The 461,373-nt window shown below is 43.6% G+C and carries 329 protein-coding genes, 4 tRNA genes, 3 rRNA genes, 26 pseudogenes and 1 riboswitch (2 of these 363 only partly in view); of the genes and pseudogenes, 221 read left to right on the top strand and 141 right to left on the bottom strand.

What is annotated here, in order from left to right; translation table 11 throughout:
• Positions 1 to 1,058: the 5' portion of an acetyl-CoA carboxylase biotin carboxylase subunit gene (gene accC, locus NXX38_RS25330; protein ID WP_148365031.1), read on the bottom strand. It extends 457 nt beyond the left edge of the window; 1,058 of the gene's 1,515 nt are visible here — the first part of the coding sequence; the start codon lies at positions 1,056 to 1,058; its stop codon lies off the left edge, out of view.
• Between the two features lie 131 nt (positions 1,059 to 1,189).
• A riboswitch (cobalamin riboswitch) is annotated at positions 1,190 to 1,394 on the bottom strand.
• A 169-nt stretch (positions 1,395 to 1,563) separates the two neighbouring features.
• Between accC and NXX38_RS25325 the strand changes: the two genes are divergently transcribed.
• From NXX38_RS25325 to NXX38_RS25315, 3 genes are all read left to right on the top strand, one after another.
• Positions 1,564 to 1,887: a co-chaperone YbbN gene (locus tag NXX38_RS25325; RefSeq protein WP_148365030.1), complete on the top strand. Its 324-nt coding sequence runs from the start codon at positions 1,564 to 1,566 to the stop codon at positions 1,885 to 1,887.
• Positions 1,888 to 2,136: 249 nt separating this feature from the next.
• Entirely contained in the window at positions 2,137 to 2,454 is a 318-nt protein-coding gene (locus NXX38_RS25320) for a type II toxin-antitoxin system RelE/ParE family toxin (protein WP_258981568.1), read from the top strand.
• A 7-nt stretch (positions 2,455 to 2,461) separates the two neighbouring features.
• Entirely contained in the window at positions 2,462 to 2,776 is a 315-nt protein-coding gene (locus tag NXX38_RS25315) for a HigA family addiction module antitoxin (RefSeq protein ID WP_148365029.1), read from the top strand.
• 1 nt (position 2,777) lies between these two features.
• On the opposite strand, the gene pncB is transcribed toward NXX38_RS25315, so the two are convergent.
• From pncB to NXX38_RS25280, 7 genes are all read right to left on the bottom strand, one after another.
• The gene (gene pncB / locus NXX38_RS25310) at positions 2,778 to 3,944 is read right to left on the bottom strand and encodes a nicotinate phosphoribosyltransferase (protein ID WP_195650056.1); all 1,167 of its coding nucleotides are present in this window, start codon (positions 3,942 to 3,944) and stop codon (positions 2,778 to 2,780) included.
• A 167-nt stretch (positions 3,945 to 4,111) separates the two neighbouring features.
• Complete coding sequence (locus NXX38_RS25305; protein ID WP_258981567.1) at positions 4,112 to 4,294, bottom strand: hypothetical protein; 183 nt, start codon at positions 4,292 to 4,294, stop codon at positions 4,112 to 4,114.
• Between the two features lie 114 nt (positions 4,295 to 4,408).
• Positions 4,409 to 5,134, bottom strand: coding sequence for a DUF2271 domain-containing protein (locus NXX38_RS25300; RefSeq protein ID WP_258981566.1), 726 nt, complete (start codon positions 5,132 to 5,134; stop codon positions 4,409 to 4,411).
• Positions 5,135 to 5,138: 4 nt separating this feature from the next.
• Entirely contained in the window at positions 5,139 to 5,744 is a 606-nt protein-coding gene (locus tag NXX38_RS25295) for a TetR/AcrR family transcriptional regulator (RefSeq protein ID WP_148365027.1), read from the bottom strand.
• 136 nt (positions 5,745 to 5,880) lie between these two features.
• On the bottom strand, positions 5,881 to 6,660 hold the full coding sequence (locus tag NXX38_RS25290) for an SDR family NAD(P)-dependent oxidoreductase (protein WP_148365026.1): 780 nt from the start codon (positions 6,658 to 6,660) through the stop codon (positions 5,881 to 5,883).
• A 372-nt stretch (positions 6,661 to 7,032) separates the two neighbouring features.
• Positions 7,033 to 7,971 (bottom strand): DUF1848 domain-containing protein, encoded by a 939-nt coding sequence (locus NXX38_RS25285; RefSeq protein WP_074559087.1) that lies wholly within the window; start codon positions 7,969 to 7,971, stop codon positions 7,033 to 7,035.
• 311 nt (positions 7,972 to 8,282) lie between these two features.
• Positions 8,283 to 8,609 carry a cupin domain-containing protein gene (locus NXX38_RS25280; RefSeq protein WP_195650060.1) on the bottom strand — a complete coding sequence of 109 codons (327 nt, stop codon included), beginning with the start codon at positions 8,607 to 8,609 and terminating at the stop codon, positions 8,283 to 8,285.
• 122 nt (positions 8,610 to 8,731) lie between these two features.
• Between NXX38_RS25280 and NXX38_RS25275 the strand changes: the two genes are divergently transcribed.
• The 9 genes from NXX38_RS25275 (at position 8,732) to NXX38_RS25235 (ending at position 16,882) form a co-directional block, all read left to right on the top strand.
• The gene (locus NXX38_RS25275) at positions 8,732 to 9,601 is read left to right on the top strand and encodes a DUF6845 domain-containing protein (protein WP_148365024.1); all 870 of its coding nucleotides are present in this window, start codon (positions 8,732 to 8,734) and stop codon (positions 9,599 to 9,601) included.
• 281 nt (positions 9,602 to 9,882) lie between these two features.
• Positions 9,883 to 10,449, top strand: a complete 567-nt coding sequence (locus NXX38_RS25270; protein WP_005812876.1) for a hypothetical protein — start codon at positions 9,883 to 9,885, stop codon at positions 10,447 to 10,449.
• The gene (locus NXX38_RS25265; protein WP_005812874.1) at positions 10,446 to 11,693 is read left to right on the top strand and encodes a site-specific integrase; all 1,248 of its coding nucleotides are present in this window, start codon (positions 10,446 to 10,448) and stop codon (positions 11,691 to 11,693) included. The genes NXX38_RS25270 and NXX38_RS25265 overlap by 4 nt, the downstream gene beginning before the upstream one ends.
• Positions 11,694 to 12,103: 410 nt before the next feature.
• On the top strand, positions 12,104 to 12,658 hold the full coding sequence (locus tag NXX38_RS25260) for a hypothetical protein (RefSeq protein ID WP_021935591.1): 555 nt from the start codon (positions 12,104 to 12,106) through the stop codon (positions 12,656 to 12,658).
• Positions 12,659 to 12,791: 133 nt separating this feature from the next.
• Positions 12,792 to 13,160: a helix-turn-helix domain-containing protein gene (locus tag NXX38_RS25255; protein WP_004320284.1), complete on the top strand. Its 369-nt coding sequence runs from the start codon at positions 12,792 to 12,794 to the stop codon at positions 13,158 to 13,160.
• Positions 13,161 to 13,203: 43 nt separating this feature from the next.
• Entirely contained in the window at positions 13,204 to 13,545 is a 342-nt protein-coding gene (locus NXX38_RS25250; protein ID WP_005812869.1) for an AlpA family transcriptional regulator, read from the top strand.
• 2 nt (positions 13,546 to 13,547) lie between these two features.
• A complete protein-coding gene (locus tag NXX38_RS25245; protein WP_005812867.1) occupies positions 13,548 to 14,654 on the top strand; it encodes an AAA family ATPase in 1,107 nt (368 codons plus the stop codon).
• Positions 14,655 to 14,854: 200 nt separating this feature from the next.
• Complete coding sequence (locus NXX38_RS25240; protein ID WP_005812865.1) at positions 14,855 to 15,754, top strand: toprim domain-containing protein; 900 nt, start codon at positions 14,855 to 14,857, stop codon at positions 15,752 to 15,754.
• A 156-nt stretch (positions 15,755 to 15,910) separates the two neighbouring features.
• Positions 15,911 to 16,882 (top strand): hypothetical protein, encoded by a 972-nt coding sequence (locus tag NXX38_RS25235; protein WP_005812863.1) that lies wholly within the window; start codon positions 15,911 to 15,913, stop codon positions 16,880 to 16,882.
• 37 nt (positions 16,883 to 16,919) lie between these two features.
• Here the strand turns inward: NXX38_RS25235 and NXX38_RS25230 are convergent, their stop codons facing one another.
• Complete coding sequence (locus NXX38_RS25230) at positions 16,920 to 17,042, bottom strand: hypothetical protein (RefSeq protein WP_255518806.1); 123 nt, start codon at positions 17,040 to 17,042, stop codon at positions 16,920 to 16,922.
• An 82-nt stretch (positions 17,043 to 17,124) separates the two neighbouring features.
• On the opposite strand from NXX38_RS25230, the gene NXX38_RS25225 reads away from it, so the two are divergent.
• From NXX38_RS25225 to NXX38_RS25075, 31 genes and pseudogenes are all read left to right on the top strand, one after another.
• Positions 17,125 to 17,649 carry a hypothetical protein gene (locus NXX38_RS25225; RefSeq protein WP_229037530.1) on the top strand — a complete coding sequence of 175 codons (525 nt, stop codon included), beginning with the start codon at positions 17,125 to 17,127 and terminating at the stop codon, positions 17,647 to 17,649.
• Positions 17,646 to 18,416: a metallophosphoesterase gene (locus tag NXX38_RS25220; protein ID WP_007837351.1), complete on the top strand. Its 771-nt coding sequence runs from the start codon at positions 17,646 to 17,648 to the stop codon at positions 18,414 to 18,416. The genes NXX38_RS25225 and NXX38_RS25220 overlap by 4 nt, the downstream gene beginning before the upstream one ends.
• A 290-nt stretch (positions 18,417 to 18,706) precedes the next feature.
• A complete protein-coding gene (locus tag NXX38_RS25215) occupies positions 18,707 to 19,090 on the top strand; it encodes a hypothetical protein (protein ID WP_232305833.1) in 384 nt (127 codons plus the stop codon).
• Entirely contained in the window at positions 19,087 to 19,419 is a 333-nt protein-coding gene (locus tag NXX38_RS25210) for a DUF4134 domain-containing protein (protein ID WP_005812854.1), read from the top strand. The genes NXX38_RS25215 and NXX38_RS25210 overlap by 4 nt, the downstream gene beginning before the upstream one ends.
• A gap of 58 nt (positions 19,420 to 19,477) precedes the next feature.
• Complete coding sequence (locus NXX38_RS25205; protein WP_007837354.1) at positions 19,478 to 19,843, top strand: DUF4134 domain-containing protein; 366 nt, start codon at positions 19,478 to 19,480, stop codon at positions 19,841 to 19,843.
• 48 nt (positions 19,844 to 19,891) lie between these two features.
• Complete coding sequence (locus tag NXX38_RS25200) at positions 19,892 to 20,191, top strand: DUF4133 domain-containing protein (protein WP_005816074.1); 300 nt, start codon at positions 19,892 to 19,894, stop codon at positions 20,189 to 20,191.
• A 122-nt stretch (positions 20,192 to 20,313) separates the two neighbouring features.
• Entirely contained in the window at positions 20,314 to 23,019 is a 2,706-nt protein-coding gene (locus NXX38_RS25195) for a TraG family conjugative transposon ATPase (RefSeq protein WP_008021336.1), read from the top strand.
• Positions 23,020 to 23,239: 220 nt separating this feature from the next.
• Positions 23,240 to 25,780: a hypothetical protein gene (locus NXX38_RS25190; protein ID WP_005816117.1), complete on the top strand. Its 2,541-nt coding sequence runs from the start codon at positions 23,240 to 23,242 to the stop codon at positions 25,778 to 25,780.
• A gap of 14 nt (positions 25,781 to 25,794) precedes the next feature.
• On the top strand, positions 25,795 to 26,520 hold the full coding sequence (locus NXX38_RS25185) for a hypothetical protein (RefSeq protein ID WP_005816118.1): 726 nt from the start codon (positions 25,795 to 25,797) through the stop codon (positions 26,518 to 26,520).
• A 27-nt stretch (positions 26,521 to 26,547) separates the two neighbouring features.
• The gene (locus tag NXX38_RS25180) at positions 26,548 to 27,312 is read left to right on the top strand and encodes a DUF5045 domain-containing protein (protein WP_005816119.1); all 765 of its coding nucleotides are present in this window, start codon (positions 26,548 to 26,550) and stop codon (positions 27,310 to 27,312) included.
• Between the two features lie 43 nt (positions 27,313 to 27,355).
• Positions 27,356 to 28,186: a phage antirepressor gene (locus NXX38_RS25175; RefSeq protein ID WP_005816120.1), complete on the top strand. Its 831-nt coding sequence runs from the start codon at positions 27,356 to 27,358 to the stop codon at positions 28,184 to 28,186.
• 15 nt (positions 28,187 to 28,201) lie between these two features.
• On the top strand, positions 28,202 to 28,603 hold the full coding sequence (locus tag NXX38_RS25170) for a hypothetical protein (protein ID WP_005816121.1): 402 nt from the start codon (positions 28,202 to 28,204) through the stop codon (positions 28,601 to 28,603).
• Positions 28,603 to 29,733, top strand: a complete 1,131-nt coding sequence (locus tag NXX38_RS25165) for a hypothetical protein (RefSeq protein WP_005816122.1) — start codon at positions 28,603 to 28,605, stop codon at positions 29,731 to 29,733. Before NXX38_RS25170 ends, NXX38_RS25165 begins: the two co-directional genes overlap by 1 nt.
• A 65-nt stretch (positions 29,734 to 29,798) precedes the next feature.
• Positions 29,799 to 30,200 (top strand): hypothetical protein, encoded by a 402-nt coding sequence (locus tag NXX38_RS25160; RefSeq protein ID WP_005816123.1) that lies wholly within the window; start codon positions 29,799 to 29,801, stop codon positions 30,198 to 30,200.
• Between the two features lie 3 nt (positions 30,201 to 30,203).
• Positions 30,204 to 30,818, top strand: a complete 615-nt coding sequence (gene traK / locus NXX38_RS25155; protein WP_005816126.1) for a conjugative transposon protein TraK — start codon at positions 30,204 to 30,206, stop codon at positions 30,816 to 30,818.
• Between the two features lie 12 nt (positions 30,819 to 30,830).
• Positions 30,831 to 31,250: a hypothetical protein gene (locus tag NXX38_RS25150; RefSeq protein ID WP_005816127.1), complete on the top strand. Its 420-nt coding sequence runs from the start codon at positions 30,831 to 30,833 to the stop codon at positions 31,248 to 31,250.
• The gene (gene traM / locus NXX38_RS25145) at positions 31,234 to 32,376 is read left to right on the top strand and encodes a conjugative transposon protein TraM (RefSeq protein WP_005816128.1); all 1,143 of its coding nucleotides are present in this window, start codon (positions 31,234 to 31,236) and stop codon (positions 32,374 to 32,376) included. Before NXX38_RS25150 ends, traM begins: the two co-directional genes overlap by 17 nt.
• A 69-nt stretch (positions 32,377 to 32,445) precedes the next feature.
• Positions 32,446 to 33,291 (top strand): conjugative transposon protein TraN, encoded by an 846-nt coding sequence (gene traN, locus NXX38_RS25140; protein ID WP_005816133.1) that lies wholly within the window; start codon positions 32,446 to 32,448, stop codon positions 33,289 to 33,291.
• Positions 33,291 to 33,836 (top strand): hypothetical protein, encoded by a 546-nt coding sequence (locus NXX38_RS25135; protein ID WP_005816135.1) that lies wholly within the window; start codon positions 33,291 to 33,293, stop codon positions 33,834 to 33,836. The genes traN and NXX38_RS25135 overlap by 1 nt, the downstream gene beginning before the upstream one ends.
• Positions 33,837 to 33,844: 8 nt before the next feature.
• The gene (locus tag NXX38_RS25130; protein ID WP_005816136.1) at positions 33,845 to 34,498 is read left to right on the top strand and encodes a hypothetical protein; all 654 of its coding nucleotides are present in this window, start codon (positions 33,845 to 33,847) and stop codon (positions 34,496 to 34,498) included.
• A gap of 66 nt (positions 34,499 to 34,564) precedes the next feature.
• Positions 34,565 to 35,473, top strand: coding sequence for a fimbrillin family protein (locus NXX38_RS25125; RefSeq protein ID WP_005816138.1), 909 nt, complete (start codon positions 34,565 to 34,567; stop codon positions 35,471 to 35,473).
• An 80-nt stretch (positions 35,474 to 35,553) separates the two neighbouring features.
• Positions 35,554 to 37,743 (top strand): type IV secretory system conjugative DNA transfer family protein, encoded by a 2,190-nt coding sequence (locus NXX38_RS25120; protein WP_258981557.1) that lies wholly within the window; start codon positions 35,554 to 35,556, stop codon positions 37,741 to 37,743.
• A gap of 53 nt (positions 37,744 to 37,796) precedes the next feature.
• Complete coding sequence (locus NXX38_RS25115) at positions 37,797 to 38,294, top strand: hypothetical protein (RefSeq protein WP_005816141.1); 498 nt, start codon at positions 37,797 to 37,799, stop codon at positions 38,292 to 38,294.
• An 88-nt stretch (positions 38,295 to 38,382) separates the two neighbouring features.
• Positions 38,383 to 39,591, top strand: coding sequence for a putative resistance-associated DNA invertase (locus NXX38_RS25110; RefSeq protein ID WP_005816149.1), 1,209 nt, complete (start codon positions 38,383 to 38,385; stop codon positions 39,589 to 39,591).
• 506 nt (positions 39,592 to 40,097) lie between these two features.
• Positions 40,098 to 40,670, top strand: a complete 573-nt coding sequence (locus NXX38_RS25105; protein ID WP_008021340.1) for a UpxY family transcription antiterminator — start codon at positions 40,098 to 40,100, stop codon at positions 40,668 to 40,670.
• 97 nt (positions 40,671 to 40,767) lie between these two features.
• Positions 40,768 to 41,971 (top strand): annotated as a pseudogene (locus NXX38_RS25100) (GNAT family N-acetyltransferase).
• Between the two features lie 43 nt (positions 41,972 to 42,014).
• Entirely contained in the window at positions 42,015 to 43,136 is a 1,122-nt protein-coding gene (locus tag NXX38_RS25095) for an efflux RND transporter periplasmic adaptor subunit (RefSeq protein WP_005809248.1), read from the top strand.
• Complete coding sequence (locus NXX38_RS25090) at positions 43,133 to 46,246, top strand: efflux RND transporter permease subunit (protein WP_009126928.1); 3,114 nt, start codon at positions 43,133 to 43,135, stop codon at positions 46,244 to 46,246. The genes NXX38_RS25095 and NXX38_RS25090 overlap by 4 nt, the downstream gene beginning before the upstream one ends.
• Positions 46,247 to 47,605 carry an efflux transporter outer membrane subunit gene (locus NXX38_RS25085; RefSeq protein ID WP_005816221.1) on the top strand — a complete coding sequence of 453 codons (1,359 nt, stop codon included), beginning with the start codon at positions 46,247 to 46,249 and terminating at the stop codon, positions 47,603 to 47,605.
• Between the two features lie 137 nt (positions 47,606 to 47,742).
• Positions 47,743 to 48,057 (top strand): annotated as a pseudogene (locus NXX38_RS25080) (hypothetical protein); the annotation flags it as partial.
• Positions 48,054 to 48,392, top strand: a pseudogene (locus NXX38_RS25075) (SIS domain-containing protein); the annotation flags it as partial. The pseudogenes NXX38_RS25080 and NXX38_RS25075, both read left to right, overlap by 4 nt.
• A 99-nt stretch (positions 48,393 to 48,491) precedes the next feature.
• Here the strand turns inward: NXX38_RS25075 and NXX38_RS25070 are convergent.
• On the bottom strand, positions 48,492 to 49,781 hold the full coding sequence (locus NXX38_RS25070) for an IS1380-like element IS614 family transposase (protein WP_258981551.1): 1,290 nt from the start codon (positions 49,779 to 49,781) through the stop codon (positions 48,492 to 48,494).
• 149 nt (positions 49,782 to 49,930) lie between these two features.
• On the opposite strand from NXX38_RS25070, the gene mef(A) reads away from it, so the two are divergent.
• From mef(A) to NXX38_RS25050, 4 genes and pseudogenes are all read left to right on the top strand, one after another.
• A complete protein-coding gene (gene mef(A), locus NXX38_RS25065; RefSeq protein WP_009317659.1) occupies positions 49,931 to 51,148 on the top strand; it encodes a macrolide efflux MFS transporter Mef(A) in 1,218 nt (405 codons plus the stop codon).
• A gap of 14 nt (positions 51,149 to 51,162) precedes the next feature.
• A pseudogene (locus NXX38_RS25060) lies at positions 51,163 to 52,033 on the top strand (nucleotidyltransferase domain-containing protein).
• The gene (locus NXX38_RS25055; protein ID WP_008766909.1) at positions 52,014 to 52,754 is read left to right on the top strand and encodes a class I SAM-dependent methyltransferase; all 741 of its coding nucleotides are present in this window, start codon (positions 52,014 to 52,016) and stop codon (positions 52,752 to 52,754) included. The pseudogene NXX38_RS25060 and the gene NXX38_RS25055 overlap by 20 nt, the downstream one beginning before the upstream one ends.
• A gap of 37 nt (positions 52,755 to 52,791) precedes the next feature.
• Positions 52,792 to 53,286, top strand: coding sequence for an HD domain-containing protein (locus tag NXX38_RS25050; RefSeq protein ID WP_007897426.1), 495 nt, complete (start codon positions 52,792 to 52,794; stop codon positions 53,284 to 53,286).
• Between the two features lie 159 nt (positions 53,287 to 53,445).
• On the opposite strand, the gene NXX38_RS25045 is transcribed toward NXX38_RS25050, so the two are convergent.
• The gene (locus tag NXX38_RS25045; protein ID WP_007664626.1) at positions 53,446 to 53,898 is read right to left on the bottom strand and encodes a hypothetical protein; all 453 of its coding nucleotides are present in this window, start codon (positions 53,896 to 53,898) and stop codon (positions 53,446 to 53,448) included.
• A gap of 1,009 nt (positions 53,899 to 54,907) precedes the next feature.
• Here NXX38_RS25045 and NXX38_RS25040 point away from each other — a divergent pair.
• Positions 54,908 to 55,108, top strand: a complete 201-nt coding sequence (locus NXX38_RS25040) for a hypothetical protein (RefSeq protein WP_007837439.1) — start codon at positions 54,908 to 54,910, stop codon at positions 55,106 to 55,108.
• A gap of 153 nt (positions 55,109 to 55,261) precedes the next feature.
• Here the strand turns inward: NXX38_RS25040 and NXX38_RS25035 are convergent.
• A pseudogene (locus tag NXX38_RS25035) lies at positions 55,262 to 56,492 on the bottom strand (IS1380-like element ISBaov1 family transposase).
• 196 nt (positions 56,493 to 56,688) lie between these two features.
• Between NXX38_RS25035 and NXX38_RS25030 the strand changes: the two are divergent.
• The 5 genes and pseudogenes from NXX38_RS25030 to NXX38_RS25010 all read left to right on the top strand — a co-directional run.
• Positions 56,689 to 57,186: pseudogene (locus NXX38_RS25030) on the top strand (SIS domain-containing protein); the annotation flags it as partial.
• The gene (locus NXX38_RS25025; RefSeq protein ID WP_005816226.1) at positions 57,183 to 57,371 is read left to right on the top strand and encodes a hypothetical protein; all 189 of its coding nucleotides are present in this window, start codon (positions 57,183 to 57,185) and stop codon (positions 57,369 to 57,371) included. The pseudogene NXX38_RS25030 and the gene NXX38_RS25025, both read left to right, overlap by 4 nt.
• A 234-nt stretch (positions 57,372 to 57,605) precedes the next feature.
• Entirely contained in the window at positions 57,606 to 58,073 is a 468-nt protein-coding gene (locus tag NXX38_RS25020) for a hypothetical protein (protein ID WP_258899371.1), read from the top strand.
• Positions 58,074 to 58,075: 2 nt separating this feature from the next.
• Positions 58,076 to 58,747 carry an ImmA/IrrE family metallo-endopeptidase gene (locus NXX38_RS25015; RefSeq protein ID WP_234394096.1) on the top strand — a complete coding sequence of 224 codons (672 nt, stop codon included), beginning with the start codon at positions 58,076 to 58,078 and terminating at the stop codon, positions 58,745 to 58,747.
• Complete coding sequence (locus NXX38_RS25010) at positions 58,738 to 59,295, top strand: DUF4411 family protein (protein ID WP_005816230.1); 558 nt, start codon at positions 58,738 to 58,740, stop codon at positions 59,293 to 59,295. The genes NXX38_RS25015 and NXX38_RS25010 overlap by 10 nt, the downstream gene beginning before the upstream one ends.
• Positions 59,296 to 59,457: 162 nt before the next feature.
• Here the strand turns inward: NXX38_RS25010 and NXX38_RS25005 are convergent, their stop codons facing one another.
• On the bottom strand, positions 59,458 to 60,087 hold the full coding sequence (locus tag NXX38_RS25005) for a M23 family metallopeptidase (RefSeq protein WP_007837448.1): 630 nt from the start codon (positions 60,085 to 60,087) through the stop codon (positions 59,458 to 59,460).
• Positions 60,088 to 60,236: 149 nt separating this feature from the next.
• Between NXX38_RS25005 and NXX38_RS25000 the strand changes: the two genes are divergently transcribed.
• The 15 genes and pseudogenes from NXX38_RS25000 (at position 60,237) to NXX38_RS24925 (ending at position 76,585) form a co-directional block, all read left to right on the top strand.
• Positions 60,237 to 61,070 carry a DUF4099 domain-containing protein gene (locus tag NXX38_RS25000; protein WP_258981543.1) on the top strand — a complete coding sequence of 278 codons (834 nt, stop codon included), beginning with the start codon at positions 60,237 to 60,239 and terminating at the stop codon, positions 61,068 to 61,070.
• A 23-nt stretch (positions 61,071 to 61,093) separates the two neighbouring features.
• On the top strand, positions 61,094 to 61,318 hold the full coding sequence (locus NXX38_RS24995) for a hypothetical protein (protein WP_005816237.1): 225 nt from the start codon (positions 61,094 to 61,096) through the stop codon (positions 61,316 to 61,318).
• A gap of 37 nt (positions 61,319 to 61,355) precedes the next feature.
• Positions 61,356 to 62,951 (top strand): hypothetical protein, encoded by a 1,596-nt coding sequence (locus tag NXX38_RS24990; RefSeq protein ID WP_005816239.1) that lies wholly within the window; start codon positions 61,356 to 61,358, stop codon positions 62,949 to 62,951.
• Positions 62,952 to 62,981: 30 nt separating this feature from the next.
• Positions 62,982 to 64,124 (top strand): toprim domain-containing protein, encoded by a 1,143-nt coding sequence (locus NXX38_RS24985; protein ID WP_005816242.1) that lies wholly within the window; start codon positions 62,982 to 62,984, stop codon positions 64,122 to 64,124.
• Positions 64,121 to 64,606, top strand: a complete 486-nt coding sequence (locus NXX38_RS24980) for a PH domain-containing protein (protein ID WP_005816244.1) — start codon at positions 64,121 to 64,123, stop codon at positions 64,604 to 64,606. The genes NXX38_RS24985 and NXX38_RS24980 overlap by 4 nt, the downstream gene beginning before the upstream one ends.
• Positions 64,587 to 65,288 carry a hypothetical protein gene (locus NXX38_RS24975; protein ID WP_005816246.1) on the top strand — a complete coding sequence of 234 codons (702 nt, stop codon included), beginning with the start codon at positions 64,587 to 64,589 and terminating at the stop codon, positions 65,286 to 65,288. The genes NXX38_RS24980 and NXX38_RS24975 overlap by 20 nt, the downstream gene beginning before the upstream one ends.
• Before the next feature lie 17 nt (positions 65,289 to 65,305).
• Positions 65,306 to 65,989: a hypothetical protein gene (locus NXX38_RS24970; RefSeq protein WP_005816248.1), complete on the top strand. Its 684-nt coding sequence runs from the start codon at positions 65,306 to 65,308 to the stop codon at positions 65,987 to 65,989.
• 93 nt (positions 65,990 to 66,082) lie between these two features.
• Positions 66,083 to 66,746, top strand: a pseudogene (locus NXX38_RS24965) (hypothetical protein).
• A gap of 15 nt (positions 66,747 to 66,761) precedes the next feature.
• Entirely contained in the window at positions 66,762 to 67,589 is an 828-nt protein-coding gene (locus NXX38_RS24960; protein WP_008021370.1) for a M23 family metallopeptidase, read from the top strand.
• 25 nt (positions 67,590 to 67,614) lie between these two features.
• On the top strand, positions 67,615 to 67,887 hold the full coding sequence (locus NXX38_RS24955; protein WP_007897422.1) for a hypothetical protein: 273 nt from the start codon (positions 67,615 to 67,617) through the stop codon (positions 67,885 to 67,887).
• A 9-nt stretch (positions 67,888 to 67,896) separates the two neighbouring features.
• Positions 67,897 to 69,697: pseudogene (locus tag NXX38_RS24950) on the top strand (hypothetical protein).
• 82 nt (positions 69,698 to 69,779) lie between these two features.
• Positions 69,780 to 72,237 (top strand): annotated as a pseudogene (locus tag NXX38_RS24945) (zincin-like metallopeptidase domain-containing protein).
• A 4-nt stretch (positions 72,238 to 72,241) separates the two neighbouring features.
• Positions 72,242 to 73,798 (top strand): glucosaminidase domain-containing protein, encoded by a 1,557-nt coding sequence (locus tag NXX38_RS24935; protein ID WP_005816260.1) that lies wholly within the window; start codon positions 72,242 to 72,244, stop codon positions 73,796 to 73,798.
• Between the two features lie 252 nt (positions 73,799 to 74,050).
• Complete coding sequence (locus NXX38_RS24930) at positions 74,051 to 74,656, top strand: hypothetical protein (RefSeq protein WP_005816265.1); 606 nt, start codon at positions 74,051 to 74,053, stop codon at positions 74,654 to 74,656.
• A gap of 6 nt (positions 74,657 to 74,662) precedes the next feature.
• Positions 74,663 to 76,585: a zincin-like metallopeptidase domain-containing protein gene (locus tag NXX38_RS24925; RefSeq protein ID WP_005816267.1), complete on the top strand. Its 1,923-nt coding sequence runs from the start codon at positions 74,663 to 74,665 to the stop codon at positions 76,583 to 76,585.
• A 106-nt stretch (positions 76,586 to 76,691) separates the two neighbouring features.
• Here the strand turns inward: NXX38_RS24925 and NXX38_RS24920 are convergent, their stop codons facing one another.
• Positions 76,692 to 77,057: a DUF2958 domain-containing protein gene (locus NXX38_RS24920; protein ID WP_005816269.1), complete on the bottom strand. Its 366-nt coding sequence runs from the start codon at positions 77,055 to 77,057 to the stop codon at positions 76,692 to 76,694.
• A 2-nt stretch (positions 77,058 to 77,059) separates the two neighbouring features.
• Positions 77,060 to 77,353: a hypothetical protein gene (locus tag NXX38_RS24915; RefSeq protein ID WP_005816271.1), complete on the bottom strand. Its 294-nt coding sequence runs from the start codon at positions 77,351 to 77,353 to the stop codon at positions 77,060 to 77,062.
• A 394-nt stretch (positions 77,354 to 77,747) separates the two neighbouring features.
• On the opposite strand from NXX38_RS24915, the pseudogene NXX38_RS24910 reads away from it, so the two are divergent.
• A pseudogene (locus NXX38_RS24910) lies at positions 77,748 to 79,011 on the top strand (ATP-binding protein).
• A gap of 138 nt (positions 79,012 to 79,149) precedes the next feature.
• Here NXX38_RS24910 and NXX38_RS24905 read toward each other — a convergent pair.
• The 7 genes from NXX38_RS24905 to NXX38_RS24875 form a co-directional block, all read right to left on the bottom strand.
• The gene (locus NXX38_RS24905) at positions 79,150 to 80,556 is read right to left on the bottom strand and encodes an OmpA family protein (RefSeq protein WP_005816276.1); all 1,407 of its coding nucleotides are present in this window, start codon (positions 80,554 to 80,556) and stop codon (positions 79,150 to 79,152) included.
• 54 nt (positions 80,557 to 80,610) lie between these two features.
• On the bottom strand, positions 80,611 to 82,062 hold the full coding sequence (mobV, locus tag NXX38_RS24900; RefSeq protein WP_005816278.1) for a MobV family relaxase: 1,452 nt from the start codon (positions 82,060 to 82,062) through the stop codon (positions 80,611 to 80,613).
• A gap of 208 nt (positions 82,063 to 82,270) precedes the next feature.
• Entirely contained in the window at positions 82,271 to 83,155 is an 885-nt protein-coding gene (locus NXX38_RS24895; RefSeq protein WP_005816280.1) for a hypothetical protein, read from the bottom strand.
• Between the two features lie 79 nt (positions 83,156 to 83,234).
• A complete protein-coding gene (locus NXX38_RS24890; protein ID WP_005816282.1) occupies positions 83,235 to 83,729 on the bottom strand; it encodes a hypothetical protein in 495 nt (164 codons plus the stop codon).
• Positions 83,719 to 84,156, bottom strand: a complete 438-nt coding sequence (locus NXX38_RS24885; protein WP_224204808.1) for a hypothetical protein — start codon at positions 84,154 to 84,156, stop codon at positions 83,719 to 83,721. The genes NXX38_RS24890 and NXX38_RS24885 overlap by 11 nt, the downstream gene beginning before the upstream one ends.
• 54 nt (positions 84,157 to 84,210) lie before the next feature.
• Positions 84,211 to 84,657, bottom strand: coding sequence for a hypothetical protein (locus NXX38_RS24880; RefSeq protein ID WP_004319947.1), 447 nt, complete (start codon positions 84,655 to 84,657; stop codon positions 84,211 to 84,213).
• 24 nt (positions 84,658 to 84,681) lie between these two features.
• Positions 84,682 to 85,794, bottom strand: coding sequence for a hypothetical protein (locus NXX38_RS24875; RefSeq protein ID WP_005816286.1), 1,113 nt, complete (start codon positions 85,792 to 85,794; stop codon positions 84,682 to 84,684).
• Between the two features lie 254 nt (positions 85,795 to 86,048).
• Between NXX38_RS24875 and NXX38_RS24870 the strand changes: the two genes are divergently transcribed.
• From NXX38_RS24870 to NXX38_RS24825, 10 genes are all read left to right on the top strand, one after another.
• Entirely contained in the window at positions 86,049 to 86,672 is a 624-nt protein-coding gene (locus tag NXX38_RS24870; RefSeq protein WP_005816288.1) for a recombinase family protein, read from the top strand.
• Positions 86,673 to 86,688: 16 nt separating this feature from the next.
• The gene (locus NXX38_RS24865) at positions 86,689 to 87,372 is read left to right on the top strand and encodes a DUF3800 domain-containing protein (RefSeq protein WP_005816290.1); all 684 of its coding nucleotides are present in this window, start codon (positions 86,689 to 86,691) and stop codon (positions 87,370 to 87,372) included.
• Positions 87,373 to 87,375: 3 nt separating this feature from the next.
• Entirely contained in the window at positions 87,376 to 87,912 is a 537-nt protein-coding gene (locus NXX38_RS24860) for a hypothetical protein (protein WP_005816292.1), read from the top strand.
• Positions 87,913 to 88,106: 194 nt separating this feature from the next.
• A complete protein-coding gene (gene trxA / locus NXX38_RS24855; protein WP_005816294.1) occupies positions 88,107 to 88,406 on the top strand; it encodes a thioredoxin in 300 nt (99 codons plus the stop codon).
• A gap of 10 nt (positions 88,407 to 88,416) precedes the next feature.
• Complete coding sequence (locus NXX38_RS24850; protein ID WP_007837469.1) at positions 88,417 to 88,992, top strand: DUF6155 family protein; 576 nt, start codon at positions 88,417 to 88,419, stop codon at positions 88,990 to 88,992.
• 14 nt (positions 88,993 to 89,006) lie between these two features.
• Positions 89,007 to 89,252 (top strand): hypothetical protein, encoded by a 246-nt coding sequence (locus NXX38_RS24845; protein ID WP_005816298.1) that lies wholly within the window; start codon positions 89,007 to 89,009, stop codon positions 89,250 to 89,252.
• A 183-nt stretch (positions 89,253 to 89,435) separates the two neighbouring features.
• Entirely contained in the window at positions 89,436 to 89,873 is a 438-nt protein-coding gene (locus NXX38_RS24840) for a DUF4186 domain-containing protein (RefSeq protein ID WP_005816300.1), read from the top strand.
• A complete protein-coding gene (locus NXX38_RS24835; RefSeq protein ID WP_005816302.1) occupies positions 89,870 to 90,076 on the top strand; it encodes a hypothetical protein in 207 nt (68 codons plus the stop codon). The genes NXX38_RS24840 and NXX38_RS24835 overlap by 4 nt, the downstream gene beginning before the upstream one ends.
• 9 nt (positions 90,077 to 90,085) lie before the next feature.
• Complete coding sequence (locus NXX38_RS24830; protein ID WP_005816304.1) at positions 90,086 to 90,322, top strand: hypothetical protein; 237 nt, start codon at positions 90,086 to 90,088, stop codon at positions 90,320 to 90,322.
• A gap of 24 nt (positions 90,323 to 90,346) precedes the next feature.
• Entirely contained in the window at positions 90,347 to 90,547 is a 201-nt protein-coding gene (locus NXX38_RS24825) for a hypothetical protein (RefSeq protein ID WP_258981532.1), read from the top strand.
• A gap of 280 nt (positions 90,548 to 90,827) precedes the next feature.
• On the opposite strand, the gene NXX38_RS24820 is transcribed toward NXX38_RS24825, so the two are convergent.
• Complete coding sequence (locus tag NXX38_RS24820) at positions 90,828 to 91,319, bottom strand: SLOG family protein (RefSeq protein WP_005816313.1); 492 nt, start codon at positions 91,317 to 91,319, stop codon at positions 90,828 to 90,830.
• 3 nt (positions 91,320 to 91,322) lie between these two features.
• A complete protein-coding gene (locus tag NXX38_RS24815) occupies positions 91,323 to 91,889 on the bottom strand; it encodes a hypothetical protein (RefSeq protein WP_005816315.1) in 567 nt (188 codons plus the stop codon).
• Between NXX38_RS24815 and NXX38_RS24810 the strand changes: the two genes are divergently transcribed.
• Positions 91,883 to 92,134, top strand: coding sequence for a hypothetical protein (locus tag NXX38_RS24810; protein WP_225494525.1), 252 nt, complete (start codon positions 91,883 to 91,885; stop codon positions 92,132 to 92,134). The two genes, NXX38_RS24815 and NXX38_RS24810, sit on opposite strands and share 7 nt — an antisense overlap.
• 306 nt (positions 92,135 to 92,440) lie before the next feature.
• Here NXX38_RS24810 and NXX38_RS24805 read toward each other — a convergent pair whose 3' ends face one another.
• The 6 genes from NXX38_RS24805 to NXX38_RS24780 all read right to left on the bottom strand — a co-directional run bounded on the left by NXX38_RS24805 (position 92,441) and on the right by NXX38_RS24780 (position 95,278).
• The gene (locus tag NXX38_RS24805) at positions 92,441 to 92,719 is read right to left on the bottom strand and encodes a plasmid partition protein ParG (protein WP_005816317.1); all 279 of its coding nucleotides are present in this window, start codon (positions 92,717 to 92,719) and stop codon (positions 92,441 to 92,443) included.
• 7 nt (positions 92,720 to 92,726) lie between these two features.
• Entirely contained in the window at positions 92,727 to 93,482 is a 756-nt protein-coding gene (locus NXX38_RS24800) for a ParA family protein (RefSeq protein WP_005816319.1), read from the bottom strand.
• Positions 93,483 to 93,601: 119 nt separating this feature from the next.
• Positions 93,602 to 94,027 (bottom strand): single-stranded DNA-binding protein, encoded by a 426-nt coding sequence (locus tag NXX38_RS24795; protein ID WP_005816321.1) that lies wholly within the window; start codon positions 94,025 to 94,027, stop codon positions 93,602 to 93,604.
• Positions 94,028 to 94,080: 53 nt separating this feature from the next.
• A complete protein-coding gene (locus NXX38_RS24790; RefSeq protein WP_007837478.1) occupies positions 94,081 to 94,437 on the bottom strand; it encodes a helix-turn-helix domain-containing protein in 357 nt (118 codons plus the stop codon).
• Positions 94,438 to 94,484: 47 nt separating this feature from the next.
• Positions 94,485 to 94,715 carry a hypothetical protein gene (locus NXX38_RS24785; protein ID WP_004319914.1) on the bottom strand — a complete coding sequence of 77 codons (231 nt, stop codon included), beginning with the start codon at positions 94,713 to 94,715 and terminating at the stop codon, positions 94,485 to 94,487.
• 8 nt (positions 94,716 to 94,723) lie between these two features.
• Positions 94,724 to 95,278, bottom strand: coding sequence for a hypothetical protein (locus NXX38_RS24780; RefSeq protein ID WP_005816324.1), 555 nt, complete (start codon positions 95,276 to 95,278; stop codon positions 94,724 to 94,726).
• Between the two features lie 882 nt (positions 95,279 to 96,160).
• On the opposite strand from NXX38_RS24780, the gene NXX38_RS24775 reads away from it, so the two are divergent.
• Complete coding sequence (locus NXX38_RS24775; RefSeq protein WP_224204806.1) at positions 96,161 to 96,475, top strand: hypothetical protein; 315 nt, start codon at positions 96,161 to 96,163, stop codon at positions 96,473 to 96,475.
• Positions 96,476 to 96,830: 355 nt separating this feature from the next.
• Here the strand turns inward: NXX38_RS24775 and NXX38_RS24770 are convergent, their stop codons facing one another.
• Positions 96,831 to 97,217 (bottom strand): single-stranded DNA-binding protein, encoded by a 387-nt coding sequence (locus tag NXX38_RS24770; protein WP_004319910.1) that lies wholly within the window; start codon positions 97,215 to 97,217, stop codon positions 96,831 to 96,833.
• A 36-nt stretch (positions 97,218 to 97,253) separates the two neighbouring features.
• Here NXX38_RS24770 and NXX38_RS24765 point away from each other — a divergent pair, with 36 nt between their 5' ends.
• Together NXX38_RS24765 and ltrA (NXX38_RS24760) are read left to right on the top strand one after the other, a co-directional pair.
• Positions 97,254 to 97,439 (top strand): hypothetical protein, encoded by a 186-nt coding sequence (locus tag NXX38_RS24765; RefSeq protein ID WP_005816330.1) that lies wholly within the window; start codon positions 97,254 to 97,256, stop codon positions 97,437 to 97,439.
• A 561-nt stretch (positions 97,440 to 98,000) separates the two neighbouring features.
• Positions 98,001 to 99,503: a group II intron reverse transcriptase/maturase gene (gene ltrA / locus NXX38_RS24760; protein ID WP_007897400.1), complete on the top strand. Its 1,503-nt coding sequence runs from the start codon at positions 98,001 to 98,003 to the stop codon at positions 99,501 to 99,503.
• Positions 99,504 to 100,236: 733 nt separating this feature from the next.
• Here ltrA (NXX38_RS24760) and NXX38_RS24755 read toward each other — a convergent pair.
• Positions 100,237 to 100,419 (bottom strand): hypothetical protein, encoded by a 183-nt coding sequence (locus NXX38_RS24755; RefSeq protein ID WP_004319908.1) that lies wholly within the window; start codon positions 100,417 to 100,419, stop codon positions 100,237 to 100,239.
• A 15-nt stretch (positions 100,420 to 100,434) separates the two neighbouring features.
• Complete coding sequence (locus NXX38_RS24750) at positions 100,435 to 101,019, bottom strand: hypothetical protein (protein ID WP_005816332.1); 585 nt, start codon at positions 101,017 to 101,019, stop codon at positions 100,435 to 100,437.
• Between the two features lie 65 nt (positions 101,020 to 101,084).
• On the opposite strand from NXX38_RS24750, the gene NXX38_RS24745 reads away from it, so the two are divergent.
• The 3 genes from NXX38_RS24745 to NXX38_RS24735 all read left to right on the top strand — a co-directional run bounded on the left by NXX38_RS24745 (position 101,085) and on the right by NXX38_RS24735 (position 103,165).
• Positions 101,085 to 101,297 carry a hypothetical protein gene (locus tag NXX38_RS24745; protein WP_007837487.1) on the top strand — a complete coding sequence of 71 codons (213 nt, stop codon included), beginning with the start codon at positions 101,085 to 101,087 and terminating at the stop codon, positions 101,295 to 101,297.
• Positions 101,298 to 101,895: 598 nt separating this feature from the next.
• A complete protein-coding gene (locus tag NXX38_RS24740; protein WP_234133036.1) occupies positions 101,896 to 102,699 on the top strand; it encodes a helix-turn-helix domain-containing protein in 804 nt (267 codons plus the stop codon).
• A gap of 94 nt (positions 102,700 to 102,793) precedes the next feature.
• Positions 102,794 to 103,165, top strand: coding sequence for a VOC family protein (locus NXX38_RS24735; protein WP_004296844.1), 372 nt, complete (start codon positions 102,794 to 102,796; stop codon positions 103,163 to 103,165).
• Positions 103,166 to 103,229: 64 nt separating this feature from the next.
• On the opposite strand, the gene NXX38_RS24730 is transcribed toward NXX38_RS24735, so the two are convergent.
• A complete protein-coding gene (locus NXX38_RS24730; protein WP_258981523.1) occupies positions 103,230 to 104,087 on the bottom strand; it encodes a GyrI-like domain-containing protein in 858 nt (285 codons plus the stop codon).
• Positions 104,088 to 104,398: 311 nt separating this feature from the next.
• Between NXX38_RS24730 and NXX38_RS24725 the strand changes: the two genes are divergently transcribed.
• On the top strand, positions 104,399 to 104,623 hold the full coding sequence (locus NXX38_RS24725; RefSeq protein WP_004296847.1) for a winged helix-turn-helix domain-containing protein: 225 nt from the start codon (positions 104,399 to 104,401) through the stop codon (positions 104,621 to 104,623).
• A 261-nt stretch (positions 104,624 to 104,884) separates the two neighbouring features.
• Here the strand turns inward: NXX38_RS24725 and NXX38_RS24720 are convergent, their stop codons facing one another.
• Both NXX38_RS24720 and NXX38_RS24715 read right to left on the bottom strand, forming a co-directional pair.
• Positions 104,885 to 105,991: an AAA family ATPase gene (locus tag NXX38_RS24720; RefSeq protein WP_148365021.1), complete on the bottom strand. Its 1,107-nt coding sequence runs from the start codon at positions 105,989 to 105,991 to the stop codon at positions 104,885 to 104,887.
• Between the two features lie 570 nt (positions 105,992 to 106,561).
• Positions 106,562 to 107,712, bottom strand: a pseudogene (locus NXX38_RS24715) (ISAs1 family transposase).
• Positions 107,713 to 109,083: 1,371 nt separating this feature from the next.
• Here NXX38_RS24715 and NXX38_RS24710 point away from each other — a divergent pair.
• The 11 genes from NXX38_RS24710 to leuB all read left to right on the top strand — a co-directional run bounded on the left by NXX38_RS24710 (position 109,084) and on the right by leuB (position 121,358).
• Positions 109,084 to 110,607, top strand: a 16S ribosomal RNA gene (locus NXX38_RS24710).
• A gap of 208 nt (positions 110,608 to 110,815) precedes the next feature.
• A tRNA-Ile gene (locus NXX38_RS24705) sits at positions 110,816 to 110,892 on the top strand.
• Positions 110,893 to 110,950: 58 nt separating this feature from the next.
• Positions 110,951 to 111,024, top strand: a tRNA-Ala gene (locus NXX38_RS24700).
• A gap of 159 nt (positions 111,025 to 111,183) precedes the next feature.
• Positions 111,184 to 114,063 (top strand): 23S ribosomal RNA (locus tag NXX38_RS24695).
• Between the two features lie 77 nt (positions 114,064 to 114,140).
• A 5S ribosomal RNA gene (rrf, locus tag NXX38_RS24690) occupies positions 114,141 to 114,251 on the top strand.
• Together the 16S, 23S and 5S rRNA genes with 2 tRNA genes alongside form the textbook arrangement of a ribosomal RNA operon.
• 122 nt (positions 114,252 to 114,373) lie before the next feature.
• Entirely contained in the window at positions 114,374 to 114,607 is a 234-nt protein-coding gene (locus NXX38_RS24685) for a hypothetical protein (protein WP_148364591.1), read from the top strand.
• A 402-nt stretch (positions 114,608 to 115,009) separates the two neighbouring features.
• Complete coding sequence (locus NXX38_RS24680) at positions 115,010 to 116,506, top strand: 2-isopropylmalate synthase (RefSeq protein ID WP_004301125.1); 1,497 nt, start codon at positions 115,010 to 115,012, stop codon at positions 116,504 to 116,506.
• Positions 116,507 to 116,587: 81 nt separating this feature from the next.
• Positions 116,588 to 117,982 (top strand): 3-isopropylmalate dehydratase large subunit, encoded by a 1,395-nt coding sequence (leuC, locus tag NXX38_RS24675; protein ID WP_148364592.1) that lies wholly within the window; start codon positions 116,588 to 116,590, stop codon positions 117,980 to 117,982.
• A 128-nt stretch (positions 117,983 to 118,110) separates the two neighbouring features.
• Positions 118,111 to 118,707 (top strand): 3-isopropylmalate dehydratase small subunit, encoded by a 597-nt coding sequence (leuD, locus tag NXX38_RS24670; RefSeq protein WP_148364593.1) that lies wholly within the window; start codon positions 118,111 to 118,113, stop codon positions 118,705 to 118,707.
• Positions 118,689 to 120,236, top strand: coding sequence for an alpha-isopropylmalate synthase regulatory domain-containing protein (locus NXX38_RS24665; RefSeq protein WP_167511741.1), 1,548 nt, complete (start codon positions 118,689 to 118,691; stop codon positions 120,234 to 120,236). The genes leuD and NXX38_RS24665 overlap by 19 nt, the downstream gene beginning before the upstream one ends.
• Positions 120,237 to 120,296: 60 nt before the next feature.
• On the top strand, positions 120,297 to 121,358 hold the full coding sequence (gene leuB, locus NXX38_RS24660) for a 3-isopropylmalate dehydrogenase (RefSeq protein WP_258981516.1): 1,062 nt from the start codon (positions 120,297 to 120,299) through the stop codon (positions 121,356 to 121,358).
• A gap of 85 nt (positions 121,359 to 121,443) precedes the next feature.
• Here leuB and NXX38_RS24655 read toward each other — a convergent pair whose 3' ends face one another.
• Entirely contained in the window at positions 121,444 to 122,133 is a 690-nt protein-coding gene (locus NXX38_RS24655) for a phosphatase PAP2 family protein (RefSeq protein WP_148364595.1), read from the bottom strand.
• 51 nt (positions 122,134 to 122,184) lie between these two features.
• Positions 122,185 to 124,020, bottom strand: a complete 1,836-nt coding sequence (locus NXX38_RS24650) for an LTA synthase family protein (RefSeq protein ID WP_234132667.1) — start codon at positions 124,018 to 124,020, stop codon at positions 122,185 to 122,187.
• Positions 124,021 to 124,151: 131 nt separating this feature from the next.
• Between NXX38_RS24650 and cysK the strand changes: the two genes are divergently transcribed.
• Both cysK and NXX38_RS24640 read left to right on the top strand, forming a co-directional pair.
• Positions 124,152 to 125,102, top strand: coding sequence for a cysteine synthase A (gene cysK / locus NXX38_RS24645; RefSeq protein WP_195650256.1), 951 nt, complete (start codon positions 124,152 to 124,154; stop codon positions 125,100 to 125,102).
• A 26-nt stretch (positions 125,103 to 125,128) separates the two neighbouring features.
• Complete coding sequence (locus tag NXX38_RS24640) at positions 125,129 to 125,947, top strand: lipopolysaccharide assembly protein LapB (RefSeq protein ID WP_148364597.1); 819 nt, start codon at positions 125,129 to 125,131, stop codon at positions 125,945 to 125,947.
• A gap of 184 nt (positions 125,948 to 126,131) precedes the next feature.
• Here NXX38_RS24640 and recQ read toward each other — a convergent pair whose 3' ends face one another.
• Positions 126,132 to 127,940: a DNA helicase RecQ gene (gene recQ / locus NXX38_RS24635; RefSeq protein WP_258981513.1), complete on the bottom strand. Its 1,809-nt coding sequence runs from the start codon at positions 127,938 to 127,940 to the stop codon at positions 126,132 to 126,134.
• Between the two features lie 269 nt (positions 127,941 to 128,209).
• Here recQ and NXX38_RS24630 point away from each other — a divergent pair, with 269 nt between their 5' ends.
• From NXX38_RS24630 to hisS, 8 genes and pseudogenes are all read left to right on the top strand, one after another.
• Complete coding sequence (locus NXX38_RS24630) at positions 128,210 to 128,674, top strand: AraC family transcriptional regulator (RefSeq protein ID WP_004301101.1); 465 nt, start codon at positions 128,210 to 128,212, stop codon at positions 128,672 to 128,674.
• Between the two features lie 95 nt (positions 128,675 to 128,769).
• Positions 128,770 to 130,818, top strand: coding sequence for a dipeptidyl peptidase 3 (locus tag NXX38_RS24625; protein ID WP_258981512.1), 2,049 nt, complete (start codon positions 128,770 to 128,772; stop codon positions 130,816 to 130,818).
• A gap of 6 nt (positions 130,819 to 130,824) precedes the next feature.
• Complete coding sequence (locus NXX38_RS24620) at positions 130,825 to 131,487, top strand: DNA alkylation repair protein (RefSeq protein WP_004307185.1); 663 nt, start codon at positions 130,825 to 130,827, stop codon at positions 131,485 to 131,487.
• A gap of 82 nt (positions 131,488 to 131,569) precedes the next feature.
• Positions 131,570 to 132,058: a Fur family transcriptional regulator gene (locus NXX38_RS24615; protein ID WP_148364981.1), complete on the top strand. Its 489-nt coding sequence runs from the start codon at positions 131,570 to 131,572 to the stop codon at positions 132,056 to 132,058.
• Positions 132,055 to 133,327: pseudogene (locus NXX38_RS24610) on the top strand (adenylosuccinate synthase). Before NXX38_RS24615 ends, NXX38_RS24610 begins: the two are co-directional and overlap by 4 nt.
• A gap of 149 nt (positions 133,328 to 133,476) precedes the next feature.
• Complete coding sequence (locus tag NXX38_RS24605; protein WP_148364607.1) at positions 133,477 to 134,781, top strand: alpha-L-fucosidase; 1,305 nt, start codon at positions 133,477 to 133,479, stop codon at positions 134,779 to 134,781.
• Between the two features lie 119 nt (positions 134,782 to 134,900).
• Positions 134,901 to 135,581, top strand: coding sequence for a zinc metallopeptidase (locus tag NXX38_RS24600; protein WP_148364608.1), 681 nt, complete (start codon positions 134,901 to 134,903; stop codon positions 135,579 to 135,581).
• A 164-nt stretch (positions 135,582 to 135,745) separates the two neighbouring features.
• Positions 135,746 to 137,110: a histidine--tRNA ligase gene (gene hisS, locus NXX38_RS24595; RefSeq protein ID WP_148364982.1), complete on the top strand. Its 1,365-nt coding sequence runs from the start codon at positions 135,746 to 135,748 to the stop codon at positions 137,108 to 137,110.
• Between the two features lie 69 nt (positions 137,111 to 137,179).
• On the opposite strand, the gene hydF is transcribed toward hisS, so the two are convergent.
• The 4 genes from hydF to NXX38_RS24575 all read right to left on the bottom strand — a co-directional run bounded on the left by hydF (position 137,180) and on the right by NXX38_RS24575 (position 142,461).
• Positions 137,180 to 138,370: a [FeFe] hydrogenase H-cluster maturation GTPase HydF gene (gene hydF, locus NXX38_RS24590; RefSeq protein ID WP_258981506.1), complete on the bottom strand. Its 1,191-nt coding sequence runs from the start codon at positions 138,368 to 138,370 to the stop codon at positions 137,180 to 137,182.
• A gap of 92 nt (positions 138,371 to 138,462) precedes the next feature.
• On the bottom strand, positions 138,463 to 139,884 hold the full coding sequence (gene hydG, locus NXX38_RS24585) for a [FeFe] hydrogenase H-cluster radical SAM maturase HydG (protein WP_258981504.1): 1,422 nt from the start codon (positions 139,882 to 139,884) through the stop codon (positions 138,463 to 138,465).
• Positions 139,885 to 139,934: 50 nt separating this feature from the next.
• Positions 139,935 to 141,011, bottom strand: a complete 1,077-nt coding sequence (hydE, locus tag NXX38_RS24580) for a [FeFe] hydrogenase H-cluster radical SAM maturase HydE (RefSeq protein WP_258981503.1) — start codon at positions 141,009 to 141,011, stop codon at positions 139,935 to 139,937.
• The gene (locus NXX38_RS24575) at positions 140,992 to 142,461 is read right to left on the bottom strand and encodes a 4Fe-4S dicluster domain-containing protein (protein ID WP_148364611.1); all 1,470 of its coding nucleotides are present in this window, start codon (positions 142,459 to 142,461) and stop codon (positions 140,992 to 140,994) included. The genes hydE and NXX38_RS24575 overlap by 20 nt, the downstream gene beginning before the upstream one ends.
• A gap of 140 nt (positions 142,462 to 142,601) precedes the next feature.
• On the opposite strand from NXX38_RS24575, the gene NXX38_RS24570 reads away from it, so the two are divergent.
• The 3 genes from NXX38_RS24570 (at position 142,602) to NXX38_RS24560 (ending at position 144,162) form a co-directional block, all read left to right on the top strand.
• Positions 142,602 to 142,775 carry a hypothetical protein gene (locus NXX38_RS24570; protein ID WP_004301069.1) on the top strand — a complete coding sequence of 58 codons (174 nt, stop codon included), beginning with the start codon at positions 142,602 to 142,604 and terminating at the stop codon, positions 142,773 to 142,775.
• Between the two features lie 71 nt (positions 142,776 to 142,846).
• A complete protein-coding gene (locus NXX38_RS24565) occupies positions 142,847 to 143,395 on the top strand; it encodes an NUDIX hydrolase (RefSeq protein ID WP_148364612.1) in 549 nt (182 codons plus the stop codon).
• 59 nt (positions 143,396 to 143,454) lie between these two features.
• Positions 143,455 to 144,162, top strand: coding sequence for a DUF5039 family protein (locus NXX38_RS24560; protein WP_148364613.1), 708 nt, complete (start codon positions 143,455 to 143,457; stop codon positions 144,160 to 144,162).
• Positions 144,163 to 144,562: 400 nt separating this feature from the next.
• Here the strand turns inward: NXX38_RS24560 and NXX38_RS24555 are convergent, their stop codons facing one another.
• Positions 144,563 to 145,609: a L,D-transpeptidase gene (locus NXX38_RS24555; protein WP_258981500.1), complete on the bottom strand. Its 1,047-nt coding sequence runs from the start codon at positions 145,607 to 145,609 to the stop codon at positions 144,563 to 144,565.
• Between the two features lie 244 nt (positions 145,610 to 145,853).
• Between NXX38_RS24555 and NXX38_RS24550 the strand changes: the two genes are divergently transcribed.
• The 7 genes and pseudogenes from NXX38_RS24550 to NXX38_RS24520 all read left to right on the top strand — a co-directional run bounded on the left by NXX38_RS24550 (position 145,854) and on the right by NXX38_RS24520 (position 157,785).
• A complete protein-coding gene (locus tag NXX38_RS24550; protein WP_004314007.1) occupies positions 145,854 to 146,126 on the top strand; it encodes a co-chaperone GroES in 273 nt (90 codons plus the stop codon).
• 40 nt (positions 146,127 to 146,166) lie between these two features.
• On the top strand, positions 146,167 to 147,804 hold the full coding sequence (gene groL / locus NXX38_RS24545) for a chaperonin GroEL (protein ID WP_148364615.1): 1,638 nt from the start codon (positions 146,167 to 146,169) through the stop codon (positions 147,802 to 147,804).
• Positions 147,805 to 147,966: 162 nt separating this feature from the next.
• Positions 147,967 to 148,904: pseudogene (locus tag NXX38_RS24540) on the top strand (tyrosine-type recombinase/integrase).
• Between the two features lie 374 nt (positions 148,905 to 149,278).
• Entirely contained in the window at positions 149,279 to 151,897 is a 2,619-nt protein-coding gene (locus NXX38_RS24535; RefSeq protein ID WP_258981498.1) for a DUF4988 domain-containing protein, read from the top strand.
• A 449-nt stretch (positions 151,898 to 152,346) separates the two neighbouring features.
• On the top strand, positions 152,347 to 153,285 hold the full coding sequence (locus NXX38_RS24530; RefSeq protein WP_117935966.1) for a site-specific integrase: 939 nt from the start codon (positions 152,347 to 152,349) through the stop codon (positions 153,283 to 153,285).
• Positions 153,286 to 153,661: 376 nt separating this feature from the next.
• Positions 153,662 to 156,544, top strand: coding sequence for a DUF4988 domain-containing protein (locus NXX38_RS24525; RefSeq protein ID WP_258981496.1), 2,883 nt, complete (start codon positions 153,662 to 153,664; stop codon positions 156,542 to 156,544).
• A gap of 110 nt (positions 156,545 to 156,654) precedes the next feature.
• Entirely contained in the window at positions 156,655 to 157,785 is a 1,131-nt protein-coding gene (locus NXX38_RS24520; RefSeq protein ID WP_258981494.1) for an OmpA family protein, read from the top strand.
• A 237-nt stretch (positions 157,786 to 158,022) separates the two neighbouring features.
• Here NXX38_RS24520 and NXX38_RS24515 read toward each other — a convergent pair whose 3' ends face one another.
• From NXX38_RS24515 to NXX38_RS24500, 4 genes are all read right to left on the bottom strand, one after another.
• Positions 158,023 to 158,520, bottom strand: a complete 498-nt coding sequence (locus NXX38_RS24515) for a GDYXXLXY domain-containing protein (RefSeq protein WP_258981493.1) — start codon at positions 158,518 to 158,520, stop codon at positions 158,023 to 158,025.
• Positions 158,507 to 159,478, bottom strand: a complete 972-nt coding sequence (locus NXX38_RS24510) for a DUF4401 domain-containing protein (protein WP_258981491.1) — start codon at positions 159,476 to 159,478, stop codon at positions 158,507 to 158,509. The genes NXX38_RS24515 and NXX38_RS24510 overlap by 14 nt, the downstream gene beginning before the upstream one ends.
• Positions 159,462 to 160,379: a DUF2157 domain-containing protein gene (locus NXX38_RS24505; protein WP_258981489.1), complete on the bottom strand. Its 918-nt coding sequence runs from the start codon at positions 160,377 to 160,379 to the stop codon at positions 159,462 to 159,464. The genes NXX38_RS24510 and NXX38_RS24505 overlap by 17 nt, the downstream gene beginning before the upstream one ends.
• 167 nt (positions 160,380 to 160,546) lie before the next feature.
• The gene (locus tag NXX38_RS24500) at positions 160,547 to 162,286 is read right to left on the bottom strand and encodes a thiamine pyrophosphate-dependent enzyme (protein ID WP_217723079.1); all 1,740 of its coding nucleotides are present in this window, start codon (positions 162,284 to 162,286) and stop codon (positions 160,547 to 160,549) included.
• 237 nt (positions 162,287 to 162,523) lie between these two features.
• Here NXX38_RS24500 and NXX38_RS24495 point away from each other — a divergent pair, with 237 nt between their 5' ends.
• The 6 genes and pseudogenes from NXX38_RS24495 to NXX38_RS24470 all read left to right on the top strand — a co-directional run bounded on the left by NXX38_RS24495 (position 162,524) and on the right by NXX38_RS24470 (position 168,315).
• Positions 162,524 to 162,742 (top strand): winged helix-turn-helix domain-containing protein, encoded by a 219-nt coding sequence (locus NXX38_RS24495; RefSeq protein WP_004301053.1) that lies wholly within the window; start codon positions 162,524 to 162,526, stop codon positions 162,740 to 162,742.
• A 171-nt stretch (positions 162,743 to 162,913) separates the two neighbouring features.
• Positions 162,914 to 163,927 (top strand): low specificity L-threonine aldolase, encoded by a 1,014-nt coding sequence (locus tag NXX38_RS24490; protein WP_148364624.1) that lies wholly within the window; start codon positions 162,914 to 162,916, stop codon positions 163,925 to 163,927.
• Between the two features lie 89 nt (positions 163,928 to 164,016).
• On the top strand, positions 164,017 to 165,216 hold the full coding sequence (locus tag NXX38_RS24485; RefSeq protein WP_258981485.1) for an outer membrane protein assembly factor: 1,200 nt from the start codon (positions 164,017 to 164,019) through the stop codon (positions 165,214 to 165,216).
• Positions 165,203 to 166,906 (top strand): phosphoethanolamine transferase, encoded by a 1,704-nt coding sequence (locus NXX38_RS24480; protein WP_258981483.1) that lies wholly within the window; start codon positions 165,203 to 165,205, stop codon positions 166,904 to 166,906. The genes NXX38_RS24485 and NXX38_RS24480 overlap by 14 nt, the downstream gene beginning before the upstream one ends.
• 113 nt (positions 166,907 to 167,019) lie before the next feature.
• Positions 167,020 to 167,986: pseudogene (locus tag NXX38_RS24475) on the top strand (DnaJ C-terminal domain-containing protein).
• 14 nt (positions 167,987 to 168,000) lie between these two features.
• Positions 168,001 to 168,315, top strand: coding sequence for a chaperone modulator CbpM (locus tag NXX38_RS24470; protein WP_258981481.1), 315 nt, complete (start codon positions 168,001 to 168,003; stop codon positions 168,313 to 168,315).
• Between the two features lie 109 nt (positions 168,316 to 168,424).
• Here the strand turns inward: NXX38_RS24470 and NXX38_RS24465 are convergent, their stop codons facing one another.
• From NXX38_RS24465 to NXX38_RS24405, 13 genes and pseudogenes are all read right to left on the bottom strand, one after another.
• Positions 168,425 to 168,898: a GAF domain-containing protein gene (locus NXX38_RS24465; RefSeq protein ID WP_195650273.1), complete on the bottom strand. Its 474-nt coding sequence runs from the start codon at positions 168,896 to 168,898 to the stop codon at positions 168,425 to 168,427.
• Positions 168,899 to 168,905: 7 nt separating this feature from the next.
• Positions 168,906 to 173,966, bottom strand: a complete 5,061-nt coding sequence (locus NXX38_RS24460; RefSeq protein ID WP_258981480.1) for a DUF4132 domain-containing protein — start codon at positions 173,964 to 173,966, stop codon at positions 168,906 to 168,908.
• Between the two features lie 38 nt (positions 173,967 to 174,004).
• Positions 174,005 to 174,424, bottom strand: coding sequence for a hypothetical protein (locus NXX38_RS24455; protein ID WP_074556967.1), 420 nt, complete (start codon positions 174,422 to 174,424; stop codon positions 174,005 to 174,007).
• A 7-nt stretch (positions 174,425 to 174,431) separates the two neighbouring features.
• Positions 174,432 to 176,186, bottom strand: coding sequence for a rhomboid family intramembrane serine protease (locus NXX38_RS24450; RefSeq protein WP_074556926.1), 1,755 nt, complete (start codon positions 176,184 to 176,186; stop codon positions 174,432 to 174,434).
• 153 nt (positions 176,187 to 176,339) lie between these two features.
• Complete coding sequence (locus NXX38_RS24445) at positions 176,340 to 178,046, bottom strand: acyl-CoA dehydrogenase family protein (RefSeq protein WP_258981479.1); 1,707 nt, start codon at positions 178,044 to 178,046, stop codon at positions 176,340 to 176,342.
• Between the two features lie 6 nt (positions 178,047 to 178,052).
• Positions 178,053 to 179,072, bottom strand: a complete 1,020-nt coding sequence (locus NXX38_RS24440) for an electron transfer flavoprotein subunit alpha/FixB family protein (RefSeq protein ID WP_074556922.1) — start codon at positions 179,070 to 179,072, stop codon at positions 178,053 to 178,055.
• Positions 179,073 to 179,074: 2 nt separating this feature from the next.
• Entirely contained in the window at positions 179,075 to 179,947 is an 873-nt protein-coding gene (locus NXX38_RS24435; RefSeq protein ID WP_074556919.1) for an electron transfer flavoprotein subunit beta/FixA family protein, read from the bottom strand.
• A 262-nt stretch (positions 179,948 to 180,209) separates the two neighbouring features.
• Positions 180,210 to 180,740 (bottom strand): GNAT family N-acetyltransferase, encoded by a 531-nt coding sequence (locus NXX38_RS24430; RefSeq protein ID WP_074556917.1) that lies wholly within the window; start codon positions 180,738 to 180,740, stop codon positions 180,210 to 180,212.
• 8 nt (positions 180,741 to 180,748) lie between these two features.
• On the bottom strand, positions 180,749 to 182,623 hold the full coding sequence (locus tag NXX38_RS24425) for an alpha-L-fucosidase (RefSeq protein ID WP_258981477.1): 1,875 nt from the start codon (positions 182,621 to 182,623) through the stop codon (positions 180,749 to 180,751).
• 39 nt (positions 182,624 to 182,662) lie between these two features.
• A complete protein-coding gene (locus NXX38_RS24420; RefSeq protein ID WP_008651952.1) occupies positions 182,663 to 183,343 on the bottom strand; it encodes a hypothetical protein in 681 nt (226 codons plus the stop codon).
• Positions 183,344 to 183,479: 136 nt separating this feature from the next.
• On the bottom strand, positions 183,480 to 186,326 hold the full coding sequence (locus NXX38_RS24415; RefSeq protein WP_258981475.1) for a TonB-dependent receptor: 2,847 nt from the start codon (positions 186,324 to 186,326) through the stop codon (positions 183,480 to 183,482).
• Between the two features lie 11 nt (positions 186,327 to 186,337).
• Complete coding sequence (locus tag NXX38_RS24410; RefSeq protein WP_004311757.1) at positions 186,338 to 187,651, bottom strand: DUF4925 domain-containing protein; 1,314 nt, start codon at positions 187,649 to 187,651, stop codon at positions 186,338 to 186,340.
• Between the two features lie 30 nt (positions 187,652 to 187,681).
• Positions 187,682 to 188,885: pseudogene (locus NXX38_RS24405) on the bottom strand (DUF4925 domain-containing protein).
• A gap of 1,054 nt (positions 188,886 to 189,939) precedes the next feature.
• Here NXX38_RS24405 and NXX38_RS24395 point away from each other — a divergent pair.
• From NXX38_RS24395 to NXX38_RS24370, 6 genes and pseudogenes are all read left to right on the top strand, one after another.
• Positions 189,940 to 190,719 (top strand): polyphosphate polymerase domain-containing protein, encoded by a 780-nt coding sequence (locus NXX38_RS24395; protein ID WP_258981470.1) that lies wholly within the window; start codon positions 189,940 to 189,942, stop codon positions 190,717 to 190,719.
• A 17-nt stretch (positions 190,720 to 190,736) separates the two neighbouring features.
• Positions 190,737 to 191,411 (top strand): DUF4956 domain-containing protein, encoded by a 675-nt coding sequence (locus NXX38_RS24390; protein ID WP_074637827.1) that lies wholly within the window; start codon positions 190,737 to 190,739, stop codon positions 191,409 to 191,411.
• Positions 191,412 to 191,415: 4 nt separating this feature from the next.
• Positions 191,416 to 192,194 (top strand): annotated as a pseudogene (locus tag NXX38_RS24385) (DUF2490 domain-containing protein).
• 18 nt (positions 192,195 to 192,212) lie between these two features.
• Positions 192,213 to 194,207, top strand: a complete 1,995-nt coding sequence (locus tag NXX38_RS24380; protein ID WP_258981467.1) for a carbohydrate-binding domain-containing protein — start codon at positions 192,213 to 192,215, stop codon at positions 194,205 to 194,207.
• A gap of 98 nt (positions 194,208 to 194,305) precedes the next feature.
• Entirely contained in the window at positions 194,306 to 195,520 is a 1,215-nt protein-coding gene (locus tag NXX38_RS24375) for a sensor histidine kinase (RefSeq protein ID WP_148364633.1), read from the top strand.
• Positions 195,517 to 196,245 carry a LytTR family DNA-binding domain-containing protein gene (locus NXX38_RS24370; protein WP_148364634.1) on the top strand — a complete coding sequence of 243 codons (729 nt, stop codon included), beginning with the start codon at positions 195,517 to 195,519 and terminating at the stop codon, positions 196,243 to 196,245. Before NXX38_RS24375 ends, NXX38_RS24370 begins: the two co-directional genes overlap by 4 nt.
• 4 nt (positions 196,246 to 196,249) lie before the next feature.
• Here the strand turns inward: NXX38_RS24370 and NXX38_RS24365 are convergent, their stop codons facing one another.
• The 3 genes from NXX38_RS24365 to NXX38_RS24355 all read right to left on the bottom strand — a co-directional run bounded on the left by NXX38_RS24365 (position 196,250) and on the right by NXX38_RS24355 (position 200,247).
• Entirely contained in the window at positions 196,250 to 197,434 is a 1,185-nt protein-coding gene (locus NXX38_RS24365; RefSeq protein WP_148364635.1) for an aminopeptidase C, read from the bottom strand.
• 285 nt (positions 197,435 to 197,719) lie between these two features.
• Entirely contained in the window at positions 197,720 to 198,925 is a 1,206-nt protein-coding gene (locus NXX38_RS24360; protein ID WP_258981464.1) for a hypothetical protein, read from the bottom strand.
• A complete protein-coding gene (locus tag NXX38_RS24355; protein WP_148364637.1) occupies positions 198,922 to 200,247 on the bottom strand; it encodes a DUF4270 family protein in 1,326 nt (441 codons plus the stop codon). Before NXX38_RS24355 ends, NXX38_RS24360 begins: the two co-directional genes overlap by 4 nt.
• Before the next feature lie 192 nt (positions 200,248 to 200,439).
• Here NXX38_RS24355 and NXX38_RS24350 point away from each other — a divergent pair, with 192 nt between their 5' ends.
• Together NXX38_RS24350 and NXX38_RS24345 are read left to right on the top strand one after the other, a co-directional pair.
• Positions 200,440 to 201,498 (top strand): kelch repeat-containing protein, encoded by a 1,059-nt coding sequence (locus NXX38_RS24350; protein ID WP_167511746.1) that lies wholly within the window; start codon positions 200,440 to 200,442, stop codon positions 201,496 to 201,498.
• Positions 201,479 to 201,808 (top strand): DUF4907 domain-containing protein, encoded by a 330-nt coding sequence (locus tag NXX38_RS24345; protein WP_217723059.1) that lies wholly within the window; start codon positions 201,479 to 201,481, stop codon positions 201,806 to 201,808. Before NXX38_RS24350 ends, NXX38_RS24345 begins: the two co-directional genes overlap by 20 nt.
• Positions 201,809 to 201,913: 105 nt before the next feature.
• On the opposite strand, the gene NXX38_RS24340 is transcribed toward NXX38_RS24345, so the two are convergent.
• The gene (locus NXX38_RS24340) at positions 201,914 to 202,438 is read right to left on the bottom strand and encodes a hypothetical protein (RefSeq protein ID WP_217723057.1); all 525 of its coding nucleotides are present in this window, start codon (positions 202,436 to 202,438) and stop codon (positions 201,914 to 201,916) included.
• Between the two features lie 184 nt (positions 202,439 to 202,622).
• Here NXX38_RS24340 and NXX38_RS24335 point away from each other — a divergent pair, with 184 nt between their 5' ends.
• Both NXX38_RS24335 and NXX38_RS24330 read left to right on the top strand, forming a co-directional pair.
• Positions 202,623 to 204,845: a cation:proton antiporter gene (locus NXX38_RS24335; protein WP_258981459.1), complete on the top strand. Its 2,223-nt coding sequence runs from the start codon at positions 202,623 to 202,625 to the stop codon at positions 204,843 to 204,845.
• Complete coding sequence (locus NXX38_RS24330; protein WP_008774817.1) at positions 204,826 to 205,671, top strand: patatin family protein; 846 nt, start codon at positions 204,826 to 204,828, stop codon at positions 205,669 to 205,671. Before NXX38_RS24335 ends, NXX38_RS24330 begins: the two co-directional genes overlap by 20 nt.
• On the opposite strand, the gene NXX38_RS24325 is transcribed toward NXX38_RS24330, so the two are convergent.
• Positions 205,663 to 206,685 (bottom strand): YafY family protein, encoded by a 1,023-nt coding sequence (locus NXX38_RS24325; protein WP_117935904.1) that lies wholly within the window; start codon positions 206,683 to 206,685, stop codon positions 205,663 to 205,665. The two genes, NXX38_RS24330 and NXX38_RS24325, sit on opposite strands and share 9 nt — an antisense overlap.
• A gap of 255 nt (positions 206,686 to 206,940) precedes the next feature.
• Between NXX38_RS24325 and NXX38_RS24320 the strand changes: the two genes are divergently transcribed.
• From NXX38_RS24320 to NXX38_RS24275, 10 genes and pseudogenes are all read left to right on the top strand, one after another.
• Positions 206,941 to 207,924 carry a glycoside hydrolase family 71/99-like protein gene (locus NXX38_RS24320; protein WP_258981457.1) on the top strand — a complete coding sequence of 328 codons (984 nt, stop codon included), beginning with the start codon at positions 206,941 to 206,943 and terminating at the stop codon, positions 207,922 to 207,924.
• A 22-nt stretch (positions 207,925 to 207,946) separates the two neighbouring features.
• Positions 207,947 to 209,053 (top strand): family 43 glycosylhydrolase, encoded by a 1,107-nt coding sequence (locus NXX38_RS24315; RefSeq protein ID WP_258981455.1) that lies wholly within the window; start codon positions 207,947 to 207,949, stop codon positions 209,051 to 209,053.
• A gap of 49 nt (positions 209,054 to 209,102) precedes the next feature.
• On the top strand, positions 209,103 to 211,319 hold the full coding sequence (locus NXX38_RS24310; protein ID WP_258981453.1) for a glycoside hydrolase family 3 C-terminal domain-containing protein: 2,217 nt from the start codon (positions 209,103 to 209,105) through the stop codon (positions 211,317 to 211,319).
• Positions 211,320 to 211,351: 32 nt separating this feature from the next.
• Entirely contained in the window at positions 211,352 to 214,216 is a 2,865-nt protein-coding gene (locus tag NXX38_RS24305) for a glycoside hydrolase family 3 C-terminal domain-containing protein (RefSeq protein ID WP_217721218.1), read from the top strand.
• 30 nt (positions 214,217 to 214,246) lie between these two features.
• Positions 214,247 to 215,962, top strand: coding sequence for a sialate O-acetylesterase (locus NXX38_RS24300; RefSeq protein WP_258981451.1), 1,716 nt, complete (start codon positions 214,247 to 214,249; stop codon positions 215,960 to 215,962).
• Positions 215,963 to 215,996: 34 nt separating this feature from the next.
• Positions 215,997 to 217,694: a family 43 glycosylhydrolase gene (locus NXX38_RS24295; RefSeq protein ID WP_258981449.1), complete on the top strand. Its 1,698-nt coding sequence runs from the start codon at positions 215,997 to 215,999 to the stop codon at positions 217,692 to 217,694.
• Positions 217,678 to 218,022 carry a hypothetical protein gene (locus tag NXX38_RS24290; RefSeq protein ID WP_258981447.1) on the top strand — a complete coding sequence of 115 codons (345 nt, stop codon included), beginning with the start codon at positions 217,678 to 217,680 and terminating at the stop codon, positions 218,020 to 218,022. The genes NXX38_RS24295 and NXX38_RS24290 overlap by 17 nt, the downstream gene beginning before the upstream one ends.
• A gap of 10 nt (positions 218,023 to 218,032) precedes the next feature.
• Positions 218,033 to 218,851: a hypothetical protein gene (locus NXX38_RS24285; RefSeq protein ID WP_258981446.1), complete on the top strand. Its 819-nt coding sequence runs from the start codon at positions 218,033 to 218,035 to the stop codon at positions 218,849 to 218,851.
• Positions 218,852 to 218,915: 64 nt separating this feature from the next.
• A complete protein-coding gene (locus NXX38_RS24280) occupies positions 218,916 to 221,477 on the top strand; it encodes a glycoside hydrolase family 3 C-terminal domain-containing protein (RefSeq protein WP_258981444.1) in 2,562 nt (853 codons plus the stop codon).
• A gap of 88 nt (positions 221,478 to 221,565) precedes the next feature.
• Positions 221,566 to 224,145 (top strand): annotated as a pseudogene (locus tag NXX38_RS24275) (glycosyl hydrolase family 95 catalytic domain-containing protein).
• A 182-nt stretch (positions 224,146 to 224,327) separates the two neighbouring features.
• Here the strand turns inward: NXX38_RS24275 and NXX38_RS24270 are convergent.
• From NXX38_RS24270 to NXX38_RS24215, 12 genes are all read right to left on the bottom strand, one after another.
• On the bottom strand, positions 224,328 to 228,029 hold the full coding sequence (locus NXX38_RS24270; RefSeq protein WP_258981441.1) for a glycoside hydrolase family 2 TIM barrel-domain containing protein: 3,702 nt from the start codon (positions 228,027 to 228,029) through the stop codon (positions 224,328 to 224,330).
• A gap of 501 nt (positions 228,030 to 228,530) precedes the next feature.
• Positions 228,531 to 231,236, bottom strand: a complete 2,706-nt coding sequence (locus NXX38_RS24265; protein ID WP_195649710.1) for a hypothetical protein — start codon at positions 231,234 to 231,236, stop codon at positions 228,531 to 228,533.
• A gap of 44 nt (positions 231,237 to 231,280) precedes the next feature.
• Complete coding sequence (locus tag NXX38_RS24260; protein ID WP_217721211.1) at positions 231,281 to 233,110, bottom strand: DUF5010 domain-containing protein; 1,830 nt, start codon at positions 233,108 to 233,110, stop codon at positions 231,281 to 231,283.
• 29 nt (positions 233,111 to 233,139) lie between these two features.
• On the bottom strand, positions 233,140 to 234,501 hold the full coding sequence (locus NXX38_RS24255; RefSeq protein ID WP_148364647.1) for a glycoside hydrolase family 99-like domain-containing protein: 1,362 nt from the start codon (positions 234,499 to 234,501) through the stop codon (positions 233,140 to 233,142).
• 22 nt (positions 234,502 to 234,523) lie between these two features.
• Positions 234,524 to 236,512: a SusD/RagB family nutrient-binding outer membrane lipoprotein gene (locus NXX38_RS24250; protein WP_148364648.1), complete on the bottom strand. Its 1,989-nt coding sequence runs from the start codon at positions 236,510 to 236,512 to the stop codon at positions 234,524 to 234,526.
• Between the two features lie 11 nt (positions 236,513 to 236,523).
• Positions 236,524 to 237,822: a TonB-dependent receptor gene (locus NXX38_RS24245; RefSeq protein ID WP_258982030.1), complete on the bottom strand. Its 1,299-nt coding sequence runs from the start codon at positions 237,820 to 237,822 to the stop codon at positions 236,524 to 236,526.
• On the bottom strand, positions 237,764 to 239,803 hold the full coding sequence (locus NXX38_RS24240) for a SusC/RagA family TonB-linked outer membrane protein (RefSeq protein WP_258981440.1): 2,040 nt from the start codon (positions 239,801 to 239,803) through the stop codon (positions 237,764 to 237,766). The genes NXX38_RS24245 and NXX38_RS24240 overlap by 59 nt, the downstream gene beginning before the upstream one ends.
• A gap of 455 nt (positions 239,804 to 240,258) precedes the next feature.
• On the bottom strand, positions 240,259 to 242,844 hold the full coding sequence (locus NXX38_RS24235; protein ID WP_258981439.1) for a hypothetical protein: 2,586 nt from the start codon (positions 242,842 to 242,844) through the stop codon (positions 240,259 to 240,261).
• Between the two features lie 164 nt (positions 242,845 to 243,008).
• Positions 243,009 to 244,499 (bottom strand): group II intron reverse transcriptase/maturase, encoded by a 1,491-nt coding sequence (ltrA, locus tag NXX38_RS24230; RefSeq protein WP_258978446.1) that lies wholly within the window; start codon positions 244,497 to 244,499, stop codon positions 243,009 to 243,011.
• Positions 244,500 to 244,731: 232 nt separating this feature from the next.
• Positions 244,732 to 244,884: a hypothetical protein gene (locus NXX38_RS24225; protein WP_167511788.1), complete on the bottom strand. Its 153-nt coding sequence runs from the start codon at positions 244,882 to 244,884 to the stop codon at positions 244,732 to 244,734.
• Between the two features lie 360 nt (positions 244,885 to 245,244).
• Positions 245,245 to 247,506, bottom strand: coding sequence for a GH92 family glycosyl hydrolase (locus NXX38_RS24220; RefSeq protein WP_148364651.1), 2,262 nt, complete (start codon positions 247,504 to 247,506; stop codon positions 245,245 to 245,247).
• A 45-nt stretch (positions 247,507 to 247,551) separates the two neighbouring features.
• Positions 247,552 to 250,794 (bottom strand): glycoside hydrolase family 2 protein, encoded by a 3,243-nt coding sequence (locus NXX38_RS24215; protein ID WP_217721208.1) that lies wholly within the window; start codon positions 250,792 to 250,794, stop codon positions 247,552 to 247,554.
• Positions 250,795 to 251,393: 599 nt separating this feature from the next.
• On the opposite strand from NXX38_RS24215, the gene NXX38_RS24210 reads away from it, so the two are divergent.
• Positions 251,394 to 253,274, top strand: a complete 1,881-nt coding sequence (locus NXX38_RS24210; RefSeq protein WP_258981437.1) for a DUF4980 domain-containing protein — start codon at positions 251,394 to 251,396, stop codon at positions 253,272 to 253,274.
• Between the two features lie 189 nt (positions 253,275 to 253,463).
• On the opposite strand, the gene NXX38_RS24205 is transcribed toward NXX38_RS24210, so the two are convergent.
• Positions 253,464 to 254,336, bottom strand: coding sequence for an aldose 1-epimerase family protein (locus NXX38_RS24205; RefSeq protein WP_148364653.1), 873 nt, complete (start codon positions 254,334 to 254,336; stop codon positions 253,464 to 253,466).
• A gap of 305 nt (positions 254,337 to 254,641) precedes the next feature.
• On the opposite strand from NXX38_RS24205, the gene NXX38_RS24200 reads away from it, so the two are divergent.
• The 13 genes from NXX38_RS24200 to NXX38_RS24140 all read left to right on the top strand — a co-directional run bounded on the left by NXX38_RS24200 (position 254,642) and on the right by NXX38_RS24140 (position 279,626).
• On the top strand, positions 254,642 to 257,725 hold the full coding sequence (locus tag NXX38_RS24200) for a TonB-dependent receptor (RefSeq protein WP_258981435.1): 3,084 nt from the start codon (positions 254,642 to 254,644) through the stop codon (positions 257,723 to 257,725).
• 24 nt (positions 257,726 to 257,749) lie between these two features.
• Positions 257,750 to 259,507, top strand: coding sequence for a RagB/SusD family nutrient uptake outer membrane protein (locus NXX38_RS24195; RefSeq protein ID WP_258981433.1), 1,758 nt, complete (start codon positions 257,750 to 257,752; stop codon positions 259,505 to 259,507).
• 22 nt (positions 259,508 to 259,529) lie between these two features.
• Positions 259,530 to 260,660 (top strand): glycosyl hydrolase family 28-related protein, encoded by a 1,131-nt coding sequence (locus NXX38_RS24190; RefSeq protein WP_258981431.1) that lies wholly within the window; start codon positions 259,530 to 259,532, stop codon positions 260,658 to 260,660.
• 37 nt (positions 260,661 to 260,697) lie between these two features.
• Positions 260,698 to 262,647, top strand: a complete 1,950-nt coding sequence (locus tag NXX38_RS24185) for a DUF4960 domain-containing protein (protein ID WP_122137802.1) — start codon at positions 260,698 to 260,700, stop codon at positions 262,645 to 262,647.
• Positions 262,648 to 262,772: 125 nt separating this feature from the next.
• Positions 262,773 to 264,599 (top strand): DUF4980 domain-containing protein, encoded by a 1,827-nt coding sequence (locus NXX38_RS24180; protein ID WP_258981430.1) that lies wholly within the window; start codon positions 262,773 to 262,775, stop codon positions 264,597 to 264,599.
• 295 nt (positions 264,600 to 264,894) lie between these two features.
• Positions 264,895 to 266,064, top strand: coding sequence for an MFS transporter (locus NXX38_RS24175; RefSeq protein ID WP_258981428.1), 1,170 nt, complete (start codon positions 264,895 to 264,897; stop codon positions 266,062 to 266,064).
• Between the two features lie 35 nt (positions 266,065 to 266,099).
• Complete coding sequence (locus NXX38_RS24170; protein ID WP_004311736.1) at positions 266,100 to 266,987, top strand: carbohydrate kinase; 888 nt, start codon at positions 266,100 to 266,102, stop codon at positions 266,985 to 266,987.
• Between the two features lie 390 nt (positions 266,988 to 267,377).
• A complete protein-coding gene (locus NXX38_RS24165) occupies positions 267,378 to 272,960 on the top strand; it encodes a carboxypeptidase-like regulatory domain-containing protein (protein WP_258981426.1) in 5,583 nt (1,860 codons plus the stop codon).
• 4 nt (positions 272,961 to 272,964) lie between these two features.
• Positions 272,965 to 275,835, top strand: a complete 2,871-nt coding sequence (locus NXX38_RS24160) for a substrate-binding domain-containing protein (protein WP_317218889.1) — start codon at positions 272,965 to 272,967, stop codon at positions 275,833 to 275,835.
• A 192-nt stretch (positions 275,836 to 276,027) separates the two neighbouring features.
• Positions 276,028 to 276,366, top strand: a complete 339-nt coding sequence (locus NXX38_RS24155; protein WP_008651876.1) for an MGMT family protein — start codon at positions 276,028 to 276,030, stop codon at positions 276,364 to 276,366.
• A 297-nt stretch (positions 276,367 to 276,663) separates the two neighbouring features.
• Positions 276,664 to 277,890: a glycine betaine/L-proline ABC transporter ATP-binding protein gene (locus NXX38_RS24150; protein WP_008651874.1), complete on the top strand. Its 1,227-nt coding sequence runs from the start codon at positions 276,664 to 276,666 to the stop codon at positions 277,888 to 277,890.
• Complete coding sequence (locus NXX38_RS24145; protein WP_008651872.1) at positions 277,887 to 278,714, top strand: proline/glycine betaine ABC transporter permease; 828 nt, start codon at positions 277,887 to 277,889, stop codon at positions 278,712 to 278,714. The genes NXX38_RS24150 and NXX38_RS24145 overlap by 4 nt, the downstream gene beginning before the upstream one ends.
• Before the next feature lie 48 nt (positions 278,715 to 278,762).
• Positions 278,763 to 279,626 (top strand): glycine betaine ABC transporter substrate-binding protein, encoded by an 864-nt coding sequence (locus tag NXX38_RS24140; RefSeq protein ID WP_008651869.1) that lies wholly within the window; start codon positions 278,763 to 278,765, stop codon positions 279,624 to 279,626.
• Between the two features lie 165 nt (positions 279,627 to 279,791).
• On the opposite strand, the gene nifJ is transcribed toward NXX38_RS24140, so the two are convergent.
• Both nifJ and NXX38_RS24130 read right to left on the bottom strand, forming a co-directional pair.
• Positions 279,792 to 283,340: a pyruvate:ferredoxin (flavodoxin) oxidoreductase gene (gene nifJ, locus NXX38_RS24135; protein WP_258981425.1), complete on the bottom strand. Its 3,549-nt coding sequence runs from the start codon at positions 283,338 to 283,340 to the stop codon at positions 279,792 to 279,794.
• 32 nt (positions 283,341 to 283,372) lie between these two features.
• Positions 283,373 to 284,551: an ATP-binding protein gene (locus NXX38_RS24130; RefSeq protein WP_008651863.1), complete on the bottom strand. Its 1,179-nt coding sequence runs from the start codon at positions 284,549 to 284,551 to the stop codon at positions 283,373 to 283,375.
• Between the two features lie 162 nt (positions 284,552 to 284,713).
• On the opposite strand from NXX38_RS24130, the gene NXX38_RS24125 reads away from it, so the two are divergent.
• Positions 284,714 to 285,913, top strand: coding sequence for a hypothetical protein (locus tag NXX38_RS24125; protein WP_258981424.1), 1,200 nt, complete (start codon positions 284,714 to 284,716; stop codon positions 285,911 to 285,913).
• Positions 285,914 to 285,967: 54 nt separating this feature from the next.
• On the opposite strand, the gene NXX38_RS24120 is transcribed toward NXX38_RS24125, so the two are convergent.
• Positions 285,968 to 287,524 carry an ATP-binding protein gene (locus NXX38_RS24120; RefSeq protein ID WP_195649701.1) on the bottom strand — a complete coding sequence of 519 codons (1,557 nt, stop codon included), beginning with the start codon at positions 287,522 to 287,524 and terminating at the stop codon, positions 285,968 to 285,970.
• An 833-nt stretch (positions 287,525 to 288,357) separates the two neighbouring features.
• Here NXX38_RS24120 and NXX38_RS24115 point away from each other — a divergent pair.
• The gene (locus NXX38_RS24115; RefSeq protein ID WP_234132736.1) at positions 288,358 to 288,543 is read left to right on the top strand and encodes a hypothetical protein; all 186 of its coding nucleotides are present in this window, start codon (positions 288,358 to 288,360) and stop codon (positions 288,541 to 288,543) included.
• Between the two features lie 52 nt (positions 288,544 to 288,595).
• Here NXX38_RS24115 and NXX38_RS24110 read toward each other — a convergent pair whose 3' ends face one another.
• Complete coding sequence (locus NXX38_RS24110; protein ID WP_195650600.1) at positions 288,596 to 290,047, bottom strand: glycoside hydrolase family 10 protein; 1,452 nt, start codon at positions 290,045 to 290,047, stop codon at positions 288,596 to 288,598.
• Positions 290,048 to 290,155: 108 nt separating this feature from the next.
• Between NXX38_RS24110 and NXX38_RS24105 the strand changes: the two genes are divergently transcribed.
• The 3 genes from NXX38_RS24105 to NXX38_RS24095 are packed head-to-tail and all read left to right on the top strand — an operon-like array spanning position 290,156 to position 292,303.
• Positions 290,156 to 291,586, top strand: coding sequence for a carbon starvation protein A (locus NXX38_RS24105; RefSeq protein WP_148364664.1), 1,431 nt, complete (start codon positions 290,156 to 290,158; stop codon positions 291,584 to 291,586).
• Entirely contained in the window at positions 291,583 to 291,813 is a 231-nt protein-coding gene (locus tag NXX38_RS24100; protein WP_148364665.1) for a hypothetical protein, read from the top strand. The genes NXX38_RS24105 and NXX38_RS24100 overlap by 4 nt, the downstream gene beginning before the upstream one ends.
• A gap of 4 nt (positions 291,814 to 291,817) precedes the next feature.
• The gene (locus NXX38_RS24095; RefSeq protein WP_008999784.1) at positions 291,818 to 292,303 is read left to right on the top strand and encodes an outer membrane beta-barrel protein; all 486 of its coding nucleotides are present in this window, start codon (positions 291,818 to 291,820) and stop codon (positions 292,301 to 292,303) included.
• Between the two features lie 78 nt (positions 292,304 to 292,381).
• Here NXX38_RS24095 and NXX38_RS24090 read toward each other — a convergent pair whose 3' ends face one another.
• From NXX38_RS24090 to uvrA, 3 genes are all read right to left on the bottom strand, one after another.
• Positions 292,382 to 293,164 carry a bifunctional 2-polyprenyl-6-hydroxyphenol methylase/3-demethylubiquinol 3-O-methyltransferase UbiG gene (locus NXX38_RS24090; protein WP_217721193.1) on the bottom strand — a complete coding sequence of 261 codons (783 nt, stop codon included), beginning with the start codon at positions 293,162 to 293,164 and terminating at the stop codon, positions 292,382 to 292,384.
• Positions 293,165 to 293,260: 96 nt separating this feature from the next.
• The gene (locus NXX38_RS24085; RefSeq protein WP_148364667.1) at positions 293,261 to 294,778 is read right to left on the bottom strand and encodes a sigma-70 family RNA polymerase sigma factor; all 1,518 of its coding nucleotides are present in this window, start codon (positions 294,776 to 294,778) and stop codon (positions 293,261 to 293,263) included.
• Between the two features lie 315 nt (positions 294,779 to 295,093).
• Positions 295,094 to 297,865, bottom strand: a complete 2,772-nt coding sequence (gene uvrA / locus NXX38_RS24080) for an excinuclease ABC subunit UvrA (RefSeq protein WP_195650599.1) — start codon at positions 297,863 to 297,865, stop codon at positions 295,094 to 295,096.
• Positions 297,866 to 297,881: 16 nt separating this feature from the next.
• Between uvrA and NXX38_RS24075 the strand changes: the two genes are divergently transcribed.
• Complete coding sequence (locus NXX38_RS24075) at positions 297,882 to 299,468, top strand: glycoside hydrolase family 10 protein (protein ID WP_195650598.1); 1,587 nt, start codon at positions 297,882 to 297,884, stop codon at positions 299,466 to 299,468.
• 78 nt (positions 299,469 to 299,546) lie between these two features.
• On the opposite strand, the gene NXX38_RS24070 is transcribed toward NXX38_RS24075, so the two are convergent.
• The 4 genes from NXX38_RS24070 to purL all read right to left on the bottom strand — a co-directional run bounded on the left by NXX38_RS24070 (position 299,547) and on the right by purL (position 308,739).
• Complete coding sequence (locus NXX38_RS24070; RefSeq protein WP_074637856.1) at positions 299,547 to 300,095, bottom strand: chromate transporter; 549 nt, start codon at positions 300,093 to 300,095, stop codon at positions 299,547 to 299,549.
• A 127-nt stretch (positions 300,096 to 300,222) separates the two neighbouring features.
• Positions 300,223 to 300,765 (bottom strand): chromate transporter, encoded by a 543-nt coding sequence (locus NXX38_RS24065; RefSeq protein WP_074637854.1) that lies wholly within the window; start codon positions 300,763 to 300,765, stop codon positions 300,223 to 300,225.
• Entirely contained in the window at positions 300,762 to 304,766 is a 4,005-nt protein-coding gene (locus NXX38_RS24060) for a response regulator (protein ID WP_148364670.1), read from the bottom strand. The genes NXX38_RS24065 and NXX38_RS24060 overlap by 4 nt, the downstream gene beginning before the upstream one ends.
• A 268-nt stretch (positions 304,767 to 305,034) precedes the next feature.
• Entirely contained in the window at positions 305,035 to 308,739 is a 3,705-nt protein-coding gene (gene purL / locus NXX38_RS24055; protein WP_148364671.1) for a phosphoribosylformylglycinamidine synthase, read from the bottom strand.
• Between the two features lie 259 nt (positions 308,740 to 308,998).
• Between purL and NXX38_RS24050 the strand changes: the two genes are divergently transcribed.
• The 9 genes and pseudogenes from NXX38_RS24050 to NXX38_RS24010 all read left to right on the top strand — a co-directional run bounded on the left by NXX38_RS24050 (position 308,999) and on the right by NXX38_RS24010 (position 318,391).
• Complete coding sequence (locus NXX38_RS24050) at positions 308,999 to 309,652, top strand: LysE family translocator (RefSeq protein ID WP_008774798.1); 654 nt, start codon at positions 308,999 to 309,001, stop codon at positions 309,650 to 309,652.
• Between the two features lie 10 nt (positions 309,653 to 309,662).
• Positions 309,663 to 310,207: pseudogene (locus tag NXX38_RS24045) on the top strand (DUF4924 family protein).
• Positions 310,208 to 311,068 carry a dTDP-4-dehydrorhamnose reductase gene (gene rfbD / locus NXX38_RS24040; protein WP_004300950.1) on the top strand — a complete coding sequence of 287 codons (861 nt, stop codon included), beginning with the start codon at positions 310,208 to 310,210 and terminating at the stop codon, positions 311,066 to 311,068.
• Between the two features lie 76 nt (positions 311,069 to 311,144).
• Complete coding sequence (locus NXX38_RS24035) at positions 311,145 to 312,719, top strand: peptide chain release factor 3 (protein WP_195650595.1); 1,575 nt, start codon at positions 311,145 to 311,147, stop codon at positions 312,717 to 312,719.
• A 76-nt stretch (positions 312,720 to 312,795) separates the two neighbouring features.
• The gene (locus tag NXX38_RS24030; RefSeq protein WP_008999793.1) at positions 312,796 to 313,386 is read left to right on the top strand and encodes an RNA polymerase sigma factor; all 591 of its coding nucleotides are present in this window, start codon (positions 312,796 to 312,798) and stop codon (positions 313,384 to 313,386) included.
• Positions 313,387 to 313,396: 10 nt separating this feature from the next.
• Positions 313,397 to 314,236 (top strand): FecR family protein, encoded by an 840-nt coding sequence (locus NXX38_RS24025; protein WP_258981419.1) that lies wholly within the window; start codon positions 313,397 to 313,399, stop codon positions 314,234 to 314,236.
• Positions 314,237 to 315,033: 797 nt separating this feature from the next.
• Positions 315,034 to 315,294, top strand: a complete 261-nt coding sequence (locus NXX38_RS24020) for an OadG family protein (RefSeq protein ID WP_148364674.1) — start codon at positions 315,034 to 315,036, stop codon at positions 315,292 to 315,294.
• A 26-nt stretch (positions 315,295 to 315,320) separates the two neighbouring features.
• Complete coding sequence (locus NXX38_RS24015; RefSeq protein ID WP_217721190.1) at positions 315,321 to 317,156, top strand: biotin/lipoyl-containing protein; 1,836 nt, start codon at positions 315,321 to 315,323, stop codon at positions 317,154 to 317,156.
• Positions 317,156 to 318,391, top strand: coding sequence for a sodium ion-translocating decarboxylase subunit beta (locus NXX38_RS24010; protein ID WP_148364676.1), 1,236 nt, complete (start codon positions 317,156 to 317,158; stop codon positions 318,389 to 318,391). Before NXX38_RS24015 ends, NXX38_RS24010 begins: the two co-directional genes overlap by 1 nt.
• A gap of 107 nt (positions 318,392 to 318,498) precedes the next feature.
• Here the strand turns inward: NXX38_RS24010 and NXX38_RS24005 are convergent, their stop codons facing one another.
• The 6 genes from NXX38_RS24005 to NXX38_RS23980 form a co-directional block, all read right to left on the bottom strand.
• On the bottom strand, positions 318,499 to 319,770 hold the full coding sequence (locus tag NXX38_RS24005) for a TolC family protein (protein ID WP_167511752.1): 1,272 nt from the start codon (positions 319,768 to 319,770) through the stop codon (positions 318,499 to 318,501).
• 48 nt (positions 319,771 to 319,818) lie between these two features.
• On the bottom strand, positions 319,819 to 322,845 hold the full coding sequence (locus NXX38_RS24000; protein ID WP_258981418.1) for an efflux RND transporter permease subunit: 3,027 nt from the start codon (positions 322,843 to 322,845) through the stop codon (positions 319,819 to 319,821).
• 151 nt (positions 322,846 to 322,996) lie between these two features.
• Entirely contained in the window at positions 322,997 to 324,055 is a 1,059-nt protein-coding gene (locus NXX38_RS23995; RefSeq protein WP_195650592.1) for an efflux RND transporter periplasmic adaptor subunit, read from the bottom strand.
• Between the two features lie 446 nt (positions 324,056 to 324,501).
• On the bottom strand, positions 324,502 to 324,930 hold the full coding sequence (locus tag NXX38_RS23990) for a hypothetical protein (RefSeq protein ID WP_258981414.1): 429 nt from the start codon (positions 324,928 to 324,930) through the stop codon (positions 324,502 to 324,504).
• Between the two features lie 662 nt (positions 324,931 to 325,592).
• Entirely contained in the window at positions 325,593 to 326,000 is a 408-nt protein-coding gene (locus tag NXX38_RS23985; protein WP_148364681.1) for a hypothetical protein, read from the bottom strand.
• A 240-nt stretch (positions 326,001 to 326,240) separates the two neighbouring features.
• Positions 326,241 to 326,495: a type B 50S ribosomal protein L31 gene (locus NXX38_RS23980; RefSeq protein WP_005678397.1), complete on the bottom strand. Its 255-nt coding sequence runs from the start codon at positions 326,493 to 326,495 to the stop codon at positions 326,241 to 326,243.
• A gap of 451 nt (positions 326,496 to 326,946) precedes the next feature.
• Between NXX38_RS23980 and NXX38_RS23975 the strand changes: the two genes are divergently transcribed.
• Positions 326,947 to 327,951: a class II fructose-bisphosphate aldolase gene (locus NXX38_RS23975; RefSeq protein WP_195649554.1), complete on the top strand. Its 1,005-nt coding sequence runs from the start codon at positions 326,947 to 326,949 to the stop codon at positions 327,949 to 327,951.
• 113 nt (positions 327,952 to 328,064) lie between these two features.
• On the opposite strand, the pseudogene NXX38_RS23970 reads toward NXX38_RS23975, so the two are convergent.
• The 7 genes and pseudogenes from NXX38_RS23970 to NXX38_RS23940 all read right to left on the bottom strand — a co-directional run bounded on the left by NXX38_RS23970 (position 328,065) and on the right by NXX38_RS23940 (position 335,366).
• Positions 328,065 to 329,410, bottom strand: a pseudogene (locus NXX38_RS23970) (tetratricopeptide repeat protein).
• A gap of 227 nt (positions 329,411 to 329,637) precedes the next feature.
• A complete protein-coding gene (locus NXX38_RS23965) occupies positions 329,638 to 330,798 on the bottom strand; it encodes a sodium ion-translocating decarboxylase subunit beta (RefSeq protein WP_117937399.1) in 1,161 nt (386 codons plus the stop codon).
• Position 330,799: 1 nt separating this feature from the next.
• Complete coding sequence (locus tag NXX38_RS23960) at positions 330,800 to 331,231, bottom strand: biotin/lipoyl-containing protein (RefSeq protein WP_148364684.1); 432 nt, start codon at positions 331,229 to 331,231, stop codon at positions 330,800 to 330,802.
• Positions 331,232 to 331,255: 24 nt separating this feature from the next.
• The gene (locus NXX38_RS23955; protein ID WP_148364685.1) at positions 331,256 to 332,173 is read right to left on the bottom strand and encodes an OadG family transporter subunit; all 918 of its coding nucleotides are present in this window, start codon (positions 332,171 to 332,173) and stop codon (positions 331,256 to 331,258) included.
• Between the two features lie 31 nt (positions 332,174 to 332,204).
• Positions 332,205 to 333,758, bottom strand: coding sequence for an acyl-CoA carboxylase subunit beta (locus NXX38_RS23950; RefSeq protein WP_148364686.1), 1,554 nt, complete (start codon positions 333,756 to 333,758; stop codon positions 332,205 to 332,207).
• A 28-nt stretch (positions 333,759 to 333,786) separates the two neighbouring features.
• Positions 333,787 to 334,191 (bottom strand): methylmalonyl-CoA epimerase, encoded by a 405-nt coding sequence (mce, locus tag NXX38_RS23945; RefSeq protein ID WP_002561104.1) that lies wholly within the window; start codon positions 334,189 to 334,191, stop codon positions 333,787 to 333,789.
• A gap of 175 nt (positions 334,192 to 334,366) precedes the next feature.
• Positions 334,367 to 335,366 (bottom strand): annotated as a pseudogene (locus NXX38_RS23940) (GNAT family N-acetyltransferase).
• Positions 335,367 to 335,606: 240 nt separating this feature from the next.
• On the opposite strand from NXX38_RS23940, the gene NXX38_RS23935 reads away from it, so the two are divergent.
• From NXX38_RS23935 to NXX38_RS23925, 3 genes are all read left to right on the top strand, one after another.
• Entirely contained in the window at positions 335,607 to 338,846 is a 3,240-nt protein-coding gene (locus NXX38_RS23935; protein WP_148364688.1) for a TonB-dependent receptor, read from the top strand.
• A 23-nt stretch (positions 338,847 to 338,869) separates the two neighbouring features.
• Entirely contained in the window at positions 338,870 to 340,894 is a 2,025-nt protein-coding gene (locus NXX38_RS23930) for a RagB/SusD family nutrient uptake outer membrane protein (protein WP_258981412.1), read from the top strand.
• Positions 340,895 to 341,012: 118 nt separating this feature from the next.
• Positions 341,013 to 341,555: a carbonic anhydrase gene (locus NXX38_RS23925; protein ID WP_148364690.1), complete on the top strand. Its 543-nt coding sequence runs from the start codon at positions 341,013 to 341,015 to the stop codon at positions 341,553 to 341,555.
• 5 nt (positions 341,556 to 341,560) lie between these two features.
• Here the strand turns inward: NXX38_RS23925 and NXX38_RS23920 are convergent, their stop codons facing one another.
• Positions 341,561 to 341,779, bottom strand: a complete 219-nt coding sequence (locus tag NXX38_RS23920) for a hypothetical protein (RefSeq protein ID WP_148364691.1) — start codon at positions 341,777 to 341,779, stop codon at positions 341,561 to 341,563.
• 122 nt (positions 341,780 to 341,901) lie between these two features.
• On the opposite strand from NXX38_RS23920, the gene NXX38_RS23915 reads away from it, so the two are divergent.
• From NXX38_RS23915 to NXX38_RS23895, 5 genes are all read left to right on the top strand, one after another.
• Positions 341,902 to 342,438 carry a nitroreductase family protein gene (locus tag NXX38_RS23915; protein ID WP_004327009.1) on the top strand — a complete coding sequence of 179 codons (537 nt, stop codon included), beginning with the start codon at positions 341,902 to 341,904 and terminating at the stop codon, positions 342,436 to 342,438.
• A gap of 2 nt (positions 342,439 to 342,440) precedes the next feature.
• The gene (locus tag NXX38_RS23910; RefSeq protein ID WP_148364692.1) at positions 342,441 to 342,776 is read left to right on the top strand and encodes a hypothetical protein; all 336 of its coding nucleotides are present in this window, start codon (positions 342,441 to 342,443) and stop codon (positions 342,774 to 342,776) included.
• A gap of 7 nt (positions 342,777 to 342,783) precedes the next feature.
• The gene (locus NXX38_RS23905) at positions 342,784 to 343,578 is read left to right on the top strand and encodes a Rossmann-like and DUF2520 domain-containing protein (protein WP_258981410.1); all 795 of its coding nucleotides are present in this window, start codon (positions 342,784 to 342,786) and stop codon (positions 343,576 to 343,578) included.
• Positions 343,559 to 344,080, top strand: a complete 522-nt coding sequence (locus NXX38_RS23900; protein WP_148364694.1) for an HAD family hydrolase — start codon at positions 343,559 to 343,561, stop codon at positions 344,078 to 344,080. The genes NXX38_RS23905 and NXX38_RS23900 overlap by 20 nt, the downstream gene beginning before the upstream one ends.
• A 183-nt stretch (positions 344,081 to 344,263) precedes the next feature.
• The gene (locus NXX38_RS23895) at positions 344,264 to 344,845 is read left to right on the top strand and encodes a Maf-like protein (RefSeq protein ID WP_148364695.1); all 582 of its coding nucleotides are present in this window, start codon (positions 344,264 to 344,266) and stop codon (positions 344,843 to 344,845) included.
• A gap of 183 nt (positions 344,846 to 345,028) precedes the next feature.
• On the opposite strand, the gene NXX38_RS23890 is transcribed toward NXX38_RS23895, so the two are convergent.
• The 8 genes and pseudogenes from NXX38_RS23890 to pheS form a co-directional block, all read right to left on the bottom strand.
• The gene (locus NXX38_RS23890; RefSeq protein ID WP_195649548.1) at positions 345,029 to 347,236 is read right to left on the bottom strand and encodes a tetratricopeptide repeat protein; all 2,208 of its coding nucleotides are present in this window, start codon (positions 347,234 to 347,236) and stop codon (positions 345,029 to 345,031) included.
• A 7-nt stretch (positions 347,237 to 347,243) separates the two neighbouring features.
• A pseudogene (locus NXX38_RS23885) lies at positions 347,244 to 348,429 on the bottom strand (DUF418 domain-containing protein).
• Between the two features lie 236 nt (positions 348,430 to 348,665).
• Complete coding sequence (locus NXX38_RS23880; RefSeq protein WP_195649547.1) at positions 348,666 to 349,658, bottom strand: porin; 993 nt, start codon at positions 349,656 to 349,658, stop codon at positions 348,666 to 348,668.
• 61 nt (positions 349,659 to 349,719) lie between these two features.
• Positions 349,720 to 350,689, bottom strand: a pseudogene (locus NXX38_RS23875) (ABC transporter substrate-binding protein).
• 105 nt (positions 350,690 to 350,794) lie between these two features.
• Positions 350,795 to 352,054: a phosphoglycerate kinase gene (locus NXX38_RS23870; RefSeq protein WP_148364699.1), complete on the bottom strand. Its 1,260-nt coding sequence runs from the start codon at positions 352,052 to 352,054 to the stop codon at positions 350,795 to 350,797.
• Between the two features lie 93 nt (positions 352,055 to 352,147).
• The gene (gene nth, locus NXX38_RS23865; protein ID WP_004300865.1) at positions 352,148 to 352,825 is read right to left on the bottom strand and encodes an endonuclease III; all 678 of its coding nucleotides are present in this window, start codon (positions 352,823 to 352,825) and stop codon (positions 352,148 to 352,150) included.
• Positions 352,822 to 354,021 (bottom strand): MFS transporter, encoded by a 1,200-nt coding sequence (locus NXX38_RS23860; RefSeq protein WP_148364700.1) that lies wholly within the window; start codon positions 354,019 to 354,021, stop codon positions 352,822 to 352,824. The genes nth and NXX38_RS23860 overlap by 4 nt, the downstream gene beginning before the upstream one ends.
• Positions 354,022 to 354,175: 154 nt before the next feature.
• Positions 354,176 to 355,195 carry a phenylalanine--tRNA ligase subunit alpha gene (gene pheS / locus NXX38_RS23855; protein ID WP_148364701.1) on the bottom strand — a complete coding sequence of 340 codons (1,020 nt, stop codon included), beginning with the start codon at positions 355,193 to 355,195 and terminating at the stop codon, positions 354,176 to 354,178.
• Between the two features lie 120 nt (positions 355,196 to 355,315).
• Between pheS and NXX38_RS23850 the strand changes: the two genes are divergently transcribed.
• From NXX38_RS23850 to NXX38_RS23840, 3 genes are all read left to right on the top strand, one after another.
• A complete protein-coding gene (locus NXX38_RS23850; RefSeq protein ID WP_004300861.1) occupies positions 355,316 to 356,332 on the top strand; it encodes an energy transducer TonB in 1,017 nt (338 codons plus the stop codon).
• A gap of 868 nt (positions 356,333 to 357,200) precedes the next feature.
• Positions 357,201 to 358,067: a hypothetical protein gene (locus NXX38_RS23845; RefSeq protein ID WP_258981407.1), complete on the top strand. Its 867-nt coding sequence runs from the start codon at positions 357,201 to 357,203 to the stop codon at positions 358,065 to 358,067.
• A gap of 128 nt (positions 358,068 to 358,195) precedes the next feature.
• Positions 358,196 to 358,408, top strand: a complete 213-nt coding sequence (locus NXX38_RS23840; RefSeq protein WP_117934125.1) for a hypothetical protein — start codon at positions 358,196 to 358,198, stop codon at positions 358,406 to 358,408.
• Between the two features lie 74 nt (positions 358,409 to 358,482).
• Here NXX38_RS23840 and NXX38_RS23835 read toward each other — a convergent pair whose 3' ends face one another.
• From NXX38_RS23835 to NXX38_RS23790, 10 genes are all read right to left on the bottom strand, one after another.
• Positions 358,483 to 359,052 (bottom strand): PepSY-associated TM helix domain-containing protein, encoded by a 570-nt coding sequence (locus tag NXX38_RS23835; RefSeq protein WP_004321502.1) that lies wholly within the window; start codon positions 359,050 to 359,052, stop codon positions 358,483 to 358,485.
• A gap of 21 nt (positions 359,053 to 359,073) precedes the next feature.
• Positions 359,074 to 361,281, bottom strand: coding sequence for a S46 family peptidase (locus tag NXX38_RS23830; protein ID WP_258981406.1), 2,208 nt, complete (start codon positions 361,279 to 361,281; stop codon positions 359,074 to 359,076).
• Positions 361,278 to 361,841, bottom strand: coding sequence for a hypothetical protein (locus tag NXX38_RS23825; RefSeq protein ID WP_258981405.1), 564 nt, complete (start codon positions 361,839 to 361,841; stop codon positions 361,278 to 361,280). The genes NXX38_RS23830 and NXX38_RS23825 overlap by 4 nt, the downstream gene beginning before the upstream one ends.
• Positions 361,823 to 363,466, bottom strand: coding sequence for a zinc-dependent metalloprotease (locus tag NXX38_RS23820; RefSeq protein WP_258981403.1), 1,644 nt, complete (start codon positions 363,464 to 363,466; stop codon positions 361,823 to 361,825). The genes NXX38_RS23825 and NXX38_RS23820 overlap by 19 nt, the downstream gene beginning before the upstream one ends.
• A gap of 44 nt (positions 363,467 to 363,510) precedes the next feature.
• Positions 363,511 to 365,076 (bottom strand): DUF6850 family outer membrane beta-barrel protein, encoded by a 1,566-nt coding sequence (locus NXX38_RS23815; RefSeq protein WP_258981402.1) that lies wholly within the window; start codon positions 365,074 to 365,076, stop codon positions 363,511 to 363,513.
• A 91-nt stretch (positions 365,077 to 365,167) separates the two neighbouring features.
• Entirely contained in the window at positions 365,168 to 366,355 is a 1,188-nt protein-coding gene (locus NXX38_RS23810; protein WP_258981401.1) for a DUF4876 domain-containing protein, read from the bottom strand.
• Positions 366,356 to 366,363: 8 nt separating this feature from the next.
• Positions 366,364 to 369,342, bottom strand: a complete 2,979-nt coding sequence (locus NXX38_RS23805; protein WP_258981399.1) for a TonB-dependent receptor — start codon at positions 369,340 to 369,342, stop codon at positions 366,364 to 366,366.
• 23 nt (positions 369,343 to 369,365) lie between these two features.
• On the bottom strand, positions 369,366 to 370,436 hold the full coding sequence (locus NXX38_RS23800; RefSeq protein WP_258981397.1) for a FecR family protein: 1,071 nt from the start codon (positions 370,434 to 370,436) through the stop codon (positions 369,366 to 369,368).
• Positions 370,437 to 370,515: 79 nt separating this feature from the next.
• On the bottom strand, positions 370,516 to 371,088 hold the full coding sequence (locus NXX38_RS23795) for a sigma-70 family RNA polymerase sigma factor (RefSeq protein WP_004321495.1): 573 nt from the start codon (positions 371,086 to 371,088) through the stop codon (positions 370,516 to 370,518).
• A gap of 282 nt (positions 371,089 to 371,370) precedes the next feature.
• A tRNA-Ala gene (locus tag NXX38_RS23790) sits at positions 371,371 to 371,444 on the bottom strand.
• Between the two features lie 115 nt (positions 371,445 to 371,559).
• Here NXX38_RS23790 and NXX38_RS23785 point away from each other — a divergent pair.
• From NXX38_RS23785 to pulA, 3 genes are read left to right on the top strand one after another with little or no spacing between them, the layout of a single operon-like run.
• The gene (locus NXX38_RS23785) at positions 371,560 to 371,862 is read left to right on the top strand and encodes a DUF4286 family protein (RefSeq protein WP_032844683.1); all 303 of its coding nucleotides are present in this window, start codon (positions 371,560 to 371,562) and stop codon (positions 371,860 to 371,862) included.
• Entirely contained in the window at positions 371,859 to 372,425 is a 567-nt protein-coding gene (gene ruvC, locus NXX38_RS23780; RefSeq protein WP_004300848.1) for a crossover junction endodeoxyribonuclease RuvC, read from the top strand. The genes NXX38_RS23785 and ruvC overlap by 4 nt, the downstream gene beginning before the upstream one ends.
• Positions 372,426 to 372,476: 51 nt before the next feature.
• Positions 372,477 to 374,483: a type I pullulanase gene (pulA, locus tag NXX38_RS23775; RefSeq protein ID WP_258981394.1), complete on the top strand. Its 2,007-nt coding sequence runs from the start codon at positions 372,477 to 372,479 to the stop codon at positions 374,481 to 374,483.
• Positions 374,484 to 374,504: 21 nt separating this feature from the next.
• Here pulA and NXX38_RS23770 read toward each other — a convergent pair whose 3' ends face one another.
• Complete coding sequence (locus NXX38_RS23770) at positions 374,505 to 376,217, bottom strand: glycoside hydrolase family 43 protein (RefSeq protein WP_258981393.1); 1,713 nt, start codon at positions 376,215 to 376,217, stop codon at positions 374,505 to 374,507.
• A gap of 107 nt (positions 376,218 to 376,324) precedes the next feature.
• Entirely contained in the window at positions 376,325 to 380,458 is a 4,134-nt protein-coding gene (locus tag NXX38_RS23765) for a two-component regulator propeller domain-containing protein (RefSeq protein WP_195649536.1), read from the bottom strand.
• Positions 380,459 to 380,853: 395 nt separating this feature from the next.
• Here NXX38_RS23765 and NXX38_RS23760 point away from each other — a divergent pair, with 395 nt between their 5' ends.
• From NXX38_RS23760 to NXX38_RS23715, 10 genes and pseudogenes are all read left to right on the top strand, one after another.
• Positions 380,854 to 384,027, top strand: coding sequence for a TonB-dependent receptor (locus NXX38_RS23760; RefSeq protein ID WP_195649535.1), 3,174 nt, complete (start codon positions 380,854 to 380,856; stop codon positions 384,025 to 384,027).
• A 19-nt stretch (positions 384,028 to 384,046) separates the two neighbouring features.
• On the top strand, positions 384,047 to 385,693 hold the full coding sequence (locus tag NXX38_RS23755) for a RagB/SusD family nutrient uptake outer membrane protein (RefSeq protein ID WP_195649534.1): 1,647 nt from the start codon (positions 384,047 to 384,049) through the stop codon (positions 385,691 to 385,693).
• 14 nt (positions 385,694 to 385,707) lie between these two features.
• On the top strand, positions 385,708 to 387,111 hold the full coding sequence (locus NXX38_RS23750) for a glycan-binding surface protein (protein WP_195649533.1): 1,404 nt from the start codon (positions 385,708 to 385,710) through the stop codon (positions 387,109 to 387,111).
• 24 nt (positions 387,112 to 387,135) lie between these two features.
• Complete coding sequence (locus NXX38_RS23745) at positions 387,136 to 389,358, top strand: endo-1,4-beta-xylanase (RefSeq protein WP_195649532.1); 2,223 nt, start codon at positions 387,136 to 387,138, stop codon at positions 389,356 to 389,358.
• Positions 389,359 to 389,690: 332 nt separating this feature from the next.
• Complete coding sequence (locus tag NXX38_RS23740; RefSeq protein ID WP_195649531.1) at positions 389,691 to 391,343, top strand: sialate O-acetylesterase; 1,653 nt, start codon at positions 389,691 to 389,693, stop codon at positions 391,341 to 391,343.
• A 22-nt stretch (positions 391,344 to 391,365) separates the two neighbouring features.
• Positions 391,366 to 392,782: pseudogene (locus tag NXX38_RS23735) on the top strand (MFS transporter).
• A gap of 39 nt (positions 392,783 to 392,821) precedes the next feature.
• Positions 392,822 to 393,952 (top strand): endo-1,4-beta-xylanase, encoded by a 1,131-nt coding sequence (locus NXX38_RS23730; RefSeq protein ID WP_258981387.1) that lies wholly within the window; start codon positions 392,822 to 392,824, stop codon positions 393,950 to 393,952.
• Positions 393,953 to 393,979: 27 nt separating this feature from the next.
• Positions 393,980 to 394,957: a glycoside hydrolase family 43 protein gene (locus NXX38_RS23725; RefSeq protein ID WP_195649529.1), complete on the top strand. Its 978-nt coding sequence runs from the start codon at positions 393,980 to 393,982 to the stop codon at positions 394,955 to 394,957.
• A 165-nt stretch (positions 394,958 to 395,122) separates the two neighbouring features.
• Entirely contained in the window at positions 395,123 to 397,258 is a 2,136-nt protein-coding gene (locus NXX38_RS23720; protein WP_258981383.1) for an alpha-glucuronidase family glycosyl hydrolase, read from the top strand.
• Positions 397,259 to 397,365: 107 nt separating this feature from the next.
• Entirely contained in the window at positions 397,366 to 398,820 is a 1,455-nt protein-coding gene (locus NXX38_RS23715; RefSeq protein WP_258981381.1) for an ATP-binding cassette domain-containing protein, read from the top strand.
• Positions 398,821 to 398,860: 40 nt separating this feature from the next.
• Here NXX38_RS23715 and NXX38_RS23710 read toward each other — a convergent pair whose 3' ends face one another.
• Positions 398,861 to 400,681: a PAS domain-containing hybrid sensor histidine kinase/response regulator gene (locus tag NXX38_RS23710; protein WP_258981379.1), complete on the bottom strand. Its 1,821-nt coding sequence runs from the start codon at positions 400,679 to 400,681 to the stop codon at positions 398,861 to 398,863.
• Between the two features lie 491 nt (positions 400,682 to 401,172).
• Here NXX38_RS23710 and NXX38_RS23705 point away from each other — a divergent pair, with 491 nt between their 5' ends.
• The 8 genes and pseudogenes from NXX38_RS23705 (at position 401,173) to fsa (ending at position 413,230) form a co-directional block, all read left to right on the top strand.
• The gene (locus NXX38_RS23705; RefSeq protein WP_148364714.1) at positions 401,173 to 401,676 is read left to right on the top strand and encodes an RNA polymerase sigma factor; all 504 of its coding nucleotides are present in this window, start codon (positions 401,173 to 401,175) and stop codon (positions 401,674 to 401,676) included.
• Between the two features lie 65 nt (positions 401,677 to 401,741).
• Complete coding sequence (locus NXX38_RS23700; RefSeq protein WP_217721173.1) at positions 401,742 to 402,806, top strand: FecR family protein; 1,065 nt, start codon at positions 401,742 to 401,744, stop codon at positions 402,804 to 402,806.
• Positions 402,807 to 402,825: 19 nt separating this feature from the next.
• Positions 402,826 to 406,426: pseudogene (locus tag NXX38_RS23695) on the top strand (SusC/RagA family TonB-linked outer membrane protein).
• Positions 406,427 to 406,447: 21 nt separating this feature from the next.
• Positions 406,448 to 407,875, top strand: coding sequence for a RagB/SusD family nutrient uptake outer membrane protein (locus tag NXX38_RS23685; protein ID WP_074558747.1), 1,428 nt, complete (start codon positions 406,448 to 406,450; stop codon positions 407,873 to 407,875).
• A 16-nt stretch (positions 407,876 to 407,891) separates the two neighbouring features.
• The gene (locus NXX38_RS23680; RefSeq protein WP_258981374.1) at positions 407,892 to 410,384 is read left to right on the top strand and encodes a zinc-dependent metalloprotease; all 2,493 of its coding nucleotides are present in this window, start codon (positions 407,892 to 407,894) and stop codon (positions 410,382 to 410,384) included.
• 295 nt (positions 410,385 to 410,679) lie between these two features.
• Positions 410,680 to 411,426: a 2,3-diphosphoglycerate-dependent phosphoglycerate mutase gene (gene gpmA, locus NXX38_RS23675; protein WP_148364718.1), complete on the top strand. Its 747-nt coding sequence runs from the start codon at positions 410,680 to 410,682 to the stop codon at positions 411,424 to 411,426.
• A gap of 27 nt (positions 411,427 to 411,453) precedes the next feature.
• A complete protein-coding gene (locus NXX38_RS23670; protein ID WP_148364719.1) occupies positions 411,454 to 412,506 on the top strand; it encodes a class I fructose-bisphosphate aldolase in 1,053 nt (350 codons plus the stop codon).
• A 67-nt stretch (positions 412,507 to 412,573) separates the two neighbouring features.
• Positions 412,574 to 413,230 (top strand): fructose-6-phosphate aldolase, encoded by a 657-nt coding sequence (gene fsa, locus NXX38_RS23665; protein ID WP_148364720.1) that lies wholly within the window; start codon positions 412,574 to 412,576, stop codon positions 413,228 to 413,230.
• 69 nt (positions 413,231 to 413,299) lie between these two features.
• Here the strand turns inward: fsa and NXX38_RS23660 are convergent, their stop codons facing one another.
• Positions 413,300 to 417,259 (bottom strand): two-component regulator propeller domain-containing protein, encoded by a 3,960-nt coding sequence (locus NXX38_RS23660; protein ID WP_258981373.1) that lies wholly within the window; start codon positions 417,257 to 417,259, stop codon positions 413,300 to 413,302.
• A gap of 165 nt (positions 417,260 to 417,424) precedes the next feature.
• Between NXX38_RS23660 and NXX38_RS23655 the strand changes: the two genes are divergently transcribed.
• From NXX38_RS23655 to NXX38_RS23600, 12 genes and pseudogenes are all read left to right on the top strand, one after another.
• Positions 417,425 to 418,855 (top strand): phosphotransferase, encoded by a 1,431-nt coding sequence (locus tag NXX38_RS23655; protein WP_148364727.1) that lies wholly within the window; start codon positions 417,425 to 417,427, stop codon positions 418,853 to 418,855.
• A 35-nt stretch (positions 418,856 to 418,890) separates the two neighbouring features.
• Complete coding sequence (locus NXX38_RS23650; protein ID WP_167511756.1) at positions 418,891 to 419,640, top strand: nucleotidyltransferase family protein; 750 nt, start codon at positions 418,891 to 418,893, stop codon at positions 419,638 to 419,640.
• 108 nt (positions 419,641 to 419,748) lie between these two features.
• A pseudogene (locus tag NXX38_RS23645) lies at positions 419,749 to 421,727 on the top strand (response regulator).
• 827 nt (positions 421,728 to 422,554) lie between these two features.
• Positions 422,555 to 425,888: pseudogene (locus tag NXX38_RS23640) on the top strand (SusC/RagA family TonB-linked outer membrane protein).
• 16 nt (positions 425,889 to 425,904) lie between these two features.
• Complete coding sequence (locus tag NXX38_RS23635; protein ID WP_217721166.1) at positions 425,905 to 427,710, top strand: RagB/SusD family nutrient uptake outer membrane protein; 1,806 nt, start codon at positions 425,905 to 425,907, stop codon at positions 427,708 to 427,710.
• Positions 427,711 to 427,743: 33 nt separating this feature from the next.
• A complete protein-coding gene (locus NXX38_RS23630) occupies positions 427,744 to 429,672 on the top strand; it encodes a DUF5006 domain-containing protein (protein WP_258981371.1) in 1,929 nt (642 codons plus the stop codon).
• Positions 429,673 to 429,710: 38 nt separating this feature from the next.
• Complete coding sequence (locus tag NXX38_RS23625; RefSeq protein WP_258981370.1) at positions 429,711 to 431,063, top strand: PL29 family lyase N-terminal domain-containing protein; 1,353 nt, start codon at positions 429,711 to 429,713, stop codon at positions 431,061 to 431,063.
• Positions 431,064 to 431,295: 232 nt separating this feature from the next.
• Entirely contained in the window at positions 431,296 to 432,879 is a 1,584-nt protein-coding gene (locus tag NXX38_RS23620; protein WP_148364731.1) for a sulfatase, read from the top strand.
• Positions 432,880 to 432,894: 15 nt separating this feature from the next.
• Entirely contained in the window at positions 432,895 to 435,219 is a 2,325-nt protein-coding gene (locus NXX38_RS23615; protein WP_258981369.1) for a glycoside hydrolase family 20 protein, read from the top strand.
• Positions 435,220 to 435,371: 152 nt separating this feature from the next.
• Positions 435,372 to 438,446, top strand: a complete 3,075-nt coding sequence (locus NXX38_RS23610) for a glycoside hydrolase family 2 TIM barrel-domain containing protein (protein WP_258981368.1) — start codon at positions 435,372 to 435,374, stop codon at positions 438,444 to 438,446.
• A 144-nt stretch (positions 438,447 to 438,590) separates the two neighbouring features.
• Positions 438,591 to 440,408: an alpha-L-fucosidase gene (locus NXX38_RS23605; protein ID WP_258981367.1), complete on the top strand. Its 1,818-nt coding sequence runs from the start codon at positions 438,591 to 438,593 to the stop codon at positions 440,406 to 440,408.
• Between the two features lie 140 nt (positions 440,409 to 440,548).
• Positions 440,549 to 441,724, top strand: a complete 1,176-nt coding sequence (locus tag NXX38_RS23600) for a mechanosensitive ion channel family protein (RefSeq protein WP_148364735.1) — start codon at positions 440,549 to 440,551, stop codon at positions 441,722 to 441,724.
• A gap of 165 nt (positions 441,725 to 441,889) precedes the next feature.
• Here the strand turns inward: NXX38_RS23600 and NXX38_RS23595 are convergent, their stop codons facing one another.
• A complete protein-coding gene (locus tag NXX38_RS23595; protein ID WP_258981366.1) occupies positions 441,890 to 443,089 on the bottom strand; it encodes an endonuclease/exonuclease/phosphatase family protein in 1,200 nt (399 codons plus the stop codon).
• Positions 443,070 to 444,530, bottom strand: coding sequence for an aminoacyl-histidine dipeptidase (locus NXX38_RS23590; RefSeq protein ID WP_148364737.1), 1,461 nt, complete (start codon positions 444,528 to 444,530; stop codon positions 443,070 to 443,072). The genes NXX38_RS23595 and NXX38_RS23590 overlap by 20 nt, the downstream gene beginning before the upstream one ends.
• A gap of 133 nt (positions 444,531 to 444,663) precedes the next feature.
• Here NXX38_RS23590 and NXX38_RS23585 point away from each other — a divergent pair, with 133 nt between their 5' ends.
• Both NXX38_RS23585 and NXX38_RS23580 read left to right on the top strand, forming a co-directional pair.
• Positions 444,664 to 444,897 (top strand): hypothetical protein, encoded by a 234-nt coding sequence (locus NXX38_RS23585; protein WP_004300805.1) that lies wholly within the window; start codon positions 444,664 to 444,666, stop codon positions 444,895 to 444,897.
• Positions 444,898 to 444,924: 27 nt separating this feature from the next.
• The gene (locus NXX38_RS23580) at positions 444,925 to 445,527 is read left to right on the top strand and encodes an OmpH family outer membrane protein (RefSeq protein WP_004300804.1); all 603 of its coding nucleotides are present in this window, start codon (positions 444,925 to 444,927) and stop codon (positions 445,525 to 445,527) included.
• 99 nt (positions 445,528 to 445,626) lie between these two features.
• Here the strand turns inward: NXX38_RS23580 and NXX38_RS23575 are convergent, their stop codons facing one another.
• Complete coding sequence (locus NXX38_RS23575; protein WP_148364738.1) at positions 445,627 to 445,968, bottom strand: hypothetical protein; 342 nt, start codon at positions 445,966 to 445,968, stop codon at positions 445,627 to 445,629.
• A gap of 3 nt (positions 445,969 to 445,971) precedes the next feature.
• Entirely contained in the window at positions 445,972 to 446,268 is a 297-nt protein-coding gene (locus NXX38_RS23570) for a septum formation initiator family protein (RefSeq protein WP_148364739.1), read from the bottom strand.
• A 157-nt stretch (positions 446,269 to 446,425) separates the two neighbouring features.
• Here NXX38_RS23570 and NXX38_RS23565 point away from each other — a divergent pair, with 157 nt between their 5' ends.
• Positions 446,426 to 448,291, top strand: coding sequence for a DNA polymerase III subunit gamma/tau (locus tag NXX38_RS23565; RefSeq protein ID WP_195649508.1), 1,866 nt, complete (start codon positions 446,426 to 446,428; stop codon positions 448,289 to 448,291).
• On the opposite strand, the gene NXX38_RS23560 is transcribed toward NXX38_RS23565, so the two are convergent.
• From NXX38_RS23560 to rho, 11 genes are all read right to left on the bottom strand, one after another.
• Positions 448,283 to 448,660: a VOC family protein gene (locus NXX38_RS23560; RefSeq protein ID WP_195649507.1), complete on the bottom strand. Its 378-nt coding sequence runs from the start codon at positions 448,658 to 448,660 to the stop codon at positions 448,283 to 448,285. The two genes, NXX38_RS23565 and NXX38_RS23560, sit on opposite strands and share 9 nt — an antisense overlap.
• Position 448,661: 1 nt before the next feature.
• The gene (locus NXX38_RS23555; RefSeq protein WP_234132779.1) at positions 448,662 to 448,895 is read right to left on the bottom strand and encodes a PspC domain-containing protein; all 234 of its coding nucleotides are present in this window, start codon (positions 448,893 to 448,895) and stop codon (positions 448,662 to 448,664) included.
• A gap of 238 nt (positions 448,896 to 449,133) precedes the next feature.
• A tRNA-His gene (locus tag NXX38_RS23550) sits at positions 449,134 to 449,210 on the bottom strand.
• Positions 449,211 to 449,275: 65 nt separating this feature from the next.
• A complete protein-coding gene (locus tag NXX38_RS23545) occupies positions 449,276 to 450,424 on the bottom strand; it encodes a CapA family protein (protein ID WP_258981363.1) in 1,149 nt (382 codons plus the stop codon).
• A complete protein-coding gene (gene folD, locus NXX38_RS23540) occupies positions 450,421 to 451,302 on the bottom strand; it encodes a bifunctional methylenetetrahydrofolate dehydrogenase/methenyltetrahydrofolate cyclohydrolase FolD (RefSeq protein WP_148364743.1) in 882 nt (293 codons plus the stop codon). The genes NXX38_RS23545 and folD overlap by 4 nt, the downstream gene beginning before the upstream one ends.
• A gap of 156 nt (positions 451,303 to 451,458) precedes the next feature.
• Positions 451,459 to 452,781, bottom strand: a complete 1,323-nt coding sequence (gene ffh / locus NXX38_RS23535) for a signal recognition particle protein (RefSeq protein WP_148364744.1) — start codon at positions 452,779 to 452,781, stop codon at positions 451,459 to 451,461.
• A 104-nt stretch (positions 452,782 to 452,885) separates the two neighbouring features.
• The gene (locus tag NXX38_RS23530; protein ID WP_195649505.1) at positions 452,886 to 454,208 is read right to left on the bottom strand and encodes an MATE family efflux transporter; all 1,323 of its coding nucleotides are present in this window, start codon (positions 454,206 to 454,208) and stop codon (positions 452,886 to 452,888) included.
• 39 nt (positions 454,209 to 454,247) lie between these two features.
• Entirely contained in the window at positions 454,248 to 456,203 is a 1,956-nt protein-coding gene (locus tag NXX38_RS23525; protein ID WP_217721158.1) for a HAMP domain-containing sensor histidine kinase, read from the bottom strand.
• Positions 456,200 to 458,050, bottom strand: a complete 1,851-nt coding sequence (locus tag NXX38_RS23520) for a HAMP domain-containing sensor histidine kinase (RefSeq protein WP_258981360.1) — start codon at positions 458,048 to 458,050, stop codon at positions 456,200 to 456,202. The genes NXX38_RS23525 and NXX38_RS23520 overlap by 4 nt, the downstream gene beginning before the upstream one ends.
• 90 nt (positions 458,051 to 458,140) lie before the next feature.
• Positions 458,141 to 459,607, bottom strand: coding sequence for a sulfatase (locus NXX38_RS23515; protein WP_258981359.1), 1,467 nt, complete (start codon positions 459,605 to 459,607; stop codon positions 458,141 to 458,143).
• A 283-nt stretch (positions 459,608 to 459,890) separates the two neighbouring features.
• Positions 459,891 to 461,373, bottom strand: the 3' portion of a protein-coding gene (rho, locus tag NXX38_RS23510; protein ID WP_148364748.1) for a transcription termination factor Rho. The gene runs 815 nt beyond the window's last position; 1,483 of the gene's 2,298 nt are visible here — the last part of the coding sequence; its start codon lies off the right edge, out of view; it ends in the stop codon at positions 459,891 to 459,893.

The following is a 461,373-nucleotide window of genomic DNA, read 5'->3' as shown; positions in this document are numbered from 1 at the left end:
CCGGGGCTCGGCATAAAATTCATTTCTGTATCTTCGGCACAAATACGGCATTCAATGGCATGTCCGCGTTGCTGGATATTTTCCTGCTTGAGTTGAAGCACTTGTCCGTCGGCAACTTTAATCTGCTCTTTCACCAAATCTACCCCAATCACTTCTTCCGTAATCGGATGCTCCACCTGTAAACGGGTGTTCATCTCAAGGAAATAATAGTTGCGGTGTTTGTCAACAAGAAATTCGATAGTACCCGCACCGATGTAGTTCACCGCTTTAGCCGCAGCTACCGCCTTTTCACCCATATCTTTCCGCAGTTCGGGAGTGACGAAAACCGAAGGAGTCTCCTCTACGATTTTCTGGTTACGGCGTTGCACGGAACATTCGCGTTCGCACAGGTGAATGACGTTTCCATGCTTGTCACCAAGAATCTGGAACTCGATGTGATGAGGCTCTTCAACGAACTTCTCCAGATAAACCGTGTCGTCGCCAAAGGAAGACAACGATTCGCTCTTGGCAGTGGTATAAGCTTCTTCCACTTCTTCGGCACTGTGGATGAGGCGCATACCCTTTCCACCGCCGCCCATAGAAGCTTTCAGCATCACCGGATATCCGATCTTATTGCAAAGCTCTATGGCTTCTTCCACACTTTTCAAATTGTCTTGTGTGCCGGGAACAACGGGTACTCCTGCCTCGATCATTTTGATACGGGCAGCAATTTTATCCCCCATGGCTTCCATTGTTTCCGGATTAGGTCCGATAAAGATGATTCCTTCTTCCTGACATCGACGGGCGAAGGTAGCATTCTCGGACAAGAAGCCGTAACCCGGATGGATGGCGTCCGCATGAGCTGCTTTCGCCACTTCGATGATTTTTTCTATATTCAGATAACTCTCTTTGGATGCTGCCGGCCCTACGCAATAAGCTTCGTCTGCGTAAAGCACGTGCTTCGCGGTCCGGTCTGCTTCGGAAAAGATAGCGATACTCGTTATCTCCATCTCCCGGCAGGAGCGCATCACCCTTACGGCAATTTCACCGCGATTGGCTACTAAGATTTTTTTTATCATACTTTTCTCAATTAAGTACATACTTATTAATGTCTTCCCGTCTAATGGACATACTCCACCCGACGAAAAACAGTATTTTTTTGATTTGGGGCTTAACAAGTGATACTCTTTCTCCTAACCCACGAGGAGGGGAGCGTCTTACACAAAATGGCAGGTCTTCTGACTGACTCTTGTCTTATTTGCCTTCCCGATTAACATCAGTGGCGTTAAATTAGTTCAATTATAAGACATTGAACAGAGCTTCACAGCAGCGGGACTGTCCGGGATTTGCACCCGATTCCCTATTAATCGTCGTCCGTTGGATACGGATTCTGAACCATTTCGGGGGGCAAAGATAAATAAATATTGAATAGGATGTTTCTTTTTTGCACGAAAGTTGCAATTTTGTGCAATGCTTATCTTTAAAACGGATTCTTTAATTAGTGTGTAACCTTGCTATTTTTCTAAACTATATTTCTCCTGATATTGTTAGGGTGATAGTAATTAATTAAAAGGAGATATTCATATGAAAGAAAAGAAAATAGCTCGTGAAGAAAGAAATCAGGAGAAACTGGCTAACGGTGATTGGGTAATGGCAGAGTTTTATGCAACGTGGTGTCCTCATTGCCAACGTATGAAACCGGTTGTTGACGAATTTAAGAAACTGATGGAAGGAACATTGGAAGTGGTATTAGTAGACATCGATCAGGAACCTGCCCTTACAGATTTCTATACAGTTGAGTCGACTCCTACCTTTATTCTTTTTAGAAAAGGAGAACAGCTCTGGAGACAATCCGGTGAATTACCTCTGGAAAGACTGGAAAGAGCAGTGAAAGGATTCAAATCCTAAAAGGTTTTGGGCTGATTGCTATAGCTTTTATTACTATAGTCACAGATAGTATAGAATAAGAACATACCTGCAGCGTTTTTTTATTAATACTGCTATGAATAGAGTTGTGTTGATTAAGGTGATAGCAAGTTTTATCTACTAGCTTTCGGACTTTGGCCAAGTTTGATAGAATTGCTATCATTATATCCACTTTTTTAGTGTATTCTGAAAAAAAACTGCTATCTTTGTACTGTCGTAATAAGTAGAGAAATGGTTATTGAGTTTGAAAAGGAATATCTTTCAGAGCTTTATTATGAAGGTAAATGTAGCGATAAGAAGCATCGTTTTCAACCTCAAGTAATAAGGAATTATGTGAAGCGAATTGTCATTTTGGCTGAAGCGTTGAATGTAGAAGCACTTTATCCTTTGAATTCGTTGAATTATGAAGTCTTGACGGGAGTTAAAAAAGGTATTTCATCTATTCGGATCGATAAACAATATCGACTGGAATTTAAAATATCGACTACGGATTCCGAACCCGTCATAACTATTTGTTCTATAATCGACATAACGAATCATTATAAATAAGAATAGTATGTCTAATTTAGGGTATTCTTTTGTTTCAGTACATCCGGGAGAGATTATAAAAGAAGAATTACAATCTCGTGGAATATCGCAGAAACGATTTGCAGAGGTGGTAGGAGTGTCGTATACGATGCTGAATGATATATTGAATGGGCGTCGTCCTGTATCTACTGATTTTGCTTTGTTGATTGAAGCTGCTACCAATATAAATGCGGAGCTGTTGGTGAATATGCAGACAAGATATAATATGCAAATTGCCCGAAAGGATAAGAATGTTATGGCGCATTTGGAGAACTTACGGAAAATATGTGCAACATTGTTATAATTTAGTTGAGTCGTAACTCATACAGGCAAGCCTGTACCTCTTCAAGGCTGCCGGTATGTTTTCCTTCATCATCAGATAGTTTGATACATTCTCTCCATTCCTGATTGACATTCATCTTACATTGTGTCAGTTTCATCACGATGTTCGAAGGCTCGAATCCGGTATCATTGGTAAGGTTGGTACCGATTCCGAAAGAGCAGCGTATTTTGTTCTGGCAGTATTCCTGAATATCCAATGCCTTGGTAAAGTCGAGGGCATTGCTGAAAACGATGGTTTTGGTTGTCGCATCAATTCCCAACTCTTTGTAACGGGCAACCAGTTTGTCGATAAACTCAAACTCATTACCGGAATCGCAACGCACTCCGTCAAAAAGTTTGGCCTGTTTGCGGCTAAGGTTACTAAGGAAGATACCGGAAGTATATGTATCGGAAAGTGCGATACCCAAATCCCCGTCATAAACATTCACCCAGTTTTCGAGTGCCATATAGTTGGCATGTTTATATCCGAACTGCGCTCCATGAAACATAAACCATTCATGTGGATGAGTCCCCATCATTTTCATTCCATATTTCATTGCAAAGTTACAGTTGGAAGTTCCGGTGCAATAATGTGCCGTCTCGTTCAGCTTCTTGATAACCGTTTCCTGCACATCAATGGAGAATCTTCTCCGTGTGCCGAATTCGGAAAAGCGGAGCTGATGTTGATTCGACAATTCTATTTTCTCCGACAGCTTGCAAAGAATCTCGTTCATGTCTGCTACATTGCCAAAGAAACGGTTTTTGATTTCGGAGACAATCGCGAGCAAAGGCACTTCATATAACGTCACTTTATAGAGCAAGTCAGTCACCTCCATGTGAAGATGACAGGCTTCATCCAGATGAATATCAATCTTATTCGGGTCGAAACGAAAAGAAGATAACCACTCCCAGTAGACCCTCGGAAGGAATCTGCAGTTTTTCGTCATATATTCCAGTTCCTTTTCCGTAAACCTCAACTGACTAAGATTCTTAATCTCTGTCTTGAGTGCTTTCAGGAAATCTTCGGTATATTGGGTTTCATTCCGGTCGTTGAAACTAAACGTGCCCATTGCATAGGGAAACAGTTTGATATAAGCATACGATGTGGTAAACTTATAAAGATCGGTATCTAGTAATGTCTTAACAATCATTTCGTTCGCTCTTTATATCTTATAACGTCGTAAAGTTAGTATTTGTTGAATGATATAACGACTTAATCATTAATAATTATACCTTTTTTATTCGAGGGGAATAAAGCAGGATCTGAATATATATTCTGTTCGCAATGGCAAATTCCTTATCTCTTATTATAGTTGTATTAATACGTCAAGCCGATTTTCAGCGTAATGGAATGGTGCGACAATTCTTCCTTAAACGTCGTATGGAAATACGGATCTTCCTGTTTCTTTATACGTTCCAGTTTCTGAAGTTCATAACCTGCCATCAAATTCAGTTTTAATTTCCGGTTGACTTTTATATGTAGTGTAAGAGAGCCGTCCATTGTCTGTTTGTCTGTCGGCACATACGGTCATAAAGGATAGCAGCGTAAAGATGAATATAAATTTCTTCATAATGATGCAAGGATAGAGTCTGATAATACGATGGTTAGCTGCTGCTATTGCACATACACGGTTATGCTCTTAACGATATGCAATGCAGTTGTGAGTGAAGAAGTATCTCTGGTAAGATCTCCATTACTTCCATCCGGGCTGCTGTGTCCGATCAGTTTGGCTGTAAATTCTTTCTTGCCGGAAGTCAAATCTACTTCTGTTGTGTAGACAAGGGCAGGCTGTCCGCTTCCTTCTTTTCCACCGGAGTAATTGGCGTCTCCTTCTTTGGCCGATTTCGGATATGCATCATTGAAATCTGTAGAATGATTGATCTCAATTTTGACTATAAACTTCTTCTCTTTTCCGGTTGGCGACATCTTCACATTAAAACTACCTTTCGGAGTAGCTCCGCTGATACCGTCCGTCAACGGTTCCTTTTTGCTAGGGAGATATAACCCGTCTTCATATTGGATTCCCCGCTGATAACACCAATGCGGCAGCGCTTCCTTTCGGCGGTTACCGCCGGAGGCTTGCCAGGATTGAGTGGCTATTTTGTGTGTCACATACACGGTGGACAGATAATTCCCTTCCATGTCTTCAGTCCAGATTGCAATCTGGGGCGGATTTTTGATGTTGATGCCTAGAAACAAAGGAAAATTATGCAACCACTCTTCCCCTTTTTCAATAGATATTTTAAGATCGTTACTGTCGTATTCTACTAACCCCCGGTTGCATCCACTATTTATCAATAGAGAAAGAACCCATATTCCCATTATTGTCATTTTATTCATTTGATTAGAGTTGTTTTTGTAACCAGAGGTCTACTAATAGATTGATGCCTTCTTCCAATTCCTCCCAGCCGCTTTCCTGCTGAATTTTGAGGCCGTTGTAGACCGGGCAGTTTTCTTCGAGCAATGCCAGATAACTGATGGCTGCGGTGATGATGGAAGCCATAGCGGCAATCTCTTTTTTCGGATGTTTTGAAAGTTTGCTGACTGCCTCTACCAGCCAGATCCCTTTCTCTTCCCGTTTGTTGCGCAACTCTTTCACAAACTTATTGTCGGTTGTCAGTTCCCAGCGATACAGGCGTTTCAATGTATAATTCTCCCGTAACCACATGATTTGTCTTTTGAATATCTGCTTGATAAATGCGGCTAAATGAGTCTGATCCGGTAACTTTTCATCGAAGTTAATCCAATAGTCGTTCTGTTGAATGTAGGCTGCTATCAGTCCATCCAGCGAATTGAAATAACGGTAGATAAGCATTTTTGAAACTTTGGCCTTGGCTGCTACCGCATTGATCCCCAACCCTTCGAAACCGCTTTCTTCGATGATATCGTTGACGGCTTTAATCAGGGTCATTTCCGTAGCCTGTCTGTTTTTAGTAATCTCTTTTTCCATACTTTGATACTTTTGTTACTGACTGGTCACAAAGATATGTCTCCTATCGGTAACATCAAGGAAAAAGAGATTATTTTTGTAATGGTTGCCGGTTAATAACGTATCATCTTTACCGATAATACGTTATCCGGTCGTTTTATGATAACGCTACTGTCGGATTATGAACGGTCAGTCCGCCATCCACCACAATTGTTTGTCCGGTGATGTATCTGGCATCGTTCGAAGCCAGAAAAGCGATGGTAGCTGCAACATCCTCCGGTTCTCCCAGATAAGGAGTGGCACATTGACCGAGGAAGATATTACGTACATCCTCATTCAGGTTGTCCAATGCAGCGGGAGTAAGTACCAGTCCCGGAGCTACGGCGTTGCAACGGATGTTTTTCTTTCCCATTTGAGTAGCGATATATTTCGTCAGGTTGATGACACCCGCTTTGCTGGCGCCGTATAAAGTGCCGTTGGCATCAGCCGTAAGTCCGCTTATGGAAGCTACGTTGACAATGTTTCCGCCGCCATTGGCAGTCATGATAGGAATGACCTGTTGGGAAAGGTACATCGTGCAGCAGAGATTCAGATGGAATGCTTCATCAAAGTAGTTGATGTCCAGCTTTTCGATGCTAAGGTCACGTTTGGGATCAGTTCCTCCTACATTATTAATCAGTACATCTATTCTTTGATATTCATTCATGGAAAAATCAATCAACTCTTTGCAACTCTGGAGTTCGGTGGCGGAGAAATAGACATGGCGCACGTCAGCCCCTGCGTGCATGAGTTCGTTGGCAAGCTGTTCCGCTCTTTTCTCGGAATGGTCAGCGATGACTACTTTGCCTCCTTCGGAGACAATGCGGCGTGTGGTTGCTTCGCCTATGCCACTGGCAGCACCGGTGATGACAACTACTTTATTTTCGAATCTGTTCATATAATGGGAATTTGATGGTTACCTTCTATTAGAAACAGCTGGCAGAGGAATTTGTTAGCCCGCATAAACTCTCTTTAATAAGATAAGGTATTCGATTCGAAAACTTTTGCATCTCTTCCAGTTTTACGCCTTGATTCTTTAAGAAAACTGTTAAATGTTAATGGCCGGCCACTCATTTGTTAATGCGGTTCTGATTCTATTAAACCATGTTATAAGATACGTTGCTTTGACCTCAAAATTTGGAGATAACCGAAAAGTCCGTATCTTTGTACTGTGTTTTTCATAGTATTAGATTTAAGGTTAACAAAAGATTGGCTGTCTGGGATAGATAGCCTTTTTTTATGCCTGTAAGCCAACTGTAGACCGAAGAGATTAAAACAACGAATATTGGTTATCCCGCAGGCTTTTCATCTCCCGTTCCTTTACGATATCCTCTTCGGATAAATGACCGATAAGTAGCGGTGAGTTTTTATCATGTTTCCTCCTATTATATACTGCCGTGTTATAATTGCCTTTGATGGCATAACAATAAATACATCCGTTCAGACAACTTTCATAAGTTCCGATATCAATGCTTTCAATGCAGTTGCAGATGTTACGCTGGTTTTTATCCTTTTGGGCGAGGATGGAATAACCGATGATCTTTTCTATCAGATTCTTATCGATACACAGGCCGCTCGGAATACCCAAATGTCTTAAATCCACCTTCACAGTACAAGTATCCAACTGTATGTCGGGATAAGCGTCTATTGTTTTTTTAAAAGAGACAGCCATTTCTTCTATTTCCTCTTGAGTCAGCGGATAGATGTTGAATGACCGTACAGAGTTCCGGATATGCTGATAATGATCTATGAATCCTAGCATACATTTGGCAGTGTGGTCTTTGAGTCCGTCGGCAATCCGGGCAAATGCTTCCTGATGGAAAGAAACATTGTATTCCTCGTTCGTCAGTATCGGATCGTATCTCCAGATCACCCTTTCCCTGCCGATTTTATCAGCCAGCTTTTTAAAGGTATCCATTCGTTTATCGATGGAGGGCAAATGATTTTCCAGCTTTTCTCCGTAAGGGTTAAGTGTAAATTGGAAGTAATAGTTGTAATCCTGCAATTTCTCCAGTTGGTTGAGCATAGGTGCCGGGTTCTTGGTCCAGAAAACAAAACAATCTACTACAGCAGGAGATAAAGAGATCTTGCTAATCATTTTCGGATGATATGGATTGGGCACTAATACATATCTTTCTTTAATCCGGTTAAAAAACCACTGGGAATAGAATGCCGGAATATCTGTCCGGCGGCTGGCACTGATTATCATAGTTCAAAGTTACAAAAAAAAGACGATGTTGTTTCAATGATGCCCTCTTTTTTGTATTCTTACTTACCCAAGAAGTAACTTGTGTGAATGAATATGTTAAATGTTAACGTGTGAAGTCTGAAATGTTAATACGCTTCCCAGAGTATTAAACCCTGTTATAATATGGGCTGTTTAGGCTCTAAAATTTGCTATTTACCTGAAATATGGTACCTTTGTACAGTGTTTTTTTCATAAGTATTAGATTTAAGGTTAACAAAAGATTGGTTGCTCGTGATGAGTAGCCATTTTTTGTTTTTATACACTATGGTTGTTTATTCCTTAATCATAGTCAACAGCATCTTAAATCTCTCCACTGCTGTAAGGGCATGCGGCGCATTCGCCGGAAATACGATACTTTCTCCTGCTTTTACGGTGAACAGATTTCCGTTTACAGTAATATTCGCTACCCCTTCCAATACCTGCACGAGCGCATCAAACGGAGCACGATGTTCGCTTAACCCTTCTCCTTTGTCGAAAGAAAATAAAGTGATATTTCCTGCCGGACTTTTGATTAACTGTTTGCTGATGACGCCTCCTTCAGTATATTCAATGAGGGAAGCCAAATGGAGCACAACTCCTTTTTGAAATGATTGTTCCATATTTGTTTTATTTTTAAGTTAATATCATGTATAGAACACTTATCAAATATGCATTGTTTGTCTATAACAAAAAACGATTTTTATTGTTATAGTACGAAAGTCTCAATAAACTAACCATTATTATGAAGAAGAATATCTTATTGTTTGGAGCACTGATAGGTGCTTTCTTATTGGTTTCCTGTTCGGGAGGAAACAAGAAACAGGCTGCGTCCTCCGTCACTCCGGAGGAATTGGATAATGCCAGTAAAGTGATAAACTATTATCATACATCGCTCATCGTGTTGAGGCATGTAGCTAATGCAAAAGACGTAAATGCGGTCTTGGGATATATGGAACAGACAGGAAAAGTTCCTGAAGTATCTCCGATAGCACCGCCTGAAGTATCTGCCAGAGACACTGCGGAATTGATGGATCCGGGAGATTACTTTAATATAGAAGTCCGTCAGAATCTGAAGCAGAGTTATAGAGGACTTTTTAGTGCACGGACGCAATTCTATGATAATTTTAATAAGTTTCTCTCTTACAAGCAGGCCAAAGAGACAGCCAAGGCTGGCAAGCTCTTGGATGAAAACTACCGGCTAAGTGTAGAAATGTCCGAATATAAACAAGTGATTTTTGATATTCTAAGCCCGCTCACGGAACAGGCTGAAAAAGAACTTCTTGCCGACGAACCGTTGAAAGATCAGATCATGGCTATGCGTAAGATGTCCGGCACTGTGCAAAGCATCATGAATCTTTATTCCCGCAAACATGCGCTGGACGGTATGCGTATTGACATGAAGATGGCGGAACTGAAGAAGGAACTCGAAGCTGCAAAGAAGCTTCCTGCTGTGACAGGCTATGATGAAGAACAGAAAAACTATTCTAGTTTCCTGTCTTCTGTAGAATCGTTTATGAAAGATATGCAGAAAGCAAGGGATAAAGGCGCATATTCCGACGCAGATTACAATGCGATGTCGGAAGCCTACGAATATGGACTTTCCGTTATCTAAAGAATTCTTCCTCTGTTTGGATGTGAGCTGTAATCATGCTTCTTCAAGCAGAGGATGCTTTTTTTAATTAAGTGAAATAAGCACATAGAGAAATAAGAATACAATATCAAATGGAAAGCGTGTAGCTCAATGAGTTACACGCTTTTCTTGTTTTTGGCCGTACACAATAATATTGCTATCTTTGCGTTATTATTATAAACATCTGTACCTTATTTGTACCTGTAAGAAAAAGTAGATATGATGAGAAGAATAGATATTAAGAACTACAAAATGAATGAATTATGGCAGTAGCAAAGTATAAGATAGTACGGAAATGTCCTGTGTGCGGAGAAGAGTTCTTCGCAAGGACTTTGGAGTCCTGGTATTGTTCACCCAAATGCTCCAAGGTGGCGTGGAAGCGTAAGCATGATGAAGAAAAACGCCAACTTGAACTGGACAAGATTGTAAGCAATATGCCCAAGTCTAAAGAGTATATCAGCATAACGGAAGCGTATGCTATGTTTGGTGCAAGCCGCTCAACCATTTATAGGCTCATCTACATGAAAAAGATTTCCTTCATTGAGCCAGAGAAAGGAATACGACTTGTATGCAAAGGAGAACTAATGAATCTGTTTCCGTTAAGACAGTCTCCGCTTGACACCAAGCCAAGGAAACCAGTTACCATGTACCGCATGGAACCAGAGGATTGCTATACAATAGGTGAGATTTCCAAGAAATTTCATCTGGATGACAGCACCGTGTATGCTCATATACGAAAATACTCAATACCGACCCGGCAAATCGGTAATTATGTGTATGCTCACAAGGAATCAATAGACAAACTTTATAAAGATATAAAACCATTATGAAAAGATTAGATTATACTAAAGTCTCCGTCAAATTAAAGAAAAGTGAGTGGAGAGATGAGTGGTTCATCTATCTTGAAGCTTATCCTGTTTATGAGACGGGAAATGACAAACCCAAACGAGTGCGTGAATATCTCAGGAGGTCTATTACTACCCCTATATGGGATAAACGACGAAGCGAGCGAGCCGTTGCTGGTAGAATAAAGTACAAGCCCAAGCGAGATGACAATGGCGTTATTCAGTGTAAATCCAAGCAAGATATGGAAACTTGCCTTTATGCGGATGGCGTTCGAGTCCTGCGTCAAAAAGAGTACGACAACATGGCTCTCTTTACTGACCAGCAAATGGAAATGGCAGAACAAAGCGAACGCTCAAAATGCAATGTTCTGGAGTATATTGAGAAGTTAATCAAAGAAAGAGAGGAAACTGCGTCAGAATCGATAGTTGTCAACTGGCGCAGATTGCACACACTGTTGTCAATGTTTGCCAAGTGTGACTACATACAGTTCTCGCAGATTGACATGAAGTATATTGAGGCATTCCGTTCCTTCTTGATAAAGGCACCGCAGGGTGGTTCTAAGAAAGGAACTATTTCAAGGAATACGGCATCGACGTACTTCTCTATCTTCAAGGCGGCACTCAAACAAGCTTTCGTGGATGGCTATCTGAATTGTGATATTGCTGCCAAGGCTAAAAATATCATGTTTCAGAGTGCTCGAAGAGAGTATCTGTCACTGGAAGAACTTAATATATTGGCAAAGACTCCGTGTGATGATATACTAAAACGGGCAGCCTTGTTCTCTGCACTGACAGGAATGCGACATAGCGATATTCAAAAGCTTAAATGGTCAGAGGTTGAAGAATACAATGGTGGGTACCGTCTCAATTTCACTCAGCAGAAGACTAAGGGCGTTGAATACATGCCTATATCGCCACAGGCATACAAGCTTTGCGGTGAGCGCAAGAAAGACGGAGAACTGTTGGTGTTTGCCGGACTGCCTGACCCTTCATGGATATCTAGGCCTTTGGAACGGTGGGTAAAAGCATCAGGGATTACCAAGCACATCACCTTTCATTGCTTCCGCCACACCTATGCAACGTTACAATTGGCTAACGGTACAGACATATATACCGTAAGCAAAATGTTAGGGCATACCAATGTAAAAACCACGCAAATCTACGCAAAAGTAATTGACAAGAAGAAAGATGAAGCTACAGAAGCTTTTAAGTTGGACATAGATGAATAGTGATTATCATTTGTAAGCACTTAGTATAGAAGACCACTTGTATCAATAAGTCCTTTATTGTACAGGTGGTTTTTAGTGCCTTTCATTTTCAACATTCTATGTAATGATGCTATTGTTTTGGCACTTTAACCTTTCGTGGAAACCAAACATTTATAACAATAAACAGATAAAAATGAAAAAAGACAGCCTTTTTTGGCTTCTCTCTTTTTGAAGAGAGCAAGCGTGTCCACAAACATGTGGAGTGTACAGAAGACTTCTACAGAGAACTGTATGAGTTGTTTGAGATCGCAAGAAGTTGGTATCTTCAAGCTGAAAAGAATCATATGAAGACAGAGTACTTCATAGAACTATTTGAGCGCAGTCACCAATATATTGACTGTGATTGTGCACGTTGTAAGAACTCGCGACAGATGGCAATTGGCATTATTGGTACTTTGTTTAGAGACTCTAAGTGTGTGTCAATAATCAAGAAAAAAGAAGATTATTCCAAGCAGGAACTTATTGAGTTGTTTCTTCAACATGTGGGTACTGGTCTGCCAATCCTTACCCGAAAGAAATCGTCCATCCTCACTTTGGGATGCCAATTGTCAGACAGACAGATGGATTTGTTGGTAGAACTTGTCCAAAGTCACGACATATTTGATTTTGCCGACAACAGTGATGTGCGTAGCGAGTTGTGTCGCCTATTCAAGTGCGACTTGGACGCATCTATCCGTGTAAAGAATGTACGTAATGTAGCCGTACTGTTTGACGCTATGGCTCAATACCATTTGATAAACAATAATTGGCAATATGTCATGGGAGAAGGTCGCTTCTTAACCAGTATCAAAAAGGATGGAACAGAGAAATTCATAACTTCAAGTTGTCTTTCCTCTTCTCTTTCAAGGATAAGAAGAAACGTTTCCATGACAGCAAGTCAATATGCCATCTGCAAATCCATCGAACAGATATTAAGAGAGGAATAAATCACAATAATTCTGCTAAATGAAAGTAAAAACGTGATAGTTTGGTTGATACTGCCTTACTATCACGTTACTTTTTCTATTTAGTGACAGTCTCCCCATAACTTTGCATCAAAAATCATAAAAAATAATTAGCATGGAAGAAAATAGTATAAGATTTGAAGATATTCCCAACGCTATAACGGGGGTACTGAAAAAGCTGTCATCATTAGAAGACAAGATTGATGGTATATATGAACTTGTTCAATCAGAAAAAGAAGAAACATGGTTTACGGTTGCTGAATTATGTGCTTATCTCCCAACACATCCGGTAGAGCATACCATATATTGCTGGACAAGCAATCGGGAAATACCGTTTCACAAGAGAGGCAAACGCATCATGTTCCTCAAATCTGAGATAGATGAATGGCTTCAAGGAACCAAGGGCAAATCGAAGAACGAGATTCAAAGAGAAGCAGAGGAATATGTACTATCTACACAAAGAAAGAATAGACGGCTAATATAACCGTGCTACTGTCTGTAAACAATTTAATTAAGGTACGTGACACATGAATGAAAGACATTTTAGACTCTATGAGCGAATTGTCGCAATAGAAGACAGTTTGGAGGCTTTGGGACCTATTGACAAACTAATAGAGCGAATCGAGGAATTGGAGAAGATGGTCAAGCAGACCAAAACCGTCTTGGGGTTTGACGAAGCATGTAAGTATATTGGTGTTTCTGAAAGCCTGCTATACAAACTTACAGCCGCAAAAGAAGTTCCACACTATAAGCCAAGGGGAAAAATGCTGTATTTTAATAGAGAAGAAATCGACAAGTGGCTGCTCCAAAACAAACAAGAGGTCATTGGAATGGTAACGAAAATAGAAATTGATAATCCGAAAGAATGAAAATGGAAGAAAATAACAAACATGTACAGCCTAACTCAAAAGAGGAAGGAGTACAGCGTCTCAATCGCATATTGAGCGAATCGTTGATAAAGGCAACAGATACTTATAAAACACCTCCTCAGATTATATGGGTTGATAATTCCAGCATAGCCACATTGGGCAACTTCAGTGCTTCTACTGGTAAGGCAAAGGCGAAAAAGACCTTCAACGTGTCTGCCTTGGTAGCCGCTTCCCTCGCCAACGGCAAGGTACTGAACTATCGCGCCAGTCTGCCAGAGGGGAAACGCAAGATACTGTATGTAGATACGGAGCAGAGCCGCTATCACTGCCATAATGTGCTGGAGCGCATCCTGAAGCTCGCTGGTCTACCTACAAGCATCGACAACGAGAACCTTGACTTTATCTGTCTGAGAGAGTACACGCCCTCCGTCAGGATAGAGGTCATAGACTATGCGCTTGCCCAAGACCAAAGCTATGGACTGGTCATCATCGACGGAATCAGAGACCTGCTTCTCGACATCAACAATGCGGGAGAATCGGTCGAGGTCATCAACAAGATGATGGAATGGTCATCAAAGTATGACCTGCACATCCATTGCGTATTGCATCAGAACAAGGGCGACAATAACGTGCGCGGGCATATCGGTACGGAGATGAACAACAAGGCAGAGACGGTGCTTGTCATCACCAAGAGCACCACCAATCCCGACATCAGCGAGGTGAAGGCGATGCACATCCGTGAGAAGGAGTTCAAGCCGTTTGCCTTTACAGTCAATGAGGAAGGGTTGCCAGAGATTGTCGAGCACACGCCGGAGAAGGAAGAAGGTGACAAGCAACCGTCAAGGTTTACTTACCAAGACTTGACATCCGAACAGCATAACGAGGCGCTGACGGCTGCATTCAAGGAGAAACCTATCAAAGGATTCGATCGCATGGTGGAGGAATTAACGCAAGCCTATGCAGACATTGGCTTTAAGCGTGGCAGAAGCGTCATCATCAAAATGCTGAAATACCTGATTAACGAGCAAAAGCTCATAGTGAAGCGGGATAATCATTACTATTTCGGATATACACCTGCCGAGATTGACCTGTTCCATGAAGAGGAATAAAAACAGTTCAGAAACCAGTTTAGTTTACGTCCGTACCTATATATAAGAAATAAGGCCAAAGTAAACCGAAATCGGAGGCTGAATTGGGAAGCGGAAAAGTAGTTTAGCAAATGGTTTAGTTTACGGGTGTGCCTATATAGGAGAAAGGGTAAAGTAAACTGTTTCCATGGACAAAGTAAAACCGAACAAATGAAAGTACAATGAATATTGAACAATCGAAGAAACTGAGCATTATAGACTTCTTAGACAAGGAGAATGTAACGCTGAAAAAGAAGAAGGGCAATGCCTACTGGTATCTGTCACCCTTCAGGGACGAGAAGACCGCATCGTTCAAGGTCAGCAAGAAGGAGAACCTGTGGTACGACTACGCCATTAAGGAGGGCGGTGACCTTGTGGAGCTGGTAAAGCGTATGTATAACAAACAATCCGTTTCCGATGCCCTTGCCTACCTTGCGTCCAAGAGTATTGCCACTGTGGATAAGGCAATCGAGACCGCTATCGCAGCCAAGGAATACACGACAACCAAGATGAACGATGTGAAGCTGCTCCCACTGAGCAACCATTCTCTGCTGTCCTATTTCAGTAGCCGACGGATAGACATCACCATTGGCAGGATGTATTGCAGGGAGATACACTACAAGGTTGAGCAAAAACATTACTATGGCATTGCCTTTGGCAATCTGAGTGAAGGACATGAGGTGCGCAATCCCTATTTCAAGGGCTGCATCGGGCATAAGGACATCACCCTGCTTGCCCATACGTTCAACGAGTGGCAAAACGGTTGTCTGGTCTTTGAGGGCTTCATGGACTTCCTTGCTTATATGACCCTCGTTAAACAGCAAGACCGATGGTTTGTCGTTGAAAGCCCTTGCGACTATATGATACTGAACTCAGTCGCCAACCTCAAACAGGCATTGCATTACCTTGACCGTTACACCCACATCCATTGCTTCCTCGACAACGACCAGGCAGGACGCAAGACGGTTGAGAGCATCAGCAATGTATTCGAGTACAGGGTGACGGACGAGTCCTTCAGATATGCCGACTACAAGGATGTCAACGACTATCTGATGAGGAAGAAACGAACGGCATCTGAATGACATTATAAAGACGAAAACACCATCATTTGATGCAAAAATGGCTCAAATGCATTGAAATTACATATCAAATCTGCACTTTTTCGCCCAAACATGCTTGATTCTCAATTATTATCCTTATTTTTGCATCGTTTTAATACATTATTAAAATGTAGCAGAATGGAATTGAAAAAAGAAATAAGGATATTGGGCAGACGCTTTGAGGTGGAACCTCGTGCCAAGGAAAGCCTGAAAGGCATCACGGTTGGCGAGAAACTCTCATACCGTTTCTATGATGGCACATACCAAGGCACGCCCCTGCTGTTCGTTGAGCCCAAGAAGGGCAATCCCTCTCCACGGACTTGCGCCATCACGGGCAAGCGGTTGACCGAAGCCCTGGGACTGCCTGCGGTGTTTATCCTTGCGCCCGGACCCACCTACGAGCGACACAGACTGGCAGACAAAGGAGTCTTCTTTGTCATGTCCGAGGAATATGCCCATCTGCCAGGCATCATAGCATTGGAGAAGACAAGCAACAGGAAGATTGCCGAAGTATTGACCCCTGTGGCGCAATACATACTACTCTATCACCTACAGGTGGGCAGTATTGAAGGAATGTCGCCAAGGGATATTGCACCGTTGCTTCCATATTCTTACGAAAGCGTCACGTTGGGTGTCACCTGTCTTGAAGATGTAGGACTGTGTCAAAAGATTCAGAACGGACAGCGCAGCAAGGTGGTACACTTCGAGTTGAAGGGCAAGGAACTGTGGGACAAGGCTCAGAACGTCTTGCTGTCACCTGTGGAGAACCGCATCTTTTGCGATGACATACGCTTGGATGCGGAATACCCCGTATGCGGCATCAATGCCCTGGCACATTATTCCATGCTTAATCGTGACCGGGAAGAGATGATAATGATGACAAGCAAGGAATATCGTGCCGTCAAGTCGGCTGATGTCATGGAGAATCCCAACATCTATGACGGCAACTATATCATAGAGGTATGGAAATACCCTGTTGTCAGCAAAATGGGCGACAAAAGCCAGTGGGTTGATCGCCTTTCCCTTGTCCTTTCGTTGAGAGATGATGATGATCCGAGAGTAGAAAAAGAAGTAGAACGAATAATCAGTGAACAGAAATGGAAGGATTAGTCAAGTTCCGTGAAGCATTTGCGGAATACTCAGAAAACTATGTGGTGATAGGCGGAGCAGCCTGTGACATCACCATGACCAATACCGTGGTGCGTCCACGCGCCACACACGACATCGACATGATAGTCATCGTAGAGAACATGACCGAGGCTTTCGCCAATCGCTTCTGGCAGTTTGTGCGGGAGGCTGGCTATCGACCTGAAAAGAGGAAACAGGAGGCTGGTGAGCCACCAAGGTATGAAATGTATCGTTTCCTTGATGGTAAAGACGGCTATCCCGAGATGATAGAACTGCTGTCACGCCACCCCGACGTGCTTGGAGAGCCAAAGGGATTTGTCATAGAACCTATCCCGACCGATGAAGATGTGTCGAGTCTTAGTGCCATCATCATGGACGATGATTACTATCACTTTACTATCGCACACAGCCAACTGACTGATGGCATACGCCATGCCAATTCCGCTGCCTTGATAGCACTGAAGGCAAGAGCCTACCTAAATCTCATGGCAGACAAGCGGGACGGCAAGCATGTGAACACCAAAGACATCAAGAAGCACCGTTCGGACATCCTGAAAAATGTGGTCATAATGACTGAGGACAACATTGAGGCTCCTGCTTCAATAGTGGCATGTATAAGGGAGTTTGTCGCCTCCATCAGAGCCGACTGGTCAACTCTCGCAGAACCATTGTCAAAGTCACTCGGTCAAGACGAGGCATTTGTGACCGGACTGTTAGATCAACTGGATGAATTGTTTATAGAAGCATGACCAATATGAAGATACAATACGCATCCGACCTGCATCTGGAGTTTGCCGACAATTGGCGGTATCTGAAAGCCCACCCCTTGGAGGTGACGGGCGACATACTGCTGCTTGCCGGCGACATCGGCTATCTCGGCGATGACAACTACTCCAAGCATCCCTTTTGGGACTGGGCATCGGAGAACTACAAGGAGGTGCATTGCTGCATGGGCAACCATGAGTTCTACAAATATTATGATGTGGCGACACTGCCCGACGGCTATCTCTTGGAGGTACGTCCCAATGTATTCAGCCACTACAACGGTATTGCGAGGATTGGCGACACCGACATCATCCTCTCCACCCTTTGGTCGAGGATTCCTTTGGAGGACGCTTACTTCACCGAGCAAGTGATAAGCGACTTCCGCCGTATATTATATAAAGGTGAGCTGATGACCCATGCCCAATTCAATGCTGAGCATGAACGTTGCCTCACCTTTATCAAGGATGCAGTGGCATATTCGCAAGCAGCCCATAAGATTGTTGTCACCCATCATGTACCATCGTTCCGTATGCTCCACCCAAAGTTTCAAGGCAGCAAGGCAAACGTGGCGTTCACCGTAGAGTTGGAGGACTATATCACCGATAGCGGCATAGACTATTGGATATACGGACATTCGCACACCAACATCGATGCCAGGATAGGCAACACCCAATGCTTGTCCAACCAGTTGGGCTATGTTTTCTCTAACGAACATCAGGACTTCTCCCATGGCAAGTACCTGACCATATAGCCATCCACATTTTTTTCATCCACCCTCTTTACAAGCTCTTCCCTATCGGAAGGGCTTTTTTTGTGCCTTTCGAGTTTGATTTTTGAGTATGATTGCGAGTGTAATCAAAATTAGAGTTAAGATTTGGCTCCGCGGAAAGTCATTTCGGTTTAAGATTGAAGAAAAGGTAGTTCCTTTGCATCGGCAATAAGCCAAACCATAGTAAAATCAAACTTGAAAATATGAAGTCATTTGTAATATTCGCCATTGTCGTGACCATAATCTATGTCATCTACTATACGGTCATCATCGTGCAGGATCTGTACGGAAAGCCCAAGGACGAGAAGTCACAGGGCGAGTCGTTTGATGTCAGTGACATGACCGACGAGGAAGAGTCGATAGCGGTCAGCGAGAGCGACGGTGGTTTCAGCGTAGGCGACAACCAATATGAGACAGCCTACGAGGAGAAGCAGCTTGCAGAGCCTACAGAGGAGGCAGCCGCCACTGCGGAAGAGAGCAAGCCTCATGTGCTTGAAAAGATACAAAGCGCAATCGAGAAGAAGATGGAGGAAGTGAATACCACCTATTCCGACCCCATGTATTCGGAAGAATTGAACAACACCATCATCGCCCGCGGTCTTCGTCACAATGGACGTGACATGGTCAAGGTGGAATCACTCAATAATGAGATATGATGTCAAAAACAAGAAGTGCATTTCTATCATTATATGCCGCTTTAACCCCAGCTCTGGCCAGTGCTAAGTGTGGCAACGTGGACTACAGCTGGGGAGCGGACGCACTTGCGAGTGCCCATGACTATGCCGTGACGATGATGCTCTATATCGTTTATCTGTGCTATGCAGTGGCGGGCATCGTGGTCATAGTCAGCGCCTTGCAGATATATATAAAGATGAATACGGGCGAAGAAGGAGTGAAGAAGAACATCATGATGCTGGTGGGAGCCTGCCTGTTCCTCATAGGAGCGACCATCGTCTTCCCCGCTTTCTTCGGTTATCAGATTTGAGATACAGGTGATACGAGATAAGATAACTCAAAGTGTAACAAATTAAAAGGTAAAAAGAATGTTTGAAAGGATTAACAAGAAGGTGAAGGGATTCTTCTCTTCACAGCGCATGAAAACGCTCGCCCTGATGTTGCTTGTCGGCACCACCGCAGCAATGGCACAGAACGCAGCCGGCGACTACTCGGCAGGAACGACCGCGCTTACCACAGTGACGGAGGAGATTGCCAAGTATGTACCTATCGTGGTGAAGCTCTGCTATGCCATTGCAGGTGTCGTTGCAATTGTCGGAGCCATAAGCGTTTACATCGCCATGAACAACGAGGAACAGGACGTGAAAAAGAAGATCATGATGGTCGTCGGCGCATGTATTTTCCTCATTGCAGCAGCCCAGGCACTGCCTCTGTTCTTCGGCATTGGAGGTTAAACGCAGCGTGAGATTGTGAGTATGTAGAACGTTAAAACACTGACAGTTATGGCAGATACAAAGCAAGAGCGTTTTCCGGATTATCCCATTTTCAAGGGACTGCAACGTCCATTGGAGTTCTTCGGGTTGCAGGGACGCTACATCTACTGGGCGGCAGCCACCGCAGGAGGAGCCGTTGCGGGTTTCATCCTCGGCTACTGCATCTTCGGTTTCGTGGCAGGACTCGTGCTGCTAGTCCTCGCCGTAGCTGTCGGTGGCGTTCTCATCGTCATGAAGCAGCGCAAGGGCTTGCACAGCAAGAAGAGTGACAACGGCATATTCATCTATGCCTATTCAAAGAAAGTGTAAAACAAAAAAGAGAATCCATTATGTCCAAGTGGAAAGCTATCAATGATTGTAAGTGAATGGAGGTGGGGGCATCACGCATGAGGGTGCGCCCGCCTTTTTGCGATTAAAAAAGAAAAAGAACAATGACCCTATACATCATACTCATATTCTCAGCCATCTGCGTGGGCATGGCCATCAGTGTCAAGGCATTCGGCACGGGAGGGAAGCGCAAGCGCATCTTCCAGGACATCTACTTCTCCATCGAGGAAGTGGATGGCATCGGCGTGCTCTATACCAAGACGGGCGAATACTCCGCTGTTCTGAAGATGGAGAACCCTGTGCAGAAGTATTCCGCCAACATCGAGGCCTACTATGAGTTCACCCACCTCTTCGCCGCCCTTGCCCAGACCTTGGGCGAAGGCTATGCGCTGCACAAGCAGGACGTGTTTGTGAGGAAGGCATTCAAGGAAGAGAACGGTGGAAATCATGAGTTCCTGAGCGAGAGTTACTTCCGCTATTTCAACGGCAGACCCTTTACCGACAGCGTCTGCTACCTCACCATCACACAGGAGAACAAGAAGAGCCGTCTGATGTCGTTCGACAACAAGAAATGGCGTGACTTCTTGGTGAAGATACGCAAGGTGCACGACCAGCTGAGGGATGCCGGCGTGAAGTCCCGATTCCTCGGCAAAACGGAAGCCTGCGAGTATGTGGACCGTTTCTTCTCCATGAACTTCCGTGACAAGGTGGTGTCGATGACCAACTTCAAGGTCGATGACGAGACCATCGGCATGGGGGACCGTAGCTGCAAGGTGTATAGCCTTGTGGATGTGGATTATGCCAACTTGCCGTCGGTCATCCGTCCCTACGCAAATATCGAGGTGAACAACACCAGTATGCCCGTTGATCTCGTGAGCATCGTCGATAGCGTGCCCGGAGCCGACTGCGTGGTGTTCAACCAGATGGTGTTCGTGCCCAACCAGAAGCGTGAGCTTGCCCTACTCGACAAGAAGAAAAACCGCCATGCCTCCATGCCCAACCCCAGCAACCTGATGGCTGTAGAGGACATCAAGCGTGTGCAGGAGGTGATAGCCCGTGAGAGCAAGCAGCTCGTCTATACCCACTACAACCTCGTGGTGGCAGTGAGCGGCGACACCGACATACAGAAATGCACCAACCATCTCGAAAACTCCTTCTCGCGCATGGGCATCCACATCAGCAAGCGGGCCTACAACCAGTTGGAGCTGTTCGTCAACTCTTTCCCCGGCAACTGCTATGGCATGAATGCCGACTACGACCGATTCCTCACCCTCGGCGATGCCGCCACCTGTCTGATGTACAAGGAGCGCATCGTGCATAATGAGGACACCCCGCTGAAGATATACTATACCGACCGCCAAGGTGTGCCCGTAGCCATCGACATCACAGGAAAGGAGGGAAAGGAGAAGCTGACCGACAACTCGAACTTTTTTTGTTTGGGTCCTTCGGGCAGCGGCAAGTCGTTCCACATGAACAGCGTGGTGCGTCAGTTGTGGGAGCAGAACACCGACATCGTCATGGTCGATACGGGTAACTCGTATGAGGGACTCTGCGAGTATGTGGGCGGCAAGTACATCGCCTATACGGAGGACAAGCCCATCACCATGAACCCCTTCAACATCAGCAAGCGGGAGCTGAACATTGAGAAGATAGACTTCCTGAAGAACCTGATACTGCTGATATGGAAAGGCTCGGAGACGCAGATACCCGAACTGGAGTTCCGTGTCGTGGAGCAGTTGGTGACGGAGTATTACGATTTCTATTTCAACGGTGTGCAGCCCTATCCTTCCTCACAGAAGGAGACACTGAGAAAAAACCTCTCCACCATGGAGAAGCGGCGCGGCACGGAGCTGACGCAGATACACGACAAGGTGGAGAAACTCATCAAGGGACTGGAGGAACGGCGCATGGCATTGAGCGTGAAGACCCTCTCCTTCGACTCATTCTATGAGTTCGCCTGTGAGCGTCTCGACCAGATCTGCATCGAGAACAACATCACCACCATCGACTGCGACAACTTCGCCTATATGCTCCAAAACTTCTACCGTGGCGGCAAGTACGACAAGATTCTCAACGAGAACGTGGATAGCACCTTGTTCGACGAGACCTTCATCGTCTTCGAGGTGGATGCCATCAAGGAGAACAAGCAGCTCTTCCCCATCGTGACGCTCATCATCATGGACGTGTTCCTGCAGAAGATGCGCCTGAAGAAGAACCGCAAGTGCCTTGTCATCGAGGAGGCATGGAAAGCCATCGCCTCGCCGCTGATGGCCGAGTACATCAAGTACCTATACAAGACAGCCCGAAAGTTCTGGGCGAGCGTGGGCGTAGTGACACAGGAGATACAGGACATCATCGGCAGTCCCATCGTGAAGGAAGCCATCATCAACAACTCCGACGTGGTGATGCTGCTCGACCAAAGCAAATTTCGTGAGCGATTCGACGAGATCAAGGCGATATTAGGATTGACGGATGTGGATTGCAAGAAGATATTCACTGTCAACCGCTTGGATAACAAGGAGGGAAGAAGTTTCTTCCGTGAGGTGTTTATCCGACGTGGATCGACGAGCGGAGTGTATGGTGTGGAGGAGCCGCACGAGTGCTATATGACCTACACCACCGAGCGAGCTGAGAAGGAGGCATTGAAACTCTATAAGCATGAACTGAAGTGCAGACATCAGGAGGCTATCGAGCGGTATTGCAGAGATTGGGATGCCAGTGGCATCGGGAAGTCGTTGGCATTTGCGCAGAAGGTCAATGAGGCGGGGCATGTGCTCAATTTGACGGACGATGGAGCCACTCGCCGCTGACACGGCGAGCACGGGGGCTGATTGATGGAAACGGAAATCCCGGAATAGACGTAAAGCCCAGATGCCCGAAAGCAAAACTTTCGGGAACGGTGGCTGGGTAGTATTTACGATTAGTAGTAAATACGATTAGTAGTGAATACTACCAATAGTAAATACTACAAGTAGTAAAGTAGTGGAATAGTAGAAACTGAAAGTAGTAAAAACGTAAAGTAGTGAAGCAATGAGACGTTTATACCTTATTATAATATATATGTGTCTTACACTTGTCGTGGGAAGGGTTCATGCGCAGTATTACAGCGTGAACTACGACAAGCAGATCGTTGCCGCCATGGCTGCCGCATTCGGTGCTGGAGCTATGGCAGAGAGCTATTATAACGAGCAGGTGGGCGAAATCTTGAAGCACTACAATGCCGCAGAGGTTGCCACTGCCGGCATCTTCGCTGCCAAGTTCTTGGAGCGCAAGGCATTCACCGACCTCGGCATTTGGAGCAGTAGCACGGAGAACTACTATTACCGCCGCATCCACAATATGGTGGCGAACAAGATTATGCCCAAGATATGGACGGTGGCAGGAATGATGCTGAAAAGTCCGCAGACCGCCCTCTACTGGGGCAGTTACCTGATGAAGATATGCGCCGACACAAAGTCGCTGTGTATGCAGTTTGAGAGTGTCGTGACCAACAGTAGCTTGACCTTTGCCGACATTCAGTTCTTGGAAATCAACCAAGAGATAGCCGCCATCCTCAAACTCTCGGAGATAGGCAATGTAGATTGGCAGCAGCTGTTGGATGACATCGCCAGTGTGCCCGGCAACTTCACCGTGGAGAACCTCACCGCCGACATCGAGACGCTTTACAATATGGGAGCATCGTTGGCGACGGCAGGTATCAACGGGGCATCAGGCGCACTCTTGCAGCAGAGTGCCTTCAACGACCTTTTCAATGGCAAGGTGAGTAAAATCATCGACATCTATGACAACTACCATGACCTCTATGAACAGGCAGAGAACGGCATCGGCAGCACACTCCTTAGTCTGGTGGGTGGCGAGGACAACGTGGCAGCCCTCTTCGACCTCTCCAACTACAACATCACCTCGTGGATGACAGACTATCTGAGCGAGACGCAGGGCAACTACTATACACAGCGTTGGTACATTGCCCGACGAGACCAAGGCAGCGTAAGCCTCTGTGACTACTATCCGCCGACCGATGACAACAGTATTCTGAACGGTGACCATTGGTATCGTATCAACACCTCCGACCCCAACTTCTACCCTAACAGCACGCAGCGAGAGCAGATACTGGCCAACTCGGAGAACCATGCCGGATGGAGCCGCAGCCGTGTGCAGCAGCTCAACGCCCAGAGCGACGGCTTCACCTATACGATGAACTATTGGATGTCGTCGTACATCATCAGCCGTGGCGGCAAGCAGACCAAGAAGGCCTACGCCTACGAGATACACGTTACCAAGAGCTGGAACAACGTGGAAGAGGTGTATGAGGATGTCTTCGACTCCTACAGCATGGACTTGAATACCTTCAAGCGTCAGTTGCAGGCACGTCTCTCGGAGTATAACGACAACGAGGAGGGCTATGTCTATTACATCGGCAGTGACGCACGCCGTTACTATCAAGCCACCGATGCCGCCAAACTGAAGGGCGTGGAGAGCGTGACCATCAGCGTCACCTGTTCGGACGGTGTCACCCTCGGACAGGGCAGCACGCAGTACAAGTGCCGTGAGTGCGGCGGTTCGCTCAATGCCCACAGCAAGGAATGCGCCATGAGGACAAGCGTATCAGAAAATAATCTCGACCTATCGGAACTGGACGAGAAGGAACGTGAGGCGAATAGCAAGATAGCCCTGTTGGAGGCGCAGATAAGCCAGTTGGAGACAGAGAACAGGAACCTGCTCACGCAGATAGCCAATGCCTCTGTGGAGGAAGCCCCTGCCTTGCGGCAGCAACATAATGTCAACAAGACGAAGATAGACAACCTGAAGAAGGAATTGGCGACATGGCAGCAGCAGTTGGCAGACATACAGAATGCCAAGAGCGAGGCGGCTAACGACAATGCCACCTCCACCGATGACTACTACCGCATCCCTGCCATCATGCAGGATGTGAAGTCAGCCTACAATCTCACGTGGCAAGGTGCCGGTTCGTGGAACGGCTACACCTACGTCCGAACTGCCACCATGCCCAACATCAACGGCATTATCACCTTCAAGGCGACACTGTCCATTGCAAGGAAGCCCAAGTACTTCCTTGGCATCAAGATACACCGTGCGATACTGCAAATATCGTGGGAGCTGACCTCGGAATACACCGACACACAGGTGGTGGATGTGCTGACCCTTGACCCGAATGCCTCTGACGAGGAGAAGACGAGGCAGGTGAACAGCCGTATCTCGGAGATAGCCCAGGAGTTCCCGTCGTGCAGCATCACCACAGAATATGCCAAGAGCGAGGCAACCCAGACCGCCGACAATGACGATGTAATACACCTGCTCTGGTCGAGCGACCGTCTGGAGATAGCCCGTGAAGTAGATAGCCGTATCACCAAGATTTACGCCGACTTGGTATCATTAGAAAAAATGATGCACTACAAGCGCAGCATCATTGACGTGCTGAAGGACATTCTTCCTTCAATCGACGCAGACCAAGGTCGCAGAAGGACACTCATTGAAGAGTGCTACGAGCGATGGAGAGAGAATGCAGACCCTAACAGAGGGAATGGTGAAGATAACGAGAACGAAAACTGAGGGAGGAACGGAGAATGAGACATACCATCATCATAGCTCTCCTGCTGATTACCCTCTTCCCCAATACAGCCTTGGCGCAATGGGGATTCGATGCGGTATCGGTGGAAGCATACATCAACGACCACAAGAAGCAGCGCAGCCTCTTGCTGGCACGCAGCACTTTGGAGTACAGCAATCAACTGCTGCATGAATACAGCAGTGAAGAGGTGGGCAAATACAAGGAACTGAATGTGGATTTGGACAAATACACCCGGGCCTTCGACATCATCGATGTGATGTACCAGTCGTTGCGCACGGTGCTGAACGTGAAGAGCACCTACCAGACGGTGAGCGACCGCATCAGTGACTACAAGAACCTGTTGGAGGACTTCAATGATAAGGTCATCAAGCGGAAACACATCGAACTGGCTGACACGATGCTCATCAGCATCAACAAGAAAGCCATCGACAACATATACAACGAAGGAAGCCAACTCTACCATAGCGTCAACGACCTCGTGTTGTATGCCACAGGAGCGGCAGCCTGTTCAACTTCCGACCTGCTGATGGTGTTGGACAATATCAACAATTCGTTGGACCTGATAGAAAAACATCTGAACCAAGCCTACTTCCAGACATGGCGGTATGTGCAGCTGCGCATGGGCTATTGGAAGGAGAAGGTGTATCGGACGAGGACGAAGGAAGAGATACTGGAAGATGCCTTCAGCCGATGGAAAGTGGCAGGAAAACTTGACTATTGACGGATTGTAAACAAAAGAAGAACGGACATGAAGAAGACAATGATACTCATCATGGCGGTAGCAACCACCATCAAAGCCACAGCCCAGAGCGTGACCTACAACCACGACTCCTCCAAGCAGAACCAGATAACGGTGATGGAGACAGGTGGCGGTTCTCTCACCCCTGAGTTCTATTATTGGCTGTTACATAACAACTATAAGAAGACAGCGGCAGAGAAGAACAAGTTAGGTTTCCGCACTCTTGCCGGCATCAACCTCTACAACCAAGTAGATGATGCGGAGAAGATAGACTCTGCCCTCACCAAGCGTGCTGAGGTGGAAGCCTTGAACGTAGCCGACCGACAGATAGACCTCGCCTGGCTTGCCGAAAGCAGCAAGATCAACGGTCAGTTGGACAAGATGAAGGCGAACATAGACCATATCATCCCTACAGGAGGCACCATCAACGACAAGCGTCGGTGGGAGGAACTGTACAATATGTACCAGTGTGCCGTGAAAGCCACCAAGGATGCCTATATGCCCAATGCACAGAGAAAGCGGCAGTATCTTAGCATCTATGCCGACCTGACGACACAGAACGAGACACTACTGAAATACCTTGTGCAGCTCAACACCCAAAGCCAGACTACCGCCCTCTTGGCAGCCACCAACGACCGTGTAGTACATAAAGGCAGCATCATCAGCGATGCCAAGAGCCGTTGGCAGGAAAACATGAAGGGCGTGAGGAGCTCGACAGGCACTGACGGCGATGATGCCAACAGCGGTGAGGGTGAAGAAAGTGTGAACAGATAGAAATAAGGGAAGAGAAGAAATAATCACAAAACAGCATAGAGATATGAACGATATTCAGATTTTCAACAACGAGGAATTTGGAGCAGTCCGAACCACAGGAACACCAGAGCAACCCTTGTTCTGTTTGGCTGATGTGGCAAGAGTTCTTGGACTAAAAACCAGCAAGTTGGTACAACGACTTTCGGATGATGTACTTTCAAAGTACCCCATCTCGGATAGTCTTGGAAGAGAACAGGTTACAAACTTTATCAATGAAGACGGACTGTATGATGTCATCCTTGACAGTCGCAAACCCGAAGCCAAACGTTTCCGCAAGTGGGTGACATCGGAGGTGCTCCCCTCTATCCGCAAGCATGGTGCCTATATGACACAGCAGACCATCGAGAAGGCATTGGCAGAGCCAGACTTCCTGATACGGTTAGCAGTCAATCTGAAGGAAGAACGACAAAAGCGTCTGCTTGTCGAACAGGAGTGTGAACACCAAAGGACACGCATCGTTGAGTTGGGATCCAAGGTGGATGACCTGCAACAGGAGGTGACGGAGATGAAGGACAAGGTGAGTTACCTTGACATCATCCTTGCCACGAAGAGCAGTGTCCTGGTCACACAGATAGCACAGGACTATGGCGAGTCGTCCATCCGCTTCAACCGACGTCTGAAGGAGATGAACATCCAGTATCAGCGTGGCAAGCAGTGGATTCTGTATGCCGACTACAAGGACTGCGGTTATGTGACCAGCGAGACCTACCTCATTAAACACAAGGACGGTACGGAGGATGTGCGCATGAACACCAAATGGACACAGAAAGGTCGCCGCTTCCTCTATGAGAAACTGAAGAGCGTGGGAGTCATTCCTGTTATCGAAAGAACATAAAATAAAGAAATAGCTATGGAATCAATATCAAAAATACAGTTACGTCTCTATGCCGCCAAGAGGAAAAACGGCAAGTGGCAGTTGGAGATGTCAAGGATGCCGAAGCGAATCAGCGTTATCGGCAGGACACCCATCGTTGATGAGCATTATATGCCATCTGATTTAGAGGTAGTTTCAATGTCAAAGCTTCACAAATATGTCGGAAGTTACTACGGCAAGATTGTGAAGACCCTCAAAGAGGAAGGCATCATCACCAAGGAATATGGAATGTGGAAACTGCGTGAAGACCTTCAGGACAAGGGCATTGCGGTATATGTCACAGGCAGGATGCGCTGCTTCTACCACTTCTATCTGTCATGGACACCGAAAGGCATAGAGTTTATCAAAGAGATTATCAACAATAGAACCAGGCACTGATGGCAGACAACATACTCAGCGATTTCGGCATCAACATCCTCGAAGAGGAGATTGACGATGTGATATTCCAGACCAACGAGTTCCTGACCGATGCCACCTTCACAGGCTCACAAGGGCCGTTCTGGTGGATCCTCCAAATGTGTATGGCATTGGCGGCACTGTTCTCTATCATCGTGGCGGCAAGCATGGCCTACAAGATGATGGTGAAGAACGAACCGTTGGACGTGATGAAACTGTTCAAGCCCTTGGTGGTGAGCATCATCCTCTGTTGGTGGTACCCACCTGCTGACACAGGCATGACCAACAGCGGCAGCAGCTGGTGCGTATTGGATTTTCTATCCTATATTCCCAATTGCATCGGCAGTTACACCCACGACCTCTATGAGGCAGAGGCGACCCAAATTTCCGACAAGTTTGAGGAGGTGCAGCAGTTGGTATATGTCAGGGACTCGATGTACACTGACCTCCAGGCACAGGCAGACGTGGCGCATAAGGGCACATCAGACCCCAACCTGATAGAGGCGACGATGGAGCAGACGGGCGTGGACGAAGTGACCAACATGGAGAAGGATGCCAGCAAACTGTGGTTCACCTCACTGACGGCAGGGGCCGTGGTGGGCATCGACAAGATAGTGATGCTGATAGCCCTGATCGTGTTCCGCATCGGTTGGTGGGCGACGATATACTGTCAGCAGATATTGCTCGGAATGCTCACTATATTCGGTCCAATACAATGGGCATTTTCGTTGCTGCCCAAGTGGGAAGGAGCGTGGGCGAAGTGGCTAACCCGTTATTTGACAGTTCATTTCTACGGAGCCATGCTCTACTTCGTCGGTTTCTACGTCCTGTTGCTGTTTGATATTGTGCTCTGCATACAGGTAGAGAACCTGACGGCCATCACCGCCAGTGAGCAGACGATGGCAGCCTATCTGCAAAACTCGTTCTTCTCGGCAGGCTATCTGATGGCAGCGAGCATCGTGGCGTTGAAATGCCTGAACCTCGTGCCCGACCTTGCGGCATGGATGATACCAGAGGGCGACACCGCCTTCTCAACCCGAAACTTCGGCGAGGGCGTGGCACAACAAGCCAAGATGACGGCTACGGGAACCATGGCGACCGTGATGAGATAACATGTGAGTGTGCGGTGAGTCACCGCACCTCCTATTGAAACAAATAAAAGTAACCATCAAGAAAAATGAAAGCAAAAAATGAAATTGAGCGTTGGCTCAAAGATGAGAAATTCATGGCGTTTGCCAACAAGCGTGCAAAGGAAGAGTTTTTCAATTCCGAAAACAACTACATCGACCCACAGTATGAGGAGATGGCAGAAGGCTTTGAGGATAACGACGAGTATGTAGTGCCTATGGTAGATTACCTGAGTTATCGCTTGCATCGTGCCAAAATCTACAGAAATCGACGGAGACGTGAACGTGACATCTGGTGGGTGTGGATCCAACTGAAATACGAAGGCATCTACGTAGAGGCTTGCATCAAGTATTACGCCAAACTGGTGGAAGAAGTTGAGAAGGACATATACACCATCCTGCACCGTGAATATGTGAGAATGAAGAGAAATCAGACCTCAAACAAGCAGTAACGTATGGTAATCAAGAACTTAGAAAACAAAATCAAGCTGGTGGGCATCATCTGCTCTGCGTTCCTCATGGGCTGCATCATCATCTCGGTGTCGAGCATCTGGACGGCGCGCTGCATGGTGACGGACGCGCAGCAAAAGGTGTATGTATTGGACGGCAACGTGCCCATACTGGTGAACCGCACCACGATGGAGGAAACGCTGGATGTGGAGGCAAAGAGCCATATCGAGATGTTCCACCATTACTTCTTTACGCTTGCTCCCGATGACAAGTACATCCGCTATTCGATGGAGAAGGCGATGTATTTGGTCGATGAAACTGGTTTGGCGCAGTACAATACGCTGAAGGAAAAGGGCTTTTACAACAATATCATGGGTACGAGTGCCGTGTTCAGCATCTTTTGCGACAGCATCAAGTTCAACAAGGAGAAGATGGAGTTCACCTACTACGGTAGGCAAAGGATAGAGCGAAGGAGCAATATTCTGATGCGTGAATTGGTGACGGCGGGACAGGTGAAGCGCGTGCCGAGGACGGAGAACAATCCTCATGGACTGCTCATCACGAACTGGAGAACCTTGCTCAACAAGGATATTGAGCAGAAGTCGAAGTCAAACTTCTAATATCCTAGCGGTATGAGTGTAAAAGGAATCAGACGGATGCTTGTGGGCGAGGATATGCCCGACAAGAACGACCCCAAGTACAAGAAGCGGTATGAGAAGGAGGTGGCGGCAGGGCGCAAGTTTGCCAAGACCGCGAGGATAGACCGTGCGGCGGCTAAGGTGCAAGGCTTTGCCAATGCCCACAAGACGCTGTTTCTCGTCATCGTCTTCGGCTTTGTCGCCACGTGCTTCGGCATCAACATCTACAGGATGGTGCGGTATTACGGTCATCGGACGGAGGCTGCAAGTGCCATCGAGCGGCAGGAAGGGCGCATGAAGCAGATGATGAATGCAGCCCATTGCATCACTCCTCCCGTGACGCATCGAACCAACGAGGAGAATCGAGACAAGTCAGTAACATCAAAATCAGACAGCGATGAGAATAACAGATAAGATAAACTTCCGTCAGCCGAAGTACATGCTGCCAGCCATCGTGTACATCCCGTTGATTGCCACAGGCTATTTTGTCTTTGACATGTTCAATACGGAGGTGGCGGAAACGCAGGACAAGAACCTGCAGACCACCGAGTTTCTGAACCCCAACCTGCCCGGAGCGCAGATTAAGAATGGTGACGGCATCGGTGGCAAGTATGAGAACATGGCGAAGTCGTATGGTCGCATAGCAGACTATTCGGCTGTTGATAACATTGAGCGTGACAACGAAGAAGAGAAAGAAGCGTATGAATCCAAGTACACAGAAGAAGACCTTGCGGAACTCGTCCGTCAGGCAGAAGAGAAGGACGATGCAGCCGAAGTGGCCGATGCCAAGGCGCGAGAAGCGGAAGCACTCGAAGCACTCAACAAGGCACTCGCCGAAGCGAGGCTGAGAGGACAGGCGGCAGTTGCCCCCGTGGCCCAGGATACCACACAGGCTGGGCCTCCCAAGGAGCAGATTGAGGTGAAAGGTCAGATTGCCGAGGACAGCAAGGCGGTGAAGGCACTGGACGAGGAGGACAAGGCACAGGAGGTGGTGAAGAAGGTGAAGGTGACTTCGGACTATTTCAACACCCTGACGCAGAACGAGCATGAGCCAAAGCTCATCAAGGCCATCATTGACGAGGACGTGAAGGCTACGGACGGGTCGAGGGTGCGGCTGAGACTGTTGGACGATATTGAGATTGGTGAGACCGTGGTGAAGAAAGGGTCGTACCTCTATGCCACCATGAGCGGTTTCGGTTCGCAGCGAGTGAAGGGTAGCATCAACTCCATCCTTGTGGATGACGAGCTGATAAAGGTTTCGCTTTCGCTTTATGACACGGACGGACTGGAGGGACTGTATGTCCCCGGCAGCCAGTTCCGTGAGACCACGAAAGATGTGGCGAGCGGTGCTATGCAGAGCAACATGAACATCGACCAGAGTGGAGCGAACAACAGTTTCTCGCAATGGGGAATGCAAGCCGTGACCAATGCCTACCAGAAGACAAGCAATGCCATCAGCAAGGCTATCAAGAAGAACAAAGTGAAGCTGAAGTATGGGACGTTTGTTTACCTTGTAAATGGGAAAGAGAAAAGGAAATAGACACTGCCCGACAACGGAATTGTCGGGAACGGTGGCTCATAGAGTATAAACATCAAAAAATCAACTAATATGAATTGTTTTCAGAAAATGAATGTCTGTGCATTGCTTTCGCTGAGCGTGCTTTCAGCCAAGGCGCAGACCACCTACATGGAGATGGAGCAGCTGACGGTCAACGACCAAGTGACCACCGTCATCACCGCCTCCGAACCCATCCGCTTTGTCGATATATCCACAGACAAGGTGGTGGGCGACCAACCCATCAACAACACCATCCGCCTGAAGCCGAAGGACAACGTGTATGCCGACGGTGAGGTGTTGGCGATAGTGACAATCGTGACGGAACGCTACCGCACGCAGTATGCACTGCTCTATACCACGAGGATGCAGGAGGCAGTAACCGATAAGGAAATAGAATGCTCGGAGCGCAATGCCTACAACAATCCCGCTGTAAGCCTGTCCACTGCCGACATGACCAAGTATGCACGTCAGATATGGTCATCGTCTGCCAAATACCGCAACGTGGCGACGAAGATGCACCGCATGGTAATGCGCCTGAACAACATCTACAGCGTGGGCGAATATTTCTTCATCGACTTCTCCGTGGAGAACAAGACCAACATCCGCTTCGACATCGACGAGATGCGCATCAAACTATCGGACAAGAAGCAGAGCAAGGCTACCAATGCGCAGATAGTGGAACTGACCCCATCTCTTGTGTTGGACGATGCGAAGACCTTCAAGTATGGCTATCGCAACGTGATTGTGGTGAAGAAGATGACCTTCCCCAACGACAAGGTGCTGACCATCGAGCTGTCGGAAAAACAGATAAGTGGACGCACCATCTCGCTCAGCATCGACTATGAGGATGTGCTGTCTGCCGATTCGTTTAACCATATACTGTTGGAGGAGGAATAATGAGAATTAGGAATGAGGAATTAGGAGTGAGGAATTGGCTTGTGCATACCTTACTCGTTGTCATCTGTTTTATGGCAAGCATGACTCCGGCAATGGCGCAGCAGAATAGCGACCGCATATCCTTGGGGTTCGGATGCCTGTATGAGCGAGGACTGGACGTGACGCTGTCCTACGAGTATGAGACGAAGTACCACAATGCGTGGGAGTATTTTGCAAACGGATATATCAAGTGGAACGAGTGCGCATCGTGCGGTCATGTCTGTCCTGAGAGTTTTTGGAACAACTACCGCAGTTATGGTTTCGGCTTTGCCTATAAGCCCTGTGTGGCAAGAGGACGCAACCACCATGGCAACATGCGCATAGGAGCATCGGCAGGTAGCGATACTGACAGGTTCTTGGGTGGCATCCACCTCGGCTATGAGCAAAACTATACACTCAGACACGGCTGGAAGCTCTTCTGGCAGGTGAAGACCGATGTGATGATCAAGGGTGAAGACCTGTTCAGAACGGGTATTGTCCTGGGTGTGAAACTTCCTGTAAAATGACTATGCGTATGAAGAAACTGTTTTCAATCTTGGCAGTTGCGGCAACGGTGTTGCTGACTGCCTGTGACGAGCATCAGGACTTTCCCGACACAGCCATGAAGGTCACCCATATCTTGACCACTGACGGCAAGGTGATGCCCTACGAAACCTACGAGCAATCGTGCAAGCAAGCCATTGCAGTGGTGTTCAACGTCAATCAGAGGGAAGAAATGGAGGGAAACGGATATGCCGTCTATCTGTGGGACATCGCTCCCGAAGCCTTTGCTGACAGTATCGGTGTGGAACAGGACACATCCTGTGACCTCACCGCCTACGACGGCAACAAGAACACTTTTGCCCTTTATGGCACGACCGATGTGAAGTCGCCTTTGGCTGAGCGTGTCTTCGACATGTGGCGTTACGGGCAAAGTGCCTATATCCCCAGTGTGGCACAGATGCGTCTGCTCTATCATGCCAAGGACATCATCAACCCATACATCCTGAAATGCGGCGGCACACCTATCCCCGATGAGGATGATGACTGTTGGTATTGGACTTCAACGGAGGTAGAAGGACAAGCGACCGCCAAGGCATGGCTTTACTCACTGGGAAGCGGTGCCATACAGGAGACTCCCAAGTGGCAGCCGCATAAGGCGAGACCCATCATCACGATTATGGATTAGCCCATATACAGACATCGAGTATCACCCGTATCATCATCAAAGTACAACAATTAAAAAAGAAAAAGCATGAAAAAGAATTTGTTTCTAATGTTGGGACTTGGAGCCATGCTCCTCACGTCCTGTGACCAAGACATCGTCAATGAGATTTACCTGCCCGGTGGCGGAGGTTCTGTGGTCGTGACCGACAGCACATCAACCAAGCAGCTTCAGGTATTCACCAATCTGGAGATGCTGCAACCTGCCGTTTCCACACGAGCCGTTGACAACCAGTGGGAACTCAATGATATGATTGGCATCTCTTCCACAGGGATGATCAACAATATGAAGTTCACCCGAAGCGGCGGCACGAATCAGTTTGTGTCAGCCAACAAGGTGTTTTTCACGGACACAGACACTCACACCTTCAATGCCTACTATCCCTATACGGCAAATCCTACCAACGACCTCATAGAGTTCCAAGTGCCGGAGGCAGCTGTACAGAGTGAGCAGAAGGTCAATGATTTTCTGTTTGCCAGTGGAGCGGCATCATACGCCAATCCGAGCCTTACATTGAACTTCACCCATCAGATGGTGCGTGTCATCATCAAGGTCTATACCTCACCAGAATACGGTTTCACCACCAATGATTTTGCAGGAAGCCTACTCACGTTCGTCGGTTATTTTGACAGCGGTACTTTCAACATCAAGACCGGAAAGGTAGAATGCAGTGACGAGTCGGTGACGACCTATTATTTCGGCGACCCACAAAGTGACCACATGGAATATACGCTTTATGTTCCTGCACAGGTTATGCCAGACATGACATTGCAACTCAGCAATGGGGAGAACTTCGTATTCCTCACAAACGACACGTGGAAAGCGGGTCATTCCTACAGCTATTCATTGAAGCCTGTACGCAACACCTTGGAGGTCATATCTGCAACTATTTCTCCGTGGACAGTAGAGTCTGAGAAGACCATCAACGGCTACGAATAAAACTCATAAGAGGATTGGAGGGTGTCCACCGTGGCATCCTTCATCTTTTCTCATTATCACCCAACATCATCGTAAAGTAAATGGAAGAAAGCAAAGAGTTACAGGGTTTTTACAAGATATTCAGGGCGGTGATTTATGTCTCCATCCTGATGGAGTTCTTCGCCTACGCACTGGAGCCGGAGCAGTTGGACTTCTTGGGCGGCGTAGTGACGGATATCCACACTCGCATCAAGCGGTGGATGATTTACCATGACGGCAACCTCGTGTATAGCAAGGTGGCTACGTTCCTGCTGATATGTATCACCTGTGTGGGAACGCGCAACAAGAAGCATCTGGAGTTTGACGCTCGCAGGCATGTGCTCTATCCGCTGCTGTCGGGAGTGCTGCTGATTGTGCAGTCCGTATGGCTGTTCGGTCATTCGATAATGCCCTGTTTCTATACCCTCCGTTTGAACACTTGGCTCTATATGCTCACTTCCATCGTCGGTGTCGTATTGGTGCATATCGCCCTCGACAATATCTCTAAGTTCCTGAAGGAAGGGCTGCTGAAAGACCGCTTCAACTTCGAGAATGAGAGCTTTGAGCAATGCAGGGAGTTGCAGGAGAACAAGTACAGCGTGAACATCCCTATGCGCTATTATTACAAGGGCAAGTTCCGCAAGGGATGGGTGAACATCGTCAATCCGTTCCGTGGCACATGGGTTGTGGGTACTCCTGGTTCTGGTAAGACCTTCTCCATCATCGAGCCGTTTATCAGGCAGCACAGCGAGAAGGGCTTTGCCATGGTGGTGTACGACTATAAGTTTCCCACTCTCGCCACCAAACTCTACTATCATTACTTGAAGAACAAGAATGCCAAGGACAGCAAGATGCCCCATGGCATGAAGTTCAACATCATCAACTTTGTGGATGTGGAGTATTCGCGCCGTGTGAACCCCATCCAGTTGAAGTACATCAACAACCTTGCCGCAGCGAGCGAGACCGCCGAGACCCTGCTTGAATCCCTGCAAAAAGGCAAGAAGGAAGGCGGCGGTGGCAGCGACCAGTTCTTCCAGACCTCTGCCGTCAACTTCCTTGCCGCCTGCATCTATTTCTTCTGCAACTACGGCAAGGAGCCCTACGACAAGGACGGAAAGATGCTGATTGCCGAGCGGCGTGAAGACCCAAAGACGAAAAGGCTGATACCCACAGGACGGGTGTTCGACCATTCGGGCGCGGAGGTGCAGCCCGCTTATTGGTTGGGCAAGTACAGCGACATGCCACATATCCTATCGTTCCTCAATGAGAGTTATCAGACCATCTTCGAGGTACTTCAGACCGACAACGAGGTAGCCCCCTTGCTTGGCCCGTTCCAGACTGCCTTTGCCAACAAAGCCATGGAGCAGTTGGAAGGTATGATTGGCACGCTACGTGTCTATACCTCCCGTCTCGCCACCAAGGAATCTTACTGGATATTCCACAAGGACGGCGATGACTTCGACCTGAAGGTCAGTGACCCGAAGAATCCAAGTTATCTGCTCATTGCCAACGACCCCGAGATGGAGAGCATCATCGGTGCACTGAATGCCTTGATTCTCAACCGCCTTGTAACGAGGGTGAATACAGGACAGGGCAAGAACGTTCCTGTCAGCATCATCGTCGATGAGTTGCCGACCTTGTATTTCCACAAGATAGACCGACTGATAGGCACAGCCCGAAGCAACAAGGTGAGCGTGGCACTTGGCTTTCAGGAACTTCCGCAGTTGGAAGCCGATTATGGCAAGGTGGGTATGCAGAAAATCATCACCACCGTGGGCAATGTGGTGAGCGGTTCGGCAAGAGCCAAGGAAACCCTCGAATGGCTGTCGAGTGACATCTTCGGTAAAGTAGTGCAACTCAAAAAGGGCGTGACCATCGACCGTGACAAGACCTCCATCAACCTCAATGAGAATATGGACAGCCTGGTGCCTGCAAGCAAAATCTCCGATATGCCCACAGGTTGGATATGTGGACAGACCGCCCGTGACTTCGTAGTCACCAAGACCGGGATGAACGGAAGCATGAACATCCAGGAGAGCGAGGAGTTCAAGACATCCAAGTTCTACTGCAAGACCGACTTCGATATGACGGAAATAAAGAAGGAGGAATCGGAGTATGTCCCTCTCCCTAAGTTCTATAAGTTCAAGTCGAAAGAAGAGCGAGAGCGCATCCTCTACAAGAACTTCGTTCAGGTTGGGGAGGACGTGAAAGCCATGATTAAAGAGATTCAGCAGTTCCGCACTATGATGTAGTGATATTGATTAGAGTGCGGTGAGACATCGCACCTCCTATATAAAATAATGTAATGAGAAGATACATCATCGTACTATTGAGCATGTTGGCCATCTGTAGCGTGCCCTGTCAAAGCCAAACCATTGACAGGGCACTGTTTGAACGGATGGTAGCCATTACCAAACACTTCGAGGGTTGGCACGACCCAAAGACCACACCGGGCTATGTGGGCTATGGTCACCAGCTACAGAAGGGAGAGCGTTTCCCGAAAACACTGACACGTCAGCGTGCAGATTTGCTGTTACGGACAGACCTCCTCCGGCACCTGCGCCTATATGCCCGTTATGGCAGGGATGCTTATCTGCTTGCCACCCTCTCGTACCAGATTGGACCAGCCAAGTTGTTAGGCAATGGACGATACCCGAAAGCGTCCCTGCTCACCCGATTGGAACGTGGCGACAGGGACATCCTGCCACTCTATCTGAGCTATTGCAAATGGAGGGGAAAAGCAGTGGCATCCATTAGGAAACGGAGGTGGGTGGAATATCAGCTGTTGTATGCCGAGCGGTGAGGCACCATCCCTCCTATACCTGTTTGTCTGTCACTTATATTATATATAAAGGTAATAATTGCAATTTCAATGTTAAAGTCAGAGCATTATGGCATCCATCAAATTAAAGTTCAGAACATCATCTGTTCAAGAGAAAGAGGGTCGCCTGTATTATCAGGTGATACACAATCGTGTGGCACGTCAGATCCATACAGAGTACAGAATCTATTCCTCAGAGTGGGATGCGGACCATTCAAACATCATTTTGCCAACTTCCGTCACTCCACAACGTCAAGCCTATCTTCTTTCCTTGAAAGATACATTGGATGCTGACAGGAAGAAACTGCTGTTGGTCATTGCACGGTTGGACAAGGAAGGGCAGTCATATACAGCAGACACCGTCGTTGACAACTTCCATGAGGGAAAAGAATTACATGGCATTATCGGCTATACGCTGGAGTTGAACGAAAAACTGAGACGCATCGGCAAGAAGCGGATGGTAGCAAGGTACAAAACCACCCTCAACAGCCTCCAGCGTTACCTGAAAGGAGGCGATGTGCCATTGGAGGAAGTCGATGGGACAACGATACAAGGCTATGAACAGTGGCTGAAAGACAGCGGACTGTGCCGCAACACCACCTCTTTCTACATCCGCAACCTGCGCACCATCTACAATCATGCCGTAGATGACGGACTGGTCATCTCTTCCTCACCGTTCAAGCATGTATATACCGGCATCGACAAGACCGTCAAGCGGGCACTCCCCTTGGAAATCATCAAGCAACTGAAAGAGCTGGACTTGAGTCTGAACCCCCGTTTGGAGCTTGCAAGGGATATGTTCCTGTTCAGTTTCTATACCCGTGGGATGTCGTTCATCGATATGGCACAACTTACACCAAGCAATCTGCATGGCAGTACGCTCATTTACCGCCGTCAGAAGACCTCACAACAGTTGCACATCAAATGGGAACCTGCCATGCAGGAGATAGTGGCGAAGTACAAAACAGATGATTCTCCCTACCTGCTCCCTATAGCAAAAGGAGAGGGAGCCATATTCTGGAGACAGTACAAGAATGCCTATAGCCGTATCACCAAGCAGTTGAAGAAAATCGGAGAAATGATAGGCCTGTCCGTACCCCTGACCACCTACGTAGCCCGCCACTCCTGGGCAAGCATAGCCAAGAGCAAGAACGTGCCCGTATCTACTATCAGCGAGGCATTGGGGCATGACTCCGAGAAAACCACACAGATATACCTCTCCTCATTGGACACCTCTGTCGTTGACAACGCCAACAATCTCATCATCAATTCTCTTTAGGAGGTGCAGCGTCTCACTGCACCTTTATTTCAATATTTATAACTATTGTATTGCGGTGTGATACCGCAACTATAATAAAAAAGTCGGGGATTGTTGAGCAAAAAGGTGTTTCTCTCTTTAAGAGAAACTCTTCGGGATGCAAAAATATGAAAATAACTCCAATTCACCAAATTATATAGCGACTTTTTTACAAAAATGCTAAAATTTGTTGATTTCCGTCAAGCAATTGTTGAGCAAATATGTCTTTTACGATAAAATGATACCTCAATATCAACTGTTTAGCAAAACGATATTTCTCTTAAAGAGAGAAACATCTTTTGCATACCTTTTCCGACCGAATTTTTATGTCGTAAAGAGGGGCTTTGCAGGGGGTGGACTCAGAAAGATGAGAATAGATGACTATTGTAGTTGAAACACATAGGAAAGTTGCTGATATACAGACCGATACGCATATCGGGATGAACCATGAGTACGTTCTTTTCTCAAAAAACACATGTCAAAACAGTATGGTGAATGTATTGGACAAGGATAAGATACTGTGGTATGTCATGCGGGCCTACAAGAACGAGAATACTGCCGAAGATCGGCTCTCTAATGAAACGTATGGCTTAGAGTATTTCATACCCAAGCAGAAAGTCCTTCGCACTGTCAAGGGCAAGAAAGTCTTTTTCATGGTACCCGTCATCCATAGTCTGGTGTTTGTGCATGCAAGTCATCAGAAGATTGTTGATTTCAAACACAATTATTATTACGACCTACAGTTTGTCACATGGAAAAGTGGCGGAGAACTTGTCTATCTGACTGTACCTGATGAAGACATGACCAACTTCATCAAGGTGTGCAAGCAGGCAGATGAAGAGGTACACTTCTACAAAATCAGCGAAATCAACAAGGAAAAAGATAAAATCAACATTGAAAAAGGTAAAAGAGTAAGGGTACATGGCGGACCGTTCGACCAGGTGGAGGGCTACTTCATAAAAGTGGCAAAAAAGAGAGGTCGGCAGCTTGTCGTCATTATTCCCGACCTACTGGCGGTTTCAGCTGAGGTGAAGCCGGAATATATTCAAATCATAGACTGAGATTATGGAAACACGAATTACCCCCCCGAATTGATTGATACAGAGGGATTAGTACAGGACAGACCGACACAAACGGCCTATTAAAGTTAGATAGAGAATGAGTTTAATTTGGATTGTCAACATCCTGTCGGTATTCTTCCTGTGCGTGTTTTTCGCAGGAATCGTGATACCGCAGATTCTGCTCATCGCCTTCCGCAGGCGACTGTTCGACGAGCCGGACGAGCGGAAGATACATCAGTGTGTAGTGCCTCGCCTTGGCGGTATGGCCTTCAAGCCCGTAGTGTTCTTCTCCTTTGTCCTGCTTTTGGCGGTCAATGTCTCAACCGGACATGATGAGCTGCTTAAGGAAATAGGCGCAGAAGCGTTGCCATTGGCATACGCCTTCTGCGCCATCATCATGTTGTACCTTGTCGGCATTGCCGATGACCTTATCGGTGTGCGCTACCGTGCCAAGTTCTTTATCCAGATAGTCTGCGGCATCATGCTGGTGGCTGGCGGAGTGGAACTGTCCGACCTTCACGGAATGCTGTTCATCCATTCCATGCCGTCGTGGATTAGCATCCCTCTCACCGTTTTCGTTACGGTTTTCATCATCAATGCCATCAACCTCATCGACGGCATCGACGGACTGGCCTCTGGGCTGTGCAGCATTGCCTTCCTGTTCTACGGGATGACCTTCATCTGGTTCCACCAGTATCTCTATGCCATGCTTGCCTTCGCTACTTTGGGCGTACTCATACCATTTTATTATTACAAGGAAATATATATCGAAACCGAACGAATTATCATTCGAAATTTCAAACAGAAGGATGCCGAAGGGTTGTTGGAGTATCTTTCCCATCCGCGTGTGAATTGCTTTTGCCGGAGACCGCCTTTGTTCCAGAGAGGCGGCATGGGCATATATGCAGTATTCCCCGAAAGACATGCTGCGCTATGCGGTGAGTCTGAAAAAAGATGACTTTATTATCGGTGACGTGTTCGCTTTGCGTGAGAATGAAGACACTTATAATGTGGGGTGGCATTTCAACAAACGTTTTGAAGGCAAAGGATTCGCTTGTGAAGCGGCAGCCGGATTGTTGGATTATCTTTTCCGAGAGGCGGGCGCACGGCGTATCTATGGATTTGTGGAAGATGACAATATCCGCTCCAAACGCTTATGCGAACGTCTTGGTATGCGCCGCGAAGGATGTTTCAAAGAGTTTGTGACATTCGTAAACAATCCTGACGGCTCCCCAAAATATGAAGATACCTGTGTTTATGCCATTCTCGAAAAAGAGTGGAATACCATCCGTCAGTGGTGACACACCAAACCTATTATGAATTAATACAAAACAAGAAGAAAATATGAACAAGCAATTCATTATCACGAATTTCGCCGCATTTGCTCTCATGCTGTTCCTGCCGACCGGATGCAGGCAGGCGGACGGCAAGCAGGATGCGGTGCAGAGTTATCGGGTCATAAAGGTCGCGGCAAGTCCGGTGGAAATCTCCGAGTCCTATTCCGCCGCCATACGCGGACGGCAGGATGTGGACATCCTGCCGCAAATATCCGGGCGCATTATCCGTCTGAAAGTGAAAGAGGGTGAACGGGTGAAGACCGGTCAAGTATTGGCTGTAATTGACCAAGTGCCCTATCGGGCGGCATTACGCACGGCGCAGGCCAATGTCAGCGCGGCACAGGCAAAAGTGGAAACGGCAAGAATCGAGCTGCGGGGCAAGCAGGCATTGTTTGACGAGAAGGTCATATCCGACTACGAGCTTTCTCTCGCCCGGAACCAACTGGCAGTGGCGTGTGCTGAACTCGAACAGGCAAAGGCACAAGAATCGGATGCACGCAACAATCTCTCCTATACGGAAATCAAAAGCCCGAGCAACGGAGTAGTAGGCACATTGCCCTATCGCATCGGTGCGCTTGTCGGTCCCAATATGGCACAGCCTTTCACGGTCGTGTCCGACAATGCGGAGATGTATGCCTATTTCTCCATTTCGGAGAATATGCTACGGCGATATTCGGCTCGCTATGGCTCGATTGACAGCATGATAGCCGGGACGCCGGAAGTGGGCCTGCAACTCAACGACGGCAGCCTGTACAAGGCGAAAGGACGTATTGAAACCGTAAGCGGCGTGGTGGATCCTGTTACCGGAACGGTACAAATCAAAGCCCTGTTCCCCAATCCCGACCGCGAACTGTTGAGTGGCAGCATCGGCAATGTCATCCTTCAAAACCCGAAAACGGAGGCCGTAACCATTCCCATGACCGCCACCGTGGAACTGCAGGACAAGATTATCGCTTACCGTCTGAAAAACGGACAGGCGGAAGCCGCCTATCTCACGGTGGACCGCCTGAACGACGGCAACCGGTTTATCGTAAAAGAAGGTCTTTCGGTCGGTGACACCATTGTCGCCGAAGGCGTGGGACTGGTGAGAGAAGGCATGAGCATAACCCCTAAAAACGAAACGAAATGAACCTGCGATTTTTTATAGACCGCCCGGTGTTTTCGGGCGTTATCTCGGTGGTGATTGTACTGTTGGGCATGATTTCCATGTTTTCCTTGCCGGTGGAACAATACCCCGACATCGCACCTCCGACCATCAACGTATTCGCAACTTATCCTGGAGCAAACGCTGAAACTGTGCAGAAGGCAGTGATAACCCCTCTGGAAGAAGCCATCAACGGCGTGGAAGACATGACCTATATGACTTCCACGGCATCGAATACGGGCGATGCTTCCATCAACATCTATTTCAAGCAGGGAACCAACGCGGACATGGCGGCGGTAAACGTGCAGAACCGCGTGAACGGCGCGCTGAGCCAGCTTCCGGCGGAAGCCACCAAGACCGGTGTCACCACTGAAAAGCAGCAGAATGCCGAACTGATGACTTTCGCGCTCTATTCGCCCGATGACCGCTTCGACCAGACCTTCCTGAACAATTACTTGAAAATCAATGTCGAGCCGAGGCTGAAACGTATCAGCGGCGTGGGAAAGGCACAGTTGTTCGGTTCCAACTACAGCATGCGACTTTGGCTGCGTCCCGACAAGATGGCGCAATACGGGCTTATCCCCGATGACATATCCACCGTACTCGCACGACAGAACATCGAGGCCGCCACCGGCTCCTTCGGTGCCAATCATCCTACCGCCAATGAATACACGATGAAATACCGCGGACGCTTGTCCGGCGCGGAAGAGTTCGGTGAGTTGGTCATCAAGTCACTGCCGGGCGGCAATGTGCTTCGGCTGAAGGAGGTTGCCGATGTGGAACTGGGCGATGAATACTACAACTATTCCTCCGAAGTGAACGGGCATCCGGCAGCCATGATGCTCATCAACCAGAAAGCCGGGTCCAATGCTTCAAGCACCATCAAGGAGATTCACGAAGTGCTTGACGACCTCAGCCGGGACTTGCCCGAAGGGACGGAATTCGTGGTGCTTACCGATACCAACAAGTTCCTGTATGCTTCCATCAATTCTGTTATCCGGACACTTATTGAAGCGATACTTCTGGTTATCGTGGTGGTATATGTATTTTTGCAAGATATTAAGTCCACGCTTATTCCTACGATATCCATTTTCGTCTCCATTATCGGTACGTTCGCCGTGATGTCCATGATCGGCTTCTCCGTCAACCTGCTCACCCTGTTCGCGCTTGTGCTTGCCATCGGAACTGTGGTCGATGATGCCATTGTGGTGGTGGAAGCGGTGCAGGCGAAGTTCGACGAGGGCTATCAGTCTGCGGTTCTCGCGGCTGATGATGCCATGAAAGGCGTTTCGTCGGCTATCCTGACCTCTACCATCATCTTTATGGCAGTGTTTTTCCCCGTTGCCATGATGGGCGGGACTTCGGGAGCGTTCTACACGCAGTTCGGTATCACGATGGCTGTTGCCGTGGGAATCTCGGCAGTCAATGCCTTCACACTCTCACCGGCACTTTGCGCGCTGCTGCTGAAACCCTATATCGATGAGCAGGGCAACACCAAGAACAATTTTGCAGCCCGTTTCCGTAAAGCGTTCAATGCCGTCTTCGACCGTCTGAGCCGACGCTATGTACGTGGAGTGATGTTCATTATCCATCGCCGATGGCTGTTGTGGAGCATCATAGGCATTTCTTTCGGGTTGCTGGTGCTGCTGGTCAATGTCACAAAGACGGGACTTATTCCCGAAGAGGACACCGGGACGGTCATGGTGAGCATGAACACGAAGCCCGGCACATCCATGGCTCAGACAAGTAAGGTGATGGAGCGTATCAACAGCCGTCTCGACAGCATCGGCGAGATTGAATACAGCGGTGCGGTCGCCGGTTTCTCTTTCAGCGGTTCCGGTCCCTCGCAGGCGATGTATTTCGTGACACTCAAAGACTGGGAGCAGCGTAAGGGAGAGGGGCAGTCGGTCAATGATGTCATCGGAAAGATTTATGCCGCCACTTCGGATATTCCCGATGCCACGGTGTTCGCCATGTCGCCTCCGATGATTGCCGGGTACGGCATGGGAAACGGTTTCGAGCTTTATTTGCAGGACAAGGCGGGCGGAAACATCGCCGCCTTCAAGGAAGAGGCAGACAAGTTTGTCGAAGCCTTGTCGCAGCGACCCGAAATCGGCGAAGTCTATTCCTCCTTTGCCACGGATTATCCGCAATACTGGGTGGATATCGATGCCGCCAAATGCGAACAGTCGGGTGTGTCGCCCGCAGATGTGCTTTCCACATTGTCGGGCTATTATACCGGACAATATGTTTCCGACTTCAACCGGTTCTCCAAGCTCTACCATGTGACCATGCAGGCTCCGGCGGAATATCGTGTGAATGCGGAATCCCTGCACCACATGTATGTGCGTGCCACCGATGGCGGCATGTCGCCTTTGAGCCGGTTCGTGCGCCTGACCAAGACCAACGGCCCGTCAGACCTCACCCGTTTCAACCTGTTCAACGCCATCTCGATTAGCGGGTCTCCGGCTCAGGGCTACAGTTCGGGGCAGGTGCTCGAAGCCATCGGCGAGACGGCACGTGAAGTGCTTCCGTCAAATTACACATACGAGTTTGGCGGCATTTCGCGTGAGGAAAGCAAGACGACCAACAATGCCACGCTTATATTCCTGCTCTGCATGGTTCTGGTCTATCTGATTCTGTGCGCCTTGTATGAGAGCGTGTTCATACCCTTCGCGGTTCTGTTGTCGGTGCCTTGCGGACTGATGGGCAGTTTCCTGTTTGCGTGGCTCTTCGGTCTGGAGAACAACATCTACATGCAGACCGGACTTATCATGATTATAGGCCTGCTTGCCAAGACAGCGATCCTGCTTACCGAATACGCCGGTAAACGGCGGTCGGAAGGCATGACGCTGGCACAGGCGGCATACAGTGCGGCAAAAGTCCGCCTGCGCCCCATATTGATGACTGTGTTGTCCATGGTGTTCGGTCTTGTCCCGCTGATGATGGCGCACGGAGTGGGTGCCAACGGCAGCCGTTCGCTTGCCACAGGTGTAATCGGTGGAATGATTGTAGGTACTTTGGCTCTGTTGTTCCTTGTGCCGTCATTGTTTATTGTATTCCAATATATCCAAGAACGTGTTAAGCATAATTAAATGAAGAAGACAGTAATATATATCATATTGTCGGGATGGATGCTTGCCGGCTGTGGCACATACAGCCGGTATCATCGCCCTGACCTCTCAACGGAGAATCTGTATCGGGACATGCCGGCGGACATTGATACAATGACCATCGCGTCCCTGTCGTGGCGGGAAATGTTTACCGACCCGAAACTCCAGTCCTTGATTGAAACCGGACTTGAACGGAACGCAGACCTCAATGTGGCACGGTTACGCGTGGAAGCGGCAGAAGCCGTCCTGATGACTGCCAGACTATCATATCTTCCATCACTGGGACTGACTGCCGAAGGTAATGCCAATAAACATGACGGAGCAACGGCAAAGACATATAATGTGGGAGCGTCGGCAAGCTGGGAACTGGACATCTTCGGCAAACTTACGGCGGCAAAGCGTGGCGCAGCCGCCGCATTACAAGGAAGCCGTGCCTACCGGCAGGCCGTACAGACACAGCTTGTCGCCACTATTGCAGACAGTTACTACACCCTTGCCATGCTTGACGCACAAATGACAATAAGTAACCGGACTTTGGAGAACTGGCGGACTACCGTACGCACTCTTGAAGCGTTGAAAAAAGTGGGGAAATCAAACGAGGCTGGCGTATTGCAGGCAAAGGCGAACGTGATGCGACTCGAAGCATCCCTGTTATCCATACGCAAGAGTATTTCCGAAACAGAAAACGCCCTGTCTGCGATACTTGCCATGCCGTCACACTCGATTGGACGAAGTGATCTGGCCGAGGCTGCTTTCCCCGATACTGTCTCGATCGGAGTCCCTTTGCAACTGCTTTCCAACCGTCCCGACGTGCGTCAGGCTGAAATGGAACTGGCGCAAGCATTCTACGCCACCAATGCGGCCCGTGCCGCCTTCTATCCCAATATTACCCTCTCGGGAATTCTTGGATGGACTAATAACGGCGGTGGCGTAATCGTAAATCCCGGACAATGGTTACTTAATGCCATCGGTTCCCTGACACAGCCGTTATTCAACCGGGGCGTAAACATCGCCAACTTGAAGATAGCCAAAAGCCGTCAGGAAGAAGCCAAACTGTTGTTCCGGCAATCATTACTGAACGCAGGAAAGGAAGTGAACGATGCTCTGACCGCATGGCAGACGGCAAAATCGCAAATTGAAATCAATGCTCGGCAGGTTGAAACATTATGCGACGCTGTGCGAAAGACAGAATCGCTGATGCGTCATTCCAATACCACCTATCTGGAAGTGCTGACCGCCAAACAGTCTCTTCTCGAAGCGGAAGTGCAACAGTTACAAACTCGTTTTGAACGCATACAAAGTATAATTAAACTTTACCATGCGTTGGGAGGAGGAATGTAACTTTACAAGAATTATAACCTAATACTGAACCATGTTGTGTAATTTTTATATTTCAGTCGTCATAAACTTATAAATAAGTAATTTAGTATGCAAAAACAAATTAAAAAGTCTTCTCTTTTTTTGAAGAGAAGCAACACCTGACCCACTTCGCTACCGAACAGGATGTAGCAGAAGAATTGTTTGAGTTACTCTTAGAAGCGAGAGAACTCTATCTTCAGGATGTGATTTTGAATGGCAAGCGGTATGACCGCTATGTGGATGACTTCATCAACAGTCATCGGTATATCAACTGCAACAGTGCAATTTGCCGAAACTGCCACGAGATGAACATCCACATCGTCAAGGGACTGCTGAACGAATGCGCCCACCTTATCCAGCCTCTTTTTGAGGCATCCGACTTCTCCTTTGAGAAGTGTATGGAGTTACAAAGGAAGTATGACCGCTCGGAACCGTTGCCGCCATACAGTTGGCACGGAGCAAGGGGGCTTTTGTGTATGGCATCTGCAACGTCGTGGGTGCCTCTATCCCAAGAAATACGGATTCCGGGACATACATCCATGTAGGACCTGAGATAGGTGTGGCTTCTACCAAGGCTTTTACAGGACAGGTAACGGTGCTGATGCTGCTTGCCCTCTGCGTGGGACAGATGCGTGGTACTGTGGATGATGCAACCGTAGAGAGGATTGTCCGGGAGTTGAAGAACATGCCCCTATATATCCTAAAATCCGCAAGCAATCTCAATGGCAATCTCAATTGCAGTAAAGAGCTTGAACACTATGCATCATGATAGTATGAGCGTGAATTTTGTCCGATTTGTGCATACCTTCCCCTTACCCCACAATGCGACTTGAGGCAATACGCAGATTAAAACCATAAGGAACGGACTTTATCCGAATCCAGTTTTGAAAGGTCTTGCATAAGCCCGGTTTTCAGTATAGATATTCAGCACGTATTGCCTTGCTGTCATGATCCACTTGGCAGGTACGGAGATGAAGCTGAAGACAAAAGCCTTTATGCGACTCGTTTCCTTGAGCCCGAAAGCCTTGGTGTCAAGCTTGCTAATGATGGTCTTATAGAAATTGTGTATCAATGCCGTAAGCAGAAGGAATACAGTGTTCTCTGACATGAACGACTTGGGGAGCCTGTTCCAGCCGAATCCGTTGTTCATATCATCGAATATACGCTCTTTGCCCCCACGCTTGTTGTAAAATTCGACGATGTCTCTTGTTGATGAGTCATAATCGTTGGTAAGAATGGATCTGTAGGTGTATTCACCTTCCCACAAGTCAAGCTCTCCATCCATGCGCTTTTGTCTCTGAATGACAAGACGATAGCACTTGCCTTCCCATTTCTCAACAAGAATGGAATTGAGTTCAAACTGGATGCCGTTGATTTCCTCCGTCTTCCATCCCCTCAGTGAAAACAAGTCATCGTAGAGCGAACTGCATCTGTTGGCGCGGATGTAGAAGTGCGTGCAATGCTTCTCTATCTCACTGACAATTTCCTTCGAGCACAAACCACAGTCGGCTCTGAAGCGATTCACACGGATGCTGTTGGCTTCCAGTAGGGCAAAGAATCTCTTGTGGGTCTCAGCCTGATAAAAGCGCACATTTGTGTTGCCATCGCTGTTCTCGACATAGACAATCATGTCACCGATGACATATACGCCAGGTCTGTAGCCGAGGAACTTCTTGTATGTCGGTTTTGCATCATACTTCTCTGTTTCAAGGAACTGATGGTCGAAATCAACATCGTAGGTTTCCACCTCATTCAGTTCACCAGTGGAAACCAAGGCTTTTATAAGCAAGGCGTTGAGCTTGTCTGCCGTATTGAAATCATAGGTCTTGCCCTTATCGGAAGTATATGAGATGTTTTCCTGTGTCAGTTCCTTGATGGCTCTGAGGATGGTATCAGAGCTGCATGTGCGCAAGGTCGGATGATACGAGAGATGACGCATCAGATGCGATGTTACATCCTCCACGCATGAACCGCCACAGAAGTATACGCTCATCAGAGAACGAATAATTTCGCTGTACTGGTATCCGATGATACTGCGGCATCTCTGACCAAGTGTCTGGTCGATAATAGGTGAAAGCATGGAGTCAAATTGCTCCATGATTGAAAAAATTCCTCCAAAAGGTGTGAGTTTTTCAGATTTTATTTGTACCTTTGCCATTTCTTGTTACGATTTACGCTTGTTTTGATTTGCAACACTAAGATAAGTGAAAAATCTGACATGGCAAAATCCTGAGCAACTTTTTGTTGCTCAGGAACTTATAAATAAAGTTAAATCAAAGTGTTGCGGAATTAAGGGAGATAATATAAATGGAAAAATACAACAATTGGAAACTTAAGTTTTATACAATATGGGCAGGGCAGGCAGTATCATTAATCACTAGTGCCATCCTGCAAATGGCGATTATTTTTTACCTTACAGAAAAAACAGGATCTGCGATGGTCTTGTCTATGGCTTCACTTGTAGGTTTTTTACCCTATGCGGTCTTTGGACCAGCCATTGGTGTATTAGTGGATCGTCATGATAGGAAGAAGATAATGATTGGTGCTGATTTAATTATCGCAGCAGCTGGGGCCGTGCTAGCTATTGTTGCATTGTATATGGAGTTACCTATCTGGATGGTTATGGTAGTATTGTTCATCCGTAGCATTGGAACAGCTTTTCATACCCCGGCTCTCAATGCGGTTACTCCACTTTTAGTACCAGAAGAACAGCTTACGAAATGTGCAGGCTATAGTCAGTCTTTGCAGTCTATAAGCTATATTGTTAGTCCGGCGGTTGCAGCACTCTTATACTCCGTTTGGGGACTAAATGCTATTATTGCCATCGATGTATTGGGTGCTGTGATTGCATCTATTACGGTAGCAATTGTACGTATTCCTAAGCTGGGTGATCAAGTGCAAAGTTTGAAACCAAATTTCATACGAGAAATGAAAGAAGGAATGGCTGTACTACGGCAAAATAAAGGATTATTTGCTTTATTACTCGTTGGAACATTATATATGTTTGTTTATATGCCCATAAATGCTTTATATCCTTTAATCACTATGGAATATTTTAATGGTACACCGATGCATATTTCTATTACGGAGATTGCTTATGCCTCTGGTATGTTGATAGGGGGTCTATTATTAGGGTTATTTGGGAATTACCAAAAGCGAATCTTATTAATAACGGCATCCATTTTTATGATGGGGATAAGCTTAACCATTTCAGGATTACTTCCCCAAAGTGGATTTTTCATATTTGTAGTCTGCTGTGCAATAATGGGGCTTTCGGTTCCGTTTTACAGCGGTGTGCAAACAGCTCTTTTTCAGGAGAAAATTAAGCCTGAATATTTAGGACGTGTATTTTCTTTAACTGGAAGTATCATGTCTCTTGCTATGCCAATTGGGTTAATTCTTTCTGGATTCTTTGCTGATAGAATCGGTGTAAATCATTGGTTTTTACTATCAGGTATTTTAATTATTTGCATTGCAATAGTTTGCCCAATGATAACTGAGATTAGAAAATTAGATGCAAAATAAAGGAGTGTGTTCGTATGATATATAATATTATTCAATCAGTGACAGAAAAATTATCCTCTTTGCCTTTTATAGAAGGCATCGTATTAGGGGGATCCCGTGCAAGAGGTACCCATACAGAGGATTCTGATATAGATATCGGAATTTATTACAATCAAGAATCATTTGACCTGACAGCGATTAACCAAATTGCTACAGAGTTGGATGATGAGAATAGAAACAACCTTGTTGTACCTCCCGGAGCGTGGGGTGATTGGGTCAATGGAGGCGGATGGTTAGTTATTAACGGGTATCATGTTGATCTGATTTTACGTGATATAAAACGGGTGGAACAAATAATCAAGGATACGGAGCAAGGAATTGTTACTGCAAATTATCAGACCGGGCATCCCCATGGTTATATAAGTGCTATGTATCGTGGAGAATTGGCTATCAGCAAGATACAATATGCTAAAAATGAAAGCTTTTGCGAATTAAAAAATCAGGCGGAAATTTACCCTGGTGCTCTAAAGAAGAGCTTGATAAACTTTTTCTTATTTGAAGCAGAATTCTCTTTAATGTTTGTAAAAGCAAATGCGGGAGCAGAGGATAAATATTATATTGCAGGCCATGTTTTTCGTATTATTTCATGCTTAAATCAAGTACTATTTGCATGCAATAATGCTTATTGCATTAACGAAAAGAAAGCTATAAAACTGCTTGAAACTTTTGAATATAAACCTAAAAAATATGCCGAAAGGGTAAATCATATTTTTGAAGTACTTGGTCTTTCACTTTTTGAATGCTACGATATGACCGAGAAGCTATATAAAGAAGTGAAAAAAATTGCAACGGAGATAAATAACTTTTTAAACGAGGGGGAATTCAGATGAAAGAAAACAAATATGATGATAATATATTTTTTCAAAAATACAGTCAAATGAGTCGCTCACAGCAGGGACTAGCCGGTGCAGGAGAATGGGAAACATTGAGAAAGCTGCTGCCGGATTTTAAAGATAAGCGTGTGCTTGATTTAGGATGTGGCTATGGATGGCACTGTATTTATGCGATGGAACACGGAGCGTCTTCTGTTGTAGGTGTTGATATTTCTCATAAAATGCTCGAGGTAGCCAAAGAAAAAACACATTTTCCACAGGTTGAATATAAATGCTGTGCTATAGAAGATGTGGAATTCCCAGAGGAGAGTTTTGATGTAATATTAAGCTCACTTGCGTTTCACTATGTAGCAGATTATGAGATTTTAGTAAAAAAGATATATAGAATACTGAAGTCTGGTGGTAAGCTAGTTTTTACGGTTGAACATCCTGTTTTTACTGCCTATGGAACACAAGACTGGCATTATAACGAAAAAGGAGAAATACTGCATTTTCCAGTGGATAATTATTATTATGAGGGCAAACGGACAGCTGTGTTTTTGGGAGAAAAGGTTACAAAATATCATAGAACACTGACCACATATCTAAATACACTGCTTTCAAATGGTTTTATAATAAATCATATTGTGGAGCCGCAGCCGCCGGAAAACATGATGGATATTCCGGGGATGCAGGATGAAATGCGCCGTCCCATGATGCTGATTGTATCGGCGAACAAAAAAGTGGATAGATAGAACTAAAACACCTATAAGGTATAAATGGAGGTAATTTATGTTTAAAGAAAAAATTATTATAGAGATGAAAGAAGTATTCAAAGAAATTCCTTTTGGCATAGAGCATACTCTTAAAGTTTTGAAAAATGCAGAAGATATAATGAACGGAGAAAATATCGGAGAGGAAGAAAAAGAATTCATCAGTATTATTGCTATACTACATGATATTGGTGCGGTTGAAGCACAAAAAAAATACGGTTCTATTGATGGTGTCTATCAAGAAAAGGAAGGACCAGCAGTAGCGAAAGAAATATTAAAAAAGGTAGGCTATAACAAAAATATTGATAGAATATGCTTTATAATAGGCAACCATCATACTCCATCTAAAATTGATGGACTTGATTTTCAAATACAATGGGAAGCTGATTTGCTTGAAAATTTAACGGTTATGGATAAAGAAAAAGAACAGGAAAAGATAAAAAAGTGTATAGGTGAAAACTTTAAAACAAACACAGGAAAAAGGATAGCTTATAATCGCTTTATTTTAGATTAGTAGTAGATTATTACAGTTATGTATTTTACTCAAGTTTCGGATTTAGGTTTTATGCAGTCTGAGCGATCAGTTGCATGGCCTTGAACCTGCGGTTATCCCGTATAATTTGCTCCATCAATTCGTTCTCGTCAATGGTAAAAATCTCAGCCACGATTGCTATTACATCAATAATGATTGACCAGATCTTTTCCACGACGGTGAGCTCGTGTACGCCTTCATATATATCGGCGAACAATCCTCCAATGGTCTCTTCACCATGCTCTTCAGGCGCTCAAGCTTGGATACGAAATACTCTTCCTTGCGTTTTTCGGTCTGGCAGTCTCTGTCACGCTTGCGGTTGTAGCGCCTCTCGCGCTGCCGGGCCGTAAGACCTTGTTCCTTGCCATCGACCTTCCCTCTCTCGCCGTGAATCGAGAAGTCCACGACAAATTGAGAGCGGCCGTCGCTCCAGCACAGGGCCAGCAGCTTGTAGCCGAGAATGCACCGCTGAAACACGTGCGAGAATATCTTGCCAATACACTCCATCCTCAATCCGGTCTTCGGCAGGTCGGAATCATCCACAATAAGCACTGCCGGAAGATGGCTCTTTTGATAGTCTTTCCTTATGGTCACGGCCTTGATGAGATGACAGGCGATGTGCCAGATGATGTTGCTAGTCTATATTGTCCTTGGCCATAAACGAATAGAGTAGGGTCCTTCTTACCCCCGAACAGTTTCGAGATTGACGATCCGGCATAATGAGAAAAACCCGGGACGGTCATAAACGGCAGAATCAATATGATCTGGAAAAGTTGAAGGTTGGTAAGCTGACAGTTCTCACGTTTTTTCCCTCCGAGATCTTTGTCTGAAATCCTCATCCCCTCAAGGAGGGTCATAAACTTGGAAAATGCGGGATTGATTCGTTTTCCCGTGAAAAAGTTGCGGATCTCCGATGGAATTTTTGTAATTTTGCTCATGGCTTTGAGTGATTGTAATTAGTTGTTTGGGCACCTCTAAATTACTAAATTTCCGTGACATACGGAAATCCTCAAAGCCTTTTTTATGCCCAAATCTATCCTCTCAACCTAAATCCGAAACTTGAGTAAATTATAATTATGAGATGCTACGTGCTTTTGTTCAATATACCCTAAACGTCGATTTAAATGCGCCTGTGATAAAGGATTTAGTTGAAAAGTATAAGGATATAGAACAATTTAATAGGAGCATAACAGATAAATACGTTGCAATATGTAAACGCTTTTAATATTTGAATTTAGCCGTTTATGTAGAATGAAGGTGTGCAAACAAACAGACCCTGAAAAGGGTCTCACCCCCGTTAACCGCAATGTCAAAGACTTGCGGATGGCCAGATGACTCCTATACATCCGACCCCAACGGGGTCGAACCATATAATCTGTAGAAAGGTTCGACCTCCGTTGGGGTCGTGGATTGGGAAGGCACTTCGACCCGCACATTGTATCATGTGCGGTTACTTGAAGTTCGACTCCCGTTGGGGTCGATGGCTCGTCGTTATTCTGAATCTTAGCAAATCCTCTCTTTTTTAATGAACTGTGTGCTTGATCACTGAAAATAATCCTTATTTTTGCCACGAGAGTTTTACGAAAGATAAATAGATAAAGTATTGGAAAAGAAACATAACTGTCAGCAGTGCCCACTGAGGCGGCGATACGACCGTTCACCCAAGTCATTGTTGGGTCGTTTTTGGCGATGGCACATCAATTTCTGTCCGGGATGGAAAGCCTATTTCCTGTCGCTGAGCGAAGAGGAACGGCATGTATTGAGAAAGCAATACGCTTTTCATAAGCCTCAAATCCGCAACTAAGTCCTTCATCGTCCTATTTACGTGTACACGTTCTCTCATTACTGAATTATTAGATAAATTGAGGCTGAAATACCCACTTCTGCCTACAATACCCCCTTACCCCACAATGCGACTTGAGACAATACGCAGTATCATACCCATAAGTTGTAGTCGTCATCCAAAATCAGTCTGGAATACATCTGCGTAAGCATTATTACAGGTATAGATATTCAGCACATACCACCTTGATGTTCTGATCCATTTGGCTGGTACAGAGACAAATCTGAAGACAAACGCTTTTATGCGACTTGTTTTATTGGGTCCGAACCTCTTTACGTCAAGTCTTTGGATAATGACCTTGTAGAAGTTACGGATAAGTGCTGTAAGAAGAAGGAACACTGTGTTCTCTGCCATGAAGGATTTGGGCAATCTGGACCATCCGAAACCATTGTTCATGTCATCGAAGATGCGCTCCTTTCCTCCGCGGAGGTTATAGAACTCGACAATCTCTCTTACGGAAGGCTCGTAGTCGTTGGTCAGGATGCAGCGGTATGTGTATTCTCCTTCCCAGAGGTCAAGCTCACCGTCCATCCGTTTCCGCCTTTGAATCACAAGCCGGTATGTCTTGCCTTTCCACTTCTCTACAAGAATGGAATTCAGCTCAAACTCAATGCCGTTGATTTCTCCCCTCTTCCAGCCTCTGAGAGCGAAGAGGTCATTGTAGAGCGAACTACAGCGGTTGGCACGGATATAGAAGGTCTTGCAGTGGGTGGCAACCTCTTCCACGATCTCTTCAGAGCACGAGCCGCAATCAGCTCTGAAACGATTGATAACAAGATTGTTCTGTTCAAACCTTTCGAAGAATCTCTTCAGCGTGTCCTTCTGATGGAAACGGACGTTTGTGTTGCCGTCGCTGTTCTCAATGCCGACAATCAAATCTCCAATAACCGCCACACCTGGTCGATAACCAAGGAACTTCTTGTATGTATGCTTTGCATCATATTTCTCTGTTTCTATGAACTGGTGGTCGAAATCAACATCATACATCTCACCCTCTTTCAGCTGACCAGCTGCACACATACAATTGAGCAGTAAGGTATTGAGGGTGTCAGCCGTATTGAAATCGTAGTTCTTACCCGTATCTGACGTGTATGAAATGTTCTCCTGCGTCAGTTCCTTTATCGCTCTGAGGATAGTGTCAGAGCTGCAGGTACGAAGTGTCGGATGGAAGCGAGAGATGGGGCATCAAATGAGTTGTGACATCCTCAATACATGAGCCGCCACAGAAGTAGATGCTCATGAGAGAACGGATGATTTCGCTGTATTGATAACCATACAGCCTGCATCTTAGACCGAGGGTTGTGTCAATTACATATGACAATGTGGAGTCAAATTGCTCCATCATTGCAAATATTCCTCAAAAAGGAGTGAGTTTCTCAGATTTTATTGCTTTCTTTGCCATGTCTGTCGGGTTTGATACATATTTTGATTTGCAACACTAAGATAGGTGAAAAATCTGACATGACAAAATCCTGAGCAACTTTTTGTTGCTCAGGTACTTAAAAAGTTATATTTATAATAGTGTTGCGGAATTAAGGTATATAAAAGATGTGTTGGGACTTGCTGACAAAATCAAGAACTTGTCGAAGATATACACCTATGCCCGCAACTTCCTTTATCTCGGTCGTGGGTACAACTACCCCACCGCCCTTGAAGGTGCGTTGAAGCTGAAAGAAATATCCTATATCCATGCGGAGGGTTATCCTGCTGCGGAAATGAAGCATGGACCGATTGCACTTGTAGATAGCGAGATGCCCACGGTGGTCATTGCTCCAACGGACTCGCTGTATGACAAGATAATCAGTAATGTAAGGCAGGTGAAGGCGCGTGGCGGTACGGTTGTCGCCATCATTACCAAGGGCAATGACGCAATGAAGGACATCGCCGACCATTGCCTTGAAGTGCCCGACGTACCCGAATGCCTTACACCTCTCGTTGTTTCCGTCCCATTGCAGTTGCTGGCCTATTACATCGCCATCAACAAGGATAGGAATGTTGACCAGCCAAGAAACCTTGCTAAATCAGTTACCGTAGAATGAATAGAATATTATCACTTATTGTTACCATCCTCTTTGCGTTGTGCATTGAGGCTGGCATCTTTATGCTTATTGCCCACTGGTGGGGCATGACTGCGGCCATTACCGTGATAGCCATTGAATGTGTGTTAGCCTTATGGACAGTTTACGAAATGAGACATGCGAGTGATGAACCAGTTGATGAATAACATTGCAGGCTGTGGTTAGAACGAAAAAGGCTAAAAACAAAAGGACGGGTCGATGATTCGTCCTATTTTTGTGTCTTTTTGGTGGCGAAATGTAGCGATTTAGCAAAATAAACATAAATTCCAGTGATATTCAGCATGAAAATTCGCCCATTTAAGTGAAAATGTGTAATTTTGCAACGCAAAATTGTGCCTAAGCATTTGCATCAAAACAACAATAGTTCAATCGAGGCTGATATGAAAGTAGAGATTAACAAGAAACGTTTAGAATACCTGCTGGCATTATACAAGATGTCGGTGGATGACTTGTTGTCTCTTCTGAACAAAGGCAGGAAACGGATAACAGGAGCCGCAGACATCAGTGGAGATTCTATTGATTTGGGGGTGTTGAAGCGTATAGGTGAGATATTCGACAAAGAAGTCAGTTTCTTTCAAGACTATTCTAAGTTGTCAACCAATGCAAGCAGCAGTATCTTCTTCCGCAAGACCTCATTCGGAACAGAGCTGAACTTGGAGTCGATCCGTACTGTAAACCGATTCGAGAGTCTGAAAAACGCTTTGGATGCATACAACAAACTGTCGCAACTGGATGTGAAGTTTGACATAGAACACTACACCCTACAAGATGACCCTAAGACAGTAGCCGTACGTGCAAGAGATTTTTTTATCCCGGGGAAACTGTCAATCATAGGCAGTTTCTTGTGAAGATGATAGAAAAAATCGCCGATCATGGCATTTTTGTCTTTGAATACATAGAGACATGGAACAAGAAAGAGAAAACCAACATTGACGGTTTTTACCTTAAGCCCAATGTGATAGTGCTTAAGCATCATAAGCATTACAAGCGAGAAATATTCACTCTGGCGCATGAATTGGGGCATTGTCTATTGGGGATTGAAGAAGTGGAGTCGGTGGACATGATGGACATCTCGGCACAGACTTCATACAGTGATGTCGAAAGATGGTGCAATGATTTTGCATATCAGTTCATTATGGGACAAGAAGCAGAAACACTTGCTAACATAGCATGTGTAGATTCCCGTAACGACTACTGCATTGACCTCTTCAAGGCTATCAGTGCACGGACGCACATTAGCCGTCTTGCCTTATATACAAGGATGTATATCGACAGGAAAATCAGCTATTCGAGCTACAGCAATGTCAAGAGTGAATTGGCAGAGGAATACAGAAGAAGAGAGGAACAGGAAAAGTTGAAAAACTCTGAGAAGAGAGGCGGGCGAACACCAAAGCCCATCATTTCTCCGCTATTCTTGAAAACCATGCAATATGCCTATTTCAATGGAGTGGTCAACGAGACCACTTTCTGTTCGAGACTCAATGTCAAACCAGCAAATTTTGAGAGGGAGTTATGGCGATAGTTGTTGATACATGCTCATTGGTGATGATTGCCAAGAATTATCTTCCCTTGGATAAGGACGGACAGTTGTACTCATTCCTGGAAGAGGCGTTCTCCCGCAAGGATTTGATGCTACTTGATGTGATTCTGGATGAATCAAAACGCACCTCCAAAGGAATTGCAGTTGAAAAGATGCCTTTCCTCAAAGACAAGAAATTGGTCATTCCGACAAAGGATCTATTTCCATGTGCCCCAGAGAGATTCAGCAACATGATAGACAACAATTTCTGTGTAAGACTGAAGAAGCAGGAACTGACTGAAGAAGAATACATAGAGCAAAAGGAAGAATACCTTAAAACAGGTGATGCTAAGATTATCATTTATGCACTGAATGTACGACACTCGGACGCTATCCATCTGGAAGAGATGCAAGTAATGACGGAGGAAACAAGGCAGCAGAATGACGGTAAGTTGTTCAAGAAACTTCCTTTGTTGTGTGAGCAGATAGGGATTGGAACACTAACCGTTTCAGAATATCTGCATAGAAACGGGTTCTTTATTGACAAATAGCATAGATATTAGTATCATCTTATGACATCTTTCACGAAATCATATTATATTCGTGAATAAAACACTTGTTTTTCAAGAATAGAAATTGTTGAGGATTAGATATTTAAGACATTATTGCAATGCGGAAGGGGTGATGTGAACGACAAAAGACAAGGCGTTCTATTAGAGTGGATGCTTGATAAGATTGAGAAGAATGGACGGGTCGATGGCTCGTCCTTTTTTTGTGTCTTTGAGTGTGAGGTGCAGGTGGGGACCAGTACTGCGACCACTGTTGCCTGTCAGCGCGATGATGATGCCGGGACGGACGTGGGTGCCTTTGGTGACGAGAGTTTGGGAGAGGTGGCAATAGCTGACGGTGAAGTCGCCGTGACGGAGGGTGACATAGAGGCCTGAACGTTTGTCCTTGCCTACCTTGATGACCTCGCCGTGCATCATGGCGTATGTGGGTTCGTAATTTGCCTTCAAATCAAGCCCGTTGTGTAGGGCTTTTCTTTTTGTAAATGGGTCTCTGCGGTAGCCGAAAGGGCTGGTGACAGAGATATGACGGAGTGGACTGACAAGTGCCGTGTGGCGGTCGGTCTGCTCCGTTTGGGTTTGTAATGGGGCAAAGGCAAGAGAGTCTCGCCGCTGATGCGGCGAGCACGGAGGCAGTTGTTCGGATGTTGCGGACTGCGTCGTTTTTGGCACAGCCTTGCGGTGTACCTTAGTCTGTGTGACGGTATTGAACTGAGCGCATACTGTTGCTGATGAACAGAATATTGCTGCTATTGTGATGAGTAGAAATCGTTTCATGGTGCAAAAGTAACAAGCAATTCTTTGACTGGCATAAAGAACAAAGGGAAGACAAGAAGATTGTAACATAATATAGCAATCGAGTTTGATTTTTGAGCAGAAATCAAACTCAAATAATAATAATCGTCAAAAATAACACGCATTATCTTATGCAATTCTGCTTGTCTCTGAATAGGTATATAACTTTGCATGAGTTTAATTTCAAATTCAAAGTTAAAGTATGGAAGCAAGTACGATTTGAAGAGAGCGAGGTGCCTTATCAGACACTGGCTCGTTTTGGTCTCACACAAGAGAAGATTGAAGACCTGCCCATGTGGGCGTTGGAAGATATTGGTCAGGGACGACGTTCACCGTTGCTGCCCATTCAGGTGAATAATGATGAGGGCGAGACATTGAAGAGCCGCACCCGATTTGCGTTGGTCCGTATGGAGGACGGCAAGGTGGATGTGGTCTTCTATCCGCAGTTGGAGAAATCACCATTGGAGGCTTTTACTCAGGAACAGCAGGAGGACTTGCTGGCTGGAAAGGCTATCCTTGCCGATGTTAAGGATGCTGATGGCAGGAGCAGCAAGGCTTTCGTGCAGATTGACACGGAGACCAATCAGGTGATGTCGGTACCTACGCCTGTCATCGGGCGCAACTTGGAGGTGCTGAAGGATGAACTGAAACTGAGTTCGGCAGAACTGACCGTGATGCAGAAGGGTGAGCCGCTCACGCTCATCATGGAGGACGAACAGGTGACGGTGGGTATTGACCTGAACGATAAGACCGGCATAAGGATTAATCAAGGCGACAGTCAGAAGTGGAAGGAGAACACCAAGCGAGAGTGGGACAAATACACCTTCGGGTGCTATGGCTGTTGGGTAATGGGCGATGACGGTAATCTTGACTATGTGCCTGAAGAGGAATACACGGAAGAACTTTGGAATGAGCAGAAGAAGAATGGAGAGCGCAACCGCGCCTCTTTTTCCATGCACAAATAATCTACACATAATATAATAAGTATATGGCATCAAATAAATATTATCCAGAGGATGTGCTCGTCGAGAAGATACAGAGCGGCGAGTACGGTTGGTTGGAGTATGTCAACCATCATTCTGCTGAATGGCAGGAAGAATATGAGAGCTATTGTCTGAACAACGGACTCTGCATTTGTGAAGAGAGTGCGGAGCAGTTTGTCCATCACAAAGATGAGGAACTGGAGAAGGCAATAGAGAACGGTGAAGCATGATAAATGAAGAGTGAAGAATGAAGAGTGAAGAATAAGTATGGCGATAAGAAAGAATACGAATCCCCAACAGATGGACCTGCAACCAGAGATGCGTGACTTGCTCATGCGCAATGGTATGCAGGCTCATGTGGTGAGTAATGGCAGCGGCTATCAGCTTGTGGTGCAAGGGCATGACAGTCCGCTGCTTACCTATAACATCACCGAGAAGCAGATGTTGGCTCTGACCGACTGGGGTACGAATCATGCCAACAAGTTAGCCTACAATACCTTTACGGGCATTGTGGGCAACGACTTCTATATGCCCAAGAACTTCGTTCATGCACGCAATGCCAACGGTCGTGTAGCTATGGGGCTGCACGGCTATCGTGTTGGTATCGGCGAGTATGGACGGATGGGGCGCATCGATATGCCACCACCCTTTTTAGGTTGGACACCACGCAGTCAGGAGGGATTCCATCTTCGCAGAGTTGGAGGACGATTGTTCTTCCCCGAAGCCCCGATTGTGCCTGAACGTTGGGACGGCAGAATGAAGCCTGGCGAATTGCAGAGCGGCGGTTATGGGTTCTATTATAAGGGACAGCAACAGAGTTATAGCCCTCAGCAACAGGATGTGCTGAAAGATTTGGAGGGAATCATAATGCCTTCCATCAGCCGCACGAGAAGCACGGAGCCAGCCAAGCCTTATAAGGAACTGATTACCTCGCCTGTCTATTTCACCAATGAGAAGTGGCAGGAGTGTCTGGCATCGCATGGCATCATCATTGATGAGAATGCGAAGACGCTGACCATTCAGTCGAACAGCGTCAATGCCGACATGGTGTATGACCTGACAGATGAGGAACTGAAGAAACTCACCTCCAACTCCATCAAGGAAGTGCCCGTCGTTCAACGCTTGGAACTGCTGAATGGCATCATCAAGGACGACTTTGCTGACAAAATCCTGATGGACACACTGAATAGCAAGGAGCGCATCGACCTGCATCTGCATCCCGAACTTGAACAGGAGTTGCAGCAGCGTCAGCAACAAGACGAGGAACGGTTGCTTCCGTTGGAAGAGGACGAGACTGTCAGACGTGACGTGTTGCAAGGCGATGCCATGGTGAGAGGTGAAGACCTTGCCTTGATTAATGAGAACAAGGGTTGGTATCGTGAGGGAGCGCATGGGCGTGAAGTGAAAGTCGGTGACATCATGGTGGAGAAAGTGCCTCCGATGGAGGGAGATAAGAAAGGCGAAGATAAGTATCGCATGACCGCCATTATCAATGGAGAAGCCATCACGCACGAAATCAAGCAGAAGGACTACGACAAGTTCTTGGCGGTGGATGACTACCATCGCATGAAACTCTTCTCCAAGGTTTTCAGTGAAGTGGATATGAAGACACGCCCCGAAACCAACGCCGGACTGGGCACGAAGATATTGGCGGCTCTGACGGCAGGAGCAGTCGTTACAGCAGAGGTGGCGCATGACATAAGCCACCATCATCACCATCCAGCCCCGGAGTTCTATGCAGAGCATCATGGCGGTCCACGTCCTTACTTCAAACCGGGAGTGGATTCGCCACAGGAGATTGCGGCAAGGTACTTTGAGGCAGAAGCAAATCATGTTGCCACGGAGATAAGGAGAGGATATTAACAATGTATAATTTACAATTTATAATTTATAATGAGTAGTGAACTGACATACGATGACTTTCTGGACAGGTTGAGCATACAGGAAGTACTGGTGGACGCAGGGTATCATCTGAACAAGAGAGATGGCTTGCGTTATCCGTCGTATGTGCGTACTGACAGTGAGGGCAGACGGGTGCGTGGTGATAAGTTCATTGTCACGCAGAATGGGAAATGTTGCTTCCAACCACCGCAGCAGAAGGTGTATAATGTCATTTCGTTCATCAAGGAGCATCCAGAAATGTTTTCAGAGAACAAGGTGGGAATGTCTCCTGACCGACTCGTCAACCTCGTCTGCAACCGACTGCTCAACCAACCCATAGAGGACAGACCATCGAAGATTACAGAACCAAGAAAGGACGGAAAGCCATTCAACCTGAATGACTACGACATCCACAAGTTCAATCCGCAGGACAGGGAAACGCAGAAAAGGTTTTATCCCTATTTTAAGTTCCGAGGCATCGACCTCTATACGCAGTATGCTTTTCATCGGCATTTCTGTCTGGCTACTAAGCATCGGACGGATGGACTTACCTTTGCCAACCTTGCCTTTCCGCTTGTACTGCCCAAGACACCCGACAAGACTGTGGGCTTTGAGGAACGAGGACGACCGAAGATGGACGGTAGCGGCGGTTACAAGGGCAAGGCAGAAGGAAGCAACAGCAGTGAAGGACTGTGGATTGCCAACCTCACGGGCGAGCCGTTGGATAAAGCAAGCGAAATTGTATGGTTTGAGAGTGCCTACGATGCCATGGCAGAGTATCAGATAAATCCTGTAAAGATGGTGTATGTATCTACGGGCGGCACACCCACCGAGGGACAGATGCGAGGACTTCTGTCCGTTACTCCCAACGCACGGCACTATTTGGGTTTTGACAAGGACGATGCAGGGCGGCAGTTTGTTGCAAACTTCAGGAAGGTGGCAGCAGAGATGGGCTTCCGTCACGAGCATGTGCAAGCCTATCATCCATTGGGTTGCTACAAGGACTGGAACGATGCGCTGCTCAACAAGAAATCAGCAGAACTGATTGCCAAGGGCGAACCAGATACCTTCGACTATGCCGAGTTTATCGCAGCCGGCAAGGCAGAGAAACAAAGGGAAAAAGAAGAAAAGAACACATATCATAGAAGCGTATGAGACAAGAAGATAATAGCATCATCACCTTGTGCCCCAGCATCGGACAGTTTTTCATCAACGAACTGCCTCTGTTGCTGTTGTGCGTGGCAATGCTCCTAATCGGAGGATTGCCCGGTTGTGCATATAGTACCCTGTTGCTTGTCTTCAGCCTCCTGTTCTCCCTCTGTTTACTCTACCGATTCATCTATCTGAGGAGTATCCGCTACCATATCGGGAGCGAGCAACTCATCTGTGAGCACGGAGTGTTTCAGCGGAGCGTGAACTACATGGAGTTGTACCGAGTGGTGGACTTTGCCGAGCATCAGACATTGATACAACAGTTATGCGGACTGAAAAGCGTGACCGTGTTGTCGATGGATAGAACGACACCGAAACTGGAAATGACCGGCATCAGCAACAGCTATGACGTGGTGAGTGTGATACGAACAAGAGTAGAAACGAACAAACGAAGAAAGGGCGTATATGAGATTACGAATAGATAAGATTTGGTTCATTGTCGTGGCATTGGTACTGAGCGTGCCGTCAGCCCATGCACAGATTGTGACTGCCAACCCTTTGGAATGGATGGCATTAGCAGAGGGCAACGAAGCCATCAACGGTGAGATAGAGAAGGAAATCAAAGGTCAGACCAAGACTGCCCTGTTGCAGAATACCATCGCCGCAGAGTTCACCAAGATACACGAATGGGAGAAGAAGTACAACAGTTATCTGAAAACCGCCAGTGGTTATGCCTCTTCCCTCAAAGCCTGTACCTATCTGTACGACGATGGAGTGAAGATATTCATCACCTTGTGTAAGATGCGCAAGGCCATCAACAATAATCCGCAAGGCATCGTTGCCACCCTCTCGATGAACAACCTGTATATGGAGACCGCCACGGAATTGGTGTCCGTCTTCACACTGCTGAAAGATGCAGTCGCCAAAGGAGGCAAAGAGAACATGCTGACTGGTGCGGAAAGGAGCAAGACGCTGTGGGCACTGAACGACAAGCTGAGTGCCTTCAGCAAGAAGCTGCATCGTCTTTATCTGTCTATACGATATTACACCATGACCGATGTGTGGAACGGCGTGACGGCAGGGATGATAGACCGAAGCAATGGAGAGATAGCCACCCAAGCCCTTAGCAGATGGCGCAGAGCAGGACGTATGACCATCAGTGATTAACGATAAAGGAATCAGTCATGAAGTATTTCATATCAATTGCCATTTTTATGTTTATATCATCTTTTGCAGGAGTGCGGGCGCAGAACGACCCGACTCTTGCGGGGATGATTCTGATGTACACCAACAAGGCGGAGAAAGAACTGAAGAATCAGGAGAAAGTGATGCTGCTACAATCCACCGGCCATATCTGGACCAAGGAGGAAGTGGAAGCCACTACCGACCTGCAGCGGGAGTTCAACAACTATCTGGACTCCTTCCGTTCCATCGTCAGCTATGCCGCACAGATATATGGTTTCTATCACGAGATAGGTCAGTTGGTGGACAATATGGGTGGATTGGTGGCGCAGTTGGATGCCCATCCTGCCAACGGACTTGCCGTAGCCCTGTCAGCCAAGCGCAACAAGATATACCGCGAGCTGATTATGAACAGCATCGAGATAGTTAATGACATACGCACGGTATGCCTGTCGGGCAACAAGATGACCGAGAAGGAGCGTGTGGAGATAGTCTTCGGCATCCGACCCAAACTGAAGAAGATGAACAAGCAGTTGAAGCGACTGACGAGGGCGGTGAAATACACCACCATGGGCGATGTTTGGATGGAGATAGACGAAGGGGCAAGACCCACCAAAGCGAACAAAGCCGAGATAGCAGCGGCTGCCAAGAGGCGGTGGAAGCAGGTGGGCAAGAACGTAAACTGATGGAGCAGCGAGAGCAGAGCCGAACTTGTTCGAGCTATGCCGAGTCGTGACAGAAGAAGACGAAGTCAAACCGTGATTAAAAAACGATAAGATATGGGATTTTGGAGTTCATTATTGAAATATGGTGGCAAGGCGGCACGAGGTACTGGCCATGTCATCGGAGTAACTGGAAAGACCTTAGGCAGTGCGGCACTCCACCCGCAACGCACCCTTATGGGAGCCGGCAAGGCTATGCAGACGGCCGCAGTGGGTAGTGCCGCAGGCTATGTGACATGGGAGAAGCTGACCACAGACAAGAGCGTGGCACGCATCGTAGGTGATGCTGTCATCGGCGAGAATGCCACGGAAGCGGTGGCACAAACCGCCAACGATGTGCAACGTCTGACGGGCAAGGCTGGTGAAGCCGTTGATGCGGTGAACACTGTAGCCGGAAAGATGGACACCCAGTTCAGCGGCATCAGTGATTTCTTTAGGAATATGTTCGGAGGCGTAGGATGCGACATGATAGGCAATCTCTTTGGCAATATCGGCAAGGGCAACGTGTCGGGTATGAGCATCGTCGGACTGGTGGCTGCCGCCTTCCATGGTATTCGGACGCTTTGGTTGGATGAGCAAGATTGCGGGTGCCCTGCTTGGAGCGATGATCATCGGGAACAATTCTAAGGTGGCGCAAACTCTGCCTAACAGAGGCGGTACGTCTTCACATGGGCAGAACATGAAAGAAGCAGAGACCCAAAGCAGAGGGATGAAACGATAACCAATATACAGTGATATGAGATATACAGAAGAAATGATACTGCGCTCATCGAGCGGCTACTGTATGCCGTTTGAGGAGCCTATAAAGCAGGACGTGCAGATGTCCTTGGGTTACGGAGAGCAGAAAAATCCCGTGACGGGAGAAACATTCTTCCATCACGGCATAGACTTCTCAGTGAACCATTACCTGCTGTCGGCGGTGGCAACGGGAACCGTCTCTGCCATTGGGTCGGACGCGGAGCATGGCATCTACCAGACCATCCGCTACGGCAAATACGAAGTGACTTACAGGCATCTCTCCAATGTCTTCGCCAACTTCTCCCAAAGCGTCAAGGCCGGTCAGACCATCGCCATCAGTGGCGACCTGCTGCACATGGAGGTGAGGTTTGACGGAGAGGAAATCAATCCGTTGGAGTTCCTCACCATGCTCTACGGCAATATCAAGGCATTGGAGCACAATTCCCAAATGGGCATCAATGAACTGGACATGAACATCCCTTCACCCTACGACACCGACCGTCAGGAGATAGAGGCATTGATGCTCCGCTTCCTTCCCTCCTACTTCGAGGACCTTCAACAAGGAGCATACTCTCTGCCCGAACATACGGAGCAGTCGTTGAGAAACATCTTCTCGTTGGGAGCGAGCAAGCATTATTTCTACGAGACCATGCCGAGCATGGCTAATCCCTTGGGCATCGGCAACCGCTGTATGCCTTTGGCGACTAAGGTGCAGAACCTGCTCATTGCCGACTTTCTCAACTATCTTGCCATGCGACATCAGGTATATCTCTCCACGATGGACGAGGTGTTAAAAAAAACTCCAAGAGCAAGCCCTGACGCATGACGGCATCATCGACCCTCTTGCCGACTTGGACGTGGATATCCAGAGCTTCGACATTCCGAGGATAGTGAGCGTCTATCCCGACCGGGCTGGCGTGAGATGGTGGACAAAGGCATGGTTCAATGGTAAGGAAGAGGGGGAACCCTCCGTGGAGATTGAGGAACGTATGGCCGTGCAGTTCATCCACTGCCAAGTGGACAAGGACGCATGGTTGGAGGAACACTATCCTAAGCAGATGGAGATATATCACAATGCCATCGAGCAGACAAAGGAACAGATATTACAGCAGTATAATATATAAACAAGGTATATGGCAGTTAAGAACAGTCAGCGATTCGCAGAGATAGAGCGTCTGATGGGCGACTACTTCGGGTGTCACCTTGCCCCCCGTGATGGGCAGGGTGCAACGGGACTTGTCCAACAGACAGGCAGACGAGATGCGAGCCTACTCCAACAGTACGGCTGGCATCCTACGCTCATTGGCCACTGCCAATATGCCTGGTGATGACCCATACGCCACGCTGAAGATTACAGGCAAGTGGAACAGCAAGACCACCGAAGACTATCTGGCGATGTGCAAGGAGGCTATTGTCGGCAACAAGGATATGCAGCGTGACCTTGCCGTGATGGCTGAGGAATGGCGCAAGGCGGTGGTGACGGAGATAGGACGAGAGCGGTACGATGCACTCTCTAAACAACTCGGTTGTGATTTGGCATACGCCTATATCGATCACCGCATGGAGCAGCTGATGATAGAAAAAATGGTGAAAGACCGTATGCCAACATCTTCTGCCGACTATATCATCCGCAAGGCGGCACAAAGCAGTCTGTTCGGTCTGCCCTACGAACTGAACAAGTCACCCCTTGCCGCAGAGATAGAAGCCAAAGGAGAGGCAGCCTATAAGCCCTCTCGAACAGAGAAGGCAGCGGGATGGGCAGCCGGAGCGGGTGCCGATGTCGTGGCCATGGGAGGGATTGGCTCATGGGCAACCTTCGCCAAGTTTGTCGGTATCGATATGGTGATGAATGTCGGCATGGAGCACCTAAGCAAGAAAGGTAGCAGCCAAGAGGTCTGTGTCGAGGAGTGTATCAGCAAGGGAGTTTTCGGTACGGGCACCAACGTCTTCGCCTCATTCCGCAAACAGGCAAAAGTCATCAAGAACCACGAGAACAGCTATATCAAGGCTACCAACAGCCATTTCAAGAACAAGATTCCCACGAGCAATATCACTTTTATGGATTGGACGAAACAAACCGAGCAGACCTCTTTTCCTTGGAACAAAGGTACGTTCCTTGACCCTCAGAGAAACGAAGCAACCAAACGTACAGGCAAGTACAAGGATGTGCCCTTGATAGTTGCGCCTGGACAGGAAGACGAGTATCTGGAGGTTAAGGCGAGACTGGATGCAGAGGCTGAGAAGGAGAAGAAGGCAGAACCGAAAGAAACTCCTGATTCATCGACTGAAGAGGCAACACCATCTGTAGTCCAGCAGGAGGAAACAGCCTTACAAACAAACGAAAATGGATGGGACGGGCTGTTGCAGAGTTTTGGACTGAACGGCTTTTCAGACATCGGCAAGAACCTTGGTTATGTGTTGGCGATGCTGCCCGATGTACTGGTGGGACTGTTCACTGGCAAGACAAAATCGCTGAATATGGACAATAGCCTCCTTCCTTTGGCCTCTATCGTGGCTGGAATGTTCGTGAAGAATCCTATACTGAAGATGCTGTTGATGGGTATGGGAGGTGCCAATCTGCTCAACAAAGCGGGACATGAGGTGCTGGGCAGGAAACAGCAGGAAGGCATTGCACCTACAGTTAGTCCTGCTGCATCTCGCATTCAGTACCGCCAATATCCTGATGAACCACTCAATCCTCGTATCAGCAACCCGATGCTGCAAGGGCGGTGTCTCGTTGCCAACATTGACCATGTGCCTTGTACCATTCAACTGCCTGACAGTGTGATTGGGGCGCATCAGTCGGGGGCATTGCCGCTGAATACATTGGCTAACGCCATACTTGCCAAGAACGACCAGATGCGACAGATGGCAGCAATGCAGTACGAAGAGCAGGCACGGGAGAGCGTGGTGCGACCGAGGGGAATACAGTGAAGCCCGACAACAAAATTGTCGGGAACGGTGGCTTGGTAAGCCAATTATAGAATGTGATTGAGATAAACAAAAAGATAAAAGCATGAAAGAGAAATCAGAATTTGAGAAGCGGACGGCGGAGAAGCAGGTGTCGCTGCTCACTGAGGCACTGACGAGTGCGGTGGATGCCAAGGGACATTGGTTGAATGCAAGCGGCAAACTCTATCCGAAGCTCTATCCCAAGGGCTTTTCGGTCAGTCCGTTCAATGCCCTTGTCCTTGCCCTTGACTCCGATGCCAAGGGTTGCAAGAGCAATCTGTTTACGCAGTTCTCCGAAGCGAAGGCACGGGGTGAGAGCGTGAGGGAGCATGAGAAAGGTGTGCCGTTCCTGTATTACAATTGGAATAAGTACGTCAACCGCAACAATCCCGACGATGTCATCACCAAGGAGGCATACGCAGAACTGTCGGAACAGGACAAACAGCAGTACAAGGGAGTGAAAAACCGTGAGATCCGTGTGCTGTTCAATATCGACCAGACGCTACTGCCTATGGCTAACGAAACAGCCTACACTACGGCATTGAAGAAGGATGGCACGGTGGAGGATAGAGGTTATGGCGACAAGGAGGACAAGCAGCTGCATGGGTGCGTCAACGGATTCCTTCAGAAGATGAAGGACAACCTCGTGAATGTACGTCAGGACGGCACGGGTGTGGCGCACTACGACACCGAGAAGGATGTCATCTACCTGCCACGGCAGCGTGACTTCGAGCACTACAATGACTATGTACAGGAGATGATGCGTCAGTTGGTGTCTGCCACCGGTCATCAGCAGCGGTTGGCACGTGAGGGCATGGTCATGAAGAACGGCAAAGCCCCGTCGGAGGATGCCGTGAAGAAGGAACGACTCATCACTGAGATAGCTTCGGGCGTGAAGATGCTCGAACTGGGACTGCCTGCCCGTCTGTCAAAGGACAGCCTTAGCATGGTGGACTATTGGACGAGGGAACTGAAGGAAGACCCTTGTCTGATTGATGCCATCGAGAGTGAGGTGAACGGTGCGCTGAAGGTGTTGAAGAAAGCCGAACTGGGTGAAAAGGTGGAGTATGCCACCGACCAGCATCAGCGAGAGACGGCGCAGATACAGGTGCAGTTGCCCAACCACTACTTCGTAGCAGACGAAATCAAGCAGCATCCCAACGAGGAGCAGCGTACTGTGGTCATCGTGCGTGATGATGCCAGCAAGACCGCCGATGTGGTGCTGCCACAGGGTGCATCGTTGGAGGTGAACAACGAGATCAAGGGCATGAACAAGCAACGCTTCACCAATGCCTTGCAGAAAGAGGGTTATGACAACGTGCGTTTCTACAATCCCGACGGAGCCTTGGGCTTCCGTCCCGACGACAGTTATTTCGCCGACAAGAAAATCACGGTATCAAGACTGCGCAACTGGTCTATCGAAGACCTATCCTCGTTGGATGCTTCTGAGGCCGTAACCCACAGCCGTGACATCGGTTTCGACAATGTGCAGTTGGTAAAGGATGACAAGGAGCGGTGGGCATTGTACATCAAGCCCGAAGGTAAGGAGGGCTTTGCCGTCTATCCCGACAAAGGAGACCTCAATCATTTCTTCACCACCTTGAAGCAGTCGATGGACAACATCGAGCGTGTGCGTGAGGAACTGGCACAGAAGTATTATGCTATGGCAGAGGCGAAACCCGACCTGAAGGTGGACATCTTCGGAGGTAATGAGCAGGAGGTTGATTTGAACCGCATCCAGCGTGTGGCAGTATTCCGTGCCAAATCGGGCGAATGCCTGTGTGCAGCCACTATTGACGGCAAGAAGTTGCAGCCGAGAAGTGTCAGTCCGTCACAATGGCAACGATTGTGGGTGGCTCCTGACAGGGATTCCTACAAGCAGAACCTTGCCGCCTCGCTGTTTGCTGATGTATTGCAGAAAGACAACAATGTCGAGCAAAGTACACAAGAGAAGCAGGAAGAAGCGACGGAGGTGAAGCAAGCGGAGACGGCAATTGTCGATAAGCATGATGAACAGAAGGAAGTGGTACTTAAGGAAGATAAAAGCTCTGAACAAAGGGAAGAGAAGAAACAAGAGGAAAAGAAAGAAGAAAAAGAAGGATGAAAAGGCTGTCAAGGCTGCTGTCTCTCCCCTTGTCCAACAATATCTTGACTTGAAGAAGAAGCATCCTGATGCCATTCTTTTGTTTCGCTGCGGTGACTTCTATGAGACCTACAAGGATGATGCGGTGAAGGCATCCAAAATATTGGGTATTACGCTGACAAAGAGCAATGGGCGCAAGGATGATGAAGGCAAGCCGTTGGCAATGGCAGGATTCCCATATCATGCCCTCGACACCTATCTGCCGAAGCTCATTCGTGCTGGTGAACGGGTGGCCATCTGTGACCAGTTGGAAATGCCGAAGCAGACAACATCATCGAAGCGTGGAATTACGGAGATGGTGTCACCTGGAAAAGAGACAGGAAAGCAGATGGCACAGGAAAGTCAAGAAACAGAACAACACACCAGTCTAAGGAGATAGGCTTATGGGAAAGAACGCAGCGTATGCCGCACAATATGCGGAGGAAGCCAAAGAACAGATGCGGATGTATGGGATTCCTGCCTCCGTCATCTTGGCGCAAGCCATACTGGAGAGCAGCAACGGACAGAGCCAACTGTCGCGCGAATGCAACAACCACTTTGGCATCAAGGCTACGGCATCGTGGTTGAAGAATGGCGGAGAGTATGGAGTCTATACGGATGATAGGCCCAACGAGAAATTCTGTAAGTACAAAAGCGTGGGTGACAGTTATGAGCATCACTCGCAGTTCCTGAAGCAGAACAAGCGTTATGCGCAGTGCTTCACGCTGTCGCCTGACGACTACAAGGGATGGACGAAGGGCATTGAGCGTGCCGGCTATGCCACGGGCGGCGGTTATGCTGCAAGTCTGCAGCGCATCATTGAAGCCAACGGACTGGACAAGTATGACAGTGAGGTGATGGCTGAGATGCGGGCAGAAGGTCGGTCGTTCGGGGTGGAGAATAATCCTCGTAGAGAAATGCCTGCTGCCCATGTACCGCAGTCTGCCGGGTATTCCTTTCCTGTGGAGCGAGAGGAGTTTCTCTTCATCACCTCGCCTTTCGGCAATCGCCAGGATCCGATGGATGCCACCAAGCAGCAGATGCACAAGGGCATTGACATCAAGACGAACCATGAGGCGGTGTTGGCCACGGAGAACGGCGGCAAGGTGGTGGCGGTGAACCATAATGCGAACACGGCAGGAGGGAAATCCGTCACCGTGGAATACAGCCGTGAGGATGGCAGCAAGGTGCAATGCTCCTACCTGCATCTGTCTGACATAGCAGTAAAGGTAGGTGACGTGGTTAATGCCAGTCAGAAGTTGGGGGTGTCGGGAAATACCGGCACCAGAACCACTGGCGAGCATCTGCATTTCGGAGTGAAGAGTGTATCGGCTGACGGCTCAAAAAGGGATATGGATCCAGCCGCTTATCTGGCAGAAATCGGACAGAAAGGCAACATCAAGCTACAGGCCCTGCATAACGGCAATGACCTGTTGGCAAAATACAAGAGCAATGCGCCACAGGAGCAGAAGGTTTCGTCGGAGGACTGGATGAAGAAAATCCTTTCCTCGGAGGACAGCGGCGTGGGCATTTCGGGAACGAATGACCCTATACTCGACATGGCGATGACCACCTTCATGTCGCTGATGATGTTGGCAGCGCAGATTGACAGCAATGATGAGGAACGACAAAAAGGACTTATCTCTGCCATGGCAGCCAACCGGCTCGTAGATTTGACCTCGCTTGTTCCAGGCATGAGGCAATGCACCATTACTGTGGGTGAGAACGGCAAGACTGTGCTTCATGCAGAGAGCGGTACGGTGAAGATTGACCGTGAACTGACCTCCTCGGAGATGAACCGCCTGTCGCTCATTTTGGGCAATGCCAATCTGTCGGAAGAAAGCAAACGGACGAAGATTGCGGGAATGGTGACAGGCATCGTGGCGACACAGCAGGCTTCGCAGAACTTCGAGCAAGGGATGGAGGCTGAGAGTCAACAACAAAATCTGCAAAGGAAATGAAAAGGATAGCAAGTCATCTGTGTACATTGCTGGTGGGTATGGTAGCTGTGGCAGGACACTTCCATGCTTACCCAATGGCTTTTCGGTCAGACCGTGGCCATCATCTATCTCGGCTTCCAACTTATCATAGCAGCGTGGATAGTCTATGAACTGATACGTGCGCTAGTATATGATGATTGAAAAGAGATTATTGTCATTGCTAAGACATTTCACTTGGACGATGGATATGTATAATTCAAATAGTATCGAGCAATGATCAAATGTAATGTAACAGTGTGCGGAACGGTCAGCAAGGCTGCGACCTGCCGCACGAACAAGGAGGGCAAGGCATTCGTGAGCTTTGCCATGAACGTAGTCATTCCAGCGAAGAGCGGGATTAACAAGACCATCGAGGTGTCGGTCATCAAAGATGGGACACTGACGGAGGTGGGCAGCTGCAACATCGGCGAACGCATTGAGGTAGCCGGTGTATTGGTACCAAGAAAATGGGGCGATGTCCTTTATTTCAACCTGTCGGCAAGCAGCATCAGCCACCAGCCTGACGAGGCAGAGGACTGCATCAAGGGCGTGATGGAGTTCCGCGGCAAGGTGGGCAAGAGCATTGAGGACAAGACGGACAAGAATGGTGTGCCGTACTGCCAGTTCTCCGCTTTCAGCGCAGAGAAAGTACAGGACGGATTTGAATACATCTGGGTAAGTTTCTTCCTATTCGATGGCAAATGCGAGGCATGGCTGCAACCAGGCGTGAAAGCGAACATCAAAGGGGCATTGTCTGTCAGTGTCTTCAATGACAAACTGGACTTCTCCTGCCGAGTGTCTGAAATGAGCGAATATGTTCCGCAGCCCTATAATGGTTAATTGACTATGGGAAAGCCTTATGCTAAGGAAGGTCCGAGTGCCGAAGACAAGGCACTCGACCTGTTTGCCGATATGATGATTGAGCGTATTCAGTCGCTGTCGGGCAAAGACGGATGGAAAAAGCCCTGGTTTACTGAAGGTGCGTTGCAATGGCCGAAAAACCTGAACGGACGAGAATATAATGGCATGAACGCTATGATGTTGCTCCTGCATTGCGAGAAGGAGGGTTACAAGATTCCTCGCTTCTGTACCTTCGACCGCATACAGCAGTTTAACAAAACTGGCAAGAAAGACGAGGAACAGAAGCCCCGTGTGTCAGTACTGAAAGGTGAGCATTCTTTCCCCGTGATGCTCACCACGTTTACGGTGGTCAATAAGGAAACAAAGGAACACATCAAGTGGGAGGACTACAAACTGCTCTCTCAGGAAGAGCGCGAAAAGTACAATGTATATCCAAAGCTTCAGACTTACCATGTCTTCAATGTGGCGCAGACCAACCTGAAGGAGGTCAGACCAGAGTTTTGGGAGAAACTGGAACAGGAATACTCGATGCCCAAGGTAGAGAAGGACGAGCAGTTTGCCTTTGAACCCGTGGATAGGATGATAGCGGACAACCGTTGGATATGTCCCATCAAACCGATGTTCGGTGATTCCGCCTATTTCTCCATCAGCAAGAATGAGATTGTGATGCCTGAGAAAAGGCAGTTCAAGGATGGGGAGTCTTTCTACTCGAACCTTTTCCACGAGATGGGACACTCCACGGGTGCGGAGGGACAGTTAGACCGCATCAAGCCCGCTACCTTCGGCTCGGCAGAGTATGCACGCGAGGAACTGGTGGCAGAACTGACGGCTGCGCTGACCGCTCAGCGGTATGGCATGACAAAGCATCTGAAAGGAGATTCGGCTGCCTATTTGAAGTCTTGGCTGGATTCGCTGAAGGAGTCGCCGCAGTTCATCAAGACCACGCTACTCGATGTGAAAAAAGCTACCTCAATGCTCACGCAGCATATCGACAAGATTGCTATGGAGATAGACCAGGAGAAAAAGGCTGAGCAGGAAAACGGGCAAGGGAAAAGTTATCTATCCATAGATGACGGCGACCATGCAGTCTTGGCATATAATGGTTCTGCTGTATATATCCAGCATCATGAGAAGGAGGACTCTGTAAAGATTGCTGTGCCGACGAGTAACGGTCTGGAAGTGAAACTCTCTGTTCCTTACGACCACGGCAAAGACCTTGACACCAATTATCAGGAGGCTTTTGCCCAGTACAAAAGCCTGACAGAGCCTTCACAATCGAAAGAAAACGTCTATTATGCCTCCATCGCCTATCTCCAATCAACGGATGACACATCGGAACTGGATAAGCTAAAGGAGAAAGGTGACTATCAAGGACTGCTGACGCTTGCCAAGGAATACTATGACGGGAACGGCATGGACGAGGAGCAGACCTACAGGAAGCCGTGCCAGAACAGAGGCGATGACCTGCTAATAGAGGACAAGGACTTTGCAGTGGTCTATAACGGGAGTGTCGGCGGTACGTATGAGGTGTTCCTGAAGCATACGGAGCAAGAAGTGCGTGACCATATCACTCGCTATGGCATAGGACGTGCCAGTGAGGACGTGAAGGCTGTGGCGAGGGAGATGACCGCCGAAGAGTTTTCGGAATTGGCGCAGCGAAAAATGCCGATATTCCAAATGCCGAATGGTGGTTTGCTGAACCTGCAATATAACAAGGATAAGGATAGCCTGGATGTGGGGACTGTGACCAATGCAGGACTCTCTGTGAAGCATACCTTCCCTTTCAGCCACAACCATTCTATGGACGCAAACATCAGCTCTGCGTATGAGCAACTGCTTGACATGGAGGAGTACCAGAAGGAAGAGGTACAAGAGGAGCACGTTGCCAAGTCCGCTTTCCGAAGATGAGAGTAGTATCGTAGTATATACTAATCGTAGGCTTTACTACTCATAGTAGGTACTAACAATAGTCAGCCGCAAGGAGTAATGTCCCTGCGGCTGATTTAATTTGGGGTCATTCCATATTATGAAGGAATGCTTGTAAATCCTCGTCTGGAATGCTCTTCAGTTTCACCGGCTTGAAGCCGTCCAACTGCTCCACTTGAAATATCTCGTCCACTCCATATTTGGAGCCATCCACCTTTACGCTCTCCATTTCATTGACGGAGGTATAGCCATACTCCGTTTCATGCAGACCGCATACGATGGTGAACAACGTGGTGTCGTTACCTTCCGGCTGTCCTTCAAGTACGAACCAACGGACGTGTCCGATGAAGAATATTGCCACACAAACGGCATCCTTGCCTTTGCCGTCCTGTGAATACAGAGGATAGGATTTCAGTATCTCCTCCAATACGGGTGTAATCAATCTGCTTGCCATAGTCAATCGTTGTTAAGTGTTCTGTAATACATTCTGTTCTCTACAAGGTGTTCGATGGCCTCTGCTGCCAATCGGCACACCCACTCGTCACGCTGGTCATAACGACCTTTTTGATAGTCGTTGGCAAGGCGTTCCAAGAAGGCAAACACCACCTTGCCCTTTTCGTTGATAAGATAGCGATGGTCATCTGCAAGGGCATTGCCTACCTTGGCGGCTGACCCCATCTGACCGTTTACGAACCGTGAGAAGCACTCGACAAATGCCTGCTCGTTTTCTGATAATCTGTGTAATTCCATACGCAAAGAAATTATTTGTTCAACTTGTTTTTCTTCCCTCCTTTTGAAGCCTTTCGGCTCCTCTTGTCGGGAACTGATTTTTCGTGCATCAAAAGACTGCGGAATGAGGGCGATAAGGCAAGAAAACAGACGGAGGAGTTAATGAAATACCCAAATCTTTGATTTGCGGAAAGCTGTCGTTCAGTCCTCTGCCTGTTAGCATGGCGGTACTTGACCATTCGCCCGGGCAGTAACTTTGCAAAGAAAAATGGGCATCGGCAAGTGGAATAGACACTACAAAACAGGAAAATCATTGATTTTTAGTGCATTTTTCTTTATTTCTTTCTTTGATTTAGGATAAAATATATAACTTTGCCTCCGAAAAAGTGTCACAAGTGACAGTTTTTCGTAAAATATGATAGTAAACAGATATAGATACATAGAACAGTTGAGCCGTTCAAAGAACAACGGGCTCATAAAGATAATCACAGGATTGCGACGTTCAGGCAAGTCGTTCCTTCTGAAGAAACTCTTTCATCAGCATCTATTGGATGAGGGCGTGAGAGAAGACCATATTCTCGTCATCGACATGGAGAGTAGGAAGAACAGAGAGTTCAAGAACCCGGACTACCTGTTGGACTGGGTGGAAAAGATGATGATTGACTATGAGACTTATTATATCATCATCGACGAGGTGCAGGAGGTGGAAGACTTTGTAGAGGTGCTCTCTTCCTTGTCAGTTACCGAAGGGGCGGATGTGTATGTCACAGGCTCCAACTCGCGTTTCCTGTCCTCTGACCTGGTGACGGAATTCCGAGGCAGAGGTGACGAGATACATGTGTGGCCACTATCCTTCAAGGAGTTCATGACGGTGTATGATGGTTCGAAAGAAGACGGTTGGGCTGAATACAGACTGTACGGAGGTTTGCCGCAACTACTTACACAGGTTGGGGATGAGAAGAAGGCTGATTTCCTGCGTCGCCTTTATCGCACGGTATATCTACGTGACATCTACGAGCGGAACAACATAGGAACTGAGACCTGAATTTGAAGAATTGTCGAAGACCGTAGCATCCAGTATAGGAGCACCTGTCAATGCACTGAATATAGCCAATACGTTCAAGTCCGTAAGCAATGTGCAGAGCATAACCGACAAGACAGTGTCGGCTTATCTGGAATATATGCAGGATGCTTTCCTTATCGAAAAATCCGAAAGGTTCGACATCAAAGGACGGAAATACATAGGTTCGTTGTCCAAGTATTATTATCAGGACGTAGGTCTGAGGAATGCTATTCTGTCGTTCCGTCAGAGCGAGCCGACACATATCATGGAGAACGTCATCTACAATGAGATGCGTATGCGAGGATGGCTCGTGGATGTGGGTAACGTCTATCATCGAGTGAGGAATACGGAAGGAAAGCAGCAGAGGGTGACATTGGAAGTGGATTTTGTCTGCAACAAAGGGAGCGAGCGGATCTACATCCAGTCGGCGTGGCGTATGCCCGATGCAGAAAAGATGGAACAGGAGAAACGGTCGTTGCGTCTTGTAGATGACTCTTTCCGCAAACTGCTGATCGTGGGAGAACATACCAAGCAGTGGAGCGACGAAAACGGCATACAGATAATGAGTATATATGACTTCCTGCTTGACTGGTCAAGTACTGAGAAACACGGATAAAAAAAGATATGCGCATAGAATATGCGTTAATACATATATGATTAAGGGAGGGCCTATCCATCACGGACAAGCCCTCCCTTTCTAAAATTTATCAATGAAAAAAAGTTTTAGTGCTCTTGTTCGGAGCTGTATGTCTGGCTATAGATACAGCAGGATTCTGGTATGGCGGTTCGCCTCATTGGGCGAGTAATCGTCAATGCCGCCATCGAAAATCTGAGAGATGGTGCCATTTTCCATACCACGTTTCATCAGTTCCTCTGCAATGAATCTGGCACGGGAACGGCTGAGGTTATCATTGATGGCTTCACTGCCTGTGGCACTGTCGGCAGCGCCGATGACCTTAACTTTCAAGCCATATTTCTTGGCGATGCGTGCTACTTCGTCGAGATTGACGAGCTGTGACCTGTTGAGCAACCTGTCAGTGCCAAGTTCAAAGAAGAAATAGATGGGCGCACCTATGCAAGCCTTTCCTGAGTGGATGAGCGATAGGTAATCGTCTTCCGGCTCACCTTCAGCATTGCCATATTCTTCTGTACAAGAGGCGGACTCCATGACCTTTGTCTTTTGACCATTACCATACTTGTCTCTCATTCTTGCACGCAGCGAGTTGAGACCGCTGTAGTCGTTTCGAGGATAGCCATTTGTGACGGAAGAAGCGGCATCGTCAGAAAAGAGGTGGCCGTACTTGTCCAGAAGTCCCTCGATGGCAAGAATCTTGCGCAGCTGCTCCAGAGTCTGACAATCTCGATCGTGCTGGGCGTGATAGCGGCTGTTGCTGTCAGAAAGGGATGAGGCGTATGCCGAAAGCCATTCGTTCTGTGCGATGTACGGGCGAGCGTCTATCACTCGCTTCCAGCCAGTCTTGCCGATGCGGACAGAGAGGCCGAGGGATGCGGACAGCAGATGGTCGCCAAGGCGGTGTGCCTTGCCATAGCCGTCAAAATCCTGCATGGTGGTCATGTTGCCTATCTCTGCCGTAACAGCAATGCGTGGGGAGAGATGATACTGCCCCTGTATGCCGTAGGAAATGGCAAAGGGCTTGTGGGCATTCACCTTGTTGTGCAGCATACCCACGCCCACGTATGGAATGACACTCCATCTGGCAAGAGTGTGTACATCGTCCTTGTAGAGGTTGCCGAGGACATTCCACATGAAATCAGCACGCAGGTACTGGTAGTCCTGCGAGGAGTTGTTGCAGTCGTTGAACTGCATACCGCCATAGTTCAGACGACCGCCGACGGAAGGTGTGAACCATTTGCCGATCGACACGGAGAATGCCGGTTTCATGCGACCGAATAGGTCGTTGCATCCGAGCGGTTTGCCGAGGAAGACCGTAGTTCCTCCTGCCGCTTGGACAAACCAGTTGTCCGTCCATGGCGAAGCTACCAATGCCCCTTTCATGTAGGAAGGTTTAAGCGGACGAAGCATACCGTCTGCCGAAAGTCTGCATACAACGGTGGTGGTGTCCGCCGTGCGGTGATAGTCTTTGGCTTGCGCACCCAATGAAAGGGCGAAGCCAAGGGATAGAATAAGTATTTTTCTCATGTTGTTCAATTTAATCTGGTGAATACTATAACAGGTGATACGTGACAGTGCCGCTTATCGTTTCTTCCTTTTGCCGGAAGAGGGGCGCATCATGCGTGCAGCTTTCATCATGCAACGGCGTGCCCAAGCGCGTTCATCCTCGTCATCGTCACGTCCCCATTTGAGGTCGGACGAACTGCCGCCACCGCCATGACCTTCGGCAAAGGTGGTGGCATCATCGACGTAGCCGAGGAATAGAAGCGTGGCACAGTACATCACCTCCGTTCCATTCTCCGCAAAGGCCTGAAGCAGGGAACCGTCAAACACGTCCTTGCCCTCATTGGAAAGCCGTGCCACACGTTCGGAGAACTCGCTGACCATGTTTTCGAGAAGGGCATTTCTGAGAACGGTGTCCGCACCTTGTCGGATAGTATCGGAATATCTGTGTGCCTCCTGCCGCAACTCCTCCGTGCGCTCCTTCATGGCGGTCATCTCCTCACGCAGGGCATCGAGCTTGCGGTCAGCCTCTGAGAGCTTCTCCTGCTTGTCGTCCAGTTTCGACTGGATAGCGGACAGTTCCTGCTCCAGCTCTTGGACTTGCTGACGGAGAGCATCAGGATTGTCGTGACCTGCAAGAATCTGCCGATGCAATTCAGCAAGTGCCGCCTCCTTCTCAGCCTTCTCCTGCAAGAGGTTGTTGACCATTGAGGTGAGTCCTTTTACTCTCCGCTCTGCCAGACGGATGTCCGATTGGAGCGAGGCGAGTGTCCGCTGATGGGTGGCGACGGACTGCTCAATGGTGGTGCACTGTTCTGACAGCTGGCGGCGGTATTCTTCGGTGGTGCGGTGGCGTGCTCCCGTCTCTGAGACGGAAGTTCCGCGCTCCATGCCCCAACGCTTGTTGACATCGGCAAATTCGCTGTGCAGGGCTTTCATCCTGGCAGAAAACTCGTACTTGTCCTTTCCGGCGAATATCTGTTTGTATGCAAACTTGCCGTCCTTGATTGGCAAGAGGGTGCAGTGAACGTGCGGATTGGTTTCGTCCAAGTGTAAGATGAAAGCGACGATGTTCTCCTCACCGTATTTGTCCGCAACAAAGCGGTAAACATCCTTTGCCCATTCCTCAATGTCCTTGCATCGGGTTAGATGCGAATTGTCCGCTCCGTGAGTGAGATTCACCTTCTGGTCACCGAATGCCAATTCTGTCATACGTTCTCGTGAGCCTCCGAAGATGAAATTGACCACTGTGCGGAAGCGTGGCTCTGCCAGTCCCTCGTTGGGGTCTTTGATTCCACGGCTCCGCAGGATGTCTGCCATGCGCTCCGGGATGCTTCGGCTCTTGTCTATAGGACAAACCTTGCCGCCCCGAACCTCGAAGTTGAGCCGCTCACGGCTGCGGTCGTAGTTGCCTGTTGATTCAGCGGATCCCCAACCCTTTTCCGTCCAACGGCGTTGGTGCTCGTTGCTCTGTGCTGTGGTGATTCCCTTAGATGGTCGGAAATCCATAACCTGTTTTGGTGTTGCCATAACCTATTTCCTTTTATGTGTGTACAACTCTCCTGTCTCCAGCTTGCTGCTTGTAAGGACAGCCTCCCGATGGTCGGAGACCAAGAGGGGTATTAGGCTACCCAAATTCCCTCATTTCCGACCAACGGGCAAGCCCGATTATTTTACAGCAATGGCAGACGTGTAAACACTGTGCCAGTAGAAAAGAAGAAGCGTTGTACGGTGATTATTAGAGGTTAATACAGCCTTTTGATGGACAGGAGCCCTCTTGGTTGGCTACAATGGCAAGGAACGGTCGGCAGAGTGACTGAAACTGTGACTTGATGGCTGCGCTTTCCTGATGCAAGGCTGGTGAGCTGCCATCCAATGCCAATTCTGATATTGCCTTTGCCGCCTCGATGAATGAGAGCCAGTCTCCTCCCAGGTCTTTGTAAAAGAAGGGAAGAAGGGAGGTAACGAGGGCGTTATCTGTTTCCTGCGAAAGCACCTGATGGAAGGTGGCTTCGCAGACAGCTGTGAGTGCAGTCATACAAAAGGCGTGTCCTACAGATTCGGGAATGTTTCTTCCGCATGGCACCTTGCCAATTGAATTGCCATTGTCGGCTTTCTGCAAGATAATGGCTACTTCCTCTGTTGCATCTTCGTAGAGTTGTTCACATTCCGAGGCGCAAGCCGATGCGGACATCTTGCCGCTTCGCCATTCGTCCAATGCGGTACACATCTTCTGGCGGAACACATCCAAGGCTGCGTCAATCGGAGAAACGGCAGGTGTCTCAGCCAACATCGGGATGGTGATGATTTGGCTCTTCGTGAGACGGGTGACGGAAATCTGGTTCATCTTCTCCAACTGCTCGATGAAGGTGCGGACAGTGGCGCGGTGCCAATGCCAGCATCCTGCCAGTTCGGTAATGGTGATTACAAACTGCCCGTTGGACAGGCTGAACTCCTGCTTGCACAGATCCTTGGGGATGTACTGTACAGAAGCCTTGTCTACAAGGTCAAGGTAGGCTTCGAGCTTCGACAGCCTTATCCCGGACCTCTCTTTCAAGAACTCCAACAGGGACATCCGTTCAGACATCTTGCCGGAACTCGTTCTATGTTTCTGTTTCTTCATTTCAATAATCTGTTTGGTGAATACTGTTGTTTGTCGCCAGCTCCATTATACAAAAGGAACGGCATGATACAGGTGATACTTAATAGTAGTATATGATGAGCATTTCTGTGTCTTCGAGGAGCATCTTGCGGTCAGCCTTGTTCTTCCACAGCGATATGACTATGCGCGAGGGATAGAACAGTGATGCCAGAAGGACAAAGGAGATGGTGACAGCAAGCGTGAACAGATGAGGAGTGAAGACAAACACCACTGCCGCCAACGCGGCGATGCAGAAGGGTGTCCGCTCCTCGTGCAGACGCTGTAGCCACCTCTCCACATCCATAAAGACAAAGAATATGGCAAACGCTATGGTGGAAGCCACTACGCCTATGTCGTTATAGTGTACACAGAGGTAGAGGAAGTGGAACACGTACAGCAGGATGAGCAGCATCAACCGGTAGAGCTTCCTTGCTGTCACAAGCGCGGTCATGCGCAGATAGAACCGTGTCATAAACTGTCTGCGGCTTCTGTGCAGAATCATCGTCACAAAGAAGAACGCTGACATCAGGATGAGAAACAGTATCTTACTTGTCATAATATGTATAGCATGTGAATAATGGAAGTGGACTCAGGTCGGGCTGGACGACACCGTGTGTGGCAGTGGATATGATACGCTCCACATCCTCCAGTGTCAGTTCTCCCTTGATTATTCTCTGACGGAAAGCTCCGTCGGTTGTCCGAAGGCTCTTGATAGCCTGTTCCAAGTCGTACTCGGCTATCTGCCACACTTGCCCTCTCGTGTAGGGGAAATGATGGTGGATGGCCTTGACCACAAGCACACGGCTGAGGATGTCGGTCATTCTGCCGTTCCTGACTATCGTGTGGTTGCGGACAGTGGCGATGCTCTCAATCTCCAGCCATGTGCGGTGACGGTCGAGAAGATGGATAATCTTCATGTAAAGCGTTTCCTTCATCAGATGGTCGGGAGCTTGTGGCATGACTTTGGCCTTTGTTGTGGACAACAGAATGGAGCGTTGTTGCGGTAGAACAGGACTGTCATCTGGCAAATGTAACTTTCAAATGAAGTCGAGCAGGACTTCCTCCTTGGGCTTCATGTATTTGAAGAACCCGTTCTTGCAATGCAGACTGAGGTCGAGGCATACATCTGCCGACATGTGCTCCAGCGAGTCATAGATGGTCACTTTTATCTGGCTGACCATGCCACGCTCATCTGTGGAGCCGTTGACCTTGAACATCCGTCCGAAAGAAGGGTTGGAATAGGCACAGCAGCTGTGTCCGAACTCCGTATGACGGCTTGGAATGTGGTGATAGAGGATTATCATTTCCATCTCGTCTTCGAGCATATCCATCACCTCCTCTATCGTGAAAGGGGTGTTCAACTGGAAAGTAAGAAGCACGTAATCGTCATACTTGACAGGCTTCTCCATCTTGCGCTTGTCCAGCAGTTCTGGCAACTGCAAAGGCACGACGGCAAGGAAATCATCGCAAAACTGTTCTAACATAATCGTATTCTCTGTTTGGGGTGTTTATAATCTTGTGACATAAATCTTCATCATGAGCATGGGCATATCCGACAGGCGTTGCTTGTCGAGGTGCAGTTTCTTGGCCAGACCGTCCATCTCCTTGGGGAGCGCATCGGCTATTTTGTAGAGGTCTGCCTTGTCCTTGTCGGAGAGCACGCTCACGGAAAGGTCATCCATCGTCATGAACGGCTGCATCATCATCAGGAGGTAGGCGTGCATGGTGTGCTCGTCCTTTACCCTGCCACTATTCAGATCCTCGATAGCCGCTTGTGCGTTGCGCAGCAGACGGTGGTTGGTGCGCATGGAGAGGTATATCATTGCATCCTTGTGGGACAAATCCTTGCGGTCGGCGGCACGGAGTATCTCCCGACAGCAGTGTTCGGTGTTTCGTCTGATGTCACCGATGTCATCGTCAGCAAAATCCGGCAGGTATTGCAGGAAGGATTTGAAATACAAATGCTCTTCCTTGATGAAAGCGAGCAGGTCTTCCTTGCCGTGAATGCCTTGCTTGGCGGATTTTTGCAGGAACAGCAGGTAACGCTTCAGTACCGCCTGTTTACCACCTTTATTATATATAGGCAGGCTATCCAAGGAAGCGAAGAATGGCTGTGCTTCCTTCACGGCTTGCTGTAGTTCCTCATCACCAACATGGGAAGAGGTCTGTTCTCTGAGATAGAGCAGGTCGTGAAAGGTGCGTTGCTTAGACATCGCCATACGGCACAGCTCGATGTGGATGGAGTCGTTCAACTCATGATATACCGTGAACGGGTATGAGTGGGCTTTCCTGACAGTGTCACGTGAGATGCACGATGTCACGGAATCGTCCAACACGCGCCATTCGTTGACAATCTTAACTAATGTCTGAATTGAGACCTTGCCGTTCTGTCGAAGAGTGGTCAGAAAGCCATGATACTCTCTGATGGCTTCATCGCTCGAATGGAACGACTTCGTGCCGTTTCCGTCTGAACATGCTGTCAGCATGACTACGGCAAACGCAGTGGCAATACAAATGGCAAGTCTGATACAGCCATGCGAGTTTGATTTTGCATTATGCAATATTTGCTTCATGCAATGGAGGTTGGTTTGTCCTCCGAAAAGTTGGGTTTCATATTTCATTGTTGTCATTATTTTGAGTCTGATTTTGAAATTGACGGTGCAAAGTTAATGCGTTTCAGCGATATATTTGCAAGAATGACAGTAAGTTTAATCTTATTTGTGTATCATACTTGCGAGTATGATTTTCAATGAAATCAAGTGAAAAGAAAATGGCAAATTATCGTGTTTAAGTATGATTTTTCGTTCAAGTATGATTGTTTCTCGGAAAAATAGTGTACCTTTGCACTTGATTTCATTTAATAGCGTACAACAGTATGGCAAAAGTAGGTTACATCTTTATCGCCACCAATGGCGAAGAGTATGCAGAAGACAAGGCTTGGATGCAGCAATACGGCTGTGTTCAGGTGATAGAGGAACTGTCCGAACACGAGAGGCTGCGCCCGATGTGGAAGCAGCTCATATCGAGTCTGGAGCGCGGCGACGAGCTGGTGGTGTCGAGGTTCAGTAACGCACTGCGTGGCACCCGTGAACTGGCTACATTCATAGAATACTGCCGTGTGAAGGTGGTTCGCATCATCTCCATCCAAGACCGCATCGATACGTTTGACGAACTTTTCCCCGACACCAAGCCCTCACAGGTCATCCGTATGTTCGGGTCACTCTCTGAGGAGTGTGCCGTGCTGCGCAAGGCATCGGCACACATCATCCATCTGCAACAGAATATCCGGCCGCCCAAGAAGTCGGAAAGGGCACTGTCGAAACTGGAGCGTGAGAAGAATATCGTGAACATGTACAACGAGGGGCACAGCATAGATGACATCTTTGCCATCAGCGGCTTCACAAGCCGAAGTTCCGTGTTCCGCATACTCAACAAGCATGGTGTGACGCTGAACCGTGGACCTCATAGTGGACCGCTGAAGAAAAGGAATAAAGAATAAACAAAAAACAGATACAATGAATAAGACATTCAACATCTACTGTGATGAAAGCACCCACATGGTGCATGACGGTCATCCCTACATGCTTTTGGGATGTACAAGTATAGCATACACACAAATCCGCATGGCAAAAGATGCCATAAAAGATATTAAGAAGAAGCACGGCTATAGTGATGAGCTGAAATGGACAAATGTCCACGAGGCCACGTATAAAGTCTATGCAGAGCTTATAGACTGGTTCTTTATGAATGACATGGAATTTAGGGCTGTGGTTGTTGACAAGAGTCAGATTGACGAGAAACGAGAAGACTATACGTTTAATGATTTCTACTTTCGCATGTACTACCAATTGCTGCATCACAAGATGGACATGGATTATACATATAACATATATATGGATATCAAGGACACATGCAGTAGCGATAAGCTGGAGAGGCTCAGAAAAATAATGGAATACAACTCTTCCATTGGCAGGTTTCAGTTTATACGTTCACACGAAAGTGTCTTCATCCAATTGGCAGATGTTCTAATGGGAGCCATCAACTACAACCTTAGATATGAAAAGGGAGAAGTTGAAGGAAGGGTGAGAGCCAAAATGAAGCTGATTGAAAAGATAAAAAAACACAGTAATATCAGTCTCAACACCACAACTCCCAAATTTAGAAAGAAGTTTAATTTGTTTTTTATCGCACTGAAATAGCCAATGAGCAGTTTGAATATTATCAAGAAATACCCTGAGCTGCTGGAACTGGCATATCTCAGTGAACGAGAAAGAGAGCATGATCTTCATGCAATATTCAAGCGTGATATAGAAGATAACTGTCAATTCTCATTCAGAGGGTGGCGCATCTATCCTATAAAGACAGATGGCGAGATTGACATGGCAAGATTGTTCAAGCATCTTACCTGTGAAGAAATCATGGTTGAGAACGAAGACGGTACGACTTATCCAAAGCGAGTATTCGAGATGGCTCGTTCACAAAGGCTTCATTGGATAAATCACCATGTGAGAGAATTGACACCAGACAATCTGGATGTATTTACCATAGAAGAGAGGGACGGCAAAAAGCGTAAGGTCAAGAAAACATACATCTATGATAAAGTGGAAAAGTATGTTATTGTCTTGGAACAACAACGTAGCAACGGATTCTATCTGTTGACAGCATACCATCTTAACAAAGAGTATGGACTAAAGGCTTTGGAAAAGAAGATGAAAAAGAGATTGCAGACACCACTATAAAACGCAAGACCCGAATTGCATCAAAGGCAACCGGGTCTCGAAACTCCTTCTATCTATAGATGAGCGCTGCAAAGGTACGAATATTCTTTGAAATAACGAAGGTTTTTCATTGAATTCTTCTCGATTTTAACATTTGCAGGGCAGTATTGTAAGATAACAGGAAAGAAAATAGCATAATTTTACAGAAAATCGTAATGGAAACATTCAAAGACGTTATATCAAGTGACCAACTTGTCTTGGTCGATTTCTTCGCCACCTGGTGCCAGCCATGCAAGATGATGCACCCCATCCTTGAGCAGGTGAAGGAAGTGTTGGGTGACAGAATCCGCATCATCAAGGTAGATGTGGACAAGTATGGGGTGACTGCAAGTCAGTATGGCATACAGTCTGTGCCCACATTGATGCTGTTCAGACGCGGCGAAGTGTTGTGGAGGACGAGCGGTGTGATGCAGAAATCAGAGTTGCTGGCAACGATTGACCCGTTTTTAAGATAAAAGAGCAGAAATGTCAAAATCTAAATTAAAGTCTGTCCTCATGTCCATGGACAAGAGTGAAATAATAAAAATGGTATTGGAACTTTATTCTGCACGGAAAGAGGCAAAGGAATATCTTGACTTCTATGCAGAGCCGAATGAGGGCCAGAAGCTGGAAGAGTATAAGCACATCATACGGGAAGAGTTCTATCCGAGCAGAAACAGAGAGCCAAAGACACGCTTCTCAGTGTGCCGCAAGGCATTGTCCGACTTCAAGAAACTGAAGCCTTCGGAAGATTCAGTCGCAGAATTGATGGTGTTCTATATGGAGAATGCCTGTCAGTTCACTTATGACTATGGAGACATGTGGGAGCAATTCTATGATTCTGTTGAGAGTAATTTCGACAAGACATTGCGCCACATCGTGCTTTATGACCTTTGGGACAAGTATGATTCCCGAATCAAGCAATGCCTTCGTTGGGCAAGCCCTTGTGGATGGGGATTTCCTGACGCACTGAATGATATGTATGAGGAAATGAAGGCGCAAAATGAGGAACTCCGAAAGAAATACAGGAATTTCAAGATGCCCATCAACGCTGATTATTAAACGAATATACTCAAATGGGGAAACCAAAGAAAAAACATAAGAAAGCGAAACAACTGCCCTTAAGCAAAGAAGAGCAGATTTTTCAAGCGGCAAGAGACCTTGCAGCTGAAATTGGCATATCCTATTCTGAGGCATTAGGGTTTACTTTGGGCATAAAGGACGTAACGTATGGTTGGGAAGAAGACTATACGGAAGAAGAGTTTCAGGCACTGATTGACCACGCTGTGGGAGACACTGATTATGAGCACACCCTCTATTGAATCATCTACACGAGAGGAACGTTTGGATTACGTTCTGAATGAATGGAGATGTCTGCACAACTGTGAGCTGTGCGGTAAGTGCCATATTCTGAAAGGCAGAAGCGAAGAAATACTCTATGCAGACTATATAGACGGCAAGCGGTCATATATGGATATAACATTAGAAATCAGAAGCAACAGATAATGATGTCACAGAAATACATATATCCATCGTTGTTCCAAGAGGAAGAGCCGCAAGAAAGCGTTCCTGGTGATAAGAAAGAGTATGACCTGACGAATCTCTTTGAGAGATTGGCAAAGTCTGATTTTCGCAGCCGGTTCCATCTGTCCAAGCAAGACAGGGAGTATGTAATGGAAAAGGGATTGCCGACGATACGAAAACACGCAGAGGACTTTGTGGCAAAAAGACTTGCTCCGGCTGTCATACCGAACGACGGCAAGCAGACTCCCATGCGTGGGCATCCTGTTTTCCTGGCTCAACATGCCACTGGCTGTTGTTGCCGGGGATGCTTCTTCAAGTGGCATCACATCTCAGCAGGCAGGGCACTGACCAAGGAAGAACAGGAATATGCTGTTGCCGTATTGATGGCATGGATTGAAAAACAGATGAATAAAGGATGAAGATAGAAGAAGCCATAGTATATGTGATGGTAAAGCGAAATGGCGGCATGACAACCGACCAGATTGCCGATGCCATCAATCGTCATAGGCTGCACCTGAGAAAGGACGGTCAGCCTGTGACAAGCAAGCAGGTGTATGCAACAATCTGCCGTTTCCCTGAAATGTTCACAAAAGAAGCTGGCAGAATCATGTTAATGATATGACGTAACGATATGACAATAGATACAACCAACATGTGCTCACACCTTCAGAAGAAGTTGTTTGAACCAGAAGGTGTGTATTATCCTATATGGCAAGCCATGCAGGATGATGAGACCTTGACAGCAGTGGTACGAAGCAGACAGCTGCACATCTACAGAAACGGGAAGAAAATTCTCGTTCTGGCAGGTAAGGCACAACCGAAGATTATAAGGGAAGACAAAATACAAGAGTTAATAACAAGATTATAAACAAAACATCAAATCATCAAAACAATGGACGCAAAAGAAAAAGTATTGGCAACAATGAAAGAGGCTGGTCAGCCTCTCAACGCAGGTAAAATCGCAGAACTCAGCGGTCTCGACCGCAAAGAGGTAGATGCAGCCATGGAAGCAGCTGAAAGCAGAGGGTGCAATCGTCTCTCCTGTGCGTTGCAAATGGGCACCTGCAGAGTAAGGTTTATACTGCTGTCTTGAAATATAGGCAGCAGTATCTTTATTTTTATCAAAATGTTAAGGTGAGGAATCTGAATATCCTTGCCTACGGACACAATTATCCGCTGCATCTTTTTGGGGTAAGGTGCAGACGTATGGCTGTCAGCGTATCTTGGTTTAAAGACGCTTAGCGGTCACGGCGGAAGTCGTTTCGTCTCTCTCCGCCGAACAAAGCTCTGAGCACATTGCCCAAAGCTCCGAACACGAAGTAGCAAACGATGATTGCAACAATATCGTCCATAAGCATTTTCTGTTTTATGGGTTATACACTATTATGAAGATTCACTATGTCCAATCCCTGCCTCTTGGCTTCTCTGACGGTGTAGAACGTGCCGCCCTTGGGATTGCCATCGAAGTAGGCTATGAGACGTGAACTGCGGTTGACCATATAGTCGTTGCGCCTCAGAAGGCAGCCATTGTAGTATTGCTCGCTCAATACGACCACGTCATCCACGATGCGCAGGATGGCATCATACTTGGCTTGCTCTTCCTTGCTCCACCGGTCAGACTGACCACGGAACGGCACAACGGCTATCACCTGCAAGTCCTTCAACTCGCATTGCAACGAAAGGGCGGCTTCTGCCGCCAGCAGGTCAAATCCCATTGCCATGCCACAATAGAAATACCGGTAGCCGTCGGCATACGCCTTGGCTATCTCCGATTTGAGACATTGCTTCAACTCCCTCCGCTTGGCGAAAGGTACGCTGCGGTGTCCGCTGAAGCATACGGACACTGCCTTGTCGTACTTTGTCATACTTTACCTTACTTTATAATGTGTGCGTGCGAGGAACATACCGCCAATAACACATGCCCCGAGCCTTTCGAGTTGGTTGGCATACTTGGCATAGCTGAGACCCTTGGTTATCACATCGTCAAAGACCAACACCATTTTGTTGTCGAAGAACGGCTCATCAAACTCAACGACATTCGCCTTGCGGACTTCATCCTCGTTCTTGCGGTTATCGTGGATGGTCTTACGCTCTCCGCATACCCTCACGTGCTCGTAGCCGTTTTCCGCTCCTGTCAATTCACACACCCTGTGGCAGAAAGCCTTGTAGCGGAGTTCGTTGCTCTCGCTTGTGGATGCTGGAACGGGGGCGAAGACGATGTTCACGCAACCCTTGCCGTAGAGTGTCAGCATATTCTCTGCGGTGCGCTGCGCCACTTCCTCGTAGGCTCTTCCGTCCTTGAAGTCAAACACTAATTGTCTGTCGGCAATCTCCTTCTCACCCACATTGCGGATGCGTGCGGGATAGTATTTGCAGAACCAAGTCTGAGGCTTGTCTAACTGCTTTTGGATTTGATAGTCATTCTTGTGTGCCATTGCTCTTATGTTTTTTCTTCCCTTATTTCGGAGGCTTTTCCTGCCTGCCCAAGGGATATTTTTTGCTTTCCAAGAGTGATGGCGATCAAAAAGCCAAATCGGGAGCGAAAAATACGCTCTGCACGCAGAGGAAGATTTTTCGGTCAAATGCAATGGACGATTTGGTGTTTGAACAATCGCCAGCATTACCTTTGCAAAACAATATCCGCAGCGGCAAGGCAGGCGAAAAGAAATCTGTTATGTAAAAGAGGAAACGGGCGGGATGGCGTGGGGCGAAGCTGTATATGGGGAAGGACGATAGTTGATATGAGGGAAAAAGAGAAAATCTTGTAATAGGGAACGACATTGCCTTTTATCAGCATGGAGACAGTCCTACAAGCAGAGAAAACTATTGCCCTAAAAATGAGTTGGATAGTATTTTCTAAAAGTAGTATCGACTACGAATAGTATAATAGTCGAATAGTTTTTACTACCATACTACGGATAGTAAAGTCTGTTTATAGAAGAGATAGCGGTATCATCGTCTGTTCGGCGATGATACCGCGCGGCACTCATGTGTCATGCCGCTTTAGGTATTCTGTCATTGCCTCATTGACAATATCACGCAAGGACATCCCTTTCTTGATGGCGAGGTACTTCATCCTCGTGTGGATGCTCTTGTTGATAAGGAAATTGCAATGCACCGGCACTTCGGTAGTCTCAGAAACAGACACAGGTGGTGCTGGTGTAGTTTCTGTGACTATCTGCTCCTTACTCGGCTTCTTTGTGGAAGAAAGGAGTCCGTTGAGACCGCCTTTCATTCCCTCTTTCAACATACTGCTCTTGCTCATGGCTATGCTATTTTAAGTTTAACACTTCTTTTGCCAAAGACATATAATCACTGGCACCATTGGATTTGGGATTATACTCAAAGATAGTCTTGCCGTTGATGGGTGCTTCTGCCAAAGCCACATTATCACGGATGACGGTCTTGAAAACCTTCTCGTGAAAACTGTCATTGACGATTTCCCTCACGCTTCGGTTCAACGTCTTGCGGCGATCGAACTGGGTGATGACGATGCCGCCCACTTTAAGGTTGGAGTTGAGCCGCTCCTGAACGATGCGGATGATGTCCATCAACTTTGCCATACCTCTCATGGCAAGGTATTGCGCTTGAACAGGGATGATGATGTAGTCGGCTGCGGTGAGGGCATTCAAGGTCAGCAAGCCCAATGACGGTGGACAGTCGATGATGATGTAGTCGAAATGCTCTTTGGCGATGGCTTTGGTGATAAGTCCCTTCAAGATAAGCTCCCGTCCCGGCTCGCTGATAAGCTCTAACTCAGCCGCAGACAGGTCAAGGCATGAGGGTGAGACGGTGATGCCGTTGTGCAACTTGACCAACGGCAAGGTGTACTGTCCACACATTGCGCCATAGACTGTCTGTTCTTCCTCGATGGACAATCCCAAGGCTTCCGTGAGGTTGGCTTGTCCATCCATGTCAATAGCCAAGACGTTCTTCTTACTCAGTTGCAGAGCTGCCGCAAGGCTTACTGCGGTCGTACTTTTCCCTACACCACCCTTGTGATTTAATACTGCAATTATCTGTGTCATAACATGATACTACTATTAGTGAATACTACTTTACTATTCTACTACTGATAGTACATACTAACCATAGTAAAAGCGGATTTACTACGATTAGTACGTACTACTCTCAGTTGATACTACCCTCAGAAGGGAAGGTCTTCGCTCTTGTCCTGCGGTGCATCGGCTGGCGGTACGGGAGCCTCGCCCTCTGCCTTGGCTGCCTTGCGTGCCTTTGTTGCAGGTGTGTCGGTTGCATCCTTCTTCCCTGCATTGACAAAGGCGATGGAGTCAGCTATGATGCTATGCTGTATGTGGTTCTCTCCGTTGCGGTCTGTCCAAATGGAAGAAGTCAGTGTGCCTTCCACAAGCACCATACGACCCTTGGTGAGGTATTCAGCCAAACGGATATGGTTCTCCTTGCTGCTCTTCACCCTTACCCAAGTGGTGATTTGCTTGCCCTTACTGTAGTCGTCCACTGCGATGTCAACAGCCATGAATGTTCCGTGTGTACCTGTGATGACGCGGCAATCCTTTGCTCCGATGCGTCCGATAGTGTGAGTGTAAATCATAATGTGAAAATGTTATAGTGGCAAGTTGGTTAGACTTGCCGTTACCTTGTTATTTAAATGACTTTTCTTGTTGATTGAACATAAGCTATTGCTTCATTCATAATTTCTGCTCGTGACCTACTCTTGTTATCTTGCATCCACTCATCAATTTCAGATTTGAGGAACATGATACGTTTCCCCTTCTTATGGAATGGTATTTGTTTATTGCTTGTCCAACAATAGATTGTGTGTTCAACTGGATGGGTAGGGAGATACTCACTCAATTCGGAAACACTAAGCCATTCCAATCCCTTATCGGGCTGAATTTGAGTCATTAGTGTGGAAAACTTTTCTTCTAAAATCTCCAGCTTGTTTATTACTAATGACAATGCTGATGGCAAGTCATTAAAACTCAATATTTGCTTTTCCATATCAATATATGTGTGGCAAGTTGGTTAGGCTTGCCGTTACCTTGTTATTAATATCCTTTCTTCGTCTGCCTTGTATTGGCGACAAAAGACTTGTTGCTGCCTGTGAGACTGATAGAGCCGCAATTAACAAACTCTCCGTCGGAATAGACTCTGTACTTCTGTCCGCTTACCTCATGCTTCTGTTTGATGCGCTCTCGCATCCACTTCTTGGCTGCGGTCAATGAGCAAAAGGTCTCGCTCTCCTTGGTCGTCTCGTCATATACGATGCACTGGGTCATACATGCTCCTACTTCATCCATGCACCTATACTCGACGTGACATAGTCCAACTGACCGCCAAATATGTCGCTTGGCTCTATGTCGTATTGTCCATCCCTCACTTCCTTGTCCTCTCCAAGAAGCGACAAGTTTCCGTCGGCATCCAAACGTGCTGCGTCTATGACGATGTCACGAGGCTCGTCAAAGAGATAACCTGCCACGATGGGCTGCTCTCCCTCGAAATGCACCTCAAAGCCTCCGTCCACCTCCGTGCCGTACTTGCGAAGAGCCGCTTTCAGCTCGTCCTGCTCCCGGTGCTGCAATGCCTGGAGTTGTCCGTGGATAGTGAGGTCTTGCAGTTCTGCCTCTCGTTTGGTGTGGGTTGCCTCGCCGGTCTTGCAGTCGATGTCATACTTGTGGTAAACCACTGGGATATGGTCTGCCGATGTGACAAGCCATGTGATGTTGTTCACTGAGAAGCCCTGTCTGGTGAGGAACTCCTCGATGTCTGAGCCGAGAAGGTGGTCGGCTACGTCAAGATACTCGATGCGTGCGTCAGCATCATGCAGGATGATAATCTTCATTGCCTTTCTATTTTTAGTGATACAAATAAGTTTGTCGCCCATGTCGCTGGACTTGTTTAACTACGTTGAAGAAACTTACGCTCAGCATAGTGAATAAATTCCCTCTGCGTTCGCTTAACCGTTTCTTTCTCTTCCCTCCTTTCGAGACCTTTCAGCCTGTGGAGGGATATTTTCTGCTCCCACAAGCCGCAAGAAAAGACATAAAGACAAATTATGTGTGAAGAATACTCTTTTCCGAGGAAAAGGAAGATTGTTCACAGTCACAAGACCTCAAGCAGAATTTGACGATTGTCTCAGACGCGGCTAACTTTGCAGGAAATATGCCTACCACTGCGCTGATTGGAAGAAGATTATTGATATTGGCTGCAAGAGGAATGATGTGTTATATATAAAGAGGTAAGAAGAAAGATTGAAACAGTAAGGGTGGGCAGTGAAGTGTTTGCAGGTCTGCTGTACCGACATAAAGCGAGTGTGTTGGCTGACCGGGATGCAAGTCATCAAAGCTTCAGCCTTGATAGCTTGTAGCACGGACAGACAATTCTCTCGCGTCGGTACTTCGGCATACTGTCAGCTTTGGCTAATAGCAACGTGTTGCCATCAGCCAAGGATGTCTGTATGACGACAGACCATGTAACGCTTCGCAAAGGCGTGGGGCAAAGCAGTATAATTTAGAAGTAGATAGTAACGTATATCAGGCAAGAAGAGACAGTTGCGCAACGGACAAATCGGGCACTCCTGTCAGCATGACAAATGTGCCTTGTCCTTGCCGCAGGACACTGAGGCAGATTGGACGTAGCAGACATGTCTGCCACATTCAATATGCCTGAGTGGACAAGAACTGCCTCTTGTATAGCAGAAGAGAAATTGTAAAACAGTTGATTAGTGGTAAAGGTGGTATGGGTGGGCAGAATGGCATTACACGGACATTGCCGAAGCCCGATAATGGGACAGCCAGACAGCAATAAAGGCAGTTATCAGAAGTGTCAGTTTCTGATAGTGACATTGTTGGCTGCCTGTCACATGGGATTCGTGCGGTGTCCGTACAGTAATGCCGTTCTGAAGGTGTGGGGCGAAGCGATACAACGCACTTGGACGAAACCACCGCTTATAACAGAAAATATTTTGCAGTCAAAGAGAAGAAGAATAGTAAAGCAGGTGTGGGTGGGTAGTGAAGCTGTCGCAAGATTGACGGTCTGAATATCAAGGCGAGTGGATAGCCAGTAAAGGACACAATTATCAGAAGCCTCGGCTTCGGCATCTTGTGGCATAGATGGCAGTCCTCTCGCGTTCAGACCTTGGCATACTGTCTTTCTTGGCTAATAGCGACTTTGTCGCCATCAGCCGGGAATATCTGTATGCCAACCATCTTGGTGACGTTTCGCAAATGGTGAGGGACGAAGTGGTTAGAATAAAGGAAGACGGCGTTGCCGTTATGGTTAATAAATGCACATGGTTGTTATTAGAGAAGATTATCACACGCTATAACAGCAGATTGATGTCCCTGAGCAAAACAAAAGCGACCCGAAGGTCGCCTTGTTATGGAGAGGAAAGGCTATTTCTTGCCTTTCTTGGTTGCTGGCTTGGCCGGCTCTTCCGCAGGAGTCTCCTCCTTGTCGGGACACTCGTAGAACTTGGTTGCAACCATGATGATTCTGGAGTGCTTCACGCCATCCTTGTCTGTCCACTCCTCTGGCTTGAAGAAACCCTCGACGGTGAGCAACGTGCCCTTGGTGAGCTTGTCGAATGATTCGGTGTGCTCGTTCTTGCGCCATGCCTCCATATTCATGAAAGCCGATACGCGGTTGGTTTCCTCGCCGTTCTTCTCCTGACGGCCTACTGCCAATGAGAAGCGTGCTACGCTGGCGTTTGCGAACTGACGGATTTCTGCATCCTTACCTACGAAACCTGAAACTGTGAAGTTGTTCTCGATCTTTTTCATTTTGAATTGAATTTAAAAGTGAAACTTAATTTTTACATGCATTCAAAAGCAGGGATGTGGCACCATGTGGGAAGCACCATGAAAATCGTTCGCAATACTCTTTTTGTCGTTGGCGGTAAGGGAGAAAAAGGAAGATTACGCACTATTTTATTGGTCACAGCGATAGCGGCCACACAAGAAGGAGGAAGTCCTTCGCAGCATCACGCTACCTTTGCATGGTAATTGCGACATGAAGTCGTACAGATAATTGTTCTTTGAAACTAATGAACCTCTTATTCCGTTAAGAGTAGCCTACCGAAGCGTGCGTAGTTGGCAACGACTGGGTGCGAAGCCTTCGGGACAATATGGCGAGGTCTTGAACATCACAAGACGCAGCTGTTAGGCTGACTGACAAGGACAACGTAAAGTAACCGCCGTTACCAACCATCGTGACAAAGAATTGGCTCACGGATGTTTATGAGCCATGCCAAAACGGCAAGTGGATAGGTTGGCTATGTTTATCTAATAGCCACACGGATGTCGCTCCACCGGTGGATAGGCGGGTCCTAAATCAGTCGAAGTTATCCGTACGGAACATGGTAAGCCTATAGGTCTCCTCATCTCATTATGGGAACAGGTAAGTCAATCGCAAGAGCAACCGAACGGCTTGTAGGTAAATGACGATGGAGAAAGCGAATGCCCCTCTGTAATGGCGGGGATAGGGGTTGGGACATCACCCCACGCGAAAGCGGGCAGACTTCCATCAGGTAATTCGCTACGAAATGAAATGTAGAACTTGTGTAAATGAAGAAACGACAATTGGACGAGGCGCAAGCCAAGTGTGCATCCTCAGCCGCACTGACCGCATGGCAGACCATCAACTGGGTGTCGTGTGAGAAGGAGGTACGCAAGCTGCAAGTCAGAATAGTAGAGGCTCTAAAGGCAAACCGCATTGGAAAGGTGAAATCTCTCCAACGCATCTTGATTAGCTCGTTCTCCGCCAAGGCATTGGCAGTGAGACGCGTGACATCAAACTCGGGCGGTAGCACTGCTGGGGTTGACAAGGAAACCTGGCTCACTCCCATAAGACGCTACAAAGCCATCAGCTCTTTGACAACGAGGGGTTACAAGCCAAAGCCTCTTCGCCGTGTCTTCATCCCGAAGAAAAACGGCAAGATGCGCCCGCTCGGAATCCCTACCATCAAGGACAGGGCTATGCAAGCCCTCTTCCTAATGGCACTTGAACCCATAGCAGAGACACTTGCCGACGGCAACTCCTATGGTTTTCGCAAATACCGCTCATGTGCGGATGCGACAGACCAGATATACAAGTGCCTTCACAAGAAGACCTCGGCTCAATGGGTGCTTGAGGGTGACATAAAGGGATGCTTCGACCATATCAGCCACGAATGGTTGCTTGACAATGTCATAATCGACAAGGAAATGCTCCGCAAGTGGCTTAAGGCGGGAGTGATAGAAAAGAATGTGTTCCACATGACCGACGAGGGGACACCCCAAGGCGGAATAATCTCCCCGACATTGGCGAACATCACACTTGATGGGATGGAAGCATTGGTAGCCAAACACTCAACCCGAAGGGACAACGGCAAGACCTACTCCAACAAGGTAAACCTCGTACGCTACGCAGACGACTTCATCGTCACTGGCGATACGAAGGAGGTACTTGAAGAGATAAAGTCAGAGCTAATCGTATTCCTAAAGGACAGAGGTTTGGAACTCTCAGAGGAAAAGACGCTGATAACACATATCAAGGATGGTTTTGACTTCCTCGGTTTCAACATACGGAAATATGGCAACGGCATGTTGCTGATTAAACCGAGCAAGAAGAATCAGAAGAAGTTTGCGGAGTCGACACATGAAGTAATATACAAAATGCGCTCAGCCAAGCAGACGGATGTAATTGGCAAACTCAACCCCAAGATAAGCGGTTGGGCGAACTATTACAGATATGTGTCCTCGAAGGAGGTGTTCTCCAAGCTCGACCACATAATCTTCCTCCAACTGAGGAGATGGTCGATAAGAAGACACCATGACAAGTCGTTGAAGTGGATAGAGAAGAAGTATTGGCAACACGACGGGAAACGTGGATGGATATTTGGAACAAAGGGCAAGGATAAGAAAGGCAAGGAGAAAATCTATCGCCTTATCCAACTGACCCACACACCGATACTCCGCTACACGAAGATAAGGTCGAAAGCCAATCCGTTTGACCCACGATACGACGAATACTTCAAGCAACGGCAAGAAACAAAAAGCCGTACACGCCCGCTCAAATGCAGTGCATGACAGCACACAGAGCCGATTATTTAGAACGAGAGATAATTAAAAGAATTACACGAGCCGTGTGCGGTGAAAGTCGCATGCACGGTTCTTGAAGGGGAAAGCGGGGGAAACCCCGCAGACCTACTTAGAAAATAAGTGGCTTTCAAATAGCTCAATTCAGAAAAAGACGGGGCCAAACAATGGAACAAAGGTTGTAAGCAAGGAGGCAATCCGTATGCAACAGACAGGGGCACTGCTATGGCTGTATGCCTGGAGAAACGAAGCGGGAAATCCGACCTTACAGCTGTATCATCAGAAGAGTGAGGAGCATGAACACTGATGCACGATGAACGACAAGCCTAAGGGTCAGCTTAGCAATAGAGGCATCAAGCCAAAAGAGGACAGACATCAGAGGATTGGCGATAGCACTGTCATCATGCTAAGACCAAGTTCTGTGTCCGACAAGGAAGAGTCGCAAAAGACAGACGAGTAAAACCAAAAGGCGAAATGACCATTCCTATAACAAGGTACAGAGACGCTTAAAACGGCGAAGGGACTTTGGCGACGTATCGCTATACAGGTGTCGAAGCATCGCTTCTATAACAGGACTGGAGCAAGTGAGCAAACCGCACAACTTGCTCCCAAGGTATTTCAGTTACAACAGCCATAACCTCATTGGAGGATTGTCCTAAAAGAGTTTTTGCAGTCAAAGGAAGAAAGAGTCTGCAAGCCACATAGCCAACAGACTCTCTCCTGATTATTCACAGATGACAACATCATCCTTGTACTCCGTCACTTCCTTGCCGTTGATGAGCTGGACAATGACCTCACAACCCAAGTCCTCGACAATCGTTCCCTCTGTCTGACCTCTTCGGGGATAAAGCAAGGTGCAGAAACACCCTACAACGCCGTCCAACTGCTCCATGTCTATCGTTGCCATATCCGTTCCTCCTTGTTAGCCGAATGTGATTGGATTGATGCAGAAATTCGTGTCCTCTGCCTCATACTCGTATTCATTGATGAAGTCAATCATCTTCTGTTCGCTTCTTCCGTCCTGTGAGACACCAGTCTTCTCACACCACAACTTGATAGCATCACCAAAGGTGGAGTAAGCACCCTCACAATCCTCAAAGAGTTCTCCGTATGCAGTGACGTAGCACTCTTCGGGGAAGAAGTCGTTCTCATCGTGCGTATAGAAGATGTCGCAACCTGGCTCAACCTCTCGCCAACTGATTGAAAGTTCATCGCCAAGTGCCTTGTTCACCTCCTCAAAGAACAAGTCGCATGAAGACCAAGCACTTTCGGTGTCAAAGGACAAGAGGGCATAATCGTCTTCCACGTTCTCCTCATACTCTGCCCAATAGATGTGTCCTCTCACCGAGATGCCTTTCTTCTCGTAGTCAATGCCATAGTGTTCTGCCAAGAGATACAGATACACATTATTACTGTTCACCTCCAACTCTTGGAGTGTGTTCCAAAGGTCTGCCACGGCTTTGCGTGAGCCTGTCACCTTGTACTGAGTGTCGCAAATGTTAGCCATAAGATAAAATTTTTATTTTCTTCCCTTATGTAGAACCAACTACCATCGGGATTGATTAAAGAATTATGTTGCCCCAAAAGGTGTTATGGCTCATCAATGCAAGGTTTTGCCGTCAAATACTACCTCTGCCACAATCAGAGCGTGGAGATTTCACGGACAAACCACAGGCACCGACCTTGCAGGATGAACGCCATGACAGGTACCTTTGCAACACAATTCTTATCAAAGCCCGATGGGGTGGTACATGGCAGACTGCATGGTACAGCAGTGTGAAGTGACGTTATAGGTGGAGATAAGGCTATAAGAGGTTTTTGCAGTCAAAGGAGAAAAGAGTCCACAAAGTGCAGTATCTACAGGACAAAAACACTTTAGTTTACCTTGGTTAGCTCTTATATATATGCTAACCTAAAGTAAACTGTATATATGTCCGTCTAAAACCCGAAAACCGTACGGGTCAGCTTACGTCAGAAACAGAAGTATAGAACCATAGAAGTGGTTCAAGAAGTCTTTCTTCCTTTGACTGCAAAATATTATCTTTGCACGAATCATAATTGCCCTGTAGGATTTAATATAATTTAACACTCTTTGTTGAATGCAAGGAAGAACAGCTTCAATATGCTGAATATCAGTAGTATAACATTGTGTTAACCCTTAATCTGTAGAAAAGGATGTTATCATACAAAGTAATGTCCATTTGTACTTTTTCTATATGGTTTTATACTTACATTTGCATATCATTTGTATCTTGATAACAGTAACTAACTGATTATCAATATACTTTATATTTGAGGAAGTAAAGAAGTCCTTTTTTTACTATTCCCTTTTAAACAGGAGTTTTACTTTTGCATTTGGATTAAGAAATAATATCTTTGTTATATGCAATCATTTCAATTGATAAAACCCTGTTTTGCACTGGCTCCCTATATACGGCATTACTGGATATTGCAAGACGACTCAATAGCCCCTGTTTCCGAACGGACTCTGCCTATTGGCTGCATGCAACTGGTATTCCATAAAGGGAAACAACTTCTTTTGTCGGGCGAGTCGGAGCTGCAACCCCAATCCTTTATTTCCGGACAATCGGTCGGTTTCTCGGATGTGATGTCTACAGGCAGGATAGAGATGATTACTGTTGTTTTCCAACCTTATGCGGTAAAAGCATTGTTTCACATACCCAGTCATTTGTTCCGCGGACAGAATGTAGACACCGGTGCGATGGAAGATGCAGAACTGTCGGACTTAGTAAAACAGGTCACGGATACTTCTCGTAATGCAGTTTGTATTCGGTTGATAGAGCAGTTTTTTCTTCGTCGTTTATACACTCTTCCCGAGTATAATCTCAAGCGCATGTCTGCTGTTTTCCATGAAATAAATCTCCGGCCGCAAATCAACATTTCTCATTTGTCGGAGACAGCCTGTTTGAGCAGCAAGCAATTCGGGCGTATCTTCACCGATTATGTCGGTACTACTCCCAAAGAATTTATTCGTATTATCCGTATGCAACGGGCGTTATTCATGCTGCAACAGGATGCTACTGTTCCTTTCGTACAAGTGGCTTATGAATGTGGCTTTTCCGATCAGTCTCACATGATAAAGGAATTCAAACTCTTTTCCGGTTATACCCCTGCGGAGTATCTTTCTGTATGTGCCCCTTATTCCGATTATTTCTCTGAACTCTAAAGATGTCTCTTTTTTCCTATTGGGCTTCCTCGGGTTACCCTACTTTTGCAATGTCTTTGCAAAGGCTTAGTAGTAACCATAAAAAAGAAACGAAATGAAAAAATTAATTGCATTTTTTGAGATTCCTGCTACCGATTTCCGTCGGGCTGTCGATTTTTACGAAACGGTGTTGGGTGTGCAACTTCCGACTTTTGAATGTGAAACAGAGAAAATGGCTTGTTTCACGGAAGAAGGTGAAACCGTCGGTGCAATATCTTATGCTTCAAACTTCGACTTTCTTCCTTCAACGCATGGCGTACTTATCCATTTCAACTGTGAGGATATCGAACAGACGTTGGAAAAAGTGCTTCTGAAAGGAGGGAAAGTGGTCATTCCCAAAACAAAGATTGAGGCAGACGATAAAGGATGGTTTGCCGTATTCACGGATAGTGAAGGAAACAGGATTGGCGTCTATGCTGAAAAATAGGAGGTAGGGAAGAGGGAACAGCCTGTCTGGAAGTGACTGCTGTTCCTTCGTCCTCTTATCCGGATTATTCTACCGGAATATAGATCTCCGTCAACAACTCTTCGGGAGGAGTGTCACATGGATTGTTCAGATAGCGTTCGGCACTAGCTTCATCACGTATCGTACATTCCATTTCGGGCAGATACTTTCCGTAAATCGTATCGTACACAGCTTGCAGATTGTCATACGGTCCTTTGTAAAGGAAGATGGCATAACGTCCGGCTGGGATAACCTTAGATCCCACATCACTTTTGGGCGTAACTTTTACAGGCATCACCATGCATACGTCTGTACGCAGTTTCTCCGCTGGCGTCACTTTCGGATCATCGTGGTAAATGCAAAGCGGACTGAAATCTCCCATCGGCAGTTTTTGTTCTTTGATGAATTGGAATAAACGTCCCCAAGTGCCGCCGTAATCATTCAGTTTGTAGTCGCCTGTAAGGCGGATATAAATCACATTCCGTTCGGAGACATTTCTGATCTCTTTTTTTAGTTCCAGGTCTGGCCTGATAATCGCTGGTTTCATAATTACAAAGTTTTTATTGTTTCTATATTCTAAAGGTGAAATGCCATAAAATTGCTTGAACACTTTCGACAACGAAGAAGGGGATGAGTAGCCAATCCGGTAGGCGATGTCGGCAATCGGAATATCCGAGTAGCGGAGTAGGCGTGCGGCAGCTTCTGTCCGCGTCCGGACAATAAACGTACCAATCGGTTCACCGAGAAAAGCTTTCATGATCCGGTGAAAGTAAAAAGGAGAAAAGTTTGAAATTCTGGCCAGAGATTTTAAATCAATATCTTCTCCTAAATGTTGGATGATGTATTCCACTACCACATTTACGCACTTTTGATATTCTTCTTTCGTTGTTTTTTTCTGTTGCATAACTAATTTTGGTATTTCACTTCGCAAAGGTATTGGTAAAAAAGCGAAATGACTTGTCCGATATTGCGGAAATGTCAACTTTCTATTTTCTTTCTATGGTTTCCCTATACCTGTTTTGAGAATTTATTTTGATATATAATGTGCCTTCCAGTAGTGTTATGGTATGAACTATGACCGAGTTTTTAACCGTTAATTGCGAAATTGATTTTCTTGTTTTAAATAATGTCAAAAACTAAAATAAAAAATCTGGTTTTGTTGTAAACTATTGTTGAAATGACTATATTGTAACCGAATTATTAATAAAAATAGCCATGGATAAAACGATTGTAGGGAACAATGCCGGAAAGGTCTGGTATGCCCTGAAAGAAATTGGTGAAATTTCAATACCTGAATTGGCGAGAAGATTAAACCTAAGCGTAGAAAGTACAGCATTGGCCGCCGGTTGGTTGGCACGGGAGAACAAAATTTGTATCCAACGGAAAAATGGATTAATTGCTTTATCTGATGAAAGCGCTTTTCCCTTCAGCTTTGGATAATAGCAGGTTTTGTGAGTGAATATCTTAGAAGTTCCGTTAACTTATAAGTAAGAATATGTCCGTATAAGGTATCACAAGTTTAGTTTGAACTTAAGAAGTTTTATATTTAAAAGAGTTGCCCTATTATTGGGCAACTCTTTTAAATATAATAAACGTATAAAAATGTCGAATCGTGTCCGGCTGCAGATAAAATTTATATACTTATATTTCATAATAATAATTGCCTGTTTTTTCTCTGGCAATTCTATTCCGGAGAATATTTTAGAATCCTACCCGTTTTCTTCCCAAGGAGAAATCCATTCCTTCGTAATTATAGATTTCAGCCAGTGTCATGGGATGTGTTTGTTCGGGAATATCCAGACTTTCTTCCTTAATCAGTTGGTTAACCTTATCAGTGGTCAGGTCTTTAAATTCATATCGGGCAGCCAAGCGTCCCTTTCTAAGCAATGCTTCGTCGATATCTTTTAGTGGAGCATTAAAGGTGCAGATAAATTTGATACACAATTCATCGCTCAACAGTCCGTCGCTGATATTCAGTATGTTGACTAATCCGGCATTCATACGGTTGCCTCCGTTGCGGCTTGATAATAGTTCTTCGCAATCTTCTACGATGAAGATAGAGTTCTTTTGTTGGCGGATAAAAGTGATAAAGCTCGGATCCGAAAGTTTATCTACCAGATCCCCACTCATATAAATCATTCTTTTTTTACCAAGATTAATGAGATGGCGGATATAAGTAGTTTTTCCAGTACCTTGTTTCCCATGCAAAATGATTAATCCGCTTTTGTTGTCCTCTAGCAGGAAGTGTTCGATTTCGGCAGCTACGGGAACAAAATCATCGTTATAGTGACGATCAATCTGAATAGCAGGTTCATTGACTTGCGATTGTTTCAGGCTGAAGTAGTTATGAGAGTATGTTACTATAAATAGATTGTTAAGTTTCTCATTTTCCTTCTTGTGATTTTCGCAAATCTGATTGAGATGATTGATTTCCTCTTCGTCGATATTGGAATAGACAATCTTTACGCAATTATCAAAATAGCCGATCATTAAATTCTTTTTGCAGATAACGATACAGTCGTATAACTCTTTTGTACCTGTATTGTCTTCTTCTTCCTCCTCTTCTTCTTTTTCATTTTCAAAATGATTGCAGTACACATGCTCGAATATATCGAACGCGTCATCTTGCTGATAAAGTTCCTTGATTTCTTTCAGAAAATCCTGGTTTACTTTATATTTCACCATTTTCATGGAAGGGAATCGTTTGAATATCTGATAGAATAGACTACAAATGCTACTGTCGCTGAACCATCCTGTGGAGTAATCAAAAATATCTGTGAAATCTGCGAGTGTGTATTCTTTACTCATTTTTTCTTTTTATATAAATCGAGTGGCAAAGGTACGAAATAAATCCATGATATGAACTGATCCGATTTATCATTTTCTCGAAAAACATAGGTGTGGATAGTTTCTTGTATTTATATCAAAGAGAAATCCTGCCTTCTGCAAGTGTTTTTTCATATTCATTTCTCATGTTCTCATAGGTGATATGATAACGGCTTGTAAATCAATAATATAATACTATGAGAAATAAAAGATAAAGTGGTATTTCTCATAGTATTTCCCTCATTTCTCCTTAAAAATGATGCATTTCTCATAGGTTTCCAATCATTTCTCCTCTTATTCTCATACTGCTTTTATCTGTTTAGCTCATTTCTCATGCATGATGGCTGTGGCTTTTTCTGGACTCTCTCCGGATTTATGATTATTCCTTTCCTTATGCCGTTTATTAATCAACTTCCTATTGTTTACTGCTTTTCTGTGTATCATTCACCTTGTATCTTCATGTTTTTCCTTAATCATAGCCGTTTTTTCCTGCTACTATCTGTATCGTTGCACTCCAGTGAACAAATCATTCCACTCTACAGGGCAGACGCATTAAAAATCATTATCCTGTAAAAGTTTTGATAAATATTTTTCATCCCACCCAGCTTTTAGCCTTTTTAGATTCATACTTCCTTTAGTTGTTTTATCCTTCTTCAGGATAGTAAGTGCCATTTTTGTTGCTGCGGAAAAGTTTCTGGCTGCATTTTTGACCTTTTACTATAGTCTTCTCGAAAGGTAACATCCAGTTGCCAATGCAGATTATTTTCAATAGACCAATGCTGTCTGATGGCAGAGGAAATTTCGTCCGGTTTGGTATTATCCATTGAAGTTACATAGTATCTTACCTCTTGTGTATATTCTCCTGTTGCCACTATTGTTCTTTCCGATTTTATCCCAACAACAGACTTCAGTCCCACAAGTTTCTTTTTAAACATTTTTTCCATTATAGGTCCATAACTAACTACAGTACAAGTTCTTGTCTCTATCCTTCCATGTCCGGTATTTTGGGACACATGCCTGGTGACTCTATTGATTATTTCGTCTTTATCCTGATAATCGTCAATGATCTGTTTGGCCAGTTGATAGTTTTTCTTCTTGTTATCCTTTATAGCTATAATATAATTTGCGTCACGCTCAATGATGGTCCGTGTTATATCTGTCTGGCAGCCCATCGCGTCAATTGTGACAATGCAATCATTGAGATCCAAAGAGTTTAGTAACAATGGAATAGCGGTAATTTCATTACTTTTATCATCCACCTTCACTTGTCCTAAAGAAATTCCATTGGCAGCGGACCATGCGGAAACCATCCATAATTTGAATCCTTCCTTTCCCGTCGTATGTTCTCCGTCACATTTACTTGGACCACGCATAAGTTTGCCATCTATAGCTATAACCCCTTTCACCTCCTGACAGACTTGTTTGACCCAATTACGGAAGATCAACTCAAAATATTCGGGCTTTATGATGCTAAAGAATCTATTAAAAGTATCATGGCTGGGGATGAACTCCAGATTAGGTATGCGACTTTTGAAAAAAGCAATTTTGGCATTGCCAAATTCCTCAATCTCATTCCAGGATTGGGCACCACAAATTACAGCAGCAATGGATATATAGACGATGGTTTCCATTTTATGGACTTTTTTACGGTTCATTCTAGGATCTTCTATTTGTTTACAAAGGTCAATTATCCCTATTTTCATGTTAGTTTATGTTTTATAATATCTTATAAAGATAAGGAAAATAGTCGAAATAAGAAAGAATTAATAAGTTAATAATCAATCATATAAATAGAATGAAAACAGGAGTGGGATAGTAAAAAATATAATGCGTCTGCCCTGTTCCACTCTAGTGAACGGTTCTTTCCACTTTAGTGCACAGACCTGTTCACTGGAGTGCAACAATACAGATGCCGGTAGGAAAATATGCTAATGTCTGCTCTATATACTTCCAACAAGCACTGATAATATATTGTAAAGCGGTGTGTAGTCTGGTATTCAACTTGATCTTTAGCCCGGAATCCAGCTTGAGAATTTATAGGATAAATAGTCAAAATACTATGAGAAATGCCTTGATAAGTTATGAGAAACAGGTTGTTTTATGTACAAAATGCGTGTCATACTATGAGAAATGCCGTTTTGTATTTTATTTCTCATAGTATTATATTCTTGATTTACAAAAGATTATTGTGCATGTTATGAGAATATGAGAAATGAAAAAGAAAAATCCTTTTTCAGTAAGATCGAAGATTCTACGCATCATTCTCATACAAGTATCATATTAATGAATCAAACTTAGAAACGGAACTCGCTATAAAACCACTATCTCTTATATCTATCTTTCTTTCCTCTTATATTTATGACCTGATTCTTTAATTGCCCCCCTAACGCAAATTGATCCCCGGTGCACTTACGCGCCCGCGTGTGATATGATAATGTGTAGCTCTCTCGTTGTTTCCGTACACACCCCACCCGTACTTAAAAAATATGTTCTACAACATCGTTCTGCTTCAGCACTTTAGCAAATGTATTCAAAAATAATTAGAAAAAATAGTTTGATATATTTGGATTGTATACCAAAAGGGGCTACTTTTGCACCCGCTTTCCAAGAGAAGAAAGCCTTGAAAAATTGACTTAGTGAAAAAGCGGAATCCCCCTTAAAGAAAAGAACAAAAAACTTCCGAAAAAGTTTGGATTATACTGAATAAAGTTCTTATCTTTGCAGTCCGATTCGCAAAGAAAACCGGCGAGTTCTTCTTTCATACATTCTTTCCCTTTCGCATAGAGAGCCAGAGAAAATAAAGTAAAAAGAAAAACTGAAAAAAAACTTCCGAAAAAGTTTGGTAGTTAAAAATAAAGCCCTTACCTTTGCACCCGCTTTTAAAACGAAAGCAACAAGTTCTTTGAAATATTGATAAACAATACAAGTAGTACAAGTAAAAATAGAACCGTCAATACTTGTCTTATGAAGTAGCGATACAATTAAGACTAACAGGTATTTGAATAAGGTCAATAAAATTACGGCGTCCTGAACAGAGCAAAAAAATCATCTTAACTGATGATAAAAATACTTTTACAATGAAGAGTTTGATCCTGGCTCAGGATGAACGCTAGCTACAGGCTTAACACATGCAAGTCGAGGGGCAGCATTTTTCTAGCAATAGAAGAGATGGCGACCGGCGCACGGGTGAGTAACACGTATCCAACCTGCCGATAACTCGGGGATAGCCTTTCGAAAGAAAGATTAATATCCGATAGCATATCAATCCCGCATGAGATTGATATTAAAGAATTTCGGTTATCGATGGGGATGCGTTCCATTAGTTTGTTGGCGGGGTAACGGCCCACCAAGACTACGATGGATAGGGGTTCTGAGAGGAAGGTCCCCCACATTGGAACTGAGACACGGTCCAAACTCCTACGGGAGGCAGCAGTGAGGAATATTGGTCAATGGGCGCGAGCCTGAACCAGCCAAGTAGCGTGAAGGATGAAGGCTCTATGGGTCGTAAACTTCTTTTATATGGGAATAAAGTTTTCCACGTGTGGAATTTTGTATGTACCATATGAATAAGGATCGGCTAACTCCGTGCCAGCAGCCGCGGTAATACGGAGGATCCGAGCGTTATCCGGATTTATTGGGTTTAAAGGGAGCGTAGGTGGATTGTTAAGTCAGTTGTGAAAGTTTGCGGCTCAACCGTAAAATTGCAGTTGAAACTGGCAGTCTTGAGTACAGTAGAGGTGGGCGGAATTCGTGGTGTAGCGGTGAAATGCTTAGATATCACGAAGAACTCCGATTGCGAAGGCAGCTCACTAGACTGTCACTGACACTGATGCTCGAAAGTGTGGGTATCAAACAGGATTAGATACCCTGGTAGTCCACACAGTAAACGATGAATACTCGCTGTTTGCGATATACAGTAAGCGGCCAAGCGAAAGCATTAAGTATTCCACCTGGGGAGTACGCCGGCAACGGTGAAACTCAAAGGAATTGACGGGGGCCCGCACAAGCGGAGGAACATGTGGTTTAATTCGATGATACGCGAGGAACCTTACCCGGGCTTAAATTGCATTTGAATATGTAGGAAACTATATAGCCGCAAGGCAAATGTGAAGGTGCTGCATGGTTGTCGTCAGCTCGTGCCGTGAGGTGTCGGCTTAAGTGCCATAACGAGCGCAACCCTTATCTTCAGTTACTAACAGGTCATGCTGAGGACTCTGGAGAGACTGCCGTCGTAAGATGTGAGGAAGGTGGGGATGACGTCAAATCAGCACGGCCCTTACGTCCGGGGCTACACACGTGTTACAATGGGGGGTACAGAAGGCAGCTACCTGGTGACAGGATGCTAATCCCAAAACCTCTCTCAGTTCGGATCGAAGTCTGCAACCCGACTTCGTGAAGCTGGATTCGCTAGTAATCGCGCATCAGCCATGGCGCGGTGAATACGTTCCCGGGCCTTGTACACACCGCCCGTCAAGCCATGAAAGCCGGGGGTACCTGAAGTACGTAACCGCAAGGAGCGTCCTAGGGTAAAACTGGTAATTGGGGCTAAGTCGTAACAAGGTAGCCGTACCGGAAGGTGCGGCTGGAACACCTCCTTTCTGGAGTGATGCCGTAAACGATGTAATTCTGCATGAATAATGTAAAATACAACATCGTAAAAAAAAGTGACTTTAAAGGTTCTGTTTTTTGTACTACTGGTACTTGTTTATTTATAATATATAGATCAACCATCTATAGAAGTATAGATAGAGATAAACAAGAGAAAAAAGAAGCCGAGTCTAACATACAGGTAGACAAGGTTGAACTAGTCCTATAGCTCAGTTGGTTAGAGCGCTACACTGATAATGTAGAGGTCGGCAGTTCAACTCTGCCTGGGACTACCAAGCTCAAGAACGAAGGAATGACGCGTCAGCGGAATGCAGCAATTCTTGATAACCTCTTGGGGGATTAGCTCAGCTGGCTAGAGCATCTGCCTTGCACGCAGAGGGTCAACGGTTCGAATCCGTTATTCTCCACGATCTCTGAAAAGAGAAACGATCTTTGACATGATGTACAAAAAGTAAAATTTTAGTAAGAGCTAAAAGTATATATCAAACCGTACGTGTTCGAGTACGCAATATTGATAGAAGGAAGCAATTCCCATACCAATACCAGTACACGAATAAAACGTTTGAAAGAAAGTAAGCAAGGGCGCATGGCGGATGCCTTGGCTCTCGGAGGCGATGAAGGACGTGATAAGCTGCGATAAGCTTCGGGCAGGTGCAAATAACCTTTGATCCGAAGATTTCCGAATGGGACAACCCGGCATTCTGAAGGAATGTCATCCATCCTAGATGGAAGCTAACGCAGGGAACTGAAACATCTTAGTACCTGTAGGAAAAGAAAATAATAATGATTCCCCTAGTAGTGGCGAGCGAACGGGGATTAGCCCAAACCAATGTTGTTACGGCAATATTGGGGTTGTAGGACCACGACATCGCAAGACATTTCATGAGTAGAACCCTTTGGAAAATGGGACCATAGACGGTGATAGTCCGGTATACGAAGTGAAACGAAGCGTAGTGGTATCCTGAGTAGCGCGGGACACGAGAAATCTTGCGTGAATCTGCCGGGACCATCCGGTAAGGCTAAATACTCCCGAGAGACCGATAGCGAACCAGTACTGTGAAGGAAAGGTGAAAAGCACTTCGAATAGAAGAGTGAAATAGTCCCTGAAACCGTGCGCCTACAAGCGGTCGGAGCTGCGTAAGCAGTGACGGCGTGCCTTTTGCATAATGAACCTACGAGTTACTTTTTCCGGCAAGGTTAAGTGTCTCAAGACATGAAGCCGAAGCGAAAGCGAGTCTGAACAGGGCGATTAGTCGGAAGGAGTAGACGCGAAACCAAGTGATCTACCCTTGGTCAGGTTGAAGGTTAGGTAACACTAACTGGAGGACCGAACCGATAAGCGTTGAAAAGCTTCCGGATGAACTGAGGGTGGGGGTGAAAGGCTAATCAAACTTGGAGATAGCTCGTACTCCCCGAAATGCATTTAGGTGCAGCCTTGGGAATTACTACTGTGAGGTAGAGCGACTGATAAGATGCGAGGGCTTCACCGCCTATCAAGTCTTGATAAACTCCGAATGCGCAGTAGTTCGATCCCAGGAGTGAGGGCATGGGTGCTAAGGTCCATGTCCTAAAGGAGAAGAATCCAGACCATCAGCTAAGGTCCCGAAATAATTGCTAAGTTGAACTAACGAAGTCAGATTGCTAAGACAGCTAGGATGTTGGCTTGGAAGCAGCCATTCATTTAAAGAGTGCGTAACAGCTCACTAGTCGAGGAGTTTGGCGTGGATAATAATCGGGCATCAAGCAATTTACCGAAGCTATGGGATCCGTAAGGATCGGTAGGGGAGCATTCCACTCCGCGTCGAAGGTGAAGCGTGAGCTTTGCTGGAGCGTGTGGAAAAGCAAATGTAGGTATAAGTAACGATAAAGGGGGTGAGAAACCCCCTCGCCGAAAGACTAAGGTTTCCTGATCAACGCTAATCGGATCAGGGTTAGTCGGGTCCTAAGGCTCAGCCGAACGGTGAGGCCGATGGCAGAACAGGTTAATATTCCTGTACTACCTTAAAGAGTGACGTGGAGACGGAGGAGTGATAGCGTCGCGGACTGACGGAATAGTCCGTTGAAGGGTGTAGATGTTGATTATCCCAGGCAAATCCAGGATAAGAGTCGAACCTGATAGTATACCGCGTTCTTCGGAACAAGGTAATAGTGCGTGTAAACATACTCCCAAGAAAATCCGCTAAACTTAATCTTTAAGGTACCCGTACCGCAAACGGACACACGTAGTCGGGTTGAATATACTAAGGCGCTTGAGTGATTCACGGTTAAGGAACTAGGCAAATTGACCCTGTAACTTCGGGATAAAGGGTCCCAACGAGAGTTGGGCGCAGAGAATAGGTCCAGGCAACTGTTTAACAAAAACACAGGGCTGTGCTAAATTGAAAGATTACGTATACAGCCTGACACCTGCCCGGTGCTGGAAGGTTAAGAGGAGATGTCATCGCAAGAGAAGCATTGAATTGAAGCCCCAGTAAACGGCGGCCGTAACTATAACGGTCCTAAGGTAGCGAAATTCCTTGTCGGGTAAGTTCCGACCTGCACGAATGGTGTAATGATCTGGACACTGTCTCAACCGTGAGCTCAGTGAAATTGTAGTATCGGTGAAGATGCCGATTACCCGCGATGGGACGAAAAGACCCCGTGAACCTTTACTATAGCTTAACATTGAATTTGGGTAATTGATGTGTAGGATAGGCCGGAGACTTTGAAGCAGGTACGCCAGTATTTGTGGAGTCGCTGTTGAAATACGGCCCTTTGATTATTTGAGTTCTAACTCGCTGCTGCGAGGACACTGTTTGGTGGGTAGTTTGACTGGGGTGGTCGCCTCCAAAAGTGTAACGGAGGCTTCTAAAGGTGCCCTCAGGACGATTGGTAACCGTCCGTAGAGTGTAATGGCATAAGGGCGCTTGACTGGGAGACAGACAAGTCGATCAGGTAGGAAACTAGAGCATAGTGATCCGGTGTTTCCGTATGGAAGGGACATCGCTCAAAGGATAAAAGGTACTCCGGGGATAACAGGCTGATCCCTCCCAAGAGCTCATATCGACGGAGGGGTTTGGCACCTCGATGTCGGCTCGTCACATCCTGGGGCTGGAGAAGGTCCCAAGGGTTGGGCTGTTCGCCCATTAAAGTGGCACGCGAGCTGGGTTCAGAACGTCGTGAGACAGTTCGGTCTCTATCTATCGTGGGCGTATGAAATTTGCGTGGCTCTGACACTAGTACGAGAGGACCGTGTTGGACTGACCGCTGGTTTACCAGTTGTGCCGCCAGGTGCATTGCTGGGTATCTAAGTCGGGATTGGATAAGTGCTGAAAGCATCTAAGTACGAAGCCAGCCACAAGATTAGATTTCTTAGGGTCGTCAAAGACGATGACGTTGATAGGATGCAGGTGTAAAGGTGGTAACATCAAAGCCGAGCATTACTAATTGCCCGTTCACTTTCTTTCAAACATGTACCGGTTGGGTATATACGTTTAGCTTGCTAGACACTAGGATTTTACTTTTCATCATGTCATAACCTTATTCAGGTGGTTATAGCACGAGGGTTCCACCTCTTCCCATTCCGAACAGAGAAGTTAAGCCTCGTCACGCCAATGGTACTGCGTAACAGTGGGAGAGTAGGTAGCCGCCGTTTTTGAAGAAGCCCCTTGATTCATTTTGAGTCAAGGGGCTTTCTGTTTTGGTACTTTGCGAAAAAAGTGCTATATTTGCGACTGACAATTATTTTATTAAACGTTTAAAGCAAATTTAAAAGGTATGAAAACTAAATTATTTTTGGCTGCTGTAGCAGTAACATTTTCTTTTGCAATGATGTCTTGTACTGGTAACAAAACTACTAACGCTGCTTCTGAAGGTGAAGAAACAACTGTAGAAACAGTGGAAGCTGTTGTTGAATCTGATTCTTGCTGCCAGGCTAAGGACTCTTGTGCTACTGCTTGCGATAAAAAAGCTGATTGCGCAGAAAAGAAAGAATGTTGCGATAAGAAGTAATCTATTGATTTAGAACAATAAAGAAGGAGAGGGAGAGAATGGTTCAAACATTCTACTCCCTCTTTTCGTTTAATGAATATATCGCTTTATTCGTGATATATTTTTGCTAATAATCGGCTTTAACTTATGAAATGATATTTTTTTCGATAAAAAAGTAACGTATTATTTGGTGGTAAAGAAATAATCCATACCTTTGCACCGTCAAACTAATAAAAGAGACAAGAAATGAATCAGATGTTTATACATATTCTACTATGCGGTATTATTATTCTACTATCAAAGGTTAGTGGAAGTGAGTGCTGCGCGTAAATGTGTATAAATGAAAATATACGAAAGCCTTTCTCACTTCCAAGTGTGAAAGGCTTTTTTTAATGCTAATAATTATATAATATACATAAGAATATGGACAATAGGTTATTTATTTTTGATACCACTCTTAGAGATGGTGAACAGGTTCCGGGATGCCAGTTGAATACAGTAGAAAAGATTCAGGTAGCAAAGGCATTGGAAGCGTTGGGAGTAGACGTGATTGAAGCCGGATTCCCCATTTCGAGCCCGGGAGATTTTAATTCAGTAATTGAGATTTCAAAAGCGGTGACTTGGCCTACTATCTGTGCTTTGACCCGCGCAGTTCAAAAAGATATTGATGTAGCCGTAGATGCACTGAAATTTGCTAAACATAAACGTATTCACACTGGTATCGGTACTTCTGATTCGCACATTAAATATAAATTCAATTCGAATCGTGAAGAGATTATCGAACGTGCAGTAGCTGCTGTGAAATATGCCCGCCGTTTTGTAGACGATGTGGAATTTTATGCAGAAGACGCAGGCCGTACGGATAACGAATATCTGGCACGTGTGGTGGAAGCTGTCATCAAGGCTGGAGCTACCGTAGTGAATATCCCTGATACAACAGGTTACTGCTTGCCTTCAGAATATGGCGCCAAGATAAAATACCTGGTTGACCATGTAGACGGCATTGATAATGCCATACTTTCTACTCACTGTCACAATGACTTGGGTATGGCTACTGCCAATACGATAGCTGGTGTCTTGAACGGTGCGCGTCAGGTGGAAGTTACCATCAACGGTATTGGCGAACGTGCAGGAAATACTGCTCTCGAAGAAATCGCCATGATTATCAAGAGCCATCACGAAATTGATATCCAGACCAATATCAATACGCAGAAGATTTATCCGACCAGCCGTATGGTATCCAGCCTGATGAATATGCCGGTACAGCCTAATAAAGCAATCGTTGGACGTAACGCTTTCGCACACTCTTCAGGTATCCATCAGGATGGCGTATTGAAAAATGTACAGACGTATGAGATTATCGATCCGCATGATGTGGGTATTGATGACAACTCTATCGTATTGACTGCCCGCAGCGGACGTGCAGCATTGAAAAATCGTCTTTCTATATTGGGAGTGAATTTGGATCAGGAAAAACTGGATAAGGTATATGATGAGTTCCTGAAGTTGGCTGATAAGAAGAAAGATATTAATGATGATGATATTTTAGTATTGGCAGGTGCAGACCGTAGCCAGAACCATCGTATCAAACTGGATTACTTGCAGGTGACGAGTGGTGTCGGTGTTCGTTCGGTAGCCAGTTTGGGATTGAATATTGCCGGTGAGAAGTTTGAAGCTTGTGCCAGTGGTAATGGTCCGGTAGATGCTGCTATCAAAGCATTGAAAAAGATTGTAGAACGGCACATGACTCTGAAAGAGTTTACTATTCAGGCTATCAGTAAGGGAAGTGATGATGTAGGTAAAGTGCACATGCAGGTAGAATATGATAACCAGATTTATTATGGTTTTGGTGCCAACACAGATATTATTGCTGCTTCGGTAGAAGCCTACATCGACTGTATCAACAAATTCAAATCGTAAAAAAGAGATTGACAGTCGGTTTGGTATTACAGAGATTGATTGAAAGAGTAAATAGTAATTAGTAAAATAGTAAATAAACAGATGAATACATTATTTGATAAGATATGGGATGCCCACGTGGTGACTACTGTGGAAGATGGCCCTACACAGCTTTATATTGATCGGTTATATTGTCACGAAGTGACTAGTCCGCAGGCTTTTGCGGGATTGCGTGAACGTGGAATCGGAGTGTTGCGTCCGGAAAAGGTGTTTTGTATGCCTGACCATAATACACCGACACACGATCAGGATAAGGAGATTGAAGATCCGGTCTCTAAAACGCAGGTGGATACTCTGACAAAAAACGCGAAGGATTTCGGTCTGACGCACTACGGCATGATGCATCCGAAGAATGGTATTATCCATGTGGTAGGCCCCGAACGTGGTTTGACCTTGCCGGGAATGACGATTGTTTGCGGTGACTCTCACACTTCTACTCATGGTGCAATGGGAGCGATTGCTTTCGGTATCGGAACGAGCGAGGTGGAAATGGTGCTGGCTTCACAATGTATTCTCCAGTCGAGACCGAAAACAATGCGTATCACTGTAGACGGTGAACTGGGCAAAGGGGTGACTGCAAAGGATGTGGCTCTGTATATGATGTCTAAGATGACTACCAGTGGTGCTACAGGTTACTTCGTGGAATATGCAGGTTCGGCTATCCGCAATCTGACAATGGAGGGACGTCTTACCCTTTGCAACCTTTCGATTGAAATGGGTGCACGTGGTGGGATGGTTGCTCCGGATGAAGTGACTTTTGAATATATCAAAGGACGTGAAAATGCTCCGCAAGGCGAAGCATGGGACAAGGCTTTGGCTTATTGGAAGACATTGAAGAGTGATGATGATGCCGTGTTTGATAAAGAAGTCCGTTTCGAAGCGGCTGATATTGAACCGATGATTACTTATGGAACGAATCCGGGTATGGGTATGGGAATCACACAACACATTCCTACCATGGAAGGAATGAGTGAAGCTGCACAGGTTTCGTTCAAGAAATCAATGGAGTATATGGGATTCCAACCGGGTGAATCTTTGTTGGGTAAGAAGATTGATTATGTATTCCTTGGGGCTTGTACAAACGGTCGTATTGAGGATTTCCGTGCATTTGCTTCCATCGTGAAAGGTCGTAAGAAAGCGGAGAATGTTATTGCATGGCTAGTTCCGGGTTCATGGATGGTAGACGCACAGATCCGTAAGGAAGGAATCGACAAGATATTGACGGAAGCCGGATTTGCTATCCGTCAGCCGGGATGTTCTGCTTGTCTGGCAATGAACGATGATAAGATTCCTGCCGGAAAGTATTCGGTATCTACCAGTAACCGTAATTTTGAAGGACGTCAGGGACCCGGTGCACGCACTTTGCTGGCTAGTCCGCTGGTAGCTGCTGCTGCGGCGGTGACTGGTGTGATTACCGATCCGAGAAAACTGATTTGATTTTACGATTAGACAATTTACGATTTACGATTGAAAAATGGTCGTGAATCAGATTGTCTGTCGTAAGAGAATGAGTCAATAGTAATTTCAATCGTTAAATAGTAAATCGTTAAATCGTAAATAAAAAGATGGCTAAGACAAAATTTAATATAATAACAAGTACTTGTGTACCTCTTCCTTTAGAAAACGTAGATACTGACCAGATTATTCCGGCACGTTTCCTGAAAGCAACCACTCGTGAAGAAAAATTCTTCGGTGATAATCTTTTCCGTGACTGGCGTTATAATGCTGACGGTTCCCTGAACAAGGATTTTGTGTTAAACAATCCTACTTACAGCGGACAGGTATTGGTGGCAGGAAAAAACTTCGGTTCGGGTTCCAGCCGTGAACACGCTGCCTGGGCCATTGCAGGATATGGTTTCCGCGTGGTGGTATCCAGTTTCTTTGCCGATATTCATAAGAATAATGAGTTGAACAACTTTGTGCTGCCGGTGGTTGTTACCGAGGAGTTTCTGCAGGAGTTGTTCGATTCGATAGAAGCGGACCCGAAGATGGAAGTGGAAGTGAACCTTCCCGAACAGACCATCACCAACAAGGCGACAGGTAAAAGTGAACATTTCGAAATCAATGCTTATAAGAAACTTTGTTTGATGAACGGATTGGACGATATCGATTTCTTGTTGAGCAATAAAGATAAAATAGAAGAATGGGAAAAGAAGGCGTGAAAATAGAAATCATGGACACAACGCTCCGTGATGGTGAACAAACCAGCGGAGTGTCTTTCGTGCCTCATGAGAAACTAATGATCGCCCGTTTACTGTTAGAAGATTTAAAGGTAGACCGGGTGGAAGTTGCTTCGGCGCGTGTGTCGGACGGTGAGTTTGAAGCCGTGAAGATGATTTGCGACTGGGCTGCCCGTCGTAATCTGCTCCATAAAGTGGAAGTGCTCGGCTTTGTCGACGGGCATACTTCTGTCGATTGGATTCAGCGTACCGGTTGCCGTGTGATTAATCTTCTTTGTAAAGGTTCATTGAAGCATTGTACGCAACAACTGAAAAAGACACCGGAAGAACATCTGGCGGATATCATAAGTGTGGTGCATTATGCCGACGAACAGGATATAACCGTCAATGTTTATCTGGAAGATTGGAGCAACGGTATCAAGGATTCTCCCGAATACGTGTTTCAGTTGATGGATGGATTGAAAGAAACGAGCGTCAAGCGTTTTATGTTGCCTGATACGTTGGGTATCTTGAATCCTTTGCAAGTGATAGAGTATATGCGGAAGATGAAGAAACGTTATCCGAATACTCATCTCGATTTCCATGCGCACAATGATTATGATTTGGCTGTGAGTAATGTCCTTGCCGCGGTATTAAGCGGTGTCAAAGGATTGCATACAACCATCAACGGACTGGGCGAACGGGCAGGAAATGCTCCTCTCGCAAGTGTGCAGGCTATCCTGAAAGACCATTTCAATGCGGTGACCAATATCGACGAAAGCCGTTTGAATGATGTCAGCCGGGTAGTGGAGTCTTATTCGGGAATTGTGATACCTGCCAATAAACCGATTGTAGGTGAGAATGTCTTTACGCAAGTGGCAGGGGTGCATGCTGACGGGGATAACAAGAATAATCTCTACTGTAATGATTTGCTTCCCGAACGTTTTGGCCGTAAGCGGGAATATGCATTGGGTAAGACAAGCGGTAAAGCGAATATCCGCAAGAACCTCGAAGATCTTGGACTGGAGCTGGACGAAGATGCTATGCGCAAGGTAACGGAACGCATCATCGAGTTGGGCGACAAGAAAGAGCTGGTCACACAGGAAGATTTGCCGTACATTGTTTCGGATGTGTTGAAACACGGAGCAGTGGGTGAGAAGGTTAAACTGAAGAGCTATTTTGTGAATCTGGCTCATGGGCTGAAACCGATGGCAACGTTGAAGATAGAAATCAACGGAAAAGAGTACGAAGAGAGTTCAGGCGGCGATGGTCAGTATGATGCTTTTGTTCGTGCGTTGCGTAAGATATATAAGGTGACATTAGGACGTAAATTCCCGATGTTGACCAATTATGCGGTAACCATTCCTCCCGGTGGACGTACGGATGCATTTGTGCAGACAGTTATCACGTGGAGTTATGATGAGCAGGTGTTCCGTACCCGCGGGCTCGATGCCGACCAGACAGAGGCTGCCATCAAGGCTACTATGAAGATGTTGAACCTCATCGAAGATGAATACGAGAAGAGCAAGTGAGAAACAACTTGCCCGAAGAATGTTTTTTATACGAATATATAAATAGAAGAATAAACGATTATGGATTTTAAAATTGCTGTATTAGCAGGCGACGGCATCGGACCGGAGATCTCTGTGCAAGGTGTAGATGTGATGAGTGCCGTTTGCGAGAAGTTTGGTCACAAAGTAAGTTACGAATATGCAATCTGTGGAGCTGATGCGATTGATAAAGTAGGCGATCCGTTTCCGGAAGCAACTTATCAGGTTTGTAAAGAGGCGGACGCTGTTTTGTTCTCTGCCGTAGGTGATCCGAAATTTGACAATGATCCTACTGCCAAGGTACGTCCGGAACAAGGCTTGCTGGCTATGCGTAAGAAACTGGGTCTTTTTGCTAATATCCGTCCGGTACAGACATTCAAATGCCTGATCCACAAATCTCCGTTGCGTGCGGAGTTGGTAGAAAATGCCGATTTTATCTGTATCCGTGAGCTGACTGGAGGTATGTATTTCGGTGAAAAGTATCAGGATAATGACAAGGCGTATGATACGAACTATTATACTCGTCCGGAAATCGAACGTATTTTGAAGGTGGCTTTCGAATATGCGATGAAGCGCAGAAAACATCTGACTGTGGTAGATAAGGCAAATGTGTTGGCTTCTTCCCGTCTGTGGCGTCAGATCGCACAGGAAATGGCTCCGAACTATCCGGAAGTGACAACTGATTATATGTTTGTGGATAATGCTGCAATGAAGATGATTCAGGAACCTGCTTTCTTCGATGTGATGGTAACGGAAAATACATTCGGTGACATCCTGACTGACGAAGGTTCTGTAATCAGTGGTTCTATGGGCTTGCTTCCTTCTGCTTCTACAGGTGAAAGTACTCCGGTATTTGAACCGATTCACGGTTCATGGCCGCAGGCTAAGGGATTGAATATTGCTAATCCATTGGCACAGATTCTTTCTGTAGCTATGTTGTTCGAGTATTTCGACCTTAAAGAAGAGGGTGCATTGATTCGTAAAGCCGTAGATGCTTCTTTGGATGAGAATGTACGCACACTGGAAATTCAGGTAGCTGACGGTGCTAAGTACGGAACAAAAGAAGTAGGACAGTGGATTGTTGATTATATCAAGAAAGCTTGATAAACCCGGATAAAAAAGTAAAAGCCTGGCATCGGATAACGGTGTCAGGCTTTTACTTTTTAGTTCGAAATAGTGTTGTTGTGTTCTACCAACTTTTAATAGTGGAATATAGAACAATACCGAGCACGGTCAGTAATCCTACATAAATAGTGACTGACCATTGTTTTATTTCTTTTCTCTTCGTGCGGGTGGAAGGTTCCAGATAGATGGCTGCTTTGTGGGCGATGGTGCAGAACAACCAACCGCCGAATCCTCCGATAATACCTCCTACGAGTAAATCACCGGGGTAATGTACACCCAGATATATACGTGTGTAGCAGTTGAGTATTGCCCAGGTCAGGATGAAAATGCTTAGCCAACGTTTACGGAACAGGAATATGACAAACATGGCAAGACCTAATGAATTGGCTGCATGGCACGATGGGAAACCGTAGCTTCCCCCGCGGTAACCATTTACGATATATACCAGATCTACAATCGGGTTCTCCGGATTGGCGGGACGCAGACGTGCTACTACCGGACGAATGATGCTGCTGCACATTTGGTCGGCAAAGGTGATAGTCAGTGCAATGGCAGCCACGTAACACAGTACTACTTTCCAGTGGAAGTTTTTTAATAAAATATACAATATAGTGGCATACATGGGAATCCAGATGAATTTACCCGTGAAAGAACTCATGAAATAATCCCAGAAAGGGGAATGTATTCCATTGAAAGACAAGAAGATATTTGTATCTATCTCCGAAAGATATTGGACAATTCCGGTGTGTATCATCAGGCTTTATTGTTCTATATTACTTTATAAATATTCAATATAATTCATTTCCTAGCGTTTTGCCAGGTCATCGTAGAGCTTCTGCAGGAATGCTTTTCCCTTTTCCAGATTGGCTCCTTTGGCGGTACCTTCGTCCAGTTGCACAGTATTTGCGTCCAGATTGTACACTAATTGGTTATCGGCGGTAATCATTCCGAAATAGTTCGGTCGGGTGAAGTATGCGAAATGAGGAGAGGCCGGATTCATGATATTCTTGCTGAAAGTAAATTCATCATGCGGCAATCCTAATTGGGCAAGCAAGGTGGCGGCAATGTCAATTTGTGAAGCATAAGTATCTACCACAAGAGGTTGTTTGATTGCACCTCCGATTAAAATCAGCGGAATGGTTTGGCCGTCCAGCGGATTTTCTATGGGATATGGGTATGCACCCTGATGATCGGGAACGAGTACAAACAGTGTGTTTTTCCATAGCGGTGTCTCTTGATACTGTTTCACGAAATCTCCTACACAACTATCGGCATACGCAAAGGAGTTGAGGATTTTATCATCCAGCCTGTGGAACGGGACTTCGAACGGTTCGTGGCTGCTTGATGTCTGAACAAGTTTCAGGAACGGTTCTTTTTGTTTTTCTTCTTTCAGGTCTTTCATCAGGCGTTGGAATAAGACGTGATCCTGTGCTCCCCATTTTCCTGTACGTTCGGACAGAGGAAAATCTTTATCGGAAATAATCTTCTCGATGCCGGAAGATACCAGATAAGAGCGCATATTTGTGAAATCTGCATCTCCGCCATAGTAATATTCCAGGTTGTATCCGGCATTTTTCAGGCTGCGCGGGATAGAAGGAAGTTTGTCCGTCTTTTCGGGATATTTCATGATGCTGGTGCTTGGCTGGCCGGGATATCCGCTGATGATGGATGCCAGTCCGCGGTCTGTGCGGAAACTGCTGCCGTAGAAGTTGCTGAATAATACGCCTTCTTTAGCGAATTTATCCATATTGACAGCCACATTGGGTTGTCCTCCGAAAGTTTCCATCAAGTGTGTGGAGAAACTCTCAAGGATAATAAAAATAATGTTCGGACGTTGTGTATTCAATAATTGGGGGATGCTGTCTGTTGCTGAGACAGGTTTGTCTACCATCTCTGCAAATAATTCGTCGGCTATTTTCGGGTCCATGAAGCGATATTGCTTATCGAAATTATTCTGGTGGGTGGCGGAATACATGAAGCTGAATGCCGGATTGATGGCTGCATGATTCATGCGTTGGTCCTGACTGAAATATACCTTGCTCAAATTCATGGTGGACACGCTGAATCCGCCCCGGATGGGGATGAAGAGTGCCGCTGTCAGCAAAAGGAGCGCAAGCGAGACATTCTGACGTCGATAAGGTATTTTCAGGGGCTTTTTCTCCCGGATAAGGACATAATAGAAAATGAAGTATAAAATTGCTGCATAGATCAGCATAGATAAGATTCCCAATAGTACAAACCAAAAGCTGACACTTGCCATAGCATCTTTGGGGGAAGAGAAGAAATAGAAAACGGGGGTGGCATCCAGACGGAATCCCCAAAAGCCGTATAATCCCAGGTCGATGATAAAAATGCAGGCCATGACAAAGGCGATTGCTCCGAAATAGCCTTGCCGGATGCGGCGGAGTATGGATGAACTCGTCCAGGCGGAGGCGATGAGCAGTAAGCCGGGGATGGCGGTCAGGTAACCTGCAAGAGATAAATCCAGAGGCAATCCGTGCCACATGATGCGGAAGTAGTCACCTAAAGATGCGTCGGTATATAAATCATGGTAGTAAACCATGAAGATTGGTTTCTGAAGAACGAATAAAAGAACAAATAAAAAATAGGTCGTGAGAAATTGTATGATTCTCTTTTTCATATCTGTAAACTTAAAAAGATTGAACGGATACAAAGTTACTATACTTTTCCTTATCTTTCTCATGAAGTGATATAAAACATACCTTTTTTTCCATATCTTTGTCGTGTCTGTGACAAAAATAAAGTAATAAGATGGCAAAGATTGCAAGGAAACTAACAGATTTAGTGGGGAATACCCCTTTGATGGAACTTTCCGGTTATAGTGGAAAGTACGGTCTGGAACAAAATATTATTGCCAAACTGGAGGCTTTTAATCCGGCGGGAAGTGTAAAAGACAGAGTGGCTCTTTCGATGATTGAAGATGCGGAAGCTCGTGGAGCACTGAAACCCGGTGCAACGATTATTGAGCCGACAAGTGGAAATACAGGTGTCGGGTTGGCAATGGTAGCCACTATTAAAGGGTATCACCTGATATTGACCATGCCCGAAACAATGAGCCTGGAACGGCGGAACCTGTTGAAAGCATTGGGTGCGCAGATTGTATTGACGGACGGGTTAGGAGGGATGGCAGCTTCTATTGCCAAGGCGCAGGAGTTGCGTGATAGTATTCCCGGTTCGGTGATCTTGCAACAATTTGAGAATCCGGCTAATGCGGCTGTTCATGAACGGACGACAGGTGAAGAGATCTGGCGCGATACCGATGGTGAAGTGGCTGTTTTTGTAGCCGGAGTGGGTACTGGAGGAACAGTGTGCGGTGTAGCCCGTGCTTTAAAGAAACATAATCCGGATATTTATATTGTGGCGGTGGAACCGTCGTCGTCTCCTGTATTGGCGGGAAGAGAGGCAGCTCCGCATCGTATTCAGGGTATCGGAGCGAATTTTATTCCCAAGCTTTATGACGCTTCTGTGGTAGATGAGGTGATGGGTGTGCCTGATGACGAAGCGATTCGTGCGGGACGTGAGTTAGCGGCAACAGAAGGTCTGCTGGCGGGAATTTCTTCGGGAGCAGCCGTGTATGCTGCCCGTCAACTGTCACTGCGTCCGGAATTTAAGAACAAAAAAATAGTAGCGTTGTTACCTGATACGGGAGAGCGTTATTTGTCGACCGAACTGTTTGCTTTTGACGCATATCCATTGGATTAATTTATTCACTAAAAAAGACCTGAACCATGGTAAGAATAATGATAGCTTTGTTTTTTTGTTTTCCGGCTGTTGCTTTTGCGCAAACTTATCAGCAATTGTCCGAAAGAGCCATTGAATGTATCGAGAAAGACAGCCTTCCCAAAGCAGAGGAACTTTTGCTTCAGGCTTTGAAGCTGGAACCGAAGAACGCCAAGAATGCGTTGCTTTTTTCTAACTTGGGATTGGTGCAGCGTCGTTTGGGTGAGTTTGACAAAGCGCTGGAGTCTTATTCTTTTGCACTGAATTTTGCTCCTTTGGCAGTTCCTATTTTACTCGACCGTGCCGCCATTTATATGGAAATGGGAAAAACAGACCGTGCTTATACCGATTATTGTCAGGTGCTTGATGAGGATAAGCAGAACAAGGAAGCTTTGTTGATGCGTGCCTATATTTATGTGCTCCGCCGGGATTATCCGGCTGCGAGAATCGATTATAATCGTTTGCTGGAACTGGACCCGCAGAGTTATAGCGGTCGTCTGGGATTGGCTACTCTGGAGCAGAAAGAAGGAAAATTCCGGGAATCTCTTGAAATTCTGAATAAGATGATTACGGCCACTCCTGACGATGCGACGCTTTATATTGCCCGTGCCGACGTGGAACGCGAGATGAAGCATGAAGATCTGGCATTGGTTGATTTGGAGGAAGCGATCCGGTTGGATGCTGCCTCGGCTGATGCTTATCTGCTGCGTGGAAATATCTATCTGGCACAGAAAAAGAAAGGACTTGCCAAAGCTGACTTTGAGAAAGCCATTTCATTGGGAGTGCCTCCGGCTGATCTGCACGAACAATTGCGGCAATGCAAATGAAGTTATCAATAAGGCAACTATATCTTTCCGGTTTACATAAGTTAGAGCTTTTTGTTATAGGCATTAGTTCGTTCCACATAGGTTTCCCTTTCGTTCCACATAGGTAGAACGAAAGGAAAACAGTTGTGGAACGAATAATAATTAGTCAGATGGCTCGTTAATATATACTATTAAAGAATTTCTTTTATTCTACGAACTGTCTAATCAGATTTACGAAATCCTTTCCATATTTCTTTTTCTTGTATTCTCCGATACCGCTGATTTCACCAAATTCTTCAATAGTAGTAGGGCGGGAAATACTAAGCAGGTGTAATACTTTGTCTGACAAGACGATGTAGGCGGGTAGTGCCTCCTGATCGGCCAGTTGTTTCCTCAATCCGCGTAAGGCTTCGAATAAATCCTCGTTTTCTCCCCCTTCCAGGCCGAAAGGAAGTACCTTTGCAACCACCACTTTCTTCTTTTTTCCTTTTTGAGTGGCGACTTCTTCGTGCCGGATGACTGCTAATGTCGCCTTGGCTCTTCCGAAGAGAATATCACTTCCGCTTGCCGTAATTTTAAGATGATTGTTTTCATTATAGGCTATTTCAAAGTAGCCGAGTTGCAACATTTGAAGCAAATAGTCTTGCCAGTCACGAGGAGGAATGTCGCGTCCGGCACCAAATGTTTTAAGTTCCTGATAACCTTTTCCGGTTACTTCCGCAGAATAGCTTCCACGAAGAATATCGATCAACAAGCCTGTACTGATTTGTTGTTCTGTGCGGGCGATGGCACTTAATGCCTTTTGCACAATGACTGTACCGTCAAATCGTTGAGGAGGATTTTTACAAACATCACAGTTACCGCAATCCTCTGTGGTTGTTTCTCCGAAATAGCTTAACAGAATCCTTCTCCGGCAAATATCGGATTCAGCATATTGTTGCATCCGTTGTAGTTTTTCCAGATTGATGTTCTGCTGATTGCTTTCCGAAGCAAATTTAGTGAGTAATATGAGATCTCCGAGTGAATAAAACAGGACAGTACTGCTGGGGAGGCCGTCACGTCCGGCACGGCCTATTTCCTGATAAAAACTTTCTATACTTTTGGGAAGATTATAATGTATGACCCAGCGGACATTTGATTTATCGATCCCCATTCCGAATGCAATGGTGGCACATACCACCTGTATGCGGTCGTTGATAAAGTCATCCTGTGTTTCGTCCCGGTGTTGGGCGGATAATCCGGCATGATAGACACCGCAGCGGATACCCTGCTTTTGCAACATCTGTGCAACGGTTTCTGTCTTACTCCGGCTCATACAGTAAATAATCCCACTTTCTTTCCCGTGACGGTGAATAAATTCTAAGATAGCCTTGTTCTTTTCCTTCGCTTGAAACCCACGTTTCACAGTCAGACTGATGTTGGGGCGGTCGAAGGATGAGATGAAGACACGTGGATGGTTGAGGTGTAATTGCCGTACGATGTCTTCGCGCGTGATTTTATCCGCAGTGGCAGTTAGGGCGACAATCGGTATTTGCGGAAATTGTTGGTGGAGCACTCCCATTTGTGTGTATTCCGGACGGAAGTCATGTCCCCATTGTGAAATGCAATGCGCTTCATCAATAGCAAACAGAGAGATGTTCATATCCCGCAATAAATAATCCTTTTCTGCTAAAAGTTTTTCCGGTGAAATGTAAAGCAGCTTCAGTCGCCCCTCAATGCAGGCACGTCGCAGATGAACGTTTTCCGTTTCGTTATTACTGCTGTTCAGTGCCCCGGCTGCGATGCCGTTTGCCAGCAATGCTTCTACCTGATCTTTCATCAATGAGATGAGTGGAGAAACGACAACAGCGGTACCTTCGCAAAGCAGTGCGGGAAGTTGGTAGCAGATCGATTTCCCCCCGCCAGTAGGCATTAATACCAGTGCATCCTGCTTATTCAGGACGTGGCGGATGATTTCTTCTTGCAGTGGCCGGAAACTATCGTATCCGAAATATGTCTTTAGAGTTTCTCTCATTGATGCTAATTTATCCATGCCGCAAAGGTACATTTTTCTTCGGCAATTTTCATCATGTGTAGATTTCTGTTTCTGATATGAATTATAAATAAGTTAAAGTTTCTTATTATTCGAGGCTATTCCTTCTTTTTCAAGGTTTTTGATTGTTTATTTAGAAAAAAAATGCACAAAATAATTGTGTGTTTAAAAAAAAAGTAAGACATTTGTAACATGTTATGTTGCAAATGAGCAATTATTAACAAATGAACAAACCCTAACCAGTTAATTCAATGAGTGATTTAGAGAACAAAAAAACGGAAGAAACTCCGAAAAAACGTCCCTACAATTTGAGGGAAAAGAAAGAAAAGAAGGCTGCATACAGGTCTTTAATTAGACCGGAATTGGCAGACGAGTTGTATGACAAAATCTTGAATATCATCGTTGTACAGAAGAAGTACAAGGATCCTGATTATTCAGCTAAGGACTTGGCGAAAGAATTGAAGACGAATACTCGTTACCTTTCTGCAGTAGTGAACTCACGCTTTGGTATGAACTATTCTTGCCTGTTGAATGAATACAGAGTAAAAGATGCTTTGCATTTATTGACGGACAAACGTTATGCCGACAAAAATGTGGAAGAAATTAGTGCTATGGTTGGCTTTGCAAATCGTCAATCTTTTTACGCTGCATTTTACAAAAACGTAGGTGAAACTCCTAACGGATATCGCAAAAAACATTTGGAAAATAAGAAATAATTGCGCGTTCCGAAACTGATCAAAAGGAATTACCTCTGAAAGATAAATTTTGGGGATAATTCCTTTTTTCATTTTAATTAATCAATGCTAGCATTATGAGAAAACATCTGATTTTAATGACAGTGGCCGCCACGCTTTTAACGTCGTGCGGAGGAAGTAAAACAACAACTGCTGAAGCAGGAAAATTTGATTATACAGTGGAACAATTTGCTGATTTACAGATATTGCGTTATAAGGTTCCCGGATTTGAGGAACTGACGCTGAAACAGAAGGAACTGATTTATTACCTGACAGAGGCTGCTCTGGAAGGAAGGGATATTCTGTTTGACCAGAATGGAAAATATAATTTGAGAATCCGTAGGATGCTCGAAGCAGTATATACAAACTATCAGGGAGATAAAACGACGCCTGATTTTAAAAACATGGAGGTGTATCTGAAAAGGGTATGGTTCTCCAATGGTATTCATCACCACTATGGTATGGAGAAATTTGTGCCGAACTTCTCACAGGAATTTTTGAAACAGGCCGTGCTCGGTCTGGATGCCAAGTTGCTTCCATTGGAGAAAGGGCAGACTGCCGAACAGCTTTGTGCCGAACTGTTTCCGGTGATTTTCGATCCGACGGTTATGCCGAAACGGGTAAACCAAGCGGATGGCGAAGATCTTGTGTTGACCTCTGCTTGTAATTATTATGATGGAGTGACGCAGAAAGAGGCGGAAAGTTTCTATAGCGTGCTGAAAGATCCGAAAGATGAAACACCGGTTTCTTATGGACTGAATAGTCGTTTGGTAAAAGAAAACGGGAAGTTGACAGAGAAGGTTTGGAAAGTAGGCGGGCTTTATACACAGGCAATTGAGAAGATTGTTTATTGGCTGAAGAAAGCGGAAGGTGTGGCAGAGAATGAGGCACAAAAAGCTGTTATCACCAAGCTGATCCAATTTTATGAAACCGGTGATTTGAAAGATTTTGATGAATATGCGATTCTTTGGGTGAAAGACCTTGACTCACGGATCGATTTTGTGAACGGATTTACCGAAAGTTACGGCGATCCTTTGGGGATGAAAGCGAGCTGGGAATCTTTGGTGAACTTCAAAGATCTGGAATCGACACACCGTACGGAGATTATCAGCAGTAACGCGCAATGGTTTGAAGATCATTCTCCGGTTGATAAGTCTTTTAAGAAAGAAAAGGTGAAAGGCGTATCGGCTAAAGTAATCACTGCCGCTATTCTTGCGGGTGATCTTTATCCGGCAACTGCTATCGGTATCAATCTGCCGAATGCCAACTGGATTCGTGCCCATCATGGCTCCAAATCGGTGACTATCGGAAACATAACGGATGCTTATAATAAAGCTGCTCATGGAAACGGATTCAACGAAGAATTTGTTTATAGTGATGCGGAATTACAGCTGATCGATGCTTATTCTGACTTGACGGATGAGCTTCATACAGACTTGCATGAATGTCTGGGACACGGTTCCGGCAAGTTGCTTCCGGGGGTAGATCCTGATGCATTGAAGGCTTATGGTTCTACTATCGAAGAGGCACGGGCCGATTTATTCGGATTGTATTATGTAGCCGATCCGAAGCTGGTGGAATTGGGGCTGCTCTCTTCTTCCGATGCTTATAAGGCTCAATACTATACTTATCTGATGAATGGGTTGATGACACAACTGGTACGTATTGAACCGGGAAATAGTGTTGAAGAAGCTCACATGCGCAATCGCCAGCTGATAGCCCGTTGGGTATTTGAAAAGGGGGCTGCCGATAAAGCGGTGGAACTGGTGAAAAAAGACGGAAAGACTTATGTGGTTATCAATGACTATCAGAAGGTACGTCAACTTTTCGGTGAATTATTAGCTGAAATCCAGCGCATCAAGTCGACTGGTGATTTTGAAGGTGCCCGTACATTGGTAGAAAACTATGCGGTAAAAGTGGATCCGGCTCTGCATGCAGAAGTTCTGGAACGTTATAAGAAGCTGAATCTGGCTCCTTACAAAGGCTTTGTGAATCCGAAATACGAACTGGTGACAGATGAAAACGGAACTGTTACAGATGTCACAGTTTCCTATGATGAGGGTTATGTAGAACAAATGTTGCGTTACAGCACTGATTATTCTCCGTTGCCTTCAATAAACAACTGATTTGAAATGGATATTAAAGAACAATTGAAAGATATCAAGACACAGCTCCGTCTCTCTATGAACGGGGCTGTGTCCCAAAGTATGCGTGAGAAAGGGCTGGTTTATAAACTCAATTTCGGAGTAGAACTGCCCCGCATCAAGATGATTGCCGAAAGTTATGAGAAGAATCATGACCTGGCACAGGCTCTGTGGAAAGAGGACATTCGCGAATGTAAAATTCTGGCGGGAATGCTTCAGCCGATTGAAACATTTTATCCCGAGATAGCCGACATTTGGGTAGAAAATATCCGGAATATCGAGATAGCCGAACTGACTTGCATGAATCTCTTCCAGCATTTACCGTATGCTCCGGCCAAATCTTTTCACTGGATTGCTGACGAGCAGGAGTATATACAGACTTGTGGTTTTCTGACGGCCGCCCGTCTTCTGATGAAGAAAGGCGATATGACTGAACGCGCTTCCGGTGAATTACTCGATCAGGCGATCTGTGCCGTACATTCCGACAGTTATCACGTTCGTAACGCTGCTTTATTGGTTATCCGCAAATATATGCAGCATAGTGAAGAACATGCCTTTCAAGTATGCCGTCTGGTGGAGGGAATGGCTGATTCTACCTTGGAAGGGGAGCAGATGCTCTACAACATGGTGAAAGAAGAGACTGAAGAATAATTAACCCATTACTTATTTCTAAGAATTTCTTTTGCTTTCCGCAAAAAAGGCTTAACTTTGTTCGCGCTAATTTTGGCTGATGATGGAAACTCAAAACGTGAAAGATACAGTAAGGCAGATATTCACGGAATATCTCACGGCGAACGGGCATCGTAAGACTCCTGAACGTTACGCCATACTCGATACTATTTATTCTATCGACGGTCACTTCGATATTGACATGCTTTATTTACGGATGATGGACCAGGAGAATTTCCGGGTGAGCCGTGCAACTCTCTACAACACTATTATCCTCCTTATTAATGCACGATTGGTCATTAAGCATCAGTTCGGCACTTCTTCCCAATACGAAAAATCATATAATCGCGAGACACATCATCATCAGATATGTACTCAATGTGGTAGAGTGACCGAGTTTCAGAACGAGGAATTACAGCATGCCATTGAAAATACGAAATTGAGCCGCTTCCAGCTTTCACATTACTCCTTATATATATATGGAGTATGTAGTAAGTGCGACAGAGCTAACAAACGGAAAAAAGTAAATAACAACAATAAAAAAGAAAAATGAAAGTAGATGTTCTATTAGGATTACAATGGGGCGACGAAGGTAAAGGAAAAGTAGTCGACGTTTTAACACCTAAGTATGATGTGGTTGCTCGTTTTCAGGGCGGCCCGAATGCCGGTCACACGCTTGAGTTCGAAGGACAGAAATATGTGCTCCGCTCTATTCCTTCCGGTATTTTTCAGGGAAACAAGGTAAACATCATCGGTAACGGTGTGGTACTTGATCCCGCATTGTTTAAGGCAGAGGCAGAAGCACTTGAGGCATCAGGTCATCCGCTGAAAGAACGTTTGCACATTTCAAAGAAAGCTCATCTGATTCTTCCGACACACCGTATTCTGGATGCTGCTTATGGAAGCAGCCAAAGGAGATGCCAAAGTTGGAACTACCGGCAAAGGGATCGGTCCTACTTATACGGATAAAGTGAGCCGTAACGGTGTTCGTGTAGGTGACATTCTTCATAACTTCGATCAGAAGTATGCTGCTGCGAAGGCTCGTCACGAGCAAATCCTGAAGAGTCTGAATTATGAATATGACCTGACAGAATTGGAAAAAGCATGGTTGGAAGGTATCGAATACCTGAAACAATTCCATTTTGTAGATAGCGAACATGAAGTGAATAATCTGTTGAAAGATGGTAAGAGTGTTCTTTGTGAAGGAGCTCAGGGTACTATGCTTGATATTGATTTCGGTTCATATCCGTTTGTGACTTCTTCCAATACCGTATGTGCGGGAGCCTGCACCGGACTGGGAGTGGCGCCTAACCGTATAGGTGAAGTATATGGTATTTTCAAAGCATACTGTACTCGTGTAGGAGCAGGTCCGTTCCCATCAGAACTATTTGATGAAACAGGTGACAAGATGTGTACTTTGGGACATGAATTCGGTTCTGTTACCGGACGTAAACGTCGTTGCGGATGGATCGACCTGGTAGCGCTGAAGTATTCCGTTATGATAAACGGGGTTACCAAATTGATTATGATGAAGAGCGATGTACTCGATACTTTCGAAACAATCAAAGCTTGTGTTGCTTACAAAGTGAACGGTGAAGAAATCGATTATTTCCCGTATGACATCACAGAAGGGGTAGAACCAGTGTATGCGGAACTTCCCGGCTGGCAGACGGATATGACTAAGATGCAGAGCGAAGATGAATTCCCGGAAGAATTCAACGCTTATCTGACTTTCTTGGAAGAGCAGCTTGGTGTAGAAATCAAGATTGTTTCCGTAGGACCGGACAGAGCACAGACGATCGAACGTTATACTGAAGAATAACAATTGATTAGGCACGGATTACACGGATTTCACGGTTTCTTTTTAATTAATACCGTGAAATCCGTGTAATCCGTGCCTAAAATATTTCTTCTCTGCGATAGCGCATTTACCGATTTAACCTTTTTCAAGCCTATAATAATGTACGCCTTATGAAAACACGTTTTATAACTTTCCTTTTGTTGTTAGTCATGAACTTGGGAGCATTTGCACAATCTCCCTATCAACCTGCTGAAGAGAATCTGAAAGCACGACAGGAATTTCAAGACAATAAGTTTGGCATTTTTCTTCACTGGGGGCTATATGCTATGCTCGCTTCCGGTGAGTGGACTATGTCAAATAATAATCTGAATTATAAAGAGTATGCCAAACTGGCAGGTGGATTCTATCCTTCCAAGTTTGATGCGGATAAATGGGTGGCTGCTATTAAAGCTTCGGGAGCTAAATATATCTGTTTCACTACCCGTCATCACGAAGGTTTTTCTATGTTTGATACCAAGTATTCGGATTATAACGTAGTCAAAGCCACCCCTTTTAAAAGAGATATCGTGAAAGAACTGGCAGCAGCCTGTGCCAAGCAGGGTATCAAGCTTCATTTTTATTACTCACATCTTGACTGGGCGCGTGAGGACTATCCTTGGGGACGTACAGGGCAGGGGACAGGACGTGCGAACTCGAAAGGGGATTGGAAAAGTTATTATCAATTCATGAATAATCAGTTGACGGAGTTGCTGACGAATTATGGTCCCATAGGTGCTATCTGGTTTGATGGATGGTGGGATCAGGACCAGAATGAAAAATTCGATTGGGAATTACCGGAGCAATATAGGCTGATTCATAGACTCCAGCCGGGATGTCTTATCGGTAACAATCATCACCAGACACCTTTTGAAGGTGAAGATATTCAGATTTTTGAACGTGATCTGCCCGGTGAAAATTCTGCCGGACTTTCCGGGCAAGATGTAAGCCATCTGCCGTTAGAAACTTGTGAAACAATGAATGGCATGTGGGGATATAAGATTACCGACCAGAATTATAAATCTACGAAGACATTGATTCATTATCTGGTGAAAGCAGCCGGTAAGAATGCCAATCTTTTGATGAATATCGGTCCTCAACCCGATGGAGAACTTCCTGCGGTAGCTGTGCAACGCTTGGCAGAGATGGGAGAGTGGATGAAACAATATGGCGAAACGATCTATGGAACACGAAGTGGTGTAGTTGCTCCGCATGATTGGGGAGTGACAACACAAAAAGGAAATAAACTCTATGTGCATATCCTTGACCTGAAAGACAGGGCTTTATTCCTGCCGTTGACAGACAAGAAAATTAAGAAAGCAGTCTTGTTTAAAGATCAGTCTCCGGTTCGTTTCACAAAGACGAAAGCAGGTGTTTTGCTTGAGTTTGCGGAGGTTCCGAAAGATATTGACTATGTAGTAGAACTGACAATTGACTAATTTTTAGCTAATTCTTCATAAAAGCGAGGGGAAACTATTCTGACATTGGTAGTTTCCCCTTATTTTTGGCAAACAATTTGTTTCAGAGATATAGAGTAATAATTAAAATTGAAAAGTATATGATGTCTTATTGGGTATTATTTATAGGAATCGCTGTTGTCAGTTGGCTGGTGCAGATGAATTTGCAAAACAAATTCAAGAAGTACTCTAAGATTCCTACAGGAAACGGAATGACAGGACGCGATGTTGCTTTGAAGATGTTGCATGACAATGGAATTTATGATGTACAGGTTACACATACGCCGGGACGATTGACCGACCACTACAATCCTACTAACAAAACCGTGAATTTGAGTGAAGGAGTGTATGAAAGTAACAGCATTATGGCGGCTGCCGTAGCGGCTCATGAATGTGGACACGCTGTGCAGCATGCACGTATGTACGCTCCGTTGAAAATGCGTAGTGCATTGGTTCCGGTTGTGAACTTTGCTTCTTCCATTATGACGTGGGTATTGTTGGGTGGTATCTTGCTGGTAAACTCTTTCCCGCAGTTATTGCTGGCAGGTATTATCCTGTTCGCCATGACTACCCTGTTCAGCTTTATCACGCTGCCGGTGGAAATCAATGCAAGTAAACGTGCATTGGTATGGTTGAGCTCATCCGGCATTACTAATTCGTATAATCATGCACAGGCTGAAGATGCTCTTCGTTCTGCTGCTTATACGTATGTAGTTGCTGCATTAGGTTCACTGGCTACATTGGTTTACTACATCATGATCTTCATGGGTAGAAGAGACTAAGAAATGAAAGAGGGAAAAGGCAGGTTTGCCAGCTTCCTTCTATAAAATAAAAAGAGATCCTCCGCAGTCTTTCCGAAGACTATGGAGGATTTTTTTAGTATATGTAAGCATTGCTCGGAAATTTGCAGTAAATTTGCACAATTAAAATTATAAACAGTAATATGATGGCAGCAAAACCAAGTATTCCTAAAGGAACTCGTGACTTTTCGCCGGTAGAAATGGCGAAGCGTAATTATATATTCAATACGATTCGTGACGTATATCATTTGTATGGATTTCAGCAGATAGAGACTCCTTCGATGGAGATGCTTTCTACACTGATGGGAAAGTACGGCGATGAAGGGGATAAACTACTCTTTAAGATTCAGAATTCAGGAGATTATTTTTCCGGGATTACTGACGAAGAATTGTTAAGCCGTAATGCTGCCAAACTGGCAAGCAAATTCTGTGAGAAAGGTTTGCGTTATGATTTGACAGTACCTTTTGCCCGCTACGTGGTGATGCATCGTGATGAAATCACTTTCCCGTTCAAACGTTATCAGATTCAACCGGTATGGCGTGCCGACCGTCCGCAGAAGGGACGCTATCGTGAATTTTATCAATGCGATGCTGATGTTGTAGGAAGTGATTCATTACTGAATGAAGTGGAATTGATGCAGATTGTCGATACTGTTTTCAGTCGTTTCAATATTCGAGTATGTATTAAGATTAACAACCGTAAGATTCTTTCCGGTATCGCTGAAATTATAGGTGAATCAGATAAGATTGTCGATATTACCGTAGCGATTGATAAACTGGATAAGATCGGTTTGGATAATGTAAATGCCGAACTGAAAGAGAAGGGGATCAGTGATGAGGCTATTGCCAAGTTGCAGCCGATTATTCTTCTTAGCGGTACGAATGCGGAAAAGTTGGCAACATTGAAAAATGTATTATCAGCCAGTGAAGTAGGATTGAAGGGAGTGGAAGAAAGCGAATTTATCCTGAATACATTGGAAGCAATGGGCTTGAAGAATGAAATCGAACTTGACCTGACACTAGCTCGCGGACTGAACTATTATACAGGTGCTATCTTTGAAGTGAAAGCATTGGATGTGCAGATTGGCAGTATCACAGGAGGTGGCCGTTATGATAATCTGACCGGAGTATTCGGTATGGCAGGAGTGTCGGGAGTAGGTATCTCTTTTGGTGCAGACCGTATCTTCGATGTATTGAACCAACTCGATCTTTATCCGAAAGAAGCTGTAAATGGAACAGAAATTCTGTTTATCAACTTCGGTGAAAAGGAGGCAGCTTTCTCTATGGCAATTCTGGCTAAAGTGCGTGCTGCAGGTATTCGTGCAGAGATTTTTCCGGATGCATCCAAGATGAAGAAACAGATGAGTTATGCCAATGCAAAGAATATTCCGTTTGTAGCTATTGTCGGTGAGAATGAAATGAACGAAGGCAAAGCAATGCTGAAGAATATGGAGACAGGAGAACAGAATCTTGTTTCAGCAGAGGAGCTGATTGCTGTTGTGAAGAAATAAGCAGTTAATAATTTACTATATATTGTGAGAGTTCGGTATTACACCGGACTCTCTTTTTTTGACTGGGATTTAATACTTTATTTGATCTAGTATGCCATTGAGGAAAGCAATTGCCACTCCATAATTCGTCATAGGAATATGTTGCTCCCGCGCGCGTTCAATACGGCTAAGTACGTATTTACGATTGAACATACATGCTCCGCAATGGATAACGAGAGAGTAAGGAGTCAGGTCCTGTGGAAAGTCGGTTCCGGCTACCATATCAATTTGCAGATTCTCTCCAATTCGTTTCCGTAACAAACGGGGAAGTTTCACTCTTCCTATATCTTCTGAAAGGGGAGCGTGTGTACAAGCTTCCGCTATCAGTACACGTGACGATTCCGTTAGTCCTTCAATGGCAGTTGCACTTTCTACATAATAATGAATATCACCTTTATATCCAGCGAAAAGCACAGAGAAAGAGGTTAGTTCACTTTCCTTTGGCTTCTGTTCATAAATAGTCTTGAAGACCTGTGAATCGGTGACGATTAATTTCGGGGGACGGGCAAGAGCTTGCAGGGTTGCCGAAAACTTGTCAGTGGTACAAGTCACTACGAGACATTTCTTATCCAACAATTCGCGGATAGTCTGCACTTGGGGCAGAATCAGTCTGCCTTTAGGAGCCTGAATATCCTGCGGCATGACCAGAAGTACAAGGTCGTTTTCTGTAACAAGCTCCCCGGTGATACTCTGTTGACCGAAATCTGAAGGTAGTTTTTCGAGAATGGCTTGCCGGATCTGTTCAATTCCTGTCTTTTCTTTGGCACTGATAAGTAATGGGCGTATTTTACATTCGTTCTCAATATACGTAGCTAAGCTATCGCTATTTTCTCGTATATCTATTTTGTTCAATATCGGAATGACAGGGATATTTTTCTCTTTCAATAATGCCAGCATCTCCTTTTCATGAGAAAAAGTAGTGTCTCCACATAGTAGCAATGCAATATCCGTTTTCTCGATAGCCTTTAAAGTCCGGCTGATACGCAGCTCCCCCAGTTCTCCCTCATCATCGAACCCCGGAGTATCTATAAACAAACACGGACCAATACCTTGAATTTCCATAGCTTTGGATACAAGGTCGGTAGTCGTTCCCGGAGTATTTGAAACGAGGGCGGTGTCCTGTCCTGTCAATGCATTGATAAGAGAAGATTTACCACAGTTTCGTCTACCGAAAAGGGCTATATGAAGTCTGTTTGCATTTGGAGTATCTGTTAAGTTCATAATTAATAATTTTTTAATGTGCAAATGTGCCAATTGGCTGCGCATGAATGAACTAATTGACATATTAGCACATTGACACATTGGCGTATTATTTAAAATCTAAAATCTCTTTGCCCTGCGGCTATGGCTTTGAGGTTTCGGATAGCTATTTCCCTGATTTTGGGGTTGGGGATCCGGTCTGTTTCTTTTAGAATCAATTCTAATCCTTTCTGGCGGGTATCTTCGGAAGCATAATCTTCCAGATACTCTTTCAGGGTCATCAGTGCATTGGGGCCGCAACAGTTGGCTATCTGGCCGGATTTTACTAATGACATGAAACGGTCGCCTGTCCGTCCTTCCCGGTAACAGGCAGTACAGAAACTGGGGATATATCCGAGTTCGAGCAACCAGTTGACCACTTCGTCCAATGTCCGGGTATCGCTTACGTCAAATTGCGCGGAATTATGGTCGGGTAATTCTGTTTCAGCATATCCGCCTACACTGGTGCGTGAACCGCCGCTGATTTGTGAGATACCCAATTCGAGCACCTTTTTACGTGATTCTTGTGATTCACGTGTGGAAATAATCATTCCCGTATAAGGAACGGCCATACGGATAACAGCTACAATCTTACTGAATATCTCATCGGAGATTGCATTCGGAAAATCTCCCGCATCAATGTCGTCCGCCGAACAGATACGCGGCACGCTGATTGTATGAGGACCTACACCAAATTTGGCTTCCAGATGTTCGGCATGCATTAACAATCCGATAAAATCATACCGATAAGTATTCAAACCGAAAAGCACACCAATACCTACATCATCGATTCCCCCTTCCATGGCACGGTCCATCGCTTCGGTGTGATAGGCGTAATTACTCTTGGGGCCGGTGGGATGAAGTGCTTCGTAGTTGTCCTTGTGATAAGTCTCCTGGAATAAGATATACGTACCGATACCTGCCTCTTTTAATCGGCGATAATTTTCTACTGTAGTGGCTGCGATATTTACGTTTACGCGGCGGATAGCTCCGTTTTTATGTTTGATACTGTAAATCGTTTGAATAGATTCCAGAATATATTCTATCGGATTTAGTGACGGATGTTCACCCGCTTCAAGAGCGAGCCGCTTATGTCCCATATCCTGCAAGGCAATCACTTCCCGGCGAATTTCTTCCTGCGTCAGCTTCTTGCGTGTAATCGTTTTGTTTTTAGCATGATACGGACAATATACGCAACCATTTACGCAATAGTTTGATAAATAAAGTGGTGCGAACATGACAATGCGGTTGCCGTAAAACTTCTGTTTGATTTCTTTGGCGAGATGAAAGATACGTTCTATCAGGTCAGGTTGGTTACATTCCAGCAGAACGGCTGCTTCCCGGTGCGTCAGTCCTTTGCACAGAGCAGCTTTTTCAATCAGTTGTTCAATCAGGACACGGTTATCCTTATTCTTCTGCGCATATTCCAGCGTATCCAGAATCTCTTCATGATGGATAAACTCTTCTGCTTTTGATGAATCTTTTTGGTATATCATATATTTTCTGTTTTTTCACCATGAGTTGCCCGAATATCACAGATTAAGATTTAATCCGAAATAAATCTTTGTGAATCTGTGCAGTCTGTGGTGCGCTTAAAGTCGCCTCTTTCGGTAGAAATCTCGTAACCGATGGCATTCAACTGCTTTTGTAAGGCAGCCAGCCCTTCGGCAGATTCCGCTCCGAGTGAAGCTTTGTCATTGTATAATTCGTATTTTCTTCGCTCCTCCCGGGGAGACAGGTTGGGCATAACCACATTGGCACCTGCTAAAATACCCCGTTCCCTGCCATCAGGAATGAGAGTGGCAAGAGCTGTTGTTGCCGGAATCAATGCGGACGGATGCATCAGGCGGAAGATGGATAATAGAAGAATCGTCTGTTCCACCGTTCCGCTGGGATGTTCTGCAAAAGGCGTGTCATGATGCGGCAGGAAAGGTCCGATGCCAATCATTTCCGGGCGGAGCTTTTTTATAAACAATAGATCCTCAATGATATGCTCTACTGTTTGTCCCGGACTGCCGACCATAATTCCGGTTCCTGTCTGATAACCGATCTCTTTCAAATCCGCTAAACATTGCAGACGTCGTTTGCCGGACAATTCCGCCGGATGCAGTTGCCGGTAATGCAACTCATTATAAGTTTCGTGACGTAACAGATAACGGTTGGCTCCGGCACGGAAGAAACGTTCGTATGCCTCACGTGATTTTTCACCGAGCGACAGCGTAATGGCACAATCCGGATACTCCTGTCTGATACGGGCGACGGTCATTTCTATCTGATCGTCTGTCAGTGCAGGATCCTCTCCTCCTTGTAATACAAAGGTGCGGAATCCCAGTTCATAGCCCTGTTTGCAACAGTCCAGTATACTCTTCCGGCTTAACCGGTAACGTTCGATATTCGGATTTCCTTTTCGAATACCACAGTAATAACAGTTATTCCGGCAGCAGTTGCTGATTTCAATCAGTCCGCGGATATAAATTTTGTTTCCGAAGTGGAGGAGTGTGACTTCCTGCGCCTGTTTATTGATGTAACGCAGAGTTTCTGCGTCACATCCGGTCAACAGTTGCCGGAATTCTTCCGGTGTCAGTGTTCTTTCCTGTCGTAGTTTATCGATCCATTGTTTCATAGCTCTCTTTCCGTTTGAGCAGCTCTTGTGCCAGTTGGCGACGTCCCGAAACAATGTCATTATGCGTACTTGGTCCGGTGATACATCCTCCTTCGCATGCCATCACTTCAATAAACTGTCCGGCAGCCTTTCCCGTCTTGGCACAGGCACGCAGCAGAGCGATATTCTTTTTATTGATGTCCGACACTTGTATCGCATTGATTTTCTCCGCTTCTTCTTTCAGATAAGCTTTGACAGCTCCCATCACACCACCTGCCTGTGCAAATCCGTGTGCTTCGCGAACGGAAGTATGTAATACGGAGAACTCCTGCATTTGTTCCAGCTGAATGTCCAGCCCGTCGAGAATCGAACCGATTTCTTCGAACGTCAGGATATAATCCACAGCTTCATCGCGGCGTACTTCTTTTCGTTTTGCTACGCAAGGACCGACAAATACAATCTTAGCATCCGGATGCTTTTCTTTGGCAATCCGTGCGGTATAGTACATCGGTGATCCGGTGGTAGAAACATAAGGTTTCATATCCGGAATATGTTTCTCTACCAGTTCGATATAAGAAGGACAACAGGAAGTTGTCATAAACTTCTGCCCCTCTTCCAACTTCTCCAACAACTCGTGAGCTTCATTGCTAGTGGTTGACATGGCGCCTTCGGCCACTTCGATCACATCGGTAAATCCTATTTCTTTGAAAGCACCGTATACTTGTCCGATGGAAGTCTTGAACTGTCCCAAAATAGATGGAGCAATGATGGCAACCATCTTTTCTCCTTTCCGGATCCGTTGCAATACATCGAACGTTTGCGAGATTTCGAAGATAGCACCGAACGGACAAGCATTCATGCATTTTCCGCAATAGATACATTTGCTTTCATCAATATATTCTATACCATGTTCATCTTTACTGATAGCCTTTACCGGACAAGATTCTTCACAAGGTACGGGAATATATACAATAGCGTGATAAGGACAACTTTTGTGACAAATACCGCAACTGACACACGTGTCATGGTCAATCATTGCCTGACCGTTTTTCTTGAAACGTATCGCATCCTTGGGGCAGTTCATATAACAGCTACGTGCCACACATCCGCGGCAAAGGTTGGTTATTTCATAATTGATTTGTATGCAGGAAGAACAGGCCTCATCGATGACGCACATGATATTCTCCTTTTCCGGTTCGGGGCGGCTCAATGCCAGTCGTGCATATTCGGAAAGCGGGGTAACTTCGTCGTGTTCGTCTGTCATATCCAGACCCATCAAGGGAAAAGTCTTGTATCTCCACACCGCACGTTCTTTGTGTATACAACAACGTCCTACAGGTTTTGATTTTCGTGGACTCAACTCAATCGGGAGCCGGTCTATCTTTTCCACTAATTCATCGTTTTTCCAGAGTCTGACAAGGTCCGCCAGCAATTTATGCCGGACAATCATAATATTATTCGTAAATGCCATATTGTAATAAAAGGTTGTTAGTTGGTGCAAAGATACGAACACTATTTCAATATTTAAGTTTTTTGAAACATTCTTGTAACTTTTTTGTAGCCTTCGCGTGCTATCTTTGTGGTGGACAAAAAATAAGAGGAGGCAGAGTTATGAATAGCAGTATTTTTGAACAGCGCAGTCGTTTTGCCATGATTGGTGCATTAATGGTTATTATCAGCCTGATGTTTTTATTCTACATGGGAAGTTCTTTGGTAAGCTCTACCAAAAAATATCTGGAGCAGATACATGAGATAGAGATCACTTGTATCGACACGGACGAATAAAAACAAGCAACCGGAAGGATAGGATAATCCGGAGGAAATTTGTATTTTTGCCGGAAGAAAAAACAGACCTTATGGAAGAAAAGAATAAAGCTTGGAAAACGGTGAGTAGCAAATATTTATTTCGCCGTCCATGGCTGACTGTGCGTTGCGAAGATATGCTACTTCCCAATGGTAACCATATCCCCGAATATTATATCCTTGAGTATCCCGACTGGGTAAATACCATTGCCATTACCAAAGACGGTAAATTCGTTTTTGTCCGCCAGTACCGTCCGGGAATCGAACGAACTTGTTATGAACTGTGTGCCGGTGTCTGCGAGAAGGAAGATGCTTCGCCATTGGTGTCCGCCCAGCGTGAATTGTGGGAAGAAACGGGCTATGGAAAAGGAAACTGGCAAGAGTATATGGTGATTTCCGCTAATCCGAGCACTCATACCAATCTGACCTACTGCTTTCTTGCCACAGACGTAGAACTGATAGATCATCAACATCTTGAAGATACTGAAGATATCACTGTACATCTGCTCACATTGGAAGAAGTGAGAAGCCTGCTAGATAAGAACGAAATTATGCAAGCACTGAATGCTGCTCCATTATGGAAATATATCGCAAATCTGTAATTGTGTTTGGAATTCTGTAGAGAAATAATAACTTTGGAGAAAAATTAAATCATTTTATTATGAAAACAGTTTTATGGAGTATTTTTTGTTTGTTTCTCTCCGGATGGGGAAGTATGCAAACGGCATCAGCGCAGGACTTGAAAGAGATGGAAAAGAACTTGTCTGCCATCAACGAGGAATTGAGTCAAAAGACAAAAGAATATAGTTGGCAGCTTGCAGCGGCTTACGCGGATTACTGTGAAGCAAACAATAAATATATAAGTTGGAACGATTTGCCTTATCTGCAACAGGTTGTCGAATATGAGCGTCCTGCTTCTTTGGAAACTTTCCGGTTGGAGCATAAGGCTGCAAAAGACGAGTTGGATAAGTTTTTAAATACATATAAGGAATATAGGGATCTCAAGAAGAAACAGACTGAAGCAGTGACCAAGGAGCAGAAAGATGCTGTATCTGCAGCCTTTGCAGCTTTTTGGAAAAAGTTGAGAAGCGAAGAAAATTCTTATAAAGATTTATATTACGCCGAACGAAAAGCGATCTGCAAATATAGATCGGAGGCCTTGCGGCATGTAATTGCCCATTATAAGGAAGAAAAACAGGAAGTTCCTACTTCTTTTATAAAATATTCAGAACGGTCTTATTTATTGCAGAAAGGTTCTGCTTTGGAGTTGATGCAGAAAGAAATAAGTGCATTGGAAAGTGTGCAGAGAGAACTTGTACGGAATATAACGAGAGCAAAGTATGGCTTGAATGAGACTGAAGAGAAATAAAAGAGAATTTTACACACGCTTGATAAGATAATACGGGATAATCCCTTTTTATGCTGGAGGTCTGGACTGAAAAGTTCAGGCCTCTTTATCTTTCCCCTCAAGTATATATAGAAAAGTTTCTTTTCTCCCTATGCAAACTTCCTTTGCATGGGAAGTAAACTTATTAAGGTTATAGGGTAATCTATAAACGCAACTTTTGTTTATAAAATTGCAACTTGCATTTATATAAATGAAACTTCCGTTTTTATAAACGCAACTTGCGTTTATAGATTGAAGTAAAGGGGAAGTAACTTTGCCCGGTAGGGAAAGTAAGTTCTCTCCTTATCGAAAAGAAGTTTTCTAATAATACTTTGAACGATAGATAGTGAGGATTCGAACAGGGATGTATGTTTGTTCAGCGCTATTCCAATACAAAAATAATAGTCTCATTTACAGGTGCCCAGTCATAGATAAACTTGGCGTGGGAAGTCGCGTTTCGTACACACATATGCGAACGCGGTGTCGTTCCCAACGACGGACTATATTCAATCTGCGTCTTGCGGGGAGCATTGACCGGTACTCCATGGATATAGGCCCCATCTGTGAAACGGCTGGCATAAGGCGCATAACCTCCCGTTTCTTTCGAACCGTCTTTTAAAAATACCATCTTTACTTTCTTTTCCTGTAAAACAAACATACCTAACGGAGTTTCCTGTGCATATGGCGGCAGATGACGTCCCGTAGTGGAAGGATTCATACTGCGAACCACCCATTGACCTTTTCCGCTACGTTCGAGAGAAGTGATGTTCTGATTGTGGCGGTCTATGAAAATAGCTTTGTTAAAAACAACCGTATCTCCGATTACTTTGACATACTTTTTAGGAATCATCCATTCATCTCCGGTAAACACCGGTTCTGCTTTAATGAATTTTTCTCCATTTTCGATGAAACGGGTCAGTTCTCCATCCTGCCCGTAACGTTCGGGTACCAATGTGTCAGTCAGCAAATAAAGTGGAACGGATTGATAACGTTCTATACCGAGTGTATCTGCCACTCGTCCGTAAGCATTTCTTTTGAAACTTCTCACCAGTGGCGCTTCTCCATTCCTGTTTTTGTAATTCTGGAGAATTGCCCACGTGGAAGGCTGCAACTGTATATTTTCGAGTAAGGCCAGCTGTTCTTTGATTTTATCCCATTGAAACTGCCGGGTAGTGTCTTTATAAGGATAGATATCATCCAATGTATATTGGTCGTACAACAAATCTTTAGTGATTTGTATCTGCTCTGCTGTGAGTTTTTTATCAACTGGTTTAACTTCGGGTCTAACTATTGTATCTTGCAACAGCGAGTCTGTTTGTTGTCCGTGTACAGGAGGAATCTCTCCTGAACGCGAAGTGCAGGAGTAGAAAACGCAAGAGGCGATGATGAGGCCGGATGCTATTCTATTCATATTATTTATACAGTGCATTTGATGGTTCGTTTACGAATATACGTCATTATAAGGAATAATCCTTTTGTTTTGTTTAAAAAGTGGGAGACAAATATACTTTTTTGCCATACAATGCAAGTTGTCAGTCATTTTGTCAGTCAAATTCTGACAAAGAATCATTTATTTACTTTGGCACGCTTTTCGCAATAACTTTAGCGTTCCGCCTGAAAAATGGCGGATAACATCTACTATTAAATGTATAACTAAAATATAACAAGTAACTATGAACATTAAACCATTAGCAGACAGAGTGCTTATCCTCCCTGCACCTGCAGAAGAAAAAACAATTGGTGGTATCATTATCCCTGATACAGCAAAAGAAAAACCTTTGAAGGGTGAAGTTGTGGCAGTAGGTCACGGTACGAAAGACGAAGAAATGGTATTGAAAGTAGGCGATACAGTTCTTTATGGTAAATATGCCGGAACAGAACTTGACGTTGAAGGTACTAAATATCTGATCATGCGTCAGAGCGATGTTCTCGCTGTTTTGGGTTAATTAATAATAGTAAATAAATCTTTAAATAGTAAATAAAGAAATGGCAAAAGAAATATTATTCAATATCGATGCCCGTGACCAATTGAAAAAAGGTGTCGATGCTTTGGCAAATGCAGTAAAAGTAACTCTGGGCCCGAAAGGACGTAACGTTATCATCGAGAAGAAATTCGGTGCTCCGCACATCACAAAAGATGGTGTGACAGTGGCAAAGGAAATCGAATTGTCAGATGCTTACCAGAATACTGGTGCACAGTTAGTAAAAGAAGTTGCTTCTAAAACAGGTGACGATGCCGGTGACGGTACAACTACTGCAACCGTTCTTGCACAGGCTATCGTAGCTGAAGGTTTGAAAAACGTAACTGCCGGTGCTAGCCCGATGGATATCAAACGTGGTATCGACAAAGCCGTTGCCAAAGTGGTAGAATCAATCAAGGATCAGGCTGAAACTGTAGGTGACAACTATGACAAGATCGAACAGGTTGCCACTGTATCTGCAAATAACGACCCGGTAATCGGTAAATTGATTGCTGACGCTATGCGTAAGGTTTCTAAAGACGGTGTGATCACTATCGAAGAAGCAAAAGGAACAGATACTACTATCGGTGTAGTAGAAGGTATGCAGTTCGACCGTGGCTATTTGTCAGCTTACTTCGTGACAAATACGGAAAAGATGGAATGTGAGATGGAGAAACCTTACATCCTGATCTATGACAAGAAGATTTCTAACCTGAAAGATTTCTTGCCTATCCTCGAACCGGCTGTACAGACAGGTCGTCCGCTGTTGGTCATTGCAGAAGATGTAGATAGCGAAGCGTTGACTACATTGGTAGTAAACCGTCTGCGTTCTCAATTGAAGATTTGTGCTGTGAAAGCTCCGGGTTTCGGTGACCGTCGTAAAGAAATGCTGGAAGATATCGCTATCCTGACAGGTGGTGTTGTTATCAGCGAAGAAAAAGGTTTGAAACTGGAACAGGCTACCATCGAAATGTTGGGTACTGCTGACAAAGTTACAGTTACTAAAGACTATACAACTGTTGTAAACGGTGCAGGTAACAAAGACAGCATCAAGGAACGTTGCGAACAGATCAAAGCACAGATTGTAGCAACTAAGTCTGACTATGACCGTGAGAAATTGCAGGAACGTCTGGCTAAATTGTCAGGTGGTGTGGCTGTTCTCTATGTAGGTGCTGCTTCTGAAGTAGAAATGAAAGAAAAGAAAGACCGCGTGGACGATGCTTTGCGTGCAACTCGTGCTGCTATCGAAGAAGGTATCATCCCGGGTGGTGGCGTAGCTTATATTCGTGCAATCGACACTATCGAAAATATGAAGGGTGACAATGCTGACGAAACAACCGGTGTTGAAATCATCAAGCGTGCTATCGAAGAGCCACTTCGTCAGATCGTTGCTAACGCTGGTAAAGAAGGTGCGGTAGTTGTTCAGAAAGTACGTGAAGGCAAAGGTGACTTTGGTTACAATGCTCGTCTGGATATTTACGAAAACTTGCACGCTGCCGGTGTAGTAGACCCTGCTAAGGTTGCTCGTGTAGCTTTGGAAAATGCAGCTTCTATCGCTGGTATGTTCCTGACTACTGAATGTGTAATCGTAGAAAAGAAGGAAGATAAGCCAGAAATGCCGATGGGTGCTCCCGGAATGGGAGGCATGGGCGGAATGATGTAATTCCGACTTTCGCTTAGAAATATATAATTAAGGATAAGAACCACTTTCCCTGATAGGGGAGGTGGTTCTTTTTTTGGTATTCCTGCAACATCTCTGCCTTCAATTTGTTCGATTGTTGAAATACTCCTATATTTATTGTCTAATTTATTAATAAATCGTGAGATGTTGAAAGTAGTAACATTTATGAAGCAAGTAGCCCGTGGGCTACAGATGGGGGAAACTTTGGTACTGCTCATGTATACCGTAGCAGTCTCAATGCCATCATTGCTTATTGTGGGAAAGAGGATTTCACCTTTGATGAGGTGAATCCGGAGTGGTTAAAAGGGTTTGAAGTACATCTTCGTAGTCGTGGTTGTAGCTGGAATACCGTCTCCACTTATTTGCGCACGTTTCGTGCAGTTTATAACCGTGCCGTTGATCTTCGTAAGGCACCTTATATTCCTCACCTGTTCCGTTCTGTTTATACAGGCACTCGTGCCGATCATAAACGTGCGTTGGGTGATGAGGATATAAAGAGGGTATTTGTCAAGTTGTCACAGACTTTACCTTGTTCGCAGTCGCTGCGTAAGGCACAGGAATTCTTTATCCTAATGTTTTTATTGCGTGGTTTGCCATTTGTCGATCTCGCCTATTTGCGTAAAAGTGATTTACGTGATAATGTGATTACGTATCGCAGGCGTAAGACAGGACGCACCTTGTCTGTGACACTGACCGCGGAAGCGATGGTTTTGGTAAAGAGGTATATGAATCGTGACAGTTCTTCTCCTTATCTGTTTTCTTTGTTGAAAAGCCGTGAAGGTACTCGGGAAGCTTATCGTGAGTACCAGTTGGCATTGCGCACATTCAACCGTCAGTTGATGTTGTTGGGCGAATTGTTGGGATTGGGTGATAGGTTGAGTTCCTATACTGCGCGCCACACCTGGGCTACGACAGCTTATTATTGTGAGATTCATCCGGGTATTATTTCCGAAGCGATGGGGCACTCTTCTATCACTGTGACTGAAACGTATTTAAAGCCTTTCAGGAATAAGAAAATTGATGAAGCCAATAAGCAGGTAGTTGATTTTGTTAAGCGGTCTATTTGTGGATTAACCGCTTGATAAATAGCCTGTTACTTTATAGGTAACGGGAATAAATACCGGTGCAAATATGAGCATATTTCTTAAAACAACCAAACGAAATCGCACATTTTTTCTAATAAAGCACTCAAAAGGAGAACACAAGCAGATAAAACACGTGGATTCTTTGTATTAGGGCTTGTTAACCTCTAAATTTTGCACAAGATTTCCCTCCCCTCTACCTTTTCCTTGAGATAGGGGTTAAAAAGTTTCATTGCATATTATATCGTTTTCTAGTATTGACTACTCCAGAAGAGCAGGCACGAAGGTTCTTCCGTTACCTATAAAGTAACGGGCATGCTATTATTGAAACTTAGTGTTTAATAATATATTATTAATGTAATTTTTAAGTAGTTATGAAAAGAAAATTTGTAAAAGTGATGTTCTTCGGGGCGTTGGCACTTTCTACTGTCACCTATGTAGGCTGTAAAGACTATGATGATGACATCGACAATCTGCAGACACAGATTGACGCAAACAAAGCTAGCATTGCCGAGTTACAGAATTTTGTGAAAGAAGGTAAATGGGTAACCGCTGTAGAACCAATTACTGATGGATTTAAAATAACTTTTAATGATGGTAAGAGTTATTCTATCGTAAGTGGTGCTGCAGGGGCAAGTGGTACAAAGATTGAGATTGATCCTACTACAAAGAATTGGATTATTGATGGGAAAGACAGTGGCATTTGTTCTGAAGGACAGAAAGGTGATAAAGGAGATGACGGTGAACCGGGTAAAGGTGAACCAGGCAAAGATGGTGAGGATGGATATGCACCACAAATTTCAGAAAATGGTAACTGGATTGTTTGGGATGCTGCATCTCAAAAGCCTGTAGAAACAGATATTAAAGCCGCTTCTGATATTTATGTAACTGCTGATCCTAACAATTCATTGGTTTGGGTATTGAATGTTTTCAATAAGGAGACAAAAGAATGGGAAAAGGTTTCTATGCCGAAAGCTGCTCGTATCACTAGCATGAGTGTACTTGGTGTAAAAGCAGATGGTACTGTTGATTTAGGCTCTACAGAGGCGGAGGCTACTTTATACTATGGTGAAGCTAAAAAGGATATTGAATTCAATGGAAACAAAACTTTCAAGAAGAAAGGAGATTTACTTGTTGCTAGAGGGGGTAGCATGATCCATGCATTGATTAACCCTGTGAATTTGAAAGCTGCGGATATTCAAGCCTATGAAATCGGTTTGACAGATTCCAAAGGTAATACTAACTTTGTTGTTGCTAGTATTGGAGACAATTTTAGTGAAAATGCTTTGACTCGTGCAGCAGAAGAACCTGAAGCTACAGCAAATAAGGGAATTTATGATTTGACTCTCAAATTTGCAGATGAAGTAGATTATAATACATTAAAGGATTTTGATTCTGAAACTGCATATGCATTTACAACAAAAGATGCATGGGGCAATGAAATCATTTCACAGTATGGTATAACAGTCAATGCTATAGAAGGAGCACCAAGTGTTGATTTTACTAATCCTGAATCTCTGCCTATTAAAACGACTTATAATCTGGATGAATTAGTTGGCAATGACAATTTGGATAAAGTAGTAGCTTATTATTATGAGGTTAAAGAAGCAGATGCCAAGAAGGTAGATGCCACATTTGATAAAGAGAAGAATACGATTCTTGCAAATAAAGAAGGTGAATTGCCTGTTGTTCTTCACTATCTTAGTACTGAAGGAGTTGATGAGCCTGTTTCATTGACTCTGACATTTACCTATGTAGCAAAACCTGCTGAAATTAAAGATATGACTTGGGTTGTTGATGATAAGAAGCTAACGGCAGAATCTGAAATTGTTGGTCCTTCAGTAGATGAAATTAAGAAATATATTAGTGGTATTGATTCTGAAATAGAATATACTGGTGGAAAGGTAACAATCAATGGAGAGAAAGATCTGGAATATGGAGATGAGGAAACTAAAAATAGTATTCAATTATCTTTAGTTGGTCTCAATGCAAAAGGTGAAGATGTTCAAGAACTGGATGATAAGTCTATTATTAAATATGTAATCAGAGCTAAATTCGACAAAGAGCATGTTGCTGCTGTACCTCATACTGCAACTGTGAAGTTTAAGAATAAGGATTACACAGGAGAAGGAGTAGATTTGGGTAATCAATATTTGTATGAAACTACATTTACGATTACTGTAGATCAGCAGGATGACAAGTTGTTTGTCTTTAAGCGTGCAGATGCTTACTTTGAGGGTAATGATGCTACTGCATATGGTAAGGTATATGCGAATGGAGTAGAAACGAAGACTATTTCTTATAATCTTTACTCTTTGTATCAAGCTAACTCTATACTTGAAGGTGAAGAGCTTATTAATTCATTTGTTGCATTCAATGAAGCAATACCAGAAGATGAGGCGGATGAGAAGGAAGGAAAACAATGGTTGGAAAGTCAAGGCACTAGCAATGGAGATATATCAGTTGAACCTTCCCCTGCATATGGTGGTGCTTACATGGGCCGTAAGATAACTGTAACTTATGCACCGTTCGGAAATCCTCGTCTGAATGCTATTGTTGACGAATTTAATCTGACAATAAAATCTGAAATCTTTGAAGGTAATTTCGAATATGCGAAGAAGATAGATGATAAAGTTATAGGAACTAAGGATAATCCATTCGAAGTTGATGGTGGTCGTTCTATAGATATATTGGAGAGTGAATTCAAGAAAGAGGATGTTTATGGTGCTATCTATAAATTTGACGATGATAGAATAGTTAAAGTTGAAGTTGCATTAGCAGATAAGAATGCTGAAACTTATCTGGCGGTATCTGACAAGAAGTTTACAGGAGTTGAATCAGAAGACGGTAAGAAAGATAACAAGGTTACTATATCTAAGAATCCTTCTGCAACAGGTATTGTAACTCCTCCAGTTTGTAAAGTAGATGTTAAGATCACTGATAAGTGGGGTAAAACGAAGACTACATCAATCTATGTTGAAGTGATTAAGTAACTTAGATTAATGAACTAATAATTGAGGGCATCTTAATTCTTTTAGGACTAAGGATGCCTTCTCTTTACAGATTGAAATATGGGATAATAAATCCTTTGAAAAGAATATGTTGAGAGACAGATGGAAGAGATCATGCTTGTGAAAGTATATCCTTTAAATATCTGTCTTTTAGAAAGGGATACCTCCCTTATTTCCCACAGGTATCCCTTTTTTTGTCTCATTACATCTTCTTATTTGCACTAGAACCAATTTGCTAGTCCCTTATTTCCCTATAGATTAAGGAGATGTTTTGAGAGTATAGAAAGCCCGGGCTTGCGAAAGTCCGGGCTTTTTGTACTCTTTTGTCTTTGGAACATCTTAGCCGTTTCCTTTGTTTGTTCATGCGAGGTATTTCCATTGATGGGATAATACTCGTATATTTATCGTCTAAATTATTAATAAATTATGAGATGTTGAAAGTACTAGCATTTATGAAGCAGGTAGCCACTGGGTTACAGATGGAGGGAAACTTTGGGACTGCACATGTTTATCGTAGTAGTCTGAATGCCATCATTGCTTATCGTGGGAAAAAAGATTTTGTTTTTAGTGAAGTGACTTCGGAGTGGTTGAAAGGGTTCGAAGTATATCTTCGTAGTCGTGGATGTAGTTGGAACACCGTTTCCACCTATTTACGGACCTTTCGTGCGGTTTACAATCGTGCGGTCGATCTTCAGAAGGCTCCTTATGTTCCTCATTTGTTTCGTTCGGTTTATACCGGGACGCGAGCTGACCATAAACGTGCGTTGGGTGATGAGGATATGAAGAAGGTGTTTACTAAATTATCTCGTGCATCGGGTGTACCATTAGCGGTATATCAGGCGCAGGAGCTATTCATCTTGATGTTTTCGCTTCGTGGTATGCCGTTTGTCGATCTTGCTTATTTGCGTAAGAGTGATTTGCGCGATAATGTAATAACGTATCGTAGACGTAAAACCGGGCGCCCATTGTCGGTGACATTGACTCCGGAAGCAATGGCTTTGGTAAAGAAATACATGAATCGTGATTCTTCTTCTCCTTATTTATTTCCGTTGTTGAGAAGTCGTGAAGGAACCAAAGAGGCTTATCGCGAATATCAGCTTGCATTACGCAGCTTTAACCAGCAGCTGATGTTATTGGGTGAATTGCTCGGATTGGGAGATAAACTTAGTTCGTACACCGCCCGTCATACCTGGGCTACGACGGCTTATTATTGTGAAATTCATCCGGGTATTATTTCTGAAGCGATGGGACATTCGTCTATCACCGTCACTGAAACCTATCTGAAACCTTTCAGGAATAAGAAAATTGATGAAGCAAATAAGCAAGTTCTTGATTTTGTGAAGCGTTCTGTGACAGGTGTAAGTGCTTGAAAATTATTCTGTTACTCTGTAGGTAACGGGAATGAATATCGGTGCAAATATGAGCATATTTCTTAAAACAACCAAACGAAATCACACATTTTTTCTAATAAAGCATTCAAAAGTAGAACTAGAACAAATAAAACACGCGGATTCTTTGTATTAGGGCTTTGTTAACTTCTAAATTTTGCAAAAGATTTCCTTCCCCTCTACTGCCTTTCAGAAGCAGGGGTAAAAAAGTTTCATCACATTTGGTATCATTTTTTCAGTATTGACTACTCCAGAAGAGCAGGCACAAAGGTTTCTCTGTTACCTACAGAGTAACGGGCATGCTATTATTGAAACTTAGTGTTTAATAATATATTATTAATGTAATTTTTAAGTAGTTATGAAAAGAAAATTTGTAAAAGTGATGTTCTTCGGGGCGTTGGCACTTTCTACTGTCACCTATGTAGGTTGTAAGGACTACGATGATGACATCGACAATCTGCAAACACAGATTGACGCTGTAAAAGTGTCACTCGAGGAGTTGCAGGCAAAGGTTAACAGCGGTTCCGTTATAACAAATGTCGCGAAAGGAGAAAACGGGATTACTGTGACGCTTAGTGATGGCAAAAGCTATGAACTGAAAAATGGTACTAATGGTAAGAATGGTACAGATGCTGATGTCTGGACTATTGGTGAGAAAGATGGTTATTGGTATAAGAATGGAACGAAGACCCAATACAAAGCTGTCGGAGTGGATGGTGGAACTGGAGCTACGGGAGCAACAGGTCCTTCAGGTGCACCCGGTGCAAATGGTAAATACTATGTACCTAACAAAGAAACTGGAAAATTCGATATTTATCAGGATGGTAAATTCGTAGAAACAACTGATATTAGTTGGAAAACTACTTCTGAAGGTGGAATGACAGCTATTCTTAATGGTAATGTGTTGACTCTTCAAGGAGTTGAAGGAGCACCCGACGGTGTGACAATTGACCTCACTTCTGGTATTTCTTTGTCTTCTATAGCATTCATGCCTGATGTAGTAAGTAAGGATGTTCCTTATGCAACTACCAGTGCACCTTTCTATCACATCAAAAACTATTTGGATGAAACTAAATACAATACTGCCACTGGTGAATTTACCAATTTGTCAGATTGGGGTAAATCGAATGTGGTAGCAATGAATTACCGTTTGAATCCGGAAGATGCAAATGTAGATGGAAAGACTGTATTTGGCTTCATTGATCGCAAGGTTACAACTCGTGCAACAGGTGACAGAACAGTGTTACTGAATGTAGATGAGAAGAAAGTGGCTGACGGTGTTGTTGTGATTGGAGCAACAATCAACCCGGCTGCATTGGCGCAAAATGCAGAATATAATATCGCTGCTTTGCAGGCATGGTATGGTCAAGTGCCATTGACTTCTGATTATGTATATGCTACATCAACAGAGATTGATCTTGTGCTTGCTGATAGTGTGAAAACAAAAGCAGGAGATGATGAAGCGACAACATTCTATAAGCGCAGCATATCCACTTCATTCAAAGACGGTGAGACAAGTGCCTTTATTCAAAAATTCGTGAAATTAACTGCAGATGCAAATGCTGCATTTAAGTATACATCTACAATCAATTTGAAAGATTATGTTGGATTATATTCTAATCAAAAAGACAATTGGTTGGCTGCACTGGATTTTAAAGGTATGAGCTATGAATTCACTATACCTAAAGAGTACTTGGCTAATGATGACGAAAAGACAAACCAACAATGGTTTATCGTGAAAGACAAATCGAAAGACGGAGAAAATCCTCTTGAAAATGGTACAATCATGGTGAATCCAGAAGTGGTGAACGGAACTCCGGCTATCGGACGTACTCCGGTTGTACGAGTAGACGCTTTCCTTACAAGTAATAGTGGACAGAAGAAACTGGTTGCTTCTTCATACATCAAACTGGAAATTACAGCAGAAGATCCTAATCCGGGAGAAAAGCCTGATTATGGAACAATTAAGATGTCTGAACCTAAAGCTGCCGATTATCATAAGTTAGAAGCTGATCAAAACGCATTTACTAATAAATATGATCTTGATAATGTCAATATGGATTATCAGGCTATTAACAATAAGATTTATGGTACTGCAAAATTGACGTCTACTACATTCTGGAATTATTATGGTGGTCAGGAACATAAATATAATGTATTGGTTACTGTTGTTAATAAGAGTGGTCAGGAAGTAACACTTATCAGTGAAGAGGCTAAACAAGAAACTGATAAAGTAATTAATACCGATGGTATACTTCTTAACATCAAGTTGAATAGTGATGCTACTAAGACGTCTGCTATTAAGGTGGGTATCAATGACGTAATCAAGACCCAGAACACTTATAAAGATGTTGATGGTAAGGGAGCTAAATACTCGGTTAAGATCATCATTCCTTCCAATGATAATTCACATGGTGACATTGTTCTTGAACAGATATTCTATGTGAAAGAAGCTTGTGTTGCTTATGAATATAATCCGAACTATCATTTTGACAACTATAACGGTCATGCAAACTGTATCGTTGTTAAGGGACAGATGGCTAACGGACATTGGGAAATGTCTTCTAAGATTTCAGAGCATTTCAAATTGATTGATGGCAAAGATATCTTCACGTATTATGCCGATGTTAATAATACGAAAGCTATTTCTTTCAATTGGAAAGATGCAACAGGAGTAACTCCATCAGGATCATTCAATACTGATCAGCTACTTAAATTATCTGCTGCAATGACCGAACCGGAAATTGTGAAACAGATGAATTATAAAGTGACTTTGAATAATAATGAAGAGTGTAACTTTAATTATAATGTTGTATTCGTTAATCCGTTTGTTGCAGGTGATGCTAAATCAATATCTATTAATGGCAACGCTATCGGTAAGAATACAGGAGAAACTATGCCACAAGTTCTTGTCATCGACAATTCTAAGCAGAATATATATTCTTACTCAACTACGACTAAAAAACTGGAATTGAGTAAGGTAGCTACAGATACTTATAAATTGACAACATCTATCGTTAGTGTGAAGTATGAACCGGTTAAAGATCAGACATGGACTGACTTTACTTCACAGTTGACCTCTGGCTCTACTTTGAGCGTAGATCAGTCTACAGGTACTGTTACTTGGCAAAATGAAGGTACTACATTAGCAAAAGACCTCGTATTTAAAGTGAAAGCAACTGTTACATTTACAGACTTATCTGTGGTAGAATGTTACATTCCTGTTAATTTGACTAACTAACTTGAAACAACGAAGTAACCTTGTAAAAGTATACTTCATATAATTTGCGGAGGACGTTCCAGAAAGATAAACGGAGCGTCCTCTGTTTTGAATTGAAATTAGATATAAACATGAAGATTAAATATCACATTCTGTTAGTTACGATTCTGATGTGCGCTAGTGATGTCTTTGCCTGGCAGTCCGACGATATAAAGCAGCAAGCTTTATCAAAAGACGAAGGAAAGACAGTATTCAGTCCGCATTGGGTTCTGTCTGCACAAGGCGGTGGCGCTTATACTTTGGGGGAGACAAACTTAGGAGATTTGGTATCTCCATCCTTGGCTATAGCTTTAGGATATAAATTTACTCCATTGTTCGGTGTTCGGGCAGCGGTAAGTGGTTGGCAAGCTAAAGGTGGTTGGGTGAATCCGGATATTACCTATACATATAAATATTTGCAGGGCAGTGTGGATGCAATGCTTGATTTGGACAATTTGTATTGTGGTTTTAATCCAAAACGCTTTTTCAATGCGTATCTTTTTCTAGGTGCGGGTTTGAATGGTGCTTTTGACAACGATGAGGCTGTGAATCTGAATGCTAGTGGATATAAACTTCAACGTTTATGGACGGGTAAGAAGCTCTATATCGCAGGGCGTATCGGTTTGGGAACAAATCTTCGCCTAAACGATCATGTCGCTATTAATTTGGAAGTAAACACTAATATGTTATCAGATAAATTCAACTCTAAAAAAGGAGTTAATGCTGATTGGCAATTCAATGGGTTGGTGGGACTATCTTTTACATTAGGAAAGAGTTATAGAAAGACGACTATAATTTCGAATGAACCTGAAGAGTCTGTTTCAACACTACCTGTGGTAGAGCAACCGGAGAAGGTAGCAGTTGAAGGACAACCGGAATTAAAAAAAGAAACAACGATATCAGAGCCTATGAAACAGGACATCTTTTTTGCTTTGAATTCTGCCCGTATTCAAAATGACCAACAGTCGAAGATTGTTGCTCTTATTGAATACTTGAAGAAATATCCTGTGACTAAGGTGAATGTTACTGGTTATGCAGATGTAAATACCGGTAATGCAAGAATTAATTCAAAGTTGTCTGAAGCTCGTGCTAAGAATGTCGCTGAAGCATTGAAATCTAAAGGAATTGCTGCTGACAGAATTATAGTTGACTTCAAGGGGGATACGGTACAACCTTATTCTACTCCTAAAGAGAATCGTGTAAGTATTTGTATAACAGAATAAAATGAAATTAGAGGAAACAGGTGGGCGGTGATGCTTGTGAAAGTATTCCATCCAAAGAACTGTTCTTCGAAAGGGATACCTCCCTTATTTCCCACAGGTATCCCTTTTAAATCTCATAGCATCTCCTTGTTGCACTAGAACCAATTTGCTAGTCCCTTATTTCCCTATAGATTAAGGAGATGTTTTGAGAGTATGGAAAGCCCGGGCTTGTGAAAGTCCGGGCTTTCTCATTATTATTTATTTATCGGATTGAATACGATGAAACTCCTTATCATACAGTCCTACAAGTAAGTTTTGTCCTTTATCATTCACTTTCAGTCCGCCATACATGGCTTTTTGATAAAGGGTATCCTGTCCTTCTTCGAAGAAGAAAGATTCGGCACCGAGGAAGAGCCGGTAATGTACTATTTTATATTTGATGACCAGTTCATCACTGTTTACAGGTTCTAAAGCGTTTTGCAGTCGCACTATTTCTCCTACCTGATTACTGTCAGTTCGAAGTACGGCATAACCGCGTTTGGCAGTTTGATCGTCTACCGGAGCTGATGAGGCTTCCTGGTAGTTAAGTCTCATATAGTCTCCTTGCATAAGAGAGCGGGGATCGACAGGAACTAACTGTAACAAAACCAACCGTCCGTCTTTCAAGATCTGCTCTTTCTTATAAACCGACCAGTTGAAATACCCTAGTAACAGTATCAGGTTTACGATAATCAATATTCGGCTATATTTTTTCATGTCTTGTTCTTTTTTGAGTGAAGAAATACCAAGCTGTAATACATGCAATTCCGATGAAGAAAAGCGTAATGGATTTGGTGAGCAGGCTCAAATTCAAATCATAATAGTATTTGGAAACGGCATAGATAAAGAGAAGGAGTGCAGCGGCACACTCTGCTCTATAACCATAATGAAAACATATTAAAATCAGTAGCAAACTACCGGATAAATAAGGAGCAAATACGGTAGGCAGACAAATGATAATACAAAGAATATAGATACCAACCTGATTCACAGGATTATCCCCTTTCATGACCTGTATGATTTGTTGAATCACGATGAGAAGTCCTACCCATATATAAACGGACAATATGCCCGATACGAGCCAGTTATTTGTTTCCGATACCAGATAACTGATTGATAATCCTCCCAGTGAGACGATACTGGATACAAATAAACCGGCATGAAATGGTCTGTATTTGGAAAAGTAATTTTTCGTCTCTGTACCCTCAAACAGCTTTTCGAAAGCATTGATAAATAGAAATGCTCCGAGGATAGGGATTACTGCTATTTGCAGGGGATAAAATGAAGAAAAGACATAGGCAACTTCTCCAAATAAAGATATATTAAACAGAATGACTGAAAGAAAGGGGAGAATGAATCCTCTTGATAAAAAGAAAGTGAGTATACTGATTATTATAAGTATAAAGAAGAGGGCATGAATATTAGCACTCATGCCAAAGCCTGCCAATACGCATCCTGCTATATATAAAGTGATGTTCATCGCATCCAGAAAAGGCCGGACAACGACGCGGCTGATTGTTAACGTAGTAATGATTAACAAAATTCCTATAATCAGACTGGAAATCTCGGATTGAATGATTCTGGCAAGTGCCAGAAATCCCAGAAAGAAAATAGCCGTCAGGATTCCCCCGATAATGGATACGACTTGAATAGTGAGGTTATGCTTCTGTGCCATACCATTGCTTTTTTAGATGAAGAATGATGTAAATAAGTAAAGTTGTCCCGGTGATGACAATAATTCCTCCATAGAAGAATATCTGAACATCCCTAAGATCACTTTTAGATATGAATGTAGTCAATAAAATCATTAATGTGGCAAAAGGAATGATAGCGAGATAGAACAGACTCTTTTCTTTCCATCCGTACCAAAGTCCCGCTGCGAATAGAAGGACAGTAGTTATGAGAGGAACAGATAATATGGTATAATCATCACAGATGGCCGCCATTAACAGAAAGCTGGTGTGTAGAATGGTAGCCAACGAAAGAAGACTGACAAACCAACGATTGTTTCTGTTCAAATGACCTTTTGCACTCATCCATTCCGTAATAATAGTTGCCACGGCACATATCCAGGTTACTGCATTACCCAATAGAGTTATTTCCCAAGAGCCATAGCCGGCAATTTGTATATTATACAGCCATATCGTAGTACAAAGTAATCCGATGAACGTCAGCCATAACGGAGCGAAGCGGATAGCAATCGCCCAGAGAATGGTGAAAAGAGTCCATCCCAGAAAGAGATCGTAAGCATCGGCCCCTGTTTGGTAAATTTGTCCGAAGACAGCGAAAAGCGTACCTATCAGAAATGTAGCTCCGGTGAGGAGAATTTGTTTGACGAGCTTACTCCAACGGGTAAATGTAGCGAGCAGGACAGAGACTACTAATAATACTTCTACCATTCCTAATTTGGCAAATTTAGGTAGTTCATCCCAGTTATAAGCAAAAAAGAAGACGATGCCTGCCACTGTAAAGCCAACGCCCACTGCCAATAAAAAAATAGAAAGGAATTGATTCCACTGTTTTTTATCTGCATGTAGAGCTTGTCGGGATAAAGGCGAAAGGTCGGGCTTTTCCATGTGTTTTTACTTTTTGATAATTGCAAACATAAGAAAATAAAATGATTTCCACTTCAAGATAGACTATAAAATAGACTATAAAAGGTATGACTTACCTTATTGCGATTAGCAATAATAGTAAGTCATACTTTGGGAGAGGTATTGAAGATCCTAAAAAAGAGAATAACTTAAAATACCTCCCGTATATGCTTAAAGTTAGAATTGATAGTATCAATAACTTCTTGTGAGCGACCGTTGATTAACAACTTGTACATTGACTGTGCAAAACCCACCATTTGTCCGAATTCGATTTTCGGAGGCATGGCCAGTGCATTCGGATCAGTCATGATATTGACAAGTACCGGACCATCCAGTTCGAATGCATTAAGTAAGGTAGTCAATACTTCTTCCGGATCGCTGACATTAAAGCCTGCCATTCCCATTGCTTCAGCCACTTGGGCAAAGTCCGGATTCAGCATATTTGTCTGCCAGTCCGGCAGTCCGTCCACTTCCATTTCCAACTTCACCATTCCTAGTGAGCGGTTGTTGAATACGATGATTTTGATCGGCAACTTATATTGGACAACAGTTTCCAAATCTCCTAGAGTCATAGACAGTCCGCCGTCTCCGCAAAGTGCCACTACCTGACGATCCGGATAAGCTAGTGCGGCGCCGATGGCTTGCGGCAAAGCATTTGCCATAGAACCGTGATTGAAAGAACCCAGCATGTGGCGTTTGCCTGTTGCTTGCAGATAACGCGCTCCCCACACACAAGTCATTCCCGTATCTACTGTGAACACAGCATCATCCGAACTTAGTTTGTCTATTTCGGACATCACATATTCGGGATGAATCTTATTTACATCACCTTTATCTTCCGTGTAAGCAGCCAGATCCTTCTTTACTCCTTCATATCTTTTGAGTTGTTTCAACAGGAACGAATCATCCGTCTTCGGATTCAGCATACGCAATAAACTTTGGATGCTAAGTTTAACATCACCGCAAAGTCCGATATCCACCTTTGCACGGCGTCCCAGACGTTCGGGCTTTATGTCAATCTGTGCTATCTTGATGTCATCCGGCAAGAAAGCGGAATATGGAAAGTCAGTGCCGAGCATGAGAAGCACTTCGGCTTCATGCATACTGTAATAGCCCGACGGCATTCCCAGCAATCCGGTCATACCCACTTCATACGGATTTTCATATTGCACCTCCATCTTTCCTTTGAAAGTATATACAACCGGAGCGTTCAGCTTCTCGGAAAGCGCAATCACTTCCTCGTGAGCTCCCCGGCAACCGATGCCGCAGAAAAGAGTGATGCGTGTATGTTTGTTTAACAACTCGGCTAATTGAGCCAGATCTTCTTCCGACGGACAAACTTCCGGTGGGGCAGGATAGTTGATAACCGACGAGTCGACAGCAACGGCAGAAGCCTTTGCCAAGTCACCCGGAAGCCCGATAACGGACACCCCTTTGCGGGTGACAGCCGTTTGTATGGCCGACTGGAGCATACGTGGAAATTGCTTGGGAGTAGTGGCTACTTCATTATAATAACTGCAATCGTTAAAAAGTTTGATGGTATTCGTCTCCTGAAAATATTCCGTACCGAACTCTCCGGTAGGAATTGTAGAGGCGATGGCGATTACCGGTGCACCGGATCGGTGTGCGTCATACAAGCCGTTAATCAGATGAACATGCCCCGGTCCGCTACTTCCCGCACAGCATCCCGGACGACCGGTCAGTTGTGCTTCTGCAGCAGCGGCATATGCTCCTGTTTCTTCGTGGCGCACATGTATCCATTTTATTTGATCGTTTTTTCTGACTGCTTCGTTTACTTCATTCAGACTGTCGCCTGTTACGGCGTAGATGCGTTCAACTCCGGATTTTACCAGAGTATCTATCAGTTGTTCTGCTATTTTTTTTGCCATAGCTGTAATTGGTTTAGGATTGATTTTTATGTAATAACAGATGGCTGCAAAGAAAAGTTCTAATTTAACATATACTAATAACACCTTTGTGTCGGGACACATCACCGCTTTTATGTTAAAATTAATTCTGTAACAACCTTTTAGTAAAGACGCATAAACAATTGCAGTATCCTTTTGTTATCTTTATAGGCGAAATCTTAACCTAATGTATTAAACCTCTTAATTACTCTAGAAAAAATGAACAGAAATGAAATCGGTGTGAATGCCGGTAAGGTTTGGCAACTGCTTAGTAATAATGAGAAGTGGAGCTATGGACTTTTGAAGAGAAAATCCGGGCTGAAAGATAAAGAGCTGGGTGCCGCTTTGGGCTGGTTGTCAAGAGAGAGCAAAATAGAGTTCGATCAGTGCGATGAAGAACTTTATGTATATCTCTGTGTGAATGTTTATATTGGCTAAAAGAGTTTGACACTTTAACGAGAACAGAAGAATCTCCGGAGGAATGACAGCATAATCAGCACTTCGGAGATTCTCGTTTTTTATCCTTTTTCTGCTTTATGTATCTTCCTTTCAATGGATTTCCGGAAATAATTCTGTTACTTTGCATCACGAATTAAAATGTAAGAAACAATGAGAAGTTTTGCCTCCGACAATAATTCCGGTGTGCATCCGTTGGTAATGGAAGCATTGAACCGGGCCAATATAGACCATTCTTTAGGATATGGCGATGATAAATGGACAGAAGAAGCCGTAGCGAAGATAAAGGATACCTTTACGCCCAACTGTGTCCCCTTGTTTGTATTTAACGGAACAGGTAGCAACGTGGTAGCATTGCAGTTGATGACCCGTCCGTATCATTCCATCTTTTGTGCGGAAACGGCTCATATCTATGTAGATGAATGCGGCTCTCCCGTGAAAATGACAGGTTGTCAGATTCGCCCGATCGCCACTCCTGACGGTAAACTTACCCCGGAATTGATGCAACCTTATCTACATGGTTTCGGCGACCAGCACCATTCACAACCCAGAGCCCTCTACATCTCCCAATGTACCGAACTTGGCACCATTTATACTCCCGAAGAATTGAAACGTCTGACAGACTTTGCCCATCTGAATGGCATGTATGTACACATGGACGGAGCCAGAATAGCCAACGCCTGTGCTGCTTTGAATCTTACCTTAAAAGAACTGACAGTAGATTGCGGAGTCGATATTCTTAGTTTCGGCGGAACGAAGAACGGACTGATGATGGGAGAGTGCGTGATTGTATTTAATAAAGACTTGCAATCGGAAGCCCGCTTCATCCGTAAGCAATCCGCCCAATTAGCGTCGAAGATGCGTTACCTCTCTTGCCAGTTTACAGCATATCTCACAGATAACCTCTGGCTGAAGAATGCCAGTCATGCCAATGCAATGGCTGCTATACTCTATGCTGAATTGAAGAAACTGCCCGAAGTAACTTTCACTCAAAAAGCCGAAAGTAACCAGTTATTCCTCACCATGCCCCGCCTGGTTATCGACCGGATGCTGGAGTCTTATTTCTTTTATTTCTGGAACGAAGAGAAGAATGAAATCCGTCTGGTAACTTCTTTTGATACCACAGAGGAGGATGTAGGCGAGTTTATAAGACTTTTAAAACGTTAAAAAGGAAATCCGGAACAACAAAAGCGCCTGAAACTCTGTTGTAATAAGAAGTTTGAAACTAACTTTGTCCGCAAAGTTTTCTACTTCTTATGATTATGAATACTAGACAGAACAGGCTAATCATATTCGCGATTTTGTTATTGACACAAACCCCATTGGGCGCGCAGCTGCATTCTACTAAAATTGAACTGCCGGAGGATTCTATACCTGTAATCATTGAAGATTCTGTTCCGGCGAAGCGCAGCTTCTTTAAGAAGTTTCTTGATTACTTCAATGATGCCAATAAGGAAAAAAAGAATAAAAAGTTTGATTTCAGTGTGATAGGCGGTCCTCACTATTCCAGTGATACCAAGTTCGGACTCGGACTGGTGGCAGCCGGATTATATCGCACCGATCGGATCGATTCGCTTCTTCCTCCCTCCAATGTTTCTCTTTACGGAGATGTGTCGACGGTCGGCTTCTATTTGTTGGGAGTCCGTGGAAACCATCTGTTCCCGCAAGATAAATACCGGTTGAATTACAATCTGTATTTCTATTCTTTCCCCAGCCTGTATTGGGGACGGGGATATGACAATGGAGCCAACTCTAATAATGAAAGCGACTATAAACGTTTTCAAGCACAGGTGAAAGTTGATTTTATGTTCCGGCTGGCAAAGAACTTCTACATCGGACCGATGGCCGTATTTGATTATATCGACGGGCGTGACTTTGATAAACCGGAACTATGGGAAGGAATGGCTGCACGGACTACCAATACCAGCCTGGGGCTTTCCCTCCTTTACGATTCACGTGATTTCCTGACAAATGCATATCATGGCTATTACTTGCGGATAGACCAACGGTTCAGTCCGGCTTTTCTCGGCAATAAATATGCGTTTAGCAGCACAGAACTCACTACCAGCTATTATCAACCGGTATGGAAGGGCGGAGTATTGGCGGGGCAATTCCACACATTGCTTACTTATGGAGATACCCCCTGGGGCTTGATGGCAACGCTGGGAAGTTCCTACTCGATGCGTGGATATTACGAAGGACGCTATCGGGACAAGTGTGCTATGGATGCACAGATAGAACTCCGTCAACACGTTTGGAAGCGGAATGGAGTGGCAGTATGGGCAGGAGCGGGAACGATTTTTCCGCGACTCTCCGAGTTCACCCCGAAACATATTCTGCCTAATTATGGTTTCGGTTATCGTTGGGAGTTTAAGAAGAGAGTAAATGTACGTTTGGATTTAGGGTTTGGCAAACACCAGACCGGATTTATTTTTAACATCAATGAAGCTTTTTAAGAATATAAAGAATTGGTTGGAGAATCAGGAACATCTGTTTTATCTGTTCCTGTTTATCTTGATAGTACCTAATATGGTACTCTGTTTTACAGAACCTTTACCATTTATGGCAAAAGTCGCCAATGTGTTGTTACCTTTCGGTTGCTATTACCTGTTGATGACTTTGTCGAGGAATTGCGGCAAGATGCTTTGGATTTTATTCCTGTTTCTGTTCTTCGGAGCCTTTCAGATCGTGCTGCTCTATTTGTTCGGCCAGTCCATTATCGCTGTCGATATGTTTCTGAATCTGGTTACCACCAATTCGAGTGAAGCCTTGGAACTGCTTGATAACCTCACACCTGCCATTATTGCCGTAATCATACTCTACGTGCCCGCTTTGATATTGGGAACCATTTCAATTGTACGCAAGCGGAAACTCACGGCAGAATTTATCCGCAGAGAACGGAAGAAAGCCTCCATAGTCTTTGGAATCTCTCTCCTTAGTCTTGTCGGAGCCTATATGCAAGACCCGGGATATGAGTTGAAGTCTGATTTATACCCGCTGAATGTATGCTACAACGTAGGTCTTGCCTTCCAGCGAACCGCTTTGACGCAGGATTATCACCGTACATCCAAGGACTTTACTTTTCATGCCCGCCCTACGCATCCGGAAGAAAAACGGGAAGTATACGTAATGGTTGTAGGAGAAACCTCCCGTGCCCTGAACTGGCAACTGTATGGTTACGAACGTGAAACAAACCCGCTTTTATCCCGGCAACCAGGTCTGATTGCTTTCCCGAAAGTACTGACAGAGTCGAATACGACACATAAAAGTGTCCCCATGCTGATGTCGGACGCTACTGCCTGCAACTACGACTCTATCTACCATCAGAAAGGAATCATCACTGCTTTCAAAGAGGCAGGTTTCCGGACAGCCTTCTTTTCCAACCAACGTTACAACCATTCGTTTATCGACTTCTTCGGAATGGAAGCCGATACATATGATTTTATAAAAGAAGATTCTGTCAGTTCTTCCTACAATCCTTCTGACGACGAACTTCTGAAATTGGTGGAGGAGGAACTGGCGAAAGGTGCGACGAAACAATTCATCGTACTTCACACTTACGGTTCCCACTTTAACTATCGCGAACGTTATCCGTCAGAAGATGCTTTCTTTACACCCGATTATCCGGTTGATGCGGAAAGGAAATACCGGGATAATCTGATAAATGCCTACGATAACTCTATCCGTTATACAGACCGTTTCTTGTCACGGCTTATCCGCATACTGGAAAATCAGCAGACAGATGCCGCCATGCTCTACACTTCCGATCATGGAGAGGACATTTTCGACGATTCCCGTCATCTGTTCCTTCACGCTTCTCCTGTACCTTCTTATTATCAGCTTCACGTTCCGTTCCTTATCTGGATGTCTGGCAACTACCGTGAAAGCTATCCCGAACACTGGAGTACCGCCATTGGTAATAAGGATAAGAATATTTCCTCCAGCAGTTCTTTCTTCCCGACCATGCTGTCTTTAGGTGGAATAGAAACCCCTTACCGGGATGATTCGCAGGCTGTAACAGCTTCACACTACGTCCTAAAACCGAGAGTTTATCTGAACGATCACAATGAACCCCGTCCGTTGGATGATTTGGGCATGAAGAAGCAAGACTTCCAGATGCTGGAAAAGAAGGATATTAAGTATTAGGTATAATACTTAATACTTGATACTTAATACTTATTTATTTTAATTTTTGCATCCAAAAGCGGGATTGGCGTGTTATTTGCCTTATGATGTATGAACGATTAAATTCATAAAACATGGCCTATATAGATTATTACAAGATTCTTGGAGTAGACAAAAGTGCTTCGCAGAATGATATCAAAAAGGCTTTTCGTAAGTTGGCCCGGAAATATCATCCTGACTTGAATCCTAATGACCCGAGTGCAAAGGATAAGTTTCAGGAAATCAATGGAAGCCAATGAGGTACTAAGTGATCCGGAGAAACGTAAAAAGTATGACGAGTACGGAGAACATTGGAAGCATGCCGATGAATTCGAAGCACAGAAACGTGCACAGCAACAAGCCGGAGGCTTTGGCGGTGCAGGAGGTTTCGGCGGATTCGGTGGTGCGGGGCAGGGTTTCTCCGACGGTAACGGAACCTATTGGTATAGTTCCGATGGAGAGGGATTCTCCGGTGGCAATGCCAGTGGATTTTCCGATTTCTTCGAATCCATGTTCGGACATCGGGGAGGAAGAGGACAAGGCTCTGCGGGATTCCGCGGACAGGACTTTAATGCCGAACTTCATCTTTCCCTTCGTGATGCTGCTCAAACGCATAAGCAGATATTGACCGTAAATGGTAAACAGGTACGTATCACTATCCCTGCCGGTGTAGCCGACGGACAGGTTATTAAACTGAAAGGCTACGGAGCCGAGGGTGTCAACGGAGGACCTGCGGGCGACTTGTACATTACGTTCGTGATAGCTGAAGATCCGGTGTTCAAACGCTTGGGCGACGATCTGTACGTAGATGTGGAAGTAGACCTTTACTCTGCCGTATTGGGAGGCGAGAAAGTAGTCGACACGCTGGACGGTAAAGTGAAACTGAAGATAAAACCGGAAACGCAGAACGGTACGAAAGTCCGTCTGAAAGGTAAAGGATTTCCGGTTTATAAGAAGGAAGGACAATTCGGTGACTTGATTGTGACCTATTCTGTCAAGATTCCTACGAACTTGACCGACAAACAAAAAGAGTTGTTCCGTCAATTACAGAGTATGAACTAAAATGAATGAGTACTATGCAGACCGAATTAATAATTGTCAGTGAATACTGTCACAAATGTCATATTGAGCCTTCATTCATCGAAATGTTGGAAGAGGGCGGTTTGATTAACGTGCATACCGAAGGCGGCGAACATTATCTGCTTTTGTCGGAACTCCCGAACGTGGAACGTTATAGCAGAATGTACTACGACTTATCCATCAATATGGAAGGTATCGATGCCATTCATCATTTGTTGGAAAGGATGGAAGATATGAGGCACGAAATGAGTTCGCTTCGCAAACAACTTTTGCTGTATCGGGAACGGGAAATAGAAGATATAGACTGGTAAAAAAACAGAGCCTCTGTTTGATTCGAACAGAGGTTCTATTTATAGTAAACGGAGGCTCTGATTCATTCAATCAAAGCCTCCATTTTTTCAGGACGTTTATACCGTTATTTTATAATACAATATACGTACAAATCTCTTCCAGATAGCGTGCGTCGATAGTGTCGAAGCTATCCAATGTATCACTGTCGATATCCAGCACCCCGACAACTTTGCCCTGCTTGAGGATCGGTACTACTATTTCCGATTTCGAGTCCGAACTACAGGCTATGTGTCCGGGAAACTGTTCTACATCAGGAACAATCAGTGTGCGGGCTTCTTTCCAGGCAGTTCCGCAAACTCCTCTGCCAAAGCGGATGCGAGTGCAGGCAATGGGGCCTTGAAACGGACCCAGTACGAGTTCTTCCCCTTTCACAAGGTAAAAGCCTACCCAGAAGAAACCGAAAGTCTGCTTTAAGGCTGCTGCCATATTGGCAAGATTGGCAATGAGATCCGCTTCCGTACTTACCAAAGAATGCAGTTGTGGAAGTAACTCCCGGTACTTTTCTTCCTTGCTTCCTGTGTGGATGATTAAATTTTCTGCCATCTCTTTACTATTTGATTTGGTTCAGGATGCTTGGATCTTTTATTTTATCGTCTTCTGCAAAGAAGATAATCTTAGTCAGTATCTCGGCAGTCTTCGGATCTTCATCTACGAAAGGCAGGAACAGGCGTCCGCGATTCTGTGAATGTACCGGAAGAACGGCTATCTGTGCACCACCTTCCTGATGGATCACACCGCTGCCCAGATGAATATTGTACTTACCCAGTTTGCCTTCGATGTGAGCAAAACTTCCTTTTATTGTCACGTTCTTGAAATGGAACAACGGTATCGTCAGTTCCACCAGTACGCTGCGCATCTCGATGGTAGAGTGGCTGGTTTCCGGGTCAACGCTTCCGGCATGGGCTACGCTCACTGCCAGATCTACATCTCTCATTACTTCGGAGAAGATGACAGGAGGAATCTCCGAGATTTTCATCAACTTGTAGTCTTTGCGGCTATGGAAGCAGACATATTCCAATGTCGGAGCTTCGATGTCGGCAGGGGAGAACCAGTCTGCCATGGCATAGATGGTGGCGATGATATTCTCTTTGTAATATATCTTTTGGAGACCATCCTCATAATCGGCTACCCAACGGCGTCCTTTCAGTACGGCAACCGTTTTCTGTGGTTGAATCTGATTTCCGGCATAACGGCGGGATTGAGTGGCTTCTACTTCTTCCGGAGTCGGAACGTAAAGTTCGCGGAACACCTGTTTGAAAGGTTGGCGGATTGATTTATCAAACAGGAATTTTTGGTAAGCATGCCAGTCTCCGCTTGTATACAGGTCTGTGGGGTGTGCGATGCGTAACTCGTCTTTCGGTTTTAACGGGAGGCAAACGGCATTCACTGTAACCAGCAATCCATCGGTGTAGAAGCCTGTCTGTCCGTTGCAGATGAAGACGAGATGTTTCAATAATGGCCAGATGACAGGATTCTGCATCAGCTTGCGCAATTCGTTTTCTTCAAAACGGGTGCAGTCTTCCATCGCCTGTTCCAGCATGATGCGCGAACGGGTGTACTGGTCTTTCAGCTTTTTGTGCACCGCTTTCAGTTCTTCTATATACGGATGCTTTTTCAGTTTGGCAGGCATGCTGTTGAGTTCTTTGCCGTCTTTGATTTGCTTAATCTCCGATTTGCCTTCCTCGTTGATTTGTACATACACTTCTACGCCGTCTATCTTTTTGGGAGACAGGTAGGGAAGAAGTTCTTTAATCAGTTCGGTTTCCATGCTCCAGGTCAGGCGGGTGACGTCTCCGTAACCGGAGTTGCGTGCCAGGTTTTGCAGGGCGATGTTTACCGCTTTCTTTTCGCTTTCCTGCCTTTGAGCACCGAATTCCTTGCTCTCTTTCAGGAATTTTTGCAGGTATTGATAACGAACCAGCAGTTCTTTATCCGGCTTCCGTCCCAATGGGATGAGGCCGTAGCTCATCAATAAGTCTTTGTTGCGCTTGGCTATTATTTCTTTCTTTATATCTGCCGCCTTCACTGCACCGTTGGTAGCATCGGCAAACTTACGGGCACGGGTATGGCTGTTGCTGCATGAAATATATTTAGCGGCATTGTAGACCACCTCGAAGCGTTGCTTGCCAATTGTCTTAAATGCATCTTTGAACCAGTCGATGTCAAAAGCACCTTCCTGCAGGTCATCCACGTCGATGGGGGTGTAGCGGGCGATAATAGCTTTCTTCTTGTCGTCACACGTTTCATTGGTGTGGGCGTGGAAATAATAGGCTGCACTTGTCAGTCCTTTCCAGCCTATTGCCTTTTCGGTCAGTTCAATCCATTGCGGGGCGAACATGGCGGCTTCTACCAGTCGCTCGTCGCTGATTTCGGCCTGCTTCGCCAGTTTCTTCAGATTCTCGCTGGTGTCCGTAGGCAGGGGATGGCAAGCATGAAGCAAGCTGCTCAATACACCCCGTTTGGTGCTGCCCCAGTTGTAACTGTCACGTATGAAAGTATCTTTGCCGAATGCTTGCAGAATACGGATAAATGTTTCGGCTCCATAGACGTAGCTTAGTTCTTCTGCAAGGGAGGTGACTTGTGTCTCGGAGTCTCCGCGTTTTAATTCGATTTCAAGAATCCGGTCTACCACCTTTTGGGCGAGGGAACGGAAGAGGGAGAAGTCGATGTTTTTGATATCGGCATATCTTTCTTTTTCCTTGTTGAAACGAACATTGTCGTTCAATACCATGGTGATTGCTTTAATCTGGCTGGGAGAGCTGGTGCGTCCTATCATTTCACGGTATACTTCCTCTGTCGGGATGATTCCCAGCATCCAGGCACGAGCAAAGTCCGTGGCATGAAGATAAGAGTCCGTTTCCTCCAGTTCGGGGGTATGCTCCATGTAGTTGGTGAGCTTATAAAGCTGATAGCGCACCGTGAAGTAACGGATAAATAAATCATCACTCATGGGCTTTTGAGGCATTTCGAGCCAGAAGTTCACGAATTTGTTGTTATGTATTGGATAAACGACTTGTTTTTCTCCGTATTCCAGTTTGTCCTGGAGCCATGCATGCTTACTGGTGTACTGGCGGAAAATGTTTTTGGTATTCAGCAAAGGCAACAGTTGGAGTAGCATATTGACAGCCAGTCGTTGATAGACGGCTTCATCTTTGTACTCGTATGCCAGTGCTTCGATGATATCACTCATCTGTTCATAGTACGGCATCTTGCGGAGGTCTTTCTGCAATCCGCGGTAAGTGATGCCGGCATACATACGGTTGACAAGCGGCTCAAAAGTATTACTTGACTTCTGGGCTGCCTTGATGTCTTCTTCATCCTCTTCATCGTAGTCGTCCTTGTCTTTGGGAGCACCTGTCGATGCAAGCATGAAACTCATCATCAGCAATTTGTCATAGCTTCCTATTTCTTCTTCGTAGAAGGCTTTCCACAATTCCGGGAATCCGAGTCCGCTCAATCCTCCGTAGTTGCTCCAGTTTATCAGGACACTGTTACCTATCAGGCGTGCTTCTCCGTACCCATTCTTGAATTCTTCATTCTTGTAGGTTTCGATGTATTTGCTTAGTTTCTTGAAAACGAGTTTGGCCCTTCCGAAGCAAATGAATTCGAATGCTTTTTTAACGTTGAATCCTTTGTCCTGGGTAATTTCCGGCAGATTGACTTCAAGAGACGGATCGTACAGACCGAAACCGTTATCTTTGGTATAATGTTGTGTGACGCTCTCTTCTGTTCCATTGCCAATCAGAGATTCTATCAATACTTTTTCTTTTGCGTTCGGCTTCTGAATCTCTTTGACTGTCGGAATCAATTCCTGATAGATATCTTGCAGGAATTCTACGTTGTGTATGGTCTTCATCATGTCCAAACCTGCCAGGCGGCGTTCGGCAACCTTGTCTGTTAGCAAGCGGCGGATGCTGCCGGCTAGCTGTTCTTTGGGCTGTTTCATCAGCAGATTGATGGCATGGATACGCATTTCACTATATTTGAAGCGCAGCAACTCTTCTACTTTCTGGTTCTGTTCGGGCGATAAGGTCATCTCGGACAATGCTTTATATGCTTCTTCACGCACATCTTGCGAACGGTCGCCCAATGATTGCAGTACATATTCTTCCTGTAGCGGACTGGTCGGTGGAGCTAATACGACACCGATATAGCCTGCCCGCATATAAGTATCCAGAGAGGGCAGATAGCTGCAAAGGTCGTCTTTCAATGCAGAGTTATTGGTCATCCAGGTGATATATGCCATCTTGAGAACGATTTCCGAACGGGTGAGCTCTGCGCTTTCCCAAGGGAACACATAAGGAGAATAAATCTCTTTGGCGGAGATGGACTGATAGACTTGCTTCAGATATTCATAATGGCGGACCGCCTCTTCTTTGCTATCAAAATAGTCGTGGAGTGACGGGACATCTTTGTGTCCTCCGTACCGGCTAAGATAGAGACCGGACAGATACAACGGTAAGATAGCCGCTACCACCGACGGTTCCTTATGCCATCTTTCGAAGGCATTTTTGCTGATTCGGTGGTTCATGCCGGAATATTGTGTACAGCGCAAGAAATAAAGTAACGTCTGTACCTGATATTTAGCACCTTTCTTGATAATTTCCGGCACAAGCGTCTGAATCTCTTCCGTATTATAGAATCCGATGCTCCATAAAGCCAGATAGAGTTCGACTGTATCTTTGCTTTGAAGAGCAGCGTGTGCCTGTTTCCGATCGTTCAGAAAACGATGGATCAGTTCTACATATTTATTGGTGATACGTTCGCTGCTGTCTTGTTCTCCAATCCCCGTACTGACTGCAATACCGCGTTTCACGGAAGCAAATCGTTCCAGACCGTTGTCGCAGATGACCGAGAAAAGATGGAGATAGCTTTCGGGACATCCTTCGTCCATCGTTTCCACGATAGCTTGACGGAGCCCTTCCTGTAATTTGGCTGCCAGAAGTAACTTTCCTTCCAGTTCCAGTAAGGGGCGGTATCCGCTCATTGCAATAGCCTGAAAATGTCCCTGATTGAGGCGGTTGGCGTTATTTTCGCTGGTTAGCACGCTGTTGAGATGCTTAATGACAGTCTGGTTGCCTTCTGCTATTTGGGCGGCCATCCAGTTCTGGCAGTTCATCGAATCCTTGTATGCTTCTATTTCTTCCGGAGTGTTTCCTCCGTTCAGTACGGCTTGATCCGTAAATCCGGTGGCGCGCAGTTTCAGAAACTGGGTCAATGCATCTATAACGTGGCCGATATGCAGAAGAGGATTTGCCGACCGTTGCGACCGGCGCGAGTATCCGTGAGTGTACGGACACCGTGCTTTGAGCTCCAGATAGGTGTGGAACAGGTGGGCGTACTCGTCTCCCAATAGATAGCGGAGTAGCTTGTTCAACTTACCGTCGAAAAGATTGGCAACGCTTTTAATCTTTTCTTCTTGGATAATATAGATGATGCAAGGCTCTAATTTATCGCTGTATGCACCATATCGGGTATCCATGTTGAAGTATTGCATGAATACATCCAACAGTGTCATTGTCTCTTTGTCTAAACTGGTTCTCTTTTTTGTTAACCTTTCAAGGTATGGAGCAATCCGTTTATTTAATGCGTCATTATAAATCAGTCTCATGATTCTTTTCGTTTTCAATGTGTTTTATAGGATAATGATTACCACAATCTTCCCGACAGCATGGCGAGCCGGATGAAGGTCAGGGTCGATTCTTCTTTAAGTTGGATGGGAGAGGATAAGTCCCCGGCTTCCGCATCATCCATGAAGATACGAAAAATCCCGTCCTCGTAGGATTGCAGGGCATTGGTGATCGCTTCGACTTCTACAGCTGGTTTGCCGTTATAATTTACAGCAAACCCTACTTTGCCGGAAGCTGTTTTATTTTCCACTTCTTCCTGTGTGAGGTATTTCAGCACTTCGCTCTGTTGCAAGCGTTCATTGTATTCGCAGACTTGCCAACTGACGATGGCTTCGATCAACCCCTGTACATTGACAGGCGGAACAGGAAAATCGATAGGAATCTTTTCGATACTGCACTTTCGTTTTCCTAACTGTTTGACTTGGATATATACTCTCATATTCTCTTTATTGGGTGATCTGAATACTTGATGTAATGGCATTCAGATCGGTTTCAGCTTCTTCGTCATAGACAAGCATGACAATGGCAAAAGATCGTTTCTTGCTCTCTTGAAAATAATGCAACACTATTTGTTTTACATCCTCTCCCGGTTCATCAGGAGCCCCGATGTGCAGGGGATTCGTGATCTTTGTCATAGGGAGTCCGTTGATGTTGACATTGCTTAGTTGGTAATCTTCTGACGGTTCCCCTTGTGCATTTCTCGGGAGAGTGAGTGATAACTCTTTCATGTGTTCAAACTCCTTCTGCGTGTCGTAGGTGAGGGCGGTAATCGTTAATTGATTCCCTCCGTTGACCAGCATGAGTAATGGAGGTTCCGCACCGTCAATTATTCCTTTTGCTCCTGCTATTTTTGTCCAGTTGGTAGGATACTGGCAACTGAATTTGGTGGCTGCATCATAATAAGACAGCCACGTATCGTCATTGCCGACAGGCGTATATGCCGGAACTTTCCTGCTGGAAAGATTGTCCGTAGCATTCACAGTGGAATGATTACTGTTCTCGTTTTCTTCTTCCAGTTCGCCATTCAGATAGGCTTCCACAATACCGCTTTCCCATTCATTACGTATCTCCGGGTAAAGAGGAGGAACGTTTTTGCACAGAATCATGAAGCTGAACAGGAATATACAGAATATACCAAGCTCCCCGATGATGGAGACAGTCCGCTGTGCATCGGGTTTCTCGAACTTGTAGCCGACCACGTATATAATTCCCAGAACAAACCCGCTTAACAACCCGCCAATATGGGCGGCATTATCAATGCCGGCTTTCATCCCGTAAACTAGATTATACCCCACAAAAATGAGGATGCTGGTTAACAATGCCTTTCGTTGTTCTTTGGCGATGCGATGAAAGAGGAGGAACGCAAGGAATATACCGTAAAGTCCGAAGATAGATCCGGAAGCTCCGGCGCTGATTGTCTCACCGTGCATATACAGGCTGAATGCAGCCGAACATAATCCGGTTAGCAGGTATGAAACGAACATACGGCGTCCTCCTATCAGTTCTTCCAACAGAAGTCCTACATACATGAAAGCATACATGTTCATCAGGAGATGGAAAGCTCCGATATGTATGAAGTTGCAAGTCACTGTGCGCCACCAGTCACCAGTGAGAGTTAGCGGTCCGAAGTCGGCTCCCCATTTCAGTAGTGACAGAGTGGAAGGGGACATAATACCCACTCCGGAAGCAATCATCACAATGAATACAAGAATGTTGATGTCTATCAGGATGGGGGTCGCTATGAATCCTTTGCGGGGAATGAAGAAAGACAGGAAGGAGTTTTTTTTCTTTTCTTCTTCTATATAAGCTTTTTCTTCTTCCGTGAGCGGTCGGTTGAACTCTTCTTCGAAATCTTCTGCTCTCCGGCTTAGCTCTTCCAGAGTGAGTGAAGTCCTTATTTCTTCCATCGCCTCCCGTAATTTCTGTATATTTTTTCTGTTCTTTCCATAATCAACAAATTGTACGGAAGAAGACTGGCTGCGAACGGATACTTCTCCGTCACTTTCCTTTTCTATAGTAAAGGTTATTACCTCTCCGTGAGAGTACATATTGAACGGGACTTCAAACCGGACTCCTTCCGGAGTCACTTCTCTGATATTCCACTCAAGTTTTTGAGAAGCTTCGAGAGCCAATATAAGGATTTCCGTGTTGGATAAACCAGGCAGATGTAGTTTGTCATTATATGAAGGTTTGAGTGCCATATTTCTATCTTTATCTAGAGTCATCAATTAAAAAATAACTTATCTCACTGACAAATGTATAGAATAATAATGGAAAATAATAGAATATGACAAATAAAAAAAGCATCCATTTCGTAAGAAAGGATGCTTTTATGAGATTTAGTCGATTATTTGTTACTTTTTGTAGAAAGCCAAATCTTCTTTGTCGAAGTTTTCGATGAAGTTTGCGTGCTTTTCCACTTCCGCTTCTGCATAGTTCAAATATACGTGTGCAGATTTGGAGAACAGTTCGGAAGCTTTGCTGGCATCTTGAATCAACAGGTGACACATGATAATGTCAGCAGCCATTTCCATCAATTTGCGGGCAGTGAAGTCAAGTAATTCCTGATCTTGTGCTTCTTTTACAGCGTTGGTGCTTGCTTCAAATTTGTCAGCCATCTTCTTCAGGCGAGACATCAGCGGTTCCATTTCCGGTGAACAAGGAATGGCCTCAAACTCGCGGATAGTAGCGATATAAGAACCATTGGTCACATAACGGATAGCGGCTACAGTCTGCAACTGGGTAGTTCCTTCGTAGATGCTGGTGATACGCGCGTCGCGATAGATGCGTTGGCAAGCATATTCCATCATGAATCCTGAACCACCGTGAATCTGGATGCAGTCGTAAGCGTTTTGGTTAGCATATTCAGAGTTCATCCCCTTGGCCAGCGGAGTAAAGCTGTCTGCCAGTTTGGCGTATTTCTTCTGTTCCTGACGTTCTTCCGGAGTCAGTTTGCGTTCGCGGGCGATGTCATCCAGAGCTTTGTAGATGTCTACATAGCGGGCTGTTTGATACAGCAAAGCACGTCCGGCGTCCAATTTACCTTTCATGATAGCCAGCATGTTATATACTGCCGGGAACTCGATGATCGCTTTGCCGAACTGCTTACGGTCTTTGGCATAAGCCAATCCTTCATTGTAAGCTGCCTGACTCAATCCTACGGACTGTGCGGCAATACCCAGACGGGCACCGTTCATCAAAGCCATTACATATTTAATCAAACCGAGTTTGCGGTCACCGCAAAGTTCAGCTTTTGCATTCTTGTATACCAATTCGCAAGTAGGGGAACCATGGATACCGAGTTTATTTTCGATACGGCGCACATTTACACCCCCTTGGCGTTTGTCATAGATGAACATAGACAAGCCACGACCGTCTCTTGTTCCTTCTTCCGAACGTGCCAGTACGAGGTGGATATCAGCGTCACCGTTTGTAATGAAACGTTTCACGCCGTTCAGCAACCAGCATCCGTCTTTTTCGCTGTAAGTAGCTTTCAGCATAACAGATTGAAGGTCGGAACCTGCATCCGGTTCTGTCAAGTCCATGGACATTGTTTCGCCTTGGCATACACGAGGGATGAAGCGGCTGTGTTGGTCTGCATTACCGAATTCGTACAGCGTTTCGATACAGTCCTGCAAAGACCAGATATTTCCGAAACCGGCGTCGGCGGCAGCCACGATTTCCGCGCACATGGTGTACGGAGTGATCGGGAAATTCAAACCACCGAATTTGCGTGGCATGGTCATGCCGTTTAGTCCGGCTTTCACCATAGCATCCAGATTCTGTTTGGTTCCGGAAGCATATTCTACGCGACCGTTGGCACAGTGAGGACCTTCTTCGTCTACACCTTCTGCGTTAGCGGCAATGATTTCTCCTGTGATTTCTCCGGTAATCTCCAATACTTTGTCGTAAGAGTCTACAGCATCTTCGAAGTCCAGCGGAGCATAGTCGAATTCATCTTTATCTCTGTAATTGCGTTCTTTGAGTTCGCAAATACGTTTCATCATCGGATTGTTCAAGTGATACTTGAGTTCCGGTATGTCTGTATAATAATTAGCCATCTTTCCTTACTTGCTATTTTGTTTATAATACTTAATCATCTTCGGCACAACTTCTTCAATACTTCCGTTGATTACGTAATCGGCAATCGTATTGATCGGAGCATCCGGATCGTTGTTGATGGAGATGATGATACCACTTTCCTGCATACCGGCGATATGCTGAATTTGTCCGGAGATACCGCAAGCGATGTAGAGTTTCGGACGAACGGTGACACCTGTTTGTCCGATCTGGCGATCATGGTCTGCGAAACCTGCGTCAACAGCTGCACGGCTGGCACCTACTTCTGCGTGAAGTTCTTTAGCGAGGTCGAACAGCAGGTCGAAGTTTTCTTTCGAACCTACACCGTAACCACCGGCTACGATAATCGGGGAACCTTTCAGGTTGTTCTTGGCCTTTTCTACGTGGCGTTCGATCACTTTCACTACGTAGTCTGTGTCAGCTACATATTTTTTCACGTCGTGACGGATCACTTCTCCCTGATAAGTCGGAGAGAGGATTTCTTTCTTCATCACACCTTCGCGAACGGTTGCCATCTGCGGACGGTGTTCCGGGTTCACAATCGTAGCAACGATGTTACCGCCGAATGCCGGACGGATTTGGTACAACAGGTTCTTATAAGTCTTACCTTCTTTTTTGTCTTCGTGGTCACCGATTTCAAGTGAAGTACAGTCGGCAGTCAATCCGCTGGTCAGGGCAGAAGAAACGCGCGGACCGAGGTCACGACCGATAACGGTAGCACCCATCAAACAGATTTGCGGTTGCTCTTCTTTGAAGAGGTTCACCAGGATAGCTGTGTGGGGAAGTGATGTATAAGGGTAAAGTCCTTCACCGTCGAAAACGTGAAGTTTATCTACTCCATAAGGAAGGATTTGTTTTTCAATATCTTTGAGGCCGCTGCCGGCAACTACAGCTTCGAGCTGACAGTTCAACTGGTTGGCTAACGAACGACCTTTGGTCAGAAGTTCGAGGCTAACGTCTGCAACGTTACCTTCTTCTATTTCGCAATATACAAATAAGTTATTCATGATTATCCGATGGTGTGGTTAGCTAATAGTTCAACAATCAGGTCTTCCACGTCACGGTCGCTGCCGCTGATGGTTTTGCTCTCTTTAGCCTGGAACACGATGTTCTGGATGGCTTTCACTTTGGTCGGCGAACCGGACAGACCGCATTGCGCAAGGTCACCGTTTACGTCGGCTACACTCCATTCTGGCAGATTCAGATAATCACGCTTGTCATACAAATCGGTATAATCAAGGTTGCCTTGCTGCTTTTCGGTTACAGTCTTGGCATGTTTGTATTTTTGAACCAATTTTGCATTGCGCGGACGGCAGGGAGCTGCAGAACCGTTTACGGTAATCACGATGGGCAGCGGACCTTCTACAGTTTCTACGCCACCGTCGATGTGACGTTTCACTTTGATTTTACCATCGCCCACTTCCAGAATTTCTTCTGCGTATGTGATCTGCGTCAATCCCAGTTTCTCTGCTACCTGCGGACCTACTTGCGCCGTATCACCGTCGATAGCCTGACGACCGCCGATAATAATGTCACAATCACCGATTTTGCGGATGGCAGTAGCCAGTGCGTAAGACGTAGCCAGTGTGTCTGCACCAGCGAAAGCACGGTCGGTCAGCAAGTAACCGTTATCTGCACCACGGAAAAGTCCTTCACGAATAATGTCGGCTGCCCGTCCCGGTCCCATTGTCAGGATAGTTACGGTAGAGCCTGGATGAGCATCTTTCAGTCGAAGAGCTTGCTCGAGGGCATTCAGGTCTTCGGGGTTGAAGATAGCGGGAAGTGCCGCGCGGTTAATTGTCCCGTCGGCTTTCATGGCATCTTTCCCGACGTTACGTGTGTCGGGAACTTGTTTTGCCAATACAACAATTTTCAAACTCATGCTATAAATTTTAGTATTAGTATTTCTACAAGTTAGCAGCCAGTAGTCAAGTAGTAATCTCTTGCTATCTAAACTATCCGGTTAACTATCAGCTTGCAAATTTACTCAAACACTTGGTTCTGACAAGAAATCCGAGTAAAAAATGCACAGGTTTAAGATTTTTGAGCAAAAGAGGAAGGTTTTTATAGATTTCATTCAGGGTTGGCAAGGTGTTTATGGGCAGTCTGCCGGATTGTCCGGCAGACTGTTGATGAATTCCGGATTATTTGATAAGTTCGTAATAATGTGCGTTCGTGAAATTATCATTCTTGAAAATAGCTTTTTGCATAATTCCTACTTTCGTGAATCCCACTTTCTCTAATACACGCATGGATGGGGAGTTATGCTCAAATACGACTGCGAATACACGTACTTTATCAGTGTGTTCGAAATAATAGTTGATGGCTTCTTTCAAAGCATCAGTTACGATTCCCTGATTCCAGAAAGGTTCTCCAATCCAGTAGCCTGCTTCTGCACTAAAACGTTCTACATCCGTAGCGGGTACAAAACCGATACTTCCGACTGCTTCTCCATTTACTTCAATGCAGAAATCATGAATATTTTCTTTTGCTTGTATCATAGCGAGAAAAACTTTAGCATCTTCCTGACTATAAGGATAGGGGAGACCGTCACGGCAGTTATCCCAAATATTCTTGTTATTGAGATATTTGGCTAATGATGCTGCATCTTCGGTTTGCCAGGTACGGAGAGTATAGTTTTTCTTCTGCACGATAATTCCTGTTTTCTGTACCATATCATCTATTATTTTATCCCAATTTCAGCTAACCCCATCGGTTCACCGTCATGTATCATCCGTGTTGCTTTCAACTGAATATAGCGAGCCTTGACCGGAGTAAAGTAAACCGATTGCAAAATCGGATTGCTCTTTATATTGGAAAATTCATCTTTGGCTACTACCTGATTGACCGCATTGCTGTCCATGCCTACAGAGATTTCATAAGCCGCGATCAACCCTTTATTATATTCACTTTGGTCGGGGAGATAGTGGAATGAGGTAATCGTGCGTTCTTCTCCCAAGTCAATCAATAGTGTATTTCCATTGATGAAACAGGTGGTCTGGTCGTTCTTATCCATACCTTTCTGTGCTTCCTCCACGTCTACTCCAACAAGAGTGAACGGGTAGCTTTTCAGTTCTGTAGCTTTTGCTGTGTATGTATCCGAAGTCTCTCCTGCATAATATCCTTCAATGTTATTAATACAGAGACAAGCCCGTGAATTTGTGAAGCGGACACGAATCTTATCCGTAGTGATTGTTTCGAAACGAAGGAGCCGTTTATATCCGATAGTGGTAGTCTCCTCATTGAGCTTTACAGGGATCCATTCGCCTGCCTGGTTATATTCTACAACGAATGATTTGACACGTTGTCCGAGAGGAATATATTCCTGCAACATCATACGGTTGATCTTCTCTGCTTGAGGTAAATCGAATTCGATAGTGGCTGAAATGACATCGTCATTGGTAGCCCAATAAGTATCATAATCACCGTCGGTCACAGCTTTGGCGGAGAATGTTCTTCCGCGTTCGTCCGATGCTTTGGGAGAGAGTCCGGCCAGCAGATTGTGTGCCAGTTGTTTTTGTACATTCTGGTGGAAGTTTACGGCATTGGCAGAGTCAGTAGGATGAATCAATCCGTCACGGTCTACCGGGAAGTTTAATAATAGCGTTGCGTTATGTCCTACGCTGCGGTAATATAAATCGGTCAGTTCGTCTACTGTTTTCACACGGTCGTCTTCTTCCGGATGATAAAACCATCCCGGACGGATGGAAACATCACACTCGGCAGCTACCCATTGGTTACCGTCGGCATGACCATATTGCAGTTCACGATACTTGGGATAGCCCGGATAAACTTCTCCGGCACGGAGAAAAGACCAGTTGGTGGCTCCGGCAAATCCGTGTTCGTTGCCCACCCAACGACAGCCCGGACCTCCATCCGAGAAGATAACAGCTTGTGGCTGTAACTCATCAATCATCTTGTAAGCTCGCGGATAGTTATAATAAGTTTTGCGGTCGATCGTACGGCTGTCTTTTGCTCCGCCATACCAGCCGTCTCCACCGTTGGCACCATCAAACCAGATTTCAAATACATCACCGTAGTTGGTCAGCAATTCGTTGAGTTGTTTATAGAAGTATTCTACATATTCGGGGGAACCATAATTGGCCTGATGCCTGTCCCAGGGAGAGAGATAGACTGCGAATTTAATGCCATACTTTTTGCAGGCATCGGACAGTTCGCGAACAATATCTCCTTTTCCGTCTTTGTACGGAGTGTTGCGGATACAGTACTCTGTCAGTTGCGTGGGCCACAGGCAGAATCCATCGTGATGTTTCGCTGTCAGGATCACTCCTTTCATGCCGGATTTGACAAATGTCTGTACCCATTGTTCACAGTCCAGACGGGTAGGGTTGAATGTTTTAGGATCGGAGTCTCCATATCCCCATTCGCGGTCGTTGAATGTGTTAAGTCCGAAGTGTACAAACGCATACGTTTCCATTTTTTGCCATTCCACCTGTTTGGCTTCGGGAATGGGTAAGATAGCTTCCGGTGCTTTTACCGAATTACAGGCACTTAGTAGAAAGAGACCTGTTGCGAAGATAAGAAAGTGTTTTTTCATGGGGGTGTTTATTAGTTAATAATTGAATGTAAGAATCATCTACAATGTAATTCCAACTACAAAATAAAGTTGCTCTTCATAAGGGTTGGCTATTAGCTTTCCGAAGATGGGTAAAGAGAAGTTGGACGTTATTTTGATATCTTTTGTTGCAGATAATCCGATATTGACTACATTGAATTTGTCGGAGTACATACTTTCCCAAGGAGTGAAACCAGCTTCGATATTCATATTTACATCCTTCACGCTGAACGGGTAACTCAACTCGCAGTAACTGGACCAGGCACGTTTCCCGTTTTCCCGGTAATCGTTTCCGGCAAAGGTAGTGTACCAGCTTACTGACAATGGGAACTTTTCGCTAAGCATATAGCCGGCTCCTGCCTCGAAAGTGTGTCCGGTAGAGTGCGAACTGTAATTGAAGTATTTGAAAGGTTCTTCTTCTGTCTGGGTAAAATAGTTATTGGCGTAAAGAGTCAGGTTTTTGTATTCGTACTCTAGTGATAAATCTATTTCATTGTTCTTTTCGCGAAATTCGGTAGAGCCCCATGCGTAAACAGTCAGTCCTTTCCAGTTGAGGCCGAGTGAAGGCTGCACACTTGCATTACCGCTATCTATACCGCGCCAGATATAACTGCTTACAAAATCAGCAGTTACAAAAACTTCTTGTGCCTGTGCAAAGGCTGTACAAAACAGGATGACAATAAGTAGGATTCGTTTTTTCATTTTATCGGTTATTTCTTCTTGTTTTCGGGGGATAAAGATACACAATATATAGATAAATGATGACAGATGAGGAGAAAAAAGAAAACGGCTGTATTGAGCAGCCGTTTCTTAAGTAATTGTGAATCTTGAAAGTTAGTTAGAAAGTGACGTCCATTTTCAGCACGAAAGTACGTGGGGCGGCAACTGCCATTGGGCGGTAGCTGTATTCTTTACTCAACAGGTTGTTCACCATAAACTGGAAAGCTACTTCTTTTGTGGCTTTTACTCCGAAGCGTACGTCGACAGTAGCATAGTCTGTATTATGTTTTTTCCAGTAAGTAGCCAGTGTTTCTCCTTTTGAATAACCGAAAAGGATGCCACGTACATAATCCATCAGGTCTTTCTGCTGTTTCTCGCGTTCGTCCAACATCAGATAGTCAACTGCCAGAATTTTGCTCTTCCATGCTACATTGGCACCGACATTGATACGTTTCCACTGGAAATCTACTGTAGCTTTAAAGCTGTGCTTCGGGCGATATTTAAGATACTTACCTGTGTTCGATTTCTCTTTCATCTGAAGAGGATCGGTATAAAGCCCCTCTACTGCATTACGTTCCTGATAGTCAGCATCGCGTGGCTCCGTGTATACATATCCTAAGTTATAGAACAACTTCGTATTCTTATTGAAATTATACACGCCGTTCGTTGAAATTTCTACTCCGTAAATCTGGGCTTTCGATACATTGTGGAACTGGGCTCCGATGCCGAAACCTTTGCCATCTGTCAGCATCTGAAATGCATCGCCTATGCTATTAATCATTGTGTAATTGGCATTGTTGAACAGTCCGAACTGGAATTCAACCATGTCTTTATACTGTGTATAGAATCCTGCAACATCCACAAAACCCTGGAAATTGCCGACCTTATATCCTTGCTTAATTCCTAATTCCGCATTAAATCCTTTCTCCGGTTTGATGTCCAGATTAGGATAGACGCCAACCCCACCAATATCCTTGCGCAGGTATTTTTCATTGATAGACGGATTACGGTAACCCTGTCCGAAGCTGGCACGGATAAAACTGTAATCAGCCAGCTGATAATTTAACCCTGCACGGAAGACCGGACGGAACGGAACCTTGGTTCCGAAAATTTTGGTTTCGGCTTCACGGTGATGATTATTCACCCGATAATATTCGGCACGTACACCGGCAGACACACTCAAACGATCCCAAAAGCGCTGATCGTACTGAAGGAAAGCAGCTACATTATCACTTTTGTATACCTCATCCATTACAGCGGAGTCATAGCGGATATGTTCCAGGGTTACTCCGGTAGTGATTTGTGCACCACCTTCCCATTTCTTATTGAACTGGTAGTCGAGATAGTAATCGAAGTTCTTATCAGTCTGTGTTTTGGGAGTGTTTCGTGACGGATTGATAACATTTGATAACCACGGAATCAGATCACTCGGTAACTGTCCGTTCGCAAGTCCTCCCAAGTCACTCGGCACTCCGTTGTCCATTACCCAGGAGATCAGATCGCAATAATCGGCAGTCGTCGCATTCGGGAAAATATTGCCTAATGAGGTGAACACTCCGTTCATGGCATCTTCCAGATTACCGTTGACAAGTCCGGAACCGATACCTACCAATGCAGGATAGAGTGAACTGTAATCGCCACCGGCTATATTCTGTATCGTTTTGGCATCAGTTCCCATATTTCCCAGAATATCAGTGATGGAAGTTCCTTGGGTAGGGCGTACGATATTGTCGGCGCTGTAATAGAAACGTCCTTTAATCTTATGTGACGTACCGTTTTCCGGATTCACATAGTTGATGAACGGATCGATATGGAAATTATTCTCTTCACGTCCCATGTTGGTGAAAGGAGACGGTTTGTACACTTCCGTTGGTGAACGCCAGATGAAGAAGTCGCCGTATTGATTGGAAAGGAAATCGACATTGAAACCATAGTTCAACAGTTTCATTCCCATATCGGGCTGATGATAAGTGAGGCTCCCTCCCATACGGAAACGTTTGTTGTATCCCTGTTGGCGGTATCCTTCATCAGTGAAAAGATTGATTCCTCCGCTGACATCGAAATTACCGATACGGCGGGAATGGGAGAGGTCGAATCCTTCGTAAATAGGATTCCGTATACCGCTAAGAAGACTTCCGCGCAGGATCGGTTTAACAGAATATTTATCATCTTTCCAGAAACTCTTGTCGCTCCATTGGTATTCGTCGTTTTCCGCATCACCATATACACCGATATAGGCGCTGAATCGTGTTTTCGGTGTCAGTCCCGGACGTGCGGTACGGATATTGATAATACCATTCAAAGCTGATGAGCCATATAGTACGGAAGATGCTCCTTTAATCACTTCCACCTGTTCTACGTTCTCTAAAGGAACAGTGTTCCAGTTGATTTCTCCTGTTTTCGGATTCAGTGTGCTCATTCCGTCCACAAGAATTTGGCTGCGTGCACCTACTCCGTAAGTCCATCCGCTACCTCCGCGCATAGAAGGTTGTTTGTCTACAATGTCTACACCGGGAAGTGTGCGGAGAGTGGAAGAAATATCCGTGGGTGCCTGACGGGCAATATCTCCGGATTTAACAACGTCCATGGAGACAGTGACATCACTCAACTTCTGTTCAAAGCGTCCGGCACTGACTACGACTTCTTCCAGCAGCTTGGTGCTTTCTTTCATGTAAACGTCTTTGGTGACTACTTCACGCTTGTTGATAACGATGGGCATCAAGACATCATCATAGCCAACATAGCTGAATACAAGGTCAACTCCACCTTCGGGAAGTTTGATTTCATATTCTCCGTTAATGTTGGATACTACTCCCTGATTACCATGAAGTTTGTAGGTGACGGTGGCTCCGACCAATGGCTCATTGGTCTTGGCATCATATATATGTCCTTTCAGGGTTTGGGCAAAGATGCTTCCGAAACCGGTAAGGCATAACAGGATTGTTAGGATATATAATTTCTTCATTGTTTTTTGTTTTATTTATTTGGAACAATTTCCAAACCAAATTCTATTTTTTCAGGTGATAGAAAAGCGTCTGATATACCGTTCAAAAATATAGAGATGATTCCTCCCAGTGATTGCATATCTTCTGGAAGCAGACTGACTATTAGCGGACTAAGATCTGGTAGTAATTTGGCTATGGGAGTAAAACCTTCTTTGTCTAAGTAAATAAAAGTATGTCCATCTTTTGAAATAACTTGCATCGGGATTCCGGTAGTTAACCAATTGAAAATAGCTTTGAAAGAAGTGTCATTGACATTGAGCAGGAATCCAAGTGTTTCATTTTTTAGACTTTGATTGAGCGTGGTTAGCAATTCTTTCACTTTCATAGCATCCATTTGGGATATAGCTTCAATGATAGCATTGGTTATATTGACATCCATATATTGATTGCCGCTGGATATTGAGGCAATAATATTAGCTAAGTTTAATTTTAATATTAACTTACCGTCTTTTTGGAACCAATTAGCAAATCCTTTTGGAGATGGAATATAATTACGGTTAACAATGTTAGGAGTAATCATATCCTGTGTTAATGGATTTTCTAGAAATCCAAAAATGATATCCATGTCTACTCCTGTCAATGGTTCATTTGAATAAGAAGCCGTTACATTCCCGTCCGCTCCTAAAGTAATTTCTTGTAGAACTTGTGGCAAAATATAACTTAATATGTTTTGAATGGCACTACCCCATGTTTGAGTTGTGGCTCCACTTTCTGAAGCTTCTATGTCTGCATAAAAATAGCATGATGCATTTAGTACTTGTCCGTCAACATCTTGCCATGTATATTCTTCTCCCCACATGTCTCCAACTACAATCGTTTTGATGCCATTAATAACTGTGGGTAGTTTATAAGTATTTGCCCATAATTCTGCATTGCCCATTTTGATATTGGATATATTTAATGTTAACTGTCCTTTTATTACGCGTCCTTCGTATCTAAAAGAGCTTAAAGTCTCATTTCCCATACTATTTCCTGAAAAAGAATATCCTTGCCCATCTCCAGAAAGGGGGATAGACATAATTTTTACTTCTTTTTCTCCTGGTAAAATATCATATAAGTTAATAATAGCGGTTTCTCCTGTTACAGTGCTAAAGTCTACTGATTTTCCGATCATTGTTTCACCATTATAGGTAAGAATTAGATTCGGATTGGGGTTTGATAGTTTATTTGAATAATTGGCTGTTACATCTATAGGCTCTGGTCCGTAGTGATCATTATCACAAGAAGTTAAAAATGCAGACGCTACGGCAAGGCAGCTTATTAATAGGATAGATATTTTTTTCATTGTTCTTTTATATTAGATAATTAAAATGAATTATTTCTTAGCTGTGAGGTCAATACCGATTTCCATTTTATCGAAAAGGGCTGCAACTTCAATTAAATTTGTTTCCAGCAAACTACCGATGATGCTGATGAACGGCATGAGAGTTTCTTTGTTGAAATAGATATAAGTATGTTCTTTTGTTGAGTTGATGCCCATTGGTATTCCGTCTTTCATCCATGTGAGCAGAGTTGCAAAAGTATCATCATCCAATTGAAGAATATAGGTGATTATTTCATTGTTTAAAATCATATTGATGGCACTTAACGTTAATTTTAAACGTGCCGGGTCAGATTTTAGAAGTGCTTCACTGATTCCTGCGATAAGCTGATAGTCAATTTGCTTTCCGTTGTTTTGTGCTATGAGAGACACAATGGCAGGGATATTTAGTTGTACGACAAATGCTTTGTTGCCTGTTTGATTCCAGTAGGCCAATCCTTTGGGAGATGACTCATAAGTGCGTTTGTTGATCAGACTTTTGAATTCAGCGTCAGTTTTGCCCGAATTGGCAACTTCCATAATTTCATTCATGTCTACAGGGTTCGTAGTATAGCTGGCAGTGACAATTCCATTTTTCTCAAATGTAATATCCTTCAATACATAAGGAAAAATCACATCTAATATATTAGTTGCCATTTGCTGTATTTGTAAAATCACCGGCTGGAGAGATTCTCCTCCTGCTTTTGTAGTAATATTCACGTAGCTGGCTCCGCTATTACGGATGATACTTTCTCCATCTGTTGTGTGGGAGTATGCAGGAAATGTATATGTGTTTGCAATGGAGTTGGCATAAGCCATTGTTACGTTCAGTGATAGTTGCATGTTTTTCGGAGTTATTATTCCTTCCATATTTCACCGTAGCTCCTCCCATTGTGATATTGGTCCCGCTGAAAGTATAATATCCTTTCTTTTCATTCTCATAAAGTTGGATGCGACTGATAGGAGTTTCCTTTTCTCCCGGGATTATATTATTCAGCGTCAGTGTTCCCGTTTCGCTATCTTCTGTCTTGAAGCTGACAGTTTTTCCAATTAATTTCTCTCCGCTGTAGGTTAGGTCTAGCGTATATGGTTTAATATACGAGCCATATTCCTGACTAATTTCTCCTGGCCAAAATAGCTTGTCATTGTAAGTTTCTTCGCATGATGTAAAGAAAAATACTGCGCAAGCTACATAAGATAGTTTTCGTAAGTTTCTCATTTTGCTTTTTGTTTTTATTGCGTATTTAATAAAACTTTGCAAAGTTCGACTAACAATTCTTTATTGTCAAGGTCTGTTTTTTTATTTTAATGTTCTATTTTTAATCGTATGCGGTAAAAGTACCTAAAATGAAAAAATAAATGTGTTCTATTTTTAATATCGATTGTTCTTCTTTTAAGAATGGCTGTAAAAAGAGAATGAAGAGGTCTCTAAAAAAGCAAATGGTTTTCCTCCTATTTTTCACAGGTGAGAAACCGTTCATTTTTTTTCTTCTCTATTTCTGACTCTTGCGGAAAGTTTAGAATGTAATATTCATCTTTACAACTTTCAATAAATACTTCCGTAAAAAAGTAAAGAGGACTCCGCTGGAATATTACAAGAAATAAATCTATGTTTGCTTAAAATAGGGTTATACATAAAAATAGGATGTTTTATACATTTTCTTTGCTTTAATTAGAACCTATATGAGGATAGCAAATAAATAGGAGCTTAAATGTCTTTTTGGATTCTCCCAAAAGACAGTGATTTGATAGTAAATCCTTGCTGTTTGTATTTGTTTGCTACCAGATTCTGAAATAAATCAATATTTTTTTCTGATGTTATAGCTATTTGTTATATTGAAAATTAACGAAGTTAGAAGTGACATAGCTTGGAAACGACTCTTATTTCAATCAACGCCTCCTTCCTCACCGATGAACGGTAGCTTGGTCGGTGAGCAAGGAGGCGTTCCTCACCGACCAAGGATACCTTGCATTTAAAGAACGGACGTTTTCATACAATGAAAAACGGTCTGTTTACCCTTTATTTATGCATAATAAGGGGCGTGATATGCATATTCTTGCACTAGATTATGCATTTTATTTTCTATTTGATTCGATTCATAGCCACTGTTGAATAATAGAATCTTAAAAATAGAACAGAACAGTTTGTTGCTGTAATACAGTCGATTCACCGATAAGAATCCCCCGTTCATTGATTTTTTTTCCTTTTTCTGCTTCTCTGTCATACATTTGTTACAGTATTGTAACACTTGCTACTCTAATCCCTTATGAATATGAACGAGGCATGTAATGTAACCACCGCACTTTCCGCTTTCTCCTCCATTTCTTTGGAAGAGATGAGTACCATCCGTTTGATGAACCGTACGGACACGAAGTATATCGTTTCGCTCTCTGCCCTGATGGACGTATTACAACGGGCAAGTAATTGTTATCGTGTGCAAGAGGTGCAGGGGGAGCGAAATATAGCTTATCACACTACCTATCTCGACACTCCCGATTACGCCATGTATCTGGCTCATCAAAACGGAAGAGTGATCCGTGAGAAGATCCGTGTAAGGACGTATGTCTCTTCCGGTCTGACTTTTCTGGAAGTGAAGAATAAGAATAACAAGGGGCGGACAGATAAAAAGCGGATTCGGGTGCAAGGAGTAAACTCTTTGCGTCAGGATGGGGGAGAAGAGTTTCTTCGCAATTATGCTTGGTATGAGTTGTCCGCCTTGAAATTTCTACTGGAAAATCATTTTCATCGTATTACACTGGTGAATAAGGCAATGACAGAACGTCTGACCATCGATACTGGTGTGCATTTCCATCATCTCATAACTGGAACGGAAGCAAGATTGGAAAATCTTGCTATCATAGAACTGAAACGTGACGGGAGAACTTATTCACCCATCGGTGAAATACTGCGCGAACTGCATGTGCGGCCTTCGGGAATTAGTAAATATTGTGTGGGAACCGTACTCACAGCCGGGAACTTAAAATATAATCGGTTTAAGATCAAGTTGAGAATGGCACAGAAGATAGCAAAGAAGCAACTAATGAATATTTAATATAAAACCTGAATAATATGTTTGATGAACTAAGTGATATTACATTAATAGAAACACCATTGATGGATAGCGCAGGTTTCTTGGAATTGTTGTTGCGATTCTGCTTCAATTTACTGGTGGTATCCTGCATTATTCATCTGTTTTATTACCCTAAGAGCAAACGGCGTGATTATTACTTCACCTTTACGCTGATAAGTATCAGTATTTTCCTGATGATTTTCTTATTGGGAAGTGTCAAACTGAAAATAGGTTTTGCGCTCGGTTTATTTGCCATTTTCGGTATCATCCGTTATCGGACCGAGTCAATGCCCGTGCGTGAGATGACTTATCTTTTTGTCATCATTGCTATTTCGGTAATCAATGCCCTTGCCGTGGAAATCAGTTATGCTGAACTGGTATGTACCAACTTGCTTTTCATTGTCAGTATATGGCTTTGCGAAAGCAATCGCTGGCTGAAACATATCTCCTGTAAACTGATTCAATATGATAGAATAGAACTGATAAAACCCGAAAGGGAATTGGACTTATTACGCGATCTCCGCGAACGGACAGGACTTGACATTGTTCGTGTGGAAGTGGGACATATCGATTTTTTACGGGATACAGCCATGCTGAAAATCTATTATGAACCGCTGAAAGATGAGATAAATACGATTGATACGTTGACCCGCTTACCTAGAGAAAATGAATAAGAAAATGGAAGATAAGTCAGGCAGAGAAAGTCAGAAGAGATTCTGGGGGACAGGTAGATACCTGATTGGTTGCTTATTATTGTTGTGTATGGCAGGGAAGAGCCATGCGCAGGGAGATGACTTCGGCGTGTGGACCAGTGCGGAAGTGAAAAAAAGATATTCTCCGGTTTCGATGCTTCTCTGGAAGGTGAATTCCGTACAAGAGACGGATTGCAGACGGTGGAACGCTGGTCGGGTTCGGCAGGTGTTTCCTATAAGATGTTTCGTTGGCTGAAAGCGTCTGCAGGATATATGTTTATTCATTATTATCATCCGATGGAGGTTACTAAAAAAGGAAACTATATCCCCGAATATTGGCAGCCGAAGCATCGTGTAAACTTGTCATTGACAGGAAAGGTGGACTGGCGCCGCTTCACGTTTTCCCTTCGTGAACGGTGGCAATATACTTATCGTCCCAGTCAGTCGGTTCCCAAATTCGATGGTGATGACGGGAGTGTGAAGAATGATGAATATATCAGCGGAAAAGGAAAAAATGTGCTTCGTTCCCGCCTTCAGGTGGAATATAACATACGTAAATGTGCTTTTACTCCTTATACTTCATGCGAACTTTCACATTCGTTGAATGAGATTGGTGCTTTTGAAAAGTTGCGATGGACATTGGGGACGGAATGGAAACTAAGTAAGAAACATGCTCTCGATTTTTATTATCTGTATCAAAATAAGGCAGACGACGATGAGGCAAACGGGCATGTGATCGGTGCAGGATATTCATTTAAGTTTTAATAGATAAAACAAGAAATTATGAAAAGGATTGTGTTGTTTTGGATACCGCTTTTATTGCTGTTGTTGGTGAACTGTACGACGGAATCATTCGATTTCGGCGATCAGGAAGGAATATTGGTCGGAGGTTCGGGAGGTGGAGGAAGCAGTCAGCCCAACCCGACGATTCCCGAGGGATCGGAAGATTTATTGGGATTTACAATCGCTTTTGATGAAAGTGATAAAACGGCGTATGGAAGCATGTCGGAAACGGTTACTTCCGATGATGATTTTATAGAGAACTCCCAATTCGCCTCTGTGGTGACGATTATCTATAATGGAACGACTGCTGCGGTAAGCAATGGTGTTTCAGGAGTGGAAGTGTCTTCCAATGGGGCGCATGTCGTGGTTAATTCTACAGTCAGCGGAGTAGAATATGTGTTGAGCGGGACTACTACGAATGGCTCGTTCAAGGTATATAGCGAAAAGAAATTCAAATTATCACTGGCAGGGGTGTCTATACTCAATCCGGTAGGTGCTGCCATTAATATCCAGTCTTCCAAACGTGTGTTCGTGGTATGTGCAGACGGAACAACGAATGTGTTGACAGATGGTTCTTCTTATACGGCAACTACTGATGGAGAGGATATGAAAGCCTGCCTGTTCAGTGAGGGACAGCTTATTTTTAGTGGTGGTGGTTCGCTCACAGTTACTGGAAATTATAAACATGCCATCACAAGCGATGATTATGTGCGTTTCCGTAGCGGGTGTAATATTACGGTAGCTTCGGCCAAAAAAGACGGAATCCATACTAATGAATCTGTGATTATCGGCGGCGGAATACTGAATATATCTTCTGACGGCGATGCTATTCAGTGTGAAGAGGGAGGAATTACGATGACCGGAGGATTTGCCAAACTCTCTACAACGGACAATAAAGCGCATGGGTTGAAATCTTGTCTGGATGTGGTAATCAGTGGCGGTGCTATTCAGGCACAAGTGGCGGGAGCAGCCTCCAAAGGAATATCCTGTGATGGTAACCTGACCATCTCCGGAGGAAAGCTGACTGCATTCACTTCTCAAACCGCACTTTATGAAGACAATGATTTGAGTTCGTGTGCAGGAATTAAATGTGACGGAAATATCCTGATTACAGGAGGGGAGATCGCCATACAGAGTACAGGTGGAGCCGGTAAAGGTATCAACTGTGACGGTTCGATTACCATCAATGACGGCACGGTGAAAGTGATAACTACCGGTACGCAGTGTGTGTATGGCAAGCTCGACTCGTCGGCAAAAGGAATCAAAGCGGACGGTGCGTTGACAATCAATGGAGGAACGGTGCTTGTGAAGGCTACCGGTGGGAAAGGCAGTGAAGGTATCGAGAGTAAAAGTGTGTTGACTGTCAATGAGGGTACGGTTGCCGCCCTTTGTTACGATGACTGTATGAATGCAAGCAACAGCATTGTTCTTAATGGTGGCAATATTTATTGTTATAGTTCCGGAAATGACGGCATTGATTCTAATGGTACGCTGACCATTACGGGGGGAGTGATCGTATCTTCGGGTACTACTTCTCCCGAAGACGGATTCGATTGCGATCAGAATACCTTTAAGATTACCGGGGGGATTGTTCTGGGTATTGGAGGAGGAACAAGTACACCTACATCAAGTGTATGTACGCAACGCAGTGTGATCTATGGTGGTTCGGGAAGTAACGGAGAAATACTGAATATCCAGTCAGCCGACGGAACCAATGTACTGACTTATCAGATTCCCCGTGCTTATTCTCAAATGACGGTATTGTTCAGCAGTCCGAATCTGACTTCGGGCGGTAGTTATATCATCTCAAAAGGAGGGGCGGTTTCCGGTGGTTCCGAGTTCTTCGGATTATATACGGGAGCCACTTATTCCGGTGGCACACAGGCAGCAACGTTTACCGCCAGTTCGATGGTGACACAAGTTGGCAGCACTTCCGGCGGTGGCCAGCCCGGTGGTGGAGGCGGCGGACATGGCCCTGGCGGATGGGGATGGTAAACAGCAGTTTACCGTCGAAATCCGTCCTTTGGTCGATTCTATTTGTGATAAAGCAGGTTCGGTTTTATCTTTGTTTCGATAATCAGAAGCAATAAGGCATGAAAAGACTACGTAAACAACACATGCTGGAGCAGAGTATTTACGGAGCTATCTGGATCGTAATATTTCTTCTTCCGCTGATAGGCGGATACTTTGCCATGAGTGGAGGACTTGAGCGGGAGGAAACCCGTATGATAATCCGCGAATCATGGTTGAGTATCCTTCCTTTTTTCGTGCTTTTCCTGTTGAACAATTATGGCTTGGTTCCCTATTTCCTTTTTAAGAAAAGGTATTGGCAGTATACTGTTTCGTTGATTTTTGTAATAGGAATGATTTGCTGGCTTTCTCCGTCTCCTTCTGCCAATCATTTCCCCAAAGATTTCAAGCGAGGAGAGTTGCCTCTTCGTATGAAGGAGAACCGGAGAGATCAGATTATTAAGATGAGAGAAAAAGCGAGGAAGGAAGGGGATGTACATTGGAATGAGTCCAATCCCGAACAACATCCTAGGGGAATGGGAGCTCCAAATGGTCCCGGAGGATTTCCAAAACCGACTCCTTTTCCTTATCCTCCTTTTGTGCTCCGCTATCTTATTCATTTCATCATTGCCTTTTTGATGGTAGGATTCAATATTGCCATCAAACTTTTCTTTAAATCTTTCCGTGATGAAGAAATGCTGGAGGAGCTGGAACATCAACGCTTGCAATCGGAACTGCAATATTTGAAGTATCAGATTAATCCTCATTTTTTCATGAATACACTTAATAATATTCATGCCTTGGTGGATATTGATACGGGGAAAGCGAAAAGTTCGATTGTGGAACTCTCTAAACTGATGCGTTATGTACTCTACGAAGCGAGTAATAAAACAATTCTGCTTTCACGTGAGGTTCAGTTTCTTAAGAATTACATTGCCCTGATGAGTTTGCGTTATACCAACAAAGTTTCTATTAAGATGGATTTTCCGGCCGAAGTGCCCGAAGTGCAGATTCCCCCTTTACTTTTTGTCTCTTTTGTGGAAAACGCCTTTAAGCATGGAGTCAGTTACCGTAGCGAGTCTTTTATTCATGTCTTGATGCAGTTGGATGAGGGCAACCGGCTTTCATTCCGTTGTTCCAACAGCAATAATGGTTCGGCTGACGAACAGCATCATGGCATCGGACTCGAAAATATCCGTAAGCGGTTGAGGCTTTTATTTGGCAATGATTATACGCTTTCCATTACCGAAGAGGAACATAAATTTGATGTCTTACTTATTATACCTTTATTAGAATGAAATGTATAGCAATAGATGATGAGCCGTTAGCATTGACGCAGTTGTCGGATTACATATCCCAAGTACCTTTTTTGTCTTTGGTAAAGTCATGTCAGGATGCGTTCGAGGCAATGAAGATATTGTCCGAAGAGGAGGTTGATCTGATTTTTGTGGATATTAATATGCCCGATTTGAACGGACTGGATTTCATACGTTCTTTGGTGAACCGTCCGTTGGTGATTTTCACTACTGCTTATTCTGAATATGCGGTAGAGGGCTTCAAACTGGATGCCGTGGATTATCTGCTGAAACCGTTTGAGTTCCAGGATTTATTGAAAGCGGCGGATAAAGCCCGCAGACAATTTGAATATCGTTTGTTGGAGCAACAGGGTGAAATAGGGAATGCTTCGCAGATAAAAGGAGATTCGTTATTCGTGAAGAGCGATTATAGAGTGGTCCGCATCGATGTGAAGAATATCCGCTATATTGAGGGGATGAGTGAGTATGTGCGTATCTTTGTGGAAGGAGAGGACAAGCCGGTAATAACGCTTGCCAGCCTCCAGAAAATGGAAGAACGGCTTCCCACGCATTTCATGCGGGTCCACCGTTCTTATATTGTCAATCTTCGCAAGATTACCGAAGTTTCCCGTCTTCGTATTATTTTTGATAAGAATACTTATATTCCTGTCAGCGATAATTATAAGGAGAAATTTACGGAATACATTGGGAAATTAAGCCTTTCTTAAATAATTATTTAATTCCCAGTTTCTTGGCAATTTCTTTAGGAAGTGCGTCTTTATGCACCAGGATATTCATTGTCTTGTAGGCAACGAATGCTTTGGATGCATACCAGATACCATTATATTTGCCTGATTTACCCCAAGAGTTTTTCACCATGAAGTATTCTTTTCCGTTCTGGTCTTTAGCGATACCGTAGATTACCATTCCGTGGTCGTCTGTTGTTTCCCAGTTGTCAAAAGCAACTTGGCGCATTTCCTGGGTAATGTCCTTTTCAGGGAAAGGTTTGGTGAATAGTTCTCTGCGTTTGTCGGCAGCAGTCAGTCCTGTCCAACGTGCCATGTCCGAACCGGACAGTTCGGATTCTTTGGCTGCATCCGGCATTACGGCGATACCGTCACGTGAGAATCCTTGTTCGCTGACATCGCTACCCCATGCAAAGGTATAGCCTTTCTTTACAGCATTGTCCATAACAGCCATCAGCTCTTCGATAGGCAGGTTGTAAGACAGGCCATTGCGCCAGTTATCCTGAATTTCGATGGCGAATTGAGAATAGAACGGATGGTGTGTATAAGAAGTCAGTGATACATAGTCGTTATAGTTCAATCCCAGTGATTCGGCAAAAGTCTTTGGAGTATATTCTTTGCCTTTGTAGGTGAACTTTTCCGGACATGCTCCCAGGTAAGTGTCATAAATGGCGCTTAGTCCGTTTTTCCATACCGGAGTCAGTTTGCTCAACTTACCTTTTGCAATCGCATTGATGTAACCGGAAGCAACAGCATCCAGTTCGTTATGTACTGGCAGCGTATCACCGTACATAATACCCGGCATCACTTCTTGCGGAACGATACCATAATTTTTGATACAGTACATTACATCATAAAAACTTCCGCCCGGTGAGAAAGAACTGTCACCATGGTAACGTACATAGTTTACTCCGCGGTCTTGCATTGTTTTGTGTACAACAAACATTTCAGACAGGTCGTACTCACCTTTACCTAAACGAAGTAGTTCTGATTCAACAAATCCGAGAGTTGAGAAACTCCAGCAAGTACTCGAACGATTTTGGTTCTTGATAGAAGTTATCGGATTTTCTTTCACTGTCGTGAAAACAAAACCTTCTTCAGGTTTTGCATCTTGTGCCATAACACTTAGGCTGAATAGGCCTAAAGCAGCAATAAGGATTGTCTTTTTCATTCCTATGAAATTAATATTAAATGTTTTGGCTACAAATATAGGAAAGTTTCACCACAGAGTACGCAGAGGACACAGAGTTTTTTTATTATACATTGTTCGTTCTGTTATTCTGCACCTGTCGAACGTGCTCTTCTCTACGTATATATCAGGAGAGTAGATGCTTCGACTACGTTCAGACTATACCTTGATAAGAATATCTGAAGATGTTTTGAGCGGAGATAATGGCAGATCGATTTATTTCTTAAGAAAAAACTCTGTGTCCTCTGCGTACTCTGTGGTTAGTCTTTATTGTATCTTGGCGCGGTAAGTTCGTTCGGAGAAAGTAATATTCAGGAACAGGGAAAAGCTATTTTCTTTCTGCATACCATTAGGTATTTTCATCCGACCTTTATATTTCAATCCGAGGGAGAGGACATTATTATTGCGTAATCCGAAGTTAAGTCCGGTGCTGACATAATATTCGGTTGCCTTTTTCTTTTGAATGACAATATAGGAATTGTTGATACCTGTTCCCAATAGGATGCTGACCGGATTGCGATAGACATTGCCCAATGTATATCTTCCACCGGCTGATAACCGGTGTTGATTCTCAAAACTGACGTTAGATTGGGAAGATTGCATCCGGCTCCAGTCCACATATTTGTAGTCGATGGTTGCCATCCATCGCAAAGTGTTGTAGGAAGCTCCTATCCCTAAGAATTGAGGAAGACATTGGCGATAGCGTTTCAGGCTTCTTTCAATATCACCCCCTCCCGAACTGCTACTAACGTATAAGTTATTATCTTGCTTAAAATCCTGCGAGTAACCATATACGGCACCGGCAACGAAAGAACGTTCGCGGTCTATAGCCCATTTATACTGTACACCAAAATCCGCATAAAAAGTATGTTTGTAGGAACTGGTTTCTTCTGTGGCAGTACCTTGCGTCTCCGTTTGTGTGATAGTCCCCGTCACATAAGAGAGATTGGTGCCGACAGAAAATCCTTTGCCGAAAAGGTAAGCCGTACTGATACCCATCTTGGAAAGCCCTCCTTCACCCTGAAAGAGAGAAGAGATGGTACCTCCATTGGTGCCTGCCACCTCTTCATCCAGCGTGATGGCATATCCTACACTGCTGACGGGAGCCATGAAAATAGCTCCATACCAGCGTGGAATAATCCGGCAGCCGATACTTAGGTTATTCAGATTTCCGGTGACGGAACGGTTGCTTGCTCCTCGTTGCGAATAAATCTGGTATGCTCCCATGATACCGGCATCGATCTGGAAGCGTTGTTCGGTCAACTCTGTGAGTGAAGCCGGATTGGCACTGTTCAGGAAATTATTTCCTCGCAATGCAATGCCTGCGCCGCCCAATCCGGTATATTGCCCGCCTTCTCCGGTTGAAAGCTCTCCCAGTCCGAACATGGAAGTAGGGGAGTTCGTTGTATTTTGTGCAATGATTATAGAGACAGGAGTATAGAATGCCAGAAGGCAAAACAAAATCTTTTTCATTGTTGATAAGTTTTGTAAAGTATGATAAGTTTGGTATTCTTTTTATTGGCAGTATGTTCCCCGTCGCCGAAGATAACGCCTTGGAGAGTGGTATAGAACAAGTTGTCCGGAAGAAATAATTGTAGTTTCTGACGGTCATATCCGGTAGTTCCCAGGTTTGTTTGCAGGAAAGAGGTGATGTCAAAGGAGTAATAAGTCTCCTCATAAGACATCTCATCGACTATCAGGTTTCCGCTTTGTACGGAACTCCCGGTGAGGTCGGTGATTACACTTTGCGTCACATTTTCATTGTTGGCGGTGTAGAGAGCCAGGCTTTTGGGCAACGGGTACATGCCGTCATAAGTTCCTTTCACCGGATATAGCTGTAACGTTGCGCTCTCGATGGTCACAAGCTCTCCTTTCTCGCAGAGATTATTTAAATGTGGGAAGTCGATGGTGACATACATGCCGGTCATTCCCTGCAAATAAGCCTGATGCTCGCTTTTTCCGGAAGAGTATTCATTACCGTCTCCACTTTGCAGGTTGACTATCGGGGTGTTTGAGCGGTCCTGTTCTATTTTGTTGTAAGTTAAGGTGCTGCTTGTGTTGAAAACCAATGTTTTTTCGTTCAGTGTTTCCGTAATCTGGTGATAGTAGACTGTGATGCACATACTGGAGTCGTTGACTTGAAATCCGCTGATACAAGCGTCATTTGCATCGGGTATGAAAGCAATTCCCTTGAAATAATCATGGAAGAAATTTTGGGATTGTACCCATCGGCCATCATTTAGCATCAAGTTGAACCATTCTTCTCCCCATGCATCCGGCAATCGTATTTCCAGTTCCTCGCTCGGTGAGCCCGGAGTAGGACGAAAGTCGAAAGATGCCAGTGGAGTTTCGTTGTAGTAGGCAGTAGTAGTGTTGTATAGGTACCCTCTATCGTCCAGTTCTATATTCTTTGTCAGTTCATGCAGATAAATGCGTTGGTTTTTTAGTGTATCTCCCAGATAATTGCCCGAAGAATACAGGCGTATGGTGATCGAATCGAACTCATACTGGATGTTTTCATCAAAAGAATAGGAAGGTACTTCATACTCTGCATAAAAAGAGGCGGTAATTTTCCCCCATAAGTTGTCGTCACGATATCCTATCTGACAAACCGTATCTCCCGAAGTGGCTACGGAGTCGCTTAATACTGTACTAAGTAATACCGTACAGGTGTCCATCTGCGCGTTGAGAAATGAACTTTGTACCCATTTCGCTCCTATGGACGATGAATCGTCTACACAAGCGAAAAAAGAAAGAGAGATAAAGAATGAAAAAAGTTGTATGATTGACTTCATGTAGTAAAAATGAAATTGGTTTTGTAGCGGCAAAAGAAGAGGTTTTCAACAGTCCTCCAAAAAACTATCGACTAAATCTTTGTATTTGTCGACCTGAATTTTGTTGGTAGATAGAATGTCTTTATTTGTCGATAGTTTTTTTATGCGTGCCCGTTGCCGCCTACATTTGCGGTTGTAATCAACGACATATTTATGAATACGAAAATGAATAAATTACTTTGCATGATGGTGGTGCTGCTTTCATTGGCGGCATGTACGGATGATACTGAATATACGGCAGGTGTGTGGTATCGCCGTTCTGATTTTGATGGTGTGGCGCGTACGGACGCAGCTGGTTTTACGATTGGTAATGTAGGGTACCTCTGCACCGGATACCGGGGGAGTACCAAAGACCGTTTGAAAGATTGCTGGGCGTATGACATTGAGACTAATTCGTGGACACAGTGTACATCAATGCCCGATGCGGCTCCTGCCCGGAATGCGGCTACAGGTTTTGCAGTAGGTACCAAAGGATATATTGCTACCGGTTACGATGCGACGAAAAAGGATTATCTGAATGATTGCTGGCAGTATGATCCTGCTACGAATTCATGGAAGGAGATGGCTTCTATCCCGGATGGAACTGATGGAACTAATATCTATGGTAAACGGTATTATGCGCTTTCTTTCGGCATTGGTCAGTATGGGTATTTGGGTACAGGTTACAACGATAATTATCAAAAGGACTTTTGGAAGTTCGACCCGTCGGTGGGAGATAAAGGAGAGTGGACAGCCATGAGTGGATTTGGCGGGCAGAAGAGAATGGGCGGTATGGCTTTCGTCATAGATGATATCGCTTATATCTGTGGTGGTGAGAATAACGGTTCGGATGTGACGGATTTCTGGTGTTTTAATCCGGCAACGGGTACTTGGAAAGAATTGCGCGAACTTTACGATAAGAGTGATGATGATTATGACGACGATTACACTTCTATCGTCCGTTCTTATGCTTGTGCTTTCGTGATCGACGGTAAAGGATATATTGCTGTGGGGCAGACTGCAGGTGGTAGTTATCGTTCCAATTATTGGATTTACGACCCTCTTACAGACCTATGGGATGGAGAAGATTTGACAAATTTCGAAGGAAGTACACGTTCGAAAGCCGTATGCTTTTCTACCGGAAAACGAGGAATTATAGCTACGGGAGGGGCTTCTACTTATTATTACGATGATACTTGGGAGTTGAAACCTTATGAATATGAAGAGAAATAAAAAAACAATAGGTATTAGTTGCTTTGTCTTGCTGCTTTTAGTGGGAATCATATATGGGTATATGCATCCGATAAATATATATCGGCTGGAAGTAACTCAAGTTGAAGGTAGTGGATACGGTTATAAAATTTATGAGAGAGGGCGTTTGATAATTGTTCAGCCTTTTATCCCGGTTGTATCCGGGAAAAGGTCTTTTCAATCAGTACAGGATGCCCAATGTATCGGAAACTTAGTGCTGGAACGGATTAAAGCCGGAAATGATTTTGCTATATCAAAGGCCGATCTGGATAACTTGGGAATTGTGTATTAATGCCATCTTGTTGGCACAGTCATGCCACCCTATTGGCACGACTGTGCCAACGCGGTGGCATTGTTGTGCCAATACGATGGCACAAGATAAAGCGTTAAGTGCGAATTATTTCTTTTCTCCTTTGGGTGCTACTACATAATCTTCTTTGATAAACTCATCATACACACGCTTCGGATGGTCGAACGGTGCAATCCCATTCCTTTGTTCATTGAAGTTTTCCCGGCGGAATTGTTTCAGTTTCAGGTTATCTTCTGCATATTCCCTCAATTTCTTATGCTCATTTCCATAAAGCGAACTTTCAGTCACGTCAGAATTGAGCAGATTTTCTTTGGGAGTAATTGTTGGTAGGAGCACTTGTTCCAACAGACCACGATAGGCACCGTTATATTCGCACCATACGATATCGTTGGTTACAAATATACGATAGGAGTACTTAGACCAGGCAGTTTTGATTTCAATAGATGTAGCATAAATTTCAATGGTAGCTTCTGAACCATACGCTTGGTCACGGATCACAACGGTCGTCCGACCGCTAAGTTCTTCCTTCACGGAAGTTTGCCATTTATCAGAGTGTAAGATTTCTTCGATAATTTCCGGCAAATTTTCTTTAATCTCAAACTGTATTCTCATGGTGCTTGCCTGCGGGCAGGACTTTTTTGATTTTTTCCTCCTTAAACAATTAAGCTAGCCTAAAGTTACATAGATTAAAGCAAAAAAACAAGATTTTGTTTGAGAATTTATTCTTTTTGCCAAACTATCTGCCTTTTTCGTTTGTTTTTATAATAAATATGCACAAATCGTAAAAATAGAGTTTATGCGGAATAGGGCCCGGAAGAATTATGTCATTTATGTATTGATGTTGCTCCTGTTTGGAGGGTTGATTTATGTCGCTATTGAAGAGGGTGACCGGTTTTCGCACTATGCGATAAATGCGCATAACGTGGCACAGGGAGACCCTTTCAGCCTATTTCTTCAGTTTATACAGGACAATATTCATCATCCGCTCTCTACCTTATTGATTCAGATTATAGCTGTATTGGTGATGGTGCGTCTTTTTGGCTATTTATTTAGCCTGATCGGGCAACCGGGAGTGATTGGTGAGATTGTTGCCGGTATCGTGTTGGGACCTTCCGTGCTCGGCTTTTTCTTTCCGGATGCTTTTCATTTTCTTTTTCCGGCTCACTCGCTTACCAATCTTGAATTATTGAGTCAGGTGGGACTGATACTTTTCATGTTTGTCATCGGTATGGAGCTGGATTTCAGTGTGCTGAAAAATAAGATCAATGAAACGCTGGTGATTAGTCATGCCGGAATTTTGGTTCCTTTCTTTCTGGGTATTTTGTCTTCTTACTGGGTGTATGAAGAATATGCCGCCGACCAGACTCCATTCCTTCCATTTGCTCTGTTTATAGGTATTTCTATGAGTATCACCGCCTTTCCGGTATTGGCGCGTATCATTCAGGAACGGAATATGACTAAGACTCCTTTAGGCACGCTGACTATTGCTTCCGCGGCCAATGACGATGTGACGGCTTGGTGTCTGTTGGCAGTAGTTATCGCTATCTCCAAAGCGGGAAGTTTTGCCAGTGCACTATATTCAGTTGGACTGGCAGTTGTGTATATTGTAGTCATGTTTTTGGTCGTTCGTCCGTTTTTGAAGAAGGTAGGAGAGGTATATGCCAATCGGGAAGTTATTAATAAAACATTTGTAGCATTTATTCTGCTCATTCTTATTATTTCCTCCTGTCTGACGGAGATTATCGGTATTCATGCCCTGTTCGGAGCTTTTATGGCAGGGGTGGTGATGCCGTCCAATTTGGGTTTCCGGAAGGTGATGATGGAAAAAGTGGAAGATATATCTTTAGTCTTCTTTTTACCTTTATTCTTTGCTTTCACCGGGTTACGTACAGAAATCGGTTTGATAAACAGTCCGGAGTTGTGGATGGTATGTCTGCTGTTGGTGACGGTTGCTGTTGCCGGCAAACTGGGTGGGTGTGCCATCGCTGCCCGTCTGGTGGGTGAATCGTGGAAGGATAGTTTGACGATAGGGACATTGATGAATACACGGGGATTGATGGAGCTTGTCGCTTTGAATATCGGTTATGAAATGGGAGTTCTTCCCCCGTCTATATTCGTAATTTTGGTCATTATGGCGTTAGTTACGACCTTTATGACTACTCCTTTGCTTCATTTGGTGGAACATATTTTCGTACGTCGCGAAGAAAAGTTATCTTTGAAGCATAAATTGATATTTTGTTTCGGACGTCCGGAATCCGGGCGTGTATTGCTTTCCATTTATAGTTTGTTATTTGGGAAGCAGTTGAGGAAAAATCATTTGATTGCGGCACACTATACGGTAGGCACGGATTTGAATCCGTTGAATGCCGAGCATTATGCCAGCGAGAGTTTTGCTTTGCTCAATCAACAGGCAGTGAAATTGAATATTCAGGTGGATAACCATTATCGGGTGACGGACAAACTTGTACAGGAAATCATTCATTTTGTCCGTAAAGAACATCCTGATATGCTGCTTTTGGGAGCCGGGAGCCATTACCGTACGGATATGCCGGGGACTCCGGGGGCTATTTTATGGTTAACGCTTTTCCGGGATAAGATTGATGATATTATGGAGCAGGTGAAGTGTCCGGTAGCTGTATTTGTCAATCGTCAGTATCGGGAAGGCGCAATGGTTAGTTTCGTACTTGGTGGAATGATTGATGCATTTCTTTTTTCGTATCTGGAGAAGATGTTGCAGAACGGGCATTCGATACGTCTTTTCCTCTTTGATACGGACGATGAGGAGTTTCGCGGATGTATTGATGATTTGCAGGCACGTTATCCGGGACAAATGATTATAGTATGGTTTGAAGGAGTTGAAGATTTAGTGACTAAAGAGAAAGACGGACTATTGATAATGAGTCATCTTTCTTATACGAAATTATCCGAGGATGAGGCTGTGATACGAGAATTGTCATCTCTGCTGGTGATCCGCCGGAATAAGAATGCGGGAGATAAAAATGAAGGACTTGAAAATTGACGAATCTACGGGATTAGTGTTGGAAGGCGGGGGAATGCGTGGAGTATTTACCTGCGGTGTACTTGATTACTTTATGGATCATGATATCCGGTTTCCCTATACGATAGGAGTGTCTGCCGGTGCGTGCAACGGATTGTCGTATGCATCGCGGCAACGGGGACGTGCCAAATACAGCAATATTGACCTGTTGGAGAAGTACAACTATATCGGTCTGAAACATTTGCTCAAAAAGCGTAATATTTTGGATTTCGATCTATTGTTCAAAGAATTTCCCGAACACATTCTTCCTTATGATTATGAAACATATTTTGCTTCACCGGAACGTTTCGTGATGGTGACTACTAATTGCATTACGGGAGAAGCCAATTATTTCGAAGAGAAAAAAGACAGTAGCAGGGTGATCGATATTGTTCGTGCATCCAGCAGTCTCCCTTTTGTGTGTCCTATCACTTATGTAGACGAGGTTCCTATGCTCGATGGAGGAATTGTAGATTCCATCCCTCTGCAAAGAGCTATTGCGGATGGCTGTAAGAGAAATGTCGTGGTACTTACCCGTAACCGGGGATATCGGAAAGATTCGAAAGACATTCGTATCCCTTCGTTTGTATACCGGAAATATCCGAAGTTGCGTGAAGCGTTAAGTTGCCGGTGCGCTGTTTATAATGAACAGCTGGAAATGGTGGAACGTATGGAAGATGAAGGGAAGATTGTCGTTATCCGTCCTTTGAAACCTGTAGCTGTAGACCGTATAGAAAAAGATGTGCAAAAGCTGACAGAGTTTTATCAGGAAGGGTACGAATGTGCGAAAGCTTTATTTTCACTTTGACTTAGTATATTGCTTGGCAGCCTTTTCCAATTTCCGACTCATTAATTCTACCAATGTTTTAGGATAAAGAATTTCTATTCCGTCGACATATCCGAAGAATACCCGTTCTAACTCGTGGTTGATTACGACTTCAATTTCCAGTATGACGCTTCCGTCAGGTAGCCTTTCCACCAGTTGTTGACTGCGATGTATAGGCTTGGTTATGATGTAAGGTGCTTCGGCTGCCGCTACTTTGAAGCCAACTTTCTCCGCTACGCTTCCGGAGTTTTTGGTGACACCTACCAGGTCGTCGAAGAACGTATTCGGATCGAAGAATGTATTTTTGATATAGTGTTCTTGTGGCAGAACTTCCAATGATTGTATTCTGTCCAAAGCTAAATTCTGCAATATTCGTCCGTTTCCTCTGACCCCATAAACGAACCATCGGTTGCGATATTCTTTTAATAGATAAGGATAGAAAATAAAGCTGTTTGCCGAACGTGCTTTGAACGAACGATATTTGAGTTGTATCGGGTGCTCGTTGACAATCGCATGATAGATGGTGTCCAGATAATCCAGTCCTTTCAACGATTCATTCTTTTCAAAGTCAATGACAGGAGTGGTTTTCATCCGGGCAGAAGCAACATGGTCTTCCAGGCGATTGATAATCTCGCTCATTTCCGTGAAATAGGAGAAACCTTTAAATTGTCGCAGCACTTCCACTGCTTCCGACATCATTTTCAGGTCTTGTTCGTTCAGTGGGGTTTGTGTGATACTGTATTCCGGATCTTCATATTTATAGTATTTATTCTCGTACACCACAATCGGAGCATTATAGCCTAACTTCTCGCTACGCATCATCTGTATGTCCATTTGTACCGTCCGTTTGCTTATCCCTTTATCAATGCCTTCATATTCATAAAGAGCATCTGAACAGGCGTCTACCAAGTCTTCCAATGTCCAGCGTCGATACGGATTACGCAGACAGTTGTCAATCGTTTTATAACGGATTAGAGCATTTCTATTTGCTGGCATAAGTAGAAGAATAAAGATTTGCTTCAAAAGTAGAAAAATAAATTCAGGAAAACAAAAAGGTTACAGGGCTTTATTTCCATAATATTTTCCTAATTAGGTATCTATTTCTACTACTTTATCTTTTTTTTTCTCGATTAATTCGATTTTAAGTCATTATTAATTCACTTTTGTGGAATTTATTAAGGGATGCCTCTTTACTTTGCTGAAAATAGTTTTAAGGACTTAATGGTATAACATGAAAAACAAAGAAATAACATGGTAAAAAGGTTGAATTGGTTATTGGTCTATTTATTGTTTTCAATAGGGATAATGGCACAGTCCGGCGGCAGGAAACAGTATAATTCTTACAAAGGATTGGTTATGGCTGGTTATCAGGGGTGGTTCAACACCCCTGGTGACGGTTCCGGCCGTGGATGGCATCATTACAATGGTCGTGAAGGATTTCGTCCGGGATCGTGTTCCGTAGATCTTTGGCCGGAGGTATCGGAGTATAAGAAGCTCTATAAAACGGATTTTACTTTTGCGGATGGTAAGTCTGCATCCGTCTTTTCTTCTTATGACAAATCGACTGTCAATGTTCATTTCAGATGGATGAAAGAGTATGGACTGGATGGAGTGTTCATGCAGCGTTTTATCGCAGAAATCCGGAATGAAAGCGGATTGCAGCATTTTAATAAAGTATTGAACTCGGCAATGAAAGCTGCTAATAAATATGAACGGGCTATTTGTGTAATGTATGACTTGAGCGGGATGCAGCCTGGAGAAGAAAAACTGCTGCTCAAAGACATTGCGGAAATTGCGCAACGCCATTCTTTAAAAAATCATGCGAAAAACCCTTCTTATCTGTATCACAATGGCAAACCGTTGGTAACAGTATGGGGTGTGGGATTTAATGATAATCGCCGTTATGGATTGAAAGAAGCTGCACATATTATCGACGGCTTAAAATCACAGGGATTTAGTGTGATGCTTGGAGTACCTACCCAATGGCGGGAGCTGAAAGGGGATACGGAATCAGATCCCAGGTTGCATGAGCTTATCAGAAAATGCGATATTGTGATGCCTTGGTTCGTGGGACGTTACAATGAAACCACTTATCCGAAATATCAGAAGTTGGTGGAAGAAGATATCCAGTGGGCGAAAAAGAATCAGGTTGATTATGTACCGTTGGTTTTTCCGGGTTTCTCCTGGGGGAATATGAAAGGTAAAGATCATAATTCATTTATCCCCCCGCAATAAAGGCTCTTTTCTTTGGAAACAGATGATGGGAGCTATCCGGGCGGGTGCCGAAATGATTTATGTAGCTATGTTTGACGAAATTGATGAGGGGACGGCTATCTTTAAATGTGCAAAGGAAGTTCCGACAGGGAAAAGTACATTCGTTCCTATCGAGGAGGGAGTGGAAAGTGACCATTATCTGAAACTGGTTGGTGAAGCCGCTAAGGTTCTGCGCAAAGAAAAGGCGATAGCTTTTAATACCAGTCTGAATCCGGCAACTCCGAATCCTTTCATCCGGCATATGTACACAGCAGACCCTTCGGCTCATGTTTGGGAAGACGGACGTCTGTACGTATATGCTTCCCATGATATTGCACCTCCGCGAGGTTGTGATTTGATGGATCGTTATCATGTGTTTTCAACCGATGATATGGTGACCTGGACGGATCATGGAGAGATATTAAGCTCCGATCAGGTGCCATGGGGACGCAAAGAAGGAGGATTTATGTGGGCTCCGGATTGTGCTTATAAAAACGGTACTTACTATTTTTATTTTCCTCATCCCAGTGAAACAGACTGGAACGACAGTTGGAAGATCGGAGTGGCTACCAGCAATAAACCGGCGGAAGGATTCAAAGTGCAGGGATATGTTGAAGGGATGGATCCGATGATTGACCCTTGTGTCTTTGTTGATGACGACGGGCAGGCGTATATTTATAATGGCGGTGGCGGCACCTGTAAAGGAGGTAAGTTGAAAGATAATATGATGGAGCTGGATGGTCCGATGCAACTCATGAAAGGACTGGAAGATTTCCATGAGGCAGCTTGGATTCACAAATATGATGGAAAGTATTATCTCTCTTATTCCGACAATCATGATGAAAACTGGAACGATGGAGTGAAGGGGGACAACCGGATGCGCTATGCGATCAGTGACTCTCCGTTGGGACCTTGGGAATCGAAAGGTATTTATATGGAACCGACTGACAGCTATACCAATCATGGATCTATTGTCAAGTTCAAAGGACAATGGTATGCCTTTTACCATAACAGTGCGTTGTCCGGACACGACTGGCTTCGTTCTATCTGTGTAGATAAACTGTATTACAATCCTGATGGTACGATAAAGTTAGTAAGGCAAACCAAATAAGTGATTGCCCCTTTTAAATTTTATTTCTGCAATTAATAAATCTGATAGTATGAAGTTGAATAAAATAGTCTGTTTAGCCGTTTTATGCAGTGTAGGTAGTCGGATGACGGCACAGGAAACGTATCCGTTCCGCAATCCGCAACTCTCTGTTGAACAGCGTGTCAACGATCTGGTTTCCCGTTTGACTTTGGAAGAAAAGGTGAAACAGATGTTGAATAGCACTCCTCCCATTGACCGTTTGGGTATTCCTGCTTATAACTGGTGGAACGAATGTCTGCATGGTATCGGTCGTACCAAATATCATGTCACCGTATTCCCACAAGCCATCGGCATGGCTGCTGCCTGGAATGATGCATTGATTAAAGAAGTTGCTTCCTCCATCGCTGACGAGGGTCGGGCTATCTATAACGATGCGCAGCGTAAAGAGGATTATAGCCAATATCACGCATTAACTTACTGGACTCCTAATATAAATATATTCCGTGATCCTCGCTGGGGACGCGGACAGGAAACCTATGGTGAAGATCCTTTTCTGACTTCTAAAATTGGAGAATCCTTTGTGTTGGGATTGCAAGGAGACAATCCCCGTTATTTAAAAGCCTCGGCTTGTGCCAAACACTATGCCGTGCATAGCGGGCCGGAGAAAAACCGTCATAGCTTCAACTCGGATGTAAGTACTTATGATTTGTGGGACACTTATCTGCCGGCTTTCCGTACATTGGTTGTTGATGCCAAGGTATCCGGCGTGATGTGTGCATACAATGCTTTTCAGGGGCAGCCTTGTTGCGGCAATGATTTGCTGATGCAATCTATTTTGCGTGATAAATGGAATTTTAAAGGATATGTCACTTCTGATTGTGGCGCTATCGATGATATATTCAATCACCATAAGACCCATCCGGACGCAGCAACGGCAGCAGCCGATGCCGTATTTCATGGAACCGACTTGGATTGTGGACAAAGTGCTTATCTGGCATTGGTCAAAGCGGTAAAAGACGGAATTATCACAGAAAAACAAATTGATGTATCTGTCAAACGTCTGTTTGAGATTCGTTTCCGCTTGGGATTGTTTGACCCGGTGGAAGAAGTGGATTATGCACGTATTCCTGTTTCTATTCTGGAATGTAGAAAACATCAGGATTTAGCCAAACAACTGGCACGTGAGTCAATGGTATTACTAAAGAACGACCAATTATTACCACTTCAAAAGAATAAACTGAAAAAGGTGGTAGTAATGGGACCGAACGCAGACTGCAGGGAATCGTTACTTGGAAACTATAATGGACAGCCTTCCCGTATGCTGACTCCTTTGCAGGCCATTCGTGAACGTTTGAATGGTTGGGCAGAAGTCATATATATAGAAGGTGTAGATCATGTAGATGCTGTTCCCGAAAATCAATTGAAAGAATACATGAGACAGTCCAAGGAAGCAGATGTCGCCATTTTTGTCGGTGGTATCAGCCCGAGACTGGAAGGTGAAGAAATGCCGGTCAGCAAAGATGGATTTGATGGCGGCGACCGTACGACAATTGCTTTACCGGCAGTTCAAACTCAAGTGATGAAAGCATTGGCTGCAGAGCATATTCCGACGGTTTTTGTGATGATGACAGGCAGCGCATTGGCTATTCCCTGGGAAGCCAAGAATGTTCCGGCTATACTGAATGCCTGGTATGGCGGACAATATGGAGGAGAAGCTATTGCTGATGTATTGTTGGGAGATTACAATCCTTCAGGAAAGCTTCCGGTCACTTTTTATGCACAGGATAGTGATTTGCCCGACTTCGAATCGTATGATATGCAGGGACGTACCTATCGCTATTTTAACGGAAAAGCTCTTTATCCTTTTGGCTATGGATTGAGCTATACGGATTTTACTTATTCTTCACTGAACCTGCCTAAAGTCTGTCACACCACAGACAAGGAAGTGCAGGTAACTGTAACGGTGAAGAATACCGGACGGTTGGAAGGTGAAGAAGTAGTTCAGCTTTATATATCCCATCCTGATAAAAAGATATTGGTTCCGTTGACCGCATTGAAAGGTTTTAAACGGGTGCACTTACGGTCTGGTGAAGCACAACGCCTGACATTTTCCCTGTCTCCGGAAGACTTGTCTTGTGTGGATGAAAATGGCATCCGGAAGGTCCTGCCGGGAACAGTAAGAATACAGGTTGGCGGTTCTTCACCTGTGCCGACGCTGGCTACTCCTTTGAAACTGGTAGAAAGTACATTGAAAATGATTGGAAATACACATATAATAGATAAATGAGATTCTGATAATATTAGAAAAACGAATATAACATGAAAAACAAAATGAAATGGATGTTGGCAATAGGATTATTGTCATGTTCGATGGCAATGGCGCAGCAACAAAGTGATATACTGTCGGTATCGGCTTCTGCCAATGCGGACAATGCTGCTTTAGCTTTTGATAAAAATGTAAAGACGATGTGGACATTACCTTCGCAGGCACTAAAGACCGAGCAATGGCTGATGTTTACCATCCAGCAACCGGGTGATGTTTGCGAACTGGATCTTCAGATGCAGGGAGTCAACAAAAATGAACTGAAAGAGGTATTGGATATCTTTGTCACTTATGACCCGATGAATCTGGGAACTCCCGTAAACTACCGGATAGAAGGCAATGACAAACAGATGAAAGTGAAATTCACTCCTAAATATGGTGCTCATGTCAAGTTGAATTTCAAGCCGGGAAAGCTGGATAAACCTTTCTCTCTAAAGGAGATTTCAGTATTGGTAGCAGAGAAGGTACTGACAGATAGTAAAGGGAAAGTGACTGACCGTCGTTATATGGATGCATCGCTTCCGGTAGAAGAACGGGTGGAAAGTCTGCTGGCAGTGATGACACCCGAAGATAAAATGGAATTGATTCGTGAAGGATGGGGGATTCCCGGTATTCCTCATTTATATGTACCGCCTATCACAAAAGTGGAAGCCGTACATGGTTTCTCGTATGGAAGCGGAGCGACTATTTTTCCGCAGGCTTTAGCAATGGGAGCCACCTGGAACCGGAAGCTGACGGAAGAAGTGGCGATGGTAATCGGAGACGAAACGGTAGCTGCCAATACAAAGCAGGCATGGTCACCGGTGCTGGACGTTGCGCAGGATGCACGTTGGGGACGTTGTGAAGAGACTTTTGGAGAAGACCCGGTATTGGTATCACAAATAGGTGGTGCATGGATCAAAGGATATCAGTCCAGAGGATTATTTACCACTCCCAAGCATTTTGGCGGACATGGTGCTCCATTGGGTGGGCGTGACTCGCATGACATCGGTTTGTCTGAACGTGAAATGCGTGAAGTTCACCTGGTGCCGTTCCGTCATGCTATCCGAAACTATGACTGTCAGTCTTTGATGATGGCTTACTCCGATTATATGGGTATTCCGGTTGCCAAGAGTATGGAACTGCTGCAACAGATTTTACGGCAGGAATGGGGCTTCAACGGATTTATTGTCAGTGACTGTGGTGCTATAGGTAATCTGACTGCCCGTAAACATTATACGGCACAAGACAAGATTGAAGCTGCTAACCAGGCATTGGCTGCCGGTATTGCAACTAATTGCGGTGATACTTATAACAATAAAGAAGTGATTCAGGCCGCCAAAGACGGCCGCATCAACATGGAAAATCTGGACAACGTATGTCGTACCATGCTTTCTACCATGTTCCGTAATGAACTCTTTGAAAAGAATCCCTGCAAACCGTTGGACTGGAAGAAGATTTATCCGGGATGGAACTCTGACAGCCATAAAGAGATGGCACGTCAGGCAGCCCGTGAATCTATCGTAATGTTGGAGAATAAAGAGAACCTTCTGCCTTTGACCAAGAACCTGCGTACAATAGCTGTACTGGGTCCCGGAGCAGACGATCTCCAACCGGGTGATTACACTCCGAAATTACTACCCGGACAGTTGAAGTCCGTATTGACAGGCATTAAAGAGGCTGTTGGTAAGCAAACGAAAGTTCTTTATGAACAGGGTTGTGACTTTACAAATCCAGATGAAACGAATATTCCCAAAGCAGTAAAAGCAGCTTCTCAATCCGATGTTGTAGTAATGGTATTGGGGGATTGTTCTACCAGCGAAGCCACCAATGATGTTCGCAAGACATGCGGCGAGAATAATGACTGGGCCACTCTGATTCTGCCGGGTAAACAACAGGAATTGCTGGAAGCGGTTTGTGCGACAGGTAAACCGGTGATTCTGATTCTTCAGGCAGGACGTCCTTATGATATTCTGAAAGCATCGGAAATGTGTAAAGCTATTCTCGTAAACTGGTTACCGGGACAGGAAGGCGGCCCGGCAATGGCAGATGTACTGTTTGGTGATTATAATCCCGGCGGTCGCTTGCCGATGACTTTTCCGCGTCACGTAGGACAACTTCCTTTATATTATAATTTCAAAACATCGGGGCGTCGTTACGAATATGTAGATATGGAATATTATCCTCTTTACCGTTTCGGATTCGGTCTTAGCTATACCTCTTTTGAATATTCGGATTTGAAGATACAGGAAAAACCGAATGGAAATGTGACGGTTCAGGCTACAGTGAAGAATACAGGAAGCCGTGCCGGTGATGAAGTAGTACAATTGTATGTGACGGATATGTATGCCAGCGTCAAGACCCGTGTTATGGAGTTAAAGGATTTCGATCGTATTTATTTGCAACCGGGAGAATCGAAAACCGTCTCTTTTGAACTGACACCATACGATATTTCATTGCTCAATGACCACATGGACAGAGTAGTGGAAAAAGGAGAATTCAAAATATGTGTCGGTGGCATGAGTCCTGACTATGTGGCCAAGAATGAGATTAAACATAGTGTGGGTTACAGCGATAAGAAAAAAGGGGTGACCGGTATGCTTAACTATACGCACGAATTCGGTGCCGACTTTATCCTTTCTATATCCAAAGTGGAAGAGAATCTGACGAAGAATCAAAAGACTGTATGGGTCAGCGTGAAAAACAATGGCACGCTGATGGATATTGGCAAGGTGGAAATGTTTGTTGACGGCAAAAAAGCAGGGGATGCCATTCATTATGAACTGGGAGCCGGAGAAGAAAAACTGATTCCGTTCAAACTGGATAAAGACAACAAGCAACCTGTTGCTTTTACTACTAAATATAAGATGGTGGTTCTGTAGAGCCATCACCTTCATCTAATTCCTGATAAAATGAAACAATTACTTTTGGTTTCGTGCTTGCTGTCACTGTCCGCTATCTTGGGATTACCGGAAGTGAAAGCAGATGTAAGGATGCCTTTGATTTTCGGCAACCACATGGTTTTGCAGCAAGATACCCGGATTACGATTTGGGGATGGGCTGATGCCGGAGAAAACATTGAAGTACTCTTTGCCGGACAAAAAGTGAGAACCACTGCCAATGCCGACGGGACATGGCAGGTAAAATTGAAGCCGGTAAAAACGAAGAAAAAAGGAGAGACGCTGACTATTACCGGAAAAAATAAACTGGTTTATTCGGATGTACTGGTAGGTGATGTATGGGTTGCTTCCGGACAATCAAATATGGAGTGGGGGATCAAGGTCAGAAAAGAATATGCTGATGATATAGCTCATTCGGAAGATTCATTGTTACGTTTATTCTTTGTTCCTAAAAATACATCGCTACAGCCATTGTCGGAGATTGAAATTCCTCAAGGAACAGCCAGTTCCGAACGGGCTGCCAGGTGGGTGCTTTGTACTCCGGAGATGCTGGCAAAAATAAATGGGCAGGGTTTCTCTGCTACTGCCTATTACTTTGCACGTGATATGCGCGTTGCAAACGGACGTCCGTTAGGAGTGATACAGTCCGCCTGGGGTGGTACACGTGCAGAAGCTTGGACAAGCCTTTCCGGGCTAAAGCAGGAGCCAGCATTGGCTCATTATGTAGCTGCTTACGAGAAAAATGTGAAAGATAATCCGGAAATACTGGCTACTTATCCGCAAAAGCAGAAAGAGTTTGATACAGCAGTCAGAGAATGGGATCAAACAATAGGTAAAGAGTGGAATCAGGCACAGAAAGAATGGGCGGTAGCCGTACGGGCTGCACAAGCCGATGGGAAACCAGCGCCCGCCAAACCGGAACCCAGAGTACCTCGTCCACCCAATCCACGTAAACCGGACGGTGGAAATAACGGCCCGGCTAATCTGTTTAACGCCATGATTTCTCCTTTAATTCCGTTAAGTATCAAAGGTGTAATCTGGTATCAGGGTGAATTTAATTCCGGTGGCTCGGCAAAAGAATATGCGACACTTTTTTCCCGGATGATTACAGATTGGAGGGAGAAATGGGGAATAGGAGATTTTCCTTTTGTATATGTACAGCTTCCTAATTTTGAGCCTGTAGATCAGGAGCCTTCTGTTGAGGGGAACGGTTGGCGTTGGGTGCGCGAAGGTCAGTTGAAAGCACTGAGCCTGCCTAATACTGCGATGGCGGTAACGATTGATGTTGGCGACCCGTTCGATTTGCATCTGGTTGATAAATATGATGTAGGACATCGGTTAGCTCTTGTTGCCCGTAAATTGGCATATGGAGAGAAAGTTGTTGGTATGGGACCTCTTTATAAGAAAATGTCAGTGAAGGGCAATAAAATTATTTTGGAGTTTACCAATCAGGGTAAGAAGTTGATGATAGGGACTTCTCCCTATATCCCTGAAGGAGAACAGGCTCGTCCAAAGCCGACAAAGCTCACGGGATTTGGCATTGCCGGGACCGACCGTAAATTTGTTTGGGCGGATGCCGTCATAGAAGGTAATAAGGTCATTGTATCGAGTCCTGAAGTTGCCGAACCCGTAGCTGTACACTACGGATTTTCCAATAGCCCGCGTTGTAATCTGTATAATGAGGAAGGGTTGCCGGCATCGCCTTTTCGTACAGATCACTGGGAATGACACAAATACCGGAATAAATAAAAAGAAAAACACCATGAAGAGATCTACTCATCTATTAATTGCAAGCGTATTGGCAGGATGTATCACTTCCTGTTCATCAGGAAAGCGAATCGCCCAACATCGGATAGTAACTAATCCGATGAATCTGAACTACCGGTTTCAACCGAAAGACGAATCGTGTCGGGAAGCTGCTGATCCGGTATTGGAGTATTTTAAAGGCTATTATTATTTATTTGCGTCCAAGTCCGGTGGATATTGGCGCTCTGAAGATCTGGCCGACTGGGAATATGTTCCTTGTACGACTATCCCCACATTGGAAGATTATGCTCCTACCATTCTTCCAATAGGAGATACGCTCTATTTTACTACTTCCAGTGGGAAAACACAGATTTTCAAAAATGCCCATCCGGAAAAAGATACTTGGGAGGCTGTAGATACCAAACTGACCTACCGGCTTCACGACCCGGCTTTCTATAGTGATGAGGACGGTAAGGTGTATATGTATTGGGGGTGTTCGGATAAGGAGCCGATTATGGGGGTGGAAGTAGATCCGAAAGACGGTTTTCGTGCGTTGGGTGAAGCCAAAGCACTGATCGCGCATCATGGAGACAAGTATGGCTGGGAAGTTCCCGGAAAGAATAATGAAGAACCGCGTCAGGGATGGAACGAAGGACCTTGTATGCTGAAATATGAAGGACGTTACTATTTGCAATATGCGGCTCCGGGTACTCAATATCGTATCTATGGCGATGGAATCTATGTAGGAGATACTCCTTTGGGGCCTTTTGAATATGTGGAAGACAATCCGTTCTCATTTAAACCGGGAGGCTTTATCGGTGGGGCAGGACACGGACATACTTTTCGGGATAAGTATGGAAACTACTGGCACGTAGCTTCCATGATCATTTCCGTTCGTCATATGTTTGAACGGCGGTTGGGACTTTTCCCGGTTGCTGTATCCAGTCGCAACGGTATATATGCTCACACAGTCTGGTCGGATTATCCTTTCTATATTCCTAACCGGAAAGTTGATTTTGATAAAACAGATTTGAGTATGGGATGGAATCTGCTTTCATACCGGAAACCGGTACAGGCTTCTTCGTCTCTTGCCGGCTATGAACCGGGCAATGCAAATGATGAACAGATTGAAACATGGTGGGCTGCTCAAACCGGAAAAAAGGGCGAATGGTTGCAGGTTGATTTGGAGACTCTAATGTTGGTAAATAGTATACACGTGAATTTTGCCGACCATCACTTCAAGGTTTTCGCACCACACCCTCCCGTTGTTTATCAATTTTTTATCGAAGGTTCGGCAGATGGGAAAAAATGGATGAATTTGTTTGATGAAACAGAGAATGGAAAAGATGAGCCTCATCGCCTGTTTACGTTGGATAAACCCGTGAAGGTCCGTTATTTGAGAATTTGTAACGCTAAAGAGATGGATGGGTGCTTCTCTTTATCCGGTTTCCGTGTATTTGGTAAAGGAGAAGGTGCTGCTCCTTCTAAGGTGACAGGCTTCCGGGCAATCCGGGATTCGGAGGATAAACGAATGTACCGTTTCACTTGGGATGCACAAGAAGGGGCTACCGGATACGTGTTACGGTGGGGAACACAGAAAGATAAGTTAACGCACGCAGTGACGGTATTTGACAATCAATATGAAGCCCGTTACTTTAACAGAGACTCGGAATATTATTTCTCGATAACGGCATTTAATGAGAATGGTAATTAGTGAAATGAAAGGTCGTTCTTCATGGAAAAAAGGTTCCGGGATAGCTCCGGAACTGACAGCTCCCCAACCCGGCAAATGGGAAAAAGTAAAGATTAAAATCCCTTCTGCAATCAATGTCAATGACTGGGGAAGAGGTAGCAAGGTTGGAGCAGGGACACCACGACCGTATACACCGAGTTCGGTCTATTTCCCTAGCTATCCGGAACATTGGGTATATATCCGCATGGGATGGTTGTGTCGTAACTTTCGTATTCCTGCCTCTCATGGCCTGAAACAGGAAGACCTTCCCAAAGATTTGAATAAACCGTTGATTGCTTCCTTTATATAAACCTTTGCCCATGTTCAATGCACTGAAAGCCGCACTCAAAGGCAGTGAATGGACTACATTCGAAGAAGTAAAACATCCGGTGAAACCGGAATATCCTTCTCCTGTTTATCCTGTTGCCTGTCTGATTGGACAGCCTCGTCCGGATTTAATAGATTTCATAACCAAAGCCGGTTTGGGGTTAACAGACCAGCCGAAAAAAGCAAACTTATGGATCATAGATGCCGAATCGGTGACAGCCGAAGATTTGCAGCGCATACAACCAGCTTTGAAAAAATGGAAAAAGAAAGGGGGAATGGTACTGGCATTGAGCATCGGACAGAAATTGAGTGATGACTTCTGTCACTGGTTGCCGGAGAAAGTAAAACTGACCGACCGCAGAGCTACGGCTTTAGAGATGAACAGAAATACTTCCTGGGGAAATTATTTTGAACTCCCCGATTTGTATTTTAGTGAGATGGAGGGTGACCGCTACATCTTAAAACAGGGATTATCCGGAGCATTGACCGAAAAGGGGAATATCGTATTAAAAGCCTCCCGTACAGACTGGAGCTTGTTCAATACGTCTCCCGAACATTGGAAGTGTGCGCAGGTCGTATTATGTGAAGCATTGCAGAAACCCGGGGGAGCAGCTTTAGTGACTTATCCTCTACAAGAGAATGTAAATCTGGTGTTGTCTGTGATTGACTATCGTTTACAGACGAAAGAAACGAATGTCTCCTGGAATTCCATGATGCGTGTAATGGGAATTGCAACATACGGAGCCGACTTCAATTCTCATGATGTAAAGAACAAGAAACATGGTTTGTTGATGGACGGCCCTGTAGATTAGAAAGTGGGAAAGTGATTCCGGAGCAAGTGCTACGAACAATTATAAAAGAAAATATGATAGAAAAATGGTGATAATGAACAGGTATAAAAAGATTTTGTTGGCAGGTACTTTATCTGTGATGTCTTGCTCATTGATACATGCGCAAGAGTTGTATAAGAATGAAAACGCTCCTGTGCACGAACGGGTGGCAGATTTACTTTCCCGCCTGACAGTGGAGGAAAAGATTAGTTTGCTGCGTGCTACTTCTCCCGATATTCCTCGTTTGGGCATTGATAAATACTATCATGGCAATGAGGCATTGCATGGAGTAGTCCGTCCGGGACGTTTCACTGTATTTCCGCAAGCTATCGGACTGGCAGCTACCTGGAACCCTGAGTTACAAAAACGGGTGGCTACTGTGATTTCGGATGAGGCGCGTGCCCGTTGGAATGAACTCGATCAGGGGAGAGAGCAAAAAGAGCAGTTTAGTGATGTACTGACCTTTTGGTCACCTACGGTGAATATGGCACGTGATCCCCGTTGGGGACGTACCCCGGAAACGTATGGGGAAGATCCTTTTCTAAGCGGAGTGATGGGAACGGCTTTTGTGAAAGGCTTGCAAGGAGATGATCCGCGTTATTTGAAGATTGTTTCCACTCCCAAGCATTTTGCTGCCAATAACGAAGAACATAACCGTTTTGTCTGTAATCCGCAAATTTCGGAAAAGCAACTGCGCGAATATTATTTCCCGGCTTTCGAAATGTGTGTGAAGGAAGGAAAGGCAGCTTCTATCATGGCTGCTTACAATGCGTTGAACGATGTGCCTTGTACACTAAATGCCTGGCTGCTGAAAAAAGTGTTGCGTCAGGACTGGGGATTTCAGGGATATGTCGTTTCCGATTGTGGGGGACCTTCTTTATTGGTAAACGCCCATAAGTATGTAAAGACGAAAGAGGCGGCTGCCACTCTATCCATTCAGGCTGGATTGGATTTGGAATGTGGAGATGATGTCTATGACGAATATCTGTTGAATGCTTACAAACAATACATGGTATCGGATGCCGATATCGATTCGGCTGCCTGCCATGTGTTGACAGCGCGTATGAAACTGGGACTTTTTGATGGAACTGAACGAAATCCGTATACTAGAATCTCTCCGTCGGTGATCGGCTCGAAAGAGCATCAACAGATTGCTTTGGATGCAGCCCGGGAGTGTATTGTTTTATTGAAGAATAAGAATAATATGCTTCCATTGAATGTTAATAAGGTGAAGTCAATAGCCGTGGTAGGTATCAATGCCGGTAAATGTGAGTTTGGTGATTATAGCGGTGCGCCGGTAGTAGATCCGGTTTCCGTTTTGCAAGGTATAAAAGACAGGGCAAGCGATCAAGTGAAAGTAGTGTATGCACCCTGGAAATCTGCTGCCGACGGCTTGGAACTGATTCAAGGAGAAAACTTTCCGGAAGGATTGAAAGCAGAATATTTTGAAAACACTGCATTGGAGGGTACGCCTAAAGTACGTAAAGAAGGTTGGATTAATTTTGAGCCTGCCAATCAGGCGCCCGATCCTTTTCTTCCTAAATCTCCGCTTTCCGTTCGTTGGACGGGAAAGTTGAGACCGACTATCTCCGGTCGTTATACTTTTAGTTTTACTTCCGACGATGGTTGTCGTTTGAGTATTGACAACCAGTTGTTGATTGACGCCTGGTCGGCTCATGCGGTATCTACAGACTCTGCTTCCATCTATCTTGAAGCGGGGAAAGATTATCAGTTAAAAGCGGAATACTATGATAACCGGGATTATGCTATCGCAAAATTACAATGGAAAGTGCCGCAGGTAGGAAAAGCGACCCGTCTCGATTTGTATGGGGAGGCCGGAAAAGCAGTCCGCGAATGTGAAACGGTCGTTGCTGTGATGGGAATCAATAAGTCAATAGAACGTGAAGGACAGGACCGGTACGATATTCAGCTTCCGGCAGACCAAAGAGAGTTCTTGCAGGAAATCTATAAAGTAAATCCGAATATAATCGTTGTATTGGTAGCAGGAAGCTCACTGGCTGTCAACTGGATGAACGAACATATTCCTGCCATCGTAAATGCCTGGTATCCGGGTGAACAGGGAGGAACAGCCGTTGCCGACGTATTATTTGGTGACTACAATCCAGCCGGGCGTTTGCCGCTCACTTATTATAAATCTCTGGATGAATTGCCTGCTTTCGATGATTACGATATAACCAAAGGGCGTACTTACAAATATTTTAAAGGAGACGTTCTTTATCCTTTTGGTTACGGACTTAGTTATTCTTCTTTCAAATACAGCGATTTGAAAGTAAAAGACAGTGCAAATACCGTCAGCGTTTCTTTCCGCTTGAAGAATACCAGCAAGAGGAAAGGGGATGAAGTGGCACAGGTTTATGTGCGGATTCCGGAAACCGGAGGTGTCGTTCCGATTAAAGAGTTGAAAGGTTTCCGGCGTATTCCTTTAAAATCAGGAGAGAGCCGTGTGGTGGAAATCGAACTCGATAAAGAGCAACTTCGTTATTGGGATGCAGGATTGGGACAATTCATCGTTCCCCAAGGTGCGTTCGACATTATGGTCGGTGCTTCCTCTAAAGATATTCGTCTGCAAACTGTCATTAATTTATAGATTGTATCATAGTTGTTGAGGCTGTGTAAAGGGTAATCGATGTATTAACTGTACCTTTTACACAGCCCGACTTTTAATTTATTGTATTATGAAAAACAAGTATTTGCGGTGTATAAACGCACTATTCTTATGCTGCCTGATGGCGGAAACAACAATGGCTGCCCGTTTCCAACAGCCACCCCTGAAAGCTACTTACAACAAACCCGCAAAAGTGTGGGAAAGCGAAGCATTGCCTATCGGTAACGGTTATATGGGCGCTATGATCTTCGGAGGTGTGGAAGTAGATGTTATTCAGACAAATGAACATACTTTGTGGTCAGGAGGTCCTGGCGAAGATCCGTCTTATAACGGAGGGCATTTGGGAACCCCGGAAACGAATAAAAGTTATCTTCATAAAACCCGTGTGCTGTTACAGCAGAAGATGAATGATTTTACTGCAAATCATTCCGCTTATATTGACGCAGACGGAAAATTGATTACCCATAATTATGAGGGGGGATGGTAACGGTACGGAACTACGAAACCTCATAGATAAACTGGCGGGAACTAAAGAGCATTTCGGCTCTTTTCAAACATTGAGTAATATCATTGTAGAGGTTGTAAATCCGGCTACCTCCGAACCTGCCTATTCTGACTATACTCGGACGCTGGATATCGACAATGCCATTCATCGGGTAACTTATAAAGAGGGAGGAATAACCTTCAAACGGGAGTATTTTATGAGTTATCCGGACAATATCATGGTGATGCGTCTGACATCGGATTCGAAGAAAGGAAAGATTTCACGTATGATATCTTTGGAGTCATTGCATACCGACAAGGTCATCCGGGCTTTGAACAATACGATTACCCTGACAGGATATCCTACTCCGATGAGTGGTGACAAGCGTGTAGGAGATCATTGGAAGAATGGATTGAAATACGCCCAGCAACTATTAGTGAAACATACAGGCGGAAAGATTACGGTAGTAGACGGGAAGAAATTGAAGATAGAAGATGCCAAAGAAATCATCGTATTGATGTCGGCTGCAACGAACTATGTGCAATGCATGGACGATTCTTATCATTATTTCTCTGGAGAAGAACCGCTGGATAAAGTGAAGGCTACGCTGAAAAAGGCGACCAATAAAAAATACACCACTTTATTGGCTACCCACGAGAAAGATTACCATTCGTTGTATGACAGAATGAAACTGAATCTGGGCAATCCGCCGGGAATACCCGTTACAACTACGGACAGCCTGTTGAAGGGCATGGATGCCCATACCAACTCGGAATCCGAAAATCAATACTTGGAAATGTTGTATTTCCAATTTGGTCGTTATCTATTGATTTCTTCTTCAAGAGAAGGTTCTCTGCCTGCCAATTTGCAAGGGGTGTGGGGAGAAAGACTTTCCAATCCCTGGAATTCCGACTATCACACCAATATCAATGTGCAGATGAATTATTGGCCTACGCAGCCTACTAATCTATCCCGTTGCCACCTGCCTATGGTAGAATATGTAAAGAGCCTCGTACCACGCGGAAAATATACGGCACAACAATATTATTGCAAGCCCGATGGCGGAAATGTACGTGGATGGGTGACGCATCATGAAAATAATATTTGGGGTAATACGGCTCCGGCCAAGAAAGACACTCCCCATCATTTTCCGGCAGGAGCTATTTGGATGTGCCAGGATATTTGGGAATATTACCAGTTTAATCTCGACAAGGACTTTTTAGAAGCGTATTATGATGTCATGCTCCAAGCGGCTCTTTTCTGGGTGGATAACCTTTGGACGGATGAGCGGGACGGTACTTTGGTGGCAAACCCCTCACATTCTCCCGAGCATGGTGAGTTTTCATTAGGTTGCTCCACCTCACAAGCTATGATAGCAGAGATGTTCGATATGATGATAAAAGCCAGCAAGGTGTTAGGTAAGGATAAAGAACCGGAGATTGCAGAAATAGAGACTGCAATGAACAAACTTTCCGGTCCGAATATAGGATTGGGCGGACAATTGATGGAGTGGAAGGACGAAGTGACGAAAGACGTTACCGGAGACGGTGGGCACAGACATACGAACCATCTTTTCTGGCTGCATCCGGGCTCGCAGATTGTGATCGGAAGGAGCGAAGAAGATGATAAATATGCAAATGCCATGAAAGTGACATTGAATACCCGTGGAGACGAGGGCACAGGCTGGAGTAAAGCGTGGAAACTAAATTTCTGGGCCCGTTTGCATGATGGTAACCGTTCTCATGCATTATTGCGGAGTGCAATGAAACTGACTGTTCCCCAAGGCCGTTTCGGTGGTGTATATACCAACCTTTTTGACGCGCATCCGCCTTTCCAGATTGATGGAAACTTTGGTTGTACAGCCGGGATTGCGGAAATGTTGATGCAGAGTCAGGGAGGATATATCGAGTTGCTTCCCGCTTTGCCCGATGTATGGAAAGACGGTGCGTTCAAAGGGATGAAAGCCAGGGAAACTTTGAAGTGGATGTAACCTGGAAAGAAGGGAAAATCACTTCGATTGAAATACTTTCTAATGCAGGTGCAGAGTGTATGCTTAAATATCCGGATGCAAAGAGTCTGAAAGTTTCCGGTGCTAAGGTAAGAGTACTCGCTGACGACCGGATTGCTTTTGATACTGTTAAAGGTAAGAGATATACGATCAGATGAATATTGCACAATGCGATATTCGTTTTACAACGATTATTTCCTTTCTGAAATAAAAAAGAGGACGAAAGTCCGAAAGACTTTAAAACGAAAACTCCCCCTCACGGCAAAGTAAGAGGGAGTTTATTCATTCAAAACCTTTCGGACATTTGTCCTCTCTTTTATTTCTGTTTTCTACCTTATTCCTATTTGTTGGTAGTCAGGCAATTAATCATATTCACTACTAACTTACCAGCTACCGGATCTGTCGTTGCCTTTTCCGTACACATGGTAGAGATCATTGCTTCTCCCTTTCCGTCAGCTATTTGTAACATCGTCAGTCCACGCATAGATTCTATTCGTTCGATGCGGTCTTCCGGTTTTCCACCATCAATGTAAGCATGAATTTTCATCTGTCCTGCCAGTTCCGTCACGTTCTTGTGGCGATGGACTTTCAGAGTAGCGGTACATGCTTGCGGAATTTCCCGTTTATTGTTGTTGAAATAGCGTAATTCCAATACATCGATGTCATTGAACACCGGAGCATCATTGCGTTCCATAATTACGATATCGCCTTCTGTCGGGATAATCCAGCCCGTGATATATTCAGGATATATAGCTTTGACGGCTTCCTTACTGTTGAGGAAGAGTAGCTTTCCACCTTTTGACTGATAAGCACGGATCAGCTCCTTTTCTTCGTCAGTGCAGGCTGTCAGACCGGAGATAACGCAAAGGTCAGCTTTCAGTTTGCTGTTGAGCAATTCTTTTATGGAAGAAATCGGTTGATAATTGATGTTCAGGAAGTCAAATACCATTTTCGTGTTATCTTTATCCAATAATACAATCTTTTTGTTTGGGTCTACCTGACCTACATTCCACTCTTTATTAGTGAGCAACAACTCATATTCATTGGCAGAAATTGGCAGACCGTTCTCTGTGAGTTTTAATACCAGTTTGGCTTTTGTCTTGTCGGCAGGCAGATTGGCCGGCAACTGAATATCAGGTTCGGCATAGTATCGCGCATAATGTTTCACAGCCGGAATCTTTTCACTGCCGCTTGCTAGGCACTTTCCGCTTTCATCTTGTATTTCCCAGCGAAGCAGGGACGGTTGCAGATCCGTACTGTCTTCACGGTCATTGACCACATAGATGCGTGTAGGCAGTTTCTCACCTGCGTACAAGTTGCGTCCCCACAATTCTGCACTAACCAATACAGGTTGTAAAGCCCGTTTCAAAGCATAGTAGGTGGGGTACGGTTCAATGTTCTGATAATCGTATGTCTGACGGAACCATGTCATCAATGCAAAGTGCATAATACCCGAAGCCTGGTCGTTGGAGCGACGAAGCGTTTCGGCCAGTTCACCCGTGATGAATGCTTGTACTTTCAGGAAGGAAGCCGGGTCTGCCCAGTCATAAGATTCATAACCGATCAGTGTATAAGGATTTTGGTGGATGAGCTGATAGGAGCGGGTAGGATGCCCCGTTTCATTATTGGGATAACCTGTAGACATCTCCTGACTGATAAGCGGACGGTCGGTTACCTTGAACTGTTTTTGGAATTCTCCATTGAAGAAACGGAAAACCGAGTAGTCATACCAATTGTAATAACCGTGCATATCGTCAATGTCGCCATCATCGATGCTGCTCATAAAGTCAGCACCGAATTTCTTATCCTTGCCTTTGGCCTGATAGTTGGAGTCGAAGCAGATAGGACGGGTAGGGTCGATGCGACGCATCTCTTTCACTACATCCGAAATAATACGGTATTTCTCTTTGGCACGTTCCAGATTGCTGTCATTGTCGTAGAACTTCATTTCATTGTTCACTGTCCAGAAGAGCAGTGAAGGGTGATTGCGATATTTTTTCAGCAATCCTAAAAACTCGTTACGCCATATTTCAATCAGACGCTGGTCTGGAATTGGAGTGGAATGAATCATCAACCACGACCATGTGCCTTCGAATGAAACACCGATACCGTTACGGTCGGCAGCTGTCATCCAGCGTTTGTTCCACGGAGTGGTGTGTGTACGGGTTACGTCGATGTTTCCGGCTTTCATCAGTTGCATGAAAGTATTGGCCAGATTTTCATCATTAGGTGCCAGTGCGAAAGGAATGTGGTTTCCGCCGCGCAACCAGTATTTATTACCGTTCAGGTAGAAAAGTCCGTCTTTCACCTCAAAAGTACGGAATCCGGAAGTTTCTGTCAGACAGTCCAGTTCTGTTCCTTTATCTGCTACCAGGCGGAATTTGAAATCGTACAGGTTGGGATGCTGCGGTGTCCATAAGCGAGGTTTCAAATCGCTGATCGTATAGGTTTCCATGCGCTCTTCATCTGCATTGAGATTCAGTTTCCGTATGGATAATCCCGAATAGAGTACAGCACCGGTTTCTTTGTCGATGATATCCGTATAAAGGTCGAACTGTTTCTTTTTACTACCATGGTTCTTTAGGGTTACATCGAAGGTAGCGCCATTCAGGGTCGGTTTGATAAAGACATCTTCCACTTTTGCGGGGTCGGTAATCGTCAGCTTTACCGGTTGCCAGATTCCGGCAGGTTCGTCACCATAAAAACCATGAGGAATTTCTTTCAGCAGAGCATCTTTGTTCACTTCCACTTTGGCATCTTCCTGCTCACTTTCACGTACGGAAGAATAGAAGAAATCGATGGCATTTGCCGATTCCGATGCGCTTCCATCCATTTTGCGTGTCACTTTTACGGTAATCAGGTTCTTACCGGGTTTCAGCAAATGGCTGCCGTCTACCTGAATTTCACCGAACATGCCGAGATGTGAAGTGGCTAATGTTCCGTTGATATAGATTTCGGCAATTTTGGAGACCGCGTCGAAGGTCAGTGTCATATTTTTGCCTTCCACATTGGCAGGCAGTTCCAGCCATTGACGGTACCAGGCATATTTCACCCGGCGATAATCGAATGTATAGTTTTCACAGCGGTCGGTTTCCTGTTGGTAGTAGGTGTCCGACACACCTTTGGGTTGTGCACCGGTAGGAGAGGGCATCGTTTCGCCATGCAGCCAGATACGGATTGGTGTCCAGAAGTTAGGAACGGACATGATGTGCCAGTCCTGGTCGTTCGTTTGTACCGAAACAGCCTTATCCTTGTTGTCCAGTTGATAGTCGGGCATAAAGAGCCAGTTGCCATCCAGCGTGATGTCTGTGCGGCTGCCGGTGAGCGCTGCCAGTTTGGCGGAAGTATAGGAAGCCCGTTCCTGGCGGCGTTTGTTTTCTTTCTCCGCAGGAGTGGCCTTCTTTTGATATTCTGCCACTTTCACGTTTTTCAGTGCATCGTCTGCCATCGGAGTAACGGTGAGGTCATCAAATTCAGTTTCTATCCATCCTCCACCCAGAGCAACTTCACCTGATGGTACCAGGTCGGCATTCTTGTCTACAAGATCAATATGTGGTTGTTTCTCGTCGTTGAGGAATATGCGGATACGGTTGCCGCAAACTTCTACTTTTACACGATACCACTCTCCCGGTACAGGATGGAAACCTAACGGGCGGACTCCCATAAATTCGTCCGTACCCATATATCCGGTGCGCATCAGGTAAAGATCATCTTGCAGTCCGCCTTTGATACCTACCACATAACGGTCGAAACGGTTGTAATTGCGGAAGCTCGCCCATATCTGCACCTGTTCGGCATTTTTAGGGGCACGGGCTTTGAAAGAAAAGGAGTAGTTTTTCCATTCGGGATGACCGAATACGGCATAAGCGCCTTTCGAACGGAATACATTGTCGGCAATACTGCATGTTCCCCGACCCACCACTTTCAATGTTTCTCCGGCATTGGAGAAGTCGTTTGTCCATGTAGCATTGCTTTGTGCTTGTCCGTTCATGCAGAGGACGCTGCACGCACAAGCCAGAAATACTTTGCTGATTCTATTCATGATATTACAAGTTAATAATAATTTTGGTATAAAAGTACGGTTCGACAATAAATATTAGAATGAAGTACCGCTTAATGTACACTTAATATGTGCTTAATTGTCTTTGCTCTTGTTTTTCGTTGATTAATTTTGTATCTTTATAGGTTTCTCTTTCTTTTTAAATTGCTGTTCACCTTATAAAGTGACAAATAGCACTTTATAAGGTGACATTTGTCTTACTATAAGATGACTATGGTCCCGTTGCAATATGACAACTATGCCGTTGCATAAACTCCTCTAGTTTTATGCATAGAAAATCCTAAATCTATGCACAGAAAAAACTAAATCTCTGCATTGAAAAACTAAATGTTGCAATGAATTTGACATAAATGCCATGTGAAAAATAAAAAGAACCATGCCAAAAAACGAAGATTACAAGCTTACGATTTAGTGGCATGGCTATTTATAGATTAGTTTTTGTTCAATATCATAACGATACTCTATTATGAATAGGTTCCGGAATTATCCTTCGATGATTCTGAAGAACATATTCTGACTGGAGTAGTCGCTGATAAAGGTAAACTTGAATTGGAAGTTAGTAGTGGTCGGAACAATTTTCAATGTGAAAGATTGTTCTTCGCTGTTTACGTCCAATGTGCTACTCGTTTCATTTCCTTGTGGCTCTAAAACCAAAGAATAGTTTTGTTTGCAGAAATATTTCTTGCAATAGTCAGTCATCACAATCTTGTTTCCGGCAGAGTCATATTTCAGCAATACAGGCAACTTGGTACCAGTAAGACCGGTCGGACCGCCATATACGTCCCAAGAACAACCATTCGTCCAGAAAGCATGATTCTTAAAATAGTTCCCCAAGTAGTATTTCTTGCCTACTTCCAAGTCTGCCATTTTTGTCTTCGTGTCATCACCGGTGATTTCAGAAACTTTAATTTCATAGTCTTTGCTTACAACTCCTGTTGCATTCGGTTGTTTATCACTACCCATGTAAATTGTATGCTCTCCCGGTTGGCGTACAGGGTCTTTGATGTACCACTGTTCATTACCTTCGGATTTCACCTCTCCCTTTCCGGCATTGAATGTCCACGAGAACTTGAGGCCGTTGTCAGCTTCATTCATTTCATTGATCTTCTTGTCATTGAAATTAAGCTGGAATAACTGCATGTGCGGGCTGTTACGAACCAGTGTGAGTGTGTAATTGGCAGCATCCCATATTACATTATTGGCATCCCATCTTTCTTTTACTTTTGTATTCTGATCGTTTTTGTTCAACGTGATGGTGAATTCTGCATCGGCAGGTTTGAAGTTATATAACGTTTTGCGCAGATCCACATTAGTAAAGTGATAACCTTCCGTTTCATCATATACACCCGGAATTGTATATCTTTCGCCCAAACGTATGGACGGTGTTTCATTGTTGATACCAGCCTTACCGTAAATCATGATATTCAATTCAGGTTTCTTTGTCGGAGCTTCTACTACGTACTTCGAAGTTACATTACCTATATACAATCCCACTTCTTTTTCATTGAGTGTGAAAGCTGCTTTGTCTGTCCCCTCGTCATTCATAGCGAACAGGTTAGCACCATCTATACCTTCAGTTTGAGGACCTACCAATAGATAATTAGCCTTTTGAGCCGCATCATAGTAAAGACATACTTCACCATTAGCCAACTCGGTTTCTTGTGTAATCGTTGCGAGATTTGTAGTCATAGGGATTGTTTCCCAGCTGCCACCGTTAAGTTGAGTACCCAGTTTCCATGCTTTAGATGCAGTAACACCCATATTTTCCAATGTGGTTTGAGCATTGTGCACTTTGATGACTTTGGTACCTTTATAAAGACTTTCGATATTGCTCAACAGTTCTGTTACACCTGTCAGTCCAATACCATTTTTAGCAGTCGATTCATCTTGTGAGTAAATCAATACTTCTTTAGAGAATTCTTCTTCGGCAACAGTATAAGTCACTTTCACTTTACCTGATTTGTTGGCAGCTTTAGCGGTTAACACACCTTTATCTGTTACTTCGAATGTGTTATTTGGGTTCTCTGTCAACTCATAAGTTGTTTCAATAGCCAATTCACCGAATCCCAGTTCGTCTACAAACTTCACTTCTCCGCTTTCGCCGAATCCCCAGCCTATTGTTTTAGCAAGGTCGAGACTTTCGGTGCTGATGAATTTCAGAGATTCCGAGTCCTGATAAAGCGTACGTGTTTCACGATAAGCAAACAGACCGTTGCTGGCGCTGTAAGAAGTCGGTTTCACTACGAAATAATTGGAACTGGTAGTGGTCTTGTCCAATGTGATTTCCAACACTGCACCGTAGTATGGAGCTGTCATGTTGCTTGGAGTCAGTTCTACGGTCAGGAGGCCGTTTTCGTCCAGTTTCTTATTGGTATTTACCAACAGTTGAGGCACTTCCGCACGTGTCAGTTTCAATTCGTGGATATCCGCGCACTGGAAGTCTGCTTCGGACAAGTCGATGTCTTTAGGCAGAATCTTGAACTTGGCGGTAGCTGTATGGGCAGTAACCACTTTACCTAGTTTGTTAGTATAGCTGGCTGCTTCCAGGAACTCGTCTTCCTCAAAAACAAATTGTTTTTGGAAGAGGATAGAGCTGATACCGCTGAAACCACCGCCCTGTACGGGGAGGATATAGTTTTCACCGTAGATATAGACAGAGAGCGTCTTATTCTCTTTGTTCTCTGCCAGAATCGGAGTGTCTTTATCAGCTGTGATGGTGGTTTGCACCAGTCCTTCTGTTTTTTGGATGTAGATGTAACCGTTACTCTTGTCGTAGTATAACTGGTCTTTATCTGTTCCGGGGATTTCCTGTTCAGTGCCGAATGTCAACACCTTGTACCAGCCTGCACCTTTGTCTTTGGTGTATCTCCATGTACCTTCTTCCACCTTGAACTGGTAGAAAGGAGTCGCTTTATTGGAAGCCTGTACATATAATTCGTCTCCGTTGCTTAATACAATTGTGTATTGTGATTGGTCTTCACTGGGATACCAGCTCTGTACTGTCAGATTGGCGTTCAATGCAGCCTCAATCTTTTCTTTGAATCTATCCATGTCAGATTCAACCGTGCTGATACGGTTGTTCAGTCCTTCAATATCCGAGTCGTAATCCTTACAGGAAACAACTCCTGTTCCTAATGAAAACAACAGTGCTCCATAGAGAAAACTGTTTAATACTCTTTTGTTCATCATAGGTAAATTTTTAGTTTGATAAATATTTCATTTTTCTTGTTTCTTTATTTCTCTGCGATAATCTCTGCATAATTCAGGCTGATGTCACCTTCGGTCACTATCAGGTTGAAGTCGGCATATCCACGTGCATCGCGAGAATAAACTGCTATTTCGACTTCTTCCCATGTACTGCCTGTTGCGGGGAGGCTTACGCTTTTTGTCATTGTATCGCCAATCTGGCAACGTACGCTGGCAGCACCATTGCTGGAATAGCGGAAATGGATAGTTGATTTTCCGGTTCTGAAAGGGAGTTCTTTCCATTTCAGTGTGTTCAGACCACCGGAAGTGAGGTTGGTATGCCAACCACCGTTATACTTCGTGTCGTTGCAATATTTTACTACTCCCTGTTCGGGAGCATTGTTCATTTCCACTTCCGTCAGAGATGTTTCTATCTTGCTGCCGGAAACAGTGCCTTGGTAACAGTAGTCACAAGCTTCAGCTTCCAGTTTCTGTCTGGTCGGGAAAGGATGATTGCTATACTTACGGAGCAGGTTGATGCGCTGGTTGGGATAATCGTAATAGATCTTGTCCGAACTACGCCACCATGCAGCGTTTTCTGCAAGGTCGGTAAATCCTTCAAGGAATACCAGATCAGGCTTCTTGGATAGGAAAGATTCCATCATCTTGGTTGCATAACGGCCGTGGTCGGCATCTATAAATTGCCAGTTCGGACGAGCTAGATCACCTTGTACGAATCCCGGACATCCGCTGCCTACGCTGAAACCTTTGAAGTTGTAAGCGGAAATATAGGTGTTGTAGAGCAAGTTTTCGTTATATACGTCCTCTGCCATATCCATTGTAGGAACGGCAAACCAGTTGTGAATACCATCCAGATAGGGGCAGTCCACCAGTGAGTAGTCCCGGTCAGTCCATTCGCGTTGGATGATGAGGAACGGACGTACGCCAAATGTGGTGTTGAAGTCGTCGCTGATACACTTCAGAATATAACTCAACTTTCCATGATAGGCATCTGATTTCGTTTCGTCAAGTCCGGTCGTACTTTTGTACTTTACCGGGTCTTTCTTCATCAGTTCGCTAAGATAACTGTCCTGTAGGAATCCATTGGGGTTCCAGAATAGGATGACAGGGCGTCCGTCTATCTCAAACCAATAGTCACGCGGAACATTTTCGAACGATGGTTTCAGGTTGGCATCCCAGATGTAGTAATATATCTCTTTGCGGAAATCGTTGTTTGCACCTTTCATATCTTCTTTCTCAGGGTCGAGGAAGAGTAGCGGATAGTGTGAACCCTCTACGCGGCTACCATTTTTGAACGGTTTGTTGTCGTATCCGTATCCTTTATGTGCATTGCGTGCAGCCGACCATGAGGCAGGGGTATCATCAAAGATAGCGATCTTGAATTCATGTTCCACACCTTTGCGTTTGATAGCTGCCATCAAGTCATGGAGTTTGTCGGGGCGACCGTGGTCTATATCAGGATTTGCTTCACCACGACAGTTCATGGCAACATAATCCTGACCACTGTAAGCGATTTCTTCTACGAAGTTGTCCCACCAGTCGGCTTCGGTAATTGGACCGGGATATGCTTTGTCATCTTGTGCTTCGGGATAAGCAGAAGCTACGTAACGGCAGAATAATGAACGGTTGTGCATAGTAGAAACGTCAGTGAACGGCTTGTCCATCTTTTGGCGCAAGTTGCCTTCGAATCCAGCCAATGTACCTATTTTATAGGAACGTACAATTTCTTGTTCCGTTCCCTGTCCACCTTCAGAGCCGGGACCGTCGGGCCCGTCATTCGGATTGTCATCAGAGCATGTCCAGCAGAAAGCCCCCAAACCTAGCAGACATATGTATTTCCAATATTTATTTCTCATATTCTTTTTATCATTAAAGAGTTAACATTTTAGTTCTTCTTGAATTGCTGGCGGGTGATTTCCAGATATGTTCTTCCATATCCGTTGCCATAATTTTCTACTGTCGGCTCGATGAATGAGTCGAAATTATATTTGTTGTAAGAGTCAACCAGAATCAGACGGTTGCGTCCGGCATTCATCTTGGCTACGTTACACATGGTACGATATGTGGCAGGGTCTTTTTTTACAATCGGTGAGTTACCGATAGAACCGCGACCATCCTGCACCAGCTTGTTCCAAGCCGGACCAACAGTAGGAACGAACTCCATGCTTCCGTCGCCAAATGCTGGTAATGCAGTTTCACGGTTGTACTTCCAGTTCTGGTCTATCATTTGCGGATACATATAAGAGCGGCTCATTTCCGACTGGTCGTACATATTACGGCTGGCTACAGCGTCTACGCAGCCTTCCATGTAAAAGTATTGGTAACGCATCTGGTTGCACCATACATCGGCACTTTCCACCATGATGTAGATGTCGTAGCCGGTAGCTTCTTTCACAGCTTTCCGGATGCCATCGTACATGGCTTTGGATTCTTGTGCATAGATTTCACCAGTCTTATTTTTAATGTAAACCACCGGACGCGTGCCACCGATTTTGTAGTAGCGGTCGTCAGAGAAGTAACAGCCGATTTTGCTGAAGAAGTTGTTCAGCAGTTGTTGGCGGGTGTATGTGATACCATCATATACCTTTCCGGCTGCAGTCTCGATACAATTGGTTGAAGATAGTGTAGGAGGCAGGTCGACGATGTTGTTCCAGTTAACACTAACCACAATTTTCATCGTTTTCAAGTCGACGAAGTCTATACCCGGTTGTCCCATGTGTGGCATCGGAAGGCGTTTACCGCCTCTGCCAGAGCGTCCCAACATCAAGGTGATGAACAGAGAGTCACCTTGATTAATTTCGGTACCGGGTCCTTTACCCAAATCTGCTCCTGCTTCGGGCAGAATGATAAAGTCTGCCCCAGCTTCGATGCAATCGTCCACGTGTTGTTGTATCATTGGAATCATACGGTAACTTTGACTTCCTGCATCCGGCTGTAAATAGCCGTCTTTTTGTGATTCGGGCATTACTTGCGGTGTCAGGTTATTATAGTCATTCTTTGCACTCAATTCCTTATCGGTCAGCGTCAGAAGCTCCCAGCGGGTGAAGTTGGGATCACCGTTCGGCCTGGTGGTAATATCATTCCCTTTGTAGTAGAAAATGCCAACCTGATAATCTTCGGTGACAGGAATTTCCGGAATTTCGTAGTTCAAGAAGTAGTCATCGATGTTCGGACCCTCTTCTTTGTTGCATCCCGCAAGAAGTAATAAAGCGGCAGAGCACCCCGTAATGTATTTCATTAGTTTCATAACTGTCTTTCTTTTTATTTTATTATTTATTATCTTCTATGCGTACAAACTTGATACTTGCCGCTAAGCGTTCTTCTCCTTGTAGGGAAGCATACTCGGGATAGTCTTCCAATACGTTTTCGACAAATTCTTCAATGGTGTCTCCATACCAATGAGCTACCATTTCGTTATTATACATTAACTGACCGCCTTTCCAACGTTCGTATAGACCTTCTTGATTGTATGGTCCGCCGATACCCAATGGAGTAAAGAAATTATCATTATAGTTTCCGTCGGAACGAGGTACCAGTGAAGTGGATTGTAGCATACGGCAGGCTTCCCGGTAATAGTTCATGTTCCAGTTACGTTCGTCTGTAGGATATTGCAAACGTTCGGGAACCGGATCGAATTGATTGGCCCCGTAGGTCCCGTAATTGTTCGGAGTTCCGTTATAGAAAATAGGAGGATATTTCATCACACGTGTTCTGCGTTCCAGTGTCCAACCGGCAAATCCGTTGAAGTAGTCGGCGATGTAACGTTGTTTCCATACTTGTTCCAGATTGTTTTTATAACCGCCTTTTCCGTTGATATCGGCTTTGTAGAAGGCACGGTAGTCACGACATCCCAGTCCGTTGGTGTTCCATTTGACTCCGTTACGTTCTATGTATTCGGAGATTCCGGCAGTAACACTATATTCGTTCATGGAAGCAGTAATACCGTTGTAGTAATATTGTTCAGCACTCTGCGGCAATGCAACATTCACACCCCATTCATCTTTACGTAATTGGATTTCGGCAAGCATGAAGTTTACGTCCGCCCATGTCAACAGTTTCACCATAGCATCCTGTTTGATGAAATCGCGCTGAATCAGAGCATATGTGTAGCCTTCAATACTTACGGAAGCGGTTGAATAAAGGCTCTGAAGGTTGTTGTTGTGTTCATCCTTGCCGACAATCCATCCACTCGGTGTTTGTTTCAGCTCGAAGCGGGGTAGGAAAGGTATTCTGTATGAAACTTGTACGTATTTCTGTTCTGCTTCCGACCATAGGGAGTCTCTTACTACGGCACGGTAATCACCCGTTTCATTGATACGGGATGTTTGCGCATATCTGCTCAAACGGGGATCTTTGTAAGAGCGCATATAACAGAAGAAGTATTCGTTCATTGCCGGGTAAGTCAGCCCGCCTATTTCTGTCTCCAGCTTGGTGCCCAGATCGAATTCTTTCAGGATACGGTTGTAATATAAGGAAACGTCGGCATTGGGGTCAGTACCATAGCGTCCTGCTGCATTGTCATTGTTGGAGCTGAATAAGTAGTTGCGGTTGGTTTCGTTCAACGCTTTTTCAATTTGCTCACGTGCCATAGAGATAGCTTCAGGGCTTTTTTTCATGTTCATCATGCGGATAGCCACGTCCAGACGCAAGGAGTTGGCAAATTTACGCCATTTTTCAATGTCACTGTCACCACTGGCAGAAGGATAGAAAGGATCTTTCAGCATTTTGGGTCCGTTCGGGTCGAAAGTTTCTACTGCTTGATCCAGCCAACGGAGGATTTGCATATATGCTTCAGCTTCACTGTTATAGTAATATACGTTTCCATAAGTCTCTTTACAAGCTGCGTCCATAGGTATCGGTCCCCAAGTGCCTGTCAGTACGGAGTAGAGGTAGGCTTTCCAGGTAATCAGTATTGCCCAATAATTTCTATCGGTGTCCTGAGCGTATTTATCTTCCATAATAGCTACATCACCCAATACTTTCTTATAGAAGTTATAGAATCTGTCACCTACATTGTCTGAACTTTGCGGGCTGGTCCAGGAAACCACGTAGCGTGCCATATAGGCGTAATAGTTATAATTCATTTCGGATAATACGTCCAGAGACTTGTAGATAGTGCCTGGAAATATTTTCTGAATATCAATCTCATCCAGATATAGTTTGTTGGGGTTCTGGTTAGTTGCGTCGAAACTATCTACGCAAGATGTTGCCAATCCCAACAGAGCTGCGGTACATAATGTATATAAATACTTTTTCATTGTCATCGCTGTTAAAAAGTTATTTTAAAATCGAAACCGTAACTGGAAGTCGGTAAGTTGAAACCTCGTTCCAAACCTTGTTGGATTCCCATGGAAGAAGTTGCTTCCGGATCTATCCCCTTAGGTGTTTTCTGGTGGAGAATAGCTACATTTCTGCCTACGGCTGAAATTCTCATAGATTGTATGAAACCTATCTTTCTTAACCAATTCTTAGGAATATTATATCCTAAGGAAATCTCTTTCAGTTTTACATAAGAGGCGTCATACAGGTACAGCTCACCGTTTTTGCCACTATCATTAGTCCAATAGTCTATTGGTTTAATCCATGCCTGGCAAGGCTGTCCCGCTAGTCCCGGTACGGAACTGTCATAAACGGCTCCGGGGATATTCATGCCTTTCGGGCGGGAAGCATCCATATAAATGTTGTTTTTGCCGGAAGGTACATATTTTGAATCCAGAATACCGAGATAGCCCGTCTGGTCACCTTCGTTGAGAATCATATCAGCAAATAAATGTTCTGTACGTCCGCCCAGTGACATGATAGATTGTGCATTTCGGGAAGATTGGAAGGCAGTCTCCGACCATACGTGTCCACCCATACGAATGTCGAGCATGGCAGAAAAAGACAAGTCTTTCCAACGGAGAGAAGTACGGATACTACCCGTCCATTTCGGTTCTACGCTGGCGAGGAATTTGGCTTCACCTGACAGGGGACGACCGTTGGCTCCCACCAATACTTGTCCTTCATCATTGGTTTTCCATGGCTCACGGCAATAAAGACTTACCAACGGCTCACCTTTCACGATACGTAATTCTACACTGTTTTGAACGGTAGTCAGTGTCATGTAGTCCATTCCGTTTGCCAGTGAAACTACTTCTGAGTTGTTTTTCGCCCAGTTGATGTCTACTTTCCATTCCCAATCTTTATTTCTAAAAGGAACGACTCCCAATGTCACTTCATATCCCCAGTTCTTTACTTCACCGGCATTGAACAAGGCTTCTCCATATCCGCTTACACCGTTGATGGTGGAAGTCAAAATTTGGTTTTTGGTATTCTTATTATAATAAGTGAAACTAAAGGAAGCGCGGTCTTGCAGGAAGCGCAGATCTAATCCCGTTTCGAATGAAGTGGTACTTTCCGGTTTCAATGTGTTGGTTTTCCGTTTGTTTTCACTTTCGAACCACGCCATGTCCCCCAGATAAGAAGTGTTATAACTGAATCCATTTAGCAACTGGTCGAAACCGGTATCATTACCTACTTTGGCATAAGAACCACGGAACTTGGCATACGATAGCCAATCTTTTGGAATGCTTTTTTACCAACTCCGTCAGTACGAAACTGACGCCGTAGGAGGAATAGAAATAAGAACGGTTGTCAGAAGGTAAGGCAGATGACCAGTCGTTACGTCCGGTAACATCCAGATAAATGAAATCTTTATAACCTACACTGACTGTTCCATAGATTGCTTGCTTTTTCTTTGCATTATATTCCGGCCATGATTTGATAGTGGCGCCATTATTGGTAAGAGAAATAAAGTCGGAGGTAGCCAATGTTCCGACTTCCGAGTTTTGTTTCTTAAACAGGAAATCCTGCGAATTGGCACCCACGCTGGCGGATATATTGAAGTCTTTCCAGGTCTTGTTGTAAGAAAGCATAGCCTCATAAGTATAGTTACGAGCTTTCTCTGTGAACTCTTTGTAAAATCCGTCGGCATCCCCCGGAGTGTACATATTGCGGAATTCATACCCCTCTTTCATATTCAGGTCGAGAGCGGCCTTCAAACGCAGCTTCAGATCTTTGGTCAGTTTGTAGTTTACTGTTACATCGGCCAGTAACCATTCTTTCTTGTCTTGGTTGGAAAGCTCGTTCAGCATCCATACCGGACTTTTAAATTGAAGGGCGGTCGGTTTTCCGTTTTCATCTTTCCAAGGATACATTTCCTGTATGGAAAGGTCACGGGGCATATCCATCAGTGTATAGATAGGGTTACGGTCTGAATTGTTACGGTAAGAGCGGTTGTTGACATGCTCATGTGTATAGCGTCCATTCAGATCGACATCCAATGACTTTGTCAACTTCACATTGGAACGTACATTGAATGCGTTACGGGTAAGTTTGTTCAACCCTTCCAGTACGTCGTCGCTTCGCAGGTTGGTAAAGCCGATACGGGTAGAGACATGTTCGGTGGCCCGTTCTATAGAAACACTGTTTGTCCAGGAGTAAGCAGTCTGGTACATAGAGGTTGTATTTTCCGGAGTAGGAACATAGGCTTTGAGTTCTCCGTTGCGTCCTACTACCTGAAAGCCTAACATAGGCATACCCCATGAACGGGAATTATCATAACCTTCCATTCGTTGGATGCCATAAGGCATATTTGGATCATAAGGAACCTTTACGTCACCATTGAATGAGTTGGCTTTGTTATTTTCAAAACGGTTGATGTGCCCACCGCCATAGATATTCTGATAGATAGGGTATTGTGAAAATTCTGTGAATTGTACATTTGTAGAGTACGTAATCCCCAGACCACTTTTTTGACCGGCTTTTTTGGTCGTAATCAATATAGCACCATTAGCGGCATCCGAACCGTAGAGTGCGGATGCGTTGGCCCCTTTCAAAACTACGATATTTTCAATGTCGTCGGGATTGATACTGTTAGCAGGGTTACCGTAATCGATTTCACCACCAGTCACATCATTTATAATAGGTACACCGTCGATTACGTAGAGTGGTTGGTTGTTGCCGGAAATGGAATTGGCACCACGGATACGTACTGTGGCTGAACCGGCAGCACCATTTGATATCACTTGCAGACCAGCTACTTTACCAGCCAGCATATTTACAAATCCGGCATCCCGGTTTTCGGTCATGCCTTCTATGTCCATTTTCTGGAAGGCGGTAGACAGAGATTTTTCATCGCGACGTAAGTCCATAGCTGTTACTACTGTCTGTTCCAACATTACAGCATCTTCATCCAACGTCACATTCAATACATTCTTTCCTTTTACTATATTGAATGATTTGGTTTTAAAACCAATATAGGAGAATTTCAATACAGCACCGTTTTCAGGAACTTGAATAGAATACTTGCCATCAAGATCGGTTATTACACCTTTTGTTCCGCCCACTATCACTACATTGGCACCGATAATAGGCTCACCTTGTGTGTCGGTCACTGTTCCTTTTACTGTCCGGTTTTGTGCTTGCACTACCGAAACGCTGAACAGCATTAAAATAAAAATGAGACTTCTTTCATAGCATCTCATGTACTGAGAAAATCGTTGTTTCATGTTTTTCATGAATTTATTTATGAATAATCACTAAATTAAGAATTAATCGGATGAGAGAGCCTGAATTCGTTTTAAGGTTCGTCATTCGAATCAGATTAAGGTGTTCTTTCTTCTTTCATAATAATATTATATTTTTTAAGATTAATTTTCAGCAAAAGAACTATAAGACGATAAAAAAGAGGGGTGTTCGCGATTAATTGGGAATTAAAAAACAATTAAATGTGAATTAAGTCTTTTTTTTCTTATAATCATTCACAAATAGGTGCTGTTTTTCTTGGTATTGGATGAAAACAATGTAACGGGCTATAAAATATTACTGGAATTATTCGCGTTTGTAATAAAGAAAGTATAGAATCTCCCCCTCTTTCCTCCATCTTGATATGTATCGGTGGTTTAAGGAGAGGGGGAGGTTTGTTTTATAGAATAATTAATTAAGAAGCAATTGTCGGCCGGACTTATAAGTCGGCAAATGGGATTTTGTAGCTTTCACCCATCGAGTCGTGATATTCTTTGCAGAAACGATCATATAGGTTTCGAGCTATACCTTTTTTCCCTTGTGCGGCCAGTACTGTACATTTAGCAGCCAGAGCCTCCTCATTGAGCGGGTCATGCAGGAACATGATGTCGGCAAGGCGGATAATCATATCCTGATGATTCCGGCTGATTTCAATATCCAGCAAATTTTTTAATAAGTCAATAGAATGACTGGAATAGGCATCTTTAAAATCGTCCAGCCAATCAACAATGGTATTGGGTAATAAAGGACCATATAGCAATAACTCTAAAATTCTATTGAGCAATTCTTCACTTTTCACTTGTTCGAATTGTTTGGTACATGCAAGTAATGTGTGGTAATCGCAAAAAACATTTGTTCCCCATTTTATACGCAAGAAATTGTTTTCTATCATTACTTCCATATCTCCGATACTTTCCAACAATACCCGTAGCTTGCGCAGATTTACATTACGGTTATTGCGGGCGGCTGTTTCTTCTTTTTCCGGCCATAGTATTTCCGTTGTTTTGGAAGTTAGGATGCCTTGGGCATTTTTTTCTGTATAAAGTATCAGCAGAATAAGCAAGTGTTTCAGACGGGGGGTAAAATTGGATGTGATGTCATTTCCATTTTTATCGCGTACATTGAAACAGCCCAACAAAGAAATAGATGCACGGCTACGGTCATAATAATTGATCGTTTTTGTGAAAACGGATTCCGTGTCTTGTATTCTTTCTTTTTTCGGTATGATTCTGGATTCAGACATTCCTGGTTGTTTGAGGCTGTCTTCAGTTGTTGCAGTGGGAGTTTCTTCTATAATCCTCCCGGCTGCAGATGCTTTTTTCTTTTTACTGCTGTATTTGAAACGGTAGAATACTAAACCGACCAATGCAAGTAGCAGTAAGACTCCGGCGGTATAGAAATGCCATCGGCTGTTAGCGCTTTCTTCAACTGTTGACTGCCGGATATCCATTTCATTTACGAGAGGCATATTGATGGCGTAAATAGCCACATCATGTGTGTGGTTACTTAGTATTTTATCTAATACTAAGAATAACTTTCCATGTGACGGAGAAGTATAAAGGCTGAAGTCACAATCCTGATAAGTTGATTCGTTATAAATGGGCTTGGAAACTTCCGTATAGACGGAATCTTTCATTGAAATCTTCCATAACACACCTCCTTTATTTGTCGAAACAGCATAAAAGGAACTATCCGATGGCTCGAAATACATGGAAGAGGCCATTATCGTACCATCTTCTTTGGGATTATTTTGTTGCCAGACTATACGTGACTGCTTATTTTTTAGATTGATGGAGCATAATCCCCAATAATAATGGCTACTCAACTCTTGTTTGCCATACTTGTTTCCTCTACCGCCGAAGATATATAATTCATCGCCCACTAGAGCCATAGCTGCCGAATAACGGGGGTAGAGGGGACGTTCGTATTCTATTTGTTCCACTTTGTTAGTACCGGATTTCATCCGGTAAAGATCGTTGCGGTATTGGTAGAAACCATAACCTCCGAAAAAGTAGAAACAAGAGTCTGCCGGATTAAAAGTTTTGGCATGATTATAATTGGTGGCTTCTTCTGTGTTGCGTATCTCATTACTCCATTTTTCTGTGTCAAATGAGAAACTGGAAATTATGCCTTTCTTGGGATAATAAGACACAAGCTTATTGCTTAAAGTATCATATAAGAGATGATTGGGGAATTCTACAGCCGGATAGCCTCCACGCACTATCACTTCGTTCTGCAAAACTCCATTCTCGTCTAAGATTTCGATTGATTGGGATTTGACTAAATAAAATAAGGCCTCACGGGCATTGAAGGCCACGTTCAGTTTTCCCGGAATTTTAGCCTGATGAACAAGTTTCCATTCGATATGATTGTCTATTAACCATAAGGGATGGACAGCACGTGCCACAGCTCTTTCTATTTCATCATAACAGACATTATCATTATGCTTCCACAACTTCCATTCACGTATCTGTTTTCCATCTTGTATGATGGTTATATTTCTAAGATTTATTGGAGCTACATCTGCCAGATAGTTTTGCATTTGTCCGAATAAAGCGGTAACACTTTTCACTCCTTGTAAGGGAGCCATAGCTGATATTTTCTTGTTATCGTAATCTATTTCTATGACATTATCCTTCAAACGCAAGTGCAAAGAAACATCCAGCCATTTTTCTCGTTCTATGGGGCTGTTAATGTTGACGATGCCTTCATTGAGAACCAACGCTGGAAAATGTCTTTCTTCACCTGCGACAAATGAAAAACGGATATATTGATTGGTGTTTGTATGCAGATGGAGAATAGAGCCGAAGTCATGCTCATTGACACGTACATACATTTGAAAAGAAATCGTGAAATCGTTTTTTATAGAGAAAGGTTGGTTATCATCCAAGTACAAGGTTGTTCTCTCAATTCCAGCTACTGCATGGGATTTGAGAGAAAGTCCATAATCATACAAAGAAGATGCGTCCACTTTACCTACCATGCAAAGCAGGACGAAGAGCAAAATTTGTAGTTGATATTTCATAGTACTTTGTTATGTAGGTCGGCGGCATTGCTGCCGCTTTCCCCATTAAGAACTGTACGTGCGACTTTCACCGCATACAGCTCCGATAATTCTAAATTTAATTCTCATAAAATTAAATCGGCTCATAATCATCTTGCGATGACTTGTTTCCGATAAAGTTTTCTTCACGCACGTTGACGGGCACTTTTGAGTTTCCGCCTTTCGAAGTATTCGTCCCATGATGGGTCGAACGGATTGGCCTCGCATCTTATCTTTGTGTGTCGCTTGATTGGAATTTCTGTCAGTTGCTGTAATGTGAACTTATCCTTTATTTCTCCACATACATATTCAAAACCGAAAATCCAATTTCTGCCACCTTTTCGGATAAAATACTTCTTCCTTATCCATTTCCTTGACTTGTCGGTATGTCTGCGATATGACCATCTTTTAAGTTGATTTATTAAGATATGGTCACATCGGCAGAACACCTCCTTTGATACCACATGGCTGTAGTAGTTACCCCATCCCTTTATTATAGGATTGAGTTTCTCTATCAGCTCCTGCTGGGATGATGCCTTACCTTTGGTCAGCACAACCTCATGCAGCTTGTCAGTGAAACGTTTCTGACTTTTCTTTGACGGCTTTATTAACAATGTGCCGTTGTACTTCCGGACATTGAAACCTAAAAAGTCAAATCCGTCACTGATATGTGTTATCAGTGTCTTCTCATCGGATAGGGTAAGTCCTCTTTCCTTTAGAAAAACTGTCAACATTTCCTTTATTTCAAGTAACGTTTTCCTTTTGTCAGCAGTGACAATGAAGTCATCCGCATATCTTACGAGATTGACTTTGGGGCAGTAAAGTTTTCCATTGACATAACTTGCCTTGTACTTCTCTTTGAGCATCCTTTCCATGCCGTCAAGAGTTGCATTTGCAAGTGTCGGTGAAATAATGCCGCCCTGTGGTGTCCCTTCAATAGTCGGTTGAAGCAGTCTGTTGAATACAACTCCACTTTTCAGCCATTTTCTTAATATCTGCCTGTCGATTCGTACGTTATCGAGAAGCCATTCATGGCTGATATGGTCGAAGCAGCCTTTTATGTCTCCCTCCAATATCCATTCGGGAGAGCAATCCCTGCTTAGCCATCTGTGAAGCGCATCTATCGCATCTGCCGTACTTCTGAACTTTCTGAATCCGTAAGAGTTTGCATCCGCTTCACTTTCCGTTATGGGTTCCAATGCCATAAGATACAGTGCCTGCATGGCTCTGTCTTTCATGGTCGGTATTCCCAACGGTCTTGTCTTGCCGTTTGCCTTAGGTATGTTAACTCTTTTCAATGGGAGGGCTTTATATCCTCTCCGTGTCAAAGAACGTATAGCTTCTATTTTATTGGCATCGGTATCCCACTTTATGTGGTCAACCCCTGCCGTGCGTTTACCTTTATTGGAGGTCACTTTCCTTACTGCCAATGCCTTGGCTTCGAACGAAGTGACAAGCAGGTGCTGCAAGGCTTTAACCTTGTTGTACCTCTTTTCTTTATGAGCCTTTGCTATTCGGACTTGCAGCTTTCTGACCTTTCGTTCACATTTGGAGAAGTCAATGCTTTTCCATGTTGTGTTACGCTCGGCTGAAGATGCACACTCGGCTTTCGCCTTGCTCCTTTGCTGTTTCTTCATTTCGTTAAAGTTCTACAATCGTTTCACAAAGAATTACCCTGCGGAAGTCTGCCTGCTTTCGCATGAGGTGACGTTTAAACCTCTATCTTCCGCATTACACGGAAGCGTTCGCTTTCTCCGCAATCCTTTACCCGCACATCATTCGGCTTCTCTTGCGATTGGCTTACCTGCCCGATAAAGGACAGGAGAGATACGGGCTTACCAAGTTCCGTACAAGTAACTTACGACCGACTTAAAGTCCGCCCATCCACCGGCAGTGCTGCATCCGTGTAGTCCTGAAAAAGAGAGAACTATCCTGACTGCCCGCCATTTTGGCTATAGCTTGTAAATATCCGTAAGCTATTCTTTTGTTACGATGGTGCAGCGGTTCACATACGTTACTCATATCGGTCAGCCTAACAGCCTATACATTGGATATTTCTGCATAGAACCATATTGTCAAGAGGGCTTCGCACCAAACAATTACTCGTAAAGCACGCCTCTTTAGGCTACTGTTGACGGAACAACAGGTTCAGACATTATGCTGAACAATTACTTGTACGACTTCTTGTCGCACATTTATAGTGCAAAAATACAAAAAACTGTATGATATCCCCAAGAATCAGAATTTATTTATAAGGCAATACTTTCAAACTACCGTTTGTTATTACGATCATACGTTTAATGAAATATGAAGATGTCCCAAAATAGAATGTAGGAAATGAAAATTCTATTTTGCGACATCTTCATATAAATCGGGCAGTACTTATTTGGCTTCTGCTGAAGGAGGAACGGCATTGTCTTCGCTGCCCCATGCTTTATTAGGTTTATTGCCCATTGTCAGTACTAATTTACCTCCGTTTTTCAAATCGTCATGGCTGAACCAGGGTTTTTCCCATTTTTGACCGTTCAGTGTAGCCGATTGGATGTACTTATTTTCGTCGGAAGCATTCTGGGCTTCGATTTCAAATACGGAACCGTTGCTGAGTATTATTTTTGTATTTGTGAAAAGTGGACTTCCGATATTGTAGATTGGTAAGCCCGGAGTGACAGGATAAAAACCCAATGAAGAGAAAACAACAAATGAAGTCATACCTCCGCCATCTTCGTCCCCAGGTATTCCCATGAGGTCATTACGGAACCATGTTTTCAGCATCTGACGGATACGCTTCTGCGTTTTCCAGGGTTGACCTGCATAATTGTAGAGATAAGGTATGTGTAATGATGGCTCATTTGCCATAGAAAACTGCCCGACATTACCCGTGTGGTCAGGTAGTTTTGAATAGAATTCATATTTACTGCGTCCCAGCGGTTCACTGAAAGTACGGTCGAGATTGGAGATGAACTGCTCTTTTCCTCCCATTAGGTTGATGAGGTCGGCCACATTGTGAGGTACATCCCAACGGTAAACCCAACCATTGTTCTCTCCATAATATTCGCGGGCGCCCATACCACCGGAATAACGGTAATCGAACGGTGTAATCCACTTGCCTTCCTTATCTTTCGGGTGGAAGAAACCGGTCTCTTTATTGAAGATATTCCGATAGTTGTAAGAGCATTGCAGATAGTGGGCGGCTTCGTCTTTCTTACCCAATAATTCTGCGATACGAGAAAGACACCATTGGTCGTAGCTGGTTCCTAATGTGACAGCGACAGGTTGACGCTTTTCGAAAGGGTGTACATTCGGATCTGTTTCCTTTTCATCCGGGCGAAGGGCGGGGATATATCCGTTTTCGCGGTAGAAGTTGTCCAACCATCCGGCAGCGGCTCCCGACCAGGGCGCAAGAGTTTTTTCTTCCATTCCTTTCCGGCACGCTTCATAGGCTTTCACCGCATTTATGTTCAGTCCTTTAGCCAGAGCGTCGGCTATGGTGGCAACGGCATGATTGGAGTTCATGCGGCGTGAGTCACCTGTAACTTCAGGGAAGGTAGGCATCCACATTGTTCCCATCTGTTCCGCCATTAACAGGAAAGAAGCAATGATGTCTTCTTCTTTTTTGGTGTCGATCAATATACGAAGTGGATGTGCCGCACGGTATGTGTCCCAAATCCAGTCATCGTTATAGAAAGGCGTACCGTTGTCATCATGTACCTTGCCGTCAAAAGCACTAAAGTAACGGCCACCGGCTTCACTCATGCAGATAGGGCGCTCGAAAGTACGGTAGAATGAAGAGTATAATACAGTCTTGTCATCTTCTGTTCCTCCTTCCACTTTGATACGTCCTAGAGTTTCGTTCCAGATTTGGCGTCCTGCTTTTGCCAGGTTTTTTATATTGTAGTCTTTCAGTTCATTACGCATATTCTTTTCTGCTTGTTCTTCACTGATGAAAGATATGCCGTAACGAAGACTGACTGTTGTTGTACCATCGGCAAAACGCCATGCTGCACAAGCATTGATGCCTTCCGCATTGTCTTTGCTGGCTTCGATGACTCCGTCTTTTAAGATGCCAGTGCTTACCGGTTTTTCCTGTGGTTCGATATATACGTACACATTGGTGTTGGCACTTAATTGCTGATGGCCGCTGATAAAGTTTTCGCCTACATGAATCGAACCATTACGGGAGTTTATAATGATATAGGCAGGTTTGTCTGCCTCAAATGTGATCCGGTAGAGAGCCGACTGATGGGAAAGGGCATATTCTGCTTTCATGCTGTTGTCGTTCAGGTCTACTTGATACGAGTAAGGCGTGATATGTTCGTTATCGTAGTTGTAGGTTATGATCGGACGAAGCTCTTTTCCCTGATAAGGACTAAGGTTGAACGCGGAACGTTCCCGGTGATTGGTGACAATCAACGGCAGCCCGTTTAACAATTCGGTGGTATAATCCGCACGTTCGGGATAGACACGAAGCATACTGTTTGGTAATTGAATGGTCGGAAACGTGGGAACTAGCAGATGGCTGATATTCCCTATGTATGGATTGACATAGTCGACCGGTGTCCGGTTAGTGGTTTGTGATTGCTCTCTATTACATCCGCTTAACATTGCAGCAACTGTGATTGTAGCAAAGAAATGTAAGATTCTCATGGTACTTTTATTTTTAATCGTTTTTAATCCTCTTTTATCTTCATTTTATCTGGCTTCCGGGTTTGTGAAGGCAGCTTTCAAAGTCGGAAGAAAATCCTTCTTGTTATCGCATTTAAAGAAACCGCTGAAATCATTCCGGTCTCCGTCTCCTATTTTAATAACCAGTTTATTCCATCCTTGCAATAGAGGGATTTCTTTATAGATTACCTCGTTACGTCCGTCGTGAGATATGCTTGTATAGGGGGTGTCATTAATGAATAATTCACGAGTTTTTGCTTTTAACATCAGAGAGAGTTTTGGCATATTAGGCTCTATCAGCAGGTCATCCAGAGGGCGCGGGCTGAATACGTAGAATTCCAGTGTCCATCCGTTATCTTTCTTTACGAATTTTTCTTTGGTTGCTACGGGGAAGTTTATCTGTTCATCACGCAGGAAGAATACTTCATTAATATTGGTTTCTGGCTTCTGATAGCTTATTCCTGCATTTTTTAAGATCATACTTAATGTGTTGTATCCTTTTTCTGAATTGGCGAATTCGGTCAATGTACTTAAATAAAAGGAGGAAGCACCTTGCTGGTATTTAACAAATACCGGAGTAGTGGACGTACATTCGTATTCACTGCGGATTGTTCCGGCAGTTTTGATTTCCTCCGGACGCTTGTTCCATTTGCGCCAGTCAGTCTTACAAGCGTTCAACAAGATATCCCCTTCTTCTACGAATGTGCCTTTTAATGAATAATTGGAAGCATCCGCTTTTTGAAGTTCGCAGAAATAGAAATCAGAATTGTTAAGTCCTTGCATCCATGCTTTCTGCACAGGTAGGAAAGAGGAACGTTTCAGTGGTTCCAGTGCGACAGGAAGTGGTAGAATATCATTGTATCTGCCTACTGTTTCCGGTGTAATTCCCCAAATCCATAAATCTGCACCTTTGGCGAGTTGTTTCTGTATTTCCTTTTGGGTAGTGTCATCTAACACTTGGCTGCCATCTATGATGTAAAGCAGTGAGGAGGGAGTGGTGATTTTAGAAGCGAATGCTACTCCTTGTGCATTTAACAGGTGTTTTACTTTGCTTTCTGGATTGCCGATAAATACTACCTCCTTATAATTTTTGTCCGGATTGGTAGTTTTGTGAGCTTTATATTGCTCTTTGTCGATGATGGCATAAGGAGACCATGCTGGTGCGCCCGGAGCATTGGCAGCACGTAAGGCACTATACATCGGCCATTCTTGATAGAGTGGCAAGGTGGGATCATAGCCAGGATTGAATGTAGTGCAATAAGGTCCCACACGTTCTGGTTGTACACCCGGAATCCCCTCTTTGTACTCACCGAAAAATACACCATCTTCTCTAACATCAGGTGCTTTGGTAATGTCTTTTTTACCGAGTGGGAGTGGTTTTAGCGCATACCATGCCATATTGAAAACCGTACTGTATGAAGCCCCCATCCGGCGTTGGTTGGCTATTAGGTTGTAACATTCGTTAGCTAACCCTTCCATACGTCCTTCTTGTGATTCGTAGGCACGTTCTCCGTTATATTTGGATACTTGCTCAGGTGTGCCGTAATATGCCATACTGTGTTCACCGATTCCCCAAGGCTTTCCGATATTAATCCAGTTTTTCATGGAGTTGATGTCTCCGTAATGTCCTACGGTCACGGGTAATATACCATTACCGTCGTCTTCGCCGTCAGATGAAATCCAAGGACGGGTAGGGTCGTACAGACGTACAATGTCACGCCATTCTTTCCATGCTTTTTGTTGGGCGGGGATTAATTCGGGACGGTTATATACATGCAGGATAACAGGTTTATTTTCATTGCTGATACTCCAACCGAAAACGGATGCATGATTGCGGTCACGCAGGACGAAACGCTTTAAATGTTCTTTCGATGCTTCCCAGAAGTGATCTGAATCTAGTTTCGGACCGCCGTCGCTAGCCCAGTTAGCGGTCTCATTCAGTACGCAGATTCCCATTTCATCCGCCATATCCATATAAAAACGAGGATAAACCTGTGCGTGCGGACGAACTGCGTTGCCGTTCATGCCTTTAATAGCGGTAAACCATGCCCATGCGTAGCGGCGTGTCATTTGCGGGATACCCATGAAGTGCCAGGAGTCTCCGTGTAGAGCATAAGGTTTGCCATTGAGGTATTGTGTGGTTCCCTGTAATGTCCATTCACGCCAACCAAAACGTTCGTATTTCGTGTCGATAGTTTGTTTCTTGTCCTTGATAGAAAGTAACAAGGCATACAGATTCGGTTGTTCGGGAGTCCAATATTGTAGTATATTCTCATTGACAGGTACTTGCAGTGTTATTATCTGTGATGCATTAGCTGCAATTGAAACTTTGCGTGGTGCGACCTGTAATGCTTCCGTACCCAGTGTCCATGCGGGAACGGGAGCGGAGTTTATGTCCGTTCCGGCGTAATTTATCCATTCTCTGACATTGCCTTGCAGTTGTATGTCAGCTTTCCGGTTGGTTTTGTTTTGTATGGTTACTTCGATTTCTAATGTATTCTTGGCAACCAATGGTTTCACATATACATCTTCTATATGTATTTGGGGTAAAGCTAACAGATATACATCTTGCCAGATACCGTTGATGTGATATCCCCACATAGAGCCTCCTGGGATAATACGGCGGCCGATAGTTGAATTATCTTCAAATAAGGATTGGCTGCGCACGCCTACAAGCACCTCTATTGTTTCACCGGGAGTGACTTTATCCGTGATGTCGAAGCTAAATGGCAGAAATAAATCGAAATTTTCACCTATTTTTTCCTTATTGACATAGACTTCTGAATATCCTGCGACGGCTTCAAAGTAAAGTTTGATTTGCCGGCCTGTCCAGTTGGAAGGAATTGTTATATTTTTTTTCATCCATGCCATTTTCACTTGTTCCCATTCTTTCGGATAAGACGGATAGTTACGGTGGTCGGGACCTTCGAGATCACGATAACCAAAAGCGTTGATATTCCATGGAGAAGGTATTTTGATGCGTGTCTTACTCCAGTTACTACCATCTTTCGGGAGTGGTAATTCGGGAGCTGCTCCTTTACCTTGTTTATAGTCTTTCGGTAAAGCAATGGGTTGGAAATCCCAATAGCCATTTAAACAAATTTCTTGGCGATGCTCTTTCTCGGTTTTATTCACCAGACCTTCACTGGGAGCGAAAGGATAGGGATAGAGTAATTTTTGACTGTTAGTCGCCGTTTGTGCATTTGTCTGTACGGGCTGTAAGGTAAAACTTGCCAGCAAACTGCACAATAGGATTAGATTTTTTTTCATATTTGTACATTAATAGTTTTTCTGATATTATTAGTTAACGGCAAAGTAAAAGGAAAAGTATTAAAAAGGAGGAATGAAATGGCTTAATCTGGGATTAAAAAGTGATTAATTGCATAAAAATATTTGTTTTTCCTTTAAGTAAAGGAGAAAAAAGACTTTTAATCATCTTTTGTAGGCTTGGATAATATTATGAATAAGGATGATTTTGTTTTACGCTTGACAGCTTATTTTTCAGGTGATTGATAAGAATCCCTATAGTCAAAGTTTGTACGACAGTGGAAGAAGATGGAAAGTTCGCCCTTTCTTTTGATGGAGGGATACAGTTGGACCATTGTCACAACTACAGGGAACTGGACTGTTTATGATGATTTTATAGTATCAAACATACAATTATCAGTCGGTATTCATATGATGAAAATTCATATACTCGGTCCTATGAATATTGATTGTTTTGAATTCTGGTAGAAAAATAGTAAGGTGATGTATCAAAATTGATACCCTTTGAAACAAAGTTTATAGACGAAGGTGAATATACCCCCTATCTTTGCCTTCATCTATTTTGATTAAAAGCTTGTGTAAATCAGGAATACTTTGTTGCCATGAAAACAACCCCTTGGATAAAACTATGTAAAGGTGCGGCACTTGCATTAGCAGTCTCTTACGGACTGACTTATTGCCATACAACTAAAAGCAAGTTGACTTTGGAACAGAAAGGTGATAGCCTGACTGTCATTCACATCACCTATCCGGCTAATTATATATTGCTTCCTATAGAAGAGGAAGCAATGGAAAGTCAGGTTCTTCTGGATACAGGAGAGGCTACAGATACCGATATGGATATTCGTCTGGCACAGACAAAAGTGGACTATTTTGTTCCGCTTGCCTTACCTGCCGGAGCAAAGACTGCTACCGTACGTGTGCGTAATAAATCAAAGGATGCACTTTGCTGGAAAGAAATCAAACTATCTGATACATTTGATACAGCCAATACAGATAAGTTTCGTCCAGTTTATCACCATACTCCTCTGTATGGTTGGATGAATGATGCCAACGGGTTGGTCTATAAAGATGGAGAATATCATTTGTACTTTCAATACAACCCTTACGGTTCCAAATGGGGAAATATGCATTGGGGACATTCCGTCAGCAGAGATCTTGTGCATTGGGAACACTTACCTCCGGCTATTGCCTGTGATACATTGGGACATATCTTTTCCGGCAGTTCTGTTGTTGATAAGGAGAATGTGGCTGGCTATGGAGCGGGGAGTATTCTGGCTTTTTATACTTCTGCTAGTGACAAAAACGGGCAGAACCAATGTCTTGCTTTTAGCAAAGATAACGGACGGACATTTACGAAATACGAGAAGAATCCCATCCTTTGTCCTTCTGACGGTTTGAAAGATTTCCGCGATCCGAAAGTTTTCCGGTATGAACCGGAAGATAAGTGGGTTATGATTGTTTCTGCCGATAAGGAAATGCGTTTTTATGACTCGAAGAATCTGAAAGACTGGAATTATATGAGCAGTTTCGGAGAAGGGTACGGAGTGCAACCTTGTCAGTTTGAATGTCCGGATATGGTGGAACTTCCGATAGATGGAGAGATAAATCGTAAGAAATGGGCGTTGATAGTAAACGTGAATCCGGGATGCTATTTCGGAGGGAGTGCAACCCAGTACTTTACAGGAAACTTTGACGGAACGAAATTTATTTGTGACAATCAGCCAAATGTCACGAAATGGCTGGATTGGGGAAAGGATCATTATGCTACGGTCTGTTTTTCGAACACAAGTGATCGGACGGTTGCCATACCTTGGATGAGTAACTGGCAATATTGCAATATTGTTCCGACAAAGCAATTCCGTAGTGCCAATGCTTTACCGCGTGAGTTGGGACTTTATACACAAGACGGTGAGCTTTATCTTTCGGCGGCTCCGGTGGCAGAGACGAAAACTTTGCGGAAAGAAAACAAGGAGATTCCTTCTTTCACCGTATCCAATGATTATCATATTGATTCTCTACTGACTGATAATAACGGAGCTTATGAATTAGCATTGGAGATTACTACCGGCAAAGCGGAGATTATGGGCTTCAGTCTCTTTAATGATAAAGGTGAAAAGGTAGATATCTATTTCAATCTTCCTGAAAAAAGACTGGTAATGGACCGGACGAAAAGTGGTATCGTAGATTTCGGAAAGAATAGCGTCCCTCATGAAATAGAAGCTCATGACCGTAGAAAGACGACTTCGATCAATTATATCGATGATTTCGCATTAGCTACCTGGGCGCCGATAAAAAAAGAAAATAAATACGCTTTGGATATCTTTATTGATAAGTGTTCTGTAGAAATATTCCTGAATGGAGGAAAAATAGCAATGACGAATCTGGTTTTTCCATCGGAACCATACAACCGTATGTGTTTTTATAGTAAAGGAGGAACGTTCAATGTTGATTCATTCAATGCGTATCGATTAGGTTTATAATATAAGGTAGAGGTTTACACAATAGATATTTTCATAGATTCAGTAAGAGCAATGGGTATTAGTTGCTTAAAGGTTCATAGGTTAGATTTATAAGTTAGGTTTTGTAGATTAGAATTAGGTGTTGGTAGCTGTCAGATGTGAAATCCGGCAGCTACTTTTTATTTGCCGGGTCTTGTTGGCTATTGTCGATTATTCTTCGATTTCAATTGTATATCCCCCTTGGAATATCTCATCCGGTTGCAGGTGCTGTATCCAGTCTTTATCTTTATATTCCCCTGTATAATGTGCGCGGTCGCAACGTCCATACCAAGGCTCGATGCAGACAAAAGGAGCATTCTTTGCAGGTGGCGACCAAAGGCCGACTACCGGAGCATTGAAGTGTAAACTTAAATAAGCCCGTTTCTCCTTATTAAATAAGGTGACTTTGCGAACCTGGCCGTTTTCCAAGATCAAAGCATCTTTATCAAAAGTATGAGTATCCAATGGTAACAATCCGTCTGCCAACTCTAAGGAATACTCAACAGAAGGATCAGCGCATCCCTTTTCAGAAATAAGAATATACTTCAAGCCATCTTTCCTGTCGAATCCGAAGAACCCTCTTTCTAAACTGTTCGCATCAAACTCCGGCCAGTAGAAAGCAGGATGTGCCCCAATCTGAAAATACATTTCTTTGTCGCCGGTATTCTTTACTTTCCATATCACCTCAATTTGCTTTCCTTGAATGCGATAACCTATTTCCAGACAGAATGGAAACGGATATTTTTGCAAAGTCTCTTCATTGCTGATAAGGCGGTAATGTACTTCATTTTCTTTTTCGGAAACAAGCGTAAATTCCATGTCGCGTGCAAATCCATGTTGGGTAAGTGTATAAGGAATCCCTTCATTGCGATATTCATTTTCCCATACGCTTCCGACAATAGGGAATAGGACAGGAGAGTGACGTTTCCAAAAAGCAGGATCCGCTTGCCACAGATATTCTTTTCCATTGGCGAAGATGCTGCAAAGTTCCGCTCCATGCGGAGATACTTGAATGGTAAGTTGTTCGTTGGAGATTGTTTTCATATCGTTCAATTTTCAGTTGGTTACAATCGGTAACTGACTTTTTTTATTAATCGTTTTAATTATAACTACTTTTTAAAAGCTTATATCATTACGCAAAGGTAATATTTTCCCACTGACAAGAGAATATCTTCTCCATAATTCTTGTGATGAGAAAAATAATGTATAAAACCCTATAAAATAGCGTTCTATGCAACAAATGTTACAGCCTTTGAAACATTTTTTTCAGTCGATTGACGTAAATCAACCGTAATTTGCATTATCGATAAAGATAAAATTCGTACTTTTAATTTAATAACATCAAACTAATGCTTAGTATTATGAAGAACAAAAAACTTCTTTGCAGCGTTTGTTTCCTGTTTACTTTCATGTCAGTCCTTTGGGGACAAAACATAACGGTGAAGGGAAACGTTACTTCAAAGACTGATGGGCAACCGATTATTGGTGCTTCCGTAGTGCAAAATGATTCTAAATCAACTGGAACTATTACCGATTTAGACGGAAACTTTACTCTTAGTGTACCGGCAAATGCATCATTGGCTATTTCTTATATAGGATATAAGGAAGTGATTATTGCCGCTAAACCTTCCTTGAAGATAGTGATGGAAGAAGATTCTAAGATGATTGATGAGGTGGTTGTGACAGGTTATATGGCTGAAAAGAAAGCCAGTCTGACAGGTTCGGTAGCCGTAGTGAAGATGAAAGAGGTGGCAGACATACCTACCGGTAATGTGATGTCAGGTTTGCAGGGGCGTGTAGCCGGTATGAACGTGACAACTGATGGTAAACCCGGCGGTGGAAACACGGATACTAAATTACGTGGTATTACTACCATTAACAATTCTTCCCCTCTTTATGTGATAGATGGTGTTCAGACGCATGACAATGTAGCTTCTATCATCTCTTCCAATGATGTCGAATCCATTCAGGTGTTGAAAGATGCAGCGTCTGCTGCGATCTATGGTGCTCAGGCTGCTAACGGGGTCATTATCATTACCACAAAACGTGCTAAGGAAGGCGATGTAAAGGTAAGTTTTGATATGTCGCTCACTGCCCAGACTTTTGCCGGTGGTATTGATATGCTTGACGCTTACCAATGGGGCGATGTTTATTGGCAGGCCTATAAAAATACTTTTGGAACTTATCCAAACAGTGTTGTCTATGGAAATGGAGAAAAAGCCCAACTGCAAGAATATTATTTCGACCAGAATGGAGTGAAGATAAAGTCGGGCAATACTGATTGGGCAAAGGAGATATTTGGTACGGCTTTGATGCAGAATTATAACCTTTCCCTCTCTAAAGGATTTAAGGATGGTAATGTGGCTCTTACCTTAAACTATATGAATCAAGATGGCCTTTGCCGTAATACAGACTACGAACGCTTTAATTCGCGTTTAGCTTCTAATTTCCGCTTTGTGGATGGTAAAGTACGTGTGGGGGAAAGCATCTCGGTGAACCATTGGTTGGAACATCTTAATCCTGCCGGTATAGAAGAATTGGTTATTGCGCAGCATCCGGCCATTCCTGTGTACGATGAAAACGGAGGGTATGCCGGTGGTTATGTGGATATATTGGGAGATAAACCGAATCCCATTCGCTTGACGGACAACGAAGCCAATAATCGTCACAAAAGCTGGCGTATCTTTGGTAATGTTTATTTGGAAGTAGAGCCTATTAAAAATCTGGTATTGAAGAGCCAATTTGGCTTGAATTATACTACCGGTTTCAACTCAACCTTTGTCCCAAAATGGAGCGAAGCCGATCGGAAAGTAGATGTAAATGAACTGACCGTACGACAGGATAATAGTGTACAATGGGTATGGTCGAACACGGCTAATTATAGCATAGATTTCGGGAAGAATAATATCAGTGCTGTGATAGGAACCGAAGCTAAGAAGGAAAATGGTGAGCATTTGCAGGGGTATGGTCGCGGATTGGTGATAGAAGACCTTGACTATCGCTATCTGGACACTGTGACTGAAGGAAAAAGTGTGGGTAACAATGCTTCTACTTATGCTATGGTTTCTTACTTTGGTAAGGTGAACTATGCGTTCGATGATAAGTACCTCATATCAGGAACGGTGCGTCGTGATGCTTCTTCACGTTTTGGTAAAGGGAACAATTCAGCCATCTTTCCTTCTGTATCAGCTGGTTGGAGAATGTCACGCGAAAAATTTATGGAACGTACGCAAAACTGGCTTTCAGACCTTAAATTACGTGCATCATGGGGAATTAATGGTAATGACCAGATTGACAACAATGCTACTTACAACCTTTATTACACTAACATGTCCAATGGTTCATACAACTTCAATGGTGATGGTGCAACAGTCGTACCCGGTGTACAGAAAGATCGTTCGGGTAACAACGACTTGAAGTGGGAAGAGACCAAGCAGTTGAACTTTGGTATTGATGCCGCTTTCTTTGATAACCGTTTGGGCTTGACTCTGGACTATTTTCAAAAGAAGACCACTGGTATGCTAATTCAAAAACCTTATATAGGTGTGATTGGCGAAGGTGGATATAAATGGTATAATGCTGCCAGTATGGATAATAGCGGTGTGGAAGCAACCTTTACTTGGCGGGATGAAATAAAGGATTTCAAGTATGACATTTCGTTCAACATTTCTTATTATAAGAATGAAATTACCGAACTTCCGGATGTTATCAAATATACCTGGGGAGGTGGTAACGGTGTGGACAAAACTATTGTGGGACAACCTTATGGCTCATGGATGTCATATAAAGCCGATGGTGTATTCAAAACAAAGCAAGAGGTATATGAATATCTAAGCAAATATGATGTACAGATTGGAGCTCCCGGTGTGGGACGTATTCGCTACAAAGACCTTAACGGTGACAACGTCATCAATACTGCCGATATGGATTGGCAAGGTAGCGATCAACCTAAATTTATCGGTGGTTTAAATATCGGTGCATCTTACAAAGGGTTTGATCTTTCCGCATTCTTCAATGGTATGATTCGCGATGCATGGAATAACTCTAAGTTTTATACCGACCTATTCCAAGGCTGGACAGGTAATCACTCTGTACGTCTGATGGATGCAATGCATGCTTGGAATGATTATGAGCAAACCGGAGTTTATAATTGTGACATCCCTGCACTGACTGTGGTGGACAATAATGTAGAAACACGCAGTTCTACTTTCTTTATCGAAGATGGTTCTTACGTGAAGCTGAAGACTTTAACGCTGGGCTACACTTTCCCGGATAAGTGGATTAAAAAAGCACGTCTTTCCAATTTGCGTGTGTATCTGCAAGCACAGAACGTTTTCACACTGACTAATTATACGGGTGCCGACCCTGAAGGACTGGGCTATCCATATCCTCAGCCTCGCACTTATACATTCGGTCTATCACTTGGTTTTTAATTTTTATCCTAAATACAGAACATTATGAAATTGAAATATATCTTTGCAGCAGGTGTTATGGCACTATTGGCAAGTTGCAATGAGAGCCGTTTTCTTGATATTAAACCACAGGGTACACTCAATGACGATTTGTTGGCATCGGCTGACGGTGTGGAACTCCTGGTAACTTCGGCTTACGCCGGATTGAAAGGTCCCAATCGTGAGATGCATTGGGTACCAATGACGAATTGGACGTATGGCGAAGTACGTTCGGACAATGCTTATAAAGGCGGTGGCGGTGTAAATGACGGTGACTTTTGCACGCTGCTTGAAACCTTTAAAATAGATGCTACATGGAGTAATGCCGACGAAAAATGGTTTCAACTCTATTGCTGTTTACAACGCTGTAACAGCGCATTGAGGGTAATGAACACGCTTGACGAGAACTCTTTGTCAATACTTAAAAGTCGTAAGGCTGAAATGAAGGTGATTCGTGCACACTTCTTCTTCGAACTGGTTCGCCTTTTCAAGCAAGTGCCTTATTTTGATGAAAATGTGGAAAATGATGACTATAAGTACATCCCCAACAACCAGTATACCCGTGAAGAACTTTTGGGTAAAATAGCACAGGAATTTCTCGATGCTGCCGACGATTTGCCTGATACTCAATCTCAAGTAGGTCGTATCACAAAGAACATAGCCTATGCCTATGCCGCTAAAGCCATACTCTATCAGGCCTATCAACAAGATGACAATAACCAAGTGGTTGCTATTGACAAGCAGTTGCTGGCTGAAGTGGTGACTCTTTGCGACAAAGTGGGTGCACAAGGAAAGACGTATGATCTTTTGAATGATTTTCAGAAACTCGATCAATTGGAATATGAGAATGGAGTAGAGTCTGTGTTTGCCGTACAATATTCGATGGATGATGAAACCGATGGTGCCGGGAACATAAATTGGAGTAATTTGCTCAACGCCCCTAAAGGTCCTTATGGTGGTGACGGATTTTTCTTGCCCAGCCAAAACTTAATCAATGCCTATAAGGTAGATACCTATGGATTGCCTTTGTTTGATACTTTCAACGCCGATGACTATGGAATATATGAAGGAAGTGAACTCACTAATGTTGACGCAACTGTAGATCCTCGTTTGGATTTCGTAACCGGTCGTCCGGGCATTACTTGGAAAACATATACTGTCGAGCCTTGTAAAGCAAATTGGGTGCGTAACAGTGGCGAATATGGTTTCAACTGTACCAAACGCTTCTATATTTCTCCGGAGAGTGACGAGATGTTCCAAGGTTGGCCTTGGGGGGCTTCCCATCTCAATTGGCAGATTATCCGTTATGCCGACGTGTTGTTGTGGAAGGCTGAAGCGCTGATAGAAATAGGTGAAACTTCCGGACTGGAAGAAGCCCGCAAAATCATTAACCGTATTCGTCTGCGTGCCAAGAATAGTCCTTATGTAAAAGACTTTAAGGATTCAGACCAGAATGCAGCTAATTACTTGATCGGTGAATACCCTTCTGAAGGCTGGAATCAAGAATTAGCCCGCAAAGCACTACGTTGGGAACGCCGCATGGAATTTGCTATGGAAGGGGATCGTTTCTTCGACCTAGTACGTTGGGGTGTTGCTGCGGAAACTATGAACAGTTACATTGGCGTGGAGCAAAACAAACGTGTTTATTATCGTGGTGCTCGCTTCGTCCGTGGCAGAGATGAATATTTGCCTATCCCTAATGCACAATATAATTTCTCTGAAGGTAATTATGTGCAGAATCCTGGATATGGTAAGTTTAACTAATATGAATTCCTTAAATATAGATATGATGAAACTAAAGAGATATTTAATTAGCACTTTCTGTCTGTGCTTGTTCACGGCTTGCGACGGTGATGATAACTTGTTATGTTATGGCACTCATACTGAAATCGAAGGTGATGTTACCACATTCGGAGCTATTGGTGATGGAAAGACAGATTGTTCGAAAGCCATTAATAGTGCAATTGCCTCCTTACCTTCCGAAGGGGGAGTGGTGGTTATTCCCGAAGGTGATTTTGTACTTGATGCTCCCATTGTGATTAATAAGCACAATGTGACGATTAAGGGATTAAATCCCGGTATGCGCAGCAATATTGACGTGAATGGAATCAACGATCTGCTGGGACCTGGTGGTGGAAGCAAACTGGTTGCCCGCAATGCCGAAGCAGCTATAAAAGTAGAAACAGACGTGAAGGGGTTAAAGATTATGAATCTGATGGTGTCGGGTGGGACGGAAGCCAAGAACATCGGTATACATTTTACAGGCACGAGCGATAATGGAATACTTTCTAATATTATTGGCATAAATCTGCATACCGGCATCAAGATAGAACAGGCAAAGAATATGCAGATAGTCAACTGCTGGGTATGTGAACTTCCTAATAGTATCGAACTGATTGGTGGTGAGAATATGATTATAAAGAATTGCCAATTAGGTGCACAGCCCACTGGCATAACCTGTAAAGCGCAGGGAGTGAACAAACTGTCATTCCTTAATAATCAGGTCTACCCTGATGGACGTGAAAATTTAGTGCTTGATGATTGCAATAATAGTGTTATTGAAGGTAATAATTTCAAAAGCTACTATAATGGTATTCTTGTGTTGAGTGGCGATAACAATCGGGTAAATAAGAACATCTTTTGGCTTACAGGAGCAGTTCAGAATCAAATGCTCGACCATGGCGAGGATTTTGGTATAATCAACGTAAAAGGTAACAACAATACGTTTGTGTCCAACAGTTTGTCATGTGAATGGGCTTATGCTGATGCTGTGGCTGTAAATGCCACTCAAGGAACAGGCAACGTGTTCAAGAACTGCTTTATAGATAATTTGGAGAGCTATCGGGTATTCTTGGTGAACACAGAAACTGAAGTCTCTAATTGTGTATCATCTGATAAGGTGAGCATAATAGAATAATTTCCTCATCCTATACCATTATTAATATAGTAACACCATGAAAATAAATAAATTCTTGATAAGCGGATTGTTCCTGATGTTGGGCACATCTTGCAGTAATGATGATACCTATGCGCTTTGCGATGAATGTAAAGGTCAGAAGATAATAGATATAACGCAATTCGGACTTCCGACTGACGGATCTACCGATTGTGCAGATCTTATAAATGCTATTATAGCCGATCTCCCGCCCGAAGGAGGAACGATACTTATTCCCGAAGGGACTTTTCGCCTGGATAGTCCCATTCAGCTTACACGCAATTTCGTAACACTGAAAGGTGTGAATGATGAAACGGTTGTTCCTGTTGCTGACGCTAAAGGCAGTCGTTTGGTACTTGGAAATGCCGAATATGCATTGCATGTGGCTCCTGTTGCCGATATAGGCGGACGTAAAAATCGTATTAGCGGGGTGGAGGTAAGCGGACTTACCCTTGTGGGGAAAGCCGACCACCAAGGAACCGGAATCTATGTAGAGCATGACAATGACCGCCTGCATTTCTTCAATATTAAGATGGAAAATATGTATCAGGGCGTTAAACTCCAAGGATGTGATGCCATTACATTAGCCCGGATAGATGCAACCGATGTTGTGAATGGCATTGAAATGAATGGTGGTATACAAAATATGGTGACCAATTCTGCTTTCGGTTCATCGCAAGGCGGTGTGGCTGCACGTATTTCGGGAGAAAGCAATCTGATTTTCTCTCACAACAAACTAACGGCGAATGACGATTGGTGTGCCAACTTTACTGGCTGTAGCCGAGTGAATATTTCGGATAATGAATTTACCGGAAACAAAATGACTTTCTTTGAATTAAGCGGGCAAAACAACTTGTTAAGTGATAACTTGTTCACGGTAAACCAGAGCGATAATCAACTCAATGGCAAAGAAGCCGACTATGGAGTAATTCATGTGAAAGGTGAATACAATCATTTCACGTCGAACACCATAAATGTATCTTGGAGTGAAGGTATAGAAAATCCCACTACAGTGAATGCTGCGGAAGGAGAAAATAATCGTTTTGCAGATTGTACGATAGAAGATAAAAACAGTAATCAAGTATTTTATATCAGCGAATTATCCGAAGTGATAGATTGCGGAGTAACGGAAGAAAATATTAAGGTGAAACCGTCCGGGCTTGATTTGACAAATGCAGCTTATGTGATAACGTATAATAGTCCCGAAGAGATAGAAGATGATGATGAAAAAGCCTCTTATGCATGGTTCAAGAAACAGTTTGTGAATGGTAAAGTTGTCACTCCTGCCATGTTGACTAGTGAAGATCTTTCTGTTTACGATGTTATTTGGGTGCATATAGACCGTGTAGGCATTGGAGCCGGATGGGATAAGTTACCTTTGTCTACTGATGCGATCGCTGCCTTGACTACGTATTATAAGAATGGAGGGAATCTGTTCTTGAGTAATCATGCGACTCAGTTGGTTGTACCATTGGGGCGTACCGAACGGGCTCCAGGGATATTTGCAGATGGTGAAGGAGGAGATGGCGCGGACGTTTGGACGATTAATGCCAACATCGGAATGGAGTATGATCATCGGAGTCATCCAGTGTTTGCCGGTATGGTTACTTCCGACCAATTCTCTCATGAAACGTTCCCGCTGATCGGTCCCGGACGACGTGAAGACCATAATTGTATGTGGGACTTGAATTCTTATGGTTTCCCCGGTCTTTATCCCAATGCAGGGAATATAGTAAAGGCATTTGAAGAAGAAAACAATGCTACCGTTTTAGCAACGTGGGGACACGTGACGGATTATTGTTGTGCCGGAATGGTGGAATTTGCTTCGACAGCGGAATATCAAGGTACATGTATAGCCCTTGGGCTCGCTGCTTATGAATGGAATCAGAATAGTAATCTTAACGTTTATCAAGATAATATTGTGCTCATGACGAAGAATATATTGCATTATCTAAGCGCTAAGAAATAGGTAGGTAACATTTTTTCTATCTTCTGAAACAAAAGTGATAGGTGTAACTATCCGTTACGCCTATCTTTGCATGGTAACAAATAGAAGACAATGAATATTAATAATTAACTCTAATACCATCTGACATGAATGTATTATTCTCGTTTAAACAAGTACAGACCTTTTTGGCAATTCTGCTTATGATGATTTTCTCATTTTCGGATGCTTCAGCCGATACTTCTTCTTTATTAATAAAAGATTTGGGTGAAGGACATTGCCTGGTACATATAAATACAAATCAACGTTATTTGCTTTTACCCGTAGAGGAGGTTATGCCTGATGTACGTGTCAGCATGATCGTTAATAATAAAGAGGTGAACGTTGCGGATGTTCGCCTGGCAGTGAACAGAGTGGACTATTTTGTTCCACTGGATCTTTCGGACTATGCAGGTAAAAACATATTATTGAAATTTAAATTAGGTTCGAATGATCCGATACGGGGTAAACTTTCCGCTGTTTGCTGCAAAGAAATGAAATTGTCCGACACGTTCGATACGGGCAATCGTGAAAAGTTCCGTCCTACTTATCACTTCTCACCTCTTTATGGATGGATGAACGATCCCAATGGGATGGTATATAAAGATGGTGAATATCACCTTTTCTACCAGCACAACCCTTATGGCTCCAAATGGGGCAATATGCATTGGGGACATGCAATCAGTAAAGACCTGATAAATTGGGAACATCGTCCCGATGCTATTACTCCTGATGCGCTTGGTACAATTTTCAGCGGTTCGGCCGTAGTAGATACTGATAATACTGCCGGATTCGGTGCGGGTGCTATTGTTGCAATTTATACGCAGAATAGTGACCGACAAGTACAAAGCATTGCGTATAGCACAGATAATGGACGTTCTTTTACAAAATATGAAAATAATCCGGTATTGACGTCTGATGCCCGTGATTTTCGCGATCCGAAAGTATTCTGGCATAAAGAGACTCAACGTTGGATTATGTTGTTGGCAGTAGGACAGGAAATGCAAATTTTCTCTTCTTCCAATCTGAAAGACTGGGCCTTTGAAAGTAGTTTCGGTGAAGGACAAGGTGCACATGGCGGTGTTTGGGAATGTCCTGATTTATTTGAACTTCCAGTAGACGGCACGAACGAAAAGAAATGGGTATTGCTTTGTAATTTGAATCCCGGAGGTCCTTTCGGAGGAAGTGCCACCCAATACTTTGTCGGAACGTTCAACGGAAAAGAATTTGTAAACGAATCACCCTCCAAAACCAAATGGATGGACTGGGGGAAAGACCATTATGCTACCGTGACTTGGAGCGATGCTCCCGACAACCGTCGCATCGCTATCGCATGGATGAGCAATTGGCAATATGCAAACGATGTTCCTACCTCTCAATACCGTAGTCCGAACTCTGTTCCTCGCGATTTGAGCCTATTCACCGTAGATGGCGAAACTTATCTTCAGTCGGCTCCCTCTCCCGAACTGCTGAAACTGCGTGACATCTCCAAGAAACGCTCGTTCAAAGTGAACGGAACACGTACCATCAAAGACATGATTGCCGGCAATGAGGGTGCATACGAAATAGAACTGATTATCGAAAATCAACATGCGGATGTAATCGGCTTCCGTCTCTATAATGACAAAGGCGAAGAAGTGGATATGCAATATGACATGAAAGAAAAGAAATTCTCGATGGACCGCCGCAAGAGCGGAGATGTAGGTTTCAATGAGAACTTCCCAATGTTGACTTGGACGGCCATTGAAAGTGGAAAAGATGAATTGAAACTCCGTCTGTTTGTTGATAAATCCAGTGTGGAAGCCTTTGGTGATGGCGGACGTTTTGTGATGACTAATCAGTTATTCCCGTCGGAACCTTACACTCATATCGACTTTTACAGTAAAGGAGGAGCGTATAAAGTAGAATCGTTTGTGATCTATAAGTTGAAGAAATAAGCTCATTCTTCTTACTCTATGCGCTCTTTTCTCGTTTCTTTAGAGTAAATACTTCTTTCCTTATGGAAGAGTACGTCTGTCCTAGTGGAAGAGTTCTACTAAAGTGCGGAGACACTTTCTTCAAAGCCACGGTTCTGTTAGTTCGTCACGGTCGTGGTAACCCAACAAGACCGTAGCTTTAAAGTAACAAGGAACGGGAGATACATCAACTATATAAAGGACTGATGCATACATTGCCATAGGGTTATGTGCTCCGCCCTATGGAAACAGAATTCATCATATAAAAGATAAAACAATGGAAAACAGTAAAAACTCTTCCCTCTCCAAACTAATCCCGGTGATGCTTTGCTTCTTCGCCATGGGATTCGTTGACCTGGTAGGCATTGCCTCCAATTACGTAAAGGCAGACCTTGGTCTGTCGGACTCACAGGCGAATATCTTTCCGTCACTGGTATTCTTCTGGTTCCTGATTTTCTCCGTACCCACCGGCATGCTGATGAGCCGTATCGGTCAGAGGAAAACAGTATTGCTTAGTTTGATTGTGACTTTCGCTTCTCTGTTGCTGCCCATTTTCGGCGACAGCTATATGCTGATGCTGATTTCCTTCTCTCTCCTGGGCATTGGAAATGCGTTGATGCAGACTTCTCTGAATCCGTTACTTTCCAATATCGTGCGTGGCGACCGCTTGGCAAGTAGTCTGACTTTCGGCCAGTTTGTGAAGGCCATTGCTTCTTTTCTGGCACCTTACATCGCCATGTGGGGAGCGACACAGGCCATTCCGACTTTCGATCTAGGCTGGCGCATCCTGTTCCCTATTTACATGATTGTAGCTGTCATCGCTATTCTTCTGCTCAATGTCACACAGATTGAAGAGGAAAAAGAAGATGGCAAACCGTCTACTTTCGGACAATGCATCGCCCTGCTTGGCAAGTCGTATATCCTGCTTTGTTTCATTGGTATCATGTGTCATGTCGGCATCGACGTAGGTACGAACACTACCGCCCCGAAGATTCTGATGGAGCGCATCGGCATGGGATTGGATGATGCTGCTTTTGCAACCAGTCTTTATTTTATTTTCCGTACGGCGGGCTGTTTTCTGGGTTCTTTCATCTTGCGTAAGATGTCTCCGAAATCTTTCTTCGGCATTAGTGTGGTGATGATGTTGATTGCCATGATCGGTTTGTTTATCTTCCATGAAAAGGCAATTATCTATGCTTGCATCGCTTTGATTGGTTTCGGCAACTCCAATGTGTTTTCCGTTATCTTCTCGCAGGCATTGCTTTATCTGCCGGGTAAGAAAAACGAAGTTTCCGGCTTGATGATTATGGGACTTTTCGGCGGGACGGTGTTTCCGTTGGCAATGGGAGTGGCTTCGGATACTTCCATGGGACAGAATGGTGCTATCGCCGTAATGACGGTGGGCGTGCTTTATCTCTTGTATTATACGTTCCGTATCAGAAAATAATTTTATAACTTTGGAAACAATAAAACCAGTATATCATGAATAATATAATTGTAGGAATGGGCGAAGCACTTTGGGATGTGTTGCCCGAAGGAAAGAAAATCGGTGGTGCTCCGGCAAACTTTGCCTATCATGTATCACAGTTTGGTTTTGACAGTCGTGTAGTGAGTGCCGTAGGCAGGGATGAACTGGGAGAAGAAATTCTGAAAGTATTCAACGAGAAGAAGTTGAAGATGCAGATCGAACAAGTAGATTATCCTACCGGTACGGTGCAGGTGACGCTCGATGACGAGGGCGTGCCTTGTTACGAAATCAAAGAGGGTGTGGCGTGGGACAACATTCCCTTTACGGATGAGCTGAAACGTCTGGCCTTGAGCACACGTGCTGTTTGCTTCGGTTCGCTGGCTCAACGTAATGACGTGAGCCGTGCCACTATCAATCGCTTTCTGGATACGATGCCCGATATAGACGGACAGCTCAAGATATTTGATATCAATCTCCGCCAGGATTTCTACTCAAAAGAGGTATTGCGTGAATCGTTCCGCCGCTGCAACGTCCTGAAGATAAACGACGAAGAACTGGTGACTATCAGCCGTATGTTTGGTTATCCCGGTATCGATTTGCAGGATAAATGCTGGATTCTGTTGGCAAAATACAACCTGAAGATGCTGATTCTCACTTGTGGAATCAATGGCAGCTATGTGTTCACTCCGGGCGTTGTCTCTTTCCAGGAGACGCCCAAAGTACCGGTTGCCGACACAGTGGGTGCAGGCGATTCTTTTACGGCTGCTTTCTGTGCTTCCATTCTCAATGGAAAACCGGTGCCCGAAGCGCATAAACTGGCTGTCGAGGTTTCTGCTTATGTCTGCACACAGAGCGGTGCGATGCCCGAACTTCCGCAGGTTTTGAAAGATAGACTGATGTAATTCTTTTATTGATAGTAAGCATAGAGGTATATTTCATTTCGTGGGGGTGTACCTCTTGTTTTTTGTACGTACGAAAGATACAGGCATAAAAAAAGGAGCAACGCCTTGCTCCAACCTTTGTTAACCTTAAATCTAATACTATGAAAAACACACTGCAAAGATACGGACTTCTGTCAACTTTGCAAATAATCCAAATAAAAAGAGATGTTTTATAACATCAATTAAGTGTTTGTATCACGCTTTATACGTTTGTTAATGGTTTCCTGGGTAAGTATGGGGACTATTTTTACTTTTTTCAGAGGATAAGATTGCGAATAATCGGGTGATTTATAGCATACTCACAGTTTTATTTTCTATTTTTGTTCTCAATCTATCTATTTATCGAATACCATGAACACAATGCTATGCCAGCTAAAGAGCCTGTTGTTATTGGGAGTCCTGCTTTTTGCCAATGGAGCATTCGGACAACCGATGCTCTGGGACGATGCCTCTTCCGAAACGATCGTTTTCGAACTGACCAACAAAGAGGCCTTGAAACTTCTCAAAGGCAAACTCCGACAGAAACAGTGGAAAAAAATACAGCAGACTCCTTTTGCCCGTTTCACGGACACTTGGAACAACCCTCCGGTCAAAGGGCATTTTCTGCTGGCTGATGTAGAGCGGAACGAAGTTCATTACCGTTATGCTCCGGTGATTCCTTTTCATGTTTTCCTTTTCAAGGAGTATGGTGTACTTACCTTGCAGGTGGTTGATGCCGGGGGAACAATCAGGAAAGATGCCAAAGTGCGGGTAGGCAGCAAGGTTGTTTATTACGATGAAGACAGTCAGACATATACTGACGATAACTGGTCCCAGAAAGAACAGCACATTTTGACGGTTGAAGTGGATAAGTTTCGTGCGGTATTCGATTTGAGGAAACACCTTGTACCACCCTGGTATAAAAATGATTATGACCGGCAAGATGCACCGGAGTTTTATAGTTACCTGATTACTGACAAGAATAAATACAGACCGGGCGAAACTGTCCGTTTCAAGTCTTATGCTCTCTCCGAACATAAACGCCCTTTGAAACAGGAACTTTCATTGTGGATGCGTGTCGGTTCTTCCTGGCGTGACTATAAGAAGATAATGTCCGTCGTCCCTTACCATCCGGGAGGCTTCGCCGGAGAATTCCTGTTGGCGGATTCATTGAACCTGAAGCTCGATCAGAGATATACTGTACAGCTTCGGGATAAGCGGGGACGCATCGTAGCCTCCACCAATTTCAAATATGAAGACTACGAACTGAACGGAAACAAGTTGTTGGTGAAGCTGGCTTCGAATGTGCAATATACACCGCAGAGTAACCGCATGGATATCAGTGCAACGGATGCCAACGGACTTCCTTTGCGGGAGGTGAATGTAGAAGTGACTGTGGGCAGACAGCAGGTGCTGAAGTCATATGCGCAGATACTTTCTTTGCCCGATACACTGATGTCCGTGCAAGCGGAACTGGATGCTTCCGGAAAAGCCTCGGTAGATATTCCAGCTCGGATATTCGGAGCTTCCGATTGCTTCTATACAGTGAATGTCGTTCTGCTTACGGCAGACAATAACCGTTTGGAACAGCAAAGCAAAGCGACTTTCTACTATTCGTGCTACGATGTGCAGTGTACCACGCAGGCGGATACCATTTGCTTTTCATTCTTCGATCTGGGAGTGGAACGTCCTGTGGCAGCCGAACTGACCTATGGTGAAAAGAAAGAAGTGAAGAAAGTGCGTTTGCCCTATCGCGAACCGTTCAATCAGGCAGTGACGGACTATCGTTTCAAAATACCGGAAACAGGATATGAAACGACGATTGCTTCCGCCGCACTTGACTCCAAACTGGAACTGAATGGCGGCATAGAAAAAGATTCGTTCTGTGTCTCCCTTTCCAATCCTTTGCAGCTGGAGCTTTCCTGGTATGTGTATCAAGGCAACCGCCTGTTGCAGAAAGGTTCGGGAAAAGAGATGGAACACAAATCTGGAGAGATCGATCCCTCTTCCGTCTATTACGTAGAAGTATTTTATTTCATGGGGAATAAGGAATGTATGTTGAAACGCTCGTACACTTCACCCTCCGAACGGCTGGTGATTGAATCTGATTTGCCGGAACGAGTGTATCCCGGTCAGAAAGTGAAAACAAAACTGAACGTGACCAATATACAAGGGCGTCCGGTATCCAATGTCGATCTGACAGCTTTTGCGGTCAACAGCCAGCTGGATTATCACGTACCCGATTTACCCTATTACGGGAGTGCACCCCGTCCGCGCGAGCAACGTGCTTCCTACTCAATGAAGCAAAAAGAGTATCTGCATACGGCCACATTGGATTATCAGCATTGGAACCAGTTGCTTCATTTGGATAAGTTGCCTTATTATCAGTTTGCTTATCCTGCGGGAAAGCTGTTCCGTCAGACGGTTGACACACCGGATGGAACCACCCAGTTTGCTCCTTATGTGATGCTGAACGGACGGGCGGTGAATATCTATGTGATTGAGCAGAACGATGTTCCCTGCTATTTTTCGTGGACGGAACAGCCCAAGCAGTATTCTTTTCCTGTATTGCATCCTTCGGGAAAGCAGAAGATAACGTTGCGAATGCACGACAGGGCTTTCATCATTGATTCTCTGGCTTTCGACCGGGGCAAGAAAACGATTTTGAGTTTCGATATGAATCAGTTGCCGCAAGGAGTGGAAGTAGTCTGGTTGCGGCAGAAGAAAGGGAAATATGATGAGTATAAATTTACTTCGGAAGAGAAGAAGCGTTATGAACGGTATCTTTGCCGTCTTCCGGTGATGGATGGGGCGGTATATACTTCGCTCGAACATAATGGAAAGCAGTTTCCGGTTTCACTCATGGAGCTGTCGCGCTACAAGAAAAAGATATTGGCAGGTCCTGTGGAGCCGGGACCTTGGAAATATATGAATGGTGTGTTGTATCGGCATGAGGGAGGTTTCTCTTATGAATTCGAGGGCAATGTGGTTTATAAATATAAGGATGAGGAACTGTGTCCGGCTTATTTGAATTTTTCGTCTGTGGCAAAGATTCCGACTTTGAATGATTACCACTTATCGCCGGAAAGATTCCGTAGTCTGGTGGCAGAACTTCGCAAGGGGAAGAGTTGGCATCCTACCCGGATTTATTTCTCCCTACCGGATAAGACGCTGAATTTCCGGCTTCCGGAAGAAAAAGATTCTACCGGAGTGGCTAATTTGCTCTTTAAAGACTGCACTACCGGAGAACTGGTTTATCCGGATACCTTGGTGCAGATGAACAGGATATACTCCAAATTTCCTGCCGGAACGTATGATGCGATTTTACTTTATAACAATGGAAAGTATCTGAAACAGGATGCTCTGAAGATACAATCATATACCTATCTGGATGTAGATATGGAGTCTCTGCCTCTACATGAACGTGATTCGTTGTCATCTGGGTGGCTCTTGCTGGGAAGAGGAATTGGCAGGATCGGTACAAACTTTCTTGGTCACAGGGAAATGAGAATCAGGCAGTATGTACGCAATTATGGCGGTAAAGTCTCCGGTTATGTGACGGATGCTACCGGAGAGCCTTTAATCGGGTGTAGCGTGGTGGTGAAAGGAACGACGGAGGGAACGATCACCGACATGGACGGATATTTTGAAATGGATTGTGACAGGGGAGGGGAGCAGCTCTTGTTTAGCTATGTCGGCTTTAAACAGCAGGAGATGAGAGCAACTCCCGGAGCCAATCTGTTGGTTACTTTGGAAGAAAATAGTCAGACGCTGGAGGAAGTGGTCGTTGTAGGATACGGCACGCGTTCAAGATATTCGTTGACGGGATCCGTTGCCGGACTAATGACTGGTTCTTCTTCTGCTGCTGCAACCGCACCTTTGGAGAAATTGGAGGAGCAGGATCGGGAAGCGAAAGAAGAAGCGGATAACGAACAGTTGTATAATGAACTTATGCAATTGAACGGCTTGCGTCGGAATTTTTCGGATGTGGCTTTCTGGCAACCTCGTTTGTTTACGGATAAAACCGGAACGGTACAGTTTGAAACAACTTTCCCTGATAACGTAACGAAATGGGAGACTGTCGTTTATGGTATGAACCGTCGTTTGCAGACGGGTACTTTCCGACGTTCCGTCCGCTCTTACAAACCGTTGATGGCGGAGTTGAAAACTCCCCGCTTCTTGGTGGAGGGGGATCAGAGTACGGTGGTCGGGACTATCCGCAATTATCTGGATGGGCAGCACATAGCCGGAAAAACACAGTTCTGCGTCGGAACGGATACATTGAAACGGCAGGAAGTGGGTCTCACGGAGGGATTTCATGAAACAGTGCCGATGCAGGCAGCACATGCCGATAGCGTGACCATCAGCTATCTTTTCACTCGCGATGATGGGTATCAGGATGGAGAGGAATATACGATTCCGATACTACCACAGGGAACTGAATTGGCACAGGGCACATTGGGGATTCTGTCCGATGCAAAGACGGTCAAAGTGCAATCCGGCGAGGATGAAGAAGTGATGGTGAGTATCACCGATAATCAGTTGGATATCTATAAAGAATCGGTGAATTATCTGACAGGATACAAATATTTGTGCAATGAGCAGCTGGCATCCAAGTTGATCGGTCTGCTGGCTTACCAACAGTATATGCAGAGTAAGGGGGAAAAGGTGAAAGTAGACAAAGCGATCCGATCTATTATCCATCGACTGACGAATCATCAGAACAAACATCAGTTATGGTCGTGGTGGGGGAACTCTGAAAATACTTCTTTCTGGATGTCTGCGCATATCCTGCGGGCTTTGAAGATGGCGCAAGATGCAGGTTATCCTGTGGAGTTGAATCTGAATGGTTTGAAAGTGGAGTATGCTCATACGAGTCCTTATCGAGGAATGAAACTGGAAGATATAGAAATAGTTCATGCTCTTCATGAGTGGAAAGTGGAGGCGGATTATTCTTCGGCAGTCAGATTATTGGAACCTTTCGTCCGGCAATTGGAACAGAAAGAAGACTCGTTGGCAAATAGAAACAAGTATTATCGTCCTCTTTCCTACCTGAAAGAGAAACTGCTTCTCTGGGAAATCAAGCAACAGGTGGATTCGGTGAATGTGGGTGATAGTGTACGTCCTTATCTGAAAAAGGATCTGCTCGGAGGTGTTTACTGTGACGACGGACGGCGTACTTATTATTGGGAGGGAAATCAGCTGATAAATACATTGATAGCCTACCGGATTATTAAAAATGACTCTTCTCTGTGTAAGTTGAAAGAAAATATGCAATTGCATATTTTGCGGACTAAGGAGCACGGATGGAATACGTATCAGGCTTCTTCGGCTGTGACAACTGTTCTGACCGATTTGCTGGCAGATTCCGGAGGGATGTCAGGAACATCGGTATCTGTGAGCGGTAAGGATCACCAACGGATTACGGATTTTCCTTACCATACCCGGCTGACAGCAGGCGACAGTCTGCTTATTTCAAAAACGGGAAAAGAGCCTTTATTGTATAGTGTCTATTCAATGAAGCGTGTGATGGATGCTCGTCAGAGTGATGCTTTCAAGGTGGAGGCGACTTTGGACAAAGATTCTTTGGTGGCGGGTGTACCTGTTACATTGACAGTTACCTTGCAGGTGAAACAGGAGGGTGCGCAATACGTGATGCTTGAAGTTCCTGTTCCGGCAGGTTGTAGTTATGCCTCAAAACCTGTTAATTTCTCTCGTTCTGAAGTGTATCGTGAGTATTTTAAAGAGAAAACTGTTATCTTTAGCGAAAAATTACCGGTAGGTACTTATCAGTTTACGGTTCTTTTGCTTCCACGTTTTACTGGAAAATACACGCTGAACCCTGTGAAAGTGGAACTGATGTATTTCCCGGTGGTGAATGCAAATAATGCGGGGAGAGAAATTTGGATTACAGAAAGAAATACAAAAGATATACGAAAGAAAGGGAATGATTGAAGCGATGAAATATACGAAGTGGATAACAGTCTTGTTTTGTCTTTTGGGCTTGGCGGCCTGTCGGCAGGATGCGCCTCGTTTCCGTATTGGGGTGGCCCAATGTAGCGATGACTCTTGGCGGCACAAGATGAATGATGAGATTCTTCGTGAAGCGATGTTTTATGATGGAGTATCGGTTGAAATCCGCTCGGCGGCGGATGATAACCGTAAGCAGGCGGAAGATGTTCATTATTTTATAGATAAAGGAGTTGATTTACTGATAATTTCCGCCAATGAAGCGGCTCCCATGACTCCAATTGTGGAGGAGGCCTATCAGAAAGGAATACCCGTCATTCTTGTAGACCGGAAGATACTTTCTGATAAATATACTGCCTATATCGGTGCCGATAATTATGAAATAGGTCGTGCGGTAGGAAATTATATCGCATCAAGTCTGAAAGGGAAAGGGAATGTAGTGGAGCTTACCGGACTGGGTGGTTCCACCCCTGCCATGGAACGCCATCAGGGATTTATGGCCGCTATCAGCAATTATCCGGATATCAAACTGATTGATAAAGCGGATGCTGCTTGGGAACGTGAACCGGCAGAAGTGGAAATGGATAGTATGCTTCGCCGTCATCCGAAGATTGATGCGGTGTATGCACATAACGACCGTATCGCTCCGGGAGCTTATCAGGCTGCGAAGAAAGCCGGACGTGAAAAAGAAATGATTTTTGTTGGCATTGATGCACTGCCCGGCAAAGGAAATGGGCTTGAATTGGTGCTTGACAATGTGCTGGATGCAACTTTTATTTATCCGACTAATGGGGACAAAGTGATGCAACTGGCTATGAATATTCTTGAGAAGAAGCCTTATCCTCGCGAAACGGTCATGAATACTGCCGTTGTAGACCGCACGAACGCGCACGTTATGCAACTTCAGACTACCCATATCTCGGAACTGGATCAGAAGATTGAAACATTGAACGGACGTATCGGTGGGTATCTGTCGCGTGTAGCTACGCAGCAGGTCGTGATGTATGGCGGCTTGGTTATTCTTTTATTAGTAGCGGGATTGTTGTTGGTAGTTTATAAATCCCTCCGTTCCAAGAATCGCCTGAATAAAGAGTTGTCCGAACAGAAGAAACAAGTAGAGCAACAACGCGATAAACTCGAAGAGCAGCGGGATATTCTTGAAGAACAGCGGGACAAACTTGAGGAACAGCGGGATCAGCTTATCCAGCTTTCTCACCAACTGGAAGAAGCGACTCATGCCAAGCTGGTTTTCTTCACAAATATATCTCACGATTTTCGTACTCCACTGACATTAGTTGCCGACCCGGTAGAGCATTTACTGGCTGATTCGTCTTTGAATGAAGACCAGCGACGAATGTTATTGTTAGTTCAGCGAAACGTGAATATCCTCTTGCGTCTTGTCAATCAGATTCTGGATTTTCGTAAGTATGAGAATGGAAAAATGGAATATACTCCTATTTCGTTAGACATTCTTTCTTCTTTTGAGGGATGGAACGAATCTTTCATGGCTGCAGCCCGGAAGAAACATATTCATTTCTCATTCGATTATATGCCGGATACGGATTACCGCACGTTGGCAGATGCAGAGAAATTGGAACGCATCTATTTCAACCTCCTTTCCAACGCTTTCAAATTTACTCCGGAAAACGGAAAAGTAACTGTACGCTTATCTTCCCTGACTAAAGACGATCATTGCTGGATTCGCTTTACCGTTGCCAATACCGGTTCAATGATTTCTGCGGAGCATATCCGGAATATTTTCGACCGTTTTTATAAGATAGATATGCACCATGCCGGTTCGGGTATTGGACTGGCATTGGTAAAGGCTTTTGTGGAATTGCATAAAGGTACCATCACGGTGGAAAGTGATGAAAAGCAAGGAACTATCTTTACCGTTGATTTGCCTGTACAGACTTGCGAGACTGTTGTTTCTGAAAACTCTCCGGCATTCTCTGTGCCTGCTACTTCTGTAACCTCCACCGATGCTGCAACCTCTGTCGTTGCTGGGGCTCCCGTAACTCCTGCAACTTCCGGTTATTCCGGTTCTTCGAGCTTGAATGATGCTTTAACTTACGAAGAAGAGGAATTGGAAAAAAGCTACGACTCTTCCAAACCTTGCGTTCTGATTATTGATGATAACGCTGATATTCGCTTATATGTGCACGGATTGCTCCATACCGATTATACTGTTATAGAAGCTGCAGACGGCTCGGAAGGTATTCGTAAAGCTATGAAATATGTCCCGGACTTGATTATCTCCGACGTAATGATGCCCGGAATAGATGGAATTGAATGTTGTCGTCGCTTGAAAAGCGAATTGCAAACGTGTCATATCCCTGTCATTCTGTTGACAGCCTGTTCTCTGGACGAACAACGGATTCAAGGATATGATGGTGGAGCAGACTCCTATATATCCAAACCTTTCAGTTCGCAATTACTGGTGGCACGTGTCCGCAACCTGATAGACTCACATCGTCGTCTGAAACAATTCTTTGGTGACGGGCAGACATTGGCCAAAGAAGATGTCTGCGATATGGACAAAGACTTTGTGGAGAAATTCAAGGCTTTGATTGAGGCTAAGATGGGAGACTCTAATCTGAATGTGGAAGACTTGGGCAAAGATATGGGATTAAGCCGTGTGCAACTCTATCGCAAAATCAAATCCCTGACTAATTATTCTCCGAATGAATTGCTTCGCATCGCCCGTTTGAAAAAAGCAGCTTCTTTGCTTGCTTCCTCGGATATGACAGTGGCGGAGATTGGTTATGAGGTTGGTTTCAGTTCTCCCTCTTATTTTACCAAATGTTATCGGGAACAGTTTGGAGAAAGCCCGACGGATCTGTTGAAGCGGAAAGGATAGCATTTATTTCTTTGATTGAGGTATAGTAAAAGTGTATGTACTATGTTTTAGGCGTGAATTGCGCAAACCTGACGTACATACATATAGAAGAAACGGCTAAGGTTGGGGTGTTTATGACTGTAGAGGCGATATTATTTGCAGATTCTTTTCTTTTTTATTTAGTTTTGGGAGTGAATAAGTAAAGTTCAGGTGATGAAAGATTATAAAGTAGACAAGGCGAGCCTTTCCGCATCCTTTTGTCGAGAGGTGTATCAGGTTGTCCGGGAAATTCCGGTAGGTAAGGTTTCTACCTATGGAGGAATCGCAGCATTATTGGGAATGCCTCAATGTTCCCGTATGGTGGGGCGTGCTTTGAAGCAGATTCCGGATGATTTATCTGCACCCTGTCACCGGGTTGTCAATGTGTCGGGACGCCTTGTACCCGGTTGGACAGAGCAAAAGCGGCTCTTGCTGGAAGAGGGGATTTCTTTCAAGCAAAATGGATGTGTAGACCTGAAAAAGCATCTTTGGAATTACTCCACTTCTGAATAAAATTTGCATGTTTAATCTATTTTCCTTACCTTTGTGCCAACAATATGCAAGAACAGACTGTTATTTATTTATGAAAATACTGTTTTTTACTGTTCATTGAGAGGATAATCTTATCAAATTCTATTCCTTTTAAACTACTCAGTCTGTTTTTTTATCATTAAGAAACTCATCGGATTGTCATGTTGCCATGTGACAGGATTGAACCATGCGGATATTCAACTTGTTTATCGTAAGTGAGAATAATGGACGCAGCAGTTGAGAACAAAACAAATATTATAATCTAAACCAATATATTATATGAGTAAAATAGAAATAAAGGATTTGTACCTTATCTTTGGTCACGAGAAGCAGAAAGCACTCAAGATGCTGAAAAAAGATAAGAGTAAGGCGGAAATACTGAAAGATACCGGTTGTACGGTAGGAGTGAAAGACGCCAATCTTTCAATAAATGAAGGAGAGTTTTTTGTGATAATGGGGCTCTCGGGAAGTGGAAAATCGACATTACTGCGTTGTATCAATCGTCTGATACGTCCTACAGCCGGACAAGTGCTTGTAAATGGAGTAGATATATCTAAAATATCCGAAAAGGAATTGTTGCAGGTTCGCCGGAAAGAGCTGGCGATGGTTTTTCAGAATTTCGGTTTGTTGCCTCACCGTTCTGTATTGAGTAATATTGCGTTCGGCCTTGAACTTCAGGGAGTGAAGAAAGAAGAGCGTGAAAAGAAAGCCATGGAAAGTATGAAGCTAGTCGGGCTGAAAGGATACGAGAATCAGATGGTAGGTGAACTTTCCGGTGGTATGCAACAGCGTGTCGGACTGGCACGTGCCCTGGCCAATAATCCCGAAGTACTTTTAATGGATGAGGCTTTCTCTGCGCTCGATCCTCTGATTCGCGTGCAGATGCAGGATGAACTACTGGCCTTGCAATCAAAGATGAAAAAGACGATTGTCTTTATTACCCACGACTTGAGTGAAGCGATTAAACTAGGTGACCGTATTGCAATTATGAAAGACGGAGAAGTGGTGCAGGTAGGTACTTCGGAGGAAATCCTGACTGAACCGGCTAACGATTATGTAGCCCGTTTTGTTGAAAACGTGGACAGGAGCAAAATTATTACCGCCTCTTCTTTAATGATTGACAAACCGTTGGTAGCCCGTCTGAAGAAAGAAGGTCCCGAAGTTTTGATTCGTAAGATGCGTGCGAAGAATATAACTGTATTACCAGTAATAGATGCCGATGATAAACTGGTCGGAGAAGTACATTTGAACGATTTGCTTAAGCTGCGTAGCAAACAGGAAAAATCCATTGAAGCGGTTGTGCGTAAAGAAGTACATTCAGTGTTGTGTGATACAGTGCTCGAGGATATACTTCCTCTAATGACAAAGAGCAATTCACCGGTATGGGTGATAGATGAAACACACGAGTTTCTGGGAACAATCCCACTTTCATCCTTAATCATAGAAGTGACCGGGAAAGATAAAGAAGAAATAAATGAAATAATTCAAAACGCAATAGACTTATGATAAATATAGGACAATATATAGAAATTGCCATCAATTGGATGATGGTACATTTTTCCACATTCTTTGATGCCGTGAATACAGGCATCGGTAGTTTCATTACAGGTTTCCAACACATTCTTTTCGGAATTCCATTTTATCTGACAATTTTGGTACTTGCCGCAATTGCATGGGTAAAGGCAGGACGGGGTATTTCCATTTTTACCGTATTAGGATTATTATTGATTTATGGAATGGGGTTTTGGGAGGCAACCATGCAAACTCTGGCTCTCGTTTTATCATCTACCTGCCTGGCTCTGATTTTTGGAGTACCTTTAGGAATATGGACAGCAAACAGTCCGCGTGCGGATAAAATACTTCGCCCTATTCTCGATTTGATGCAGACAATGCCTGCCTTTGTCTATCTGATTCCTGCTGTTTTGTTCTTCGGATTGGGAACAGTGCCCGGAGTTTTTGCGACAATCATATTTGCCATGCCTCCTGTGGTCCGTCTTACCGGGTTGGGAATCCGGCAGGTTCCTAAAAATGTAGTGGAAGCTTCCCGTTCGTTCGGAGCTACCCGTTGGCAGCTGTTATATAAAGTACAGCTTCCTTTGGCGCTGCCCACCATCCTGACTGGTGTAAACCAGACAATAATGATGTCACTTTCTATGGTCGTAATCGCTGCAATGATTGCTGCCGGTGGTTTAGGAGAAATCGTATTGAAAGGTATTACCCAAATGAAAATCGGACTTGGGTTTGAAGGTGGTATAGCAGTTGTTATTTTGGCTATCATTCTGGACCGTATCACACAAGGAATGGCAGGAAGAAAAAATAAACAGGATTAAAATGGAAAGAACTAAACCCAAAAGGACTAAAAACAGAAAGGAAGAAAAATGAGAATATATAAATTAGTAGGAATAGTACTGTCCGCGCTGCTTTTGCTAGCTTCCTGCACGAATTCCGACCCAAATAAGAAAAAAGTAAAAATAGCCTATGCCAATTGGCTGGAAGGCATTGCCATGAGTCATTTGGCTAAGGTGGTATTGGAGGAACATGGATATGAGGTTGAACTGCAAAATGCGGATCTTGCCCCTGTTTTTGTATCCATGTCTCGGAAAAAGTCAGATGTCTTTCTGGATGCCTGGCTACCGATAACGATGAAAGATTATATGGACCAATATGGTGATAGCATCGAATTCTTGGGTGAGGTATATGAAGAAGCTCGCATCGGGCTGGTCGTACCTGAATATGTCACGATTCAATCTATTAGTGAACTGGCAGATTATAAAGACCGTTTCTCTTCTGAAATAGTGGGAATTGATGCCGGGGCAGGAATTATGAAGACTACGGATAAGGCCATTGCTGCTTATGGACTTGACGGATATGCTCTTATGACTTCAAGTAGTTCAACCATGTTGGCATCTTTGAAAAAAGCGATGGATAAGGGAGAATGGATTGTCATTACAGGTTGGACACCACATTGGATGTTCGATCAGTTTGACTTGAAATTCCTGGATGATCCGAAGAAAGTATATGGAGATTTGGAAGAAATACATGCCATTGCCTGGAAAGGTTTCAGTGAAAAAGACCCGTTTGCCGCTGAATTTTTCGGTAATATCAAATTAACGACAGAAGAACTTAGCTCTTTTATGACAGCTATGAAGGATGCCCGGATGGATGAAGAAGAAATAGCCCGTAAATGGAGGGATGAACACCGGGAACTGGTTGATAGCTGGATACCGAAATCAAAGGAATAAATAGATGAATAGACTGATTAAATAATGCGAATCTGTAGTTGAATAAGAGTAAAAACGGTCTAAAATTGATTCAAAACCGGCCTAGATATGAAATTGGCTTAGACATAAAAAAGGGAGTCTGCTCAATGCATGACTCCCTTTTTATATTTATCTGAGTGTGATTAATTATTCAGCACCCCAGTTTTCTCTAGCCAAACGTTTGTAACTGTTATAACGCCATTTTGCGTTTTCTTCAGCAGCCTTGAACAGTTCTTCAGCTTCAGTAGGATATTGTTTCATTACAGAAGCGTAACGAACTTCACCCTTCAAGAAACCTTGGAATTCTTCCCAGTTCGGTTCTTTGCTATCCAACTGGAATGGGTTCTTGCCTTCTTCTTCCAAAGCAGGGTTGTAACGCCACAAGTGCCAGTAACCGCACTTAACGGCCTTTTCTTCTTCTTCCTGACTCTTACCCATACCTGCTTTCAGACCGTGGTTGATACACGGAGCGTAAGCGATAATCAAAGATGGTCCAGGATATGCTTCAGCTTCACGGATAGCTTTCAGAGTTTGAGCTTGGTCAGCACCCATAGCGATCTGTGCAACATATACATAACCATAAGTAGTAGCCATCAGACCGAGGTCTTTCTTACGTACGCGCTTACCAGCAGCAGCGAACTTAGCGATAGCACCTACCGGAGTAGCCTTAGAAGACTGACCACCTGTGTTAGAGTAAACTTCAGTATCCAGAACGAGGATGTTAACGTCCTTACCGGAAGCGATTACGTGGTCAAGACCACCGTAGCCGATATCATAAGAAGCACCGTCACCACCAATGATCCACTGGCTGCGTTTAACAAGATATTGTTGCAGTTCAGCGATTTGTTTGCAGTGGTTGCATTTATCTTTGTTAGCTTCAACAATAGGAATGATCTTAGTAGCCAATTCCTTAGTCTTGTCTGCATCCAGCATATTGTTGATCCATTCAGCGAATAGTTCTTTCACTTCAGCAGGAGTACAGTCAGCAGCAATAGCTTCGTTCATCACTTTCACGATACGGGCACGCATCTTTTCGTTAGCCAATTCCATACCCAGACCGAATTCACAGAAGTCTTCGAACAGTGAGTTAGCCCAAGCAGGACCGTGTCCGTTTTCGTTTGTAGTATACGGAGTAGAAGGAACTGAACCAGAGTAGATAGAAGAACATCCGGTAGCGTTAGCAACCATTTCACGGTCACCGAACAATTGAGAAATCAATTTCACGTACGGAGTTTCACCACAACCAGAGCAAGCACCAGAGAACTCGAACAACGGAGTAGCGAACTGTGAGTTCTTCACGTTAGACTTGATATCAACAAGATGTTGTTTAGTCTTCACGTTTTCAGCACAGTAAGTCCAGTTGTCAGCTTCAGCCAATTGGCTTTCGAGGTGTTTCATTGTCAATGCTTTGCCACCTTTCTTCGGATTACCCGGACAGATGTCAGCACAGTTACCACAACCCAGACAGTCGAGAACGTCAACCTGAATACGGAATGTCATACCATCGAATACTTTACCTACCGCTTTCAGTTGTTCGAACTTAGCACCCTTCTGCTCTTCAGCATCGAGTACGAACGGACGGATAGAAGCGTGAGGACAAACGTATGCACACTTGTTACATTGGATACAGTTTTCAGGATTCCATTCAGGAACGAATGCGGCTACACCACGTTTTTCGTATTTAGAAGTACCTTGATACCAAGTACCGTCTTCGATACCCTTGAATGCAGATACTGGCAACAAGTCACCGTCTTGTGCATTGATCGGACGAACTACTTCGTTGATGAATGCAGGATCATTGTTTTCAGCTTTAGCGTCATCCGGCAGGTTAGCCCAAGCAGGATCAACAGCCAAAGTCTTGTATTCACCACCACGGTCAACGGCAGCATAGTTCTTGTTGACAACGTCTTCACCCTTCTTACCGTAAGACTTAACGATGAATTTCTTCATCTGCTCAACAGCTTGTTCTACAGGAATAACGCCTGTGATACGGAAGAAGGCAGATTGAAGGATAGTATTGGTACGGTTACCCAAACCAATTTCCAGTGCAATCTGTGTTGCGTTGATATAGTATACAGAAATGTTGTTCTGTGCGAAATATTTCTTAACCTTGTTAGGCAGGTTCTTAGCCAGTTCTTCACCTTCCCAGATTGTGTTCAGCAAGAAAGAACCGTTCTTACGCAAACCACGAGTTACATCGTACATGTGCAGGTAAGCCTGAACGTGGCAAGCTACGAAGTTTGGAGTATTAACCAAATAAGTGGAACGGATCGGAGTGTCACCGAAACGCAGGTGAGAACAAGTGAAACCACCAGATTTCTTAGAGTCGTAAGAGAAGTAAGCCTGGCAGTGTTTGTCGGTGTTGTCACCGATAATCTTCACAGAGTTCTTGTTAGCACCTACTGTACCGTCAGCACCCAAACCGTAGAATTTAGCTTCGAACATACCTTCGCCGCCTAAAGCGATTTCTTCTTTTTGAGGAAGAGAAGTGAAAGTAACGTCGTCTACGATACCGATAGTGAAGTGGTTCTTTGGCATTGGCATAGCCAAGTTTTCGAATACTGAAAGGATTTGAGCAGGAGTAGTATCTTTTGAACCCAAACCGTAGCGACCGCCAACGATAACCGGAGCATTTTCTGCACCGTAGAAGCAGTCTTTAACGTCAAGATAAAGAGGCTCACCGTTAGCACCCGGTTCTTTAGTACGGTCAAGAACTGCGATAGTTTTGGCAGTCTTAGGTACAGCGGCCAGGAAGTGCTTAGCAGAGAACGGACGATACAAGTGTACGGCAACCATACCCACTTTTTCGCCGTTTGCTACCAAGTGGTCGATAGCTTCGCGGGCAGCTTCTGTTACAGAACCCATAGCGATAATTACGCGTTCTGCATCTTCTGCACCATAGTAATCGAACAAACCGTATTTACGACCTGTAATCTTAGAAATTTCATTCATGTATTCTTCTACGATAGCAGGAACTGCTTCATAGTAGTTGTTGCATGATTCACGATGTTGGAAGAAATGGTCAGGATTTTCAGCCATACCACGAGCTACCGGTTTCATCGGATTCAGTGCGCGGGCACGGAATTCTGCCAAAGCTTCCTGGTCGATCAGCGGAGCAAGATCATCATTTTCCAACATTTCAATCTTTTGGATTTCGTGAGATGTACGGAAACCATCGAAGAAGTTCATAAATGGAACGCGGGATTTGATGGTAGCCAAGTGAGCAACACCAGCCAAATCCATAACTTCCTGTACAGAGCCTTCAGCCAACATCGCAAAGCCAGTCTGACGAGCTGACATTACGTCTTGGTGGTCACCGAAGATACACAATGCGTGAGAAGCCAATGTACGAGCAGATACATGGAATACGCAAGGCAAGAACTCACCGGCAATTTTGTACATGTTAGGGATCATCAGGAGAAGACCCTGAGAAGCAGTGTAAGTAGTAGTCAACGCACCAGCCTGAAGAGAACCGTGAACTGCACCGGCAGCACCACCTTCAGATTGCATTTCCTGTACCAATACTGTTTCGCCGAAGATGTTCTTACGTCCTGCGGCAGCCCATTCGTCTACGTACTCAGCCATAGTCGAAGAAGGAGTGATGGGGTAGATAGCCGCTACTTCAGAGAACATATACGAGATATGTGCTGCAGCCTGGTTACCATCACAAGTGATGAATTTCTTCTGTTTAGTCATAACTAAATTAAATATTTAAGTAAATAAATCTTTTAATATAAAAAGCCGAACATCCAGAGAGGTATCTGGTTGCCCCGACCTATTTCAGCCTTATGCAACGCGTACGTCACATTCGGATTGTTCTTGATCTTTGCGCCTTCCTGGCAAATTTTGAACGGCATTACTTCGTCCACCATAAAAGAGACGTTTTTATCTCCTTTATGTACCTTATGGTCTTTCCATAAAGAATTTGCAAAGAATGTGTCGAGCACATCCTGCTCCTCCACTTTCACCGGATAGATGGAGTACATCAGGTTGGAGTTGTGCATCATTATCTTCGACGGTTTTTTAGGGAATTCTTCCCCTTTCGGATAAACCAGATTAATGAGTCGCGCATCTGCCAGATACTTGATATAGTTCATCACCGTGGCGCGAGATGTCTGTATGTCGCTTGCCAGTTGGCTCACATTCGGAGCCTTCGGTCCGTCGACAGCGAGCAAATATAGCAATTTTTTTATCTTTGAAAGATATTTCAGTTCAATTTGTTTGATGAGCAGGATATCTACTTCTACCATCATGTTCATTGTTTTCAGCAGATTCTCCGAAAAGTTACGCTTTTCGAGGAAGAATGGATAGAACCCATGATGCAGGTAATCCTGGAAGTAATCCAGCGGACGAACTTTGGAGAGTACTCCTTTGGCAATCTGTTCGTGAGTGCTAAGAATTTCTTCGAGGCTGTATGCCCTGAATTTCATGCCTGTCTGCAAGTTCAGGAATTCACGGAAAGAGAATCCGCGCAGGTTATAGCTCTTTGCAATATCACGCAGTTCAAGATTTTCCTCTTTCAGTCGCATTACGGATGAGCCGGTAAAGACAATCTTCAAATTAGGAAAACGGTCGTAACACATGCGCAACTCTCTGCTCCATTCCGGGTGTTTGAACACTTGGTCGATCAACAATACTTTTCCACCACGTTTCTGGAATTCGTTAGCAAAATCTACAATGCTGTGGCCAGAGAAGTAGAAGTTGTTCATGTTGATGAACAGGCAGGAGCGGTCGTTCCCGAATTTTTCTTTGGCGTATTGGAGAAGGAAAGTGGTTTTTCCTACGCCACGTGTCCCTTTGATACCAATCAGGCGGTCGCTCCAGTCGATCTCGTCCATAAGATCGCGGCGAACGGGGGCATTGGTGTGCTCAACGAGGTAGGCGTGTGTGCGATAGAATGATTCCATTTCAGTTCTTTGTTTTTCGGGTGGCAAATATACTGCTTTTTTTAGGATTTGCAAAGTAGAGATGGCAAAATTGTGCTTTTAATTCCAACTTTCTGTTTATTGTAGCTATTCCTGATTATTTCCTGTATATATTTGCAGAATAAAGTTTTGAATTCGTTTAAAATGACAAAAAAGGCTCTTTATATATTCAATCCGGAACATGATTTGGCGTTAGCCAGCGGTGAAACAAACTATATGGCACCGGCTTCCGCCCGGCAAATGGCATCTGAATTGGCTTTGTTGCCGATGTGGTATGCGGAAGAGGGAAGTGTTGTATTGGCTCCTTCCGCTTATAATCTCGACTATGTGAAGAAGATACAGGAATTATTAGGACTTTCGGTTGATTTGATGACAGAACCTGAACTTGCTTCCGAGCGGAATTTGGATATTCATCCTTGGGGCTGGGATATAGCAGTAAGAAAACGACTGTTGGATTTGGGAGTGGAAGAAAGCGAACTTCCTTCTATTGAGCAATTGGATAAACTGCGTTCTTGTTCCCATCGTTCCTGCGCTGTGGAACTATTACCACAGTTACAACTGGGAGCTTGTTTTTGTGGAGAGTCTTTTTACCTGACGATTCCCGAAGAATGGAAGTCATTTGTAGAATCACATGATACTTGTTTACTGAAAGTTCCTTTATCCGGTAGTGGAAAAGGATTGAACTGGTGCAAAGGTGTATATACTCCTTCCATTTCCGGTTGGTGCTCACGCATTGGCAATCAGCAAGGAGGTGTTATTGGTGAACCTTTATATAATAAGATGGAAGATTTCGCTATGGAATTTCGTTCTTCGGGTAACGGTAGATTTGACTTTGCCGGATATTCTCAATTCCGTACGGGTGGGAGTGGGGCATATGAGGGTAATTTGCTGATTTCGGATGCTGCCATCGAACGGAACCTTTCGGAATATATCCCTGTTGAAGAAATTTATAAGCTGCGTAACCGTCTTGAACAAGAGTTGCTTCTTCGGTTCGGAACTATTTATAATGGTTATTTGGGAGTGGATATGATGATCTGCCGTTTCCCGGATTCCCCTGTTTATCGTATTCATCCCTGCGTGGAAATCAACTTGCGGATGAATATGGGAGTGGTGGCGCGTCATATATATGACCGTTATATATATCCTGTTTCGACAGGAGCTTTTCAGATAAGCTATTACCCTTCGGAAGGAGCAGCCTGGAGCGCACATAAAGAAATGGAGGAGACTTATCCTTTGGAGATAGAACAAGGAAGAATAAAATCAGGCTATTTGCCATTGGTGCCGGTTCATAAAAAAAGTAGTTATCGGGCGTGGGTTCTTATCTCAAAAAGCGTACATTTATAACTTTATGCATGGCATACATACATGCATCCATCCATACAGTGGTATAAAGTCTGATTATTCTACTTCTTTCACCAGCCATTTTTCTATATTCCGGGTCTTTGAGCTGAAATTAACCCCAACCTTTACAATCTTACGATTATCTTTTGCAAAGGGTAGTATATATCTTTTTTCTTCAATTTGCTGAAGAGCTTCTTCCGCACTTCCGTCAAATTTGAATTCCATTACATAAATGTATTTATCAGTTTGTACAGTAAGATCAATGCGTCCGTCAGAGGTGTGATACTCTGCCTGTACATAGAACCCCAGTAATTTGCTGACGATAAATAGTACATTCTGATAATGTAATTCCAAATCGCGTATCAGTTCGTAAGGAGTGTCGGCAAAGAGACTCTGCAGACGTATGAAGAAGTCCTCATAATTACCTTCTTCTACATCATGGACGAATTCTGTAATGTAGAAAGCGGTCTTTCCTTCGTCGATTGAAGTATAAAAAGGGACTAGGTATTTAATGAATCCCTCTTCTACTTCCCGGTTGGGGAATCCTAAATAGTAGATACCGAAACGTTTATCATAATCTTTGATGGTAAGATAACCACTCTGATAAATCACGGGCACAGGATTCTTGGAAGAAGAATCAATACTGTTCAGCGTATCGGAAGTCGCTTTATCATTGGCCAATTGGTGTAAGTCATAATTATCCCGTTTCAGAAGTTTGACGAGATAGGAAGGAGTACCGGTTTCAAACCAGTAATTACCGAATGACATAGAGTCGAATGTATTCAGTAAACTGAAAGGGTTATATATACCTGCCGAATCGAAAGTAAAGTGGTATCCGTCATAGCACTCTTTCAATTCTTGGCACGTCTCTTCATAGCTCATGCCTTGCGTATCTGCAAGGATATGTAAATCCGTCTCTAAATAATGGTGGATTTCTTCGTTTGTGATACCGCAAAGTTCGGTATACCGTTTATCCATAGAAATATCTTTAAGATTATTCAAATCGCTGAATACACTCACTTTCCCGAACTTTGTCACTCCTGTGAGAAAAGCGAATTGAATATACTTATCCATCGTTTTGAGTACTGAATAGAACGCTTTTAAAGTATCACGATAACTATCCTGCAATTCTTCATTCCCAATGGCCTGCAACATCGGCTTGTCATATTCATCAATGAGAATCACTACCCGCCGACCACTCTGTTCAGCGGCGCGGCGAACAATGCCGAGAAAACGGAGAGGTGCACCTATTTCCACCGGATTGGATCCATATAGCGATTCCCATTCATCCAGCTTCATGTTAAGTATATTATCCAAACTTTCGGGGCTGTCATACTTCTGCGTATTTAAGTCGAGATGCAGAATGGGGTATTGAATCCAGTCTTTCTCCATTTTTTCAACAGCAAGACCTTGAAATAGCTCCTTTTTGCCTTGGAAGTAAGCTTCGAAAGTGGATAGAAGAAGGCTTTTTCCAAAACGCCGGGGACGGCTAAGAAAGTAGTAGGAACCGGATTTTACCAGTTCATACACGAATGAAGTTTTGTCTATATAAAGATAATTTTCTTTACGCAATTTTTCAAAACTCTGTATTCCGATGGGATAAAGCTTCTTCATAATATTCTTGCTTTTGTTTATTCAAGTAACAAAGATAATAATTCTTCTGTTTATCTATGCCGCTAATGATCATTTTATATGTTTCATTGGTTATCATTCTTTCTGTCAACTTCCGCTTCCCTGCAAAAGATTTTTCATTTTCATTTCTCATATTCTCATAATGTTCGCATAAAGCAGAGATTATCAGATAGATAGTCTATGAGAAATGATTTCTAAATAGGCATTTCTCATACTACTATGGCAAAATATCGCAGGATTCAGGTCATTTCTCATACTCGTTAGAGGTATTTCTCATCGTATTCTGTCGCATTTCTCATTCACAGAAGGGATGGCTTTCTCTGTGTACTGTTCTCTTATTCCTACGCAATAGCATCTTGCAAACAGTTCATTGTTTATTTGTATGAAATGTACTATTTAATCATTTGTGAATCACTAAGTTATACTGTTTTTTATAAGGAGGATCTCATTCGTTCCACTCTAGTGAACAGATCGTTGCACTCCAGTGGAAAGAACCGTTCACTCCAGTGCAAAGATCTATTCACTGGAGTGGAACGAACCGGATAGCGGTAAGATAAAACGGTAATGGTGAAGGAAAAACAGATAAGTATACGGTGAATGATACACAGAAAAGCAATAAACAATAGAGAGTTGCTAAGGAAACTGAAGAAGGAAAGGAGTATGAAAATAAGATGAGAAATGACTCGGAACCTATGAGAAATGCACCGTTTTTAGCTAAAAATAGTGAAAATACTATGAGAAATGCCATTTTACGTTTTATTTCTCATAGTGTCATATAAGTGATTTACAGTAGATTAGCTTTGTTTTATGAGAATATGAGAAATGAAAATGAAAAATCTTTTGCAGGAGAAGTGAAAGTCGATAAAGAATCAGGGCAAACGCTCAATAATTTATACAGACCTCTTGTAGAGGGCGTAGAGTGTGTTTCTACATTATTGTATCATGATATTGCGAAAATGCATGGTATATGTCTCTACTGTATGGCCTTGAGAGGCTTATAAGGGCGTCAATATTATTGAGCGTTCGCCCTGATAAAGAATCGGTCTTTGTATATCATATCTGCGTCGCTGCACTTTCATTTCCGTAACGGTCTACGGCTGTAACGGCAAAATGTTTCTTACTATTCCAAGGGAGGATGGGAGCATAGATATAACTTGTATCCCGAATACCCTGTGCAACAATATTTTCCGGTCGGCTGATGTCTACCGGATATTCATTCGATGCGTAAATAACATACATCGGCTGATTACGCGAATCATTGTCAGTAGCAGCCTGCCACTTTAATTCCGTATATCCATTGTCGATATTCGTTGTTTTCAGTTCGGATGGAGCCGTAGGCGGAACATTGTCCAGCCACGGCATAGGTGGCTGTAAAGCTGGATATGCATAGAAGTTCTCGGCCAATTCGTCATAAATACCTTGTGTGTTTTCCATTAGATATTTCACTCTGTAGTGTGCTTCACCCGCCAGTTTATGAGTGCGAATGAAATTCATCTGACGGTCAATCTCGTCACGCGTCCATTTTCCTTCGTCGGGATGAAGGAAGTAGATGCCGAGTCCCGGAATGACCTGCCGTCCGTTACTCTGTTCCTGCCAGTCGAGGGCAAAAGGATAGAAACTGTTTCCTTGAAAATACATCATTGGATATATTTGATCCATGATACCTTCGCCAAGCCATCCTTGCGGGTCTTGATAAACGGTAAAGAAGGCGTTCCAACCACGGGAAGGGTAACGCGAAGTGTCCTTGTATTTTCCTACCGGACTGGCACTTAGTTTCACCCATGGCTTCATGGCCTTTACACCTTTATGTATATAGCGTACGATTTCCGAAATATTATCCCGCCGCCACTGTTCCACTGTGCGGCCTTTGCCATATCGGCGGAAGTCGTACTTGTCGGGGAAGAAAGGAGCATTCTCCGGATAGCGCAGATAATCGAAATGCACTCCGTCGATGTCATAGCGACTGACGACTTCCCGCACCAGCTTCATCAGATATTCTTTAGTCCCCGGGTGTCCCGGATTCAGGAAATATTCATTTTTATACGGTACGCAAATATCTTTCATTCGTTTGGTAACAGACCGGCTACCGAGAGAAGCAACATGCTTTCTGTTTCCCAACGGGATAGTCACCATCCAGGCATGACACTCCATGCCTCGCTTATGACACTCTTCAATGGCAAAAGCGAGCGGGTCATAACCGGGATTCCCATCGGATTTCCCTGTCAGGATAGAATTGAAAGGTTCGATGGACGAAGGATATAATACATCCCCGCGTGTACGCGTCTGAAACAGGACAGTGTTGAAGTTGGCAGCTTTCAGTTTATCGAGAATATCTACCAGTTCTTCCTTCTGCTTACGGATACTTTGCGGACTTACAGCACGTGTACGAGGCCAGTCGAGACCATACAAAGCAGTAAGCCAGGCCGCACGGACTTCATACTTGGGCTGCGCAGCCATCGGGAGTAAAGGAAACAAAAGTGAAAGAATGAAAATAGTCAGGCGCATATTCTTTATTTTTTGTTTTAAATCCCTGCAAAGTTAGTAAAAGTGTCGGTATTGTTGGGCTGTTTCGTGAGATTATGTTACATTTGCCAAGCTAAAAAACGACACACTATGATTACATTTACTCTATGCCTGCTTGCGTTGATAGTAGGCTATTTTACGTATGGACGCCTGATGGAGCGCGTCTTTGGTCCTGATGATCGTAAAACGCCGGCACTGACCAAGGCTGATGGAGTGGACTATATCCCTTTGCCAACCTGGAAGATTTTCATGATTCAGTTCCTTAATATTGCGGGATTAGGTCCGATTTTCGGGGCGATTATGGGAGCGAAGTTCGGTACTTCTTCTTATTTATGGATTGTACTGGGAAGTATTTTTGCAGGTGCGGTGCACGATTATTTTGCCGGGATGCTTTCTTTACGTAATGGTGGTGAAAGTTTGCCCGAGATCATCGGTCGCTATTTGGGACTTACGACGAAGCAGATAATGAGAGGATTTACCGTTATCTTGATGATTCTGGTAGGTTCTGTATTTGTTGCCGGTCCTGCCGGACTGCTGGCGAAGCTCACACCGGAAAACTTGGATGCTACGTTTTGGATTGTCGTTGTGTTTGCTTATTATATTTTGGCAACTTTATTGCCTGTAGATAAAATTATTGGTAAAATCTATCCGCTGTTTGCGGTGGCGCTGCTGTTTATGGCAGTAGGTATCCTGGTGATGCTTTACGTCAATCATCCTGCCTTGCCGGAACTGTGGGATGGTTTGCAGAATACGAATCCCGAAGCGAGCGAGCTTCCTATTTTCCCGATTATGTTTGTGAGTATTGCTTGCGGGGCAATTTCCGGTTTCCATGCTACGCAAAGCCCTTTGATGGCACGTTGTATGACTTCAGAGCGTCACGGACGTCCGGTGTTCTACGGTGCGATGATTACCGAAGGTATTGTTGCCCTTATTTGGGCTGCCGCCGCTACTTACTTCTTCCATGAGAACGGAATGGGAGAGAGTAATGCTTCCGTTATAGTAGATGCCATCACAAAAGAATGGCTGGGGGCAATCGGCGGAGTGCTCGCTATTTTGGGAGTGATTGCAGCCCCGATAACTTCGGGAGATACGGCTTTCCGTTCCGCCCGTCTGATTGTAGCGGACTTTCTGGGACTGGAACAAAGAAGTATGCGTCGCCGTTTATACATTTGTATTCCGATGTTTGTGGTAGCTATCGGTCTGCTTTTGTACAGTCTGCGCGATGCAAATGGATTTAATATGATATGGCGTTATTTTGCTTGGGCTAATCAGACATTGGCGGTGTTTACCTTATGGGCCATAACAGTATTTCTGGCAGTATCCAAGAAACCTTATATCATTACTTTGATACCGGCACTGTTCATGACGAGTGTGTGCTCTACTTATATATGTATTGCCCCCGAAGGATTGGGACTTTCGCACGTGATTTCTTACAGCGTTGGTATAGCGTGTGTAGTGATCGCTGCTGTCTGGTTCTACGTTTGGCTGGGCAAGCAGAAAACAAGAAAATTATCAGAATGAAGAAAATAAAAAAATCAACAGGAGTGGCAATTGCATTCCTTATTTATGTATCCGTAACAGCGGCTTATTTGTTGCCTCGTAATACGGAAGTCAGCTTAACGGAGAAAATAATTACGGTGGCAGTTTCTTATGTCATCGTCTTTCTTCTTTGGCTAGTGCTTCGGAAAAAGGAGCAAATGCGTGAACGCCGCAAAAAAGACGAACAATCTATTCACTTAAAAAAGTAAGTTTATGAAAAAATTAGCTTTGGCACTTTGCTTATTGGCAGTCTCTTTCACTGCACAGGCGCAATTTGAGAAAGGAACTACGATTATTAATCCTTCATTATCGGGATTGGACTTTTCGTATAGTAAAAATGATAAAGCAAAGTTTGGTGTTGGTGCACAAGTCGGTACATTCTTTGCCGAGGGTATTGCCTTGATGGTAAATGCCGGAGCCGATTGGTCGAAACCGATAGACGAGTATACATTAGGTACGGGAGTACGTTTCTATTTCAATAAAACCGGTATCTATTTAGGTGGAGGACTCGACTGGAATCGTTTCCGCTGGAGTGGTGGCAAGCATCAGACTGACTGGGGACTGGGTATCGAAGGCGGATATGCTTTCTTCCTTTCGCGCACGGTAACGATTGAGCCTGCTGTTTATTATAAATGGCGTTTCAATGATGGCGATATGTCACGTTTCGGTGTCAAGATAGGATTCGGTTTCTACTTATAATAGTTGGATTTAGTATATTATCCCTCTTGGTAAGCGAAAATTTGCCAAGAGGGATTGATGTATCTTAATCTTATAAGTTTATTCTTTTTGTTTTAAGATGTAGAAGCAACTTGTGCTAGCGAAATTCCTCAGGTAAGGTATTTCGGAAATCATTTTATTCAATTTATGTGGGGATAGCCCGAATTTTATTTTATAATGCGGGTTGATGAACCATAGTTGCCTGTTTAGTATTTTTAGATTTTTCTTTTTAATTAATCTTTCGAATAATTCTACCGTTACACCTGTCTTTTTAATGGAAAGTAATTCATTTATACAGTCAGCATCCGCTCTAAAAGCTTTCAGAAGTAATCGGTATATGGAAGTGGGGAATAAATGAATAAAAGGCAAACAGGACAAAATTTGGTTTCTACATATTTGTTGATGACCTCCGAACGGCATTTGCCATGCAGGAAATGCCATAAAGACAATACCTTGTGGTTTCAGGTATTTGCTCAAATTAGATAAGAATAGTTCTTTTTCTGTGATGTGTTCAAATACATCATGGCAGATAATAATATCAAAATTCTGCTCCAATTCCTTTAGCTTAAATATATCTGCTGCTATAAATTCACCTTCTGCATGAGATTCATTAAAAAAAGTTTTTGCATCTTTAATACGACTTTGGGCTATGTCAACTCCAACGGTATTACATCCAATTTCCGAAAAAGGAAGTAAGTTACCTCCATCACCACAACCAATTTCTAATACATTCATTTTTGCTTCTATTGTATGCCAATACTGGATATATGGGATAAAATAGTTCCTACTTGTTATAGACAGTTCTTTGAAATAGATATTTCTGTTTTGATGACGCTCTTGCATAATAATAGTTCATGTGTAATGATTGATACAATTAGAATAACTTTCTATAATCATGATAAATTATTCCTTGAAAGACTGCATGATGATCGTTCTTTTTTACCAGGATAGGCGAATACCTATAGGTAATGTCACATCGAATGGCTTTGTAGTCCTAATTGTATTTAGTGTACTTCCATTATTAAAGTAGTAGCGTAAATTAGGTTCTGCATAGATTCCGATAGAAGATGTTATATGATACTGGATTCCTATACCAAAATCTGCCGACCACTGTAAACGTGGATATAGATTACTCATCTTTTGATATATAATTTGCCCATTATCTGATGTGAGTTCTTCTAATGTTGCTCTTACAGGTATATCCAAAGTTATTCCTGCGGAAGTATATATGGAGAATCTTTTTTGTTTCCATATATTGAAAGAACCTTTGAATGGGATTCCTATATAACTGATTTTCTGTACTTTTTCTAAATAGGAATCGTTGATGATAGTGAAATCAGAACGTAAGTATGTATACCGTACTCCGGTTTCTATGCCCCAATGTTCATTTATATTCTTACGCACCGAAAGTGATAGCGTAATGGGAATATGATGATATGATTTTTCTACTACCTCTTTGGAATCTCCGGATGAAATATCACCGGGGATTCTTGAGCGTTGAGTGTTGGTTTGTTTTTCTCCTCCTGAATAAGATAAAGCTAATGACCAATTCTTTTTATCGTTGGAAAGTTGTTTGATTGTATAAGCGGAATAATGTTCTTGCTGCTTTGGGGTATCTTGCTTTTCTGTTATTTGATGATAAAAAGAGTTTATGCTGTCTTTCTCTTCTGTAGCACTGTCTTGCAAAATAACCTTTTGTGTGGATAAATTTCTTATAGGTTCGGAATGTACATACTTGGGAGGAGCAGACACATAATCTTGGCTCAAAACAGTTTTTATGGAATCTTTTAATAATATATTTGCAATTTCGTGTTCTTTCTCTTTCTGTGTAATTGCTATATTTTGTTTTGTAATGATAGTATTCTTAGATATATATAGCCATATTTGTATAGAAATAATAGATGATAATATAAATAATCCTATGACAATGCGGTATTGGGAGATGAGCTTGCGTAGCATATCCTTTGCTCTTGACAATTGCGATGAGGAAGAATGAGGGGCTATGTTTAATAATAAACTAATCTCTTTGTGAGACAATCCTTCTAATATGGCTAATTTGAAAACTGTGCTATATCCCTCCGGGAGTGATTCTATCATTCTGAGCATCGTTTTGTAAGGTGGAAAATCATTGGATGGGAATGTATCCACAGGGTCTTCTTCCTCACTTATTTCTTCTAAAGAGATTGTAGTCATCGAATTGCGCTGTTTTAAATATCTTAAAGATATATTTTTCATTATCGTCCCCATCCAATGCTCTAATTTTTCAGGAGAATGTAAGGAATCTATAGATGTGTAGATGATAATAAAACCGTCATGTAAGAGGTCTTGTGCTATTTGTTTGTCAGAGACATAATGAAAGCAAATTTTTATCATCTTATCGGCATAGGTTTGGTAAAGCCAGCTTAAAGTTCGCTCATCTCCTTTTTTACACAATTCTACAAGTTCCTTTTTGTTCATATGTTTTATTATCTGTACAACACTCTATAATAAATATGATACACAAAAATTAAAAAGACTGCATGTCTTTTGCTATTTTAACATTTATATTCTTTGCTTTTAGTGGTGAGGGGAAGATGCAGTACGTCAGGATATGGACGGTCTGAGAATTGTTTATAGCCTTTGCTTACCTGAGTGTTGATCGACTTGTTTGTGTTAAGAAGTAAAGATGCAATTGGGGTAAAAAATGAGAGCAAGATTTTGTACATATCTACCAAAAGTAGATAGTACAAAGATCTTGTATATGTAGGGAGAAATACAACGAAATAATAATGCTTATCCCAGTTTTTCTTTCAGGAACTGTCCTGTATAGCTTGCTCCGCAAGCGGCAACTTCTTCCGGAGTGCCCACTGCTACAATGTTTCCGCCCTTATCTCCACCTTCCGGTCCGAGATCGATTACATAATCGGCACATTTGATGACATCCATATTATGTTCGATGATAACGATGCTGTGTCCCCGGCGAATCAGTGCGTCGAAAGCATCCAGAAGTTTGCGAATATCATGGAAGTGTAGTCCTGTAGTCGGCTCGTCAAAGATAAACATCGTGGGGTCGGCTTTCTCCTGGCTCAAATAGAATGCCAGTTTGACACGTTGGTTCTCACCACCGGAAAGAGTCGAAGATGACTGCCCTAATTTAATATATCCCAATCCTACATCCTGCAAAGGAAGCAGCTTCTTTACGATTTTCTTTTGTCCATGTTCATTGAAGAATTCAATGGCTTGATTCACGGTCATTTCCAATACATCATAGATGCTTTTATCGTGGAATTTCACTTCCAGCGTATCAGACTTGAACCGTTTTCCATGACAAGATTCACACTCCAGTACCAAGTCTGCCATAAATTGCATCTCTACAGTAATGGTTCCTTCCCCTTTACACTCTTCGCAACGCCCGCCTTCACTGTTGAAGCTGAAGAATCCGGGAGTATACCCCATTTGTTTAGCTAGTGGTTGTTCAGACCATAGTTTACGGATTTCGTCGTAAGCCTTGATGTAGGTCACCGGATTAGAACGTGATGATTTACCAATAGGATTCTGGTCTACAAATTCTACATTTCGCAGGTCGCGCAAACTTCCTCCGATTGAAGAGAATTCTCCCGGTCGGTCACTGCATTCATCCAATTCGCGTTTCAATGCCCGGAAGAAAATGTCTCTCACCAATGTACTCTTTCCGGAACCGGAAACACCGGTAACGACTGTCATTACATTAAGTGGGATGCGTACGTTTACTCCTTTCAGGTTATTCTCACGTGCACCTTTCAATTCTATATAATTATTCCACGGCCGGCGATGCTCCGGAACGGGAATTTCATCTTCTCCCAAAAGATAACGTACCGTATAGCTGTTGCTTCCCTTCTTCAAATCCTTCATATCGCCTTGGTAAACAACCTCTCCACCCAGACGTCCTGCATTAGGACCTATATCAATAATGTAATCTGCGGCACGGATAATCTCTTCATCGTGCTCTACCACCACTACTGTATTGCCTAATTGTTGTAGTTGACGCAACACATGGAGCAGACGGTCCGTATCACGGCTATGCAGTCCGATACTTGGCTCGTCGAGAATATAAAGGCTACCTACAAGGCTACTTCCCAGTGAGGTTGCCAGATTGATACGCTGACTTTCTCCGCCCGATAAAGAATTACTAAGCCGATTCAAGGTCAGATAGCCCAAACCTACATCAATTAGAAAACGAATCCGACTATTTATTTCAACCAGGATACGTCGGGATACATTGCTGTCGTGCTCGTCCAATTCCAGATGATCGAAAAATAGCTTCAGCTCTGTGATAGGCAAATCCACCAGTTCGGAAATGTTTTTTCCACCTACTCGAACATATCCGGCTTCCGGTTTCAGGCGAGTGCCGTGGCATTTCGGACAAAGCGTCTTTCCCCGGTAACGTGCCAGCATCACCCGGTATTGTATCTTATATTGATTCTCTTCCAGCATCTTGAAGAAATCATTGATGCCATGGAAATATTGATTGCCTTCCCAAAGTAAACGGCGTTGCGCATCTGTCAACTCATAATAAGGAGTGAAAATAGGGAAGTCGAATTTATCAGCATTGTGAATCAGTTCTTCTTTCCATTCACCCATCTTTTCACCTCGCCAGCACACAATAGCACCTTCATATACGGATAAGGAACGATCCGGAACAACTAAATGCTCATCAATACCGATCACTTTACCGAATCCTTCGCATACAGGACAAGCACCGATAGGAGAGTTGAAAGAAAACATCTGGTCATTAGGCTCTTCAAAGGTGATACCGTCTGCTTCGAATTTAGTGCTGAAAGTATGTAACTTCGTAGTTCCGTCTGATAGATAAAAACGCAGCATACAGGTTCCGTCACCTTCATACATGGCTGTTTCGGCAGAATCGGTCAGTCGACTGATGGCGTCCTTGCTGTTGGCAACAGCCATACGGTCTACCAGTAGATATACTTCATCACCTGCCACAGGCGTATATTCATCAATACGCTTCATCTCCCCGTTCACTTCGATACGGTTGAACCCTTGTTTCAGGTCTATCTCCAGTTGCTGTTGCAAGGTGCGGTCTTCACGCAGGCGGATAGGTGTCAGTACCGTATATCTTGTACCTTCCGGGTATGAGAGCATGCAGTTGACAATGTCTTCTGTAGAGTGTTTCTTCACTTCTTGTCCGCTGATGGGACTATATGTTTTCCCTACCCGTGAATATAACAGGCGTAGATATTCGTAAATTTCAGTCGAGGTGCCCACGGTAGAACGGGGATTACGGCTGTTCACTTTCTGTTCGATAGCAATGGCGGGAGGAATTCCTTTGATAAAGTCACATTCCGGCTTGCTCATTCGCCCCAGGAACTGACGCGCATAACTGCTTAGACTCTCCACGTAGCGGCGTTGTCCTTCTGCATAGAGGGTATCAAAAGCGAGAGATGATTTTCCCGAACCCGATAATCCGGTGATGACAACAAGCTTGTTGCGGGGAATATCTACATCGATGTTTTTTAGGTTGTTGACGCGTGCGCCTTTGATCGAAATATAGTTGTTTTCTGACATAAAATACTCCTTTTTTATGGTAGTCGGCAAAGTTAGCGAATTTATCGGGAGTTTGTATTATCTTTGCGTCACATTATTACGATTTAAGAATATTATGAAGCTGAAAAACTATCTTTTACTTTTAGCTCTTCTTCTGGTGGTAGGAGTGAGGGCGCAGGTGCCGTCAGGCAATAAATATCCTAAACGTGAATTCCGTGGAGCATGGATACAAGCTGTTAACGGTCAGTTTCGTGGCATTCCCACAGAGAGATTGAAACAAATATTGATTAGTCAATTGAACTCTCTTCAGGAAGCCGGCATTAACGCAATCATCTTTCAGGTACGCCCTGAAGCAGATGCATTATACGCTTCCCAGCATGAGCCGTGGAGCCGTTTCCTGACAGGAACGCAAGGTCAGACACCTTCCCCTATGTGGGATCCGATGCAGTTTATGATTGAAGAATGTCAGAAACGGAATATGGAATTTCATGCCTGGATCAATCCTTACCGCGTGAAGACCTCATTAAAGAACAAGTTGGCACCGGAACATATTTATCACCAGCATCCGGAATGGTTTGTTACTTATGGCGATCAGCTATATTTCGATCCGGCACTTCCCGAAAGTCGTGAACATATCTGCAAAATTGTGACCGATATTGTGTCTCGTTATGATGTAGATGCTATTCACATGGATGATTATTTCTATCCTTATCCGGTTAATGGGTTGGATTTTCCGGATGATGCAAGTTTCGCCCGTTACGGTGGAGGTTTCACCAATAAGGCAGATTGGCGTCGTAGTAATGTGAATGTGTTGATAAAGAAGCTTCATGAAACGATTCGTGGCATCAAGCCATGGGTGAAGTTCGGTATTAGTCCGTTCGGTATTTATCGTAATCAGAAAAGCGATCCGTTGGGAAGTAACACCAATGGTTTGCAGAACTATGATGATCTTTATGCCGATGTGCTTCTTTGGGCACGTGAAGGATGGATTGATTATAATATTCCGCAAATTTACTGGGAGATTGGTCACAAGGCTGCCGACTATGAGACATTGGTGAAATGGTGGGCTACTCATTCGGAAAACCGGCCGTTATTTATCGGCCAGTCAGTGCCAAAGACTGTTCAGTTTGCCGATCCGCAGAATCCTTCTATCAATCAGCTTCCCCGTAAGATGGCTTTGCAACGTGCTTACCAAACAATCGGAGGCAGCTGTCAATGGTATGCAGCAGCTGTTGTTGAGAATCAGGGTAGATATCGTGATGCTTTAATCAGTGAATATCATAAATATCCTGCTTTGATTCCAGTCTTTGATTTTATGGATGATAAAGCTCCGGGCAAGGTACGTAAGATGAAAAAAGTATGGACAGAAGATGGTTATATCCTTTTCTGGACAGCTCCGAAAGCTGATACAGAGATGGATAAGGCAGTTCAATATGTAGTCTATCGTTTTGATAGTAAAGAAAAGGTGAATTTGGACGATCCTTCCCATATTGTAGCTATCACGCGTAATCCATTCTACAAACTTCCTTATGAAACAGGAAAAACGAAATGCCGTTATGTAGTGACAGCTTTAGACCGCTTGCATAATGAATCCAAATCTGTAAGTAAGAAGTTGAAACTTTGATTATTTGATAGTTGATAATTGATAATTGAAAGTGACTATGCAGCATAGCGCAGCTAACTATCAATTATCACCTATCAACTAATAAAGTAGTAGCCCTGCAATGCCGCAGCCGATAATCATTAATATCGGATTGGCTTTGTATTTTCTTGTTCCGATGAAAGCGATCAGGAATATAATGATACTGATGACGAACGAATAAGTATCTTTCGTAGGCGAACCGAAATTCTCCACATTCATTAATACTAGCGCAGCGGAAGCGAGTAGTCCTACTACTGCCGGGCGTAGCCCGTCGAAGATAGATTCCACCACAGGATGTTTCTGATACCTTAAAAAGAACTTGCTAATGGTCAGCATCAAGATAAAAGAGGGGAGGACCACTGCAAAAGTTGCAATGATGGAACCCCAAACACTTCCGGTAGAAGTAAACCCTACATAGGTCGCTGCATTAATGCCGATAGGTCCCGGAGTCATCTGACTGATTGCTACAATATCAGTAAACTCCTGTGAACTCACCCATCCGTAACGGGTAACCACTTCACCTTGAATCATGGAAAGCATGGCGTACCCACCTCCGAAACCAAAGAGGCCAATTTTGAAAAATGTATAGAATAACTGTAGGTAAATCATGTGATTAATAATTTATTATATAATAATTTTAGGCACGGATTACACGGATTTCGCAGTTTTTGGAATTATGAATCTGTAAAATAACAGCGTTAATCCGTGTAATCCGTGCCTTCTCAACTCTCCTTTCTTAGCTCTTGACTTTTCTAAGTTTTCCCCACAGGAACCCTCCTACACCGGCAGCAATGATAATCCAGATAGGGGAGAAGCCCAACAGCCAGATTAATAATGCCGAGACAACAGGAATCCACAGATTGTAGCGGTTGATTTTAGCGGATCGTCCCATGGTAAATGTCGGTGCCGCGATGAGTGCCACCACTGCCGGGCGGATTCCTTTAAAAATACGTTCCACTATCGGATTGTCTTGGAAACTATGAAAGAACAGGGCGATAGCTAATATAATAATGAAAGACGGCAAAATAGTACCCAATGCTGTGATAATACTTCCCCGGATGCCACGCAGCTTATATCCTATGAAGATAGAAATATTGACTGCCAGAATTCCCGGAGCGGATTGGGAGATAGCCAACAGGTCTATAAAATCTTCCTGCGCAATCCATTTTCGCTTGGTGACAATTTCATTTTCAATCAGTGGCACCATTGCATACCCTCCTCCAATGGTAAAGGCGCCTATTTTAAAAAAGATTCCAAATGCTTCGAGATAAATGTTCATTCTTTCTTTTCTCCTCCTTCCTTACTAGCTGTTTTTTTCTCTTTGCCATACTGACTGGGACTTACATTAAAATGCTTCTTAAATACTTCGCGGAAGTACTTGGCATCACTGAATCCCGTCATTTCTGCAATTTCTGTTATGCTATGTGTGTCTTCTTTTAGTAATTGTACGGCACGTTTCAGACGAATCAATCGGATATAATCTCCCGGTGCCTGATCGGTTAGCGCCCTTAATTTGTTGTAGAAGCTTGTGCGACTCATTCCCATCAGGCTGCATAACACATCTACTGTGAGAGCCGGATTGTCGATGTTGTCTTCCACATTCTTTTTAACGTTTGCAATAAACTTCCAGTCAATATCCTGTGAACAGTTGATGCAGTCTTCGTCATTTTCCTCATCATTCAGATCCAGATTTGCGTATTTGCTGCGCAAGAGTGCACGATTAGCCAATAGATTGGCCACATTTGCTTTCAGTATACCAATGTTGAATGGCTTCACAACGTATTCATCCGCACCAATCTGAAGTCCCGAGAGAATATCTTTTTCATTATTCAAAGCAGTCAGCAGGATAACGGGGATGTGGGAAGTCTCGATATTGTTCTTGATAGCCTGGCATAATTCATCACCCCGCATTTCCGGCATCATAATGTCTGAAATAACCAGCTCCGGCTTGTACTCGGGAATAATCGTCAGTGCTTCTTTTCCATTGGAACAAACCTGTACGACATATTCTTCGGATAACGTTTGCGACAGATAGTTGCGCAACTCATCATTATCTTCCACAATTAAGATACGACGATGATTTATGTTCTCTTTCTTCTGTGCGTTTTCGTAGATTTCAGGCGATGAAGACGGAACGTTTTCGATTTCTATACGCTGTTTGCTCGGAGTTGCCAGATGTGCTTTCCGGAAACGCTTGCTGTCTTTGGGGAACGTTATTTTGATAACTGATCCCTGGTTTTCGATACTTGACAGATTAATCTTTCCTTTGTGCAAACGGACTAACTTCCATACAAGCATCAGACCGATACCACTTCCTGTTACTTTGGAGTTAATGGCATTGCTGCCGCGGAAATGGAGCTTGAACAGCTTCTTTTGTTCGTTAGCCGGAATTCCGATTCCTGTGTCTCTGACTTCCACACTCCATGAATCTGTTGTTTCAGAAACGAAAACCTGTACATTTCCATTTTCGGGAGTATATTTCAATGCATTCGAAATGATGTTCTTAAAAATAGACTCCATTTTCTCTTTATCAAACCATACATTCATATACCTGAAATTACTTTCATAAGTGAAGTTGATATGTTTGATGTTGGCGTACTGCTGAAATGCATTGAATATTTCATTCATAAACGTGTTTAGTTCATGCTCTGAAATATATAGCTCGGAAGAATATACGTCCGCTCTCTCAAAGTTGATAAGATTGGTCGTCAGGCGTAGCAGGGCATTTACGTTTCGTAATGCCGTATTCATGTTCGAAATCCCTTCTTTGCTCAACTCCTCTTTCTCGCGTAGCTCTTCCAAAGGTGCTTTGATAAGGGTTAATGGGGTACGGATATCATGCGCTGTATTGATAAAGAAATGTATTTTCTCATCGGAGACTTTGCGTTGCTTCCTCAAAATCAGTATACGCAATAGGACGATGGCAATGAGACAAAGGATAGCTGTATAAACCAGCATGGCCCAGAATGTCAGCCAGAAAGGTTGGGCTATGATAATATCCATACTTCTTTCTTCAAGCATGATGCGTTTGTCTTCATTGGAGATGGCACGTACCCTTAGCGTATATTTGCCCGGGGCAAGATTGGTGTAACGAATCGTGTTCTCTGTTCCGGGTTTGCTCCATTTATCATAGAAACCTTCTAGCCTCCAAGAGTAAAGAATATTGGAAGGATAGTCATAGTTGATGGAAGAAACCTGCAAAGAGAATATGTTTTGATTGTATTTTAACTTTAGTACCTTTGTATCATTGATGCTTGCTTTCAACGGAGAATCCTCATCACCCGGATAGATTGTTTGATAAAAAAGCTTGAAATCGCTGAAAATCATTTTAGAAGAATAACTTCTGGGCAATTTCATATCCTTGTCAAATTCCACTGCTCCGTCAGAACTGCCTAAAATGAATTTATTGTTTTTCCGTAACGTACCTGATAGCGCATTGAAATGGGTGGTCATCAATCCCATATCTTTGGTCCAGTTATAGAATTTTTTCTCATTGGGATAAAAACTTGTCAATCCGCTTTCTGTACTCATGATTATATCTTTGTCCGCATCCGATAATATGGTATAGATATTATTGGATATCAAAGCACAGTTTTCCGTGTGGTAATGAGTGAACAGTTTTTTATTAATATCGTAAATCAATAGTCCCGACCCGCTGGTACCTATATACAATGAACCGTTTTTTGCTTGGTACAGGGAATAGATATAGCTCGACTCTACCGGAAGTTTTATGCGCTCGAATTTTCCGGATTCTTTATCTAAAAGACATAGGCCGGTGGCACTACCGATCCACATACTTTTTTCATCTTTCTCAACGATGGCGGTAATGGAATTTAATCCATCATAAAACCGTACTTCCTGCGTCTTCAGATTAATACGCTTGAGGTTGTAGAATCCTCCCGACCAGATATAACCTTGCATATCTGTACGAATATCACGTATATATTTATCCGGTCGCTTGTTTGTATGAGTGTACAAAGGCGGCATGAAATAGCTGACACTGAACGTTTTCTTATCTATCTGGTAAGCACCGGAAGAGTACCCGCCTGCCCAGATAATTCCGGGAGCCACTTCGCATATAGTAAGAAAGATATGGCTTTTATTACCTTGCGACTCTTCAAAAGCACTAAGCACCGATCGCCATTGTCCGGTCTTTGAATTAAAAAAACTGATGCCATTGTTCGTTGCAAACCATAAATCTCCCTCTCTGTCTTCAATAATGGCATTTACTTGATCGTTGATTAAAGACTGTTTGTTACCGATGGAGTGCTTAATCCATTTGTAGCTCGTATAACGGTTGTTTTGTATCGTGATTCCGATGGGATAATTAGCCAACCATATCCGTTCTTCATCATCCACAAAAATGTCATTGATACTGTTACCGTTCATGCCACAATTACTGTTATAATCAGCCACAATTTCGGGTACTATTTGATAAGTATCCATATTTATTTTGTGTACTCCTCCGCCATCGGTAGCTATTAATAACTCTTTGTCATTTAGCGGCTTGAACCGTGTGATACTGATATCTTTCAGGTTATAATCCGGTCGTATGACGGATTTGGTATTCATATCATAAACCATAATTCCCCGCAAGAAAGTGCCGATGAATAGTTTCCGAATCTTTTTGTCGAAGTGTAAATCGCTTACTTGGGCTTTCACGCTCTCCAACTTATCGCAATTGATAAGTTTCAATGCGTTGTTTTCTAATTGGGCATAATGAATTCCCATTTCCGTACCGATGAAGAAATGCGATTCGTCTATTTGTTCAATATCAGTGATTTCTTCACTTATATCATTCTTTATATGGGTGACTTGTTTGGTGTCCGTATTATAGAGAAAGATAGTATCTTTATTGCATAGCCAGATGTGTTTGTTCTGGTCGAGCCAGGCATAAGTGACCGGGTCCGGCTGTTCGCTGAAACTTTCCATCGGTAATTTATATACAAGACTGAAGCAGTCGTGAATCTGGTCATACCGGAATACTTTTCCTTTTTTTCCGATTTCCCATAAGACTCCTTCCTGATCAATATAAAGCCAGTTTAGATTTAACAGAGAGTTCACTTCTGCGTCACCATCCATTAACTTATATCGTTTAAACTCTTTTCCATTGTATCGATCAATACCTTCGTGCGTGAGGAACCACATGTATCCGGTTTTATCTTTTTGAATGCAGTAAACCCGCCGGTTACTTAACCCATCCTCCACTCCGAGATATCGATACGTCTGCGCGACACAAATTAGAGGAAACAATAAGATTAGAAAAAGCCATTTTTTCATACAAATAGGACTTTTAAGGGTTATTGAATCTTTTATGAGGGGGAAAGTTTGACAAAATTAAGAAGATTTTTTGATATTACAAAATTTTGATGAAAGATAACAGCGCTCCAAAAATGAAGAAAATAGACTATTTTATAACTATTTGTATATACTGTTTGTTTTCGGTATTTTGGTATCTATCAGAAGTCTTCCGGTAGAATGGAAAGTTCCGTAAAATAAGAGGCTGGCACTATTTAAAGTACCAGCCTCTGTAAAATATGGAAATGATTTATTTCATTTTCGCTTCCACCCACTTGCGGGCATTGACAAACGCTTCTATCCATGGAGTAACCTGATCGCTGTTCTTGCGGTCGGCCGGATAGCAACCGTTCTGCCATGGGAAGATGGAACGTTCCAAGTGAGGCATGATAGCCAAGTGGCGTCCGTCTGCGCTGGCCAGTGCTGCGATAGAATAATCGGAACCGTTCGGATTGCCCGGATATTCATCATAGCTATACTTCGCTACTACATTATATTTATCTTCGTCATATGGCAAAGAGAATTTTCCTTCTCCGTGAGCTACCCAGATACCCAGTTTGCTTCCACTTAAAGAGCCGAACATCACACTGCGGTTAGTCGGGATAGTAAGACCAAGGAAGCGTGATTCGAATTTGTGTGAATTGTTATGTAGCATTTTTCCTTTCTTCTTCAGTTCCGGGTTGATAAGATTGAGTTCCATCATCAACTGGCAACCGTTGCAGACACCTAATGACAATGTATCTTCGCGTGCATAAAATTTATCCAATGCTTCTTTAGCTTTCGGGTTGAACAGGAATGCGCCTGCCCATCCTTTAGCAGAACCCAATACGTCGGAGTTAGAGAAACCGCCACAATAGACGATCATGTTTACATCTTCCAATGTTTCGCGTCCGCTGATGAGGTCGGTCATCGTCACGTCTTTCACGTCGAAACCTGCCAGGTAGAGTGAGTAAGCCATTTCGCGTTCGCCATTCGTACCTTTCTCACGGATGATAGCTGCACGGATACCGCTTGGAGTGCGACGGTCCGGAGTGATACCATATTGAGAAAGCTTGCCTTTGAATTCCGGCATGAAAGCGAATTCAACGGGCTGCATCTTGTAGTTCTCGAAACGTGCTTTAGCACAACCGTTCATAGATTGTTTGCGGTCGAGCAGGTAAGAAGAAGAATACCACACATCACGCATATAGTCGATACCGAATTGGTAAGTAGCTCCGTCTTTAGATACCAGGATGTGACGTTCATCAGTCGGTTTACCCAACTTCATATAGCCTACGCCGGCATCTTCCAGAATCTTCTTCACTTCATCCTTATGCTTGTCGCTGATCTGGATAACGATACCCGGATTTTCAGCAAACAGAATCTTAACGATATCCTGTTCTTTCATCTTGTCGAGGCTGATTTCCATACCGCCTTCTACATTAGAGAAGCACATTTCGAGCAATGTAGTGATCAAACCACCGGCAGAGATATCGTGTCCTGCAAGAATCAATCCTTTGTTGACAAGTTCCTGTACGGCAAGGAAAGCATCACGGAAATATTCGGCATCTTGTACGCAAGGTACTTCGTCACCAACTTTACCCAGAGATTGTGCAAAAGCCGAACCACCCAGTTTCAGTTCATCGAAGCTGAAGTCAATATGATAAAGCGTAGTCTTTTCATTGTTAACCAATACCGGAGATACCACTTTCTTCACGTCGGAAACTTCACCACCGGCAGAAACAATCACAGTTCCCGGAGAAATCACTTTCTCGCCGTTCGGATACTTCTGTGTCATAGATAGAGAGTCTTTTCCGGTAGGAACATTGATCTGCAGCGCGCAACAGAAATCGCTTAAAGCTTTTACAGCTGTGTAAAGACGGGCATCTTCACCTTCTTGAGAGCGGCAAGGCCACATCCAGTTGGCAGACAGTGAAATGCTATCCATACCTTCCGCCATTGGAGCCCAAACAAGATTGGTCAGCGCTTCGGATACAGAAAGAATAGAGCCGGCAGCCGGATCAGCCAATGCTGCTTGCGGAGCATGTCCGATAGAGGTAGCGATACCTTTCTCGCCACGGTAGTCGAGTGCTACGACACCGCAGTCGCTCAACGGCAACTGAAGTTCACCCTGACATTGCTGACGAGCCACTTTGCCTGTTACCGAACGGTCTACCTTGTTTGTCAACCAGTCTTTGCAGGCTACAGCTTCAAGCTGCAATACATTCGTCAGATATTCATGTAGTTTAGACAATTCGTATTTCGGCATTTCATAATGACGTTCTACGGTCTTGTCTACCATATAGGTTTTGGGAGAAGAACCGAACATCTGTTCTACGGCAAGGTCGAACGGACGTACACCGTCAGCCTGTTGGAAAGCGAAACGATGATCGCCGGTTGTTTCACCGACTACGTACATTGGAGCGCGTTCGCGTTCGGCAATCTTACGTACATGTTCAATAGCCTCTTCTTTAATCAGCAGACCCATACGTTCCTGACTTTCGTTAGCGATGATTTCTTTGGCAGACAAAGTCTTGTCACCGATAGGCAACTTGCTCATATCGATCAAACCACCACATTCTTCCACGAGTTCGGACAGACAGTTTACGTGTCCGGCAGATCCGTGGTCATGGATAGAAACCACCGGATTCACCTCTTCTTCACAAAGAGCGCGTACTACGTTATTGGCACGTTTTTGCATTTCTGCGTTGGCACGTTGCACGGCATTCAACTCGATGCCACTGCTGTAACGACCGGTATCAACAGAAGATACGGAACCGCCACCCAGTCCGATACGGTAGTTGTCACCACCGATAACCACTACTTTGTTTCCAGCTTCCGGTGTGCCTTTCAGGCAGTCGCGTTGTGTACCGTAACCAACACCACCGGCAAGCATGATTACTTTGTCGTAACCATAAACTTCTTTGTTTTCTGTATGTTCGAAAGTCAGTACCGAACCGCAGATCAGCGGTTGGCCGAACTTGTTACCGAAGTCGGAAGCACCATTGGATGCTTTGATTAGAATCTGTTCCGGAGTCTGGTATAGCCATTTGCGTACCGGAAGAATCTCTTCCCATTCGCGTCCTTCTTCTGTGCGTGGATAAGAAGTCATGTAGACTGCAGTACCTGCAATCGGCCATGAACCTTTACCACCACCCATACGGTCGCGGATTTCGCCGCCGGTACCGGTAGAAGCACCATTGAATGGCTCAACAGTAGTAGGGAAGTTATGAGTTTCCGCTTTCAGTGAGATAACACTCTTGATGTCCTTTACTTGGAAGAAATCAGGTTTTGAATGATCTGCCGGAGCAAACTGTTCCACAACCGGACCTTCAGCGAAGGCTACGTTATCTTTATAAGCAGAGATTATTTTATTCGGATTTTCCTGTGTAGTCTTTTTAATCATCTGGAACAGGGAAGATTCCTGCTCTACGCCGTCGATGATAAACGTTCCGCCGAAAATTTTGTGGCGGCAGTGTTCGGAGTTGATTTGTGCGAAACCGAATACTTCAGAGTCGGTCAGCTTCCGTCCGAGGTCCTTTTCTACTTTCTTCAGGTAGTCCATTTCTTCTTTGGAAAGAGCCAAACCTTCTTTTTCGTTGTACACTTCGAGATCTTCAATGTAGATGATCGGTTCCGGCTGACGGTTTGTCGTGAATACGTTTTGGTCGAGTCCTTTGTACATGCGTTGGAGCATCGGGTCGTAATCGGCATTTTCGTCCTTAACAGGGAAGTACTCCTCGATGCGGCTTATGCCTTCGAGCCCCATGTTTTGGGTGATTTCTACTGCGTTTGTACTCCAGGGAGTGATCATTTCGCGGCGTGGGCCAACGAAACAGCCTTTCAGGTTTTCTTCACTTTCCATCACGGCTTCGCCAAAAAGCCAGCAGAGTTTATTACTTTCGTCAGGGGTGAGCTGATGGTTGCTCTCTACGGCAATCACGCTCTTGGAAGGGGTTCTGAAAAAAAGAATCATGTTGTATATTTACGATTTTACGATTTACGATTTTACGATTGAAGTTCCTGCAGGAGAAACTCTTCTCTTTTTCTGTGGCGCAAAGATAATCAATTTCGTTGGTGGTAGGAAAAAAATAGGAGAATAAATTCCTATACCTTATTTAATATGTTTATTTTCGATGTACGTTTTACTTATTATCGCTATATATAGTGATTCTTGTGTGGAAAAAACGTTAATATACTATCCCCATATCACAAAAAAGTGCGATATTTGCGACATGATTCAGATAGAGACAATATTCGATATATTAGTGAAAGGCTTTATTATTGGCGTTGTTGTGTCCGCACCCCTCGGTCCGGTGGGCGTATTATGCATCCAGAGGACTTTGAATAAGGGGCGTTGGTATGGATTTGTAACAGGTCTGGGAGCCTCTTTGAGCGATATAGCATACGCTTTGCTCACCGGCTACGGGATGAGCTTTGTGTTCGATTATATTAATAAGAATATTTTCTATCTGCAATTATTGGGGAGCATCATGCTACTCCTTTTTGGTATATATACCTTTCGTAGCAACCCGGTGCAGTCCATTCGTCCGGCTTCCTCCAGCAAAGGTTCTTATTTCCATAACTTTATTACTGCATTTTTCGTCACTCTCTCCAATCCCTTGATAATCTTCCTGTTTATCGGACTTTTCGCCCGTTTTGCCTTTGTGCAGCCGGGGGTTCTGGTGTTCGAAGAGATTACAGGATATGTTGCTATTGCTATAGGGGCATTGACCTGGTGGTTGGGGATTACTTACTTTGTGAACAAAGTGCGCACTAAATTCAACTTGCGTGGTATCTGGATACTGAATCGTGTTGTAGGAAGTATTGTAATGCTGGTATCCCTTGCCGGACTGATTTTTACTTTGTTGGGAGAATCACTTTATTAAGAGATAACTTATGAATCAGATAGCACAACAACTGAAAGAGAAGAATATTGCCGAGTACCTTATATATATGTGGCAAGAGGAAGACTTGATCCGAGCCAATCATTGTGAACCGGAAGAGATGGAGGTAAATATAATTGCCCGTTATCCGGCAGATCAGCAGCCTGCCATGAGAGAATGGTATACCAACCTGATTACGATGATGAGTGAGGAAGGAGTACGGGAAAAGGCCATTTGCAGATTAATAAGAATGTGATTATCAATCTGACAGAATTGCATAACGCATTGGCTTCTTCTCCTAAATTTCCTTTTTACAGTGCCGCCTATTTCAAGGCATTGCCGTTTATAGTAGAATTACGGAATAAAAACGGCAAGAAAGACGAGCCCGAATTGGAGACCTGTTTTGAGGCGTTGTATGGAGTGCTCCTGCTTCGTCTTCAAAAAAAGCCTATCAGTGAAGGTACTGCTAAGGCAGTGGAAGCTATCACTAGTTTCCTTTCTATGTTGGCAAACTATTATGATAAAGACCGTAAAGGTGAATTAAAACTGGATGAATAAATGAGAATTTTGGTAACGGGTGCCAACGGTCAGCTTGGCAATGAGATGCAGGTGCTTGCAAAAGAGAACCCGCAACATACGTATTATTTCACGGATGTAGAGGAGCTTAACATCTGTGACAAGCAAGCCGTTTGGGCTTATATCGCAGAGAAGCGGATTGAGCTTGTCGTGAACTGTGCCGCATATACGGCCGTAGATAAAGCGGAAGATAATTCGGAACTAGCCTATCAATTGAATTGCGAAGCACCGAAACAATTGGCAAGTGCGGCACAATTCAACGGAGCCGCCATGATACAGGTATCTACCGATTATGTCTTTGACGGTACTGCACACACTCCGTATACGGAGGATTGCGACCCTTGTCCGGACTCCGTATACGGCACCACCAAACTGGAAGGAGAATATGACGTGATGAATTATTGCGAGAAAGCAGTTGTAATCCGTACTGCATGGCTTTATTCCACTTTCGGCAATAATTTTGTGAAGACAATGATCCGTCTTGGAAAAGAGCGTGACAGTCTGGGAGTTGTTTTCGACCAGATCGGAACCCCGACTTATGCTAATGACCTGGCACGTGCCATCTATACCATTATAAATAAAGGTATAGTCCGCGGCATCTACCATTTCAGCAATGAAGGCGTTTGTTCCTGGTATGATTTCACAGTGGCTATTCATCGCTTGGCAGGAATAACCTCCTGCAAAGTGAAACCTCTGCATACAGCCGAATATCCTGCAAAGGCCAACCGTCCGGCATACTCTGTACTTGATAAAACAAAAATAAAAACAACATTTGGCATCGAAATCCCCCATTGGGAGGAAAGTCTCCAACGATGCCTGGAGAAATTGGAAATTAAAAATTGAGAGTTGAGAAATAAAAAAGAAACCACTTTGAGTATCATTTTTTAATTTCCAATTTTCAATTCTCAATTTAATAACTATGGCAGATAATACAGAAATTTTGAGACGGCGAACGTTCGCCATTATTGCGCATCCGGATGCCGGTAAGACATCATTGACGGAAAAGCTATTGCTTTTCGGTGGTCAGATACAGGTAGCAGGTGCTGTAAAGAGTAATAAGATAAAAAAGACGGCTACGTCCGACTGGATGGAAATCGAGAAACAACGTGGTATTTCGGTAACGACTTCCGTGATGGAGTTCGACTATCGGGATTATAAAATCAACATTCTCGATACTCCGGGTCACCAGGACTTTGCTGAAGATACATACCGCACACTGACTGCTGTAGACAGTGTTATCATCGTTGTAGACGGTGCGAAGGGGGTGGAAACGCAGACGCGTAAACTGATGGAGGTATGCCGCATGAGAAAGACTCCGGTAATAATCTTCGTCAACAAAATGGACCGTGAAGGAAAAGATCCGTTCGACTTGCTCGATGAACTCGAAGAAGAACTGATGATTCAGGTTCGTCCCTTGTCCTGGCCGATAGAGCAGGGAGCACGTTTCAAAGGAGTATACAACATCTACGAACAGAAACTGGACTTGTACCAGCCATCCAAACAGATGGTAACGGAAAAAGTGGCAGTCGATATTCATACGGAAGAACTGGATCAGCAGATTGGCAAGCCATTGGCAGACAAGCTGCGTGGTGATCTGGAACTGATCGAAGGTGTTTATCCCGAATTTGATTCGGAATCCTATCTCGCAGGAGATTGTGCACCTGTATTCTTCGGATCAGCGTTGAACAACTTCGGTGTGCAAGAGCTGCTGAACTGTTTCGTGGAGATAGCTCCCAGTCCTCGTCCCGTACAGGCAGAAGAGCGTGAAGTGAATCCCGACGAACCGAAATTCACCGGATTCATCTTTAAGATCACAGCCAATATTGATCCCAATCACCGTTCTTGTGTGGCATTCTGTAAGATTTGCTCCGGTAAGTTTGTCCGCAATGCTCCCTATATGCACGTTCGTCATGGAAAGACCATGCGTTTTTCATCGCCCACCCAATTTATGGCACAGCGTAAAACAACGATTGACGAAGCCTATGCAGGAGATATTATCGGTCTGCCGGATAATGGTACCTTTAAGATTGGCGATACGCTGACAGAAGGTGAAATGCTTCATTTCCGCGGATTGCCGAGCTTCTCGCCGGAGATGTTCAAGTATATTGAAAATGCCGATCCGATGAAGCAGAAACAGTTGGCGAAAGGTATCGATCAGTTGATGGATGAAGGTGTGGCACAGTTGTTTGTCAATCAGTTCAATGGCCGTAAGATTATCGGTACGGTGGGACAGTTGCAGTTTGAGGTCATTCAGTACCGTTTGTTGAATGAATACAATGCGTCCTGTCGCTGGGAACCGGTAAGTCTTTATAAAGCCTGTTGGGTAGAAAGCGATGATCCCGCAGAACTGGAAGCCTTCAAGAAACGTAAATACCAGTATATGGCAAAGGATAGAGAAGGGCGCGATGTGTTCCTGGCAGACTCCGGTTATGTACTTCAGATGGCGCAGATGGACTTTAAACACATCAAATTCCACTTTACAAGTGAGTTTTAAAACATATTCCGTTGATTTTAACTAAAAAATCAGGTAAAAAAGGAAAAACATATCTCATATAAATGAGTGAATAGAAATGAAGACACTATCCTGGGATAAAATTCAGCAAGGGGATGAAGAGGCATTCCGGCAGCTTTATGAGCAATATGCAGATTTACTGTATGGATATGGCATGAAGATAGCCGGTGATGAGACTCTGGTAACCGAGGCGATACAGTCGTTGTTTGTTTACATCTTTGAGAAAAGAGAAACTTGCGCGGCTCCTCAATCCATACCGGCTTACTTATGTGTTTCGTTGAGACACATGATAGTGAACGAACTGAAAAAGGAGAATAGTGGCTCATTAAAATCACTGGATGAAGTAGGCACAAATGAATATCAGTTTGATCTGGAGATTGATATTGAAACTGCTATTATCCGTTCAGAGTTAGAAAAAGAACAGCTAGAAGTTTTGCAGAAAGAGCTGAACAATTTGACAAAGCAACAGCGGGAGGTATTGTATCTTAAGTATTATAAGAAGATGAGTCCGGAAGAAATAGCCCAGGTGATGGGACTCACTTCACGTACGGTTTATAATACTACTCATATGGCTATCTCCAGTTTGCGGGAGCGTATGAGCAAATCTTTCTTGTTGTTGGTAGCAGCTAATTTGTGGATTTTTAATTGAGGTGTGAGATATGGAAAAGTGGACAGAATCTTTAGATAAATACTTAGAAGAAGGAAAACTTCCTCTGGTTGGCGAAATCTTTTCTCGTAAAAAAGAAATAGGTGATAAGCTGAAGTTGCAACGTGAGGAGAGCCATAAGATCGCCTTAAGCCGGAGAAGAAAGCAAGGTACGGGAAGAAGTTTCTCTTTTTCATGGGGAGCGGCAGCGGCAGTTGTCCTTCTTTTGGGGATAGGCGGTTACTTCCTGGCAGAAGAAAAGGTGGTGACTGATAATACGGCTATGAACTATGAATTTCCAGATGGCAGCACTGTGCAGGTGATGGAAAATTCCCGCCTGACTTACAATCATATCACATGGCTTTGGGAGCGCAAATTGCAACTGTTGGGTAAAGCCTCTTTTAATGTAACCAAAGGCAAGACATTCACCGTCCGTACAGAAGCCGGCGACGTGACCGTACTGGGAACGAAATTCCTCATCGATCAGCAGGGAAAGAAGATGACCGTCAACTGTGAGGAAGGAAGCGTGAAAGTCGAGACTGCTGTAGGTAAGCGTACATTGCTTGCCGGAGAAAGCGTGCATTGCGATGAGAACAAGATTGTGCCGGTAGAGAAAAAGGCAGAAGAATCGGAGTTCCCCGAGGTGTTGGGGTATGAAGACGATCCGCTGATAAATGTAGTGGCAGATATTGAACATATATTTAAGGTAACAGTCGTCGGGCACGAGAAGTGCGAGGGATTGACCTACAACGGGACGGTTTTGACGAAAGACCTGAACGCCACACTGGAAAAAGTCTTCGGCTCGTGTGGAGTCAGTTATCAAATTCGAGGGAAAGAAATTATTTTGCAATAAAAAAAGCCTCTTCTGGATAGTCAGGAGAGGCTTTTTTGTTTTTCTTCAAATTTTCTTCATTTTTTCTTGGTAAAAAACAAACGAATGCTTCTCTTTCTAATATAAGAGCTATTTAATGATGTTTGAAAAAAACGGTAGAATTGATTAGAAGATTAAATGTTGTAGAAGGAATTATCCGGCCATCTTCCTTATAGGAATAAAGGCCGGAGCTCAAAACAAACAATAGAAAGCCTTGTAGTGAATAACAAGCTAAATTCAGAACAAACAATATTTCGAAAAGAATACAAACTAGGGCTCAAAGCAAACAATAGACAGTGGGCAGATGAAAAATTCCTGCCGGAGACGTAGGTCAGAAATGGTTCCCTCACCAGGGTTATATGAGCTTTAGAAGGCTTGTTTTTCCCGATCAAACAAGTTGGCTTAAAAGGGTTTTTCAACTAGACTGCTACGCTAATTAAAAGAATGAAAGCCGTGATGGTGCATGAGAGGTTTAACAAGACCGGTTTTATCTGGTAATTTAATAGGTTAAGAAGAGGGTATGAAACCAGATGAGGGCTAAACCGGTTTATCATTGAGTATTTTTATTTAATAATTGTTTTATCAGAGTGTGAGAGAAAGTTGAGGGGCTTTCTCTCACATTTTTTGTAATAAGTTTCTGCTCATAAATACCCTGATTATCAATCAGAGAAATGACAGTTTTATACATTATATTCCTTTCTTAATTTATTTTATAATAAAAATTTGGTATTTTCGAACGCTTTTTAGACGAACAACTTAAATTACTAATAGTTTATTATATGGAAAATATCGAAACAGCGATCCTGCTGATGGTGGTCGGAATGGCTACCGTGTTTGTTATTCTGCTGATTGTGATTTATTTAGGTAAGTTGTTGATTACATTGGTCAACAAGTACGCCCCCGAAGAAGTGGTTCCTGTGAAGCGGGAAGCACCGCGAGGTCCTACACCTGTTCCGGGAAATATTTTAGCAGCCATTACTGCTGCTGTGAATGTAGTGACACAGGGTAAAGGAAAAATCACTAAAGTAGAAAAATTATAAATCTATAAAGAATATCACTGAAAGACATGAAAAGAGAAGTAAAGTTTAGCTTGGTTTTCCGAGATATGTGGCAATCAGCCGGAAAATACGTACCTCGTGTAGACCAACTTGTAAAGGTAGCTCCGGCCATCATTGAAATGGGTTGTTTCGCCCGTGTAGAAACAAACGGCGGAGGTTTTGAACAGGTAAATTTATTGTTTGGTGAAAACCCGAATACAGCCGTGCGCGAATGGACAAAACCGTTCCATGAAGCCGGTATTCAAACCCATATGCTCGACCGCGCACTGAACGGACTCCGTATGAGCCCCGTTCCGGCAGACGTCCGCAAATTATTCTACAAAGTAAAGAAAGCACAAGGAACAGACATTACCCGTACGTTCTGCGGATTGAACGATGTGCGTAATATCGCTCCTTCCATCACATACGCAAAGGAAGCAGGCATGATTTCACAATGCTCGCTTTGTATCACTCATTCGCCTATTCATACGGTAGAGTACTATACCAATATGGCACTGGAACTCATCAAACTGGGTGCAGACGAAATCTGTATCAAAGATATGGCAGGTATCGGCCGTCCCGTATCATTAGGTAAGATTGTAGCCAATATCAAGGCAGCACATCCTGAAATCCCTGTTCAGTATCATAGCCATGCAGGTCCCGGATTCAATATGGCAAGCATCCTCGAAGTATGCGAAGCAGGTTGCGACTACATCGATGTGGGTATGGAACCACTCTCATGGGGAACTGGTCATGCTGATTTACTTAGTGTACAAGCCATGCTGAAAGATGCCGGATATCAAGTGCCTGAAATTAATATGGAAGCCTACATGAAAGTGCGTGGCATGATTCAGGAATTTATGGACGACTTTCTCGGCCTGTATATCAGCCCGAAAAACCGCCTGATGAACTCCTTGCTGATTGCTCCCGGACTTCCCGGCGGTATGATGGGTAGTCTGATGGCCGACCTCGAATCCAATCTGGAATCTATCAATAAATATAAGGCAAAACACAATCTGCCGTTTATGACACAAGATCAGCTTCTCATCAAGCTGTTTGACGAAGTGGCTTACGTATGGCCTCGTGTCGGTTATCCTCCATTGGTGACTCCGTTCAGTCAATATGTGAAGAACCTTGCCATGATGAACGTGATGGCGATGGAAAAAGGGAAAGATCGTTGGGGAATGATTGCCGATGACATTTGGGACATGATTCTGGGTAAAGCCGGACGTTTGCCGGGCAAACTTGCTCCGGAAATCATTGAAAAGGCGGAACGTGAAGGCCGCAAGTTCTTCGAAGGCGATCCACAGAACAACTATCCGGATGCTCTTGATAAATATCGCAAACTGATGAAAGAGAACAAATGGGAAGCCGGACAGGACGACGAAGAACTCTTCGAATATGCGATGCACCCGGCTCAATACGAAGCCTACAAGAGTGGCAAAGCTAAAGAAGACTTCCTCGAAGACGTGGCAAAACGCCGTGCCGAAAAAGATAAATCACCGGAAGAAGATGTCAAACCGAAGACACTGACCGTACAGGTAGACGGACAGGCTTATCGTGTCACTGTAGCTTATGGTGATACCGAGCTTCCTGCTACTCCTGCGAGTGCTGCCGCTGCTCCGGCAGGCGAAGGCAAAGAGGTGGTTTCTCCGTTGGAAGGCAAGTTCTTCTTGGTGAAAAATGCACAAGAAACTGCTTTGCAAGTAGGCGACACGGTGAAAGAAGGAGACGTAATCTGCTATGTAGAAGCGATGAAAACCTACAATGCGATTCGCGCTGAATTTGGCGGCACAGTGACTGCTATCTGTGCCAACCCGGGAGATGCTGTTTCAGAAGATGATGTATTAATGAGGATAGGATAATGAACGAAATATTTGAGAACTTATATGACATGACTGCGTTCAGCAATATCATTGCCGAACCGCAGTTCCTGATAATGTATGCCATCGCGTTCATCCTGCTCTATCTCGGAATTAAGAAACAGTATGAACCGTTGTTGCTTGTGCCTATCGCTTTCGGTGTGTTGCTTGCCAACTTCCCCGGAGGAGATATGGGTGTGATTCAGGCTGATGAGAATGGTATGATTATGGTGAACGGAGTGATGAAGAACATCTGGGAAATGCCTCTGCATGACATTGCCCACGAACTCGGCATCATGAACTTTATTTACTATATGCTGATTAAGACAGGTTTCCTGCCTCCGATCATCTTCATGGGTGTCGGTGCGTTGACGGACTTCGGACCGATGTTGCGTAACCTGCGTCTTTCTATTTTCGGTGCAGCCGCACAGTTGGGTATCTTTACCGTGCTGTTGGTGGCTATCCTGATGGGATTCACTCCGAAAGAAGCTGCCTCTCTGGGAATTATCGGTGGTGCGGATGGGCCGACGGCTATCTTTACCACCATCAAACTTGCTCCGCATTTGCTGGGTCCTATTGCCATTGCAGCTTACTCATACATGGCACTCGTTCCGGTGATTATTCCGCTGGTAGTGAAGCTGTTCTGTACGAAGAAAGAGTTGAGTATCAACATGAAAGAGCAAGAAAAGATGTATCCCTCAAAGACGGAAATCAAGAATCTGCGTGTATTGAAGATTATCTTCCCGATTGTGGTAACTACCGTTGTGGCCCTCTTCGTGCCAAGTGCTGTGCCATTGATCGGAATGCTGATGTTCGGTAACCTGGTGAAAGAGATCGGAACCAATACATTCCGTTTGTTCGATGCTGCTTCCAATAGCATCATGAATGCAGCTACTATCTTCCTCGGATTGTCTGTAGGGGCAACAATGACTGCCGAAGCATTCCTCAACTGGACAACAATCGGTATCGTGATCGGTGGATTCCTTGCATTTGCACTTTCTATAACCGGTGGTATTTTCTTTGTGAAACTAGTGAATCTTTTCTCGAAGAAGAAAATCAATCCGCTTATCGGTGCAACCGGTTTGAGTGCTGTTCCGATGGCAAGCCGCGTAGCCAATGAAATAGCTTTGAAGTACGATCCGAAGAATCACGTATTGCAATACTGCATGGCAAGCAACATCTCCGGCGTAATCGGTTCTGCCGTAGCTGCGGGTGTGTTAATTTCCTTCCTTGCGTAGTCAATATAGCTGACCTTATATACAATAATCCGGAGATATGGGTATTGCCCATTCTCCGGATTATTTATTATATACTGCTTTATGAATGCAGATTTCAGATTCTTCTTTTATTCACTAATCACTTTTCTGTATTCCGCTACCGCCATCTTTTCCGACAGATACGCATTAATCAGATTCGTGTGTGCTTGTGTCCATGATAGTTGTGCCGACAACACATCTACCATATTCGCTTTTCCCTCATTGTAAGAGAACGAAACCAGGTCGAGATTTTCATTGGCCAGATTCATAGTCTCGGTGGCAGTTTTCACTTGATATTCCGTTTCCGTCAGTTTGGTCAGTGCGGCAGAAAGTTCCTCGTTGATATTGTCCGTCACATAACTCTGTTGCAGTTTCTGTATTCCGATGTACGCTTTTTGCTGGCGGTTCGTTTTGAACCGGGCTCCCCACCGGAAAATCGGGATATTGATATTAATGCCGACGATGGGATTGAAAGATACATCATATCCGAGATTAGGCGTAGCCGTAGCCCATCCGCCACTGAAATACATATTCAGTTGCGGGTTGAACTGACTAAGAGCTGCTTTGCGCTGTGCCTCACTCTTCATGATGTTCACTTCCGTACTTTCAAAATCCGCACGGCGTTGCAACACATTCTCTAAAGAAAGTATCTGTACCGGGGCAGAAGCCTTGTCAATCGTATAAAGACTGTCTACAGGACTATTTGGTTCTTCTCCCATTAAGATATTCAGCTTTTGCAGGGCTAGCGTATAGTTCTGGCGAGCCTTGATATATTGCAGTTCCGCTTCTTTTAACCGGGTGGAAATCATTAATAAATCCGTGCGGCTAATCATCCCGTCGCTGAAACGATCCTGTATGATGTCATACTGCTGTTTCACGATGCTTTGATACTTATCCGCTGCTTGCAACATAGCTTGTGAGGCAGAAGCATTCCAGTAAACCGCATCACTTTGATAATGAATCTGGTCGATGGTAAGCTCCTCGTTCAGCTGATTCAGCTTTTCATCCGCTTTGGCAATCTTGTGCTGGGCGTTGAGCGCACCTCCTGTATACAACGGTTGCGAAACGATAAATACTCCTTGATAAGTATGATTGCGGTATTCGCCCAATGGCTCGTTCCATGCACTAAGGTCGCTCATGTTAAGCGTACCGTCCGCATTGACATCGATTTTAGGTAAGAAACCGGTATGAGCAATTTTCCGTGCTTCCGTACTTGCCATTGTCTTTAGTTTCTGTTGCTTCAGTATTTGGCTGTAAGCTTCCACCTTATCCCGGTAGGCTTCCCGGCTAAGATAAGGCTGTTGTGCCCCGGCCGTGAGGCCGAGGAACAATAGAGACAGAGTTATAAGTTGAGTTTTCATTTTATTCAATCTAAACAATAAATTCAAGTTTCATATAAGAATAGGCAATTAGCCTTTGATTCTCTGAATGGCACAATAAGCTACCGGAAGAACAAACAATGTCAGCGCCGAAGCCACCAACAAACCTCCCATAATCGTAGCCGCCATACCGCCAAACATTGCATCGAACAACAATGGTAACATACCCAGAATAGTAGTACCGGACGCCATTGCTACAGGAATAATACGGCTGGTCGTGGCACTGACAACAGCATCCAACGGTTTTTTGCCTGTCTTTGCCTCCAGGTCAATCTGCTCTACAAGCACAATCGCGTTTTTGATATTCATACCAATCAGTCCGAGCAACCCCAAAATAGAGAAGAAGTCGAACGACTTGCCGAGTAACACCAATCCTAACACGATACCGATAAAGATAAGCGGCAGCATCAACAGAATCACTGTCGGTTTACGGTACGTCCTGAACAAGAACAACAGAGTGACAAACATCAGGAAGAACGTCAACGGCAAGTTCTTGGCCAGCGCCTCATTAGATTCCACCTGACTTTCCTGCTCCCCGAAATATTTCATTGTATATCCCTCCGGCACTTTTATTTCTTTCTGTATCAGCGGCCAAACCTCATTGAAAGCAGCAATCGCATTTACCCCGCGACGCGGATCGCACTGTGCCATCATCACCATTTGCCGGTTGTAATCTTTCACGTTCGAGAAACGGTACTGGAAATCAAATTCCGATACCACCTGTTCCAGGCTGGTTGTCTCATTCCCTGTGCCAAACACAGGCAACGTGCGCAAGTCATTGATGCGGAATGAATCCACCGTGTTGTCCTTCAATAAGATAGGCAACACCTGATCCCCCTGCCGGTATTCTCCGAGCGTCATACCCGTAGTTCCGATCTGGATACTCTGTGCCATGCCCTGACGGGATACCCCTAATGGCTGTGCCCGTTCGGGACTATATATCGGTTTCCACACAGGAATCTTGTTTCCCCACGAATTGCGTATGTTGATTAAATCCGGATTCCGGTGCATAATCTCCAATGCCTGATTGGTGAGTGCCACAAGTGTGTCTACATCCGGTCCTATAAACCCGATTTCGATAGCGGCATCCACCGCGGGCGACAGCTTGAACAGACTTGTACGCGTAATCGCATTCGGATAATTCGCCTTCATATATGCGTCGAAATCTTCCTCATACTCTTTTGTATATTTACTGTCTGTTAATTCAATCAACACATTGGCAAAATTCGGTTTCGGTCCTACGGAAGTGGAAGCGAGGTAATACCTTAACGGCGTGCTGCCGAAGGTGATCGACACTTTTTTCACTTCCGGCTGCTTTGCCAGATGCTCTTCCACCGATTTCATCTCTTTCACCACATCGTTGATGCTATATCCGTCGGGATAGAACACGTCTGCCCGGAAATAGGGCTTGTCCAAAGAAGGGAAGAAGTTTTGCGGCATCGTCCCCATGATAATCAGCGAAGCAACGAAAAGCACTACCATCGAACCCAGTGTCAACGTTTTCCTACGAATCAGTGTACGGAGGATAGAAGCGAATTTGTGATAAAACGGTTTATCATACGGGTCTTTGGCACCATCTTTCGCTTTCAGGATGAAATTACCAAAAACGGTGGTCTGCGTCAGTGCAAGTACCCAGCTCAATCCCAACGAGATGGCAAGTACCACAAAAAGCGGTTTCACAATTTCCGCTACGGCAGAAGGAGCAAGGTAGAGCGGAAGGAACGAACAGATAGCGATAAAAGTAGCCCCGAGCAATCCCCATTGCGGACCCGTTGCACCATCTATTAGTGCTTTCCGCCGATCTACTCCGCGGGCAATGGCAATTTGTGCGTTATCCGTCACCACAATGGCGTTGTCCACCAGCATACCCATGGCGATGATAAATCCCGCCAACGAAGTACGGTTCAGCCCGACACCGAAGAAAGACATGATAAGCAATGTACCTCCAATGGAGAAAATAAGTGACGAACCGATCAGCATACCTGCACGCAAGCCCATTACCAACATGATAATCACAATCACAATCAGAATAGATTCGATCAGATTGATGATAAATCCGTTGTTGGCTTCATTGGCTATCTCGTTTTCCAGATATAGACTTTGTAGCTCCAATCCCACAGGCATCAGTGGCAGCAATTCGTCCAGCTTGGCTTTCACATTCTTACCCGTTTGCACCACATCCCGTTGCGGGTCGGTGGAGACACCGATGCCGATGGCACGTTTGCCGTTCACGTGCATAATGTTGGATGGGGGATCTATGTATCCTTTTTCGATAACGGCGATATCACCGAGTTTCACCTGTCCGGCCTTTGTGGTAATTACTTGGTTGCGAATATCGTCTACAGTGGTGTACATGCCGTTGGCAGTCACCCGGAGTTGTTGCTCGCCGGCACGGATTTCTCCGGTATTGATAATCTGATTCTGCGATTGCAGCAGACTGGCAAGCTGTTTCGGGTCGATGCCCATACCTACGAGCTTATTAGTAGAAATGAAAATATTAACCACTTCTGTCTGCGTTCCGAACAAAGCCACTTTCATCACTCCGTCTGCCGTCACTACCTGTGTCTTGATCCGTTCCGCCCAGTTGCGCATCTCTTCGTATGTGTAACCGTCGTCCGCCGTCAGACCGTAATAGATGCCGAACACGTCACCGAAATCATCGGAAACAGTTGGTGCGGAAGCACCGCTCGGCAACTGTGGCTGTATGTTGAGCACCTTCCGTCGTAACTCGTCCCACTTCTGTGGAATGGAGCTTGCTGACAAGGAAGGTTGTAATTCGAATGTGATTTTTGAAAGCCCGTACATAGATTCTGATTTAATCTTGTACACACCGCTCATACTTTGAATCTCGCGGGAGATGGGCTCGGTAATCAACCGCTCCACTTCAGCCGGTTCGGCACCCGGATAACGGGTCATGATAACCGCCGACTTTATCACGAAAGGAGCATCCTCTTTCTTGCCTAGCTTGCCAAAGGAAGTGATTCCCCCAATCAGCAGCACGGCAAGAAAGAAATAGATGATTTTCGTATTATCTAATGAATATCTAGCTAAACTCATAATAAATGATAGTTGATAGTTGATAAATGATAGTTGGGATTAAATGATAGTTGACAATTGATAAATGATAGTTGGTAAGTGATCGGTAAAGAAAATGATTACTAGCCGATTCCAATTAGCAGTACCCTATGGCACAGCCCACTATCATTTATCACCTATCACCTATTATAGATTCTCCTTCCACTAGTTGGTGTACGCCTGCAATGACGATTTTTTCACCGGGTTTCAAACCTTCCGAGATGAGCGCCTGTGCTTCTCCGGTCGGGGCGTTGACGGTCACTTCCCGTTTGTGGACTTTGTTGTCTTCTACCACCCAGACATACATTTTATTCCCTTCACTTTCACCGAATACGGCACTAAGTGGTACAATCGTCCAGCTATCCTGCACCAACGGACCTACATCTGCTGTGAAACGGATGCCACACGTGAAACCGGGTTTCACTGCATAAAGATCACGGTCGAATGACGGGTCGTCAATCGTGATACTGACCGGGATACCTGTGCCATCGGTCGAAATATCCAGATATTCTTCCAGTTTCGCTTGAAACACGTGTCCTTTGAAGGTATCAAACTCAACAAGGAAACGCGGATCTTTGGCGCGCAACAAATAAAGATAAGCATCTGGAATGGTGAATTTGATACGCAGATTGTGCGTGTTGACAAGCTGAACGATACCTTCACCGGAGTTGACACGCTGATAGTTTTCTACCAGTCGTTTTTCGATAGAACCGTCGAAAGGAGCTGTCAGCTTGGTGTCGCGCATATTGTTGGCAGACAGTTCGTATTCAGACTTCGCCTTTTGGAAGTTGGCGAGGCTGATTTCATATTCCTGTACGGAGATCGCTTGTCGGGAGAGGAGCCGTTTGTTACGTTCCACTTGTGCCGAAGCCGTTTCGTATGCTGATTTTGTAGCAGCATATTGCAACGCGATGTCTCTGGGGTCGATAGCTGCTATGAGTTGTCCCTTTTTCACTTTCTGTCCTTCGATGACAGGAAGCTGGATGATTTGTCCGTTGACCCGGAAAGCCAGCTTCACATATTCCACCGCTTCCACGATTCCCGAGAAATCTTTTCTGATAATCGATCTTGACTCGACAATCGTAGTCTTTACGGGACGGGCAGTTGTCGTTGTCGTTTCTTTTTTCTGTCCGCAGCCAGCAAGCAAGATTGCAGCCGCAGCCGCCAGGACGAATCCAATTTTCTTTTTCATATACCACGTTGATGTTTAGAGGTTTTGCGTTGATAAATAGCGAATAATATACTAAAACAACTCCCGTTTATTTATGTTCAACATTCCTATCTTTTCATATTCTGCCTCTTAACCATTATATGGAACACAAAAAAACGGGAACTTTACCGTTTCTAAGGTAAAATTCTCATCCAACTCTTTTGAAGGTTATTGCATTATTCATAACGAAACCGTACGAATTTGAATTAAATGAACTATTTCACCACAGAGGACACGAGGACACAGAGGTTATAATAATCTCTGAATTAGAACTCTGAAAACTCTGTGTCCTCCGTGTCCTCTGTGGTGAAAACCGTGTAATAATGTGTCAATATGCTAATTGTTTACGCTGTGTCCCACATGGTAATTGGCATATTAACATATTGGCGTTTTGATTCATCATTAGCAGGTGCACTGACAATTATTCACTATTGGAACCTTTTGCACAGCCTTTTTATCCAACTGTCACTACGTATAACGTTGTTATTCTCTCCAATCGCTTTTTTCAAATCCCGGATTCGTTCGTTTTGTCTTTTCATTGCTGCTTGTATCTCGTTTATCAACGTATTTATTTCCTTTTGCAACTGAATTTCCTTTTCTTTCAATTGAATAATGTGGGCGTATTTCTCGCAGACCATCGTTTTGTCTATACACAGTTGTTCCAGCGTATCAATATATTCTGTTGTAATACCGGCTTTACTTCGGCGAAAGAGTTCCAGAATACATTCTTCGTCAACGTTCGGAACATTGTCTATGTATAACATAGGGAATTGTCCCATTTCCACCCAAAGCAGGATCGCTTCTTTTTCGATGTGATACTTAATCACTGCTTTTTCTACACTAATCCATTCTGGCATATCGCTTTTGTTTTAATGTGTTATAAGAAAAAGGAGTAAATAACGTATTGTCCGGAGAGGTGCAACGAACACCCACGATTTTTGTGATTTCGGTCGGGGGAGAATTGGTTTGGGGTATAAGGATTGTTGAAACCGACCGGATACTATAAAAACGTGAGTGCTGTTGTACTATTATCTAAATCGAGGTCTTAGCATACCGTGCACCAGATAATGATAAACAACAGACACCTATGCTAATCAATATATATATAACATCTTTAATCGATATGTTGATATACGATCATCTACGTGGAGTATCTGTTGTATCATCTCCCGGTGCATGAAATTTGCTAAGTTTCGATTTGGGAGACAATACGTTATTTACTCCGTTAGGAAATAAAAAACCGCTTTTGCTTTTTCATCACGCTGATGGGCAGAAAGCGTATGACAAAGATATATGTTTTTTTCGGAATTAGATGGAAAAGAGGTATCAATTACAGGAAATATGGTATATTGATAGGGTAGATATGATATATAGATAAGGAATATGGTGATAATGATAAAAAGTTTCCGACAGTTTAATCATGAACTGCACTCTTAAAGTTGGATACAAAACTTTAGGAGTACAGTTCACTAACCGCCAGAAACATTATATTTCTGTACAACTATTTTTTTATTTCGTTTTAGTTCCGTTTTCTTTCCGGCTTTCCGGAGAAGATAGTCAGTTCTAAAATTTCAAATATGATTTCTGTTGTGGTATATCCGTTAAATGTATATTCCAGATTTTCGTCCTCAAGAAAGTATTTGAGATAAATGGTTGGAGTGCCATTGTGGAAGTCGAGAAAAAGGTAAGAAGTATAGTTATAGATACCCAGATCGGCAAACTCATTTAGAATAGCAGTATTGAAAACTGTGCACCAGCCTGTTTTTGATTCGTTTCCGGACATTTCGAATCTACGATGTTCTTTTGCGAGATCGTCCTTTTTTACATGTCTGAACTGCTCAAGCAATTCATCATTGAAAGAAAGGCGTTGTCTGATAAAATTAAAAACTTCCTCCTTTGTCATTTGTTTTAAATCAGTTATTTCCATTTTTACTTAATTAGTCGGGTAAAGGTACTCCCTTTATTTGATAATAAATCGGATTTGGTGATATTTCTTTTATTTCTTTTTTGGGGTTATATCTCTAAAAACTTTCTGACTCCGGCTGAAACCATTTTGTTTCGAAGGGGGAGGAATAAACTAATCGAAAGGAATAAGGAATACAGAAACGAAAAAGAGGAAATTCTCTACGAGAATCTCCTCTTTTTTCATCTTTCACGAAAGATCGAATTATTTCTTCTTACGGTCACCGTAACGGCTCATGAACTTATCAACACGACCTGCAGTATCCACCAATGTAGATTTACCTGTATAGAACGGGTGAGAAGTGTTTGAGATTTCAATCTTCAGCAACGGATAAGTTTCACCTTCGAATTCGATGGTTTCTTTAGTTGCTACAGTTGACTTAGACAAAAACATGTCACCATTTGACATATCTTTAAATACTACCGGACGGTATGATTCTGGATGAAGGCCTTTTTTCATTTCAGTATCTGTTTTTTTAATTTATATTCTGTTACTATTTTGGTAAGAAATAGTGTAATGGTCATTTTCAGAGCGCAAAGATAATGCTTTTCTGTGAAATAGAAAAAGGTTTTATGGAAAAAACTTCGATAAAGATGCTCTGCTTTCTAAATTTAGGCAATCCGTACCTATAATATATCTATATTAATATGATTCGCATTATTCATATACGAATAGCATAACTCATATTGATGAATGATGGATAGAATGCAGAAATGCACTTTACTGTCTTTTATCCGTTTATTTGCAAGGTAGACATTACAATCTAATGTCACACTCGTATTCCTGCTAATTTTTGGTGTCTGATTTAAACCTTTTTCTACTATATTTTTCTTTCCAATGTTCGTTATTCGATGGATAATGCTTACTTTTGCGTAGAATTTTTATTCACTAACAATAAACTTTAAACAAAATGGTAAATTACAAAGATTTAGGATTGGTAAACACAAAAGAAATGTTTGCTAAGGCTATCAAAGGTGGATATGCTATCCCAGCATTCAACTTCAACAATATGGAACAGATGCAGGCTATCATCAAGGCTGCTGTTGAAACTAAATCTCCTGTGATTCTTCAGGTTTCTAAAGGTGCTCGTCAGTATGCTAACGCTACTTTGTTGCGTTACATGGCACAGGGTGCTGTAGAATATGCTAAAGAATTAGGCTGCGCACATCCGGAAATCGTTCTTCATCTTGACCACGGAGATACATTCGAAACTTGCAAATCTTGTATCGATTCAGGTTTCTCTTCAGTGATGATCGACGGTTCTCATCTTCCTTACGAAGAAAACGTTGCATTGACTAAGAAAGTTGTTGAGTACGCTCACCAGTTCGACGTAACTGTAGAAGGTGAACTTGGCGTATTGGCTGGTGTAGAAGATGAAGTTTCTGCTGACCACCACACATATACTGACCCTGAAGAAGTAATCGACTTCGCTACTCGCACTGGTTGCGACTCTTTGGCTATCTCAATCGGTACTTCTCACGGTGCTTACAAGTTTACTCCGGAACAATGCCACATCGACCCGGTTACAGGTGTAATGGTTCCTCCTCCATTGGCTTTCGAAGTATTGGATGCTGTAATGGAAAAACTTCCGGGATTCCCTATCGTTCTTCACGGATCATCTTCAGTTCCTCAAGAAGAAGTGGAAACTATCAACAAATACGGTGGTGCACTGAAAGCTGCTATCGGTATTCCGGAAGAATGGTTGCGTAAGGCTGCTAAGTCTGCTGTCTGCAAAATCAACATCGATTCTGACTCACGTCTGGCTATGACTGCTGCTATCCGTAAGACTTTCGTTGAAAAACCAGCTGAATTCGACCCACGTAAGTATCTTGGTCCGGCTCGTGACAACATGGAAAAACTGTACAAGCACAAAATTCTTAACGTGCTCGGTTCTGATAACAAATTGGCACAGTAATCCTCGGATTATTCCATAAATAAAAGAAAGGCTGATCCCGGTTAACCCAGGACAGCCTTTTTTGTTAACTTAAATATTGTCCTAGCGAATATCATTGCAGAGCAGAGCCATACTTATTTATTGTTCTGTTCATTTTTCATGGATGTTGAGTGTCCGTTTTGAAAGAATTCTTCTACTTTCTGTTTGTCTCGAAGAACTTTCAGCCAGTTGGCAGCAGCATTATAATAATTAGATTTTCCCAGGATAAGTTCGCCTTCCTCATTTATTTCCGGCTCCTCTTTCTCACTGTCTTTAGGACGTGTTTTTAGAAATGCTTCCAGGCAGCGCTCGGTGTTTTTCTTGTCTTTCAGGGCATAGAAGTATATATAGGCCATGTCATACAATAGTTTGTGGTTTTGTTTGTCATACTGTTGGTAACGTTCTTTGATGGATTCGATCTGTTCTTTATGCATTTGTGCCATCTTGTAGCAGTCGGTCATTCCAATATAGAGTCTGGTCATGCTGCTATCTTTAGGTATGGATAATTCAATTGCTTTTTCCAGATAGTTTACGCCTTCTTTTTCCAGGAAGTTTTAGAACACGCCCGGCCGAGATAATAAAGGAGATTGATATTATCGGGATCGTATTTACGGGCGACTTCCAAAAAATCATGGGCTTCGTAATATTTCTCCACTGCATAATAGCTAATTCCCAGATAATAACAAGTGTGGAAGGTGCTATCTCCTTGGCTAACAAGATATTCATAACGCCGGATGGCAGTGGGATAGTCTCGTTTGAGGCAATATGCCAAGGCATTCTGCCGGTTGACCGAGATATTGGTACTGTCAATTTGACGGTATTTTTCTGTAGCTTCGATGGCCTCATCGAAATATGAACCGGATATATTCAAAGCTCCCAGTTTGGTGGCAGCCAGGTAATCGTCGGGATATTTCTCCTGAATATTGTAATAGCAACCTGCGGCAGGCAGAAGTTCGCCCATCCCTTCAAAACTTTGAGCTTGCAGATGCAGGACAATAGCAGAACTGTCTTTTTCCGTCATTAGACTACTTTCGCCAAGTGCATCGCGAAACTTTTGCTGGGTCAGGAGTAAACTGATATATTGAATACGTACATATTTGTTCTCCGGATTCAGATCAAGGGCGTGTTCGTAATATTTCAGCGCTTGATTGTATTTGGCCAGTGCCCGGCAGCATTCGGCTGCTTCAATGAATGCACGAGCATTGGTGGTATCGTTAGAGATAATTTCTTCGTAGGTGGATAGTGCCTCTGTGGTGAGTCCTAGTCCCCGCAACGCTTTGCCTTTCTGTAAGAGTAGGTGAGGGGTTGATTTCTTTTGGGCGATAAGAGAAAGAGCTGTCTCGTAATCGTAGTTTGCCATAGCTTCCTGAATATGGTCTGTGTGTTGTGCCATGAGAGGGATGGTGCAACCAAGGAAGAACAGAATAATAATCCGTTTCATAAAATCTTATTTTAGTTGTTTGACTTATTTGTTGCAAGTTACTAAAAATATTTTATTTACGAATTATTCGTAGATCGTTTTGGATAGATTAACGGAATGATAAGAGAAGATAACACTATGGCTGTATATAAAGAACACCCGTGTCGCAACTGAATGTAACACGGGTGATCTTTATATATATATGTTTAAAGCATACCGAATGGAAATCCGGCAGGGGCATTTGTCTCTTACATCAAGAATCCAAGCAGGATACCGGCAGCAACTGCTGAACCGATCACTCCGGCAACGTTCGGCCCCATAGCGTGCATCAACAAGTAGTTGGTTGAATCGTATTCCAAACCGATTACTTGCGAGATACGTGCAGAGTCAGGAACGGCAGATACACCTGCGTTACCGATCAACGGATTAATCTTGTTGCCCTTCTTCAAAAAGATATTGAATATCTTAACAAAGATGACACCGGATGCAGTTGCAATGATGAATGACAATGCACCGAGAGCGAAAATCTTGATAGAGTCGAGCGTCAGGAATTCGGAGGCTTGCGTAGAAGCACCTACTGTCAGACCCAACAAGATAGTGATAGTATCAATCAACGGACCGCTGGCGGTATTAGCCAAACGACGGGTTACACCACTTTCTTTCAATAGGTTACCGAAGAACAGCATACCTAGCAAAGGCAGACCGGAAGGAACCAGGAAGCAAGTCAGCAACAAACCGATGATCGGGAAAATCACCTTCTCTGTGTGAGAAACTGCACGCGGCGGTTTCATGCGAATGACGCGTTCACTTTTGGTGGTGAGCAGGCGCATAATAGGCGGCTGTATCACTGGAACCAACGCCATGTAGGAGTAGGCGGACACCGCAATGGCTCCCATCAGGTTAGGTGCTAGCTTGGAGGAAAGGAAGATGGCCGTCGGACCGTCTGCTCCACCAATGATACCGATAGCACCGGCTTGCATCGGGTCGAAACCCATTTCCAATGCGATCATGTATGCACCGAAGATACCGAACTGTGCAGCTGCACCGATCAACATCAATTTCGGGTTGGAGATAAGTGCCGAGAAGTCCGTCATAGCACCGATGCCTAAGAAGATGAGCGGCGGGTACCAGCCGGAGGTCACTCCCTGATACAGGATATTCAATACAGAACCTTCTTCATAGATACCGACTTTCAGTCCCGCATCCATATTAAAAGGTATATTACCGATCAATATACCGAAACCGATAGGAATCAGCAACATCGGTTCGAACTCTTTGGCTACTGCCAAATAGATGAACCCCAAACCCACAAGAATCATAACGATGTGCCCTACAGTAGCATTTGCAAAGCCCGTATATGTCCAGAAGTCGGCGAGGTTATTTCCTAAAAAGTTTATAAAATCTCCCATATTATTCAATAATTACGAGGTCATTACCTTCAAGAACAGAGTCACCTTTGTTTACGTTGATGGCAGTAATTTTACCGTCTTTATCCGCATTGATATTGTTTTCCATCTTCATGGCTTCCAATATAATGATAGTCTGGCCTTTCTTTACAGTATCGCCTACGTTTACTTTGATGTCAAGGATAACGCCCGGCAGCGGAGATTTCACTCCCGATTTTCCGGTAGACGGAGCAGCTGGTTTCACTACTTGAGTAGGAGCAGTAGGAGCATTAGGCATAGGACGCACTGTTACTGGTTTCGCAGCAGGCTTCGGTTGTTTCTCCATTTCTACTTTATAGTGTGTACCGTTCACTTCTACATGAGCGATATTATCTTCAATATTTCCGATGGTCACTTTATAAGAGTTACCATTGATTTTATATTTGTATTCTTTCATCGTTTTATTTTTTTATGGGGTGATTTACTTTTTGGGAGTTTCACGCAAGGTGTAAATCTTCGAACTCCATGGTGAATAGCTACGTTTTACACGAGTGATGGTGAGTACCGTTTCTTCTACGTCGTGTACCTCATCCTGCATCTCGTGTAATGCCATAGAGATGGCAGCGTAAACTTCGCCCGGAGCTTGTGACAGCTCTTTCGCTTCTTGTTTGTCGATGCCTTTAGATTTCATAGCATTACGTTTGCTCAAATTTACGGCTACTTTTCCTACAATCTTGAAAGCAATAAAGAGAAGAATCAATCCGCAGAATACTACGCTCATGGCAGAAATAGACATTCCAATACCTTCAGCATCGTGTTCCTCAAATTTTTCCATTTTGGCATTACTGTCAAGAGTCTTATTGTTAGTGCTCGGAGTCACGTATTTGTCACCACTTCCACCTTTTACTTCCCACTCCATTGCTCCGTCGCTTATGCGAGCGTATGATTGGTCGGGACCGAGAGCGCCTGCCGGCACTACAATCTGGTCAAGCAACTTTCTGCCGGAGTCGTACAAGCCAATCCAGTTGGCAGTCTCCGGATTCAGCTTAAAACTGGTATGGAAAGTACCGCGGTTAGGCTCGCCGTCTGCCCAGAACAGAGCATGTTGACGTGGTTTCACTAATGTCAGTATATCACCTTTCGGGATAAAATAAGTAATTGTATCGCCCGGTTGGCTACTTACTTTCAGCAAACAAGCTGCCAGGTCGGCGCTACCGAATGATTTATTGAATATTTCAATCCATGCACTGTGCAACCCGTAGTCGTCCTGAAAATTACTCTGATTGTCTATCAGGATTTCATTCAGTACCAACTTGTTGTTTGACTTTTGCTCTCCACAAGAAGTCAGCCCAATCAGCAACAGCAAAGAAAGGAATATTCCGATTTTGGTTTTGTTCATAATCGTTCTTGTTTTAATGTGAAAAGTTGGATTACAACGGAATATTACCATGCTTCTTAGCCGGATTACTCAATTTCTTAGTCTGCAACTGCTGCAAAGCGCGGATCACGCGGAAACGTGTGTTGCGTGGTTCAATCACATCGTCAATGTAGCCGTATTTTGCTGCATTGTAGGGATTGGCAAACAGTTTCGTGTATTCTGCTTCTTTCTCTGCAAGGAATTGGGCAGGATTTTCCTGATCTTTAGCCTCACGTGCGTACAATACTTCTACTGCTCCTGCACCACCCATTACTGCAATTTCGGCAGTCGGCCATGCGTAGTTCATATCACCGCGAAGTTGCTTACAGCTCATCACGATGTGAGAACCTCCGTAAGATTTACGTAATGTGATAGTAACCTTGGGCACAGTAGCTTCACCGTAAGCGTACAACAGCTTAGCTCCATGAAGGATAACACCGTTGTATTCCTGGCCTGTTCCCGGAAGGAATCCCGGTACGTCTACCAACGATACGATAGGAATATTGAATGCATCACAGAAACGGACGAAACGTGCACCCTTGCGAGATGCATTGCTGTCGAGCACACCAGCCAGATACTTGGGCTGATTAGCAACGATACCTACTGACTGGCCGTTGAAACGGGCAAAACCGATGATGATATTCTTTGCATAATCTTTCTGGATTTCAAGGAATTCACCGTTGTCCACGATAGCGCCGATTACTTCGTACATATCATACGGTTTAGTTGGGCTGTCGGGAATGATATCGTTCAAAGAATCTTCCAAACGGTCGATTGGGTCTGTACAATCTACATAAGGAGCTTCTTCAAGATTATTTTGAGGAATAAAGCTTAACAGTTTACGAATCAGTTCGAAACCTTCTTCTTCTGTTTTAGCGGTGAAGTGAGTCACGCCTGATTTTGTGGAGTGAACGCTTGCACCACCGAGGTTTTCTTGGCTAACATCTTCACCTGTTACGGTTTTCACAACTTTTGGTCCGGTAAGGAACATATAAGAAGTGCCTTCCATCATCAGCGTGAAGTCGGTCAGAGCCGGAGAATAAACAGCACCACCGGCACAAGGACCGAAGATACCGGAAATCTGTGGGATAACACCGGAAGCAAGGATATTGCGTTGGAAGATTTCTGCATAACCGGCCAAAGCATTGATACCTTCCTGGATACGTGCACCACCCGAGTCGTTGATACCGATGCAGGGAGCACCCATTTTCATTGCCTGATCCATGATTTTACAGATTTTCAGTGACATTGTTTCTGACAGTGAACCGGCAGAAACGGTAAAGTCCTGTGCGAACACATATACCAAACGTCCTTCGATCGTACCGCAGCCGGTCACTACTCCGTCGCCCGGATAATGTTTTTTATCCATACCGAAGTTCGTGCATCTGTGCTCAACGAACATGTCCATTTCTTCGAAGCTACCCTCATCAAGCAGCATAGCCAGACGCTCGCGTGCTGTGTATTTCCCTTTTTCATGTTGCTTCGCAATTGCTTTTTCACCGCCTCCGATACGTGCTACGGCACGGCGTTCAATAAGCTCTTTAATTTTTTCAAGTTGATTACTCATGAGTTCTTGTTGGTTTTAGAGTTTATGATTAATGTTCGCAGAGTTCTGTTAACACGCCCAGAGTTGATTTCGGGTGAAGGAAAGCGATATTCAAACCTTCAGCACCTTTGCGGGGAGCTTTGTCGATAAGGCGGATTTCTTTGCTTTCTGCTTCTGCCAAAGCATTAGCTACGCCATCTTCTACAGCAAATGCAACGTGATGAACACCTGCACCTTTGTTTTCAATAAATTTGGCAATGGTACTTTCAGGGCAAGTCGGTTCCAACAGTTCGATTTTGGTTTCACCTACTTTTAAAAAAGCGGTTCTTACTTTCTGATCTTCCACTGTTTCAATGTTGTAACACTTCAGACCTAATACATTTTCGTAGTAAGGAAGGGCTTCTTCAATGCTTTTTACAGCAATGCCCAGATGTTCAATGTGTGAAATCTTCATAACTATACTTTTTTTATTTGGTTTTAAATCTGTGCTCATAAGGCATAAAACAGCACAAAGAAAGACAATTCTTACCTAATAAAGAAATATTTCTGCATTTAATTGTTGGGTGATAAAGCAGAAAAAATGGTGGACAAGGAACATAAAGAGTTGTTTTGTAATCTTGAGATTACATTTAGATGTAAAATTTGACTAAGAGTTTGTTCAGCCAATTCCAGTTGACGCGGAACCAGCGGCGGGTACTACTTTGTTTTCCTCCGAAGCGGAGAACAAAATCACGATAGCCGTGTCTGCGGAACGGAAGACCCACATCCATAAATTCCATGTGGCGGAATCCTCGCTGGTGTGCATCTTCCAATGCTTTCCAAACGGCTAGCACGCCCGGATATTGAAGTGCGTACGTCTTTCTCATTCCTCCTGAAAACCAGAGGTATGCATCGTCTCCCGAATAGATGCAGACGGAACCGCCGATGATTTTCTCTTTATATTTTACAACGAATATTTTTGCTAGTTTTCCTTTAATTAGCACGCTGTTCATGTGACGGAAGAAATCGTTGGCAGGAAAATATCTGCGTATGCGGGAAGAATAGACTTTGTGTAGCATTCGTGAGAAGGCGTGTATTTCTTCCACTGTATGTGCTTCCTCTACTCTGGCTCCATTTTTGAGTCCTTTTTTGATCTGCCGGATGCGCGACGGACTGAATCGGTCTTCCGTCTTTTTCATGCTGTGTAACGAATTGCGTACCCGTAACCAGTTGACAGGGAAATAATCGTTGGCTCTGAAAACCCGATAGCCGAACATCGAATTGTTCAGGTTTCGGAATTCGATCAGGACACAGCTGCGCGATGCTTCCTGCGTGAGATGTTCGAGCATATCCCCAAAGACTTCTTCTGCTTTCTCTTTATTGTCAGAAAGGGATTCGTCCAGAAATTCACCTTCGCTATATACTACACAATGTTTCACTAAAGAGGAAGGAAGCCACTTTTTAGCTTTGCGGATAGCGGCGAGCAGGCGTGCTACAGGTTTTCCGTCTTCCGTTGCGACTATTAATAAAGGAGTATACCCGGGAGTTGCTTCCATAAATCTGAAATAACTCTTTGGAATGGAAGGTGTTTTTTCCCGGTAATTCAGGAATATCCTTCCCTTGATAATATGTCGTTAGTTTAAGTGGCATCTAGGTACAAATTTACACTTTTTATTCTTTATTCAACAACAAAACGGAGAATTTGTTGGAGATGCTTGAAGTAAAGTGCTGTTTATCTTTGCGAATTTATTGGAAAAAATATATCTTTTTAAGAGAAAAAATGGTATAAAAGGTGAGTACGTGTATAAATTATGTTCGTCATAATTATGATTATAATCAAATAGTTTTTGCAAAACAACGAGAATTAATATTAACTTTAAATTAGAACGAATGAGATACAATGCATTTGTTGAAGCATGGAAGAATCATCATAGACGCGCTTCCATGATTTTAGGGCTGTCTTTATTGTATGCCCCTCTGTCATATTCTGTTTATGCAGAAGATGGAGTCTCTAATACTATGGTGCAAGTTGTCACACAAACGAAAACTGTGAAAGGAACTGTTGTTGATGAAAGCGGGGAGCCACTGATTGGTGTTTCTATTGTTGTGAAAGGAACAAGTACAGGTACGATTACTGATTTTGACGGTAACTTTTCTATCAATCTTCCAGCGGGAAGAAAAGAACTGGTCATTTCTTATATCGGTTATAAAGAACAAACTGTAACAGTGGCGGGGAATGGACCGGTCAATGTGAAAATGGTTTCGGATACAAAGGCATTGGATGAGGTTGTTGTGGTAGGTTACGGTACGATGAAGAAACGCGATTTAACCGGGGCTATCACTTCTGTAAAAAGTGAAGATGTTGTAATGAACCCGGGCTCGAATCCGATGCAGGCTTTGCAAGGTAAAGTAGCAGGATTGGACATTACGCGTGAATCGGGACAGGCCGGTTCGGGAGTAAAGATGCAGCTGCGTGGTAACCGGTCATTCCAGAAGGATTCTGGAAATCCTTTATTTATAATTGATGGTATGCCAGGGGATTATTCTACATTGAATCCTAATGATATTGAAAGTATTGAAGTTTTAAAAGATGCTTCCTCAACGGCTATTTATGGTTCGAGTGGTGCAAATGGTGTTATTTTAATTACTACAAAAGGCGGTAAGGAAGGTAAAGCTATAGTTAATTTTAATGCGTATGTAGGTGTAAACGGCTGGTCAAGAACACCGGAGATGCGTAGTGGAGAGAGCTATATACAAACATTGAGAGATGCTTCTATTGGTGCTGGTGATGGACGTTGGAGTTCAGTTGCAGATGATAAAAATCTGTTTACTACTGATGCTGAATGGAATGCGCATCAAAATGGACAATATATAGACTGGGTGGATGCTTTGTTGAAAACTAGTGTAACACAGAATTATTCAGTTTCTGTGGCCGGTGGAACGGAAAAAACAAAAGCCTATTTTTCTCTGAATTTTTCTAATGAGGATGGGCAGTTTGCACAAGATAGCTATAAACTTTATTCATCTAAAATCCGGGTAGACCATAAGATTAAGAACTGGATGAAGGTTGGGATTGATACGCAGTTATCCTATGTACATCAAAATAAAGCTGATTCTGATTTGCAGACTTTGATGGCATCAAATCCCCTTGGAACTTTGTATAATGAAGATGGGAGTATAAACCCTCAACCAGTTGCCGACCCTTCATCTACAGTATATAATTATCTTTTGAATGAGGATAAAAGTTTGTATCGCAATCAGGCCCAAAACCTCAAAGTATATTTTAATCCTTATTTGGAAATCACTCCTCTTAAAGGATTGACTTTTATTACTCGTGCCGGTGCCAGTTTGGGATATTCACGTAGCAATACTTTTACCGGAGAGGGATCTGTTCAATGGTATAAAGCAAATCAAACGGCAGATGGCATTAAGGCACAGGTAAAAGACAGCCGTTCGTATAACTATAAATGGGAGAATATACTTACCTACAATTTCCAAATTAAGAAAGTACATGATATAACTCTTACCGCGGTTACGTCTTGGAATCATAATCGTAGTGATGTCACTACTTTGTATCAGAAAGGTGTTTCTGATAATAAATTCTTATGGCATAATATTCTTGACGGTAATTCTGCAACTTCGGGAAGTACTTCATATAGCATGTCTAAAGGAATGGGATATGTCGGTCGTTTGAATTACTCATATTTGGGCAGGTATTTGCTCTCTGCATCTGTTCGTCATGACGGATCTTCCAGACTGGCAGAAGGTAATAAATGGGATACCTTCCCGGCTTTTTCTTTGGGCTGGAGAATTTCTGACGAGAAATTTATGGAGAGTACGACAAATTGGTTGAGTAATCTGAAAATTCGCTTTGGATACGGTGTTACAGGTAGTACGGCAGGTATTGATCCTTACTCTTCTGCTGCGTCATTGGATGCTACTTCTGTCAATATGGTGTTAGGGGGTGTTTTGACGCCTATTTATAAGTTCTCGCAGAATATTCCAAACTACTTGCTTACGTGGGAAAAGTCATATAATACCAATATCGGTATTGATGCTGCGTTCCTGAATAATCGTATTGATGTTAGTATGGAATATTATAATACAAAAACGAAAGATGTTATATGGAATAAAGCTCTTCCTGTTGTAAACGGTGCATTCTCACCAGATGGTGGAACTACAGCGAATTATACCACAAATTTGAATATGTGTGAGACCAGCAATAAAGGTTTTGAGTTGGCTCTTAATACACGCAATATTATAACAAAGAATTTTACTTGGAGCTCTAGTGTGACTTTCAATCATAATAAGGAAGAAATTACTAAATTGTCCGGTGGAGATTCTGATGTGCTTAATAATGGTGACACTGGATATGCATTGGCATTGGGAGAAGCTATTAATTCTTATTATCATTATAAGTTGGACGGTGTATGGCAAAAGGGGGAAGAGACTGATGCGGCAGTATTTGGGGCTGCACCTGGTGATTTGAAAATCAATATACCTAATTTGGTAAAGGAGGCAGATGGCAGATTCTATAAGATTGATGAGGAAACGGGGCGTGCTGCCGTAGATGCAAATGGTAATGTTATTTATTATACATCTGATAATAAATATACTCCAAGTGATGCGGATTATCAAATCTTGGGTCACAATTCTCCGGATTGGTCTTTAGGTTTTCAGAATAATTTCACTTGGAAGGACTTTGATTTAAGTATATTCGTGTATGCACGCTACGGACAGATGTTTGCCTATGATATGCTGACATCTTATGACCCGAAGGGTATACGTAACTTCCCAACATATTTCAATTATTGGACGGAAAACAATCCATCAAATGATTTTCCTGCTGCCAATGCTAATAAAGGGCTTGAACAATATACAGGATATTATGGACTACGTTATGTAGACGGTTCATTTATAAAGATTAAGAACATAACCTTGGGATATAGCTTGCCGAAATCCATATTAAAATCAGCCGGTATAGAGAAATGTCGTTTCTATGCTACAATTACAAATCCGTTTGTATTTGCAAAAAGCCATTTGCTGAAAGACTATGATCCTGAAATGAATGGCTCTCTGAAGTACCCATTGACCAAACAATTTGTATTTGGTGTAAATGTTACATTCTAGTTTTCACTAAAAAAAGTATTGAAATGAAAAGAACAATCTATAAAATAGCAGCGCTTACATTCGCTGTGGCTTCAATGTCTGCCTGCTCGCTTGATGAGTATAATCCAAGTCAAAAAACAGGGGATGAAATTCTTGCTACTTTTGATGGGCTCAAAGGATTACAATCTTACTGTTATTCATCACTTTATGGGCAGTTATTCAGTGTGTATGATTTCTTATCCGTTGCTGAAGGCGGAACGGACTGTTGGATAACTCCTGCAGGTAATCCTGATTATGCCAAACAGGTGATTTATTATGATGGTTTAGCCACAAATACCAATGCGACAAATAAGTTGTTTGGTCAGGCTTATTCTATGATCGGTAATTGTAATGCGGTAGTGACCAGAGCTGAATTGGTAACTGACGGTAATGAAAAGGATATAACGACTTTAGTGGCTGAAGCCCGTTGTCTTCGTGCATTCTATTACTCTATATTAGTGAATAATTATGGCAATGTAACATTAACATTGGAAGAATCATCCCAAGATCCTATTTTGACTCCGCGGCGTAACTCGATTGAAGAACTATATACGCAGATAATTGATGATTTGAAATTTGCAGCCAACAATCTTGAGGACACCCCTTACGATAATAATCGTGCGCGTGTGACTAAGAAGACTGCGTTAGGACTTTTGGCTCGTGTCTACGCTCAAGGTGGAGGTGAATATGGTTTGACAGAGGATGGAGTATCTTATTGGCAGCGTGCAAAAGAAGTGGCAGAAGATATGATTTCAGCATATAGCAGTTGTCTTTATGATGATGTGGAAGATGTTTGGGCACCGGCGAACAATCGAAATAATAAGGAGGCCTTATTTATTGCTGCCGGTCCGGATGCAACAAATCTGGAGATTTGGAACGCGGGGACACAATGTAATAATAACTTTACTTATATGTATCCAAAACCAAATACTTTAACTATTTATCCAACACCGGATAATCAAAACTATTGGTATGGACGTACAAATAATAGTGCTTTGGCACCCTCCAAGTATTTGTTGGATTGCTTTGATGCAGATTATGATAAGCGATGGGAGGTAACCTTTACGACCGCCTTTGTGCAGTTCTCCGGCGTACAGTCGGGAGGTAGCTACCTATTTACTAATAAGAAGCAAACATTGGATGATGGTACTACACCGAAAATAGGAACCAAACATGGTGTAAATGATAACATTAGTTCATTTACAATTCTTACTCAAAATATGATTAATACTTATGGGTTGGATGCAAAATTTCATAATGAGTATATTTATCCATATGGTGACTTGAATTATGCATATTACGATGGAACTTGGGCTCCGAAGCTTACTGCCAAGGTTTGGCCTAAAGGAGAAAATAGCGGTGATCCTTCCAAGTTGCAAGAAGTGAAGAATCCTTATGTAATCCCTTATCCTGTTGCTGAAGACGATGATAGAATTTGTTTCTATTTGTCAAAAGAAAAACTTTCGGATGCGGAAAAAGCGAAACGTAGATATTATGTAATCAATATTGATGATTTGTTTGATAACGGACAATATCGTAAAACGGATATAAAAGTCACTAATGACAAAAACATGTATCCTGGTTTCAACAAATTTAATTGGCTATCGGAAGATTCATATAGTAGTAATCTGCAACGTAAGACAGGTGATGTATTCATTATGCGTATGGCTGAAGTATATCTGATTGCTGCTGAAGCTAACCAGCAATTAGGAAATGGCGGAAAAGCGGCAGAATATCTGAATGTACTGAAAAAGCGTGCAGCTCGTGATGATGCATCTTACAATGCCATGAAATTGAGTAATGCTACACAAAATGATGTTATGGACGAGTATGCTCGTGAATTATGTGGAGAATATCAACGTTGGGTGACGATGAAGCGTCACAAAGATTCTTTCAAACAACGTCTTACTGTTGGTAATCCTCGTGCGGCTGAAAACTTTGATGAAAACAAGCATTATTTACGTCCGATCTCTTTTAACTTCTTGAGTCAGATTGATAATGCAGAAGAATATGGAAATAATGGGTATTAGAACTCTTACAGATTAAATTTTAAATTAGGAGGGGATATGTCGCGATGACATATCCCTTTTTTATATATTTTCTTTATCTTTGTGCCATCGAACAGAGCTTTATAATTTAAGCGGAACTATGATAGAAGAAATATTAGCTTACAACAAAGAATTTGTTGAGAACAAGGGATATGAATCGTATATTACCAACAAATATCCCGATAAGAAAATAGCTATTCTTTCCTGTATGGACACCCGACTGACTGCTTTGCTTCCAGCCGCATTAGGAATTAAGAATGGCGATGTAAAAATGATAAAGAATGCAGGTGGCGTTATTTCCCATCCTTTCGGTAGCGTGATCCGGAGTTTACTCGTAGCTATCTTTGAACTGGGTGTGGAGGAGATAATGGTGATTGCTCATTCTGATTGTGGAGCTTGTCACATGCATAGTGAAACGATGCTTGAAAAGATGACGGCACGGGGGATAAATCCGGATTATATTGACATGATGCGCTTCTGCGGAGTTGATTTTCATGCCTGGCTGGATGGCTTCGAAGATACGGAAAAGTCCGTGAGGGGAACAGTCGATTTTATCGTGCGTCATCCTTTGATTCCTTCAGATGTGACAGTTTACGGATTTATTATCGATTCTACAACTGGAGAATTAACACGGATTGTATAGATAAACTATCTTTTTAATACCTCTAAATATAGTGACGCTATCCTGAATACAAAAAAATAAGGCAGCTTTTTATCGGCTGCCTTTATCTTTCTACGGTTATATACTTTCTTTGACTGGTGCACTCGTTTGTGACAAATAGGGTGCCCGTACATCTCAATTTCTGCCTCACGGCTAGCTTTACGATTCGCTTTAACGTAATCGTCTTGTGTAATTCGCTTTTTCATAATGAAATTATTTCTCTGTGCAAAGATACGATATATTCTTCATTTAGTATAAACTTTTATTTCCTATTACGCTCGGTTTGCATTATCTTTGCATACATTAATCAAATGAAACCGGAAATAATATGGAAAATTTCAGTGAATTGATAAAGAACCGTCGTAGTATGCGGAAGTTCACCGATGAAGAATTGACACAAGATCAGGTAGTTGCATTGATGAAAGCAGCTTTGATGTCTCCTTCTTCCAAACGTAGTAATAGTTGGCAGTTTGTAGTGGTTGATGATAAAGAGGTATTGAAAGAATTGTCTCATTGCAAAGAACAGGCTTCTTCGTTCATTGCCGACGCAGCTTTGGCGATTGTTGTAATGGCCGATCCGTTGGCTAGCGATGTTTGGATTGAAGACGCTTCCATTGCTTCCATCATGATACAGTTGCAGGCTGAAGATCTTGGCTTGGGAAGTTGTTGGGTGCAGGTTCGCGAACGTTTCACTGCTACCGGAATGCCTTCCGATGAATTTGTCCATGGAATTTTGGATATTCCTTTGCAACTTCAGATTCTTTCTGTCATTGCTATCGGCCATAAAGGGATGGAACGTAAACCTTTCAATGAGGAACATCTTCAATGGGAGAAAATTCATATTAATAAGTTTGGAGGAAAATAAGCATGGGAGCTGCTAAAGCGAATAATAGTAAAGATACCTATCTGGCTACCGCTGTTACCTTTATTGTAATCGGAGCACTTTTTCTGATCGATAAGTTGATTCATTTTTCTTCCATCGGGCTACCTTGGGTAATGAATAAGGACAATATGTTATTGTACGCTTCGATCTGTTTCCTTATTTTCAAACGCGATAAATCAATTGGTCTGGTGTTGCTTGGCCTTTGGCTAGTGATGAATATCGGTTTGGTAATATCCTTATTAGGTTCGTTATCCGGATATCTGTTACCATTGACATTGCTCATCATCGGAATCATTTTATTCTGGTTTGCAAAACGATAAGAGAATAATGAAAAGAAGTATAGAAGATACACCGATCGTGTTTATCGGTGCAGGTAACTTGGCTACTAATCTGGCGAAAGCTCTTTATCGTAAAGGCTTCCGCATTGTACAGATATATAGCCGGACCATGGAATCTGCCCGTACCTTAGCCGAGAAAGTAGAAGCTGAATATACTACAGATTTGCAGGCTGTCTCCAAAGATGCAAAATTGTATATCGTATCGTTGAAAGATGCCGCTTTAGTAGATTTGTTACCGCAGATAACAGAAGGAAAGCAGGCGTCTTTGTTGGTGCATACGGCAGGAAGCATTCCGATGAGCATTTGGGAAGGGCATGCAGAACGTTACGGAGTATTCTATCCGATGCAGACATTCAGCAAACAGCGTGAAGTCAAATTTCAGGAAGTGCCTTTCTTTGTTGAAGCGAAAAGGCCGGAAGACGTGGAGCTGTTGAAGGCTGTTGCCGCCACTCTTTCGGAAAAGGTCTACGAAGCTTCTTCCGAGCAACGTAAAAGCCTACATTTAGCTGCAGTTTTTATCTGTAACTTCACAAATCACATGTATGCATTAGCAGCCGATTTACTTGAAAAATACAACTTGCCTTTCGATGTCATGCTTCCGCTGATAGATGAAACGGCTCGTAAAGTACACGAATTGGCGCCACGTGATGCACAGACCGGACCCGCTGTTCGTTACGATGAGAATGTGATGAGTAATCATCTTGCCATGTTGGTAGATTCTCCGGCATTGCAGGAAATATATAAACTAATGAGCAAAAGTATCCATGAGCACCATCAACTATGATTTATCCCGTATCAAAGCTTTAGCTTTTGACGTGGACGGAGTATTGAGTTCGACCACTGTACCTTTGCATCCTTCCGGTGAACCGATGCGAACCGTGAATATCAAAGATGGATATGCCATCCAGCTGGCTGTGAAAAAAGGACTTCACATAGCTATCATCACCGGTGGCCGCACAGAAGCGGTACGTATTCGTTTTGAAGGACTGGGAGTGAAGGATTTATACATGGGTTCTGCTGTGAAGATACACGATTATCGTGCTTTTCGTGATAAGTACGGATTGACCGATGATGAAATTTTATATATGGGAGATGACGTACCGGATATCGAAGTGATGCGTGAGTGCGGACTGCCATGCTGTCCGAAAGATGCCGTGCCGGAAGTGAAATCCGTTGCAAAGTATATCTCATATGCAGACGGTGGACGCGGATGCGGACGTGATGTAGTGGAGCAGGTGCTGAAAGCTCACGGTCTATGGATGGCGGAAGACGCTTTCGGTTGGTGAATGGATTAGACGATTGGACAATTTACGATTGGAGTATCTTTGTAAATTAATCCGGTGATGTCAATAGCAGTACTTTTGACCGTCAACGAAATTGCTCTTAATCATCAACAGAAACATTTTTCAATCATCAATAAAAAGTATTTTCAATCGTAAATAGTAAATCGTCAAATCGTAAATAAAATCATGCTTGATAACTTAAAGAAATACCGGATTATATTAGCTTCCAATTCTCCCCGTCGGAAAGAACTGATGTCAGGACTGGGAGTAGACTATGTAGTCAGAACATTGCCGGATATAGACGAGTCATATCCGGACACATTGGTGGGTGCTGAAATACCTGAATATATTGCCCGTGAAAAGGCAGATGCTTACCGTACCATGATGAAGCCGGGAGAATTATTGATTACGGCAGATACCATAGTCTGGTTAGATGGGAAAGTACTTGGAAAACCGGAGGGCAGGGAAGGAGCCGTTGAAATGCTTCGTACTCTTTCGGGAAAATCTCATCAGGTCTTCACAGGAGTTTGCCTGACTACTACCGAGTGGCAAAAAAGCTTTACCGCTTCCTCCGAAGTTTTGTTTGATGTCTTGTCGGAAGATGAAATCCTGTATTACGTAGATCGTTATCAGCCGATGGATAAGGCAGGAGCTTATGGCGTTCAGGAATGGATCGGATATATCGGGGTTAAATCAATTTCCGGTAGTTTCTATAATATTATGGGACTTCCTATACAGAAACTGTACGGAGAGTTGAAAAAGCTATAGTAAGTATCTTGAATCTATCTGAATATATCAGTGTAATTAACGTATTGATTACATAAAATACATAAGATATACTTAGTACAATAATGCAAAAAAGGCTGCCTCGAAATAGAAAATGAGGCAGCCTTTTTCTGTATTTTTAAGCAGGAACATTTACTGAATATCCCAAACTGAAAGATGCGAAAACTATAATAAATCCAGCATCAGAGGAATATCTTCTTCCCGAATTCCTTGTGTGAGAAGAGCCTCTTCATCTTTATGGAACATTTCCAAGAATCGTTCCCGGTTTCCACTTGCCGTAATGGCTTTTCCATAGAAAACGGCAGCTTTCTGAATATCTCCCATCACCCAAGCAACATGTCCTGCATTCATATAGTCAATAGCCAGAGGCTTTTGTTCTATTATTTTTTCATAATATTTCATCGCCTGTTCATGTTTCTGGCTGATGAATGAACACCAGCCGATACCACGCCATGCCTTGATGCAATTGCTCTCGATGAAATCCAGTTTGAAGAAATAATTCAGTGCTTCTTCATATTGCCCCAATTCAGCCAGACAACTACCGATATGGAAAGTCACGTTGGTATCTTCCGGAGCAGCTTCTTCTACCTTTTTGTAGTAGGTGATTGCTACCTGATAGTTTCTGTTCAGCCGATAACAAATAGCCAGATGGCGATTGTTCCAGATATTATCCGGTTTCAGCGTGTCTGCTTTCAGGTAAGCCTGAATAGCCTCTGCATATTTCTTCCTTTTTTGCAATGCATAGCCAAACTTCTGATAATATTCCGCACTCTCTCCTTCGAATCCGCCAATCGTTTCCAACTCCTCATAAATTTCGATAGCCTCGTCCCAACGTTCCTTTGACAGGTAGAAATCGGCAATGGGGAACAATACATCTTCCCAGTGTAATATATTGTCAAGTGCAGGGACATGATGAAGATCGAGCTTCTCTTTAAAAATATCTCTGAATTCACTCTTACGCACACTAAGTTTGAAGAAACGATACAAATCGTGCAGGTATTGGTTGCTGACCGTTCCCGGACGTTCATTGAATTTCTTCATCGTCTCAACATTCGATTTCTCCGCCAATTCTGCAACCTGCTGTTCGTTCAGTTGGCTCAACATCATATCCTGTTGTGACTGTGGCAATTGATGGATCGTGAAAAAGAGCGAGTACTTATCACTATTGCTGAAGAACCCCGATTGAAGAATTAAATCCAGTAGACTGCCTCCCTGATTTCCCGCCTGCTTCATTGCCTTGAGCACATTAGACTGTTGCTTGCTGAATGGATAAAACCAGTTATGTACCTCGCGGAAGAACGGATAGTTTTTCAATGCCGCAAAAGTGCTCATATATACATCTGCACCCTCCAACTGCAATTCGTTCATTTCACGCAATTTATCCCCCAGTCCGGATTTCTCGAATGCATCTTCCCAATCCGGATTCATATCGTTGTTCTCTTCATCGCTTTCTTCAAAGCCGAACCGCATATTTTTCATGGAGGAAACATTCTTCAGCATTTCGGGAATAATCTCCTCCCTCATCTTTTTATCAATCTTTTCCGTTTCCTGACATAATAGCATTTGGCGGTAAATACGTGCGACATCTTCTCTGAATGAAGGAATTTCTTCCATGAGATCCACCCTTTTTATCAGTTCCGGATAGAAAGTAAGGCGGCTTCTGTAAATGTGGAAAATAATCATCGCACCAACCAATGCCCGTTGACTGACGTTGACGTTGGGATGCTCGTAAGCATCAAGCAACCACATTATTTTTCGTAAGTCGAAACATTCCATCAAGCTTAATGTGAGGGCGCTGACAAACAAACATAAGTCATCTCCCGGAAGTAATTCCGAGGCAAGCATGGCTTTTGCATCTTCCTCGTCTTCGGGAGTCCATGCACTATTCGTCCATGTTCTGATAAACATAAACTTGAGCGTGTCCTCATGCCGCTTTAATACTTCATCCATCTTTTCGTCAGACAGTAATCCGCTGACTGCCAAGTCGTCATTAAAAGACTCCAGTATGTGCAATATGGTTTTAAGACCATAGTTTGACAAGTCTGGCGATTTGGGAGTGCGTCGTACTTCATGATAGTATCTTGATGAAGCGTTATCCAATATGAGCAAACGTGATTGGTCGGCAATTCCCCACGTGTCTGATACCATTTTCTGATACAGATTCCACCGTTCAGGGTCATTTGCTCCTTGTTTCATGTATTCCAGCATATACTTGTAGGAAGTCTGCAATTGTTCCAGGCGGGTACGCAGATCCCAGTCAGGACACTGCCACAGCAGAGATTCCAACTGCATCAAAGCTTCCTTGAGTCTTTTCTCTTCAAGTAAGGTACGTATATATGCGTATTGTTCATTAATCGTTTTTTCGTTCATCATTATTTAATTATTTATTTTTTCCAATCCAGGTCAAACGTTTCCAGAGACCCTCAAAAGGACCATGTTTATGGTGTCGGAGCCACCACGAACAGAATACCATTTGTAATAGAACAAAAAGGATGCCAAAAAGAAAACTATATGTGATTCCTAAATATCGTCCCAATTCGAATCCCCAATGATAGAACAAAAGAGAACCGAAAATAGATTGCCCGAGATAGTTCGTTAAACTCATTTTACCATAAGAGGTGAAACGCATAAAGAAACTGCGGTCTTTCACACGGTAGAAAGTCAACAGTAATCCTGTCACCAGTAATACCATGAAACTAAGGCTGCTGAATGAACTTAATATCAATTGTAGAGGAACAAGGACGGCACTCCGTTCGATGAATTCCGGCAACATATTATTTAATCCGTAGATGGGGAAGAAGCAGAGAAGCGAAATTGCCAATGCTTTTAGCCACAAGCGTTCGTTCTGTTCGCTATACAGGAAATATTTGCGGCGACCAACCAGCATTCCGAATAGGAATAGTCCCGGTGTTTGTAAGATACGTCCGTGTTCCAATGCCCAGGTCATGTTAGCCATTTGTCCTTCCCACATATTCATGCGGACTGTTTCAAGGAAGTTGCCATGCTTTTGCACGTCGAAAGCGATGCTGAAATAATAACCTGCCAGACTTTTACCTGCCACATAGTCAGGATTGCATAAGGCATAGATCAATTTTGCCCAGTCGATAGGTTGAAGGATTAATAAAGTAGCAAAGATAGCAACTGTACGGTCACTCATCCGGCAAAATATCGGCAGGATAATTCCTAAAATCGCATACATGGTTAATATTTCACCGGTAAAGAAAGCGGCATTGAATTGTCCTATAATGAACAGGATGAATAATCTCCATAAAAAACGCAGGCGGAAATCTTTCCCTCTCCGTTGTTGGTTATTGTCCTGAATATAGAAACTGAAACCGAATAGCAAAGCAAATACAGCGTATGCTTTATTGCTGAATGTGAAGAATAATCCTCTCCAGATTGCCTGATCGGTAAATTTCATCCATTCAAAAGGGACTTCTTCCGGAAAAGAATAGGAAATTAAAGTGTTCAATACTGTGCAAGAGGATGATTCCCATTACTGCCAATCCTCTTAATACGTCGGCCACGTCTATTCGGGCATTGGTTTCGGCGATTTTACTTTCCATGTTTTTTTAGCTATTGTTATTAATAAGATTAATATTTGTTCCAAGAGGAATATATTCAGGCACGGATTACGCGGATTACACGGCTTCAAAAAGATTGCATAGCCAAAACCGTGTAATCCGCGTAATCCGTGCCTAATTCCTTATTTATAATTTCATTCATAACCCTATGGGAATGAATGATAGTCTGTTTTCAACTACTACGATTAATACTTAATACTTGACACTCAATACTTGAATTAAAACCTCACCTGTACCTGTGCCTGTATCAGATTGGAATCTTTCTGTCCATCTCCTTTTTTGTCACAAAAGGTATATTGTGCCTGCAATCGACATCTGGGATAAAACCAGTATTGTACGCCTGCAATATAGTTATTTTGTTTGAAATCTGCGCTCTTGTTCGGGTTGAAATAATCGTACGAAGCGATGAAATCGAAATTCCGTGCAAAGCGTAGGCTTCCCGTTGCATAGAAGCCTTCACTTGTCACACTTCGGTCTTTTCCGCCAAGATATTCCGTACGCAGATTAAAAGTCGGAGTAGTGACAACACCTCCTGCACTCCAACGTTTCTTGGCGTAATTTTCTCCCGCTTTGATTCCGGTATATTCCGAATCGGCTATGGCGTGCCCTGTTCCGCGGATGAACGAACCACCTACGGATAACCATTTCAGAGGATAAACCATCAAATTGCCGACCACATCTTTCTGGTTGTTTTTGTCTTTGGTATTCAATCCCTGCCCGTTCATTACGGCCACTTTATATTGCAGGAAGTCTCGAAATACTTTCCCATGAAGCATCATGCCAATATCCCGTCCGGAAGTCATTCCGTAACACTTATCGCTACCGCTTACTCCTGCCAGATAGCAGACAGATTGTGAATAGCAATTAATAAGTTCTACTGTAGTAGGAGACAATTCGTTTTCTATGGTATAAGGAACTTTGAATTCACCGATACGTGCCGTAAGTCCGGGGAGAAACTGATAATCGGTATATACTTCGAGTAGCATACCGCCATTGTAGAAGTCATACATAAAGTCGCAAGTCCACCGTTTGGTGATCTTTCCATGTGCCATGAAAATGATTCTTTTGATGTCGAATGTATTGTCAGGATTCGCTGCATCGTCGTATGTATATCCCAGCTGGGCATATCCGGAGAGGCTAATTCGTTCTTTCAGCGTGTTGACAACCTGATTTAGTGGCGTTTGTTCTTGTGCAAGAAGGGCATTTTGCATACCTATTATACATAATACAAAAGTGAAGAGTTTAAGTAGTGTTTTTCGCATAAGTCAGTTGTTATTTGATTATGGTTGATACTGTGGGGATAAACGTAGTGTCAATCAGATTCTTTTCAGAGTAGGTTTGGGGTATTCGGTGGTTTTCTTTCAACCAGTGTATAGCCTTGTCTATCGCTTCAGCGGAGGGGCGTTTTGCTTTTTGATAACCGGGGAGGGCAACGAGCCCTGTCAGATTTTCGGGCACACCTATTTCTATCAGTACTTGTTCCCATTCTTTCTGCGGGTGCATTTTTATATAATCTACTCCCAGGTTATATCCTGTGATGAGTAACTCGATTTCTTTTCTCTTTTCGTTGAGTGCTTTTCGTGAAAAAGCGGTAGCGGTGAAATCGATACCCAGCTCTTGCGTACTTACCAATGAACGATGTTTATTGTTCATGGCGATGGATGCGGCAGGATCGGGCAGGAAAGAGGCGTCAATCTGATTGTACTGCAACATTTGCAGGCGGAGAGGAAGCTGGCCGATTTCCGGCATGTTTATTTCCGTATGCTTGATTCCGGCTTTGCTTAATAGCTGGTCGGTGGCATATTCGATAACTGTGTTGCGCGATACAGCGATATTCTTTTCCTTGAGCTGTTCCAGTTGGTTGATATTACTTTCTTTGGAGACAATGGAAGCAGAAATAACCGTCATTCTTCAGGATGAATGCTAAATCAGTATGATGAATAGCTTGTAATGCTACCGCACTGGGATAATCAGTAATCATGCCATCCATTTTCCGGGTTTGGAAAGCAGCGTCCCGGTCGTTGGCAGAGTTGAATGAAAGAATGGTCAAGTCCAGTCCTAATGAGTCGTAAATGCCTTGCGTTTTGGCTATATGAAAAGGAAGTCCGTCTAGTGTAGGCATCATGCCTAAGGTAAGTGGTTGCAGTTCGGCTAGAGGTAAAAAAGAGCTGTCTCCTTTCTTACTCTGGCAAGAGTAAAGGAAGAAAAGGATGAACCAAAAGAATAGTACCGGTCTTTTCATACCTCGTTTTTATAAATAAGAGGACCTCTTTTTTTATAAATAGGGGCAACTCTTTTCACAAAGAACTGCCCCGACCAACATTTTTGTGTGAAATTAACAATAATCTTATTCTTGAATAGCAGCGATACCCGGAAGAACTTTTCCTTCGATTGCTTCGAGCAATGCGCCACCACCAGTTGAAACATAAGACACACCGTTAGCCAAACCGAACTTGTTAACGCAAGCTACAGAGTCGCCACCACCTACGAGTGAGAATGCGCCTTTCTTAGTTGCTTCAACGATTGCTTCACCTACTGCACGTGAACCGTGAGTGAAGTTATCAAATTCGAATACGCCTGTAGGACCGTTCCAAAGAATAGTCTTAGATTCTTTGATCACGTTAGCGAAGATTTCTTCAGTCTTAGGACCGATGTCAAGACCTTCCCATCCGTCAGGAATTTCGTCAACAGCACAGAATTTAGTATTTGCATCGTTAGAGAATGCGTCAGCAATCTTAGCGTCAACAGCCAATACCAGGTTTACACCTTTTTCTTTAGCTTTCTTTATCAAATCCAAAGCCAGGTCAAGTTTGTCGTCCTCACAGATAGAGATACCGATTTTACCCCCCATTGCTTTAGTAAATGTATAAGTCATACCACCGGCGATGATCAGGTTGTCCACCTTGCTCAACAGGTTTTCGATGATTTCGATTTTAGAAGAAACTTTAGAGCCACCCATGATAGCAGTGAACGGACGTTGGATGTCGTTCAATACTTTATCAACAGCTTTCACTTCTTTCTCCATCAAGTAACCGAACATCTTGTTGTTTACGTCGAAATATTTAGCGATCAATGCTGTAGAAGCGTGTGCACGGTGGGCAGTACCGAATGCGTCGTTTACGTAGCAGTCAGCGTAAGAAGCCAATTTCTTGGTAAATTCTTTCTGGCTTTCTTTTACAGCTTTCTTAGCAGCAGCTTTTTCTTCGTCAGTTGCATCTTCTGCCAAACCTCTTGGTTTGCCTTCTTCTTCAGCGTAGAAACGAAGGTTTTCGAGCAACAGCACTTCTCCCGGTTGCAGAGCAGCAGCTTTTACAGCAGCTTCTTCGCCCATGCAGTCGTTAGCGAACTGAACCTCAACGCCCAGCAGTTCAGACAGATGCTTGATGATATGTTTCAAAGAGAACTTATCGGCAACGCCTTTCGGACGGCCCAGGTGAGAGCCAATGATGATGCTTCCGCCGTCTGCCAGAATCTTCTTCAAAGTAGGAAGAGCTGCACGCATACGAGTGTCATCTGTAATGTTGAAGTTTTCGTCCAGGGGTACATTGAAGTCCACGCGAACAAATGCCTTTTTACCGGCAAAATTGAATTTGTCAATTGTCTGCATAATACTCTATTTTTATTTAAAAGTGTTTTTAAAATTCTTCTTTTAGAACGACTGCAAAGTTACTATTTATTTCGGTTCCTTGCTATTAAATCGTTATTTATTCTTGGCTTTTGGTTCCTCTTTTGTAACTTTATAGGTGTTACAGAAATATTTGCACATCATTTGCAAACCACAGGTGTCACATTTGGGAGTACGTGCCTGACAAACGTAACGGCCGTGCAGGATGAGCCAGTGATGGGCAATCGGTATGAGCTTTTCAGGAATATTCTTCACCAGTTCTTTTTCCACGCTGAACGGGGTGGTGCAACTGTCCGGGACCAGTCCGATGCGGTGGCTGACACGGAACACGTGTGTATCTACCGCCATTGCCGCTTTTTTGAATACAACCGACTGAATCACATTGGCTGTCTTTCTTCCTACACCGGGCAACTTTATCAGATCTTCCAGATTATCCGGCACCTCGCTATTGAAGTCATTCACCAGCATCTTTGCCATGCCGACCAGATGTTTGGCTTTGTTGTTGGGATAAGACACGCTTCGTATGTATTCGAAAATCACTTCCGGCGTAGTGGCAGCCAGTGCTTCCGGAGTCGGAAAATCTTTATACAAAGGAGGAGTGATGATATTCACCCGTTTGTCCGTGCATTGTGCAGAAAGAATAACAGCGATCAGCAACTCATACGGATTGTTGTAATGCAGTTCGGTTTCGGCTACAGGTATGTTGTCCTGAAACCAGGCGATTACTTTCTCATAACGTTCTTTCTTTCTCATCGTAGCTTGTTTTTATGGTAATGAGGCGTCACTTTTAGTCTGAAATAGAGGGCGGAAACTACCGTCAGGCAGGCTCCGAAAAGATAGGCCTTATCAAATGTACTTATTTCTGCGATATATCCTCCGGTCAGCATACCGATGCCGATTCCTACATCCCAGGAAGTGAGGTAGGTAGAAGTCGCTGTTCCCCGCTGGCTGTTAGGGGCGAGGTTGACAAACAGCGTGTTAAATGCCGGAAACATAATGCCAAACCCGACACCCATTAATAATGCGATGCCAAAAAACAGCAGGGTACAGACGGTATCATTCCATTGAATCAGGTATACACAGGCTGAAAGCAGGAAGAAACTGAAAACAACCAGGTATAATCCGGCAGCTATTACTTGCGTTATTTTTCCGCGATCCACCAGTTTTCCTGAAAAGATGCGGGAGATGGCCATACCGACTGCCATAAAGGTAAAGAAGAACCCGGTTTGTGTGTTCAATCCTATTTGGCGGGCGTACATGGCGACATAGTTAGTGGTCATTCCGTAAGGGATGGAAAGTAACAGCAGACTAAGTCCGGCAGGCAGTCCTTTCATCAGGATAAAGCGGTCGAGCGAGATCGGCTCCCGTTTCACAGGAGGCTTGTAGGGCGTTTTTACCAGACTTGCACATAGAAAACCTAAAATGCAGGAACCGAATGCATAACAGAATATCGTAGCAAAAGAAACTCCCGCATCATGCAGAAACAGTCCGAACATCGGTCCGATGGACATGGCTGTGTTGTTGGTAAGCCCGTAATAACCTAAGCCTTCCCCTCGCCGGGAAGAGGGCATAATGTCTATAACTACCGTGTTTCCGCCTACTGTGACCATTCCGAAAGAGACTCCGTGAATGATTCGGAAGATAATAAATAAGGTAAGGGAACCGGCAATTAAATATCCGCCGAACATCATCATGAAGATGAAGTAAGCAAACAGATAAAGAGGTTTCCGGGCAAACGTGTCGAGCAGATAGCCGGAAAACGGACGGATACAGAGGGCTGCCACCGTGTAGCAGGAGAGGACAATGCCGATAGTGGAATTTCCAGCCTGGAAGAATTCGGATAAATAGAACGGCAAAACAGGAATCAGCAACCAGAAACCGAAGTATAGCAGGAAGTTGGCTGCCAAGATGAAACAATAACTGGGAGTAATGAGTCTATCCTTTGCCATAATGAATGTATTTGTTTCACCACAGAGGACGCAGAGGACGCAGAGTCTCACGGAGTTTTTTCTTTCTAATGACTTTCTATGAAAAACGAGCCGTAGTTGATACGGCTGAAATAAGAACTCTGTGTCCTCTGCGTCCTCTGTGGTGAAATCTAATTTAGTAAGCGCTCTCGAATTCTTTTAGGAAGCGCGTATCGTTTTCAGAGAACATACGGAGGTCTTTCACCTGATATTTCAGGTTTGTGATACGCTCGATACCCATACCGAGAGCATAACCGCTGTATATTTTGCTGTCTATTCCGTTTGATTCAAGTACGTTCGGGTCCACCATACCGCAACCGAGGATTTCTACCCAGCCGGTGTGTTTACAGAACGGACATCCTTTGCCACCGCAGATGTTACAGCTGATATCCATTTCCGCACTTGGTTCGGTAAACGGGAAGTAAGACGGACGCAGACGAATTTTTGTATCAGCACCGAACATTTCTTTGGCGAAGAGCAGCAACACCTGCTTCAAGTCGGTGAATGATACGTTTTTATCTACATACAGTGCTTCTACCTGATGGAAGAAACAGTGTGCGCGATAGCTGATAGCTTCGTTACGATATACACGTCCCGGACAGATGATGCGGATAGGAGGCTGTGACGTTTCCATCACACGGGTCTGTACAGAAGAAGTATGTGTACGCAATACTACGTCCGGGTGGGCTTCGATAAAGAAAGTATCCTGCATATCGCGTGCCGGATGGTCTTCGGCAAAGTTCAGTGCCGAGAACACGTGCCAGTCATCTTCAATTTCCGGACCTTCGGCAATGCTGAATCCCAGACGGGCAAAGATATCAATGATTTCGTTCTTTACAATGGTGAGCGGGTGGCGTGTACCGAGTTCCACAGGATAAGCCGAACGCGTCAAATCCAGTCCGTCACAATCGTTGTCCTGACTTTCAAACATTTCTTTCAGCGCGTTGATTTTGTCCTGCGCTTTTGTTTTCAGTTCATTCAGTCTCATGCCGACTTCTTTTTTCTGTTCGGCAGCTACGTTACGGAAATCTGCCATTAAGTCGTTAATGGCTCCCTTCTTACTTAGGTATTTGATGCGGAGAGCTTCGAGTTCTTCGGCATTGGAGGCGTGTAAGGCTTCCACCTCTTTCAGAAGTTGTTCAATCTTAGCTATCATATTTTTGATGTATTGTTATTCAGTTTCTTAGTAAAAACCGTGCAAAGATATAATTTTATCACGAACCATCGAAATAATTTGTATCTTTGTTGCCGATATGTACCGAAAATCCGGCAACTTATGAAAAAGATTGTTTTCTGTCTTCTGCTTTTAACCTTTTCTTTTCGCCTTGCGGCCCAAATTGACTATTTGGAGCCGGTGAAGCCTTTTTCCACTTATACAGGCGAGTTAGGCGAATATTATCGTAGTGTGTTTTCTTTACTTAATACAGGCTTCCAGAAACAGCCTTATGCGCGTTTTGCAGCTATCCCTTCCTTTTCGCCGGAGTATGCAATGTCGGTAGAGAAGAGGAACGGACGTTATACGCTGGTTTCGAACACATTATCGCGTACTTATTGGCAGGCGGAGAAGGGAACGGTGACGGTGGATACTAAATCGGTTGTCATTAGTGCTTCCCTATATCAGTCTTTAGGGGCTATCTTTCGTTTGGTGACAGAGCAGGTACAGGATTTGGACGGTTCTACGGCTGGTTTGGATGGAATTGTTTATTTTTTCTCTTCTACGGATGCCAAAGGTAAAGAGCAGATGGGACGTAAATGGTCGCCGGAAAAGGGAACGTTGATGGAACGTCTCGTGTTGGTTTGTCAGTCGGCTTATATGTTATCCCGAGGGGAAAATATTTCGGAACAGACGTTGGCAGTGGAGGCTGCTGCTTTATTAAAAGCATTGCAACAGCGTACCAAGGAAGAGCCGGATGCTTATAAGCGGCCGATGTATATCGGAATTTATCCGGTGGGGCCCCGTTCAAAGACACTTTCCGGAAGACAGGTGGAGGAACCTGCTCATTTCTCTGCGATGACTCCGGAAGAATATATTGCCAGTGAAATGGTTTATCCGTCAGGGCTTTTGGAGAAGAATGTTTCGGGTTATGCTTTATGTGAGTTTACTATTGATAAGGAAGGGGTTATCCTTCGTCCTCATATTCTACGTTCCACTCATCCGGAATTTGCAGAGGAGGCTCTCCGCATTGTCAAAGGGATGCCGAAATGGTCACCTGCATTGGTGGGAGGAAAGCCGGCGGATAGTAATTACACTCTTTATGTTCCTTTCCGTCCGCAACTCTATCGGAATAAATAAGCAACTTTGCATCCAAAGTCCGATTAATAAAAAAAGAGATATTGCATTTATAAGTTGAACTTATACTCTCTCCAATAAATAAAAAAATAAATTTGCTGTCATCTGTCACAGATTGTGACTTAACTGTTTGATTATGAAAAGTTAATGGCGTGACAGCAGCATGGTGACAGCACTGTGACGGCAATAATGCTGTCACTGCAAAGCAAAGAAGAGATAAACGCACTGCAAAGGCGGTATGGTAGAGATGCATACCCAAATCAAGTAAAAATCACAGATGAAGTTTCATGGCCTGAATAGTATTAACCACAGGCAGATAAGCTATTTTATTTATTACCCCTGTACATACGGGGCGGGATCTGCCTTGTAACCGATAGTTTCAAGCCTTGAAACTATTGGTTTTGCGGTGTGAAACTACAGTTTCATCGCCTTGAAACTTTAGTTTCTCTTAGGTGAAACTATAGTTTCACACTGATGGAACTTTAGTTTCTCGCCGATGAAACTATTCCCCCATGTAGTTGTTTACTTATTTATCTTATATAAAATTCCATTGTAACTAAAAAGCTTGTCATTTATTATCTTTCTTTTCAGAAAAAAGAAGTATATTTGCAATCAAGGACCGGACCTTTGACAGCCGGACTTGTATTTATAGGACATTTAATTTATCTAACAGGAAACTAGCAATTTTCAAACAGATGATAAATCAAATGTCCGTGCCAAGCTTATATCCTTATCGATATATAAGTTTTGGTGCGGGCATACTGTATTTTCATCTGTCGGTTTTGCTAGTACCGCTGTTGGGAAATATATGTATCGTTCGCACCTTTTTTATATTTGGTTGCGACGTATACATCTAAAAACAAAACGAGGTATGACAACAAAACAATGGATTGGTATTGAAGAAGCAGCAACCAAGTATCAGGTATCTACCAGACGTATTATTACTTGGTGTAAAAGACAGGAGATTATTTATTCAGAAATCGGTGATTATCTGATGCTTGATGAAAACAGTCTGACGGATTGTCTTGAACGAAATATCCGGTTCAGTCTTTCCGAAGAAGAACACAAACGCCGGATGGATGAGAAGATGAAGGAAAATGAAGAGGAACTTTTTCTGCTTCAATCGCTGAAAGAGTTGACCCCATTGATTCGGTTAATAATAAAAGAGCTTGCCGGAATGATAAGAAATGATGAAAGACGGCAGCTATTTCTCTATACCGTCTTGCAAGGAAACATCAAGGATTTTAGTGTCCGGAAACACATGAAATATCGTCAAGCGCAGAAAGTATTTGAGGGACTTGTACAGGAAATAAAATCTCAAGCGGGATTCCTTAGGACTTATAAGGAAGACAATATCCGCCTTAGAGCAACAATAAGGGCGTATGAAATGAAATCCCGCCAGAATGGCTTTGATAATGATATGCTCATGAGGGAGGCAGAAGAGACGAATCCGGAAATTTTTATTCCCGAAGATATAAAAGCGGCAAAGGCTTTGCTCGATACTCCTATCACAGAATTGAAATTTGATATTCGGTCGCAGCGGATCATTTCTGAAGCTGATATAAAAACGCTCCGGGAACTGCTACAAATCACTTCTCAATATGGGTTTAGGAAATTGCGTGATATGTTACGGAATTTCGGGCTGGTTTCACAAAAGAAAGTGGAAAAACGCTTGAAAGAGCTGAATGTACTGGACGTTGCCGGTAACTGTAATTTATATAGGTATCTGGATGAATGACACAGATTGGGCTGGAGTGTTTCTTTGATAGTATAATAACATGACTGATTTCTTCAAAAATCATTAAAATAGAAAACTTTTCTTCATTTGTATTGTCTTATAGCCATAAACTTTTAAAACGAGAAATTATGGATGATATGATTAACAGGCATGATTCGATAGCCGAAGAAAATATCGAACCGAATGGTCGTCCGGCTAAGAACCAGTTTGAGGAATGGAGTGGCGAGGTTGCCGACCGTGCCGATGACGCATTTAAGAATGACAAGAAAGACGGTCCCATTAAAGACCGTGAGAAACGTATAAAAGAAATGGACGAAGTGATTAAAAAGGACCTTGAATAAAGGTCCTTTTTTTGTTTTCTGCGATACGGAAAGATAGTACAGAAAGATGCATACGGATAAATAAAAATAAGAAATTATACTATCATCCAGTAAATCAATATAGGTATTAAAATTCCTATTATCGTTAGAATTCCGCCGATGCCCCACAATCCCTTTTTCCCGGGAACAATCAGTAACCCGGTGATGAGCAAAATAAACATGAGTAAGAGGAATGCATCGGAGGTTATTGTCCATAAAGAACCCGGATTGCGATGTAACTTATTCAATGCGGTTAGGAAAGCGGGACGATGCATTTCTTTGATAAATGCCTGCTGGCTGGTTGCATCCAACTTGATTACCAATTGCTCTTTGCCAAAGATGGTCAGTTTGTTTTTACTGAGGCTGAAACGGTTATACAGGTCGGGATTGCATGAGAGATCGGAGATAATCTTTCGTGCATCGGCTTCTGTAAAATCGTCTTTATTGGCAGGGAGTTGGAATATATAGTCTACTGTGCGCTCCTTTTTCTGATTCATGAATGTAAATTCTTTCCGGTGGTTGAGCAGGAAGCCGGAAAGGAGATAGACAAACAGGATGCCTGCACAAATGAAAGATACATAACGGTGCGTTAAACGTAAGTATTTTAGTGTTTTGGGAGATAACATTTTTATATAGAATTTACTAAGTTAGTGAATGTCCAATTCGTTTAATATGTATTGGGAATGTGAGAATTGCTCCAAAGTCCATAATACATAGCGGATATCTACTGCGATGTTACGGCTTTTCTCATTGCCTGCAGTTTCGTAATCGGAACTAAGTCCCTGCCAGATACGGTCGAAGTTGATACCCACCACTTCTCCTTTGGCATTCAATACCGGACTGCCCGAACTACTCGAAGTGGTATGTGCATCTGTCAGGAAACAACAGGTGGGTGTCACTTTCTGGTTAAAGTAGTTACTGGGTTGGCGGTGTTCGATGAGTTTGACGAAACGTGCCGGCAGATTGAAGTCCTTGTTTCCGGCATAAAGGCGATGACGGCTGAGCATTCCGTCAACAGTTGTAAATGGAGTATAGATGACTCCTTCGCTGGGAACGGCTGCCTTTACTTTTCCCGTAGAATAACGTAGGGTGCGGTTGGCGTCAAATGCAATTTGTGTCCCCTTGTTCTTTTCAGCGTATGCTTGCAGATACAAGGAGTAGAGTTTCATGTTTTTATTCTGATACGCTTGTTTCAAACGGTTTATTTTTTCTACATACACCAGATAGAAACCGAGTGACAACTGATACAGCCCATCTTGTGACAGTGCAGCTGTTCCTTGTGTCGGTACACTGTCCAGAAGTGCGAGCATACTTTCCTGATTACGCAAGGGGGAATGATCGTACAGGCTGTCTATATAGGCAGAAAGATGTTGAGGGTAATGCTTTTCTACCTTTTTCAATGCTGTGGAGTAGAAAATAGAATCTACGTGGTCCAGATAATAAGCCAACATCTTTTTCATGATATATTTGTCGTCTTCAGGTCTGAAATCACGATAGAATGCTACGGTAAGCGGTTTCAGTTTGCGGATTTCTCCTTTCATGGCAGTCTTTACATTCTTGCTTTTTCTTTGTTCCATTTGCACCAGTTTTTCAAATTTTCCGGCAAAAGGGATGACGTTGGCACCGTAAAGTGCGACTTCGCGAAACATCTGGTCTGTGAAGTTCAGTTGGGTAAGACGTTCGTAGTTTGCTTTCATATCATCGAGCAATGTTGCCCCGTAGCGTTGCGTACGGGTGTCATCAGACAGAATCCATTCTGTCATCGCCTGTTCCTCCTGCTGTTTCCGGGCAATGATGCCGGATTCTTTCACACCACTGATCTCACCAATTGATTTTAGATAGACATTAGCAGCACTTCCGGCCTTAATGTTATAGTAGGAATAAAGCGAGTCGGCAGCCGTTTCTTTACGTTGTGTGTAGAAGTCGAGCTTGATTTTGGCAATATCTGCTTCTGCTTGCGTGTCTTTGAATACAATTTTCTCAAGGGCGAACGAAGGGACATATTGCCTTGTTTGTGCAGGATATCCGGCAACCATCACAAAATCATCGGGTTTCACTCCTTTGGTAGAGATAGACAAATGAGCGTCGGGTTGATAGGGGCGGTTCTGCTTGTTGTAGGCTGCCGGTTGGTTTTTATCGTTGGCATAAACGCGCAAGATGGCGAAATCGGCGGAGTAACGGGGCCATTGCCAGTTGTCTGTGTCGCCTCCGAATTTCCCTATCGAGATGGGGGGAGCGGCTACGATACGCACATCCTTGAAGCAGCGGAAGACAGCCAGGATGTATTGTCTGCCACCAAATAAGGAGTAGATTTTTCCTTCTACACCGCGACCTTTGGCTTGGGATTTGACAATTTTATTCCCGTTCTCGTTGATCTTTTGGGTAAGTGCCTGATCGGTAAGATTCCCGGTATCTTGTGTGATTTCCGTCGTTACGTCTTTGATAGTGATTAATTGATTGACCTGTAAATTCGGAAGATAAGTCTCTTCGCTGCGTTGGGTAGCCCAGCAGCCATGCTTCACGTAATCGTGGTTTGCATCGGAGATATGTTCGAGATAACGTGCGACACAGTGGAAGTTGGTCAATACCAGTCCTTCACCGGAGATGAAAGAGGCACTGGCAGAGGGAGAAAATGTACTGTTGTCATAACTTAATGAAAGGATAGCATTCGACAAGCACGACTGGTTGATGTCGTAAATGTCTTTTTCACTAAGACGCAATCCCTGTTTTTTCATTGCCTGATGTACTTTTCCTTGTATTTGAGTAGGTAGCCAGAAGCCTCCATCGGCATGCACGGGTTGTATGCACAACAGGCAGAGGAGGTAGAAGGCGGAAATAATGGTAGTTAGCTTCATTGTATTTTGTTTTTTAAATAATTATTCCAGGTAGAAGGATTAGTTGTTAACTGTTCGCGGATGCGGGTAAGATGCTCGCTGACCGTCGGGGAGAAGAGTACACTGAAAGAGGAGGTACGTGCTTCTGTTAGCAATGATTGCAAGGTCTGGAGATAGCTTTCCTGCAAATGTCGTGTGAATATGTCCGGTGTCTTGTCCGTAAAAAGATAGTTGGCAGAGACTTCCAGATAATGGGCGTAGGTAAATCCTGCTGGTGTTTCGTTCGAAGAGATTCGTTCGGCAATGATTCTGCCAAACATCTTTTCAATAATTGTCTTTTGTGCTTTTATGATGGCTTCGGTTGGGTTGCCGGCATATTTGCATACGGCATCCGTCCGTAGGAAGTTGTATCCGCCAAGCAGTTCTTTCCAAAGAAATTCGACAGCTTTTCCGGATACTTCATCGGAGAAACCAATAAAAGGAATCACACGTTCCAGATGGTCGAAATAGGCTTGCTGCAAATCGGTATAGGTGGCGGGCATCTCCTCAAACGGGTTATCTGTCAGACTTTTTTGTTCCATTCCGGCAATTGCGTCAATATTTGTTGAAGGTTGCGGATTCCGTAGGTTGCCGATGCGACAGGGTCGTTGCCGAGATCGGAGGTTTGAACGGTAGGATCAGTGGGGATGGTGCTCGGTGCCATGCGTCCGCAATGATACATGGGGTCGTTTTGTTTTTCATCTATCCATCCGGCTACAGTTCGGGTGTTCTCGCGGGAGAGATAGGCGTATCCGATACGGATGGCGTATCGGTCGTACACTCCCAACAGGGGAGGTAATACGTAACGGACGCCGTCTCCCGGTTGGGCGACATAATTGAACCGGGCATAATCCATGATGGACGGGGTGGTGCCGTAACGTTCTGTAAATTCCGGACGGCGCAGGTCTTCTGTATTATAGGCATACGAGGCTTTGAAATTATGTTCCAGTCCGAGGCAGTGGCCTATCTCATGGGCGGCGGCGTAACGGATTAATTGTGCCGTTATGTCATCCGGTAGTGTTTTCGTGCGTGCCGCAGGATGGTAGGCTGATGTTTGCAGGAAATACCATTTGCGTAGCAGGGCTATGACATTACTGTGAAACAACACATCTGCTTGCAGAATTTCTCCTGAACGCGGGTCTACCCAGTGTTTCCCCATTGCGTTCGGGAAATCGCTGACTACATATCGGAAACAGTTGAAACGTATATCGTTCGGATCGAACTCCGGTCCGGCTTCGGCGTATGTCTTTGCTTGCATAACTTCTTTAAAACCAATCTCTTCGAATGCTTTGTTCCAATCCAGTATTCCTTTGCGTATGGCTTTTTTCCAAAGAGGAGGGAAGGAATCGTCTATATAAAAAACGATGGGTTGTTGAGGCTTCACTTGTTTGCCTTGCAAATAACTGCGTACATCTTTAGGAGAGGGGACAATCCGGAAGCGGGTGATGTAGTTTTCCGCTGCGATTGAGGAAGTATCGAAGTCGAATTTCCGTTTAGGGATATTGTCATATCCTACCCGGGCATCGTGTATACGTGGTTGCATGGGTTGCTCAGGCAGTAGTAACAGCGATTTCCGTATCGTAGTGAGGAAAGGCTGGGTGGTTCCTTCAAAAACATACTGTACGCTGACTTCCAGGTTCTTTTCGTGGACGTCTACCTGAAGTATTTTATTGAGTTGGGGCAGGGAACGTCCTGGTGACGTTTTCCCTCCAAAAGGGTCTACACCTTCTATGGGCTCACTAAGAAATTTGCTCCAGTTTACAACAATCGAGCTGTCTGTCTCCTGTTCTATTTTCCAGGATTCCGCTATGGGAGTGATGGCATTGCGCGCATAAGCCGGATATGAAAGATGAGTTGTGTCCTCACATAAGTTTTTGGAGTCGGGACGTAACAGATATAACTGTTCTTTGTCATATTTGAAACGTATCCATACCGGATCATAAAGTCGCTGGCCTGCATAAAGTTTGACTTTATTATTGGGAGAACTGACGGTCATCACACGGGCTGCTAACAGGAAATCCCGGTTTATCAATCGTTTGGGTATTTCTACCAAACATCCTTTGGCGTTTTGCCGGATGTGAAACATGGGGGCAGAGTTACCCCAAAGGAGGGTGGGAAAGAGCAGCAGGAGTAGTAACCGAAGTTTGTTATTGGCAATTCTCATCATGATTGGTGTAAATTATCTGGTTGGTTTTTGTGGGGTGAGGAAGGTTAATGGTACAGTCCGAGACTTATTCCGAACATTTTGGAATCGGTTTTCTTGTCGGTCTTCAGATATGCTCCTGTGGCTTTGACGAACCACACGTTGGTGTGTTTTTTTATAGTTACAGGCATTTGATATTGTATTTGCAATTTTCCGTGCGCATACGATGCTCCATAATAGGTTATGTCGGGTAAAAGCACACTTTGGGCGTATTCTGTGGACGGATCGTTGAGTGACAGGTCCGATGATAGCGAAATGTGATATCCGGCTTCTGCTTCTATCCATAATGAACGGTTGTTTTTGCGCAGGAATGAATATCCGCCTTCCATGCAGATAGTTGCCTGGCGGACTGTAAGTGATGAAGACGGAAGATTGTATTGATCTTCTACCGATTGGAAATAGGCGCGTGCACCTGCGTAGGCTGTGGCTTCTCCGGTGTGATGATTACTCCACAACAGGCGGTAGTGCAGATTGGCATTGAGTAAATCGACGGTGTAACGTTCGTCATACGTGAGAAGTGTGTTCCAGTAGGAGGATTCGATACCTGTTACCGGATCTTTTTCTATTATTTTTTCCTGACGGTATTCGTCGGCTTTTCCTGTCTGATAGTTAATGGAAATGTCGATGATGTGTTCTGTGCGTCCGGATTTGATCCGGTTCATAGAAAGCAGGTTGTAGGTGGTAGTGTGATATTTTCCCGGTGAATATTTGATGTCTCCCCATACGTCTTCGTTGCCTTTGGCGTATGAAAGGGTGGTAAGCGTTTGAATCCGTTCGTTCTTATATTGATAAGACAATTCACCGCCAAATTCATGGTTGACGAATTCACGTTCAAAACCGGAGTAACCACCAGTGGTACCATCAGCATTTTCCATTCCGGTAAAGGTGTAGTATTTGAGGTTCGGATCGGTTTGTACGGTGGTGATGTTGGGGATTTTTTCTTTTCTGCGATGGTAATAACCGCTAAGACCCAGCGAGTGTTTGTTCCACGTGTAGGTGACGGCAGGAGTCAGTTGATAGTCTGCCAGATTGGTGCGTGAACGGGGGTCTTTTAGTCGGGAAAGATCTCCTACTTTATAATCCAGTCGTGCGCCGAAAGTGAAGTTTTTGATAGGCAGAGTGGCTAACGCTGCCGAGAGGTCGAAGTTCTGGAAGTCGTACTTTCCTTTGATGGAGCTTCCTGAAAAGTAAGGATTGGAGTGGTGGCTACGCAATACGTCGCTCCATGAACGGTTGAATTGCCGTCCCATGTCAAAGGTAAAACGCCCGTATCCGTAGAGAAATTTCCCAATTTTTTGGTATCGTTCTGAAGTGAACAATAATTTGTTTTGCTCATCACCGTCCTGAACCCGATAGTGTGTGCCTTGCTGATGAGAGAATTCGAAATAACTGATTCCCCGGTTGGTCAGCGTATCCAAAGAGAGCCCGGCAGGATTCAGGGTACGTCTCCATAACTGGGTAGCATCGGCGTACTCGTATTTTTCTTTTGTCTGTAATTCGATATCTTGGGCATGTATGTACAGTGCAGTTACCATCAGACCGGTAAAGAGTATATATCGATGGTTCATCATCATTTCTGAATTGGTTTAATTATTTCGTGAAGTAGTTGAAGAGACTGTACCGGAAGGTTATATGTTCTTGGGGCACAGTCTCTTTTGTTTTCTATTATTTGTATTCCCTCGGTTTGATTTCACTTGATACGGCAAAATCGTTACTGCTGTTATTGGTATCAGCAAGAATGGTGCACCCGTTTTCTGTCTTGGCTGTTTTGCGGTAGACTACTTCTCCGGTATATCCGGTGGTAGCCTCCGTGTATTGATAGCCTGCATCAATATAGTTGTAAAGACGTTTAGTGTTTTTATCTACTCCCGTACTTTTGTTTTTCAAACATTCTACACCATCCATTATGTATTTTACAGGGGTTTTGACAAACTTGCTTCCTTTATCCTTGCCGTCAACGTATACAGTTTCCCATGAGGTCACATCTTCATCTGTACTGAATAATACAACAGAACAGGGGCCACCTTGTACCAGGTTCATATTACTGATTGTGGGAAATGTTGTATATATCAGTTCCACAGCCGGGGTTGCAGGATTGTTGGTTGTTTTCCCCTGCGTATCTTTAGCCTCAAAGTCGGCTTTGGATAAATCTACTTCATTATTTCCTGTGTGGTCGATGGCGCTATTGGCAACGATTATCGAGGCTCCCGGTGCAACTTCTGCGACTACATTAGATGGGAAACGGTAAATCTGCTTTAGGTAAATATATTCCGGTGTGGAGCCAAGCGTATATGCAGGAGTACTTTCCGACTCTACCAGTCCGAAATAAAGTCCGGCTATATCAACGGTTTGGTCCGAGTTATTAAAGAACTCAATGTACTTACCTGCCAGATAATTTTTATTATTGTTGTCTTTGGTTCCTGCATAGTAAACTTTGCTGATAACAATTGATTGTTTGGCAGAAATACTTGTTTGAAGTTCGATGGTTGCTGACGAACCGACAGTATATTTCAATAGACTGCCGGAAATCACATAATTTTCATTTTGCGGATCGTTGCCTGTCATTTCTTCATATTCTTCTGCAGTGATTTCGCAGGAAGTAGAGATGTCATACAAATCGGGAATCACTCCTTCGAAAGTGGCTATACCTTTTTCGTTTGTAATGGCGGTGTATTTACCCATTGTAACAGTGTGCCCTGTATATAGAATGTCGGACTTGAATCCTTCGGGCATGGATACTTTCACTTGTACGGTCAATGCTTGTGTGGCATTGTCGTCAGAGGAACATGCAGCCATGATAACTGTGACAGCCGCAAACATCATTTTTGTAATAAAAGAAATTGTTCTATTCATATTGTGATTTATAAATTAAAGAATAATTCGACACCAAAACTGAAATTACCTGTATTACGCTGTACTAGCGTGTTGGAGGTAGAGTTTTTGAGAAAAGGTTCGTAAAAGAGTATGTTGTTGGCATAGAATGAAATGCCGCCTATATTGCCCAGCTCCTTGGTGAGGCGTCCCGCCATTAACCATGTAATAGGGGCTTTGCTTGGCACATTGTCTTTAGGATTCTTGCGTTGGCTTTTCAATGATACTCCTTTTATTTTGTAGTTCTCATCTGCCAGCATATCTGCTGTTATTTCATGATAAGAGAGGTCTGTGTCTATCCATCCGATAGGGTCCATCGGAGGATTGTTGCTCTTGGAATAATTGTACCAGATGGCTTGTGTTGAGAACGAAGCTACCATACGCAGTGCCGGGATATTGGTCACAATCCGCAGAGTGTTCGTAAAGCGGCGGTAAGTGCTATAGTTTAGCCCGGATGGATATACAATTTTGAATGGAATGGTATTGGTTACCTGATATTCAGTAGGTAGATCGGTAGGATTGCTACTGTTGATGTCTGTAGAGTAGGTCTTGGATTCCATATATGCTCCTGACAGATAGAATGAAGTGTGCAGTGCCGGAATCTCGCCGAAGTCAAAGTCCATTTCTATCCCTTTATTGATAGAGACATTCGTGTTTCCTATTTTACCGGTCGTACTGAGTACAAGGTCCGTGCGTTCTGGATTATCCCAATCTATTTTTGTAGCTTGTCCAGGAGTGATAATCAGTCCTTTTTCCGCAGAATAATAGTTGGCTGTATACGTAAAATATTCTGTGGCCGATCCGAATCCGTTAGCGGTTTTATCATGATAACCGATGAGGCTTAATTTATGCTTGTCCGATAACTTTATGTCGAACCCTGCCTCCCATTTGCGATTGGTCGCATTCTTCAATCCTTTAGTTCGTTGCACGTTGTACACTTGGGTGTGGTACATCAATATTTGTCCGACTTTGTCGTCTTGAGGCATATAATTGGCAGCTACACGGTCGATGTACTTTTTGTCGGGATAGAGATAATCTAAACCGGGAGTTTTTGAGTTGAGTCCGAATCCTCCACGGATATTCAGCCATTTGTTGACGGAGAACGAAGCATTTACACGGGGAGAGAAAGAAAAGGTTGCTTCATCCGCCCACGGCTGTAAGGTGGTGAAACGTCCGCCTAACTGTATTTTCAGAAATCTGTTTTCTGATATATCCCAACGGAAGTTATCTTCTATGTAAGCGGCCATCTGATGGATGCTCGGAATATCGGAGAAAGGACGGGGACGTCCGTTACTGTTGGGTTGCAATGGGTAACGGTCGTCATCATTATAATATCCGCGGGCATTATTCCAGTCGTAGTGGTATTCCACTCCCATTTTGAAGTTCTGATATGTTTTCTTTGATTTTACGAAGAACGTGTTGCTGACTTTGGCATATACATTTCCGGGACGGCTAAGGGAACCTCCGCTTGCCTGATATGAGCTTTGCTCGAAAGGCACATTATAATACCCTGTTTCTGTGGCAGTAAGTATCGGTAGCAACCCGGACGAATTGGTAACAATGGCGCTCTTTTCCATCTCTGTTTGAGTATAGCTGACACCTAATGTGTAATTAACAGTACGTGAGAATGGTTTATTAATTGATAGTTTGCCATTATGGCTTAGTGAGAACAGCTGGTTGCGATTCTTTTGAAAAGTGCCGTCGTCGATGGCATCCGGGTCTTTTCCATTCCAGTCTTTGCCCATCATGTAACGTACCTTTGTGTCTGTATGCCAGATACGTGAAAAATCTTTGCTGTATCCCAAGCTAAAGGTGTAACGGTCGAATGACTTTGTTTTCTGGCGTGGATCTCCCCATGCTTGTGCATAGTCGAGATTGAAATTCAGGATACCGGCATCTTTGTTTAAACGCAATCCTTTACCGAGCGAGTAATTCATTGTTCCGGGATTTATCTTTCCCTTGATCTGCCAGGGAGTTTGTCCGATTTTGGAATGAACAACTACAAGTCCGGAGGTTAAATCACCGTATTCGGCAGAAGGAATACCACGGATTATTTCTACGGATTCAATATCGTCCGCACTAATTTGGCGTAAGTCTGTTCCGACAAATGCGGTACTTGAAAATCCTCCTTGCGATAGTGTACCATTGTTGGACATGGGAACTCCGTCCATTATGATACTCGAACCGAAGGCATTGGTGTTATTGTTAACAAGAGTACGGAGCTGTACATTGGAACGGGATGTCAGATCTGTATTTTTCATTAGGTGCCCCGGTATGAGTTGCATCACATCATCAAGGCTCATAGCCTGTAAATGGTCTATCGCTTGTCTGCCTATAATGGAGCTGGTAGATTCTCCGGCCGCATTTTGTTTTGCTACCACTACTACCTCTTTCAAAGCTAGCGAAGTGGGAGACATGCGGATCGTCAGATCCAGGTTTTGTTCAACGTTGATTTCCCGTTGCACAGTCTCGAAGCCTACATACGAAATATTTAATATGTATTTTCCTGTGGGGACGTTTTTTAGTACTGCCTTTCCCTCCATGTCGGTTGCGGCATAAGCTCCTAGCGGATTGAGAACGCAGGTTGCCATTGGTAGCGGCTGTTTGTTTCCCCTTTCCAATAACAGGATATGGATGTCATGAGTGGTGGTTTGCTTTTGAGCAGGATAGAGTAGAATAACGGATTCATTGATTTCGTACGTCAGTCCTATTTGCTTGCAAAGGTTGTTGAGTAAAGTGCTCAATGATGTCCCTTGCGGATAATTGAGTGTTACAGTCTGTTGGCTATTAATATTCTTCTCTTCATAGACAAAATGTACATTAGCAGCTTGCCGAATCTGGGTCAGTGCGGTACGTACCGGGATATTCCGTACTGATATGACCACATTTTGGTTTTGTGCCGATACATTGGCGGCAAACAGGATAATGGCTACTGTTTGCATCATCCGGATTAAAAGATATTTTTTCATATTTGAACAACGCTTTTTCCTGTTTAATATTGGGGACGGTTCTCTGTTATCTCAATAACATTTCCCTTCTGTCTGAAGTGTACATTAGAAACTTTGGATAATATATCTACTGCTTTTTGTAATGGTTGGTCGCGGAAGATGACTCCTGCAAACTTTCGTTCACGCAATTGCGGGTCGGTAAAGGTCATGTTGACGTTATACCAGCGCGAAAGTTGTTGCACAATAGTTTCCAGTGACGTATCGGTATATTCGTATATGCCGTTTGCCCAGGAAGTATATTCCTGTACCTGAACTGTTTGTGTATTAATTGTTTTTGATTGTATGACAGCTTGTTCACCGGGTGAAAGAGATTTTTGTTCTGTCCCTTTCTTTTCCTCGCAGTATACTTTTACGGCTCCTTCTTCCAAGGTTACGGTAGTTTGATTCTTCTCGTAAGTATTGACATTAAACCGCGTTCCTACTACTTCTACTATACCGTACGGGGTATGTACAATGAAAGGATGGAGCGTATCTTTGGCAACTTCAAAGAGAGCTTCTCCTGTGAGGTAGACTTCTCTTTTATTACCGGTAAAAGAAACGGGATAAGTAAGGCGGCTTTCGGCATTGGCGTGTACGCGTGTACCGTCTGAAAGCACGAGTTTATATTCTCCTCCTCTGGGTACATTTAAAATATGCTTTCCTGCATTCTTTTGTATACTCGTTTGAGTGTCGTATCTTAATTCTTTTTCTGTATTTTGAGCAACTTGCATGCCGTTTGCATTAAATATGGATTTATCTTGCGACAGCAGGTCGTAAGATTCTCCGTTATTTACAAACAGGGTTGCTTTCTGTTCCCCTCTGTGTGTAAATAGAGATTGGTCATATTCTGTGAGTGTGTAAAAACTGAAAGCTGCTATTAACAGGCAGGCAGCGGCAGTGCTGCTCCAATAGGTGTACATTCGTATCCGTTTACGGTGGCGGATGCGTTGCTGGATTGATTCCCATGCTTGTGCTTCATCGCATTGTGCCGCAAATTCATTTACCCGTTTCAACCGGTACCAGTTGAGCAAAGTAATCAGATTTTTCTCCGTTTTATTATGATCTTCTTGATTCATCTTTTCTCTCGTTTTATTATATGATCCGGAATTGTGTAAAATGGGTGTCAAAAACGAGAGACTTTTTTTCTTGGAAGATTTATGATAGGTTTATCAAGAATAAAGATACTAGAAGTAATTTCTCGTTTTTACGCAGTTTCTTCATCGCTCTGGCAAGATAAGTCTTTAATGTATTGACGCTGATATGCAGTTCGCTAGCTACTGCTTTATAGCTTTTGTTTTCAATAACGACACCATAGAGTGCTTTCTTTTCTTGTTCGGGCAATGCTGCTAAAGCTTTTTCCAACTCCTTTTCTTTTTGTTCACGTTCATTCTCTTCAAGGCTTTCACATATATATAGGTATTCTTCTTCGTTGAGAAGAATATCGCTGGAGTCTATCTTTTCTCGTTTTTCAATGAATTTCAGTGATGCATTGCGAATACAGAGATAGGCATATCCTTTCAGATTGTCAGTAATGGTTTTATAGAGCTTCTTTTCCCAGAATGAAATAAAAAAACTTTGAACGATATCTTCGGATTCGGAAAAGTCATCTGTAATCTGTACTGCATACATACATAAACGGATATAGTAACGCTGAAAGAAAAGGTTGAAGGCCCTCTCTTTATCCGTACTGAATAGACTTACTAATTCTTTATCCGTTAAATGGTTCATTTTTATAATAGAATTACGCAATGCAAAATAATATAAAAATCTTAAGATATAATACTTCTTGTTTATGTTTTTATGATAAAACGTCATTGAAATACCTATTTGTAGGTATTCGATATCTTTTTGAAAGTGTAGATGTTCAGTCGGAAATGCAGCTGTAAGGCCGGAAACATGGGAGATTTAGGCGTTTTTTTCTATGAGTTTTTCTTTTGAAGGGAATAGAGGGATGGAATAGTTATAAAAAAAGAAAAAGAGTTCTGTTTTAGAACCCTTCTGCGATGTTTGTGGAGCGTATCGGACTCGAACCGATCACCTCGACACTGCCAGTGTCGCGCTCTAGCCAGATGAGCTAACGCCCCTTTTCTATCTTATATGATAACGTTTGTAAACGAATCTTTTTTGTTGCCGCAAATATAATGCATTATTCTGAAATAATTGCTATGTTTGCGGTAAATAATAGTATGAAATTAAGATATGCTGATTTATAATACAACTTTTCAAGTGGACGAGGATGTTCACGACAATTTCATGATTTGGATAAAAGAAAGCTATATCCCTGAAGTACAGAAACACGGTGCTTTAAAGGCACCGCGCATTTGCCGGATATTAAGTCATCGGGAAGAAGGAAGTGCGTATTCTTTGCAATGGGAGGTGGAAAGCAGTGGGTTACTGCATCGTTGGCATTTGGAACAGGGAGTACGTTTGAATGACGAACTGGCAAAAATATTTAAAGATAAAGTGATCGGGTTTCCGACCCTGATGGAGGTGATAGAGTGATTCAACCGGTAAAAGAAAAGATAATCCTGGGGATTGACCCCGGTACGACAATCATGGGATACGGTGTTCTAAGAGTGAAGGGAACCAAACCCGAAATGATTGCGATGGGGATTATCGACTTGCGTAAATTTGCCAACCACTATCTGAAACTTCGCCATATCCATGAACGGGTATTGAGTATTATTGAAAGTTATCTGCCTGATGAGCTGGCTATTGAAGCGCCTTTCTTCGGTAAAAATGTACAATCGATGTTGAAGTTGGGCCGTGCACAGGGGGTAGCGATGGCAGTGGCGTTGAGCCGGGACATTCCGATTACGGAATATGCTCCTTTGAAGATAAAGATGGCTATCACCGGAAACGGGCAGGCATCAAAAGAACAGGTAGCGGATATGTTGCAGCGGATGTTGCGCTTTCCCAAAGAGGATATGCCTACTTTTATGGATGCAACAGACGGATTGGCGGCAGCCTATTGTCATTTCCTGCAAATGGGGCGGCCGACAATGGAAAAAGGTTATAATAGCTGGAAGGATTTTATAGCGAAGAATCCGGATAAGGTGAAGTAAAGCGACTGATTATAGGGATAGATATAAAGGAAATATCTAGGGGAGGTTTAAATGAAGATGGGAAGTAATTATTTAGCAATATTAGGGGTGACTACAGTGACAACAGTAATGAGCTGCTCCCCTGCGAAAAAGGAATATGCTTCTTTTGAGCTGTATCCGGTTCGTACGGGAAGTCTTACGGAAATGGAATATACGCCGTTGGCAACCAAATTTTATCTTTGGTCACCAACTGCAGAAGAAGTACGCCTGATGCTATATGATGCCGGTGAAGGCGGACATGCTTATGAAACAGTAAAGATGGAGCCCACAGAAGATGGAACCTGGACAACTTCAGTAGATAAGAACCTGCTTGGTAAATTCTATGCCTTCAATGTAAAAATCAATGATAAATGGCAGGGAGACACGCCGGGAATCAATGCCCATGCTGTCGGAGTGAATGGGAAACGTGCTGCCATTATTGACTGGAAGACTACAAATCCCGAGGGATGGGAGAGTGACAGGCGTCCTTCTCTGAAATCTCCTGCTGATATGATTATCTATGAAATGCATCATCGTGACTTCTCGGTTGATTCTACTTCGGGAATTAAGAATAAAGGTAAATACCTCGCATTGACTGAACACGGGACCATGAATTCAGATAAGTTACTGACCGGTATCGATCACTTGATAGAACTGGGAGTGACACATGTACATCTTCTTCCTTCCTCTGATTATGCTTCTATCGACGAAACAAAACTGGAAGAAAACCACTATAACTGGGGATATGATCCGGCGAATTATAATGTGCCGGATGGCTCTTATTCAACTGATCCTTATCAACCTGCCACTCGTGTGAAAGAGTTCAAACAGATGGTACAAGCATTACATAGAGCTGGTATCCGTGTGATAATGGATATGGTTTATAATCATACTTTTAATACCGTTGAAAGTAACTTTGAACGTACTGTTCCCGGTTATTTTTATCGTCAGAAAGAAGACGGGACATTGGCAAATGGTTCCGGATGCGGTAATGAGACGGCAAGTGAACGCCCTATGATGCGCAAGTTCATGATAGAGTCCGTTCTTTATTGGATAAAAGAATATCATATTGACGGTTTCCGTTTTGATTTGATGGGAGTGCATGATATTGAAACCATGAATGAGATCCGGAAAGCGGTGAACAAGGTTGATCCTACCATTTGTATTTATGGAGAAGGTTGGGCAGCCGACACTCCCCAATATCCGGCAGATTCGTTGGCAATGAAAGGGAATGTTTCCCACATGCCGGGAATTGCCGTATTCTCGGATGAATTGCGTGATGGGCTTTGCGGACCTGTGTGGAAAAAGGAGAAAGGTGCTTTCCTCGCCGGAGTTCCGGGAGCAGAAATGAGTGTTAAATTCGGTATTGTGGGTGCTATTGAGCATCCGCAAGTACGGTGTGATTCTGTTAATTACAGTCAGAAACCGTGGGCGGAGCAGCCTACCCAGATGATTAGCTACGTTTCCTGCCATGACGGTTTGTGCCTTATTGATCGCTTGAAAGCAAGTATGCCGGGAGCTACTCCCGAGCAACTGGTTCGACTTGATAAGCTTGCGCAGACGGTAGTCTTCACTTCGCAAGGTATTCCTTTTATCTATGCAGGAGAAGAAGTGATGCGCGATAAACAAGGAGTGGACAATAGTTATAAGAGTCCGGATGCAGTCAATGCTATCGATTGGCGACGTAAAACGACGAACGGAGATATTTTCATGTATTATAAGCGACTCATAGATCTGCGTAAGTCCCATCCCGCTTTCCGTATGGGAGATGCGGAAAAGGTTCGGAAGCATCTGGAGTTTCTTCCGGTGGAAGGACAAAACCTGATTGCATTCCGCCTGAAGGATCATGCGAACGGAGATAGTTGGGAAGATATTATCGTAGCTTTTAATTCCCGTATGACTCCTGCGCGTTTGGAAGTGCCTGTTGGTAAATATACAGTGGTATGCAAAGATGGCGTGATAGATGTGCGTGGATTAGGTACGCAGACCGGACCGGAAGTAATTATTCCCGGACAGTCTGCATTGATTATGTACAAGTAACTTTTGTTTGAAGATTAAGAATCATTTTCCGGTATACATACCGATAATAGTTCCTGTAAACCCACCTGCTTTATGGGTGCTTAAGATGGTGGCATCTAAATCGTTGACTACTTCTTGCCATTTCTTCTTGTCGAAAGATAGGGTGAAGCTGTATTTTCCACCGCGTCCAGTGATACGAAGGTAAAGAGGGAGGTCGGTTCGTTTATCCTCTAGTGTAAATGTACCTTCAGTTGTCTGTTTGCCATTGTCAGTACGGACTACAGTAATCACTTGTTTTCCTTCCCGGATTGTTTTGCCAAAAATGAGATTGAATTTTTCATTCTGATAGCAGACAAGTCCGGCAAATGTTTGTTCATTGAGCGGAGTGAAACTCATTTCCGTAGTAACAGTGAAATTGGTATGTTGCTGACGATGACCAATAAAGGCGGGAGCACCCACAGTATAAATATCAGAAGCGGCAGGAGTCAGATGAAGTTTGCCTTCGTGAATACTCCACCAGTTCTCTCGCGGTGTCCGGATGAACAGCCATTCCAAAGCTAATTTCTCATCGGTATTGAAGTCATCTCTCCATCTAAAGTTACCTGTAAATGTTTGTGGCGTAATTCCGGCAACATCAGCTTTCCAATTTTCGGGACGTACAACAGTAGGAATTGCTTTCCCTTTTTCCATAATGACAGGTGTTCCCTTTTTCCATGTAACCGGAAGCAGGAATGTTTCACGTCCGGTATGGTATAAGTCACCTTCATAAGGGCGGCAAGCCAGGAATATGGCAAACCATTGTCCGTCCGGTGTTTCAATAAGATCGGCATGTCCTGTGCAGGTGATTGGATTGGCACGGTCTTCGGGGAGATCGCGTTGCGTTAAGATCGGGTTGTCGGATACGGGTCGGTAGGGACCTTTCACATGGTCGGAGGTGAAAATAACCTCTGAATGATTGACGGATGTGCCACCTTCAGCAGCCATCAGATAATATTTTCCTTTGATTTTATAGAGATGGGGTCCTTCTATCCAGATAGGGTGTTTGCTTTTGTCTACGCCTCCATCTACGATGACTTGTTTTTTCCCGAATGTCTGGTCGGTGCCCGGATCATAGTTGTGAATCCAGATGGCACGATGCCCGTCATATTCCGGTATTCCTATTGGTGCGTCATTATGAACGAGATATGCTTTTCCATCTTCGTCGAAGAAGAGGGAAGGATCGATTCCGCCAACTTCAGGAAGAAGGATCGGGTCGCTCCAACCTTGTTGCGGGTCTTTCGTTTTTACAACAAAATTGCCGATGCCATCTACGCAGGTGGTAACCACATAAAAAGTGTCATTAGCAGGATTATAGCTGATGGCTGGTGCATAAATACCTCCGCTTAGGCGGATGTTGTCGAGTTTTAATTGTGAGGGACGGTCGAGTACGTGTCCTATTTGTTCCCAATGTACGAGGTCACGGCTGTGTAGGATTGGGATTCCCGGATAGTAAGAGAAAGAGGAATGTATCATGTAATAGTCTTCTCCTTTCCGGCAGATACTGGGATCCGGGTAAAAACCACAGACAATCGGATTCCGGTATTCATAGATCGAATCAATCGGTGTTTCGAAAATAACATCTTCTCCCTGATATTCGAAGAAGTCGAAAATGGCTTCATTTGTTTGGGGAATGGATTGGCATCCGGTTATATTAAATCCGGTAGCTATGGTAAACAGGATAATAATTAGAGAAAAGAAAATCTTTTGTGTCGTCATGGCTCTACTTTATTAATGAATGAAATGGAACATTTGTGATACACGGCAAAGATAACGGCTTCTTTTCTAATTCGGATTCTTGTTTGTAACAAGTCTTATTCTGTTTGTTACATCTGTTGTTCTTTATATTCACTCGGTGAAATTCCGTAAAAGTCTCTGAATGTATTGGAAAAATGAGAGAGGTTGGAGAAGCCTGTAGCGTATGCAACTTCCGAAACGCTTAGATTCTTCTCACGTAGCAGATTGGCAGCTTGTTTCAGTCTGATAGAACGAATGAAATCTCGTGCTGACTGATTAGTCAACTCCTTTAATTTGCGGTGCATATGTACGCGGCTCATTCCAACGTTGGCTGCCAGCATCTCTACATTAAGGGCAGGATCGGCGAGATGGTCATTGATGGTTCTCATTACTTTACTCATTAAGATCTCATCATTGGACTTCATTTCTATCTTTGTTATTTTTTCTTCTACTTGTTGTTCACCTACCAGTTTGCCGCGCAGTCTTTCCCGATTGGCTATCAGATTACTGATAGTAGTTCGTAATAATTCAGTGTTGAATGGTTTTACGATATAAGCATCTGCTCCAATTTCAAGCCCTTCGATTTGGTCTTCGGCTTTCGATTTGGCGGTTAATAATATAATCGGTATATGATTGATATTGATATTCTGTTTTATTTTCCGGCAGAGAGTGATCCCATCCATTTCGGGCATCATAACATCACTGATGACGAGATCGGGTTTCTCCTTCAAAATGGTTTCCAGTCCTTCCCGTCCATTTGTACATTCATAGATACGGAAATCACTATCCAGTTCGCTACGTATGTAGCGGCGTATTTCTTCATCATCTTCTACAATTAAGACGCGATAACGTGTTTTTGCTTTGGGTTTCCTGTACTCATTGGTTTTGTTTTCTTCTTCCGTTTCATAGATCGAATCTTTGGGAAGTTGGGAGATGGTTGGTTCGCTTCCGGTTTCTTCAGGATTTTCCAGTTCCTCTGCTTTCAAGTGATTACTACCTAACGGTAGGCGGATGACGAAACGGGTTCCTTGTCCGTCTTCGCGGTTTTCTGCTTTGATGATGCCGTGGTGCAGTTCCACTAACGACCGTGAAAGATGCAGTCCGATTCCTGTACCGAAATTAGATTGTGTCATGTCGTTGTCAATCTGATAGAAACGCTCGAATATTTGTTCTATTTTGTTTTTGTCAATACCGATCCCGTTATCGGTGATATCTATTTCGAAATAATCTTTCAAAGCACCCCGGTAGGCATCGTTGTGACCGGTTTTCAATAACACTTCGATATTTCCTCCCTCATGTGTATATTTGAAAGCATTGGAAAGGACATTCATCAATACTTTGTCAAAGTTATTTAGATCAATCCATACTTTCAGAGAATCAGCACCTTCCAGTTCTTTTTCGAAAGTAAATGTGATGTTCTTTTTTTGCGCTTGATAATTGAATGTTTGCATCAAGTCATTGATAAATCCTACGATATCTGTTTCCCGGAATTTCAGATGCATTTGTCCTTTGTCCAGTTTTCGTATGTCCATCAGTTGATTGATTAGGCGTAGAATACGTTGGGCATTCCGGTAAATCATGAGATAAACCGGTTGTTTCTCGGAATGTTCGGCTAACAGTTTCTCTAACGGGCTGATGATAAGAGTCATCGGGGTACGTATTTCATGTGAGATATTAATGAAGAATTGTAATTTGGCTTCGTTAATCTGTTCCATGTGTTTTTGTCGCATCACTTCTTGCCGGTGGCGGATACGTGACAGAATGTACATGGTAAGAGCATAGATTAGTAATGCTCCGAGGCATCCCCAGATTACTTTTGCCCACCAGGTCTGGTACCAGGGTGGAGTGATGGCAATAGTAACTGTGCGGATATTAGAGAAATTATTATGGTCGCGTGCCTGTACGGAGAAAGTGTATTTCCCCGGTTTCAGACTGCTATAAGTCACCCGGTTTGTTCCCGGTTGCGTACTGATCCATTCATCGCCTAATTCTTTTATCTTATATTGATAACTAATCCGGTCGGGATTGCTGAATTCCAAAACAGAAAAATCAATGCTGAATGTATTTTCATTATATGCCAGTGTAAATTGCTCGGTATCCATGACAGCAGTATCAGTGATGACATTGTTGCCGGATTTATCCCCTTTTTTCACAGGGCGGTTAGCAACGTGAAAGCCGGTAATCAATACATTCATTTCTTTTTTGATTTCGGTGATATCCTGGGGGTAGAAAGCTGTTACTCCATTGGTACCTCCAAAAAATATCTTGCCGCGTTTATCTTTAAATACAGCAGTGCGTGTAAACTCATTTCCTTGCAGACCGTCGCCTGCATAATAGTTGATAAACTTCTTTTCCGGAGGATTCAGTTTGGAGATTCCCTGATGGGTACTGATCCATATATTTTTTTTCTCGTCTTCAGCCAGGCCGCAAATAATATCACTGGGGAGTCCATCGGCAGTAGTGAAAAGTACCGGTGTTAGTCTGTCTTTATTCAGGCAGACCAGTCCTTCGGAAGTACCAGCCCAGATCTCTCCATTACTACTTTCCAATAAACTGTAAACGACATACCCGGGGAGGAGATTGTTTTGCTTTTTATAATTGATAAAATTGTCCGTTTGAGGATTGAGTACGGCCAGACCTTTATAAGTGCCGATCCATATCATTCCCTCTTTATCTTCCAGTAGGTAGCTGATCCAATCGTTCGGAAGACGGTTGATGCTCCAGTCATCGTTTTCGTTGCGGGTAGATTCGTAATAGGTGACATGTTGAGTTGGTAAATTGATTTTGTATAAGCCCGAACCATAAGTACCCACCCAGAGATTCTTGTTTTTGTCTTCAATGATGCAGGAAACTTTGGGCTTGCCTGCGTTAAGATTTCCTTGTAAAAGAGAGGTGGCATCTTGACATGTTCCGGTTTGTTTGTTCATCCGTGCCAGACCATCGAAGTAAGATCCTAGCCAAAGTTCCTGATTGGAATCTTCATAGAGACATAGGATAGTGCCGGGGACAGATTGGGGATTACCTGCCTGATGGGTGTAATGGCGTAATTGTTTTCCCTGATCGTTTATGGCATATAATCCGTCGTTATCCGTACCTATCCAGATTGTAGCTTGTTCATCTGTATGAATAGCCATAACACAGCTGGAACCAATAGTGTTGTTGTGTATTGATTTGTAGCCATAGTAGTCGAACTTGTTTGAAATGCCGGGCACTAGTATCAAACCTTTCTGAAAAATGCCCAGCCATAAATTGTGATCTTTATCTTCGATTAACGAGTGAACCTTGGATTTGGAGAAGTCAAAGGGACCCGCATTAATCTCACTGTCCACAATAATATCTTGTTGAGGCTGATATTCTTTTACTCCTTCACCGTCTGTTCCTATGATAAGTTTTCCACGGGTATCAATGATGAGAGTCCGGATATTCAAATTCATCCGGTTTTGGTAGAGGACAGGTTCGAAGTTTCCTTCCTGTCGGGATGATAGTCTGAAAAGACCTTTTGTCAAGGTTCCTACGAAAATTTGTCCGTGTGCATCCTCACAAATGGCAGAAACGTCATCGCCTGCTATATGATAAGGTGCTTTATAGCTTTTAAGCTCTTTACTTTCCGGAGAATAACGGTACAGTCCTTTTTCTTCTGTAGCAATCCATAAATTTTGCCGGGAATCTTCGAAAATGACATTCAGGTAGTTACTACCTATCCGGTCTGTCAGTTCGGTTTCGATATGGAAGGAGGCGGGATTGCTGTTCTTTTTTAGGGATATGGCGCCTTGTCCGGAAGTTGCTATCCAAAGATCTCCGTTCCGGCGTTCAATAATGGAAGTGATATGAGGATTTTTTCGTCCGTCTTTCCGAGAGATGAATAATTCGTGAAAGTTATCTGTGGCGCGGTCATATCGTTGTAAGCCATTGATGCATCCGATCCAGAAATTACCGCGACTGTCTTCGAATAATGTCCGTACATAGTTGTTTTTCAAGCTGGTGCTATCCGTAGCATTATGTCGATAGATCGAGAAACGTGTCCCGTCGAATTTATTAAGTCCGTTTTCGGTAGCTATCCAGATAAATCCTTTCCGGTCCTGATATACGGCATTGATCAGACTGTTGGAAAGTTCTTTGTCTGTTGAATAGAATTTGCCGGTCTGTGCTTTCATAACAGGAGTGCTTCCTATCAGGAAACAGTATATGGAAAAAAGGAATAGGATTTGTGCTTTCATACTCATTAATATAAGCAGGGTTTATTGGTGCTTTTTATATAGACAAAGATACTATATTAAATTAAAATAGCATTAGCTTTGTTACTTTTCCTTTTACTGATGTTACGTGCAAACCCTTTAGGGATGCTTCTGGGAGGGGTATGTAACGGGTGTGCAATAGCTTGTAACGTACATGCAAGTGTATGTAACCGCCTGTCAATTGCTTGAAACAAAATCTCCACCTATGCTTGATATATTATCCATAAATTTGCATTAACCAAAAAAATGAATTGTCGGACACCTTAAAATAATAACTGCTTATGGAAACATGAATTCCTTACTCTATTCCTTATTATAAATAAGAAGAGAAAAACCTATAACTTGGATTAACCACTATCATTATTAATTAAAAAAATGATTTTATGGAAAGCACAAATCATTATTTTCGACCGTTAGGTCTTATCATTCTTTTCTGCCTCTTCCCTGTATGGGTATTGGCACAGACTGTTTCCGTGACGGGAGTGGTCAAAGATGCATCGGGCGAACCGATTATCGGAGCCAGTGTAGTAGAAGCTGGCACTACCAATGGTATAGTTACCGATTTGGATGGTAATTTTAAGTTGAATGTATCAGCCAAAGGTAGCTTGAAGATTTCTTTTATCGGATATCAGACACAAACGATTCCTGTAGCCGGGAAAAAGCAGTTTGATATTACCCTCAAAGAAGATGCAAAAGTATTAGACGAAGTAGTAGTAGTTGGATATGGTCAGATGAAACGTAGTGACCTGACCGGTTCTGTTGTATCGGTCAACGATGAAGCCATTAAGAAATCTGTAGTGACTTCCGTTGACCAGGTACTGCAAGGACGTGCTGCTGGTGTGCAGGTACAGGCTAATAGCGGTATGCCCGGTGGTAGTTCTTCCATCCGTATTCGTGGTATCAACTCTTTGAATGCCTCCAATGAACCTATCTTTGTCATTGACGGTATTATCATCGACGGTTCCACAGGTTCGGGAAGTGATAATGCACTGGCATCTATCAATCCTTCGGACATCGTCTCTATGGACGTATTAAAGGATGCTTCCGCCACTGCTATTTATGGTGCGCGAGCTGCAAACGGTGTGATTATGATTACTACCAAACGTGGACAGAAGGGTGAGGCGCAAATAACTTATGACGGATATATAGGATGGCAGGAAATGCCTAAAAAACTGGATATGCTGAATCTGCGGGAATATGCGGAGCATAAGAATGTTCGTTCAGGAAAAGACTATTCGGGAAATGATTGGGGAATAGTGAACAAGGATAATAACTTTGTTCGTCCGGATTTACTAGGTGAGGGTACAGACTGGCAGGATGAGATGTTCTCTAAAGCTATGATGACCAGTCATAATCTTTCTGTGACCGGAGGTACTGATAAAAGTAACTATGCTTTGGGAGCAGGCTACCTCAATCAGGATGGTATTGCTGTTGGTTCAGGGTTCAGGCGTCTGAACTTACGAGGTAGTTTTGATGCCCAGGTGAAGAGCTATTTAAAAATGGGTATTAACTTTGCGTTTAGTAATTCCCGTCAGAAATTGACTGTATCTGACGAGTCGTTGATTAGAACTGCTTTATTGCAGAGTCCGAGTGTGGCTGTTCGTAATGCTGAAGGCACATTTGACGGACCGGATACGGACGAATGGGTACAAACGAATCCGGTGGGTCTTGCCATGATTAAGGATAACCGCAACGAGAAAATGGGTATTCGGGCAAACACCTATGCTGAAGCTACTATCATTGACGGACTGACGTTTAAAACGGAATTGTCTTTCGATTATGGGGTAGCTAATACTTATAAATTTGATCCCTCATATACTTTTGGTGCGATTGAAAATACGGACCGTCAGGGGACTTTCTCCAAATCATATAATAAGTTCTGGAGTTGGAGAAATATCGTGAATTACATGAAAACTTTTGGAGTGCACAATGTGAATGCAATGATTGGTCAGGAAATGCAGGAGAGCAAATGGGAATATCTGATGGGAAGCCGTATGGGATATTTGTCCAATGCCGCAACCGACCTGACATTGGGAGATGCCGCAACAGCCAAGAATAATGGTAATAGTGGAGAAAGTTCGATTTTATCTTATTTCGGCCGTCTGTTCTATTCATACGATGACAAATATCTATTGACATTTACTCTTCGTCGCGACGGTTCTTCCAAATTCTACAAAGATAATCGTTGGGGATGGTTCCCGTCGGCTGCTTTGGCTTGGAAGGTTTCCAATGAATCTTTTTTGAAAGACAACAATATTATTAATAATCTGAAATTGCGTTTAGGATGGGGCGTTGTAGGTAATCAGAATGTGCCTAATAATGCATATAAAGCCATTTATTCATCTGTTGCTACCGTTTGGGGAACAGGATTGCTGGCTGGCAATACTCCGAATCCCGAATTGAAATGGGAGTCTACTTATTCAAGTAATCTGGGACTTGATATTAATCTTTTCCAGAACAGGATTGAATTGATTGCCGATATTTATTATAAGAAAACAAATGATTTGTTGTTGCAAGTGCCTCTTCCTGCTTACGTGGGAACTTCAGGTCAGGGCTCTACTTCCGCACCCTGGAAGAATGTGGGTTCTTTGGAGAATAAAGGACTTGAGTTGACTTTAAATACAGTGAATATTGATAAAGGCGGATTCCAATGGAGAAGTAACGTGGTATTCTCTATGAACCGTAATAAAGTAAAATCGCTGGATACGGCAACCAGCCTGATAGATAAGAGTAATCAGACAGGCGAAACAATAACCGTACTGACGCGTACATCAGTAGGAAACCCTATCGGACAGTTTTATGGTTATAAAGTGATTGGCCGCTTTGAAAAGGCTACTGACTTTTACTATAAAGATGCTTCCGGAGCAATTAAGCCGGTAGCATTGCCTGAAGGTATGTCGATTTCCAAGAATAGTGTCTGGATTGGTGATTATATTTTTGAAGATGTAAACAAAGACGGTGTTATCAATGAACAGGACCGTACTTATATCGGTAATCCTGAACCGGACTTTACTTTCGGCTTCGGTAACTCTTTCTCTTATAAAGGCTTCGACTTGAGCATTAACCTGACCGGATCGGTGGGAAATGAAGTTGTAAACTGGGGGCGTCGTGAACTTGAAAATCCACGGGGCAATAATAATATCCTGAAATCGGCGTTGGATTATGCACAACTGGCTTTGATTGATCCGAATGGTCCGGATGATTATCGGAATATACAGATTGTAGGCGGTGACCCTTATGCTTGCCGTATGGCTATTGCCAAAGGGACAGATGATTCCAATTATCGTTTCAGTGACCGCTTTGTGGAAGATGGTTCTTTCCTGCGTATTCAGTCTATCTCTTTCGGCTATACGTTCCCGCGTAAATGGTTGGCACCGATTGGTATTCAGAATCTGAAACTTTATTGTAACCTGCAGAATGTATATACATTCACAAAATACAAAGGGATGGACCCGGAAATAGGTTCTGCCAATCAGGACGCTTTGCTTACAGGCTTTGATAACTATCGTTATCCTTCTCCGCGAATTTATACATTCGGTCTGAATTTAACCTTTTAATCATTTAAAGTGACTAAATATGAAAACAAGTAAATATATATACTCTTTCATGTTGGCTGTAGCTTTGGCGTTTGCAGGATGCAGTGACTTCCTCGATTCTGAAGATAACTCCAATATCGCAGGAGATAACTTTTATCAAACGGAAGATGATTTCCGGGCAGCAACAGCTCCTTTGTATAATAAGGTGTGGTTCGACTTTAACGATAAGTTCTATTATGGACTGGGTGATGGACGCGGATTCAACCTTTGTGCGACAACCTCCAATTATATCTATCCTTTTGCCGATTTGACCGAAACCGGATTGACGGGGCCGTTAGTTTCGGCTTGGGGCTCATTATACAATATAGTACAGCAAACTAATAAGATTATTAACGGGATCAAAGGTAACTCATCCAATAGCGAAGAAGTGAAGAACCCATATATTGCTGAAGCACGGTTCATGCGTGGAGTTGCTTATTCCTATCTGGCGATGTTATGGGGAAATGTTATTATTAATGAAGATACGGATGAATTGGTAGCTAATCCAATTGTCAATACCAGCCCGGTAAGTGATGTCTATGAATTTGCGATGCGTGACTTGGAATTTGCGGCAAAATATTTGCCGGAGGTTTCTTCTGCTGCCGGACGTGTCAATAAATACAGTGCCTTTGGTATGTTGTCGCGTGTTTATCTGACGTATGCCGGTTATAGTAGTAACCCTAATAGTGCGACCCGTAATCAGGACTATCTGGATTTGGCAAAGAAAGCGGCTTTAAAAGTGATAGAAAACAGAAATTTTGAACTGATGACTGACTATGCCGATTTGTTTATGATTGATAATAATAACAACTCGGAAACACTGTTTGCTTTGCAATGGGTTAGTAATGGTACGTATGGAGAATGTAATACGATACAGGATTATTTCGCTTGTGAGTCAGCTATTACTGGTAATGACCGTGCATGGGGCGGTTATGTTTTTGCACAACCGGACGTGATTTGGGAGTATGAAAAAGGAGATAAACGACGTCAGCCGACTTGGATGGCTTATGGCGATCATTATCCTGAAATACAGAAAGCAAACGGAGGATATACTTGTGAGAAGAAAGCATCGGGTACTGTTTCCGGAATTTATTGTAAGAAATATGTTTGTGGTTCTAGCAAAGATAATGCGAAGATCACTTCCGGAAGTACTCCTATCAATACTTACATGTTGCGTCTGGCAGAAGTATATCTGATTTATGCAGAAGCTATATTGGGAAATAATCCTTCAACAGATGATGCCGATGCAATGGAATACTTTAACAAAGTGCGCAAGCGTGCCGGTTTGGAACCCCAAAATTCGATTACTTACGAAGATATTCGTCGTGAGCGTAGACTGGAACTTTGTCTGGAAGGACAGTATTGGTATGACTTGGTACGTAGAGCTTATTATAAACAACAGGAAGTACTCAATTATATCACCGGACAGGATAGGGGTACTGCTATCCCTGTAGTATGGGATGCGGATACACAAACTTTGAAGAGAGATGAAGATTCGGATGAAACAAAACGTGCCATAGGTGATATCGATTCCAGTATATTTCTTCTTCCTTATCCGGAATCGGAGACAGTGCAAAATCCTTTGTTGAAAGCGGATCCTGTGCCTTATGCATTTAAGGAAGACAGAATAACCGATTTGTTTAACTAAAAACGAGAATACGAATGAAAAGCTTGATATATAAAAATAGTATGAAAGCATTTGGCTTATTGGTGAGCCTGCTCATCTGCTCTTGTTCATTTGTTTCGTGTGACGACGATGACGATAATGGCGGAAGTTCTGTGATGAACATAACCGGGATCTACCTGGAAGACGCGAAGTCGAATGTTCCTGACCGTTTGGTCGATTTTGCCCGTTTGGGACAACTGATCCGAATTGAAGGTGAAGGATTCAACGGATTGAAGAAAGTGTATATTAATGGATATAACTGTTATTTTAATCCGGTATTTGTTTCGAATAAATCTTTTCTGGTTAGTGTGAACAGTAAAGTTCCGACTACAGAAGCTGACGAGAATGTACGTAATACAATTCGTTTGGTAAAAGATGGCGGTGAATACGTTTATGATTTCCAGATTCGTGCTGCTGCACCGTCTATAACGAGAATCTCCAACTGTATGCCGAATGTAGGTGAACCTATCATTGTTTATGGAAGTGGATTGACGGAAATAGCAAAAGTCGTTTTCCCCGGAAATGTGGTGGTGACAGATGGTATTACTTCTGATCTTGACGGTGAATATTTTATGGTGGATATGCCTGCCGGAGTTTCTGAAGAAGGCGGTTCTATTTTCGTAGAAGGTTCGAATGGTGGTGCTTATTCTCCTGCTTATTTCAATTATAAGAAAGGCTTGTTGTTGAACTTCGATGGAGTGGGTGCACAAGGAGCATGGGGCGATTCTGAAAGTATGATTCAAACAACCGAACTGGAATCTGCTTCGATTGGTGAAGGTAATGTGTCGCAAGGTGCTTACTGTCGTTTGCCATTAGAAAGACAGTTGCCGGTGGCAGCAGCGAAGAATCGTTGTGCTGAAGTTTGGACAGCTGGTAATGGCACTGATCCTGACTGGTTGACGCTGGGTGTCCCTGCTGAAACTCCTGTTGCCGAATGTGCTATTCAGTTTGAAATTTATGTGCCCGAACCTTGGTCTGAATCCGGATTCCTGAAGATTTGTGGTCAGAACGGATTCAATGGTGGAGAATGGGAGAGAGACTGTTATAATTACGTACCGTGGCTTGTAGGCGGAAAGATCGTTCCTTTCCAGACAACCGGTTGGCAGACTGTAACTGTTCCGTTCAGTGAATTCTACAAATCGAAAGCATCCAGCGGAGCTTGGACCACTTTTGCCGATGTGGCCGCTACCCGTGCATCTGCTTCTTATGCCAACTTCGGTTTCTATTTTGAGAACTCTGATATTACATTGGATAAGATCACAGGTGCGAGCTCGGATAAAGAAACAGAGTTTCTATCCAAAACAACTTCCGTGAAGATTTATATTGATAACTGGCGTGTCGTACCTTTGACGAAGCCGGAATATACCGATTTCCCGGATGAAGAAGAGGGTGCAGAATAATAATGACTTTAAATTGAAAAGATTATGAAATACAGAAATATGCTTCCGTTTGTTGCCTTGTCGGTGCTGATATTGACATCGTGTGACGATAATAAGATGGAGTGGTATAAAGACCCTACACATGGAGCGGTTACTTCTTCCGAGCTGCCTTTACAGTTGGCTGAAAAGATTTCCCGTTACAAGCCGTTGAAAGAATATTTATCCGATCCCAACTTTAAGTTGGGTATCGGAGTGGGGATGGATGAATATCTTGGTGACGAGACAACGAATACCATTGTGAATGAGAATTTTAATGATCTGACGATAGGATATGCCATGAAGCACGGTCCTATGGTCGATTCTAAAGGGAATTTGAAATTTGATAAGGTCGATCAGTTGTTTACAAAGACCACAGAAGCGGGTATCAGCATTTATGGGCACTGTCTGATTTGGCACACTAATCAGAATGCGAGTTATCTGAATAGTCTGATTGCACCGGAAGTTATTCCGGGACCGGCGGGCAGTAATTTGTTGGATCTCTCGGGCATTGAAGATGGAACCTTTGATGGCTGGGATCGTAAAAATGGAAGTGATGCGATGTCCATTGTGGAAGGAGAAGGGTTGACAGCTACTTCCAAAGCATTGAAATTTGCAGTAGGATCTTCTGTAACGGCATCTCATTCTGTGCAATTATATACTCCTGGCATTTCAGCAGTAAGTGGGCATAATTATGAAATTTCATTTTTTGTCCGTTCGGATGAACCAGGCAAAGCCCGACTGACTTTTGTTGGATTAGAGAATAATTATCCATATAAAGACTGGTATGCTACAGGTGGCAGTTGGACGGAAGCTTTTGAGACAACGTCTCAATGGCAGCAGGTGAAGATCACAGTGAATGATTTTGTTAGTACTACATTTCAGATTGCATTTGAATTTGGTTATTTGCCGGATGTGACTTATTATGTAGATAATATTGTTGTGACAGACAAAGATGCGGAGCCTACTGTGGTTAATCTGATTTCTAACGGAGATTTTGAAAGTAAGGCTATTACTCCTTGGGGAGCTTGGAGTAGTGGAAAGGCCGCGATTTCGGAAGAAGGTGAAGGATATGGAAGTTCATATTCGATGAAGCTGACTAGTTCTGTTGACGGAGGGGCGGGCAATGCATATAAGGCACAGGCCGGATATGGCTTTGATACTCCTTTGGAAGTCGGCAAGACCTATGAGTTCTTTGCTATGATTAAAGCAAGTGTCTCAACTACTTTCCAAATTCAAATTCAGAACTCAACGAGTTATGCAGGTGAATGCTATGTAGATGGAAATGTGAGCACGACTTGGACAGAATTTAAGAAAGAGTTTACAGTGTCTAAAGAGGATATGAATCGATTCTGTATCAATTTCGGAGTTAGTGCGGGTGATTATTATATAGATAATATCGTATTGTCGGAGAAAGTGGTGGAGACACGTGCTGTCACTCGTGCTTCCGGTCCTACTATCATTGAGAAGACCGACGAAGAAAAAGCCGAGATTATCAGAGATGCTATGGAAGACTGGATTTCAAAGATGGTTACCCATTGCAAACCTTATGTTCATGCATGGGACGTAGTCAATGAACCGATGGATGATGCAAAAACATCAGACATTAAGACTGGTAAAGGCAAAACTGATCTGGCTTCTGATGAATTCTACTGGCAAGATTATTTCCTGACTCCGAAAGACTATGCAGTAGAAGCTTTCAAACTTGCCCGTCAGTATGGAAATCCGGATGACAAACTATTCATCAATGATTATAATCTGGAATATAACCTCAATAAGTGTGATGGTCTGATTAAATATGTGGAATACATCGAAAGCAAAGGGGCCACAGTGGATGGTATCGGTACACAAATGCATATTGCTATTGATTCCAATAAAGACAATATTGCTCAAATGTTCCAGAAACTGGGTGCTACCGGCAAGTTGATTAAAGTATCCGAGTTGGATATTAAGGTTAACACCTCGTCGCCTACTACTGAAAATCTGGCACAACAGGCAGAAATGTATCAGTATGTCATTGATATGTACAAGAAGTATATTCCGGTGGATAAACAATATGGTATTACCATCTGGGGAGTATCGGACAATGAAAAAGAACATGTGAATTGGATACCGAATGACGCTCCGAACCTTTGGGATGCTAATTATGCACGTAAACATGCTTATAAGGGAGTGGCCGATGGTTTGGCTGGTAAAGATGTCAGCGGAGACTTTACCGGAGATTTGGAATAAATGATTTTATAACGATTAAAGAAGGGGAGAGTGAGGGTTACAGTAGTTGTTATTATCTTGGAGTGGATCGAATGAATAACAATAACTACTGTAATCCGCTCGTTCTAAAACTTTCCCTTTCCTCTTGTTTATCGGTGGTTTCAGCTTGAATGTAACATTGCAACAAGTTTTTGTAACATACGTAAACGATGATGTAACAAGCGAGTAATGATTTGAATCAGAATTTCTGGGTAAGTGGGAAGAAACTTCCTAAGTTTGCAAAGTGGAATCCCGATGGATTTCTTCTCTTGCTAAATTATCATGAAATAAAGACATATAAAAGAAAAGACAGAATGAATAAGTATTGGTTTTATAAGGTAGGGTTAGTAGTTGTGTTCCTTTGCTTCGCCTTGTTGGGCGGAGCAAAGGTTAAACTTCCGACTCTTGTTTCCGACGGAATGGTACTTCAGCGTGGGGAACCTGTCAATATCTGGGGAACGGCTGATCCTGATGAAACCGTTGATATAACTTTCCTGAAAAAGAAATATAAGACTGTTGCCGATGCACACGGTAACTGGAAAGTGACTTTGCCTGTATTGAAAGCTGGCGGACCTTATACTATGACCATTAATGATATCGAATTAAAGGATGTTCTTATTGGTGATGTTTGGGTATGTTCGGGACAGTCGAATATGGAATTGCCTGTTTCGCGGGTTACAGATCGTTTTCGCGATGAAATATCTACGGACAGCAACTATCCGATGGTGCACTATATAAAAACACCTCTGCTTTATAATTTTCATGCTCCGCAGACAGACATTCCGGGAATTTCCTGGCAAGCGATGACTCCTGAAAATGTGATGCCTTTCTCTGCTTTGGTCTATTTCTTCGCTAAAGAGATCTATCAAAAGACTAAAGTTCCGGTAGGAATCATAAATTCCAGTGTCGGAGGTTCACCGATAGAAGCGTGGATCAGTGAGGAAGGTTTGAAGCCTTTTCCATTTTATTTGAATGAAAAGCGTATCTATGAGTCAGACGATTTGATGGAGTCGATGAAAAAAGAGGAGAGGAAGAAAAGTCATGCCTGGAATGTGGCGTTGTTTCAGGGAGATAAAGGGATGCATGAGGCTACCCCTTGGTATGCTGCCGATTATGATGATAGCAATTGGAAAGAAACAGATTTGTTTGCTTCCAGCTGGGCAACAAACGGACTAAATACCATCAATGGTTCCCACTGGTTTCGTAAAGACTTTCAGGTGTCTGCACAACAGGCGGGAGAGAAAGCGACTCTTCGCTTGGGATGCATTGTGGATGCGGATTCTGTTTATGTAAATGGCACATTTGTGGGGACTGTCTCTTATCAGTATCCTCCCCGTATCTATACCATTCCTGCCGGATTGCTGAAAGCCGGAAAAAATACAATAACCATACGCCTTTTCAGTTATGGCGGTCGTCCTCAATTTGTAAAGGAGAAGCCTTATAAAATTCTTTTCGGAAAAGGTCAGCCGGAAAAAGGAGAATCGGAGATCAATCTGGAGGGGAGTTGGAAATATCATCTCGGTGCTCCTATGCCCGCTGCTCCGGGACAAACGGCTTTTCATTATAAACCCACAGGACTGTATAATGCCATGATTGCTCCTTTGCTGAACTATACGGTATCTGGTGTTATCTGGTATCAGGGAGAATCGAATGTCTCACGCAGAAATGAGTATAAAGACTTGTTGACGGCTATGATTAGCGATTGGAGACAACGATGGAATAAGTCGGATATGCCTTTCTATATCATTGAGCTGGCGGATTTCCTTTCACCCACAGATAAAGGAGGACGCACTGCCTGGGCGGAATTCCGGAAAGCGCAGACGGAAGTAGCCGATACAAATAAAAATGTTACTCTGATTAAAAATAGTGATTTAGGAGAATGGAATGATATTCATCCATTGGATAAAAAGACGCTAGGGCAACGAGTGGCAGCAGCTATCTTGATAGAAATGAATACGAAAAACTGAAAATGACCAATTTATCTATTTTATGGAGAATACAATAAAGACCAATGAAGCGAAAGGTTTCTATAAACTCTCTTGGCTTCAACGTATAGGATTCGGTTCCGGTGATTTGGCGCAAAACCTTATTTACCAGACCGTATGTATGTATCTGCTGATTTTTTATACCAATGTATATGGACTTAAACCGGAGGTGGCAGCCGTGATGTTTCTTATTGTCAGGATAGTGGATGTGCTTTGGGATCCTCTGGTAGGTGCTTTTGTCGATAAGCACAATCCTAAACTAGGCAAATACCGTTCATACCTTATTTGGGGAGGAATTCCGCTGACAGGTTTTGCTATTCTTTGTTTTTGGAATGGTTTTTCGGGCTCACTATTCTATGCCTATTTCACTTACGTTGGATTATCCATGTGTTATACATTGATTAATGTGCCTTATGGAGCACTGAATGCGTCACTTACCCGCGATACGAATGAAATCACGGTGTTGACGTCAGTGCGTATGTTTCTTGCCAATTTGGGCGGTTTGGCCGTGGCATACGGTATTCCGATACTGGTGAAGGTGTTGTCTCCCGATGGTAAAATCAATACTACTGCATCTGCTAACGCATGGTTTATTACGATGACTATTTATGCTGTTATCGGATTGGCGTTATTGGTGTTCTGCTTTAGCCAGACGAAGGAGCGTGTGGTTATGGATCAGGAGGAGACATCTAAAGTAAAAGTGTCCGACTTGTGGGTAGAATTTTGTAGGAAATAAACCTTTGCGTATTTTGGCGTTCTTTTTCATTACTGCTTTTGCAATGATGGCGATTGGTAATTCTGCCGGTTCATATTATATGATTTATAATGTACGTGCACCGGAGATGTTACCCTATTTCATGGCCTTGGGCTCGATACCCGCATTCATTTTCATGCCGATGGTACCTGCCATTAAACGTGCCATTGGAAAAAAGCAAATGTTTTATGTATTCCTTTCAGTCGCTATATTGGGTATGGCATTGCTGTATATTATTTCTGTGGTTCCGGTACTCAAAACGCAGATATGGTTGGTCTTTGTGGCGCAGTTCATAAAATCGACGGGAGTCATTATTGCGACAGGGTATATGTGGGCTTTGGTTCCCGAAGTAATTTCGTATGGCGAATATACTCATGGTAAACGTATTTCGGGTATAGTCAATGCTTTGACTGGTATTTTCTATAAAGCGGGAATGGCTCTTGGAGGAGTTGTACCGGGACTTGTTATGGCTTTTGTCGGGTTCGACCAGACAAATGAAGTGTCACAATCGCCTTTTGCCGAACAGGGAATACTGTGGCTCGTAGCCGTTATTCCGGCGTTGTTGCTTTTGGTCGCTATGTTCATTATTTCTAAATATGAATTGGAAGATAATGTGATTGACAATATAAATGAGGAGATAGAATCGCGCTGTAAAAAAGGCGAATAGATAAGATAGTAGAATGTTTATTACTCAAAAATATAACGTATGAAACTCAAACGAATAATTCTGTTGTTATTGACAGTGATGTTTTCTTTTTCTTATGGAGAAGTTTTTGCGAAAGATGGAAATTCGCTGAAAAAGGCTTTGAAAAACAAGTTTTTGATTGGCGTGTCAGTGAACACACATCAAAGTTCCGGTAAGGATGTCGCAGCTGTTGAAGTTGTAAAGAAGAATTTTAATTCCATCGTGGCGGAAAACTGCATGAAGTCTTCTGTCATTCATCCGAAAGAAAATAAGTATAATTTTGCGCAGGCAGATGAATTTGTCAGTTTTGGTGAGAGCAATCAAATGGCTATCATTGGTCACTGCCTGATTTGGCATTCACAATTGGCTCCTTGGTTTTGCGTAGATAAGGACGGGAACAATGTTTCTCCGGAAGTCCTGAAGAAGCGGATGAAAGATCATATCATGACTATCGTGAAACGCTATAAAGGCCGCATCAAAGGCTGGGATGTAGTAAATGAAGCGATTGAAGATAATGGAGCATATCGCAAGACAAAGTTTTATGAGATTCTGGGGGAAGAATATATTCCATTGGCTTTCCAGTATGCACACGAGGCCGATCCGGATGCCGAACTTTACTACAATGACTACTCAATGGCCCAACCGGGCAGAAGAGAAGCTGTCGTGAAGATGGTGAACGATTTGAAAAAACGTGGAATCCGTATTGATGCCATAGGTATGCAAGGACACATTGGCATGGACTACCCGAAAATCAGTGAATTTGAGAAGAGTATGCTGGCCTTTGCCGGAACAGGAGTGAAGATAATGATAACAGAACTGGATTTGACGGTGATACCATCACCGAATCCCAATGTAGGTGCAGAAGTTTCCGCTTCCTTTGAATATAAAAAAGAGATGAATCCTTATCCGGATGGATTGCCGGAAGAGGTATCGAAAGCATGGACTGAAAGAATGAATGACTTTTTCCGTCTGTTCCTGAAACATCATAACCTCATCACCAGGGTTACTCTTTGGGGAGTAGCCGATCAGAACTCTTGGCGTAATGACTGGCCGATGAGAGGCCGCACGGATTATCCGTTACTTTTTGATCGTAATTATCAACCGAAGCCGGTAGTCGACCTGATTATCAAAGAGGCTGAAAAAACAAAATAAGTTTCTAACAGAAAAAACAGAAATAGTATGAAAACAGAAAAAAGATATTTAGTTCCCGGTGATTATATGGCTGATCCTGCCGTACATGTATTTGATGGCAAACTGTATATTTATCCCTCTCATGATTGGGAAAGTGGTATTGCCGAGAATGATAATGGCGATCATTTCAATATGAAAGATTATCACGTGTATTCTATGGATGATGTGATGAACGGTGAAATAAAAGATCATGGAGTGGTGCTTTCCACAGAGGATATTCCTTGGGCGGGCCGTCAACTTTGGGATTGTGATGTGGTTTGTAAAGATGGTAAGTATTATATGTATTTTCCATTGAAAGATCAGAATGATATATTTCGTATCGGGGTAGCTGTGAGTGATAAACCTTATGGTCCTTTTATACCGGAAGCTAATCCGATGAAGGGAAGTTACAGCATCGATCCGGCTGTATGGGATGACGGAGATGGTAACTATTATATGTATTTCGGTGGATTGTGGGGTGGACAACTTCAACGTTACCGTAATAATAAAGCCTTGGAATCTGCTATTTTGCCGGAAGGAGAGGAGGAAGCAATCCCGTCGCGTGTCGCTCGTTTGAGTGAAGATATGATGGAGTTTGCCGAAGAACCCCGTGCAGTGGTAATTCTGGATGAAGACGGTAAGCCATTGACAGCAGGGGATACGGAACGCCGTTTCTTCGAAGCTTCGTGGATGCATAAATATAATGGTAAATACTATTTTTCCTATTCTACAGGAGACACTCATTTGCTCTGCTATGCAACAAGTGATAACCCTTATGGTCCGTTTACTTATCAGGGAGTCATTCTGACTCCGGTGGTAGGATGGACTACTCACCATGCTATTGTAGAGTTTAAAGGTAAGTGGTATCTGTTTCATCACGATTGTGTGCCATCAGAGGGAAAGACTTGGCTCCGTAGCCTAAAAGTCTGTGAACTTCAGTATGATGCAGACGGGCGAATCATTACTATCGAGGGAAAAGATGAATAATAGGATACATTAAAACAACCGCCTCTATTTGAAAAACATACCTACTTTTACCAGAATATTAGGTAATAGGGATTTTTCAGGTAGAGGCGGTTATTATTAACTATGAATGCTTAATTTACTTATGCTATCATACTGTAAATTAATTGTGATAACATACTTTGTACTATGAGAAATATATTTGCATTGACATTCACTTTGTTTTTTTGCTTTTCTTCTATTTGGGCAGAAGATGGAAGTGCCTTGTGGCTTCGTTATGCATCGGGAGCGAAAGCGGAAATTACCAGCAAGAAACAATCACCTACATTACGTATTGCGGTTTCCGAATTACAGAACTTCTGGCAGGGAGGAATCCCGGTTACTTTGGAGGTCCGGAACAATAAAGAACTTCGTGCACTTGGAAATGAGGGATATACGATTCAGACCTCCAAAGGTGGCAGTCAAATAACGATAGCTTCTTCCGGTGAACAAGGAGTACTTTATGGAACGTATCATTTACTCCGTCTGCAAGCTACCGGACAACTACCGGAATCAGCTTTGCAATCCCTCGATATCTCCGAACGACCTGATTATCGAATTCGTATCCTGAATCATTGGGATAACTTGGATGGTACAATCGAACGCGGATATGCCGGACATTCACTTTGGAAATGGGACGAACTTCCGTCTGTTGTCTCTCCCCGTTATGAAGTCTACGCTCGTGCCAATGCTTCTATCGGCATTAATGCCACTGTAATAAACAATGTCAATGCAAGTCCTAAGATACTATCTAATGATTATTTGCAGAAAGTCAAAGTCTTGGCCGACGTTTTCCGCCCTTATGGCTTGAAAATATATCTTTCTATCAATTTCTCTTCTCCCGCAGCTTTAGGTGGTTTGTCCACTTCCGATCCGTTGAATAAAGAAGTGATAAACTGGTGGAAGCAGAAAGCCAAAGAGATTTATTCTCTGATTCCCGATTTCGGAGGTTTTCTGGTGAAAGCGAATTCCGAAGGGCAGCCCGGTCCATGTGATTACGGACGCACTCATGCCGAAGGAGCCAATATGCTTGCCGATGTGTTGAGGCCCTATCATGGTATTGTGATGTGGCGCGCTTTCGTTTATTCTCCTACTGACAGCGACCGTGCCAAACAAGCCTATCTTGAATTTGAACCTTTGGATGGTAAGTTCCGGGACAATGTTATTGTGCAGATCAAAAACGGTCCGATAGATTTCCAGCCCCGTGAGCCATTCAGCCCGCTGTTCGGAGCTATGAAGAAGACGGCAGTTATGCCCGAGTTTCAAATCACACAAGAGTATCTTGGCTTTTCCAATCACCTTGCGTTCCTTGCTCCTATGTGGAAAGAATGTTTAGATAGTGATACTTATCTACAAGGCAAAGGCTCCACCATTGCCCGTGTGACGGATGGTTCGTTATTCCCTCATCCGCTCACGGCTATTTCCGGAGTGGCAAACATCGGTGATGATACTAATTGGTGTGGACATCCTTTTGCCCAAGCTAACTGGTATGCTTTCGGACGCTTGGCATGGAAGCATTCGCTTTCTTCCGAACAGATAGGAAATGAATGGTTGAAACAGACTTTTCTTCCCGTTACCGGTGCGCAAATCGATACTCCGGCAGGAGAAGTCATTCAAAAAGAGCAAATTGACGCTGAACTCTCCTTTCTCAACTCCCAAGTGCTTCAGAAATCGAGAGAAGCAGTAGTAGACTACATGATGCCTCTCGGCTTGCATCATATCTTTGCATGGGGACATCATTACGGACCGGAACCCTGGTGTGATATTCCCGATGCCCGCCCGGATTGGCTACCTCCTTATTACCACCGTGCCGACAACATGGGAATAGGTTTCGACCGCAGCAGTACAGGAAGTAATGCTACCGGACAATACCATTCTCCATTATGCGAGCAACTGGACAATGTGAATACCTGTCCGGAGAATCTGCTCCTTTGGTTTCACCATGTCCCTTGGAATCATCAGATGAAGAGCGGGCGTACACTTTGGACAGAACTGTGCTACGCGTATGATCGTGGTGTAAACGAAGTGAGAAACTTTCAAAAAGTGTGGGACAGGATGGAACCGTATATTGATTTCGAACGTTTTCGTGATGTGCAACACCGCCTGAAGATTCAGGCACGGGATGCTGTCTGGTGGCGGGATGCTTGTTTGCTTTACTTCCAGCAATTCAGCAGACAACCGATACCTTACGAATTGGAACGTCCCATACACGAGTTGAAAGATATGATGGAATACAAATTGGATATTACCAATTTTGAATGTCCACCTTATGGGTTTAGTAAGTAAACAAAGATATTCCCTATACGGAACGAATAAGAATATGTTTGCAATTTGGCGTCTTTTATGATAAAATTGTTACCTTTGCGGGCAATAATAAAACAGAATAAAAGAATATGAACCAAAATACATTCTGCATGGCGGGGGGCGTAGCACGCAACCCGCTTGTGCGTTTAGCCAAACCCATCACGGCAACTATCGGAGCGAATGAGCACATAGCCATTGTAGGTCCCAATGGTGGTGGTAAAAGTCTTTTTATAGATACCCTGATCGGAAAATATCCATTGCGTGATGGAATCGTGCAATATGATTTTTCCCCCTCTGCCACCCAGACTCTTTATGATAATGTGAAATACATTGCTTTCCGCGATACTTATGGAGCTGCCGATGCCAATTACTACTATCAGCAGCGTTGGAATGCTCATGATCAGGATGAGGCTCCCGATGTTCGTGAGATGTTGGGAGAAATCAAGGACGAGCAACTGCAATGCGAACTGTTTGAACTCTTCCGTATCGAACCGTTGCTCGACAAGAAAATCATTCTCCTTTCCAGCGGTGAATTACGTAAATTCCAGCTAACCAAAACCCTGTTGACTGCTCCCCGCGTGTTGATTATGGATAATCCGTTTATCGGACTGGATGCTCCTACGCGTGAACTGTTATTCTCTTTGCTCGAACGTCTGACGAAAATGTCGTCCGTACAAATTATTCTGGTGCTTTCCATGCTCGATGATATACCGTCATTCATTACTCATGTCATTCCTGTGGACAAAATGGAGGTCTTTCCTAAAATGGAACGTGAAGCCTATCTCGAAGCTTTCCGTAGTAGAGATGTGGTTACCTCTTTTGATGATTTGCAGCAACGGATTATAGATTTGCCATCTGATGGCAACAATTACGATTCGGAGGAAGTAGTGAAACTGAATAAGGTCAGTATCCGTTATGGCGACCGAACTATTCTGAAAGAACTGGACTGGACAGTCCGTCGTGGTGAGAAGTGGGCGTTGAGTGGTGAGAACGGTGCCGGGAAATCGACTCTGTTGAGCCTTGTCTGTGCAGACAATCCGCAATCGTATGCCTGTGACATCAGTCTCTTCGGACGGAAAAGAGGGACGGGAGAAAGTATTTGGGAAATCAAGAAACATATCGGTTACGTAAGTCCGGAGATGCACCGTGCTTATCTTAAAAATCTGCCCGCTATTGAGATTGTAGCCAGTGGTTTGCATGACAGTATCGGTCTGTATAAACGTCCTCAACCGGAACAGATGGCTATCTGTGAGTGGTGGATGGATATATTCGGCATTGCAAATTTGAAAGATAAACCATTCCTGCAACTATCCAGTGGAGAACAACGTTTGGCCTTGCTGGCAAGAGCTTTCGTCAAAGACCCGGAACTGCTGATTCTGGATGAACCGCTTCATGGCTTGGATACCTATAATCGTCGCCGGGTAAAGAAAGTGATCGAGGCTTTCTGCCGACGCAAAGATAAGACGATGATTATGGTGACACATTATGAATCGGAACTTCCCAACACTATAACAGACCGTATTTTCTTAAAGAGAAACCGGTAAACATTGTTTTCTGATATTTATTTTTCTTTGAAATCAGGTTTTAGTTGAGCGGATGCGTAAACCAGAAACAGGACCCTTCTCCCGGTTTCGATTCCACTCCGATTTTGCCACCCAGCTGTGTGACGATACTCTGACAGATGGAAAGTCCCAATCCTGTGCCGGCAATGAAATTATTCAATTTCACGAATCGGGTGAAGATAGCTTCCTGTTTTTCCGGTTCGATGCCCATTCCCGTATCCTGAACCGAGAATCTGACTTCATTTCCGTTGATTTGGTAATCAATGACAATACTACCCTTGGAAGTAAATTTCAGAGCATTCGTTATAAAGTTCAGCAATACCTGATACAACCTGTTTTTGTCGCTGGTAAAAGTAAGTTCGGGAAGTTCCGGTGCTAAAAGAATCTCTACTTGTTCAGTAGCCTTTACCTGCATAGCCTGTAGCAGTTCGTTGCAAAGTTGTTGTGCATCCACTTGTTCCGGGATAATGTCGAAAGTCCCGGCCTCAATCTTTGACAAGTCAAGAATATCCGAGATCAGTTGTAACAAGAGTTTGTTATTCTCTTCAATAATTGTTATATACAGATGTTTTTCTTCTGCATCCTCCGCTTCCTCAAGCAGACTGGAAAAGCCTACTATCGCATTGAGTGGAGTACGTATCTCATGACTCATATTCGCAAGAAAAGCAGATTTTAGCCGGTCGGCTTCTTCAGCTTTCTCTTTGGCGCCAATCAGCATCCGCTCTGTCTCTTTCAGTTCGGTAATATCAAAGTTGATACACAGCATTTCGATGATATTATCCTGCGGCTGATAATTCCTGACTAATACGTTAACCCGTGTCCAAGTGTAATTTCCATCTGCTCTGCGGATGCGGACATCGCGGGATAGCTTGGAACTTTCTCCTTTTATCACTTTATCCAGGAAGTCGATCATCACAGCCTGATCTTCCGGATGGAAATGGGAATGAATACCGATGATTTCCGGCAATGGGGTACCCTCTTCTTCACCTACATTCATGTACCAGCTTCTCAAAGCATACCCGTCCCGACTCAAAGCATCGAAGTGTGCGTAACCTACTTTTGCATAATCTCCCACCAGATCGAAAAAACTCTCGAATTCCTGAATCTTATTATAGGCAATTGTATCTTCGGTCTTGTCTACATTTATTAAGAGGTAGTTGATAGGTGCGTGGTTGTGATCGTATAGAGTGGTGACTTTCGTTGTTAAGTCAATGAAACCGGTTGTACTGTCAGGCTGATAATATTTGTTGATTTTGGAAAAGTCATACCGGAATGTAAAATCTGCGTTCTCATTGTCTCTAATCTTTTGTTTTATTTCCTCCGGCAATATAGGATTCTCGAAAATGTTGACTCCCAGAATATCTTCTTTATTGGAAATACGGAACATTTCCATATCTTTTTTATTCAGGTCGACCATTTGACCGTCCTTATCATATAATTCGATGCCGACCGGAAGATTCTTATAAATATTATGCAGGATCCGCTCGCTATTTTGTAGAGCCTGATGTGCAGAGGCTATATGAATTCCCTCTTGTGTTTCGGCAATTCCATATACTTTGGTGTTACCGTTTTCGTCTGTTTCCTGAAAGCATGCCTTGCTGCGAATCCATACATGGCCTTTGGGAGTATCAAACAAGTATATTTCTTCTACAGTCTGTTGCAATTTGTCAAAAGACGGAAAAGTGGCGTATCCCTGGTCTTCTTTTAGAATACGCTTGTTGAAATCTTCGAAACTGATGAGCCCGTCTTCTCCTATTCCGAGTAGTTGGGAGATAAGTTCCGAACACTTGTAAGTCTTTGCTTTTAAGTCAGCTTCCCACCATCCTATATTCGCTTTGTTCATAAGCTTTTGTAGGAATTCACTTTCGTTTTGTTCGTTTATTTTCAAGATATGTCTGTATTATCAAGAGTTAGACAATAATTTGCTCGTAAAAATAATCATTTTTGTTGAATTCCACCTTAAAAAAGTAAAAGATAGTATGATTGTATCATAAGGAAAGTCTGTACTACAAAGAAAACGGGCATATATGAACAGAATATCAATAAATTATCTTCGTGTAAAAAAAATAATCGAAGCATTCTGTAAGCGTAAAGATAAAGCGAATATTAAATCAACATCCAGATGAATGGGAACGGTCGGATATAGTTGTGAATCGTATCTTTCTGGGGAGAAACAAGGTGTCAAAATATTAAGAGCCAGACGATGGGAATAGAATATGTCTATAACAACAAATGCATTTATATGAATTATAATCTTTTTTAATAAATAGAATGTTTTTTGCTCTAATTGGTTATCTTTGCGCTCTATAAAATGCAAAAAGTAACTGGAAATACATGAATGATAGTCAAAATGCTATAACTGTTATATACAGGGAACATTGGCAAAAACTCTATATTCATGCATATAATCTGCTGAATGATGAGGAAAGTGCAAAAGATGTGGTGAACGATGTCTTTTGTTCGGTGCTTGAGAGCAGCGAACGGTTGACAACGGAAGAGGATCTGCTGCCGTTATTCTTCGTCATGGTACGAAATCGTTGTATTGACCAAATACGTCATCAGAACGTGGTGTATAAAAATGCGGAAAGGTATCTGGAAGAACTTTACAGTGGCTGGACTGTGAAAGAATACCGTGAGTATGAAGATAAGATAAACCGGATGCAGGAGAGTATTCGCCAGATGGCTCCACAAATGCGAACCGTAGTGGAAGAGTTTTTCTTAAATGAAAAGAAATGTGCGGAAATCAGTGAAAAGTTACGTATTAGTGATAATACCGTTAGAACGCACATTGCCAGAGCTTTAAAGATACTCCGAAAACAATTAACCATCTTTTTTTAAAAAAATCCTATCGGGGTGTCATCAGTTTCAGTAACCTCTACGTGTTTAATGAAACTATTGACACTATGATAGACCATTCAGATAAAAATTTAGATTATGCACTTCGTGCCATACAACATCCACAATTAAGGGAAACTGATGAATTCCTTCAGTGGATAAATATACCTGATAATAAAGAACTTTTCTTGGAATTAATGGCTTGTAAGGAAGCTGTGATACGTGAGAATCTGGAACGGAAACGTAGAGTCAGGTCAAGAATGTATATAGGGGCAGCGGCTTTTACTGCGGCTGCCGTATTAGTGCTGGTTTTTCTGATTCCTTCGTTATTTCCGACTACTTCCCGGCAAATGGAACAACCCATACGGCTCTTTGCTGCAATCACTGATGGAGAACATGTGATGTTGCAAACGGATGGTCATAGTGAACAACTGCTGGAAGATAGTGTGATGAATCTTAAAGAAGTGGGAGCATTAACTTCGGACACAATATGTTGTCAGACTTTGACTACTCCACGCGGGAAGAGCTTTCTATTGGTGTTGTCGGATGGTACTAAAGTCTGGATTAATGCTGAAAGTAGCTTGCGTTATCCTGTGGCTTTTAATGGTAAGGAACGGCGTGTGGAATTGAAAGGGGAAGCCTGTTTCGAGGTTGCGAAGAATGAAAAATGTCCGTTTATTGTAAGTACCGATGGGATGGAAACTACGGTATTGGGTACTAAATTCAATATACGTTCATATAAAACGGAAGACCGGCACGTGACCTTGGTACAAGGAAAGGTGGAGGTTACGAATATGACCAGTCATCAATCCGTTATACTCCAGCCTGGTCAGGATCTCACTTATACGGAAAACGGAGAAGAAAATATATCACGTGTGAATATTGCGACTTATACAGCTTGGACTGAGGGAATGTTCTATTTTGAAGATGCATCACTGAAAGACATCATGAGTTCTTTAGGCAGATGGTATAACGTGAATATTGATTTCGAACAAGCGGAACTATACCATATCCGATTAAACTTCTGGGCTAACCGTGATGCCCGCTTGGAAGAAGCTTTGGAACTTCTGAATAAACTGGAAAAAGTACGTGTGGATTATCAAGACGAGACGATCACGATTAAACATATATAACTTTACAAATACAACTCTTATGAAAAAGCAACAATTTACATTGTCTTACAAAAAGGCAACGAGAAGGATCGTGTGGATGAAAACCGCCTTTTTATTGCTGATGTTTGTAACTGCCTTGCATGGATGGGCACAAAGTACGGACAACAAACTAATTTCTTTGGAACTGAAAGAGGTATCGTTGGGAGAGGCTTTGAAGCAGTTCAGTAATGTGTCCGGTTATAAGGTGAATTTCCCTAGTGAAGATGTCGGTCCGTACCGGGTAAGTGTCAGTATACGCCAGCAGGCACCTTTGTCTGCACTTCAGAAAATTCTGGAGGGAAAACCTTTTGAATATGAGGTGAACCAGCATTTCATTACTATCCGTAAAGTGAAAACCACTTCCACTGGCGTTGTACGAAAAACTAGAAGTGTAGAGGGGCGGGTGGTAGATGAAAAAGGCATCCCGTTACCAGGTGCAAATATCCGGGGAATCAATAGTCCGTTTGGAGCCATTGCCGATGTCGAAGGAAATTTTACCTGTAAGGTGCTGGAGGAAACTCACACTTTGGAGGTCTCTTTTGTCGGTATGCAGACAGAAAAAGTTTCTATTAAAGGACGTACCCATGTCAATGTGATTATGCATGAAGACAAACAACAATTGGGAGATGTTGTAGTGACCGGTTATCAGCGTATTAGTCGGGAGCGTTCTACCGCTGCTTTCGGCTTTGTGGATTCCGAACAGCTGACAAGACAGATGCATACGGACCTGACTTCTTCTCTGGAGGGGCAAGTGGCTGGTTTGCGTATGAATATAAATCCGAATAACGGTGATATGAGTCCCATCCTTCGTGGTGTAGGCACATTCTCGAATGATGTGGGGACAGACCCGTTGATTGTTGTAGATGATATGCCGACAAACTTAACTTTAAGTGAGATAAATCCTTATAATGTAGAGAGCGTGACTGTCTTGAAGGATGCAGCGGCAGCCAGTATTTATGGTGCTTTGGCTGCAAACGGAGTTATCGTGGTAACAACCAAGCAGGCTAAAGAGGAAGGAGCACATGTTAGTATCAATGCAGACTGGTTTATCACTAGCAAACCTAATTTCAATAGTTTGAATCTGGCGTCTACGAGTGATATTATTGATTATCAAACAGCAGTGTTTGATGCTAATGTGGCTGAACTCGGAAGTGCTTCCAGTTTTTTATCCTCTTATAAATCTGGATATTATTATCCATTGTTTCAGCTCTATTTAGATAGGGAAAATGGAGTGGTAAGTAATAGTGAAGTGGAGGCTACACTGAATCAGTGGCGCAATAATGATTACTATAAGGAGTATCGTGATAACGCTTGGCGCGCGGCTGTGACACAGCGCTATAACGTGTCTGTTTCTCAAAAAGTGGGGAACAGTAATCACTTCCTTTCTTTTAATTATGAAAATGATAAAGGGCGAACTATAAATGACAAAAGTAATAGAATCTCCTTATACTACAAATCGAGTTATGCTATCACTAGTTGGCTGAATGTGAATGCCGGAGTGGATGCCCGCTTGGGACGTAGTGACACGCCTAATAGTCTATTTACCGGTTATACCTTACAACAACGTTATGAAAGAATACTGGATGACGATGGCGGGCATTACAATTCTCCTTATGTAAATGTAAGCGGATATTCAGGTGGCTCTTACAATGGGGGAGTGGTAAGTCAGGCGGAAGGTGTTTCACCTTATAAATCATTTGGCTTCAATGTGCTTGATGCCTTAGGTGAAAGTGGTACAAAATCGCATGATGTTAGTATACGTCCGTTTGTCAGTTTACAGGCTCGCTTCTTGAAGATGTTCAAATATAACTTTATGTATCAATATGAGTGGAACAATAGTAAAAGTGAGGTATATGATGCGGAAGATTCTTATTTGATGCGCATGACGTACAATTCCATGATTGATACAGCAGAAAAATCGCATATGCCGAAAGGAGGACGATTTTATCAGAGCGAATTGGGCAGTAACCGTTATACGGTACGTAACCAAATAGATTTTGATAAAAGCTGGAAAGAACATTCGGTAACTGCTATTGCCGGGCTGGAATTTAGGGAAAATAAGATACCTAAATTTATCAGCCAGTTAATGTATGGCTATGATCCGCAGACGCTGACTTCTGATATAATGGACTGGCAGGCATATCGTGACGGAGTAGGCACAAGTGCTCTTTCCGGTGATGCGATTAAGTTAAGCGGTCTACCGGCTACATTGCAGGAATCACGTCATCGTTATGCATCTTTTTATGCTAATGCGGGTTACTCTTATCTGTCACGTTATAATATCTCCGGAAGTATCCGCTGGGACCAGGCAGATTTGTTCGGGCTTGATATCCGTAATCAACGTCACCCTTTGTGGTCGGTCGGTGCTTCGTGGATTGTGTCGGGTGAGTCATTTATGAAAGAACTTTTCTGGCTCGATTTCTTGAAAGTGCGTATGACCTATGGTATTAACGGTAATGTAGACCAAAGGTCGACTACTTATTTTGTGGTTAAGCAAAAAACGCAGAGTAACCCGATTAAGACTACTTATCTGACTTATGATGATGATGATCTTCCGAATCCGAAACTTCGCTGGGAAAAAACAGCCACTTATAATGTGGGAATGGATTTCCGTCTTTTTAATAATGTGATTGCCGGTAGTCTGGAATATTATAATCGTTCTGCATCTGATTTGCTTGTACGTCGCTACATGGACCCTACTTTGGGGGGCTAAATCACGTGTCGTAAACAATGGTAAAATGCGTAACCGGGGTATTGAGTTATCGCTCACTGCCAATATCATCCGAAAGAAAGACTGGAACTTTGCCATTGATTTCAACTTTGCTCATAACAAGAATAAAATGTTGAAAGTGGATCATAGTGATTCGGAGTCATCGATAAGTTTTATCAAGAGTCCGCAGAACTATTTTATGGAAGGAAGTAGCTATAACACACTCTGGGCTTACCGTATCGACCGTATCGAGAACGGATATCCGGTAGCGGTGGATAAAGACGGAAATGATCTTGTGACATTTAACGAGGATGGAACGGTCGCTAGTATTACTACCGGATCGTCACTCAAAGGTACAGATGATCTGGTAAATCTTGGTTCACTGACACCTAAATTCAACGGGGCACTGACTTTCAGACTAAGTTATAAAGGAATTGATTTGAATGCTTTCCTTGTATATGCAGGTGGTAATAAATTACGTAATAGTGTTGTGAATATGAGTGATCAAGTAGGAAGTCAGACATTGAAAGATATTACTAATCGTTGGAGTGCGGATGATCCGAATGCAAATGTGCGTATGTATATCGATATGCCAACAAAGGTGAAAACTTATGCAGGGAGTTTTCAGGATTGGTGGCAGTATGGCGACATCAATGTAAAAGATGCCGGCTATGTAAAACTACGTAGTCTGAGTTTAGGATATAATTTGCCATCTGACATTTGCCGTCAACTCCGGCTTAGTTCGTTGAAAGTGAAGTTGCAAGTGAACAATCTCTTTACCTGGTGTAAAGCTGGAAATGACATTGATCCGGAGAGCTATAACTTAAACGAGGGGACGCGTGGCATGGCTTCACCCAAGACTTACTCTATTGGATTATCAACAAGTTTCTAATTATTAAAAAGATTATAGAATATGCGTAAACTACTTTATATATTGCCGGTTCTGTTGATATTGGGACTTGCGGCCTGTGAGAATTACGTGGATATTACTCCCACAGGGAAGAAAACTGTAGATTCTACTGATACTTATTACGAGTTGGTGGCCTTGCCTAACCGATGCTATCAACCGGCGTCCTTTGCTCTATTGAGTGATAATGTTTGGTCAAAAGAATCGAATATTATTGGCAAAGAATATCTATCATGGGATGGAATCAATATGACATTTAATGAGGAAGCTGTTCGTAAGGATTTGAGTGATAATAATTTGTATGCGAATTGCTACACGTATATTTTGCGGTCGAATATCGTGATTTCATTGGTAGATCATAGTACGGGTGATAAGGATACGAAAGAACTGGCAAAGGCGGAAGCAAAGATAATGCGTGCCTGGGACCACTTTATTCTGGTAAACACTTTTGCAAAAAGCTATAATCCGGAGACGGCAGCTACTGACGGTGGTGTTGCCATTATCAGAGAGTACGATCTCGAAGCTACTCCTACCAAAGCGACTGTCGCTGAAGTCTATGACTTCATCATTAAGGATATTGAGGAAGCATTGCCTTATCTGCAAGAAGAACCGGTAAATGTTTATCATCCGTCGAAGGCTTTCGGCTATGCTTTGGCTGCCCGCGTATATCTGTTTCATCGTGACTGGAAAAAGGCTGAAGAGGCAGCGGAAGAATCATTGAAACGGAATAATACTTTGATTGATTATATAGCTTTGGAGGCTGAGGGAGGTCCGACTATGGTTACGACATATGGTAGAGGTGGAAATCCTGAAATCTTGAATTATGCCCATATGGGTGGTGTCACAGAATATATGTCTTATACTTATGGAATGATCAGTCCGGAATTGGTACAGCTTTTCGGAACGAATGACGAGCGTATGAATCTGTTTTTCAAGATGACTGGAAATCCGGAATATTACTTTGATGAAGGTTCCGGAGCTGCTTTGTGGGATACGTCAATTGGTTATACTAAGTTCCAGTATATGGCTGTAGGTATGCGTACCGCCGAAGTTTATCTGATTCTGGCAGAAGCAAAGGCACGTCAGAACGATTTATCCGGAGCTGTTGAAGTCTTGAATCAGTTGCGTGAAAAACGAATCAAAGGAACAGAGGCAGTATTACCGGAACCGGCTACCCAGCGTGAAATGATGCAGGAAATCATTAATGAGCGTCGTAAGGAGTTGCTTTTCGGTTTTAGTCGTTTCTGGGATTTGAAGCGGTTTAATACGGAAGCGGACTATGCAAAGACGATCACCCGTGTTTTCCCGCTGGTTTCTACTAATGTCGAACAGAAGACATATACGTTGAAACCGGATTCACGTTTGTACGTCATTCCGTTCCCGTTGGCTGCCCGTGAGAAAAATCCGAACCTGACATTAAATACTAACGAATAAAATAGATAGAAAAACAATGCAAAAGATTTTGATGATAACTGTATTGCTACTTTGGGCACTGCAAGGAGCAGAAGCACGGGCCGGTGTTATGAATCCGTTTGAACATGGAAAGAAAAGTCTGGTGGTCCGTGAAGATACAGTTAAGAAAGACACTGTCAAGAAAGCGACAGCTTACGAGAAACTTTTGAAAGATGGAGGAAGTGAATGTCAGGGTATGTTTACAGTGCGTCATATCAAGGATGACTGGTATTTTGAAGTACCGGATTCTTTGTTGGGACGATTGTTATTGGTTGTTACTCGCTTTAAAGCTGTGCCGCAGGGGTTCAAAATGCTTAGTGGGGAAGAGGTGAACCGGAGTGTGGTTTATTGGGAACAACATAACGACAAGACGCTCTTTTTACGTGAATATGTACAGTCACAGTTTGCTCCCACAGGTGATAAAATTGCGGAAGCATTGAAGCAGTCAACGATAGATCCGGTTATTTGTAAGTTTGACGTTATCGGTAGAAATCCGGAGACTCAGGCGCAGCTCATCAATGTATCCAAGTTTCTTTTGGGTGATAATAAGACGTGTGGCTTTACATCAAGTGACCGTTCTATTCTTGGCATTGGTTCTTTAGCACAGGACCGTACATTCATGGATACTATAAAAACCTATCCCATTAATGTGGAAGTGCTTACTTTACGTACTTACAATATAACTTCCGGCAAGTTGCCGGCTGCGGCAACAGGTTCGGTGACAGTGAAACTGAATACCAGTATGGTGATGTTACCCAAAGAACCTATGCAGCCGAGATTGGCAGATGAACGGGTCGGATTCTTCCAAAATCCGGTGACAGAGTTTTCGGATGACCAGCAAGTCACGACCCGTGGAGCCATTATCCAGCGTTATCGGTTGGAACCGAAAGATCCGGAACGTTATCGCAAAGGGCAACTTACTGAACCTAAACGTCCTATTGTGTATTATATAGACCCGGCGACACCAAAAAAATGGATTCCTTATCTTAAAGCTGGTGTGAATGACTGGAATGTAGCTTTTGAAGCAGCCGGATTCAAAAATGCCATTATTGCCAAAGAATGGCCGGACGATCCTACAATGAGCCTGGACGATGCACGTTATAGCGTATTGCGCTATCTGCCTTCGGAATCGGAAAATGCTTATGGTCCGCGTATTGTAGATCCTCGTAGCGGAGAGATCATGGAAAGTCATATCTGTTGGTATCACAATGTAATGAACTTACTTAAGAAATGGTATATGGTGCAGTGTGGACCTTTGGATAAACGTGCGCAATCAATGACCTTTGATGACAAATTAATGGGGACTCTGATCCAATTTGTTTCCTCACACGAGGTAGGTCATACGCTTGGATTGCGTCACAATATGGCTGCCAGTTCGGCTACCCCGGTAGAGAAATTGCGTGATAAAGCATGGGTGGAGGCCAATGGTCACACAGTATCTATTATGGATTATGCACGGTTTAACTATGTAGCACAACCCGAAGACCGGATTTCAGAAAAAGGGCTTTTCCCCCGTATTGGCGATTATGATAAATGGGCGATAAAATGGGGGTATCAATACCGTCCGGAATTTAAAGATCCTTTTAAGGAGAAAGCAGCGTTGCGTGCTGAAGTCACGAAGAAACTTCAAGGCGACCGTCGCCTGTTGTTTATCGGTGATGAAGGAAAAGGGACTGATCCCCGCAGCCAGAGTGAGGACTTGGGGGATAATAATATGAAGGCCAATGAGTATGGTATGAAGAACCTGAAAAGGGTGATGGAAAATATTATGACTTGGACTGCACAACCTGACGGCCAATATGATGATTTAAATACGATTTATAAATCAGTGCGTGCCCAATATATGAAATATACGCTGCATGTACAGAGAAACTTGGGGGGCCGGTATACTAATAATCTGCCAGGGCAGGATCCTCATGATTACTTGCCACGTAGTGTGCAGAAAGAAGCTGTAGAATGGTTAGGACGGAATTTGCTTGTAGCTCCACTTTGGCTCTATCCTGATAAGGTAGTGAATTGCACGGGAGTGAAAGCTGTGGATGAAATTCGTGATCGCCAAAGTTCTATTATAGCCTTATTACTGGCATCGGGAATGTTGCAGAATTTGTATTCGGCTTCGATGTGTGCTTCGGATCCTTATCCGCTCGAGGAATATCTGGACGATGTGTTTGCTACAGTGTGGAAACCTTTGAATGATTCAAATGAATTAGAGAATAATTTCCGCCGTCAGCAGCAACGGACTTACCTGGGATTTATTGAACGTATGATGAACCCAAGTGATAAAGATGCCGGAAATGTAAATACGACGGTGAACCGTTCTGATATTTTGCTTTTTATAGAAATGCATTTGGATAAGATTGAAGAATATGTGAAAGAGCAGCTTACCGTATGTAAAGAAGGAGATTTCAATTATAGGCATTACACGGCTTTACTACGGAATATTAAGAAAGCAAAAGAAGAGTATTACGGAAAAAATGCCGAGATATCTTGAAGAAGGACCTTTAAAAGAAACGGAAAAACAGAACAGATTTTCTTGTATATATAAACTCTCTCTCTAACAGGCTTACTCTTCTCTGACGATAAACTTGTTTTGATTCATAAGCGATCAATACATGCAAGTTTTGAGTTAGAGGAGAGTAAGTTTTTTTATATGCCTAATTACTGCACCTTACTTCTTAGCTGAAAGAATCATAATTTCTGGGTATTGATAACTATTTGTTTTCTAGTGAACTTTGTGAAGAAACAATCTGTTGTATATATAAAAAGAAGAAAGGAGACTTTTAGCAATGAAAAAGATAGTATTGCTCCGTCATGGAGAAAGTGCATGGAACAAAGAGAATCGTTTCACCGGTTGGACCGACGTAGACCTGACAGAAAAAGGGGTTGCCGAAGCCGAAAAAGCCGGAGAAACATTGAAAGAGTATGGCTTTAATTTTGATAAAGCATACACCTCTTATTTAAAACGTGCAGTGAAAACGTTGAATTGCGTACTCGATAAAATGAATCTCGACTGGATTCCTGTCGAAAAGAACTGGCGTCTGAACGAGAAACATTATGGTGACTTACAGGGATTGAATAAAGCCGAGACTGCCGGGAAGTATGGTGAAGAACAAGTGCTCATCTGGCGCCGTAGTTATGATATAGCCCCCAATCCACTTTCGGAAAAAGATTTGAGAAATCCGCATTTTGATTACCGTTATCATGAAGTGCCCGATGCAGAATTACCTCGCACGGAATCGTTGAAAGATACCATTGAACGTATTATGCCTTATTGGGAAAGTGATATATTTCCTAGTCTGAAAACAGCTCATACGCTGTTGGTGGTCGCTCATGGCAATAGTTTGAGAGGCATCATCAAGCATCTAAAAAACATCTCCGATGAAGATATTGTCAAACTGAATCTACCTACGGCTGTGCCTTACGTATTTGAGTTTGATGAAAACCTGAATGTATCCAACGACTACTTCCTGGGAAATCCGGAAGAGATTAAAAAACTAATGGAGGCAGTTGCCAATCAGGGAAAGAAAAAATAAAATAGTTACATATTAAAAAGTAAAGTTATGAGTAAAGTAGTTGAATTATTAAGAGATCAGGCCTGTTATTATTTGGAACATACCTGTGAAACCATCGATAAATCATTAATTCATGTTCCGTCTCCCGATACGATAGATAAAATCTGGATTGATTCGGATCGAAACATTAGAGTATTAAACAACCTGCAATCTCTGTTGGGACATGGACGGTTGGCAAATACCGGTTATGTGTCTATACTTCCTGTCGATCAGGACATCGAACATACTGCCGGAGCATCATTTGCTCCCAATCCGATCTATTTCGATCCTGAAAATATTGTGAAACTGGCTATTGAAGGCGGTTGTAACGGAGTAGCTTCCACGTTTGGAATTCTTGGATCCGTAGCACGTAAATATGCGCATAAGATACCCTTCATTGTGAAATTGAACCACAATGAACTGCTCTCTTACCCGAATAGCTTCGACCAAGTATTGTTTGGCACTGTCAAAGAAGCCTGGAATATGGGAGCAGTGGCCGTAGGAGCTACTATTTATTTTGGCTCGGAACAGAGTCGCCGTCAACTAGTAGAGATTGCCGAAGCTTTTGAATATGCTCACGAATTGGGTATGGCAACCATCCTCTGGTGTTACCTGCGTAACAATGATTTTAAGAAAGGTGCAGTCGATTACCATGCTGCCGCCGACCTGACAGGTCAGGCCGACCGCTTGGGAGTGACTATCAAAGCTGACATTGTGAAACAGAAACTTCCTACTAATAATGGTGGCTTCAAAGCCATTGGTTTCGGAAAGATCGACGAACGTATGTATACCGAACTGGCTTCCGAACATCCGATTGACCTTTGCCGTTACCAGGTAGCCAACGGCTATATGGGACGTGTAGGCTTGATTAATTCGGGTGGAGAATCTCATGGTTCTTCCGATTTGCGTGATGCTGTCATTACAGCCGTAGTCAACAAACGTGCCGGAGGTATGGGATTGATTAGCGGACGTAAAGCATTCCAGAAGCCAATGAACGAAGGAGTAGAATTATTGAATGCCATTCAGGATGTATATCTTGATCCGTCAATTACGATCGCTTAATCAGGGATGAATAGAAATAAATTCTTATCTTTGACTATTAGATCGTTAACCATTAAAAATTAAGAGTATGAAGTTTTTTATTGACACAGCTAATCTGGAGCAGATTCAGGAGGCTTATGACCTCGGAGTACTTGACGGTGTGACTACCAACCCTTCGTTGATGGCGAAAGAAGGTATTAAAGGAACGCAGAATCAGCGTGAACATTACGTCAAGATATGTAAGATCGTTGAGGGAGATGTAAGTGCCGAGGTGATAGCAACTGATTATGAAGGGATGATTCGTGAGGGCGAGGAACTTGCCGCACTCAATCCGCATATCGTAGTAAAGGTTCCTTGTATTGCTGATGGAATCAAAGCTATCAAACATTTCACGCAGAAAGGAATCCGTACCAATTGTACGTTAGTGTTTTCTGTAGGACAGGCATTGCTGGCTGCTAAAGCCGGAGCTACCTATGTTTCACCTTTTGTCGGCCGTCTGGACGATATTTGTGAAGATGGGGTGAAGCTGGTGGGAGATATCGTACGTATGTATCGTACGTATGATTATAAAACACAGGTGTTGGCTGCTTCTATTCGCAATACAAAACATATTATCGAATGTGTGGAAGTAGGAGCCGACGTGGCTACTTGTCCGTTGAGTGCTATCAAAGGATTGCTCAATCATCCGTTAACTGATTCAGGATTGAAGAAGTTTCTGGAGGATTATAAGAAAGTGAATGGCTGAATGTAAGTGAGATGCAATGATAAAATGGGTGGTGAACATCATCGTGGATATTTTTTGTCCGCATGATGTTCACCTTTTTTTTTTTCCTTCTTTCCTTTTTTGTTTCTGTTTTTCTTTGTATTGAGTCGGCGTTTCTCCTGTGTATTGTTTGAAAGCCGTACTGAAATAGCGTGAAGTAGTAAATCCGATCTTCTCGGCAATTTCCGTAAAAGACATATCCGTATGAGTGATGAATGTGATCGCTTTCTCCATCCGGAATTTATTGATGTAATCATTGGCTCCCATATCGGTTAGAGCTTTCAGTTTATTGTAAAGGGAAGCCCGGCTCATTCCTATTTCTTTGCAAATAAGAGTGACATCCAGATTGCTGTTATCCAGATTCTCCTGAATAATTTTATTCAGTTTCAACAGGAAGGTTTCATCTGCCTGGCTGAATGTGCTTTCTTCCGGTGCAGGAACCAATCCTGCATTTAAATATCTCTTCTTGATAGATTCGCGGTTTCTTAACCGGTTACGAATGATTTCCATTAACATTTCTATCTCAAAAGGCTTTGTAAGATAGGCGTCTGCTCCATTCTTATAACCACTTAACTGGCTTTGTTTATCATCTCTTGCTGTCAGCAGTACAATAGGAATGTGACTGATGGTAATGTCTTCCTTGATGTTTTTACAAAGTTCATATCCATTCATTCTCGGCATCATCACGTCACTGACGATAATATCCGGAGTATGGCTTCTGGTCAGTTGGAGGGCTTCCACACCGTCCGAAGCAATGATTATCCGTTTGAAATATTCTCCCAGTGACTTTTTTAGGAAATCCGTCAGGTCCGGATTATCATCCACCACTAATATACTGTAAAAACTCGTATCGAAATTACTCTCCTCCGGCAATTGTTCTTTACTGTCATCGCTCATCAATTCGTTCAGATAGGCTTTCGGTTGGCAGATAATCTCTTCTGATTGTTGGCGAAGTGGGAGTTCAAAGAAGAATGTTGCACCAGCTTCCTGATTGTCTAGGGCACCGATGGAACCTCCGTGTAATTCGACCAGAATCCTGGAATAGGATAATCCGATTCCTGTCCCGCTCTGTTCTCCTGTACCCTGATAGAAACGGGTGAAGAGTTTCTGCGTATTTACTTGTTTGAGACCGTTTCCCTGATCTATGATGGAGACACGGACCCTGTTTTCCTCTGAAAGCAACTCCGAAGTAATGATTATTTCTGCATCTTGCGGACTGTGTTTTAAGGCATTGATAAGCAGATTGCTTAGAATAATCTCACACTTGTCTTTATCGAAACTAACAGTGTCGATATGCGGGTCAAGCTGATAACGGATACATACGTTCTTTGCTTCGCCTTCGCTGGTGAAATCTTGTGATACATGTTCAATCCATTGATTGAGAGCGTATGGTTGTATCTGCAATTTGCTTTCTCCAACCTCCATCTTACGCACATCAAGTACCATATTGATAAGATTCTTCATTCGCTGTGACTGGCGATATATCGCTTTTATAGGTAGATATTGTGTATCTTCGGCAGAAAGCGATTTCAATATTCGGCTAAGTGGCGCATGTATGAGAGTCAATGGGGTACGCAGTTCGTGACTGATATTAATAAGGAAGCGCACTTTTTCTTCGTACACCTGTTGCTCATGTTCCTTCATTGCCCATTTCAGCTTTTCCTCTTTGCGTTTTAACGTTCTTCGGAAAGTTTCGATGACAGCAGCAGTAATGAACACTGCACAACTAATGATGAACCACCATGTCCGATACCAGGGAGGGAGAATCGTCAGTTCCAGTACCTCTTGACTGGGAATCCAACTACCATCTTTCGCTGTGCAGGAAGCCATGATCTTGTAACTTCCCGGAGGAAGTGAGCGTATGGCCAATTCGGGATTATATGATTCGATTTGCTGATCGTTCAGTCCTTCTATCTGATATCTGTATACTTTCTGCCGGAAGATATCTTTTTCTTTCGACATGATCCGAATGGTTATATTACTGTTCCAGGGAGCAGAAATTCCTATAGGGTTACTACTTAGCTTATCATTAACGGATTCTCCGTTGATAACCACATCCGAGAGTTGTAATTGCGGGAATTCGGAAGTGATTAAGGGCAAGTTGCTGTTAATATGCAGTAATCCTTTCACACCTCCCATATAGATATTCCCCTGTGAACTTAATAAACGGGGCTTGGATAGGTACTCATTCTGAATGACACCGTCGGATTCACCGAATAGAACAAATTTTCTTTCTTTGATTAACCAGGCGAAAAGCATATTGTCTGTTCCTATCCAGACTTTTCCTTGCTGGTCGCATACTATCAGAGTGACTTCTTCAAAGAGGGAGGTTGGTATCGGAGTTTGTTCTTGAGTGACAGGGTTATAATGTATCAGTCCGTAATTGTTTCCTATCCAGAAATTTCCATATTCATCTCGTGAGACAGAATTAATCAATGTGTCTTTACTGCATTGAAATATTATTTCGAGGCGGTTGGTACGGTTGTCCAGACAGAAGATATGTTTGCTGTCGTTCAGATATGTGTTATTCTGACTATTTGCTATAGGCAAAATGGTACCGATAATGTCTGCTCCTTGTTGTTCGGTAGCAATACTGAATGTTTGTTCTTTCAAGTTGTATTGGTAGATATGGTCTCCCAATAGCAGTACACTATGGGGGGAATTGAGGAATAGGTTTACTGTTTTTCCTCGGCTTCCTAGACGTTTGGAAGTTTCGGGATCAATAATAATAAAAGGAGTCTTCTTTCCCGTTGACGGGTTGAAAACAAATACGCCCTGTGAGAAAATAGAAAGCAATAGATTACCGGAGGTAAAAGGGCAGATAGAGGCTACTTTATCTTCCCATGTGGAAGGAAAGTGGGTGAACTTTTCTGTAAGGGGATTAAAAAGGTTAATACCTCCACCGTCCGTGCCTATCCAAATGCGACTATCAGATTCCTGATAGAGGCTTAGTACGGTATTGTTACTTAATCCGCGGTCATTGCCCGGCAATACATCCGTATAAGTTTTCATGGAAACCTCCCGGATGCTGATAAGACCGTTGCGAATACTTCCTGCCCATATATTATTGTTCCGGTCATTATAAAGACAGAGAATGGAGTTAGCGGGCAGTGAGTAGTTATCTCTTCCCGGTACATGCTCCAATAAAGAGAAATTTCCCGTTTCAGGTTCAAGAATATTGATGCCTCCTCCATCCGTTCCGATCCATATCTTCCCTTCCCGTTCAGCAAGACTTAAGACGACATTATTGCTTAAATCCGAGTTATGTGTGGTATACGAAGCCAATGGTCTTCCGTCATGGGAAAAACAGCTTATGCCTTCGTTGTAGGGGGCTATCCATATCCGGTTTTGTGAATCAATAAGCATATTCATGATTTCCTTTCCGCAGTCAAAAGGAGGAGGTGTGTGTTTACCCGTATTTAAATCCAGAAGAAGTAATCCCTGCCATCGGCTGCAGCAAAGAAGAGTGTGCTCATTCCATAAACTTAGTAACGTGATATTGAAATTGGGCTCTCGATTAAACGTCTGTAAAAGGTGAAGAGAAGAATGCTGATAACTATAGAAATAGACTTTGTTTTGCGAGCCGAATAAAACTCCGTCTTTCATTAAACAAGTCGAGTAGGCTACTATATTATTTCCTTTCTCGTCCGTAGGTATGAAGAAATCATCACTTTGCCGTTGATAACATGCCACTCCTTTTTCTGTCAGAATCCAGATGTTATTCAGTTTATCTTCTGTTATCTGATTGATTTGGTTGTGGGGGATGGAATGAGGGTTGTCTGCTTGATGAGTATACTTTTTAAGTTCGTGGCCGTCGTACCGTCCTAGTCCGGAACGGGTTCCAATCCATACAAAACCTTGTTCATCGGTCAGGATGCATCGTACGGTAGAAGGTAACCCGTCTTTCAGGGAGATTTGCTTGTAATAATAATGTCCGGCTTGAAGGGAGGGAACGCCGACAAACTGTATGATGAACGCTATACATAGCAGAATAAAGGTTCTTTTTCTCATGGTATTAGGTCAGTTAAACTGAAACAAAGATAATATATTCAAATGAATATTTGTTAAGAAAGCAAACTTATTTTATTATTCCTTTGAGTCAGAGAATGGTCTTTGAATGAAAATTCTTTTCTTTATTTAGCTGGATTCTCTATCTTTGCCCGAAAATATACGACTATGATTACCGAAGAACTACAGAAACTTTATCAGTCATATACAGGTGTTCCCGCTGAAAACATCGCAGAATTACCGTCTTCCGGTTCCAATCGCCGTTATTTCCGTCTGACGGGCATACAAACACTGGTTGGAGTATATGGAACCTCTATTGATGAGAATGAAGCTTTTCTTTATATGGCAGGACATTTCCGTAAAAACGGCCTGCCGGTTCCCGAAGTTTACATTGCATCGGAAGATAAAACTTGTTATCTGCAAGAAGATTTAGGTGATACTTTATTGTTTCATGCCATTGAGAAAGGCCGGGCCACCAGTGTATTTTCCGAGGAAGAAAAAGAACTGCTCCGCAAGACGATCCGTTTACTTCCCGCTATTCAGTTTGCCGGTGCTGACGGGTTCGACTTTTCCCGTTGCTATCCCCAACCGGAGTTCAATCAGCGTTCTATCCTTTGGGATTTGAATTACTTCAAATATTGTTTTCTGAAAGCTACCGGAATGGAATTTCAGGAAGACAAACTGGAAGATGATTTTCAGAAGATGAGCGATGTTCTTCTACGTAGTTCTTCCGCTACTTTTATGTATCGTGATTTTCAGAGTCGTAATGTGATGATAAAAGACGGGGAGCCATGGTTTATCGACTTTCAGGGAGGACGTAAAGGTCCGTTTTATTATGACATATCCTCCTTCCTGTGGCAAGCGAAAGCAAAATATCCGGATAGCCTCCGTAAAGAACTGCTGCAAGAATATATAGACGCTCTTCGCAAATACCAACCGATTGACGAATCCTATTTTTATAGCCAACTTCGTCACTTTGTTCTTTTCCGTACGTTGCAAGTGCTGGGGGCTTATGGCTTCCGCGGATACTTCGAAAAGAAACCTCATTTTATTCAAAGCGTTCCCTATGCTATCGAAAACCTGCGTGAATTGTTGAAAGAAGAATACCCGGAATATCCGTATCTCTGCGAGGTTTTGCGGGAACTTACCGGACTGAAACAATTTACGGACGACCTGAAAAAGCGGCAGCTTACTGTCAAAGTGATGAGCTTTGCCTATAAGAAAGGAATTCCTGATGACTCTACCGGCAATGGAGGAGGCTATGTATTCGACTGTCGGGCCGTCAACAATCCCGGTAAGTATGAGCGTTACAAACCTTTCACCGGACTGGATGAACCTGTAATCACTTTCCTCGAAGAAGATGGTGAAATACTCCGTTTCCTCGATCATGCCTATGCTTTGGTAGACGCCTCCGTAAAACGCTATATGGAACGTGGATTCAGCAATTTGTCCGTTTGTTTCGGTTGTACCGGAGGGCAACACCGTTCTGTTTATTCAGCCCAGCATCTGGCAGAACACCTGAATCAGAAATTTGGTGTGAAAGTCGAACTGGTGCACCGGGAACAGAATATAGAACGTACGTTTGAGGCAACCATCTAAAGAGATTAACTATAAAGGAGGAAGTTACGAATAAAATGAAAGCAATGATATTTGCTGCCGGTTTGGGTAGCCGGTTGAAACCGCTTACCGATACCATGCCTAAGGCTATGGTTCCCATAGCCGGACATCCGATGTTGGAACATGTGATTTTAAAACTGAAAGCTGCCGGATTCACGGAAATTGTGATTAACATCCACCATTTTGGCGATCAAATACTTGACTTCCTGAAAGTCAATGAGAATTTCGGGCTTACCATACATATTTCCGACGAACGTGACTTGTTGCTCGATACTGGTGGAGGAGTCAAGAAAGCCCGTTCTTTCTTTGAAAATTCGGATGAACCTTTCCTGATACATAATGTAGACATTCTTTCAGATGTGAATCTGAAGGAATTATATGACTATCATTTACAGAGTGGCGGTGTGGCAACTTTACTGGCAAGCCGACGTAAAACCTCTCGTTATCTGCTTTTTGATGAAAAGAAGAAACTTTGTGGCTGGACTAACAAGGATACGGGACAGGTGAAGCCGGAGGGATTCCAATATGATGAATTATGCTATCAGGAATATGCATTCAGCGGTATCCATGTCCTTTCACCTGCCATTTTCCAATTTATGGATACGCCTCGTTGGGAAGGGAAGTTTTCTATTATGGATTTCTATCTTGCCACTTGTCGGCAAATAAACTATTCCGGTTATCTTGCAGAGAATTTACAACTGATTGACATCGGTAAACCGGAGACATTGGCTAAAGCTGAAAGTTTTCTATACCAAAGCACCAAATAAAGATACAGAAAGGGACCAAAAGGTCCCTTTTCTAATATGTAGCAAAATATTTGTTTAACTTTGCCCGGCTGAACAAACGAAATTGCAATACTATACAAATCTTGCTACATGGAACAGATTCGGATAAATGGGATAGCTGATAATTTATTACATGACATTTTTAATGATTTGTCTGTAGGACTCGAGTTGTATGATAAGGATGGCATTATGATAGATGTCAATTATTCCCGGTTGAGATCAATGGGGATAAAAGACAAAAAAGACATTTTGGGTTATAATCTATTCAACTATACGAGTTTCTCTGATGAAATCAGAGAACAAATTAGAAAAGGGGAGACTGTGCGTTTCGTTGCAAAATATGATTTTGATGCCTTACGTCATCTTTTCCCTACTTGTTTGTCCGGTACTCGATTCTTTGAGATCACTGTTTCTTTCGTTCATAATGAAAAGTCTGAAATTACGAATTATATGGTGATAACTCAGGATGTCACCGAGCGTATCTTATGGCAAAACAAATATGATAATCTCTATGAAGAAGCTGTGCGCTCGAAAAAAGAACTCCTTGAGAGCGAACAAAGGATGATTCATTTGATTCGTCAGAATGAATTGGTGCTGAACAATATTAATTCAGGCTTGGCGTATATTGCAAACGACTATATCGTACAATGGGAGAATATCTCGCTTTGTAGTAAAAGCCTTTCGTATGAGGCTTATAAGAAAGGAGAACCTTGCTATTTGACAGCCCATAATCGCAACGCTCCTTGTGAGAATTGTGTGATGCAACGTGCCCGCCAATCCGGTCAGGTAGAGTCTATTTTGTTTAATCTGGATAACAAGCACGTCATTGAAGTATTTGCTACTCCTATATTTAATGAACAGGGAGATGTTGATGGTGTGGTAATTCGCGTGGATGATGTGACCGAGCGGCAGCACATGATTGGTGAACTTGAAAAGGCGAGGAGCCGGGCTGAACAATCCGATAGGTTGAAGTCTGCTTTTCTAGCAAATATGAGTCACGAAATCCGTACTCCTCTAAATGCTATCGTTGGTTTTTCCGACTTGCTGATGGTGACGGAAGATAAAGAAGAAAAAGAAGAGTTCATTCAGATTATCAATGCCAATAATGAATTACTTCTGAAACTGATTAATGACATACTGGATCTTTCGAAAATAGAAGCCGGCTCGGTAGAATTGAAATACGAGGATTTTGATCTGGCTGTTTATTTCAATGAATTGGCTGCTGCAATGCATCGTCGTGTAGTGAATCCACAGGTTCGTTTGGTTGCTATGAATCCTTATGAATCTTGTATCGTTCGTCTGGATAAGAACCGGTTGGCACAGATTCTCACCAATTTTGTAACTAATGCCATCAAATATACCTGCGAAGGAATGATTGAAATGGGATATGAAAAGATAAACGGGAGTATTCATCTTTATGTTCGTGATACAGGCATCGGCATACCGGAAGATAAAAAAGACAAGGTGTTCCAGCGTTTTGAAAAACTGGATGAGTTTGCGCAGGGGACCGGATTGGGATTATCTATTTGTAAAGCCATAGTTGAGGCTTTCAAAGGAGAGATAGGTTTTGAGTCGGAATTTGATAAAGGATCCCTGTTCTGGGCGGTTCTGCCGTGTCAGTTCGAATCGGTCGACAGCGGACTGTATATTTCCCGTCAGCGCCTTGGGAGGGAAGTGGAAAAAGAAGAACCTCATGCTTCCGAAGAGATGAAGTCTTCTAAAAGAGTGCTTGTAGTAGAAGATATTCAGAGTAACTTTTTTTAGTATCTTCTATATTGAAAAATAAATTTCAGTTGTTACATGCTCCGAATGGGCTGAAGGCGGTTGAGATCGTCCGGACTCAACCGGTGGATCTGATATTGATGGATATGAAGATGCCTGTTATGGATGGGCGTACTGCAACTTCCGAGATCCGGAAGTTCAATACGGAAATACCAATTATCGCCTTGACCGCTCATGCTTTTGATGCCGACCGGGTGGCTGCTTTGAAAGCCGGTTGCGATGATTATCTGGTGAAGCCGATCAATGGAGCGAAGTTGATGCAGACGTTGAAAGAGTATGGTTGCTGAAAGGATCGGATTAAAAATGTGCTGATCTGAAAAAATGTATATTCCATTCATCCTGCTTTTAATATTTAGGTCAATGGTCAATGGCTTGCTGAAAAATGCGCTTCATTTTCATTTATAGAGTGTGAGATTGTATGCTGTTTTGCTGTATAGCCTTTGAAAGTGTTTCTTGTAGGTTCATTTTTTATGTTTATATGCTTCTTATTTTCCTATATAGAGAATATTCTGCTTTTTGTTTCAGTTGTTTATTTAAAGATGAACTAGCTTGCAAATAGTCTTTTCAGAAAACTTTTATACCTAGGTCGGTGACTTTGGGGCGGTTCCTCGGTGAGTAAGGAGGTATTGCTCACCGAGGAACGGTTTGTTGCTCACCGAGGAAGTTTATCAATTTCTTTGGGAAGAATACATATTATCCGAAAATAAATGTAGTATTTCTCTTCTAATATGCATATATATGTAGTTTCTTAATGCTTTTTTATGTTAGGGTACTTTTTTCTGTTACCGTTTCATCTTCCTGAATATGAAAAATAGAACATGTATTCAGCTCAAAAGAAAAGTTAGGTCTTATCATAATTATTGCTTTCCTTATTTGACTTGAAAAGTGTTTAATGATGTCTATAACGCTATAATTTATCGATGAAATGGATGATTTCAGACAAAATTGGATATAAAATAGCGATTTTGGAACATCTTATTTTCATAGCCTTCATATTTTTGTAGCCGATAAGAGTTGTTGAATGCGTAGTTTTAATAACTCTTTTAAACTAAGAGTCTTTGAGATTTATTTTTGTTAGCTAATAAATAAAGTCTTTATTGTTAAATGTAATATTATGAAAAGAAAGAAGCTTATGAAAAAACAAAGCTGCTTTGTTGTTCTTCTGATGCTACTCCTGTTATTTCCGTCGGGAGTATTTGCACAGCAACAAATGATTAAAGGACAAGTAGTAGATGATAAGGGTGAAACTGTTATTGGTGCTACAGTCATGGTAAAAGGAGGGCAAGAAGGTGCCATAACCGATATTGATGGAAATTTCTCTGTAAAAGGTAAAGTTGGAGCCACATTAACTATTTCTTATGTAGGTTTTTCTCCTCTTGAAGTAAAAGTAACGAAACTGGAGGGTAATCGTTTCGTGCTCAAAGAAGACTCAAAAGTACTTGATGAAGTGGTAGTGGTAGGTATGGGGAAGCAGAAACGTAATACAATTACGGCTGCCGTAGCTACAGTTAAGTCCGATGCGATTGTCAATCGTCCGGTAACCGACGTGACTAGCGCGTTGCAAGGTAATGTCGCTGGTTTGAACTTTGCGTCAGATGCTGCAGCGGACGGTGTAGGTGGTGAGACTGGTGCTGAAATTAAATTTAATATTCGTGGAGTTGGTTCTATCAATGGTGGCGAACCTTATGTATTGGTAGACGGTGTGGAACAAAGTATGCAGAATGTTAATCCTGCCGATATCGAAAGTATCAGTGTTTTGAAAGATGCTTCCGCATCAGCTGTGTACGGTGCCCGTGCTGCTTATGGAGTAGTATTGGTTACCACTAAAAGCGGACGGAAGGAAAAGACACGTGTTACCTATCGCGGAACGGTTGGTTTCAGTTCTCCTATTAATATGCCGCAAATGATGAACTCATTAGAGTATGCCAACTATTGCAATCAGCGGGATGTGAATATGGGACGTACAGCTCAGATCTCAAATGCAACCATCGAAAAGATAAAAGGCTTTATGGCTAATCCTTATTCGGCAGAATTTCCCGGCATCGGTCCTAATCAAGCGGGTGACGGTTGGGCAGCAGCCGATAATGTTCAGTATGGTAATACAGATTGGTTTGATTATTATTTCAAAGACCGTGCGATACGTCATTCTCATAATTTGAGTGTACAGGGTGGTGGAGAAAAATCTACTTATTACATTGGTTTAGGATATACTTATCAGGAAGGTTTGATGGATCAGGTTCAGGATGATCTGAAAAAGTATAATATCAATACTAAATTTTCGGTTACAGCAACCGATTGGTTGAAATTCCACTTTAATAATAATGCAACGATAAACATAATCAATCGTCCGATGGCTAATCAGACTATTTTTTATGGTACGATAGCCAATACGGCTCCAACCCGTGTGACTCAATTACCCATTGAACAGGCGGAGTATTCTACTCCAACTTGGAATGAATTATTATACTTGAAAAAGTCCAATTATAATCAGAACCGTGTTTCGGATGCATTATCTTTCTCGGCTATTATTACTCCGCTGCAAGGATGGGATATCATGGGAGAAATGAAAGCCCGTTTGGATGTGGAAAATAATAGTTTCAAATTGAAAAAAAGCAATCATGCATTGCCTAACGGGCAAGTTATAGAGACTTCCGGCAACCGTCAGGGATATCAATATCCGGGTATGAGATGGCAAAATACACGTTTCGGTTCACTGACACGCGGTAGTGCTTTCAATTACTATCTGTCTCCCAGTTTGTCCAGTACCTACATGAATCAATGGGGGGATCATGATTTTAAAATCATGGCAGGTTATCAAATGGAATTGCAAGAAAATTCCAGTGAATATATGTATAAAGATGGAATGTTGAGCGAAGATACTTATTCATTTGACAATGCCGATGGAACCGTATATGCCGGAGAGGCTCGCACTCACTGGGCTACGATGGGATTTTATACCCGAATCAACTGGAACTATCAGAATACATATTTCTTGGAACTTAGCGGACGTTATGACGGCTCTTCCCGCTTTGCGCCGGGACATCGTTGGGGATTCTTCCCGTCTTTTTCTGCCGGTTATGACATTGCCCGTACTAAATACTTTGCCGATTTGAATATGCCGGTATCACAATTCAAAGTACGTGTTTCTTATGGACGTCTGGGAAATCAGAATGGTGCAGGATTATATGATTATCTGGGAGTGATGAGTCTTGACCCGAATAATGTGAATGCATGGTTACTTCCGGGAGGAGGTGATGTAATAGGTAAAGGAACAATCTCATTAACTCCGAAAATGATCAGCCCGTACATTACATGGGAGAAAGTAGACACCGCCAACTTCGGTTTGGATCTTATGTTATTGAAAGACCGTTTGTCTGTAACGTTTGATGTTTATCAACGTACGACCAAAGACATGATTGGTCCTGCTGAAGCTATTCCGGCTGTCAGCGGTATCATTCCCGATGATCGTGCAAAAATAAATAATGCTACTCTTCGTAACCGGGGTTGGGAACTCTCTGTCAACTGGCAGGATAAGTTGAAATGTGGTTTTAGTTATGGAATAGGATTCAATTTATTCAATTACAAGGCTGTGATTACGAAGTATAACAATCCTGAAGGTATTATTTATAACAACCATACCGGTTTGGATCGCAACAAAGGTTATTATGAAGGAATGGATATAGGTGAGATCTGGGGATTCGTAGCAGATGACTTGTTTATGACCAATCAGGAGATTGATTCATATCTGAATAGTAAAGATCTTTCTTTCTTTAAGAATGACAACCTTTGGCAAGTGGGTGATTTGAAATATCTGGATACTAATCGTGATGGTAAAGTAGATCCGGGAAAAGGAACATTGGAGGATCATGGCGATCTGAAGGTAATCGGAAATGCTACACCTAAATATTCATTTGGTATAAATTTGAACTTGGGATATAAAGGATTCTCTGTCTCTACTTTGTTCCAGGGGAGTGGCGAAACGTGATTTTGCATTAGCGGGAAGTACTTATCTTTTTGGTGGAAAGAACTTCTTTAAAGAGCATCTCGACTATTTTAGTCCGTCGAATCCCCGTGGATATCTTCCTCGTCTGACAGATCCCAAAACAGTAGATTATAATACAAATATTGGTTACAATACAACACGCTATATGGTCAATGCCGCTTATATGCGTATGAAGAACCTGACCGTGTCTTATACATTCGACAAGAAGCTCCTGAAAACTATGAGACTGGAAAATTTGAGAGTATATTTTACGTGTGACAACCTGTTTACTATTACTAAGTTGCCTAAGGCTTTTGATCCTGAAACCTTGAATCAGGTAAATACTTGGGCGGGTGGTAGCAATGCTACAGCACCGGGACTTACCTCCGCTGCCAATGAGAACGGTAACGGTAAAGTATATCCGATGAACAGAAACTTTGTATTTGGTCTTGATTTTACTTTTTAATAAATAACAGAGAAGTATGAAACGATTTTATTTATATATAGTATTGATGGCAGGTCTTGGAATATGTGTATCTTCTTGTGCCGACTTTCTGGATCGTGAGCCGCTTACCGTACCGAACAACGAATCGTTCTTGTCCGGTGAAGCCCAAGTGCGTGGATATATCAATGGTCTTTATACAGCGCTTCCTTCATTGGCGAAATTCGGAATGGGAGTGCGTGGAGAAGAAAAGAACAGTGATAATATTCTTTCCGAAATTTACAATAAGCGTCTGAATGGTGAGGAAACCTTGTTTTCCAGCAGTGAAGACTGGGAAAACGGTTATAAAAATCTGCGTAATGTGAATTATTTCTTTCACTATTACCTAGTACCGGAAGATATGGAAACAGAAGAAGTAAAATCATTGAAAGGCGAAGCTTACTTCCTGCGGGCTTACTGGCACTTTGTTCAGTTGAAGAAGTTCGGTAATATTCCTATTATGGATGCTTTCTGGGATGAACATGCCACGATAGCCGGTTTGCAGATCCCGCAGAAAGATCGTGGTGAAGTTGCTAAATTTATCTTGGAAGATCTGGACAAAGCAGAGAAACTATTGTTCAATAGAAGCAAATACAGCGGTTTGCGTATTTGTAAGGAAGCGGCTATGTTGCTTGCCATGCAGGTTGCGCTATACGAAGGTTCGTGGGAGAAATACCACAAGAATGATGAATTTGCGGCTGCCACTGACCAATCGGCTTATTTCTTTGGAGAAGTGTTGAGATGGGGAGATATGCTTTTCGAGCAAGGTATAAAATTAAATACGAAAGAAACAGATGGCGGTGTAGTCAATCCGGGAGATGCTTACGGACGTCTGTTTAATCAAAATGATTATTCCAACATTTCAGAAGTATTGTTCTGGAGAAAATATTCGGTTACTGACGGTGTGTTTCATGCCTTGACCGGATTAGTGGGTGGAGGAGTTGTCGATCAGGATGGACCTGCCGGTATAGCCGGAGACTTGGTAAATACCTATTTGAATGCTGATGGAATGCCTGTTGATCCGAATAATAGCAAGTTTAAAGATTTTAATGAAACCTTTAAAAGCCGGGATTTGCGCCTCACAGAAACTATCATGAGCAGTGGCTATAAGTTTAAATCTACTGCTAAAGGTTCTCGTCCGATGAAAGTGGCAGATGCTTCTACCGGTGATAAAACAATCAATCCTCCTTTCCTGGCAGGTGATGGTAATGCTAAAAATGTAACAGGGTATCACATTCGTCTCGGAGTAGATACGACATACGTTTCAGGGGACTGTGAAACCGGACTGGTACTCATGCGTTATGCTGATGCATTATTGAGCTATGCCGAAGCTGCCGAGGAATTGGGCAAATGTGATGATGAAGTGTTAAGTAAAACATTGAAACCTCTGCGTGCACGTGCCGGAGTAACTTATGTGACACCTGCCAGAGATCCTAACTTTACAGATTATGGTTATACATTGACTCCCGTTATGCAAGAGATTCGTCGTGAGCGTCGTGTGGAACTGGCACTGCAGGGATATCGTCTGGATGATCTGATGCGTTGGGCTGCTGATAAGGTAATTGTTGGCAAACGTGGCAAAGGAGCATATTTGGGACATGATGGTGTTTTATACAAATCATTTGCGGAAGATAAACATGAAGCATTAGCCAAAGTATTGGTAGATGGCAACGGATGGATGGATCCTTTGCAGGAGTTGATACCGGGTGGTTATCAATTCAATCCTAAGAGAGACTATCTGTTACCTATTCCTCCAAGTGAACTGGAACTGAATAAGCAGATGAAGCAGAATCCGGGGTGGAAATAATAATCATAGACTTTATAATTAAAGATATACTGTATGAAAAAGATTTTAGAATGGACATATTTGTGGATGCTGCTTATATTACTGGCAGTGAGTATGTCAGGATGTTCTGACGATGATAATGTAAGCCCGTTGGCAGAACCTGTACCTTTAAAGATGACACTGAACAGTACGGATTTGGTAATGGGAGAGGTGCTGGAAATCACTTTTGACGTGACAGGTACGGAAGAAGGAAAAAAAGCGATGAATGAAGATCTGAATATCAGATTGAGTGCCACTACTGATAAGGGAGCAGTCGATCAGTTGGTATTTGATGATTTTCCATCGGTGGTTACCATGAGGCAGGGAGAGATGACTAAAACCGTCCGGGTTCCTGTAAAGAAAGAAGGACTGAATAGAGAACGTTCCATCGAAATATCTGCATTTGCACGTGGATATAGAATGGCAGGTGCTTTGCAAATTGTGACTGTCAGTGACTACCACTACTCTAAAGTTTCGTTGAAGAATAATGCCGATAATACGGTGAAGGAGGGACAGACTTTTGTATTGGTAGCTTCCGTCAACACTACATTGAAAGATGAACTTACCATTACTATTACTCCTAAGGCCGGAGAAGGAGAACGTTATGAAAATCTTCCTTTAGAATTGACTATTCCTGCTGGAGCGAACTCGGTAGAAAGTGCGCCGGTTACTATGATAAAAGATGTGAATACTACCGAGGATGAAGAGCTGACTCTTGATCTTGCTACAGTTCCTGTTCTTAGCCGCTATCCTTTACAGGCTACGAAGCTGACTATAAAGAAGACTGATATTCATAAAAATATGGGCAGTGAGGTAAGAGATGAACGCTGGTTATATGAAGATGCAGACCAGTTGTTTGTTTCACCGAAAAATGAAGCGGCTATAAAAGCTTGGGGACAGACTAATTATCAGGTAATGAATGAGGGAGATCCTCATCCGAATAGTGGAAAAGTGCTTCCGGAAGGAAAGTGGAAATTCTTTCGTGCATATGAATTTCATAAAATATCTTCGTGTTTAACGACGAAAGAAAGTAATGATAAAACATATATAAGTAATGAATATCCTTTAGGTTTTGCTGACCAGAATACAGCGGCAGTAGAAACTGAAGGTTCTGTGGATAATGCTAAATATGCATGGGTTACAGACGAAGGTTATTTGAGAATGATTTCACTGAAAGAGCGTACTCCAGGAAATAATGGTACTAAAGATTTTGGAACTTCTGCTTTTTATTCCTGTAAGTTTATGCGAGGAAATGTAAATAGTCCTACTTGGGCATCCTCTAATATCCGTATTTATCCGGGAATGCGTATTGAGACGCGTGCACGTATTCGTGGTGCAGAAAATAGCGGAATGTTACCGGGTATCTGGCTCCAAGGTAATGAGCAGGTAGGAGGCGACTCGCAGTGGAATGTCTGGCCGGATTTTGGAGAAATAGACGTGATGGAAAATAACACCAAACATGGAAATTTAAGCTATAGAAGATCGGCGGAACAAACTTTCCATATCGGAAACACAGCTCCTGGAACAGGGGGAAGTCGGCATTATAATCCGACTGTTGCCGTAACCGACATTGCGGGAACAATAGATCAGTTCCAGATTTATTGGATGGAATGGGTGGATAATCAAACCGTGCGTATGGGAGTCAATGGTAAGACTACAATAACTATAACTGAAGCACAAGCGTTGGCTAATGGTGCCAGATGGCCGTTTACAGATAAAGTAAATACCGAGGGACTTTATTACATTCTGACGATGATGTTCCTAGGTAAACAGGCTCCGGATTATCCATCAATGGAAATGAGCTATCTGACAGCAAGGAATATGTTGAAAAATAATCCGAATGCGCTGATTCCCCGTATGGAGATAGACTGGGTTCGTTTCTATATCGACGATACCTATACCGATCATGATATGCCATATCGGAAAGATCTGATCCTTTATTAATAAACTGAATAAATAAACCTTTTTAATAAGATAATAATATGAAACTGAAATCAATTTTATGTGTAGTATTTGCGGCAACTTTATTAGGCAGTTGTAGCTATGATGACGGAGATTTGTGGGATGCAGTCAACGGACAGGAAGAGAGAATTTCCGCTTTGGAGAAATGGCAGAAGACAGTGGTTGAGCAACTGAATTCCTTGCAGGGAATTCTTACTGCTACAGATTATATTACCGATGTAGAGAAGGTGACAAAAGAAGATGGAACGGAAGGCTATAAAATTTCATTTCTTCATGCATCTCCTATTACGTTGTTTTACAACAAAGATGGTGAGGTGAGTGGAACAAATGAAGAAAGTATTGGCGTGGATAAAGGCGATGATGGTAAATGGTATTGGACATTGGGCGGTGAGCCCTTGCAGGTAGATGGTAAAACTATTTACGTAAATAGTGGAGATGCTATCAAAATGGAAACAAATCAGGACGGTTCTACCAAATTAACTATTGGTGATAACTCGGTGACGATACCGTCATATCCGGTTGCCCATCCTGTGACGGGCGTTACTCAATCGGGTAATATTGTTACAATTACATTGAACGGAGGTGCAACGGTAGAACTTCCTAAATATATCAACTGGAATGGCTATTTAGCAGCGGAATATAGTAAAGAGACTGCAGGAGAAGAAACTTATCCGATAGTGCTTCCGGAAGGCTGTATTATGAGAATGTTGGATACCAATCCTTCAAACTGGACAATACAAGTGACAGGTTCGGGAAATAACACAAAATTGAAAGTTGTTTATCCGGCAGCCGGAGAAGCTACAGTCGCTTTCTTGCTTTCGGATGGAGAAACTCAAACAGTAATTAAAACAGTGACGTTTAAGGCAGCTACAGATCCAGGTATCCAGTGGACTACTATAGAATATACAGGTGCGGCAATCACAATACCGGAGGGGGTATTGAGTGTTAAGGTGACAGGAACGTGTTCTGGAGGAGCTCCAAGTCTTAGAGATCACATCGCTACACCTCTAAAGACAGCAAGTGGTGTGGTAAATATTGATTTATCGGAATTGGTATATAGTGCTGCTATTCCAGCTAACGCATTCTATATAAATCTTCCAGCTTTGCCGGAAAAGGATAAGAATATATCCATTGAAACAATTATTCTTCCAAAGGGGACTATTAATATTTTCGATCGGGCATTCAAGAATTGTGTTGCTTTAAAAAGCTTGACTATTTTATCAGCAACTACCCTAGGATATAATGCTACGGCTTTCGAGGGCTGTGATGCTTTGGAATCTATCTTTGTAGCAATAGATAAAGTGGAAGCATATAAAACGGGTTGGAGTGCACTAGCGGATAAGATCAAACCGGTTCCCGAAGCGGGAGAGTAAAAGGTTTATTTTGTCATCAGATTTTTTAATGACATGAATGCCTTTCAATTAAAAGGGGGAAAATCCCCCTTTTTGTTACTTATAAGTATAGCAAGTAAATAGTGATTTCCTGTATTTTTTGATGAAATAAAAAGATTTGTAGAATATTGGACATTAATTGGTGATTTGTGGAAGTCTGAATAGATGGTTATCCTCTATCTTTGCTACTGCAATCTTATACAAAATAGTATTTATGGAAAAACTGCAATCAAACTTATTTTTTCCTTTAGCGGGAGTAGCTGCTATAGCTTCCCTAGCTTCTTGTGCAGGCAAGCAAAAACCTGCGGAACAGCAACCTCTGAACATTGTTTATATCATGACAGACGACCATACGGCTCAAATGATGAGCTGTTATGACACTCGCTATATGGAAACTCCGAATCTCGACCGTATTGCAGCTGACGGAGTACGTTTTACTCAAAGTTTTGTGGCCAATTCTTTAAGTGGTCCCAGCCGTGCCTGCATGATAACGGGTAAACATAGCTGTGCAAACAAATTCTATGATAATACCACTTGCGTTTTCGACAGTTCTCAGCAGACTTTCCCTAAACTCTTGAGAAAAGTCGGTTATCAGACCGCATTAGTCGGTAAATGGCATCTTGAGAGTTTGCCATCAGGATTTGATTACTGGCAAATCGTCCCCGGACAAGGAGATTATTATAATCCGGACTTTATTACGCAGGACAATGATACCATTCAGAAACATGGTTATATCACCAATCTTATTACGGATGATGCCATTGACTGGATGGAAAACAAGCGTGACCCACAAAAGCCTTTCTGCCTTTTGATTCATCATAAGGCTATTCATCGTAACTGGATGGCAGATACTTGCAATCTGGCTTTATATGAAGACAAGACCTTCCCGTTGCCGGATAATTTCTTTGATGATTATGAAGGCCGTCCGGCTGCCGCTGCACAAGAAATGAGCATCGTGAAAGATATGGATATGATCTATGACCTCAAAATGCTGCGTCCTGACAAGAACTCGCGGTTAAAATCACTGTACGAAAGATTCTTAGCCCGAATGGACGAAGGACAACGTGCTGCATGGGATAAATTCTATGGTCCGATTATCGATGACTTCTACAAACAGAATCCGCAAGGCAAAGACCTTGCCAATTGGAAATTCCAGCGTTATATGCGTGACTATATGAAGACAGTTAAATCGCTGGATGACAATGTAGGTCGTGTACTTGATTATCTGAAAGAAAAAGGATTGCTGGATAATACACTTGTGGTCTATACTTCCGACCAGGGCTTCTATATGGGCGAACATGGCTGGTTCGACAAACGATTTATGTATGAAGAATCCATGCGTACACCGCTTGTCATGCGCTTACCGAAAGGCTTCGACCGTAGAGGGGATATCACCGAAATGGTACAGAATATCGACTATGCACCCACTTTCCTCGAATTGGCAGGAGCAGAGGTGCCATCGGATATTCAGGGAGTCTCGCTTGTTCCTCTGTTGAAAGGAGAACATCCGGAAAACTGGCGCAAGGCACTTTATTATCACTTCTATGAATATCCGGCCGAGCACATGGTGAAACGCCATTATGGAATACGCACAGAACGCTATAAACTGATTCATTTCTATAATGATATCAACTGGTGGGAACTCTATGACATACAGGCAGATCCGACAGAGATGCATAACCTCTACGAGCAACCTGAATACGAGCCGGTAGTGAAGGAATTGAAAGAAGAGATGTTGAAACTACAAGAACAATATAATGACCCTGTCCGATTCTCCCCCGAAAGAGACAAGGAATAACCCTGAAATAATATCATGATAAAATATATCTTCATACTGTTGACCGGATTTCTGGCATCAATAGTGACAGGATGTGATAATACAAACTTAACACGCAGTATTTCTATGGTTCCGCGCCCGGCACAGATGATGCCGGGCAGTGGCAACCATTTATTCTCCGATCAGACAGTTTTTGCAGTGGAGAATGAGGAGCAGGCGGAAATTGCAAGAGGTTTGATTACTTTGTTTACTCGTACAGCCGGTTTTACCCCCAAACTGAATGTAGGAGGAGAGGGGAATGTCCGTTTGCTGACAGACCCTTCTTTGAAGAGCGAAGCCTATTCTTTGGAAGTTTCTCCCCAAGAGATCGTTATTAAGGCTTCGGATAACAAAGGCTTTTTCTATGCCTTACAAACAATTCGCCAATTACTTCCTCCCTCCATTGAAAGAGAAAGTTTGTTGGACAAGAAATTGGAATGGAGCATTCCGGTCGTAATCATTCAGGATGAACCACGTTTCGGATACCGGGCATTGTTGTTGGATGCATCCCGTTTCTTTATTCCTAAAGAAAATGTATTACGTATCATTGATTGTATGTCAATGCTTAAACTGAATACACTTCATTTTCATTTGACAGACGACAATGGCTGGCGGGTGGAAATAAAGAAATATCCCCGATTGACGGAAGTCGGTGCGTGGCGGGTGGATCATCAGGATTTGCCTTTTCCTGCCCGTCGCAATCCGAAAAAGGGAGAACCTACCCCGGTAGGAGGCTTCTATACCCAAGAGGACATCCGGGAAATGGTGGCTTATGCTGCTGAACGTCAGGTTGAGATTGTGCCCGAAATAGATATGCCTGCTCATAGCAATGCTGCATTGACAGCGTATCCCAGACTGGCTTGCCCGACGGTGAAGGATTATATTGGTGTATTGCCCGGCTTGGGAGGACGAAATTCCGAGATCATTTATTGTGCAGGAAACGACAGTGTTTTCAACTTTTTGCAAAATGTGATGGATGAAATCATGGAATTGTTTCCCTCACGCTATATCCATATTGGTGGTGACGAGGCTCAAAAAACACATTGGAAGAAGTGTCCGTTGTGTCAGGCACGGATGAAAAAAGAAAATCTGGCTAATGAAGAGGACCTGCAAGGATATTTCATGAAGCGGATAAGTGACTATGTACGTAGCAAAGGCAGAGAGGTGATCGGTTGGGATGAACTGACCAATAGCAGTTTTCTGCCGGAAGAGTCTATTATTCTTGGTTGGCAAGGGTTTGGACAGGCTGCATTGAAGGCGGCAGAGAAAGGACATCGTTTTATTATGACTCCGGCACGCATTATGTATCTGATTCGTTATCAGGGACCGCAGTGGTTTGAACCGTTGACATATTTCGGGAATAATACCCTGAAAGACGTGTATGACTACGAGCCGGTACAAAAGGATTGGAAACCGGAATATGCTTCGTTATTGATGGGTGTACAGGCTTGTATGTGGACAGAATTCTGTAATAAACCGGAAGATGTGGACTATCTTTTATTTCCTCGTTTAGCCGCGTTAGCCGAAGTAGCTTGGACACAACCGGATAAAAAAGACTGGGCTTTGTTCCTGAAAGGAATGGACAGGTATAATGAGCATCTTGCAGAGAAGGGAATTGTTTATGCTCGTTCCATGTATAATATCCAGCATAAAGTGACTCCCGAAAATGGTGTGTTGCAAGTGAAGTTGGAGTGTATTCGTCCTGATGTGGAAATCCGTTATACAGTAGATGGTAGCGAGCCGACGGCTAGTTCATCTTTATATACCGATTCATTAACGGTAACGGCGACTCAAATCATTAAGAGTGCTACCTTTGCACAAGGTGAGCAGATGGGGCAGACGCTTGTATTACCTATTGTCTGGAACAAAGCGACCGGCAAACCTATCCTCGGAAATAAACCGAATGAGAAACTCATGACGAACGGATTACGTGGTAGCTTGAAGTATACAGACTTTGAATGGTGTTGTTGGGAGAAGAGCGACCACATATCTTTTACGATAGATTTGCTGCAAAAAGAAAAATTGAATGCTTTTACTATAGGTTGTATCACTAATTACGGCATGGCGGTACATAAACCGAAATCAATCCGTATCGCAGTTTCAGATGATAACGAAACCTATCGTGAGGTAGCAGGTCTGAATTTTACTTTCCGGGATATATTCCGTGAAGGAACCTTTATCGAAGATTTCTCCATGGATATGAAAGGAACGGAAGCAAGATATGTCCGTGTAACGGCAGAAGGGGCGGGAGAATGTCCTGCCGACCATGTACGTCCGGGACAAGAGGCGAGAGTTTATTTTGATGAAATAATGATTGAATAATCAATATTGGTTATTTGAGGCATGGATTACACGGATTAACACTGTTGCTTTGCGTAATCATAGTACTGAAGCTGTGAAATCTGTGTAATCCGTGCCTTAAAATAATAGCTTTAAGAAATAGTATGAACTAAATTAATAATGAGTACTTAACCATGAATAACCTGAAGAAACGAACGTTTTTAATCTTATCAGCAGTACTGGCTGCCACAACTTTCATGTTAGCGCAACAACAACCGTTGCCCGAATGGCAAAGCCAATATGCGGTGGGACTGAACAAACTCGCTCCTCACACATACGTATGGCCTTATGCCAACGCTTCCGACATTGAAAAGCCGGGAGGATACGAGCAGTCTCCATTTTATATGAGCCTGAACGGAAAGTGGAAATTCCATTGGGTGAAGAATCCCGATAACCGTCCGAAGGACTTTTACCAACCTTCTTATTATACAGGAGGATGGGCGGACATCAACGTGCCCGGTAACTGGGAACCACAGGGGTATGGTACAGCTATCTATGTCAACGAGACGTACGAGTTTGATGATAAAATGTTCAACTTCAAGAAAAATCCGCCGCTGGTTCCTTATGCAGAGAATGAAGTCGGCTCCTACCGCCGTACCTTCAAAGTGCCTGCCGACTGGCAAGGACGCAGGGTTGTACTTTGTTGTGAAGGAGTTATTTCTTTCTATTATGTATGGGTGAATGGAAAATTACTGGGATATAACCAGGGATCAAAGACGGCTGCCGAATGGGATATTACAGATGTACTGAATGAAGGTGAAAATGTGGTCGCTTTGGAGGTGTACCGTTGGAGTTCGGGCGCTTATCTGGAATGTCAGGATATGTGGCGTTTGAGCGGCATCGAACGTGACGTGTATCTTTACAGTACCCCCAAACAGTATATTGCAGACTATAAACTGAATGCTTCTTTAGACAAAGAGAAATACAAAGATGGTATTTTCGGACTTGAAGTGACCGTAGAGGGACCTTCCGCTACTACTTCTTCCATTGCTTATACACTGAAAGATGCTGATGGTAAAGCTGTTTTGCAGGATGCTATCCGGATAAAATCCCGTGGATTGAGCAATTTTATCGCATTTGAAGAAAAGAAGCTCCCCAGTGTAAAGGCTTGGAGCGCGGAGCATCCTTATCTTTATACATTAATGCTCGAATTGAAAGATGAACAAGGCAAGGTCACTGAACTGACCGGCTGTGAAGTAGGTTTCCGTACCTCGGAGATTAAAGACGGACGTTTCTGTATCAACGGCGTTCCGGTACTGGTGAAGGGAACCAACCGTCACGAACACTCCCAACTGGGACGTACCGTGAGCAAGGAACTGATGGAACTGGACATCAAACTGATGAAGCAGCACAATATCAACACCGTGCGTAACTCACATTATCCCACGCATCCTTACTGGTATCAACTTTGCGACCGTTACGGCTTGTACATGATTGACGAGGCAAACATCGAATCTCACGGAATGGGATATGGTCCTGCTTCCCTTGCCAAGGATAGTACTTGGCTGACTGCGCACATGGATCGTACCCACCGCATGTATGAGCGTTCCAAGAATCACCCGGCTATCGTTATCTGGTCGTTGGGAAATGAAGCCGGAAACGGAATCAACTTCGAACGTACCTATGACTGGCTGAAATCGGTAGAGAAAACTCGTCCCGTGCAGTATGAACGTGCTGAATTGAACTATAACACAGATATTTACTGCCGTATGTACCGCAGTGTGGACGACATCAAAGCGTATGTAAACGAGAAAGACATCTATCGTCCTTTCATTCTTTGTGAATACCTCCATGCAATGGGTAATAGTTGCGGTGGACTGAAAGAATACTGGGATGTATTTGAAAACAACCCGATGGCACAAGGCGGCTGCGTTTGGGACTGGGTGGATCAGTCATTCCGCGAAATAGACAAGAACGGTAAATGGTACTGGACGTATGGCGGTGATTACGGACCGGAAGGAATTCCGAGTTTCGGCAACTTCTGCTGTAACGGCTTGGTAGGTGCTAATCGTGAACCGCACCCGCATTTGCTCGAAGTAAAGAAAGTATATCAGAACATAAAAGCAACGCTCGCAAATCAGAAGAATCTGACCATCCGTGTTAAGAACTGGTATGATTTCTCTAACTTGAACGAGTATATACTGAACTGGAATGTGACGGCAGATAATGGCAAGATATTGGCGGAAGGTACGAAAATGGTTGATTGTGCGCCGCACGCCACCGTCGATGTTACTTTGGGTGCTGTAAAATTTCCGAATACAGTCCGTGAGGCTTATCTGAATATCAGCTGGACCCGTCGTGAAGCTTCTTCAATGATAGATAAGGACTGGGAAGTGGCATACGACCAGTTTGTACTTGCCGGTAATAAGAATTACACAGGCTACCGTCCGCAAAAAGCAGGCGAAACGACTTTCACCGTTGATAAGAAAACAGGAGCGCTTACTTCATTGAATCTGAACGGCAAAGATTTATTGGCTGCTCCGCTGACATTGAGCCTTTTCCGCCCGGCAACGGATAATGACAACCGGGATAAGAACGGCGCACGCCTGTGGCGCGATGCAGGACTGGATGGTCTGACCCAGAAAGTAATTTCACTGAAGGAAAGTAAGACTTCGACTACTGCCCGTGTAGAAATTCTAAATGCGAAAAATCAAAAGGTAGGAACAGCCGACTTTGTGTATTCGTTGGATAAAAACGGTGCACTGAAGGTACACACTACTTTCCAACCTGATACGACCATCGTGAAATCCATAGCCCGCTTGGGACTGATATTCCGGGTAGCGAACTCTTACGATCAGGTTTCTTATCTGGGACGTGGGGACAATGAAACATACGTTGACCGCAATCAATCCGGCAAAATCGGTGTATATCAGACCACACCGGAACGGATGTTCCATTATTATGTTGCTCCGCAGGCTACGGGTAACCGCACCGATGTACGTTGGGCAAAATTGGCAGATACTTCCGGCGAAGGCATCTTTGTTGAGTCGGATCGTGCTTTCCAGTTTAGTATCATTCCTTTCTCGGATGTATTATTAGAGAAGGCCCGCCATATTAATGAACTGGAACGTGACGGATTGCTGACTGTACATCTGGATGCCGAACAGGCAGGCGTGGGAACGGCCACTTGTGGTCCCGGAGTATTACCGCAATATCTGGTTCCATTAAAGAAACAGAGTTTTGAATTTACCCTTTATCCGGTGAAATAGATACTGAATCAATAGGTTTTTAGATAATATATAAAGGTGGGGGTTGCACTGATTGGATGGAATATCGTAAGAAAGTATTCTGTGATAATCGTTGAAATCTGCACCTTTATTTTATCTTTGTACGATTACAATAATGAATAGACCATGAATAAACTACTAACCTCTCTTTTATTGTCTGTTACTCTCATGGGTGGAGTGCAGGCGCAGAAAAAAGAAAACTATTATGTGAAGCATGTTGAGTTTCCTCAGGGTGCAACTCTCGAACAGAAAGTCGATATGGCAGCACGGCTGGTACCCACTCCGCAGCAATATGCCTGGCAGCAAATGGAACTGACTGCTTTCCTTCATTTCGGAATCAACACCTTTACCGGACGTGAATGGGGCGACGGAAAAGAGGACCCCGCACTTTTTAACCCTTCGGAACTGGATGCTGAACAATGGGTACGTACCCTCAAGGAAGCCGGCTTTAAAATGGTGCTTCTGACTGCAAAACATCACGACGGTTTCTGCCTGTGGCCTACGGCTACTACCAAACATTCCGTAGCCTCTTCTCCCTGGAAAAACGGACAAGGCGATGTAGTGAAAGAACTTCGTGCTGCCTGTGATAAATATGATATGAAGTTTGGAGTATATCTTTCTCCCTGGGACCGGAATGCGGAATGTTATGGAGACTCTCCCCGTTACAATGATTTTTTTATCCGGCAACTGACTGAATTGCTCACTAATTATGGTGAAGTGCATGAAGTCTGGTTCGACGGAGCGAATGGAGAAGGTCCGAACGGAAAGAAACAGGTGTATGATTGGGATGCTTTCTATCAGACCATCCAACGTCTTCAACCCAGAGCTGTGATGGCAATTATGGGGGATGATGTCCGCTGGGTAGGAAACGAAAAAGGATTAGGACGTGCAACTGAATGGAGTGCAACTGTGCTAACTCCCGGCATATATACCCGTTCACAAGAGAATAATAATCGTCTGGGAGTTTTTGGTAAAGCGGAAGATTTGGGAAGTCGTAAGATATTGGAGAAAGCTACGGAATTATTCTGGTATCCTTCGGAGGTGGACGTATCCATTCGTCCGGGATGGTTCTATCATGTGGAAGAAGACAGCAAAGTGAAGTCTTTGAAACATTTGGCGGATATTTATTTTCAATCAGTAGGTTATAATTCCGTTTTGTTGCTGAATATTCCTCCGGATCGTAGGGGATTGATTAATGAAGCCGATGTGCAGCGATTGAATGAATTTGCAGTTTATCGTGAGCGGGTATTCGCTTCTAACAAGGTTGTGAATGGCCGAAAATATTGGAATGCAACTTTCGGCAGTGAAAAGGTTTATTCATTGAAGCCGAATGCAGAGATAAATGTGGTGATGCTTCAGGAGGATATAACGAAAGGGCAGCGGGTAGAAGCCTTTACGGTGGAAGCCCTGACTGATAATGGTTGGAAGGAAGTTGGAAAAGGTACGACGATAGGATATAAGCGTATGTTGCGTTTTCCGGCAGTTAAAGCCAGTAAGCTTCGCGTGAAAATAGACGAATGCCGGTTGACTGCATCTATTAGTCAGGTTGCTGCCTATTATGCGGAACTTTTGCAGGAAGAAACAAAGAAAGAAGACTGGAATAATTTGCCGCGTTCCGGATGGAAACAAGTGGCCGTCTCTCCATTAACGGTTGATTTGGGGAAGACAGTAACATTGAACAGTTTTACGTATGCTCCCGCGAAAGCCGAGGCTAAGCCAACGATGGCATTCCGTTATAAATTCTTTGTAAGTGTGGATGGTAAGAATTGGAAAGAGGTGCCTACTAGTGGGGAGTTCAGCAATATCATGCATAATCCGTTGCCACAGACGGTTGCTTTCAATCAGAAAGTGCGGGCACGTTTTATTAAACTGGAGGCCACTACACCTGATGCTGCCGTTGCTAAAGTAAATATGGATGAAATAGGAGTGATGGTGGCTCCCTGATAGAGCCCTCATCGGAAGATATGTTTAGAGAATAGCAGTGTAGACCGGCCTCTTGATTTTTAATGAATCAGGTGCCGGTCTCTTTTTTTTCTAAACCAAATGAATATTTTACTGTTATTAATTAAAAAAAGACAGAAGTTATGTTAGTAGTAGATTTAGGAAAATGGATGAATAAAACCCTCATAAATTGGGGAATAGATCCGGCTGTTGCCGATCGTTTTGATGAGACTATTATGGCTTTATTGATGATAGTGGTTGCCATCGTTCTGAATTACCTCTGCCAGGCGATTCTAATCGGAGGAATGAAACAGTATACGAGGCGGAAGCCCCATCAGTGGAATACATTGCTGATGAAGCGCAAGGTGTTTCATCATTTGATTCATACCATCCCGGCTTTTTTGGTTTATGCTTTGTTGCCGATGGCTTTTATCCGGGGAAAAGAGTTGTTGTTGATTTCTCAAAAGGTATGTGTCATTTATATTATTTTCTCTTTACTATTGGCTATCAATGGGATTCTGTTGATGATAATGGATATCTATGATGGAAAAGAAACGATGAAGGATCGCCCGATGAAAGGGTTTATTCAGGTCTTGCAGGTGCTTCTTTTCTTTGTAGGTGGAATTGTGATCGTTGCCATTATCGTGAATAAGTCTCCTGCCACTTTGTTTGCCGGGTTGGGTGCTTCGGCAGCTATTTTGATGTTGGTGTTCAAGGATTCCATATTAGGCTTTGTGGCAGGTATCCAGCTTTCTGCCAATGACATGGTCCGTCCGGGCGACTGGATAACATTGCCTTCCGGCGACGCAAATGGTACGGTACAGGAGATAACATTGAATACGGTCAAGATTCAGAATTTTGATAATACCATTTCCACTATTCCCCCTTATACGTTAGTGAGCAGCCCTTTCCAGAATTGGCGGGGAATGGTGCAGTCGGGAGGACGACGGGTGATGAAGAATATCACTTTGGATTTAACTACACTTCAATTCTGTACGCCGGAAATGCTGGACCGTTACCGGAAAGAAATTCCATTAATGGCGGATTATCAACCGGAAGAAGGAGTGGTTCCTACCAATTCTCAAGTGTACAGGGTGTATATTGAGCGCTATTTGTGCAGTCTGCCTGTGGTCAATCAGGATTTGGATCTGATTATCAGCCAGAAAGAAGCTACCATGTACGGAGTACCTATTCAGGTTTACTTCTTCTCCCGCAATAAGGTTTGGAAAGAATACGAGCGTATTCAGTCCGATATCTTCGATCATTTGCTGGCAATGGTTCCGAAGTTTGATTTAAAAGTTTATCAGTACTCGGATTAGTCAACCATCAACAGGGGAATATATATTCTCAAGTATTCTCACCACTATGAGAATTTATTCTCATAGTGGTGAGAACTTTTTCTCATTGCAATGAGAATATTTTCTCACTACGGTGAGAATGATCTCTTGTCAGAATATACTGTGACGTCGTTTAGTGAGTTCTAATCAATAGGAAATCAGTTCGAAGTCTGCATAAACAGGAAGATGATCGCTGATACCTCCCTGATATTTCATTCCTTTGTAGGTGCGGAAAGGTTCTTTATCCCCATATTTCTCGTCTTCTTTCAGTAAAAAGGGGAGAAGACAGACGTTTGCTCTTTCTTCACTGGTGAAAAAATGGCTCGATTGATTTAATAGAGTGCCCGATACAATCAGGTGGTCAAGCAACCCCCATTCACCGCGATATTTGTAAGAACCGAAGCTTTTTGACTTTGCTTTCCGGGCAAGCAGATGATATAGTTTTAATGAGGAAGGAACAATTGTTGAACGGTTGGTGGAGTTGAGTGTTGAGGCTGGATCTTGGGTAGTAATGGGAGGTGCTTCGGCTTCCAGTACTTTCTGGATAGATTGATTCGTGGGATAATCATTGAAATCCCCCATAATAATAACTTGTGGATGAGAACGAATATTCAGAATGTGATCGACTTCCGTGCGCAGAATTTGAGCTGCGTATAAACGATAGGGTTCCGATTCTTTAGCTCCACCCGAACGGCTTGGGAGATGGCAGACAAATACATCTAATGTATCTCCTGTCAACAGAAGTCCGCTGACGTGCAGTAAATCTCTTGTCGGGCGGTATTGTCCCAATGGAGGAATGGGGATAGAACGGGAAGATAATAGCTTGAATAAATCCCGTTGATAAAGCAGGGCTACGTCAATCCCTCTCAAATCAGGGGAATCAGTCATTACATAACGGTAGTTAAGCTCTTTTAAAGGAGAACGGCGGGTCAGATCACGCAGCACCGTATCATTTTCTACTTCGCATAATCCGACTAGCGCAGGAGGATTCCATTCTCCAATAGCTGTGATTACGCGCGCCACATCAGCCAGCTTTTTCTTATATCTGCTATAATTCCAATGACGCAGCGCATCGGGAAGAAACTCACGGTCGTTCTTTAAACTATCATGATGCGTATCAAACAGGTTTTCTATGTTCCAGCTGACAACACGGAAAGGGATTCTTTCTTCCTGACAGGGAGCTTGTTTGCTATGATAGTCTTGTGCGATGACATAACAAGGAGCGAAGAAACTTACGACAATTAAAAACATTGTGAAAAAGAGCATGGCAACAGCATTTTTTTTTCGCTTGTTACCATACTCTTCTTTGTGATATTTGGTCTGTCTGTTATTTCTTGGCAGGTACATGTGCCAAGATATCCAATAGATGTTTCCAGAACTTCTCTACGGTAGGAATAAGCATCCGTTCGTCGGGAGAGTGAACGCCTGTAAGTGTCGGTCCGAAAGAAACCATATCCAACGTTGGATACTTATCAAGGAACAGGCCGCACTCCAATCCTGCGTGGATTGCTTTTACTTTCGCATCTACGCCGAATAAACGTTTGTATGATTCAACAGCTACTTCGAGGATGGCCGAATGTGGATTCGGTTTCCATCCCGGATAACCTTCTCCGAAAGTAACATTGGCTCCTGCCAGTTGGAATACGGCACGAACCGTGTTCGCCATATCGTTGCGTGCGGACAGTATAGAACTTCTCTGACTGGTTTCAATGCGGATGATATGGTTGGGCTTCATCTTGACAGATGCCAGATTGGTAGAAGTTTCCACCAGTCCGGGAATATCCTGGCTCATGGCATATACACCGTGAGGAGCTGCATACAGAGCTTTTAATAAACGGGCGGTAGTATCTTGGTCGATAGCCATTTTGCGTGGATTTTCCGATTCGAGAACCAGTTTTAAGTCGGGTTCTACAACGGATAATTCGTCTTCCATTTCGCTGGTGAAGATATTCAGTTCGGTGCGGACATCGTGTTTGGCATCTTCGGGAACAGCACAGATGGCATAAGCCTCGCGGGGAATAGCGTTGCGCAGGTTACCTCCGTTGATTTCACATAGGTACAGATCGTGTCTGGCAGCCATGCGGGAAAGGAAGCGGTTCAGAATTTTGTTGGCATTGCCACGTCCCAGGTGAATATCGCCACCGGAGTGACCGCCTTTCAGCCCTTTCACTTCCACCTTGAAGAAGAAATATCCGGCGGGAACTTCCACTTCCTTATAAGTAAATTCTGCAACGGAGTCAATACCTCCGGCACATCCGATAAAGATTTCCCCTTCATCTTCCGAATCGAGGTTCAGAAGGATGTCACCACTCATGAAGCCTTCTTGCAGGGCGAAAGCTCCGGTAAGTCCGGTTTCTTCGTCTACGGTAAACAGACATTCCAGCGGACCATGCTCGATGCTGTCGTCAGCCAGGATAGCCAGCTCGGTAGCTACACCGATACCGTTGTCGGCTCCGAGGGTAGTGCCTTTGGCTTTCAGCCATTCACCGTCAATTTCCGTTTCGATGGGATCGGTGAGGAAGTCATGTTGAACGTCGTTATTCTTTTCGCATACCATGTCGATATGCGATTGCAGAACGACGGTTTGCAGATTTTCTTTTCCCGGAGTAGCGGGCTTTTTAATCAGTACGTTGCCGGCTTCGTCCACCTTGGTTTCCAGATTATGTTTTGCTCCGAATGCCTTCAGGTAGGCAATCATTTTCTCTTCCTTCTTCGAAGGGCGCGGCACTTGGCAGATTTCCTCGAAATACTTGAATACGCCAGCCGGCTTTAAGTCTTTTTTTTCCATGCTGTTTCTATTTTATAATAGGAATAGAAGGGCTGTTTTCGCTTCTTCTATTGCTAAATATGGTTAATTTGATTGACTTATCTGAACTCATATCTCATTAAAGCCTATCTTTGCACTCACAAAATTAATAGAAATGGTTGAGACTATACTGATAACTTTGTTAATAGTTGCTATTTCCCTGGTATTATTAGGGGTGAAAGTATTCTTTACGAAGGGTGGGAAGTTCCCGAATGGTCATGTGAGCGGGAATAAAGCGTTGCGTCAGAAAGGAATCGGATGCGCACAGTCGCAAGATCGCGAAGCACAAAAGAAACCGCGTTTTTCTATTAACGAGTTGGAAAAAGCCTTGAACGATAGTATGAATTAAATTTATTAAAAACAATACTTATTAATTATGAATAGAATGAACTACCTCATGAACGGTTTGGCTGCTCTTGCGTTTATCGTTTTATTTTCACAATGTGCTGGCAAAACTGACAATCAAACTACAAATGCTCCGGCGCAGGCTAATGCCGAACTGTCAGGAATGAAAATTGCCTATGTTGAAATAGATACGCTGCTTGCCAAATACAATTTCTGTATTGACTTGAATGAGGCGATGGTAAAGAAGAGCGAAAACGTTCGTATGACATTGAATCAGAAGGCTACCTCTTTGAACAAGGAAAAACAAGATTTTCAGAAGAAAGTTGAAAATAATGCTTTCCTGTCACAAGATAGAGCGCAGCAAGAGTACAACCGTCTGGTGAAGTTGGAACAAGATTTGCAAGAGTTGAGCAACAAACTTCAGAATGGTCTGATGGAAGAGAACAATAAGAATAGCTTGCAATTCCGCGATTCTATCAACGCTTTCCTGAAAGAATATAATAAGACTCACGGATATAGCCTGATCTTCAGCAACACTGGTTTCGATAACCTGCTTTATGCTGACAGCACTTTCAATATTACAAAAGAAATTGTTGATGGGTTGAATGCAAGATATTCACCTGTGAAGAAATAAATGATATTAAACTGTTCCGTTCCTTATAAAAAGGACGGAACATTATCGAATTAAAAAAGTTATGCCTGTTCAAGACTGCGAAGCCATGAACGGGCTTTTTTATGATCTTTCTTTTTCTTCTTCCTGTGGAATACGGAAAGCGGTGTAAAGTTCGAGGATGGCAGCAACTGTGAGGCAGGCAATCCATTCATTGCCTCGTGTGGTAAACATAAAGGCTCCGGTCAGGATAAGTGCCAGTGCACCGAATATCTGCTGAACGCGCAGGCGTTTCAATGTTTTGCTCTTTCCTTTGACGGGTGTGTTCACTTGTGCCAATGCGATACATCCGGCTCCAACAGTATATATGTAAGGAGCGTATATCCATCCGGTGATAAATACGGCTGCTCCGGCGAGAGCCATTATGGCGCCCACGACAAAAAGGGCAGGTACTAATTGTTTCATTCTTTAATCTTCAAAAACGTAAATATCTTCGTTGGGTTTCTTCATCAGATACTTTTCACGGGCGATCTGTTCGATGGCGTCCGGATTGGTACTTATTTCGTTGAGACGTTTGGTATTCTCTTCGTAATCTGTCCGGTACTTTTCTATCTCTTCTTTCAACTGGCTGATTTCCCGTTCATATCCGAAACGACGAATCAGGCTGTTCTCGTCCAGAAAGCCAATGATAACAGCAAATGCAACGACCGTAATGAGGTACTTGCGTCTGCATATGAAACTCCAGATACTGATTAGTTTACCCATAATTTCTCCTTTTAATATCTGCAAAGATAAAACTAATAACTTAAAAACTTATCGCTTCGGCTTCAAAACTTCTCTCTTTATCCCTTATTACTTATCACTTTTTTTGTGTACATTTGCAGAATAAGCGAAAATTCAAAAAACAGAGAGAATCCCGGATATGGAAAACTATATCGTTTCAGCCCGTAAATACCGTCCGTCCACGTTCGAATCGGTGGTGGGACAGCGGGCGTTGACTACTACGCTGAAAAATGCAATTGCTACCCAAAAACTGGCTCATGCTTATTTGTTTTGCGGACCGCGCGGGGTAGGAAAGACGACTTGCGCGCGTATCTTTGCCAAAACCATTAATTGTATGACGCCCACCGCTGACGGAGAGGCTTGCAATCAGTGTGAGTCATGTGTAGCTTTCAACGAACAGCGGTCATATAATATTCACGAACTCGATGCTGCTTCCAATAACTCGGTGGATGACATTCGCCAATTGGTGGAGCAAGTACGCATCCCGCCACAGATTGGTAAGTATAAGGTATATATCATCGACGAGGTGCATATGCTCTCGGCATCTGCTTTCAATGCGTTCCTGAAAACGCTGGAAGAGCCTCCCCGCCATGCAATCTTTATTCTGGCTACGACGGAGAAGCATAAGATTCTTCCTACTATTCTTTCCCGTTGTCAGATTTATGACTTTAACCGGATAAGTGTGGAAGATACGGTGAGCCATCTGTCGTACGTTGCTTCGAAAGAAGGAATCACGGCAGAGCCGGAAGCGCTGAATGTGATAGCCATGAAGGCGGACGGTGGTATGCGTGATGCTTTGTCTATCTTCGACCAGGTGGTTAGTTTCACCGGAGGAAATATCACCTATAAGAGTGTGATTGATAATCTGAATGTACTTGATTATGAATATTATTTCCGTCTGACGGATTGCTTCCTCGAAAACAAGGTGAGTGACGCATTGTTGCTTTTCAATGATATATTGAATAAAGGTTTTGACGGAAGTCACTTTATTACCGGATTATCGTCTCATTTCCGTGACCTGTTGGTCGGGAAAGACCCGGTGACATTGCCTTTGCTGGAAGTGGGAGCGAGCATACGCCAACGCTATCAGGAACAGGCGCAGAAATGTCCGCTACCTTTTTTGTACCGGGCTATGAAGCTGTGTAATGAGTGCGATTTGAATTACCGCATCAGCAAAAATAAGCGTTTGCTGGTAGAACTGACCTTGATACAGGTTGCACAGCTTACCACCGAGGGGGATGACGTGAGTGGTGGGCGTGGCCCTAAGAAGACCATAAAACCCGTATTCACTCAGCCTGCCGCAGCACAGCAGCCGCAGGTAGCTTCTGCCACTCAGGTTCAGCAGGCTCCAGTTCATTCGTCTCCGTCTTCAGTTACAACACAGGCTGCTAATGGCACTACTGCCCAGTATCCGCAGGCTTCTGCGGCTGTGCAACAGGGAGCACCGGCTTCTCCTAGGGCGGCTTCGTCTGCTCCGTCGCAAGGAGCGGGAGTTGCTCAGACTGCCAAGGAAGAACGGAAAATTCCCGTGATGAAGATGTCCAGCTTGGGGGTATCTATCAAGAATCCGCAGCGTGACCAAGTATCGCAGAATGCGACTACAACTTATGTTCCTAAGGTGCAACAACCGGAAGAGGATTTTATGTTCAATGACCGGGATTTGAATTATTATTGGCAGGAGTATGCCGGCCAGTTGCCGAAAGAACAGGATGCTCTCGCAAAACGTATGCAAATGCTCCGTCCGGCGTTGCTTAACAACTCAACGACTTTTGAAGTGGTGGTTGATAATGAGTTTGCTGCAAAGGATTTTACAGCTTTGATTCCCGAATTGCAGGATTATCTTCGCGGCAGACTGAAGAACAGTAAAGTGATGATGACAGTGCGGGTAAGTGAGGCAACAGAAACAGTGCGTCCTGTGGGACGTGTCGAGAAATTCCAGATGATGGCTCAAAAGAATCAGGCATTGATGCAACTGAAAGATGAGTTCGGGCTGGAATTATATTAATGTACTTACTTCTATCAGATTACCATCCGGATCTCTGAAATAAATACTCCGGATGGCATCCTGAGCACCTTGACGCTGGACTATACCTACTTCTATTTCTATTCCTTTGGATTCTACTTCGGCCTTTATTTCCTCTATGTTTCCTTCTGTCAGTAAACAGATGTCCGCACTTCCGAAAGCAGGATGCTTGGCGGCAGGAAGGAACTGTGCTTCTCCTACGTGAAGATTGATTTTCTGATTACCGAACTTGACGGCAAAGCGTTGGTTGCTTGTATCGGCTTCCATTCCCAGGACTTCTGTGTAGAAATGTAGGCTTTTATCTATATCGGACACCGGTATGACGATATGATCGATATTCTTGATTTTCATATCAATGTAGGCGTTGATTCATGCGGTCTTCATATCTGTCTGAAGGTTTTCTTCCCGGCATGACAATCCACAGGATAATATATATAATCACTCCGGCGAAAGCGGTGAAGAATGTAGCCAATATATATACTATTCTCAATAAAGTAGCATCCCATCCGAAATATTCAGCTATTCCGGCACATACACCTGCAATCATTCGATTGGAAGAGCGGGTTAATTTCTTTTCATTTTCCATGATATACTATGTTCTTTTAGTGCAAATGCTACACAAATATAGAGAATATATTTGGTTTATGGGTTAAACGGAAAGATTTATGTATTATTTGTTAGCATTTTAACTTACTTAATTGGGGGTCAACAATAGACCAACAATAAGGAATATTAGGTAGGATTTAGCATGATTTACTCTCTAAGATGCCTATTTCCTGAAAGCAGAAAACCCTCATAAGCGATTGACTTACAAGGGTTTTTGTTGGGGTGGAAGACCGGACTCGAACCGGCGACATTCAGAACCACAATCTGACGCTCTAACCAACTGAACTACATCCACCATGTCTGCGTTTCTCTAACGCGGTGCAAAGATAGATATTATCTTCTAATCTCCAAAAGATTCTGCTATTTTTTTTCGAAAAAAGTATATTCTTTTATTCCCCGATTGTGCTTGCTGAAAAGGGTTCGCGCATCATTTACAAAGATTTTCAGAGAGTTACGTGCTTGTAAAGGAATTGAATCAATCGGCAAATTGACTGGGAGCAATTGATGATTTTTTTTCCCTGATTGAATGGGACGGGCTGTCCATACCAAACTATAATCACAATTATTGAGGCGGACAGTGCTGTCTTTTACTAATTCCATTCTTACCATCAGTCCTCCGTCAGTGCGGCGGGCGGACATATTGGAAATATAATTTCCCAGCGAATAGGCTATGAGATGTTTGGCATTCGTCAGGCTGTCTGTACGAACTTCGATGGGTTGAACTACGTGAGGATGGGAGCCGATGATATGGTTTACTCCTTTTTCAATCAGCCAATTGGCGAGGAATTTTTGCTCTTTGTCCGGGAGTGACTGGTATTCGATTCCCCAATGCATACAAGCTATGATGGCATCCGGCTTCATTGCTTTACTCTCTTCAATATCTTTGGCGATGATGGCTGTATCGATATAGTTCACGATATTAGGAGAGGTAACGGGGATGCCGTTTGTTCCATACGTGTAGTTGAGCAGAGCGATGCGGAATCCGTTCTTTTCTAATAAAAGAGGATATTTCTTTTCGCGTTCATCAGCGTTGATATACGTGCCTGCGTGTGGAACCTTTAAAGAGTCTATTAATTGAATGGTTCTCTCCAGTCCGGATTTACCACGATCGAGACTGTGGTTGTTGGCAGTCACTAAAACATTGAAACCTGCATCGTGAATTGCGGTCAGAAATTCGTCCGGCGCGCTGAAAGCAGGATAACCTTTGTAAGGTTTGCCTCCTAATGTCACTTCCAGGTTGGCGATAGAGAGGTCGGCTTTCTTTATCTCTTCTTTGACATACGCAAAGCATGTGGAGTAATCATAACCGGTCGATGTTCGTGCAGCGTTGATTTGTCCCTGATGTTGCATGAGGTCACCTACAAAAAGGAGGCGTAGGGTGTCGGTGGGGAAGATGCTGTCGGAAAGTCCGTCCGATAGGGTGTCAATGATAGAATCTCTCTTTGCCTGCGACCGGGAGGTGCAGGACAAAGAGAGAAGCAAAATCATCAGAAACAGGGTATGTCTCATTGATAAATAGCTTTCTTACCAGCTAAGAGTGTATTTTTCATTAACGATACAATCGTCATTGGTCCGACACCACCCGGTACGGGAGTGATGAATGAGCATTTCGGTGCAACTTCGTCAAACTTTACGTCACCTGTCAGTTTAAAGCCGGATTTCTTGGTTGCATCCGGCACACGGGTAGTACCTACGTCAATAACTACCGCGCCTTCTTTCACCATTTCGGCTTTTACAAAGTTCGGTTGTCCCAAAGCAGCGATAATAATATCAGCTTCCTGACATTCTTTTACCAGGTCTTTGCTACGGCTGTGGCATACGGTTACTGTGGCATCGCCCGGATAGGCTTTCTGCATCATCAGGGCAGCCATCGGTTTGCCGACAATATTGCTGCGTCCGAGTACGACGCATTTTTTTCCGGAAGTTTCTATGTTATAACGTTTCAACAATTCGAGGATGCCGTTGGGAGTAGCAGATACGTAACATGGAAGTCCGATGGACATACGGCCTACGTTGATCGGGTGGAAACCGTCTACGTCTTTACGGTAATCAATTGTTTCGATTACTTTCTGTTCGGAGATATGTTTGGGTAGGGGAAGTTGTACGATAAAGCCGTCCACGTCGTTGTCTTCGTTCAGTTCACGTACTTTGGCAAGCAGTTCTTCTTCGGTCACGTCACTTTCATAACGGATGAGGGAAGACTTGAATCCACATACTTCACAGGCTTTTACTTTGGCAGCTACATAAGTCTCGCTACCACCATCGTGTCCTACAAGAATAGCGGCCAGGTGCGGGCGTTTTTCGCCATGAGCCACCATTTCGGCTACTTCGGCTGCAATCTCTTGTTTTACTTGTTCGGAAATTGCTTTTCCGTCTATCAGAGTCATATTTTCAGAGTATTTATTGGTGATGGACAAAAGTAAAATAAATAACTGAACTCTCCAAAGGGATTGGAATTTTTGTCAAGAGATGAGTGGTATAAAAAAAGAGGGAGCCGAAACTCCCTCTTCTTACTTATCATTAGATTTGGATCTATTGAATGATTACTTTTTCATCTTAGGCATCATCTTACCCATTTTGCTGCTAGTCACCATTTTCATCATTTTGCGTGTCTGGTCGAACTGTTTCAGCAGGCGGTTTACTTCCTGGATAGTCGTTCCGCTACCTTTGGCGATACGCGTACGGCGTGAACCGTTCAGTATTTCCGGATTGGAACGTTCTGCCGGAGTCATGGAATAAATAATGGCTTCGATGCTCTTGAAAGCATTGTCATCAATATCAATGTCTTTGATTGCTTTTCCTACTCCCGGAATCATGGAAGCTAGGTCTTTCAGATTACCCATTTTTTTGATTTGTGCAATCTGGCTAAGGAAGTCGTTGAAGTCGAATTGGTTTTTGGCAATTTTCTTCTGTAAGCGTTTGGCTTCTTCTTCATCGTATTGTTCCTGAGCACGTTCTACCAATGAAACGATGTCACCCATACCGAGAATACGGTCGGCCATACGGGCAGGGTGGAACTGGTCGATTGCTTCCAGTTTTTCACCTGTACCTACGAATTTAATCGGTTTGTTCACTACCGAACGGATAGAAAGAGCCGCACCACCGCGGGTATCACCATCGAGTTTGGTCAGTACCACACCGTTAAAGTCCAGACGTTCGTTGAATTCTTTAGCAGTGTTTACAGCGTCCTGACCGGTCATGGAGTCTACCACGAACAGAATTTCGTCCGGGTTGATTGCTTTTTTGATAGCGGCGATCTCGTTCATCATTTGCTCGTCTACTGCCAGACGTCCGGCTGTATCGACGATAACGAGATCGTATCCTTTGGCTTTGGCTTCCTGAATGGCGTGTTGTGCGATTTCTACCGGATCCTTGCTGTCCAGTTCACAGTACATCGGTACTTCAATCTGTTCTGCCAATACACGCAACTGTTCGATAGCTGCCGGACGGTAAACGTCACAAGCGACCAATAATGGCTTACGGTTCTTCTTGGTTTTCAGCATCCGTGCCAGTTTACCGGAGAAAGTGGTCTTACCCGAACCCTGCAAACCTGACATCAGGATAACTGCCGGACGGGCGTCGATATTGATCTCGGCTGTCTCTCCACCCATCAACTGTGTAAGTTCATCATGCACGATCTTCACCATCAACTGGCTTGGCTTCACAGCCGTAAGAACGTTCTGGCCAAGCGCTTTTTCTTTCACTGTATCCGTGAAATTCTTTGCAACCTTGTAGTTTACGTCGGCGTCGAGAAGTGCTTTACGTACGTCTTTCAGTGTCTCCGCCACGTTGATTTCGGTGATTTTGCCTTCACCTTTCAGAATCTTGAATGACCGTTCTAGTCTTTCACTTAAATTATCGAACATAGTTATTTAATTACGAATTACTAATTACAATTTACTTGGGCAAAAGAGAGACTTTTCCGTCTACTCTTTATTTGAGCTTGCAAATGTACAAAAATCTCTTGTATTTATATCTTTTTATTTTGCCATTTTGCTTTTTTGAGATAAATATAACTTGTGATCAACAGTAAGCTATAATACACAATCTCAATTGTAAAGCAGATTTCAATCGGTGCTTTCAGCCACATTCCGATGAAAACTATGTAGGACCCGTAGATGATGATTGTAATTGTTTCGAGCAACAGGGCTGCTTGTGTATTTCCTGTTCCGGAGATGCCGTTGAACACCACGTTGGCTACAGATGCGATAAGCATGGCGCAACAAATAACGTATACTGAGGGCACGGATTCCGTAATGAGTGCCGCTTCACTTGTGTAGATGGAGAGCAGGAACTCTGGAAATAATGCTGATACTGCTACTAATCCCAGCATGATGAAAAAGGAGAACCGGGCAATTTTATTGATGAGCGGCATCACGTGCTGGATACCTCCCGCACCGATGGCGTTGCTGACAAGACTGTTGGTGGTAGTAGCCAATGCATTGACCGGAATCAGCAGTACGACGTAGATACTCCGGACGATATTGGCAATCGCCAGTTCCCGTTGTCCCAACCGTTCTACGGCTACGAAGAATACGAACCAGGTAGCCATTGACAGGAAATATTGCAGCATAGTGAAACAGGAGATACTAAGTATCCGCATCAGCAATGCCGGGTCGAATGTACGCAGACGGTTCAGACCATATTTCTTCAAATCGACGGTGAGGTATGTGTAAATGACGAAAAAGAGAATGGAGGAAGCTTCTGCCAGTACGGAGGCGATAGCCGCTCCCTTGATACCCATTTCCGGCAAACCGAACTTTCCGAAAATTAATGCGTAGTCCAGTACTACATTGGTTAATGCCATGACGATGGCATTGATCGTTAGTACTTTAGTGCGTGTAATGCCGATATACAATGCCCGGAACATGACATTGATGAACGAGAAAAAGAATCCGTAAATACGCCAGTCCAGAAACTCCATCGTTCCCTCGTAGATGGATTCTGAAGAAACCAGCAAACGCATGATGTTTCCGCCGAATGCTTTGGTGAATCCGAATAGCAGCAGTGCCATCACGAACAGGAACATGACTCCTTGAATCATGACGGGACCGACATCCGAATAGCGTCCTTCACCGTTGCGTCGTGCTATGACTATCTGCGAACCGGTACTGAATCCGAATGCGATGGTGAATACGCATATATAGAATAACCCGCCCATAGCCGATGCTCCAAGGGCTACCTCACTCACGTGTCCGAGGAATGCTGTGTCGGTGACATTGATGACATTTTGTGCCAGCAAGCTTAGTAGTATCGGATAACTGACACTCCAAATCTGTTTGTTGGTGTACATAATTAAGTGTTTAAGTTTACACTTTGCAAAGATAGTGCTTTATTTCGATTCGGAAACGATGGGGTAGATGAAAACAATTTCCGGACCTTCGGGAGTTTTATCGTTGACGAGATAGTTTCCTCCGAAATGTTTTAGCAATAACAGGTTTATATCATGCCGGATGATGGTTTCCTGTGATACGAATGCATGGTCTGCCAAAGGTGAATTAGTGATCCGGAAACGGAGCATATCTTCATCCCGGTTTAATGTGAATCGGATGATTCGTGCTTGTCTGTGTTCTTGCGGGTATACCAGTGCGCTAAGCAAGGCCTGCGTCAGTCGTGTTATATCGGTATGGATTTGAGCGTCTGTTTCACTGGAAAACTCAATCTGGATACCTGTTTTCTCGTTTTGCATCTGCGCCATGCAACATGCTTCCTTACATAGGGTAGTGGCATCATAGTCTTGCAACTGGAACTTCATCATTTGGGCTTCCAAACGGGATAAGTCGAGAACGTCATTGACAAGTCTCATTAACTTCTCCGAACTTTTGTGGATGATGTTTGAGTATTCTTGCCTTATTTCCTTGTCTATGTTGGGTTCACTGGCTATGAGTTGTGAGAAACCGACTACATTGTTGAGCGGGGTACGGATGTTATAGCTCATGTTGGACAGGAAGCGATTTTTTATTTCATTGGTTTTCCGCACGTTTTCTGTTGTTTTCCGGATTTCGTTTTCTGCGTATTTGAGTGCTTTCCGTACCATAAAGAGTCGCGCCATAAAGATAAAAAGCAGAAGCAGGATAACAAATATAAAGATCAGATAGGTGAGCTGGAGCCGGTTGTTTTCCCTTTTTTGATCCAGTTCTGTTTTTTCGATATTGTATTTGCTCTGTATCTGTGCCATCTGATTGTTTGAGAGTACAGTGGCTGTCGAGTCTTTGATGGCGAGTGCCTCCTCATACAGAGGGATGGCTTTTTCGCTTTGCCCTGCCTGTTTCCATATTCTGGCCTTTTCGAGTAGCTGTTCGGCATAGTCGCTTGTGAAGTCTTTCTTCAACATCGTCAGTGTCGTGTCGATATAATCCGATGCCTGTTGGTAGTCTCTAATTGCTTGGTGATATTTGGCAAATGTGTCGAAATAGAGTACTTTATACATGAAATAAGTATTCTCATCCAGATATTCTTTAGATTTTACAAGATGTTCATAAGCTTGTTGCGGCTGATGGGTATTCAGGTAATAATAGCTGTAGAACAGTTCATTGAACAGATATACATCGGCAAACCCCGTTTTTAAAGATGGGTTCGCACTGATATGGTTATGAAGGGTGTTTTCCAGTTCCTGCAGATATTTGAGTAGTTTTTTATTATCCTTCTTTTCTTTGACAACGGATACTAACTGTGATAATACCGAGATACGGACCACCGGATTTTCTGTCGGGGTGAGTAGCTGGTAGGCAGTCTCCAGTGCTTCTATTCCTTTATCCCAGCGCTGACTGCCGATATATGCATTGCTCAGGCATTGATAGGCGGCTATACTCCCCCGGTTACTATTCCTTTGGGAGGCTTGCTGTTGCATCTTTTGAGATTCGTTGATAGCAAGTTCATATTGTTCGTTGAATGTGTACAGGTCTATCTGGAAACGTTTGGCATCAAAGAAGTAATTCCATAAATCTGATTTCCGGGCATGAGGCTCCATTATGGTGAGCCATTTCGCTACACTGTCTTGATTATTACGATTGTAATAGTATAAGATATGGTAGTAAGCGGCCAGACCGGCGTATCTGTCGTTTCTCAGTTGCAATGCTTCTTTCATTAATACATCTGAATATTGGATACATTGCTGGTTGTTTTGTTCTATTCTGATGATTTTATTAAGAACATTCAGCCGTGTCGTATCGTATGGTAACGTTTGCAACACCTTTATCAGGCTATCTGATTCCAAAACAATCTCGGTACTGGCTTTTCCGGTGAAGGCGCAGCATAATAGAAGGAACAGGAGCAGGACTTGTTTCATTCTGCTTCCTCCTTTCCTGGTTGCTCATGGTAAATAGGGTGTGTGAACAGGAAACGGGCTCCTTCCTTATAATTGGAGTCAATCCATATTTTGCCGCCCAGCTGCTCGATAATGAGTTGGCAGATAGACAAGCCGAGTCCTGTGCCTTGAGCATTTTCATTTAGTTTCTCAAAACGGTTGAATATTTTATTCTGATTCTCCGGAGAGATACCGCAACCGGTGTCGGTCACAGAAAACAGTGCTATATCTTCTGTCTGTTTTTCCAATTCCATGGTGATGGAGCCTTGCGGAGTAAATTTGGTTGCGTTGATGAGAAGGTTGATTAATAATTGTTGCAACCTTGCATTGTCTGTCGTCAGTTCTAATGAATGGAGAGAGGTTGAAAAACGGACGTTTGCATTTGTTTGTTTTATTTTCTCAACCATGTCGATAACATTTCTGCATATTGCTACTGCATCACACCGCTCATATTTGAATTTCATCTTGCCCACTTCGAGACTGGACAAGTCGATTACGTCGTTAATCAGCTTGAGTAACAGTTCTGAATTTTGCTGAATAATATCGCTACACTGTTTCCGGGTCTCGTTGTCGATGGATTCTTCCGTCAGGATAGAGGAGAAGCCGGACAACGCATTGAGTGGTGTCCGAATTTCATGGCTCATGTTGGAAAGGAAAAGGCTCTTTGCCCGGATGGAATTTTCTTCTTGCTTTTTCGCTTTTTCCAGTTCCTGTTGTGATTGGCGCAGTTTTTTATTCCCTCGTTTGACCAAAAGGATGAAAAATACAATCAGTATGACAATGAATAGGATGGTAAACCAACTCCAGAAAAGGATTGTCTTCTGTCTGTTTAAGTTGTCCAGTTCGTTTTTGTCTATTTGGTAGAGGGTGTGTAATTCGTTGATTTGGCGAATATAATTCATTGCGTCCAAAGAGTCTTTGTTCGTATTGAATATTTCATAGGCTTCACATGCTTCCTTGCCTTGTCCCATCAGGGCAAGTATGTGGGCACGATCCTTTTGTACTTGTAAGGATGTGTATGAGTTGGTAGTTTTCGTATGCGAAAGTAATTCATCAAGTGTGGTTAATGCCTGAATGTACTCTTTAGATTCAGTGTAGTAGCAAGAGTACAAGTATTTAATCATTAAATGAAAATATGGGTACAGATGCTGCTGACTGATTTGCTTGGCTTGCTGTATGTGGTTTAATGCTTCGGGAAGATGGTGTGTCTGAATACGGTAGAATGCCTGACAGTAAACTAGATGAAAGTCGTCTTGTGGATTCCCGCCTTTGTCAGTAACAGATTCGAGTTCCCGGATATTGTCTTCTATATCTGTCATTTGATGATATTTGAGTTTGGTCAGAATGAGTTGGGGCAGAATTGTTTTGACATATTGGCTGGCATGAGGGATTTTCCGGATCACTTCTAATGCTTCTCTGTATGATTCGATGGCGGCTTGTGGCGTTGATGAACTTAAATAAGTATTTCCAATGGCGTGTAATGCGAGTGCTGTCCCCAGAGGATAATCCATTTCTTTGGCTTTCTGGTACATCTGGTTGGCCTGATTGATGGCAAGACTGATGTTGCCTTCTGCTATCAAGGCCTGAACGGTCAGCAAATTTATTTGAAATAGGAGTGGATATTGTTGTTTCTTTTGTAATTCCGGTTCTAAAAGTTTTTCCCAGGCAATGATGCTGTCGATAGGGATGTCCGGACTGAATGGATGATTATATTCAAGTAAAGGTTGTAATAAAGAAAGACGATCTGAATTTGTACGTGCTGCATATAAGGTGACCGATATTAATACGGTTACGACTATTGCAATTATATGACGTCTGTATTTTTTCACTTGATATAAGAATTGCTTGCTTGTAAGTTTATCTGCAAAAGAACTAAAAAGAGTGAAGATTACAAAGAAATCTTCACTCTTTTTTATAATTTATTTTCTTTTGAGTATCTCTCGTGCCCCAGGGCCCTCGTGGTTGGGGTAGCCGGGAGTATGGTTTCTGCATCGTGGATCGGCATCTACTTTCAAACTCCGGTAATCATCTTTGGTGCGGGCGATGTAATCATCAAGCATGGCACGGTGTTCGGCGAGAACCTTACTGTATTTAGGGTCTTTGGCGAGATTCTTGCGTTCTCCCGGATCCTTTTTCATATCATATAGCTCTTCTCCGTTACCTTCCAGATAGTGAGTGTACTTGTATCTCGTTCCGCGTACCATACGTCCGGGAGTAACGACATATTCATATTCGCTATGCCATTCGGAAACTACATAAGGGTGAGTTTTTTTCTGTTTCTCCCCTTTTAATATAGGTGCAAGGCTGATTCCCGGTTTTTCGGCCGGAACGGGAATTCCTGCCAAATCACAAAGGGTAGGCAGAAGATCTAACGTAGGCTGTGTCAATACTTGGTCTACGGGCTTTTTCTGTTGTTTGATGCCAGGACCTGCAAAGATAAACGGTACGTTGGTCATTTCATCATAGAAACTGATGTGCTTGGTCACCATGCGGTGTGAAGCCATTCCATCACCATGGTCAGCCATGATAATAACGATTGTGTTTTTTCCGGCAGGAGTGGAGTAGAGGGCTTTCAATACGCTGTCTACTTGCTTGGAAACCATCTTGGTATAGTGTTGGAAAGCGGCAATGTAATGACGGTAATTCTCTTCATTCCAATGAGCGGCCTGGGTCATGCGGCGATGGCTGCAGCAGATGTATTGCACTGGTTTAGGGATATTGCTCCAGTCTTCTACATCGAAATTGGCCGGTAGCTCCGGAAGGGTTCCACTGATGGCGCGGTCGGTATGTATTCCTTCGTTTGCTCCTACAAATCCGCAGATATTGTGAGGGTTCTGAAAATCGGCAATACAGATGAATGGTTCTTCCGGCGGATTACTTAGATAAGCAACAGCGTCTTCACATGTTCCTACGTCCAGGAAACTGTCGTTATTAACCGGGAATTCCGGATCGGTGAATGGCTTGGCTACCGGTTCTTTATGCTTGAATCCTCTAAGTGAACCCATGTCGTGTGTTTTTCCGAAGTGTACGGCTTCATAACCGTTTTCAGAGAAAAGGCTTCCTAATGTCGGTATGTTTTCGGGAATACGTGAGTTGATAGGTTCGCTGGAGTTGGAGCGTACATTGGTTTGATGAGGCATCATGCCACTCCATAAAGCAGCACGTGAGGGTTGGCTGAGAGGGCAACCTACATAAGCATTGGAGAAGATAACTCCTCGTGAAGCGACTTCATCAATAGGGAGGGTACAGCCTTGTGTTTGTCCGTAAGCTCCCACAACACGTTGTGTAAGATGGTCGCACTGAATAATCAGGAAATTGGGCTTTTCTTGAGCCTGTGCTGTCACGCTGCACAGGGCTAATCCCATGAATGGATAAATAGTTTTCATTACTGGTTAGAATTAAGTAATATTTGATTTGGAAGCAAAAATAGGAAAAAAGGAAACGTAAAAAAGGGTGAGGTAGTGGTTTTGGACGCAAATGAAAGTATTTTGTACAAAAATGAAAGGTTGGCTGGCCGTTAGGGGGAACTATCGGTGATGGGAGTTGAATGATAAGTGATAAACGGCAGGTGATGAGTCATAAAACGGGTTACTGAAAAAGAAAACGGTGAATAAACTGCACTTGTTATGGCGCAGTTTGTTCACCGTTCATTTATAAGTTTGCTGTTGATTAGCTGTTCATACTCATCAGGAATTCGTCGTTGTCTCTGGTTTTTTCCAGACGGTCTTTAACGAAGTCCATTGCTTCGATCGGATTCATGTCGGCAAGATATTTGCGTAATATCCACATGCGGTCAAGGGTTGTTTTATCAAGCAACAGGTCGTCGCGACGAGTGCTGGATGCGGTAATGTTGACTGCCGGGAAGATACGTTTGTTGGACAGGTTGCGGTCGAGCTGCAACTCCATGTTACCTGTACCCTTAAATTCTTCGAAGATAACTTCGTCCATTTTAGAACCGGTATCGATCAGTGCGGTAGCAATAATGGTCAGTGAACCGCCGTTTTCAATATTACGGGCAGCACCGAAGAAGCGTTTTGGTTTATGAAGTGCATTTGCATCCACACCACCAGAAAGAACTTTTCCGGATGCAGGAGATACTGTATTGTATGCACGAGCCAGACGAGTGATAGAATCAAGGAAGATAACTACGTCGTGACCGCATTCTACCAGACGTTTTGCCTTTTCCAATACGATACCTGCAATTTTTACGTGACGTTCTGCCGGTTCGTCAAAAGTAGAAGCGATTACTTCTGCATTAACACTGCGAGCCATGTCAGTTACTTCTTCCGGGCGTTCGTCAATCAGCAACATAATCATGTAAACTTCCGGGTGGTTGGCTGCGATAGCATTAGCTATATCTTTCATTAAGATGGTCTTACCTGTCTTTGGCTGGGCAACGATCAATGCACGCTGACCTTTACCGATAGGAGCGAAAAGATCGACAACACGGGCAGACATAGAGTCTGAATAACCGCCTTTGCAAAGTTTGAACTTTTCATCCGGAAAGAGAGGTGTCAGATGTTCGAAAGGAACACGGTCGCGAACGAAAGCTGCGTCACGTCCGTTGATTTTCGAAACCTTTACCAATGGGAAATATTTTTCTCCTTCTTTGGGTGGACGGATAACTCCTTCTACTACATCGCCGGTTTTCAGACCAAATAGTTTGATTTGAGACTGTGATACATAAATATCGTCCGGAGAAGAAAGGTAGTTATAGTCGGAAGAACGGAGGAATCCGTATCCATCCTGCATAATTTCCAGAACGCCTACTCCGTTGAGAATATCATCGAATTCATAAGGCTTTTCGCGTTCAATAACCTTGCGTTCCTGCTGCTGTTGTTGTACCGGAAGATTTTCACCCGCATTGTTCTGCTGAGCGGCACGTGGCATCGGTAAGCGTTGTTGGTTTTGGTTCTGATTTTGATTTGGAATCTGAGCCTGATTCTGGTTATTGTTGTTACGCTGGAAATTATTATTGCTATTATTATTGGCGTTATTGCCATTGTTAGTAGCATTATTATTGCCGTTGTTATTGTCGCGTGGGCGAACAATACGCGGACGTTGCTGCTGGGATTGCTGCTGTTGAGATTGTTGTTGCTGTTGAGGATGAGATGATTGTTCCGGTGCTGTCTGTGCTGATTCTGTTTTGGTA

Origin of the sequence: Bacteroides sp. BFG-637, from assembly GCF_024793605.1 — a bacterium.
Taxonomy (GTDB): domain Bacteria; phylum Bacteroidota; class Bacteroidia; order Bacteroidales; family Bacteroidaceae; genus Bacteroides; species Bacteroides vicugnae.
This window is presented reverse-complemented; position numbering and strand designations above follow the sequence as displayed.

Bases quoted from the DNA above. Each gene is read 5' to 3' on its own strand.
- NXX38_RS25325 (WP_148365030.1), top strand. From the start codon at position 1,564: ATGAAAGAAAAGAAAATAGCTCGTGAAGAAAGAAATCAGGAGAAACTG.
- NXX38_RS25320 (WP_258981568.1), top strand. From the start codon at position 2,137: ATGGTTATTGAGTTTGAAAAGGAATATCTTTCAGAGCTTTATTATGAA.
- NXX38_RS25315 (WP_148365029.1), top strand. From the start codon at position 2,462: ATGTCTAATTTAGGGTATTCTTTTGTTTCAGTACATCCGGGAGAGATT.
- pncB (WP_195650056.1), bottom strand. From the start codon at position 3,944: ATGATTGTTAAGACATTACTAGATACCGATCTTTATAAGTTTACCACA.
- NXX38_RS25305 (WP_258981567.1), bottom strand. From the start codon at position 4,294: ATGGACGGCTCTCTTACACTACATATAAAAGTCAACCGGAAATTAAAA.
- NXX38_RS25300 (WP_258981566.1), bottom strand. From the start codon at position 5,134: ATGAATAAAATGACAATAATGGGAATATGGGTTCTTTCTCTATTGATA.
- NXX38_RS25295 (WP_148365027.1), bottom strand. From the start codon at position 5,744: ATGGAAAAAGAGATTACTAAAAACAGACAGGCTACGGAAATGACCCTG.
- NXX38_RS25290 (WP_148365026.1), bottom strand. From the start codon at position 6,660: ATGAACAGATTCGAAAATAAAGTAGTTGTCATCACCGGTGCTGCCAGT.
- NXX38_RS25285 (WP_074559087.1), bottom strand. From the start codon at position 7,971: ATGATAATCAGTGCCAGCCGCCGGACAGATATTCCGGCATTCTATTCC.
- NXX38_RS25280 (WP_195650060.1), bottom strand. From the start codon at position 8,609: ATGGAACAATCATTTCAAAAAGGAGTTGTGCTCCATTTGGCTTCCCTC.
- NXX38_RS25275 (WP_148365024.1), top strand. From the start codon at position 8,732: ATGAAGAAGAATATCTTATTGTTTGGAGCACTGATAGGTGCTTTCTTA.
- NXX38_RS25270 (WP_005812876.1), top strand. From the start codon at position 9,883: ATGGCAGTAGCAAAGTATAAGATAGTACGGAAATGTCCTGTGTGCGGA.
- NXX38_RS25265 (WP_005812874.1), top strand. From the start codon at position 10,446: ATGAAAAGATTAGATTATACTAAAGTCTCCGTCAAATTAAAGAAAAGT.
- NXX38_RS25260 (WP_021935591.1), top strand. From the start codon at position 12,104: ATGGCAATTGGCATTATTGGTACTTTGTTTAGAGACTCTAAGTGTGTG.
- NXX38_RS25255 (WP_004320284.1), top strand. From the start codon at position 12,792: ATGGAAGAAAATAGTATAAGATTTGAAGATATTCCCAACGCTATAACG.
- NXX38_RS25250 (WP_005812869.1), top strand. From the start codon at position 13,204: ATGAATGAAAGACATTTTAGACTCTATGAGCGAATTGTCGCAATAGAA.
- NXX38_RS25245 (WP_005812867.1), top strand. From the start codon at position 13,548: ATGGAAGAAAATAACAAACATGTACAGCCTAACTCAAAAGAGGAAGGA.
- NXX38_RS25240 (WP_005812865.1), top strand. From the start codon at position 14,855: ATGAATATTGAACAATCGAAGAAACTGAGCATTATAGACTTCTTAGAC.
- NXX38_RS25235 (WP_005812863.1), top strand. From the start codon at position 15,911: ATGGAATTGAAAAAAGAAATAAGGATATTGGGCAGACGCTTTGAGGTG.
- NXX38_RS25225 (WP_229037530.1), top strand. From the start codon at position 17,125: ATGTATCGTTTCCTTGATGGTAAAGACGGCTATCCCGAGATGATAGAA.
- NXX38_RS25220 (WP_007837351.1), top strand. From the start codon at position 17,646: ATGACCAATATGAAGATACAATACGCATCCGACCTGCATCTGGAGTTT.
- NXX38_RS25210 (WP_005812854.1), top strand. From the start codon at position 19,087: ATGATGTCAAAAACAAGAAGTGCATTTCTATCATTATATGCCGCTTTA.
- NXX38_RS25205 (WP_007837354.1), top strand. From the start codon at position 19,478: ATGTTTGAAAGGATTAACAAGAAGGTGAAGGGATTCTTCTCTTCACAG.
- NXX38_RS25200 (WP_005816074.1), top strand. From the start codon at position 19,892: ATGGCAGATACAAAGCAAGAGCGTTTTCCGGATTATCCCATTTTCAAG.
- NXX38_RS25195 (WP_008021336.1), top strand. From the start codon at position 20,314: ATGACCCTATACATCATACTCATATTCTCAGCCATCTGCGTGGGCATG.
- NXX38_RS25190 (WP_005816117.1), top strand. From the start codon at position 23,240: ATGAGACGTTTATACCTTATTATAATATATATGTGTCTTACACTTGTC.
- NXX38_RS25185 (WP_005816118.1), top strand. From the start codon at position 25,795: ATGAGACATACCATCATCATAGCTCTCCTGCTGATTACCCTCTTCCCC.
- NXX38_RS25180 (WP_005816119.1), top strand. From the start codon at position 26,548: ATGAAGAAGACAATGATACTCATCATGGCGGTAGCAACCACCATCAAA.
- NXX38_RS25175 (WP_005816120.1), top strand. From the start codon at position 27,356: ATGAACGATATTCAGATTTTCAACAACGAGGAATTTGGAGCAGTCCGA.
- NXX38_RS25170 (WP_005816121.1), top strand. From the start codon at position 28,202: ATGGAATCAATATCAAAAATACAGTTACGTCTCTATGCCGCCAAGAGG.
- NXX38_RS25165 (WP_005816122.1), top strand. From the start codon at position 28,603: ATGGCAGACAACATACTCAGCGATTTCGGCATCAACATCCTCGAAGAG.
- NXX38_RS25160 (WP_005816123.1), top strand. From the start codon at position 29,799: ATGAAAGCAAAAAATGAAATTGAGCGTTGGCTCAAAGATGAGAAATTC.
- traK (WP_005816126.1), top strand. From the start codon at position 30,204: ATGGTAATCAAGAACTTAGAAAACAAAATCAAGCTGGTGGGCATCATC.
- NXX38_RS25150 (WP_005816127.1), top strand. From the start codon at position 30,831: ATGAGTGTAAAAGGAATCAGACGGATGCTTGTGGGCGAGGATATGCCC.
- traM (WP_005816128.1), top strand. From the start codon at position 31,234: ATGAGAATAACAGATAAGATAAACTTCCGTCAGCCGAAGTACATGCTG.
- traN (WP_005816133.1), top strand. From the start codon at position 32,446: ATGAATTGTTTTCAGAAAATGAATGTCTGTGCATTGCTTTCGCTGAGC.
- NXX38_RS25135 (WP_005816135.1), top strand. From the start codon at position 33,291: ATGAGAATTAGGAATGAGGAATTAGGAGTGAGGAATTGGCTTGTGCAT.
- NXX38_RS25130 (WP_005816136.1), top strand. From the start codon at position 33,845: ATGAAGAAACTGTTTTCAATCTTGGCAGTTGCGGCAACGGTGTTGCTG.
- NXX38_RS25125 (WP_005816138.1), top strand. From the start codon at position 34,565: ATGAAAAAGAATTTGTTTCTAATGTTGGGACTTGGAGCCATGCTCCTC.
- NXX38_RS25120 (WP_258981557.1), top strand. From the start codon at position 35,554: ATGGAAGAAAGCAAAGAGTTACAGGGTTTTTACAAGATATTCAGGGCG.
- NXX38_RS25115 (WP_005816141.1), top strand. From the start codon at position 37,797: ATGAGAAGATACATCATCGTACTATTGAGCATGTTGGCCATCTGTAGC.
- NXX38_RS25110 (WP_005816149.1), top strand. From the start codon at position 38,383: ATGGCATCCATCAAATTAAAGTTCAGAACATCATCTGTTCAAGAGAAA.
- NXX38_RS25105 (WP_008021340.1), top strand. From the start codon at position 40,098: ATGGTGAATGTATTGGACAAGGATAAGATACTGTGGTATGTCATGCGG.
- NXX38_RS25095 (WP_005809248.1), top strand. From the start codon at position 42,015: ATGAACAAGCAATTCATTATCACGAATTTCGCCGCATTTGCTCTCATG.
- NXX38_RS25090 (WP_009126928.1), top strand. From the start codon at position 43,133: ATGAACCTGCGATTTTTTATAGACCGCCCGGTGTTTTCGGGCGTTATC.
- NXX38_RS25085 (WP_005816221.1), top strand. From the start codon at position 46,247: ATGAAGAAGACAGTAATATATATCATATTGTCGGGATGGATGCTTGCC.
- NXX38_RS25070 (WP_258981551.1), bottom strand. From the start codon at position 49,781: ATGGCAAAGGTACAAATAAAATCTGAAAAACTCACACCTTTTGGAGGA.
- NXX38_RS25055 (WP_008766909.1), top strand. From the start codon at position 52,014: ATGAAAGAAAACAAATATGATGATAATATATTTTTTCAAAAATACAGT.
- NXX38_RS25050 (WP_007897426.1), top strand. From the start codon at position 52,792: ATGTTTAAAGAAAAAATTATTATAGAGATGAAAGAAGTATTCAAAGAA.
- NXX38_RS25025 (WP_005816226.1), top strand. From the start codon at position 57,183: ATGAATAGAATATTATCACTTATTGTTACCATCCTCTTTGCGTTGTGC.
- NXX38_RS25020 (WP_258899371.1), top strand. From the start codon at position 57,606: ATGAAAGTAGAGATTAACAAGAAACGTTTAGAATACCTGCTGGCATTA.
- NXX38_RS25015 (WP_234394096.1), top strand. From the start codon at position 58,076: ATGATAGAAAAAATCGCCGATCATGGCATTTTTGTCTTTGAATACATA.
- NXX38_RS25010 (WP_005816230.1), top strand. From the start codon at position 58,738: ATGGCGATAGTTGTTGATACATGCTCATTGGTGATGATTGCCAAGAAT.
- NXX38_RS25005 (WP_007837448.1), bottom strand. From the start codon at position 60,087: ATGAAACGATTTCTACTCATCACAATAGCAGCAATATTCTGTTCATCA.
- NXX38_RS25000 (WP_258981543.1), top strand. From the start codon at position 60,237: ATGCAATTCTGCTTGTCTCTGAATAGGTATATAACTTTGCATGAGTTT.
- NXX38_RS24995 (WP_005816237.1), top strand. From the start codon at position 61,094: ATGGCATCAAATAAATATTATCCAGAGGATGTGCTCGTCGAGAAGATA.
- NXX38_RS24990 (WP_005816239.1), top strand. From the start codon at position 61,356: ATGGCGATAAGAAAGAATACGAATCCCCAACAGATGGACCTGCAACCA.
- NXX38_RS24985 (WP_005816242.1), top strand. From the start codon at position 62,982: ATGAGTAGTGAACTGACATACGATGACTTTCTGGACAGGTTGAGCATA.
- NXX38_RS24980 (WP_005816244.1), top strand. From the start codon at position 64,121: ATGAGACAAGAAGATAATAGCATCATCACCTTGTGCCCCAGCATCGGA.
- NXX38_RS24975 (WP_005816246.1), top strand. From the start codon at position 64,587: ATGAGATTACGAATAGATAAGATTTGGTTCATTGTCGTGGCATTGGTA.
- NXX38_RS24970 (WP_005816248.1), top strand. From the start codon at position 65,306: ATGAAGTATTTCATATCAATTGCCATTTTTATGTTTATATCATCTTTT.
- NXX38_RS24960 (WP_008021370.1), top strand. From the start codon at position 66,762: ATGAGATATACAGAAGAAATGATACTGCGCTCATCGAGCGGCTACTGT.
- NXX38_RS24935 (WP_005816260.1), top strand. From the start codon at position 72,242: ATGGGAAAGAACGCAGCGTATGCCGCACAATATGCGGAGGAAGCCAAA.
- NXX38_RS24930 (WP_005816265.1), top strand. From the start codon at position 74,051: ATGATCAAATGTAATGTAACAGTGTGCGGAACGGTCAGCAAGGCTGCG.
- NXX38_RS24925 (WP_005816267.1), top strand. From the start codon at position 74,663: ATGGGAAAGCCTTATGCTAAGGAAGGTCCGAGTGCCGAAGACAAGGCA.
- NXX38_RS24920 (WP_005816269.1), bottom strand. From the start codon at position 77,057: ATGGCAAGCAGATTGATTACACCCGTATTGGAGGAGATACTGAAATCC.
- NXX38_RS24915 (WP_005816271.1), bottom strand. From the start codon at position 77,353: ATGGAATTACACAGATTATCAGAAAACGAGCAGGCATTTGTCGAGTGC.
- NXX38_RS24905 (WP_005816276.1), bottom strand. From the start codon at position 80,556: ATGAGAAAAATACTTATTCTATCCCTTGGCTTCGCCCTTTCATTGGGT.
- mobV (WP_005816278.1), bottom strand. From the start codon at position 82,062: ATGGCAACACCAAAACAGGTTATGGATTTCCGACCATCTAAGGGAATC.
- NXX38_RS24895 (WP_005816280.1), bottom strand. From the start codon at position 83,155: ATGAAGAAACAGAAACATAGAACGAGTTCCGGCAAGATGTCTGAACGG.
- NXX38_RS24890 (WP_005816282.1), bottom strand. From the start codon at position 83,729: ATGACAAGTAAGATACTGTTTCTCATCCTGATGTCAGCGTTCTTCTTT.
- NXX38_RS24880 (WP_004319947.1), bottom strand. From the start codon at position 84,657: ATGTTAGAACAGTTTTGCGATGATTTCCTTGCCGTCGTGCCTTTGCAG.
- NXX38_RS24875 (WP_005816286.1), bottom strand. From the start codon at position 85,794: ATGAAATATGAAACCCAACTTTTCGGAGGACAAACCAACCTCCATTGC.
- NXX38_RS24870 (WP_005816288.1), top strand. From the start codon at position 86,049: ATGGCAAAAGTAGGTTACATCTTTATCGCCACCAATGGCGAAGAGTAT.
- NXX38_RS24865 (WP_005816290.1), top strand. From the start codon at position 86,689: ATGAATAAGACATTCAACATCTACTGTGATGAAAGCACCCACATGGTG.
- NXX38_RS24860 (WP_005816292.1), top strand. From the start codon at position 87,376: ATGAGCAGTTTGAATATTATCAAGAAATACCCTGAGCTGCTGGAACTG.
- trxA (WP_005816294.1), top strand. From the start codon at position 88,107: ATGGAAACATTCAAAGACGTTATATCAAGTGACCAACTTGTCTTGGTC.
- NXX38_RS24850 (WP_007837469.1), top strand. From the start codon at position 88,417: ATGTCAAAATCTAAATTAAAGTCTGTCCTCATGTCCATGGACAAGAGT.
- NXX38_RS24845 (WP_005816298.1), top strand. From the start codon at position 89,007: ATGGGGAAACCAAAGAAAAAACATAAGAAAGCGAAACAACTGCCCTTA.
- NXX38_RS24840 (WP_005816300.1), top strand. From the start codon at position 89,436: ATGATGTCACAGAAATACATATATCCATCGTTGTTCCAAGAGGAAGAG.
- NXX38_RS24835 (WP_005816302.1), top strand. From the start codon at position 89,870: ATGAAGATAGAAGAAGCCATAGTATATGTGATGGTAAAGCGAAATGGC.
- NXX38_RS24830 (WP_005816304.1), top strand. From the start codon at position 90,086: ATGACAATAGATACAACCAACATGTGCTCACACCTTCAGAAGAAGTTG.
- NXX38_RS24825 (WP_258981532.1), top strand. From the start codon at position 90,347: ATGGACGCAAAAGAAAAAGTATTGGCAACAATGAAAGAGGCTGGTCAG.
- NXX38_RS24820 (WP_005816313.1), bottom strand. From the start codon at position 91,319: ATGACAAAGTACGACAAGGCAGTGTCCGTATGCTTCAGCGGACACCGC.
- NXX38_RS24815 (WP_005816315.1), bottom strand. From the start codon at position 91,889: ATGGCACACAAGAATGACTATCAAATCCAAAAGCAGTTAGACAAGCCT.
- NXX38_RS24805 (WP_005816317.1), bottom strand. From the start codon at position 92,719: ATGAGCAAGAGCAGTATGTTGAAAGAGGGAATGAAAGGCGGTCTCAAC.
- NXX38_RS24800 (WP_005816319.1), bottom strand. From the start codon at position 93,482: ATGACACAGATAATTGCAGTATTAAATCACAAGGGTGGTGTAGGGAAA.
- NXX38_RS24795 (WP_005816321.1), bottom strand. From the start codon at position 94,027: ATGATTTACACTCACACTATCGGACGCATCGGAGCAAAGGATTGCCGC.
- NXX38_RS24790 (WP_007837478.1), bottom strand. From the start codon at position 94,437: ATGGAAAAGCAAATATTGAGTTTTAATGACTTGCCATCAGCATTGTCA.
- NXX38_RS24785 (WP_004319914.1), bottom strand. From the start codon at position 94,715: ATGACCCAGTGCATCGTATATGACGAGACGACCAAGGAGAGCGAGACC.
- NXX38_RS24780 (WP_005816324.1), bottom strand. From the start codon at position 95,278: ATGAAGATTATCATCCTGCATGATGCTGACGCACGCATCGAGTATCTT.
- NXX38_RS24770 (WP_004319910.1), bottom strand. From the start codon at position 97,217: ATGAAAAAGATCGAGAACAACTTCACAGTTTCAGGTTTCGTAGGTAAG.
- NXX38_RS24765 (WP_005816330.1), top strand. From the start codon at position 97,254: ATGCATTCAAAAGCAGGGATGTGGCACCATGTGGGAAGCACCATGAAA.
- ltrA (WP_007897400.1), top strand. From the start codon at position 98,001: ATGAAGAAACGACAATTGGACGAGGCGCAAGCCAAGTGTGCATCCTCA.
- NXX38_RS24755 (WP_004319908.1), bottom strand. From the start codon at position 100,419: ATGGCAACGATAGACATGGAGCAGTTGGACGGCGTTGTAGGGTGTTTC.
- NXX38_RS24750 (WP_005816332.1), bottom strand. From the start codon at position 101,019: ATGGCTAACATTTGCGACACTCAGTACAAGGTGACAGGCTCACGCAAA.
- NXX38_RS24745 (WP_007837487.1), top strand. From the start codon at position 101,085: ATGTTGCCCCAAAAGGTGTTATGGCTCATCAATGCAAGGTTTTGCCGT.
- NXX38_RS24740 (WP_234133036.1), top strand. From the start codon at position 101,896: ATGCAATCATTTCAATTGATAAAACCCTGTTTTGCACTGGCTCCCTAT.
- NXX38_RS24735 (WP_004296844.1), top strand. From the start codon at position 102,794: ATGAAAAAATTAATTGCATTTTTTGAGATTCCTGCTACCGATTTCCGT.
- NXX38_RS24730 (WP_258981523.1), bottom strand. From the start codon at position 104,087: ATGCAACAGAAAAAAACAACGAAAGAAGAATATCAAAAGTGCGTAAAT.
- NXX38_RS24725 (WP_004296847.1), top strand. From the start codon at position 104,399: ATGGATAAAACGATTGTAGGGAACAATGCCGGAAAGGTCTGGTATGCC.
- NXX38_RS24720 (WP_148365021.1), bottom strand. From the start codon at position 105,991: ATGAGTAAAGAATACACACTCGCAGATTTCACAGATATTTTTGATTAC.
- NXX38_RS24685 (WP_148364591.1), top strand. From the start codon at position 114,374: ATGAAAACTAAATTATTTTTGGCTGCTGTAGCAGTAACATTTTCTTTT.
- NXX38_RS24680 (WP_004301125.1), top strand. From the start codon at position 115,010: ATGGACAATAGGTTATTTATTTTTGATACCACTCTTAGAGATGGTGAA.
- leuC (WP_148364592.1), top strand. From the start codon at position 116,588: ATGAATACATTATTTGATAAGATATGGGATGCCCACGTGGTGACTACT.
- leuD (WP_148364593.1), top strand. From the start codon at position 118,111: ATGGCTAAGACAAAATTTAATATAATAACAAGTACTTGTGTACCTCTT.
- NXX38_RS24665 (WP_167511741.1), top strand. From the start codon at position 118,689: ATGGGAAAAGAAGGCGTGAAAATAGAAATCATGGACACAACGCTCCGT.
- leuB (WP_258981516.1), top strand. From the start codon at position 120,297: ATGGATTTTAAAATTGCTGTATTAGCAGGCGACGGCATCGGACCGGAG.
- NXX38_RS24655 (WP_148364595.1), bottom strand. From the start codon at position 122,133: ATGATACACACCGGAATTGTCCAATATCTTTCGGAGATAGATACAAAT.
- NXX38_RS24650 (WP_234132667.1), bottom strand. From the start codon at position 124,020: ATGAAAAAGAGAATCATACAATTTCTCACGACCTATTTTTTATTTGTT.
- cysK (WP_195650256.1), top strand. From the start codon at position 124,152: ATGGCAAAGATTGCAAGGAAACTAACAGATTTAGTGGGGAATACCCCT.
- NXX38_RS24640 (WP_148364597.1), top strand. From the start codon at position 125,129: ATGGTAAGAATAATGATAGCTTTGTTTTTTTGTTTTCCGGCTGTTGCT.
- recQ (WP_258981513.1), bottom strand. From the start codon at position 127,940: ATGAGAGAAACTCTAAAGACATATTTCGGATACGATAGTTTCCGGCCA.
- NXX38_RS24630 (WP_004301101.1), top strand. From the start codon at position 128,210: ATGAGTGATTTAGAGAACAAAAAAACGGAAGAAACTCCGAAAAAACGT.
- NXX38_RS24625 (WP_258981512.1), top strand. From the start codon at position 128,770: ATGAGAAAACATCTGATTTTAATGACAGTGGCCGCCACGCTTTTAACG.
- NXX38_RS24620 (WP_004307185.1), top strand. From the start codon at position 130,825: ATGGATATTAAAGAACAATTGAAAGATATCAAGACACAGCTCCGTCTC.
- NXX38_RS24615 (WP_148364981.1), top strand. From the start codon at position 131,570: ATGGAAACTCAAAACGTGAAAGATACAGTAAGGCAGATATTCACGGAA.
- NXX38_RS24605 (WP_148364607.1), top strand. From the start codon at position 133,477: ATGAAAACACGTTTTATAACTTTCCTTTTGTTGTTAGTCATGAACTTG.
- NXX38_RS24600 (WP_148364608.1), top strand. From the start codon at position 134,901: ATGATGTCTTATTGGGTATTATTTATAGGAATCGCTGTTGTCAGTTGG.
- hisS (WP_148364982.1), top strand. From the start codon at position 135,746: ATGGCAGCAAAACCAAGTATTCCTAAAGGAACTCGTGACTTTTCGCCG.
- hydF (WP_258981506.1), bottom strand. From the start codon at position 138,370: ATGAACTTAACAGATACTCCAAATGCAAACAGACTTCATATAGCCCTT.
- hydG (WP_258981504.1), bottom strand. From the start codon at position 139,884: ATGATATACCAAAAAGATTCATCAAAAGCAGAAGAGTTTATCCATCAT.
- hydE (WP_258981503.1), bottom strand. From the start codon at position 141,011: ATGAAACAATGGATCGATAAACTACGACAGGAAAGAACACTGACACCG.
- NXX38_RS24575 (WP_148364611.1), bottom strand. From the start codon at position 142,461: ATGGCATTTACGAATAATATTATGATTGTCCGGCATAAATTGCTGGCG.
- NXX38_RS24570 (WP_004301069.1), top strand. From the start codon at position 142,602: ATGAATAGCAGTATTTTTGAACAGCGCAGTCGTTTTGCCATGATTGGT.
- NXX38_RS24565 (WP_148364612.1), top strand. From the start codon at position 142,847: ATGGAAGAAAAGAATAAAGCTTGGAAAACGGTGAGTAGCAAATATTTA.
- NXX38_RS24560 (WP_148364613.1), top strand. From the start codon at position 143,455: ATGAAAACAGTTTTATGGAGTATTTTTTGTTTGTTTCTCTCCGGATGG.
- NXX38_RS24555 (WP_258981500.1), bottom strand. From the start codon at position 145,609: ATGCACTGTATAAATAATATGAATAGAATAGCATCCGGCCTCATCATC.
- NXX38_RS24550 (WP_004314007.1), top strand. From the start codon at position 145,854: ATGAACATTAAACCATTAGCAGACAGAGTGCTTATCCTCCCTGCACCT.
- groL (WP_148364615.1), top strand. From the start codon at position 146,167: ATGGCAAAAGAAATATTATTCAATATCGATGCCCGTGACCAATTGAAA.
- NXX38_RS24535 (WP_258981498.1), top strand. From the start codon at position 149,279: ATGAAAAGAAAATTTGTAAAAGTGATGTTCTTCGGGGCGTTGGCACTT.
- NXX38_RS24530 (WP_117935966.1), top strand. From the start codon at position 152,347: ATGTTGAAAGTACTAGCATTTATGAAGCAGGTAGCCACTGGGTTACAG.
- NXX38_RS24525 (WP_258981496.1), top strand. From the start codon at position 153,662: ATGAAAAGAAAATTTGTAAAAGTGATGTTCTTCGGGGCGTTGGCACTT.
- NXX38_RS24520 (WP_258981494.1), top strand. From the start codon at position 156,655: ATGAAGATTAAATATCACATTCTGTTAGTTACGATTCTGATGTGCGCT.
- NXX38_RS24515 (WP_258981493.1), bottom strand. From the start codon at position 158,520: ATGAAAAAATATAGCCGAATATTGATTATCGTAAACCTGATACTGTTA.
- NXX38_RS24510 (WP_258981491.1), bottom strand. From the start codon at position 159,478: ATGGCACAGAAGCATAACCTCACTATTCAAGTCGTATCCATTATCGGG.
- NXX38_RS24505 (WP_258981489.1), bottom strand. From the start codon at position 160,379: ATGGAAAAGCCCGACCTTTCGCCTTTATCCCGACAAGCTCTACATGCA.
- NXX38_RS24500 (WP_217723079.1), bottom strand. From the start codon at position 162,286: ATGGCAAAAAAAATAGCAGAACAACTGATAGATACTCTGGTAAAATCC.
- NXX38_RS24495 (WP_004301053.1), top strand. From the start codon at position 162,524: ATGAACAGAAATGAAATCGGTGTGAATGCCGGTAAGGTTTGGCAACTG.
- NXX38_RS24490 (WP_148364624.1), top strand. From the start codon at position 162,914: ATGAGAAGTTTTGCCTCCGACAATAATTCCGGTGTGCATCCGTTGGTA.
- NXX38_RS24485 (WP_258981485.1), top strand. From the start codon at position 164,017: ATGATTATGAATACTAGACAGAACAGGCTAATCATATTCGCGATTTTG.
- NXX38_RS24480 (WP_258981483.1), top strand. From the start codon at position 165,203: ATGAAGCTTTTTAAGAATATAAAGAATTGGTTGGAGAATCAGGAACAT.
- NXX38_RS24470 (WP_258981481.1), top strand. From the start codon at position 168,001: ATGCAGACCGAATTAATAATTGTCAGTGAATACTGTCACAAATGTCAT.
- NXX38_RS24465 (WP_195650273.1), bottom strand. From the start codon at position 168,898: ATGGCAGAAAATTTAATCATCCACACAGGAAGCAAGGAAGAAAAGTAC.
- NXX38_RS24460 (WP_258981480.1), bottom strand. From the start codon at position 173,966: ATGAGACTGATTTATAATGACGCATTAAATAAACGGATTGCTCCATAC.
- NXX38_RS24455 (WP_074556967.1), bottom strand. From the start codon at position 174,424: ATGAGAGTATATATCCAAGTCAAACAGTTAGGAAAACGAAAGTGCAGT.
- NXX38_RS24450 (WP_074556926.1), bottom strand. From the start codon at position 176,186: ATGGCACTCAAACCTTCATATAATGACAAACTACATCTGCCTGGTTTA.
- NXX38_RS24445 (WP_258981479.1), bottom strand. From the start codon at position 178,046: ATGGCTAATTATTATACAGACATACCGGAACTCAAGTATCACTTGAAC.
- NXX38_RS24440 (WP_074556922.1), bottom strand. From the start codon at position 179,072: ATGAATAACTTATTTGTATATTGCGAAATAGAAGAAGGTAACGTTGCA.
- NXX38_RS24435 (WP_074556919.1), bottom strand. From the start codon at position 179,947: ATGAGTTTGAAAATTGTTGTATTGGCAAAACAAGTTCCCGACACACGT.
- NXX38_RS24430 (WP_074556917.1), bottom strand. From the start codon at position 180,740: ATGGTACAGAAAACAGGAATTATCGTGCAGAAGAAAAACTATACTCTC.
- NXX38_RS24425 (WP_258981477.1), bottom strand. From the start codon at position 182,623: ATGAAAAAACACTTTCTTATCTTCGCAACAGGTCTCTTTCTACTAAGT.
- NXX38_RS24420 (WP_008651952.1), bottom strand. From the start codon at position 183,343: ATGAAAAAACGAATCCTACTTATTGTCATCCTGTTTTGTACAGCCTTT.
- NXX38_RS24415 (WP_258981475.1), bottom strand. From the start codon at position 186,326: ATGAAGAAATTATATATCCTAACAATCCTGTTATGCCTTACCGGTTTC.
- NXX38_RS24410 (WP_004311757.1), bottom strand. From the start codon at position 187,651: ATGAAAAAAATATCTATCCTATTAATAAGCTGCCTTGCCGTAGCGTCT.
- NXX38_RS24395 (WP_258981470.1), top strand. From the start codon at position 189,940: ATGAACGAGGCATGTAATGTAACCACCGCACTTTCCGCTTTCTCCTCC.
- NXX38_RS24390 (WP_074637827.1), top strand. From the start codon at position 190,737: ATGTTTGATGAACTAAGTGATATTACATTAATAGAAACACCATTGATG.
- NXX38_RS24380 (WP_258981467.1), top strand. From the start codon at position 192,213: ATGAAAAGGATTGTGTTGTTTTGGATACCGCTTTTATTGCTGTTGTTG.
- NXX38_RS24375 (WP_148364633.1), top strand. From the start codon at position 194,306: ATGAAAAGACTACGTAAACAACACATGCTGGAGCAGAGTATTTACGGA.
- NXX38_RS24370 (WP_148364634.1), top strand. From the start codon at position 195,517: ATGAAATGTATAGCAATAGATGATGAGCCGTTAGCATTGACGCAGTTG.
- NXX38_RS24365 (WP_148364635.1), bottom strand. From the start codon at position 197,434: ATGAAAAAGACAATCCTTATTGCTGCTTTAGGCCTATTCAGCCTAAGT.
- NXX38_RS24360 (WP_258981464.1), bottom strand. From the start codon at position 198,925: ATGAAAAAGATTTTGTTTTGCCTTCTGGCATTCTATACTCCTGTCTCT.
- NXX38_RS24355 (WP_148364637.1), bottom strand. From the start codon at position 200,247: ATGAAGTCAATCATACAACTTTTTTCATTCTTTATCTCTCTTTCTTTT.
- NXX38_RS24350 (WP_167511746.1), top strand. From the start codon at position 200,440: ATGAATACGAAAATGAATAAATTACTTTGCATGATGGTGGTGCTGCTT.
- NXX38_RS24345 (WP_217723059.1), top strand. From the start codon at position 201,479: ATGAATATGAAGAGAAATAAAAAAACAATAGGTATTAGTTGCTTTGTC.
- NXX38_RS24340 (WP_217723057.1), bottom strand. From the start codon at position 202,438: ATGAGAATACAGTTTGAGATTAAAGAAAATTTGCCGGAAATTATCGAA.
- NXX38_RS24335 (WP_258981459.1), top strand. From the start codon at position 202,623: ATGCGGAATAGGGCCCGGAAGAATTATGTCATTTATGTATTGATGTTG.
- NXX38_RS24330 (WP_008774817.1), top strand. From the start codon at position 204,826: ATGAAGGACTTGAAAATTGACGAATCTACGGGATTAGTGTTGGAAGGC.
- NXX38_RS24325 (WP_117935904.1), bottom strand. From the start codon at position 206,685: ATGCCAGCAAATAGAAATGCTCTAATCCGTTATAAAACGATTGACAAC.
- NXX38_RS24320 (WP_258981457.1), top strand. From the start codon at position 206,941: ATGGTAAAAAGGTTGAATTGGTTATTGGTCTATTTATTGTTTTCAATA.
- NXX38_RS24315 (WP_258981455.1), top strand. From the start codon at position 207,947: ATGATGGGAGCTATCCGGGCGGGTGCCGAAATGATTTATGTAGCTATG.
- NXX38_RS24310 (WP_258981453.1), top strand. From the start codon at position 209,103: ATGAAGTTGAATAAAATAGTCTGTTTAGCCGTTTTATGCAGTGTAGGT.
- NXX38_RS24305 (WP_217721218.1), top strand. From the start codon at position 211,352: ATGAAAAACAAAATGAAATGGATGTTGGCAATAGGATTATTGTCATGT.
- NXX38_RS24300 (WP_258981451.1), top strand. From the start codon at position 214,247: ATGAAACAATTACTTTTGGTTTCGTGCTTGCTGTCACTGTCCGCTATC.
- NXX38_RS24295 (WP_258981449.1), top strand. From the start codon at position 215,997: ATGAAGAGATCTACTCATCTATTAATTGCAAGCGTATTGGCAGGATGT.
- NXX38_RS24290 (WP_258981447.1), top strand. From the start codon at position 217,678: ATGAGAATGGTAATTAGTGAAATGAAAGGTCGTTCTTCATGGAAAAAA.
- NXX38_RS24285 (WP_258981446.1), top strand. From the start codon at position 218,033: ATGTTCAATGCACTGAAAGCCGCACTCAAAGGCAGTGAATGGACTACA.
- NXX38_RS24280 (WP_258981444.1), top strand. From the start codon at position 218,916: ATGGTGATAATGAACAGGTATAAAAAGATTTTGTTGGCAGGTACTTTA.
- NXX38_RS24270 (WP_258981441.1), bottom strand. From the start codon at position 228,029: ATGAATAGAATCAGCAAAGTATTTCTGGCTTGTGCGTGCAGCGTCCTC.
- NXX38_RS24265 (WP_195649710.1), bottom strand. From the start codon at position 231,236: ATGATGAACAAAAGAGTATTAAACAGTTTTCTCTATGGAGCACTGTTG.
- NXX38_RS24260 (WP_217721211.1), bottom strand. From the start codon at position 233,110: ATGAGAAATAAATATTGGAAATACATATGTCTGCTAGGTTTGGGGGCT.
- NXX38_RS24255 (WP_148364647.1), bottom strand. From the start codon at position 234,501: ATGAAACTAATGAAATACATTACGGGGTGCTCTGCCGCTTTATTACTT.
- NXX38_RS24250 (WP_148364648.1), bottom strand. From the start codon at position 236,512: ATGAAAAAGTATTTATATACATTATGTACCGCAGCTCTGTTGGGATTG.
- NXX38_RS24240 (WP_258981440.1), bottom strand. From the start codon at position 239,803: ATGAAACAACGATTTTCTCAGTACATGAGATGCTATGAAAGAAGTCTC.
- NXX38_RS24235 (WP_258981439.1), bottom strand. From the start codon at position 242,844: ATGAAATATCAACTACAAATTTTGCTCTTCGTCCTGCTTTGCATGGTA.
- ltrA (WP_258978446.1), bottom strand. From the start codon at position 244,499: ATGAAGAAACAGCAAAGGAGCAAGGCGAAAGCCGAGTGTGCATCTTCA.
- NXX38_RS24225 (WP_167511788.1), bottom strand. From the start codon at position 244,884: ATGAGTAACGTATGTGAACCGCTGCACCATCGTAACAAAAGAATAGCT.
- NXX38_RS24220 (WP_148364651.1), bottom strand. From the start codon at position 247,506: ATGAGAATCTTACATTTCTTTGCTACAATCACAGTTGCTGCAATGTTA.
- NXX38_RS24215 (WP_217721208.1), bottom strand. From the start codon at position 250,794: ATGAAAAAAAATCTAATCCTATTGTGCAGTTTGCTGGCAAGTTTTACC.
- NXX38_RS24210 (WP_258981437.1), top strand. From the start codon at position 251,394: ATGAAAACAACCCCTTGGATAAAACTATGTAAAGGTGCGGCACTTGCA.
- NXX38_RS24205 (WP_148364653.1), bottom strand. From the start codon at position 254,336: ATGAAAACAATCTCCAACGAACAACTTACCATTCAAGTATCTCCGCAT.
- NXX38_RS24200 (WP_258981435.1), top strand. From the start codon at position 254,642: ATGCTTAGTATTATGAAGAACAAAAAACTTCTTTGCAGCGTTTGTTTC.
- NXX38_RS24195 (WP_258981433.1), top strand. From the start codon at position 257,750: ATGAAATTGAAATATATCTTTGCAGCAGGTGTTATGGCACTATTGGCA.
- NXX38_RS24190 (WP_258981431.1), top strand. From the start codon at position 259,530: ATGATGAAACTAAAGAGATATTTAATTAGCACTTTCTGTCTGTGCTTG.
- NXX38_RS24185 (WP_122137802.1), top strand. From the start codon at position 260,698: ATGAAAATAAATAAATTCTTGATAAGCGGATTGTTCCTGATGTTGGGC.
- NXX38_RS24180 (WP_258981430.1), top strand. From the start codon at position 262,773: ATGAATGTATTATTCTCGTTTAAACAAGTACAGACCTTTTTGGCAATT.
- NXX38_RS24175 (WP_258981428.1), top strand. From the start codon at position 264,895: ATGGAAAACAGTAAAAACTCTTCCCTCTCCAAACTAATCCCGGTGATG.
- NXX38_RS24170 (WP_004311736.1), top strand. From the start codon at position 266,100: ATGAATAATATAATTGTAGGAATGGGCGAAGCACTTTGGGATGTGTTG.
- NXX38_RS24165 (WP_258981426.1), top strand. From the start codon at position 267,378: ATGAACACAATGCTATGCCAGCTAAAGAGCCTGTTGTTATTGGGAGTC.
- NXX38_RS24160 (WP_317218889.1), top strand. From the start codon at position 272,965: ATGAAATATACGAAGTGGATAACAGTCTTGTTTTGTCTTTTGGGCTTG.
- NXX38_RS24155 (WP_008651876.1), top strand. From the start codon at position 276,028: ATGAAAGATTATAAAGTAGACAAGGCGAGCCTTTCCGCATCCTTTTGT.
- NXX38_RS24150 (WP_008651874.1), top strand. From the start codon at position 276,664: ATGAGTAAAATAGAAATAAAGGATTTGTACCTTATCTTTGGTCACGAG.
- NXX38_RS24145 (WP_008651872.1), top strand. From the start codon at position 277,887: ATGATAAATATAGGACAATATATAGAAATTGCCATCAATTGGATGATG.
- NXX38_RS24140 (WP_008651869.1), top strand. From the start codon at position 278,763: ATGAGAATATATAAATTAGTAGGAATAGTACTGTCCGCGCTGCTTTTG.
- nifJ (WP_258981425.1), bottom strand. From the start codon at position 283,340: ATGACTAAACAGAAGAAATTCATCACTTGTGATGGTAACCAGGCTGCA.
- NXX38_RS24130 (WP_008651863.1), bottom strand. From the start codon at position 284,551: ATGGAATCATTCTATCGCACACACGCCTACCTCGTTGAGCACACCAAT.
- NXX38_RS24125 (WP_258981424.1), top strand. From the start codon at position 284,714: ATGACAAAAAAGGCTCTTTATATATTCAATCCGGAACATGATTTGGCG.
- NXX38_RS24120 (WP_195649701.1), bottom strand. From the start codon at position 287,524: ATGAAGAAGCTTTATCCCATCGGAATACAGAGTTTTGAAAAATTGCGT.
- NXX38_RS24115 (WP_234132736.1), top strand. From the start codon at position 288,358: ATGAGAAATGAAAATGAAAAATCTTTTGCAGGAGAAGTGAAAGTCGAT.
- NXX38_RS24110 (WP_195650600.1), bottom strand. From the start codon at position 290,047: ATGCGCCTGACTATTTTCATTCTTTCACTTTTGTTTCCTTTACTCCCG.
- NXX38_RS24105 (WP_148364664.1), top strand. From the start codon at position 290,156: ATGATTACATTTACTCTATGCCTGCTTGCGTTGATAGTAGGCTATTTT.
- NXX38_RS24100 (WP_148364665.1), top strand. From the start codon at position 291,583: ATGAAGAAAATAAAAAAATCAACAGGAGTGGCAATTGCATTCCTTATT.
- NXX38_RS24095 (WP_008999784.1), top strand. From the start codon at position 291,818: ATGAAAAAATTAGCTTTGGCACTTTGCTTATTGGCAGTCTCTTTCACT.
- NXX38_RS24090 (WP_217721193.1), bottom strand. From the start codon at position 293,164: ATGCAAGAGCGTCATCAAAACAGAAATATCTATTTCAAAGAACTGTCT.
- NXX38_RS24085 (WP_148364667.1), bottom strand. From the start codon at position 294,778: ATGAACAAAAAGGAACTTGTAGAATTGTGTAAAAAAGGAGATGAGCGA.
- uvrA (WP_195650599.1), bottom strand. From the start codon at position 297,865: ATGTCAGAAAACAACTATATTTCGATCAAAGGCGCACGCGTCAACAAC.
- NXX38_RS24075 (WP_195650598.1), top strand. From the start codon at position 297,882: ATGGTAGTCGGCAAAGTTAGCGAATTTATCGGGAGTTTGTATTATCTT.
- NXX38_RS24070 (WP_074637856.1), bottom strand. From the start codon at position 300,095: ATGATTTACCTACAGTTATTCTATACATTTTTCAAAATTGGCCTCTTT.
- NXX38_RS24065 (WP_074637854.1), bottom strand. From the start codon at position 300,765: ATGAACATTTATCTCGAAGCATTTGGAATCTTTTTTAAAATAGGCGCC.
- NXX38_RS24060 (WP_148364670.1), bottom strand. From the start codon at position 304,766: ATGAAAAAATGGCTTTTTCTAATCTTATTGTTTCCTCTAATTTGTGTC.
- purL (WP_148364671.1), bottom strand. From the start codon at position 308,739: ATGATTCTTTTTTTCAGAACCCCTTCCAAGAGCGTGATTGCCGTAGAG.
- NXX38_RS24050 (WP_008774798.1), top strand. From the start codon at position 308,999: ATGATTCAGATAGAGACAATATTCGATATATTAGTGAAAGGCTTTATT.
- rfbD (WP_004300950.1), top strand. From the start codon at position 310,208: ATGAGAATTTTGGTAACGGGTGCCAACGGTCAGCTTGGCAATGAGATG.
- NXX38_RS24035 (WP_195650595.1), top strand. From the start codon at position 311,145: ATGGCAGATAATACAGAAATTTTGAGACGGCGAACGTTCGCCATTATT.
- NXX38_RS24030 (WP_008999793.1), top strand. From the start codon at position 312,796: ATGAAGACACTATCCTGGGATAAAATTCAGCAAGGGGATGAAGAGGCA.
- NXX38_RS24025 (WP_258981419.1), top strand. From the start codon at position 313,397: ATGGAAAAGTGGACAGAATCTTTAGATAAATACTTAGAAGAAGGAAAA.
- NXX38_RS24020 (WP_148364674.1), top strand. From the start codon at position 315,034: ATGGAAAATATCGAAACAGCGATCCTGCTGATGGTGGTCGGAATGGCT.
- NXX38_RS24015 (WP_217721190.1), top strand. From the start codon at position 315,321: ATGAAAAGAGAAGTAAAGTTTAGCTTGGTTTTCCGAGATATGTGGCAA.
- NXX38_RS24010 (WP_148364676.1), top strand. From the start codon at position 317,156: ATGAACGAAATATTTGAGAACTTATATGACATGACTGCGTTCAGCAAT.
- NXX38_RS24005 (WP_167511752.1), bottom strand. From the start codon at position 319,770: ATGAAAACTCAACTTATAACTCTGTCTCTATTGTTCCTCGGCCTCACG.
- NXX38_RS24000 (WP_258981418.1), bottom strand. From the start codon at position 322,845: ATGAGTTTAGCTAGATATTCATTAGATAATACGAAAATCATCTATTTC.
- NXX38_RS23995 (WP_195650592.1), bottom strand. From the start codon at position 324,055: ATGAAAAAGAAAATTGGATTCGTCCTGGCGGCTGCGGCTGCAATCTTG.
- NXX38_RS23990 (WP_258981414.1), bottom strand. From the start codon at position 324,930: ATGCCAGAATGGATTAGTGTAGAAAAAGCAGTGATTAAGTATCACATC.
- NXX38_RS23985 (WP_148364681.1), bottom strand. From the start codon at position 326,000: ATGGAAATAACTGATTTAAAACAAATGACAAAGGAGGAAGTTTTTAAT.
- NXX38_RS23980 (WP_005678397.1), bottom strand. From the start codon at position 326,495: ATGAAAAAAGGCCTTCATCCAGAATCATACCGTCCGGTAGTATTTAAA.
- NXX38_RS23975 (WP_195649554.1), top strand. From the start codon at position 326,947: ATGGTAAATTACAAAGATTTAGGATTGGTAAACACAAAAGAAATGTTT.
- NXX38_RS23965 (WP_117937399.1), bottom strand. From the start codon at position 330,798: ATGGGAGATTTTATAAACTTTTTAGGAAATAACCTCGCCGACTTCTGG.
- NXX38_RS23960 (WP_148364684.1), bottom strand. From the start codon at position 331,231: ATGAAAGAATACAAATATAAAATCAATGGTAACTCTTATAAAGTGACC.
- NXX38_RS23955 (WP_148364685.1), bottom strand. From the start codon at position 332,173: ATGAACAAAACCAAAATCGGAATATTCCTTTCTTTGCTGTTGCTGATT.
- NXX38_RS23950 (WP_148364686.1), bottom strand. From the start codon at position 333,758: ATGAGTAATCAACTTGAAAAAATTAAAGAGCTTATTGAACGCCGTGCC.
- mce (WP_002561104.1), bottom strand. From the start codon at position 334,191: ATGAAGATTTCACACATTGAACATCTGGGCATTGCTGTAAAAAGCATT.
- NXX38_RS23935 (WP_148364688.1), top strand. From the start codon at position 335,607: ATGAGATACAATGCATTTGTTGAAGCATGGAAGAATCATCATAGACGC.
- NXX38_RS23930 (WP_258981412.1), top strand. From the start codon at position 338,870: ATGAAAAGAACAATCTATAAAATAGCAGCGCTTACATTCGCTGTGGCT.
- NXX38_RS23925 (WP_148364690.1), top strand. From the start codon at position 341,013: ATGATAGAAGAAATATTAGCTTACAACAAAGAATTTGTTGAGAACAAG.
- NXX38_RS23920 (WP_148364691.1), bottom strand. From the start codon at position 341,779: ATGAAAAAGCGAATTACACAAGACGATTACGTTAAAGCGAATCGTAAA.
- NXX38_RS23915 (WP_004327009.1), top strand. From the start codon at position 341,902: ATGGAAAATTTCAGTGAATTGATAAAGAACCGTCGTAGTATGCGGAAG.
- NXX38_RS23910 (WP_148364692.1), top strand. From the start codon at position 342,441: ATGGGAGCTGCTAAAGCGAATAATAGTAAAGATACCTATCTGGCTACC.
- NXX38_RS23905 (WP_258981410.1), top strand. From the start codon at position 342,784: ATGAAAAGAAGTATAGAAGATACACCGATCGTGTTTATCGGTGCAGGT.
- NXX38_RS23900 (WP_148364694.1), top strand. From the start codon at position 343,559: ATGAGCACCATCAACTATGATTTATCCCGTATCAAAGCTTTAGCTTTT.
- NXX38_RS23895 (WP_148364695.1), top strand. From the start codon at position 344,264: ATGCTTGATAACTTAAAGAAATACCGGATTATATTAGCTTCCAATTCT.
- NXX38_RS23890 (WP_195649548.1), bottom strand. From the start codon at position 347,236: ATGATGAACGAAAAAACGATTAATGAACAATACGCATATATACGTACC.
- NXX38_RS23880 (WP_195649547.1), bottom strand. From the start codon at position 349,658: ATGCAAAATGCCCTTCTTGCACAAGAACAAACGCCACTAAATCAGGTT.
- NXX38_RS23870 (WP_148364699.1), bottom strand. From the start codon at position 352,054: ATGCAGACAATTGACAAATTCAATTTTGCCGGTAAAAAGGCATTTGTT.
- nth (WP_004300865.1), bottom strand. From the start codon at position 352,825: ATGAGAAAGAAAGAACGTTATGAGAAAGTAATCGCCTGGTTTCAGGAC.
- NXX38_RS23860 (WP_148364700.1), bottom strand. From the start codon at position 354,021: ATGGCAAAGGATAGACTCATTACTCCCAGTTATTGTTTCATCTTGGCA.
- pheS (WP_148364701.1), bottom strand. From the start codon at position 355,195: ATGATAGCTAAGATTGAACAACTTCTGAAAGAGGTGGAAGCCTTACAC.
- NXX38_RS23850 (WP_004300861.1), top strand. From the start codon at position 355,316: ATGAAAAAGATTGTTTTCTGTCTTCTGCTTTTAACCTTTTCTTTTCGC.
- NXX38_RS23845 (WP_258981407.1), top strand. From the start codon at position 357,201: ATGACAACAAAACAATGGATTGGTATTGAAGAAGCAGCAACCAAGTAT.
- NXX38_RS23840 (WP_117934125.1), top strand. From the start codon at position 358,196: ATGGATGATATGATTAACAGGCATGATTCGATAGCCGAAGAAAATATC.
- NXX38_RS23835 (WP_004321502.1), bottom strand. From the start codon at position 359,052: ATGTTATCTCCCAAAACACTAAAATACTTACGTTTAACGCACCGTTAT.
- NXX38_RS23830 (WP_258981406.1), bottom strand. From the start codon at position 361,281: ATGAAGCTAACTACCATTATTTCCGCCTTCTACCTCCTCTGCCTGTTG.
- NXX38_RS23825 (WP_258981405.1), bottom strand. From the start codon at position 361,841: ATGGAACAAAAAAGTCTGACAGATAACCCGTTTGAGGAGATGCCCGCC.
- NXX38_RS23820 (WP_258981403.1), bottom strand. From the start codon at position 363,466: ATGATGAGAATTGCCAATAACAAACTTCGGTTACTACTCCTGCTGCTC.
- NXX38_RS23815 (WP_258981402.1), bottom strand. From the start codon at position 365,076: ATGATGATGAACCATCGATATATACTCTTTACCGGTCTGATGGTAACT.
- NXX38_RS23810 (WP_258981401.1), bottom strand. From the start codon at position 366,355: ATGAATAGAACAATTTCTTTTATTACAAAAATGATGTTTGCGGCTGTC.
- NXX38_RS23805 (WP_258981399.1), bottom strand. From the start codon at position 369,342: ATGAAAAAATATCTTTTAATCCGGATGATGCAAACAGTAGCCATTATC.
- NXX38_RS23800 (WP_258981397.1), bottom strand. From the start codon at position 370,436: ATGAATCAAGAAGATCATAATAAAACGGAGAAAAATCTGATTACTTTG.
- NXX38_RS23795 (WP_004321495.1), bottom strand. From the start codon at position 371,088: ATGAACCATTTAACGGATAAAGAATTAGTAAGTCTATTCAGTACGGAT.
- NXX38_RS23785 (WP_032844683.1), top strand. From the start codon at position 371,560: ATGCTGATTTATAATACAACTTTTCAAGTGGACGAGGATGTTCACGAC.
- pulA (WP_258981394.1), top strand. From the start codon at position 372,477: ATGAAGATGGGAAGTAATTATTTAGCAATATTAGGGGTGACTACAGTG.
- NXX38_RS23770 (WP_258981393.1), bottom strand. From the start codon at position 376,217: ATGACGACACAAAAGATTTTCTTTTCTCTAATTATTATCCTGTTTACC.
- NXX38_RS23765 (WP_195649536.1), bottom strand. From the start codon at position 380,458: ATGAGTATGAAAGCACAAATCCTATTCCTTTTTTCCATATACTGTTTC.
- NXX38_RS23760 (WP_195649535.1), top strand. From the start codon at position 380,854: ATGGAAAGCACAAATCATTATTTTCGACCGTTAGGTCTTATCATTCTT.
- NXX38_RS23755 (WP_195649534.1), top strand. From the start codon at position 384,047: ATGAAAACAAGTAAATATATATACTCTTTCATGTTGGCTGTAGCTTTG.
- NXX38_RS23750 (WP_195649533.1), top strand. From the start codon at position 385,708: ATGAAAAGCTTGATATATAAAAATAGTATGAAAGCATTTGGCTTATTG.
- NXX38_RS23745 (WP_195649532.1), top strand. From the start codon at position 387,136: ATGAAATACAGAAATATGCTTCCGTTTGTTGCCTTGTCGGTGCTGATA.
- NXX38_RS23740 (WP_195649531.1), top strand. From the start codon at position 389,691: ATGAATAAGTATTGGTTTTATAAGGTAGGGTTAGTAGTTGTGTTCCTT.
- NXX38_RS23730 (WP_258981387.1), top strand. From the start codon at position 392,822: ATGAAACTCAAACGAATAATTCTGTTGTTATTGACAGTGATGTTTTCT.
- NXX38_RS23725 (WP_195649529.1), top strand. From the start codon at position 393,980: ATGAAAACAGAAAAAAGATATTTAGTTCCCGGTGATTATATGGCTGAT.
- NXX38_RS23720 (WP_258981383.1), top strand. From the start codon at position 395,123: ATGAGAAATATATTTGCATTGACATTCACTTTGTTTTTTTGCTTTTCT.
- NXX38_RS23715 (WP_258981381.1), top strand. From the start codon at position 397,366: ATGAACCAAAATACATTCTGCATGGCGGGGGGCGTAGCACGCAACCCG.
- NXX38_RS23710 (WP_258981379.1), bottom strand. From the start codon at position 400,681: ATGAACAAAGCGAATATAGGATGGTGGGAAGCTGACTTAAAAGCAAAG.
- NXX38_RS23705 (WP_148364714.1), top strand. From the start codon at position 401,173: ATGAATGATAGTCAAAATGCTATAACTGTTATATACAGGGAACATTGG.
- NXX38_RS23700 (WP_217721173.1), top strand. From the start codon at position 401,742: ATGATAGACCATTCAGATAAAAATTTAGATTATGCACTTCGTGCCATA.
- NXX38_RS23685 (WP_074558747.1), top strand. From the start codon at position 406,448: ATGCGTAAACTACTTTATATATTGCCGGTTCTGTTGATATTGGGACTT.
- NXX38_RS23680 (WP_258981374.1), top strand. From the start codon at position 407,892: ATGCAAAAGATTTTGATGATAACTGTATTGCTACTTTGGGCACTGCAA.
- gpmA (WP_148364718.1), top strand. From the start codon at position 410,680: ATGAAAAAGATAGTATTGCTCCGTCATGGAGAAAGTGCATGGAACAAA.
- NXX38_RS23670 (WP_148364719.1), top strand. From the start codon at position 411,454: ATGAGTAAAGTAGTTGAATTATTAAGAGATCAGGCCTGTTATTATTTG.
- fsa (WP_148364720.1), top strand. From the start codon at position 412,574: ATGAAGTTTTTTATTGACACAGCTAATCTGGAGCAGATTCAGGAGGCT.
- NXX38_RS23660 (WP_258981373.1), bottom strand. From the start codon at position 417,259: ATGAGAAAAAGAACCTTTATTCTGCTATGTATAGCGTTCATCATACAG.
- NXX38_RS23655 (WP_148364727.1), top strand. From the start codon at position 417,425: ATGATTACCGAAGAACTACAGAAACTTTATCAGTCATATACAGGTGTT.
- NXX38_RS23650 (WP_167511756.1), top strand. From the start codon at position 418,891: ATGAAAGCAATGATATTTGCTGCCGGTTTGGGTAGCCGGTTGAAACCG.
- NXX38_RS23635 (WP_217721166.1), top strand. From the start codon at position 425,905: ATGAAACGATTTTATTTATATATAGTATTGATGGCAGGTCTTGGAATA.
- NXX38_RS23630 (WP_258981371.1), top strand. From the start codon at position 427,744: ATGAAAAAGATTTTAGAATGGACATATTTGTGGATGCTGCTTATATTA.
- NXX38_RS23625 (WP_258981370.1), top strand. From the start codon at position 429,711: ATGAAACTGAAATCAATTTTATGTGTAGTATTTGCGGCAACTTTATTA.
- NXX38_RS23620 (WP_148364731.1), top strand. From the start codon at position 431,296: ATGGAAAAACTGCAATCAAACTTATTTTTTCCTTTAGCGGGAGTAGCT.
- NXX38_RS23615 (WP_258981369.1), top strand. From the start codon at position 432,895: ATGATAAAATATATCTTCATACTGTTGACCGGATTTCTGGCATCAATA.
- NXX38_RS23610 (WP_258981368.1), top strand. From the start codon at position 435,372: ATGAATAACCTGAAGAAACGAACGTTTTTAATCTTATCAGCAGTACTG.
- NXX38_RS23605 (WP_258981367.1), top strand. From the start codon at position 438,591: ATGAATAAACTACTAACCTCTCTTTTATTGTCTGTTACTCTCATGGGT.
- NXX38_RS23600 (WP_148364735.1), top strand. From the start codon at position 440,549: ATGTTAGTAGTAGATTTAGGAAAATGGATGAATAAAACCCTCATAAAT.
- NXX38_RS23595 (WP_258981366.1), bottom strand. From the start codon at position 443,089: ATGTACCTGCCAAGAAATAACAGACAGACCAAATATCACAAAGAAGAG.
- NXX38_RS23590 (WP_148364737.1), bottom strand. From the start codon at position 444,530: ATGGAAAAAAAAGACTTAAAGCCGGCTGGCGTATTCAAGTATTTCGAG.
- NXX38_RS23585 (WP_004300805.1), top strand. From the start codon at position 444,664: ATGGTTGAGACTATACTGATAACTTTGTTAATAGTTGCTATTTCCCTG.
- NXX38_RS23580 (WP_004300804.1), top strand. From the start codon at position 444,925: ATGAATAGAATGAACTACCTCATGAACGGTTTGGCTGCTCTTGCGTTT.
- NXX38_RS23575 (WP_148364738.1), bottom strand. From the start codon at position 445,968: ATGAAACAATTAGTACCTGCCCTTTTTGTCGTGGGCGCCATAATGGCT.
- NXX38_RS23570 (WP_148364739.1), bottom strand. From the start codon at position 446,268: ATGGGTAAACTAATCAGTATCTGGAGTTTCATATGCAGACGCAAGTAC.
- NXX38_RS23565 (WP_195649508.1), top strand. From the start codon at position 446,426: ATGGAAAACTATATCGTTTCAGCCCGTAAATACCGTCCGTCCACGTTC.
- NXX38_RS23560 (WP_195649507.1), bottom strand. From the start codon at position 448,660: ATGAAAATCAAGAATATCGATCATATCGTCATACCGGTGTCCGATATA.
- NXX38_RS23555 (WP_234132779.1), bottom strand. From the start codon at position 448,895: ATGGAAAATGAAAAGAAATTAACCCGCTCTTCCAATCGAATGATTGCA.
- NXX38_RS23545 (WP_258981363.1), bottom strand. From the start codon at position 450,424: ATGAGACATACCCTGTTTCTGATGATTTTGCTTCTCTCTTTGTCCTGC.
- folD (WP_148364743.1), bottom strand. From the start codon at position 451,302: ATGACTCTGATAGACGGAAAAGCAATTTCCGAACAAGTAAAACAAGAG.
- ffh (WP_148364744.1), bottom strand. From the start codon at position 452,781: ATGTTCGATAATTTAAGTGAAAGACTAGAACGGTCATTCAAGATTCTG.
- NXX38_RS23530 (WP_195649505.1), bottom strand. From the start codon at position 454,208: ATGTACACCAACAAACAGATTTGGAGTGTCAGTTATCCGATACTACTA.
- NXX38_RS23525 (WP_217721158.1), bottom strand. From the start codon at position 456,203: ATGAAACAAGTCCTGCTCCTGTTCCTTCTATTATGCTGCGCCTTCACC.
- NXX38_RS23515 (WP_258981359.1), bottom strand. From the start codon at position 459,607: ATGAAAACTATTTATCCATTCATGGGATTAGCCCTGTGCAGCGTGACA.